This window comes from Sediminibacterium sp. (assembly GCF_051860225.1).
In the GTDB taxonomy this organism is placed as follows: Bacteria; Bacteroidota; Bacteroidia; order Chitinophagales; family Chitinophagaceae; genus Sediminibacterium.
On the sequence record NZ_JBHYEI010000001.1, the window covers coordinates 366,623 to 827,995 of the forward strand.

At 35.4% G+C, this 461,373-nt stretch carries 392 protein-coding genes, 4 tRNA genes, 1 pseudogene and 1 riboswitch (2 of these 398 only partly in view); of the genes and pseudogenes, 200 read left to right on the forward strand and 197 right to left on the reverse strand.

Features of this window, described 5'->3' with window-relative positions; genetic code table 11:
- Nucleotides 1-19, reverse strand: partial view of a DUF1800 domain-containing protein gene (locus tag ACTIEI_RS01455; protein WP_439504497.1) — the 5' end (the start) only. Its footprint begins 1,601 nt before the window's first position; only the first 19 of its 1,620 coding nucleotides appear in the window; its start codon is at nucleotides 17-19; its stop codon lies beyond the left edge, outside the window.
- A 95-nt stretch (nucleotides 20-114) separates the two neighbouring features.
- Between ACTIEI_RS01455 and ACTIEI_RS01460 the strand changes: the two genes are divergently transcribed.
- The 4 genes from ACTIEI_RS01460 to uvrC are packed head-to-tail and all read left to right on the forward strand — an operon-like array spanning nucleotide 115 to nucleotide 4,558.
- Nucleotides 115-693: an RNA polymerase sigma factor gene (locus ACTIEI_RS01460; protein ID WP_439504498.1), complete on the forward strand. Its 579-nt coding sequence runs from the start codon at nucleotides 115-117 to the stop codon at nucleotides 691-693.
- Between the two features lie 10 nt (nucleotides 694-703).
- Nucleotides 704-2,134, forward strand: a complete 1,431-nt coding sequence (locus tag ACTIEI_RS01465; protein ID WP_439504499.1) for an outer membrane beta-barrel protein — start codon at nucleotides 704-706, stop codon at nucleotides 2,132-2,134.
- 28 nt (nucleotides 2,135-2,162) lie between these two features.
- On the forward strand, nucleotides 2,163-2,750 hold the full coding sequence (locus tag ACTIEI_RS01470) for a hypothetical protein (RefSeq protein WP_439504500.1): 588 nt from the start codon (nucleotides 2,163-2,165) through the stop codon (nucleotides 2,748-2,750).
- Nucleotides 2,750-4,558 carry an excinuclease ABC subunit UvrC gene (gene uvrC / locus ACTIEI_RS01475; RefSeq protein ID WP_439504501.1) on the forward strand — a complete coding sequence of 603 codons (1,809 nt, stop codon included), beginning with the start codon at nucleotides 2,750-2,752 and terminating at the stop codon, nucleotides 4,556-4,558. Before ACTIEI_RS01470 ends, uvrC begins: the two co-directional genes overlap by 1 nt.
- A 250-nt stretch (nucleotides 4,559-4,808) precedes the next feature.
- On the opposite strand, the gene gldN is transcribed toward uvrC, so the two are convergent.
- From gldN to ACTIEI_RS01505, 6 genes are all read right to left on the reverse strand, one after another.
- The gene (gene gldN / locus ACTIEI_RS01480; protein ID WP_439504502.1) at nucleotides 4,809-5,951 is read right to left on the reverse strand and encodes a gliding motility protein GldN; all 1,143 of its coding nucleotides are present in this window, start codon (nucleotides 5,949-5,951) and stop codon (nucleotides 4,809-4,811) included.
- Between the two features lie 8 nt (nucleotides 5,952-5,959).
- On the reverse strand, nucleotides 5,960-7,501 hold the full coding sequence (gene gldM / locus ACTIEI_RS01485; RefSeq protein ID WP_439504503.1) for a gliding motility protein GldM: 1,542 nt from the start codon (nucleotides 7,499-7,501) through the stop codon (nucleotides 5,960-5,962).
- Nucleotides 7,502-7,552: 51 nt separating this feature from the next.
- Nucleotides 7,553-8,296, reverse strand: a complete 744-nt coding sequence (gldL, locus tag ACTIEI_RS01490) for a gliding motility protein GldL (protein ID WP_439504504.1) — start codon at nucleotides 8,294-8,296, stop codon at nucleotides 7,553-7,555.
- A gap of 25 nt (nucleotides 8,297-8,321) precedes the next feature.
- The gene (locus tag ACTIEI_RS01495) at nucleotides 8,322-9,605 is read right to left on the reverse strand and encodes an SUMF1/EgtB/PvdO family nonheme iron enzyme (RefSeq protein ID WP_439504505.1); all 1,284 of its coding nucleotides are present in this window, start codon (nucleotides 9,603-9,605) and stop codon (nucleotides 8,322-8,324) included.
- Nucleotides 9,606-9,870: 265 nt separating this feature from the next.
- On the reverse strand, nucleotides 9,871-10,770 hold the full coding sequence (locus ACTIEI_RS01500) for a uroporphyrinogen-III synthase (protein ID WP_439504506.1): 900 nt from the start codon (nucleotides 10,768-10,770) through the stop codon (nucleotides 9,871-9,873).
- A 32-nt stretch (nucleotides 10,771-10,802) separates the two neighbouring features.
- Nucleotides 10,803-11,594 carry a DUF4271 domain-containing protein gene (locus tag ACTIEI_RS01505; RefSeq protein WP_439504507.1) on the reverse strand — a complete coding sequence of 264 codons (792 nt, stop codon included), beginning with the start codon at nucleotides 11,592-11,594 and terminating at the stop codon, nucleotides 10,803-10,805.
- Nucleotides 11,595-11,672: 78 nt separating this feature from the next.
- Here ACTIEI_RS01505 and hemW point away from each other — a divergent pair, with 78 nt between their 5' ends.
- On the forward strand, nucleotides 11,673-12,812 hold the full coding sequence (hemW, locus tag ACTIEI_RS01510) for a radical SAM family heme chaperone HemW (RefSeq protein WP_439504508.1): 1,140 nt from the start codon (nucleotides 11,673-11,675) through the stop codon (nucleotides 12,810-12,812).
- Here the strand turns inward: hemW and ACTIEI_RS01515 are convergent.
- The 5 genes from ACTIEI_RS01515 to ACTIEI_RS01535 all read right to left on the reverse strand — a co-directional run bounded on the left by ACTIEI_RS01515 (nucleotide 12,809) and on the right by ACTIEI_RS01535 (nucleotide 18,617).
- The gene (locus ACTIEI_RS01515; RefSeq protein ID WP_439504509.1) at nucleotides 12,809-13,180 is read right to left on the reverse strand and encodes a helix-turn-helix domain-containing protein; all 372 of its coding nucleotides are present in this window, start codon (nucleotides 13,178-13,180) and stop codon (nucleotides 12,809-12,811) included. The two genes, hemW and ACTIEI_RS01515, sit on opposite strands and share 4 nt — an antisense overlap.
- Nucleotides 13,181-13,231: 51 nt before the next feature.
- Nucleotides 13,232-14,227, reverse strand: a complete 996-nt coding sequence (locus ACTIEI_RS01520; protein WP_439504510.1) for an NAD(P)H-dependent glycerol-3-phosphate dehydrogenase — start codon at nucleotides 14,225-14,227, stop codon at nucleotides 13,232-13,234.
- 88 nt (nucleotides 14,228-14,315) lie between these two features.
- Nucleotides 14,316-15,695, reverse strand: coding sequence for an efflux RND transporter periplasmic adaptor subunit (locus ACTIEI_RS01525; RefSeq protein WP_439504511.1), 1,380 nt, complete (start codon nucleotides 15,693-15,695; stop codon nucleotides 14,316-14,318).
- Nucleotides 15,696-15,705: 10 nt separating this feature from the next.
- Nucleotides 15,706-17,166, reverse strand: a complete 1,461-nt coding sequence (locus ACTIEI_RS01530) for a TolC family protein (protein WP_439504512.1) — start codon at nucleotides 17,164-17,166, stop codon at nucleotides 15,706-15,708.
- Nucleotides 17,167-17,270: 104 nt separating this feature from the next.
- A complete protein-coding gene (locus ACTIEI_RS01535) occupies nucleotides 17,271-18,617 on the reverse strand; it encodes an APC family permease (RefSeq protein ID WP_439504513.1) in 1,347 nt (448 codons plus the stop codon).
- Nucleotides 18,618-18,630: 13 nt separating this feature from the next.
- Nucleotides 18,631-18,834, forward strand: a riboswitch (cobalamin riboswitch).
- A gap of 115 nt (nucleotides 18,835-18,949) precedes the next feature.
- Between ACTIEI_RS01535 and ACTIEI_RS01540 the strand changes: the two genes are divergently transcribed.
- Genes ACTIEI_RS01540 through ACTIEI_RS01560 form a run of 5 tightly spaced genes read left to right on the forward strand, consistent with a single transcriptional unit; the run spans nucleotide 18,950 to nucleotide 23,992 of the window.
- On the forward strand, nucleotides 18,950-20,881 hold the full coding sequence (locus tag ACTIEI_RS01540; protein WP_439504514.1) for a TonB-dependent receptor plug domain-containing protein: 1,932 nt from the start codon (nucleotides 18,950-18,952) through the stop codon (nucleotides 20,879-20,881).
- Between the two features lie 9 nt (nucleotides 20,882-20,890).
- Nucleotides 20,891-21,916: a nicotinate-nucleotide--dimethylbenzimidazole phosphoribosyltransferase gene (gene cobT, locus ACTIEI_RS01545; RefSeq protein ID WP_439504515.1), complete on the forward strand. Its 1,026-nt coding sequence runs from the start codon at nucleotides 20,891-20,893 to the stop codon at nucleotides 21,914-21,916.
- Between the two features lie 22 nt (nucleotides 21,917-21,938).
- Nucleotides 21,939-22,793 (forward strand): adenosylcobinamide-GDP ribazoletransferase, encoded by an 855-nt coding sequence (locus ACTIEI_RS01550; protein WP_439504516.1) that lies wholly within the window; start codon nucleotides 21,939-21,941, stop codon nucleotides 22,791-22,793.
- Nucleotides 22,778-23,380, forward strand: a complete 603-nt coding sequence (gene cobC, locus ACTIEI_RS01555; protein ID WP_439504517.1) for an alpha-ribazole phosphatase — start codon at nucleotides 22,778-22,780, stop codon at nucleotides 23,378-23,380. The genes ACTIEI_RS01550 and cobC overlap by 16 nt, the downstream gene beginning before the upstream one ends.
- 30 nt (nucleotides 23,381-23,410) lie before the next feature.
- Nucleotides 23,411-23,992: a MarC family protein gene (locus tag ACTIEI_RS01560; protein WP_439504518.1), complete on the forward strand. Its 582-nt coding sequence runs from the start codon at nucleotides 23,411-23,413 to the stop codon at nucleotides 23,990-23,992.
- An 8-nt stretch (nucleotides 23,993-24,000) separates the two neighbouring features.
- Here ACTIEI_RS01560 and ACTIEI_RS01565 read toward each other — a convergent pair whose 3' ends face one another.
- The 17 genes from ACTIEI_RS01565 to gmd form a co-directional block, all read right to left on the reverse strand.
- Nucleotides 24,001-25,671 (reverse strand): sodium/sugar symporter, encoded by a 1,671-nt coding sequence (locus ACTIEI_RS01565; RefSeq protein WP_439504519.1) that lies wholly within the window; start codon nucleotides 25,669-25,671, stop codon nucleotides 24,001-24,003.
- Nucleotides 25,672-25,960: 289 nt separating this feature from the next.
- Nucleotides 25,961-26,032, reverse strand: a tRNA-Arg gene (locus tag ACTIEI_RS01570).
- 35 nt (nucleotides 26,033-26,067) lie between these two features.
- Nucleotides 26,068-26,991: a 1-phosphofructokinase family hexose kinase gene (locus ACTIEI_RS01575; protein ID WP_439504520.1), complete on the reverse strand. Its 924-nt coding sequence runs from the start codon at nucleotides 26,989-26,991 to the stop codon at nucleotides 26,068-26,070.
- A 9-nt stretch (nucleotides 26,992-27,000) separates the two neighbouring features.
- Nucleotides 27,001-28,170, reverse strand: a complete 1,170-nt coding sequence (locus ACTIEI_RS01580; protein WP_439504521.1) for a lycopene cyclase family protein — start codon at nucleotides 28,168-28,170, stop codon at nucleotides 27,001-27,003.
- Nucleotides 28,171-28,173: 3 nt separating this feature from the next.
- Nucleotides 28,174-28,641, reverse strand: coding sequence for a beta-carotene hydroxylase (locus tag ACTIEI_RS01585; protein WP_439504522.1), 468 nt, complete (start codon nucleotides 28,639-28,641; stop codon nucleotides 28,174-28,176).
- A gap of 1 nt (nucleotide 28,642) precedes the next feature.
- Entirely contained in the window at nucleotides 28,643-29,317 is a 675-nt protein-coding gene (locus ACTIEI_RS01590; protein WP_439504523.1) for a carotenoid biosynthesis protein, read from the reverse strand.
- 5 nt (nucleotides 29,318-29,322) lie between these two features.
- The gene (gene crtD, locus ACTIEI_RS01595) at nucleotides 29,323-30,825 is read right to left on the reverse strand and encodes a 1-hydroxycarotenoid 3,4-desaturase CrtD (RefSeq protein ID WP_439504524.1); all 1,503 of its coding nucleotides are present in this window, start codon (nucleotides 30,823-30,825) and stop codon (nucleotides 29,323-29,325) included.
- 5 nt (nucleotides 30,826-30,830) lie between these two features.
- A complete protein-coding gene (gene idi / locus ACTIEI_RS01600) occupies nucleotides 30,831-31,355 on the reverse strand; it encodes an isopentenyl-diphosphate Delta-isomerase (RefSeq protein ID WP_439504525.1) in 525 nt (174 codons plus the stop codon).
- Between the two features lie 4 nt (nucleotides 31,356-31,359).
- A complete protein-coding gene (locus ACTIEI_RS01605; protein ID WP_439504526.1) occupies nucleotides 31,360-32,196 on the reverse strand; it encodes a phytoene/squalene synthase family protein in 837 nt (278 codons plus the stop codon).
- Nucleotides 32,189-33,688 carry a phytoene desaturase family protein gene (locus ACTIEI_RS01610; RefSeq protein WP_439504527.1) on the reverse strand — a complete coding sequence of 500 codons (1,500 nt, stop codon included), beginning with the start codon at nucleotides 33,686-33,688 and terminating at the stop codon, nucleotides 32,189-32,191. Before ACTIEI_RS01610 ends, ACTIEI_RS01605 begins: the two co-directional genes overlap by 8 nt.
- A gap of 25 nt (nucleotides 33,689-33,713) precedes the next feature.
- A complete protein-coding gene (locus ACTIEI_RS01615; RefSeq protein ID WP_439504528.1) occupies nucleotides 33,714-34,214 on the reverse strand; it encodes an RNA polymerase sigma factor in 501 nt (166 codons plus the stop codon).
- 150 nt (nucleotides 34,215-34,364) lie between these two features.
- Entirely contained in the window at nucleotides 34,365-35,243 is an 879-nt protein-coding gene (locus ACTIEI_RS01620) for a MerR family transcriptional regulator (protein WP_439504529.1), read from the reverse strand.
- A 39-nt stretch (nucleotides 35,244-35,282) separates the two neighbouring features.
- Complete coding sequence (gene rfbA, locus ACTIEI_RS01625) at nucleotides 35,283-36,146, reverse strand: glucose-1-phosphate thymidylyltransferase RfbA (RefSeq protein ID WP_439504530.1); 864 nt, start codon at nucleotides 36,144-36,146, stop codon at nucleotides 35,283-35,285.
- A 15-nt stretch (nucleotides 36,147-36,161) separates the two neighbouring features.
- A complete protein-coding gene (rfbC, locus tag ACTIEI_RS01630; RefSeq protein ID WP_439504531.1) occupies nucleotides 36,162-36,719 on the reverse strand; it encodes a dTDP-4-dehydrorhamnose 3,5-epimerase in 558 nt (185 codons plus the stop codon).
- 2 nt (nucleotides 36,720-36,721) lie between these two features.
- Nucleotides 36,722-37,777, reverse strand: a complete 1,056-nt coding sequence (gene rfbB / locus ACTIEI_RS01635) for a dTDP-glucose 4,6-dehydratase (protein ID WP_439504532.1) — start codon at nucleotides 37,775-37,777, stop codon at nucleotides 36,722-36,724.
- A 31-nt stretch (nucleotides 37,778-37,808) separates the two neighbouring features.
- Complete coding sequence (locus tag ACTIEI_RS01640) at nucleotides 37,809-38,744, reverse strand: GDP-L-fucose synthase family protein (RefSeq protein ID WP_439504533.1); 936 nt, start codon at nucleotides 38,742-38,744, stop codon at nucleotides 37,809-37,811.
- Nucleotides 38,737-39,852: a GDP-mannose 4,6-dehydratase gene (gene gmd / locus ACTIEI_RS01645; protein ID WP_439504534.1), complete on the reverse strand. Its 1,116-nt coding sequence runs from the start codon at nucleotides 39,850-39,852 to the stop codon at nucleotides 38,737-38,739. Before gmd ends, ACTIEI_RS01640 begins: the two co-directional genes overlap by 8 nt.
- A 96-nt stretch (nucleotides 39,853-39,948) precedes the next feature.
- On the opposite strand from gmd, the gene ACTIEI_RS01650 reads away from it, so the two are divergent.
- On the forward strand, nucleotides 39,949-41,100 hold the full coding sequence (locus ACTIEI_RS01650; protein WP_439504535.1) for an acyltransferase family protein: 1,152 nt from the start codon (nucleotides 39,949-39,951) through the stop codon (nucleotides 41,098-41,100).
- A gap of 40 nt (nucleotides 41,101-41,140) precedes the next feature.
- Here ACTIEI_RS01650 and ACTIEI_RS01655 read toward each other — a convergent pair whose 3' ends face one another.
- The 5 genes from ACTIEI_RS01655 to ACTIEI_RS01675 are packed head-to-tail and all read right to left on the reverse strand — an operon-like array spanning nucleotide 41,141 to nucleotide 45,416.
- Nucleotides 41,141-41,599, reverse strand: coding sequence for an acyltransferase (locus ACTIEI_RS01655; RefSeq protein ID WP_439504536.1), 459 nt, complete (start codon nucleotides 41,597-41,599; stop codon nucleotides 41,141-41,143).
- Nucleotides 41,600-41,630: 31 nt separating this feature from the next.
- Nucleotides 41,631-42,659, reverse strand: coding sequence for a Gfo/Idh/MocA family protein (locus tag ACTIEI_RS01660; protein WP_439504537.1), 1,029 nt, complete (start codon nucleotides 42,657-42,659; stop codon nucleotides 41,631-41,633).
- Nucleotides 42,659-43,378, reverse strand: coding sequence for a nucleotidyltransferase family protein (locus ACTIEI_RS01665; protein WP_439504538.1), 720 nt, complete (start codon nucleotides 43,376-43,378; stop codon nucleotides 42,659-42,661). Before ACTIEI_RS01665 ends, ACTIEI_RS01660 begins: the two co-directional genes overlap by 1 nt.
- 8 nt (nucleotides 43,379-43,386) lie before the next feature.
- Nucleotides 43,387-44,826 carry a RapZ C-terminal domain-containing protein gene (locus tag ACTIEI_RS01670; protein WP_439504539.1) on the reverse strand — a complete coding sequence of 480 codons (1,440 nt, stop codon included), beginning with the start codon at nucleotides 44,824-44,826 and terminating at the stop codon, nucleotides 43,387-43,389.
- 56 nt (nucleotides 44,827-44,882) lie between these two features.
- Nucleotides 44,883-45,416, reverse strand: coding sequence for a hypothetical protein (locus ACTIEI_RS01675; protein ID WP_439504540.1), 534 nt, complete (start codon nucleotides 45,414-45,416; stop codon nucleotides 44,883-44,885).
- A 71-nt stretch (nucleotides 45,417-45,487) separates the two neighbouring features.
- Here ACTIEI_RS01675 and ACTIEI_RS01680 point away from each other — a divergent pair, with 71 nt between their 5' ends.
- Nucleotides 45,488-45,922 carry a LexA family protein gene (locus tag ACTIEI_RS01680; protein WP_439504541.1) on the forward strand — a complete coding sequence of 145 codons (435 nt, stop codon included), beginning with the start codon at nucleotides 45,488-45,490 and terminating at the stop codon, nucleotides 45,920-45,922.
- Nucleotides 45,923-45,954: 32 nt separating this feature from the next.
- A complete protein-coding gene (locus ACTIEI_RS01685; RefSeq protein WP_439504542.1) occupies nucleotides 45,955-47,235 on the forward strand; it encodes a Y-family DNA polymerase in 1,281 nt (426 codons plus the stop codon).
- Between the two features lie 38 nt (nucleotides 47,236-47,273).
- On the opposite strand, the gene ACTIEI_RS01690 is transcribed toward ACTIEI_RS01685, so the two are convergent.
- Complete coding sequence (locus ACTIEI_RS01690; RefSeq protein ID WP_439504543.1) at nucleotides 47,274-47,816, reverse strand: DUF4136 domain-containing protein; 543 nt, start codon at nucleotides 47,814-47,816, stop codon at nucleotides 47,274-47,276.
- Between the two features lie 117 nt (nucleotides 47,817-47,933).
- Between ACTIEI_RS01690 and ACTIEI_RS01695 the strand changes: the two genes are divergently transcribed.
- The 5 genes from ACTIEI_RS01695 to ACTIEI_RS01715 all read left to right on the forward strand — a co-directional run bounded on the left by ACTIEI_RS01695 (nucleotide 47,934) and on the right by ACTIEI_RS01715 (nucleotide 54,564).
- Nucleotides 47,934-48,752: a CHRD domain-containing protein gene (locus tag ACTIEI_RS01695; RefSeq protein WP_439504544.1), complete on the forward strand. Its 819-nt coding sequence runs from the start codon at nucleotides 47,934-47,936 to the stop codon at nucleotides 48,750-48,752.
- Between the two features lie 58 nt (nucleotides 48,753-48,810).
- Nucleotides 48,811-50,004: an ATP-binding protein gene (locus ACTIEI_RS01700; RefSeq protein ID WP_305538721.1), complete on the forward strand. Its 1,194-nt coding sequence runs from the start codon at nucleotides 48,811-48,813 to the stop codon at nucleotides 50,002-50,004.
- Between the two features lie 64 nt (nucleotides 50,005-50,068).
- Nucleotides 50,069-52,099, forward strand: coding sequence for a ComEC/Rec2 family competence protein (locus ACTIEI_RS01705; RefSeq protein WP_439504545.1), 2,031 nt, complete (start codon nucleotides 50,069-50,071; stop codon nucleotides 52,097-52,099).
- A gap of 42 nt (nucleotides 52,100-52,141) precedes the next feature.
- The gene (gene purH, locus ACTIEI_RS01710; protein ID WP_439504546.1) at nucleotides 52,142-53,635 is read left to right on the forward strand and encodes a bifunctional phosphoribosylaminoimidazolecarboxamide formyltransferase/IMP cyclohydrolase; all 1,494 of its coding nucleotides are present in this window, start codon (nucleotides 52,142-52,144) and stop codon (nucleotides 53,633-53,635) included.
- 5 nt (nucleotides 53,636-53,640) lie between these two features.
- Nucleotides 53,641-54,564, forward strand: coding sequence for a DMT family transporter (locus ACTIEI_RS01715; RefSeq protein WP_439504547.1), 924 nt, complete (start codon nucleotides 53,641-53,643; stop codon nucleotides 54,562-54,564).
- 49 nt (nucleotides 54,565-54,613) lie between these two features.
- Here the strand turns inward: ACTIEI_RS01715 and ACTIEI_RS01720 are convergent, their stop codons facing one another.
- The 7 genes from ACTIEI_RS01720 to mutY are packed head-to-tail and all read right to left on the reverse strand — an operon-like array spanning nucleotide 54,614 to nucleotide 61,439.
- Entirely contained in the window at nucleotides 54,614-55,906 is a 1,293-nt protein-coding gene (locus tag ACTIEI_RS01720; protein ID WP_439504548.1) for a DUF7033 domain-containing protein, read from the reverse strand.
- 5 nt (nucleotides 55,907-55,911) lie between these two features.
- Nucleotides 55,912-57,288, reverse strand: coding sequence for a LutB/LldF family L-lactate oxidation iron-sulfur protein (locus tag ACTIEI_RS01725; protein WP_439504549.1), 1,377 nt, complete (start codon nucleotides 57,286-57,288; stop codon nucleotides 55,912-55,914).
- Entirely contained in the window at nucleotides 57,281-57,874 is a 594-nt protein-coding gene (locus tag ACTIEI_RS01730) for a DUF3109 family protein (protein WP_439504550.1), read from the reverse strand. Before ACTIEI_RS01730 ends, ACTIEI_RS01725 begins: the two co-directional genes overlap by 8 nt.
- A 36-nt stretch (nucleotides 57,875-57,910) precedes the next feature.
- On the reverse strand, nucleotides 57,911-58,510 hold the full coding sequence (locus ACTIEI_RS01735) for a hypothetical protein (RefSeq protein ID WP_439504551.1): 600 nt from the start codon (nucleotides 58,508-58,510) through the stop codon (nucleotides 57,911-57,913).
- Entirely contained in the window at nucleotides 58,503-59,852 is a 1,350-nt protein-coding gene (gene gldE / locus ACTIEI_RS01740; RefSeq protein ID WP_439504552.1) for a gliding motility-associated protein GldE, read from the reverse strand. The genes ACTIEI_RS01735 and gldE overlap by 8 nt, the downstream gene beginning before the upstream one ends.
- Before the next feature lie 40 nt (nucleotides 59,853-59,892).
- Nucleotides 59,893-60,282 carry a single-stranded DNA-binding protein gene (locus ACTIEI_RS01745; protein WP_439504553.1) on the reverse strand — a complete coding sequence of 130 codons (390 nt, stop codon included), beginning with the start codon at nucleotides 60,280-60,282 and terminating at the stop codon, nucleotides 59,893-59,895.
- A 44-nt stretch (nucleotides 60,283-60,326) separates the two neighbouring features.
- Entirely contained in the window at nucleotides 60,327-61,439 is a 1,113-nt protein-coding gene (mutY, locus tag ACTIEI_RS01750; protein WP_439504554.1) for an A/G-specific adenine glycosylase, read from the reverse strand.
- A gap of 161 nt (nucleotides 61,440-61,600) precedes the next feature.
- On the opposite strand from mutY, the gene ACTIEI_RS01755 reads away from it, so the two are divergent.
- From ACTIEI_RS01755 to ACTIEI_RS01765, 3 genes are all read left to right on the forward strand, one after another.
- Nucleotides 61,601-61,885 (forward strand): HU family DNA-binding protein, encoded by a 285-nt coding sequence (locus ACTIEI_RS01755; RefSeq protein ID WP_439504555.1) that lies wholly within the window; start codon nucleotides 61,601-61,603, stop codon nucleotides 61,883-61,885.
- Nucleotides 61,886-61,911: 26 nt separating this feature from the next.
- Nucleotides 61,912-62,772: a tetratricopeptide repeat protein gene (locus tag ACTIEI_RS01760; protein ID WP_439504556.1), complete on the forward strand. Its 861-nt coding sequence runs from the start codon at nucleotides 61,912-61,914 to the stop codon at nucleotides 62,770-62,772.
- Nucleotides 62,773-63,093: 321 nt separating this feature from the next.
- The gene (locus ACTIEI_RS01765) at nucleotides 63,094-64,650 is read left to right on the forward strand and encodes an Rne/Rng family ribonuclease (protein WP_439504557.1); all 1,557 of its coding nucleotides are present in this window, start codon (nucleotides 63,094-63,096) and stop codon (nucleotides 64,648-64,650) included.
- Between the two features lie 69 nt (nucleotides 64,651-64,719).
- Here ACTIEI_RS01765 and ACTIEI_RS01770 read toward each other — a convergent pair whose 3' ends face one another.
- The 3 genes and pseudogenes from ACTIEI_RS01770 to ACTIEI_RS01780 form a co-directional block, all read right to left on the reverse strand.
- Nucleotides 64,720-66,111 carry a RagB/SusD family nutrient uptake outer membrane protein gene (locus ACTIEI_RS01770; RefSeq protein ID WP_439504558.1) on the reverse strand — a complete coding sequence of 464 codons (1,392 nt, stop codon included), beginning with the start codon at nucleotides 66,109-66,111 and terminating at the stop codon, nucleotides 64,720-64,722.
- 19 nt (nucleotides 66,112-66,130) lie between these two features.
- Nucleotides 66,131-68,434: pseudogene (locus ACTIEI_RS01775) on the reverse strand (SusC/RagA family TonB-linked outer membrane protein); the annotation flags it as partial.
- Nucleotides 68,422-69,207 (reverse strand): TonB-dependent receptor plug domain-containing protein, encoded by a 786-nt coding sequence (locus tag ACTIEI_RS01780; RefSeq protein ID WP_439504559.1) that lies wholly within the window; start codon nucleotides 69,205-69,207, stop codon nucleotides 68,422-68,424. The gene ACTIEI_RS01780 and the pseudogene ACTIEI_RS01775, both read right to left, overlap by 13 nt.
- Before the next feature lie 429 nt (nucleotides 69,208-69,636).
- Here ACTIEI_RS01780 and radA point away from each other — a divergent pair, with 429 nt between their 5' ends.
- From radA to ricT, 5 genes are all read left to right on the forward strand, one after another.
- Nucleotides 69,637-71,010 (forward strand): DNA repair protein RadA, encoded by a 1,374-nt coding sequence (gene radA, locus ACTIEI_RS01785; protein ID WP_439504560.1) that lies wholly within the window; start codon nucleotides 69,637-69,639, stop codon nucleotides 71,008-71,010.
- A gap of 76 nt (nucleotides 71,011-71,086) precedes the next feature.
- The gene (locus ACTIEI_RS01790) at nucleotides 71,087-71,788 is read left to right on the forward strand and encodes a ComF family protein (RefSeq protein ID WP_439504561.1); all 702 of its coding nucleotides are present in this window, start codon (nucleotides 71,087-71,089) and stop codon (nucleotides 71,786-71,788) included.
- Nucleotides 71,789-71,837: 49 nt separating this feature from the next.
- A complete protein-coding gene (locus ACTIEI_RS01795) occupies nucleotides 71,838-72,371 on the forward strand; it encodes a glutathione peroxidase (protein WP_439504562.1) in 534 nt (177 codons plus the stop codon).
- 76 nt (nucleotides 72,372-72,447) lie between these two features.
- Entirely contained in the window at nucleotides 72,448-73,647 is a 1,200-nt protein-coding gene (locus ACTIEI_RS01800; protein WP_439504563.1) for an ATP-binding protein, read from the forward strand.
- Between the two features lie 35 nt (nucleotides 73,648-73,682).
- Nucleotides 73,683-75,023: a regulatory iron-sulfur-containing complex subunit RicT gene (ricT, locus tag ACTIEI_RS01805; RefSeq protein WP_439504564.1), complete on the forward strand. Its 1,341-nt coding sequence runs from the start codon at nucleotides 73,683-73,685 to the stop codon at nucleotides 75,021-75,023.
- 7 nt (nucleotides 75,024-75,030) lie between these two features.
- Here the strand turns inward: ricT and ACTIEI_RS01810 are convergent, their stop codons facing one another.
- Nucleotides 75,031-76,752 (reverse strand): M3 family oligoendopeptidase, encoded by a 1,722-nt coding sequence (locus ACTIEI_RS01810; protein ID WP_439504565.1) that lies wholly within the window; start codon nucleotides 76,750-76,752, stop codon nucleotides 75,031-75,033.
- Between the two features lie 111 nt (nucleotides 76,753-76,863).
- Here ACTIEI_RS01810 and mutL point away from each other — a divergent pair, with 111 nt between their 5' ends.
- Nucleotides 76,864-78,705: a DNA mismatch repair endonuclease MutL gene (gene mutL, locus ACTIEI_RS01815; protein WP_439504566.1), complete on the forward strand. Its 1,842-nt coding sequence runs from the start codon at nucleotides 76,864-76,866 to the stop codon at nucleotides 78,703-78,705.
- Here the strand turns inward: mutL and ACTIEI_RS01820 are convergent, their stop codons facing one another.
- The 7 genes from ACTIEI_RS01820 to ACTIEI_RS01850 are packed head-to-tail and all read right to left on the reverse strand — an operon-like array spanning nucleotide 78,706 to nucleotide 85,080.
- Nucleotides 78,706-80,067 (reverse strand): D-alanyl-D-alanine carboxypeptidase, encoded by a 1,362-nt coding sequence (locus ACTIEI_RS01820; protein ID WP_439504567.1) that lies wholly within the window; start codon nucleotides 80,065-80,067, stop codon nucleotides 78,706-78,708.
- 9 nt (nucleotides 80,068-80,076) lie between these two features.
- Nucleotides 80,077-81,210: an arginase family protein gene (locus ACTIEI_RS01825; RefSeq protein ID WP_439504568.1), complete on the reverse strand. Its 1,134-nt coding sequence runs from the start codon at nucleotides 81,208-81,210 to the stop codon at nucleotides 80,077-80,079.
- Between the two features lie 58 nt (nucleotides 81,211-81,268).
- Entirely contained in the window at nucleotides 81,269-81,973 is a 705-nt protein-coding gene (locus ACTIEI_RS01830; RefSeq protein WP_439504569.1) for a response regulator transcription factor, read from the reverse strand.
- A 2-nt stretch (nucleotides 81,974-81,975) separates the two neighbouring features.
- Nucleotides 81,976-82,950, reverse strand: coding sequence for a sensor histidine kinase (locus ACTIEI_RS01835; protein WP_439504570.1), 975 nt, complete (start codon nucleotides 82,948-82,950; stop codon nucleotides 81,976-81,978).
- A complete protein-coding gene (locus ACTIEI_RS01840; protein WP_439504571.1) occupies nucleotides 82,947-83,411 on the reverse strand; it encodes a gliding motility lipoprotein GldH in 465 nt (154 codons plus the stop codon). The genes ACTIEI_RS01835 and ACTIEI_RS01840 overlap by 4 nt, the downstream gene beginning before the upstream one ends.
- A gap of 39 nt (nucleotides 83,412-83,450) precedes the next feature.
- Entirely contained in the window at nucleotides 83,451-84,326 is an 876-nt protein-coding gene (locus ACTIEI_RS01845) for a YicC/YloC family endoribonuclease (protein WP_439504572.1), read from the reverse strand.
- Between the two features lie 43 nt (nucleotides 84,327-84,369).
- Complete coding sequence (locus ACTIEI_RS01850; RefSeq protein ID WP_439504573.1) at nucleotides 84,370-85,080, reverse strand: NUDIX hydrolase; 711 nt, start codon at nucleotides 85,078-85,080, stop codon at nucleotides 84,370-84,372.
- Nucleotides 85,081-85,179: 99 nt separating this feature from the next.
- On the opposite strand from ACTIEI_RS01850, the gene ligA reads away from it, so the two are divergent.
- Together ligA and ACTIEI_RS01860 are read left to right on the forward strand one after the other, a co-directional pair.
- Complete coding sequence (gene ligA, locus ACTIEI_RS01855) at nucleotides 85,180-87,204, forward strand: NAD-dependent DNA ligase LigA (protein ID WP_439504574.1); 2,025 nt, start codon at nucleotides 85,180-85,182, stop codon at nucleotides 87,202-87,204.
- Between the two features lie 2 nt (nucleotides 87,205-87,206).
- Nucleotides 87,207-87,878 (forward strand): DUF2461 domain-containing protein, encoded by a 672-nt coding sequence (locus ACTIEI_RS01860; protein WP_439504575.1) that lies wholly within the window; start codon nucleotides 87,207-87,209, stop codon nucleotides 87,876-87,878.
- A gap of 20 nt (nucleotides 87,879-87,898) precedes the next feature.
- Here ACTIEI_RS01860 and ACTIEI_RS01865 read toward each other — a convergent pair whose 3' ends face one another.
- Genes ACTIEI_RS01865 through ACTIEI_RS01875 form a run of 3 tightly spaced genes read right to left on the reverse strand, consistent with a single transcriptional unit; the run spans nucleotide 87,899 to nucleotide 91,403 of the window.
- Entirely contained in the window at nucleotides 87,899-88,813 is a 915-nt protein-coding gene (locus ACTIEI_RS01865; protein WP_439504576.1) for a hypothetical protein, read from the reverse strand.
- 3 nt (nucleotides 88,814-88,816) lie between these two features.
- Nucleotides 88,817-90,046 (reverse strand): hypothetical protein, encoded by a 1,230-nt coding sequence (locus ACTIEI_RS01870; RefSeq protein ID WP_439504577.1) that lies wholly within the window; start codon nucleotides 90,044-90,046, stop codon nucleotides 88,817-88,819.
- Between the two features lie 10 nt (nucleotides 90,047-90,056).
- Nucleotides 90,057-91,403 carry an OmpA family protein gene (locus ACTIEI_RS01875; RefSeq protein ID WP_439504578.1) on the reverse strand — a complete coding sequence of 449 codons (1,347 nt, stop codon included), beginning with the start codon at nucleotides 91,401-91,403 and terminating at the stop codon, nucleotides 90,057-90,059.
- A gap of 110 nt (nucleotides 91,404-91,513) precedes the next feature.
- Between ACTIEI_RS01875 and ACTIEI_RS01880 the strand changes: the two genes are divergently transcribed.
- The gene (locus ACTIEI_RS01880) at nucleotides 91,514-92,056 is read left to right on the forward strand and encodes a sigma-70 family RNA polymerase sigma factor (RefSeq protein WP_439504579.1); all 543 of its coding nucleotides are present in this window, start codon (nucleotides 91,514-91,516) and stop codon (nucleotides 92,054-92,056) included.
- Entirely contained in the window at nucleotides 92,049-92,768 is a 720-nt protein-coding gene (locus tag ACTIEI_RS01885) for a tetratricopeptide repeat protein (RefSeq protein WP_439504580.1), read from the forward strand. Before ACTIEI_RS01880 ends, ACTIEI_RS01885 begins: the two co-directional genes overlap by 8 nt.
- Nucleotides 92,769-92,770: 2 nt before the next feature.
- Here ACTIEI_RS01885 and ACTIEI_RS01890 read toward each other — a convergent pair whose 3' ends face one another.
- The 5 genes from ACTIEI_RS01890 to ACTIEI_RS01910 all read right to left on the reverse strand — a co-directional run bounded on the left by ACTIEI_RS01890 (nucleotide 92,771) and on the right by ACTIEI_RS01910 (nucleotide 99,122).
- Nucleotides 92,771-95,614 (reverse strand): CHAT domain-containing protein, encoded by a 2,844-nt coding sequence (locus ACTIEI_RS01890; RefSeq protein ID WP_439504581.1) that lies wholly within the window; start codon nucleotides 95,612-95,614, stop codon nucleotides 92,771-92,773.
- 68 nt (nucleotides 95,615-95,682) lie between these two features.
- Complete coding sequence (locus tag ACTIEI_RS01895) at nucleotides 95,683-96,168, reverse strand: hypothetical protein (protein ID WP_439504582.1); 486 nt, start codon at nucleotides 96,166-96,168, stop codon at nucleotides 95,683-95,685.
- A gap of 33 nt (nucleotides 96,169-96,201) precedes the next feature.
- Entirely contained in the window at nucleotides 96,202-96,924 is a 723-nt protein-coding gene (locus ACTIEI_RS01900) for a hypothetical protein (RefSeq protein WP_439504583.1), read from the reverse strand.
- A gap of 105 nt (nucleotides 96,925-97,029) precedes the next feature.
- Nucleotides 97,030-98,019 (reverse strand): aspartate-semialdehyde dehydrogenase, encoded by a 990-nt coding sequence (locus tag ACTIEI_RS01905; protein WP_439504584.1) that lies wholly within the window; start codon nucleotides 98,017-98,019, stop codon nucleotides 97,030-97,032.
- A gap of 179 nt (nucleotides 98,020-98,198) precedes the next feature.
- A complete protein-coding gene (locus ACTIEI_RS01910) occupies nucleotides 98,199-99,122 on the reverse strand; it encodes a PfkB family carbohydrate kinase (protein WP_439504585.1) in 924 nt (307 codons plus the stop codon).
- Nucleotides 99,123-99,265: 143 nt separating this feature from the next.
- Here ACTIEI_RS01910 and ACTIEI_RS01915 point away from each other — a divergent pair, with 143 nt between their 5' ends.
- From ACTIEI_RS01915 to ACTIEI_RS01965, 11 genes are all read left to right on the forward strand, one after another.
- Nucleotides 99,266-99,859 carry a TetR/AcrR family transcriptional regulator gene (locus tag ACTIEI_RS01915; RefSeq protein WP_439504586.1) on the forward strand — a complete coding sequence of 198 codons (594 nt, stop codon included), beginning with the start codon at nucleotides 99,266-99,268 and terminating at the stop codon, nucleotides 99,857-99,859.
- Nucleotides 99,852-100,925: a 1,2-phenylacetyl-CoA epoxidase subunit PaaE gene (paaE, locus tag ACTIEI_RS01920; RefSeq protein ID WP_439504587.1), complete on the forward strand. Its 1,074-nt coding sequence runs from the start codon at nucleotides 99,852-99,854 to the stop codon at nucleotides 100,923-100,925. Before ACTIEI_RS01915 ends, paaE begins: the two co-directional genes overlap by 8 nt.
- Nucleotides 100,926-100,934: 9 nt before the next feature.
- Nucleotides 100,935-101,876: a 1,2-phenylacetyl-CoA epoxidase subunit PaaA gene (paaA, locus tag ACTIEI_RS01925; protein ID WP_439504588.1), complete on the forward strand. Its 942-nt coding sequence runs from the start codon at nucleotides 100,935-100,937 to the stop codon at nucleotides 101,874-101,876.
- A gap of 17 nt (nucleotides 101,877-101,893) precedes the next feature.
- The gene (gene paaB / locus ACTIEI_RS01930) at nucleotides 101,894-102,262 is read left to right on the forward strand and encodes a 1,2-phenylacetyl-CoA epoxidase subunit PaaB (RefSeq protein ID WP_439504589.1); all 369 of its coding nucleotides are present in this window, start codon (nucleotides 101,894-101,896) and stop codon (nucleotides 102,260-102,262) included.
- 8 nt (nucleotides 102,263-102,270) lie between these two features.
- Nucleotides 102,271-103,053, forward strand: a complete 783-nt coding sequence (gene paaC, locus ACTIEI_RS01935) for a 1,2-phenylacetyl-CoA epoxidase subunit PaaC (RefSeq protein WP_439504590.1) — start codon at nucleotides 102,271-102,273, stop codon at nucleotides 103,051-103,053.
- Nucleotides 103,047-103,535 carry a 1,2-phenylacetyl-CoA epoxidase subunit PaaD gene (gene paaD / locus ACTIEI_RS01940; protein WP_439504591.1) on the forward strand — a complete coding sequence of 163 codons (489 nt, stop codon included), beginning with the start codon at nucleotides 103,047-103,049 and terminating at the stop codon, nucleotides 103,533-103,535. Before paaC ends, paaD begins: the two co-directional genes overlap by 7 nt.
- A gap of 9 nt (nucleotides 103,536-103,544) precedes the next feature.
- Nucleotides 103,545-104,321, forward strand: coding sequence for an enoyl-CoA hydratase-related protein (locus tag ACTIEI_RS01945; protein WP_439504592.1), 777 nt, complete (start codon nucleotides 103,545-103,547; stop codon nucleotides 104,319-104,321).
- 16 nt (nucleotides 104,322-104,337) lie between these two features.
- On the forward strand, nucleotides 104,338-104,757 hold the full coding sequence (paaI, locus tag ACTIEI_RS01950) for a hydroxyphenylacetyl-CoA thioesterase PaaI (protein ID WP_439504593.1): 420 nt from the start codon (nucleotides 104,338-104,340) through the stop codon (nucleotides 104,755-104,757).
- The gene (locus ACTIEI_RS01955; RefSeq protein WP_439504594.1) at nucleotides 104,754-105,347 is read left to right on the forward strand and encodes a transferase hexapeptide repeat family protein; all 594 of its coding nucleotides are present in this window, start codon (nucleotides 104,754-104,756) and stop codon (nucleotides 105,345-105,347) included. The genes paaI and ACTIEI_RS01955 overlap by 4 nt, the downstream gene beginning before the upstream one ends.
- 41 nt (nucleotides 105,348-105,388) lie before the next feature.
- On the forward strand, nucleotides 105,389-106,393 hold the full coding sequence (gene obgE, locus ACTIEI_RS01960) for a GTPase ObgE (RefSeq protein ID WP_439504595.1): 1,005 nt from the start codon (nucleotides 105,389-105,391) through the stop codon (nucleotides 106,391-106,393).
- Nucleotides 106,394-106,551: 158 nt separating this feature from the next.
- Nucleotides 106,552-106,974, forward strand: a complete 423-nt coding sequence (locus ACTIEI_RS01965) for a hypothetical protein (RefSeq protein WP_439504596.1) — start codon at nucleotides 106,552-106,554, stop codon at nucleotides 106,972-106,974.
- A 71-nt stretch (nucleotides 106,975-107,045) separates the two neighbouring features.
- Here ACTIEI_RS01965 and typA read toward each other — a convergent pair whose 3' ends face one another.
- Nucleotides 107,046-108,860 (reverse strand): translational GTPase TypA, encoded by a 1,815-nt coding sequence (typA, locus tag ACTIEI_RS01970; protein WP_304761323.1) that lies wholly within the window; start codon nucleotides 108,858-108,860, stop codon nucleotides 107,046-107,048.
- Between the two features lie 168 nt (nucleotides 108,861-109,028).
- Between typA and ACTIEI_RS01975 the strand changes: the two genes are divergently transcribed.
- The 6 genes from ACTIEI_RS01975 (at nucleotide 109,029) to ACTIEI_RS02000 (ending at nucleotide 113,835) form a co-directional block, all read left to right on the forward strand.
- Complete coding sequence (locus ACTIEI_RS01975; RefSeq protein ID WP_439504597.1) at nucleotides 109,029-109,400, forward strand: DoxX family protein; 372 nt, start codon at nucleotides 109,029-109,031, stop codon at nucleotides 109,398-109,400.
- Between the two features lie 9 nt (nucleotides 109,401-109,409).
- A complete protein-coding gene (locus tag ACTIEI_RS01980) occupies nucleotides 109,410-110,405 on the forward strand; it encodes an alpha/beta hydrolase (RefSeq protein ID WP_439504598.1) in 996 nt (331 codons plus the stop codon).
- Nucleotides 110,406-110,512: 107 nt separating this feature from the next.
- A complete protein-coding gene (locus tag ACTIEI_RS01985) occupies nucleotides 110,513-111,169 on the forward strand; it encodes a hypothetical protein (protein ID WP_439504599.1) in 657 nt (218 codons plus the stop codon).
- Between the two features lie 17 nt (nucleotides 111,170-111,186).
- Nucleotides 111,187-111,792, forward strand: coding sequence for a hypothetical protein (locus ACTIEI_RS01990; RefSeq protein WP_439504600.1), 606 nt, complete (start codon nucleotides 111,187-111,189; stop codon nucleotides 111,790-111,792).
- A 63-nt stretch (nucleotides 111,793-111,855) separates the two neighbouring features.
- Nucleotides 111,856-112,905, forward strand: coding sequence for a 3-oxoacyl-ACP synthase III family protein (locus ACTIEI_RS01995; protein WP_439504601.1), 1,050 nt, complete (start codon nucleotides 111,856-111,858; stop codon nucleotides 112,903-112,905).
- Between the two features lie 21 nt (nucleotides 112,906-112,926).
- Nucleotides 112,927-113,835, forward strand: a complete 909-nt coding sequence (locus ACTIEI_RS02000; RefSeq protein WP_439504602.1) for a diacylglycerol/lipid kinase family protein — start codon at nucleotides 112,927-112,929, stop codon at nucleotides 113,833-113,835.
- Nucleotides 113,836-113,849: 14 nt separating this feature from the next.
- On the opposite strand, the gene ACTIEI_RS02005 is transcribed toward ACTIEI_RS02000, so the two are convergent.
- Nucleotides 113,850-116,072 (reverse strand): hypothetical protein, encoded by a 2,223-nt coding sequence (locus ACTIEI_RS02005; protein ID WP_439504603.1) that lies wholly within the window; start codon nucleotides 116,070-116,072, stop codon nucleotides 113,850-113,852.
- A 46-nt stretch (nucleotides 116,073-116,118) separates the two neighbouring features.
- Nucleotides 116,119-117,180: a COX15/CtaA family protein gene (locus ACTIEI_RS02010; protein ID WP_439504604.1), complete on the reverse strand. Its 1,062-nt coding sequence runs from the start codon at nucleotides 117,178-117,180 to the stop codon at nucleotides 116,119-116,121.
- 79 nt (nucleotides 117,181-117,259) lie between these two features.
- On the opposite strand from ACTIEI_RS02010, the gene ACTIEI_RS02015 reads away from it, so the two are divergent.
- Complete coding sequence (locus ACTIEI_RS02015) at nucleotides 117,260-117,859, forward strand: ribonuclease HII (protein ID WP_439504605.1); 600 nt, start codon at nucleotides 117,260-117,262, stop codon at nucleotides 117,857-117,859.
- Here ACTIEI_RS02015 and ACTIEI_RS02020 read toward each other — a convergent pair.
- Nucleotides 117,856-118,470, reverse strand: coding sequence for an L-threonylcarbamoyladenylate synthase (locus ACTIEI_RS02020; RefSeq protein ID WP_439504606.1), 615 nt, complete (start codon nucleotides 118,468-118,470; stop codon nucleotides 117,856-117,858). The genes ACTIEI_RS02015 and ACTIEI_RS02020 overlap by 4 nt on opposite strands.
- Before the next feature lie 274 nt (nucleotides 118,471-118,744).
- Here ACTIEI_RS02020 and ACTIEI_RS02025 point away from each other — a divergent pair, with 274 nt between their 5' ends.
- Nucleotides 118,745-119,398, forward strand: a complete 654-nt coding sequence (locus tag ACTIEI_RS02025; protein WP_439504607.1) for a response regulator — start codon at nucleotides 118,745-118,747, stop codon at nucleotides 119,396-119,398.
- 1 nt (nucleotide 119,399) lies between these two features.
- On the opposite strand, the gene ACTIEI_RS02030 is transcribed toward ACTIEI_RS02025, so the two are convergent.
- On the reverse strand, nucleotides 119,400-120,440 hold the full coding sequence (locus ACTIEI_RS02030) for a 2-oxoacid:ferredoxin oxidoreductase subunit beta (RefSeq protein ID WP_439504608.1): 1,041 nt from the start codon (nucleotides 120,438-120,440) through the stop codon (nucleotides 119,400-119,402).
- A 3-nt stretch (nucleotides 120,441-120,443) separates the two neighbouring features.
- The gene (locus ACTIEI_RS02035; RefSeq protein WP_324207284.1) at nucleotides 120,444-120,788 is read right to left on the reverse strand and encodes a carboxymuconolactone decarboxylase family protein; all 345 of its coding nucleotides are present in this window, start codon (nucleotides 120,786-120,788) and stop codon (nucleotides 120,444-120,446) included.
- Between the two features lie 84 nt (nucleotides 120,789-120,872).
- On the opposite strand from ACTIEI_RS02035, the gene ACTIEI_RS02040 reads away from it, so the two are divergent.
- A complete protein-coding gene (locus ACTIEI_RS02040; protein WP_439504609.1) occupies nucleotides 120,873-123,023 on the forward strand; it encodes a S9 family peptidase in 2,151 nt (716 codons plus the stop codon).
- Between the two features lie 38 nt (nucleotides 123,024-123,061).
- On the opposite strand, the gene serS is transcribed toward ACTIEI_RS02040, so the two are convergent.
- Nucleotides 123,062-124,330: a serine--tRNA ligase gene (gene serS, locus ACTIEI_RS02045; protein ID WP_439504610.1), complete on the reverse strand. Its 1,269-nt coding sequence runs from the start codon at nucleotides 124,328-124,330 to the stop codon at nucleotides 123,062-123,064.
- A 72-nt stretch (nucleotides 124,331-124,402) separates the two neighbouring features.
- On the opposite strand from serS, the gene ACTIEI_RS02050 reads away from it, so the two are divergent.
- The 9 genes from ACTIEI_RS02050 to ACTIEI_RS02090 all read left to right on the forward strand — a co-directional run bounded on the left by ACTIEI_RS02050 (nucleotide 124,403) and on the right by ACTIEI_RS02090 (nucleotide 132,088).
- Nucleotides 124,403-124,747 (forward strand): hypothetical protein, encoded by a 345-nt coding sequence (locus tag ACTIEI_RS02050; RefSeq protein WP_439504611.1) that lies wholly within the window; start codon nucleotides 124,403-124,405, stop codon nucleotides 124,745-124,747.
- A gap of 74 nt (nucleotides 124,748-124,821) precedes the next feature.
- Complete coding sequence (gene gcvH, locus ACTIEI_RS02055; protein WP_439504612.1) at nucleotides 124,822-125,199, forward strand: glycine cleavage system protein GcvH; 378 nt, start codon at nucleotides 124,822-124,824, stop codon at nucleotides 125,197-125,199.
- Nucleotides 125,200-125,226: 27 nt separating this feature from the next.
- Nucleotides 125,227-125,769, forward strand: coding sequence for an RNA polymerase sigma factor (locus tag ACTIEI_RS02060; protein WP_439504613.1), 543 nt, complete (start codon nucleotides 125,227-125,229; stop codon nucleotides 125,767-125,769).
- Nucleotides 125,766-126,596, forward strand: a complete 831-nt coding sequence (locus ACTIEI_RS02065; RefSeq protein WP_439504614.1) for an anti-sigma factor — start codon at nucleotides 125,766-125,768, stop codon at nucleotides 126,594-126,596. Before ACTIEI_RS02060 ends, ACTIEI_RS02065 begins: the two co-directional genes overlap by 4 nt.
- Before the next feature lie 56 nt (nucleotides 126,597-126,652).
- Nucleotides 126,653-128,425 carry an ATP-binding protein gene (locus tag ACTIEI_RS02070; protein ID WP_439504615.1) on the forward strand — a complete coding sequence of 591 codons (1,773 nt, stop codon included), beginning with the start codon at nucleotides 126,653-126,655 and terminating at the stop codon, nucleotides 128,423-128,425.
- Nucleotides 128,385-128,780 carry a VanZ family protein gene (locus ACTIEI_RS02075; RefSeq protein ID WP_439504616.1) on the forward strand — a complete coding sequence of 132 codons (396 nt, stop codon included), beginning with the start codon at nucleotides 128,385-128,387 and terminating at the stop codon, nucleotides 128,778-128,780. The genes ACTIEI_RS02070 and ACTIEI_RS02075 overlap by 41 nt, the downstream gene beginning before the upstream one ends.
- Before the next feature lie 282 nt (nucleotides 128,781-129,062).
- On the forward strand, nucleotides 129,063-130,094 hold the full coding sequence (locus ACTIEI_RS02080; RefSeq protein WP_439504617.1) for a radical SAM/SPASM domain-containing protein: 1,032 nt from the start codon (nucleotides 129,063-129,065) through the stop codon (nucleotides 130,092-130,094).
- Nucleotides 130,095-130,122: 28 nt separating this feature from the next.
- On the forward strand, nucleotides 130,123-130,587 hold the full coding sequence (locus tag ACTIEI_RS02085) for a MarR family winged helix-turn-helix transcriptional regulator (protein WP_439504618.1): 465 nt from the start codon (nucleotides 130,123-130,125) through the stop codon (nucleotides 130,585-130,587).
- 22 nt (nucleotides 130,588-130,609) lie between these two features.
- On the forward strand, nucleotides 130,610-132,088 hold the full coding sequence (locus ACTIEI_RS02090; RefSeq protein WP_439504619.1) for a glycoside hydrolase family 10 protein: 1,479 nt from the start codon (nucleotides 130,610-130,612) through the stop codon (nucleotides 132,086-132,088).
- Between the two features lies 1 nt (nucleotide 132,089).
- Here the strand turns inward: ACTIEI_RS02090 and ACTIEI_RS02095 are convergent, their stop codons facing one another.
- Nucleotides 132,090-132,587: an SRPBCC family protein gene (locus tag ACTIEI_RS02095; RefSeq protein ID WP_439504620.1), complete on the reverse strand. Its 498-nt coding sequence runs from the start codon at nucleotides 132,585-132,587 to the stop codon at nucleotides 132,090-132,092.
- Between the two features lie 51 nt (nucleotides 132,588-132,638).
- Here ACTIEI_RS02095 and ACTIEI_RS02100 point away from each other — a divergent pair, with 51 nt between their 5' ends.
- Both ACTIEI_RS02100 and ACTIEI_RS02105 read left to right on the forward strand, forming a co-directional pair.
- On the forward strand, nucleotides 132,639-135,794 hold the full coding sequence (locus ACTIEI_RS02100; protein ID WP_439504621.1) for an ATP-dependent helicase: 3,156 nt from the start codon (nucleotides 132,639-132,641) through the stop codon (nucleotides 135,792-135,794).
- A gap of 9 nt (nucleotides 135,795-135,803) precedes the next feature.
- Entirely contained in the window at nucleotides 135,804-137,216 is a 1,413-nt protein-coding gene (locus ACTIEI_RS02105) for an Ig-like domain-containing protein (RefSeq protein ID WP_439504622.1), read from the forward strand.
- Nucleotides 137,217-137,220: 4 nt separating this feature from the next.
- Here ACTIEI_RS02105 and ACTIEI_RS02110 read toward each other — a convergent pair whose 3' ends face one another.
- Entirely contained in the window at nucleotides 137,221-138,078 is an 858-nt protein-coding gene (locus ACTIEI_RS02110; protein ID WP_439504623.1) for a 3-hydroxyacyl-CoA dehydrogenase family protein, read from the reverse strand.
- An 81-nt stretch (nucleotides 138,079-138,159) separates the two neighbouring features.
- Between ACTIEI_RS02110 and ACTIEI_RS02115 the strand changes: the two genes are divergently transcribed.
- On the forward strand, nucleotides 138,160-138,837 hold the full coding sequence (locus ACTIEI_RS02115) for a MerR family transcriptional regulator (protein WP_439504624.1): 678 nt from the start codon (nucleotides 138,160-138,162) through the stop codon (nucleotides 138,835-138,837).
- Here the strand turns inward: ACTIEI_RS02115 and ACTIEI_RS02120 are convergent.
- From ACTIEI_RS02120 to rsfS, 6 genes are read right to left on the reverse strand one after another with little or no spacing between them, the layout of a single operon-like run.
- Entirely contained in the window at nucleotides 138,826-139,923 is a 1,098-nt protein-coding gene (locus ACTIEI_RS02120; RefSeq protein ID WP_439504625.1) for a mechanosensitive ion channel family protein, read from the reverse strand. The genes ACTIEI_RS02115 and ACTIEI_RS02120 overlap by 12 nt on opposite strands.
- Nucleotides 139,924-139,931: 8 nt before the next feature.
- Nucleotides 139,932-140,696 (reverse strand): UDP-2,3-diacylglucosamine diphosphatase, encoded by a 765-nt coding sequence (locus ACTIEI_RS02125; protein ID WP_439504626.1) that lies wholly within the window; start codon nucleotides 140,694-140,696, stop codon nucleotides 139,932-139,934.
- On the reverse strand, nucleotides 140,693-141,121 hold the full coding sequence (locus tag ACTIEI_RS02130; RefSeq protein WP_439504627.1) for a gamma-glutamylcyclotransferase family protein: 429 nt from the start codon (nucleotides 141,119-141,121) through the stop codon (nucleotides 140,693-140,695). The genes ACTIEI_RS02125 and ACTIEI_RS02130 overlap by 4 nt, the downstream gene beginning before the upstream one ends.
- Nucleotides 141,122-141,134: 13 nt before the next feature.
- Nucleotides 141,135-141,764 carry a LutC/YkgG family protein gene (locus ACTIEI_RS02135; RefSeq protein ID WP_439504628.1) on the reverse strand — a complete coding sequence of 210 codons (630 nt, stop codon included), beginning with the start codon at nucleotides 141,762-141,764 and terminating at the stop codon, nucleotides 141,135-141,137.
- Complete coding sequence (gene ftsH, locus ACTIEI_RS02140; protein ID WP_439504629.1) at nucleotides 141,764-143,803, reverse strand: ATP-dependent zinc metalloprotease FtsH; 2,040 nt, start codon at nucleotides 143,801-143,803, stop codon at nucleotides 141,764-141,766. The genes ACTIEI_RS02135 and ftsH overlap by 1 nt, the downstream gene beginning before the upstream one ends.
- A gap of 55 nt (nucleotides 143,804-143,858) precedes the next feature.
- Nucleotides 143,859-144,263 carry a ribosome silencing factor gene (gene rsfS, locus ACTIEI_RS02145; RefSeq protein ID WP_439504630.1) on the reverse strand — a complete coding sequence of 135 codons (405 nt, stop codon included), beginning with the start codon at nucleotides 144,261-144,263 and terminating at the stop codon, nucleotides 143,859-143,861.
- Between the two features lie 17 nt (nucleotides 144,264-144,280).
- Here rsfS and ACTIEI_RS02150 point away from each other — a divergent pair, with 17 nt between their 5' ends.
- Nucleotides 144,281-145,090: a biotin--[acetyl-CoA-carboxylase] ligase gene (locus ACTIEI_RS02150; protein ID WP_439504631.1), complete on the forward strand. Its 810-nt coding sequence runs from the start codon at nucleotides 144,281-144,283 to the stop codon at nucleotides 145,088-145,090.
- Here ACTIEI_RS02150 and ACTIEI_RS02155 read toward each other — a convergent pair.
- Both ACTIEI_RS02155 and ACTIEI_RS02160 read right to left on the reverse strand, forming a co-directional pair.
- A complete protein-coding gene (locus ACTIEI_RS02155) occupies nucleotides 145,087-145,827 on the reverse strand; it encodes a LytR/AlgR family response regulator transcription factor (RefSeq protein ID WP_439504632.1) in 741 nt (246 codons plus the stop codon). The genes ACTIEI_RS02150 and ACTIEI_RS02155 overlap by 4 nt on opposite strands.
- 82 nt (nucleotides 145,828-145,909) lie before the next feature.
- Nucleotides 145,910-148,858 (reverse strand): sensor histidine kinase, encoded by a 2,949-nt coding sequence (locus ACTIEI_RS02160; RefSeq protein WP_439504633.1) that lies wholly within the window; start codon nucleotides 148,856-148,858, stop codon nucleotides 145,910-145,912.
- A gap of 274 nt (nucleotides 148,859-149,132) precedes the next feature.
- On the opposite strand from ACTIEI_RS02160, the gene selD reads away from it, so the two are divergent.
- On the forward strand, nucleotides 149,133-150,182 hold the full coding sequence (selD, locus tag ACTIEI_RS02165; RefSeq protein ID WP_439504634.1) for a selenide, water dikinase SelD: 1,050 nt from the start codon (nucleotides 149,133-149,135) through the stop codon (nucleotides 150,180-150,182).
- Between the two features lie 8 nt (nucleotides 150,183-150,190).
- Here the strand turns inward: selD and ACTIEI_RS02170 are convergent, their stop codons facing one another.
- Nucleotides 150,191-150,625, reverse strand: a complete 435-nt coding sequence (locus ACTIEI_RS02170; RefSeq protein WP_439504635.1) for an IPExxxVDY family protein — start codon at nucleotides 150,623-150,625, stop codon at nucleotides 150,191-150,193.
- Between the two features lie 8 nt (nucleotides 150,626-150,633).
- A complete protein-coding gene (locus ACTIEI_RS02175) occupies nucleotides 150,634-152,277 on the reverse strand; it encodes a M28 family peptidase (protein ID WP_439504636.1) in 1,644 nt (547 codons plus the stop codon).
- A gap of 126 nt (nucleotides 152,278-152,403) precedes the next feature.
- Here ACTIEI_RS02175 and feoB point away from each other — a divergent pair, with 126 nt between their 5' ends.
- Nucleotides 152,404-154,515 (forward strand): ferrous iron transport protein B, encoded by a 2,112-nt coding sequence (gene feoB, locus ACTIEI_RS02180; RefSeq protein WP_439504637.1) that lies wholly within the window; start codon nucleotides 152,404-152,406, stop codon nucleotides 154,513-154,515.
- Here the strand turns inward: feoB and ACTIEI_RS02185 are convergent.
- Nucleotides 154,512-155,717: a GAF domain-containing sensor histidine kinase gene (locus ACTIEI_RS02185; protein WP_439504638.1), complete on the reverse strand. Its 1,206-nt coding sequence runs from the start codon at nucleotides 155,715-155,717 to the stop codon at nucleotides 154,512-154,514. The two genes, feoB and ACTIEI_RS02185, sit on opposite strands and share 4 nt — an antisense overlap.
- A 15-nt stretch (nucleotides 155,718-155,732) precedes the next feature.
- Nucleotides 155,733-156,200 carry a thioredoxin-dependent thiol peroxidase gene (bcp, locus tag ACTIEI_RS02190; protein ID WP_439504639.1) on the reverse strand — a complete coding sequence of 156 codons (468 nt, stop codon included), beginning with the start codon at nucleotides 156,198-156,200 and terminating at the stop codon, nucleotides 155,733-155,735.
- Between the two features lie 96 nt (nucleotides 156,201-156,296).
- On the opposite strand from bcp, the gene carB reads away from it, so the two are divergent.
- The 3 genes from carB (at nucleotide 156,297) to ACTIEI_RS02205 (ending at nucleotide 162,196) form a co-directional block, all read left to right on the forward strand.
- A complete protein-coding gene (gene carB, locus ACTIEI_RS02195; RefSeq protein ID WP_439504640.1) occupies nucleotides 156,297-157,943 on the forward strand; it encodes a carbamoyl-phosphate synthase large subunit in 1,647 nt (548 codons plus the stop codon).
- Nucleotides 157,944-157,977: 34 nt separating this feature from the next.
- Entirely contained in the window at nucleotides 157,978-158,940 is a 963-nt protein-coding gene (locus ACTIEI_RS02200) for a transketolase family protein (RefSeq protein ID WP_439504641.1), read from the forward strand.
- Between the two features lie 115 nt (nucleotides 158,941-159,055).
- Nucleotides 159,056-162,196 carry a PAS domain S-box protein gene (locus ACTIEI_RS02205; RefSeq protein WP_439504642.1) on the forward strand — a complete coding sequence of 1,047 codons (3,141 nt, stop codon included), beginning with the start codon at nucleotides 159,056-159,058 and terminating at the stop codon, nucleotides 162,194-162,196.
- A gap of 21 nt (nucleotides 162,197-162,217) precedes the next feature.
- Here the strand turns inward: ACTIEI_RS02205 and pdxH are convergent, their stop codons facing one another.
- Genes pdxH through ACTIEI_RS02220 form a run of 3 tightly spaced genes read right to left on the reverse strand, consistent with a single transcriptional unit; the run spans nucleotide 162,218 to nucleotide 167,024 of the window.
- Nucleotides 162,218-162,868 carry a pyridoxamine 5'-phosphate oxidase gene (gene pdxH, locus ACTIEI_RS02210; RefSeq protein ID WP_439504643.1) on the reverse strand — a complete coding sequence of 217 codons (651 nt, stop codon included), beginning with the start codon at nucleotides 162,866-162,868 and terminating at the stop codon, nucleotides 162,218-162,220.
- 10 nt (nucleotides 162,869-162,878) lie between these two features.
- Complete coding sequence (locus ACTIEI_RS02215) at nucleotides 162,879-165,953, reverse strand: efflux RND transporter permease subunit (protein ID WP_439504644.1); 3,075 nt, start codon at nucleotides 165,951-165,953, stop codon at nucleotides 162,879-162,881.
- An 18-nt stretch (nucleotides 165,954-165,971) separates the two neighbouring features.
- The gene (locus tag ACTIEI_RS02220) at nucleotides 165,972-167,024 is read right to left on the reverse strand and encodes an efflux RND transporter periplasmic adaptor subunit (RefSeq protein WP_439504645.1); all 1,053 of its coding nucleotides are present in this window, start codon (nucleotides 167,022-167,024) and stop codon (nucleotides 165,972-165,974) included.
- Nucleotides 167,025-167,171: 147 nt separating this feature from the next.
- Here ACTIEI_RS02220 and ACTIEI_RS02225 point away from each other — a divergent pair, with 147 nt between their 5' ends.
- From ACTIEI_RS02225 to ACTIEI_RS02240, 4 genes are read left to right on the forward strand one after another with little or no spacing between them, the layout of a single operon-like run.
- On the forward strand, nucleotides 167,172-168,011 hold the full coding sequence (locus ACTIEI_RS02225; RefSeq protein ID WP_439504646.1) for an SDR family NAD(P)-dependent oxidoreductase: 840 nt from the start codon (nucleotides 167,172-167,174) through the stop codon (nucleotides 168,009-168,011).
- A gap of 4 nt (nucleotides 168,012-168,015) precedes the next feature.
- Nucleotides 168,016-168,783 (forward strand): SDR family NAD(P)-dependent oxidoreductase, encoded by a 768-nt coding sequence (locus tag ACTIEI_RS02230; RefSeq protein WP_439504647.1) that lies wholly within the window; start codon nucleotides 168,016-168,018, stop codon nucleotides 168,781-168,783.
- 8 nt (nucleotides 168,784-168,791) lie between these two features.
- On the forward strand, nucleotides 168,792-170,003 hold the full coding sequence (locus ACTIEI_RS02235) for an acyl-CoA dehydrogenase family protein (RefSeq protein ID WP_439504648.1): 1,212 nt from the start codon (nucleotides 168,792-168,794) through the stop codon (nucleotides 170,001-170,003).
- Between the two features lie 10 nt (nucleotides 170,004-170,013).
- On the forward strand, nucleotides 170,014-171,054 hold the full coding sequence (locus tag ACTIEI_RS02240) for a phosphotransferase family protein (protein WP_439504649.1): 1,041 nt from the start codon (nucleotides 170,014-170,016) through the stop codon (nucleotides 171,052-171,054).
- On the opposite strand, the gene ACTIEI_RS02245 is transcribed toward ACTIEI_RS02240, so the two are convergent.
- The 5 genes from ACTIEI_RS02245 to ACTIEI_RS02265 all read right to left on the reverse strand — a co-directional run bounded on the left by ACTIEI_RS02245 (nucleotide 171,051) and on the right by ACTIEI_RS02265 (nucleotide 175,636).
- On the reverse strand, nucleotides 171,051-171,833 hold the full coding sequence (locus ACTIEI_RS02245) for a hypothetical protein (protein WP_439504650.1): 783 nt from the start codon (nucleotides 171,831-171,833) through the stop codon (nucleotides 171,051-171,053). The two genes, ACTIEI_RS02240 and ACTIEI_RS02245, sit on opposite strands and share 4 nt — an antisense overlap.
- Nucleotides 171,834-171,915: 82 nt before the next feature.
- Entirely contained in the window at nucleotides 171,916-172,647 is a 732-nt protein-coding gene (locus ACTIEI_RS02250) for an esterase family protein (RefSeq protein ID WP_439504651.1), read from the reverse strand.
- A gap of 2 nt (nucleotides 172,648-172,649) precedes the next feature.
- Nucleotides 172,650-173,393 carry a ParA family protein gene (locus ACTIEI_RS02255; protein ID WP_439504652.1) on the reverse strand — a complete coding sequence of 248 codons (744 nt, stop codon included), beginning with the start codon at nucleotides 173,391-173,393 and terminating at the stop codon, nucleotides 172,650-172,652.
- A 35-nt stretch (nucleotides 173,394-173,428) separates the two neighbouring features.
- A complete protein-coding gene (chrA, locus tag ACTIEI_RS02260) occupies nucleotides 173,429-174,685 on the reverse strand; it encodes a chromate efflux transporter (protein WP_439504653.1) in 1,257 nt (418 codons plus the stop codon).
- Nucleotides 174,686-174,691: 6 nt separating this feature from the next.
- Nucleotides 174,692-175,636: an isopenicillin N synthase family dioxygenase gene (locus tag ACTIEI_RS02265; RefSeq protein WP_439504654.1), complete on the reverse strand. Its 945-nt coding sequence runs from the start codon at nucleotides 175,634-175,636 to the stop codon at nucleotides 174,692-174,694.
- 85 nt (nucleotides 175,637-175,721) lie between these two features.
- Here ACTIEI_RS02265 and ACTIEI_RS02270 point away from each other — a divergent pair, with 85 nt between their 5' ends.
- Nucleotides 175,722-176,765 (forward strand): DUF3089 domain-containing protein, encoded by a 1,044-nt coding sequence (locus tag ACTIEI_RS02270; protein ID WP_439504655.1) that lies wholly within the window; start codon nucleotides 175,722-175,724, stop codon nucleotides 176,763-176,765.
- Here ACTIEI_RS02270 and recQ read toward each other — a convergent pair.
- The gene (gene recQ, locus ACTIEI_RS02275; RefSeq protein WP_439504656.1) at nucleotides 176,762-179,050 is read right to left on the reverse strand and encodes a DNA helicase RecQ; all 2,289 of its coding nucleotides are present in this window, start codon (nucleotides 179,048-179,050) and stop codon (nucleotides 176,762-176,764) included. The genes ACTIEI_RS02270 and recQ overlap by 4 nt on opposite strands.
- A 188-nt stretch (nucleotides 179,051-179,238) precedes the next feature.
- Here recQ and ACTIEI_RS02280 point away from each other — a divergent pair, with 188 nt between their 5' ends.
- The 4 genes from ACTIEI_RS02280 (at nucleotide 179,239) to ACTIEI_RS02295 (ending at nucleotide 183,300) form a co-directional block, all read left to right on the forward strand.
- Nucleotides 179,239-180,201: a KpsF/GutQ family sugar-phosphate isomerase gene (locus ACTIEI_RS02280; protein ID WP_439504657.1), complete on the forward strand. Its 963-nt coding sequence runs from the start codon at nucleotides 179,239-179,241 to the stop codon at nucleotides 180,199-180,201.
- A gap of 59 nt (nucleotides 180,202-180,260) precedes the next feature.
- Nucleotides 180,261-181,343 (forward strand): mannose-1-phosphate guanylyltransferase, encoded by a 1,083-nt coding sequence (locus ACTIEI_RS02285; RefSeq protein ID WP_439504658.1) that lies wholly within the window; start codon nucleotides 180,261-180,263, stop codon nucleotides 181,341-181,343.
- Nucleotides 181,344-181,353: 10 nt separating this feature from the next.
- Nucleotides 181,354-182,430, forward strand: a complete 1,077-nt coding sequence (locus ACTIEI_RS02290) for a 3-oxoacyl-ACP synthase III family protein (protein WP_439504659.1) — start codon at nucleotides 181,354-181,356, stop codon at nucleotides 182,428-182,430.
- Nucleotides 182,431-182,559: 129 nt separating this feature from the next.
- Nucleotides 182,560-183,300: a LuxR C-terminal-related transcriptional regulator gene (locus tag ACTIEI_RS02295; RefSeq protein ID WP_439504660.1), complete on the forward strand. Its 741-nt coding sequence runs from the start codon at nucleotides 182,560-182,562 to the stop codon at nucleotides 183,298-183,300.
- Here the strand turns inward: ACTIEI_RS02295 and ACTIEI_RS02300 are convergent, their stop codons facing one another.
- The 10 genes from ACTIEI_RS02300 to ACTIEI_RS02345 all read right to left on the reverse strand — a co-directional run bounded on the left by ACTIEI_RS02300 (nucleotide 183,301) and on the right by ACTIEI_RS02345 (nucleotide 195,090).
- Complete coding sequence (locus tag ACTIEI_RS02300; RefSeq protein WP_439504661.1) at nucleotides 183,301-185,148, reverse strand: amidophosphoribosyltransferase; 1,848 nt, start codon at nucleotides 185,146-185,148, stop codon at nucleotides 183,301-183,303. It abuts the gene before it with no gap.
- A gap of 53 nt (nucleotides 185,149-185,201) precedes the next feature.
- Entirely contained in the window at nucleotides 185,202-185,777 is a 576-nt protein-coding gene (locus ACTIEI_RS02305) for an NADPH-dependent FMN reductase (protein WP_439504662.1), read from the reverse strand.
- Between the two features lie 44 nt (nucleotides 185,778-185,821).
- The gene (locus ACTIEI_RS02310; protein ID WP_439504663.1) at nucleotides 185,822-186,349 is read right to left on the reverse strand and encodes a YceI family protein; all 528 of its coding nucleotides are present in this window, start codon (nucleotides 186,347-186,349) and stop codon (nucleotides 185,822-185,824) included.
- A gap of 39 nt (nucleotides 186,350-186,388) precedes the next feature.
- On the reverse strand, nucleotides 186,389-187,258 hold the full coding sequence (locus ACTIEI_RS02315; protein WP_439504664.1) for a pirin family protein: 870 nt from the start codon (nucleotides 187,256-187,258) through the stop codon (nucleotides 186,389-186,391).
- 1 nt (nucleotide 187,259) lies between these two features.
- The gene (locus ACTIEI_RS02320) at nucleotides 187,260-187,979 is read right to left on the reverse strand and encodes a pirin family protein (RefSeq protein WP_439504665.1); all 720 of its coding nucleotides are present in this window, start codon (nucleotides 187,977-187,979) and stop codon (nucleotides 187,260-187,262) included.
- A gap of 43 nt (nucleotides 187,980-188,022) precedes the next feature.
- Nucleotides 188,023-188,436, reverse strand: a complete 414-nt coding sequence (locus tag ACTIEI_RS02325; RefSeq protein WP_439504666.1) for a MarR family winged helix-turn-helix transcriptional regulator — start codon at nucleotides 188,434-188,436, stop codon at nucleotides 188,023-188,025.
- A gap of 174 nt (nucleotides 188,437-188,610) precedes the next feature.
- Nucleotides 188,611-190,008 carry a peptidylprolyl isomerase gene (locus tag ACTIEI_RS02330; RefSeq protein WP_439504667.1) on the reverse strand — a complete coding sequence of 466 codons (1,398 nt, stop codon included), beginning with the start codon at nucleotides 190,006-190,008 and terminating at the stop codon, nucleotides 188,611-188,613.
- A 115-nt stretch (nucleotides 190,009-190,123) separates the two neighbouring features.
- On the reverse strand, nucleotides 190,124-193,258 hold the full coding sequence (infB, locus tag ACTIEI_RS02335; protein WP_439504668.1) for a translation initiation factor IF-2: 3,135 nt from the start codon (nucleotides 193,256-193,258) through the stop codon (nucleotides 190,124-190,126).
- Between the two features lie 30 nt (nucleotides 193,259-193,288).
- Nucleotides 193,289-194,539, reverse strand: coding sequence for a transcription termination factor NusA (gene nusA / locus ACTIEI_RS02340; protein ID WP_439504669.1), 1,251 nt, complete (start codon nucleotides 194,537-194,539; stop codon nucleotides 193,289-193,291).
- A gap of 20 nt (nucleotides 194,540-194,559) precedes the next feature.
- On the reverse strand, nucleotides 194,560-195,090 hold the full coding sequence (locus ACTIEI_RS02345; protein WP_439504670.1) for a ribosome maturation factor: 531 nt from the start codon (nucleotides 195,088-195,090) through the stop codon (nucleotides 194,560-194,562).
- A gap of 102 nt (nucleotides 195,091-195,192) precedes the next feature.
- Here ACTIEI_RS02345 and ACTIEI_RS02350 point away from each other — a divergent pair, with 102 nt between their 5' ends.
- Nucleotides 195,193-195,432, forward strand: a complete 240-nt coding sequence (locus tag ACTIEI_RS02350; RefSeq protein ID WP_439504671.1) for a hypothetical protein — start codon at nucleotides 195,193-195,195, stop codon at nucleotides 195,430-195,432.
- Between the two features lie 8 nt (nucleotides 195,433-195,440).
- On the opposite strand, the gene ACTIEI_RS02355 is transcribed toward ACTIEI_RS02350, so the two are convergent.
- A complete protein-coding gene (locus tag ACTIEI_RS02355) occupies nucleotides 195,441-196,058 on the reverse strand; it encodes an HAD family hydrolase (protein ID WP_439504672.1) in 618 nt (205 codons plus the stop codon).
- A 4-nt stretch (nucleotides 196,059-196,062) separates the two neighbouring features.
- The gene (locus ACTIEI_RS02360) at nucleotides 196,063-196,491 is read right to left on the reverse strand and encodes a hypothetical protein (RefSeq protein ID WP_439504673.1); all 429 of its coding nucleotides are present in this window, start codon (nucleotides 196,489-196,491) and stop codon (nucleotides 196,063-196,065) included.
- 141 nt (nucleotides 196,492-196,632) lie between these two features.
- On the opposite strand from ACTIEI_RS02360, the gene ACTIEI_RS02365 reads away from it, so the two are divergent.
- From ACTIEI_RS02365 to ACTIEI_RS02375, 3 genes are all read left to right on the forward strand, one after another.
- Nucleotides 196,633-199,956, forward strand: coding sequence for a PAS domain S-box protein (locus ACTIEI_RS02365; protein ID WP_439504674.1), 3,324 nt, complete (start codon nucleotides 196,633-196,635; stop codon nucleotides 199,954-199,956).
- Nucleotides 199,957-199,961: 5 nt separating this feature from the next.
- Nucleotides 199,962-200,663, forward strand: a complete 702-nt coding sequence (locus ACTIEI_RS02370; RefSeq protein ID WP_439504675.1) for a response regulator — start codon at nucleotides 199,962-199,964, stop codon at nucleotides 200,661-200,663.
- 107 nt (nucleotides 200,664-200,770) lie between these two features.
- The gene (locus ACTIEI_RS02375) at nucleotides 200,771-201,460 is read left to right on the forward strand and encodes a murein L,D-transpeptidase catalytic domain family protein (protein WP_439504676.1); all 690 of its coding nucleotides are present in this window, start codon (nucleotides 200,771-200,773) and stop codon (nucleotides 201,458-201,460) included.
- Here the strand turns inward: ACTIEI_RS02375 and ACTIEI_RS02380 are convergent.
- Together ACTIEI_RS02380 and ACTIEI_RS02385 are read right to left on the reverse strand one after the other, a co-directional pair.
- Nucleotides 201,457-205,941, reverse strand: coding sequence for a PAS domain S-box protein (locus ACTIEI_RS02380; protein ID WP_439504677.1), 4,485 nt, complete (start codon nucleotides 205,939-205,941; stop codon nucleotides 201,457-201,459). The genes ACTIEI_RS02375 and ACTIEI_RS02380 overlap by 4 nt on opposite strands.
- A 96-nt stretch (nucleotides 205,942-206,037) precedes the next feature.
- Entirely contained in the window at nucleotides 206,038-207,123 is a 1,086-nt protein-coding gene (locus tag ACTIEI_RS02385; RefSeq protein ID WP_439504678.1) for an ATP-grasp domain-containing protein, read from the reverse strand.
- 293 nt (nucleotides 207,124-207,416) lie between these two features.
- On the opposite strand from ACTIEI_RS02385, the gene ACTIEI_RS02390 reads away from it, so the two are divergent.
- The gene (locus ACTIEI_RS02390; RefSeq protein WP_439504679.1) at nucleotides 207,417-208,568 is read left to right on the forward strand and encodes a hypothetical protein; all 1,152 of its coding nucleotides are present in this window, start codon (nucleotides 207,417-207,419) and stop codon (nucleotides 208,566-208,568) included.
- Nucleotides 208,565-209,902, forward strand: a complete 1,338-nt coding sequence (locus ACTIEI_RS02395; RefSeq protein ID WP_439504680.1) for an oligosaccharide flippase family protein — start codon at nucleotides 208,565-208,567, stop codon at nucleotides 209,900-209,902. The genes ACTIEI_RS02390 and ACTIEI_RS02395 overlap by 4 nt, the downstream gene beginning before the upstream one ends.
- 4 nt (nucleotides 209,903-209,906) lie before the next feature.
- Here the strand turns inward: ACTIEI_RS02395 and ACTIEI_RS02400 are convergent, their stop codons facing one another.
- Nucleotides 209,907-210,557 carry a hypothetical protein gene (locus tag ACTIEI_RS02400; protein ID WP_439504681.1) on the reverse strand — a complete coding sequence of 217 codons (651 nt, stop codon included), beginning with the start codon at nucleotides 210,555-210,557 and terminating at the stop codon, nucleotides 209,907-209,909.
- A gap of 199 nt (nucleotides 210,558-210,756) precedes the next feature.
- On the opposite strand from ACTIEI_RS02400, the gene ACTIEI_RS02405 reads away from it, so the two are divergent.
- The 3 genes from ACTIEI_RS02405 to ACTIEI_RS02415 all read left to right on the forward strand — a co-directional run bounded on the left by ACTIEI_RS02405 (nucleotide 210,757) and on the right by ACTIEI_RS02415 (nucleotide 213,040).
- The gene (locus tag ACTIEI_RS02405; protein ID WP_439504682.1) at nucleotides 210,757-211,761 is read left to right on the forward strand and encodes an IS30 family transposase; all 1,005 of its coding nucleotides are present in this window, start codon (nucleotides 210,757-210,759) and stop codon (nucleotides 211,759-211,761) included.
- Between the two features lie 35 nt (nucleotides 211,762-211,796).
- Entirely contained in the window at nucleotides 211,797-212,234 is a 438-nt protein-coding gene (locus ACTIEI_RS02410; RefSeq protein WP_439504683.1) for a hypothetical protein, read from the forward strand.
- A 275-nt stretch (nucleotides 212,235-212,509) separates the two neighbouring features.
- On the forward strand, nucleotides 212,510-213,040 hold the full coding sequence (locus tag ACTIEI_RS02415) for a DUF7738 domain-containing protein (RefSeq protein WP_439504684.1): 531 nt from the start codon (nucleotides 212,510-212,512) through the stop codon (nucleotides 213,038-213,040).
- 168 nt (nucleotides 213,041-213,208) lie between these two features.
- Here the strand turns inward: ACTIEI_RS02415 and ACTIEI_RS02420 are convergent.
- Both ACTIEI_RS02420 and ACTIEI_RS02425 read right to left on the reverse strand, forming a co-directional pair.
- Nucleotides 213,209-213,282, reverse strand: a tRNA-Ile gene (locus tag ACTIEI_RS02420).
- 99 nt (nucleotides 213,283-213,381) lie between these two features.
- On the reverse strand, nucleotides 213,382-213,939 hold the full coding sequence (locus tag ACTIEI_RS02425; RefSeq protein WP_439504685.1) for a hypothetical protein: 558 nt from the start codon (nucleotides 213,937-213,939) through the stop codon (nucleotides 213,382-213,384).
- A 101-nt stretch (nucleotides 213,940-214,040) separates the two neighbouring features.
- Between ACTIEI_RS02425 and ACTIEI_RS02430 the strand changes: the two genes are divergently transcribed.
- The gene (locus tag ACTIEI_RS02430; RefSeq protein WP_439504686.1) at nucleotides 214,041-215,168 is read left to right on the forward strand and encodes a lactonase family protein; all 1,128 of its coding nucleotides are present in this window, start codon (nucleotides 214,041-214,043) and stop codon (nucleotides 215,166-215,168) included.
- Here ACTIEI_RS02430 and ACTIEI_RS02435 read toward each other — a convergent pair.
- Entirely contained in the window at nucleotides 215,165-216,451 is a 1,287-nt protein-coding gene (locus ACTIEI_RS02435; RefSeq protein ID WP_439504687.1) for a DEAD/DEAH box helicase, read from the reverse strand. The two genes, ACTIEI_RS02430 and ACTIEI_RS02435, sit on opposite strands and share 4 nt — an antisense overlap.
- Before the next feature lie 27 nt (nucleotides 216,452-216,478).
- Nucleotides 216,479-217,270, reverse strand: coding sequence for a response regulator (locus ACTIEI_RS02440; protein ID WP_439504688.1), 792 nt, complete (start codon nucleotides 217,268-217,270; stop codon nucleotides 216,479-216,481).
- A 178-nt stretch (nucleotides 217,271-217,448) separates the two neighbouring features.
- On the opposite strand from ACTIEI_RS02440, the gene ACTIEI_RS02445 reads away from it, so the two are divergent.
- The 3 genes from ACTIEI_RS02445 to ACTIEI_RS02455 are packed head-to-tail and all read left to right on the forward strand — an operon-like array spanning nucleotide 217,449 to nucleotide 219,731.
- A complete protein-coding gene (locus tag ACTIEI_RS02445) occupies nucleotides 217,449-218,183 on the forward strand; it encodes an outer membrane beta-barrel protein (RefSeq protein ID WP_439504689.1) in 735 nt (244 codons plus the stop codon).
- Nucleotides 218,184-218,192: 9 nt separating this feature from the next.
- Nucleotides 218,193-219,380, forward strand: a complete 1,188-nt coding sequence (hflX, locus tag ACTIEI_RS02450; RefSeq protein ID WP_439504690.1) for a GTPase HflX — start codon at nucleotides 218,193-218,195, stop codon at nucleotides 219,378-219,380.
- Nucleotides 219,381-219,731, forward strand: a complete 351-nt coding sequence (locus ACTIEI_RS02455) for a Rieske (2Fe-2S) protein (RefSeq protein ID WP_439504691.1) — start codon at nucleotides 219,381-219,383, stop codon at nucleotides 219,729-219,731.
- Here ACTIEI_RS02455 and ACTIEI_RS02460 read toward each other — a convergent pair.
- Nucleotides 219,728-220,489 carry a LytR/AlgR family response regulator transcription factor gene (locus ACTIEI_RS02460; RefSeq protein ID WP_439504692.1) on the reverse strand — a complete coding sequence of 254 codons (762 nt, stop codon included), beginning with the start codon at nucleotides 220,487-220,489 and terminating at the stop codon, nucleotides 219,728-219,730. The two genes, ACTIEI_RS02455 and ACTIEI_RS02460, sit on opposite strands and share 4 nt — an antisense overlap.
- A 233-nt stretch (nucleotides 220,490-220,722) precedes the next feature.
- The gene (locus ACTIEI_RS02465; protein WP_439504693.1) at nucleotides 220,723-222,606 is read right to left on the reverse strand and encodes a tetratricopeptide repeat-containing sensor histidine kinase; all 1,884 of its coding nucleotides are present in this window, start codon (nucleotides 222,604-222,606) and stop codon (nucleotides 220,723-220,725) included.
- A gap of 177 nt (nucleotides 222,607-222,783) precedes the next feature.
- Between ACTIEI_RS02465 and ACTIEI_RS02470 the strand changes: the two genes are divergently transcribed.
- From ACTIEI_RS02470 to ACTIEI_RS02505, 8 genes are all read left to right on the forward strand, one after another.
- Nucleotides 222,784-222,857, forward strand: a tRNA-Asn gene (locus ACTIEI_RS02470).
- A 165-nt stretch (nucleotides 222,858-223,022) separates the two neighbouring features.
- Nucleotides 223,023-223,550, forward strand: a complete 528-nt coding sequence (locus ACTIEI_RS02475) for an RBBP9/YdeN family alpha/beta hydrolase (protein ID WP_439504694.1) — start codon at nucleotides 223,023-223,025, stop codon at nucleotides 223,548-223,550.
- Nucleotides 223,551-223,686: 136 nt separating this feature from the next.
- On the forward strand, nucleotides 223,687-224,046 hold the full coding sequence (locus ACTIEI_RS02480) for a hypothetical protein (protein ID WP_439504695.1): 360 nt from the start codon (nucleotides 223,687-223,689) through the stop codon (nucleotides 224,044-224,046).
- Nucleotides 224,047-224,065: 19 nt separating this feature from the next.
- Nucleotides 224,066-224,638 (forward strand): GNAT family N-acetyltransferase, encoded by a 573-nt coding sequence (locus ACTIEI_RS02485; RefSeq protein ID WP_439504696.1) that lies wholly within the window; start codon nucleotides 224,066-224,068, stop codon nucleotides 224,636-224,638.
- A 152-nt stretch (nucleotides 224,639-224,790) separates the two neighbouring features.
- Nucleotides 224,791-225,171: a putative quinol monooxygenase gene (locus ACTIEI_RS02490; protein WP_439504697.1), complete on the forward strand. Its 381-nt coding sequence runs from the start codon at nucleotides 224,791-224,793 to the stop codon at nucleotides 225,169-225,171.
- 239 nt (nucleotides 225,172-225,410) lie between these two features.
- Entirely contained in the window at nucleotides 225,411-225,983 is a 573-nt protein-coding gene (locus ACTIEI_RS02495; protein ID WP_439504698.1) for an RbsD/FucU domain-containing protein, read from the forward strand.
- A complete protein-coding gene (locus ACTIEI_RS02500) occupies nucleotides 225,980-228,622 on the forward strand; it encodes a GH116 family glycosyl-hydrolase (RefSeq protein WP_439504699.1) in 2,643 nt (880 codons plus the stop codon). The genes ACTIEI_RS02495 and ACTIEI_RS02500 overlap by 4 nt, the downstream gene beginning before the upstream one ends.
- A 23-nt stretch (nucleotides 228,623-228,645) precedes the next feature.
- Nucleotides 228,646-230,631, forward strand: a complete 1,986-nt coding sequence (locus ACTIEI_RS02505; RefSeq protein WP_439504700.1) for a hypothetical protein — start codon at nucleotides 228,646-228,648, stop codon at nucleotides 230,629-230,631.
- 33 nt (nucleotides 230,632-230,664) lie between these two features.
- Here ACTIEI_RS02505 and ACTIEI_RS02510 read toward each other — a convergent pair whose 3' ends face one another.
- Nucleotides 230,665-231,171 carry a hypothetical protein gene (locus ACTIEI_RS02510; RefSeq protein ID WP_439504701.1) on the reverse strand — a complete coding sequence of 169 codons (507 nt, stop codon included), beginning with the start codon at nucleotides 231,169-231,171 and terminating at the stop codon, nucleotides 230,665-230,667.
- Between the two features lie 162 nt (nucleotides 231,172-231,333).
- Here ACTIEI_RS02510 and ACTIEI_RS02515 point away from each other — a divergent pair, with 162 nt between their 5' ends.
- Complete coding sequence (locus ACTIEI_RS02515) at nucleotides 231,334-233,568, forward strand: TonB-dependent receptor family protein (RefSeq protein ID WP_439504702.1); 2,235 nt, start codon at nucleotides 231,334-231,336, stop codon at nucleotides 233,566-233,568.
- On the opposite strand, the gene ACTIEI_RS02520 is transcribed toward ACTIEI_RS02515, so the two are convergent.
- The 3 genes from ACTIEI_RS02520 to ACTIEI_RS02530 form a co-directional block, all read right to left on the reverse strand.
- Nucleotides 233,546-236,467 (reverse strand): AMP-binding protein, encoded by a 2,922-nt coding sequence (locus ACTIEI_RS02520; RefSeq protein ID WP_439504703.1) that lies wholly within the window; start codon nucleotides 236,465-236,467, stop codon nucleotides 233,546-233,548. The genes ACTIEI_RS02515 and ACTIEI_RS02520 overlap by 23 nt on opposite strands.
- A complete protein-coding gene (locus tag ACTIEI_RS02525; RefSeq protein ID WP_439504704.1) occupies nucleotides 236,460-237,506 on the reverse strand; it encodes a hypothetical protein in 1,047 nt (348 codons plus the stop codon). Before ACTIEI_RS02525 ends, ACTIEI_RS02520 begins: the two co-directional genes overlap by 8 nt.
- Before the next feature lie 87 nt (nucleotides 237,507-237,593).
- On the reverse strand, nucleotides 237,594-238,610 hold the full coding sequence (locus ACTIEI_RS02530; protein ID WP_439504705.1) for a hypothetical protein: 1,017 nt from the start codon (nucleotides 238,608-238,610) through the stop codon (nucleotides 237,594-237,596).
- A 180-nt stretch (nucleotides 238,611-238,790) separates the two neighbouring features.
- Here ACTIEI_RS02530 and ACTIEI_RS02535 point away from each other — a divergent pair, with 180 nt between their 5' ends.
- From ACTIEI_RS02535 to ACTIEI_RS02545, 3 genes are read left to right on the forward strand one after another with little or no spacing between them, the layout of a single operon-like run.
- Nucleotides 238,791-239,429 (forward strand): hypothetical protein, encoded by a 639-nt coding sequence (locus tag ACTIEI_RS02535; RefSeq protein ID WP_439504706.1) that lies wholly within the window; start codon nucleotides 238,791-238,793, stop codon nucleotides 239,427-239,429.
- Entirely contained in the window at nucleotides 239,426-239,725 is a 300-nt protein-coding gene (locus tag ACTIEI_RS02540; protein WP_439504707.1) for a winged helix-turn-helix domain-containing protein, read from the forward strand. The genes ACTIEI_RS02535 and ACTIEI_RS02540 overlap by 4 nt, the downstream gene beginning before the upstream one ends.
- A gap of 10 nt (nucleotides 239,726-239,735) precedes the next feature.
- Nucleotides 239,736-240,998 carry a hypothetical protein gene (locus tag ACTIEI_RS02545; RefSeq protein ID WP_439504708.1) on the forward strand — a complete coding sequence of 421 codons (1,263 nt, stop codon included), beginning with the start codon at nucleotides 239,736-239,738 and terminating at the stop codon, nucleotides 240,996-240,998.
- Here the strand turns inward: ACTIEI_RS02545 and ACTIEI_RS02550 are convergent.
- From ACTIEI_RS02550 to ACTIEI_RS02575, 6 genes are all read right to left on the reverse strand, one after another.
- The gene (locus ACTIEI_RS02550) at nucleotides 240,969-241,604 is read right to left on the reverse strand and encodes a class I SAM-dependent methyltransferase (protein WP_439504709.1); all 636 of its coding nucleotides are present in this window, start codon (nucleotides 241,602-241,604) and stop codon (nucleotides 240,969-240,971) included. The two genes, ACTIEI_RS02545 and ACTIEI_RS02550, sit on opposite strands and share 30 nt — an antisense overlap.
- A 16-nt stretch (nucleotides 241,605-241,620) precedes the next feature.
- The gene (locus ACTIEI_RS02555; protein WP_439504710.1) at nucleotides 241,621-242,766 is read right to left on the reverse strand and encodes a serine hydrolase domain-containing protein; all 1,146 of its coding nucleotides are present in this window, start codon (nucleotides 242,764-242,766) and stop codon (nucleotides 241,621-241,623) included.
- A gap of 35 nt (nucleotides 242,767-242,801) precedes the next feature.
- Nucleotides 242,802-243,518 carry a 3-ketoacyl-ACP reductase gene (locus ACTIEI_RS02560; protein WP_439504711.1) on the reverse strand — a complete coding sequence of 239 codons (717 nt, stop codon included), beginning with the start codon at nucleotides 243,516-243,518 and terminating at the stop codon, nucleotides 242,802-242,804.
- Between the two features lie 11 nt (nucleotides 243,519-243,529).
- Nucleotides 243,530-244,624 carry an alkene reductase gene (locus tag ACTIEI_RS02565; protein ID WP_439504712.1) on the reverse strand — a complete coding sequence of 365 codons (1,095 nt, stop codon included), beginning with the start codon at nucleotides 244,622-244,624 and terminating at the stop codon, nucleotides 243,530-243,532.
- Between the two features lie 9 nt (nucleotides 244,625-244,633).
- Entirely contained in the window at nucleotides 244,634-245,119 is a 486-nt protein-coding gene (locus ACTIEI_RS02570) for a hypothetical protein (RefSeq protein ID WP_439504713.1), read from the reverse strand.
- Nucleotides 245,120-245,201: 82 nt separating this feature from the next.
- Nucleotides 245,202-245,792 (reverse strand): Crp/Fnr family transcriptional regulator, encoded by a 591-nt coding sequence (locus ACTIEI_RS02575; RefSeq protein ID WP_439504714.1) that lies wholly within the window; start codon nucleotides 245,790-245,792, stop codon nucleotides 245,202-245,204.
- Between the two features lie 54 nt (nucleotides 245,793-245,846).
- Between ACTIEI_RS02575 and ACTIEI_RS02580 the strand changes: the two genes are divergently transcribed.
- From ACTIEI_RS02580 to ACTIEI_RS02590, 3 genes are read left to right on the forward strand one after another with little or no spacing between them, the layout of a single operon-like run.
- Nucleotides 245,847-246,506, forward strand: a complete 660-nt coding sequence (locus ACTIEI_RS02580; protein WP_439504715.1) for a hypothetical protein — start codon at nucleotides 245,847-245,849, stop codon at nucleotides 246,504-246,506.
- On the forward strand, nucleotides 246,503-247,027 hold the full coding sequence (locus ACTIEI_RS02585) for a GNAT family N-acetyltransferase (protein ID WP_439504716.1): 525 nt from the start codon (nucleotides 246,503-246,505) through the stop codon (nucleotides 247,025-247,027). Before ACTIEI_RS02580 ends, ACTIEI_RS02585 begins: the two co-directional genes overlap by 4 nt.
- Nucleotides 247,028-247,036: 9 nt before the next feature.
- Nucleotides 247,037-247,687, forward strand: coding sequence for a hypothetical protein (locus tag ACTIEI_RS02590; protein WP_439504717.1), 651 nt, complete (start codon nucleotides 247,037-247,039; stop codon nucleotides 247,685-247,687).
- Here the strand turns inward: ACTIEI_RS02590 and ACTIEI_RS02595 are convergent.
- The gene (locus ACTIEI_RS02595) at nucleotides 247,684-248,430 is read right to left on the reverse strand and encodes an acyl-CoA desaturase (RefSeq protein WP_439504718.1); all 747 of its coding nucleotides are present in this window, start codon (nucleotides 248,428-248,430) and stop codon (nucleotides 247,684-247,686) included. The two genes, ACTIEI_RS02590 and ACTIEI_RS02595, sit on opposite strands and share 4 nt — an antisense overlap.
- Before the next feature lie 143 nt (nucleotides 248,431-248,573).
- Entirely contained in the window at nucleotides 248,574-249,188 is a 615-nt protein-coding gene (locus ACTIEI_RS02600) for an acyltransferase (RefSeq protein WP_439504719.1), read from the reverse strand.
- A gap of 162 nt (nucleotides 249,189-249,350) precedes the next feature.
- Between ACTIEI_RS02600 and ACTIEI_RS02605 the strand changes: the two genes are divergently transcribed.
- The 3 genes from ACTIEI_RS02605 to ACTIEI_RS02615 are packed head-to-tail and all read left to right on the forward strand — an operon-like array spanning nucleotide 249,351 to nucleotide 255,136.
- A complete protein-coding gene (locus tag ACTIEI_RS02605) occupies nucleotides 249,351-250,505 on the forward strand; it encodes an efflux RND transporter periplasmic adaptor subunit (protein ID WP_439504720.1) in 1,155 nt (384 codons plus the stop codon).
- 7 nt (nucleotides 250,506-250,512) lie between these two features.
- Complete coding sequence (locus ACTIEI_RS02610; protein ID WP_439504721.1) at nucleotides 250,513-253,689, forward strand: efflux RND transporter permease subunit; 3,177 nt, start codon at nucleotides 250,513-250,515, stop codon at nucleotides 253,687-253,689.
- A gap of 10 nt (nucleotides 253,690-253,699) precedes the next feature.
- The gene (locus ACTIEI_RS02615) at nucleotides 253,700-255,136 is read left to right on the forward strand and encodes a TolC family protein (RefSeq protein WP_439504722.1); all 1,437 of its coding nucleotides are present in this window, start codon (nucleotides 253,700-253,702) and stop codon (nucleotides 255,134-255,136) included.
- On the opposite strand, the gene ACTIEI_RS02620 is transcribed toward ACTIEI_RS02615, so the two are convergent.
- The gene (locus ACTIEI_RS02620; RefSeq protein ID WP_439504723.1) at nucleotides 255,133-255,777 is read right to left on the reverse strand and encodes a LuxR C-terminal-related transcriptional regulator; all 645 of its coding nucleotides are present in this window, start codon (nucleotides 255,775-255,777) and stop codon (nucleotides 255,133-255,135) included. The two genes, ACTIEI_RS02615 and ACTIEI_RS02620, sit on opposite strands and share 4 nt — an antisense overlap.
- 107 nt (nucleotides 255,778-255,884) lie before the next feature.
- Here ACTIEI_RS02620 and ACTIEI_RS02625 point away from each other — a divergent pair, with 107 nt between their 5' ends.
- Nucleotides 255,885-256,661 carry a 3-keto-disaccharide hydrolase gene (locus ACTIEI_RS02625; RefSeq protein ID WP_439504724.1) on the forward strand — a complete coding sequence of 259 codons (777 nt, stop codon included), beginning with the start codon at nucleotides 255,885-255,887 and terminating at the stop codon, nucleotides 256,659-256,661.
- 2 nt (nucleotides 256,662-256,663) lie between these two features.
- Here ACTIEI_RS02625 and ACTIEI_RS02630 read toward each other — a convergent pair whose 3' ends face one another.
- Nucleotides 256,664-257,635 (reverse strand): YheT family hydrolase, encoded by a 972-nt coding sequence (locus ACTIEI_RS02630; RefSeq protein ID WP_439504725.1) that lies wholly within the window; start codon nucleotides 257,633-257,635, stop codon nucleotides 256,664-256,666.
- A 54-nt stretch (nucleotides 257,636-257,689) separates the two neighbouring features.
- Here ACTIEI_RS02630 and corA point away from each other — a divergent pair, with 54 nt between their 5' ends.
- A complete protein-coding gene (gene corA, locus ACTIEI_RS02635; RefSeq protein WP_439504726.1) occupies nucleotides 257,690-258,787 on the forward strand; it encodes a magnesium/cobalt transporter CorA in 1,098 nt (365 codons plus the stop codon).
- 3 nt (nucleotides 258,788-258,790) lie between these two features.
- Here the strand turns inward: corA and ACTIEI_RS02640 are convergent, their stop codons facing one another.
- The 3 genes from ACTIEI_RS02640 to ACTIEI_RS02650 are packed head-to-tail and all read right to left on the reverse strand — an operon-like array spanning nucleotide 258,791 to nucleotide 261,901.
- Nucleotides 258,791-260,308: an ATP-binding protein gene (locus ACTIEI_RS02640; RefSeq protein WP_439504727.1), complete on the reverse strand. Its 1,518-nt coding sequence runs from the start codon at nucleotides 260,306-260,308 to the stop codon at nucleotides 258,791-258,793.
- Nucleotides 260,309-260,321: 13 nt separating this feature from the next.
- A complete protein-coding gene (locus ACTIEI_RS02645) occupies nucleotides 260,322-261,464 on the reverse strand; it encodes an FIST signal transduction protein (protein ID WP_439504728.1) in 1,143 nt (380 codons plus the stop codon).
- 38 nt (nucleotides 261,465-261,502) lie between these two features.
- Entirely contained in the window at nucleotides 261,503-261,901 is a 399-nt protein-coding gene (locus tag ACTIEI_RS02650; RefSeq protein WP_439504729.1) for a MerC domain-containing protein, read from the reverse strand.
- 81 nt (nucleotides 261,902-261,982) lie between these two features.
- Here ACTIEI_RS02650 and ACTIEI_RS02655 point away from each other — a divergent pair, with 81 nt between their 5' ends.
- From ACTIEI_RS02655 to ACTIEI_RS02665, 3 genes are read left to right on the forward strand one after another with little or no spacing between them, the layout of a single operon-like run.
- Nucleotides 261,983-262,639, forward strand: coding sequence for an SCO family protein (locus tag ACTIEI_RS02655; RefSeq protein ID WP_439504730.1), 657 nt, complete (start codon nucleotides 261,983-261,985; stop codon nucleotides 262,637-262,639).
- Nucleotides 262,640-262,647: 8 nt separating this feature from the next.
- Nucleotides 262,648-263,067, forward strand: coding sequence for a Fur family transcriptional regulator (locus ACTIEI_RS02660; RefSeq protein ID WP_439504731.1), 420 nt, complete (start codon nucleotides 262,648-262,650; stop codon nucleotides 263,065-263,067).
- Nucleotides 263,064-264,038 (forward strand): NAD-dependent epimerase/dehydratase family protein, encoded by a 975-nt coding sequence (locus tag ACTIEI_RS02665; RefSeq protein ID WP_439504732.1) that lies wholly within the window; start codon nucleotides 263,064-263,066, stop codon nucleotides 264,036-264,038. The genes ACTIEI_RS02660 and ACTIEI_RS02665 overlap by 4 nt, the downstream gene beginning before the upstream one ends.
- Here the strand turns inward: ACTIEI_RS02665 and ACTIEI_RS02670 are convergent.
- On the reverse strand, nucleotides 264,033-264,980 hold the full coding sequence (locus ACTIEI_RS02670; protein ID WP_439504733.1) for a UDP-3-O-(3-hydroxymyristoyl)glucosamine N-acyltransferase: 948 nt from the start codon (nucleotides 264,978-264,980) through the stop codon (nucleotides 264,033-264,035). The two genes, ACTIEI_RS02665 and ACTIEI_RS02670, sit on opposite strands and share 6 nt — an antisense overlap.
- A 438-nt stretch (nucleotides 264,981-265,418) precedes the next feature.
- Between ACTIEI_RS02670 and lysS the strand changes: the two genes are divergently transcribed.
- Entirely contained in the window at nucleotides 265,419-266,945 is a 1,527-nt protein-coding gene (gene lysS / locus ACTIEI_RS02675; RefSeq protein WP_439504734.1) for a lysine--tRNA ligase, read from the forward strand.
- 94 nt (nucleotides 266,946-267,039) lie between these two features.
- Here the strand turns inward: lysS and gmk are convergent, their stop codons facing one another.
- From gmk to ACTIEI_RS02695, 4 genes are read right to left on the reverse strand one after another with little or no spacing between them, the layout of a single operon-like run.
- Nucleotides 267,040-267,615: a guanylate kinase gene (gene gmk / locus ACTIEI_RS02680; protein WP_439504735.1), complete on the reverse strand. Its 576-nt coding sequence runs from the start codon at nucleotides 267,613-267,615 to the stop codon at nucleotides 267,040-267,042.
- A gap of 26 nt (nucleotides 267,616-267,641) precedes the next feature.
- Entirely contained in the window at nucleotides 267,642-268,064 is a 423-nt protein-coding gene (locus tag ACTIEI_RS02685) for a hypothetical protein (RefSeq protein WP_439504736.1), read from the reverse strand.
- A 27-nt stretch (nucleotides 268,065-268,091) separates the two neighbouring features.
- Nucleotides 268,092-268,526, reverse strand: a complete 435-nt coding sequence (locus ACTIEI_RS02690; protein WP_439504737.1) for a hypothetical protein — start codon at nucleotides 268,524-268,526, stop codon at nucleotides 268,092-268,094.
- A 17-nt stretch (nucleotides 268,527-268,543) separates the two neighbouring features.
- Nucleotides 268,544-269,983, reverse strand: a complete 1,440-nt coding sequence (locus tag ACTIEI_RS02695; RefSeq protein ID WP_439504738.1) for a glycoside hydrolase family 19 protein — start codon at nucleotides 269,981-269,983, stop codon at nucleotides 268,544-268,546.
- Nucleotides 269,984-270,217: 234 nt separating this feature from the next.
- Here ACTIEI_RS02695 and ACTIEI_RS02700 point away from each other — a divergent pair, with 234 nt between their 5' ends.
- From ACTIEI_RS02700 to ACTIEI_RS02725, 6 genes are all read left to right on the forward strand, one after another.
- The gene (locus ACTIEI_RS02700) at nucleotides 270,218-270,937 is read left to right on the forward strand and encodes a response regulator (RefSeq protein ID WP_439504739.1); all 720 of its coding nucleotides are present in this window, start codon (nucleotides 270,218-270,220) and stop codon (nucleotides 270,935-270,937) included.
- 115 nt (nucleotides 270,938-271,052) lie between these two features.
- Nucleotides 271,053-271,622, forward strand: coding sequence for a 1-acyl-sn-glycerol-3-phosphate acyltransferase (locus ACTIEI_RS02705; protein WP_439504740.1), 570 nt, complete (start codon nucleotides 271,053-271,055; stop codon nucleotides 271,620-271,622).
- Between the two features lies 1 nt (nucleotide 271,623).
- A complete protein-coding gene (locus ACTIEI_RS02710) occupies nucleotides 271,624-273,270 on the forward strand; it encodes an AMP-binding protein (RefSeq protein ID WP_439504741.1) in 1,647 nt (548 codons plus the stop codon).
- Between the two features lie 33 nt (nucleotides 273,271-273,303).
- Nucleotides 273,304-274,194, forward strand: coding sequence for an OmpA family protein (locus tag ACTIEI_RS02715; RefSeq protein WP_439504742.1), 891 nt, complete (start codon nucleotides 273,304-273,306; stop codon nucleotides 274,192-274,194).
- 107 nt (nucleotides 274,195-274,301) lie between these two features.
- Nucleotides 274,302-276,695, forward strand: coding sequence for an ATP-binding protein (locus tag ACTIEI_RS02720; RefSeq protein WP_439504743.1), 2,394 nt, complete (start codon nucleotides 274,302-274,304; stop codon nucleotides 276,693-276,695).
- Nucleotides 276,696-276,734: 39 nt separating this feature from the next.
- Nucleotides 276,735-279,083 (forward strand): ATP-dependent helicase, encoded by a 2,349-nt coding sequence (locus ACTIEI_RS02725; RefSeq protein WP_439504744.1) that lies wholly within the window; start codon nucleotides 276,735-276,737, stop codon nucleotides 279,081-279,083.
- On the opposite strand, the gene ACTIEI_RS02730 is transcribed toward ACTIEI_RS02725, so the two are convergent.
- Nucleotides 279,080-280,315, reverse strand: a complete 1,236-nt coding sequence (locus ACTIEI_RS02730; RefSeq protein WP_439504745.1) for a glycoside hydrolase family 5 protein — start codon at nucleotides 280,313-280,315, stop codon at nucleotides 279,080-279,082. The genes ACTIEI_RS02725 and ACTIEI_RS02730 overlap by 4 nt on opposite strands.
- A gap of 193 nt (nucleotides 280,316-280,508) precedes the next feature.
- On the opposite strand from ACTIEI_RS02730, the gene ACTIEI_RS02735 reads away from it, so the two are divergent.
- From ACTIEI_RS02735 to ACTIEI_RS02745, 3 genes are read left to right on the forward strand one after another with little or no spacing between them, the layout of a single operon-like run.
- On the forward strand, nucleotides 280,509-281,108 hold the full coding sequence (locus tag ACTIEI_RS02735; RefSeq protein ID WP_439504746.1) for a NifU family protein: 600 nt from the start codon (nucleotides 280,509-280,511) through the stop codon (nucleotides 281,106-281,108).
- Nucleotides 281,109-281,116: 8 nt separating this feature from the next.
- Nucleotides 281,117-281,749: a nicotinamide riboside transporter PnuC gene (gene pnuC, locus ACTIEI_RS02740; RefSeq protein WP_439504747.1), complete on the forward strand. Its 633-nt coding sequence runs from the start codon at nucleotides 281,117-281,119 to the stop codon at nucleotides 281,747-281,749.
- On the forward strand, nucleotides 281,736-282,278 hold the full coding sequence (locus ACTIEI_RS02745; RefSeq protein WP_439504748.1) for an AAA family ATPase: 543 nt from the start codon (nucleotides 281,736-281,738) through the stop codon (nucleotides 282,276-282,278). The genes pnuC and ACTIEI_RS02745 overlap by 14 nt, the downstream gene beginning before the upstream one ends.
- Here ACTIEI_RS02745 and mtgA read toward each other — a convergent pair.
- The 5 genes from mtgA to ACTIEI_RS02770 all read right to left on the reverse strand — a co-directional run bounded on the left by mtgA (nucleotide 282,275) and on the right by ACTIEI_RS02770 (nucleotide 286,798).
- Nucleotides 282,275-282,973 carry a monofunctional biosynthetic peptidoglycan transglycosylase gene (gene mtgA, locus ACTIEI_RS02750; protein WP_439504749.1) on the reverse strand — a complete coding sequence of 233 codons (699 nt, stop codon included), beginning with the start codon at nucleotides 282,971-282,973 and terminating at the stop codon, nucleotides 282,275-282,277. The two genes, ACTIEI_RS02745 and mtgA, sit on opposite strands and share 4 nt — an antisense overlap.
- A gap of 12 nt (nucleotides 282,974-282,985) precedes the next feature.
- Nucleotides 282,986-283,642, reverse strand: coding sequence for a LysE family translocator (locus ACTIEI_RS02755; RefSeq protein WP_439504750.1), 657 nt, complete (start codon nucleotides 283,640-283,642; stop codon nucleotides 282,986-282,988).
- Between the two features lie 51 nt (nucleotides 283,643-283,693).
- Nucleotides 283,694-284,284, reverse strand: coding sequence for a peptidylprolyl isomerase (locus ACTIEI_RS02760; RefSeq protein ID WP_439504751.1), 591 nt, complete (start codon nucleotides 284,282-284,284; stop codon nucleotides 283,694-283,696).
- Nucleotides 284,285-284,346: 62 nt separating this feature from the next.
- Nucleotides 284,347-285,870, reverse strand: coding sequence for a GH3 family domain-containing protein (locus ACTIEI_RS02765; RefSeq protein ID WP_439504752.1), 1,524 nt, complete (start codon nucleotides 285,868-285,870; stop codon nucleotides 284,347-284,349).
- A gap of 73 nt (nucleotides 285,871-285,943) precedes the next feature.
- The gene (locus ACTIEI_RS02770) at nucleotides 285,944-286,798 is read right to left on the reverse strand and encodes a glycosyltransferase family 2 protein (protein ID WP_439504753.1); all 855 of its coding nucleotides are present in this window, start codon (nucleotides 286,796-286,798) and stop codon (nucleotides 285,944-285,946) included.
- A 42-nt stretch (nucleotides 286,799-286,840) separates the two neighbouring features.
- On the opposite strand from ACTIEI_RS02770, the gene ACTIEI_RS02775 reads away from it, so the two are divergent.
- From ACTIEI_RS02775 to ACTIEI_RS02785, 3 genes are read left to right on the forward strand one after another with little or no spacing between them, the layout of a single operon-like run.
- Nucleotides 286,841-287,617 carry an inositol monophosphatase family protein gene (locus ACTIEI_RS02775; RefSeq protein ID WP_439504754.1) on the forward strand — a complete coding sequence of 259 codons (777 nt, stop codon included), beginning with the start codon at nucleotides 286,841-286,843 and terminating at the stop codon, nucleotides 287,615-287,617.
- A gap of 9 nt (nucleotides 287,618-287,626) precedes the next feature.
- Complete coding sequence (gene thiL, locus ACTIEI_RS02780; RefSeq protein WP_439504755.1) at nucleotides 287,627-288,658, forward strand: thiamine-phosphate kinase; 1,032 nt, start codon at nucleotides 287,627-287,629, stop codon at nucleotides 288,656-288,658.
- Between the two features lie 2 nt (nucleotides 288,659-288,660).
- Complete coding sequence (locus ACTIEI_RS02785) at nucleotides 288,661-290,130, forward strand: S41 family peptidase (RefSeq protein WP_439504756.1); 1,470 nt, start codon at nucleotides 288,661-288,663, stop codon at nucleotides 290,128-290,130.
- On the opposite strand, the gene ACTIEI_RS02790 is transcribed toward ACTIEI_RS02785, so the two are convergent.
- From ACTIEI_RS02790 to ACTIEI_RS02810, 5 genes are read right to left on the reverse strand one after another with little or no spacing between them, the layout of a single operon-like run.
- The gene (locus ACTIEI_RS02790; protein ID WP_439504757.1) at nucleotides 290,127-290,513 is read right to left on the reverse strand and encodes a hypothetical protein; all 387 of its coding nucleotides are present in this window, start codon (nucleotides 290,511-290,513) and stop codon (nucleotides 290,127-290,129) included. The two genes, ACTIEI_RS02785 and ACTIEI_RS02790, sit on opposite strands and share 4 nt — an antisense overlap.
- Nucleotides 290,514-290,545: 32 nt before the next feature.
- Entirely contained in the window at nucleotides 290,546-291,634 is a 1,089-nt protein-coding gene (nagA, locus tag ACTIEI_RS02795; protein WP_439504758.1) for an N-acetylglucosamine-6-phosphate deacetylase, read from the reverse strand.
- Between the two features lie 6 nt (nucleotides 291,635-291,640).
- Complete coding sequence (locus tag ACTIEI_RS02800; RefSeq protein WP_439504759.1) at nucleotides 291,641-292,432, reverse strand: amidohydrolase; 792 nt, start codon at nucleotides 292,430-292,432, stop codon at nucleotides 291,641-291,643.
- Nucleotides 292,433-292,454: 22 nt separating this feature from the next.
- Complete coding sequence (locus ACTIEI_RS02805) at nucleotides 292,455-293,372, reverse strand: lipid A-modifier LpxR family protein (protein WP_439504760.1); 918 nt, start codon at nucleotides 293,370-293,372, stop codon at nucleotides 292,455-292,457.
- Complete coding sequence (locus ACTIEI_RS02810) at nucleotides 293,369-293,809, reverse strand: regulatory protein RecX (protein WP_439504761.1); 441 nt, start codon at nucleotides 293,807-293,809, stop codon at nucleotides 293,369-293,371. Before ACTIEI_RS02810 ends, ACTIEI_RS02805 begins: the two co-directional genes overlap by 4 nt.
- A gap of 126 nt (nucleotides 293,810-293,935) precedes the next feature.
- Between ACTIEI_RS02810 and ACTIEI_RS02815 the strand changes: the two genes are divergently transcribed.
- Together ACTIEI_RS02815 and dnaN are read left to right on the forward strand one after the other, a co-directional pair.
- Nucleotides 293,936-294,355 (forward strand): response regulator, encoded by a 420-nt coding sequence (locus ACTIEI_RS02815; RefSeq protein WP_439504762.1) that lies wholly within the window; start codon nucleotides 293,936-293,938, stop codon nucleotides 294,353-294,355.
- Between the two features lie 69 nt (nucleotides 294,356-294,424).
- Nucleotides 294,425-295,540, forward strand: coding sequence for a DNA polymerase III subunit beta (gene dnaN / locus ACTIEI_RS02820; protein ID WP_439504763.1), 1,116 nt, complete (start codon nucleotides 294,425-294,427; stop codon nucleotides 295,538-295,540).
- Between the two features lie 233 nt (nucleotides 295,541-295,773).
- Here dnaN and ACTIEI_RS02825 read toward each other — a convergent pair whose 3' ends face one another.
- Nucleotides 295,774-296,760: a hypothetical protein gene (locus tag ACTIEI_RS02825; protein ID WP_439504764.1), complete on the reverse strand. Its 987-nt coding sequence runs from the start codon at nucleotides 296,758-296,760 to the stop codon at nucleotides 295,774-295,776.
- A gap of 39 nt (nucleotides 296,761-296,799) precedes the next feature.
- Here ACTIEI_RS02825 and ACTIEI_RS02830 point away from each other — a divergent pair, with 39 nt between their 5' ends.
- From ACTIEI_RS02830 to kdsB, 3 genes are read left to right on the forward strand one after another with little or no spacing between them, the layout of a single operon-like run.
- Nucleotides 296,800-297,621 (forward strand): sterol desaturase family protein, encoded by an 822-nt coding sequence (locus tag ACTIEI_RS02830; protein WP_439504765.1) that lies wholly within the window; start codon nucleotides 296,800-296,802, stop codon nucleotides 297,619-297,621.
- Between the two features lie 17 nt (nucleotides 297,622-297,638).
- The gene (locus tag ACTIEI_RS02835; RefSeq protein WP_439504766.1) at nucleotides 297,639-298,049 is read left to right on the forward strand and encodes a hypothetical protein; all 411 of its coding nucleotides are present in this window, start codon (nucleotides 297,639-297,641) and stop codon (nucleotides 298,047-298,049) included.
- 25 nt (nucleotides 298,050-298,074) lie between these two features.
- Entirely contained in the window at nucleotides 298,075-298,791 is a 717-nt protein-coding gene (gene kdsB, locus ACTIEI_RS02840; RefSeq protein WP_439504767.1) for a 3-deoxy-manno-octulosonate cytidylyltransferase, read from the forward strand.
- On the opposite strand, the gene ACTIEI_RS02845 is transcribed toward kdsB, so the two are convergent.
- From ACTIEI_RS02845 to uvrB, 3 genes are read right to left on the reverse strand one after another with little or no spacing between them, the layout of a single operon-like run.
- Nucleotides 298,786-299,859 carry an iron-containing alcohol dehydrogenase family protein gene (locus tag ACTIEI_RS02845; RefSeq protein WP_439504768.1) on the reverse strand — a complete coding sequence of 358 codons (1,074 nt, stop codon included), beginning with the start codon at nucleotides 299,857-299,859 and terminating at the stop codon, nucleotides 298,786-298,788. The genes kdsB and ACTIEI_RS02845 overlap by 6 nt on opposite strands.
- Nucleotides 299,860-299,888: 29 nt before the next feature.
- Nucleotides 299,889-301,376 carry a glycoside hydrolase family 32 protein gene (locus ACTIEI_RS02850; RefSeq protein WP_439504769.1) on the reverse strand — a complete coding sequence of 496 codons (1,488 nt, stop codon included), beginning with the start codon at nucleotides 301,374-301,376 and terminating at the stop codon, nucleotides 299,889-299,891.
- Between the two features lie 48 nt (nucleotides 301,377-301,424).
- Entirely contained in the window at nucleotides 301,425-303,461 is a 2,037-nt protein-coding gene (uvrB, locus tag ACTIEI_RS02855) for an excinuclease ABC subunit UvrB (protein ID WP_439504770.1), read from the reverse strand.
- Nucleotides 303,462-303,608: 147 nt separating this feature from the next.
- Between uvrB and ACTIEI_RS02860 the strand changes: the two genes are divergently transcribed.
- A complete protein-coding gene (locus tag ACTIEI_RS02860; RefSeq protein WP_439504771.1) occupies nucleotides 303,609-304,826 on the forward strand; it encodes a hypothetical protein in 1,218 nt (405 codons plus the stop codon).
- Nucleotides 304,827-304,829: 3 nt separating this feature from the next.
- Here ACTIEI_RS02860 and ACTIEI_RS02865 read toward each other — a convergent pair whose 3' ends face one another.
- The 15 genes from ACTIEI_RS02865 to nadA all read right to left on the reverse strand — a co-directional run bounded on the left by ACTIEI_RS02865 (nucleotide 304,830) and on the right by nadA (nucleotide 321,982).
- Nucleotides 304,830-305,420 carry a peptidylprolyl isomerase gene (locus ACTIEI_RS02865; protein ID WP_439504772.1) on the reverse strand — a complete coding sequence of 197 codons (591 nt, stop codon included), beginning with the start codon at nucleotides 305,418-305,420 and terminating at the stop codon, nucleotides 304,830-304,832.
- A 20-nt stretch (nucleotides 305,421-305,440) separates the two neighbouring features.
- Nucleotides 305,441-306,592 carry an esterase-like activity of phytase family protein gene (locus ACTIEI_RS02870; RefSeq protein WP_439504773.1) on the reverse strand — a complete coding sequence of 384 codons (1,152 nt, stop codon included), beginning with the start codon at nucleotides 306,590-306,592 and terminating at the stop codon, nucleotides 305,441-305,443.
- A 9-nt stretch (nucleotides 306,593-306,601) separates the two neighbouring features.
- Nucleotides 306,602-307,216, reverse strand: a complete 615-nt coding sequence (locus tag ACTIEI_RS02875) for a response regulator transcription factor (RefSeq protein ID WP_439504774.1) — start codon at nucleotides 307,214-307,216, stop codon at nucleotides 306,602-306,604.
- Nucleotides 307,206-309,059 (reverse strand): sensor histidine kinase, encoded by a 1,854-nt coding sequence (locus ACTIEI_RS02880; RefSeq protein ID WP_439504775.1) that lies wholly within the window; start codon nucleotides 309,057-309,059, stop codon nucleotides 307,206-307,208. The genes ACTIEI_RS02875 and ACTIEI_RS02880 overlap by 11 nt, the downstream gene beginning before the upstream one ends.
- Nucleotides 309,060-309,093: 34 nt before the next feature.
- A complete protein-coding gene (locus ACTIEI_RS02885) occupies nucleotides 309,094-310,749 on the reverse strand; it encodes an amidase (protein ID WP_439504776.1) in 1,656 nt (551 codons plus the stop codon).
- A gap of 15 nt (nucleotides 310,750-310,764) precedes the next feature.
- Entirely contained in the window at nucleotides 310,765-311,610 is an 846-nt protein-coding gene (gene ypfJ, locus ACTIEI_RS02890; RefSeq protein ID WP_439504777.1) for a KPN_02809 family neutral zinc metallopeptidase, read from the reverse strand.
- Nucleotides 311,611-311,645: 35 nt separating this feature from the next.
- Entirely contained in the window at nucleotides 311,646-312,563 is a 918-nt protein-coding gene (locus ACTIEI_RS02895) for a 1-acyl-sn-glycerol-3-phosphate acyltransferase (RefSeq protein WP_439504778.1), read from the reverse strand.
- A 3-nt stretch (nucleotides 312,564-312,566) separates the two neighbouring features.
- On the reverse strand, nucleotides 312,567-312,989 hold the full coding sequence (locus tag ACTIEI_RS02900; protein ID WP_439504779.1) for a hypothetical protein: 423 nt from the start codon (nucleotides 312,987-312,989) through the stop codon (nucleotides 312,567-312,569).
- A 10-nt stretch (nucleotides 312,990-312,999) separates the two neighbouring features.
- Nucleotides 313,000-313,824, reverse strand: coding sequence for a hypothetical protein (locus tag ACTIEI_RS02905; RefSeq protein ID WP_439504780.1), 825 nt, complete (start codon nucleotides 313,822-313,824; stop codon nucleotides 313,000-313,002).
- A 19-nt stretch (nucleotides 313,825-313,843) separates the two neighbouring features.
- A complete protein-coding gene (locus ACTIEI_RS02910) occupies nucleotides 313,844-315,175 on the reverse strand; it encodes an acetylxylan esterase (protein WP_439504781.1) in 1,332 nt (443 codons plus the stop codon).
- A 159-nt stretch (nucleotides 315,176-315,334) separates the two neighbouring features.
- Nucleotides 315,335-316,354, reverse strand: a complete 1,020-nt coding sequence (recA, locus tag ACTIEI_RS02915; protein ID WP_439504782.1) for a recombinase RecA — start codon at nucleotides 316,352-316,354, stop codon at nucleotides 315,335-315,337.
- Nucleotides 316,355-316,538: 184 nt separating this feature from the next.
- Nucleotides 316,539-318,431: a gamma-glutamyltransferase family protein gene (locus tag ACTIEI_RS02920; protein WP_439504783.1), complete on the reverse strand. Its 1,893-nt coding sequence runs from the start codon at nucleotides 318,429-318,431 to the stop codon at nucleotides 316,539-316,541.
- A gap of 22 nt (nucleotides 318,432-318,453) precedes the next feature.
- Entirely contained in the window at nucleotides 318,454-319,626 is a 1,173-nt protein-coding gene (locus ACTIEI_RS02925) for a dipeptidase (protein WP_439504784.1), read from the reverse strand.
- Nucleotides 319,627-319,713: 87 nt separating this feature from the next.
- On the reverse strand, nucleotides 319,714-320,886 hold the full coding sequence (locus tag ACTIEI_RS02930) for a cytochrome-c peroxidase (protein WP_439504785.1): 1,173 nt from the start codon (nucleotides 320,884-320,886) through the stop codon (nucleotides 319,714-319,716).
- 85 nt (nucleotides 320,887-320,971) lie between these two features.
- The gene (gene nadA / locus ACTIEI_RS02935; RefSeq protein ID WP_439504786.1) at nucleotides 320,972-321,982 is read right to left on the reverse strand and encodes a quinolinate synthase NadA; all 1,011 of its coding nucleotides are present in this window, start codon (nucleotides 321,980-321,982) and stop codon (nucleotides 320,972-320,974) included.
- Between the two features lie 477 nt (nucleotides 321,983-322,459).
- On the opposite strand from nadA, the gene ACTIEI_RS02940 reads away from it, so the two are divergent.
- The gene (locus tag ACTIEI_RS02940) at nucleotides 322,460-324,550 is read left to right on the forward strand and encodes a peptidylprolyl isomerase (RefSeq protein ID WP_439504787.1); all 2,091 of its coding nucleotides are present in this window, start codon (nucleotides 322,460-322,462) and stop codon (nucleotides 324,548-324,550) included.
- Between the two features lie 98 nt (nucleotides 324,551-324,648).
- Entirely contained in the window at nucleotides 324,649-325,152 is a 504-nt protein-coding gene (locus ACTIEI_RS02945) for a DUF2480 family protein (RefSeq protein ID WP_439504788.1), read from the forward strand.
- Between the two features lie 10 nt (nucleotides 325,153-325,162).
- Here the strand turns inward: ACTIEI_RS02945 and ACTIEI_RS02950 are convergent, their stop codons facing one another.
- From ACTIEI_RS02950 to ybeY, 9 genes are all read right to left on the reverse strand, one after another.
- On the reverse strand, nucleotides 325,163-325,924 hold the full coding sequence (locus ACTIEI_RS02950; RefSeq protein ID WP_439504789.1) for a sterol desaturase family protein: 762 nt from the start codon (nucleotides 325,922-325,924) through the stop codon (nucleotides 325,163-325,165).
- 9 nt (nucleotides 325,925-325,933) lie between these two features.
- Complete coding sequence (gene polA / locus ACTIEI_RS02955; RefSeq protein WP_439504790.1) at nucleotides 325,934-328,762, reverse strand: DNA polymerase I; 2,829 nt, start codon at nucleotides 328,760-328,762, stop codon at nucleotides 325,934-325,936.
- 115 nt (nucleotides 328,763-328,877) lie between these two features.
- The gene (locus tag ACTIEI_RS02960) at nucleotides 328,878-330,191 is read right to left on the reverse strand and encodes an amidohydrolase family protein (protein ID WP_439504791.1); all 1,314 of its coding nucleotides are present in this window, start codon (nucleotides 330,189-330,191) and stop codon (nucleotides 328,878-328,880) included.
- 10 nt (nucleotides 330,192-330,201) lie between these two features.
- The gene (locus tag ACTIEI_RS02965) at nucleotides 330,202-333,342 is read right to left on the reverse strand and encodes an amidohydrolase family protein (RefSeq protein WP_439504792.1); all 3,141 of its coding nucleotides are present in this window, start codon (nucleotides 333,340-333,342) and stop codon (nucleotides 330,202-330,204) included.
- A gap of 92 nt (nucleotides 333,343-333,434) precedes the next feature.
- A complete protein-coding gene (locus ACTIEI_RS02970; RefSeq protein ID WP_439504793.1) occupies nucleotides 333,435-335,852 on the reverse strand; it encodes a hypothetical protein in 2,418 nt (805 codons plus the stop codon).
- A 25-nt stretch (nucleotides 335,853-335,877) separates the two neighbouring features.
- A complete protein-coding gene (mnmG, locus tag ACTIEI_RS02975) occupies nucleotides 335,878-337,746 on the reverse strand; it encodes a tRNA uridine-5-carboxymethylaminomethyl(34) synthesis enzyme MnmG (protein ID WP_439504794.1) in 1,869 nt (622 codons plus the stop codon).
- Between the two features lie 26 nt (nucleotides 337,747-337,772).
- Nucleotides 337,773-338,336: a hypothetical protein gene (locus ACTIEI_RS02980; protein ID WP_439504795.1), complete on the reverse strand. Its 564-nt coding sequence runs from the start codon at nucleotides 338,334-338,336 to the stop codon at nucleotides 337,773-337,775.
- 168 nt (nucleotides 338,337-338,504) lie between these two features.
- Nucleotides 338,505-339,185 (reverse strand): CAP domain-containing protein, encoded by a 681-nt coding sequence (locus ACTIEI_RS02985; RefSeq protein WP_439504796.1) that lies wholly within the window; start codon nucleotides 339,183-339,185, stop codon nucleotides 338,505-338,507.
- Nucleotides 339,186-339,617 (reverse strand): rRNA maturation RNase YbeY, encoded by a 432-nt coding sequence (ybeY, locus tag ACTIEI_RS02990; RefSeq protein ID WP_439504797.1) that lies wholly within the window; start codon nucleotides 339,615-339,617, stop codon nucleotides 339,186-339,188.
- A 73-nt stretch (nucleotides 339,618-339,690) separates the two neighbouring features.
- Between ybeY and ACTIEI_RS02995 the strand changes: the two genes are divergently transcribed.
- The 3 genes from ACTIEI_RS02995 (at nucleotide 339,691) to ACTIEI_RS03005 (ending at nucleotide 342,995) form a co-directional block, all read left to right on the forward strand.
- Complete coding sequence (locus ACTIEI_RS02995) at nucleotides 339,691-339,921, forward strand: FeoA family protein (protein WP_439504798.1); 231 nt, start codon at nucleotides 339,691-339,693, stop codon at nucleotides 339,919-339,921.
- A 23-nt stretch (nucleotides 339,922-339,944) separates the two neighbouring features.
- Nucleotides 339,945-340,514, forward strand: coding sequence for a nicotinate (nicotinamide) nucleotide adenylyltransferase (gene nadD / locus ACTIEI_RS03000; protein WP_439504799.1), 570 nt, complete (start codon nucleotides 339,945-339,947; stop codon nucleotides 340,512-340,514).
- Between the two features lie 90 nt (nucleotides 340,515-340,604).
- Nucleotides 340,605-342,995, forward strand: a complete 2,391-nt coding sequence (locus ACTIEI_RS03005; protein ID WP_439504800.1) for a prolyl oligopeptidase family serine peptidase — start codon at nucleotides 340,605-340,607, stop codon at nucleotides 342,993-342,995.
- Between the two features lie 11 nt (nucleotides 342,996-343,006).
- Here ACTIEI_RS03005 and ACTIEI_RS03010 read toward each other — a convergent pair whose 3' ends face one another.
- Complete coding sequence (locus ACTIEI_RS03010; RefSeq protein ID WP_439504801.1) at nucleotides 343,007-343,654, reverse strand: response regulator transcription factor; 648 nt, start codon at nucleotides 343,652-343,654, stop codon at nucleotides 343,007-343,009.
- 348 nt (nucleotides 343,655-344,002) lie between these two features.
- Here ACTIEI_RS03010 and ACTIEI_RS03015 point away from each other — a divergent pair, with 348 nt between their 5' ends.
- The 7 genes from ACTIEI_RS03015 to ACTIEI_RS03045 all read left to right on the forward strand — a co-directional run bounded on the left by ACTIEI_RS03015 (nucleotide 344,003) and on the right by ACTIEI_RS03045 (nucleotide 351,257).
- Nucleotides 344,003-344,233, forward strand: a complete 231-nt coding sequence (locus ACTIEI_RS03015) for a hypothetical protein (RefSeq protein ID WP_304758736.1) — start codon at nucleotides 344,003-344,005, stop codon at nucleotides 344,231-344,233.
- A gap of 63 nt (nucleotides 344,234-344,296) precedes the next feature.
- Complete coding sequence (locus tag ACTIEI_RS03020) at nucleotides 344,297-345,163, forward strand: alpha/beta hydrolase (RefSeq protein WP_439504802.1); 867 nt, start codon at nucleotides 344,297-344,299, stop codon at nucleotides 345,161-345,163.
- Nucleotides 345,153-346,178 (forward strand): ThiF family adenylyltransferase, encoded by a 1,026-nt coding sequence (locus ACTIEI_RS03025; RefSeq protein ID WP_439504803.1) that lies wholly within the window; start codon nucleotides 345,153-345,155, stop codon nucleotides 346,176-346,178. Before ACTIEI_RS03020 ends, ACTIEI_RS03025 begins: the two co-directional genes overlap by 11 nt.
- Before the next feature lie 463 nt (nucleotides 346,179-346,641).
- A complete protein-coding gene (locus tag ACTIEI_RS03030) occupies nucleotides 346,642-347,826 on the forward strand; it encodes an HlyD family secretion protein (RefSeq protein WP_304758733.1) in 1,185 nt (394 codons plus the stop codon).
- A complete protein-coding gene (locus ACTIEI_RS03035; protein WP_439504804.1) occupies nucleotides 347,813-349,978 on the forward strand; it encodes a peptidase domain-containing ABC transporter in 2,166 nt (721 codons plus the stop codon). The genes ACTIEI_RS03030 and ACTIEI_RS03035 overlap by 14 nt, the downstream gene beginning before the upstream one ends.
- A 146-nt stretch (nucleotides 349,979-350,124) precedes the next feature.
- Nucleotides 350,125-350,766: a hypothetical protein gene (locus ACTIEI_RS03040; RefSeq protein ID WP_305266852.1), complete on the forward strand. Its 642-nt coding sequence runs from the start codon at nucleotides 350,125-350,127 to the stop codon at nucleotides 350,764-350,766.
- 122 nt (nucleotides 350,767-350,888) lie between these two features.
- A complete protein-coding gene (locus tag ACTIEI_RS03045; RefSeq protein ID WP_305266851.1) occupies nucleotides 350,889-351,257 on the forward strand; it encodes a hypothetical protein in 369 nt (122 codons plus the stop codon).
- Nucleotides 351,258-351,424: 167 nt separating this feature from the next.
- Here ACTIEI_RS03045 and ACTIEI_RS03050 read toward each other — a convergent pair whose 3' ends face one another.
- From ACTIEI_RS03050 to rho, 4 genes are all read right to left on the reverse strand, one after another.
- Nucleotides 351,425-352,579: a hypothetical protein gene (locus tag ACTIEI_RS03050; RefSeq protein WP_439504805.1), complete on the reverse strand. Its 1,155-nt coding sequence runs from the start codon at nucleotides 352,577-352,579 to the stop codon at nucleotides 351,425-351,427.
- A gap of 4 nt (nucleotides 352,580-352,583) precedes the next feature.
- Nucleotides 352,584-353,315: a hypothetical protein gene (locus tag ACTIEI_RS03055; RefSeq protein ID WP_439504806.1), complete on the reverse strand. Its 732-nt coding sequence runs from the start codon at nucleotides 353,313-353,315 to the stop codon at nucleotides 352,584-352,586.
- A complete protein-coding gene (locus tag ACTIEI_RS03060; protein ID WP_305266848.1) occupies nucleotides 353,302-353,856 on the reverse strand; it encodes an RNA polymerase sigma factor in 555 nt (184 codons plus the stop codon). The genes ACTIEI_RS03055 and ACTIEI_RS03060 overlap by 14 nt, the downstream gene beginning before the upstream one ends.
- Nucleotides 353,857-353,949: 93 nt before the next feature.
- Entirely contained in the window at nucleotides 353,950-355,719 is a 1,770-nt protein-coding gene (rho, locus tag ACTIEI_RS03065; RefSeq protein WP_439504807.1) for a transcription termination factor Rho, read from the reverse strand.
- Between the two features lie 274 nt (nucleotides 355,720-355,993).
- Here rho and asnS point away from each other — a divergent pair, with 274 nt between their 5' ends.
- Nucleotides 355,994-357,445: an asparagine--tRNA ligase gene (asnS, locus tag ACTIEI_RS03070; RefSeq protein ID WP_439504808.1), complete on the forward strand. Its 1,452-nt coding sequence runs from the start codon at nucleotides 355,994-355,996 to the stop codon at nucleotides 357,443-357,445.
- A gap of 79 nt (nucleotides 357,446-357,524) precedes the next feature.
- Nucleotides 357,525-357,597: transfer RNA gene (locus ACTIEI_RS03075), tRNA-Phe, on the forward strand.
- Nucleotides 357,598-357,663: 66 nt separating this feature from the next.
- Here the strand turns inward: ACTIEI_RS03075 and ACTIEI_RS03080 are convergent.
- From ACTIEI_RS03080 to ACTIEI_RS03090, 3 genes are all read right to left on the reverse strand, one after another.
- On the reverse strand, nucleotides 357,664-358,623 hold the full coding sequence (locus ACTIEI_RS03080) for a Fic family protein (RefSeq protein ID WP_439504809.1): 960 nt from the start codon (nucleotides 358,621-358,623) through the stop codon (nucleotides 357,664-357,666).
- Between the two features lie 157 nt (nucleotides 358,624-358,780).
- Nucleotides 358,781-359,302 carry a hypothetical protein gene (locus ACTIEI_RS03085; protein ID WP_439504810.1) on the reverse strand — a complete coding sequence of 174 codons (522 nt, stop codon included), beginning with the start codon at nucleotides 359,300-359,302 and terminating at the stop codon, nucleotides 358,781-358,783.
- Nucleotides 359,303-359,318: 16 nt separating this feature from the next.
- Nucleotides 359,319-360,434, reverse strand: coding sequence for a Fic family protein (locus ACTIEI_RS03090; protein ID WP_439504811.1), 1,116 nt, complete (start codon nucleotides 360,432-360,434; stop codon nucleotides 359,319-359,321).
- A 212-nt stretch (nucleotides 360,435-360,646) separates the two neighbouring features.
- Between ACTIEI_RS03090 and ACTIEI_RS03095 the strand changes: the two genes are divergently transcribed.
- The 4 genes from ACTIEI_RS03095 (at nucleotide 360,647) to ACTIEI_RS03110 (ending at nucleotide 367,319) form a co-directional block, all read left to right on the forward strand.
- The gene (locus tag ACTIEI_RS03095) at nucleotides 360,647-363,253 is read left to right on the forward strand and encodes a PAS domain-containing sensor histidine kinase (RefSeq protein WP_439504812.1); all 2,607 of its coding nucleotides are present in this window, start codon (nucleotides 360,647-360,649) and stop codon (nucleotides 363,251-363,253) included.
- A gap of 18 nt (nucleotides 363,254-363,271) precedes the next feature.
- Nucleotides 363,272-364,753, forward strand: coding sequence for a deoxyribodipyrimidine photo-lyase/cryptochrome family protein (locus tag ACTIEI_RS03100; protein ID WP_439504813.1), 1,482 nt, complete (start codon nucleotides 363,272-363,274; stop codon nucleotides 364,751-364,753).
- Nucleotides 364,754-364,844: 91 nt separating this feature from the next.
- Entirely contained in the window at nucleotides 364,845-366,542 is a 1,698-nt protein-coding gene (locus ACTIEI_RS03105) for a hypothetical protein (protein ID WP_439504814.1), read from the forward strand.
- Nucleotides 366,543-366,596: 54 nt separating this feature from the next.
- Nucleotides 366,597-367,319 (forward strand): SIR2 family NAD-dependent protein deacylase, encoded by a 723-nt coding sequence (locus tag ACTIEI_RS03110; protein ID WP_439504815.1) that lies wholly within the window; start codon nucleotides 366,597-366,599, stop codon nucleotides 367,317-367,319.
- On the opposite strand, the gene ACTIEI_RS03115 is transcribed toward ACTIEI_RS03110, so the two are convergent.
- On the reverse strand, nucleotides 367,291-369,573 hold the full coding sequence (locus ACTIEI_RS03115; RefSeq protein WP_439504816.1) for a glycosyl hydrolase family 95 catalytic domain-containing protein: 2,283 nt from the start codon (nucleotides 369,571-369,573) through the stop codon (nucleotides 367,291-367,293). The genes ACTIEI_RS03110 and ACTIEI_RS03115 overlap by 29 nt on opposite strands.
- A 106-nt stretch (nucleotides 369,574-369,679) precedes the next feature.
- Between ACTIEI_RS03115 and ACTIEI_RS03120 the strand changes: the two genes are divergently transcribed.
- A complete protein-coding gene (locus tag ACTIEI_RS03120) occupies nucleotides 369,680-371,680 on the forward strand; it encodes a prolyl oligopeptidase family serine peptidase (RefSeq protein ID WP_439504817.1) in 2,001 nt (666 codons plus the stop codon).
- On the opposite strand, the gene ACTIEI_RS03125 is transcribed toward ACTIEI_RS03120, so the two are convergent.
- Complete coding sequence (locus ACTIEI_RS03125) at nucleotides 371,673-372,908, reverse strand: ROK family protein (protein ID WP_439504818.1); 1,236 nt, start codon at nucleotides 372,906-372,908, stop codon at nucleotides 371,673-371,675. The genes ACTIEI_RS03120 and ACTIEI_RS03125 overlap by 8 nt on opposite strands.
- 144 nt (nucleotides 372,909-373,052) lie before the next feature.
- Here ACTIEI_RS03125 and ACTIEI_RS03130 point away from each other — a divergent pair, with 144 nt between their 5' ends.
- From ACTIEI_RS03130 to ACTIEI_RS03145, 4 genes are read left to right on the forward strand one after another with little or no spacing between them, the layout of a single operon-like run.
- Entirely contained in the window at nucleotides 373,053-374,246 is a 1,194-nt protein-coding gene (locus tag ACTIEI_RS03130) for an AGE family epimerase/isomerase (protein WP_439504819.1), read from the forward strand.
- A gap of 10 nt (nucleotides 374,247-374,256) precedes the next feature.
- Nucleotides 374,257-376,164, forward strand: a complete 1,908-nt coding sequence (locus tag ACTIEI_RS03135) for an FAD-dependent oxidoreductase (RefSeq protein ID WP_439504820.1) — start codon at nucleotides 374,257-374,259, stop codon at nucleotides 376,162-376,164.
- 19 nt (nucleotides 376,165-376,183) lie between these two features.
- On the forward strand, nucleotides 376,184-379,297 hold the full coding sequence (locus ACTIEI_RS03140) for a SusC/RagA family TonB-linked outer membrane protein (RefSeq protein ID WP_439504821.1): 3,114 nt from the start codon (nucleotides 376,184-376,186) through the stop codon (nucleotides 379,295-379,297).
- A 23-nt stretch (nucleotides 379,298-379,320) separates the two neighbouring features.
- The gene (locus ACTIEI_RS03145) at nucleotides 379,321-381,105 is read left to right on the forward strand and encodes a RagB/SusD family nutrient uptake outer membrane protein (protein WP_439504822.1); all 1,785 of its coding nucleotides are present in this window, start codon (nucleotides 379,321-379,323) and stop codon (nucleotides 381,103-381,105) included.
- Nucleotides 381,106-381,170: 65 nt separating this feature from the next.
- Here the strand turns inward: ACTIEI_RS03145 and ACTIEI_RS03150 are convergent, their stop codons facing one another.
- Nucleotides 381,171-383,324, reverse strand: coding sequence for a GH92 family glycosyl hydrolase (locus tag ACTIEI_RS03150; RefSeq protein ID WP_439504823.1), 2,154 nt, complete (start codon nucleotides 383,322-383,324; stop codon nucleotides 381,171-381,173).
- 3 nt (nucleotides 383,325-383,327) lie between these two features.
- The gene (locus ACTIEI_RS03155; RefSeq protein WP_439504824.1) at nucleotides 383,328-384,482 is read right to left on the reverse strand and encodes a glycoside hydrolase family 10 protein; all 1,155 of its coding nucleotides are present in this window, start codon (nucleotides 384,480-384,482) and stop codon (nucleotides 383,328-383,330) included.
- Nucleotides 384,483-384,585: 103 nt separating this feature from the next.
- On the opposite strand from ACTIEI_RS03155, the gene ACTIEI_RS03160 reads away from it, so the two are divergent.
- From ACTIEI_RS03160 to ACTIEI_RS03170, 3 genes are read left to right on the forward strand one after another with little or no spacing between them, the layout of a single operon-like run.
- Nucleotides 384,586-385,860, forward strand: coding sequence for an MFS transporter (locus tag ACTIEI_RS03160; RefSeq protein ID WP_439504825.1), 1,275 nt, complete (start codon nucleotides 384,586-384,588; stop codon nucleotides 385,858-385,860).
- A gap of 4 nt (nucleotides 385,861-385,864) precedes the next feature.
- Complete coding sequence (locus ACTIEI_RS03165; protein WP_439504826.1) at nucleotides 385,865-386,806, forward strand: DUF4434 domain-containing protein; 942 nt, start codon at nucleotides 385,865-385,867, stop codon at nucleotides 386,804-386,806.
- Nucleotides 386,803-387,894: a glycoside hydrolase family 10 protein gene (locus tag ACTIEI_RS03170; protein ID WP_439504827.1), complete on the forward strand. Its 1,092-nt coding sequence runs from the start codon at nucleotides 386,803-386,805 to the stop codon at nucleotides 387,892-387,894. The genes ACTIEI_RS03165 and ACTIEI_RS03170 overlap by 4 nt, the downstream gene beginning before the upstream one ends.
- Before the next feature lie 8 nt (nucleotides 387,895-387,902).
- Here the strand turns inward: ACTIEI_RS03170 and ACTIEI_RS03175 are convergent, their stop codons facing one another.
- The gene (locus ACTIEI_RS03175) at nucleotides 387,903-389,576 is read right to left on the reverse strand and encodes a M1 family metallopeptidase (protein ID WP_439504828.1); all 1,674 of its coding nucleotides are present in this window, start codon (nucleotides 389,574-389,576) and stop codon (nucleotides 387,903-387,905) included.
- Nucleotides 389,577-389,584: 8 nt separating this feature from the next.
- Nucleotides 389,585-390,343 carry a 3-keto-disaccharide hydrolase gene (locus ACTIEI_RS03180; RefSeq protein ID WP_439504829.1) on the reverse strand — a complete coding sequence of 253 codons (759 nt, stop codon included), beginning with the start codon at nucleotides 390,341-390,343 and terminating at the stop codon, nucleotides 389,585-389,587.
- A gap of 182 nt (nucleotides 390,344-390,525) precedes the next feature.
- Here ACTIEI_RS03180 and ACTIEI_RS03185 point away from each other — a divergent pair, with 182 nt between their 5' ends.
- From ACTIEI_RS03185 to ACTIEI_RS03210, 6 genes are all read left to right on the forward strand, one after another.
- Nucleotides 390,526-391,086, forward strand: coding sequence for a polymer-forming cytoskeletal protein (locus ACTIEI_RS03185; protein WP_439504830.1), 561 nt, complete (start codon nucleotides 390,526-390,528; stop codon nucleotides 391,084-391,086).
- A gap of 128 nt (nucleotides 391,087-391,214) precedes the next feature.
- Nucleotides 391,215-392,072, forward strand: a complete 858-nt coding sequence (locus ACTIEI_RS03190) for a UDP-2,3-diacylglucosamine diphosphatase (RefSeq protein WP_439504831.1) — start codon at nucleotides 391,215-391,217, stop codon at nucleotides 392,070-392,072.
- Complete coding sequence (locus tag ACTIEI_RS03195; protein ID WP_439504832.1) at nucleotides 392,069-393,139, forward strand: glycosyltransferase family protein; 1,071 nt, start codon at nucleotides 392,069-392,071, stop codon at nucleotides 393,137-393,139. Before ACTIEI_RS03190 ends, ACTIEI_RS03195 begins: the two co-directional genes overlap by 4 nt.
- Nucleotides 393,140-394,492, forward strand: coding sequence for a GH1 family beta-glucosidase (locus ACTIEI_RS03200; protein WP_439504833.1), 1,353 nt, complete (start codon nucleotides 393,140-393,142; stop codon nucleotides 394,490-394,492). It begins immediately after the preceding gene.
- Between the two features lie 17 nt (nucleotides 394,493-394,509).
- Nucleotides 394,510-395,838, forward strand: a complete 1,329-nt coding sequence (locus tag ACTIEI_RS03205; RefSeq protein ID WP_439504834.1) for an amidohydrolase family protein — start codon at nucleotides 394,510-394,512, stop codon at nucleotides 395,836-395,838.
- Nucleotides 395,839-395,850: 12 nt separating this feature from the next.
- A complete protein-coding gene (locus tag ACTIEI_RS03210; protein ID WP_439504835.1) occupies nucleotides 395,851-397,299 on the forward strand; it encodes an SLC13 family permease in 1,449 nt (482 codons plus the stop codon).
- Here ACTIEI_RS03210 and ACTIEI_RS03215 read toward each other — a convergent pair whose 3' ends face one another.
- A complete protein-coding gene (locus ACTIEI_RS03215) occupies nucleotides 397,300-398,937 on the reverse strand; it encodes an alpha/beta hydrolase fold domain-containing protein (RefSeq protein ID WP_439504836.1) in 1,638 nt (545 codons plus the stop codon).
- A 235-nt stretch (nucleotides 398,938-399,172) separates the two neighbouring features.
- On the opposite strand from ACTIEI_RS03215, the gene spt reads away from it, so the two are divergent.
- The 6 genes from spt (at nucleotide 399,173) to ACTIEI_RS03245 (ending at nucleotide 405,314) form a co-directional block, all read left to right on the forward strand.
- Complete coding sequence (gene spt / locus ACTIEI_RS03220) at nucleotides 399,173-400,381, forward strand: serine palmitoyltransferase (protein ID WP_439504837.1); 1,209 nt, start codon at nucleotides 399,173-399,175, stop codon at nucleotides 400,379-400,381.
- 13 nt (nucleotides 400,382-400,394) lie between these two features.
- On the forward strand, nucleotides 400,395-401,516 hold the full coding sequence (locus ACTIEI_RS03225; protein WP_439504838.1) for a hypothetical protein: 1,122 nt from the start codon (nucleotides 400,395-400,397) through the stop codon (nucleotides 401,514-401,516).
- 11 nt (nucleotides 401,517-401,527) lie between these two features.
- Nucleotides 401,528-402,529 (forward strand): NAD-dependent epimerase/dehydratase family protein, encoded by a 1,002-nt coding sequence (locus ACTIEI_RS03230; RefSeq protein WP_439504839.1) that lies wholly within the window; start codon nucleotides 401,528-401,530, stop codon nucleotides 402,527-402,529.
- Between the two features lie 83 nt (nucleotides 402,530-402,612).
- Nucleotides 402,613-402,978: a hypothetical protein gene (locus ACTIEI_RS03235; RefSeq protein WP_439504840.1), complete on the forward strand. Its 366-nt coding sequence runs from the start codon at nucleotides 402,613-402,615 to the stop codon at nucleotides 402,976-402,978.
- A 97-nt stretch (nucleotides 402,979-403,075) separates the two neighbouring features.
- On the forward strand, nucleotides 403,076-403,738 hold the full coding sequence (locus ACTIEI_RS03240; RefSeq protein WP_439504841.1) for a carbonic anhydrase family protein: 663 nt from the start codon (nucleotides 403,076-403,078) through the stop codon (nucleotides 403,736-403,738).
- Between the two features lie 4 nt (nucleotides 403,739-403,742).
- Nucleotides 403,743-405,314, forward strand: a complete 1,572-nt coding sequence (locus ACTIEI_RS03245; protein ID WP_439504842.1) for a SulP family inorganic anion transporter — start codon at nucleotides 403,743-403,745, stop codon at nucleotides 405,312-405,314.
- Here ACTIEI_RS03245 and ACTIEI_RS03250 read toward each other — a convergent pair.
- The 3 genes from ACTIEI_RS03250 to ACTIEI_RS03260 are packed head-to-tail and all read right to left on the reverse strand — an operon-like array spanning nucleotide 405,311 to nucleotide 408,972.
- Complete coding sequence (locus ACTIEI_RS03250; RefSeq protein WP_439504843.1) at nucleotides 405,311-406,378, reverse strand: mandelate racemase/muconate lactonizing enzyme family protein; 1,068 nt, start codon at nucleotides 406,376-406,378, stop codon at nucleotides 405,311-405,313. The two genes, ACTIEI_RS03245 and ACTIEI_RS03250, sit on opposite strands and share 4 nt — an antisense overlap.
- A 10-nt stretch (nucleotides 406,379-406,388) precedes the next feature.
- Nucleotides 406,389-407,438, reverse strand: coding sequence for a DUF1611 domain-containing protein (locus ACTIEI_RS03255; protein ID WP_439504844.1), 1,050 nt, complete (start codon nucleotides 407,436-407,438; stop codon nucleotides 406,389-406,391).
- Between the two features lie 4 nt (nucleotides 407,439-407,442).
- Nucleotides 407,443-408,972: an N-acyl-D-amino-acid deacylase family protein gene (locus ACTIEI_RS03260; protein WP_439504845.1), complete on the reverse strand. Its 1,530-nt coding sequence runs from the start codon at nucleotides 408,970-408,972 to the stop codon at nucleotides 407,443-407,445.
- A 133-nt stretch (nucleotides 408,973-409,105) separates the two neighbouring features.
- On the opposite strand from ACTIEI_RS03260, the gene ACTIEI_RS03265 reads away from it, so the two are divergent.
- The 6 genes from ACTIEI_RS03265 (at nucleotide 409,106) to ACTIEI_RS03290 (ending at nucleotide 416,226) form a co-directional block, all read left to right on the forward strand.
- Complete coding sequence (locus ACTIEI_RS03265) at nucleotides 409,106-410,113, forward strand: glycosyltransferase family 2 protein (RefSeq protein WP_439504846.1); 1,008 nt, start codon at nucleotides 409,106-409,108, stop codon at nucleotides 410,111-410,113.
- Between the two features lie 53 nt (nucleotides 410,114-410,166).
- Nucleotides 410,167-410,817: an HAD family hydrolase gene (locus ACTIEI_RS03270; protein ID WP_439504847.1), complete on the forward strand. Its 651-nt coding sequence runs from the start codon at nucleotides 410,167-410,169 to the stop codon at nucleotides 410,815-410,817.
- 72 nt (nucleotides 410,818-410,889) lie between these two features.
- Complete coding sequence (locus tag ACTIEI_RS03275; protein WP_439504848.1) at nucleotides 410,890-411,807, forward strand: dihydrodipicolinate synthase family protein; 918 nt, start codon at nucleotides 410,890-410,892, stop codon at nucleotides 411,805-411,807.
- Between the two features lie 3 nt (nucleotides 411,808-411,810).
- Nucleotides 411,811-413,352, forward strand: coding sequence for an aldehyde dehydrogenase (NADP(+)) (locus ACTIEI_RS03280; protein WP_439504849.1), 1,542 nt, complete (start codon nucleotides 411,811-411,813; stop codon nucleotides 413,350-413,352).
- A 58-nt stretch (nucleotides 413,353-413,410) separates the two neighbouring features.
- The gene (locus ACTIEI_RS03285) at nucleotides 413,411-414,412 is read left to right on the forward strand and encodes a 4-hydroxyproline epimerase (protein WP_439504850.1); all 1,002 of its coding nucleotides are present in this window, start codon (nucleotides 413,411-413,413) and stop codon (nucleotides 414,410-414,412) included.
- Between the two features lie 47 nt (nucleotides 414,413-414,459).
- Nucleotides 414,460-416,226, forward strand: coding sequence for a DUF885 family protein (locus tag ACTIEI_RS03290; RefSeq protein WP_439504851.1), 1,767 nt, complete (start codon nucleotides 414,460-414,462; stop codon nucleotides 416,224-416,226).
- Nucleotides 416,227-416,268: 42 nt separating this feature from the next.
- On the opposite strand, the gene ACTIEI_RS03295 is transcribed toward ACTIEI_RS03290, so the two are convergent.
- On the reverse strand, nucleotides 416,269-416,697 hold the full coding sequence (locus ACTIEI_RS03295; protein WP_439504852.1) for a DUF6526 family protein: 429 nt from the start codon (nucleotides 416,695-416,697) through the stop codon (nucleotides 416,269-416,271).
- Between the two features lie 27 nt (nucleotides 416,698-416,724).
- Nucleotides 416,725-419,604, reverse strand: a complete 2,880-nt coding sequence (locus ACTIEI_RS03300; RefSeq protein ID WP_439504853.1) for a ligand-binding sensor domain-containing protein — start codon at nucleotides 419,602-419,604, stop codon at nucleotides 416,725-416,727.
- A gap of 193 nt (nucleotides 419,605-419,797) precedes the next feature.
- Here ACTIEI_RS03300 and ACTIEI_RS03305 point away from each other — a divergent pair, with 193 nt between their 5' ends.
- From ACTIEI_RS03305 to ACTIEI_RS03330, 6 genes are read left to right on the forward strand one after another with little or no spacing between them, the layout of a single operon-like run.
- Entirely contained in the window at nucleotides 419,798-422,917 is a 3,120-nt protein-coding gene (locus tag ACTIEI_RS03305; RefSeq protein ID WP_439504854.1) for a SusC/RagA family TonB-linked outer membrane protein, read from the forward strand.
- 18 nt (nucleotides 422,918-422,935) lie between these two features.
- Nucleotides 422,936-424,447 (forward strand): RagB/SusD family nutrient uptake outer membrane protein, encoded by a 1,512-nt coding sequence (locus tag ACTIEI_RS03310; protein ID WP_439504855.1) that lies wholly within the window; start codon nucleotides 422,936-422,938, stop codon nucleotides 424,445-424,447.
- 21 nt (nucleotides 424,448-424,468) lie between these two features.
- The gene (locus ACTIEI_RS03315) at nucleotides 424,469-426,544 is read left to right on the forward strand and encodes a hypothetical protein (RefSeq protein WP_439504856.1); all 2,076 of its coding nucleotides are present in this window, start codon (nucleotides 424,469-424,471) and stop codon (nucleotides 426,542-426,544) included.
- An 18-nt stretch (nucleotides 426,545-426,562) separates the two neighbouring features.
- The gene (locus ACTIEI_RS03320; protein WP_439504857.1) at nucleotides 426,563-427,459 is read left to right on the forward strand and encodes a PKD domain-containing protein; all 897 of its coding nucleotides are present in this window, start codon (nucleotides 426,563-426,565) and stop codon (nucleotides 427,457-427,459) included.
- Between the two features lie 3 nt (nucleotides 427,460-427,462).
- Nucleotides 427,463-428,488 (forward strand): family 16 glycosylhydrolase, encoded by a 1,026-nt coding sequence (locus ACTIEI_RS03325; RefSeq protein WP_439504858.1) that lies wholly within the window; start codon nucleotides 427,463-427,465, stop codon nucleotides 428,486-428,488.
- 10 nt (nucleotides 428,489-428,498) lie between these two features.
- Nucleotides 428,499-429,311, forward strand: a complete 813-nt coding sequence (locus tag ACTIEI_RS03330; protein WP_439504859.1) for a glycoside hydrolase family 16 protein — start codon at nucleotides 428,499-428,501, stop codon at nucleotides 429,309-429,311.
- Here the strand turns inward: ACTIEI_RS03330 and ACTIEI_RS03335 are convergent.
- Together ACTIEI_RS03335 and ACTIEI_RS03340 are read right to left on the reverse strand one after the other, a co-directional pair.
- Nucleotides 429,305-430,777: a Fic family protein gene (locus tag ACTIEI_RS03335; protein WP_439504860.1), complete on the reverse strand. Its 1,473-nt coding sequence runs from the start codon at nucleotides 430,775-430,777 to the stop codon at nucleotides 429,305-429,307. The genes ACTIEI_RS03330 and ACTIEI_RS03335 overlap by 7 nt on opposite strands.
- Before the next feature lie 153 nt (nucleotides 430,778-430,930).
- Nucleotides 430,931-431,674 carry a hypothetical protein gene (locus ACTIEI_RS03340; RefSeq protein WP_439504861.1) on the reverse strand — a complete coding sequence of 248 codons (744 nt, stop codon included), beginning with the start codon at nucleotides 431,672-431,674 and terminating at the stop codon, nucleotides 430,931-430,933.
- Between the two features lie 151 nt (nucleotides 431,675-431,825).
- Here ACTIEI_RS03340 and ACTIEI_RS03345 point away from each other — a divergent pair, with 151 nt between their 5' ends.
- Entirely contained in the window at nucleotides 431,826-433,502 is a 1,677-nt protein-coding gene (locus ACTIEI_RS03345) for an ATP-binding protein (RefSeq protein ID WP_439504862.1), read from the forward strand.
- A gap of 18 nt (nucleotides 433,503-433,520) precedes the next feature.
- Here ACTIEI_RS03345 and ACTIEI_RS03350 read toward each other — a convergent pair whose 3' ends face one another.
- Together ACTIEI_RS03350 and ACTIEI_RS03355 are read right to left on the reverse strand one after the other, a co-directional pair.
- Entirely contained in the window at nucleotides 433,521-433,814 is a 294-nt protein-coding gene (locus ACTIEI_RS03350; protein WP_439504863.1) for a helix-turn-helix domain-containing protein, read from the reverse strand.
- Nucleotides 433,815-433,861: 47 nt separating this feature from the next.
- On the reverse strand, nucleotides 433,862-434,605 hold the full coding sequence (locus tag ACTIEI_RS03355; RefSeq protein ID WP_439504864.1) for a hypothetical protein: 744 nt from the start codon (nucleotides 434,603-434,605) through the stop codon (nucleotides 433,862-433,864).
- Between the two features lie 183 nt (nucleotides 434,606-434,788).
- Here ACTIEI_RS03355 and ACTIEI_RS03360 point away from each other — a divergent pair, with 183 nt between their 5' ends.
- The 16 genes from ACTIEI_RS03360 to ACTIEI_RS03435 form a co-directional block, all read left to right on the forward strand.
- Complete coding sequence (locus ACTIEI_RS03360) at nucleotides 434,789-435,781, forward strand: helix-turn-helix transcriptional regulator (protein ID WP_439504865.1); 993 nt, start codon at nucleotides 434,789-434,791, stop codon at nucleotides 435,779-435,781.
- Nucleotides 435,782-435,870: 89 nt separating this feature from the next.
- Nucleotides 435,871-437,175 carry a DNA recombination protein RmuC gene (gene rmuC, locus ACTIEI_RS03365; protein ID WP_439504866.1) on the forward strand — a complete coding sequence of 435 codons (1,305 nt, stop codon included), beginning with the start codon at nucleotides 435,871-435,873 and terminating at the stop codon, nucleotides 437,173-437,175.
- A gap of 304 nt (nucleotides 437,176-437,479) precedes the next feature.
- Nucleotides 437,480-438,799, forward strand: coding sequence for a DUF2779 domain-containing protein (locus ACTIEI_RS03370; protein ID WP_439504867.1), 1,320 nt, complete (start codon nucleotides 437,480-437,482; stop codon nucleotides 438,797-438,799).
- 231 nt (nucleotides 438,800-439,030) lie between these two features.
- Nucleotides 439,031-441,055, forward strand: coding sequence for a DEAD/DEAH box helicase (locus ACTIEI_RS03375; RefSeq protein WP_439504868.1), 2,025 nt, complete (start codon nucleotides 439,031-439,033; stop codon nucleotides 441,053-441,055).
- Nucleotides 441,056-441,142: 87 nt separating this feature from the next.
- On the forward strand, nucleotides 441,143-441,889 hold the full coding sequence (locus ACTIEI_RS03380; RefSeq protein WP_439504869.1) for a hypothetical protein: 747 nt from the start codon (nucleotides 441,143-441,145) through the stop codon (nucleotides 441,887-441,889).
- Complete coding sequence (locus ACTIEI_RS03385) at nucleotides 441,873-442,418, forward strand: BREX protein BrxB domain-containing protein (protein ID WP_439504870.1); 546 nt, start codon at nucleotides 441,873-441,875, stop codon at nucleotides 442,416-442,418. The genes ACTIEI_RS03380 and ACTIEI_RS03385 overlap by 17 nt, the downstream gene beginning before the upstream one ends.
- 10 nt (nucleotides 442,419-442,428) lie before the next feature.
- Nucleotides 442,429-445,869, forward strand: a complete 3,441-nt coding sequence (gene brxC, locus ACTIEI_RS03390) for a BREX system P-loop protein BrxC (RefSeq protein WP_439504871.1) — start codon at nucleotides 442,429-442,431, stop codon at nucleotides 445,867-445,869.
- Nucleotides 445,869-449,129, forward strand: coding sequence for an Eco57I restriction-modification methylase domain-containing protein (locus tag ACTIEI_RS03395; protein ID WP_439504872.1), 3,261 nt, complete (start codon nucleotides 445,869-445,871; stop codon nucleotides 449,127-449,129). Before brxC ends, ACTIEI_RS03395 begins: the two co-directional genes overlap by 1 nt.
- Nucleotides 449,130-449,299: 170 nt before the next feature.
- Nucleotides 449,300-451,849, forward strand: a complete 2,550-nt coding sequence (locus tag ACTIEI_RS03400; protein WP_439504873.1) for an McrB family protein — start codon at nucleotides 449,300-449,302, stop codon at nucleotides 451,847-451,849.
- Nucleotides 451,839-453,116 carry an McrC family protein gene (locus ACTIEI_RS03405; protein ID WP_439504874.1) on the forward strand — a complete coding sequence of 426 codons (1,278 nt, stop codon included), beginning with the start codon at nucleotides 451,839-451,841 and terminating at the stop codon, nucleotides 453,114-453,116. The genes ACTIEI_RS03400 and ACTIEI_RS03405 overlap by 11 nt, the downstream gene beginning before the upstream one ends.
- Entirely contained in the window at nucleotides 453,113-455,428 is a 2,316-nt protein-coding gene (gene pglZ / locus ACTIEI_RS03410; protein WP_439504875.1) for a BREX-1 system phosphatase PglZ type B, read from the forward strand. Before ACTIEI_RS03405 ends, pglZ begins: the two co-directional genes overlap by 4 nt.
- A gap of 10 nt (nucleotides 455,429-455,438) precedes the next feature.
- Nucleotides 455,439-457,487, forward strand: a complete 2,049-nt coding sequence (gene brxL, locus ACTIEI_RS03415) for a BREX system Lon protease-like protein BrxL (RefSeq protein ID WP_439504876.1) — start codon at nucleotides 455,439-455,441, stop codon at nucleotides 457,485-457,487.
- Between the two features lie 49 nt (nucleotides 457,488-457,536).
- Nucleotides 457,537-458,109, forward strand: coding sequence for a hypothetical protein (locus ACTIEI_RS03420; protein WP_439504877.1), 573 nt, complete (start codon nucleotides 457,537-457,539; stop codon nucleotides 458,107-458,109).
- Nucleotides 458,106-458,750, forward strand: coding sequence for a hypothetical protein (locus ACTIEI_RS03425; RefSeq protein WP_439504878.1), 645 nt, complete (start codon nucleotides 458,106-458,108; stop codon nucleotides 458,748-458,750). Before ACTIEI_RS03420 ends, ACTIEI_RS03425 begins: the two co-directional genes overlap by 4 nt.
- A gap of 112 nt (nucleotides 458,751-458,862) precedes the next feature.
- On the forward strand, nucleotides 458,863-459,144 hold the full coding sequence (locus ACTIEI_RS03430) for a DUF2493 domain-containing protein (protein WP_439504879.1): 282 nt from the start codon (nucleotides 458,863-458,865) through the stop codon (nucleotides 459,142-459,144).
- A 24-nt stretch (nucleotides 459,145-459,168) separates the two neighbouring features.
- Nucleotides 459,169-461,373: the 5' portion of a TM0106 family RecB-like putative nuclease gene (locus tag ACTIEI_RS03435; RefSeq protein WP_439504880.1), read on the forward strand. It continues 1,161 nt past the right edge of the window; only the first 2,205 of its 3,366 coding nucleotides appear in the window; its start codon is at nucleotides 459,169-459,171; the stop codon falls past the right edge of the window.

The following is a 461,373-nucleotide window of genomic DNA, read 5'->3' on the forward strand; positions in this document are numbered from 1 at the left end:
GGCTAAATGGACTTTCCATAAATAGAATTGGTAAAGAAATGACACTAAGTAACGCTTTTATGCAGCTTTTTAACATTAAAATTGTCTTATATTTAGGGTAATAAAAATCCCTAAATGACCGAGCAAACCATTCTGGTAGGCTGTTTAAATAATGATCCCTCTGCACAAAGGGAACTGTACAATCGGTACAGTCCTAAAATGCTGAGCGTTTGTTATAGATTCAGCAATAGCAGAGAAGACGCAGAGGACATGTTGCAAGAAGGTTTTATTAAAATATTTACACAAATTCATACATTTCAAAACAAGGGTGCTTTTGAAGGATGGATTAGAAGAATAATTGTTCATACTTGTATTAATTTTTTAAAGAAAAATAAAAAATTCAGCAATAGCATCGATTTAGATCAGGCCGATTATTTAGAAGTTAAAGAAGAAACTGTACCCTCTGTAATGCAGGCTAGACAAATCATTGAGTGTATTAGGCTCTTACCAATTGGCTACAGAACTGTTTTAAATTTATATGCAATGGAAGGGTATAGTCATAAAGAGATTGGCGACATGTTAGACATTGAGGAGAGCACAAGTAGAAGTCAATACACGAGAGCTAAAGCGATGTTAGAAGCAATTTTAATTAAGAAACGAATAATAGAACAACCAAGAGAGCGATTCTCTTGGGCAGCTGCCTTTAAGAAGTAGCAATTAGTATATGGATCGGAGGTACAACCAAGACAACGAATTTGAGCGATTCTTGCAAGAAGAGCTACAGGATCATCGCATGTATCCTGCAGACGGTGTTTGGAAAAACATTCGCAACAACTTGCATGGTTATCCTGCTTGGCCAGCCCTTACTGTTATTTCTTTATTAGTCATTGTTAGCTTAACTGTATCTACCTTACTGATTGCGCCATCTGCAGACAGATTTCGTTTTGTTAGCAATAAAGTGGTAGCGCAAATAAACACAAGTTCTGTTGAAACCAGAATGCATGCTCCTGCACCAAAAGAAGCATTTTATCAAGCCATAGAGCCGAATCAAATTACAGAACAAACCATTACACAATTAAGGGAACCAATTGCGACTATTCCGTTAGCCGACACTGCTCCTTGGCAGATGACAAGTACTTTATTGGTTAAGAATACAACTCCTGCTGCTACCATTAAACCAACCTCTCAAGATAATTCGGTTGTAGCGATGGGTGAACAAGAAACCAATAAACTTTCTGTTAATTTGCTACTTAAACAATCTTCTCCTGAAACCATAACAATCAAGCGAAATGAATTAGTAAATAAAAAATGGTCATTAGCAAAGTCTACTGAGGAAACAGCTTTGAGTATAAACTTACAAGATGAAAAAAATGATCAGCTAATTCAAAAGAGAATTCATTTAACTATCCCATCTAAAAGAATAGGCATTCAATTTTACATTACACCTTCAACCAGCTATCGAAGCCTTTCGGATGATCAAATTAAAGAAATCGTTCAACCTAATTCTATTACTGCTGCACAAAATGTTCCGCTAGCCCTAAGTTATACGGCCGGTGTTAATGATGTTGTGCGTCACAGACCAGCTATGGGGTTAGAAGTTGGCTTAGCTGCTTTATATAATATTAATAGTCGTTTAAAATTTAAGACTGGTGTGCAAGTAAATATTCGTCAGTATCATATAGAAACCTTTAGAACCAATGGAGGAGTGGCAACTGTTTCCTTATTAAATAATGGCGGTATTGAGAATTTTAACATGGCAACTAGTTTTAATAATTCTGGCGGGTACAAACAAGAACAACTAAGTAACAAAAGTTACCAAATTGCTGTTCCTTTAGGAGTTCAATGGGATATAATAAAAGGAAACAATTTTGGAATTAGTGCCGAAGCGAGTGTACAACCAACTTATTCTTTTAACTCAAATGTCTTTTTGCTTTCTACTGATTTCAAGAATTACGCTGATGGCAATGGTTTTGTTCGCAGATGGAATGTAAATACAAGTGCGGGGATTCATATTAACTTTAAATCTGGATCTAATCTTTGGCAGTTGGGCCCACAAATCAGGTACCAACATTTACCCACCTATACTAACCGGTACCCAATTAAAGAATACCTTATGGACTATGGGGTGCGCTTAGCATTTACCAAACAACGCTAATTGAGGGTTTTTTAGATAGTTTTGCTAAATGAAAATTTCTTTTAGCGTTAGTATTATTTTTATTTTGGTAATAATTGCTTGTAAGAATCCAAAGTCTTCCTATAATGTCTCTGCAAATAATAGTACCGTTGGAGACACTGCTAAGTATTATAATATTGCGCGTTTTATTGAAGATGAAATGAAGTATGTAGACTTGCGCAATTTCACCATTATAGAAAGGAAATTCAATGGCCTAGATACAGTTAATCGTATTATCAGCAAAGATGAATTCTTAACTGCTGCCTCAATGATTTTAGCACAGGCCAAATGGTTTATGGAGAATAAGGAATTATTTAATGAAACGGTATTTCAAGACTTAGGAACGGAAAGCTTTACCATCAATTATAGCAGCAAAACTGCAGCTATTAAAAGCATTGACTTACTATTAAATGAACAAACTAATTTACCAAAAAGATTGTTTATTAGATTATCAAAACAAATTGGAGATACTGCTGTGACAGAACAATTTAGTTGGACATCAAACAAACAATTCATGTTTGGTCGTTCTGTTAAAGTAAGTAATCAATTTTATAAAAATTCTAGTAGTTCTATTAGTTGGAAAAACCAAGACCAGTAATGACCCAGGAAGCTTTTCAACAAATTGCACATACGATTCCTTTACAACCAGGTATTTATAAATACTATAATAAAGAAAATGAGTTGTTATATGTGGGCAAAGCAAAAAGTTTACGCAAAAGAGTTAGCTCCTATTTTAGCAAAACTTATGTTGGGTATAAAACGCATGAGTTAGTAAAACGGATTCATAGAATAGAATTCACCATTGTAGACTCAGAACAAGATGCATTTTTGTTAGAAAATGCCCTTATAAAAGAATATAAGCCAAAGTATAATATTGAGCTAAAAGACGATAAAACCTACCCCTATATTGTTGTTAAACGTGAACCCTTTCCTCGTATATTTCTAACCCGTAGAAAATTAAACGATGGATCAGAATACATTGGACCCTTCACTTCAGCAGGCAAAGTGAGAGAACTTATAGAGTTTGTAAAACAATACATTCCACTTAGAAGTTGTAAACTCAATTTAAGCAAAGAGAATATCCAATCTGGAAAATTTAAAGTTTGTTTAGAATATCATTTAGGTAATTGTAAAGGACCTTGTGAAGGGTTACAATCTATTGAAGATTATCAAAATGGAATTCAGCAAATGCGAAATATCCTAAAAGGAAATCTTGGTTCGGTAATTGCACAATTTAAAGAAGAAATGCAACAAAACGCTACAGACCTAGCGTTTGAAAAAGCTGAAATAGTTCGAAAAAAGATTGAGCATTTAGAAAATTACCAATCTTCCTCAGTAATTGTTAGTAAGCATTTAAATAATATTGATGTATTTAGCATAGCCAAAGACGATAATAAAGCCTTTGTAAACTATTTAATGGTTCAAAATGGAACCATTGTTCAAACACACTCAATACCTGTAGAAACCAAATTAGAAGAAACAGAAGAAGAATTATTGGTTTTAGTCATGGGAGAACTAAGAAGTACATTTAATAGCATGGCTAAGGAAATCATTGTTCCTTTTCCTATTGATTATCCAGACCCTACAGTCCTTATTACTATTCCCAAAGCAGGCGACAAAAGAAAACTATTAGATCTATCTCTAAAAAATGTTGCCTATTTTAAGGAGGAACTAAGAAAGAAAAAACTGTTGCAATTAGAGGGCAAAACAGAGGCAGAACAAAAAAAGGTCTTATATGAATTACAGCGTTACTTGCAATTAAATGAAGCTCCTATTCATATTGAGTGTTTTGACAACTCCAATTTTCAGGGTGCATATCCGGTAAGTGCGATGGTTTGTTTTAAAAACGGCATACCTTCTAAAAATGATTATAGAAGATTCAATGTAAAAACGGTTGAAGGCATTAACGATTTTGCTACAATGAAAGAAGTGGTTTACAGGCGATATAAACGTGTAAAAGAGGAGTCCCTTGCCTTCCCTCAATTAGTCATAATAGACGGCGGTAAAGGTCAATTAGGATCTGCAATGGATGCTTTCAGAGATTTAGATTTGATTGGGGTTACTACCGTTGTAGGGCTGGCTAAAAATGAAGAAGAGATTTTTTTCCCTGGAGATGCAGAATCTATTAAACTCCCTTGGAATAGTGATGCGTTAAAATTAGTCAGGAGAATAAGAGATGAGGTACACCGTTTTGGAATAACTTTTCATAGAAACCAACGTTCTAAAGGAACATTTAAGAATGAATTGGAACAAATTGCAGGAATTGGAAAAGCAACTATAGATGAGTTACTACGCAATTTCAAATCCGTAAAAAATATTAAACAACAGTCTGAACAGGCATTAGCTGAGGTTGTAGGTATTAACAGGGCCGCCATTTTAACTAACCATTTTAGGAATCAGAAATAAAAAAGGGGCCAGGATAGAAATCCAGCCCCGTTTTAAAATCCAATATCCTATGAAAAACCGTTGTGAAAATACATTTTCCTGCATAAAATATAAAAAAAACTTTATTGAAATTTGATTAAAATATGTGGTTCAGTAGAATTGTGGAATTTATAACCAAATTCCAGCATTTTAATAAAACAAAATTTGTCAGATCTATATAAAAAATGGGGCCATTGGCCCCATTTTTATGCATAAATAATATTATATAAGTTTAATAAGCCCAAAGGTCTTGCTCATAATTCATTATTTTGGCTTTAATATTTTCTCCTTCGAGCAATCGGAACAAAGGATCTTTAATAAATGCACTTAATGATTTATCCCCTGGATTATTAATAGTACTCTTAATGATATAGCTACTAAAGAAACGACTTTCGAATAATTCCTCCCAAGTCATTCTTGCTGCAATATTTTTAGGATTATACACATCAAATTTTGTAAGTGATGCCCTTATATCAGGATAATAAACCCAGAATAATACCCTTGGTAAAGACTTGCCTGCAACTACTTGTTTTGCTATAGGCGCAATACCCAAAATGCGTGTAAACATTCTACTACTTTCTTTATCGAATACAATCTGCTCTTTAATGCGGAAGGTATAAACCGAATCTGGACTAAACTTTGGCTTTTTAGTGATTACTTTTTCAACCGCACCTGTTGCTGGATCAACCACATCAACGGTATCGTTAGCACCGGCTACCATATTCATTACGAAATCGGTTGTTAATGGCTTAGTAAAACGATCATTGTCTGCTGAAAATGCGGTAACACTATCATTTTTAATCGCGCTTAACAACAAGGAAAAAAAGCGCTGATCTCCATTATCATCCTGAGAAGGATACATAAATGATTGGTTCATTTTCTCTCTTGCGTCAATTTCTCTCCAAATAAAATGACTGAACACCGCATCGTCTTCGCGCAAATCTTCATATTCTAAAGGCTTACGATCGCGTACCTGTGTTCTAACCATTGCATAGTTATTCCGAAGCGAAACTTCAGGCTTTGCACCAAAACCTCCTTGAACAGTTGTATCATAACTATAAGTAACTGGAGCAGAAGGATTTGTTGTAGTTGTACCAGATGCTGATGCAGTATTATTATTCGTTCTATACCTTGATGTACCGCTTACTGCTGGTGTTGCTGGATTTACGCTTGTATCTGATGCGGATGCATCTACATTGATTTTTGCTTTGGCAGCAGCATACTTAGAAGTAGTCTTTTTAGCTGCCGGTTTGGCCGCTGCAGTTGAAGGCTTAGCAGCAGGAGCTGCAGGCTTTTTGTATTTAGACTGCGCGCTTACACCCACTGCTACAAACATGGTTGTAGCCATTAAAAATCCTGTATATACCTTTTTCATACGCACAATTATTGTAGAGTAAATGAAATATTTTGATCTAACAGTCTGGTTCCACCCGGACCGGTAACTTTAATTTCGTCAATTACTACGGTTGAACCTGGCTGACATTTAGCTAATAAAGCTTTTGCTTCTGCATTAAAATAGGCACCAGCTACTTCAGCAATACCAAAGCCGCTTTCTTCAAAGCCACGACCCGTGCAAATCAGTGTGAAAGATACCACTTCATATTTCACCCCTTCAAAAACGAAATCTTTTAATTCAGCAGCTACCCCACGCTGAACCCTAAATGCATTCGCTGCAATAGGCCCACCAGATTTACCCCCCACTGTTGCCAATGGATTAGGAACTCTCTTAACAGGGATAATTATTTTTTGGGTATTCTTACCATCTGTTGCATTTACAGTAGCAGTTCCTAAAGCAGAAGCTGTAACAATATATTGCCCAGGCCCAGCCTTACGATAACTAATCCCTGCACCGTCAACAGATACATTTACTTTTTCATCCCCACTTCCACCTGTAACACTTAAAGGATTGTCTAAGCCCTGATAAAACACACGAGTTTTATCGGTAGATACAACTAATCCTGAAGGAACACCTACCGTATATTTAATTTCTTTAGTTACAGAAGCAGTTGTGCCATCTGGTTTTACAAATGAAATGGTCACATTTTTAGAACCACTGCCTGTTGGTCTAAATTTGTATTCGAAAGAACCATCAGGAGTAGGTGTTGCAGAAGCACCATCTACTGATACTTTTGGTTGAGAAGCACTATTAAAAGCTCCCACCCCAGCATTTATAATAATTTCTTCACCAGGCATTACATAGCTGGCATTGGCATTGGCAATAGCTTGGAATTGGTCGTATACCAATTCTACTTCACCAATCTCTTTGTGACAATATTCTACTGCTTGGGATTCACTATTTTTAATGTCATTTTGAAACTTACTTAAGATGGTGATTCCAGCTACAGTTGGCGTCATATGAAAAAAAGTGTAAGCCCATTCTTCTTTGTCTTTTTCACTCTTTACTTCTGGTAAACTTAATGGTAAGTTGGCACCGATAGCAGCAGCCATTTCAGGATCAATTGCCAACAATTGTTCTTTAAAATTTTTCATTTTATCGAATAATTCTTTACCCTTTCCTTTTCCAGATGGAGGTGCGGAAACAAATAAACGGGTAGCAGCATCTAAATCGTCTTCTTTAAAATCTTCTTTGCCTTCCACCATTTTAAGACCAGCTTCTCTTTTTAATTCTGCCTTTAGTGCTTCAATATAGTTGTATACTTCATCTGATAGTGCTTTAGCTTTTTGTGCTTTGGGCAACCAGATTTCTGCTTTTTCTCTTGTAGTTGGATCTTCAATTTTTTTCTGGAACGATTTAAATATTTCTGAATTCTTTTTTTCCGCAACAGAAGTAGCCGTAATAAGGCTTTTGTCTACGGTTTTAAAAGCATTCAATATTTCGGAAGAAACGTTCAATGCAAGCAAAGCTGTTAACACGAGATACATCATGTTAATCATTTTCTGCCGCGGTTCCTTGGGTAATGACATAAGGTCTTTTATTTATCTAAATAAGGTGATCAATTCAGTTAAAAGGGTTGATTATCTTCCCTGCATTGCAGTTAACATATTACCATATACCTGATTTAACTTACTCAGGTTATTTGCTAATGCTGCAATTTGTTCTTTAGCTCTATTAGCGTCGTCAGCAGTACTATTCATAGCTTCTGAAGCCGCAGATAATTTGCCATAAAACTGATTCAATGCCTTAAGGTGATTATTACTCTCTTGTAATTCTAATTCGTAAATCGTATTTAAAGAAGAAAGATTTTTAGTAAGCCCTTGTACTTGGATATGAAACTGCTTATTACTTTCAGCTGCTGCTTCAAAACTAGAAAGTGAATGAACAGCGCCATTCACAGCAGTAGCTACAGAACCTAATGCAGTTGCTGCTGCTTTTGAATTAGCAGAAAAATCGCCAGTTGATTTAACTACATCACTTATTTCTCCCATTTTTTCTACAGTGCTTCCTAACTTCTTAAAGCCTTCACTTAACTTTCCTAAGTTAGCTGGAGTAATATCTGCTTCAGCTAGCATTTTCTCCATGCTTTTTAATGCCGGATTTCCAGCATCTGCAACAACGGTGGGTGCTCCCATATCTGGTGGAGGTAAAATGGCATATATAATAAATATCAAAGCCTCTGTTGTTAACCCAATCTTTAATGCCCAATCAGCCCAAGAAAGGTGAAGTATTTTTGCCATTGCACCAAAGATCACCACTGCTGCACCAAGAGACACAACAACGTTTACCGCGCGATTAACTGTAGGAGAAACACCTGAAGCCATAATTGTATTTTTTGTAGTTTATTTTTTACTTTTTCATTTTAGGAGCCAAATCAATCACACATCTGAAACCAATATATGATTTAGCTGTGTCTTGGTATTCATAGTTACGAGTACTTACTTGAATTTGGTATTGAGTATCTTTCCATGAACCACCTCTGATTACTTTTCTTTTTTCGCGTGGACGGTCAGAGTCTTTTGCGTCATATCGAACATCGGGGCTCATATCAGAAAGGAAATTATATGATCCTTCATAAAAATAAGAACCTGTCCACTCTGCAACGTTTCCACTCATATTATACAATCCATAATCATTGGGCCAATAAGCATCTGCCTTAACAGTGTAAAATCCTCCATCTTCAGCATAATTGCCTCTGCCTGGTTTAAAATTAGCTAACAAACAGCCTTTTTTATTGCGAGTATAATAGTTACCCCAAGGGAACATTGAATTGGTTCTCCCACCACGTGCAGCATATTCCCACTCAGCCTCTGAAGGCAAACGATAATCTCCATCAAATGCCAAATTCTTTCTTCCTAAATAGGAATTTTGATAATGGGTTCTCCAGCTTGCAAATGCAACGGCTTGTTTCCAAGTTACACCTACCACAGGATAATTGCCAAATGAAGGATGAGAAAAATACCTTCTTGTCATTGGCTCATTATAAGAATAAGAGAAATCCCTCATCCATACAAGTGTATCTGGATAAACTTTTTGATTACGCTTTACAATAAAGTTCTTACGAGGCTGACCTGCATTCTCCCTTTTTGCAGCTTCTGCTAAATCAAAATATTCTATTCGATAAATCAATTTGTCAGGGTCTATTTCTGGCTTGCCATATAAACGGTTGTCCGGCGCAAGATTTAGTTCATTTAATTGTTCAACCGTTTTTCTATCCCAAGTAATCGTTTTGACCTTAGCCCAATCAACAGCCATTGTATCATCGTCTTTGTTTATTCCTTGTCCGAATAAAATTTTGAATGAAAGAGAGTCTCTAACCCAATTTACGAATTGACGGTATTGATCATTGGTAATTTCAGTTGCATCCATCCAAAAACCAGGAATCGAAACTTGTCTGTTACGTGTGGTGTATTGATAGCTGATGTCTTCGTCGCTAGGTCCCATATGAAATGTTCCAGGTTGAATATAGACCATGTTCCTTGGAGGATTCATATTCTGCTTAGCAGTAGGTGCTACCCCATGCAATTGACCGTCGTTCGGCAATCCCTTTCCTCCTTTACCCTTAAAAAAGTTACAAGAAGTGACCGTTAACGCACAAAACGCCGTTATAACCAAATAAAAATGTCTTTTCATGACCACAATTGATTTTGACAGGAGCAAATATATGTTTCAAATGACTTGGTACTCATAAAAGTGCCTCGTCTTATTGGTTTTTAAGTAAAATTTACAATCAATAACAAAAAATTAGTTTTCAAAATGGTTTTCAAAGGGCCTGTCGATAGCAAATTACTTATAAAGTTGTTACATAATTGCTAAAGATTATTAAGAACGAAAAAAAAGGAGAAATGTTGCCTGCGTTTCAAAGAAAACCCCTCAATGGAGGGGTTTTCTTTAATCTTTATTTAATCGCTTTTGCGGCAGTTTTACGGGGAGCTTTTACAGCTGTTTTTGATGGTGATTTTCCTTCAGTTTTAGGCACTGCTTTTTCAGCTTTTGCTTCTTGCTTTGATGGAAGTGAACTAGCTAAGAACAAATCAAGTGCAGCTACCATGCTCGGTCTTTGAGGACTAGGCACTTGAATTTCTAATTTAAATCCAGCGTCAATGACTGCTTTTGAAGTATTACTTCCAAATGCGGTGATGACTGTTCCATTTTGCTTAAAATTGGGGAAATTATCTAATAAGCTTTTTACGCCACTTGGGGTAAAAAAGCAGATCATTTCGTAATCATTCTTTTGTAAAACTGGCTTGATATCGTTACTGATACTTCTATACATGTAGGCAAGCTGAAAATCACAGTTGTTGTTTTTTAACCAGCTACAAATTTCATTATCCTGCTGATTCTCACTGCATACATATAAAAACTTCTCAGCTTCCTTGTGCTTATTAATTACGTCAAGCATGCTTTTATTGGTGCCATCAGCGCCATAAAACACTTTTCTTTTACGATACAAAATAAACTTTTGCAAGTAAAGCGCCACTGCTTCTGTTATGCAAAAATATTTTGTGTCTTGTGCAATACTTAGCTTCATTTCTTCACTCATTCTAAAGAAATGATCGATGGCATTTCGGCTAGTAAAAATAATAGCAGAGTACTGTTGAATGTCAATCTTCTGCTTTCTAAAATCTCTTGCAGGAATTCCTTCTAACACAATGAAAGGGTGAAACACCAATTCAACATTGTGCTTTCTTTCTAAATCAAAGTACGGAGATCTTTCGCTCTCTGGTTTTGGTTGCGAAATAAGAATCTTTCTGGCTGCCTTTGAACTCACTGCTTGCTTAGATTCGTTTTTGCTCATTGCTTGCTCTTGTATTTTGCAAATGTAAAATATCAGCCCATATTTTCTACCAAAAGCTTGTATATCAAGGCCATTGGTAAAATTTCCACGGCGCAAAGGTAAAGGAAAAAATGAAAAGGATTTAGTTGAAGATCAGATCTTAGCAAGCCAAACGACACTATATAGCGATAAATAAATAACAATGTTACAACACCGAATGAAATAGTTGCTACTATAGCTCCCAATTCTACAGACGCAAAAGCCATTAAAATGGTTAAGGGTAGCAATACAACACCCATAATTCTATTGACAACTGCAACTAAAAACAGGTAAGAAGAAGCTGAACTACTATTATTGAATACCCAACCAGCAAAAGAGATAAATAGATATTTACCCAAATAAATCATCGTTAAAATGATGGTAACATAGGCATACAATAGCCAAAAATTAAGGGAAGACCAATTATAATATTGAATAAGCTGGGTGATATATAATCCTGCAGTTAATAAAAAAAGCAGGTTGATTAACAATGACGCAAAGCTATCTTGCGCCAACTGTTCTTTTGTTTGCTTTTGTCTTAATGAAGTTTGGAAAAAAAGTTTAAACAAATTTTGAAAATACTTTGGAAAAGCTGTTTTAATAAAGCCTAGCAAAAAAACTAATACAACTAGTGTATAAAAAAGTGCGTCTTTTGACTCTTTATGATGATAGTCTACCACCATATAAATAGCTTGCTTCTGAATTGGCAGATAAGGATGTGATGGCAAAAAGCTACTATCCTGCTTTGCAGAAACCAAAATCCAACCAATAGAAAAAAATAAAATGAGTAAAATACGAGTACGCATTGATACAAAATTATTGATTGAGAATGATTAAACGTTCAGGTTAGCAGAACAATGCTAATTTTAATTTTTAAATTGCTAATGGCCGGAATTTATATACATATCCCTTTTTGTAGAAAAGCTTGTACCTATTGCAACTTTCATTTTTCTACCAACCATCAATTGATTAATCAAGTGATTGATTCTATCGGTATAGAAATGAGTTTACAAAGCAATTATTTATCGGACCCAATTGAAACCATTTATTTTGGTGGTGGAACACCTTCTTTGTTAAACCATTCGCAATTAGAGTACCTATTTAATAAAGTTCGTTCTCTTTTTACTGTTTTACCTGAAGCAGAAATTACACTAGAAGCTAATCCTGATGATATAAATGAAATACAACTTACTAGCTGGATTAAATTAGGTATTAATCGATTGAGTATTGGTGTTCAATCTTTCAGAGACAAAGATTTATTGTGGATGGGAAGGGCACATAATGCTGATCAAGCAATGAATTGTGTCTCGTTAGCTCAACAAGTTGGAATTACGAATATTTCCATTGATTTAATATATGGGATACCTGGTTTATCTGATACAGATTGGTCTAATAATATAGATTATGCATTGAACAGTAATGTTCCGCATCTCTCCTGTTATGCTTTAACTGTTGAGCCCAGAACGGCGCTTGCTCATTATATCATCAACTATAGAACTCCAGATATAGATGCAGGACATCAGGCTAATCATTTTCAGATTTTACAAGAAAAGACTGCTGGTGTAGGTTTTGAACAATATGAGATATCTAACTTTTCTTTGCCAGGGAAAAGAAGTAAACATAATTCAAACTATTGGTCAGGAAAACACTATTTGGGTATAGGCCCTTCCGCTCATTCTTTTAATGGATTGAGTAGGCAATGGAATATTAACAATAATGCCTTGTATATTCAATCATTAGCCAAAGGAATTATACCCTTTGAAACGGAGACCCTTACATTAACGCAACAAATTAATGAGTACATCATGACTTCCTTAAGAACCATAGAAGGTATTCAGGCAAGTAAAATAAATGAAATTGCAGGCAAATCCATTTTTGATACGATTATCGCAGATGCTTCCCATTATATTAAAGAGGGGTTAATAAGCCTCCAACAGGAGCGACTTTTCCTTTCTCCATCTGGGAAATTCATGGCTGATGGGATTGCTGCAAACTTATTTAGAGACGAGCCCTCTATTCATTAATGAATATTATCAATGGTGGTATCGATTGTTCTCAGCAAACTCATTATTACTGGATAAAAATCATGCTTCTGAGGGTGTTTTACATTCAATTTTTCAGAAATATGATTAATAGACATGATTAGATTTTCCTTAGTAATACTTTCTGTATGTATATTATTAGGCTTATGTATTTCAAAATCATCCCTCAATAATTCGAGCAGAGATACTTCAAGAATCTTCGACAGATCTTTTATATGTCTTACTGTTAATTGAGTGTAGCCATTTTCAATTTTACTATACGCATTTTGCGATATCCCCATTTGTTTGGCTACAAATTCTTGGGTGTAGTTTCTTTGTTCCCTTACTTTTCTGATAATTGTTTCTGGCACTTAAATTGATTTATAGAATAATTACATATATCATGCCATTTTGTTTAAGAATTATGTTAAAAAACTTTCAATTTGTTTAAACCCTTCTTCAGCAGTCAATTGTTCCCATAAAATTGCATGGATAGCATTGGCAATAGGCATTTGGGCCTGAATTTGGGTATTGGTCTTAAAAATGCACTTACTAGCAAAATACCCTTCGGGGAGCATATTTAACTCTAGTTGGGCCGCTTTAACGGAGTAGCCCTTACCCAACATATTCCCAAAAGTTCTATTTCTGCTGAATAAAGAATAGCAAGTCACTAATAAATCGCCAAGATAAACTGATGCCGTATAGTTTTTAGCCGAACAGCCCGTAGTTGTAATTTTTTGTAAGAAGGCACTCATTTCATTAGCACAATTGGCGATATAGACACTTAAAAAGTTGTCGCCGTACTCAAGTCCATGGGCAATCCCTGCACCAAGAGCATAAATATTTTTCATGACGGCGGCATATTGTACCCCTACAACATCTGTGTTTACAACAGTATTAATATAATCTGTTTTAAAGAAAGTCGCTATGGCCGCCGTTTCCGTTTCATTGTTGCCAGAAAAAGTGAGGTATGATAACTTTTCGGCCGCTACTTCTTCAGCATGACAGGGTCCTAATAAAGTAAAATAATCTTTTAGTGGAAACTGAACGGTTTCAGCCAAATACTCATGCAATAATTGATTTTTCGTGGGGGTAATCCCTTTAACTGCAGAAACAACTTTTTTATTCACCCATTTCTCAGCTGGAACTAGCTCCAAAGCATCTTCTACATAAGCCGATGGAACAGCAATCACTATAACATCTGATGCATCAATCACTGCATTGATATCAGCATTTAATTGTAACTGTGCAGGATTAAAATAAGCAGTGCTTAAATAATGAGGATTATGCTTTCTTTTCTTAAAATAGTGGATGCTTTCCTCATTTCTAATAAACCAATGAATGGTGTTGCCGCTATCGGTTAATATTTTTGCTAATGCCGTTGCCCAGCTACCACCTCCAATAATTCCAAACTGCATATGGCTGTTTTATCGCTAATAATTCAGCAAACATACATAAAAACAAATGGACGGTCTTTGCCGTCCATTTGATACTTATTAGTTCAGATTAGTCCTTTTTCTTTTCTTCAAAGAGTTTGTCCTTTTCTACTACTGTAACTAGATTGCCATTTTTTAGCATTTTACTTACAATGGAATATGGCCCTGTAATTACTTTATCCCCTTCTTTTACGCCTTCCGTAATTTCAATATTGTTTAAATCTTGGATGGCGGTTTTAACTTTTACTTTCTTGACTTTATTATCTGTTTGCAAAAGAAATACTACTTCCTCAATTGTATCATCAGCACTAACTGATTTTTGAGACTCTTTTTCTACTTGAGCAACTTTAGCCTCTGATTTCTTTTCCTCTTTCTTCTCTTTATCATCTTCTTTGCTATCTCTTGTTGTAACCGCATTTAAAGGAACAGACAAGACATTGTATTTGCTTTTTGTTTGAATATCAGCACTTGCTGTCATACCAGGACGGAAAGGGAATGATCTACCTGGAATAACCAAATCTTGATAACTTTCTTGTAATAAACGTATATGTACTTTATAGTTGGTCACTTCTGCTGTGGCGTTTGCTGCTAAAGAATTTCCAGTACTTGGATTAGCAATTTTATAAACAATCCCCTTAAACTTTCGACTAGTATATGCATCTACTTCTACAATGGCTGTATCACCTAATTTAACTTTTGGTATATCATTTTCACCCACATCAACCCTAACTTCAAAACTACGCATATCAGCTACACGCATCATTTCGGTACCAACATTAAAGCTATTACCAGCAACGCGCTCTCCTTTTTTAATAGCCAATAAACTAATTACGCCATCCATTGGAGAGGTAATCAATGTTCTACCAATATCTTTATTAGCTCTGTTTAATTGTGCTTGAACACTTTGAACTCCCGCTTTGGCACTTTTGATTCCTTCCATTGCTGCATTATAATTGGCTTTTGCACTTTTAAACGCTTGTTCTGCTTGTTCAAATTCTAGACGGCTAATTACTTTTTCCTCTAACAATTTTTTCTGACGATTGTACTGTGTTTCTGCTTGATCTAAGGTTGCCTTGATTGCAGCCGATTGAGCAGTCGTATTAGAAACTTGGGCTTGTTGCTGACTCACCCCAGCTGCAACCTGATCTCTTTGAGAATTTAAGATATCAGCATAAATTCTTGCTAAGACCTGACCCCTTCTCACTGTATCACCCTCATTTACTGTTAATTCAACAATTTCACCACTTACATCGGGGCTGATTTTTACTTCTATTTCAGGATACACTTTACCGCTGGCATTTACTGTTTCAATAATAGTTCTTCGTTGAACAGCTTCTACCGTAACTTTTATTCCTTCCTCTTTACCAATAATTCCTGCTTTCTTAAGGCCTATGATAAGACCTATAACTACTACTAGGCCAACAATAATCCAAATTAACTTCTTACTCATGTTATGTTTTTTATAATTTAATGCCTTGACCCTTGTAAAATTCTAACAGTTTAATCCTAAAAATATAATCAAACTGATTGTTTAATCTATCCAATTTGGCCCTCAATAAATTGTTCTGATTGGTAATTAAATCTAATGTATTTGATAAGCCTGCTTCAAAACGTTTCCGCGCATAATCATATGCTTTTTGAGAAGCTTCCACCGATTTATCACTCGCATGAAACCGTTGTATAGCAGCCATTGCGTTGGTATGTGCTTGATAAATATTTTGTTGTAATGTAAGATCTGCTTGCTGCCTAGAAATTTGCGCCGTTCTCAAATTTAATTTAGAACGCTCATACCCTAATTTAGCTGAACCCGCATTAAAAATGGGTATTTGAACGTTGAAGCCAAAGTTCTGTCTGAAGTTCTGTTCTAACTGACCACCCCAACCATTCCACATTTGAAAGAAATTTCTTTTTGAAGAAGTCAGTTGAATATCTGGTTGGAAAACTTGATAGTTTTGGTTATTTACCGTTACAAAGTTGCTAGTAGGTCTAGTGCCAATCACATTTGCGCCAGTTATAGTTGTTGCAGCATTGGCAAAGTTTGAACCCATTCCCCCAAAAGCAGCAATTGTAGGATAAAATGCAGATCGAGCTCTTTTAATAGAAGCTTCTGCCGATTTGATTCTTAAATCGCCGACTTTTTGTGCGGGTTGATTATTCAATGCCAGTTGATATAAAAATGCTGGATCTAATTCGCCCAGTGGTTGCAATGGAATATTATCTACTGCAGGTATTTCTACATCAAATGAAACAGACATATCTAAATTAATAGCAGCTTTCAATTGAATCACAGCCTGCTGAAAACTTGCTTTAGCGCTAACCAATGAAGTGCTATCTCTTGCAAGCTGTGCCTCAATTTCAGCGGCACTTAATTCAGGAAGTGCTCCTGCTTCCACCCGCTTGCGGGTAAAACCTAACTGAGATTGAGTTTGGCCCACTTGTACTTCAGCAATAGCAATTTGTTGCTTTGCAGCTACTACTTGCAAAAAGAAAGTAGCAATGCTCAACGACACATCGTTGGTAATTCTTTCAATATCAGCTAAAGCAGCTTGTGCATTGAACCCTGCAATTTGCCTATCGGCTTTTAATGCACCCCAATTAAATACAGTTGCATTCACATTCAGGTTAATTTGTTGAAATAGCAACTGTGTAGTGGTAAACAAGTTGGTGGTAGGATCAATAGATCTACCAAACTGAGTACCCAAATTGGTATTGGCACTTGCCGAAGGATATTGAGACAATTTAGTCCGCTCAACTTCTAATGCAGCTAACCTTGCTTGCACATCAGCTTGCTTAACCGAGATATTGTTTTTTGCAGCATACTCAACACAACGCTGAAGGTTCCATTTGTCTGTTGAACCCTGAGCAACTATTTGCCCAGTGAACGTAAAACAACCAACCAATAGTAATAGTAAATTCCTCATAGAACAAAAATAAGTTATTCGGCGAGGCTTTCACAGAATTTAGACAGACGGAAAGGAAAGGGATGGTTTTGTGTTAAAATTAGTATGAAAGGCAGTTGACCCTTTTAAGCACCCTTTTTAAATTGTTGACTTACATAATAAATGACCATGAATGCAGCCAAGACAGCAGTTCCTATCAAAGCGGTGTTAGGGGTTTGAATAGCTATGCTGATTCCAACAAAACAGTAAGTAGCCATAAATATTAGTGGAAGTACTGGGAATAGCTTCATTTTATAAATTCCCGTGCCATCTAAATGCTTAGTTTGTTTCCTGAGTTTAAAAATAGTTGCACTAGAAGCAACCATACCAAAGCAATCTAGAAAAATGGTGAAATTCAAAATGGCATCAAAAGTTTGAGCAAAAAACAATATAACCAAGCAAGTAATTGTAAAAACAGTTAAAGAAACCACCAATACGCCATTCTTTTCATTTTGTTTCGAGAAAATTTTAGGGATAGTGCCTTCATCACTCATTGCATACATCACCCTTGGATTACTCATTAATAATGCATTTACATAGGCCAAAACTCCAAAAAACAAGAAAAAAGAAAAAACAGCAGCACCCTTCGGACCAAATACTTTGTCTATTACAACATAAGCTATTTCCTTTTCTCCCTTCATTTGTTCAAAACCTACAATTTGATAATAGCTAAAATTAACCAGCAAATACAGCCCTATAATGATGGCAATTCCAAAAAATATTCCTTTAGGAATATTGCGTGCAGGATTCTTTACTTCGCTTCCAAAATTAATCGTCTGTTGATAACCACCGTAGGTAAAAGACACTGCAATTAAACTATACCCCAAACTTTGAATCCAACTCATTTGAGGGGTAGGAGGGATTGAAGCTGTAGCAGTATCTGCAACCGCTGTAACTGTTGCACCAGATTCATAAGGGAAAAATAATGCTGCAATTAACACCAGAATCATACTGATTTTAATCACCATTAAAATATTCTGTGCGCGAGAACTCATTTTTAGTCCTCTTAAATTGATGATATAAAATAAAATAATAGCCCCAGCACTCAATAAAGCTTTGTCTACATCGGTCCAAGGAGTGCCCGGAAATAACTTGGCAATATATCCACTACCAATAATAGCTACCACACTTAAACTAGCAGCATTACTAATTAAAATAATACAGTTGATGGCAAATGCAATACTGGGATGATAGGCATAAGAAAACACTTTATAGTATCCCCCAGTTACCGGAAACCTGCTCCCGATTTCCGCATATGTTAATGCACCACAGAGGGCTACAAAACCGCCAATTAACCAAGCTGCAAAATATACAGAAGGCTCAATGGCATGCTGGGCGCTGGTTGCAGCCGATCTGAAAATCCCCATCCCTATTACCAAGCCCACCACAATCATGGTGAAACTAAAAACATTTAATTGCTGATTCCCTTTCATAAGGATAAATATATACATTTGCTGCGTTACTGGTTCATCTGCCTCAGTCAGATGATTAAAAGGGAAGTCGGTGTAACTCCGGCGCTATCCCCGTAGCTGTAACCCGCGCCGCAAGGCAAACTTTTGAATCACTACAACCACTGTCTCGATAATAAGAGATGGGAAGGACATTCAAAGGGCGGGAAGCCAGAAGACCTGCCAATAGCAAACAAGTATTCACGGCTTTCGGGTGAAAAGCATGGAATCTAAAGTGCTGCTGCAGCAGTAATTTATTTTTCGCCGTTTTTTTATTTTCCTGGAAGCTCATTGTTGACCTTTAAATGAATTGGACAATGAGCAAAAAATTAACGCTCCTCCTAACCCTGCTTTCAGGTTCTGGCCTGTTAGCGCAAAAAGACAGTTTACGCACCAGTGTGCTAGACGAAGTAGTGGTAACTGCCAATAAGCAGGAACAAAAACAAAGTACTACTGGTAAAGTGATTACCGTAATTGGACAAGCTGAATTATCTAAAAGTTCGGGTAAATCATTAGGACAAGTATTGAATGAAACAGTTGGTATTACCATCAATGGAGCCCTCAATAATGCAGGCACCAACCAAACCGTATTTATGCGGGGGGCTAATAGTGGTAGAACCCTTATTTTAATGGATGGTATTCCTGTCTACGATCCTTCTCAAATTGGTAATGAATTTGACCTGAATCTTTTTTCGATTAATGATGTAGAAAGAATCGAAGTTTGTAGAGGAGCACAAAGTACTGTGTATGGAAGTGATGCAGTTGCTGGTGTAATTAATATTATTACAGTCAAGCAGAATGTGAACAAACCCATCAACATAAAAGCCACGCTTACCGCTGGAAACTTAAACAGTTTTAGAAATAATTTGCAATTATATGGTAAGTATAAAAAACTTACTTATACACTTCGCAATGCTGGTATTCGAACTAATGGATTTAGCACTGCTACTGATACCGTTGGAAATAGAAATTATGATTCAGATGAATATAAGGGAAATAGCACTAGTGCTGCCGTACAATATGCAGTAAATAACCAATTGGTATTAAAAGGATTTGGCATGTACAGTAAATACCGTGCCGGTATTGATGCAGGCGTATTTAGTGATGATAAACACTTTAATTTAAAGAACAATTTATTAAATACGGGTTTTGGATTGGTGTATAAAACCAGCAGAATTCAATTGACGGCCAACTATCAGTTTAGTCAAACTAACAGAGCTTACGAAAGAGATAGTTTAGATAAAGCGGTTTTTAGTTTCTATCAACGTAACAAATATTTTGGTAAAACACAATTTGCAGAGTTATATGCTTCTATTAAATTAAATCAATCTTGGTCACTATTACAAGGAGTAGAATATCGTTTTGCTAGCATGAATAATCAGTTTGAGTCAGTGAGTAGTTTTGGACCATTCAGATCTGGCTTCAAAGACACAGGCATTCATCAATCTTCTGTATACAGTTCATTGCAGTTCAACAACCAAAAAGGCTTTTTTGCTGACGCAGGATTTAGACTGAACAAACACTCCATATACGGAAATAGCAGCACATTCACTTTTAATCCTTCCTGTGCTGTTACCAAACAACTGCGTGTGTTTGGTAGTATAGCTACTGCATTTAAAACACCTTCCTTGTTTCAATTATTTGATTCGTTTAGTGGGAGAAAAGATTTAAAAGCTGAAACTAGTACCACTGTAGAAGTAGGGTTTTCGCATAATTACACAGGCTTTACGAGTAGATTGGTGGCATTTTACAGAAACACCAATAATGGAATAGACTACGATTATGTTCGTAACAAGTATTATAATTTCATTAAGCAAACTGCTTTTGGAGTTGAATATGAAACCAATATTCGATTGAGCAATCGTTTGCAAATGAATATGAATTTTAGTTATCTCAGCATGATTGATTCTACCCAGAGTCGTGTCAACTTTAAAGACACAGGATATATATATGGGTTAAGAAGACCTGGTTTTCAAAGTAATATGAGCTTAAATTATTCTCATGAAAAAGCTACCATTTCTATTACTGGAAGATATGTTGGTAGCAGATCAGATATTGGCGGATTTAGAAGAGCCGATGTGTTGCTACCCGAATATTTTATTTTAGGCGCTTATGCAGAATATCGTTTTAACGACCAAATAAAAATATTTATTGATGCGCAAAATATCACTGGTAAAAAATTCTTCGACTTAAGAGGATTTAATAGTATTCCTTTTCTAATCAATACGGGTATTAGTTTCCATTTATAATCATTAATTATGTTACAAGATCAGCTGCAAAACAAAATAAATAGTAAAACCAAACCCCTCGGTTCTTTAGGTTTGTTGGAAGATATTGCATTACAAGTAGGACTAATTCAACAAACTTTAGATCCGTTTATATCAAGACCTTCTATTTTGGTTTTTGCAGCTGATCATGGCATAGCCCAAACTGGCTTGGTAAACCCCTATCCACAATCCGTTACTGCGCAAATGGTTTTAAACTTTTTAAATGGAGGAGCAGCCATTAATGTATTTACTCAAATGCATCAATTGCAATTGATAGTGGTTGATGCAGGAGTAAATGCTGATATGAGTCATTTAGTTCACCCCAACTTTATTCATGCTAAACAAGGCATGGGCACTGCTAATTATTTGAATGAACCAGCAATGACCTCAGAACAAATAAATAGCTGCATTCAAAAGGGAAAAGAGCTGGTTATTAAGGTTGCTGAAGGTGGATGTAACTGTATTGGTTTTGGCGAAATGGGAATCGGGAACACTTCATCTGCCGCACTAATTATGCACAGCATTACAGGCAATCCAATTCAAGAGTGTGTGGGCCGTGGCACAGGAGCGAATGATGTGCAATTAATGACTAAGATTGATACACTTGAAAAAGTAGCTACTATTCATCAACTTCATTCCCTAGGCAATAAACCATTCGCACTATTAAGCGCAGTAGGTGGATTTGAAATAGCGATGATGGTGGGTGCTTTCTTAGCAGCGGCAACGCAAAGAATGGTAATTGTAGTAGATGGATTCATTGCAACTGCCGCTTTATTAGTTGCAGTGCAAATTGATTCAACAATTATTAACAATTGTATTTTTGCCCATAGTAGTAATGAACAAGGGCATGCAAAGATGTTACAGCATTTAAAAGCAAAACCATTACTAAATTTAGGTCTTAGATTGGGCGAAGGAACTGGTGCGGCATTAGCCATCCCATTGATTGAATCTGCTGTAGCCATTTTAAACCAAATGGCTTCTTTTGAACAAGCAGGGGTTAGTACTGCATCAGAATAATTACCTTCATGCAAACGATTTCATGAAATACCAGTGGCTATTATTTAAAACTGCATTAATGTTTTTTACTCGCATACCAGTGGGTAATCTGCCATTTAAGCAAAGCCATTTACAAGCATCTGCTAGGTTTTTTACTTGGGTAGGTTTGTTGGTTGGAATAATTGGTGCCATTACATTGGTATTGGCCGATATGATTTTTTCTCCCGCACTTGCCATTTTATTTTCAATGATTGCAACAATTTTATTGACCGGTTCTTTTCATGAAGACGGTTTTGCAGATTGTTGTGATGCTTTTGGTGGTGGATGGACGAATGAGAAAATACTAACCATTATGAAAGACAGTCGCCTAGGCACTTATGGGGTGGTTGGGTTAATCTTGATACTGTCTTTAAAATTTTTATTGCTGTTAGAATTAATGCAATTTTTTTCTATTGAACTGGTTGCTACTGTTTTAATTACGGCTCATGCAAATAGTCGATTTTGGGCTACTAATATTATGCAACAACTCCCTTATGTGCAAGATATTGATTCAAGCAAATCTAAACCACTCGCAGATCGAGTGTTAACAATGAAAGAAATGGCTATTCTTTTATTTGGCTCCTTGTTAAGTATTGCTGTGTTATTTTGTTTGCTTTACTGTCAATTACCACTTCGCTTACAACAACAAATTCCAATCTCCTTCAGTTTGAATTTCATACTAACCTTATTACTTTTTATAGTAAGCATTCAAATACCTTCTTTTATCACTCAGTTATTTGCTGCCAAGTATTTTAAGAAATGGATTGGCGGTTATACAGGGGATTGTTTGGGTGCCACTCAACAAGTTTGTGAAATTGCATTTTATTTAGGATGTTTACTGTTATGGAAATTTATTTAATCAGACATACCACCCCTAAAGTAGAAAAAGGAATCTGCTACGGACAGGCCGATTTAGATATTACCGAAACTTTTTTAGAAGAAGTGGAAGCCATAAAACCACATTTGCCTGCTGAAGGAATAAAAGTATACAGTAGTCCTTTGCAGCGCTGCAAAAAGTTAGCGGATGCTTTATTTGAAGGATTAGATATTGATGTTCATGATGATTTAATGGAACTCAATTGTGGCCAATGGGAATTACTTCCTTGGAATGATATTCCAAAAGAGGAGATACAACCTTGGATGGATGATTTTGTAAATGTTCGTGTTCCACAAGGAGAGAGTTATGTTGATTTACATAATCGAGTGGTGAATCGCTTTAATGAGATTGTTGAAAAACAAGAGTCTGCAGTAATTGTAGCGCATGGGGGTGTATTAAGAAGTATTCTTTCGCATATTACATCTACCCCATTAAAAGAATCTTTTGATGCATTCACTTTACACTATGGCTGTGTGGTAAAAATTAATGTGGTAGAAGATAGTATGACCCACGAATTATTATATAATCATTCTAGACAGGGTAAAGAATGGCATCGACCCACTCTTTAGCAAAATAGTACCTTTAAAAAAAACAAACTCATGGATTTTCAAATAGATCAACTGCTGACAGTTACATTTACCCTTTTTGCGGTAATTGATATTGTAGGGTCTATCCCCTTACTGATTTCTTTAAAAGAAAAAATGGGTGGAGGTATTCGTTCTCTTCAGGTTACAATGATTTCCGGCGCCTTGATGATTTTATTTTTATTTGCAGGTAAGCCTTTCTTAAAAATTCTTGGATTAGATATTCGGTCTTTTGCGGTTGGAGGATCAATCGTTATATTTTTACTTGGACTTGAAATGGTATTGGGTCATGAAATTTTCAAAGGCGACAACAATGCTAAGAGCGGAAGTGTTGTTCCTATTGCATTTCCCATTATTGCTGGGTCTGGTACTCTTACCACTATCATGTCTTTAAAAGCGAACTTTGATGAAATGTATATCTTGTTTGGTATTCTAATTAATCTGGTAGTTGTTTATATTACTTTAAGATTACTCAAAGTAATTGAACGTGCACTAGGCGAATCAGGATTACTGGCCGTAAGAAAATTCTTTGGTGTAATCCTGATTGCTATTGCTGTTAAAATATTTAGTACCAATATCGCTGCATTTGGTAAGTAGGAGTCTATTTACCAAAGTATGGTATATAACGCTGCAATAATTCCAAATAAAATTATTACGCCCACCACAAAAGCTGGATGCAATTTAAACATGCTGCGGTCTACTTCTAAACCATTGGTTTGAACTCCTTTTCTTATATCGTTAATACTGATAAAATACATGCCTACCAAGCATATTAAGAATACGATTCCCATTCTATCTAAGAATGGAATTTCAAATACGCCGGCTGAATTGGCAACAGCATATCCAGAAGATGCCAACCAAGATAGGTCTACATAATTTGGCATGAACTTGAAAATAATAGAGAGTACAAATCCACCAATGGTTGCAAATAATGCAGCGTTAGAGCTTGTTTTCTTCCAAAAGAATCCAAGGAAGAACATGGCAAATACGCCTGGCGAAACAAAGCCTGTGTATTCTTGAATATATTGAAACCCTCCTTTTTTATCAATGCCCATAAACGGAGCAACTACCATGGCCAATACCATTGCAGCAACAATGGCCATTCTTCCAATATTCACCATTTTTTGTTCTCCTGCTTCCGTATTGATTTTCTTTTTGTAAATATCTAATGTGAAAATAGTAGCGATACTATTGGCTTTTCCTGCCAAGGATGCTACTACCGCTGCAGTAAGTGCTGCGAAAGACAAGCCTTTTAATCCCACTGGTAATAAATTTAATAATACCGGATAAGCGCGGTCGGGGTTTACTTCTCCATCTTGTAATAACTCTGTTTGAAAATAGCCTTGTTGGTGCATTACATAAGCTGCAATTCCTGGTAGCACTACAATAATAGGCATGATTAATTTTAAGAACCCTGCAAATAATAATCCATTCCGTGCCGTTTTTAAATCTGCTCCTAGTGCCCGTTGTGTAATGTATTGGTTGCATCCCCAATAATTTAAATTAGCAATCCATAAACCGCCAATTAAAACCGTAAGCCCTGGCAAATCAGTAAAGCTTGGATTATCAGGCTTCAAAATCATATGAAAATGATCGTCTGCTTTCTCTGTTAATACTTTAAATCCATTTAGCAAACCACTAGTGCCATTTTGTTCTGCCACTAAATTCAATGCAATATAAGTGGCTGCCAATCCTCCCAAGATTAAAAAGAATACTTGTATTACATCGGTGTATCCAATTACTTTCATTCCACCCAATGTAATGAGCACAGCAAAAAAGCCTAGTGCCAACATACATATTGTAAATGATATTCCTGAGATACTACTGATAGCCAATGCCCCTAAGAATAAAATAGAAGTAAGATTCACAAATACATATAACAATAACCAAAACACAGCCATAATCATTGCTACGGTATCGTTATATCGTACCTGCAAAAATTGAGGCATGGTGAATATTTTATTTTTCAAATAAACCGGCATGAAAAAAATAGCCACTACAATTAATGTTACGGCTGCCATCCACTCATAACTGGCAATGGCTAATCCCATTTTAAATCCACTTCCACTCATGCCTATGAATTGCTCTGTAGAAATATTTGAAGCAATTAACGATGCCCCAATGGCCCACCAGGTTAATGAGCCTTCTGCTAAAAAATAATCTTTGGAATTGGCTTCTTTTGCTTTCTTTCTTCGGTATACCCAAATACCATATCCAGCAACCAGAATAAAATAAAATAGAAATACCAAATAATCGGTTTGGTGCAATGCATTCATACAGCTGAGTTATAATCGATTTAAACTTTTGTAAGCTATACAATTATCAAATGCCGTTGGAACTATTGTAGGGGATTTTTTTTCCAATTGCAGGGGGTGGTTGGGTCTTCATTCGCCAGGACTGCCAGCCTCGCTTCGCTCGGCTGTCTCCCTCCCGTATTGAACTTACTCAAATCCCCTACATCAACCTTCGGTTGCTGCGGGGTTTATTTCTTCTCATCCGCTCAATCAAGCAAGCTTGTCTCGCGTCTTCGCAAAAATAAACCCAACACTTCGTGTCGGGTCTTTGTGGTCTCGCCAGGAATCGAACCTGGATCTGGAGCTTCGGAAACTCTTATACTATCCATTGTACTACGAGACCAATAATGGTGCAAATGTAATTGATGCAATTTAAATCTATTTCAACTGCGCAAAAATGCGTTCGGTATCAGCCAAAGAACAGAGCTCTGTTCCTTTATGCAATGTGGCAGCAGAACCTGCAGCTACTCCGTATTGTAATACCTGCTCCCATCCCCAACCTTTGGTTAATGCTGCCAGCATTCCTGCAACCATACTATCCCCTGCTCCTACAGTGCTTAAAACAGGTGCCTTGGGTGCAACAGTTTGAAAGTGTTCGGTAGCTGTAATTAACATAGCTCCTTCTGATCCCATTGAAACCGCCATGGCTTTACAAGAGCCTGCTGCAATTACTTGTCTGGCTGTTGCAATCACTTCAGAAATATCAATCCAATCTTTCCCAACTAAAGAGGCCAATTCGCGTAAGTTGGGTTTAATTAAATACAAGCCCTCTTTAACAGCGGCTTTTAATCCATCACCAGATGTATCAATAATCAATTTTGCATTTAGCTGTTCTGCAATAATAGCTATCTCATGAAAAACTGCTGTTGAGGTTCCTGGCGGCAAACTTCCACTAACAACAAGATAGTCTGCGTGCGCGCAATTACCTATTGCTTCCATCAACAATCCTAACTCATTACTAGAAACCGATTCTCCGGGCATACCAAAACGATATTGTAATTTTTTGTCCTCATCAAACACCACGAAATTTTCTCGTGTGTCTCCTTCCGTTTCTATGGCGGTAAAATCAACTTGCTCTTTGGCGAGTAATGCTTCCAATGTTTTTCCTGTATATCCTCCGGATAAAATTATTGCTTTGGATGCTACCCCTAATTTTTTCAAAGCCCTTGAAATATTAATTCCACCACCCCCTGGCTCTACTTTTGAAGAGAGGGCTCGTAACTTTTTTTCTGGCACCAGTTCTGGAACCGTAATACTTTTATCTAAAGCAGGATTGAGTGTGATGGTTACAATATTTGCCATTAGATGAAATTACATCAATTCTTCCAGGGCTGCCGGCAAGAATATCCGCGTTGGGACACTGTTCATGATTTTCAAATCAATTAACAAACTACTTTCATTATCTAGAAAAGCTAAGACGTTACTGGCTTTATTTCCTTTGAATATTGCTGCGAATATTTTATCCCCCGGCATTTTACGGTTGTGCAATACATTCAATAAAACAGCATCGTACAAATGCCCTTTTGAATCTTTCAGCTTTTTGCCATAGGAAAGATTTTTACCATTTTTAATAGCATCAATCAAAGCAGCAGTCCGTTTTTGAATATACTTAAATGCATAGCCACTGCTTGCTTTGGCTTGACCTCCTGCAATTCCAATGTATATATTTCCTCCTTTAGCATAGGGAAATTTTTTGGTGGTCATGGGAATCACCCCTTTCTCTTCATGTAAAACTTCGTAATCGATTATTTGCAATTGTTCAGAAATGTATTTCCTCAACGCTACATTATATGAATCGTCTTCTAATAATTCCTCGGTGAACAATGTGTATTCTATCAATGCAGTATTTGCCGAAGTAGGTAGTACATACATGAATGTGGTACCATGTTTTTGCGATACCCTAAAGTCCATGAATATAGCTTTACTTGAATCAAAGCAATCAATAGCAGTTTTAATTTCCCATCCTTTAAAATGTTGCAGAAAATGATATTCATGTGCAGCTGTTTTAATGGGTTCAAATAAAATACTGCAGAAAACATAATCCGCATAAATGATTTCACCGTCTGCTAATTCAATGCCCGCTATTTCATTTGTGCCAACAAACTCAAAAGTAGTATCTACTAATTTTTTAATAGACGCTTTTCGCCATTCAACATTAGGTGATGATGATGCATTATTTTTTACATAGTTATAAAAATCAATCCCCCTAATCATTTTATAGGTATAAGGATTAATTGATAGTTCAGAGGAATAATGATCAGAATAGAAGTCAAGTTTGTTCCATTTATGATGCACAATGGACTCAAAAAGGTCGGGTTGGGTTTCCCAAAAGCACCAAGTTCTATCATTTTGCTGCTTGGTATCTGCATCAACTACCAATATTTTTTTTGAAGCAAAGAAAGGATCAGCAACCATGCGCATCAATAAGCTCATGCCCGCACATCCAGCTCCTGCAATGATATAGTCATATTGCTTTTGCAAAGACTATACTGCTTTTAATTTTTCGTCTCTCCTTATTTTATCCCAGTATTTTTTGGCAACAATCAACATACCAAAACTTTCTCCTTCTTCTTTATGTAAATGTTTATGGTGCATTTTGTGTGCCCATCTGATGGCACGTATATATCGGTTATTGCTTCGTGTAAATAACTTAATTCGTTGGTGAATTATGATTTCATGTACTAAGAAATAAGCAAACCCGTATAAAGCAATACCTGCACCAATACTGACCACCCAATAATTTTGGTTCATGCTTCCCAACATAATACAAAGCCAACTAGGTATAGCAAAAATTACAAAAAACGCATCATTTTTTTCCCAAAATCCTGGTCCTTTCTGGTGATGATCTTCGTGTAAATACCAGAGAAATCCATGCATCACATATCGATGAGTTAACCAGGTAATCCCTTCCATTAAAACAAATACCAATAAGGTTACTAATACATAAATCATCTTATAAGAAAATTCTAAGTGATAGAAAAAACAGCGCCTGTATGATTAACAAATGTATGGCAAAATGGTTTTGGGCTTTTATTTTCAATTGTTGTTGAAGCGCTAATAAAATGGCACTAATCACAAACCAACATGCATAATTTAGCATAGGGATTGTACCTCCCTCCCATGTCCAAAACCCTAACTGTATGGCAACGGGCTCCATTAACCAATCAAAAAAAGTAGCCAGTACCGCTCCATCAATTACAATTGACCATTTAATAATAGCCCTAGGTATAGGCGCTTCGTATTTTGCCAACATCACTTTATTTAATTGCTGCATTAAAGACCCACAACAAAAGACTATTACAAACCAGTTCATCCCAATCAAAAAAGGTACGCCCATCAACTTGGGACCCATTACAGTTCCATAAGTATAGTCACCAAATAAAATTCCAGTATTAACCCCAATAATTTCAGTAATCATTCCGGTTGTAAATGCTAATAAAAAGAAACCGATAAATCCTTTTTCCAACCGCTCTTGACTTAAAGCTAGTAATACACTCATTAAAATCAATGTTAAAGGGGTATTATTGATGAACCAGTCTTTATAAGGTGTAAATAGCATACCAATTACGCCTGTGAAATGGAATAATATTGCTAAAGACAGCGGTATAATTGGCCTTGCGTATAACATATTTGCTACTGCTTTAAATTTTGTTGTTCATTTACCAAATTGGCCATGATGGCTGCGCTTGATAAACAAAGTGGGATACCACCACCTGGATGAACGCTCCCCCCTACAAAATACAACCCTTTTGTGGTATTACTGAAATTAGGGTGTCGCATAAATGCTGCTGTTTTACTATTTGAACTGGTTCCATATAAAGAACCCATGTAAGAAGCTGTTTTGGATTCTATGCTAACTGGCGATAGTATTTCTTCAACCTCAATGAGTGGCGCAATATCTTCACCCAATAATTTACTTAATTTCTTCAAAATGGCATTCTTATAAAAATCTTTTATAGAAGCCCAATCTTGTCCTTTATTGGCTGGCGCATTCACCATCACAAACCAATTTTCTTTACCCATAGGAGCTTGAATGGACGGCTCTCGTTTACTGGTGATATTTATATAGACTGTTGGATCTGCAAATGGTTGTTTAGTTTTAAATAAAGATTCAAATTCCTTTTCGTAGTCATTGCTAAAAAAAATATTGTGCAAATCTAATTGGGGGAAGCTTTTATTAATACCCCAATAGAAAATAAAAGCACTGCTGCTTCTTTCTTGTTTTAAAACTTTAGCTGCTTTTACTGAATCACCTAATAGTTGTTGGTAAGTAAAATAAACATCCATATTACTTACTACTAGGTTTGCAAAATAATTTTCATTATTTACTACCACTCCTTTTACTTCTCCCTGAGTACGAATAATTTTATCTACTCCATTCCCAAAATTAAATTTCACTCCTTTTTTTAGCGCTAATTGATACAGTGCATTCGTTATGCTAATCATTCCTCCTTTCGGATAAAAAGTTCCTTCATTGTGTTCCAAATGTGGAATCAAAGAAAGCATAGCGGGTGCCTTATAAGGATTACTTCCATTGTAAGTAGCGTATCTATTAAACAATTGAACCAACTTTGCCGATTTAAAGGAACGTTGATTATAATTATTTAGCGAGCTAAATAGATAAGGCCACTTGACTGTTTGAATTGCTTTAAAAATGGGGGCTTTGAAAATAGTTTGAATTTTATGCAAAGAATATTGTAGAAATATTCCAGCAATATGATTGTAAGCGTCCGCTGATTTGTTTAAATAGCGATGCAAGTTTTCGATAGGCTCTTCCGTTTTTTCATGAAGCTCAGCTGCAAATTTTTCATGATCCGCATATGCGCTAATTACTGTGCCATCTTCATAAAAATAATTACAAGCAATAGGCACTCTTTCATAATTAAAATAAGCTTCAATCGGCTCCCCTGCAAAGGCAAATAGCTCTTCTATTAATTGCGGTCGAGTAAACAAACTTGGACCTGCATCAAATTGAAACCCACCTAACTCAAAATGACTCAACTTCCCTCCTGGATATTCATTTTTTTCGAAAACAGTAACTGCATATCCCATCACTTGCAAACGAATAGCTGCTGCTATACCAGCAATTCCTGCACCAATTACAATTGCATTTTTAGTGGGGGTATTAGTACTCATGTCCTTTATTTATTTTGATGAAACCACCATGCTTTAACTTTAGGAAAAGCGATTAAAAACCAACTGGTGAATTCAGCAGGGTCTGTTGCAATTAGATGGTCTATGTTTTCAAATGTACGGAAAGCATAGTCTTTCACCTCTAAAGGATTAGGTTGAATACTTCCATCGAAATTCCCTACAAAAACATGGTCAAACTCATATTCGGTTAAACCATTATCGAATGGGGCTTTATAAACAAAATCGAAGGCTTTTACTAGGGGCGTATCAAAACCCATTTCTTCTTGAAGCCTTCGATTTGCCGCATGAAGGGTAAGTTCCCCTGGTTTTGGGTGACTGCAACAAGTATTGGTCCACAAATTGGGACTATGATATTTGTTACTTGCCCTTTGCTGCAATAACATTTCTCCAGCTTCATTAAAAATAAAAACGCTGAAAGCACGGTGTAATACCGCTTTTTCATGCGCTTCTATTTTTTCCATGATGCCTATTTGCTGATCGGCCTCATCTACCAAAATTACTTGTTCTAACATCTTTTTAGAGCAGATTTAATTGACTTCTAATACCTGCTTTTGCCAATATAAACATCTTACCATGGTCTGGTATTCTTACTCTAGTGTCAAGAATTTTTTGTGGTTGAAGTTTTTTGATTTTTTTAAACAAACTCAAATAATATTTATACGCAACATAAACGCCAAAGCGGGCTTTTAACGGCAACTGAAGTATCCCTTCATAAGCATGATCAAAATCTTTTTGAATATCTTCTTCTATTTTTATTTTGTCTTCTTGAGTAAAATTACTGAAGTCGCATCCTGGAAAATACATTCGATCAAGCCCTTCAAAATCAGCTTTTAAATCTCTTAAAAAGTTTACTTTTTGAAATGCAGCCCCTAAGCTACAAGCATATGGTTTTAGTTTTTCGTAACTGCTACGATCCCCATTGCAAAAAACATATAAACACATTAAACCAACTACTTCTGCACTTCCATATATATATTCTTCATATCCTGATTTATCATATTGCTTTTTGCCCAAGTCCATTTCCATACTATGCAAAAAAGCATCAATTAACTGACGGTCTATTTTAAATTCATTAACCGTTAATTGAAAGCTATTCAAAATGGGATTCAAAGAAATTTTCTGATCAATAGCTTTATAAGTTGCTGCTTTAAATTCGGTCAGTAATGTTTCTTTATCAAAGTCATGAAATGTATCTACTATTTCGTCTGCAAACCTTACAAAACCGTAAATATTGAATACAGGCGTTCTAAGGTCTTTGTGCAAGAGACGAATAGAAGAAGAAAAACTAGTGCTATAGAGCTCAGTAGTAATTCTGCTACATTCTTGGCTTACTTGGTGAAACAGTTTAATCATATAATTTCGAAATTTCTTTAGCCACTACTTCACCGCTAATCAAGCTTGGAGGAACTCCTGGCCCTGGAACGGTTAGTTGTCCTGTAAAGAATAGGTTTTTAACTTTTTTACTTCTGCAAGACGGTTTTAAAACAGCAGTTTGTAGCAAAGTGTTCGCTAAGCCATATGCATTTCCTTTAAAAGCGTTGTATTCACTAATAAAATCACTTTGCGCAAAAGTCCTTTTGTAAATAATTGCGTCTTCAATCGATTGTCCAAGCTGTTTTTCTATTCGTTTAACAATCAATTTAAAATATTTTTCTCTTAATTCCTCAGTATCGCCTGTTAAACCTGTTGCAACTGGTATTAATAAGAATATATTTTCACATCCTTCAGGTGCTACAGTAGGGTCGGTAACAGATGGAACACACATATAAAATAAAGGATCCGTAGGCCATTCTTTTGTTGAATAAATTTCTTTTCCGTGCAAACCAAAATCAGTATCAAAGAATAAAGAATGGTGAGGAACTCCGGTTAAACGCTTGTTCAGCCCAATATAATACAATAAACAGCTTGGAGCCATTACTCTTTTATCCCAATAAGAAGCTGAATAAGTTTGGTATTGAGGTTGCAGCAAACTGGTTTCAACATGATGATAATCTGCTCCTCCAACCACCACATCCGCTTCAAGCTCTATCATTACTTTTCCAGCTGGTGTATTGGCCATGCACGAAACTGATTTCGCAATTCCTTTTTCTACATTTATTTGATTAACACTATGATTAAACCTGAAATTAACTCCTAATGAGACTGCTAAGTCATACATGCCTTGTACAATCTCATACATACCTTTATTAGGATACCAGGTACCCCCTTTTATATCTGCATAATTCATTAAACTATACAGTGCAGGCGTATGTTCGGGTAATGCACCTAAAAACAAAACAGGGAATTCCATTAATTCTACCAGTTTTGAATTTTTAAAATACTTACCTACATGCGCTTTCATTGAATTGAATACATCCAATTTAAAGACGCCTTTTATCAAATCAATATCTAAAAACTCAGTTAGTGATTGCCCAGGCTTAAAGACCAATTTATTGACACCTACTTCATACTTGTAAGCTGCTTCTTTCATAAACAAGTCCAGTTGCTTTCCAGCCCCTGGCTCTAATTTTTCGAATAAAGCTTTTAAGTCTTGGTAATTGGCTGGTATATCTGTTACATCGTCAGGCCAATAAACTCGATAGGAAGGATCTAGGCGAGTTAGTTGATAATAGTCACTAACTTTTTTGCCAAATTGATTAAAATAACGTTCAAAAACATCAGGCATCCAATACCAACTTGGCCCCATATCAAAAGTAAATCCTTCTTTTGAGTATTTTCTAGCCCTGCCGCCGGGTAAATCATGTTGTTCTAGTACAGTAACATTCCAGCCCGATCTGGCCAGAAAGGAAGCCGCGGACATGCCCGCGAAACCACTTCCGATAATGATCGCTTGCTTATTCTTCACTTGAAACGTAAGTTAATGAAATTTCTTAGAAACGCTGTATATGTGCTTTCAGTAGTTTTCTTGCAAAGTGAATTCTGCTTTTAATTGTCCCCAAAGGTTCATCCAACATTTCAGCAATTTCATGGTATTTGTATCCATCAAAATATAATAGAAATGGATTTCTAAAAATCTCTGGAAGATTATGTATGGCCTGCTTAACCTCTTTCATATTGATGCCAGCAATGGCTTCGTTGGCAACTGCACCCTGATTGAAATCTAATAAGAATTCATTGGGCGTATTATCAAATATGGTTGCTTGCTTAGACTTCCTTCTATAATTATTGATAAAGATATTACGCATGATGGTGTATAACCATGCTTTTATATTTGTACCAACATTATACTTGTCTTTATTAGCCAATGCCCTAAACAAAGTTTCCTGATAAAGGTCTTTGGCCGCTTCTTGGTCACGTGTCAAAGTAACAGCGAATGGTTTCAAAAAATCCGCATTATTAACCAGCATTTGATTGAAATCTAGCGTAGACATGGCGTATTGTTTAATTTATTAGAGTATAAAGCTAAACATAATATTTGGATTCATCGGATATTTTTGTTTAATTTTTACTAAAGAAATGTGAAACAAAAAACCCGCTGATAGCGGGTTGATTGATTGATGTTTAAACATTACAATTATATGTTATAAGGTATTCATATATTCCATAACTTCTAAAAGGGACTTCTTAAATGATACATTACTAGGTATTCGTTTTTTATAATTCTGCGTCAATGCTCCAGAAACAATCACTTTAAATTCAGGAATTCTGTTTTGTATGTTTACTAGGAATTTCTCGAAATTGAAGTTATTCGCTACAGAAGTTAAATGAGAATATAAAAAGTCTGGTTTCTTTAGAGTAGCTACATATTCTACATCTTTCAAAGGCACATTCGATCCTAAATATATCACTTTGATGCCCTTACTCTTAAACAAATAATAGGTAAAAAGTACCCCTAATTCATGATGCTCGCCTTCTGGTAGAAATACCAAAACAGTTTTTTTAAAATTAATTGGAGCATGACAGGTTTCAATTCCCATAATTAGCTTTTGGCGTATAATATTAGTCACCAAATGCTCTTGTGCGGGATTGATATGGTTAGTAATCCATAAAATTCCTATCCGCTCTAGAAAAGGGAATATGATTTGGGGGATGATCTTCTCAATCCCCTTGCTTTTGATATAGCCGTCTAAGAGTGACTCAAACTCTTCAATTTTCATATCGACCATACAGCTAATCAACTCATTCACCATCCGCTCAATCTGAGCTTGAGACTGATTAAGAGATAGGGTCTTTTCCCGCATTTCTGCAGAACTCATCTTGTCAATATGAGAAATTTTAAAGCCGTATTTGTTCAATAATGCAATATTGAGTACAGTCTTTAATTCATCTCCTGTGTAATATCGAATATTAGTTTCAGTGCGCTGCGGATTAAGGAACGAATACCGCTGTTCCCATATACGGATGGTATGCGCTTTAATACCCGATAGGTTTTCTAAATCTTTGATTGTAAAGGCATTCATACCATAGTAACGCTAATAAACTAGTTTTGTTTAAAAGATTTACAAAGGCTTTAAACGTTTTAAATACTCCCCATAGCCACTTTTAGCATATTTTTCTCCCAAAAGCATCAATTGTGTTCTATCAATAAAGCCCATTCGATAGGCAACTTCCTCTATGCAACCCACTTTCTGACTTTGACGCTTCTCAATTACTCTCACAAATTCACAAGCATCTGCAAATGAATCGAAAGTACCCGTATCTAACCAAGCTGTACCTCTATTCATGATACCTACCTGTAAAGTCCCTTTTTCCAAATAAACCCTGTTAACATCCGTAATTTCGTATTCACCTCTTGGAGAAGGTGCAATATTTTTCGCAATTTCTACTACACTATTATCATAAAAGTACAATCCTGGAACCGCATAATTCGACTTGGGTTCCTTTGGTTTTTCCTCTATAGAAATGGCTTGCTTTTGTGCATTAAATTCAACCACCCCATACCGCTCAGGATCATTTACTTCGTAAGCAAAAACTGCAGCACCTTCCACATCATTAAAACTTTGTACCAACTTACTAAAGCCAGCACCATAAAATATATTGTCACCTAAAATCAAACAGACTTTATCATTACCGATAAAATGTTCCCCAATTACAAATGCTTGAGCTAAACCGTTGGGTTCATGTTGTACTTCGTATGAAAAACGACATCCAATTTCGGACCCATCTCCCAATAATCGTTTAAATTGATCGGAATCCTGAGGCGTAGTAATGAATAAAATTTCTCTTATTCCAGCTAACATTAATACAGAGAGCGGATAATAAATCATTGGCTTATCATACACTGGCATCAATTGTTTACTGATGCCCTTTGTAATTGGATATAACCTTGTTCCAGATCCTCCTGCTAAAATAATGCCTTTCATATATTGGAAATTTTATTAAAATTGTAATGTATTTACACAATCACGTAAATGAGGAAGTGCTTTATCTTTATCGGAAAGCAGTACTTCTAGCTCAGGTAGTTTCCAATCGATTGCCAAATCTGGATCATTGTAAGCAATTCCACCTTCAGATGCTTTATGATAATAATTATCGCACTTATAAAAAAAAGTAGCCTGCTCGCTCAATACTACAAAACCATGTGCAAATCCACGTGGTACAAAAAATTGTGTTCTGCTTTCTCCCGTTAATTCAACCGCAACATGTTGTCCAAAAGTCTTAGAATCTTTGCGGAGATCTACTGCTACATCCAGCACAGCTCCACTCAATACCCGAACTAATTTTGCTTGTGCAAACTCCCCATGCTGAAAATGCAACCCACGCAAAACACCTCTTGATGAATGAGATTGATTGTCTTGAACAAAATCAACTGCTACACCAGTTTTTTCTAAAAAAGTATTCCGGTTAAAGCTTTCAAAAAAATAACCGCGACTATCACCAAAAAATGTGTCGTGTATAATAAAACAGCCTTCGATGGGGGTATATTCAATTTGCATAATTACTTATTGCTGTACATAGATTCATAATAATGTTGATAGTTACCGCTGGTGACATTATTCAGCCATTCTGTATTGGCTAAAAACCAATCAATGGTTTCACTTAACCCTTCTTGGAAAGTTACACTTGGCTTCCAACCTAACTCCCGATTGATTTTTGACGCATCAATAGCATATCTTCTATCGTGGCCTGGTCTGTCCTTAATGTATGTGATTAATTGCTCACTAGTACCTGCTGGCTTACCCAATTTTTCATCCATTTGGTTACATAACAATTTAACCAAATCAATATTTTTCCACTCGTTAAAGCCGCCAATATTATAGGTTTCGCCAGTCACCCCACTATGAAATACCATGTCAATAGCAATTGCATGGTCTTTTACATACAACCAATCTCGGGTGTACAATCCATCTCCATAAACAGGCAATGGCTTGCCTTGTATAATGTTATTAATGAATAGAGGGATCAGTTTCTCTGGAAAATGAAATGGCCCATAGTTATTTGAGCAGTTCGATATCACTGTTTGCAAATGGTAGGTTTCATGGTATGCTCTAACAAAATGATCGGATGATGCTTTACTTGCAGAGTAAGGAGAACGTGGATCATATGCTGTTTCTTCTGTAAACAATCCCTCTGCACCTAAGCTTCCATATACTTCATCTGTAGAAACATGATAGAAACGATGATTATCTAAATCAGCAGCCCATTTTTGCTTAGCGGTGTTTAGTAAATTAACCGTACCTATTACATTGGTATATACGAAATCTAATGGAGAAACAATAGAACGATCCACATGCGATTCTGCAGCCAAATGAATTACGTCAGTTACCTGATACTGATCAAACAATTCCTCCACCGCTTTTACATCCAAAATATTTACTTTGGCAAAACGATAATTTGGCTTGTTCTCTATATCTCTTAAATTTTCTAAATTACCCGCATAAGTAAGGGCATCTAAATTGATGATTTGGTATTCAGGATATTTATTTACAAATAATCTCACTACATGAGAGCCAATAAATCCTGCCCCTCCAGTGATAACAATGTTTTTAGACATAATCTATTTCTTAATTATATAAAGGTAATAATTATTTATTCCATGGTGCATTTTTAACCAATTCGTACACCATTGAAATACCTGAATGTAAATCTATCCTGGCTTTCCAACCAAATTGATTGATTTTACTCACGTCCATTAATTTGCGAGGAGTACCATCTGGTTTGGATGAGTCTAATACGATTTCGCCAGCATAGCCTGTAACCGCTTTAACCATCTGAGCTAATTCTAGAATCGTAACATCGATTCCAGTTCCAATATTCACCAATCCTTTTTCATTGTAATGCTCCATCAAGTACATACAAGCTTCTGCCAAATCGTCTACATGCAAAAACTCTCTTTTGGGGGTACCTGTACCCCATATAACAACAGATGGATCATTATTGGCTTTTGCAGTAATGAACTTACGCAACATAGCTGGTAGCACATGGCTTTTTTCTAAGTCGTAATTATCGTTAGGGCCATATAAATTTGTGGGCATTGCCGAGATAAAATTACATCCATATTGAGCCCGATAACTATCGCATAATTCTATGCCTGCAATTTTTGCAATGGCATAGGGCTGATTAGTCTCCTCTAAATATCCACTCAATAAATATTCTTCTTTTAAAGGCTGAGGTGCCATCTTAGGATAAATACAAGATGAGCCTAAGAACAATAGTTTTTTGACTCCATTAACATAACTCTGATGAATAATATTACTTTCCATCATTAAGTTATCGTAAATGAACTCTGCTCGATAGGTATTGTTGGCTACAATTCCACCTACTTTAGCTGCTGCTAAAAACACGTAATCCGGTTTTTCAGTAGCAAAAAATTCAGTTACTGCTTGTTGATTTCTCAAGTCTAACTCTGCAGAAGTTCGAGTAATAATATTAGTGAATCCCGCTGTTTGTAATTGTCTAACTATAGCACTGCCTACCATCCCTCTATGGCCTGCTACATATACTCTTGCGCTTTTATTCATGTTCTTTCTCAATAGTGAACCCATTGTTTTGCAACAACTGTTCTTTTTTAAATACAATAATATCAGCTGCCACCATTTCTTTTACCATTTCGGCTAAAGTATATGTTGGAACCCAATTTAATTTAGTTTTTGCCTTGGTTGCATCCCCTATTAGCAAGTCTACTTCTGTAGGACGATAATAACGCGGGTCTACTTTAACTACAGCCTGGCCCAATTTCATCCCTTGTGCAAGATCACCAGTAATATTACTGATTACCCCAACTTCATTTACTCCTTCACCAGAAAAACTTAATTCAACCCCTACTTCAGCAAATGCCATTCTTACAAAATCTCGGATATAGGTTGTTACACCTGTTGCTAAAACAAAATCTTCTGGCTTTTCTTGCTGAAGCATCAACCACATCCCTTCTACATAATCCTTTGCATGACCCCAATCCCTTTGTGCATCAAGGTTTCCCAAATAAAGGGTTTCTTGTAGGCCCATCGAAATTCTGGCAACTGCTCGGGTAATTTTCCTGGTTACAAATGTTTCACCGCGTAATGGACTTTCATGATTAAATAAAATTCCATTGCAGGCGTACATACCATAAGCTTCTCGGTAATTTACCGTAATCCAATAGGCGTATAATTTAGCCACTGCATATGGACTTCTTGGATAAAAAGGCGTGGTTTCACTTTGAGGAACAGCTTGTACCAAACCATATAATTCAGAAGTAGATGCTTGATAAAATTTGGTCTTATTTGTTAAGCCCAATAATCTAATCGCTTCTAAAATTCTGAGTGCCCCTATTCCATCCGCATTGGCCGTATATTCTGGTGTTTCAAAACTCACCTGCACATGGCTCATTGCTGCCAAATTGTAAATTTCGTCTGGCTGCACTTCCTGAATGATTCTAATTAAATTAGTGCTATCGGTAAGGTCTCCATAGTGCAACACCAAATGACGGTCTGGTATATGCGGATCTTCATAAAAATGATCAATTCTTTGTGTATTAAACAAAGAACTTCTTCGTTTGATTCCATGCACTTCATAGCCTTTCTTTAGCAGCAATTCTGCTAAATATGCACCGTCTTGTCCGGTTATTCCTGTGATTAATGCTTTTTTCATGACAGTCTATTGATGCAAATATGCAACCTTAAATGCATATCTATATAAATTGGCTCACTAAAGCATTTGAATTATCTTAGCTTCAACTGCTTAAATATGGGAAACAGATACTATTCCTTAGACGTTTTCAGAGGGGCCACAGTAGCGCTGATGATTTTGGTAAACAATCCTGGAAGTTGGAGCCATATTTTTGGCCCTTTAAAACATGCTCCTTGGCATGGAGTAACCCCAACAGACTTAGTATTTCCATTCTTTTTATTTGCTGTAGGGAATGCTATGGCATTTGTAATGCCCCGTTTTGAAGCTGCTGGCCCTATAGAATTTTGGAAAAAAGTAATTAAACGCACTTTACTCATTTTTGGAATTGGGGTCTTATTACATTGGAGTCCATTTGTTAAATGGGATGGAGCGGAATTGGTAGGTAAATCTTGGGAAAATGTGCGGATTCTAGGTGTTTTACAAAGAATTGCCCTTTGCTATTTCTTTGCTTCTGTAATTGTTTTTTATGGCAAAACAAAGGGAGCTTATATAATTGGGATGTCCATTTTATTGTTGTATTGGTTTGCATGTTACGCCTTAGGTACTGAAGGAGATCCATATAGCTTACAAGGTTGGTTTGGAAACCCAATTGATATTGATATTTTAGGGGTGAATCATATATACAAGGGTGAAGGTGTTCCTTTTGACCCAGAGGGCTTTATGAGCACTCCTGCAGCAATTGTACAAGTGATTTTTGGATTTTTAGTCGGTCAATACATCCAATTGAAAGGCAAGAATACAGATATGCTCAGTGGCTTATTCGTTGCAGGAATTGTTTTAACTGCTACAGGCTATTGTTGGGACCTAGTTTTCCCCATCAACAAAAAAATATGGACTAGCAGTTATACCATTTATACGACTGGTTTGGCAATTTTAACCATCGGTGTTATGATTTATGCTATTGAATTTAAAGGAGCTAAGGGAGCGTGGAGTAGATTTTTTGATGTGTTCGGTAAAAATCCTTTATTCATTTTTGTACTGAGTGGTTTTTTACCGAGACTCGCCAGTTTATTACGCTGGGTAGAATCTACAGATGCCGATGGTACCAAACATTACACTTCTTTCTTGTCTTGGTTTTACACTTATTTATGCAAACCTATTGCCGAAGACCCAAGAGTAGGTTCTTTGGTTTATGCATTGTGTATGATCGCTTTTTATTGGTTAATCGTTTATCTATTAGACAAGAAAAAAATCTACATTAAGGTTTAACTGTAGAATAGTTAGTTGCAAAACGATTTTCAAAATTACGTTATCGAATTTTTCTAGCTGGGTTTCCTGCATACACCCCCGGCACAGTTATGTCTTTGGTTACTACCGCCCCTGCACCAATTACCACCTGATCGCAAATTTGAACAGGTAGAATCGTTGCATTGCTGCCAATAGAAACATGATTGCCGATAAGTGTTGGCTGCCATTTATTTTGGTCGCCAGCGGGTTGGCCTTCCGAAAACAAATCATTGATAAACATGACTCCGTGTCCAATAAAACAGTCGTTACCAATGGTTACTAAACTACAAATAAAACTATGTGATTGTATTTTACATCGTTCACCAATATGAACCTCTTTTTGGATTTCTGTAAATGGACCAATAAATGAATCATGACCTATATGACATCCATAAATATTCACAGGGCCAACAACTCTTACATTTTTACCAAAATGTACATCTCTAACTGAAGATTCGGTTAAATTAAAAGTAGGTAACATGGGATTGATTTTTACATACAATTTAATTCAATTATCGTGCCTGATAAATAAGATTAATTAAGCTGATAGTATTTTTTGCTTCGTCCACCGTAGTATAATAAGGCGCTTGATTCATTAACGTATTCTGTAAACTATTATATACATGACAATGATTGCGCATACTTCCTTTGTAGTTACCATAATCGTTGGGCGTATATTGAACTTTACTTATGATATCAATTTGGTCTTTCAGATTGGCTGCAAGCGCTAAATCATCAATTTCAAACTCAAACGTATTTAAGTATGCTCCTCCTGCCTTAACAATTCCTTTTGAAGAAAAAATAGTGAGCGAACCCTCTTTATTTGCATTAGGTTCATTTACCGAATAGTCCATACATGCTTTTACTCCAGACTCGAATTCCAACTGAATCTTTCCTTCATCTTCAAATTCAATTAAGTCTTTATGACGAGTGTTTTTGAATGAACCCTTTGCTATTTTCACAGGCCCAAAGAACCAACAAAGCAAATCTATAAAGTGGCTGAATTGAGTAAACAAAGTACCCCCATCCAATGCCATTGTTCCATGCCAACTATTGGTATAATAGCTGACCGGTCTATGCCAAAAACAATTTACCTGAACATGCTCAATTTTACCCAACACTTGTTTTTGCAATAAGGAATGAATCAGTTTCACTGGTGGATTAAATCTATTCTGCATAACTGAAAAAATTTGCTTTCCAGTTCGTTCTGCTACTGCTTTCATCTTATCAATATCAGTAGTTAAAAGTGCAATTGGTTTCTCTACCAATACATGACAACCTGCTTTCATTGCTTCTATGGCTTGTTCGGCATGTAACCCATTGGGCGTGGCTATCACTACTATATCTATTGGATGGATTGTTGCATACATTGCGCTGGTGTTTTCAAAGAATGGAACACCATAATGATCTCCCATTTTTTTGGCTTTAGCCAAATCAATATCTACTACTGCTGCTAATTTGCCCACACGAGTAATTTGTGTTGCATGTTCTGTAGCGATGTTGCCACATCCAATGAGCGCAAAATGGAAAGGACTGTTCATTAAAAAAATAAACTAGCTGCTTTGTTTAAACTCTCGGGCTTTCCTACATCTAATAATAAAGCCCCGGTATGATCAAAGCAATAAATATTTTCGGTAGGGCATAAGTTGAGGTAAACATCTACCATCGAGAATTTTCCTTCTTGTTTAATTTTTGCAAATAAAGCCTGTTGAACAACATGAATTCCACTAAATGCCCTGCTGTGTAACCCTTTGGTATCAAGACCCACTGGCTTTACCTCACCTGTTCCCTCGTGCTTCCAGCCTTTTAACTTACTGTCGTCTCCAAATAAAAAATACCTTGAAGTGGTTCTTTCGGATACGGCCAATGTTGCCAATGCATTTGTTTGCTTGTGCTGCTGTATCATTTGGTCTAGTTGCATATTGGTTAAAATATCTGCATTCATGATGACCACATGCTCTTCTCCTTTAAAAAAATGCGCTGCTTTTTTTAAGCCTCCTCCTGTTTCTAATACTTCATCGGTTTCGTCGGAAATAGTAACGGTTGATCCCCATCCATTATTTTTTTCGATAGCTTCAATGATCTGACTGGCGAAATGGTGCACATTTACGACTACTTCTTTAATCCCATATTGCTGCAAGTACAATATATTTCGCTCTAATAAGGACTTCCCATTTACTATGGCCAATGCTTTAGGATGACTGTCTGTCCAGGGTTTCAGCCTGCTACCTAATCCCGCTGCAAATATCATTGCTTTCATACGATGCTTTATTTAACCCAGTTTGCGCTGTTGGTATGTGTTAAATTCACTTTCAATTTGTATTTATTTCTTAAGTGTCTGGCGGTTTGCTCTGCTGCGTACACGCTTCTATGTTGCCCACCTGTACAACCAAAATTAATCATCAAATTGGCGAAACCTCTACTTAAATATTCTTCAACAGTTATATCAATTAAGTCCCAAACACTGTTTAAGTATTTATCCATTTTAGTTCGCTGTTCTAAAAAATCTTGTACGGGTTTATCTTTCCCTGTTAACTTTTTATACTCATCAAATCTTCCTGGATTTAAAATACCTCGCATATCAAACATAAATCCTCCGCCATTTTCTGTATCATCTACTGGTATACCGCGCTTATAACTAAAACTATTTATTTCAATGGTCAATGGAGTGTTTTCGTTGGCTTGTGGAGCAACAAATTTGTTGATCATATTTTGATCTACAACCAATTTTAATACTCTGTCAAATTCAGGTGTAACAATACCTACGCGCTTATGCTCAATGAAAAATTTAAGATTCTGTAAAGCCAATGGTATGCTCGCTAAAAAATGGGCTTTCCGCTCAAACAAGCCCCTAAATCCATAAGCACCCAACACCTGCAACAAGCGAATCAACACATATCCATTATATTGACTTACAAATGTAATTCGGTCTACAGGCTCTTCTAATAAGGGGTCAACTTGATCCATATAGTACGCTAATAAACTGTCTTTCCATTCTTCACTTAATTCTGCTTTTGCCTGCCATAGTAAAGAAGCCACATCATACTGCAATGCGCCCTGCATACCCCCTTGGTAATCGATAAAATGGACTTCATCATTTTGCACAATAATATTCCTACTCTGAAAATCACGGAACATGAAAAACTTATTCTGCGTTCTAGTTAAATAAGTACTAAGTGCATCAAAATCATCTAGCATTGCTTGTTTATCATAAGGCAATTGCAGGGTATCTAAAAAATAATATTTAAAATACAAGAGGTCACTCATGATGGCTTGTTTGCCAAATTCTTTTGCAGTTAAACACCAACTATAATCTAATCCTTTATGACCCAACACTTGTACTCTAGCTAATTGCGCCAAGCTTTGCTGAAATAATTGATAAGAATAATCGCCATGCCCGTGGGCTTCTAACTTATTGAGCAAAGAATCGGTACCCAAGTCTTCTTGTAAATAAATCGTATTGGTTTCATTCACACCTAAAATAGCTGGAACGGGTAAATTGGCCTGTTTGAAATGCTTACTGAAATATACAAATGTGGCGGTCTCTTTTGTATTGATATTGTAAGTGGCAATATAGGTTTGCTCACCGGAATATACCCTAAAATAAATTCGATCGCTTCCACTCTGCGGTAGCTTTTCTATTCGGTCGGGTGTTAACTTTAATACTTGCTGACAAAGTGCTTCAATTGCTGCTATAACTGATTCCATTAAATCTTACTAGTTTCAACGAAAATAAAGCTAAGTCTTCAAAGCAAGGGCATCAATCAAGGTTTAAGAGCAAATACATTTACTTGGCGATAGTCATCCTGCTCGTAACGCTTGCGCATCAATACCAATTCGGTAATGGTAAATAAAGCTGCAAAACAAGGTTGGTTACTGCGCAAATAAGGCCTTACACTAAAATAAATTTCCTTGCATTGGTAACTGCTGATGTATTGACTCACTACGTTTAATTGGGTAGCCAGTTGCTGAAAAGGCGTAGTATCTGCAATGCGCAGCTGTAATTGGCCTGTGGCATCGTCTATCTGCTGTTTAATTTGTATGGTAAAGGGCGCTTTATTACTGATGATGCGATGCATCCAACGGATAATGGTTTCTTCCATTTGCTCGGTGGCCTCAAATACCGCTATTTCAATGGGAAGAACTGCAGCATCTGCTTGGCCTTCTTGCGGCTTGGTTACGCTTGTATTGTAGTTATTGGCGCCAGCAAAACGAGGATAAGCCATTAGCAAATATTGCTCCCTGTTACTACTAATAGGGGTCTGTTGAGCATTGTTCAAAACATATCCTGCCTGCATAAACAAAAATTTAATTGATAATTATTTTAGTATAAATTTACTAAATAATTTAGTAAGTAAAAATTTATTTTATGGATGGGGAAATCGGGTACGGGGCCGCCTATAAGGGTTCTAAGCAATATACGCAATGGGAAGTACCCACTGCCAATGCCACGGGGTTTGGGGCGGCTGCCGACGACTATATGGAGCGAGGCATCGACTTAAACGAACAGTTGGTACACAACAAACCAGCCACTTTTTTCTTTCGAATGAACAGCGATGCCATGATAGGTGCAGGTATTTTTAGCGGAGACACCCTAGTGGTAGACCGCAGTATCAAACCGGTAAGTGGAAAAATCATCATCGCCATTTTAGACGGGGAATTACTGGTGAGAAGGCTGCATAAAACTTTTAATCAACTCACATTGATAGCCGAGAATAAAAAATTTTCAGATATCCAACTGAGTGGCTTTGATGAACGTGCACAAGTGTGGGGCGTAGTCACTTATTCCATTCATGCAGTGTAGTCATTCATGAAGATGCGCATTATTAAAAGAATATGATTGGAATAATTGATTGCAATAGTTTTTACTGTTCTTGTGAAAGACTTTTTTTGCCTGCCTTACAAGACGCACCGGTAGTGGTGTTGAGCAACAACGATGGTTGCATTGTATCGCGCAGCGACGAAGCCAAGCAAGCGGGCGTAGCCATGGGTATTCCTTATTTTCAGGCCAAGCAATTGATTGAACAAAAAGGCATTCATACTTTTTCTTCCAACTACAATTTGTATGGGGATCTTAGCTGGCGAGTAATGGAAACCCTGCGCCAACTCTTGCCGCCTGGTGCGGTAGAAGTGTATTCGGTGGATGAATGCTTTATCACGCTCGATCATATTGTGAGGGAAGAATTGGCGGCGTTTTCGCTCCACTTAAAAGATACCGTAGAGCAATGGACCGGCATTAAAGTATCCATTGGTGTGGCGCCCACTAAAGTATTGAGTAAAGTGGCCAACAGATTGGCTAAGAAAAACAAAGTGGCCACCAATTGCATCATGGTACTTGATACACCAGAAGAAATAGCCAACGCATTGCAACGAACTGCTGTTGAAGATATCTGGGGCGTGGGTAGGCAGTATGCAGAAAAATTGCGCAAGTACAATATCAATACGGCTTTAGACTTGCGCAGCATGCCCGCAACATGGGTACAAAAAAATATGGGAGGCGTTGTAGGAGAACGATTGCTGAGAGAATTAAACGGCATCAAGAGCATTGAAATGAAAGACCCATTGCTCAATAAAAAAATGATTGCGACTACGCGCATGTTTGGTAAAAATGTAACCAACAAAGAACATATTAAAGAAGCCATTGCTACTTATATTACTAGGGCTGCAGAAAAATTGAGAAGGCAACAAAGTGCAGCTTCGGTCATTTATGTTTTTGTGGTACCTAAGCAAGAAAACAATGGTGGAAAATTCAGGCATGGAAATAGCGTAGGGGGATACATTCATTTGCCCCTTGCAACAGCTGCCACCAACGAACTCATTAAACCTGCAGTGGAACTGGTAGATCAATTATTTGAAGAGGGATGCGTCTATAAAAAAGCTGGTGTGATTTTAAGCAGTATTGTTCCAGACGAATCGGTACAAGGAAATCTGTTTGCACAAAAAGTTCCACAACAAAATAGGTTACTCATGAGCACTATTGACAATATTAATTTTGCCATGCGCAACGATATGATTCAATTTGCTACTGCAGGCACTCAACGCAATTGGAAAATGCGCCAAGAACTACGCAGTCCGCGCTACACTTCGCGTTGGGAAGAACTGCGTACGGTTCGATAAGCTTGCGAAAAAAATTATTCTTTATGCGATACTACAATTTACTGCACTGGAAATTTACTGAATAATGCCTGTACACTTTTGTTGGCAAATGCAGCCACTTTGGTACTATCGTCAGGCAATGATCCCCGAAGGGTAGCTGTCCATAACATATGATTTTTAGCAGCATCAACTATATGCAGCGTAATAGCTCCTCTTCTATACCTGCCTACTTCAATTTCTTTAGATTCCCATTTATAATTGCGTTGTCCCATATACTTCATCATTCCATCTGTTCGCCAATCGGTTTCTCTAGTTTGTACTTCTAGCTTAATAGCAATACCAATATTAATTAACAGGTCTGCATTGTTATTCACCTGCGTAAATTGACGTTGCTCCATTTCAGTAGTAATCGCTTTTTTTAAATATCCAATACGCTCATTAAAACCCTCGGTAATGGTATCCCCCAAAGCAGTGACTTCATAAAATGCAAAAGTTTTATAGTTACTAAAATTAGCTTCTGGCGCAGTAGACACATCTAGTACTTTAGGGCCCGCACAAGCAATTAGGCTAACAGAGAAAAGGATAATAATGAGCTTTTTCATGTAAAATATTTTGTAGATGACTTAGGCCGCTTCATCAAATTTAAATTAAACAATTGGCATTTAAAATGAATGATGAAAACCAAAGCGAATAATTCATCGTAAGTAAAAATAAAAACTATGAAAAATTTTAAGCTTTTTGTATCAATTATTGCGGCAACAGCCTTGTTTGCTTCTTGTAAAAAAAATGATTCCGCTCCAGAAGCACAGCTGGTAAAGGAAATAATGGTATCACTGGCTGCTGCCAATGAAAACCCACAACCAACTGGAAGAACGGAAAGAGGTATGGCTACGATAAAAGTGTACAACGATAATTCAATTATGGTGGAGGGTTCAATCACTGGTTTTGCTTCAACAGATAACCTAACGTTAGCGCATATCCACGCCGGAGATCCAGTAACCAATGGTCCAGTAGTATTAGACTTGATGCCTTCATTTACTGGTAGTTCATTAAAAGCAACAGTAAAAGGAATCAGAACTTCTTTAATAGATAGTTTGAAAGCAGGTACTGCAGAACTGTACCTGAACATCCACTCATCACAAGTTGCTTCAGGAATTGTAAGAGGACAATTATTCAATGAAGTGAATTTTGCTGCAAGTATTGCCCTATCTGGTGCCAATGAAGTACCTTCTGTTACAACCACTGCAACAGGAATGGCACTTATCCGCATCACTGCCGACAATAAATTATACAGCAGAGTAACAGTGAGTAATTTAGAATCAACCGATGCTTTAAGTGCTGCTCATATTCATACTGGTGCCGCAGGAACCAACGGTGGTGTTATTCTAGGCCTATGTAGCAGTGCTGCTGATTTTGGCGTGACCAAGATTTTTTCCCCTACTACCGCTGTGCTTAATTCTGTTAAAAATGACGCAGTATATGTGAATGTACATTCAACCATGCGACCATCTGGAGTAATTAGAGGGCAGATTCGATAGGAAAAAAAAACAGCCAAAATAGTTCAGACCCCTTAATTTTGCAGAATTCTTGTAAAAAATGAACCCTACACTGAACTCCAACGAATCAATCCCTTCTAAAAAGAAAAAAATAATTGTTTTAGGTAGCGGCCCCAACCGTATTGGGCAAGGAATTGAGTTTGATTACTGTTGCGTACATGGCCTATTAGCTATTAAAGAATGTGGTTACGAATCCATTATGGTGAATTGTAATCCTGAAACGGTTTCTACCGATTTTGACATGGCAGACAAACTATATTTCGAGCCTGTATTTTGGGAGCATTTATGGGAGATCATTGAATTAGAGCAGCCAGATGGAATCATTGTTCAGTTGGGCGGTCAAACTGCTTTAAAATTAGCAAAACGCTTACACGAGAAAGGCATTCCAATTGTAGGTACTTCGTTTGAGAACATGGATATTGCAGAAGACAGGGGTCGTTTTAGTGACTTATTAAAAGAATTAAACATACCTTATCCTGAATACGGTACTGCATACAATGCGGAAGAAGCAATTGAAGTGGCTAACAAAGTAGGTTACCCCGTTTTGGTTAGACCTAGCTATGTAATTGGCGGGCAGCGTATGAGAATCGTAATTAACGACGAAGAAGTAGAGAAAGCGGTTATTAGTTTATTGAAACATATTCCAGGCAATAAAATTTTAATTGACCATTTCCTAGACCGATGCCAAGAAGCAGAAGTGGATGCCATTTTTGATGGAGAAGAATTCCATATCATGGGCGTGATGGAACATATTGAGCCTGCTGGTATTCACAGTGGAGACAGTAATGCAGTTTTGCCCGCATTTAATTTAACGCCATTGGTGATTGAAACCATGGAATTTTATGCAGAGAAAATTGCGCGTGCATTAAATATCAAGGGTTTAATTAATATTCAGTTTGCCATTAAGAATGGTAAAGTGTATGTAATTGAAGCTAACCCTCGTGCTTCTAGAACCACTCCTTTTATTGCGAAAGCCTATCAAATTCCTTATTTGAATATTGCTACCAAAGTAATGTTGGGTGCTGCTAAGTTGTCTGAGTTTACCATGGAGAAAAAACTAGAAGGCTACGCTATTAAAGAACCTGTATTTAGTTTTGATAAATTCCCAGGTGTAAACAAAGAACTAGGGCCAGAAATGAAAAGCACAGGTGAAGCCATTCGCTTTATTAAAGACCTAAGAGATCCTTATTTCAGAACGCTTTATAAAGAGCGTAGTATGAACCTGAGTAGATAAGGTATTAATACCTGATTTTGAGGCTGCAGCAAAAAACTGCAGCCTTTTTATTTAGGTTTATTCCATGGCAACTATTTTTAAAGAGAGAAGCTGGTGGCAATTTACTTTAACCCGAATTACCATTGCGTTGATTGTAGGTATACTATTGGGTAAATATATACATATCCCAGAATCTTTGTTGGGCGTATGTTTGAGTGTATTCATTGCAGTATGGTTCTTTGCAGATCAACTAAGTACTCAAGCTTATTATAACAAAAAATGGATTAGTGGATTAGCTATTTTATTGGTTTTTATCTGCGTAGGAATTGCGGTATACCAATTCAGAACTAATTTAAAAATACAAATTCAATCAAAGGTAGTTTTATTAGAAACTCCCATCAAAAAGCCGAATAGTTACCAAGCTACTGCTGCAATGGGTGAGACTGTTTTGTTGATTTATTTTAATCCTTCTATCAATATTAATTTACTAAAAGCTGGAACCCGTATTCAATTATTGAAAAAACCACTCCCCATTTCAAATGCAAATAATCCGGGTGGTTTTAATTTTAAAGAATATGCAGCATCCCAAAAAATATTTTACCAAGTTTATTTAACAGAATCCAACTTCAACATTCTCAACAATACCCAATTGCCTATATCAGAGTCAATTTTAAATAAGGCAAAAAACTTCGTACTAAATACTTTAGAAAAAAATATAAAACAGTTTAGAGAGAGAAGCATAGCCGAGGCATTACTTATCGGTTACAAGAAAAATTTAGACAAAGAATTGATGAATGCTTACAGCATTACTGGTGTAATACATATTATTGCGATCAGTGGATTACATCTTGGAATGATTTACGCATTATTATTATGGCTATTTAAACCATTAAATCGTTTAAAAAAAATGCAATGGTTCAAAAGGGTAATCATCTTGTTGATTTTATGGGGTTTTACTTTACTAACAGGAGCGGGGGCATCTGTTTTAAGGGCAGCAGTAATGTTTAGTTTTTTAATACTTGGAGAGCAACTTAACAGGCCCAATCAGATTATGAATACGCTTGCTGCATCTGCATTCTGCTTACTATTACTCAATCCGCTGTTTTTATGGGATATTGGTTTCCAACTATCGTATGCAGCAGTAATTGGCATTATCGCTTTTTCGAAGTCAATTGAAAAATGGATTTATCTAGAAAATAAAATACTTAGCCATTGTTGGCAATTATGTAGCGTAACAATTTCAGCCCAATTACTAACAGTTCCATTGTTACTCTATTATTTTAATAGCTTTCCTAATCTGTTTTTATTCACCAATTTTATTGCAGTTCCAATTTCGGGGATTATCCTCTACCTATTAATTGGGTTACTAGCAGTTGCGCCATTTAGCTTTATTGCAAAGCCATTAGGAGCATTAACAGAATGGTTGATTTTAGCATTAAATGACTTTATCCAAAATAGCGCAAACCTTCCCTTTGCGCTTACTAATTATATTCAAATATCCTTATTTCAAGTTATCTGTTTATACCTATTCATTCTAGCATTGATTCATTTTATAATAGAAAAGAAAATGATTTCATGGTGGATTGCCTGTGTTGGTTTGGTTACTTTTATCGCCATCCGCTCATTAGAGATTATTTTTTATCAAAAGCAACAAAAACTGATAATTTATCACGCTCCTAAATTTACAGCCATAGATGTTTTTGAAGGATTGAGGCATTGGTATATTGGGCACCCTATCATCGAACAAAATGTACTACTGAAAAATAACTACTTAATACCCACTCGAACACTTTATAGAGCGAGTGAGCGATTAAATAGCACAAAAACCTATATTAAAGAACCCATAATTATAGGACCCAATAAAACTGTTTTACTCCTCCAACCTAGACTATTATTCCGAGACTTATATATGGTTCCAAAAGTTGATTTGATTGTAGTATCTGGTGTTAAAACCCTTCCATTATCAACTATAGCAGCTCTTTACCCCAAAGTTGTCTTAGTATTTGACAGTAGTAACCCTTTGTGGAAAATACAACTATGGAAAAAAGAGGCAGAGCGCTTACATTTGCGCCATCATTCAGTACCCGAGCAGGGTGCTTTTGAGTTCAATCTCTAACTTTTGCCCCATTAAACTGCCCTAGGGCTGAAAGCAAAACTTATGCAAAAAAAAATTAATTCTGCACTGATTTCAGTTTTTTACAAAGATGGTCTAGAACCTATTGCACGTCAATTACAATCTTTAGGTATTACCATTTATTCCACTGGGGGTACCCAAACATTTTTAGAAAATCTAGGAATCAACTGTGTGCCAGTGGAAAGTTTAACTACTTACCCATCCATCTTAGGTGGCAGGGTTAAAACTTTACATCCAGTAGTGTTTGGAGGCATTTTAGGTAGAAGATATGAGCCGCAAGATTTGCAGGAGATGATGGAATATAAAATTCCAGAAATAGATTTAGTTATTGTAGATCTGTATCCATTTGAGGAGACCCTTAAAAGCACCAACGAAGAAAAGTTGATTATCGAAAAAATTGATATTGGTGGACCTTCCATGATTCGTGCTGCTGCAAAGAATTTTAAAGACGTGACCGTAATTGCAGCAAAAGATAGCTATGCAGAATTAGAAGCTTTATTGATTAGTCAAAAAGGAGAAACAACCATTGAACAGAGAAAGTCTTTTGCAGCAAAAGCTTTCGAAGTAGTGATGCATTATGATATTGCCATCAGCAATTATTTTAATCCAGGAGCAGAACAGGTGTTACGATATGGAGAAAACCCACACCAAAAAGCCAGCTTTAAGGGTGACTTAACTAAAGTATTTACACAACTAAACGGAAAAGAACTCTCTTATAATAATTTAGTAGACGTTGATGCTGCTATTCAGTTAATTACTGATTTTAGTAATTACAACGAAGCAGTATTTGCTATCATTAAGCATACCAATGTTTGCGGAGTTGCTGCAAGAAATACTGTTAAAGCAGCTTGGGATGCAGCATTGGCCGGCGATCCTGAAAGTGCTTTTGGCGGCGTACTAGTTTGTAATAATACCATTGATGCAGCAACAGCAGAAGCTATTAACGAAATTTTCTTTGAAGTACTAGTTGCACCTTCATTTGATGAAGCTGCTTTAACTATTTTAAAAAGTAAGAAGAATAGAATTTTATTACAGCTGAATCAAAAAGACTATACAACTACAGCCATGCAGAAATCGATTTTGAATGGCACACTTATCCAAGATACAGATAATGGCAACTTTGAAAAATGGGAAGAAGTAGGTGGAAGAGTTTGTACTGAATCAGAAAAAGAAAACCTTGCTTTCGCCAATATCATTTGTAAACATTTAAAGAGCAATGCGATTGCATTGGTGAAAGATTTACAATTAGTAGGTAAAGGTTGTGGCCAAACAAGTAGAATTGATTCATTGCGTCAGTCTATTGAAAAAGCCAAGCAATTCAATTTTGAATTAAAAGGAGCAGTATTGGCTTCAGATGCATTCTTTCCATTTAATGATTGCGTTCAAATAGCACACGCAGCAGGCATGGAAGCCTTTATTCAACCAGGAGGATCTGTTAGAGATAAAGACAGTGTAGAATATTGCGTTAATAACCAATTAGCCATGGTGATGACTGGCACTAGACATTTTAAACACTAATTGTATTGACCACTAAACAGAAAGCTTATTTAGCACTCTCCGTAACCAGTATTGTATGGGGTACCAGTTGGGTTGCTAGCAGGTATGCAGTTCAAAATGCACCTGCTTTACAAGTATCTGCCACTAGACAATTAATTGCTGGTACTTTATTTGCAGGTTTCTTTTTATTAAAAGGAGAAAAGCTTCCCACTTTAAAGCAAATGGTTTGGCTGGCGGGCATGTCGGTGCTTTTATTTGTATTTGCGAATGGATTGGCTACCGTGGGTGTTAAATATATTTCAAGTGGATTGGCTGCTCTAATTGCAGCTCTTTATCCGTTAAGTGTTGTGATTATAGAAAAAATACTTTTTAAGAATACTCGAATTGGGTTGTTTACTTTTATTGGAATTCTCTTGGGCATTAGTGGTATTGCTATAGTGTTTTACGATAATGCATTTCATAATCAAAGCCCTAACTACTGGATAGGTATTTTCGTTTCTGTTATTGCAATGCTTAGCTGGAGTGTTGGCACCATCATTATAGCAAGAAAGCAAATCAATATAAATCCCTATTATGCCATTGGATGGGAAATGATTTTTGCTTCCCTAATATTATTCATGACAGCAGGTGTAACCAACAACTTGATTCCATTTTCGCAATTTCCAGCACAAACCTGGTATGCAATTACCTATTTAGTTGTGATGGGTTCTTTGATTGCTGTAGTTGCATTCTTGTATACCATGAAGCATTTAGAAGCATCTGTTGCTGCATTATATGCTTATATAAACCCAATTGTAGCTATTGTTATTGGCTCTTATTTGGTACATGAGCCACTTACCAAGGAAATTATTATTGGATCTACAATTACGATAATTGGGGTTTATATGGTTAACCAAAGTTTGAAAAAACAAAAAGCTCAACAACAAACCAAAATTGATTCAAAAGCCTAAATTGAATACAGACACAATATAGGGTTTAATCAAGTTATCCTTTTGCAATTCATCTTGTGCAGTGCTTCAATAAAAAATCGGCATACAAATTTCTCCAGTCTATAAATGCAGGCTGCTTCGTTAAAAAATTATTGTGAAAAATTGGAATAAAAACACCCCCATATTGTTGGTGTAATGAGTAAAATTCATCTAGTATTTTAGCGGCTTCTAGAACCGTTTTTTTCTCGTGAAAAATGGCTGTAGCATCCATATAACAAAATGGATAAACCATTAATGAAGTCGGAAGATTAGTAGCTAAATTAAACCAGTTAAAGGGTTTTGTATAGGAAGCCCTAAAACCATTTATTTGTGGATAACCCATTGAGTAATCAGCTTCAATACCTGAATCTACAAGGGCTTTGTAGGTTTCAGGGAATTTCAAGTGAATATAATGTTGTCTAGAATGCTTAACAGGTTGTTCTATGATATTTTCTAATAATTTTTTTTCTTTCTGTAAAGTTTGCTCAGTATTCTTTTGAACAACAGATGGATGTAAACCTACAGTATACTTTTTTGAATGCGCTATCATCAAGGCTTGCATAGCTACTGTTCCAGGTGAAATATTTTTATGCAATGAATTTCTATTTGAAGCAACCAAGAAAAAATATAATGGCTTCAATTCTAAACTTTCGTGGAGTAAATGAAGCCAGTCATAAATATCATAGGGGTCTCTTTGAACGCCAGCTAAGACTTGTAAACGTTCTGCCAACTGAGTAAATTTAAAATTCAGCAAATCCTTAAAGTAACCCAATATATTTCTGATGCTGCTATGATGCAGATAGCTATACGCAATATCAATATCAAAACTAGGTCTAAAAGAAAACTGATATTTAATTTCCATGTTCAGTTCTTCTTTCAATTTTGATAACCAAAAATTGATTAACGGAAATTGTAAGAAATCATTTTGATATGCTAAAGATTGCTCCGGTTTATACCGGCTAAGTTCATCTGTTTCATGAGGAAGCCATTCCTCATAACGAGTAATTAAATAAAAAGCCGCAGCAAACAAATCAAAAGGAATACTGCCATCTGTTTGAAAAAAAGCAGGCTTATTTTTCCACTCAAAAATGTTGATTTTTTGAGGCTTAATATCATTTTCAATTAAAATACCATGTGGGTAAATATGACAAGTAACACCTGTAATTTCAGTTGAAGAATAATTGATGCGTTGCCCAGTAAAAGTATTAAAATATATCAAGTTACTGGTAATAGTAGCTTCCCCTTGAAATAGGGTATTGATTATATAAGTTAAGCGACTTGATTGCTGGTCAGTATAGATTAATAAGATATTAGATGCCAGCATACATTTTATTCCTTATTGGCTTCTTTCCATAATTCATTAAAGGTTTTGGTGCTAAAATCTAATTCTGATCTATGTGCAGTCCAACCTTGAAATACTTTATTCACCACCCAGTTTTTCATTTTACCATTCCCTGCATTCATCAATGTTCTATTCATGCTGGCCGTTTTCCAAACCTTCCAAGCAATTCGCTCTGCTAAACTACTATTACCTTGTACAACAGCTTCGTGTCTGTTATCTAATAATAGCTCATGTAAATTGATTCTCACGGGGCAAACTTCTGTGCAATTACCGCATAAAGAAGATGCGTAGCTTAAGTGTTTGTATTCATCTAATCCTTTTAAATAAGGAGTAATGACCTTTCCAATTGGACCACTATAGGTTGTATCATAAGCGTGGCCGCCAATGTTTTTATAAACAGGACAAGCATTTAAACAAGCTCCGCATCTTATGCAATACAATGCTTCTCTTGCTGTTTTATTAGCTAGTAAATTGGTCCTTCCATTGTCTAGCAAAATAACAATCATTTCTTCAGGACCATCTGTTTCGTTAGCCTGCCTTGGCCCTGAAATAATGGTGTTGTATACTGTTACCTTCTGTCCGGTGCCATAAGTAGAAAGTAGGGGCCAAAACAAAGCCAAATCGTGCACAGAAGGAATTACTTTCTCTATTCCTACGATTACTATATGGGTTTTAGGCCAGGCGCAACTCAATCTTCCATTGCCTTCATTTTCAGTTATTGCGATTGCCCCAATATCAGGCAAAATAAAGTTTGCGCCAGTTACACCTATTTCTGCCTGTACATATTTTTCTCTTAGCTTTTTCCTAGCTACTAATGTGAGTTCTTCCGGACTCAGTCCTCCCGGAACGCCTAATTTATCTGCAAATAAACGTGCTACGTCTTCTTTGCTTTTATGCATTGCTGGAGTTACAATATGGTATGGCGCTTCTCCATCTAACTGTTGGATATATTCTCCCAAATCGGTTTCAACGCTCTCTATTCCATTTTTCTCTAGATAACTATTCAAATGAATTTCTTCGGTAACCATGCTCTTGCTTTTTACAAGCGTTTTGCATTGCTTTTCTTTACAAATAGCTCCTATTTGAGATAAAGCTTCTTCTGCTGTTTCTGCCCATAAAACCTTTGCTCCTCTTGCGCTAATTTTTTCTTCAAACTGAATTAAGTATTGATCTAAATGTTCAATGGCTTCCCACTTTTTATTCTTTGCTATTTCCCTTGCCTGCATTACATTGGTAAACTGTTTTTTACCAATTGGAACTACTGCATTATACTTTCCAATATTGAAGTTGATTTTTCTTCTATGCTCTAAGTCGGCAGCTTTAATGGTACTCTTGGCTATAAAGGTTGCAGCAGTATTACTCATTTTTGTTCTTTTTCATTTCGGCAGCAGTAGCAGCCAATGTATCATAAAATTCTTCCCCGTACTTTCTGATCAATGCGTCTTTTAAGAAAACATACACGGGCACTTTTAGTTTATTCCCCAACTTGCATCCAGGCTTACACAAATCTTCTCTCGGATGGTAGTTAACATATTCTACATCAGGGTCTCTTTTACTTTTCCTTATCAGAATTGGAAATAAATGACAACTCAAGGGCTTTTTCCAATCTAGTTTACCATCATTATACGCTTGTTCAATTCCACAGATAATTGTTCCTGTTGCATCTTTTTTGCCATAAGCACAAATGCCTCCATTTATAGTTGGGGTTACCCAACCAAATTCTCGATCATATGTGTATTTGCCCACCCGCTCAACTTCTGCCTTGCCTTCTTCTGTCATATACGGCAGAATTTGCTGAAAATATTGGTCTAATTTTTCTAGTTCCCATTTTTCCATTGGAGCACCAGCATCTCCATCTTCACAACATCCACCTTTGCACTTAGTAAGATCACAAACAAAATGCTCTTCTACTACTTCATCACTTATGAGAATATGGTCTATTGCTATCATGTATACAATCTTATTTTTAAAGGTACTCCGATTATGCTAAAGCTGCTTACGCCAAGTAAAACTATTAATAAGGTGTTTAACATCCTCAATTAGAAACTGGTTTACAATGTTTAACGAGTCTTCATTGGGTGTTGCATCAAAATATAGCGCACCTCTTAAAAAATGCCTGGTAGAATCTGTTAGAAAAAACTGATTGGCAGTAGCCACATTTCCTCCTACTCTAAAGAAAATACCCTCCACATTATATGGATTTAACACTAAAGAGTCATCGATTGAATACGCTTTTGAAGTATGCTTACCAGTTAAAGTAAACGCATGTTTAATTAAAGTATCAAAATTGTTTTTCGCACCTATTTGCTTATAACTAACATAAATCCTACCACTAAACTGTGGAAAATCTATATTAATCCACCATGGGTTTTCTGTTGTTTCTCCAAAAAATGAACTGTCTTTAGTTATTGTGGCGTACACTGGATATTCAAAACTGTAAGGATAACCAGGGGCTTGAAAAAGCTGGTACTTTTTTTCAGGAAAATCAATTTTGAAATATCCAGTTGGCTTAGGAGTATATGGACTATTACAAGCAAAAAAGCAGTAAATCACACAAAATAAACTAGAAATTAACAACTTATTCATCTCGTCCTGCTTTAATAGTCAACTTTACTTTTAATATCCTATTCTTAGTTACCTCTAGAACAGTAAAATCAAATTCATTAGTAGCAATGACTTGGTTTACCTGCGGAATTTCTCCAGCAATCTCTAGTACCAACCCAGCCAATGAGTCACTCTCTCCTCTCTGTTCATCAAAAGTACTTGCTTCAATATTCATGATTTTACAGACGTCATTAATCATGATTTTACCCTCAAAAATATAATTGTATTCATCAATTTTTTTGTAGCCCGTATCCTCTTCATCAAACTCATCCTTAATTTCACCAATCACTTCTTCTAAAATATCTTCTAATGTGATGATTCCACTTGTACCACCAAACTCATCAACTACCACTGCAAAGTGGATTCGTTTCAATTGAAACTCTTGCAATAAATCTTCAATCATTTTTTGTTCATGAACAAAAAAGGGTGGTCTAATTAATGCTTTCCAATTAAAATCACTTGGCTCGTCTAAATAAGGTAAGAGATCTTTGGTGTGGATCATACCTGTGATATGATCTAAGCCTTCTCGATATATAGGAAGTCGACTATAATTCAACTCGCTAACAATCACTAATAATTCATTAAAGGGTATTTTTTCTTCAATTCCGTGCACATCTACTCTAGTCTTCATTACTTGCTTCACAGTAATATTTCCAAACTTTACAATCCCTTTGAGAATATTTTTTTCATTCTCTGAAGCTGTGTTATCAGTTGTAATATCAATAGCATGATCTAGTTCTTCTAAACTATATGAGTTACCATTTTTATTATTTAGAACTCGCTCTAACTTATCTGAATATTTAACTAATTTTTTACCAAAACCAGAACACAAGTAAGTCATTGCTTGTACAATACCCCCAAAATCTTTTGCAAAACGGATATTATTTTGAGTAGCCAGAACTTTGGGCATAACTTCTCCAAACAAAACAAGCATGAATGAAACTGCAATTACTTTAATAATAAACTCTATCCAAGCAGCACCATACTGTTCAAAATTGAATAAATCATCAATGAGTAAATTTGAAACAATGATGATTGCGATATTAACAAAGCTGTTGGCAATTAATAAAGAAGCCAAAAATGACTTAGGTTCCTCCAATAAATCTACTATTCTTTGATATGGCGGTATCTGCTTTGACCTTAAAAGATTGATGTCTTTATGTGTCAAAGAAAAAAAAGCCACTTCTGCTCCAGATAAAACAAAAGATAGAAAAAACAAAAGCGTAAGTACCATTATCAAAATGGTAGTGCCTTGTGCTTGCAATGCTGCTAATAAATTGATAGAAAAGAATAAATCGTTTATAGGATAATAATCCAAAGCCAAGGGTTTTGATTAAGGAGCAAAAATATCGTTTCTGCAACAATTAAAATGGAAGAGATTCATAATCTGGTTCTCCTGACCCAGGACCAGCTGTTCCATCAGCTCTTTTGTCTAGCATAATTAAGTTATCGGCTACTACCTCAGTGGCGAACTTTTTATGACCATCTTTATCTTCCCAACTCCTTGTTCTTAATCTACCTTCGATATAAATCAAGCTTCCCTTATGTAAATATTTTTCTGCTAAGTCTGCCAACCCTCTCCATAATACGATGGTATGCCATTCAGTTTGAGAAACCAATTTGCCAGTTCTATCTTTATAAGTTTCTGTTGTTGCTAATGGAAATTTAGCCACCCCAATATTTCCTTCCAACTGCTGAATATCTGGGTCTTTCCCCAAGTTACCAATTAGCATAACCTTATTTACGCCACGCATATGATTTTAATTTAGGTAATGTGCTTCTTAAAATTACCTTTTTTTTATTTAATTACCATCTTAGGTTTTTTTATATGTAAAGACTCTAAATAAGCAGTTATTATTCTTGGAAAGGCAAATTCACGAATATCACTTTCTTTTATCCATATAAGGCCTCCTAAATGCATAGGCAACTGTTTTATTTTAATATGAATAAACTGACTTGAAATTTGCTGATGGGTTAACTGCTGCTTACTTATTGACGAAATATATAAAACTGAAGCTGTTTTTAAATTTAGTTGTTCCTGTAACCATTGTAAAATCGTTTCTTCATTCCACTGAATTGATGTTGTTGATTCTACACTATAAAATTCATGTAATCCTTGCCATATATCCTTTTGCTGTCTTTGTCTAATTCCAATAGCGTCCTTATAATGAAAAACCATATAATATATCCAGCGCTTTTTCCGATTAATTATTTTTGTTTTAATTGGATATTGATTAACCTGAGTATTTAAAAACGCATGGCAATGGGTAGCTAACATACAGTTGCTGCAATTAGGTAATGCTGGTTTACAAACAGTAGCTCCAAAATCCATAATTGCTTGATTATATCTGCCGGGTTGATTATGGTCTAATAGTTGCTGTGCAAGTGCTGTAAATTGTTTTTTTCCTTCAAGGGTATCTATAGGAGTGTCTATGCCAAGGTATCTAGCAATTACCCTAAAAACATTACCATCTACTACTGCATAAGGCAAATTAAATGCAAAAGATGAAATAGCCGCTGCCGTGTAAGGACCCACTCCCTTTAATTTTAGAATTGCTTCATATTCAGTGGGGAATTTGCCTTCCAGTTCGAATACAATAAAGCGAGCGGTGTGCAATAAATTTCTGCATCGGCTGTAATAACCCAAGCCTTCCCATAATTTAAAAACCTGCTCCTCTTTTGCTTCTGCTAGCGCTATAATAGTAGGAAAATACTGAATAAACTTATTATAATAATCAAGCCCTTGCTCTACCCTTGTTTGTTGCAATATGACCTCACTCAACCAAATTTTATATGGATCTTTTTCTCCTTTCCAAGGCATTTTCCTTTTATTCTTTACTTTATTCCAGCTCATTAATTGTTGAGTGAACCATTGTAAAGAAATCTCTTTTGAAATAGTTTTATTGGCCATGCAGGTCTAATAATCGGGTCTGTATTTAATATATAATCAAATTTACAACTGTAACTAATTGAATTATTTGATACTGTCTTAAAAAAATGCGGTTGTTATTTGGGAAATTCACCTTTTTTTTGTTACTTTAAGATTGTAACTTATTATAAAAACAATTAATAATGAGAAAATCAGATCTCATCAATAACATTTCCGAAAAAACCGGCATACCAAAAGTAGATGTTTTAGTGACACTTGAGACTATGTTTAAGGAAGTAAAAGAAAACCTTTCTCGAGGTCAAAACATTTATATACGCGGGTTTGGCAGCTTTATTACAAAGAAAAGGGCAGCTAAAATTGGCAGAAATATTAAAAAAAATATTGCAGTTGAAATTCCTGAACATTTTATTCCTGCATTTAAACCTGCTAAAGAATTTGTAAGTGAGGTAAAAAGCAATCGTAAGTAGTTACCTTTGCCGAAACTGAACTTCACGTGAAAAAGAAACAATACGTTCTTTCTGCCATAGCCCTAATACTTTGTATAGCTTTATACATTGGTGGCAAAACTGTTCCTGATAAATCAGCAGTTACACATGCTGAAGGAGATGGGCACGATCATTCTGCGGATGGATCACAAAAAATAGACTTTAAAGCCATACTTGCTGCAGCAAAGGAAAATATTACGCCAAATCAAGCGCAAAGGCTTACTGCTCTAGAGAATTCTGTAACCCGAGGTGATGTAAAAGAACAGCAAATTCATGCATTTCATGAAATAGCTAGATTCTGGTTAGACTCTGCTAGAAAGTTTGAATTATATGCTTATTATACTTCTGAGGCTGCGAAGTTGGAAAATTCTGAAAAAAGCCTCACCTTTGCCGCCCGCTTGTTTTTAGACCGCCTGATGATGTCTGGTGATCCAGCCATGCAAACATGGTTAGCAAACAATGCGAAAGTTCTTTTAGAGAATGCCCTTAAAATCAATCCTGCAAATGATTCAAGCAGAATTGGACTAGGTTCTTGTTACCTATTTGGCAATATTAGTTCTAACCCTATGGAAGGCATTAATATGATTCGTCAAGTAGTAGAAAAGAACCCTGGAAATATTTATGGGCAAATGATGCTTGCGCTCGGAGGTAAAAAAAGTGGTCAATATGATAAAGCGATTGAACGTTTTTTACTGATTGTGCAAAAGGAACCTGACAATATTGAAGCTATTTTTCATATAGCAGAATGTTACGACCTTAAAGGAGATAAAACCAATGCTATTGTTTATTATGAAAAAGCAAAAGAATTGGTTAAAATTCCACAGGCAAAAGAAGAACTGAACAACCGAATCATGGAATTGAAAAAATAAATTATTGTTTAACTATTTAAATCTCTTTGTATGCCTTGTGGTAAGAAAAGAAAGCGTCATAAAATTGCGACGCACAAAAGAAAAAAACGTCTAAGAAAAAATCGTCATAAGAAGAAGAATAAATAATTCTCCTTTTGCACATATTTAAAAGCATTGTACCAAATGGTGCAATGCTTTTAGTACTTATCTACCTTTTGCTGCTGCTCATTCATTTCTGCAACTTTATTCCTCCTCCTCATTCTTCAGCAGCACAGTTTAGACTAAGTAGATGACAGACCCTGCAATTAGGTTCCTGTTAATGTATTATAAAGTTGCAAGCCCGTGAACAAAGAATTAATTATCAATGCTGGTAGTACTGGCGTAGAAATAGCTTTATTAGAAGATAAAAAACTAGTAGAGTTACATAGTGAAAGTACAGATATGAACTTTGCTGTGGGAGACCTTTACCTAGGTAAAGTAAAAAAGCTGATTCCTGGACTAAACGCTGCATTTGTAGATGTTGGTTTTGAAAAAGATGCATTTCTTCATTATACGGATTTAAGTCCATATGCAAGGTCTATTATCAAGTATACTCAATTGGCAATGCACGATAAAGATCCGAATGGATTTGATTTTTCGAAATTTCAAACGGAACCTGAAATCATAAAAACAGGAAAAATCAATGAAGTACTAAATGGGAAACCAAATGTGCTAGTTCAAATTTTGAAAGAGCCAATTGCTGCAAAAGGACCTCGCTTAAGTTGTGAAATCTCCTTACCAGGTCGCTTTGTTGTAGTGACACCATTCAATGAAATTGTTGCTGTTTCAAAAAAAATTCATTCTAGCGACGAAAGAAAACGTTTACATAAAATTGTGGAAGCTATACGACCCAAGAACTTTGGAATCATCGTAAGAACCGCAGCAGAAGGTAAAAGTACTGCAGAGCTTCACCAAGATTTGTTAAGTATTATCGACAATTGGAACAGCATTCAGAAAAAATTAAAAGGAGCAGTTGCACCTGTTAGAATTCTAAGTGAAGAAACAAAAACAACTAGTATTCTAAGAGACCTCTTAAGTGCAGACTTCAATAAAGTGGTAGTGAATGATCAAACCATTTTTAATGATACACAGGCTTATATAGAAAGAATTGCACCAGATAAAAAAGACATTGTTACTTTATTTCAGGGAAATGGGTTGTCGATATTTGATCACTATGGAATTACCAAACAAGTAAAGAGCTCTTTTGGCAAAACAGTTAATTTACCTAGTGGTGCTTATTTGATTATTGAGCATACCGAAGCATTACATGTTGTAGATGTAAATAGTGGATACAAAAGTGTAAGTAATAATCAAGAAGAGAATGCCTTACAGACTAATTTGGAAGCGGCAGAGGAAATGGCCAGACAACTCAGACTTCGAGATATTGGAGGCATCATTGTAGTAGATTTTATTGACATGAAGTTGCCTGACAATAAAAGGAAATTGCAGGAAGCTATGGAAGGCTTTATGAAAACCGATCGAGCCAAACATTCAGTACTACCTATTTCTAAGTTTGGATTAATGCAGATTACGCGTCAAAGAATGCGTCCTGAAGTGAATATAAATACTTCTGAAGTTTGTCCTGTATGCAAAGGGTCTGGTAAAATCACTTCAACTTTATTATTAGAAGATGAAATTGAAAAGCGCCTGTCTTACCTAACTTCTCATGCACACAAGAATTTAACATTGATGGTAAATCCTATCGTTTACTCTCATTTAACAAAAGGAATATTTTTTAACTCTATTATTAGAAAATGGAATAAAAAATTCAAAACTAAAATCAATATTAAAGCTAATACCAATTATCATATAGTAGAGTTTAGATTTTTTAACGAACATGAAGAAGAGATAAAACTCTAATAAAAAAATACAAAATAAAAACCCCGGTTCATATAAAATGACCGGGGTTTTCTTTATTTAAGTGACGAATTAATATCCTGCGTTTTGAACAAGATTCTTATTTACATCAGTCTCTCTTCTAGGAATAGGTAATATTAACTTAGGATCATTCCAAGCTAGTGTACCAACAGGTGTTTGTAAACGCTTAGCTTCAATCAAATTATGACCTTCAAATGCTAATTCAAATGATCTTTCCTTGGTAATATCAGCTAGTGAAACGGTCACTAAAGATGGCAAACCAACTCTATTACGGATTCTATTGATATCAGCTACTGGAGTAGCACCAACAGTAGTATTTAAACGTTGGTTACATTCTGCACGTGTTAAGAACATTTCAGCCAAACGAATAATTGCTACATCACCAAAACGATCTAAATGCTTCAAAGTATAGTTGTTACCACCACTTAAAATGAAGTACCCTTTTCTGAAATCACCCGCTTCGTAGGCATTGATATGAGTCGCTCTGATTTTACAATCACTTCTTCCTGCAGTACCAGGGATAGTTCCGATAGCTCTTCCGAAATAGGTATTCTGAGAATTGGTTCCGTCTTGTGCAGTTACTTTCAAAGAAAATAAATATTCCCCTGGAGTAGCACCTGCATTATTGATGAAGGTAAACCAGTTGCTACCAAAATTTGCAGCTAAGTTTTTACCACTTCCAGCAATAACTCTATTAGCAGCATCTCTTGCAGCAGCATAATCTTTTACCATTAAATGAACACGACTCAACTGAGCCGCAGCAGCCCATTTGCTTACGTAGTTGCCATTTGAGTTAGGCAATAAAGATTCTGCTTTTGTAAGGTCAGCAATTACTTGATCATATACTGCTTTTACAGTAGCTCTTGCAGGATAGTTTGCATCGGTTACGTTTCCAGTTGGTGTTAAAACCAAAGGAACACCAGGGTTAGTTGCATAATCTCCATCTCCCACAAATTTTGCATATAATCTTACCAATTCAAAATACATAGAAGCCCTAAGCATTAACGCCTCACCCTCTACAGAATTTCTTTTTGCAGTTGAAGAAGTCACTTTTGCTACAGCAGTTAACACATTGTTACAACGGTTGATTGTATTATAACAAGCAGCCCAAGTATCACGTGCGAATCCATTGTCAGAAACCATTTGGGTTTGATAGGCATCTGATAATCCAGCAAAAGTGCCCGTGAAATTGATATTGGTTGAATTACCAATTAGGTCATTCAATACCATGATATCTCCACCGTAGGCAGCTGCACTTTGTGCCCCATCATAAGCACCTACTAGTGTAACTAAAACGTCCCCCTCTGTATTTAAGGCTAAGTTATCAGCAATACTTTGTGTTGGTGCAATATCTAATCTCTTTTCGCAACCTACCATCGTAATCGCACCTAAAAGCAATGCTGCCTTAAAGTAATTACTCATGTTGTTGATTAATATTTTCATAATAGTTAGTATTAATTAATTAAAAGCCTACGTTCACGCCAAATAAAATAGTTCTTGGCTGTGGTGATGTATAGAAATCATTTCCTTTAGCAATATTTGAATCAAATGAGTCAGCATTAACTTCTGGATCCCAATAAGTATAGTTGGTAAAAGTTAACAAGTTTTGAGCTGATACATACACTCTTAAACGCTCGATTTTAAATTTAGACAATTGCTTTGCATTGAAAGTATAACCCAAAGAAACAGTTCTTAAACGGATATATGAACCATCAACGATATAACGGCTGCTTGCCTGAGAACCATTCACTCTATACAAACGCACTTGAGGTACATCAGTGATATCTCCTGGCTTCTGCCACCTTCTTAACTGGTCTGCAGTATTATTGTCTTCGTATAACATACTTGCAGAAGAGTATCTACCCATACCGTAAATATTATTCTCATTACCCAATACACCATTAAAGAAAATAGATGCATCAAAACCTTTGTAAGAGAAGTTATTGGTTATACCTAAGATATAGTCTGGGTTTGGATCACCAACTACAACTCTTTGTGCTAAATTATAGTTGCTAGTGGTTCCCTTATTTAAAGAGCCATCTGCATTCTTGGTATTCAAATAGAATAAAGCGTTTCCATTTGCAGGATCAACTCCAGCATATTGTGGTGTGTAGAATACACCCACTGCATATCCTTCTTCCACACGGTTCATGTTGCTGATACCGCCTTCAATAATTTGACCTTGAATATCAGTTACTTTACCAATGTTACGAGCGATATTAAAGCTGGTATTCCATTTGAAAGCACCAATTAGGTTTTGGGTATTCAATACAAATTCAAAACCTCTGTTCTCTAACTTACCTACGTTTCTTACTTGGCTATTAAAACCAGTAGTTGCAGGAATGTTTACGTTTAATAATAAACCATCAGTCTTCTTTACATAGTAGTCAATTTCACCGGTAATACGGTTATTTAAGATACCGAAGTCGATACCTATGTCAAATTGCTTGGTAGTTTCCCATTTCAAATTATCATTTCTCAATTGAGATGGGCGCTGACCAGCTGCACCAGCATAACCTGCATCTCCAGAGAATAGACCTAACTGAGGGAAGTTACCAATTTCAGCATTACCAACGATACCGTAACTAGCACGTAATTTTAAGAAGCTAATTAACTTATTGTCTTGTAAGAATTTCTCATTACTCATAATCCAACCAGCAGAAATCGCAGGGAAGAAACCAGATCTTGAGTTTTTACCAAATCTAGAAGACTGGTCAATACGCGCACTCGCAGCAACTATATATTTTTCATCGAAAGTATAGTTGGTTCTTAAGAAATAAGATAAGAATCTGAAATCTGTTTGAGAAGAACTACCAGCAGAAATAGTAGCAGCACTCGCAATTTTCTGATAAGAATCAGATGGGAATGCAGTACCTTCTGTAAAGTTGTATTTAGCTTGAGATTGCTGGTACTGTGTACCTAAAGTAGCACTGATATTATGCTTCTTAACTACCGTGCTATAGTTAAAATAAGACTGTGTATTATAGTTGGTTACAAATGCCCCTCTATTAGTTCCTAAGCCTCTAGAAGCCCTTGTTTGGTTTCTAACGGTTTGGGTTTGGAAATAACCTTCTTCATTTTGGCTTAAATAGTCCATACCAAATTCAGTTTGGAAAGTTAATCCCTTAGCTAAATAAGCTTTTAAATAAGCGTTACCAAATGTTCTGTATACATCTTGTGTATACTTAGCATAATTTACTGATAAAACAGGATTGTAGTACAATGGAATATTTACATCTCCAGGAGGCGCACCAGCAGGTAATCCTGTATTTGGATCAGTAAAAGGAGTCATTGGCATCAATGCAATCGCTTGTAGAGGATTGGAAAATGCGTTGTCATCAGGTAAACGTCTGTTAAACGTTCTTGATAAGCTTAATGAAACCCCCATATCCAACCAATCATTTACTTTTTGATCAATATTTAATCGACCAGTTGTTCTTGATAATTCGTTTCCAATCATAGTACCAGTTTGCTCTAAATGTTGGAATGAAGAGAAAAACTTGGTTTTATCGGTACCACCTCTGATTTGCATATCAGCTTGTCTGTAAGGTGCTTTTTGAAAAACCGCATCTTGCCAATCATATGTTTTTTTAGGGTCTTTAGACCAGTTACCATAACTGTAATAGTCCATCACTCCATCTTTAACATAAGTGGTCCAGCTATCAGGATCATTCAAAGGAGTACCATCTAAATCATCACGATATTTAGCCCCTTCTAAAATTAAGGTTGCATATTCTTCAGAATTCAACATTTTCAAACGCTTAGTTGCTTCAGCAGCACCAGTTTGGTAGTTGAAAGTAACTTGTGTTTTACCTGCACGTCTTTTTTTGTAGTAATTAAAATTACACCATTCGCAGCTCTAGAACCGAAGATAGCTCCAGCAGATGCATCTTTTAACACCTCAATAGACTCAATATCATTCGGGTTAAGGTCAACTAAAGGATTGGTTGCACCACCGTAAGAACTTTGGCTATTTGATGTCATAGGAATACCATCTAATACGTATAGAGGCTGGCTATTCGCACTGATGGAAGAGTTACCTCTTACACGAACAGTAACAGCTTGCCCTAGTTTACCAGATTGGCTATTTACAAAAACACCTGCAGCTTTACCCTGAAGGGCAGCATCAACGCTTGGCGTTGGCATATATTCGATGTCTTTGCCTTTTACGCGAGCAATATTACCAGTAACTTCTCTTTTGATTTGAGCGCCACCAAATCCGGTAACAATTACTTCACTTAAATTAGATACAGCTGAATTCATAGCAACATCAAGAGAAGTTCCTCTTACAGGAGCTTCTACTTCGTTGTATCCTACATAGGAGAATACTAATATTTTTACACTTGATGTTACTTTAATGCTGTATGCACCATCGGCTCCAGTAAGAGCCGTTACAGCGGTTCCTTTTGCTTTTACTGTTACGCCACCTAATGGGGTGCCGTTTGCAGCGTCAGTAACTTTACCTGACACGGTTGTTTGTGCATGAGCAACCACAACACAGAAGAGAGCAAAAAGCCCTACTAGCAGTTTTTTTCTCATAATTAGTTTTTTAGTTCAGCGCTGATCATTGAACCAGCTTGGCACCAAATTAGCGAAAAATTCATTTGTAAAGAAATTGTTAAAGGTTTTTTTAAGGTTTGTTAAAACTTACTGAATTTATAACATGTATAGATAGTGGATTGGACTAGCCTTTGTTTTGAAATTCTAAAAACTTACCAACAAAAGTTTTATATATAGTTTTATTTTATATATTATTATTTAATAACCTATATTACATTGATTTATATTATTTTGAAAAATATATCCATTTAAAAATCAGAAACCTTCACAAAAATTAATTTTGCAGTTTGGCCTATTTTGGTAATTTAGTGGTAGAATTTAATGGGTTAGTAAGTAAAAGGGTCAGCATTATTGTTGGCCCTTTTGCGTTTAATAATCTCCCTGAATAGTCCCTTATATTTTCATTTTATGAGCAAGATTAAAACCGCTTTTTTTTGTAGCAACTGTGGATATGAAAGTACCAAGTGGATTGGAAAATGTCCTTCGTGTAATCAATGGAATACTTTTTCAGAAGAAATAATTCAAAATGGAGATGCAAAAGAAAAAACAACTTGGGAAGATTATCCTGAAAAAAAACGAACCAACAAAACGATTGCGCTGAATGATATCGACTTTAAAGAAGAAAAAAGAATTGTAACCAGTGATGCAGAATTAAATAGAGTGTTGGGGGGAGGAATTGTTCCTGGTAGTTTGGTTTTAGTTGCAGGTGAACCAGGCATAGGTAAGAGTACTTTGTTTTTGCAAAACGGACTTTTAATAAAACAATTAAAAGTTTTATATATCAGCGGAGAAGAAAGCGAGCAACAAATTAAAATGCGAGCAGATAGATTAAAAATTAGTAACGATAATTTTTATCTCCTTACCGAAACAGATACCAATATAATTTTTAAAGAAATCAAAAAGCTAAAACCAGAATTAGTAATTGTAGATTCTATTCAAACCATCCAATCCAATTTAATTGATTCTTCTGCAGGTACGGTTTCACAAATTAGAGAGTGTGCTGCATCTTTTCAACGCTTTGCAAAAGAAACCAATACACCTGTTTTTTTAATTGGTCATATCACCAAAGATGGTGCAATTGCAGGACCAAAAATATTAGAGCATATGGTGGATACTGTTTTGCAGTTTGAAGGTGATAGACATTATGCCTATAGAATATTAAGAACCCTTAAAAACCGCTTTGGGTCTACATCTGAGCTAGGTATATATGAAATGAGTGGGGCAGGAATGAGAGTAGTTACTAATCCATCAGAAATATTAATTGCACAAAGAGAAGAAGTATTAAGCGGGAGTGCAATTGCTGCTGCATTAGAAGGAATGCGGCCCTTATTAATTGAAGTACAAGCATTGGTTACTCCTAGTGTTTATGGAACGCCGCAAAGAACGGTGACTGGTTTTGATTTAAGAAGGTTACAATTATTATTAGCCGTTTTAGAGAAAAGAGGTGGATTTCAATTTGGTTTAAAAGATGTATTTGTAAATATTGCTGGTGGAATAAAAATCGAAGACCCTTCTACAGACCTTGCAGTAATATGTGCATTATTATCTTCTTATGAAGACAATCCTCTTCCAAAAAATATTTGCTTTGCAGGTGAAGTTGGATTAAATGGAGAAATTAGAGCAGTGAATAGAATTGAACAAAGAATTGCAGAAGCGCAAAAATTAGGTTTCGAAAAAATTATCGTTTCTAAATTCAATAAAAAAAGCTTTGACCCCAAAACATTTTCAATTCAAGTAATTGCATTAAGTAGAGTAGATGAAGTTTATCAACAACTCTTTTAAAGCTTACCGTTAAAAAACTATTTTCTTTTCGGCTTTCACTTTAAGAAAAGAAATGCTTTGAGCCTAGTTTAACACTATGGCAATACCAATCAATTCTTACATTTACGCATTTCAACAATTATTCTTTCCGCATATTTGCAGTGGTTGCGGAGCAGACTATATTCATCACAATGCATTTCTTTGTGCAGCATGTAATCATGCCCTTCCTGCAACCCATTTTTTTGACCGTTCCAATAACCCTATTGAGCAGGTTTTTACGGGAAGAATTCCAATTGTTGCGGCTGGTTCAAGCTTTTATTTTTATAAATCTGGGTTGGTACAGCACTTGATTGCCCAATTGAAATACAAGAATAATTTATCAGCTGGTCGATTTTTAGGCAGGTGCATGGGCAGAGAATTAAGTCAATCCGAACGTTTTAGCCATATAGACCTATTAATCCCTCTTCCTCTGCACCCAAAAAAAGAATTTCAGCGTGGATACAATCAGGCAAGGATCATTTGCGAGGGGATCATGGAAGTCTGGCCTAAAAAACTCTGTACGCAAGGGGTCAGTAGACTAGTTTACACTACCAGCCAAACCCAAGGCAATCGACTGAATCGTTGGAAAAACATGGAAGATGCATTTTGGGCATCCGAACCTAGTATATTAAAAAATAAAAATATTTTATTGGTAGATGATGTAATTACTACTGGTGCTAGTTTGGAAGCTTGCGGTAGGGCCATCTTACAAGTACCTGGAACTTCTATTAGCATTGCTACCGCCGCTTATACCGTTTAACACTTAGCTAAACAAAATCCGCTTACATTCGTTGTATAAATAAAAAGTCATGAAATATATCCTTTCCATTGCAACATTAATCATGTTAAGCGCTTTTAGTTTTACAGGGGTAAATAGCATTCATAGTTTTAAAGTGAAATCTATTGAAGGCAAAACAATTGATTTCTCTTCGTTTAAAGGAAAGAAAATCTTAGTGGTGAATACTGCATCTAAATGTGGTTACACTCCACAATATGATGCATTACAAAAAGTGTACAACCAGTACAAAGACAAATTAGTGATTGTAGGTTTTCCTGCCAATAATTTTGGCGGCCAAGAACCTGGAAGCGATAGTGAAATTCAAGATTTTTGTAAAGCCAACTATGGTGTAAGTTTTCCTATGGCAAGTAAAGTAAGTGTAAAAGGTGGTGATATAGCCCCTATTTACAAATGGCTAACTTCAAAAGCAGAGAATGGCGTGTTAGATGCAGAAGTTGGTTGGAATTTTGGAAAATTTTTATTAGACGAAAACGGTAAATTATTACAATATTTTCCAAGCAAAGTGAAGCCAGACAGCGAAGAAATATTAAAATTTGTTAAGTAGTTTATTCAACTATTTTTGTAAAAAGAGAATGTTAACACATTCTCTTTTTTATTTCTATACTACTTTATTTTAGTCAATGCTATTTTCAGATGTAATAGGTCATGAAGCCATTAAACAACATTTAGTTGAAATGGTAGAGCACAACAGACTTAGCCATGCATTGTTGTTTTTGGCTAAAGAAGGAGCAGGTGGTCTTCCATTAGCTATGGCTTTCGCTCAATATATCGTGAGTCTTCCTGCCGAAGCCCCAGTAGTTGAAGACCTATTTGGTGGAATGACCGCTCTGGCACCCACGCCAGCTTTTATCCACCCAAATCAGATAGCTAATGAGTCTGCTTATGCAAGGGCAGACAAACTAGTTCACCCTGATTTACATTTTACTTATCCGGTCATTCCTCGCAAATCGGGTGATAAGCCTATTAGTTCAGATTATATTGAAGAATGGAGAAGCTTTGTACAAACCATGCCTTACGGAAATGTATATGATTGGTTGCAAAGTATTGGGGCTGAGAATAAGCAAGGTAATATTACTGCTGAAGAATGTAATCAAATTATAAGAGAGCTTAGCTTAAAGAGTTTTGAAAGCAAATACAAGGTTTTGCTTGTTTGGATGCCAGAATACTTAGGCAAAGAAGGCAATAAATTATTAAAGCTAATTGAAGAGCCTCCACCGAATACTATTTTTTTATTGGTCGCCGAAAATGAAGAACAAATGCTTCCTACTATTTTGAGTAGGTGTCAATTGGTTCGTATTCCAGCTTTAGAAGACGAGGAAATTGAAAAAGCATTAATGGAACGTGCAAAAGCTAGTGAAGAAACTGCTCGGCAAATCACAGGTATTTGTGAGGGGAATTATAGGGAGGCATTACAACTTTTGCAACATGCCGATGAAGACTGGCAGTCTTTGCTAAGAGAATGGTTAAATGCGATGCTTAAAACTGGACCTGCTGCTCAACTAAAATTCATTGACGAGATTGGTAGAATGGGTAGAGAAAAACAAAAACAATTTTTGCGTTATTTTAATCATTTATTAGAACAGAGTATTCGTATTAGGGTAATTGGTGAAGACTTAGTTAAACTTGGTGCTCCTGAAAAAGATTTTGCTAAACGATTAAATAAAATAGCTTCTGTTAGTCAACAGGAATGCATTATTGAAGAATTGGATAAAGCGGCTTACTTTATTGAACGTAATGCCCACGCTAAAATGTTGTTTCAAGCGCTTACTATTAAACTATACCATATCATTCAGAACAAAACCCTAATTTTGAGTAAATAGGTACATATTAAAGAACTTCTTATTATTATATATATATGGGATGTGGATCATGTGGAACGGGGAAGCCAAATGGCTGTAAAAGTAACGGAGGATGTAGTACGGGAGGATGTAATCGTTTAAACGTACACGATTGGTTAATGAATTTGCCTTTTAGCGATCCTGAAAGCAATTGCAGGATTGTTGAAGTAAGCTTTAAACAAGGTAGTAGAAAAGAATTTTTTAGAAATACTACCCTTCAATATTTAGAGAAAGGCGAGTACGTTACCGTTGAGGGTGTAAGTGGTTTTGATGTGGGTGAAGTAAGTCTTACAGGCGAATTGGTTCGCATGCAATTAAAGAAAAAACAAGTAGACGAGTTTAGTCCTGAAATCAAAAAGATACTTCGTAAAAGTACCGATAGAGATATTGAAAGCTTTGAAATTAGCAAAAGTAGAGAAAAAGAAATCTTGGCTAGAAGCCGCACTATTGCTCGTAGTTTGAATTTACAAATGAAATTGAGTGAAGTAGAAATTCAGGCTGATGGCAAAAAGGGTACTTTCTTTTATACTGCAGATGATCGAGTAGACTTCCGCGAAATGATTAAAATATTTGCTAGTGACTTTAAGATTAAAGTAGAAATGAGGCAAATAGGCATTCGTCAGGAAGCGGCTAAATTAGGTGGAATCGGATCTTGTGGAAGAGAATTATGCTGCAGTACCTGGTTAAATGATTTTAAAAGTGTTAATACAACTGCTGCCCGTTACCAAAATCTATCTATTAATCAAACTAAATTAAGTGGTCAGTGCGGAAGATTAAAATGCTGTTTAAATTATGAGTTAGACACTTATTTAGATGCATTGCAGCAGTTTCCAGATTATGCAGATACATTGGATACTTCAATGGGGACTGCTCACTTGATTAAAAAAGATATTTTCAAAAATTTAATGTGGTATATCCTACCCAATAATACCAAGCACTACCCATTAACCATTGATCGGGTTAAAGAAATTAAACGTTTGAATAAACAAGGACAACGAGTGGATGAATTACAAGCGGTAGAAATTGTAAATAGCAAACAAAAAGAGGCAGAACCTGCATTTGTTGAATTGGTTGGCCAAATCAGCTTAAAATCATTAGAGAAAAACGATAAAAGAAGAAGAGATCAACAAAGAAGCAATCAAGGACAACCACAACAACGAGCTCCGCAAGGGAACAACCCTCAACCTCAACGTGGTCCTAATAGACCCCCACAACAAGGACAGGGTCCTAATCAAGGCCAACGCAGACCTCAACAAAATAATCCGCAAGGACCGCGAGGACCCAGGGGGCCTCAACAAAATAGACCCCCCAGACCAGCTCAAGGCAATAATCCACCAAGCGGACCTAAGCCTGAATAAATCGATTTTATTTAAGTTGATCCATTTCGGTCTTCACGAATTCCATTAAAGTTTTAATATAAGCTGGTGTTAGATTAAATTCTAACCCAGCTGCTTTATATAGTTCAGGTAAGGTTTTGGTACCTCCCAAACTCAAAGCATTCATATAATTTTCTAAAGCCTGCTGAGGATTTTGTTTATACTGCATCCACAATCCAATTGCGCCTAATTGAGCTATTCCGTATTCAATATAATAGAATGGTACTTCAAATAAGTGCAGCTGCCTTTGCCATCCAATTTTTCTAAATTCATCTAACCCTGTATAATCAATACTGCTGGTAGAGAATTCATTTAAAATGAGCATCCATTCATTGGTTCTTTCTTCAATACTGTGTTGAGGGTGTTCATATACCCAATGTTGAAATTGATCGATGATAGCAATCCAAGGGAAAATGGTAATCGTTCTTTCTAACTGATGTTCTTTAGCTCTTTTTAAATCGGCCTCATTCTCAAAAAACGCCTGCCAGTGATCCATACTAAACAACTCCATTGCCATACTTGCCACTTCCGCAATTTCCATTGGATATTCTTTAAAAGCAGATAGTTTCAGTGGATGCGCTAAAAAAGAATGAACCGCATGTCCACCTTCATGCACCATGGTTGTAACATCACTCATTTGCCCAGCAGCATTCATAAAAATAAAAGGTGCACCACTTTCTGCCAATGGACAATTATACCCTCCCGGGGCTTTGCCTTTTCTGCTTTCTAAATCAAAATGGTTCATCTCTTTCATCTTGCGCAAACAATCCGCGAAAAAAGGATTCAATTGATCAAAACACTTTACTGTTTTCTCGTACAATTCTTCCCCAGTTGTAAATGGCTTTAAAGGCGCAGTACCAGCTGGTTCGGCTTCGGTATCCCAAGGTTTTAAGGTATCTAGCAGGAGCTTTTGCTTTTTGCGATCATAAATTTCATTAACCAAAGGAAGTACGTACTGCTTTACCGCATCATGAAACTGAAAGCAGTCTTCTTTGGTATAATCGAACCTGCCCAACTCTTTAAATTTATAATCACGATAGTTCTCAAATCCAGCATTAAGGGCTATTTGATGACGCTTAGCAATTAATGAACTATACAATTCATGCATGGGTTGTTCATCTTGCTTTCTTCTCTCTTGAATTTTATAGTATACCGCTTCTCTAAGCTTTCTATCACTATTTTCTAAAAACTTAGCCGCTTGTTGCAATGTAAACTCCTTGCCTTCTACTTCAACAGTCATTTTACCAGCAATGGCCCCATATTGTTGCTGTAAAACACTTAATTCGGCTAATATGGGAATATTTTCCTCCCTAAATAATTCAATACTCTTTTTAACCGAACGTAGATAAGTATGGTATGCTGCTTGATCTAGCTCTGCTGTAAATGGACAATTCACTAATTTTTTATTGAGGGCATCGGCATAATGTTGCAATTTGGGTTGAATTTCCATGCAGAAATAAGTAAATGCCTCTTCTAAACTTTTATCGGTGGTATCGCAGGTCATTTTTATTTGTCGCCAACATGCGTCTTCACTCACTACTGCCTCTAATTCACTTAAATCAGCTAACCATTCTTCTAATTCAGTCTTATTCTTAATTTCTCTTTCACTCAATTCTTTGAAATAAGGCTCCAAACCATTCCAATCTGTAACAGTATAATCTACTGGCAATAATTTACGCTGAACCTTTTGTATAGCAGCTTTTGGATGCATATTCTATTAATTTGAGTGCAAATTTACTTAACTCTTCCTTGTAGATGCAGTAGGAATCTTATTTTTACAAACTTTTATTCATTTGAACAGTAGCGTAGAAAGAATTTAATTGTGAGCAATATTATTCATTTATTACCCGATCATATAGCTAACCAGATAGCTGCAGGAGAAGTTATTCAAAGACCCGCAAGTGCAGTTAAAGAGTTATTAGAAAATGCAGTGGATGCAGGAGCAACCAAAATTAAATTATTGGTGAACGATGCAGGCAAAGCATTAATTCAAGTAATTGACAATGGAAAAGGAATGAGTGCAGAAGATGCACGAATGGCTTTTGAAAGGCATGCAACTAGTAAAATTAGTCAAATTGAAGACCTCTTTAAGATTAAAACAATGGGATTTAGGGGGGAAGCATTGGCCTCTATTGCTGCTGTGTCTCAGGTAGAATTGAAAACCAAAAGAGCAGAAGACGAATTAGGAACATTGGTAGAAGTTGAGAACAGTAAAGTGATTCAACAAGAAGCATGTATTGCATCAGAAGGCACTAGCATTAGCATGAAGAATTTATTTTTCAATGTTCCTGCAAGAAGAAATTTTTTGAAAAGTAATGCAGCAGAAATGCGGCATATTATGGATGAATTTATTCGGGTAGCTATGGCTTATCCGGAAATATTTTTCTCTTTAAATAGTAATGGACAAGAAGTGTACCATTTAGAAGCAGGTAGTCATAAACAAAGGATTGTTCAAATTTTAGGAAATAGTTACAACGCTAAGTTGGTGAATGTTTTAGAGGAAACGGACTATATGAATATTTCTGGATTTATCGGCAAGCCAGAAACTGCTAGAAAAACTAGGGGTGATCAATATTTTTTTGTGAACAATCGATTCATTAAAAGCGCCTATTTAAATCATGCAGTTAATGCGGCATTTGAGGGTATGATTGCCAAAGATAGCTTTCCGAGTTATGTATTATATATTGACTTAGATCCAACTCAAATAGATATCAATGTTCATCCCACTAAACAAGAAATTAAATTCGAGGATGAAAAAATTATCTATGCTTTTGTTCAAGCAGCCGTTAAACATGCTTTGGCTCAGTTTAGTATTGCACCTTCTCTAGATTTTTCATTGAATGCAGATATACAAGGCTTAGCTGCTGTGAGTAAACCTTTTACCAGAAATGATCAGGAAGCGGCAGTATCATCTAGCTTGTACAAAACATTTTCTCAAAAACACCAAGCGCATTTTATAGAGCCAACTAATAAATCTGAATTAAAAAGTTGGAAGGATTTTTTTAAGCCAACTGAAACCGCTGGAACTATAGGTGGATTTTCAAGTGACTCCGTCTTAGAAGAATACTATACTGGTGGAAGATTATTAAATATTCCTCAAATACAACAGTACTTGCAGTTGCAACAAACCTATATTATTGCTACTACCACAACAGGCTTTTTATTGGTCCACCAACAATTAGCACACGAAAGAGTACTATACGAACAGTATAGCCAAGCAGTTCATTCCAAACAAGCCCCTACTCAAAAAAGTTTATTCCCTATTCCATTGGATTTAGCTGCATCAGACAGTGTTTTACTGCAGGAGCTATTACCCGATCTTCAATTAATCGGCTACCAAATTGAGAAAGACGAACAGCATCAATTTGTAATTCAAGGAACACCAGCAGATATTGTGGTGGGTAATGAAAAACATGCAATAGAAATGTTGATAGAACAATTCAAACATTTCAATAGCGATATCAATTTTAGTAAAAAAGAAAAACTAGTCCGTTGTATGGCCAAACAGCAATCCATCAAAACGGGAGTAAACCTTGACCAAAAGGAAATGGCAGGTCTTATAAATAATTTGTTTGAATGCAATACGCCCAACATCACTCCTACTGGTAAACCAACCTATATTGAATACAAGGGGAATTATTTAGAGCAGTTGTTTGAGCGTTAATTAATTTTCGTTGATTACACTTGTTAAAAATTGCTCTATATATCTTCTAATGGTGCCAGCTGAAGATTGGTGTGCATTGACCATAATGGAAAAGATTAATTCCTTCCCTTGATTGGTAATGATAAATCCACTTAAAGCAACATGCCCAGTGAGTGTTCCTGTTTTAGCAAATATTTTATTCTCGTATCCTTTATATAAACCGCCCAAAGTTCCTGTATTACCAGTAGGAAATATCGTTTTTATCCTTTCCCAAGGTTGTTCTTGTTTCATCTTATTTAAAACCCAAATAAAATCTTGAGGCGTCATCATATTGTATCTACTCAAACCACTTCCATCTACCCATCTTGGCTTATGAGGCATCCCCATCATATCTGATTTTAATAAGGTATCAATCACTTTAGCGTCATCCATTATACCAATTTTCTCATTGCCCACCATCAATAATGTCTGCTCTGCAAAAAAGTTGTCACTTCTATGCATCATTATTTTCAACAAACTATCTGTTGACTGAGAATAAAATTTTTTCCAGTTGGGTTGATCAATCGCCACTGCACTAGCATAGTTAAGTACCCTTTTTAATGTGTCTTCTAACAAAGGAATCATTAATTGATCCATTTCTTTTTTAACAACAAAGGGTATTGTCGTTCCAATAAATGGACGATTACTTTTTACAACTGTAAAATTATTTTGATCTTTATCTCTTTCAATTGCATAGCGACCATCTTCTGTACTTGAATAAATAACCAAAGAATCTTTAAATGCCTTGGGAGTTACCGTAATTCGATTTCCGTTTTTCCCAAAATTTACCAAATTGCCATAAATAGGCATAGGAGATCTTTCAGGAGAATAGTCAGCGTCGTAGTCATTCCAAGCCCATCCATTTCCAAAAGCCGTTGCGTTAAATCGCGGTGCTACAATAGTTATTTTAGGTGCATTCGCTTTTAAAAAATCATATGCGAATTGGTCTTCAAAATCAGGATGTAAAAAGCTTGGGTCTCCCGTAAATCGAATGGTGATATTTTCTTCATCTAGCAAATATTCAAATGCAACAATACTATCTCTCAGATTTTTCATCGCTGCATAACAGGTGAATATTTTGGTATTGCTTGCAGGAATAAAATATTTTTCTGATTGATAATTATATAAATACTTTTTTGCAGAAGGATCATATAAACTGATACCAACATGAGCGGGCAATAATTCGGGTTTATCTAAAATCAACAATCTAGCCTGTTGTTCAATAAAATTCGTTGGTTGTAAAATGGAAGCTTGTACAGCATTTGATGATTGTTGCACAGTCTTTTGCACTTTACAAGAGCTCACAAAAAATAATAAAAAAGCTAAATAAAATAGTTTTTGCATAAGGCATTTTTAGCTACGTTCAATTGCTCTCAACCAGCTTTCGGGAATATCATTGTTACAAGCAACTAAATAGTCTTTGTAACTGCAAGCTACATATTTACCATCATGTAATTGCATCCACCATCTACCAGTTCTTTTACTTTGTAAAAAAGTCGTTTCTACTTCGGCAAATGCCATAGTAAATTCATTAAATTCTGATCTATTTTCTATTGAAGCTTCTTGCTTCCCCCTATGAATTCCATCAATCAAATACCAAATCATATGTGCTTGTTGTATGGCTGTCATTTGATGTTCATCATTGGCAACATGATAACCATACAAGCCGATGGTATTGCAAATAGTACTCATGCCTGCGTATTGCATTAAGGTGCACGCTTCTTCTCCATTTAAACCATTAGGCGTTACTCTATTTGTTGGAGCATGTGAATATTGAATTGCTTCGATATCAAAACTGAAGAGCTCACTATTTCGGATAGCCGGTTCCATTTCTTCGATGGCTTCCTTCACTTTACCTACACGGAAACAGTCAAAGCCCAGTTTATTGATGGTCTCCAACATATTAGGATGCATGAAATAGCTTTGGAAAGCTATATGTGTGTAGTGCCTTAGATGATTAGGAATACCTGTAAACATATCCACTAAAAACATATCAGCAGGCTCTAAGCTATCCATATCTAAGTTAATTTTGGCATCTACTGTTACCGCATCAATAATTTTATTTTGTAAGCCATAGGCAGCATATTGAGGTGTTGTTATATCATGAGAGCCACCTAGAATTAACACCTTTTTACCCATCTGTAATAGTTCCGATACAACCATTTTGACAACTGCATAACTATCTGGAAGTGTAGCGCCAATTTTAATGTTACCCAAATCTGCTATGGTAACTTCAGTATGCCAATAATATAGTTTATAAAACTGCGAGCGTATAGCATTGGGTGCTTCAGTAAGTGTATATTGCATGCCCATGCCACGCATTTCACCACAGCCTACTATTACTAAATCTGCGTTTGAAATATCAGGTAGTTCTTCTTCGTGAACTAGAATATGTTTACCAATCTGGGTATCTTTAAACCCCTCATCATTAGAAATTTCAGCAAGGTTAATGGGTTCAAGAAAATCAAGTAAAGATGCTAGAGACATGGGCACGTTTTTGTACCCTCCTTAACGAATAAATAGATGAAAATATTGCAAGACTAACTTAGTCTGTGTATTTGTATCCAACCCCTCTAACAGAATGAAAATAAACAGGATGACGGCTGTCTTCTTCAAAATATTTTCTAAAGCTTAGAATAAAATTATCAATGGTTCGAGTTGTAGGGTAAACATTATAGCCCCAAACTACTTGCAGAATTTTTTCTCTTGTTACAACTTCTCCTTTATTTTCAATCAAAAGCTTCAAAAGCATAGCTTCTTTCTTACTCAAATCTACCCTTAATCCATTCCAAGTAACTGCATCTTGTGCCTTAAAATCAATTATATTTTTCCCAAAATGATATTGATCACCAATGGATTCTCTAACTTGGAGACGCTTATTTTTTTCAATCAGTTTTGCAACACGAATGAGTAATTCGTCTAAGTTAAATGGTTTGGTTAAATAATCATCCGCTCCTTTTTTTAACCCTAATACTTTATCGGCGGGAGCATTTTTAGCACTAAGCATTAAAATAGGAACTTCATTATTATGTACCCGGATACTTTCAGTAACACTAATACCATCTAATTCAGGTAGCATGATATCCATAATAATTAGATCAAAATAAGCATTTTCTACTTTTTTAAGTGCTTCATTACCATCATAGGCAGAGGTAACTTCATAGCCTTCCATTTCTAGATTTAATTTAAGTGCTTCATGCAAATTAAGTTCATCTTCAACTACAAGTATATTGGCTTTCTCTGCTGTCATTATTAAAGATTGAATAATACAGTAAAAGTACTTCCGTTTGGCTGATTATCTGTCACAGAAATGTAGCCATTATGTGCCTCTGCTATTTTTTTGCATAAATAAAGACCCAAGCCTGTTCCCTGTGCTTTCCGCGTATTCTCATCTCCACTTCTATAGAATTTATCAAATACTTTTTTCTTTTCTTGCTGATTTATCCCTTGTCCTAAATCTGCAATTGATATAGCAATTTTTGTACCTAATGTAACCAACGAAACATGAATAGGCAGATTTTTGGGTGAATACTTTAATGCATTCTCAAGTAAATTATTAACCAACATTTGGAGTAAAAAAGAATCCCCTTGCATTAGCCTGTTTTCTTCTATCGCTTCGTTAATTATTCTTTCAGGAAAACGACTTTTACAATCATCTACACAAGTTTCAACAATATCCGTTAAGTTAAGTTCTTGAAAGCTTACTGAATATCCACCCGCATCCAATTGAGATGTGAATAAGATATTATTGCACAATGTATTTAATCGATTGGCTTCTTGCAAGGTATTCGCTATCAATTTCTGTTGTTTATCTTCTTCAAGTTTTCTTTTTTGCAAAGTTTCTAAGTTCAGTTGAGCTACTGCAATAGGTGTTTTTAATTCATGTGTAATTGCCATCATGAAATTTTGCTGTTGTGCGGAAAATTTCAATTGACGTCTAGTTGCTCTGTACACATATACCGCCCCAACTAAAATTAAAGCTAAAAAAGTGATACCCTCTCCAATATATTGAGCTGTTTTTCTATTGCTCATTTCTTGTATAGCATCCATTTTTTTAAGGTAATCGGGATCGTCTTTCAATAATTCTGCAATTCTGATGGAAGTCATTACACTGTTCTGCTTCTCTAAAGCGATAAACCACCAAGCCAATGCCGCTATCATATAAAGCAACAAAAACCAATAAACAAAAGTAACAACAGCGAGTTTTGGGGGTTTAAGGGTACTCATTTTGCAATTTTTTCAACACGAATACCTGCATTCAGCATATGAGGAAGAGGGTCTTCGCGCATCGCCTGCTGAATTCCAAAAATATAATTTCCAGCTTTTAGTTTTAACGGGGATTGGGTAATTCTAATTCGGTGATCATAAATATCATCCATTCCGGTACCCATCCAACCCTTTCGATTATCGGCAAGTCGCAAATTAAGTAATTGAGATTTAGCTGTATCTCCAGGAGATTGAGTGGTAATTTTCATCCATAAATTATTGTAGCGGTATGCATCTTTATGACGAACAACTGCATAAATATGGTATAGTGATTGGGTATCAGTTATATTGAATTTGAAAAAATATTGGTCTGAAGACTTCCAACTATGTGATGCAAAAAAATGACTTTTTTCAAAAATACCATTTGATTCACAGCTCGTTAAAAGCAACAGAACAAAGAAAGCACTAAGATAAATTCTCACATGAACTATTTTATCAAAGATACATAAGAAGGATATTATCTAGAGTACATTCAGAATTTGCTCTTTGGCTTTTTCTAACTCATCTTTCATTAAAATGACCGCTTTTTGCATATTAGCATCATAGGCTTTAGACCCGGTAGTATTGATTTCTCTGCCAAATTCTTGTAATATAAAAGAGAGCTTTTTCCCTTTAGAGATTACTTCTTCAGCCAAAATGGTTCTGAAATAAGCACAATGATTATTCAAACGAACCTGCTCTTCACTAATATCAATTTTTTCAATATAATATATTAGCTCCTGCTCTAATCGGTTGGGATCATAGTTTTCCTTCCCTACATTTTCCTCTAAGACCTTCATTAAGCCTTCCCTAATTTTAGTTCTTCTTAATGGCTCAAGCGTTGTAATTAATTGTTGTTGTACTTCAATATTATTGAGCCTTACCAGCAAGTCTGCTTCAATTGATTTACCCTCTTCTTGTCTATGTTTATTCAATTGTGCAATAGCCTCTTTTAACAATTTTTCGAAACTAACCCATTCCGATTCCGTAAGCATTTCAGTAGAAGGAGTAATTACATCTGGTAATTTCAAAATGGTACTTAAAATATCGCCAGTTTCTAATCCCAATTCGTTCGCCAACTGAGCAACAGGTTGAAAATAAGCTTTTGCCAAATCTGTATTTATTGTAACAGGCTTATTTGCCCCATTCATTTTGATGGTAATATTGCATTCTACACTACCTCTTTGTAGTCCTTCATTCAAGCTATTACGAACTTCAAATTCATACGGCTTTAGTAAAGCGGGAATATTCAACCGTAAATCAAATTGTTTCCCATTCAATGATTTGATTTCAATTAAAAAATTTTTATCGCCAATAGCTTGTTCAGCTCTGCCGTAACCAGTCATTGAATAAAGCATACAATAGTATTTGAGTAAAAGTAAAGGAACATTAGCAGAAATACTAAAAATCAATACCAATCCATTTCTGCTTTTTCTTTTCGTACTTATCAAAATTAAATTGATATAATTTTCCAGGCCTATGTGAAACGTCTTGTTCCATTTCATTAGTATCAATCAGCAAATCCATAGAAGCAAACTTTTTCCTAAAATTTCTTCGATCTAAGGAAACACCTAAAATTGCTTCATATAAATTTTGAAGCTCACGTAACGAAAATTTATCTGGTAACAAGTTAAAGCCTAGTGGGTGTTCCTGAATTCTTTTTTGAAGCCAACCATGACATTCCTGAACAATCTCTAGATGATCAAAAGCCATTTCTTTTAATGCATTATAATCGTACCAATCCAATTCATTATCATGAATTTTAAGCGCGTGATGCTGAATATTTAATAGAGAACAGTATGCAATGGTGATTACCCTACCACCAGGGTGTCTATCAGGTTTCCCAAAAACTTTTACTTGATCTAAAAAAACATTGTTCATGCCGGTACGAGCTTTTAAGATACGATAAGCAGCATCGTCTAAGTCTTCATTATTTTTAACAAAGTCTCCTAATAAAGAAAGTTTTCCTTGAAAAAAAGCTAAATCACTCTTGATCAACAAGACTTTCAACTTATTCTCTTCAAAGCCAAAAATGACACAGTCTACAGTGAGCGGCACTTTGGGATAGGTATCCACTAAATGATGGACCGCCTTAACGGAATTTTTCTTCATATGGTGTTGCATTTGGAGTATACTCCGGCAATTGCGTCGTTAATACACAAAGTTAAGGGTTGTGCGGTAATTTCTATCTTTACAGCTTAAGAACCGTTTATGTATACCTTAGAACAGCTAGATGAATTAAAGGATCTATTAAAATTTCATGAGCACCGTTATTACGTTTTAAATGATCCACTTATTTCGGATTATGAATTTGATCAATTATACCAGCAATTAATTGCAATTGAAAAAGCCCATCCTGAATTAATTACCCCTGACTCGCCATCGCAAAGGGTTGGGAATAGTTTAAATCAGGGTTTTGAAACCACTCCTCACTTAGTTCCGATGCTCAGCTTAGATAATAGTTACAATGCTGAGGACTTAATTGATTTTGACAGAAAAGCAAGGGAATTAACAGTAGAACAAGAGATAGAATATTGTGTTGAGCCTAAATTTGACGGTGCAAGTATTTCGTTAATTTATGAAAACGACTTATTGGTTAAAGCAATCACTCGTGGAGATGGTGTTGCAGGCGAAAACATTACACCTAATATTCGGCAGATCAAATCAATCCCTTTATCTGCCCCATTTTCCTCTAAAGGAATCCAACAAATAGAAATAAGAGGAGAAGTCATTTTAAGCAAAGCATCTTTTAAAAAATTCAACCAAAAACTAATAGAACAAGGGTTGACTCCTTTAGCTAATCCAAGAAATGCTGCATCAGGTAGTCTTAGAATGAAAGACCCCAAAGAAGTGGCAGAACGAAATTTAGATGCATTCTTATACCACGTAAGTTATGTTACCCATAAAACAGCAATGCATACGCCCTCTTTAAGCAGTCATGCTGGGAGTCTAGATCTCTTATGGGAGATGGGTTTCAGATCCCCTAAGGAAGAAAAAAAAGTTGTTAAAGGTATTCAAGGCGTAATTGACTATTGCCTTGCATACGAAGCAAAAAGAGATGAGCTTCCATATGAAATTGATGGTATGGTTATAAAAGTCAATGACATTGAACAACAAGAAAAGATGGGGATGACTTCACATCATCCAAGATGGGCCATCGCATTTAAATTTAAAGCAAGACAGGCAACCACTACACTAATAGAGGTGGAATTCCAAGTTGGAAGGACTGGGGCCGTAACCCCCGTTGCTAAATTAAAGCCTGTTTTTTTAGGGGGCGTTACTGTATCTAGCATTTCTATTCATAACGAAGATTATATACAGCAAAAGGACCTTAAAAAAGGAGACCAGGTTCTAATTGAAAGAGCTGGAGATGTAATTCCTCAGATTGTAAAAAGTTTACCTGATTTAAGAAATGGGAATGAGCAAACAATTGTATTTCCCAAAAACTGCCCAATATGCAATAGTCAATTATTTAAAGAAGAAGGAGAAGCAGTTTGGAGATGCATCAATATAGAATGTACTGCGCAAGTAGTAGAAAAAATGATCCATTTTGTAAGCAAAGACGCGATGGATATTAAAAGCTTTGGAGAAGCCAATATTCGAAAGTTTTATGAAATGGGTTTACTTAAAGATATTCCAAGTATTTACCGATTAAATTATAATGCCCTAACCAAATTAGAAGGGTTTGGGAAAAAATCGATTGAGAATTTACAAATAGCCATAGCAGCCAGCAAACAACAACCACTCTATCGATTAATTTATGCATTGGGTATTCGCTTTGTGGGTGAAACAACTGCTAAAACCTTGGCCAATGCTGTATCACATTTATTAGAATTCAGCAACAAAACAGAAGAACAACTATTACAATTAGAAGATGTAGGAACCAAGGTTGCAAAGAGTATTCAAGGCTTTTTTGGAAACCCTCAAAATATTGCGATGCTACAGGAACTTGCAGAACTAGGGTTGCAATTAGAAAATAGTAAAAAAGAAATCAATACAAGTGGAAATTTAGTCGGCCAAAGTTTTTTGTTTACAGGAACATTGGAACAACTCAAAAGATCACAAGCAGAGGCCATGGTTGAAAATGCTGGCGGCTCTATCTTAGGTGGCGTAAGCAGCAAATTAAACTATCTAGTCGTGGGTGCAGACGCTGGAAGCAAACTAGAGAAGGCTAAAAAAATAAATACCATTAAAATCATTACAGAACAAGAATTCATCAACCTGATTAATCCATAAAAATGCTCCATCCTAAAACACTTCAGTTTTTGACTAAACTCAAAAAAAATAATTCCCGCGAATGGTTTAACGAACATCGCAATGACTATGATGCGGCTAAAGAAAATTTCATTGAATTAGTGAACCAAATTTTATCACAGGCTGGCAAATTCGATCAGGATATTGCTGTTTTAACTTATAAGGATTGCATATTTAGAATTAATCGAGACGTTCGGTTCAGTAAAAATAAAGACCCCTATAAAAATAATATGGCAGCCTATTTTGTTAAAGGGGGCAAAAAATCTTGGCTAGCAGGATATTATTTTCACTGTGAACCAGGTGGCAAAAGCTTTATTGGTGGCGGACTGTATGGAGGTGAGCCTGATCAAATTAAAAAAGTAAGACAAGAAATTGACTACAATTGGGAGGACTTTAAAGGCATTCTAAACAACAAAACTTTTAAGAAAACTTTTGGCGACTTATCAAGAGAAGAAGGAATGTCATTGGTGAGGGAACCAAAAGGTTATGAAAAAGACAACCCTGCAATTGACTATATTAAATTGAAAAACTTTATTGTTTCGGTTCCAGTAACTGATGAAGAATTAACTGATCAAAAATTAGTCAAAAAAATAATTACTTGCTTTGCTACCATGCAGCCGCTCTTACATTTTTTAAATAGGGCGATGGAGGATTAAGCGGGTAAAAAATTTACCCACTATTGAGACATGGTTGGTGTTGTTAATATTTTATAGCCGGATAAAACGGTCGTTTGATTATTTGGAGTAATCTTTGAAACTGATATTTTCATAGGTTTATTATCCATACTTCCTTCAAAAGCTAAGATGGCTCTGAGTGGATTACCAGGAATGCCTAATGGGCCAGCATTCATCATACTGAACATCGGAAAATTTGCATGTTTAAATGGTAGGGCTTGATTGGTTACCCAACAAGTCAAATCAAATTTTTCACCATTATCTTGACCAGATACCTTAAAGGCAGTACAATCGTAGCCAGCAATTTTTCTTTTCTGTTTTAAAGCTGTCACTTTAATTTGGGCTTTGCTTGTTGGGCGAATCATGTAAGGTTGAAGATTGCTGATTAAAGCAATCTTCCCCTCTTCCTTTGAAGTAACATAAAAAGTACTTTTCCCAGATTGCTCAATAATCCATGCATCTAGTGTACCATCTTCTTGTTGCATTTGTTCTGCAAGCTTTCCTGCTTTTGATAATCCTGCTTGATCAATCAGCATTTGATTACCTTCTTTATTAATGGCATAATCAAAAATTGCCTTTATAGGTGTTTCGGCATCATAAGCTTCTATATTCAAACTGATTGAAAATGCCCCTTTAAACTGACTGCTCTTCCCAACTTTTGATAATGCCGGCTTCTCTGAAGTACTTTTGCCAGCATATTCAGGCGCTGCCATTTTAGAGCTATTGCAAAACATATCAATTGTTTGCTTTTTGATGGCTTCTAATTGATCCAATGTTTGTTTATCTGCGCCATTTTTTTTAGCATTGGCAATCTCTGCCTCGAACTGTCTTTTTAAAGAGTCGCAATTAAAGTTTTGAGCTTTTGAAAAGAATGTGAAACTCAATATAAGGCTTAGAATAATGATCGCTTGTTTCATAAATTAATTTAGCTCAATGATGTCAAAATAAATTTTCCAGTAGTCAACGCCATTATTACGAATGATATAAGAATTGGCGCCACTTTTCAGGTCTTTTAGAAAAATATTTCTGAAATTATCATTTACACTAACAATTGTTGAGTTGTCTTTAGTTGCATAATCACCTTTTGATTCATGATCTATATTTCCTTCGTATAAGCCACCTTTAATATGCAGTTTTGCATTTTCGAAATTGGCTCTAGGGATAGTAAAGGTGGATGAACTATTGGTAACCGGTTTCTTTTCATTTAGACTCCAGTAGGTAAAATGTGCGTAAGATGTACCATTCTTAACTGGACTGTCAAAAAAATTCAAATTGGTTATTACCGATGATTGATGTTGAACAGTTGCATTCAATGAGCCATAATATTCTCCTTTATTCTTAAAACTAGCAACCTTTAAACCCTTTTCGTCAGTTCTATCAATGACTAAATTTTCAATCATGGTAATCGTAAGTTTAAAAGAAGTACTCGTTCTGTAAGGATTTAATCTGTCTTCCTCATTAGGCTGTAACATATCGGCAAGCTCTTCTTCTAATTTTTTTGCTATAACTGGGCTAATCTGTAATGATTGAGTGGGTTGCAATTTTGGAAAAATAGTGTTTGTAGCCTTTACATTCATTCCAGTATTTGTACCAGAAACTGCATTAAATACAACACTATCACGAAAAATGGCGTATTCATCAAATTCATACAAATTTGCACCTGAATAATGAACCTGTGGCATTTTATTATCAATGGTCCAAATTTTTTCAACCATCTTTTCAACAACTGATAATTTGGTGCTGTCAAAAGGATGCTTGTAAAATGCAAAATAATATCTAAATGCTTTTCCGTATCTTCTACCATTCTTGCTAAAATCAGCTCCTCGAACGCTTGGTGCTGCAATGACATAACGATTTTTGGCAGGATCAAATACTTTTAATTCAAAATTGCTGATATTATTTACATAAACCCCATTTTCCATATCAAAACTCATGGGCTTAGTTGGTCTTGCGATTACACTAAATGGGTCAATCATTTTTAAGGTATTGGCGTCGGGAGTAGCGAAAATTAGTTCTCTCGCAAGTCTAGGCATTCCTTGGTCACGCCCAGAACTGACTGTTTGATTATTCACCCATTTGGTATGTAATCTAAATTGGGCAAAGCTTGTAACTAATATTAACTGACATACAATCGTAATAACAATTTTCATAAATAAAATTTTAAAGTTTAATAAATTCTACTCTTCTATTGGCTGCTTTTTCTTCAGGTGTTTTATTGGCATTCAAAGCTTCTGAAGACCCTTTACCATCGGTGACAATTCGGGTATCATCTATTCCAAAGCCATATACAAAGCGCATTTTAACGGCTTCAGCTCGCTTGACTGAAAGTGTTTGATTCGCCGCTGGATTACCATCACTGTCGGTATGGCCAATGATTTTTATTTTAAGGCCTGGATTGTCGGTTAAGATTTTACCGATATCTGCAATAATGGTATTGCTTTCAGGTTTTATTTTATCGCTATTGGTATCGAATAAAATTTCTGTAGTACTGAATTTGCCTTCAGTCAACAATTTGCTTCGAGTATCCGGAGCCGCAATAGCGTACTTGATATTATTGATAAACACCGAACAATTATCGAAAAAATTTCTGCAAATTGACATTTGATATTGCCCATCATTTTCAGTAAAAAAACGAGGTATATCGACCAACTTATCTTCATTTGCATAAACCCTTAATCGGCCTTTTTGTCTCCAAATAGAGATTTTAACAAAGCGATTATCAGCCACATCCCATTGTGGCATTTTAATTTGATTCTCAAATGACAGTCCGTTAGCATTAGCATTCAATACGCTGACATAGGCTTCTGCTGCGCCTGGGTGAAGAAACAAAACGGATGTACCAGGACTAAAAAAGTTTTGTTTTAAGAGATCATCTTTTAACGTTGAAAAAATGAGCCCAAAGCCACTGTAATTATTGGTAGGGTCATTTTGAATTCCCGCATTAAATTCTAAAGTGAAATTATCAGGTAATGTTTTAATGGCATCAAATAAGAAATTACCATTCTTGGTCAGATTCAACCATTTGCCTTCTTTGCCTTCTATCATAACAATTTCACCGCTGGCATTGGTATTGATATCAGCAGGAAAATCTCCAATATCCACTCTTGAAAAGTCGTCAAAATAGAGGGTCTTTTCACCTGCTACAAAATCATATTTACCAGTTGCTTTTCCTGTGAATGCGCCATTCGGGGATTTAGAACTATTCTCCCCTTCAGCTAGATCAGTCTTTTTATTAGAATCATTCCCAGTATTTTTCTCGTCCTTAGCACCATCGGTCTTTTTTTTCTTTTTAAACCAAGCCCCAGACAATAAACTGTCTACTGCAGCATCTGCTTTGTCTCCAACCTTATTGCCAATTTTATCGCCAGTATTTTCAGCCCTTTGTTCAGAAGTAGCTTTGGTTTTCTCTTTAATTCGTTGAAAAATAGACTTTTTGGCTTCTTGAGAATACGCAAAAAATTGAATCCCAAGAAAAAACAAAGTGGTCAACAGTTTTAAATAGCTCATTTTGAATGACTTTAATAGATGAATACAATCATTAGTGCCTAATTGGAAAAAAAGTAAACTCGATAAGCATTTTTTATTTTTGGATTTACTTTTAAAGGATATTTACACTAATGATGAGTGATGATTTAATTAAAGCGGAATTATCCTTAGAGAATAACCAAGTTCTTGAGCAAGTGTATCGGGAGAATAGAGGCATTTTCATGTCATTTGCTAAAAGATATAATTTGCCTGATGAAGATATAATTGATATTTATCAGGATGCAATTGTGGCTTTAGTTGAACATGCGAAAAAAGGGAAGTTATCAGAACTAAACTGTGCGATATCTACCTATTTAATTGGAATTGGAAAGTTTATGCTGTTGAAGCATTTAAAGAAAAAAAGAATCCTATTCGTACCGTTTGATATAGAGGTTAATATAGAATGGGACGATTTGGAGCATATACAAAAAGAGCAACAAGTTCAATTATTACAAACCTATTTTTTAAAACTAGGTAGTCATTGTCAAAAAATTCTTGAACTGTTTTATTATCGAGAAAAAAAATTAGATGACATTGTAATAGCACTTGGTTACGACAATAAGGATGTAGTAAAAAGTCAAAAATCTAGGTGTATTAAACAACTTAGAGAATTAATTGAAACCAATCATGGATAAAGAAGCATTGCTTAATGGCTATTTTGACAATACACTTACAGAAAGTGAATTAATCGCTTTCAATGATCTATTGGAGAAAGATGCAAGTTTTGCCGAAGAATTAGCATTTAGAAAGAATTTAAAAAATGGCATTCATATTAATGAAAGAGCTCGTATAAAAACTACCATTAAACAATTTGAAACTGCTAACAATAAACAGACATTCCAGCAAAAGTATTTCAAATGGATAGCGGCAGCAACTATCATCACTTTCATATTGATTGCCCTTAATCAGTATACGCAAAACCCAAAACCTGAAATACTATTCCAAGAATTTTACACTGGATACCCCAATATAATTGCCCCCACAGAAAGAAGTAAAAATAATATAGATTCATTAACACAATCCGCTTTTGCAGCTTACGATCGGGAGGCATTCAAGGAAGCTTTAGAAGGTTTTAAAATCCTAGAAGAGCAACAAAAAACAGCATATACATCTTTATATATCGGTATCTGTTATTTAGAATTGAAAAATAGTGTTGCCGCAATAGAAATTTTACAAAAAGCTATTTCACTCAACAATACTTATTCCTTAACAGCTAAATGGTACTTAGCTTTAGCCTATTTACAAAATAATCAGCCCGAATCAGCAATAGAAATCCTTAAACAATATGCTGTTTTGGAAGAGCCATTTAAACAAGAAGCTGAAAAATTATACAATAAATTAAAGTAAACTTAGTTGGCTCTTTTCCTTTTTAAAAAGATAAAAACACTAAGCAGCAAAATGGCTATAACAAAACCTGCATATTTCACCCATGGGGTTGCATCTGCTATTTGATCATTGTTGCCAATTAAAATAAAGCCGCTCCAGAAATAAGGGTGACTTTTAAGCGGATTCATTTTGATGAAATGCTGCTTGGCATTCGCCAAAGCAACATGCTTGGAAAGTCCCTTTTTCAATTGTTCATAAAACAACAGCATAATCTCAGATGTTTCTTTATCGGGAACTTGCCATAAACTTACTACAGTGCTTTTAACACCAGCATATGTAAACGCTCTAGATAAACTCATAATGCCCTCTCCTTCAACCAGTTTTCCAGCACCAGTATTACAAGCACTTAATACAACCATCTCTGCAGGAATGGCTTTGGTATACAATTCATTAAAATACATTGGTTGTGCATTTGCAAACAACAAATAGGACTGATTAAAGTCGTTGTCATATAGAACAGAATGCATGGAGCAATGAAGTATACCATAAGATTTATTTTGAACCAAAAAATTCGTTTTAGATGCTTGCTGACCTATAAAAGCTTTACCATCAAATAAATGAACAATTGAAGTGGCTTCAGTTGTAGCATAAGGTAGATTGGCAAATTGGGTATTATTATAAACAGTATTGTTATAAGTGGGCGCAAATGTGGCGAGTTTTACTGAAGTATTCGTTTGCTTTTGCTTATTATGTAAGTACCAAAGTGCAATAGATGCATTGTAGGTAATATTAGCTTGCATAATAAAGTAGTCATTAGATTGAGGATTCTGCAAACTTTCAAATGGCAAATAATTTAAATAATTATCAGGGATAATGGTTAAGTTTTTTGCTGATACATCATTAAGTAATAATTGAAATAAAGCTTTTCCAGTTGTGTCAACTTGATTATTAGGTTTTTTAAGTGCTTTTACAAATTGATTGACTTGTTGCTCGATGGCTATTTTTTTTCCTAATAATGTTATTTTAATATTGTCATGTGTGATATAGGCTTTATACACATGCTCATGCGTGATATAATACTTTAGAATCGCTTCATCTTTATTTAAAAGTTTCATAGCATTGGCAATAGAATAATCTTTAAGTGTCAAGTCAACAAAACCCTTTTTTAAAGATTGTATTTGCTTATTCAATGCATTTAGTCGAGCGTCAATTGCCTTCAATTTTTCTGCATAATTTTTTTGCTTGCCGTTTTTGACTTGTTCAGAAACCCAGAATGTTTTTTGCTGTTGCAAAACATTTAAATCATTATTTAACAACCCTATAGGAGTATTTGACTGTAATAATTTCTGCTCAAATTCCTTCGCAAGATGGACTGATGCATTGGCTTCTATTGTAGAAATCATTTCAATGGCAAAAGCCGAATTATTTTTATATTTTTCAAGTGCAATAAAAAAATACGATTCAACAATTTTTTTATGCAAATTATTTAACGTAGGTGTAAATGCGCCCTTTCGATAAAATTCATTAAATAGTAAAGACGCTAACTTTGTTAATTTTTCAGACTTTTGAATGTATGACTGTTGGCGGGTTTGCTTAAATGCTTCATTATAAATGAGAGCAGAACTAATAAAAATATTGACGTATCGATTATTATTCAGATCTAATAATTTTTGTTCATCAACTTGAAGTAATGTTGTTTTTTTGCCTGTATGAATTTCAATTAATGCATTGATATTCTTTTCCATGATTCCGATAGCTGAATCATGTATTGATAGACTTGAAAGATTCATGGCTTTCATTGTTTCTAAGCCGAACTTACTCATGCTAGTAGGGGGGAAATCATAAGCACTTAAGGAAGCATTCACATGATAGAGGGCTTTTTCATACTCCTTCATTTCTCTATACTGGTTGGCTAATTTAGAATGTGCCAATACCATGCTAAAAGGATCTTTATACTTGATAGCTTCAGCCAAATACATTTTACCAAGCCGAATACCTTCAATATGATTATCGGAATAATAATTGTAATAATCGCATAAAAGGGTAATACAGGATAAATAATAGTTGATATCTGCAGGCCTTTCATTTGAAGGTGAAAATTGAATTTCGTTTTTTATTTGCTGCAATATTTTATTAGCTAATACAAGATCTTCATTTACGGTAGCTACATTCACCTGCATCTTACGATACACTCGTTTAGCATAATAATATTCTTTTGTATTGGTTGGCTTTTGAAATTGCGATTGATAAAATGTATTAAATTTTTGAAAAGTTTTATTTATGCCCACATTGTCTTCATATTCACCATAGTAGTAAAAAAGATTATTATAAGCAGCTATATAATCCATCACTTTAATTTTATCAAAATTTGATTCCATTAAGTCAATGGCTTTTTCAACACTAATTATATCTTTTTTTTGGTTCCCCATACTTGAATAATTGAAAGAAAATTCAATATATAAGCGAACTTGTAATGGGATATTTCGGTTTAAAACTGATTGATATTTTTGAGTGATTACTTCATAAATGTCTAAAGACTCTTGATATTGTTGATTAGCAGACAAAGCCAAACCATAAGCCATCAAAGTATTCGCTTTTAGTGAATCACTAACACTTTCATAAAACGGTTTTTCTACAATACTTAAATAGCTTGATTTTACCGCTTCATACTCCCCATGGTCGTAAAGTTTTTGAAGTTGTTCGATATATTTAGGGAATAACTGATTGAGCGATTTTAAATCATTCCTTTGGCTATATAAATTAAGCTGATCAATGATTGACTTTTCGGAAATAGAAGTTTCAACTTTTTGCTGCGCAATACCGTTTAAAATAAAGAGTATAAATAAGCAAGCAGTTAGAATTCTCATTCTTTGGAAAATAAATTATTATCCATACAATTTACAAGAAAGATTTACATAAAATAGCCTGATGAAAATTAATTTAATTTTCGTTGATATGCCCTTACTGCATAGCTATTGATTTTCTTAAACTTCAATTGTTCGTTTTTAACGTTCACTTGAATGTATTCTTTAAACAAACCATTGCTATCGTTAAAGCCAATAATACAGTCTAGAGAAGCCTTTCCTGGCTTAATTGTAACCACTGGATCAATACCAAAATTCGGAATCGTAATCATTTCAGTTGTCCTAATTTCTTTGTATTGAATTTGAACCTTGTATTCAAAAGTCTTACTAGTTTCATAAATATTAACCCCAAATTTCCAGTTATTAGCATTGCCCATTCCATCATCAATAGGTAGGGAAAAAGTAGCAATGGGTTTTTTAGATGGGAGTTCCCGCTCCTCAGAAACGCTAGGGGCTTTAATTAACACAGTATCTATCTTAGATTCACTTTGTTTGTTTTCTAAAGCCGTACAGCTTACACTCGAAATCAATAAACCAAAATATACAATAGCTCTCATTAAAAAAATATTGAACTCAATTTATTAAATAATTCAATATCGAATCATATCACCAACGGATTCATCAGTTAAGAGTTTTTTGAGAATAGGATCTTCCATTACTTTAGTGTAGTCCATCCATGTCCCATTCACTTTTATTTTCCTTGCCACCAGTCGAATACCATGACTATAATCGACATACCAGTTAACATGCCCAGTATATAAGGGTTGTATGGGTTCTCCATTCAATAAATGCCACCCATAAATAGCCACCCGATTTGTTTTAGAAGACCTTGCAATTAAATCGCTAATTACTACATCTTTTTTTATTCCAGCAATCAACCCTTTTCGCTGCTTGCGTTGTCCCTCAATAATTAAATGGTGCTGCCACATAGTAATAGTACTATCACGATGACTGTACATTGGTATTGGTGCTAGTTTAAGTTTAGCAGCATGGTAAATATCATTCACCATTTTACGCGTAGGTAAAAAGCAATCCAAACTGTCTGCTATTTGTTGAGCTGCCATTGGCGTTAGTGGCACTCTAGCCCAATTATTATTACCGCCTACACTAAGGTAATCGGGCAAAACATAATAAGTTGCCCGATTCACCTTTCGGGTAGTGGAATCTACTGCAGTAACATTGATGGGAACTAGATGTAAAAGAAAACGAGGAATATTTCCCGCCAATACTTCTTTTGTTGCAAATGAATCACGCTGCTTCCATTGCATACGCAATGCATCCCAATAAAACTGCTCGCCTGTTTTGTGAGGCATTAATGATTGTTTGGATGGCCAATACAATTTATGTTGGCATCCAGTGCAAACATAAATCAACAGCAATATGAACAATCGATTCATCCCTATCTATTCATTTATCAATTACAATAATCCTTTCGCAAGCATATACTCAGCAATTTGTACTGCATTGGTTGCAGCACCCTTTCTAAGATTATCGCTTACAATCCACATATTCAAAGTATTAGCTTGTGATTCATCTCTTCTAATTCTACCTACAAATACTTCATCTTTTTCATGTGCCCATAATGGCATTGGATAAATTTGATTAGGTAAATCGTCTTGAACAATTACACCAGGGGCAGCAGCCAATAATGCTTTAACATCTTCTACAGTATAGTCGTTTTCAAATTCAATATTCACACTTTCGCTATGCCCACCAACTACTGGAATACGAACTGTTGTAGCAGTTACTCGTATTGAATTGTCTTGCATGATTTTATTGGTTTCCAAAACCATTTTCATTTCTTCTTTGGTATAACCATTTTCTAAGAATACATCAATTTGAGGAATGACATTCAAATCAATGGGATATTTATAAGCCATTTCTCCTTCTACCCCTTTGCGCTCATTAAACAATTGATCTACTGCTTTTTTACCCGTACCAGTAACACTTTGATAAGTGCTCACCACTACCCGCTTGATTTTATATTTTAAATGCAATGGCTGTAATGCAACCACCATTTGTATGGTAGAGCAATTGGGATTGGCGATTATATAATCTTCACTAGTTAGGACCCCGGCATTCACTTCAGGCACTACTAATTTTTTAGTAGGATCCATTCGCCAAGCAGAAGAATTATCAATCACTCTAATACCAGCTGCTGCATACTGTGGAGCCCACTCTAAAGAAGTACTTCCCCCAGCAGAAAATATAGCCACTGAAGGCTTTGCAGCAATACCATCCGCCATACTAACTACTTTATAAGCTTTGCCTTTAAAGCTTACTTCCTTACCAACCGATCTTTCAGAAGCTACCGGTACTATTTCTGTCACCGGAAAATTTCTTTCTGCTAATACCTGCAACATTTTGGTTCCAACTAAACCTGTTGCTCCAACTACTGCTACTTTCATTTTGTTCCCCCCTGTCTCCTTGATGGAGTTTTAGTGTTAAAAAAAAGGCCTTCCAAATTTGGAAGGCCCGTTATATGAATCAATTTAAAACATACAAACACCTTCCCCTTAGAGCGGTTTTTTGTTACGTTTCATATTTTTAATCATTGTCATCTAAAAACGAATATACAAGCTTTCAATTAATTACCCAACTGAATATCAAAGTTCACCAACTGAACAAACTCATCCAATCTTGCATCAATATCTGATTGATTAATTTCTCTTAAACGTTGAGTACCAAATTTCTCTACACAAAAAGAAGCCATTGCACTACCTACAATAATAGCCGTTTTCATGTTTTCAAAAGAAATGTCTTTGGTTTTTGCAATATGACCAATGAATCCTCCAGCAAAAGTATCACCCGCACCAGTTGGATCAAATACTTCTTCTAAAGGCAATGCTGGTGCAAAAAATACTTTGCTGCCATGAAATAATAATGCACCATGCTCCCCTTTCTTAATAATTAAATATTTAGGGCCCATCTGCATAATTTTAGCAGCAGCTTTCACCAATGAATATTCACCGCTCAACTCGCGGGCTTCGCTATCGTTCACCATTAAAAGGTCTACCATTGCCAAAGTTTGCTTCAAGTCGTCCATTGCAATTTCCATCCAGAAATTCATGGTGTCCATTACAATCAACTTTGGTCTGGTTTTTAATTGCTCAATTACACTTCTTTGTACGGAGGGAGCAAGGTTGCCGAGCATCAAGAACTCACAGTCTTGGTAGCTATCTGGTACTACAGGCTCAAAACTCCCAAGCACATTAAGCTGAGTGTCTAAAGTATCGCGGGTATTCATGTCCATATGGTAGCGACCGCTCCAAAAGAAAGTCTTTTCATCTTTTTTGATCTGTACCCCTTCTAAGTCTACACCACGATCAGTAAGGATGTCTAGCTCTGCCTGAGGAAAATCTCCCCCTACAACAGAAATTTGCTTAACTGGAGTATAATTAGAAGCACACCAGGCAATATAAGTACCCGCGCCACCTATAATTTTATCGCTTTTCCCAAAGGGAGTTTCAATGGCATCAAAAGCCATGGATCCAACTACTACTAAAGACATATATTGATTTTATAATAAGGCTGCGAAATTAATGGATTATCCGCTAACCCAAGCCAAATGAGGCAAAAGCGTTAAAAACTAACAAAACTAGATTAATTCGCTATTTTCTTTGCTAACATATGTTAGTATATTATCTTCGTACCATGGCTAGAATAAAAATTGAAAAGAACAGTAGCCGAAAAGAGGTTATTGTTAGTAAAGCTGCTTCATTATTTAGAGAAAAAGGCTTTAAAGCAGCTAGTATGAGAGATCTAGCTGAAGCAGTAGGGGTAGAAGCTGCCAGCCTATATAATCATATTAAATCTAAGACAGAGTTACTGCACGAATTGTGTTTTGGGGTTGCCAACCGATTCATGCAACATATGGACGCAGTAGAATCTAAAAAAAATAGCTCTATAGCTAAAATAGAAGAATTGGTTCGCTTTCATATCAACGAAATGGTAAACCATTATGAAGAAGTATATGTAAGTGATAGAGAATGGAAACATTTATCAGACCCCTACCTTTCTAATTTTCAGAATCAGCGAAGAATGTATCGCAAAAGATTTGCAGCGATTATAGAAACCGGTATACGAAACAAAGAAATTAAAGCAATTGATGCACCTACTGCCGTTTTGATTATTCTGCATGCCATCAGCGGTATTGAAAGTTGGCATAGATCAACACAAAAAATAAATGCAGCCGAATTAACCAATAATATGATTACCATTTTGGTGGGAGGATTAAAAAATGTATAAGTTTGAAACGCTACCAGTTAAAGAAGTAAGGCAAGAAACAGCAGATTGTGTTTCTATTGCATTTGATGTTCCAGAAACCGCAGCATCCGCTTTTGCATTTAAGCAAGGCCAATACATCACCATTAAGACAACCATTAATGAAGAAGAAATAAGAAGGTCTTATTCTATTTGTAGTAGTCCTTTAGACAATGAATTAAGGGTTGCTGTAAAAAAAGTTTCAGGGGGTGTTTTCTCTACATGGGCAAACGAAAAATTGAAAGCAGGAGCAATGCTCGAAGTAATGCCGCCTCTGGGAAAATTCTACACAGAACTCGATGCCAATGCAAAGAAACAATATGTTGCTTTTGCATCGGGCAGTGGAATTACACCCATCCTGTCCATTATTAAAACAACCCTATTAACCGAACCATTGAGCCATTTTACATTGGTTTATGGTAATAGAAATAGGCATAGCATTATTTTTAAAGAAGCCTTAGAATCGCTCAAGAATAAATTCATGGGTCGATTCAGTATTGTTTATATTTTATCCAGAGAAAAAACAGACGCGCCCATTCACTTTGGAAGAATAGATCATGAGAAGTTTCAACAACTCTGTAACAATATTTTAAAGCCTACCACAATTGATGAATACTTTTTGTGTGGGCCAGAAGAAATGATTTTTAGTGTTAAAAAAGCGTTAGAAGAACGCGGAGTAGACAACAAAAAAATCCATTTTGAATTATTTACTACAGGAGCTAAGGTTAAAAAAGTTAGCAATACGCAAGCAAGTAACAAGCAAGAAGTTAAAAGTCATATCACTGTTAAACAAGACGGGGTAACATTTGAATTTGATTTAGGATTTGAAGGCGAAAGTATTTTAGATGCAGCTTTAAAGCATGGAGCCGATTTACCCTTTGCATGTAAGGGCGGTGTATGCTGTACCTGCAAAGCTAAATTGTTAGAAGGCGAAGTAGATATGGATGTGAATTATGGATTAGAGCAGGAAGAAATTGAACACGGGTTTATATTAACCTGTCAGTCTCATCCACGAACAGAAAATGTATTAATTGATTTTGATGTTAAATAACCAATAATTATGGAACAAGCGTTTGAACAAATCTTTCAAGACAAGATTGATCGTGAAGTAAGAATTGAGCCAAAAGACTGGATGCCAGAAAAATACAGGCAAACATTAATCAGACAGATTAGTCAACATGCTCATAGTGAAATCATTGGTATGCTGCCCGAGGGTAATTGGATCACCCGAGCCCCATCATTACGCAGAAAAGCCATTTTAATTGCTAAAGTTCAAGACGAAGCAGGACATGGTTTGTACTTATACAGTGCTGCGGAAACCCTTGGTATTAGCAGAGATCAGATGTATGATCAATTGCATACTGGAAAAGCAAAATACTCATCCATCTTTAATTATCCTACCCTTAGTTGGGCGGATATGGGTGTAGTGGGTTGGTTGGTAGATGGTGCTGCAATTATGAATCAAGTGCCTTTATGCAGAAGCAGTTTTGGACCTTATGCAAGAGCGATGGTACGCGTTTGTAAAGAAGAAAGTTTTCATCAACGCCAAGGATTCGAAATACTGTATGTATTAAGTAAAGGAACTGAAGCGCAGCGTAAAATGGCACAAGACGCCATCAACAGATGGTGGTGGCCTAGCTTAATGATGTTTGGTCCTAAAGACGACGAAAGCCCAAACACCATTCAAAGTATGAAATGGAAAATCAAACGTTTTAGCAACGACGAACTCAGACAAAAATTTGTAGACGTTTGTGCAGAGCAAGTAAAAGTATTGGGCTTTACACTACCCGATAAAGATTTAAAATGGAATGAAGAAAGAGGCCATTACGATTTTGGACCCATTAACTGGGATGAGTTTTGGCAAGTAGTACAAGGCAATGGACCCTGCAATAAAGAACGTTTAGATGCGCGCAAAAAAGCATGGGAAGAAGGTGCTTGGGTTAGAGATGCTGCATTAGCCTATGCCAATAAAAAAGCCAAACAAAAACAAGCTGCTGCTTAAAACTAAAACTAATCATCATGAGCTTTCAAATAAATAAACTCTATTACGGCGACTACGGCGAAAGCAAAAACGGAGCTGCCGATATTTCTACCAATCAAACCAATACTGCTGAATGGCCTTTATGGGAAGTATTCATCAGAAGCAAACAAGGCTTAGACCATAAACATGCAGGAAGCTTGCACGCTGCAGATGCTGCAATGGCCATTGAAAATGCTAGAGATGTTTATACCAGAAGAATGGAAGGCGTTAGTCTTTGGGTAGTAGAGAGTAAACATATACACGCAAGTAATCCTGACGAAGCCGGATCCTTATACGATCCAGCCCATGATAAAGCATATAGACATCCCACTTTTTATAATTTACCAGAGGAAGTAAAATACATGTAATGGCGACAATGAAAAACGAGATTGATTTTTTACTTCACTTAGCAGACAATGCATTAATTATTGGACATCGCAACAGTGAATGGTGCGGTCACGGGCCCATTTTAGAACAAGATATTGCCATCACCAATATTGCGTTAGACTATATTGGTCAAGCGCGAAATTTTTATCAGCATGCAGCTGAATTAATTAATCGGCACCCAATAGGTATTGATATCACCCAAACAGGAAATGATATAGTGTTGCCCGCAACGGAAGATAGCTTGGCCTATTTAAGAGATGTTCGTGAGTTCAAGAATTTATTGATTACAGAAATTCCCAATGGAGATTGGGCACATACTACGCTGCGATTATTTTTATTGAGTGAATTTGAAATGCAATTGTTTACGCAGTTATTACAACACCCTGATACGCAAGTGGCAGCGATTGCAGAAAAATCAATTAAAGAAGTTAGCTACCATGTAAAATGGAGTCAAGATTGGGTACTAAGATTGGGTGATGGAACAGAAGAGAGTAAACAAAGAATGCAAGCCGCTATTGAAGCAATTTGGGCTTATACAGGTGAGCTGTTTATTCAACCCGAATATGCTACAGCAGCCTGTTTAAATTATGCAGCTATTCAAGATGTATGGAACAAAAAAGTTTCAGCTGTTTTTGAAGAAGCAGGACTCAATATTCCTTCAAAAACATTTGTACAAAAAGGAGGCGCAGAAGGAATGCATACAGAACACTTAGGATATATTTTAGCAGAAATGCAATACTTACAAAGAGCATATCCCAATAGCGAATGGTAAACAATACAATTGCCATCAATGCCATCTGGAAAATTCTGGAAACTGTTAAAGATCCAGAAGTGCCTGTATTATCAGTAGTAGATTTAGGGGTGATCAGGGCTGTTGCATTAGAAGGGCAGCATGTAACGGTTACCATCACACCTACTTACACAGGTTGCCCAGCTATGGACATGATTTCGATGCATATTAAAATGGCATTGAATGCTGCGGGTTACCAAACCACTATTCAAACTATTTTATCTCCCGCCTGGACGACTGATTGGATAACCGAAAATGGGAAGCAGCAACTAAAAGCCTACGGCATTGCTCCCCCTGTGGGAAAAAGTTTTGACCAAACTTATTTAGAGGATTTAATAGTACCATGTCCGCAGTGCAATTCTACGCATACGGTGTTGGTATCACAATTTGGAAGTACTGCTTGTAAAGCTTTATATAAATGCGAAGAGTGCAAAGAGCCCTTCGATTATTTTAAATGTCATTAATTAACTTATATGGACCCAATATTATTTACCATTGAATCAGGCGTTGCGTTTATTACTATGAACAGACCTGATAAATTGAATTCTTTTAACAGAGCAATGGCATTGCAATTACAAAATATTTTAGACCAATGTGCTGTCGATGAAAATGTTAGGGCCATTTATTTAACTGGCGAAGGAAAAGGATTTTGTGCAGGACAAGATTTAGCAGAAGTAGTAGATCCGGAAGGACCAGGCATGCAGCGCATTTTAAGTGAGCATTATAATCCCATTGTACAACGCCTCAGAGATATTGCAAAGCCAGTAGTAGCAGCAGTAAATGGCGTTGCCGCAGGTGCGGGGGCTAATATTGCTTTTGCTTGTGATGTAGTAGTTAGTAAATCTTCTGCTTCATTTATTCAAGCATTTTCTAAAATTGGATTGATTCCGGATAGTGGTGGAACCTATACCCTACCTAGATTAATTGGTTTTCAAAGAGCCAGTGCACTCATGATGCTGGGCGATAAAGTTTCTGCAGTAGAGGCATTACAAATGGGTATGTTGTACAAGGTATTTGAAGATGAAATATTTGAAACAGAAAGTAAAAAAATAGCATTGCAGTTGGCGCAAATGCCTACCAAAGCATTAGGCTATATTAAACAAGCATTGAATGCTTCTGCTACCAATGATATAACTACTCAATTGGCATTAGAAGATGGCTTACAACAAAAAGCGGCAGCTACTGCAGACTTTAAAGAAGGCGTGGATGCATTCTTAGCTAAACGAGCACCTCAATACAAAGGACAATAACCCTAAATTATTTACTATGACACCACAGCATATTGTTGACGAAATGATGAAAGCAGATATGTTTTCTCAGTGGTTAGGAATTGAAGTGATTGCCATTCAAGAAGGGTACAGCAAAATCAAAATGCAAGTAAGACCAGAAATGATGAATGGATTGGGCATAGTGCATGGGGGCATTGCTTTTGCATTTTCGGATAGTGCATTTGCTTTTGCTTGCAACAACAGAAATAATTTATCGGTTGCATTAGATACTTCTATAAATTTTTTAAAGCCCGTGCATGTGGGCGATACGTTGATTGCAGAAGCAAAAGAATTGCACAATGGAAGATCAACAGGCTTGTATCAAATAACTATTTTGAATCAACACGAACAATTGGTGTCTATTTTTAAAGGCAACTGTTTTAGAACAGGCAAACCAGTGGTAAAAGCATCCATATGATTTATTCATTTAAGGGATTTATACCGGTAGTACACGAAAGCTCGTTTGTACATCCACAAGCTGCTGTAACAGGCAATGTGATTATTGGAAAAAATGTTTACATAGGACCAGGTGCAGCTATTAGAGGTGATTGGGGTGCCATCATTATTGAAGATGGTTGTAATGTGCAAGAGAATTGTACCCTACATATGTTTCCGGGGACGACTGTTTTATTAAAAGAGAATGCACATATAGGTCATGGTGCAGTGATTCACGGAGCTACCATTGGTCGCAATTGTTTGGTAGGCATGAACTCCGTTATCATGGACAATGTAGTATTAGAAGATGAATGCATTGTTGGTGCCATGAGTTTTATTAAGGCCGATGAAATTATTCCTGCACGCTCATTGGTAGCTGGAAACCCTGCAAAAATCATTAAGCAAGTATCTGATGAAATGATTGCTTGGAAAACCAAGGGCACTCAATTATACCAGCAACTTCCCAAGGAAATGCATAATTTTTCTGTTGCCTGTGAACCATTGAGAACTGTTCCGCATGATCGTCCCGAACAAGAAATACTATTTGAGACATGGAATGCAATGAAAAAGTAGCACAATTTGCAATGTTGTATCTTTGCAGCTAAATCATTCAAGTGTCGGAAAGGAATAACTTCATAGACTATATCAGAATTTTTGCCCGCAGTGGTCACGGTGGCGCAGGTGTTAGGCATTTTATGCGCAATAAATTAACTGCAATGGGTGGGCCTGATGGAGGTGATGGAGGCCGCGGTGGTCATATTATTTTAAGAGGGAATAGTAACCTTTGGACACTATTGCACTTGAGGTATTTTAAAAACGTGTTAGCCGAAAATGGAGAGAATGGTAGCAAAGACAATTGTACTGGAAGAGATGGAAAAGATATCATCATAGATGTTCCATTAGGGACTGTTGCAAGAGATGAAGAGACCGGAAAAATTGAAGCAGAAATTTTAGCAGACGGACAAGAATATATTTGGATTCGTGGAGGTAGAGGTGGGCTAGGTAATGGCAATTTTGCTACCCCAACCAACCAAGCACCCGACCATGCACAACCAGGAGAACCTGGTATAGAAGGCTGGAAAAATATTGAGCTAAAAGTATTGGCAGACGTGGGTTTGGTAGGATTCCCAAATGCAGGAAAATCTACTTTACTATCTTCAATAACCGCTGCTAAACCTAAGATTGCCAACTATGCATTTACTACCTTGATTCCTCAATTGGGTATGGTAGAATATCGCGATTCAAAATCATTTTGTATAGCCGATTTGCCGGGTATTATTGAAGGAGCAGCAGAAGGAAAAGGATTGGGACATCGTTTCTTAAGACATATTGAACGCAACTCCGTTTTATTATTTCTAATTCCTGCAGACAGCAATGACCATGGTAAAGAATTTGAGATTCTACGCCAAGAGCTGAGAAATTATAATGAAGATATGTTGCAGAAAGATTTCATCATCGCTATTAGTAAAAGTGATATGCTCGACGATGAATTAAAAGAAGCCATCAGTAAAGAATTGCCGGCCAATATCCCACATGTATTCATTTCTTCGGTGACCAATAAGGGGTTAACCGAGTTAAAAGACCTGCTCTGGGATACTTTGAACAAGCCAGTTAAATAAAATAACTACTTCATTTTCAATTACTTATAATTTTAACTCCATCCAACGGGTTACTTTTTCCTCGTTTGGGTATTAATGTGTATAGTGTACACTAAGCTTTTTCGTTTGCTGTTGCCATTTGAGAAGAATCTATTTACTCACAGTAAAATTTGAAAAGTATGAAAAAGCAAACAATCGTTACCAGTGTTAAGAGAATCGTTTTTGGATCTGTGGTGTCTTCATTGATGTTTTTATCGGCCAACGCGTCTGTATCTCCTGTAAGAGCTTATGATATATCTACTAAGAGCAAAGCAGAAGTAAAGTACAGTGGTATTGATAAAAATCAATTACACACGATTCAGGTAAAATTCAGCAACCCAACAGGTGCATCATTTAACCTTATCATTACAGACGCCAACAATGAAATGATTTTCAAAGGCAATTATGCTGAGAAAGATTTCAACAAAACTTTTAAATTCCCAAAAGACGAATCAAGCAAATTGTCTTTTGTAATTGAAGAAGTAAAATCAAAGAAATCTGAACAGTACAATGTAAGCTTTGAAACCATTATTATTGAAAACGCTGTAATCAGCAAAAATTAATTAAAAGGGAGCATGAAAAAAAAGAGGCACTCAATTGAGTGCCTCTTTCTATTTATTGTAACAATAAGTAATTATCCTACTGCTTCAGATTTCATGCTCTTAGAAACTTTAGAACGTTCGTTTTCATCTAAAATAGATTTACGCATACGAATATTCTTAGGGGTTACTTCAATACACTCATCTTGCTGAATATATTCCATACACTCTTCTAATGTGAACTGCAATTTTGGAACAATTCTAACTGCATCATCACTTCCGCTTGCACGGTGGTTCGTCAGTTTTTTCATTTCCACTGCATTCACATTTAAATCTCCTGGCTTAATATGTTCTGCAATAATTTGGCCTACATATACTTCATCTCCTGGATCTACAAAGAAAGATCCGCGATCTTGTAATTTATCAATTGAATAGGCAGTAGTTACTCCTTGGAACTTCGCAATTAATACACCATTGCTTCTTCCAGGGATTGGTCCTTTCCATGGTTTGTAATCAATAAAGCGGTGCGCCATTACTGCTTCACCTGCTGTACCGGTTAACATCTGAGATCTAAGACCAATCAACCCTCTTGAAGGAATTTCAAATTCAAGGTGTTGCATTTCGCCTTTCGATTCCATGATTTGCATTTCACCCTTACGCTGGGTTACTAAGTCAATTACTTTACCACTGTATTCGGATGGAACATCTACCACTAGGTTCTCATAAGGCTCGTGTTTTTTACCATCAATGGTTTTAACCAATACCTGAGGATTACCTACCGTTAATTCATATCCTTCTCTACGCATGGTTTCTACCAATACGCCTAAGTGTAAAATACCTCTACCAAAAACTAAGAAGCTATCTGCACTGTCTGTATCTTCTACTCTTAATGCCAAGTTCTTTTCGGTTTCTTTCATCAAACGATCACGCAAGTGACGTGATGTAACAAACTTACCATCTCTACCAAAGAAAGGAGAGTTGTTAATGCTGAATGTCATACTCATGGTAGGCTCATCCACACTAATAATTGGTAAACCTTCAGGGTTTTCCAAATCAGCAATAGTATCTCCAATATTGAACTCTTCCAATCCTACTACGGCACAAAGATCTCCAGATAATACTTCTGTTACCTTACGCTTGCCCATTCCTTCGAACACATACAATTCTTTTACTTTCATTCTTTTGAAAGTACCATCTGCTTGTACCAATGCAATTTGTTGTCCTTCTTTAATAGAACCTCTGGTTACTTTACCAATCGCAATTCTACCTAAGAAGGAAGAATAATCCAATGAAGTAATTTGTAACTGAAGCGTCCCTTCGTTTACTTTAGGAGCTGGTACATATTTAATGATACCATCCATTAAAGGGAAGATATCTTCTGTTTGTGTTAAGCTATCATTGAACCAACCGTTCTTTCCACTACCATAAAAAGTAGGAAAATTTAATTGCTCTTCTGTTGCATCTAAGTTGAAGAATAATTCAAAAACCGCATCGTGAACCTCGTCTGGTCTACAATTGGGTTTATCCACTTTATTAATCACCACAATAGGATGCAAGTTCAATTGCAATGCTTTCTGCAATACAAAACGAGTTTGAGGCATTGGTCCTTCAAAAGCATCCACCAACAAAATAACCCCATCGGCCATTTTCAATACGCGTTCTACTTCACCACCAAAATCACTGTGGCCCGGAGTATCAATTACATTGATTTTATAGTTATTGTAGGTAACTGCAGCGTTTTTACTAAAGATGGTGATTCCACGCTCTCTTTCTAAATCGTTGCTGTCCATGATTAACTCACCAGCATCCTGGTTGTCTCTAAATACTTTAGTGGCACCTAAAATTCGGTCTACTAAAGTTGTTTTGCCATGGTCAACGTGTGCGATGATGGCAATGTTTCTTATTTCCATTATTGTGTATTTGACTCAGTATCAATCAATTAGATGATTCATACTGTTTATTTGAGCGGCAAAGGTACGGCTTTAACGTGGGGCAGCAAGTAAATAAGGGTCATTATTCTGTTAACTATGCTATGGTGGATGCACAATAAACCCTAATTTTATTTGAACGATAGGCCAATGAAATTGATTTTGTTGATTATAATGGTTGTTTTTTACCTCTTTGCGGGGAGCTATCATTTTATTAATCCAAGCTTTTATACCCCTTTATTTCCACCGTATCTGGCCAAGTGGGCGCATACATTAAATATATTGGCTGGCATTGCCGAAATAGTATTGGCCATTGGTTTATGCTTTTCAGCTACCCGAAACTGGGCTATTTATGGAATCATTGCCATGCTGATTGCATTTATTCCAGCACATATTTATATGATTCAATTGGGGAACTTTAAAATAGGTAGTTTTCAAATGACTCCAATGATTGGATGGGTTCGACTATTGGTTTTACAACCTCTTCTAATGGCTTGGGCCTGGTATCTTAAAAATATTTAATTCAATTTTATGCGCATATTAAAATGGTTAATGGGAATTGTTCTGGTATTAGGCATCATTTATTTTGTTGGCCCCAATCCGTCAACACCGGTTTATACTTCAACCCTTCCGACTATTCCAAGCAACCCTGCTGAATTGGAGGCTTCAATCCACTCAAACGAAAAAAAGCATAACACCCGACCCAATAATGAAGCAAGAATTGTTTGGGCCAACGATAGTGTAAAACAGAAAACACCTTATGCAATTGTTTATTTACATGGATTTAGTGCCAGCCAAGAAGAGGGCAATCCAGTGCATCAAAACATCGCAAAGCAATTTGGTTGCAATTTGTATTTAGCACGTTTGTCTGAGCATGGCATTGACACTACTGATGCGCTGATTAATATGACAGCTGAAACTTTATTTGAGTCTGCAAAAGAGGCTTATGCGATTGGCAAACAATTGGGTGAAAAAGTGATTTTAATGGGCACTTCAACTGGCGGTACATTGGCGTTACAATTGGCAGCAATGTATCCAGAAATTGCTGGCTTGGTTTTATATTCTCCTAATATTGCCATTAAAGACCCGAATGCTTGGCTATTGAATAACCCATGGGGATTACAGATTGCGCGGTTGGTAAAAGGCTCCAATTATATGGGCGTTACCAAAGACAACCCGCTTTACCCTCAATATTGGAATACCAAGTATCGCTTAGAAGCCACTGTACAATTAGAAGAATTACTAGAGACTACCATGACCAAGGAAAATTTTGCAAAAGTGAATCAACCTTTGTTGGTCTTGTATTATTTTAAAAATGAACAAGAACAAGACCCAGTGGTTAGTGTAGACGCTATGAAAAAAATGTTTGCAGAAGTAGGCACTGCTGCTGAAAAGAAAAGAATGATTCCCGTTCCTAACTCAGGAAACCATGTAATGGCTTCTCCTATTCAATCAAAAGATATCATTTCAGTAGAAAAAGAAACAGCTGCATTTCTAAATCAGGTATTACAATTGGGTAAGAATTAAATATAGCTGTTGCAGATAAATAGGGCGGTGATTTATGTAATTTTTAATACCGGCAATAAATCATGATTGAAATTATTTTTTAGATTTAAATAATTCAATAGCCGTCTATGGGGATTATTTCCAAGATAAAAAACAACGCATTAATTTTATTACTCCTGTTTTTTATTTTGACCTCGGTTTCAGTAACTGCACAAATAAATAAACTCAACAGTTTAATAATTGATTCAACAGATTACAACTTTAATAAACCAATCATTTTTAGAGCAGGAATACATTTCCCATTTGGTTTTCAACCTTTTATTTCGGGCGAAGTAAAATTATTGAAGCGGTTGACTCTAAATATTCAAATGGGTACTTCAATTGATGATGGAGATCCTCCATGGAATGTAACCGATCCTGCAGAATTAGCAGATAGCGATAAGATAGGCTTTTCTGGATTTATATCTCCAGAGTTAAGGTATTTTTATAGGCCAACTCCAAGAATGCGAAAAACGCATGCACCCTTATTTGGCTTTTCAGGGGCATATATTGCATTAAAATATTTTGCTAGTACCCCATCTAGTAAAATCAACAGTGCAGTAAATTATACTTATGAAAATGTTAGTGCCTGGCAGATAAACGTTGGAGGTCAAATTCAATGGAATCGTCATTGCTTTGCAGGAATTTACGCAGGAAAAGTTCTCAGCAAGCATCCAATCAAAGATGGCTTAGTTACCAAAATACCACTGTTACAATTTGGTCTTACAGTGGGGTATGTTTTTTAAAATCAACAACTAAACAAATGAAAAAAATTATACTCATAATATGTTTAAGTGTAATAGCAACTAATAGCCTAAACAGTCAAATAATTCCCAAAAATAGAGCACTACCAAAGCAACATTCACCCATTATTAGGGCTAATCTACTTGCACCTATTGGTTTTCATTTGTTCGGTTCGGCTGAAATCACCATTTTACCCAAACTTACAATAATGCCGCAGGTAGGGCTAGTTTCTGCATTTGGTTTTACCAAAGAAAGCAATGATCCGGCGTTAAGCAATAGCAGTACAGTTGGTTTTTTTGGAGTAGAATTAAGAAGATATGTAAACTTATACCATCGGTACAAGAAAAAGAAAAATATAAACAATTACTCGGGCAACTATTTTGCTTTAAAATATTTTGCATCTACACCACCTTTTGCAAAAAGCAATCAATCTACTAATTTTGAGAATATCAGAAGTATCCAGGTGCATTATGGTTTCCAAAGGGAAATAAATAAACGTTTTTTTTGGGGTGGTAATATTGGGTTAGCAGTGGATGATATTCGTATCAGAAGCAGTCAAAATAGCAATATTGGCGGTCTATTCCCACTTTTACAATTTGGTGTTTCGGTTGGGTATACTTTTTAAACAGCATGGTAGAGCTAACCATAAAAGTTCCTTACCTTCATCCCTTAACAAATTTGCTTGCATATGCCATTGAGTAAAATTGCCGGAATCGGCATGTATGTACCTGCTAATGTAGTTACGAATAATGATCTCACTAAATACATGGAAACCAATGACGAATGGATCCAAGAAAGAACAGGAATAAAAGAACGCAGATACGCTCATAGAACCGAAGAAACCACTACAACCATGGGAGTGGAAGCGGCTAAAATAGCTATTGAAAGAGCGGGCATCACAGCACAAGATATTGACTTCATCATTTTTGCTACACTTTCACCAGACTATTATTTTCCTGGTTGCGGTGTATTGGTTCAAAGAGCCATGCAAATGAAAGAAGTGGGTGCATTAGACATAAGAAATCAATGCAGCGGTTTTGTTTACGCATTAAGTGTAGCCGATCAATTTATTAAAACCGGGATGTATAAGAATATATTGGTGATTGGTAGCGAAAAGCATTCCTTTGGTTTAGATTTTTCAACTCGTGGAAGAAATGTGTCGGTGATTTTTGGAGATGGTGCGGGTGCAGTAGTAATGCAACCAACCGAAAAAGAGGGACAAGGAATTTTAAGTACGCATTTACATAGTGATGGAGAGTCTGCTGAAATTTTAGCCATGTACAATCCTGGTTCGCACGCCAATCATTGGGGCACCAAAGACTACGCCAGCTTTGACGACGCTGAAATTTCTCAAATGTTTATGAGTCATCAAATGATAGACAACGCGCAGAATTATCCTTATATGGACGGACCAGCTGTATTTAAAAAAGCAGTAGTAAAGTTTCCTGAAGTGATTATGGAATCATTACATAAAAATGGTTACGAATCAACAGATATAAATATGTTGATACCACATCAGGCCAATTTGCGCATCAGTCAATTTGTACAACAGAAATTAAAATTACAAGACCACCAGGTTTATAATAATATTATGAACTATGGTAACACAACAGCTGCATCTATTCCGATAGCACTTTGTGAAGCTTGGGAAAAAGGAATGATCAAAGAAGGAGACTTGGTATGCTTGGCTGCATTTGGTAGCGGGTTTACTTGGGCTAGTGCATTAATGAAATGGTAGCAATACCGAGGAGCGAATTCCATGACAAGAAAAATTATTTATTTAATCAATCCGATTTCTGGTACATCCAAAAAAGATAAAATCAGAGAACTAGTTGAAAAAATAACTACTGCAAAAGGTATTGAGTACCGTGTATTTCCTACCAATGCAACAGGTAATTATGAATTTCTAAGAGATCATATTGTAAAAGAAAAATTTACCGACGTAGTTATTTTAGGTGGTGATGGTACCGTAAACCAAGTTACTGGTGCATTAAGAGATACAGGCGTTCAGTTTGGAATTATACCTGTAGGATCAGGTAATGGCCTTGCACGTGCGGCTAGCATCCCTACTAGTATGAAAGCGGCTATAGAATTAATTTTTAATGGGTCTGCCGAAGAAGTTGATGCTTTTTCGGTAAATGGTGAATACGCTTGCATGTTAAGCGGTATGGGCTTTGACGCACAAGTGGCGCACGACTTTGCGCAAAAAACAACCCGTGGTTTATTTACCTACACACAGCAAAGTATTATCCAATTTTTTAAAGCCAACCCTTATCAATTTGAAATTGTATTAGATCATTTTTCATTTTTTACCGATGCCTTTTTTATTAGCATTGCCAATAGTAATCAATTTGGCAACAATGCTATTATAGCACCACAAGCTAGTTTATCGGATGGACTATTAGATATTGTGATTGTGCAAAAAATGAATAAGGCAAAACTACCCTTTGCCATTTTAAGACAGATGCGCGGAAACAATAAAGTGCAACAGTTGGTAGAAGATATGAGCTCAAAAAATATTCTCTATTTTCAAACCCCTGCACTAAAAATTAAAAATCCTAAACTAGCTCCCTTACATATAGATGGTGAGCCTAGGGATGCTGTAGAAGAATTGCAAGTAGAAATTATTCCAAAAGCATTTTTACTCATAAAGCCTAAGGGAAAATAAGATCAAATCATTTTTTACTGAATAAGTTTTTTTAATCGCTCAAACTCTTGTTGATTCAAAGGATTATTCACTGCTTTTGCTATATCACGTTTTTCTGCGGCAGTTAAATGAAAACTCAAACTTGCTGGTGCTTCTTTTTTGGAAGGGATGTATTGAAAAGAGAAACGATAAAAATTACTGCCATATGCTTTGTGCATATAATCCAATTGATCATGCTGGTAATAGTCTTGAATCTTGAACCAATTATTTTGAAGGATTAAAAAAGGTTTAGTTAAAAAACCAATCAAGGAATTACTTTCCAATGGCTTGTCCCAATCGCTTAAGCTTCTATCTCTTATTTGTATCAATACAACTTTAGCTGTATTTTCTTGAAGCCAATCTTTAAACACCGAAATAAATCTTAGTGCAGATTCTTGGCCATAATTATCCCTAAGTCCTGCATCCATCACATCAATAACTGGGCGGGTTGGTAACCATACATTGGGCAATACATAGGGGAATGTAGCATTCATTCTAAGCGCCGATAATAAATTAATATCTGCACTTTTTTGATGGTGTAAAAAACTATTGAAATCAATGGCATCAGGATCAAAAGATAGGATATTGGTCGTATCCGACACTGGTCGCATTAAAAATCGAACAGGCCTTGAAGCAATAATCATTTTCCGACCATCACGGGTAATCACTGAGTTAAAAAAAACAGAGGGAATAGTGGCAGCAGCTTCTGCCTGCTCATAATCACTGATTTTCTTTTGCATGATACCACCTGTATTCTCTCTTAATTTTTCTTCAAAAGCATAACCACGATCTTTTACATATTCAAACCCATTGGTCGTGAATTTTTGTGCAGGTCCTAACATATCTCTTGTTAGAAAAGAAGAAAACAGTGGGCTCAATAAATCTTTAGAAATATTATTTACATACTGCTTATCCTGTAAATTAATGGGATTCCCTTTTATTTTTTCATGATACAATTCTCTGAAGTAAACAGCCCCCAGCATTCCTCCTGATGCGCCATTGATTAAGAGTGTTTTTTTCATGAGTTGACCTTGCATCAAACTATCTAAATACTGCAGGGTATTCATCGTAAATGTGGCGCTTCTTGTTCCGCCACCACTGGTGTTAATAATGTATAGGATGGGTTTTTCTTGACCCTGTTGTGCCTTCCAATTATTGAGAATTTCTAAAAAAGCTGCCTTGTCTTTTTCTACTGAATCAATTGCCGCCAATTGCTGAATGGCTTCCTTGGTATATTCTGGCCTACCAGACCCTTTGGCATAATCTAATCCGTATGCTTTGTTTCTTGGATCAATGATATCATATTGGTATAAAACATTGGCTAAAAAATAGGCGGCTATAACAGCAACAAATGTATAAGAACGCAAAAACAATGAGAGTGCACCTGATACTGCAATTAATATTGCGAGTAATAGTGTAATGCTTGATGCTGCTGGTAGTTGAAACAATTTAGTATCGGAACTAAACCCAACTAAAATCAAAAAAACAAACGCAATCATGATGGCAATAATGGCTGCAAAATGATGACGGTTAAAAACAGCTTCTAAAAATTCAGGATTATAATGCTTTATATTTCTTGGTTTTCGCAGTTTGAAAGCTGCACTAAAAAACCAATCGACTCTTAAATCTTGTTTTAAATCGGGTGCTTTCTGTTTATCTGGAATTAAATCATATTGTTTATTGGCGTCTGTGATTGTTGCAGATATGGTGCTATAAATGGTTTTATCGGCACCAAAAAAATACAGAAAGGCAAATGCAATCGATAGGATAAAGCCGCCTGTATATCCCAATGCAAGCCCTATAAAATCGGATAGTAAAAATAATTCTTGATTAATGGTATACTGGTACGCTTCAACTAAATAAAATATTAAGAAGGTAAATGGAATAATCGCATTGTTGATGCAGTACTTTAAAAATGGTTGTGCAGTGGTAGCCAAAAATTGAATTCGTCCACTGTGTAAAATAAAAGTTGTGATGTTCCAGCTCATGATAAATACCCCAGAGGTAACACCAACTATTGCTGTACTTAAGGGGCTTATATTGCCAAAATATTCAGGTGCTAGAAAAAGAGAATAGGCTCCAAAAGTTTTCATGAAGCTTCCTCCTACTGTTGCAAATAAGATGTACCAGAAAAATAAAAAAATCTGGTACCTACGAAAATGCAGCAACAACAGTTGTACTGGAAAAGAAAACCAAATGCCTATCAGATATCGCTTCATTCACTTGTATAACTACATTGTCATTTTTTTATGTAGCTTTTTAAATTTAGCAAATTTTAGGCCGAACCAAAAATAAAATGGTTACTAAAGAAAGTAATAATAACATTCCTGTGAGCTGATGCAATTGCGCCATCCATTCAAAGCTTCCCCAAATACCAGGTACAATTGTACTACTTGTTAAAACTGAAGCAATACCTAATACTACTTGCAGCAATGTGAATATTAAAGGAAACTTAGCAGCACGTTGCAAAGTTGGTGTATTGGCTGCTTTAAATAATTTAATTGACCATAAAATCATTAACAATAAAATCAAATAAGCTAAACCTCTGTGTATAAAATGTATCAGTGTAGTATTGTCAATAAAATTTAATAAAAATGGTTGATGGCTAAACAAGTTTTCAGGAACCCACGCACCATTAATGGTAGGCCATGTTGCAGCAACGTTGGCTGCTTTGTGTCCTGCCATTAATGCCCCATATAATAATTGGAGTATCAATAATCCAATCAACAATATATTTTGCTGTCTGATGGGTTTACTCTCCATAATTTGATTTGTTGGCACCAATAGTTTTAGCGCAAACCAATAAGTATAACTTAATAAGCCCAATGCTAAAATAAAATGCAGCGCTAATCGAGTGGGCTTTACATAAACCGCATCACCTGTTAATCCACTCGCAACCATGATCCAACCCACTAATCCCTGTAATGCCCCTAAAAAAAACAGTACCAATAAAGAGCCGACCATTTCTTTTTTAAAAGATTTTTTTACCATAAACCATATAAATCCAAAAGCAAAAACCAACCCTATTAAACGGGCCCATAAACGATGAAACCACTCCCAGAAAAAAATGAATTTGAAGTCATCTAATTGAAATTCAAAATTCAATAATTGAAACTGTGGAGTCTGTTTATATTTGGCAAATTCTGCTAACCAAGCTGCTTCATTTAATGGAGGCAATGTGCCGGTAATCACTTCCCATTGCGTGATAGATAATCCACTTCCGGTTAATCGAGTGATTCCTCCGAGTGCTATTTGAATAATGGTCATTCCCACACCTATCAGTAACCAAGTGGCTACTTGCTTATTTGAACGGTCTCCTACTATCATATCTCTTTCTTTTCAGCGTTTATACAAAGGTATAACACACAAACTTCGGAATTGATTGATGTTTAAGTAGTTTTACCAAATGTTACCCGCTTTTTATCAAGAAAATCAAGTTGAAGCTGGCTGCGATGAAGCTGGTAGAGGATGTTATGCTGGTCCTGTGTTTGCCGCTGCGGTTATTTTACCCATTAACTTTAAACACCCTTTGTTAAATGATAGCAAACAAGTGGGTGCAAAGCAGCGAAAAGTGTTGAGAGAAGTAATTGAATCCAATGCTATTGCCTGGTCTGTGGCCAGTGTAGATGCAGAAGAAATTGATCGTATCAATATTTTAAAAGCCAGTTTTAAAGCCATGCATATGGCGATTGACCAACTAAAAGTAAAACCTGAATTTTTATTGATTGATGGAAATCGTTTCCCAGCATACAAAAAAATCCCCCATTTATGCATTGTAAAAGGAGATGGTAAATATGCTTCTATTGCGGCAGCTAGTATTCTAGCAAAAACCTACAGAGATGCATATATGGAAAAAATTCATGCTCAGTTTCCGCAATACGGTTGGAATAGTAATAAAGGATATGGCACCCTAGAACATCGGTTGGCTATTGAAGCCAATGGGCTTTGCCAACACCATAGAAGAAGTTTTAATATTAGCCCTACTCAAATGGAAATGCCTTTTTAACCGACTTCTTCCCAGGGGCCTGCGCCCAATCTTAACAACTCATAAGGATCTTTGGTGCAATCAATGATGGTAGAGGGTATCATCCCCCCATTACCCCCATGTATTACAATGTCTACGAGTTTTTCAAAATTTTCGTACATAATATCAGGATCGGTATACTCTTCTACCATTTCACCCGGAAGTGATGCAGACAATAATGGATGTCCTAGTTCTGACACAATGGTTCTAGCTATATTATTATCAGGTATCCTAAGACCGATGGTACTTTTTTTATTCTGTAGAATTTTAGGCACTTCTTTACTTGCAGGCAAAATGAATGTGTAAGGTCCTGGCAAATGACTTTTCAATAATCGATAGAGCGGTGTGTCGGTAGTTTTACAATACTTACTCAAATCGCTTAAATCATTACAAATAAAGCTGAGTTGAGCTTTTGCAGGATCTACTTGTTTAATTCTTGCAATTCTTTCTACTGCTTTTGGTTGAAATATATCACAACCCAATCCATAAATAGTATCGGTTGGATATATAATCACCCCTCCTGACAACAAACAGTCTATCACTGTTTTAATATGACGAGGATTTGGATTGTCTGGATGTATATGAAGCAGCATAGTCAAAGTTACTTAAAAAAGGAAGGCAGCTAATGCCGCCTTCTGTTTGTTTGTAACCCCTTGTTAAAAAATATCATCTTCATCAAATAGTCACTTTCAATAAAGATGAGCGGTAAAAATAAAATTCGGAGCCGGGGAATCTATACGAAAAACTATCATAAAAAAACCGTGATTTAACGGTATAAAAAAACGCATTGACAATAAATTATATTCATTTTTTTTTAGTTACTTCACTTCACTGTTTAGTAATACCCCCAGCTTACTAAAACGACATATGAAAAAAATTGCTTTGGTAGACGACCATGTCTTATTAAGAAATGGCCTGTCTATTATTATTGGAGAATTTGATGGATTTGAGGTATTATTTGAAGCCAGTAATGGGAATGAATTTATCGCTAAACTAGATCCTAATAATTTACCCGATTTGGTATTATTGGATATTTCAATGCCCATCATGAATGGCTATGAAACAGCCGAATGGATATACAATCATCATCCTTCCATTAAGATCATGGTATTGAGCATGTTGAACGATGAACGAACCATCATTAAAATGCTTAAATATGGAGCAATGGGATACATGACAAAAGACACCGATCCTAAAGAGTTGAATAGAGGCTTAAATGAACTGTACTACAAAGGAATTTATTTTAATCAATTACTTCGCTTTAACCTGGTTCAATCCATAAAAAATAAATTAGAGGAACCCAATGACGAGTATCAAGTTATGTTGAATTTGCCCGAAAGAGAAAAAGAATTCCTAAAATTGTTAGCAACCGATTTAACCTTAAAAGAAATTGCTGCTAAAATGAATCTTAGCCCTAGAACCATTGATGGGTATAGAGACAATTTGTTTGAGAAAGTGAAAACAACCAACCGAGTAGGGCTGGTATTATTTGCACTTCGCAATGAACTGATTCACTTATGATTTACTCTTTAATTTCCCAAACTTCTTTGCCGCGTAATAATTGATCCAAATTTCCTCTGCCTTTAGAAGCGATGGTTTCCTCAATTTGCATCGCCATCATGTCTTCATAACAAGGTCGTTCGGTTTCATAAAACACACCGAATGGTCTGGGGAATTGGAAATTGGATTGATGCGGATCATCAAACATTCTAATTAATGTTTGTGCTTTATAGAAATCTTTTTCGTCGTGAATCCAACAATCGTCTGCACTAAAATTTTCCCCTAACTCAACCACTTCTGGTTGCAAGCCATTCAAACGAATGCCCTTATTTTGATTGGCACCAAATACCAATGGCTTTCCTTGTTCTAAAAATAAATCGTGATCTGCCTTTGAAGATTTTTCGGTGAAAATTTCAAAAGCACCATCATTAAAAATATTACAGTTCTGATAAATTTCTAAAAACGAAGCACCCTTGTGTTGATGTGATCGAGTCAACAATGTTTGCAAGTGCTTAGGATCACGATCCATTGAACGAGCAATAAATGTAGCATCTGCACCCATCGCCAATGCCAATGGATTAAATGGATGATCAATACTACCAAATGGCGTACTCTTGGTAATTTTATTGGTTTCAGAAGTAGGTGAATATTGTCCTTTTGTTAAACCATAAATCTGGTTATTGAACAACATAATATTGACATCGAAATTTCTTCTGAGTAAATGAATGGTATGATTGCCTCCAATACTTAATCCATCTCCATCCCCTGTAACAATCCATACACTTAATTCTGGTCTGGTTGCTTTTAGTCCACTCGCCACTGCTGTTGCCCTTCCATGAATACTGTGCATGCCAAATGTATTCATATAATAAGGGAAACGGCTGCTACAACCAATTCCACTGATGATTACAATATTTTCTTTGGGCACTCCAATGCCTGGCATGATCTTTTGAACCTGTGCTAATATAGAATAATCGCCACAACCCGGGCACCAACGAACTTCCTGATCAGTTGCAAAATCTTTTGCAGTTAAAGTAGGTGCTGCTATTGTTTCAGTAGCCATAATTTATTGTTTAATTAATTCTTCCCAATATTCTGCTGCTCTTCTGGTATGAGGAATTACAATGGTTCCACCCACAATGTTGGCTACTGCAAAAATTTCATACATTTCTTCTGTAGTTACGCCCAATTCAAAGCTTTTGCCCAAATGGTATTTAATACAATCATCACAACGCAAAACCATACTAGCTACCAAGCCCAACATTTCTTTGGTTTTTTTATCCAATGCACCTTCATCGTAGGTATTGGTATCTAAGTTCCAAAGGCGCTTCATCACTAAATTATTCTTACTCAGAATCACTTCATTCATTCGCTCTCTATAGCTATTGAATTCATTCACCATTTCGCTCATATATCGGTAATTGTGCTGCAAAAATACAATAGCAATGCTTAGCCAAACCAAATTCTTTGTATTTTAAGGCTCAAATACTGTCGAATGAAGAAATTTTTACTGTTCATTTTCCTAATGCCTTTAATGGTTTTAGCACAGCAAACTGCTGATTTGGTTAAAATAACCGATATGTACAAAATGAAACAAATGAGTGCCCTTAGTTTAAGCCCTGATGGTAAACAAGCGGTGTTTGTGTTAAACAGTATTGAACCCGAAGGCAATAGTAAGTGGGAATATAAATACACCAATCAATTGTATTTAGTAGCAGCAGATGGTTCTTCAGCTCCTAGAGCATTAACTTTTAAGGAAAATGCCAGCCAACCAGTTTGGAGCCCCGATGGTAAAAAAATTGCTTTCGTAAGAGCAGTAGACGGCAAGCCACAAATCTTTTTTTTATCATTAGAGGGAGGTGAGCCGGTTCAAATCACCAAGTTCCGCTATGGAGCCAGCAGTCCTCAGTTTAGCCCTGATGGAAGCCAGCTATTGTTTAGTGCTTCTGTTTCTTTAGCAGATTTATTAAAAGACAAAGAACTCAACCCAACTGCAGCGGTTCCAAAATGGCCAGCAGAGAAACCTGGGTTTGAACAGAATCAATTCCTCCAACCCAATAAAGCCTTACCCAATCCAGATGGTACAACAGAAGAAATAAGGGCCTATTTAGATTTGAATGTGGCGGAGAGAAAAGCCAAAGTAATCAACAAATTAAATTTTCAGGAAGAAGCTTCCACATCGGGCGACCAGTCTTTTTCGCATTTATTTATGGTTGCTGCTGAAGCAGGATCAACACCTAAAGCCCTTACACAAGGCTTTCATCGTTTTGGGGGAGCTAGTTTTACACCCGATGGCAAACAAATTGTATTTACCGGAAATAACGATAATACACAACATCCTGATCGTGCATTAGAAAGCCAAGTATTCATCGTAAATGCAGATGGATCTGGTATGAAACAATTACTAGGTGCTGTAGGTAAATCGTATTCAAGCCCATCCGTTTCTCCATCCGGAAAATGGCTGGCAGTTCAAGTTGGTACAGTGTCTTTTGTGAATGTGCCTGAATTAGCGGTAATGCCTTTGAACGGAACAGCAGCTGATTTAGTGATGCTCCCTTTTGATAGAAATAAGGGTGGACTTACTTGGAGCAAAGATGAACAGCATATTTATTTTACTGCACAGAGCAATGGTGGCGCACCTATTTATCGCATCAATGTAAAAACAAAAAAATCAGAACAGTTAACTTCTTTAGATGAAGGCATTTCTAGTTTTTCTATGAAAGCAGATAAGCTGGTTTATGTAAAGACAGCTGTAGCCAATCCATTTGAATTATACACGACTGATGTGAATGGTAAAAACGAAAAACGCATCAGCAATTTCAACTACGATTGGGTGAGTAAAAAACAATTGAGTTTTCCAGAGAAAAGAACCTTCAAAAACGAGAAAGGATTAACGGTTGAATATTGGATCATGAAACCTACTAATTATGTAGCTGGCAAAAAATATCCAACTATTTTAAATATTCATGGAGGTCCTTCTGCTATGTGGGGACCTGGTGAAAGCTCTATGTGGCATGAGTTTCAGTATTATGCTGCCAAAGGTTATGCGGTAGTATATGGTAACCCTAGAGGTTCAGGCGGATATGGTGAAGAGTTCCTAAGAGCCAATGTAAATGATTGGGGTACAGGACCTACTTCAGATGTATTAACTTCTGTAGACTTAGCTGCAAAAGAAGGATTCATTGATACAGCTAGATTAGCAGTAACTGGTGGTTCTTATGCAGGTTATTTAGTAGCATGGATCATCAGCCACGACCAACGTTTTAAAGCAGCATGTGCGCAAAGAGGCGTTTACGATTTAGGTACTTTCTTTGGAGAAGGCAATGCATGGCGCTTAGTGCCTAATTATTTTGGCGGCTATCCTTGGGAAGAAAAAATCAGACCCACTTTATTTCGTGAATCCCCCATTAATTATGTAGATAAAATACATACCCCCTTTATCATTTTCCACGGAGAAAACGATTTAAGAACTGGGGTGATTCAAAGTGAAATGCTTTACAAAAGTTTAAAGGTCTTGGGCCGAACCGTAGAGTACGTAAGGCATCCAGGCGGTACACATGAGTTAACACGCACAGGCAATAATCGCCAACGCGTTGACCAAATGCTCAGAACGATTGAGTTTTTTGATCGGTTTATTAAACATTAAATTTAAAAGCCGACCCATTAAGTTGAGTCGGCTTTTAATTAAATCTTTGCAGCGCCAAAATAAGACTGCAATGCTGTAGGTATATTGATTCCTTCTGCGGTTTGGTTATTTTCTAATAAGCATGCCATGATTCTGGGCAATGCCAATGAACTACCGTTCAGGGTATGCACCAATTGGGTTTTACCATCTGCCCCTTTAAACCTGCATTTCATTCTGTTGGCTTGGTAGCTTTCGAAATTGCTGACACTGCTCACTTCTAACCAGCGTTCTTGTGCTGCACTGTATACTTCAAAATCATACGTGATGGCACTGGTAAAGCCCATATCACCGCCACATAAACGCAATATGCGATAAGGCAGTTCCAATGATTGTAATAATTTTTCTACATGCAACACCATATCTTCCAAAGTTTCATAACTCTTATCGGGGTGTACAATTTGAATGATTTCTACTTTTTCAAACTGGTGCAGTCTGTTTAATCCTCGCACGTCTTTTCCATAACTGCCCGCTTCTCTTCTAAAGCAAGGAGAATAAGCAGTCATTTTTACTGGAAAATCGCTTTCTTTTAATATGGTATCTCTGTACACATTGGTCACAGGCACTTCTGCTGTTGGAATCAAATAAAAATCATCTTCTGTTGCATGGTACATCTGCCCTTCTTTGTCGGGCAATTGTCCTGTAGCATAAGCAGAGTCTGCATTTACCATAAATGGCGGCAAGTATTCGGTATAGCCAGCCGCTGTGTTGAAATCTAAAAAATATTGAATCAATGAACGTTGCAATTTGGCGCCCTTACCTATATATACCGGGAATCCACTACCGGTAATTTTATTGCCCAATTCAAAATTGATCAAATTGTATTTAGTAGTGAGGTCCCAATGGGGAACGGAGCCCTCGGCTAGTGTTGGCATTGATCCCCCCGTTCTAACGACTTCATTTTCTTCTGGTGTTTTACCTTCGGGAACCATATCTGCTGGTAGGTTCGGCAGCTGAACCAATTGGTCGGCCAGTTCTTTTTCTAACTGTACCATTTTCTCTTTTAGCGGTTCAAGTGTTTGCTTCCAATTGGCTACATTTTGTTTAATGGCTTCTGCGCCTTCTTTATCTCCTTTAGCCATTAATTGCCCAATTTCTTTGGATGCCGCATTCACTTTGGCTTGTGTATCATCAAAAGCAGCTTGTACTTTCTTGCGCTCATCATCTATTTGGATAATAGCATCCACTAGTTCTGGTTGTTTAAAATGTTTTTTTGCCAGCTGTTGTTTTACCTTTTCTGGGGCTGCTTTTAATACACTTACCTGTAACATAATCTCGAATTTGCTGCAAATATACCTTATCAAGGTTGATGATGGCATGCCTTGATGGTTTACATTTGCAGTATGTTTATTACAGATGATTTGATGCAACGTTGGTGGGCTTTGGAAGCCAAATTATTGGAGCGTTTTGGCAAAAAGCCCGATTTAGAAGCAGTTTTGTTCTTGATTGGTTTGCAAGAAACTGGTTTTATGGCCGAAAAAATATCGAAGGAACAAAAACAAGACTTAATGCATGTAGCGGTTTGTACCGTGCTTGCCCAAAGTGGATATTATTTGGTAGAGGGAAAAGATGAAGAAGGTTGGCCCCATTTTGCCCAGTTAAAGCAATTGCCCGAAATGAGTCTTCCCGAACAAGAGAATTTTATTAAGGACCATGTGTTGCTTTATTTTGAGCAATCAGGTTTTTAAATACCTTTATGAAGTATAATTAATTGTATCCCTTCAATTTTTATTCAATATTTGCAAAATAAAAATACCGCTATATGAATTTTCCAGCAGAACTACGTTACACGAAAGACCACGAATGGATTAGTATTGAAGGCAATGTTGCTACTATTGGCATTACCGATTTTGCTCAACACGAATTGGGTGATATCGTTTATGTAGATATCAATACTGTGGGTAAAGAATTAGCTGCAGAAGAAGTTTTTGGTACGGTGGAAGCGGTTAAAACAGTAAGTGATTTGTTTTTACCATTAGCTGGTACAGTAACAGAAGTGAACGCATTGTTAGAAAAACAACCTGAATTAGTAAACACCGATCCTTATGGAGATGGCTGGATGATTAAAATGACGGTTACTGATCCGTCGAGCTTTGAAGGATTGATGACCAAAGATGCTTACGAAGCGTTAGTTGGTTAATCATTCTTCATTTCCTATTTTTTCTACTTGGAAAATAAACTACAATACAGTGAGTCTGAACTTGTTTTGCTATTAACTCAGCAGAATGAAGCTGCGTTTAGTTATTTGTACGATAACTATTCTGGTGCTTTGTTCGCGAGTATCCTTAGTATTGTAAACAATCAAGAAGCTGCTGCTGATACTTTGCAGGAAGTATTTATTAAAATTTTTCGGCAAATTCAGTCCTATGATAGCAGTAAAGGTCGATTATATACTTGGATGTTGAATATTGCCCGTAATGCTGCCATTGATACTACTAGAAGTAAAGGCTTTCAAAAAACCCAACAAAACCAAGAGCTCTCTGAAAACGTATATGATTTAAGTGGTAGTGCAGAAATCAAAACGGATGATATTGGTTTAAAAAAACTAGTTCATAGTCTAAGGCCTGAATGGAAGGTTTTGGTTGAATTAGCTTATTTTGAAGGGTATACCCAAGACGAGATTTCCAAAATGCTTAATATACCCTTGGGTACAATAAAAACGAGGCTGAGGGCGGCTTTAAAAGAATTGCATAAATTAATTAAAGAGTGAATACACAGGAATACATACAAAATGGAATAATTGAAAGCTATGTTTTAGGCATGGCTAGCTCGGCTGAAGCAGCTGAGTTGGAACAATTATGTCTGCGGTATCCTGAAATAAAGCAAGCTTTAACTGATTTTGAACTGGCCTTGGAAGCCAAAGCATTGTCGAATGCAGTAGCACCTCCCCCTCAATTAAAACAACAAATTTTTTCCGCTTTACAATCAGAATTTGTTGACGAAAAAAATAATAATGCTGAAAATAGTAAAGCATTAATTACTCCATTGAATGAAACACCGGTAGTTAAAATAAATCAGACAAGCCGATTCCTAGCTGCAGCATCAATCATTCTTTTGGTAATTAGCGGGGGAATGAATATTTATTTTTATAGTAAATTCAAGGAAACGACCCTACAATACCAGGCACTTGTTTTAGAGAAAAATACTTTGCAAGCCAATAACCAAATCATGCAAACCAAAAGTTTGGATTTGTATAATAGCATGCAAATGATGACATCCCCACATATGCTAAAAGTATCTATGCCCGGTATAGCAGGTAAGGAGGCAAACTATGCTACCGTTTTTTGGGATATGGACACCAAAGATGTTTATATTTTACCAAATAAACTACCACTGCCTGCCAATGGAAAACAATACCAACTTTGGGCCATAGTAGATGGAAAACCTGTTGATGCAGGAGTTATTAATGATTGCGCAGGCCTTTGCAAAATGAAAAATATTCCCTCTGCTTCTATGTTTGCTATTACCCTCGAAAAATCGGGTGGTAGCGCAACTCCCACACTTTCAGAAATGTATGTTGCGGGTAAAGTTGGTTAGATTAGTAGGAGAGTGACGAAATACGGTTATCTTTATTCCGTATAATTATTATGACCTTGAATCAATTAAAAAAAATATTAGGCTTAAAGAAAGCGGTCATTTCGCTAGAGAATAAAATCTTTAATCTGGTTTCTTTTCTCGTATTCATTGCAATGATTATTAGCCTTGCTAGTAATATCATTTTAGAGAGAAATACCCTCTTGACAGGACTTATCCTTTGCCTTGCAATTATTTCCTTTTTTGTTTTTTATATTTCTCGATACAGAGAAAAGTTTGTTCCTGTAGGCGTAATTTATATTGTCTTTAGTTTAGTTTTTTTTATTCCTGTTTGGTTTAGTAACGGGGGAATTGAGGGAACTACTAAAACCGCTTATATCATGAGCGTGGTTGCGGCTATGATGATATTGCCAAAAAGATTTCATGTCCTATTTATCTCTATCGCAATTTTATTAATTATTGGATTATACCTAACTGAATTAGCACACCCAGAATGGTTATCACCATATCCTAACAAGGATATCATGAAAATTGATGTGTTAATTAGTACAACTTTATACTTGCTCATTATTGCCATTAGTGTCAGCTTATACAAGCGCACTTATGATATGGAACGAGATAATCTTATTAGAAAATCAATTGATTTAGAAGAATCCAGACAATATTTATCGGAAACAAAACAACAAGCAGAAGAAGCTACCAAGGCAAAATCAAGGTTCTTAGCCAATATGAGTCATGAAATAAGAACTCCTTTAAATGGAATTATTGGCACAATTGATTTATTACAACATACCACTTTAAGCAATGAACAAGAAGAACTAATGCATTCTTTACGGTCTAGTAGTACCCATTTATTAGAAATTGTGAATGATGTTTTAGATATTTCTAAAATTGAAGCAGATAAATTGGAGTTATTTGAAGGTCCTTGTAACTTACAAACTATCGTTCAACAGGTAACTTCAATCAGTTCCCCTAGAATTATTGCGCTCAAAAAAAATATAGCATTAACTGTTAACATCGAACCTGCTGTTGAGAAAGAAATTATAGCAGATGAAGGTAGAATTAAACAAGTTTTGATTAATTTAATAGGGAATGCTATAAAATTTACTGAGTCTGGAAGCATTAAGCTAGAAGTAAATGCCAATCATATTGATGATTCTTTACAAGAACTTAATTTTTCTGTAGCAGATACTGGCATGGGGATAAGCGAAGAAGACCTTAAAAACTTATTCATTCCTTTTACTCAAATTGATTCATCAGCTACCCGTAAACATAGTGGTACTGGTTTAGGTTTATCTATCTGTAGAAAAATTATAGAAGAAATGGGTGGAAGAATTTGGGTAAATAGTAAGCTTGGAGAGGGTTCAACTTTTAAGTTCATTTTACCCGTTCAGGTTAACCTTGCAAGAAAAAATCAGCAACAGTTAAATAGAATTACAGAAGAAAATAATAGTGTAGTAGAAATCAAACCCCTTAAAATTTTAGTTGCAGAAGACAATAATATGAATCAGTTATTGGCAACTAAAATGTTTAAAAAAATAGGATACATCATTGATATAGCAAATAATGGAAAAGAGGCTGTTGAAATGACGCTTCAAAACAATTATGATCTGGTATTTATGGATATTCATATGCCAGAAATGGATGGTATTGAAGCAACAGAAAAAATATTACATTCCGGAAGAAATAAAGTTCCGTTCATCATAGCAATGACAGCAAATGCAATTAAAGAGGCTGAAGCTGAGTACCTTGAACTTGGTATGAAAGACATTGTAACTAAACCATTCACCATTGAGCAGCTTAGAAAGGTCTTGGAAAAATGGGCTATTTAAACCTGTTTTATTCTGCCTGTTTTTTATTACAAGTTTTATATTGTTCACTTTACCTGCAAATAAAGTGCCACGCGTTTATTGGCTTGAAATACCCAATTTTGATAAGATAATCCACGCTGGAATATTTGCAGCCTTATGCATTTCTGCCTATTTATGGCTAAGTCACTTTTATCCTAAAGCTGAAAAAAAGATTGCAATTATTATTGTTCTGGTGATGGTAGCATATGGAATAGCAATAGAATTTATTCAAGCATCTTTTATTGAGGGTAGATCCTTTGAGGAATTAGATATTGCTGCAGACTTTACGGGCTGCGTCATTTTCTTACTTTGTAGACCTTTACTCAAACTGTTCTAATTGATTAATGTACAAGGGGCTAAAAAAAGTCAGCCCCTGTAGAAACAGGGGCCTCAACCAAAACTAACTGCTTATGAGAAAATTTAAACTATCTTATTTTCATTAACTAATCCAAACCGCGTGCCAATCTCTTATTTTATCTGTTAATGAATCTCTAATGATTCATTAAAATTATTTGATAACATTAAGTTACGCATGAACTTTGATAAATACAATTTTTCATTAAGTTAATTTTTTTAACATCTGTTTCATTAGCCTATTCTAAAAGACTAATTTTGAAAAATGCCCTATTTTAATTTAAATGATAGCCTGAACTTATTATCTAAACTAACCATAAGACGTTTTTGGAATGGGGTAAAAGTATATGCCAGTTTTAGGCTATCCAGAATTCTATCTAAGCCCATACAATGGGGAATGCCTATATCAATTTCCTTTGAACCTACTACATCTTGTAACTTAAGATGTCCTGAATGCCCAAGCGGTTTGAGGGAATTTACTCGCCCGACTGGAATGCTTCAAAAAGACTTTTTTCAGGAAACGATTGATGATATTGCCCCTGATTTACTTTATTTGATTTTTTATTTTCAAGGAGAACCTTACCTAAATCCTCAATTTTTAGAAATGGTCAAATATGCCCACGAAAAGGGCTTATATACGGCAACTTCAACTAATGCACACTATTTAACCGATGAAAAGGCAAAAAAAACAGTTGAAAGTGGTTTAGATCGTTTGATTATTTCAATTGATGGAACCTCTCAAGAGGTTTACCAACAATATAGGGTTGGTGGTAAATTAGATAAAGTAATAGAAGGTGCTAAAAATATTATTAAGTGGAAAAAGGAATTAAAAAGCAAGACCCCTTTTGTTTTCTTTCAATTTTTGGTGGTGAAACCAAATGAACACCAAATTGCAGAAATAAAGGATTTAGGTAAAGAAATTGGCGTAGACCAAGTAAGATTTAAAACTGCTCAGGTATACAATTATGAAGAAGATCCCAATGGTTTGATTCCGGTCAATAACAAATATAGTAGATATAAAAAGGGGAAAGATGGCAAAATGAAAGTCAAAAGTGGCCTAAAAAACTACTGTTGGAAGCTCTGGCACGCCAATGTGATTACTTGGGATGGATTGGTTGTTCCCTGCTGCTTTGATAAAGATGCTATGCACCAATTAGGTAACTTAAAAAGGCAAAGCTTTAAAGAAACTTGGAAAAATAGTAATTATCATCAATTTAGAACTGAACTACTAAATAGTAGAAAAAATATAGATATCTGTTCAAATTGCAGTGAAGGGCTTTCGGTGTGGGAAGATTAATGGGAATGTTTGTACATTCGTCCATACGATGCCTACTACTATGGGAATAGAAAAAGATATTCAGCAGGAAAACTTCAGAAGTATTTATCAGAAACTTTCCATTAATTTAATTTTTTCGAACAATTGGATTACAGAAAAAATAAAAGCTGTTCTACAAGAAGAAGATATTACACACCAACAATACAATATTTTGAGAATTTTAAGGGGGAGTAAAAAACCCTTAAGTACTTTGCAAATAAGGGCTCGCATGCTTGATAAAATGAGCGATACGAGTAGAATTGTAGAGAGACTAGTAAAAAAAGAATTGGTTGAAAAAAAGGTTTGTACTACCGATAAGCGTTTGGTAGATGTGATTATCTCTCCTGCCGGATTAGATGTCTTGAAAAGGTTAGATGAAAAAAATGAGGAATTAGATGCGATTCTTCAGAACCTCACACCCAAAGAAGCGGCACAATTAAGTGATTTATTAGACAAAATGAGAGTGAGCATTTAAAGAGATGACTTATCTTCAACTTATGAAAAACCAGGCGCACTTTATCCTTGCGATCTTATTTATCCTATTAGGAATTACTACTACTGCTCAAAACTCACCAAACTACGAATTTAGAGGGGTATGGATTGCAACTGTTGAAAATATTGATTGGCCTACTAAAAGAAATCTTTCTGTCTCGGAGCAAAAAGCAAGTTTTATTAGACTACTTGATTTGCATCAATCAAATGGCATGAATGCCATTGTAATGCAGATCAGGCCTACTGGTGATGCATTTTATCCATCTCAATACGAACCTTGGAGTGAATACTTAACCGGTAAACAGGGATTGCCTCCAAATCCTTACTATGATCCTTTAGCGTTCATGATTAGTGAAACCCACAAAAGAGGTATGGAATTTCATGCATGGTTAAATCCCTATAGGGCAGTATTTAATATATTTAAATCATCGGTTGCACCCTCTCATATCACTAAAATACATCCTGAATGGTTTGTTGTATATGGTGATAAGAAGTATTTTAATCCTGGTTTACCAGATGTAAGGCAGCACACGGTAAGGGTTGTAAAAGATTTATTAAATAGGTATGATATTGATGCAATTCATATGGATGATTATTTTTACCCATATCGCATTGCTGGAAAAGAATTCCCAGATCAAAAAACATATGAGAAATATGGTGCAGGTCTATCAAAAGACAACTGGAGAAGAAGTAACTGTGATTCAATCATTGTTGATATTAATAATGTAATTAAACAAACCAATCCTAGAGTTAAATTTGGTATCAGTCCTTTTGGTGTTTGGAGAAATAAAAGCCAAGACCCTATGGGCAGTAATACCAAAGCAGGTCAAACCAACTATGATGATTTGTATGCAGACATTTTACTGTGGCTAAATAAAGGTTGGATTGATTATGTTACCCCTCAATTGTATTGGGAAAGAGGTCATTCATTGGCAGATTATGACGTTTTATTAAAATGGTGGAATGACAACGGGTATGGTAAACATATTTATATAGGGCATGGTATCTATAGAGGTGGAAGTAATGAAGCTTGGAAAAATAAAAATCAGATACCTGAACAAATTCAAGAATTAAGAAAATACCCCACCACACAGGGAAGCATCTATTTTAGTAGTAAAACATTTGAAAAGAATCTAAATGGATGGAATGATAGTTTAAGAAATAACTACTACCGTCACCCAGCATTGGTACCACCCATGCCATGGATTAATAATGACGCCCCAGACCAACCAACTATTACCCAAGAATTAAATAACGCAGAAATAAGTTATAACGGTCATTTAAAAATCAAGGGCTTTGGTATTTTCAGTGTACCTAACGGCAAAGAAGTCAAGTTCATTAATAGCCAACTACTTCAAATTGTTGTAACTGATAAAAGAGCTACTATAGATTTGAATAAGGTTCCTGACGTAAATGGGAACAAATTATATATTGCTACAATTGATATAAATAACAATGTAAGTGCGTTAAAAGCATTAAAATAGCTTAGCCAAAAACTACTTTATTTTCCGCTCCAGGCCATTTGCCAAAACGCTCTTCTACAGCAACATATCGATGACTAAATATGCCATTTAACTGGCTTTTAACCATAATTACTTGTGCAATATCACCTAAGAACCAAAAGGGTAATTTATAGTGTACAATATCTGTCATTTCAACGCCGCCTTCAATTTCTTTAAAATGATGTTGATGATGCCAAAGTGAATAAGGACCAAAGCGTTGTTCGTCCACAAAAAATTGCTTATCAATTACATGTGTTATTTCGGTCATCCAGTAAAGTGGAATACCTAAAATTGGTTTAACAGTATATTCAATAATTTGACCACTATACATTGTGGCACCATGGTGTTTACTAATAATGTTAAAGCCTAAATTGGCTGGTGTAATTTCTTTCAAATTATCTGGCTTACTAAAGAAATCCCATGCCTGTTCTAGGCTGATGGGCATTTTTTGAACTGTTTTAATACTGTATACTTTCGACATAATAACATAATAACAGTATAACAGTAATAAGGTTCATGGTATCTTTATGCTATGACAAATAAGGAAGAACAGTTTGCATATTTTCAAGGAGTGTACGATTCTTTAAACCAAGCCCAAAAACTAGCTGTGGATGCGATTGAAGGCCCTGTGATGGTTATTGCCGGTCCTGGTACTGGTAAAACACAAATTTTGAGTGCTAGAATTGGAAAAATATTAATGGATACCGACTCTAATCCTGAAAATATTCTATGCCTTACTTATACAGACGCAGGTGCTGTAGCAATGAGAAAGAGACTTTTACGATTTATAGGTCCAGATGCATATAAAGTAAACATTCATACATTTCATTCATTTTGTAATGATATTATACAAGATAACCTATCCCTTTTTGAAAAAACTAAATTAGAACCTGTTTCCGAATTAGAAAGTATTGAGATTTTTAAACAACTGATAGATGACTTCCCTAAAAATCATCCACTGAAAAAATATCGAGGGGATGTATATTTTGAAATCAATAATTTGAAAAATCTGTTCAGCAATATGAAAAAAGAAGGCTGGACACCTGAATATATTAATAGTGCAATCGACAGTTATCTAAAGGAGATTCCAACAAGAGATGAATTCATCTATCAAAGAGCTTACAAACAATTTAAAAAAGGAGATTTAAAGCAAACTCAAATAGATTTAGTAAAAGAACGCATGGAAAAACTGCATGCAGCTGTTAATGAATTTAGTCGATTTAAAGAGCTCATGAGAAAACGAAATCGCTATGATTTTGATGACATGATTATTTGGGTATTGGATGCTTTTAAAGAGAATAAATTACTACTTTCAAAATACCAAGAACAGTTTCAATACATTTTAGTGGATGAATATCAAGATACTAGTGGCACACAAAACCATTTAGTGGAACTTTTGATAAGCTACTGGAACCATCCGAATATTTTTGTTGTGGGTGATGACGATCAAAGTATCTATCGTTTTCAAGGGGCGAATATTGAGAACATGGAAAAATTTGCAGACGCATACAGTAAAGAAATACAGACCGTTATTCTAACACAAAACTATCGTTCAACACAGCCTTTATTGGATGTTGCCAAAGCCTTAATTGATCGAAATAATGAGCGTTTAGTAAAAAAGATACCTGGATTAAGCAAGGAGCTAATTGCTTCAAATACTAAAATAAATGGCTTCAATAATCCACCTATCATTGCTGCGTATGAATCTGAGCAACATGAAATGATTGGAATTACGCTTGCTATAGAAAAACTTTTGAATGAACAAGTTGAAGCAGGTAAAATTGCAGTGATTTATAAAGAGAATAAATATGGAGAAACCCTAAGTAGTTATTTTAAACTTAAGCAAATACCTGTTTACACTAAAAGAAACTTGAATATTTTAGATCTTCCATTTTCAAGGAAAATCATTCTTATTTTAAGATACCTAGCTGCCGAACTAGAAACTCCATTTAGTGGCGATGAAATGTTGTTTGAAATTTTACATTTTAATTGGTTCGGTATTCCACCTATTGAGATTGCCAAACTTTCTGCAGTAGTTGCAGACAAGCGTTTTGGAAATGACAAAACTAATCTAAGAAAATATGCATTAGAATATGCGAATCAGCCAATCAAAGATTTATTCAGTAAGCCAATTCCAGGTCTAAAGAAAGCAATGAATAGTTTAGAACAATTAATCAATGATGTGCCCAATGTTACACTGATAAATCTTTTTGATAATATTATTCGAGAAACTGGAATAGTGAATTTTATCATGCAACATCCAGAAAAGCATTGGTTACTTCAAGAATTAACTGGTTTATTTAATTATATAAAAGAAGAAAGTAATCGTAATCCTTCTCTCGATTTAAATAGGTTGATTGTATTGATTGATTTAATGATCAAAGAAAATATCCGCTTACCACTTATACAAGTAAGTGGCAGCGATAAAGGAGTTAACTTACTTACTACACATGGCTCAAAGGGCTTAGAATTTGAGTATGTTTTCTTTGCAGGATGCAATGCATCATATTGGGAAAAGAAAAGAAAACCAGGTGGCGGCTATTCGATGCCAGACACCATGTTTGCGTCACAACCAGTATTCAGTGAAGAGGAGGAACTCAGAAGATTGTTTTATGTTGCATTAACCAGAGCTGAAAAATACTTATACTTATCCTTCAGTGATTTTAAAGTAGATGGGAAACCACTTGATCCTTCCATGTTTATAGCCGAAATTCAAGATGCTTATCAAATTACTACTATTAAAGAAGTATTGAGCAAAGAAAGTATTAGCCAATTTACTTTGCTACAATACCAAGAAACCATTACTCCGAAAATTGAAAAAATTGAGGCTGAATTTATTGAAAGGGTTCTAGAGAAGTTTGTAATGAATGTAACTGCACTCAACAACTACCTCAAATGTCCATTACAATTCTATTTCAATAATTTAGTTCGAGTACCATCAGGAAAATCTGAATCAACTGAATTTGGATCTGCCATACATGCCGCACTTCAACAATTCTTCCAGCAAATGCAGGATAATAATGAATTTCCTAGCAAGGAAAAACTCATTGCTTATTTTGAAGACTACATGTTAAAAAATAAAAAAAGCTTTACCAAAGAACAATTTAAAAGGAGAATTGAATATGGTGGAGAAGTATTAAATAATTATTATAACGCCTATATTAATGAATGGAATAAAGTAGTTGTGATAGAGCGCACAATTAAAAATGTAATCGTAAATGGAGTTCCTTTAAAGGGTAAATTAGACAAACTAGAATTTAATGGCAAATTGGTAAATGTAGTAGACTATAAAACGGGAGATGTAGATAAGGCAAAAGACAAATTACAAGGTCCTAGCGATAAACAACCTGAAGGTGGAGATTATTGGAGACAAGCTGTTTTCTACAAAATTTTAGTAGACAATTATGAGCAGAAATCTTGGCAAGTAATAAGTAGTGAATTTGATTTTGTAGAGCCAGATAACAAGAAAAAATACAGAAAAGAAAAAATTGTCATTTCAGATGCTGATATTGCCACAGTAAAAAATCAAATCAGCGTAGTTTGGCAAAAAATTCAAGAACACGACTTTTATACTGGGTGTGGTAAAGAAGACTGCCATTGGTGCAAATTTGTAAAACACAATGAACTAGATATTGCCCTAGCTGATATTTTGCCAGAGGATGAAGAGAATAATTTAGAAGTATTTTAATTGATGAGCATGAATAAGCAGTTTATAAATAAAAAATTAATTGGTTTAAATGTATTATGCGCTCTGTTGCATATACTTTTATTTTCCTCTTGCGCTAATATTATACCTCCAAGTGGCGGAGCTAGAGATAGTTTGCCCCCCATTTTGATAAGCGCATTACCCAAAGACTCAGCTATCAATGTATCGCCAAAGCTCATCACATTAACTTTTGATGAGTATGTATCGCTACAGGATATCAATAATAATTTAATTGTATCGCCAACACTTAAGAACTTACCGATTGTAGATAACAAGCTAAGAAATGTAACGGTTAAATTCAAGGATAGCCTAGAAGCTAATACTACTTATTCACTTAATTTTGGTAACGCAATTAAAGACGTAAATGAAGGAAATATTATAAAAAATTTCAGATACGTATTTTCAACAGGCAATACGATTGATGACTTTTCGTATAAGGGAAAAGTTCTTCTTGCAGAAAAAGGAACAATAGATTCTACGCTAGTGGTTATTTTACATAATAATTCCAGTGATACAGCTATCTACAAAAATAGACCAAGGTATTATGCTAAATTAAATGGGAAAGGCAATTTTGAATTTAATAATTTATCTGGTGGCTATTATTCTGTTTATGTTTTGCCCAACGATTTTTCAAAAAAATATGATGACAGTACTAAATTATTTGCCTTTAGAACAGAGCCTATATTAATAAATGGCACAAATACAGTAGATACATTGTACGCATTTGAAGCTTATAAAAGAAAAGCAAGCAGCTCATCCACCGCTGTTGCTGCAACACCAAATACTAAAATAGATAACCGGCTTAAATATGCTATTAACCTTGAAAATGGAACGCAGGATCTGTTATCGCCTTTAGAATTAAAATTTGTACGGCCTTTAAAAGCATTGGACAGCGCTAAAATTCTTTTTGCCGACACCAATTTTATTCCTGTAAAAGGATATAAACTTACGCTTGATACAAGTAAAACAATTTTATCCTTTAACTATTCATGGAAAGAACAAACACCGTTTAGGATTATCATACCAAAAGATGCTGTTACTGATACGAGTGGAATGGGTTTAGCTAAATCAGATACACTCAAATTTGCTACCAAAAAAGAATCAGATTATGGTAGCATTAGACTCAGGTTTGTAAATCTTGATTTAAAGAGAAACCCAGTTTTACAATTGGTTCAATCAGATAAAATAGTAGAGTCAATCAAATTGAATTCTACCGAACTATCTCGTAAACTTTATAGAGCTGGTTCTTATGATTTACGGATATTATATGACACCAATCAAAATGGCATTTGGGATACTGGTATTTTTGGAAAAGTAAAGAAGCAACCAGAAATTGTACAGTTAATTTCTAAACCATTAGTAGTGAAAGGTAATTGGGATAATGAAGTCAATATTTCTTTATGATAATCTAATTGTATTGATAAAACCCTTTTTTTGTTTTAATACCTAGAGCGCCTTGATCTATTTTAGCTTTTTGAATTTCAGATGGCTTTAATCGCTCTGGCTTACCTAAGTCTTCCCAAACAATACTGCTAACGCTGTAGTTGATATCTAAACCAATTAAATCCATTAGTTTAAATGGCCCCATTTTAAAACCTGCTGCTTCTAATACCGCATCCGCCTGTTCAACTGTAATTATTCCTTTTTGAACCATGTACATGGTTTCCAAATAATAAGGCCTAGCTACTCGGTTTACAATAAATCCAGGGGAGTCCTTACATATTACAGGTGTTTTTTGCATCATTAAAGCTATATCAACCATTTGCTTAATAATAGCTGGATTTGTTGCTTCTCCTTTAATAATTTCTACCAATCTCATTAATGGTGCAGGATTAAAAAAATGTAACCCCACTAACTGTGCTGGAAATGCAATTGAAGATGCAATTGCGTCAATAGAAATAGAAGAAGTATTAGTTGCTATAATCAAATTGGAACCATTCAAATTAAAAAGTTGATTAAAAAGACCAATTTTGGCTTCTTTTTTTTCTATAATTGCTTCAATTATCAATTCTCCTCTACAATCATCTATACGATCTGTATAAGTAATATTTGCGATGGCATTATTAAATTCTTCTATACTCAACTTTCCCTTAGCTAGAAACTTTTGCAAACTTTGTTCAATAGATTTAGCCGATTTTTCTAGCATTTGCTTGCTTAAATCAAAATGAATTACTTTAAAACCGGCTGTTGCCGCAAGCTGAGCAATTCCACTTCCCATGGTCCCTGCTCCGCATACAATAATTTGCTTAATACTATTATTTGCCATAAGTATGCAAGATACTTACATCTTATCCACTAGTAAATAGTTAGGTATATTTTTAGTGGATTTTGGTGCTAATTTTAGGCCATGGGAAACCTTTTACAACAATTGGATCTTTTTGGAATGCCTGTAGAACCAGCACCTACTCCTAAACCCAAAAAACAAGTTCCCAAACTAATAGTTGAAGCTCCTGAGGAAAAGCAAATTATTGTAAATGAACCTGTGGTTTATGCAAGTAATCAAATTGTAGTTAAAGTTAAATCTGAGAAGCCTAAGCTAGAGCCAACGGAAACAGTTACTATTCAAAAAGCTTCAGAAGCAATTATACCAAAACAAAATAAACCTGCTGAAAAGATTAAACTAATAGGGAAAAGAGGTAGAAAATCCTTCAAAGAAATGGATGCAGCAGCAGACTTAATTGAAATACCGGATGATCATATCTTAAATCAAAAACTTTACTATTCCATTAGCGAAGTTGCGTCTTGGTTTAAAGTAAATACTTCTTTATTACGTTATTGGGAAAACGAATTTGATATTTTGCAACCAAGAAAAACTAGAAAAGGAGATCGCTTATTTAGGGTAGAGGATATCAAAAATCTACAGTTAATTTATTTACTATTAAGACAAAGAAAATTTTCTATTGAAGGGGCGAAGAATTATTTAAAAAGTAATAAAAATAAAATTGATACAGAAAATCAATTAGTAGGCTCCTTGTCTAAATTCAAACAATTTTTACTAGAATTAAAGTCATCTTTATCCAACTGATTTATTGGTTACTACAACGTCTGTAGCAGCAGCAGCCATTTGTATATTTAACTTTTCCATCATACTAATTATTTGCATCATGACTTCCTGACGATGTTGTAAAAACTCATCCATTGGCTGGGTAACAATACTTAAATATTCTACATTGATAATATGTGCATTTTTTCCAGTATCGACCAAATAAACAGCAACCCCTTCTACTCCGTCATTTAAAAGCATCGACCTAATATTGGCTATAAAAGAATCCAACTGTGACGTACTTGCATCTAAACCTGCTTCAATTTTGAATTCCACTTTTCGATGGGTACGAAGTGATATATTATCTACGATGGTATCAACCATTTGCTTATTTGGTACTGAGATATACGTTTTTTCAAGGGTTCTAATTCTAGTACTTCTCAATCCTATCTTCTCAATTGTTCCTGAAAATCCATTAACCTTTACTAAATCACCAGTGTTAAAAGGCTTATCAAAAAAAATGATAAAGGAAGCAATTAAATTTTCTAAGCTTTCCCGTGTAGCTAAAGCTAATGCTGCTCCTACTATACTTAAACCAGTTAATAAATTACTAATGTCTTGATTAAAAGAAAATTTTAGAATCATCAATAAGCCAATAACTACCAACAAGGCCTTAAAGAAATCCTTGAAAAAGATAATCAATTGGTTATCCGTCATATCTGCGGTCATGTTTGCCCGCTGCTCTAATATAAGTGCAATAAATTCTATTACCCGAAGACATAACCAGATAAACACACTTATAAGAACACCATCTGCCAATGCATCTATAAAACTTTTTAATGAAATGCGGTAAATCATCACATTTAATGCAGATGGAAAAACCAATTGATCTAATGAAATAATTCCAATCATTAACAGTAAAAAATAATCCAAAGGCTGAACTACTAAATTTAAAAATGATTCTCTCGCAATATTCTTTCCAGCTTTACCAATCAGTCGAAACATTAATTTGGCTAAGTATTTAGAAATTATTCGTTTAATCAATAAAATACCTACAATGACCAAAAAGACCGTCAAATAGCTTTGAACGGTATTATTCAAGATTACTTTATCTAGTAGTTGTTTCATCTGTTCAATTATGATTCAAACTTTTTCAACTGAATGTTTTCGCCATCAAATTCTGCATAAGTGAAGTTTTTTATCCAATCACCTAAATTGATATATCTGCTTTTATTAGTAAGCGGGAAATCAATTGGGTAATGTCTATGACCAAATATTAAGAAATCAAAATATTCTTTTTTTAAAACTTCTTTGCAATAAATAATTAACCATTCCTGATCTTCTCCTAAAAAATGATCGTCTGTAGCACCCGTTTTTTCTTTGCTTTTTCTACTAAAATAATTGGCTAATCCGATACCCCAATCAGGATGTAATATGCCAAATAACCATTTGCAAATTGGATTAGTAAAGACTTTTTTTAGTAACTTATAACCATGATCACCAGGCCCTAGGCCATCGCCATGACCAATCAATATCTTTTTATTATTCCATAAAAATGTTTGTGGCTCGTGGTATACCTTAATATTTAATTCTTCTTCAAAATAACCACGCATCCACATATCATGATTGCCCGTAAACACGACAACAGGAATACCGGCATCACTTATTTCAGCCAATTTACCCAATAACCTGGTATAGCCTTTTGGAATTGATCTTTTATACTCAAACCAAAAATCAAATATGTCTCCAACTATAAATATAGCAGCTGCTTTATGTTTAACTGAATCTAGAAAATGAACAAGTTTTTTTTCCCTTACTAAACTTGCTTCATAATTGGGCGCGCCCAAATGAAAATCTGATAAAAAGTAAATCTTATTTTCAGCATTGATATTATTGATCATAGCTGACCATTTTTTGTCAAATAGGCAAGTAAATCACCTCCTTCAATAAAAACACCATTTTCCACAGAGCCATTATACCAATAAATCCAGGCTTGTTCTTCATTACCTTCAATCTGTACGGTTGTTAATACTCTCTTGTATAATGGAACTTCCCCTTCTTCAGCCTGCACTCCTTCATAATCATCTAATTGTGCAAAAGCCCAAGAACATTCAGAAGGAACTTTTATGGTGTAAAGCTCGCCACTTATTAATTGGTTGTCATCACATGGAACACCTGCTGGAAATTGCGGCAGTTGATATAATTTACCTTTAACATAAGCATGACCTACTAAGGTAAAGTACTTGCTTATATACGCATAAGCTGGGCTATTAAAACCACTACGGAGCGATCCGTAAACAAATAAATTTCTGCAAGCTAATTCCATTAATTAATATTACTTAATCATCAGTTAAAAAGCAAAAAACTTCTTTTGGACCATGCACACCAACCACTAATGTCTTTTCTATATCAGCCGTTCTACTAGGTCCAGTTGCTAAACTAATCATTGATGGAATAGCATCCCCATATTTAGTTACCATGCTTTCCAAAGCTTGGTCAATGCTATATACCAACTGATTGGTTTTAGCAATACAAATATGAACTGGTGCATACACACTGGTTGTTCTACCGCTTAGTGAAGCACTAGATAATATCATACTGCCTGTTCTAGCAACCAATAATTCGCATCCAGTAATTGCTACATCACAACTTGCAATATCATCAGTAAATTCAGTTGAAAAGCCATTTGACTGAAGCAAATGGCACAAAATAGGCTCTTTACAAAATACTTTCTCCCATTTTCTCACAGCAATTAGCTGTATCAATTGTAGTGCAAGTTCTTGTTCTGCTGAACAAAAAGAAAATTTTCCTTGCAAGGCAGTAAAATGCTCCGCAAATTCTATTTCTAATTCCTTAATTGAAGGTTGAAATAATTCGGTTGTTTGAGCACTAGTAGAAAAGGGAACAGGCACTTTAGTAACAAGTGCCTGTTTGATTTTCTGTAAAATTTTATCTCTTGATGTTGCCATTATGCATTCGTATCTTGTTGTTGTTCAGAAGCAAGCTTTTCTGCTGCTGCTATATTTTCTGCTTCAACTTCTAGTAACTTCTTCTCTTCAAAAGGTCTTTTTCCTATTAAGATTTCTACATCACTCTTATGCAATACTTCTTTTTCTAGCAACTCTTTTGCTAACTTCTCAACCTCATTGCGCTTCTCCGTTAACAAATTGAGCGTTCTTTGATAAGCTTCGTCTATGATCCCCCTAACTTCTTCATCAATAATTTTACCAGTCTCTTCACTATAAGGCTTCGTAAATGTATTCTCTTGGGTAGGATCATAGAAACTTACATTACCTACTTTTTTATTCATACCATAGGCAGTAACCATGCTATAAGCAATTCGAGTAATTTGCTGCAAATCGTTGGCTGCACCTGTTGAAATCTTACCAAAGAAAATTTCCTCAGCAGCTCTACCACCCAAAGTCATACAGATTTGATCCATCAATTGATCGGTATTGTATAAGTATTGTTCTGTTGGTGTATACTGTGCATAGCCTAATGCTGCTGTTCCTCTTGGCACTATAGTAACCTTTAAGAGCGGATATGCATGCTCTAAGAACCAAACACATACGGCATGTCCTGCTTCATGGTAAGCAATAATTGACTTTTCATGTGGAGCAATGATTTTATTCTTTTTCTCCAAACCACCAATGACTCTATCAATGGCATCTTGGAAATCGCTCATATCAACCGCTTCCTTCCCTTTACGTGCAGCTATTAAAGCAGCTTCATTACAAACGTTGGCAATATCCGCACCAGCAAATCCTGGTGTTTGTTCAGCTAGTTTGTGTAGATCCAATGTTTCAGATACTTTAATTGGACCTAAGTGAACTTTTAGAATTGCTTCTCGTCCCTTAACATCTGGTTTATCAATTGATATCTGACGATCAAAACGACCTGGTCGAAGTAAGGCACTATCTAATACATCAGGTCTATTGGTTGCTGCCAAGATAATAATACCGGTATCGCCACCAAATCCATCCATTTCAACCAATAACTGGTTCAATGTATTTTCCCTTTCATCATTACTCATGATGGCGTTTCTACCTCTTGCTCTACCAATGGCATCAATTTCATCTATGAAAATAATACAAGGTGCTTTTTCTCTTGCTTGTTTAAATAAGTCTCTAACCCTGCTGGCTCCAACACCCACAAACATTTCCACAAAGTCAGATCCACTCAAACTGAAGAAAGGCACTTGTGCTTCTCCTGCCATTGCTTTAGCCAATAAAGTTTTACCTGTACCTGGAGGTCCAACCAACAAAGCACCTTTTGGAATTTTACCTCCCAAAGAAGTATACTTTTTAGGCTGCTTTAGGAAGTCTACAATTTCCATTACTTCCACTTTTGCTTCATCTAAACCCGCTACATCTGCGAAAGTAATATTCACTTTAGCCCCTTTATCAAATAAAGTTGCTTTTGATTTTCCAATATTGAATATCCCACCAGGACCACCGCCACCAGGGCCACCGCCTCCCATTTTGCGCATCAAAAGAACCCATACTGCTACGATGAATAATAAGGAAATAATGGTATTAAAAATTGGTCCAAACCATTCCGGATCAGTTACGGCTTTTTCAGGAACTCTTGCTAATTCAGGATGCGCAGCATATACTTCTTTTAAATCGTCCTTAAAGTTTTTTACATCTCCTGTTAATTCAAATTCAAACAAAGGAACATTTTGAACTTTCCCCTTTTCTTTACTAAGGTCTTTTTTGAATTTGGTTACATAAAAGTCTTTTGATAAGCGCTCAGGCTTAATATATACCCTAACTCTTTCCTTATTTTTTACAATTTCAATTTTTTGAACGTCTCCTGGAATCAACATTTGATCAAAATATTCTTGCTGACTAGTAGGTGCCAAATCTGGAGTCATTCTAAAGAACTGCATCGATAAAAGTACGATTGCAATAATTGCATAAATCCAATAAATAGTGAATTTGGGCCCCTTTTTTTGGCCATCTCCTTTCTCAGGATTTATTTTAGGTAACGGGTTATTTTTTGACATAGCTTCTTGCGTGATATATAAATAATGTTTGAGTCACTTAAAAGTTTTGTTAAGTTCAAGACTCATGCATTTGTGAAACGGCATCGCTCCACATTTCTTCCAATTTATAAAAATTTCTGGCTTCTGGATGCATTACATGCACAACTACATTAATATAATCGATTAAAACCCATTGGGCTGCTTGTTTTCCTTCATGTCTGTAAGGAATTTCGCCACAAATTTTCTTTAATTGATCTTCTACAAAGTCGGCAATGGCTTTAATTTGTGTAGTACTAGTTGCTTCACAAACGATAAAAAAATCAGCTGATGCTTCAGGTATCTTTCTAAGGTCGAGACTGATGATATTCTCCCCCTTTTTATCAAGAATAGCTTGAATGATGGTCTTAAATATCTTAGAATTTTTGTTCAGTCTAGTGACTGTTGTCTTTTCTCGGGTTTTTAATAGTGAAAGTGGTTCCAAAAATGATAGGTGTTTTAATGAATAATTTTCATGTTAACTTCGTCAAAAATAGTAATTCTTTGGCAGGTTCAGCTGTTAAAACTGTTATTGGAACACCCTTTACCCACCTAAATCGGGTAAATAGTACCAACATCTATGCCATGGAGCAATTACAAGCTAAATTGGCTGAGCATGGGGCTGTTTTTTTTGCTGATTTGCAAACAGCTGGAAAGGGTCAAATGGGCAAAAAATGGGAGTCTGAATCAGGACAAAACCTACTAATGTCTATCTTATTGAATGTTTCGGCATTAAATATGGGTGACCAGTTTGCCTTAAGTGCCGCAATTGCACTAGCTGCTAGAGATTTATTGTCTGAATATATTTCTTCGAATTTAACTATAAAGTGGCCTAATGACCTCTATTGGGGTGACAGAAAGGCAGGTGGAATTCTTATTGAAAACCAGATTTCCGGTGGGATTTGGACTTATGCAGTTATTGGAATTGGGATTAATATTAATCAAACCCAATTTGAAGGAGTTCAAAACAAAGCAGTTTCGCTAAAACAAATCAGTGGTAAAGAATACCACCCTATTGATTTAGGAAAAGAACTATGCAAAAAAATTGAACTTAGATTTCAGGAATTATTTGTAGAAAACGGTAAAAATAAAATTTTGAGTGACTATAACGAAGTGCTTTACAAAAAAAGCCAAAGAGTAAAACTCAAATATGGAAATATTGCATCTATATATCTAATTGATGGGGTTTCAAAAAAGGGAGACTTGTTAGCCACTTCAAGTATGCAACATCAATTTAAACATGGAGAGGTGGAATGGATTATTGAAAGCTAAACAGTAAAACGCTCTATTAATTGATTCTTTTTATCCTGCGCCAAATGCACTTGTGCTTCATTACTCATAATTAATACAAAATCTTTCTTATCAATTTTTTTGATATGATTTAAATTTACTAGATAGCTTCTATGGGTTCTAAAAAAAGGACCATCGGATTCTAGGTATTCAAAGTCAAGTAATTTTTTAGTGATTGTTAGCACGCCATGAGTAGCTGTTATGATTTTAGTATAACTTCCTTCTGCCTGTATAAAAATGATATCATCTTGGTTAACTACATAAATGGTTTCTGAAGTTTGCAATACTACTTTTCGATCTTGTTGATGAGATAAATTATCACGTAAAACCTTATACTGAACCGTATCAGAAGGTAAAAGATTTACTTTTTTTAACGCCCGTTGCATATGTTCAAGTCTAACAGGCTTAAGAATATAATCTACTGCAGAAGCTTCAAATGCTCTAAGGGAATATTCACTGTATGCTGTTACAAAAATAATCTTGAACCATATTTGCTGCTCATCAAAGAATTCAAGTAACTCAAACCCACTATAACCGGGCATATCTATATCCAAAAAAACCAAGTCTGGTTTATATTTATTAATTGTTTTTACCGCTTCGGGTACATTACTACAATCTGCTATAATTTGAATTTCAGCAAAATTATCCGTCAGTAACCCTCGCAAAGCTTTTCTTGCATTGGGTTCATCATCAACTATAATGGCTTTTATCAATTCCATGATAAACTAAGATACTTAACTGTGTCTTCAAAATACAATCCATTTCATAATTAGGCCTATTTACTTCATAAAGGGGGTTATTTTACATACTATTCATTTCCTGGTCATAAATTGGAATAAATAAAAGTATGGCCGTACCCGATGGATTTTTTAAGTCATCATACTGATCAATCGTATCGTATTTTATTTTTTGACTATGGAGTCGATTAAATAATTCAATTCTTTCCGCTATTGCCTTGGTAGCAAAACTAGTGGGCTTACTTTTATTACGCTGATTAATTTGAAAGGATAATTTTCGTCCAATTCCATTGTCTTCAATGAGTACATTCAATCCATTATTTATTTGAGTGAACCTAATTAAAAGTACTTTCTTACCTGCTTTATGCATTAGCCCATGTTTAACTGCATTCTCTGCAAAGGGTTGCAATAACATGGATGGAATAATTAAATCAGCAGGATCCTCTTTTAACTCAAGCTCTATGATGTATTCAAAATTTTTATCAAATCTTGCTTTTTCTAATTCAAGATACAAAGTGATATTTTCCACTTCTTCTTTTAAGGAATGCATTTGCCTATCACTGGCTTGCAAAGTTTTTCTCATCAAATCACTAAAATTTCCCAAGAGATTTCCAACTTCAGTTTTCCGATTATCATATAATAATCCTTGAACAGTATTTAATACATTATAAATAAAATGAGGATTCATTTGAGATCGGATAGCAACTAACTGACTTTTAAATAATCGCTCTTTAAGCCCTTGTCGCATTATAAGACGCTTAGACCATATCTTAAAAAAGAGATAAATTATACCTGACCCCACCAATACAATTAAACAAATAAACCACCAACGTTGCCAAAAAGGATTAAGTATCGAAAATGCAAATGTTTTAATAGAACTATTATAAATCCCATTTTTATCATAAGCCTGAATTTGAAATTGATAAGCACCTGGTGGGAGTTGATAAAAATTTAATGTATTATTACTATAGCTTAATACCTTCCATGAAGTATCTATACCTAAAAGTTTATATCGATAATTTAAGTTAGTTGGTGTTTTATATTGGATTGCATCAAAATAGAAACTAATATTATTCTTATTTGAAGAAAGTACTTGATTAGGAGTTATTTCAACGCCATTATTAATAGCTTTTATTAATGGAAAGTATATGATTTCATTAACAGCTTTTCCGCGATACTCATTAACAACTAATCCAGATGTGGTTGCCAATAGTAATTTATTGGGATGAAGTGAAAAATCATTAACTGTTAATCCAGCCAATCCATATTCATCTAGCAAATTTGTAATGACTCCCGATTTTAAATCAATGATTTGCAAAGTTTCGTCTGTATTTACCCATATTTTACCGTCCCGCTCTTTGATAGATTTAATATTATTACTCTTTAATCCATTCCCAGTATGATATCTTTTAATCACTTTATCCTCTTTTATAACAAACAATCCTTCGTTAGAGGTTCCAGCCAACAGTAAATTGTTTGAAGTTTCAAAAAGTGTTCTTGCAACTAGTTTTTGGTTGTTTTTTTTACGTATAACAATAGTACTGTCACTAAAGCAGTAGCGATATAAATCATCATAATAAGCAATCCAAAAATACTTTCCAGTTTCAGATAGAAGAATTTTAGAACTTCTTGCATTCCTAAATACAGGTATCCTTAACCCCTTCCTGAAAATATCATTTTTCATGTAATGACTATATAAAGGAATCCCAGTTGTATCAGGGGTTGCATCGGGATTATTTCCTAATGGATTATTTAACACATATGTTCTATTATAAGAAGCAACTATTAAATTTTTTCTATGATCTCGTACAACGCTTTTACCATAATCAGCCACTTTATCAGGAAAGGAGCTTGTTAAATTAAAAATCCCTCTATTAGTAAATATTTTTTTATCTATTGAATCATATGTTATAAACTGAATCTCAGTAGCAATTGGTAATTCATAATGCATTCTCTTTTCATTTTTTAAATTGAATGCAGTTAACATTCCTTTAGTTGTTCCTGTTACAATTGTATCATTACTAATTGTTGTAACTCTTGAAATATTATCAAAGCCAAAACCTGGATTAATTGTATAAAGCTTATTATTTAGTGAAGGGCAAACAAAAAGTCCATTATCTAAAGTACTCACCCAATAATTGCCTTGATAATCTTTAACTACATCGGTAATACTTTGATTTGGAAAAATGAGTTTTGTTTTTCCACTAGATACATCCCATAAATAAGCACCCGTTTGTGTACATATCCATTGTTCTGATTCAGCTGTTGATGCAAAATGAAATACTAAAATATCTTCTGGCAAATCAAAGGGCTTTGTTAACTTAAGTTTTCCATTATTTACTGTAAATGCTGGTAGTCTAGATTTTCCTATTTGTGTTCCATAAACAAATTTCCCGGAAGACATTAATCTGGTATCATTGTATTGAAAGGATGTTTTTTTCCATTCAGTTTTATTTGATGGATAAGTAAAAATCCATCCCTTTGCACCATAAGCCACTACTTCCTCCCCATTCTTAACCAGAGACGATATTCCTAAATATTCTGGTGAATACACTTTTTTAATTGTAACACCTGTTTGTTTATTAATCTGATATAAATTTTCTAAAGATGCAAACCAGATATGATCTTTGGTTGCAACATAATTAACAATAATCGACTCTTCTTTTATTCTCTTGTCTTTAAACCTATAATTTCGAAGCGTATCATTTTGTAAGGAAAATAATTCCTTATAAAAATTCATACACCAGATCCTGCCCTGTGGATCTTGTTGCAAATAACTTACAGACTGCATACTGGTATTATCAAAAGGAATCTTTACAAAAGTCCTCCCATTAAATCTGAATAACCCTTTATCAGTTGCCAACCATATATAACCTTGTTGATCGGCTAACATATCATAAATGACTTGAGTAGGTAATTGGGCAGGATAGGTAAACTTTTGGGTATATGGAAATTGAGCATACAATGGTGCTACTATTATACCTAATAAAAACGAAATCAATAAACGCATCATCCAAATCAATTAATTAATTAATTAATGAACAATTTAATGTAAAAGACGGACTTAGATAATAAAGGGTGCTTAACAAAATAAATAGGCTATTTCATGAAAGAAATGACCTGTTTGGTATAAAACGAATGCAAGGGACATAGAAAAAATTCATCTTTACAATGGTTACGAACAGTAATTATTAACAATTGGGGGTAAGAGAGCTGCATGAGAAATGCAGCTCTCTTCGTTTTTGCCTATCCATGAAATTGAAGTTACTTTTGCACAAAAAATAAAGATGGCAGAAGTTCAGCTTACTCAATTTTCGCATGGTGCTGGTTGTGGATGCAAAATTGCTCCTGCTGTTTTAGACAGCATTCTTAAATCAGATATAGTACAAAATATTTTTCCAGAATTATTGGTAGGAAATAGTAGTAAAGATGATGCTGCAGTTTATGATTTAGGCAATAATACTGCTTTGATTAGTACTACTGATTTTTTTGTGCCAATTGTAGACGATCCTTTCCAATTTGGCCGGATTGCAGCCGCTAATGCCATCAGTGATGTTTATGCGATGGGAGGCAAACCAATTATGGCTTTGGCAATTTTAGGCTGGCCTGTTGATAAACTATCTCCTGAAATAGCAAGAAAAGTAATTGAAGGTGGAAGAAGCATCTGCGCAGAAGCAGGTATACCCCTTGCTGGAGGTCATAGCGTTGACACAGCAGAGCCTATTTTTGGTTTATCCGTAAATGGAATTGTTCCCATCAAACATTTAAAAAAAAATAATACCGCCCGAATGGGTGATAAGCTATTTTTAACAAAACCACTTGGTGTAGGTATTTTATCAACTGCCCAAAAAAGAGGTCAGCTTGAAGAACAAGACTTGCCAATTCTCATTAACCAATTAAATCAACTTAATAAAATCGGAGAAATCTTAGGATCTATTGAGGGCGTTCATGCAATGACTGATATAACAGGTTTCGGTTTGATTGGTCATTTAATGGAAATGGCAGAGGGTAGTGAACTTGGAGCAATAATTGAATATCAAAAAGTTCCTATTTTAAGTTCAGCCAAACATTACCTTGCCAAAAGATTAGTGCCAGATGCTACTTATAGAAACTGGAATGCCTATAGTTCACAAGTAAAATTTGAAAAAGGGGTTGATGTAATGCAAGCTTTCTCAATATTACCAGACCCACAAACCAATGGCGGTTTATTAATTGCAATTGATTCTGCAGCAGAAGAGGAAATAAAAAAATTATTTATTTTAAATGGATTAAATGATTTTATTAATCCTATTGGTACTATGACAGATCTAGGCGAAAAAAGAATTATTATAACTTAATAGAAAGATTAAAATACCATATTCCCTTTGTTCTTAATTTGATCAGGGGTCATTTCTGCTACAAGTTGCACCCCTGTTAGATTTCGAACTATTTGTTTAATCCAATTGCATTTGTCATCATCCACAAAATCATATTTCATCAACCATAAAAAATCCATATGCTTAAATTCTGGCAATAGATATTCGCCGTCATATTGATTTTGATATAGATAATGGGTTAATGGCGAGTTAAACTCTTTGAATTGATAAATTGAAAAAAAATAACTCCTCTCTTTTCTACGCAAAAGAATCTCTAACTCAGGGTTCAGCCTGAAATCATAGCCTAGGTTGGTGTTTAACTGCATACAAAACTGATAATTTTTTAAAGTGGTTGTAATACCTAGAATTCGAGTCTCTTCAAAAAAATCATCGTTTAATTCATCAACATCTAGTCGAAGTTTCATATAAAAAATTAAAATTCCAACTCTACTATAAATTCTTCTGTACCTCTTTTATATATTAATTTAGTTTTATCTCCTTTATTAAATTTAGACAAGGATTGCATATAACTATTCACATCTACAAACTTATAGGCTCCTAATTGTAATAGTATATCCCCCGCTTTCAATCCTAATTTTTCTGCTAATTTACCTGCACTGGCACCATCAATACGCATACCAGTTCCAGTATATCCATAATCGGGTATAACGCCTAAACTTACCGTAAATCGGGTACTTCTACCCATTTGTTGTTCTCTTGTTTTAGTAAAGGCAATTTTTCCCTTCGTATCTGTTGTTTCAACAATTTTATAAACAAGGTTTACAATATCATTAATTCCTGTATAATTAATCTTATCCCAATCATCTGATGCTTTGTGATAATCAGGGTGGCTACCAGTAAAGAAAAACAATACCGGTATATCTTTTCTGTAAAAACTAGCATGGTCACTAGGGCCAGTACCAGCACTATCAATCTTGTACGCAAACTTGCCAGCCAATAAGGGAATGGTTGTACCCCATTCAGGGGATGTTCCATACCCGCCGATTGTCAACTTTCTTGCTGTGTCGTACCTGCCTACCATATCCATATTAATCATGTAATTAGCTTTTACCGATAGCGTAGGGTTTTCAAGCCAATATTTACTACCCATCAATCCCAATTCTTCTCCAGAGAAATGCATCAATAAATAATTATTAGAAGCGGGTGATTGTTTTTTTAATTTCCTTGCCAATTCTAATAAAGCGGCTGTTCCACTAGCATTATCATCTGCACCATTGTGTATTTCATTTAGACCATCCAATGAATTCTTATCTTCTCCAAAACCTAAATGATCATAGTGCGCTCCAAGAATTACAGTATTTGGAGCATTATTATTGATAAAAGCTATAACGTTTCTTGCTTTACGAACCTTATTGCTCAATTGTACATTTAAGGATATTGGCAAGGTTGCTGAAGGGTCTGAAAAATAGGTTGCGATTCCTTTTTTGGTGATGTAAATAATTGGAATAGAAACCAATGGTGATTTGTCATTTTTATTAAACTGAACGTTATCAACTATTGAAGAAGTATTATAAATAAGTAATGAGCTTGCATTTTTTGCAGCAGCATCGTTGGCCATTTTTTTGATAGCCGCTTCCACATCAAAATGAGGGTTGGCTTTATTTTCTTCTAATAATTCCTTGAGATCTCTAAACCAGGGTTGACCTGCTTCTGAAAGAGCTACTGCCGGTGTTCCTTTAACAGACTTATTTGCACTAAATGCAACTGGAAAGTATTCCTCATTTAATAATAGTTTTTTCCCACTTACTTCCAAAAATGTAGCATCTTCAATTTGCAAGCCTTCATTTATTTCAAATTCTTGAATATACCCATTCGAACCCTTTGCTTCAATACCAAGTAGTTTATATTGTTGAATCAGGTATTCCATTGCCATAATTTCGCCTGTAGTTCCTGTTCTCCTACCCTGCAATTGGTCATCGGCCAGATATTGAACGTGCTTTTGTAAATTCAATATAGTTAATGCTTGCTCCTTCTCTGCTGCGATTCTTAATTTTCTCTTGCTTTGTGCGGCTGCCAAAATAGGCAGGAATAGTAAAACAGCTATCCACTTTTTCATATTTCTACTTTATCTCACAAAAGTAAGCTGCAGTTAGTACATATTTGTAATAGATAAGTAATCTATTCTAAATTCTGTTCCCAATCTCGTAACCAACTGCGGGTTTGCCCACCTACTTTTGCAGTCTTGACAAATAAAATACTACATATTGCATTAGTTGGTAATCCCAATAGTGGAAAAAGCTCCTTATTCAATGCTTTTACAGGACTGAATCAACATGTTGGTAATTTCCCTGGTGTTACAGTTGATAAAAAGACGGGGATTTTTGAATTAGAGGATAACCGAAAAGCAGAATTAATTGATTTACCGGGTACTTACAGTTTATATCCAAGAAGAGCTGATGAGTGGGTTGCTTACAAGGTACTGATGGGGGCGGATCAAGAAATAAAAGCAGACTTAATTGTATTAGTTGCAGATGCAAGCAACCTTAAAAGAAATCTTTTATTCTGTTCTCAAATAATTGATTTGAAAATTCCAGTTGTCATGGCGCTAACCATGAACGACTTGGCTGCAAAAAAAGATATTAAAATTGATATAGGTGGATTAGAAGCAGATTTGGGAATTCCTGTTGTTGCTGTAAACCCACGAAAAAACAAAGGGTTATTGGAGTTGAAGAAAGTGATTGCTAAAATGCAACCTGAAAACCCTTCTAAATTAAGAGAATTCATGGATACTGCAGGATTAGCACCAGAAGCAGTTTCCAATGTTAAGAAAGCCTTTCCTGAATGGAGTGACTATGCCTGTATTCATCAACTAATTAATCATGATGATTTATTAGTTGATAAACATGCACACAATATTTTAAATACCATCGTTGCTGAAAATAATTTCAATACAACCAAAACTCAGGCTGAAGAGATTATGCAGCGATATACGCGCATTAGACAGATAATGCAAAAAAATGTACTAGAAACAGGCCCTCTTGAAAAAAAGTTGTTTACTGAAAAACTAGATAATATTTTAATGCACAAAACCTGGGGATATTTAATTTTATTTTCAGTGCTCTTTCTGTTGTTTCAAAGTATTTTTTGGTTAGCTACTTATCCAATGGATGGAATAGAGTGGGCTTTTGCTGAATTAGCTGGTTGGCTTTCAAGTAATTTACCGGATACATGGTGGAGTAATTTATTAATCAATGGATTTGTTGCAGGCTTGAGTGGAATCTTGGTTTTTGTTCCACAGATCATGATTCTTTTTGGTTTGATTACTATTTTAGAAGATACTGGATACATGGCCAGAATTAGTTTTTTAAGTGACAAACTAATGAGAAAAGTGGGATTGAATGGTAAGAGTGTAATGCCGATGATTAGCAGCTTTGCTTGTGCTGTACCTGCTATTATGGGTGCTAGAAACATTGAAAATAAAAAAGAGCGACTACTTACTATTTTAGTTACCCCATTAATGAGTTGTAGTGCAAGACTACCTGTTTATACTATTCTCATAGCACTTGTAATAGAAGAGAAATATTATTTTGGATTCCTGAGCTTACAAGGATTAGTGATGATGGCATTGTATCTTTTAGGTACTATCATGGCTTTATTAGTTAGTTATGTGATGAAGTTCTTTATCAATATCAAAGAGAAAAGCTTCTTCATTTTAGAGTTGCCAATGTATAGAGCTCCTCGCTGGAAAAATGCTGGTATAACCATGATAGAAAAAGCGCGGATATTTGTTACAGATGCTGGTAAAGTAATAATGATAATTAGTCTTTTACTCTGGTTTCTAAGTTCCTTTGGACCAGGAAATAAGATGGAAAATACAGAAGTGAAGTATGCGGTTTTAATCAAAGCAAACCCTAATCAAGTTGACTCATTACAAAAACAATTGTCTACTGAAAAATTAGCCAATTCCTACGCTGGCATCTTGGGTAAAACGATTGAACCAGTTATTGCACCTTTGGGTTATGACTGGAAAATAGGCATTGCCTTAATCACTTCTTTTGCTGCCAGAGAAGTTTTTGTTGGTACAATGGCTACTTTATACAGTGTTGATGAAGAAGATGATCAAAGTTTACGAGAAAAATTACAAGCTGCTACCCATGCAAATGGAGAAAAAGTATACACACTTGCAACAGGATTGTCTTTAATGGTTTTTTATGTTTTAGCCATGCAATGCATGAGTACATTAGCTGTAGTAAAAAGAGAAACAAAGTCTTGGAAATGGCCAACCATTCAGCTGGTTTATATGACAGTATTGGCGTATAGTATGAGCTGGCTTGTTTTTAACTTATTTAGTTAAACTCCAAAGTAAACATAAACAGAAGTACCCTTATTTAAAATACTTTCTACTTTAATTGACCCACCAAGTATTTTTATAAAATCTTTTGTTAGTATTAAACCTAAGCCAGAACCCTTTTCATTACTAGTACCAGTAGTACTTTGATAATGCTCTCCATCAAATAATCTTCCTTTTATTTCTTCGGTCATGCCAATACCTGTGTCTGAAACAGACAATATGGTTTGACCATTTTCCTTTTGCGCATAAACAGTGATTACACCTTCTTTTGTAAACTTATTGGCATTACTAATTAGATTGCGAAGAATAAAACGTAATGCATTTATTTCAGACTTTATAAACAAGTCTTCGTCTACCAAATTCACCATAATATTTGACTTGAGTGAAGCCATTACTTCAAAACTATTAAGCATGTTACTCACTAAAGTCCTAAGATGAACTTTTTCTTTCTCAAAGCCTTGTCCTAACATTTGCATAGAACCCCAATCTACCAAGTTGTTCAACAGTTCAACTGTTCCATCAATTTGTTTACCTGCCATATTCATTAATTCAACAGAATTTTGTTGATTCAAAATCTTATGTGCATTTAATTCAATAATTGATTTTACAGCGCCAATAGGATTTCTAACATCGTGTGCAATGATAGATAAAATTCTATTTTGCATTTCCATCTGTTGTTGCAACTTTTCTTGTTGTTGCTCTAACTGATTATTAAGTAAGTTTTGATCTAAGAGTTTTACCACCTGCCTCGAAAGTACTTGTAAAGTAAACACCTGGTCATCATTTAGTGATCTTGGATTTAAGTCCATTACAGACAATGTGCCCACGCTACGACCATCTTTATTAATTAAAGGAATACCTACATAAAATCGAATATTGGGCGCATTAACCACTAATGGGTTATCCTTAAATCGTTCATCTTCTAATGTATCGCTTATTGTAAAAATTGATTGATTACTATTAATAGTATACTTACAAAAAGCCATAGAATGTGGAAACGTCTTTGTGTCAATCCCAAAATGCGCTTTAAACCACTGTTTTTCATTATCGATTAGTGAAATTAATGCAATGGGGGTTTTACAAATTGTTGCAGCCAATTTTGTTACATCATTAAACTCCTCCTGGTATGAAGTGTCTAACACTTCATACCCGTAAGAGTCATTTAATTTCATGGTATCATCCAAGTAATTTCTTGAATTTTGCATAAACAATTGTACTGTTTAAATACTATCCCAAGCAGCCAAAACCTCCTCAGTATGATTTTTGGTATCTGGTTTTGCAATAATCTTTCGGATTATACCTGTTTCATCGATTAAAAAAGTGGTTCTAGTAGTTCCCATATAAGTTCTACCCATGAACTTTTTTTCACCCCATAAATTGTATTTATCTACAATTTTCTTTTCTTCATCTGAAATCAAAGGAAAGGGCAGTTCATATTTTTCCTCAAACTTTTTATGACTTTTAATGCTATCAACACTAACGCCCACCACTTGAAATCCTTTTTTGATTAAATCGCTGTAATTATCTTTTAAATTACATGCTTGCGACGTACATCCCGGCGTATCATCTTTTGGATAAAAATAAAGTATCAACTTTTTTCCCTTAAAATCTGACAAAGAAACCATATTCCCGTTTTGGTCGGGTGCTTTAAATGCTGGAGCCTTACTCCCCTCTTTTAATACTGCCATTATAGGTGTTTTAATTAAATATTTGAATTCGATTTATTTTTTAGCCACTTTTACGGTAGCAGCCTTACATTTGCACAATTTATCTCTACAACTACTATGCCTAAGGATCAATCAATCAAATCGGTGCTCATAATAGGATCAGGTCCTATTATTATTGGACAAGCTTGTGAATTTGACTATTCGGGCTCTCAGGCAGCCAGGAGTCTCCGCGAAGAGGGTATAAAAGTAATACTTATTAACAGTAATCCCGCCACCATTATGACAGATCCAATGATGGCAGATCGTGTTTACCTACTTCCTTTGAATGTAGAGAGTATTGAACAAATATTACAAGAAAACGATATTGATGCCGTTTTACCGACAATGGGTGGCCAAACAGCCCTGAATCTTTGTAAGGAAGCAGACGAATTAGGGATTTGGGAAAAGTACAATTGCCGATTAATAGGAGTTGATGTTGCCGCTATTGATACAGCAGAAGACAGAGAGCAATTTCGTCAATTAATGGTAAAAATTGGTATGGCTGTTGCGCCTAGCCGAGTTGCTAATAGTTTTTTAGAAGGCAAGGAATTTGCACAAGAAATTGGGTTCCCGTTGGTAATTCGCCCTTCGTTTACACTGGGCGGAACAGGTGGAGGCTTTGTTCATGGTAAAGAAGATTTGGATGCAGCACTTGAAAAAGGATTAAAAGCATCTCCTATACACGAAGTTTTGGTTGAAAAAGCGGTATTAGGTTGGAAGGAATATGAATTAGAATTATTAAGAGACTGTAACGATAATGTTGTGATAATTTGTACTGTAGAAAACCTAGACCCAATGGGAGTTCATACAGGAGATTCTATTACAGTTGCGCCAGCAATGACTTTAAGCGATACTGCTTTTCAAGAAATGCGTAATAAAGCTATGCTCATGATGCGCTCTCTAGGAAATTTTGCAGGAGGATGTAATGTTCAATTTGCATTAAATCCTGCAACTGAAGAATTAATAGCGGTTGAGATTAACCCCAGAGTAAGTCGTTCTTCTGCATTAGCTTCTAAAGCAACAGGTTATCCTATTGCTAAAATTGCAGCCAAACTTGCTATTGGCTATTCTTTAGATGAATTGAAAAATCAAATTACTCAAACTACCTCTGCCTATTTTGAACCAGCTTTAGACTACGTAATTGTAAAAGTACCACGCTGGAACTTTGATAAATTCAAAGGTGCCAATGATACATTAGGATTACAGATGAAAAGTGTGGGTGAAGTAATGGCAATAGGCAGAAGCTTTCCTGAAGCTTTACAAAAAGCTTGTCAAAGTTTAGAAAACGAAGCTGTTGGACTAGGCTATTACGGTAAAAGTTTAATGAAGAGCGAAGAGATAGTTGAATATATCAAAACGCCAAAATGGGATCGTATCTTCCGAATCAAAGATGCGTTAATGCAAGGATCAACAGTAAAATCAATTGCTCAAGCAACTGGGATTGACCGCTGGTTTCTTTATCAGATTCAGGAGATTTGTACCATAGAAAAAGAATTATCAAAACATACTTTAGAAAGTCTTCCTGAAAACCTGCTTAAAGAAGCAAAAAAAATGGGTTTTGGAGATGCACAAATAGCCAAGATTTTAAATGGAAAATGTCATGAAGATGAAGTCTATGAAAAAAGAAAGCAATTAGGCATAACCAGGGTTTATAAAATGGTAGATACTTGTGCTGCTGAATTTGAAGCAAAAACCCCTTATTTCTATAGTACTTTTGAAGGCTAAAAACGCTCACAACTGAACAGTATAAATCAATACTATGAAAATAAAAGATATCCAGTTATTAAATGAAAAGGAAACTCGCGGTGGTTTTGGCGAAGGAATTCATGAAATAGGAAAAGAAAACCCCAATGTAGTTGTTCTAACAGCAGACTTAGCTGGTTCTTTAAAACTGGGGCCTTTTATTAAAGATTTTCCTGAACGCTTTGTTCAGGTTGGTATTGCAGAAGCCAATATGATTGGAATTGCCGCAGGAATGACTATCGGAGGTAAAATACCATACACCACTACATTCGCCAATTTTAGTACTGGCAGAGTGTATGATCAAATACGTCAAAGTGTTGCTTACAGTGAAAAGAACGTAAAAATTTGTGCCTCACATGCTGGATTAACACTTGGAGAGGATGGCGCGACTCACCAAATTTTAGAAGACATTGGTTTAATGAAAATGTTACCTGGCATGACGGTAATTGTGCCTTGTGACTTTAATCAAACAAAAGCAGCTACCAAAGCTATTGCATCCTATGAAGGTCCTGTTTATTTAAGATTTGGTAGACCTAAGTGGCCCAATTTCACAAAAGAAGATGGAAGCGATTTTGTTATTGGAAAAGCGCAGCAATTGAGCGAAGGAACTGATGTATCCATTTTTGCTTGTGGTCATATGGTATGGAAAGCAATTGAAGCTGGTAGAATTTTAGAAGAGAAAGGCATAAGTGTTGAATTATTTAATATTCATACCATAAAACCATTAGACACAGAAGCCATTATACAGTCTATCAGCAAAACAAAATGTGCTGTAACAGTTGAAGAACATAATATAATTGGTGGATTAGGTGATAGTGTTGCACAGGTTGCTGCTAAGCATTGTCCTATTCCTATTGAACTGATTGGTACGAATGATACATTTGGAGAAAGTGGAAAGCCAACAGAATTACTAACCAAATATGGTTTGGATACTCCATTTATTGTTGCTGCTGCTGAGAAGGTACTTAACAGGAAATAATTATAAGATTTGAAACTTAAAAAATCTGTAAAGGTATTTTACAGATTTTTTTTTATCCTGCCTCTATCTAAAAATATAAATAAATCGTACATTGAATAATACTTTGAAGTAGTAAATGGACATAATATTTAATCAACAACAAGCAGATTCATTATTCCCCTACCACCTAAAAATCAATTCAGGAGGAATAATTGTTGATTGTGGTAAGTCTTTACGAAAGATATGCCCTGCTGCATTAAATGATTTATTCATTAATCACTTTTCAATTGATTCCTTTTCAGGTGAATTTATTATTGATTATCTACTTCAGCATCTGCAAGAAAAAATGGTTATTCAAACCATTGAAAAGGGGAATAAATCAACCCATTTGAGTGGGCAATTTATTTTTATTGAACAATCAAATTTGCTTGTTTTTTTAGGATCACCAGCGTTTTCTTCGATTAAAGAAATTGAAGAAAATGCCTTTGGAGAAAATGATTTTTCAGTTCAAAATGCGCAAATTGATTTATTACAAGCGCATATCCTTAAAAAAGAGATAGAAGAGGCGAAAAGAGAAAATTATGAGAAAACATTATTGTTTGCTTTAGAAAAGATTGGTGATAATGTTTGGATGCATGATTTCAAAAAAAATACAACAAGCTTCTCGCATCAAAAAAGAACTTTTATAGAATTAGAAAATACTGAATTATCAGTTGCTGAACAATGGTGGAATGCCGTTCATCCAGATGATATTGATTTATTAAAGAAACAAGACCTAGAATATAAGAGTAAAGTAATTGATCATCATCATACCGAATATAGAATCAAAGACAAATTTGGCAACTATAAATGGATCTTAGACAGAGGAGTTGTTACTAAGAAAGATGAAAATGGTTTTCCCATTAGAATTTTGGGGACCCATATGGATATAACGAAAATAAAGGAAGTAGAAGCAGAATTCAATAAACAAAGAGACTTCTATGAAAGCATTTTAAATAGTATTCCCACTGATATTGCCGTTTTTGATGCTACTCATAAGTATTTATTTGTTAATCCAATTGGCATTAAAGATACCGAATTAAGAAAATGGATTATTGGAAAAACGGATGAAGAATATTGTGTATATAGAAATAAAAGCCAAGAGATTGCTATAGGTAGAAGAACAATTTTTAATGAGGTAATTACATCAAAAAAACAATTATCCTGGGAAGAAAAACTGAATTTGCCAGATGGCAAAATGGAGTATCACTTAAGAAATTTATATCCTGTACTAAATGAAGAAAATGAAGTTAAACTGGTAATAGGATATGGAATAAATATAACTGAGCGAAAACAAATTGAAGATAAACTACAGATAAATGAGAAGCGATATAGAGACTTATTTAATTATAGTCAGGCATTAATTTGTACACATGATTTAGAAGGTAACTTATTAAGTGTTAATCCTTCCATTTGTGCTGCCGTTGGTTATAGCAGCGAAGAATTAATTGGCAAGAATGTTAAAGAATTCGTACCCAAAGATAAAGTGCCCATTTTTGAATCAGGTTATTTAAAACAGGTATTAGATACTGGAAAAGCAGAGGGAGTTTTTACGATTGTTTGTAAAAATGGAGAACATATCTACCTGCTCTTTCAAAATTATATGGTTGAAGAAACCTCCACTTCACCGTATATCATCGGTTTTTCTCAAGATATTACCAATAGAGTTAAAGCGGAAAAAGAATTAATAAAAGCAAAAGGGGAAACAGAGAGAGCTAGTAGAGTAAAAGAAGTGTTCTTAGCTAATATAAGCCATGAAATTAGAACCCCTATGAATGGAATTTTGGGGATCGGTGGCTTACTATATAAAACGAACTTAAATCCGAAACAAGAAGAATACACTAAACTCATCCTTGAATCTGCTGATAATTTACTGCATATTGTAAATGATGTATTAGACTTTACCAAAATAGAATCTGGTAAAATCGAACTTGAATATATTCCGTTCTTATTGGAAGAAAAAATTTCAAGTACATTAAAAACATTCATATTTAAAATTGAAGAGAAGGAATTAGAACTAATTTTTGATAATCAAGTTGATTCCAATACCGTATTAATTGGTGATCCTTTTAGATTAGGACAAGTATTGAATAATTTAATCAGCAATGCGCTGAAATTTACTGATGCTGGTAAAATAACTGTAAGTGCTGCTCAACTAAATGAAATAGGAAATAAGTCCTTTTTTGAATTTAAGGTAACAGATACAGGCATTGGAATTTCTGCTGAAAATTTAGCTAATATTTTTGAGGAATTTGTTCAAGCCTCTTCTGAAACCAGTAGAAAATACGGTGGAACTGGGCTAGGACTTTCTATTACAAAGAACCTTGTTGAAATGCAGGGTGGTAGTATTAAGGCAGAAAGTATTGTAAATCAGGGTACCTGTTTTACAGTAAGAATACCTTATCAAATTGGTGATACCACCATGTTAAATCATAATGAAGAAGAAATAGTACTCGTTCCAATTGATAAAAAAAGAGTCTTAGTTGCAGAAGATGTAACGATTAATCAAATAATTGTAAAGCAAATTTTAGAAGAATGGGGGCATGAGGTAGTTGTAGTATCCAATGGCAAAGAAGCGGTTGATGCGCACAAAAAGGGAGATTTCGATTTGATTCTGATGGATATTCATATGCCAGAAGTTGATGGATATGAAGCAACGCAAATGATTAGGCAGATGGGCGACACAATTAAAGCCGCCATTCCAATTGTTGCACTTACAGCGAATGCATTTAAAAAAGAAACAGAGCGTTTTGCTGAAGCAGGTTTTAATGATTATATCACTAAACCTTTTACCGAACTTAGTTTATATGATTGTATAAAGAAACAATTAGAGTTAAATAACTTAATTGATTTTTCAAAAAAGCCAACAAAAATAAATACTGAAAACAGTAATCAAAAATTGTATGACCTTACTGCAATTCAGGGAATTGACTTGGACGATACTTCTTTTTTAATTGAAATCATCACCATTTTTGTAAAGAATTCTGCCATAGATCTACAAAGTTTACTGAAAGCAATTGAAGGAAAACAACAGAATGATATTTTCCAATTAGCACATAGAATGAAATCATCTATTTATAGTTTGGGGATTAAACAAGCTTATAAAATGGTAGAAAGTATAGAGTTCTATGCTAAAACAGGAGAGCAAATAGAAAAGATACCTCAATTAGGTAATCAATTAAATGAGCTTTTACAAGCCGTGTTCACACAACTAAAAACTGATTTTTCGTTAGATTAAATACGTAGTTTATTTAAAATATTATGGAGCTAGTCGTTCTCTAATCCATTGATTAGTTTCATTATTTTTCGAAAATCTCAAACGATCGTGCAACCGGCTACTTCTTCCTTGCCAAAATTCAAAACTTTCAGGTTTTACAATATATCCTCCCCAATGTGGCGGGCGAGGTACTTGATTTTCATCAGGATATTGCTCAATCAGCTTTTGGTAATTTTCTTCTAAATAAGATCTTCCTGGTATTACTTTACTCTGAGGAGAAACCCATGCCCCAATTCTACTTCCAGCAGGCCTTGACTGAAAATAAGCATCGCTATCCGCTTCAGAAATTTTCTCTACTTTTCCTTCAATCCTGATCTGTCTTTCTAATTCTTTCCAAAAAAATAAAATGGCTGCATTTGGATTTACTGCTAATTCTTGCCCCTTAGCACTTTCATAATTAGTGAAAAAAACAAAGCCATCGTGAGTATACCCTTTTAATAAAACAATTCTTGCAGAAGGCTTGCCATTCGCATCAACCGTAGCTAAAGTCATTGCATTTACTTCATCAATTTCTGCACTGGTAGCTTCCTCCCACCAATCTTTAAACTGATCAAAAGGATTATTGGCAGCATGCGATTCATCAAATGATTTGAGCATGTAATCGCGTCGAATATCCGCAATAGAACTGAGCATAGTTTATTAATTAATCTGTTAGATCTACTTTTTTTACATCATGCTTACCTGAAATGTAGGTATATACTGCAGGAATAACGAATAATGTCAATAATAAAGAAAACATAATTCCTCCCACAATCACAATACCTAATGGCATTCGACTTGTTGCAGCTGCCCCAATACTCAAAGCAATAGGCAATGCACCCAAGGCGGTAGCTAGGCTAGTCATTAAAATAGGACGTAATCTTTGAGCGGATGCTTCCAATACTGCCTCTCTTTTATTTAAACCAAATTCTCTTTTCTGATTAGCGAATTCAACAATTAATATCCCGTTTTTAGTTACCAAACCAATTAACATAATCATGCCAATTTGCGAGAAAATATTTATGGTTTGATCAAACGCCCAAAGACTTAATAACGCACCCGCCAGTGCAAGCGGCACCGTAATCATAATGGTTAATGGATCTTTAAAGCTTTCAAATTGCGCAGCCAATACTAAATAAATTAATATCAATGCAAAGCCAAAAGCAAAAGCAGTATTAGAGGAGCTTTCCTCAAAATCTCTGGAAGGACCATTTAATGCGGTTTTAAAACTTTCATCCAATAACTGATCCCCTATTCTTCTCATTGCTTTAACCCCATCTCCAATGGTCATTCCTTCGGCTAAAGAGGCAGAAATAGTTGCAGCTTTAAAACGATTGAAGTGATACAGGGTTGGAGGATTAGAACTCTCTTCTAATTTAACCACCGCTTTTAATGGGATACTCTCTCCTCGATTATTTCTGACATATAGTTTTTCAATATCTGCAGGTTTTTGTCGATCCTTATAAGCTACTTGAGAAATCACTTCGTATTGCTTACCATTCATGATAAAGTAAGCCAATCTTCTTCCACTAAATGCACTGGAAACCACATCAGCTACATCAATAATTGACAAGCCTAGATCTTTTGCTTTAATTCGATCAATGGTTAATTGTAATTCTGGCTTGTTAAACTTAAGGTTAACATCTACGTTTTGGAAAGTCTTATCTTTTCTTGCTTCCTCTAAGAATTTAGGGATGACTGTTTTAATTTTCTCAAAATCCAAGTTTTGTAAAATAAACTGAACTGGCAAAGATCCCCTTGAACCCAAACCAACAGAAATGGTTTGCTCTTCTACTGGAAAAATTCTAGCATTATTGATGCTTGGTAGTTTCTTACCAATTTCTTTGGCTATTTCAGATTGAGACTTTGTTCGCTTATCTGGTTCCACTAATTTAATTCTTAGTGTTCCGCCATTCACACCACCACTTCCACCAAATCCTGGAACAGCTGCAAATACAAAATCTTTTTCAGGAACAGAATCGGTTAAATAGTTCAACAACTTATCGCCCGTTTCTACCATATAGCCATAACTAGCACCTTCTGGACCACTCATTTGAAAACGAATACTGCTTCTGTCTTCTAGTGGGGCCAATTCGCTTTGCAAGCCTGCGCCAATCCAATAAATAATACCAGCACAAATCGCAACTATAACCCAGGCCATCCAACGAACTCGAAGAAAACCCGCAAGCATGCGTTTATAACCGTTTTCCATCCCTCTGAAAAATGGCTCAGTCATATCATAAAACTTACCATGACCCGCATCTTTCTTATTGAGATAAACATTTAGTACCGGAGTAATTGTTAGCGATACAAATGCAGAAATTAACACTGCAGCGGCAACCACTATTCCAAATTCGCGGAATAAACTTCCAACAAAACCTTGCAAGAAAATTACTGGTAAAAATACCACTGCTAAAGTGATAGAAGTCGAAACTACGGCAAAGAAAATTTCTTTACTTCCCTCTAATGCAGCTTTTTTGATGGGCAATCCACTTTCTAATTTTCTAAAAATATTTTCGGTTACTACAATCCCGTCATCAACTACCAATCCCGTTGCAAGTACAATTCCTAATAAGGTCAATACATTAATTGAGAAACCTGAAATGTACATGATAAAAAACGTAGCAACCAATGAAATGGGAATATCAATTAATGGTCTAATAGCAATTAACCAGTTTCTAAAGAAAAAGAAAATAACCAACACTACTAAAGTGAAAGAGATTAATAAGGTTTCTTCTACTTCTTTAATTGATGCACGAACATTTTTAGTTTGATCAATCAAAGGGGTCATGATAAAATCCCCTTTCTCTGTTCTCTGAATCTCAGCTAATCGCTTATAGAATTCGTCTGCAATTTTTATGTAGTTAGCACCCGGCTGTGGAATAATGGCCATACCCACTGCATTCACCCCATTTAAACGCCAACTATATTCATCATTCTCTGGTCCTACTTCTACATATGCAACATCTGATAATCGTACAATACCCCCAGCAGTTTGACGAATAATTAAATCACGAAAATCTTTTTCAGTGGTTAATCTGCCTAATGCTTTAATGGTTAATTCTGTTTTATCACCATATATTTTACCTGAAGGAATTTCAACGTTCTCGGTGTTAAGTGCAGTTCTAATATCTCCGAATGTTACATTAAATGAATTCAATTTATCTGGATCAATCCAAATACGCATCGAAGGTCTTTTTTGACCAAAAATATTAACAGCACTTACTTCAGAAATAGTCTGAAACCGCTCTTGTAAAACGTTTTCTGCATATTCACTTAATTCAAGCAGTCCTTTTGTTTGGCTTTGTATTGCCAACATAATAATAAAATCACTATTAGCGTCTGACTTACTAACAACAGGAGGAGCATCTACATCTTGAGGTAAATTTCTTACTGCCTGACTCACTTTATCTCTTACGTCATTCGCAGCTGCTTCTAAATCTTCTGAAACATTAAATTCTACGGTGATATTACTATTACCATTTGAACTTGAAGAAGAAATACTTCTAATACCAGGTATTCCATTAATCGCTTTCTCAAGTGGTTCTGTAATTTGACTCTCAATAATTTCAGAGTTGGCCCCAGAATAAGAAGTTCTAACATTTACTACGGGAGGATCTACAGCAGGATATTCTCTCACTGCCAAAAAACTATACCCAACAATCCCAAACAAAATGATGAGTATATTCATCACTGTAGCAAGTATGGGTCTCTTTAATGATAATTCGGAAATATTCATGGGATATGGCTGCTTCTACTATTTGATAATTTCACTCAACGGCTTCACGGAACGAACTTTAACAGGTTGCTTAGGTCTAACAAATAGAACACCTGTAACTACAACACTATCACCAGGCATTAGCCCTTTAGTCACTTCTACATAACCAGTACCTCTTACTCCTGTTTCAATATCTACAAAAACACCCTCCCCACCTTTAACAACAATAATCTTTTTAGCTCTTGCTTCAGGAATAATAGCATTAGTAGGTACTAGAATACTGTTTTTATTTTTTCCGGCCTCTAAAAATACTTTTACAAATGTTCCTGGAGCAACTGGGCTTCCATCTAAGATTGCTCGGACACGAAGATTTCTTGTAGTAGGATTAATTTGAGGATCAGTAGCAATAATAGTTGCCCTTCTTTTTTGAGCAGACTCATTGGTTTGAACTTGAACAGCCGATCCAACCTTAATCATATTGGTATAAAATTCAGGGACATTAAAATCAATCTTCACCTGATCTACTTGTTGAAGTGTGGTCAAAGTAATTGCTGGAGTAACATAAGCACCAGGGCTAATTTGTCTTAAACCGAGCACCCCGGTGAAAGGAGCTTTGATAATTGTTTTATCAATTTGGGCTTGAGTTACGGTTAAATCTGCTTTTAAACTATTTACCTGATTGAGCGCAATATCATATTCAGCCTGATTAATACCATTGACAGCTAATAATTTTCTTAACCTTTCTTCGGTTTTTTGAGCCATATCTAATAACACTTTTGTTTTAGATAGATTAGCTTGTAAATCTGCGTCATTAATTTTTGCAATAATAGCACCTTGATTTACCCTGCCTCCATCCGGAGCATTAAGCATGGTTAATCTTCCACTTACTTCTGGATTTATATTGACTGTTTCCATTGGAATGATTGCACCATTCACTTCTACATTATTGTCAATATTGCCTGCACCAGCAATTAGTACATCTACAATGGTTGCAGAGGGTGCTTTAGACTTTCCATCGGCTTTGTCTTTTTTTTCTTCCTTGCATGAAAATAGCAACAAGGGCAATGTTAGTAACAGACTTATTTTTTTCAAAGGAGTCAATTTTTGGAAGCCGTAAAGATAGAATTAAATACGGTCTTATAAACCAGCATTTGCTGAATGGCGAATTGCTAAAATAATTCGGTGAAATACCCATTTAGTCGCATCCTTTTTTTACATTCAAGTAATAAAGCTTGCCCTATGTATGCACTAACTCAAAAATACCCGTTTAAAAGAGCGTTTATTACCGGTGCGGGATCTGGTTTAGGAAAAGCATTTGCATTAGAGCTTGCTGCAGAAGGATGGACGATAGGCATGGCAGATAATAATCCAAAAGCTTTAGAAGAAGTGGGGGGATTGGTAGCTAAAGCAGGAGGTAAACCACTGATTTATTTTTTAGATGTTGCAGACAAAGACCAGTATAAAGAAATTGCTGAGCAATTTTTATTTGATGCTGAGGGAATTGATTTGCTATTTAATAATGCAGGGGTTGGAGATGGATCTGAATTTGAAAATTATTCATTAGAAAACTACGAATGGATGGTCGGAATAAATCAAATGGGCGTATTATATGGTTGTTGGTATTTTATTCCTGCAATGAAAAAACAAGGATATGGCCATATTCTGAACACGGCGAGTGCTGCAGCTATTAGCTGTGCTCCAACAATGGCTGGATACAATATGACTAAAGCCGCAGTAGTTGCTATTAGTGAAACACTGTATAGCGAATTATATGATTTTGGTATTCATGTTTCATGTATACAACCCACTTACTTTAAAACGAATATTGCACAGTCTGTAAGAGGAGGCGCTGCTACCAAAAAAATCACCCAAACATTTGTTGAGAGATCTGGCTTAGAAGCCAATGAAGTAGCCAAGGAAATTTTAATAAGGGCTGGAAATAAGGAACTCTACATCATATTACCCAAGGCAGCGCGAACCATGTGGAAGTTGAAAAGATTGGCCCCTACATGGTTTAGGTTAAAAGTAAAAGACCAGTTCATGAAAGCCATGAACAAAGCGCTATCCAAAAAAAGTTAATTGTATGAAATTGAATGAAGCATTTAGTTTAAAAGGAAAAGTAGCCTTAATTACAGGCGCAAGTAAAGGTATTGGGGAAGCCATTGCCCAATATTTTGCAGCCAGTGGTGCAGCGGTTGTGATCAACTCGCGCAAACAAGAAGAATTAGATAAAGTGGCTGCTTCCATTCAAGAAACAGGAGGAATTTGTACCGGTATTGCAGGCAATGCTGGAGATATTGAAGCATGCAAAATACTGGTTCAAAAAACCGTTGAATTATATGGGGGCATAGATATTTTAGTGAATAATGCTGCTTCTAATCCAGTGTATGGACCAGTAGTAACCTGCGAAGAATGGGCATTTGATAAAATCATGAATGTGAATGTAAAAGCCCCATTTGAATTAGGAAAATTAGTATACCCCATCATGAAAGAAAGAGGTGGTGGCTCGGTTATCAATATTAGTTCCATCGCAGGAATTACACCCGACCCAGGGTTGGGCCTATACTCAGTTTCAAAAGCTGCCTTAAACATGCTCACTAAAGTAACTGCCAAAGAATGGGGTGTTGATGGAATAAGAGTGAATGCCATTTGTCCCGGGCTCATTAAAACTAAATTTTCTGAAGCGCTATGGCAAGATGAAAAATGGTTAAATCGATTTGTAAAAATGGCCCCGATTTCAAGAATGGGATCAGTAGACGAAATAGCAGCGCTGGCACTATTTTTAGCTACACCCGCATCGGGGTATTGTACAGGTACATTATTCACAGCAGACGGAGGTGTTACTATTTAATGAATATTATGGAAGCCATTTTTGTTACCAAGCGATTAGAAGTTTTAATTCCTGCTATTCGGGAATTTGTAGAAACAGAATTAATTCCTTTAGAAAGCGAACATACTGCTAGGCCATTTAAAGAGACTGAAAAAATACTTGCGCAAAAAAGGGAATTAGTAAAACAAAAAGGCTGGTGGAATTTACATTTATCCAATCATGAAGGGGGTATGGGATTAACCCTTTGTGAGTTTGGACAAGTAAGTGAAATATTGTCTTTATCACCCTATTATGGGCAATATACTTTTAATGCGCAACCACCTGATATTGGTAATACAGAAATGATTGCTCGTTTTGCTTCTGCTGAAATAAAAGAAAAATATTTGCAGCCCTTATTAGAAGGAAAAATTCGAAGTTGTTTTTCGATGACCGAGCCTGAATATGCTGGTTCAAACCCTACAAGGCTTGCTACCACAGCTGTTAGAGAAGGTAATGAGTATATTATTAATGGACATAAATGGTTTACCTCTTCTGCAGATGGAGCAGCATTTGCAGTAGTGATGGCAGTAACTAATCCGCAAGCAGCACCACACGAAAGAGCAAGTATGTTCATTGTTCCTACCAATACACCTGGCTTTGAATTCATTCGGAATATACCCGTATTTGGAGAAGCAGGAGAAGGCTGGGCCAGTCATGCAGAGATTCGTTATAACAATTGTAGAATCCCCGCGAGCAATATCATTGGAACAGAGGGATCAGGGTTTAAGCTAGCACAAGAACGTCTTGGACCGGGTAGAATACATCATTGTATGCGATGGGTAGGTATTGCTGAAAAAGCATTTGATTTGATGTGCCAAAGAGCAGCCACTAGAGAAATAAAAGAAGGAGAAATGTTAGGGCATCAACAATTCATTCAAGGCTTTATTGCAGAGAGTAGGGTTGAAATAGATGCAGCTCGATTATTGGTTTTAAGAACCGCGCACAATATTGATTTATATGGAGCCGCAGCCACTCGCGATCAAATTGCAGGCATTAAATTTTTTGTAGCCAATATGGTATTAAAAGTATTAGACCGCGCCATACAAGTTCATGGAGCAATGGGTTTATCAGATGAAACCATGCTGGCCAATTTATTTCAACACGAAAGAGGTGCCAGAATTTGGGATGGAGCAGATGAAGTACACAAGCAAAGTTTAGCGTTGAGTATTTTGAAAAAATATGGGATGAACAGAAAAAAATAGGATTCATACAATGGAAAAAAGAGTTCCGCTTTCACAGAAAGAAATATTTGATATAACCCGCTTGAATCAATTGTTGCAATCGGCTATTCCATTTGTTAAGCCTATACAATCCATCACCCGATTTCCGGGTGGCTATTCTAATTTAACATACAGTATTCAAACAGAGAACCAAGAATTTGTCATGCGAATGGCACCTCCAGGCGCCAATATAAAATCGGCGCATGATATGGAAAGGGAATACAAAGTGCTGCAATTATTAAAGCCACATTTTAGTCAAGTGCCAGAACCCATTCTGTATGCAACAGATACGAGTATAACAGGTTCATCATTTTATATCATGGAACAATTAGATGGCATTATATTAAGAGCATATAATGCGCCTAAAATGAACCTAACTGTTGCACAATTTGAAGCTTGTGCGAAGCGGTTAATGGAAACGCTGGCAGCGCTTCATGCAATAGACATTGAAAAAACTCAATTGGTGCAATTAGGAAAACCAGAAGGATATGTAACCAGACAAGTGGAAGGCTGGATTAAAAGATACTATGCTGCAGAAACTGATAATATTGATGCAATGAACCAAGTAGCAATATGGCTAAAGCTGTATCAACCCAAAGAACAAGAACCTACATTTTTACACAATGATTTTAAATACGACAATATTGTATTCAGTAACGATTTAACAAAAGTAATGGGGATTTTAGATTGGGAAATGGCCACGGTTGGTGATCCGCTAATGGACCTAGGTGCTATGCTGGCTTATTGGTTTGAAGCAGACGAAGAACCCATTTTTAAACAGTACAACTGTACTTGGTTGCCAGGAAATTTATCAAGAGCTGAGTTAATTGACTACTATCAAATGCTTACCAAAAGGGATCTGAGTGATATCAACTTCTATTATGTATTTGGTTTATTCAAAAATGCGGTTATTGCACAACAAATTTATCATCGATACAAACAAGGATTCAGCAATGATGAACGGTTTGGCGCATTATTGCCAATGATACAACTATTGGGAACAAAAGCATTAAAGGCAAGTAGTACGAATTAATAATCTTCTCTTCTTCTGTATAGACCTCCACGCCAATTGTATTTGCTTTCTTTATAGGCTTGAAACTGTTGACCAATATAATAACCTAATTCTAGGTCGTTCAATAATTTTACCAACCCAGCAGTCGGACGGTATCTACGCATGAATGTATCTAATTCAGGAGATTGTAAGCCAGTTATTTTCTTTACAAATATTTTGGTAAATCTGCTATTGACATATTTTTCTTCCTCTTCTTCTAACAATCTTTTTTGTAAAGCCATTATGCTTCTAGTTCTATTTACTCTAAACATATTGATGATTCCTTCTAAATCAAAACCAACAGCTGCTCCCGGACTATACGAACGATTAGATACCACCCCTAAACTAGGTTTTTTGAAGTTGAATACTTTAGCATAATCCTGCCGATTCATGGCCGAATCATATTTGTAGTAATTGTTACGCACTTTTACTTCTGGTAAATCAAATGCCCGCACATGAATCATCACATTGAAACGTTCTAAATTGGAAATAGTATCAACAGGATATTTCATGGTAGACTTACCAATTAAAGAAAACCAAATAGAGTCAGTTTTGAGCACTGTCAAATTATAGTAGCCTGTAGAGTCGGTAATAGTACCCCTTCCTGAAGTACTTTGTACCGCTACTGCTTCCAATGGTCTTCGTGCCGAAATATCGTACACATTACCGCTAACCGTAGTATACTGTGCTTTAATTTCAGCAGAAAAAATAGCTGAAAACAATGTTAAAAATAATCCAAGTATGCTGAAATGATACCTCAATTGCAGTTGATTAGGCTGTAATATTAATTCAGCAGGTTCAGAGTTCCATATATCGGCCGCGAATTAACGAGTCTTTTACAGTTTAGAATTTCTTATCCAAAATATAGGGTAGCATAGAACGCCAGGTAGGCCAATCATGGTGAATATCGGGTCCCCATACGTCTAAGTCGTACCAAATTCCTTTAGTGTATAAAATACCAGCAAATTTTTTAGCAGCATCTGGGTCTTCAAAGTTGCCGCTACCCGTATAAATATGAATATGATGACTCGCCTTAATTTTATCTAAATACCAATTATCGTTCAAGCTGGGGATATAGTGTACTGGACTATTATAAAATACTTGATCATCCCAAAAGCCTTTGGTATACTCTGTTAAATCGTATGCGCCACTCATACTGATGGCCCCATTGATGATATCAGGACGTTTCATGAACAAGTTCATTGCATGCAATGCACCGAAAGATGCACCACATGTATAAATCATAGTCTCATCACTGGTATTGCTTCTAATAAAAGGAACTACTTCATCAAACACATAATTATTGAACTGATTATGTCGAATGGCTTTATGCTCAGGAAGCATTTGATTGTTCATCCAGCTTTCCTTATTCATACTATCAATACTAAACACCCTACATTTTCCAGCATTAATAAAAGGGGCAATGGCATCGATTAATTGAAATCGCTCATATTCCAAATAATCTGCAGCTGCAGTAGGAATTAATAAAATAGCAAAACCAAAATGTCCATAAGATACAATCGGCATCTCTTTATTTAAGGCTGGACTAAACCAAGACGTTAACTCTCTTTTCATATTTAATTAATACAACGCTGTTTAATTTCTTTCCAAAGGTCTTGATAACACTGAGCTGCATAACTACTTCTTGCAAAAGTTTCTACTGGGGCTTCATGTAAACCCATTTTTTCAATATCACTTAAGTAGGGTATATAGTTTTTAAAGAACAGTTTATCTTTATAAAATTCATTAATCGTTTCGTGATGTAGGTTTTTGCGATGGTCTACCATACTAAAGAAACACTTTAATTTAGCAATATCTAAATCATTCTCTTTAAAATATTGAACAACAGATTCAAAAGATCGAATAGACAAAGTAGTAGGAATATTCGGCATTAATACCCAATCTGCTGCAACAAATACCGCATCGTGTAAAACGGAAATTCCTGGAGGACAATCTAGAAAAACAATATCATACTCTTTCTTAACAGATGATAGAATAGAAGCAATTTTTTTCTTGCTTTGTTTCATGTCATTCAATAAAATATCTGCATGTCTTGCAGAGAGGTCGGCAGGTATAATAGCTAGATTTTCATAAGCAGTTGTTTGAATTGCACTTGACAAATCTATTTCTCCATTCAATATTTTTTTAGCCTCATTTTTAACGGTAGCAGTTGCACCCAAATAAAAAGAAGAAGAACCTTGTGGATCTAAGTCCCATACCAATGTCTTATACCCTTGCTTCGCGCATAAGTAGGCAAAATTAACGGTAGCGGCTGTTTTACCTACACCGCCTTTCAAGTTGTATAAAGCAATGATAACCATGTTAAACATTTGTGATATATAGGAAGATACAAAAATTAGGCAATTGCACCTAAAATAAGACAAGCAATAACAATAAATGGAGCGGGAATTTTATTTAATCTGAGTACTAGAAACGTTGCTAGCACTATTGCTAGATCCCACAGTATATTCCAGTTTTCAGCCCATAATTCAGGAAAAATATGGTCATTCAGTAAATAAACAACAGCACCCGCCATAATGCCAACCACCGAAGCTCTGATCCCTTCTAAAGACCTGAAAATCACTGCATATTTTTTTAGATTATGCCATACAGGAAAAAAGAATAACACCAATAAAGCACTGGGTAAAAAAATGGCAACTACGCCAATAATACAACCCAAGAACTGCATGGTTTTACCTTGCTCTTTCAGCACCATCCCTCCAGTAAAAGCTCCAATTGAAAATACAGGACCAGGTATAGCTCGAACAATTCCAGACCCTGTTAAAAATGCCTCTCTTTCAATTTTTAATACATCACGTTTGTTTTCAATAATTCTTTTTGACTGCGGTCTGGTTACATACTGCTCATACATCAATGGCATCAACACATCTGCTCCACCAAAAACCAAACTGCCGAAACGATAGTTATTTTCGAAGAGGTTAAATACTTTTCTATTTTCCCAATTTTGCTTAGTGGCTGTTTCCGACAAATAACCGGCAATACCAAAAAGCACCAAAAAGATTAATAAATTTCCCCACTTAACTTGTTTGGGAGGTATTCCTTTTTGCGGAATTCTTTTATCACTAAAATTGGTGGCTATTCCTGCAATAACAATCAGGATAGGAAATACCCAAGGTGTTTTAAAAGCAAAAAAAGTAGCTGCAGTTGCAATAATTACAATAACCCTGGTAATCGTATTATGAACAGCTATTTTAAAAGTACGCAAGGCAGAATAAGCAATAAAGCCAATTGCCATGGGTTGGATAAATCGGAAAAAAGCAGCAGGGTGTGCAATCTTCTCATAATAGTCTAATAAAAAGGAAAGCCCAGACATTAAAATTGAAGCAGGAATTACCCAAATCAACAAGGTTAAAATGGCTAGTAAAATTCCGCCTCTTTTATACCCAATAAGGGTTAAAACCTGGGTTGAAGACGCTCCAGGCAACATTTGACAGAAGCCATTGTAATCTAGTAATTCCTCTTCTGTAACATCTTTACGTTGTTGTACAAAAGTTTTGACCATCATACCCCAATGTCCTTGGGGGCCCCCAAATGCAGTAATACTGTGCAAAAGCACAGCACGCAAAAAGGGGGTATGACGAATTAAATTCAAGAAGCATTATTTCTTTAATCCAATTTCTCTTAGTCGTTCATCTAGGTATTCTCCAGCAGTTGCATCTGGATAAGCTTTGGGATTGTTTTCATCAATGCAGCTATCTAAACAGGCCAAACTCATTTCACTTCTAGGATGTAAAAAGAAGGGCATAGAAAAACGACTGGTATGCCAAAGCTCTCTAGCAGGATTTACTACTCGATGAGTAGTACTTCTCAATTTATTATTGGTAAGGCGTTGCAACATATCGCCCACGTTCACCACAATTTGTTCTGGCAAAGAAGTAACATTTACCCATTCGCCCTGCTTGGTTAAAATTTGTAACCCGTCGGCAGAAGCACCTACCAATAAAGTAATTAAATTAATGTCTTCATGTTGTTCTGCTCTAATGGCAGATTTAGGTTCATGCGTAATAGGTGGATAATGAATGCATCTTAAAATAGAATTACCATTATGCACATACTGATCAAAATAATGTTCATCTAACCCTAAATACAAGGCAATAGCTTGTAATAAAGCTTTACCACTTTTCTCGAAATTTCTATAGGCGTTAAACAAGGTTTCATTTAAAGGCGCTACTTCTGCAACTTGAACATTATCAGGGTACTCCGATTGAATGGCATCTTGATCTTCAACTGTTTGCCCATATTGAAAAAATTCTTTTAAATCGGGGGCTTCACTCCCCTTTGCGTGTTCTTTTCCAAAACTGGTATAGCCTCTCTGACCTGCTAAACCTGGTATTTCATATTGCTTCTTTTTCTCGAGCGGCAATGCAAAAAATTGCTGAACATACTCGTATTGATGGGCGATTAAATCGTCGGGGACACCATGATTTTTGACTGCAACAAATCCTACTTCTTCATATGCTTTTCCAAGGCTTTGAACAAATGAAGCTTTTTGTTCTGGGGTTCCATGGGTAAATTCGGCTAAATCAACAACAGGTATGGCCATAGCAATATATTTTTACGAAAATACAGCAAATTCAATAATAGCAGGTCATAGGCAAGAATTCATTAAAAAGCTAGACCTTTAATTCATGAAGCCATCTTATCTAATCATTTTAAGTATCACAATTCTTGCATTTGCTTGTAGTGCTCCATACAAACAAATGGCGAAGCAGTACGAACAAAAAGATCAAGTTAGTGTGCCCGATTATAGTGATTTATACTTTTGGGCAGCCCATCCTTACAAAAAAGACCCTGCAGATAGTGTGCCTAAACCCCTAAGAACCAATCATCTTATTGATTCAGCAGTAGATGTTTTCTTTATTCATCCCACTACCTATACAGACGACCAGTTACCCTTTGGATATAGTGCTCCTATTGGCAATAACGAATTGAATGCAAAAACAGATTACTCCACTATTTTATTTCAAGCAAGCGCATTTAACCAAGTAGGACGGGTGTTTGCGCCAAGATACCGTCAAGCAAATTTGCAAGCTTATTTTCCTAAAAATTCAACTGACAGTGGTGCAGCAATTGCCGCATTTGAATTAGCGTATCAAGATGTGAAAGCAGCTTTTAGCTATTATCTAAATAATCTTAATAAAGGGAAACCCATCATCATAGCAGCGCACAGCCAAGGAACTACACACGGGAAAAGACTGCTCAAAGAATTTTTTGATGACCAAGCCCTTCAAAATAAATTGGTAGCGGCTTATTTAATTGGTTTGCCTGTTACAGAAGCAGCTTTTACAAAAATTAAAGCCTGTGCAACGCCTGATCAAACTGGCTGCATCGTAAGTTGGCGAACTTATAGAGAGGGCTATACTCCCCCTTTAATTCTTGAAGAAAAATTTAAAGCAATTGTAACCAATCCATTAACCTGGTCAAATGAAGAAACATTTGCAGATAGACAATTAAACAAAGGGGGGGTTTTATTAAAGTTCAATAAAATTGTGCCATCAGTTGCATCTGCAAAAATTGAGGGCAATGTTTTATGGACGCCCAAACCCAAATTTTTTGGAAATATATTCTATACTACCAACAATTATCATGTGGCAGATATCAACTTATATTATTTAAACATCCAAGAAAACTTGCGCAAACGGGTTAGTGGTTATTTAAAAAATAACTACTAATTTCCATAAACACTCAAGAATTTGATTCGCATAATTTTTAATTGCTCCCAGTTAAAATCAAATTCAGATAACTCTTCGCGAGCAACATCTAATGAAGAAGTTTCACAGCTTTTAAAATACTCGAGTATTTCATCCTGTTCGTCTTCGCCCAACCACTCATCAATAGCATAGTCTAGATTAAGCCTGGTGCCACTAGCAGCAATGGTTTCCATTTCTTCTAACAACTGATCTAATTTTAAATCTTTGTTTTTAGCAATGGTTTCTAAGGGGATTTTTTTATCTACATTTTGGATGATATAAATTTTATTACTCGCAGCATTAGCTACACTGCGCATGACAAAATCATCTGGCTTTTTAATGTCATTTTCAGCTACATAAGTGGCAATTAAATCAACAAAAGGTTTGCCGTATTTAATCGCTTTACCCTTACTTACCCCCTGGCACTTACTCATTTCATCTAATGTGGTAGGATATAGAGTAGCCATATCTTGTAGAGAACTCTCTAAGAAAATCACAAAAGGTGGAAGGCTTTTTTTCTTTGCTTCTTTTTGTCTGAGTTCTTTTAGCATCGCAAATAATTTCTCATCTGCAGCAGCACCTGTTTGGGCAGCGCCTTCACCCTCTTCATCATCGGCATTGGCATCTTCAAATAAATTATTCAATACCATTTTAAAAGAAACTGGTTTCTTTAGGAATTTTAATCCTTTATCACTTGCTTTAATTAAACCATATTCTTCAATATCCTTAATGAGCAAATTCTCTAAAAGCATTTGCCTAATTAAGCTATTCCACAAATGAGGTTCTTTATCTTTTCCAATTCCAAACACTGGCGAAGCGTCATGACGGAACATAGTTATTTGTGGCGTGAGCTTACCCAACAATACATTTACTACATAATCAGTAACAAATCTTCCATCTAAAGCATTTACTACTTTAAGCACTTTTACTACTTCCTCTTTAGCTTCAAATTTTTCTTTTGGATTCTTACAATTATCACATAAACCACAGTTTTCTGTTTCGGTATCTTCACCAAAATAATGCAATAAGATTTTTCTTCTGCATACTGCACTTTCAGAATAAGCCACCATTTCATCAATCAACTGTGCTCCCACTTCACGCTCACTCAAAGGCTTATCGCGCATTAAATGCTCTAATTTTGAAACATCTTTGTGAGAATAATACAACACACAAATTCCTTCTAAACCATCTCTTCCTGCTCTACCTGTTTCTTGATAATAATTCTCAATTGATTTGGGAATATTAAAATGGATAACAAACCGAATATCTGGCTTGTCAATACCCATACCAAATGCAATCGTAGCAACAATTACTTGAACATCTTCGTTTAAAAACTGGTCTTGTCTTTCTGCCCTCAATTTTTGGTCTAGACCTGCATGATACGCTACAGCTTTTATTTTATTAGCCACCAATAACTCAGCTAATTCTTCCGTCGTTTTTCGATTCAGCGTGTAAATAATCCCACTCTTCCCCTTATGCTGACTAATGAATTTTACAATACTTTTTACCGTTTGTTCCTTTTGGATTTTAGGTAAAATTTCGTAGAAAAGATTGGTTCTATTAAAAGAGGAGATGAAAATATTTGCTTCTCTTAACCCCAGATTCTTTACAATATCACTCTGTACTTTAGGTGTAGCGGTTGCTGTTAAAGCAATCACTGGAATGTCTGGATTAATGATATCCATCATTTCCCTCAATCTACGATACTCAGGCCTGAAATCGTGCCCCCACTCCGAAATACAGTGCGCCTCATCTACTGCAAAAAAAGAAATCTTGAGATCACTAAAATATTCCAGGTTCTCTTGTTTAGTTAGGGTTTCTGGGGCTACATAGAGTAACTTGGTTTTGCCGCTGTTTAAATCGTCCTTGACCGCTTTTATTTGCCCCTTATTTAAAGAAGAATTTAAAAAATGGGCTACTTCATCATTTTCGCTATATCCCCTTACTAAATCAACCTGATTTTTCATTAAGGCAATTAAAGGCGAAACAATAATGGCACAGCCTTCCAATATTAGAGCAGGCAATTGGTAACAAAGGCTCTTACCTCCGCCCGTTGGCATAATTACAAAAGTATCTTTGCCATCGAGCAAACTATTAATTGCTGCTTCTTGGGTTCCTTTAAATTCTTTGAAACCAAAATATTGCTCTAAGGCGGAATGAATCGGATATTGGTGAGTGGCTCCTACAACTTTTGCAGAAACAGCCTTTTTAGTTGCAGTTTTTTTAATAACAGTCTTTGACGGAGCTTTTGGGGTACTAGTTGCCATTGGGGGATATCAATTTTCTATAGCTAAGAACATTCTATGCTTGTAAAAGTTAAACAATTTTTGCTATTTTTCCTTGAATATTTCAACATTTATATTGAAATCAAGGCCTTTTTGCAAAAGGGGAACGAAGTTAATGAATACCTTATGCATAACCCTTGCTAAGCTGTTAAAGTTTACCTTTGCCAAGCATGAATACAAATATCCAAGCACTAGCACAACAAACAATTGAAACAGAAGCTTCAGCCATATTGGGTTTGAAAGCATTTATTGATAAAGACTTTGAAAAAATAATTCAATCCATTCATGAGGCAAAAGGCAGATTAATCGTGAGTGGAATTGGCAAAAGTGCGATTGTAGCTCAAAAAATAGTAGCAACCCTCAATTCTACTGGTACTCCAGCATTATTTATGCATGCCGCAGATGCGATACATGGAGATTTAGGCATGATTACCCCAGATGATGTGGTCATGCTCATAAGTAAAAGTGGAGAAAGCCCTGAAATTAAAGTGCTCATTCCTTTAATAACCAATTTTGGAAATTTATTGATTGGAATGGTAGGAAATATGGACAGTTCATTGGCAAAACAATCCAACTTAGTCATAAACACCACGGTAGAAAAAGAAGCCTGTCCCAATAATTTGGCGCCTACCAGCAGTACCACTGCACAGATGGTGATGGGAGATGTATTAGCCGTTTGCTTGATGGAACTGAATCAATTTAATAACAGGGATTTTGCTAAATTTCACCCAGGGGGTAATTTAGGAAAGCGACTTTATTTACGGGTAGAAGATTTATCAAAAGCCAATGAAAAACCCAGCGTACTTCCAACAGCCACTTTAAAAGAAGTAATTGTTGAAATCACTCAAAATAGAATGGGAGTAACGGCAGTCGTTGACGAAAATATGGATTTAAAAGGCATTATTACCGATGGAGACCTCAGAAGAATGCTCGAAAAAACCAACGATATCAGTCAAGTTTGTGCAGTAGATATTTTATCAACTAATCCAATTACAATTCATCCAGAAGCCATGGCAGTAGAAGCACTAGAGTTACTTAAAAAGCATGATATTAGCCAGCTAGTGGTAGCAGAAAAAAACAGATACAAAGGCATTATTCATATACATGATTTAATTAGAGAAGGAATTGTATAGAATAAGCAATAAGTTTACAACGCGTTCGTTTTTTAAGCGCACAATAAAGCCTATTTAATATGAATCAACACCATTATGTAGCCATTATGGCCGGAGGGATTGGAAGCCGTTTTTGGCCACAGAGCAGAACGAGTTATCCAAAACAGTTCCTAGACATTTTAAATACCGGAAAGTCTTTAATTAGATGGACCTACGAACGATATGCGGCATTTATTCCTAACGAAAATATTTTTATTGTTACATCGGATGAGTATGTTTCGATTGTGCAAGAGCAGTTGCCAGAATTAAACCCTGCAAATATTCTTGCAGAACCGAGCAGAAAAAATACTGCACCCTGTGTTGCTTATATTTCTTACAAATTATTACAAAAAGATCCTGAAGCAGCTTTAATAGTAGCGCCAAGCGATCATATGATTTTGGATAATGAAAATTTCAGAAAAATTACTTTACAAGCATTAGATTTTGTATCGAATATCAAGTCTTTGGTAACCTTAGGGATTAAACCCACTCATCCAAATACTGGTTATGGATATATTCAGCATGAACCCATGCAAGTAGCAGAGGGAATTTATAAAGTAAAAACATTCACCGAGAAGCCTAATCTAGAATTGGCAAAGACCTTTTTGGCCAGTGGAGACTTCCTATGGAATGCCGGTATTTTTGTTTGGCAAGTAAAAAATGTAATGAAGGCATTTGAGCAATATCAACCAGAAATGTATGAATTGTTTGATGCAGAGAAAGCCCACTTTAATACGCCTGCCGAGAAGGAAGCAATCAATAGAATTTATCCGCTTTGTACCAATGTTTCCATAGACTTTGCTATCATGGAAAAAGCAGATAATGTGTATGTTATTCCATCATCATTTGGATGGAGCGATTTAGGCACTTGGAATAGCGCTTATGATAATTTAGAAAAAGATTACTTAGGCAATGCAGTTGCATCAGAAAATGTGATTGTAATAGATGCTACTAAGTGCATGGTTTCTGCACCAAAAGAAAAGCTATTACTCTTACAAGGATTAGACGACTTTATTGTAGTTGATACGCCTGATGTTTTAATGATTTGTAAAAAAGAAAAAGAACAAGCCATTAAAGAATATGTTGCTGAGGTAAAACGCAATAAAGGCGACCAATACTTATAAATAGGGAAAGATGGCCATACGAACAGTTATTACAGGAACAGGAAGTTATATTCCTCCACATATTAAAACCAATAAAGATTTTGCGACGCAAGATTTTTATGGGGAGGATCATGTTAAAATAGCTACCGCATCGTCGGAAATCGTAGAAAAATTTAAAGATATCACAGGAATTGAAGAACGCCGTTATGCAGGCAATGAATTCACTGCTTGTGATATGGGTGCCATCGCTGCAAAACACGCTATTGAAGACGCAGGTATAGACCATGAAACCATCGATCAAATTATTGTAGCACATAATTTCGGGAACGTTTTAAAAAATACCATCCAATCGGATGCAGTGCCTTCATTGGCTTCCCATATCAAACATGCTTTAGGTATAGTTAATCCCAACTGTGTTGCCTACGATGTATTATTTGGTTGTCCAGGTTGGATTTTAGGGGTTACACAAGCCGATGCATTTATTAAAGCAGGATTAGCAAAAAAGTGCTTGGTGATAGGAACCGAAACACTTAGTAGGGTGATTGATCAATATGATAGAGACAGTATGATTTTTAGTGATGGCGCTGGAGCTACTATCATTGAGGCAGTTGAAGGGGAAGAAACAGATTCAGGTATTATTGCCAGCAGTATGCAAAGTCATTGTAACGATGAACTCAAATATATTACAATGGGTAAGTCATACCTACCCGATGCAGATCCATCAGTGAGGTATATAAAAATGAAGGGCAGAAAAGTGTATGAATATGCCATCAAAAATGTACCACTTGCCATGAAAGCCTGCTTAGAAAAAAGTGGTGTCGAAGTAACTGAAGTAAAAAAGTTTTTCTTGCACCAAGCCAATGAAAAAATGGATGAGGGATTCATTAAAGCATTGTTTAAACTCTATGGAATTAAAGAAGTTCCAAAAGATATCATGCCAATGAGTATACATAAACTAGGCAATAGCTCGGTAGCCACCATACCTACTTTATACGATTTAGTAAATAGAGGCGAATTAAACGAACATCAGCTCGAAAAAGGTGATATTGTGATGTTCGCATCTGTTGGGGCTGGCATGAATATCAACGCCATTTGTTATAGGGTATAAAAAAGGCCGCAGACCTTTCGGATTGCGACCTAAAAATTAACTACCCCCCGATAATTAATTAGTGCAAACTTAGTTCAATAGTTTAGTCCCAACAACTGTGTAATTACTCAGTTTTTACTATATTAGGGTATGAACAAATCCAATAAGACGCCTGAAATAGACCCATCAGTCGTAACTGATTTGCCAGCAGATACCAGTAGCAGCCTTTATAAACAATATAAAAGAAGCTTAATTCGGTTTCCAGACGAAGCCATTTATATTTATTCTTTCAAAGAAAAGAAGCTGATTTATGCAGATGGATGGGAAGAAACATTGGGTTTTAAAGACGATGAGATAACCCTGCAGACAATCATTAAGCAAACAGATGCTAGTTACGTTTCTTTTGCACACGAGATCAATGCGAAAACAATTGAATTTATTCTAAGTAAAAAAACAGGAATCAAAAATTACAGTTTCACTGTTGAATTAAAAAAAATTCACCGAGATGGAAGCATGGTTCCTATGGAAGTTAAAATAGGTATACTCTCCGTAGATGAAGATGGGATGGTTAATCATATTATTGGTCGATTTAGAATTAATCGGAACCTACATTTAGGAATGGTCATGCGCTATGATGTGCATGGACCCGACAAAGAGGAATTTGAAAAAGTAATCAATAAGGCTGTTCAAAAATTTTTAACCATATCGGGTAAAGAAAAAGAAGCGCTAAAATATGTTGCCAAAGGTTATTCTTTTAAAGAAATAGCAGATGAACTGGGTGTTTCAGCATCTGCTATAGAAAAAAGAATACAGCCTTTGTACAAACGATTCAATGTAAAGAACCTAACACACTTGGTTAGTTTTGCCTATGAAAATTACATTCTTCCTTAATTAATACCCCCTTACATTCTTGCCACTGAGGTAATTCAAGAATGCTTTATTGACCACTTTGTTACCGCCCGGTGTTGGGTAGTTTCCAGTGAAATACCAATCTCCCGTGTTAGTAGGACAACACTCATGCAAGTCTTCTATCGTTTGATAAATGACTTCCACGGGCACATTCACTCCCTCTGGGGTAATGAGCTGTGCAATCTTATCGGAAATTTCAAGCGTAGTAAATGGTTTATAAATTTGTCTTACTACGTTCTCTGTATGTAAATTACCCGCTTCTTCAAGGGCAATGATTTGATCGCGAACTTGATCGAGCAAATCTTCCATATTGCGTTCTTTCAACAAAGCAATAGCCGCTCTAAACGCAATAAAGTCGCCCAATTTACTCATGTCTATCCCATAACAATCTGGATAACGTATTTGTGGAGCAGAAGAAACTACAATTATTCTTTTAGGGTTCAATCTAGAAAGCATTCTGATAATACTTTCTTTTAAAGTAGTACCTCTCACAATGCTATCATCAATGACTACTAAAGTATCTTCATTATTACGAACAGTACCATAAGTGATATCGTACACATGTTGTACCATTTCATTTCTATTGGCATCTTCAGTAATAAAAGTTCTTAGCTTAACATCTTTGATCGCAATTTTTTCTTGGCGAATTTTTCGGTTCACCATTTCTTCTAATTTATCGGGCGTAAAATCATTACCCCAACTTAGAATGCGCTCTACTTTAATTTTATTGAGGTATTCTTCCATCCCCTTCACCAATCCATAAAACGCTACTTCAGCAGTGTTAGGTATATAAGAAAAAATGGTGTTTTTCAAATCATAAGCAATACGTTCTAATACCGTTTCACTTAAATGATGACCCAATGCAATTCTTTCTCTATAAATTTTTTCATCACTACCTCTAGAAAAATAAATACGTTCAAAAGAACAGGCTCTTCTTTCTTTGGGTTCTAGTATTTTGTTGATTTGGTAGTTCCCAAAATCATCTACAATTAAAGCAGTACCAGGCATTAATTCTTGCACTTCATTTTCACCCACATTAAAAGTGGTTCTAATGGCTGCTCTTTCACTTGCAGCAACAATTACTTCATCATTAATATAATAATAGGCAGGTCTAATTCCATGCGCATCACGCATGATAAAGCTATGACCATTACCCAATAAACCTCCAATAGTATACCCACCATCAAATATGGGAGTAGCGTTTTTTAATACATTGGTAATATTGGCATTATTAGGATTCGCTTCATCTTCATTTACAAGATAATGGTGAACCACTTCCATCATGGCAGCTAAATCACTTTGCTTTTGAAAGTCGCCAGGATTCACCCCAATTTGTTCAAATAACTCATCGGTATTTACCAGATTAAAATTCCCTGCTAAAGCAAGATTTTTACCTGGCATTAAATTTCTTTTTATAAAAGGATGACAAAATTCTACATTGTTTTTCCCCTGTGTTCCATAACGCAGATGTCCTAATAATAGCTCACCCAAAAACGGAAGATGCCCCTTCATTAATCCGGGGTGCTGTTTAATATCTGGCTGGTATTTTTCTAGCTCTTGAACTTCTTGGCCAATTTTAAAAAACAAATCTGCAATGGGTTGAGGAGCATTACTACGCATTCTATGCAAGTAAGGGTTGCCCGGTTCAACATTCAACTTAACCATGGCTAAACCTGCGCCATCCTGGCCTCGGTTATGCTGTTTTTCCATTAAAAGATACAGCTTGTTTAAGCCGTAAGTTACCGTTCCATATTTTTGGAGGTAATAAGAAAAGGGCTTGCGTAAACGAATGTAAGCCAGGCCACACTCGTGTTTTATTTCATCGCTCATGGTGCTATATAAAAAGGAATGGCGAAGTTACAACTCCGCCACCCTTTTAAAAATTAATTATATACAGTCCGTTTCTCGGCAACTGATTCTGGCTGAAGATTACCTGCCAACCAAAGTAATTCTTTGGTAAAATTGTCGATGGCAGGTTTAAAACCCAGATCCAACAATTGACCGTTTCCGTCAAATTTTTTATCCACCTGAGGAATAATCAGCATATTAGGAGATGCAATACCAAAAAGCCCTGCAACGAGTAACAACATTTGTTGAGATGCACGCATGCCACCCATTGCTCCAACAGAAGCAGTAACAATACCAAACGCCTTTCGAGCTTGTTTAGGAAAATGATCTAACAAGTTTTGTAGAGCGGGAGCATAACTGCCGTTGTATTCTGGAGTAACCAAAATAAATGCATTAGCGGCGAACATTCTTTTCGCAAGCGGTTTATACGCTTCGGGGGTTTGATCCACCGAAGAAAAAACATTTTGCAATAAAGGCAGGTTCCATTCTCTTACATCAATTATTCCAACTATATGATCGGTGTGCTCGCGTAAAGCAGCTTGTAAATGCAACGCAACTCTGTACGTAACACTGTCTTTTCTAGGGCTTCCAGTAATTATTTCTATTTGCATATACTTATAACGATTATTTGGCGATTGGGTTCAGTAAAGCCAATTTATGCTTGCTTTACCATTTGTACAGCCATATTTAATTTGATTTCATCGCTTACTACAACACCACCTGCTTCAGTAACAGCACTCCAAGTTAAACCAAACTCACTGCGATTGATCTTACCCGTAATTTCAAAACCAGCTTTGTCTTGACCATAAAAATCAGTCATTCTTCCACCAAAATCTACTGCTAATTCAACAGACTTTGTATTGCCTTTGATGGTTAAATCACCCACTAGTGCATACGCAGAACCAGATTTATGGGTAAATGAGGTAGATACGAAACTTAATTTAGGGTAAGTAGCAGCGGCAAAAAAATCATCACTTTTTAGGTGGGTATCTCTTTGTTCGTTGTTGGTAGAAATGCTGTCGATAGCAGCTTCAAAGCTAATTTTTGCATCGCTAAAATCATCGGCATCAGCTTCTAATGTAGCGTCAAATTGTTGAAAGCTACCTGTTACATTGGTGATCATTAAGTGCTTCACTTTAAAAGTGATTTCACTGTGCATTGGGTCAATTTTGAAAGTTGCCATGTTGGTTTAATTTTAGATTGTTTTATAAAAAATAGTTGATTACTCTTCAATTAGTACGCCCATCTTACCCATTTGATAGTCTCTGAAAGCTTCTAATAGTTGGGTTTGATTATTCATTACAAAAGGTCCATGTGATACGACTGGTTCATTCAAAGGTTCCCCTGTTCCCATTAATAAAATACTATCCGCTGTTGCAGTAATTTTAACACCCTCTCCATCTTTATGGAAAGAAGCCATATAAAATGCCGGTAATTCATCTTGCTCATTTATTTTAATATTACCTTCTAAAGCATAAATAAACGCATTATGTGAAACTGCAAAAGGAATAAAATAAGAACCTCCCTTTTTAATATGAATAGTGAACATATTAATTGGTGTTGCAGGAACAATAGCTCCTTTAACCCCATTCAGCTCGCCCGCAACAACTTGAATACTGGTTAGTCCATCTTCAGCAATTACTACTGGGGTGTCTTCTTTTGTTACAGGAATATAGGCAGGCACCTCCATCTTATTGGCGGCCGGTGTATTAATCCATAATTGAATCAATTCCTGCACACTTCCCAATTCGTGAATATCTGCTGGTGGTCTTTCACTATGTATAACGCCCATTCCCGCATTCATCCATTGTGTACCGCCTTCATACACAATATGGCTATTTCCTCTGCTGTCGCGATGATGCACGCCGCCTTTAAAAATAAAGGTAACAGGAGAAAAACCACGATGCGGATGAGGACCAACGCCTGCATTTTTAACGTCTACATTTTCTGCTACTTTAATATTAGCATGATGTAAGAGTAAAAAAGGATCTAACATATCCGCTTTGGATGAAGGGAGGGCTTGACGGATAGGGAATCCGCCCATATCCATGGGTTGTCCGTATGCAATTGTTTCGATAGTTCTTGTTTTCATATTAATCGGCATTAATGGTCATTGGAACTTCAATCAACAAAATCTCCGTATTACTATCTGCTACAATATTCAGCTTGTCTGTTTCGGAAATGCCTAATCCATCACGCTCATTCAAAGCAATTCCGTTAATGGTAGCATCTCCTCCAATTACAAACACATAAACACCGTTTGCCTTATTACGCAGGTTGTATTCAGCTGTTTTGCCAGCATCAAAATTGGCCAAGGAAAACCAAGCGTCTTGGTTAATCCAAACTGCATCTTTGTTGTCTGGTGCCACTACCGTTAAAATCTGGTTGGTTCTATCTGCTGGCTTGAAAGATTTTTGCTCATACCTTGGCGTAATGTTTAACTCCTTCGGCATCACCCATATTTGCAAAAATTTTACTTGCTGATCTTTATTCGCATTCATTTCACTATGGGCAATGCCACTACCAGCACTCATGATTTGTACATCATGTTGGCGAATGATTTCATTTCTTCCAGTGCTATCATTGTGATGTAAATCTCCAGATAATGGAATAGAAACAATTTCCATATTATCGTGAGGATGTTTTCCAAAACCCATGCCTGGTGCAACGGTATCATCATTCAACACTCTTAATGCACCAAAATGCATTCTTTCCGGATTATAGTAGTGACCAAAACTAAAACTATGATAGCTGTTTAACCAGCCAAAGCTATTATGGCCTCTTGTGTTTGCTTTGTGTAATGTTGTTTTCATGATTGTTAATTTATGTGTATATACATCTATTTAGATAAAAAAATTATACTTCAGTTCCCCTAAGACGTTCCAGTAGTATATTCAGTTGTTCCGCTTCTTTACTTTCCATTTTTACCATTTCATCCATTAACTGATTAACGCTTTCTGTAGATGCAGCAAGAACCGCTAATCCAGCCTGAGTTAAAGTGGTGACAGTTTCTCTTTTGTCGGTAGGAGAATCAGCACGCTTAACCAATTTCTTGATAACCAATCGATCAATAATTCTTGGAACATTAGAACTCTTCTCAATCATTCTGCAGCTGATATCCTTTACACATAGCTGTTCTGGATATTTACCCTTTAATATTCTTAATACATTGTATTGCTCGTGTGTTAACCCAAACTCTTTTAATTCCTTACTCATTTGCGTCTTCAACCACCAAGCAGTATACAAAATATTCAAACTTGCTTTATGCATTTCGTTTTTGAATTTATTGCTTTGTATAGCTTGTTCTAATTTCACCATGCAAATATACATGTATGTACATGTATATTCAAAAAAAACTTTTCCTTGGTTCAATATTGGGCACAAAAAAACCATTAAGATCAGCGTTCACTTTTCTTAATGGTTGATTATCAATATTTTAAGAAACTATTGTTTTCTAACTTCTGCAGCATTCACAGCAGCTTGTTTCCATTGTGCTAACTCAGAACACTTCATAAATTCATTATCAATTAGAATATAATAAGTAGGGATATGCTCTTTAAACCACTTTTCGAGGGTATTGGTTTTCTTATCTTCTAAAGCACGTTGTGCAATTCTATTATAATCGTCTTTTAGATTTTCGCGGTGGGGCTCTTTTTTTGATTTATAATAGATGATTCTAACTTCTTTTCTCCCCCGTTGTTCATTTAGGAAAACTTGTGGTTTAGAAATATCGCCAGGTTTCATATCACTAATTGGCTTAATCATATCCTTATCTAAAACATCTAAAGTAATAAAAGTAGACCCATCTCTTCCCACTAATGAACCTGCACTAAACTTACTGTTTTCATCATCAGAATACTTACTAACTGCTTCTGCAAAATTGATCTTACCAGCTTTAATTTGATTGCGAATAGTATCTAATTTATCAACTGTTTCTTTAATTTCATCTTCGGTAATCGGCGGTATGCGTAATATATGTCTAACAATGGCTTCATCCCCAGAACGGCTAATCATCATGATAATATGCAAACCAAACTTGCCCTTGATAACTGGAGATATTTGACCTTCTTTTAATCTAAAAGCGCCAGCCAAGAAAGGAGGATCCCAAAATTTATCGTTTCTGTTAAGCGTAAATTGCCCCCCATTTTCCTTTACAGATGGGTCTTCCGAATAATTCTTTGCCAATTGTTCAAACTTTTTTGGCCCCTGCGCTTCCGCTTGTTTTTTATAATCGTATAACTGCTTTGCAACATATTCTTCTACATCTTTATTAGCTTTTGGTACAATCACTATTTGACTCACTTCAATTTCACTCTCATAAAATGGAAGACTATCGGTAGGTGTTCTACTAAAATACTGTTTCACCTCAGTTGGGGTAATTTTGATATTATCAACAATCTTACGTTGCATTTGATCTGCTAATTTTTGCTCACGAAATGCTTCCCTAAAATCGTCTTTTAATTGGTAAACTGTTTTACCCGCTATCTCTTCTAAAATATCTTTAGAGCCATATTGCTGAATGGTTTGTCTAATTCGATTATCTAATTCAGCTTCAATTTCATCATCTTCTACTTTTAAAGAATCCTTTTGAGCTTGAAGCAATAATGCTTTACGAATCAATTGGCCTTCTAATACCTGACACTCATTAGGCAATACCACGTTTTCTTGGCCTTGCGTTTGACGCTTGGCATCCGCAATGGTATTAATAATTTCAGATCGTAAGATAATTTTATCCCCTACCTGTCCAACAATTTTGTCGGCAACCACTTTTTTAGATTGTGCAATTGCTGAGTTGCTCAAGCCAACTACCAATATAGCTCCTAATACGAACACTTTTTTCATCCCTTGCATAGTATAAAAATAATCAAACAAAAGCGGTTTTACACGCCCTTAACTGCTTTTAACAAAATATAAAAGCCCCAAACACGGGGTTTGAGGCTTTAAAAAGGTCAATTTATTATAAAGTACGCTTCACTTCTTCTTCTTCAAATGCCTCAACAATGTCACCTACTTTAAGATCGTTGAAGTTTTTGATGGTTAATCCACACTCCATATTGGTAGAAACGTCTTTTACATCATCTTTAAAGCGTTTCAAACTACCCAATTCAGCAGCTTGTCCTTCTCCTTTCGGATATTCAACAATACCATCACGGATAATTCTGATCTTACTGTTTCTAGCAATTTTACCTTCTAATACATAACATCCAGCAACAGTAGCTTTATCAAATTTATAGACTTCTCTAACTTCTACGTTAGCAGTAATCTTCTCCTGAATCTTAGGTTCCAACATACCTTCCATCGCGCTCTTGATTTCGTCAATAGCCTGGTAGATAATGGAGTACAACTTAATCTGTACACCTTCTGTATCAGCTAATTTATTGGCCTGCATAGAAGGACGAACGTTAAATCCAATGATGATGGCATCAGAAGCGGTTGCCAATAACACATCACTTTCTGAAATTTGACCAACTCCTTTCAACACTACTCTTACTGCAATTTCAGCTGTACTTAATTTTTGTAAAGAGTCACTTAAGGCTTCTACAGAACCATCCACATCACCTTTGATGATGATATTTAATTCCTTAAAGTTACCCAGTGCCAAACGACGACCAATTTCATCTAAAGTAATATGCTTACGAGCGCGTAATCCTTGCTCTCTAGAAATTTGAGCACGCTTAGTAGCCACTTCTTTTGCTTCTGCTTCGTCTTCAAATACCTTGAACTTTTCACCTGCTTGAGGTGCACCATTCAATCCTAAAATTACTACAGGAGTAGATGGAGGTGCAGTTTCGATTCGCTGATTACGTTCATTGAACATGGCTTTCACTCTACCATAATGTTGTCCTGATACAATCAAGTCTCCTTGACGTAGGGTACCATTTTGTACCAATATAGTAGCTACATAACCTCTACCCTTATCTAAAGAAGCTTCAATTATAGTACCAGTTGCTTCTCTGTTAGGATTCGCTTTAAGGTCTAATAATTCTGCTTCTAATAATACTTTTTCTAACAATAAATCTACATTCAATCCTTGTTTAGCAGATAATTCTTGGTTTTGGAATTTACCACCCCAAGCTTCTACTAGAATATTCATTTGAGACAATTGCTCATAAATCTTTTGAGGATTGGCGCCGTCTTTGTCAATCTTATTCACCGCAAAAATCATCGGAACAGAAGCTGCTTGAGAGTGGCTGATTGCTTCTCTTGTTTGAGGCATCACCGCATCATCCGCTGCAACTACTATGATAGATATATCCGTTACTTTAGCACCACGCGCACGCATTGCCGTAAAGGCTTCGTGACCAGGCGTATCTAAGAAAGTAATGGCTTTGCCATTCGGTAAAGTAACTTCATATGCACCTATATGCTGGGTAATACCACCGGCTTCACCCGCAACAACGTTTGCATTTCTGATATAATCTAGTAAAGAAGTTTTACCATGGTCAACGTGACCCATAATGGTAACAATTGGAGGACGTTCGGTTTTTTCCGCTTCATCATCTTCATCATCATCTATATCTAAATCATCGGCATCTTCTAAACCAATAAATTCTACTTCAAAACCAAATTCAGATGCAACTAATTCAATCACTTCCGCATCTAAGCGTTGGTTGATAGACACCATGATTCCCAAGTTCATACACTTGCCAATTACATCGGCAAAGCTCACATCCATTAAATTGGCTAACTCACTCACTGTTACAAACTCAGTTACCTGTAGTTTGTTGTCTTCCATCATTTCATCACCATTAGACTCGGCCGCTTCATCACGCTTAGCTCTTCTATATTTTGCTTTCAGGCTCTTACCTCTACCACCCGTTCCTGCAAGCTTAGCTTGGGTTTCACGGATTTTTTCCTGAATTGCTTTTTGGTCAATTTCTTTATCTTCAACCCTAGGAGCATTGCGATCATTTCTGCCTCTGTTTCCACCGCCTTGGCCGCCTCTGTTAAAACCACCTTGGCCACCGCCGCCTCTATTAAATCCACCTCCACCGCCGCCATTTCCGGCATTGGGGTTATTATTTCTTGCAGGTACAATAGGACGATTAGGGCCGGTTAATGGTCTACCTTCTGCATCTTTAGGTGCAGGGGCATTATTAGGTTCACCCTTTTTATCTACAGGAATACGTTTGCGTTTGCGTTTTTCGTCTCTACCCATTGGTTTAGGACGGGTATCGCTATTAACAGGCAATTCGATTTTACCTAAAATTTTAGGCCCTTCCAATTTTTCTGCACGAATATTTTCAATAGTAGGGGGAGCATCAACCACTGGAGGTGGAGGAGGTGTTGCAGGAGCAACAACCGCTGCAGGTGCTACTGGTGCTGGTTTTGCAGGAATTGGATTAGGCGTATGCTTTGCTGCAGGCCTAGGAGCTTCTACTTTCTTTTCTGGAATTGGTTCCGCTTTTTTAACCGTCTTTTTAGGACGGGTAGAAGAATCAATGGTAGAAAGATCAATTTTATGAATCACTTTAGGTCCTTCAATAGGAGCTACTTCAGTTTTGGTTATTTCAGGTGCTTTAGCAGCAGGCTCCACCACAACTGGAGGAGGAGTTACTTCAACAATTGGTTCTTGCACAGGTGAAGGTTCCACAAAAGGGGCGGCTTCTACAGGTGCTTTAGCAGCAGGCTCCACCACAACTGGAGGAGGAGTTACTTCAACAATTGGCTCTTGTACAGGTGCAGGTTCCACAATAGGAGCAGCTTCCACAATAGGAGCAACTTCTGTAACTGGTTTTTTGTCGGCAACAGGCTCAGCAGGTTTTTTCTCTTCTTTTCTAAAAGTGATTTCCTCTTCGTCTTTCTTCTTCTTTGCCTCACTCTGGCTACCTTTTGGTATTTCTACTTGATCAGCTTTGTTCTTAGCAACTTTATCGCCTTGGAACTCTGCCTGAAGGGCACGGTAATGGTCTTCCTGAAGCTTTGCAGTGGGCTTCAGGTCATCTCTGTTAAATCCTTTCTTCACCAAGAATTCGATCAGGGTATCCTGACCAATATTAAATTCTTTGGCGGCTGCTAACAGTCTCGGTAATTTCAGTTCTGACATTCTTTGTTTTTGGGTCCTAATATGCGTTACAACTAAGCCACGCATACTTGACAAATATACGTGGTTATTGGCTGCTTATTCTTCTCTATCAAATTCTTCTTGTAGTACTTTTCTAACTTCTTCAATTGTTTCACGCTCTAAATCGGTTCTACGCTCCAATTCATCCACAGTTAGTTTTAAAATACTACGTCCTGTATCACATCCAATCTTCTTAAATTCATCAATAATCCAGGTTTCAATTTCATCGCTAAATTCGTCTAAATCAATATCAAATTCATCTGAAATCTCTTCATCTTCGCGATAAACATCAATTTCATAGCCAGTTATTTCACAGGCTAATTTAATATTCACCCCTCTTCTGCCAATTGCTAAAGACACTTGGTCGGCTTTTAAGTAAACATTGGCCTGTTTTTTATCATTGTCTAAGTCCATGTAGCTGATTTTCGCAGGCGTTAATGAACGTTGAATTAACAATTGAATATTGGTGGTAAAATTGATTACGTCTATATTTTCATTCTTCAATTCACGAACAATTCCGTGAATACGGCTTCCCTTCATACCCACACAAGCACCTACTGGATCAATACGATCATCGTAAGACTCAACGGCTACTTTGGCGCGATCTCCTGGTTCACGAACAATTTTCTTAATGGCAATTAAACCATCAAAAATTTCAGGAACTTCTATCTCTAATAATTTAGCCAAGAACATAGGGCTGGTCCTTGATAAAATAATAACAGGTGTATTATTTTTCATATCTACACGAGCCACTACTGCACGGATATTCTCCCCTTTTTTAAAGTAATCTTGTGGGATTTGTTCAGACTTTGGTAAAATCAACTCATTGCCTTCTTCATCTAGTAACAACACTTCCTTCTTCCAAACCTGGTATACTTCAGCGCTGATAATGTCACCTACTCTATCACCATATTTTTTAACCAACACATTCTTTTTCAAATCGCTGATACGACTTGCTAGTGTTTGTTTAGCAGCTAATATGGCTCTGCGTCCAAAATCAAGAATATCTACTTCTTCATACAACTCTTCGCCTACTTCAAAGTCTGGTTCAATTTTAGCAGCTTCAGAATAAGCAATTTCCGCTAAAGGATCATTCACTTCTCCATCTTCTACAATCATACGGCGGCGGATAATTTCAAGGTCACCTTTTTCGGCATTTACGATAACATCAAAATTATCGTCTGCGCCAAACTTCTTGCGTAGTAAGGTTTTGAATACGTCTTCTACCACTTTCATCATAGTGGGACGATCAATATTTTCTGCGTCTTTAAACTCCTGAAACGCCTCAATTAGGTTGATACTGGCCATAACGCTGTTGTTTTATTCTGCTAAAATTTAATTTGTACAGTTGTTGATTTAATATTTGAAAAAGGGATAAGTACTTGCTCTGTAACTGCTTTTTTGCCTTTACCGCTGGTACATTGTATCATAATATCGGCTTCTGCTACTGTTTCAAGTATTCCTTCTTTTGTTGTATCGTCGGTGAAAACCACTTGAATGGTCCTACCAATATTTTTTTGGTATTGTCTAATTAGTTTAAGCGGCTCATCTATACCTGGTGAAGAAACTTCTAAAGAAAATTCTCCTTCAGGATAAATTCCAGCCTCCTCTATCATTTTATAGAGTTTACGGTTAAAATAAACGCATTTCTCAATAGGTAAGCCACTATCCCCATCCAAAAACACTTTGATATTATTGGTAGGTTTAATTTTTACAGAAACCAAAAAATACATTGGCTCTTCTGCCAACATGGTCTGCAAAAATTGCTCGACTAGGTTAATATTGTTGTCTGTTGCCATGGTAAAAAAGGAGAAGGGAACGATAGTCGTTCCCTTCTGTTGATTCTTAGCTTGATGCAAATATACGATAATAAGACCCTATAATCCAAATTTTTACCGTTCTTCCGATTTCGGCGTGTTTTAACAGCCCTATAATAGGTTAATTCCTACTTTTATGCTCTTATGTTTAAAGTATTACTTTGGGCCTTAGCCATTTACCTATTGTACCGATTCATTTTTGGACTCGTTATACCTGTTTCCAGAACAGCCAGTCAAATCAAGCAAAAAATGTCTGAAATGCAACAGCAACAGGCTTTTCAGCAACAGCAATATGCTCGTCAACAAGAACAGCCGCAGCAAAAACAAACCGCAGCAACTACTGTGAAAAAGGACGATTATTTAGATTTTGAAGAAGTTAAATAAGTTGGCTCTTAGAGCGCTAAATCTAAAACAGTAAATGGATGTTTTAGATGAACAGTTTGCAAACCCAATGATTCAGCCGCTTCTACATTCTTGATGGTATCATCTATAAATAAGGTTTCGCTAGCTTGAAGGCCTTGCTCGTCTAAAATTGCCTGAAAAGATTCAGGATAAGGCTTTCGAAGCCCTAAAAACTGCGAATAATAGGCTTTTTCAAAATAAGCATCGAAATTTTTCCCTTCAAATTGAGTGGCAAAATCTTGTATGAAATAATCGTGATGAATTTGATTAGTATTTGAAAAAAGAAAAATGCGATACTTTTTCGAAATCTTTTCGAGCCAATCAATCCTTTCTTTAGGAAAGTCTAACAATAAAGCATTCCAAGCTGATTTTATTTGCTCGTTAGATAGGTTGGTTTTTGATTCTTGTCTAAACAAGTCATAGAATTCAGCTTCGCCAATTTTACCGGTTTCTAACAATTCAAATAATGGATTAGAAAAATGTTGGGTAAACATTTCATTAAAATGAGGTACACCTAATTGAATAAATGCTTGGTTGGTAAGCTGGAAATCAATATTTAAAAAAACACCTCCTAAATCAAATATGATGTTCTTGATTGGCTCTTTCATTCAACTAATTTATGAGTTTCATACCAAAATGCCCAAGTGCGGTAAACAAAGCACAACGTGTCACTACTCCTGCGCAGCACCAAATGATTAATTTTTGAATAGAAACATTTAAACCTGTTCCAACACCAATACTAACAGGTGCTCCCACGGTAAGTGTTCCAAAAAAACCTAAGCCAATTACTCCGTATTTCTCCCAGATTTTAAAAATCAGGGCGTTTTTGTTTTCCTTTTTAGGTTTCGGTTTTCTAAATCTGCTGAGATACTGTTGAATATGTTTGCCTAAAAAAGCTGCAATAAATACACCAGCTAAGCCACCTACAACTGTTGTAAAAAAAATCATCCAAGCAGAAATGCCAAAAGCAAATCCAGCAGGAATTGCAGCGTAAATTTCAAATGTGGCAAGGCCGGCAACTGTCAATATTTTATAAAGCATAATAGATTTTCAAAGATACAGTCTTTCAATTGCCAATAGTTAATTACAAATAATAGTCAATGTTGTTTTAAACAAGATTAACAAATCAATAGTAAAGGGATATTTATTAACTTCATCCATTAGCAAGTAAACATACTATTTATGGATGTAAGGGCTTATATTAATGAAACATTAATAAATAAAATAAATATTGGCATCGTTTACTTTGATGCTTCTGGAAAACCAATTTATTCCAATCAAGCTGCTGATAGAATTTTTGGACTTACCATTGAAAAATTTAGATATATAGGCTCACCCGATCATGGCTTTGAATTAATTGACTACGATGGTAATCTAATACCGACTGATAAAAATCCAATTGAAATTGTAAAAAACACAAAAAAACCAGTAAATGATATTATTGCTGGAGTTCACAATAAAAAAACGCGTCATACAACTTGGATTTTATTTGAAGCAGAACCAGAATTTGCGGCGGATGGGATAACCTTAGAAAGAATTTTATCTACCATTACTAATATTAGTTCTCAAATTTCAATTGAAAAAAAATTGCGTTTTCAAAATAAGCTACAAAGCTTAATGATGAAGACTGCCAAAACTTATTTAGGCGATTTACATGATGATCCCACTAAGGCTATTCATGAATCATTGGAAGAAATTGGAAGGTTTACGGAATCTGATCGAGTATATATTTTTGAATATGATTTTGAGCATCAATTCATGAGTAATACCTATGAATGGTGTAATGAAGGAATTGTTGCACATATTAATGACTTACAACTTATCCCTTTTGAAATTGCAGGTGAATGGGTTGAGCAACATGCTAAAGGTTTATCGGTTCATATACCAGATGTAAGCTCATTACCTGACAACACTGTTCTTAAAAACGGTTTAGAGGCGCAAAGTATCCAGAGTTGTTTAACCGTTCCCATCATGCAGGGAAATAAGTGTTTAGGTTTTGTTGGCTTAGACGCTGTTAAAAAGAAGCATTTTTTCACCAGTCAAGAACAAAATTTATTAGCTGTATTTGCAGAAACATTGGTGAATATGCAAGTAAGGCAATCCTACAATAAACAGATTAAAGAAAGCGAAAGAAAGTACCGAGAGATTACAGAAAATATTGCCGACCTGATCTGGACAACAGATATCAACTTTAATCTAAATTATTGCAGCCCATCCATTGAAAAAATTTTTGGTTATGAGCCTGAAGAATTTATTTCTGGTTCACTGAATGATAAATATTCTGAAGAGACAATAGAAAAATATATAAAGATTATTCGTGAGTTTAAGTCAAAACTGAAAGAAGGAACTTTATCTACTCAAGATATTTGGCAATTAGAGGGACAGGCAATTAAAAAAAATGGGCAAGCATTTTGGTTCAATTCTTTAATTAAACCCAGCTGGAATTCAGAAAATATTATCACTGGTGTTCTAGGCATTACTAGAGATATTACTAATGAAAAAAAGGCTTTAATTGAATTAGAAGAAAGCGAAGAAAGACTACAAAAAATTGTAAGTAGTGAAACTAATTTTGTTTTACGAACTGATCTTTTAGGTAGGCATACTTATTGGAATAAAACATTTGAAAGAGAATTTGGCTGGATGTATACGGATGAAGGAATTGCAAAAGGGGATTCTTTAAAATCTATTTGTACATATCATCACCAAAGAACAAAAGAAGTGGTGATGGCTTGTATGCTAAATCCTGGATCTGTTCACCAAGTTGAATTAGACAAACCTGCTAAAAATGGTGGAATAAAAACAACGCTTTGGGATTTTGTTTGTTTAACAGATTCAAATGGGAACCCCACTGAAATGCAGTGCATGGGCATTGACATTACAGAAAAAAGATTAGCTGAAGAACAAGTAAGGAAGTTGTCTAGAGCGGTGGAACAGATCCCCCTAACCGTTGTTATTACTAATTTAGAAGGTAATATAGAATATGCCAATCCATATAGCTTGCAAACTACCGGATATACGCAAGAAGAGTTATTGGGAAAAAATCCCAAAGTTTTAAAGTCTGGAGAAACTAGTTTAGAAGAGTATCAACATTTATGGGGGAATATTACTCAGGGTAAGGAGTGGAAAGGCGTTTTTCATAATAGAAAAAAAGACGGAACACTTTATTGGGAACAAGCGACCATTGGACCTATATTAAATGAAGCTGGAGAAATTACACATTATATTGCAATTAAAGAAGACATAACTGAACGCAAAAGAATTCAAGACGAATTAAAAGACTTGAATATGCATTTAGAAGAAAAAATTAAAGAACGGACAATTGATATTGAAAATGCAAATCTTTCTTTAATTAATGCTAACCAAGAAGCACAAAAAGCCAATCAAGCCAAAATTGATTTCTTATCTAAAATGAGTCATGAGTTAAGGACACCCATGAATTCCATTCTTGGATTTGGACAATTATTGCAAATGAGTGAATTAACTCCAGTTCAAGAAAAAGGAGTACAACATATATTAGATAGCGGAAAGCATTTATTGAACTTAATCAATGAAGTATTAGACATATCAAGAATTGAGTCTGGCAGAATAAGCATATCAGTTGAGCCAATTGAAGTATATGATGTAATTAGAGAAATAACTGATAGTTTACAATTTTCGGCAAATCAAAAAGGAATTAATTTAATCTGTGAATTAAACAATACTGTTCCAACTTATGTAAGGGCTGATAGACAAAGGCTAAAGCAGGTACTAATTAATTTGATTAACAACGCCATTAAATACAATAATGAAGGTGGTGAAGTAAATATCAGTGTAGAGATCAAACCTTTTATAGAAAACGGGTACACCCCAATTAGAATAGCAGTCGCTGATAATGGGTGGGGTATTGATGAAAAGGATTTAGAAAGAATTTTTATTCCATTTGAACGTATTGGTGCTGAAAAAAGCAATGTAGAAGGTACTGGCTTAGGGCTAGCAGTTGTAAAGCAATTGATTGACTTAATGGGTGGTACGGTTGGAGTTAAAAGTATTCCCGGGGAAGGAAGTACTTTTTGGATTGAACTTCATCAATGCGAAAATCAATTGGATTTAATTCAAAAGGAAGCTTCACTTAGTCGACATGCTGGTATACATAATCAAAGTGGTACTGTCCTATATATAGAGGACAATATGCCTAATATTGAACTAGTACAAGAAATTATAGAGACCAAGAGAAAGGGAATCAATTTAATTATTCATATGCATGGTAATGGCGCTTTTGAAAAAGTAATTGAAACCAAGCCTAGTTTAATTCTGCTCGATCTTAACTTACCCGACAAACACGGGAAAGATATTTTGATAGAATTAAAAGCAAATGAAACAACAAAGCATATTCCTGTAATAGTTATCAGTGCTGATGCAATGCCGAACCAAATTAGTAATTTAAAAGCAATTGGTGCTAGAAGCTATTTAACAAAACCCATTGAAATAAAATCATTTTTAGAAGCTATTGATGAAGTCATAAAATAACTATTATGAGAGAAGATTTAAAAGACGCCAAAATACTTATTGTAGATGATACTTTAGCCAATATTGAAGTATTAGAGAACTTACTGATGATGAAGGGTTATAGCAATGTGAAATCGATTAGTGATTCTACTCAGGCCCTTAATACCATTAGAGAATTTAAACCAGCATTGATTCTATTAGACTTGATGATGCCGCAAGTTTCTGGCTTTGATATCATGGAGGCCTTAAAAAAGGAAAGTGCCGATTTTTCTCTAATGCGAATACTAGTATTAACCGCAGATATCACTCCCGAATCTAAAAAGAAAGCTTTATCAGGTGGTGCTAGTGATTTTTTAACCAAGCCTTTTGATTTAACAGAAGTAGATCTTAGAATTCGAAATTTATTATATACCGTTTTTCTGATGTCGCAATTAACTAATCAAAACGCCATTCTTGAGGAAAAAGTTAAAGAAAGAACTATTGAATTAGAAAAAAATATTGCAGCAATTGAATTACAAAATAAGGCATTAAGAGAAATTTCTTGGATACAATCGCATGTAGTAAGAGCCCCATTGGCTAGAATGATGGGCGCTATTTCTCTATTAGAAATAAAGGATGATGCTGGAGTTACCCAAGAAGAAATAATGGATATAGTAGTGACTTCTGCTAATGAAATAGATAAAACAGTTCGGGAAATTTCTGCCAAAAGTGCTCAAGCCAATATATAAATAGTCATTTTAACAGTTTAAGGGGGCTGTTTAAGCCATAACTGGTTAATTTTGCAACTCGGCATTTTTTATGCTGATTAATATAACAAATAGTACCCCCCCCCACTATGAAAAAAGCATTTCTTATTCTTTTAATTGTAATAAGTTCTTCTTCACAAGCATTTAATAAAAAAACAACAAGCCCAATTACTAGCTTGATTCTAAAAGTTTCTTTATTATCAGAAAAATGTAGCATCAATAAATTAGCTGTTCAATATGCAATTGAGGTTTATGAAAAATTAAAAACAAGTGGCCAATTAATTAACCAACGTTATTTAACTATTGCAGATTTCAGTAAACCAAGTTCAGAAAAAAGATTATTTATCATTGATATGGAAAAAATGGAACCAGTGTTACAAACATTGGTTGCCCATGGTCGTAATTCAGGTACTTTATTTGCAAAGACTTTTTCTAACAAAAACGAATCTTATCAAAGCAGTTTAGGCTTTTATATTACTGGAGAAATTTATCGCGGTAAACATGGAATGTCTTTGCAATTATCAGGAATAGAATCTGGCATTAACGATAACGCAAAGCAAAGAGCAATTGTAATGCATGGAGCAGATTACGTAAATGAGCAATTAATAAAAAAACAAGGATATATTGGTCGTAGTTTAGGTTGTCCTGCTGTTCCACAAAATCAAGTAAAGGAAATTATACATACTATCAAGGGTGCTTCATTATTATACATTTATGCACCAGATAATCGTTATACAAAAAAGTCTAAACTAATCAATATGCCTTCTTTGCTTGGCTAAATAGTCGTGTATTTATCTATCACTTGTAAGAATTGCGTAACATCAAAAGGTTTGGTTAAGTACTGTTTTACTCCTGCTGCTAATAAACTGTCGATTTGAGCAGGCATTGCATCTGCACTAACAACAACTACTGGAATATTTTTTATTTCATTTTCTGATTTTAGTAACTCATTAACTGCTGATCCGTGTATATCGGGTAAGTTTAAATCTAAAAGAATCAAATTGGGTCTATGCTTTTTAGCCAAATCAATTGTTTGCTTACCATACACCGAAGTGACTAACTTTATATTGGGTCTCATGGCTAATAAAATCTGAGTCACCAAATCAATATTAGAACTATTATCCTCTATGTATAGAACTAAGGCCTGATTACTTATAGATTCTACATTATCCGATTTGAGCACTTCATCTACATTAAGTGTTTCAAGTACAGATTGGGTTTTGGGTAATTCAATCCAAAATAAACTCCCTTCTGCTTGTTTACTTTCAACACCACAAGTTCCTCCCATTAATGCGGTGTACTGCTTTACTACTGAAAGGCCTAGACCAGTACCTTCCACTGCGGAATTTTCAGCACCTAATCTCTCAAATGGAGTAAATAATTTAGTAATTTTAGTAGGATCGATTCCTGGACCATTATCGGCTACCCCAACTCTAATAAAAGCTTCATCATCACAATAAAATTCATTTGCAGATAATTTAACCCAACCTTTTTTACCATTGTATTTTATACCATTATTGATCAGGTTGATTAAAACTTGTTTAATTCTTTGTTTGTCTGCTTTGATAAAGATTTCGTTGTCAGTTTCTAGTTCATTAATTAATTCTACGCCGTATACTGCTGCAGTAGGCGCTAAAGTTTCAATAACATCTTTAAATACATTATTCAATTTAACTGACTCAACTGAAATAGAAATTTTACCTGCTTCAATTCTAGAAATCTCTAAAACCTCATTAATTAGATTTAATAGATGTGTACCACTGTTTAATATATGGTGTACAGATTTTTCTTGTTTTTTATCTAAGTTGCCCAGTTCTAATAATTGAGCAAAACCTAAAATTGCATTCATCGGAGTTCTTAACTCGTGACTCATCCTAGACAGGAATTCACTCTTGGCATGATTGGCAGACTCAGCTTCAATCTTTGCTTTAGTTAATTGCTCATTGCTATTTTGAAGTTCTAATGTACGTTCTGCAATTTTTTTCTCGAGATTAATATTTAACTGCTTTATCTCATGTTCAATTTTAATACGCTCAGTAATGTCTTCTTTAATTGCAATAAAATTAGTAACCGTACCTGCTTGATTGATTATAGGTGTAATAGTAGTAGACTCCCAATATAGTGATTCATTTTTCCGTCGATTATTTAAAACACCACGCCAAACTTTACCATTGGTTATAGTCTTCCATAATTCTTCATACACTTTTGGATTAGTAAATCCAGATTTTAGTATTCTTGGATTCTGACCAATCAATTCTTCATATAAATAACCAGTTACCGTAAGTGTAAATGGATTTACATATTCAATGTTTCCATCAATATCAGTAATAAAAATACTAATGGGGCTTTGTTCTACAGCACTTTGCAACTTTTTAATAAGTATTTCTGCTTCTCTTTGAGCTGTTACATCTCTCCAAGTAGTAAAGAGTAACTTTTCGCCATTAGCGTCTACTAAGGAAACTTTAATATCTACAATTACAGGTTTCCCATTTTCTTTTAAGTGGGTCCACTCAAATTGAATACTTCCTTTGGTAATGGCGCTTCCTATTACTTCTTTTGCAAATTCGTCTGAAAGCCTGCCATTTGGCTGATATTCTGGTGATATATCAGTAGGCGTTTTACCTATTATATAGTCTCTTGTTCCACCTAAGATTAATTCGCTAGACTTATTACAATCAATAAATACGCCATCTTTAAGAATTAAAAATCCATCAGGAGATTCTGCAAAAAGGGTTCGGTATTTTAATTCACTTAAGCGTACTTTTTCTTCTGCTATTTTTTGTTCAGTAATATTAGTGGCGTTCACTAAAACAGCATATACTATTCCTTTAGAATCTCTAACAGGTTGAATACTGCTTCTAAACCAAATAGCCTGCCCATTAATTAATCTAGTAGATTCCTTAACAATCCCCTTTTTACTAAAAAAAACTTGTTCAATATCAGCCATATTCTGACTAGCACCTTCAGGTGTAGCTAAATCATTGATGGTGAAATCTTGATCTAAAAATTCAGCGGGCGTTTTACCAAATGTCTTTGCAGCAATTTCATTTACATATAAAAACTTTCCATCAACATCTAACATAATAATAGCTGCATCAGAACTTTCAACTAGACTTTGATAAATTTCTTTGCTCTCTAACAGAGCAGCTTCTGCTAGTTTATTTTCAGTAATATCTAAATTAGTTCCTCGCGAACCTAGAAATTCACCATTTTCTTTGATTATTGGTTGGCATACATGTTCAATTATTCTAGTCTCCCCGTTTTTATTAATTATTCTAAATGTAATTTTCTCAGAATGCCGGTCTTTAGTTACTTGAGTTCTATGTTGAACATAAGTATTATAATCGTCAGGATGAATTAATTTTTGTAAAATATGTTCATCATTAATCAATTCCTCTGCAGAATAACCAGTTACTCTTTCACAAGAAGGAGAGTGATAAATAAAGTTCCCATCAGGTGCTTCCCAAAATTCCCAATTGTATGTATTATTAGCAATTATTTTAAACTTTTCTTCCGAAGCAATAATAGCTCGTTTTGTTTGTTTTACTAATTTATACTTTTCTATAATTCCTATGATGGTGCTCATCATAGCCAATTCCTCTTTTAGAAATTGCAACTCATTCGGGATGAATATTTCAATAAATCCTTTTAAACTGTTGGTAACATGAATATCAAAACGCTGACTCTTATTAGTAGTCTTATAATTAGTTGAATAATAATTATTTTGGTCAAAATTAATTTGAACACTCGTTTTATCAACATCTTGAAAACCTGCAACAATGAAGTTAGTAATTTGACTAAAATATGCTTCTGGGCTTAGATCCTCATTTTGACTTAAGGTAGAAATGGCATGAACACATTTTTGTTCTTTTAAACGTTCTCCTAATTCATATTTTGAACGCTCTAGTTCTTCGTTGGCTTTATTCCGAATAGATTCATCTCGCGTGGTTGCAATATACCCTTTCAAAATGCCCTCTTCAGTATAATGAGGTTTTATTTCTGTTCTAAACCAAGCTTGTGATCGATCTTTTTTAAATGAATTACCCTCTACATTCCAAGTTGTATTAGGCGTTATTAACTGATTAATTCTAAATTCATTAATTTCAGTTAAAAGGGATTCAATTTTTTGTATAGTTTCTGCTGGATAGATCTGCTTAAAGTCAAGTAAAAGATATTCATCTGCAGTGTATCCAAAAATTTTTTCTATAGAAGTACTACAAAAAGTAATGTTGAAATCTAAGTCCATGGTCCAAACCATGTCAGACATATTTTCTGTTATTTCTCTGTACTTTGTTTCACTTTCTCTTAATTTAGATTCATTGAATAATTTATTTTTAATGTTTACTAATAGTTCCGCAAAAATGGCTAAAAGATCTTGCTCTAAACTAGAAAAGTAATGAGGTTCGGTAACAGATTCTAAACCTATTACTCCAATACATTCTTGGCCATTCATTAATGGAAGGGCTAATAAACTAATGACTTCACCCGCATCTAGTAAAGCTTTAATAGCAGTGTTAGGTTCTAATTGCTTTGAATTCGGGATATTAATTACCTCGCCTTTTTTTAAAATATCAATCCATGGAGTGAAATGTTCAAGTGGTATTATTGAAAGCACTTCTTTCTTTGATTCAATCCCTTCGGCACACCATTCATATTCATAATTAGCAATTCCTTTTTCAAAATCATAATTAAAGATTACCAATCGATCTGCTTTTGCAAATTCGCCTAATTCTTTAATTGCTTGATTTATTTCATCGTTAAGATTTTCTAGAGGAATATTGATGAACCGTTGGGATATAGTGGATATTAGATGCAATAATTTATTTCGCTGTCTTAGCTTGTTTTCAAGCTCAATTTGATCAGAAATATCTGTAAAAGAAATGAATACCCGATATGGCTTAGTTTCATTATTCTTAAATTCAGGAACTGCACTTACCAAAATCCAAATATATTTTTTTTTGACTGCATGCATAACACCCATCACTACATTAAAAACAGGTTGACCTGTTTGCAATGCAATAAATCCAGGAAATTCTTCATTTGGAAATTTAGTTTGATTTGGTTTGATGGCAATCCAACTTGAGTTTAACATATCTACCCCTTTCATCTGCTCAATAGAAGATCCTAAAAGGTTTTCTGCAGCTGGATTTGCATCGGTTATTTTTCCATCTTGATCTAAGTAAATAACTCCCTGAGCAACGTTTTCAAAAAGCAACATAAAGTCTTGCTCTAAATCACTCTTAAAATTAATATCACTCATCCTTTTCCTTTTGATTAAAGTTAGGATATATTCTAACGAAGTTTATTGTATAAATTCGTCATTTGATGAAAATGGAAATACTAGTAGCATCATTTTCTAGAATAGAGCACTTGCCATTTGCATAAATCGGGCAATTGGATCTAATAAATAACTTTTGTACTTAGTATCACTGAATTTTAATTTTCCAAAAGTCAATAATGAGTGTATATATTCTTTAAATGAAACCTGTATGGCAGATTTAAGCTTAGGTATTTCAAATTTTTCTCCCAGGGATAGCTTGAGTAAAACCAAAGGGAAATTTACCCCAGCTTTTACAAAAGAAGGAAGTACTGAAGCCCAAAAACGTCCATTAATTTCTAATATATAAACCTCTTTAGTTGTCGCATTTCTTCTCATATCAATACAGGCAACTCCGTTCCATTCTAAGGCCTTCATCATACTTGAAACAATGGAAATGACTGCTTTGTCTTGGTGATAGCAGAGCGTATCGTTACTACTAAAGTTTGATCCAGTTTTTACCGGAGATTCCTGTATAGTGTAACAAATAATTTCGCCGTTCTTACAGATTACATTACAAGTGACGTCATTACCTATTATAAATGGTTGCAAGAGAAAATTAGAAAGATTATCTCGATTTGCTTCTATAATGTTATTAAGCGATTGTTGATCATATACTTTCTGAATCATTCTTCCACTAGCCATTCTTACTGGCTTCAATAACAATGGAAAGCCAACTTGATTAATTAAACGCTCTTGCTCTTCTAGATTATTTAACGTTGCAAATGGAGGGCAAGGAATATTTCTTTCAGTTAAAAATTTAGCCAGATTTAATTTATGAATCCCAATATCAAAGAATTCAGTTTCTGTTGCTAATACAGATGGAGCATATTTAGCTAGTTCGTTTTGATGAATCTTAACTTCCCTAATTTCCAACTCATCATAGGGCATAATAAAATCAATATTATACTGCTTTACTATTGAAATTATTTTGTCTTTCAGTGAATCATTTTCCGCATTATAATAAAATGTTTTTTTTATATATCTAGAACACTTGGCTGCATTTTTATGATTATGCGATAATAGATAGAAATAATAGCCTTCTTTCCGAAGACAAGCCAATACCCCTAAAGCTATATTTGAATCATAACCTATGAGTAAAATCGATTTAGATTTTGTATTCATCAACCGAATTTAATTAAATTCAAATCAAAACAATAATATTAGCTAGTAATTGATATCAAATTTTAAGCATTCAAACAAAATTACTCTTGCGGAATTTTATAAGCGATTAATTCTTTCGATTTAGATTTAGCCCGAATTATTAAAACCGATACAACTAATGTTAGTAAAGGGAAAAAATATTAAATTGTAAAGCAATTAGCTACTAAAGATCGCTTGCACAATTAAACCGCAACTTTCTTATGCGTAATAATTACTTTCTGATACCCATTATCCAATAAATATATTAATGCAGCATGAAGAAAGTATTAATTATAAGTCTTGATAATTGGGATAGTTGTGCAGAAGTGCCTTATATATTTAAAAAGGCTGGTTCGGTAGTAGATGTATACTGTAGAAAAGGGGGTTGGCTTCAAGCCAACAGATTTCACGATAAGTGGATAGAAGCACCATTGAATAGTAACTTATTTATTGAAAAATTACTAGTCCTAATTAATACAGAACAGTACAGTTTTATTGTATTAACAGATGAACCGATATTAAAAGGATTAAGTGAAAGAATTGTAGACGAAAAACTTTTTGCAAAAGTTATGCCTCTTTTAAAAATGGAGAATAAAAAGATGCTAAGCTCAAAAATTGGATTCTCCGATTTTTGTATTGAAAAAGATATTGAAACGCCGCGTTACGCCATTTATCATTCAGAAACTGACATAGAGCATATCCTCAAAAATTTAAGATTTCCTATTTTAAATAAAAATGAATTTAGTTGGGGAGGTACAGATATGCGTATTCTTGCTACTCCCTTAGAAGTAAAAGAATTAATAAAGGAGACTGCACCAACACAACCAATCTTATTTCAAGAATTTATTGAGGGAGAAGAGATTAGAATTGATGCTTTTTATTATAAAGGAGAACTCCAAGCCTACTTTTGTGCTAAAGTTTTAAATTATGCAGAAAATAGATTTACTTATAATACGAGAAGAACTTATTACAGCAACCCAGAAATAAAATCGCACTTAATTGATTTAGGAAAAAAAGCAGGAGCAAATGGATTTGCCAATATCAACTACATCTATAATAATAAAGAAAATAGGTATTATTTAATTGAAATGGATTTACGCACAAATTCATGGTTAGCTTATAGTCAATACTTATCAAATAATAATTTTATCACCACAATAAAAAACCTTGTTGAAAATGAAGCATTGGCTAATCCTGATTCAAATTTATTTAAAGAGAATATAGAAATAGGTCTTTTTTACAAAGACTTAAAAAGAGTCTATTGGCAGAATGATCTAAAGGGATTTTTTAGATGGTTGCTAAATATAAAAGGCTATTGGAGATTTTTACCTCTTTATGATCTAAGGTTATCAAAATTAATTTTTAAAAGCCTACTAAATGAATTATTGGTCAGTAGATTAAAGAAAAAATTATCAAAGAGGAAATGATAAGTAAATTAAAGATTATAAAGAATAAGAACTTTTTGGCATTATCAGTGAATATGATAATATCCATTTTTAGTGTAATTATCATGTCTCTTCTATTCCGATCTTTTTCAAAAACAGATGCTGGAACATGGTTTTTTTTTCTAAGCATACAAGGATTAGTTGATGCTTTCAGGACAGGATTTTTAAATACAGCAACAATCAAATTCTACGCAGGGGCAGAAAAAAAAAGAGCGGAAGCTGTTTTAGGTTCAGTATGGCTTATTGCAATAATTATCACACTGATAGTTGTGGTTATCAGTGGAGTATTGTATGCATTTAGTTCTGTAATTAATAATGATCAACTAATAGTGGTTGCCAAATGGCTTGGTATCACCTTCATTAGTTCACTGCCATTTACAGTTCCCATTTGGATTTTGATGGCTGAAGAAAACTATAAAAAAATTCTTTGGCTAAGACTGGTGAACAACTTATCAATGTTATTAATCATTTTGTGCTTGATATATTTAAACAAGATGACGCTAACTAATATGCTTATTTTAAACATTGTAACCAATTGTTTAACAGGAGTTGTTTGCTTATTTTTTAAATCATTTAATTTAAAAACAATCTTTTACTGCAATAAAAAGACATTATTAGAATTATATCATTTTGGAAAATATACTGTATCAACTAGTACAAGTGTTTTATTTTTTAGAATTAGTACCACATTTGTAATCACGTTTTTTTTGGGTCCAACCGCATTAGCAGTTTATAATTTACCAGGAAGACTAATGACCATTATTGAAATACCCTTAGGGAGTTCTTTAGGAACAGGTATGTCTTCTATGGCTACAGCACTCAATAAAAATGATAAAAATCAATTTGTCTACATATTTAAAAAATATGCAGGGCTTCTAACGTTTGCTATTATCCCTATTGTTTTAGGAGTGATTGTTTTTGCAGATTTAGCAGTTTATATTATTGGGGGCGAAAAATATGTTGGCTCTGAAGCAGCCAATATTCTAAGAATCATGGTTTTTTTCTCCCTCTTATTCCCTATCGACCGGTTCAATGGTGTAGCACTAGACATGCTACATTTACCAAAGATTAATTTCCAAAAAGTATTATTAATGTTATGTGTGCATATAACTGGAAGTTTTCTTGGAATATACTTTTTTAAGAGTCTTTATGGTATTGCTTTCTTTGGGCCCTTGACCATTATTTCTGGAGTATTATACGGGTATTATGAATTAAAAAAGAGAATCAGCTACTCACTGAGTGAAATTTTAGTAATTGGGTGGCAAGAATCAAAATATGTTATAGCAAAAGCATATTCCAAAATTTCACTGAGATAATATTTTAGGCTTTCTCAATTATAGTTTCTCTTGCTGTATTTATTACAGACTTTATTGTTGTATCCAAGAAATATAAAAACCAAAAAACAATACCAATAATCTTAAAACTATCTTCAATAAAATAATCTGAAGAATAAAGTACATCCCATAAAACAGACAGACCTAAAAATAGTCCAGCAATAAACAATAATACAAAGTTGGTTCTGAATACAAGTTTGAAAAATTTCAATAAAAAATATAATAATGAGACAATATAAATGATATAGATCACTTTTTCATTTATCCCTCTATGTGCAGATTCATCATGAAGCATAAACACATCATCAACACCTAATACAAATGTAAAAAACGAGAAAAATCTAAAATAGAGAACATACAAATAATCTCCTGCTAAATGTTTTAAAATGATAGCAGTCGCTATGCATAAACTAACTGTACCAAACCAAAAAAATATACCAACTTGTGATACAAATCCAATATACTTGGGTTTCAGTGAAATTGCATTAGGGTCTCTTGTTAAATCTGCATAAGGAATCCCTCTAACTTGGTGAATGAATTCAGTAGCCCCGATAATAAAGGCAATAATTAAAAGCCCTATTAGAATGTAATATTTACCTTTAAGCAAATTTGAAAATACCGAGGATAGAACATTCATTGTATAAGTTTGCATATACAACGAACTTGATAAATGTATATTTTATAAGATCTCTTTGGATTTATAACCAATAGTTGTACGGTTTATTCCGCTAACTATTGGCTGAGTTCAACTGATTAGTGCAATTTTTAAACAAAAGGCAAAAAAGCTTTTGAGGGCTTTTTGCCTTTTGACCAAGTAGTGCGACCTTTTGGTTACTATGACAAAAAATTACACTCAACTTAGTTTGGTACAAAGGTATCAGATTCAGGCGTTTATTAAAGCGGAAAAGAAACAAAAGTGGATAGCGGAGCAACTTGGAGTAAATCCATCTACGATTAGCCGCGAGATCCGTAGGAACACTGCCCAAAGAGGAAGAACAGCGGGTTCTTACATAGCGACCAATGCGCAGCGTAGGACGGAACAAAGACACCAGTTTAAACCCAAGTTGGTGAAGTTTAATCTGGCTATGAAGAAACAAGCTGTTCGATGGTTGTCTAAAAAAAAGTGGAGCCCTGAGTTGATTAGTGTGGAAGGCAAGAAAACAGGCAAATGTCCTATTAGTCATGAATGGTTGTACCAATGGATCTGGCAATCCAAGCATGGCAATAAAGCGGCTGATAAACCATACAAAAGGATTTATCTGCATCTTAAACATGCTAGACGAAGAAAAAAGCGTACTAATCAAAAGGATAACCGTGGTATTATTCCTAACCGAGTTCCGATTGAGAAACGACCTAAAATAGTCAGCAAACGAATTAGGCCAGGTGATATTGAAGTTGATTTTATGATGGGTAAGAACCATAAAGGCGCATTATTAGTGATGACAGATAGAGCTACTTTGCATACTAGTCTTCATAAGCTGAGCAATAGGCGAAGTGAAAGAGTAAGTAAAGCCATTATTAAAAAACTTGAGCAAGCTGATTATCATATGCATACGGTTACTTTTGATAATGACCTGGGCTTTGCCAATCATAGAGAAGTTGCAGAAGCTTTGAATGTTGATACGTATTTCACCAGACCTTATACCAGTCAAGATAAAGGAACGGTTGAAAATAGAATCGGACAGATTAGAAGATTTTTTCCCAAAAAGACTGACCTTAGTATGGTAACAGTTAATCAAATAAAACGTGTTGAACAATTATTAAATGATAGACCAGTTAGAAAATTTAATTACTTAACCCCTAATCAAGTGCTACAACAAAAGATTGCACTTATTACTTGAACTTAGAATTTGCAATGAATAAATATTATATAATAATGAATTCTATAATTAAAAGCAACTTACTTAGTGAAAACGGTTTTGTGTTTTTAAATGAAAAACTTGAAAAAGAAAAGCACTCATCATTAAGCAATTATTACACTGTAAAGTTTTTTAATTTTGAAGCACAGACATACTTCTTTTTATCATTTTATGAATTATATGATAAAAAAGAGATAAATAGTATACATTTTAGTTTGGAAAAAATAAACTACTATGGAAAAGGTTATAACGTGTTGAGAATTGGTGATTTTTGTACAATAAATAATTTAGAGAATAAATGGAACCGTGTAAATAATTTTAATGGAATTACTTTCGAGGAAAAACTCAATAATTTAATTATCGATTTTGAACAATTTGTAAGAAGTACTGATTTAATTCATGTTTTTAGAGGAGAGGTCTGGTACGATCAGTATTGGATTAATCCTAGAGATTAAAAAAAACTAGGCGTGTTTTGATGACCTCCCCAAAAAACATATTTTTATCATCAATACAAATCAGTTCACCAGTAGCTTGATTCTTCGACTATTAACCGGACCGATTATTAGGAGGGCGTCACGTTTTTGAAAACCTGACACTGAACCTGGCAGTAATATGATAGAGATAAATCCTATATTTAAATAAAGAAACTCTCTACAAAATATACCGTACACGTTACTTGACCTCATATAAAAAAATGCGTATTTATTGTTTATTCATATCTATAATATTCATGCAATTGTTAAAAGCACAATTGCCTGTTATTCAATATGACTCTGGTAAAATAGCGATCAATGGTATTGCTGTTTCAAAATCAACACCTAAATCTACATTAGAAGAATTATTAGGAAGTAAAGCTTGGTCTGGGAATTTGGCGCATCTAGGTGATCCTATTACAGGAGATCGTTCAAAACAGCCTTTTAGATTCACCTATATTTTTAAGGATCTAGGCATTAGCTTAGGTTGGTATAATCGACCACCCCATAATTTAGAATGCACATTTGTAATCCAAAAAAGTAAAGTTAATCAAAAAAGAAGAAATGATAAAACAGTCGCTTTTCCTGGTAAGATATTTATTGGTTCTTTATTATTTGATAAAAATTTAAATTTAAAAAACTTTGAAACTGATTCGAATTTTAAAATCATTGCAATCAATATGGGAACGCCAGCATCTCCATTCACATTAATCAGTTATCAAAATACTTTACTCAAATGTTATTTTGATACCGATGGTTACTTACTCAAGTTTGGAACATATTTATAATTTTATTCTTCGCTAACTTTTAAGGAGCCCATCTTACTATTTTCCAATTGCCCCTTTCTGCGTCAGCTCCATTCCTTCTTTTGCTTCAAAAAACACAAAACCTGGCCAGAACTTAGCCGAAAAGAAAAAACCACCTATGAAACAAATCATAAGTGGTTGATTTTCAAGTGGGCCCACCAGGGCATGATCCTGGGACCCCCTGATTATGAGTCAGGTGCTCTAACCAACTGAGCTATAGGCCCGAAGAACATTGCTGTTCTTTAAGGGTTGCAAAAATAATGATTTGAGGTTGATTTTTGCAAGGATTATTTTTCTTTTTAATCAATTAGGCAAATCTGCACTTATTGTCTTCCAAAAACCCATTCTCCTTCCAACGATTTAAAAATTAACCAGCTACCATCTATCGCCATTACGGCCACATCTTCATGTTCAGGTAAAATTTCTTCAAGGTTTAATTGAAGTAAATCAGTCAGGTTTATTTTGATAACTGGGCTCATCCGAACATAAAAGAGGAAAATGAGTTGGCTTTTCAAATTGTTTTCATCAATTATTGCTTTTAAGATTTTTTTCAGATCATACTCTTCCTTAATAATGGTTGAGCTAGCCGGCAAATATCGCAATTGCAGAGTACTCGGATACTTCAAATAAAGCATTTCATGAACCCAATAAAGTTCTCCTTTCAGTATAATGGTATTAGAAAATGAAAAGTTAGACCAAGGTTCTTGCGCTAGCTTATCAATCCAATATTGCCATTGATTTTCTGTTACTACATCTAAGTATTCCAATTCCCATTTGTAACCTGTTCTATTAATTAAATTAGCAATACCTAACCACCATGTTACCAAAAATGAACTTTGCTCATCAACAGCTATTTTATTTAATAGCCGTTGCTTTTTCATTAAAAGCATATGTTTTTCTTGCTCATTCATTTTATTAAAGCTAATTCTATTTTAGCCTAGTTAAATTGAAGAAGTTATATTTATATCCAAGATATGCTTATATGAAAAAAATAATTTCAATTTCATTACTATTCATCTCATTTGGAACTTTTTCATTGGCACAAAAAAGTCAATCAAACTTTAAAATTTTAATTGGCACATATACCAATGCAGGTAACAGCGAAGGAATTTACTATTATCAATTTAATAAGGATGGTTCTGCAAAATCCATTAGCCAACAAAAAGCAGAAGAGCCTTCCTTTCTAATTACTTCAACAAATCAGCAATTTGTTTATTCAGTCAATGAATTAGGAAAAGGAAATGGAGCTGTTTCTGCTTATGCATTTAATAAAACAACAGGTGAATTTAAATTATTGAACAGTGTTTTATCAGGAGGAGACCATCCTTGTCATATTAGTACTGATCGTAAAAATCGTTTTGTTTTTGTTTCTAATTATTCAGGAGGAAATTTAAGCGCCATCGCCATTAATGCAGATGGTAGTTTAAGTAATGAAAAACAAACCATTCAACATACAGGAAGTGGCGCAAATAAAGCAAGACAAGAAAAAGCACATGTACATTCTGCTGTTTTATCTCCGGATGAAAAGTATTTAATCGTGCAAGATTTGGGCACCGATAAAATATCTGTTTATGGAGTTAATTTAAATAACCAAAGAAAGCCACTATCAGAAAATCCAATATCAGTGTTTAACTGCAACCCCGGAGATGGCCCTAGACATATTAGCTTTCATCCCTCCAAACCCTTTGTATATGCTGTTCAGGAATTAACTGGTTCTGTTACCGTATTGGCATTTAACAATGGGGAACTAAAAAAAGTACAACAGATAAATATGTTTGATCAAGTAACTGATAAAAAATCAGGTGCTGCAGATATTCATTTGTCGCCCGATGGTAAATTTTTATATGCTTCCAATAGAGCAGATTATAATGATTTAGCCATTTATACAATTGCTGCTAATGGTTTACTCACTTGGGTTGGATCACAGCCTACGCTAGGATTAGCACCCCGTAATTTTGCGATTGACCCAACGGGAAATTTTTTATTGGCAGCCAATCAAAACAGCAATGAAATTGTTGTTTTTAAAAGAAATAAGACAACAGGATTACTGAAAGACACGGGCAACAGAATAGCTGTGGGAAGACCTGTTTGCATTCAATTTGTGAACTAGGAGTTCGTTTGATTATTAGGCCCTTGATTGCTTGGCTTTGAATTGTTTGGTCTTGGTTTATTAGGTCGTGATGAAGGTCTATTTCCTCCACCTTGATTTGGTCTTCTATTTCCCATAGGCTTTTGAGAGCGTGGTGCATATTCAGGTGCTGCGCCAAATTGTTCTGGAACAATCAGCTTATCTACCTGCTTACCCAATAGTGTTTCAATTTGAGCAAATTTTCTTTGCTCTGCTTCACTAATAAATGTAATGGCAGTTCCAGATGTTGCCGCACGTGCTGTTCTACCAATGCGGTGGATATAATCCTCCCCATCATTGGGCACATCATAGTTAATAACTAATTCAATTTCTTCTATATCAATTCCCCTGCTTAAAATATCTGTTGCAACTAATATCTTCAATTTTCTATTTCTAAAATCTTGCATCACTTGCTCACGCTTGTCTTGCAATAAATCAGAATGAATTTCTTCAACAGAAAATTTAGCTCGCTTTAACTCCGAGCTTAGCTGCTTAACATTTTGTTTTTTTGAACAGAAAATAATGACCCTTGTATAATCACTATTATTCAATACATATTTTATCAGCGGAATTTTTTGTGGTTCATATACCACAAATGCTTGTTGGGTAATTTGCTCTGGAGGTTTTGAAACAGCAATATTAATCTCTGCAGGATTTTGCAAAAGCTTTCTTGCTAGATCTCGCATCTTCGAAGGCATTGTAGCTGAGAATAATAGGTTCTGTCTTTTCTTTGGTAAAAATGAAATGATTTTCATGATATCATCATTGAAGCCCATGTCTAACATTCTATCGGCTTCATCTAATACCAAATATTTTACTTCTTGCATTTTTACATAGCCCATGTTTAAATGAGCGATCATTCTGCCTGGCGTGCAAACCACCATATCTACTCCACTACTCAATGCTTTCTTTTCTGCTGTAAATGAACTCCCATCACCTCCTCCGTAAACCGCAATACAACTGATATCTGTGAAATAACTTAATCCCTCCATTGTTTCAGCTATCTGAATAGCCAATTCTCTGGTAGGAACAATTATTAATGCGTTAATATGATGCGATGAATGTTGTTGGGTTAGCATCATATGTACTATTGGCAATAAAAACGCTGCCGTTTTTCCTGTACCCGTTTGTGCTGATGCAATAATATCCCTCCCTTCTAAAATGGGTTGTATTACTTGTGCCTGAACAGGGGTGGCCGTTTCATAGCCCATGGCATCAATCCCCTCTAACAATCTTTCCTCTAAACCGAGATCTCTAAAATTCAAAATAATATTCAGTTAATGTAATAATGATCAAGAACTAAGTTTGCTTACTTCTTCGTGCAGCAGCTCTTTTGCTAGTTCAAAATATTTTTTGAATAGTTTAAGTGATGGTGCTATAGTTTCTAACTTTTCTTGCTTTTTAGCGTTTACCTCCATGGTATTAGCCAATGTATGCATATCTGGAACACGAACTACCGATAAAGATGATTTTGCATAATGTGCCGACTTATAAAAATTATCCCAATCTTCTGCTGCTAAATCATCTTCCATTTTTTGTATGCTTTCTGGCATACTTTCCAGAAACATATTAATAATGGTAGTCTTATATTCATTATCCCCTTCTGCTAACTCATTTAGCATATCTAGGTCTATCGTTACCGTATGCACCGCATCTGGTTCTTTAACACCAAAATTGGCATCATTTGGCTTAGATGGTACTGGTGCATTAAATATTTCATCCATTGTCTTATATAAAGAGTCCAATCCAAATGGCTTTGCCAGATAAGCATTCATCCCCATACGGGTAAATTTATCGCCTTCGGTTCTACTACTCCATCCTGTCATTGCAACAATCGGAATTGTTTTACTTATTTCTGACCTTATTATTTGAGTAGCTTCAAATCCATCCATTTCAGGCATATTAATATCCATTAATATGAGGTCGTACGGTTGCTGCTTTAGCAATTCAATAGCTTCCAATCCATTACCAGCAATGTCAAAACTGGCACCAGTTACAGAAAGCGAATGGATAATCAATTTCTGATTTACAAAGTCATCCTCTGCTATTAAAATCTTTTTTCCTTTTAAAAAATCAGTGTTCATCAAATGCGATTTTGCATGCTACAAAGCATAAATATAAAATTTATATGCCGTTCTACCCTGAATTTTGTGTAATTCAAGGTTGAAAACCCCTTTATTGACTAATTTTTAACCAATAAGATGGATGCATTTTAACTATTTTTGTGCTCTTGTAAGGGGAATAATCTTGCAATCAACCAAAATGAAACAGATATTTTTAGCAATTACCGTGTTTATAGGGCTTAGCGCATCTGCACAAACTACCGAAACCAAGAAAAAAGATTGGAGTAAAATAGACCTAAGTGGTCGTGCCAAAGACCATTTTATGATTCAATATGGAGCAGACACATGGACCGGTAGACCAGATAGCGTAAGAACAGGTAATGGATTTAGCCGCCATTTCAACTTTTATGTGATGTTCGATAAGCCTTTCAAAACAAATAAAAGAATGAGCCTAGCTTATGGTGCTGGTATTGGTTCAAGTAATATCTTTTTTGATAATGTAAATGCCAATATTAAATCTACTGCGGCTAGAATGCCATTTACCATAGCAGACAGTTTGAATCACTTTGATAAATTTAAAGTAACCAATATTTTCTTGGAAATTCCAGTTGAAATAAGGTATTATACTAACCCAGAGAATCCATCAAAATCTTGGAAGTTTGCAATAGGTGCTAAAATTGGAACCCTGCTTAGAACACATACTAAAGGAAAAAATTTAGTAGACAAGAATGGTCAAACAGTATATGGAAATAGCTTTGTACAAAAAGAAGTATCAAAAAGATATTTTAACAGTACCCCTATAGCAATTACTGGTAGAATTGGTTATGGCATCATAGGTTTACAAGGGAGTTACCAAATTACTTCAGTTTTAAAGGAAGGCGCTGGCCCTTCAATGAACAGATTTACATTAGGTATTTCCATTAGTGGACTATAAATTATTCATTTGATAGAGAAAAAACAACTCATCTCCATTGAGGAGAAAGCAGTACTAGTTGGTGTAATCTTAAAGGATCAGACCAACGAGCAGGCAGAAGAGTACCTAGACGAATTAGCATTTTTATCTGAAACTGCTGGTGCGATTGCAGTAAAACGCTTTACACAGAAGCTGGCTCATCCGGATAGTAGAACCTTTGTAGGAAAAGGTAAGCTAGAGGAAATCAAACAATATGTAAACGGTAAAAATATTACCCTTGTCATATTCGATGATGAATTAACTGGTTCTCAAATCTCCAATATTGAGAAGGAGTTAAATGTTAAAACCATTGACCGAAGCGATTTAATCCTAGACATATTTGCCCGAAGAGCTAGAACAGCGCAAGCTAAAGTGCAAGTAGAATTAGCTCAATATCAATATTTGTTGCCTAGGTTAAAGGGAATGTGGAAACACTTAGAAAGACAAGGAGGAGGTATTGGTACTAGGGGACCAGGTGAAACTGAAATTGAAACAGATAGACGTATTGTAAAAGATAAAATTTCTTTACTTCGTAAACGTTTGAGTGAGATTGACAAACAGTCTTTTACTCAACGCAAAGAACGTGGTGAATTTATTCGAGTTGCATTAGTAGGCTATACCAACGTTGGTAAAAGCACGTTAATGACTGTTTTAAGCAAAAGCGAAGTATTTGCTGAAAATAAGTTATTTGCAACCCTTGATACTACTACACGAAAAGTGGTTTTTGAGAATACTCCTTTCTTGCTAAGTGATACAGTAGGCTTTATTCGGAAATTACCTCATCATCTGGTTGAAAGCTTTAAAAGCACATTAGATGAAGTGAGAGAAGCTGATATATTATTACATGTTGTAGATGTTTCTCATCCTCAGTACGAAGAACAAATTGGGGTAGTCAATAAAACCTTACAAGAGTTAAAAGCTTTTGAAAAGCCCATGCTCACTATTTTTAATAAAATGGATTTGTATGTGCAGAAGAATTTTGACGAATGGCTCGAAGATTCCGTTAAAGAAGAAATCTTAAGAGATCTAAAAGACAAGTGGGATTTAGCTACTAATGGGAATTGTGTGTTTGTGTCTGCAACTGAAAAACAAAATTTAGACGCCCTTAGAGACATTATACTAGAGAAGGTAAGAGAAATGTATAGCATTCGCTATCCTTACAAAACAATGCTTTATTAATTGGAAGAAGCATCATTCAATTGGATTAAGGTTGCTGATTATGCCAGCGAACTTGTTTGGCAAAGCAATCAGATGTGCATAGTAGAAGCAGATGGAAAAAAAATCACATTGGCTTTAAAAGATGAACAGATTTTTGCCTTTGCCCATAAATGTCCGCATGCAAGTGGGATTATGGCTGATGGATTTATTGACCTTGCTGGGAACGTAGTTTGCCCGCTTCATCGGTATCGCTTCTCTATTCAAAATGGCCGAAACACAAGCGGTGAGGGATATTTCTTAAGGACTTATCCAGTGAAAAATTCCGAAGAAGGAGTTTTTATAGGGTTTAAAAAAAGCTTTCTTGGATTTTAGCTGATTCGTTGTTTTAGAAAATGTAGAAAATCTTGTTTTCGATCACGTGCAATAGCTATTTCAGTTTGTTGTTGTAAAATAGCAGTATGGTTATCAGCAGAAATACTTGTAATAAAAATAGTATTGATTAAATAGCTCCTGTGAACTCGAAAAAAACCTTCTTTATCGGATAATTGTTGCTCATAGTCTTTAATATTTTTACTAGCTAGAATTTTAGTTCCATCTTTTAAATAAAAATTGACATAACTACCCTCGGCCTTTAAATAAACAATATCAGATAATTCTAAAAACAAACTTCCTTCACTGAGTGGAACTACTATTTTATTAATCTTCTTTTCGTTAAGATTGCTTTGTAAAGTTTCTATTCTCTCTTTTATTAAAGAGTTGGTTCTGATTTTTTTAAACTTAGCGATTGAATTTACCAATTGGTCAATCTGAATTGGTTTTAATAAATAATCTATTGCACTTACCTGAAAAGCTTTTAAGGCAAATTCACTATAGGCGGTAGTAAATATGATTTCAAAATTTACTTCTTCAAAAAATTCTAATAATTGAAAGCCATTGTAACCAGGCATTTCAATATCTAAGAATACCAATTCCGGTTCATATTTTTTGATTGCTTTTACAGCTTGAGGAACATCTTCAACAATAGCAACAAGCGAAATTTCTGGGCAATACTCTGTAATAAAATTTTCTAATATTCTCCTTGCCCTCCCTTCATCATCTACAATTATTGCTTTGATTTTTGATTCTTCCATATCATATAAATATAAAAAAGCAGACTGGTAAAAACAGGAATTTGTTCTGATAATTAAAATAAGCAGATTGGTGGATAGTGATTAATGCCCCCCATTACCACTATCCAAACCAATATCTGCTATTACTTTATACCAACTGATGGAAATAAAATTGATTACACAAACTTCGATAATGGACAAATGAACTACAAAACCGATTTGTAAATAGTAATTTTTAGTTTTTAAATAGCTTTTTAAGCTAAAAGTTCTGTTTGAATGGTGGCTATTCTTAAAGTAACCCTTGTTCCAACTGCTTGTTCAAAAGAATCTTTTAAATCCGCATATTCTACAACAATAGAATTTTCTTTTCCTTTATTTAAAAGCTCTAGGCGCTTTTGAGTAGCTCCAGTTGAAAAACTAGTATGCTTTTTTACTCTCATTTCATTTATTTCGGCTGACCTAATTCTTCCAACACCATTATCTTCAATGATACAGTTAATGATTGATTGATCAATTGAATCAATATTAAATTGAATGGACACATTTTTTGATCCTTGTTTATGAAGTAACCCATGCTTTATTGCATTTTCAACATAGGGTTGTATAAGCATTGCTGGTAGCTTATAGTTTTTATCGAGTATCTCTTTTGATACCGCTATATCATAATTAAAATGATCTTCAAACCTTAGTTTTTCTAATTCTAGATATAATTCAAGCGTTTTTACTTCCTCTTCAAGCGTGATACTTTCTTTATCACTCATATCTAAAGTACTTCGTACTAAATCGGCGTACTTTCCCATGAATTGATTCGCTTTTTTCTTGTCATTTAAAATAATAAACTCTTGAATACTGTTTAAAGCATTAAATATAAAGTGTGGATTCATTTGACTTTTTAGTGCAGTGAGTTCCATTCTAGTTTTATCTTTTTCGAATTCAACAGAAGTAACTTTTGCCGCTAACAATTTATTCTGTTGCTGTATCCGAAAACGAGTGAAAAATAAAAAACTTGTAAATGAACCTATAAGGAGTAGCCCAACTATTCCTAATATTAAATAGTTTTTTTGCTTATTTTCTAAGGCTTTTACCTGATTTTCTTTTTTTAGTAAAGAAATAGTTTGTTCCTTTTTCTCCGTTTGGTATTGGGTATTTAATTCAAAAATGGTTTTATCTTTCTCTAAATTATAAATACTATCTTTCAAAGAATGATATTGAAGTGCATTGCTGTAAGCATTATAATAATCATTTAAATTAGCGTATACTTTATGCAAAAATTCATAGGACTCTATTGCATTGTTAGCGTCTTTATTTTCCCTTGCAATACTAACTGCCTTTTGTAAATATTTTATGCCTTTTTCTTTTTGGTTAATAGCTATATAATTTTTCCCGAGGCTTTTATAAACGCTTGCTTTTAAAAAATCATACCCCATTTTATTAACGATAATATCCGCTTTTTCGAGAACTTGAATTGCTTTATTGTGCTTATTCAACTCATAATATTCACTTCCTAAGTTAGACAAAGTGATAGCAATACCAAATGTGATATCTTCTAATGTACAGATCTCATAAACCTGTTCATAATAAAAGGCAGCAGTATCGTGCATTTTAATACTTGCATAAGCTGTTGCCATATTCGTCAAGATTGCAGCACGTTTTTGTGTTAAAGAATCTCCTCTACTAAGTAATAAGCTGTTACATTCCTTAAATAATTGTATTGATTCAGCAGTTTTATTAAGACGATTATATACGTTAGCTAAATTACTTTTACCAATAATGATATTATCTAAATCCTTGCGTTTTTCAGCAAGCTTCAAAGCTTTAATATAATAATTGATTGCTTGAACATAAGCGGAACGCTGGTAATAATAATTACCAATACTATTCAGTGACCTAATTTTGCCTAATTCATACTTTATTTTACTGGAAATGGCTTCAGCTTCTAAAGCCATTTTAAGTACTGAACTATCAGCAGAAAAAACTGCATTAACACAAGCATCTATTAATAATTCTACGCGAAAACTATCTTGTTGAGGATGATTTTTGAGTTTGATTAAAAAACTGTCTTTTTGCGCTTCTGCTTGAATTGTTGAAATGATTAATATTATTATACATAATATTTTGATGAGCATTCCTTTGAACATAGGGGGTTAATTTATATGAAAGCATGATACAAAAATCAACTTCCCCTGTAAAAATGAGTTTTTGAGGGGTCATTTTGGCTTTGTAAGTTATAGATTGTGCCTTTTTACTAAGTTTTTTCTGGATTTTTTTTGAAAGTATAGATAATCCCCTATTTTTGCAACCCCGAAAGGGGAAATTCCTCCTTAGCTCAGTTGGTTAGAGCATCTGACTGTTAATCAGAGGGTCTCAGGTTCAAGTCCTGAAGGGGGAGCGAAACTAGACAAGCCATCAGCAATGATGGCTTTTTCTTTGTCTATCAATGCGTTAGGCTAGTTGCATCTTTTGGTTTTTAGAAGCTTGTATTTTTCGAAAGCTACAACTCAATATCTTTATTATTAGAGATGGATTTCAAATAAATCAATTCACCTACTTAAATATGACAAACTATTTAATTGTTCCTGGTCTGGGGAATTCTGGTCCAGAACATTGGCAAACTTATTTCCAAAACTCCGCTCCCAATTTTTTCCGAATTCAACAGGCCGATTGGGATACCCCAACCTGTGAAGATTGGATTCAAAATATAGATAATATGGTAACCTCGTATGACTTATCATCTGTTGTTTTAATTGGACATAGTTTAGGATGTTCAACTATTGCACATTGGTCTGCCAAGTATAAAAGAAATATTAAAGGGGCATTGCTAGTAGCTCCGAGTGACCTTGAAGCAACAAATTATACTTTCCCGACAAAAGGATTTTCACCTATTCCACTTGATAAATTAAATTTCAATTCTATTGTTGTAGCTAGTTCAAATGATATTTGGGTTTCTTTAGAGAGAGCAAAATATTTTGCAGAAAATTGGGGCAGTGAATTTATTAACATTGGCGATGCCGGGCACATAAATACATCTTCTGGGTATACGAATTGGGAAGAGGGATTAACGATTTTGAAAAAATTGGGATAGTTCAACCCTTCAGTTTCCTAATAGTAACATACTCAATCATTACATTATAGCTGCATCTTTCGTGTGTGAGGGGAGCATAAAATACTAAGCAATCAGTCAGTTATGGGAAATGCTTATTTTAGTTTTTCCATAATTTATGAAAAACCTGAAAAACAGAATGATTAACTACAATCATAAGTCATTTCGACCTATTCAAAATACAGATAACGGGGAAACATCCTCAGAAACCCTGTTTTATTACAAACAAGAGGGTAATATTGTTTCTGCTGAATATAAAGGAGGTAAAATAATTTACGGTCATCTAATCGGGCTTGTTAATGAAGAGGGATGTATTGAAATATGCTATCATCAAATCAATATCAATAACGAAATGATGACCGGCAAGTGTTTTTCAAAACCCGAAATATTAGTTAATGGTAAAATTCGTTTACACGAAACTTGGCAATGGACTTCAGGTGATTTTTCATCCGGCACTTCAATAATTGAAGAGATTTAACTCATTAATTTCCTTGTATATGAATACTACAAAAATTGAAATAACAAGAGTTTCAAGCCCAAGCGAAATAATTGGCATCAGAGATTTACAAGCATTGAATTTAAAGCAGAATATAACTTCTGAAGAAGCCATTGACCAGGGTTTCCTTACTGCCGCCTTTACGATCAAATATTTGCAGGAAATGAATGCAGTTTCTCCTTCCATCATTGCAAAAGTTGGCGACAAAGTGGTTGGTTATGCCTTGGTTGCAACAAAAGATATTAGAAATGGGCACGACCTTGTTGAAGGCCTTTTTGACGCCATTGATGAATCTGAATACAATGGAAAACTTCTAAGGGATGTTAACTATGTAGTTGTTGGGCAATTGTGTGTAGCAAAAGAATACAGAGGACAAGACCTAGTGCAAAAACTATATGGACATTTCAGAGATTGTCTTTCGAAAGAATTTACTTACCTCATCACGGATATTGCACAAGCAAATGCTCGTTCTCTTAAAGCGCACAAGAAAAGAGGATTTCAAGTCATCAATGAATTGATGTATGGTGGTTCTGCATGGGATATTGTTTTGTGGGATTGGAATTCAGCAGGTTAGCATCTTTATTGACAAACTCACGTGTTATAAACTGTCTATCATAAATACGACTAAATTAGCTCAGCGTAAATCTGGAACGCATCAAAATTGTAGCACCGGGTGAACCTTTCATCTTAAAAAGGTTATAATTTTAAAGTGTAACCTTTTTTACTATGAAACAAATGATACTCTCTACATTATTTTTAGGTCTATTGATCCTGATTAATACTCATTCAAATGCACAAGACAAAAATAAAATGTACAGAATTGCGAAAATCAAGGTAGATGCTAGTCAATTAGACAAATATACATTTGCATTAAAAGAGCAGATGAATGCTGCAATTAAATTAGAATCAGGTGTATTATCTTATACTGCAGTTGCTGATAAAAAAGATCCCACATTAATCACGATTTTAGAAGTTTATGCAAATCTTGACGCATATCAATCTCATATCTTAACCCCACATTTTAAGAAATATAAGGAAACAGTTAAGGATATGGTTTTGTCTTTAGAGTTAACGGATGTGGATTTAGTTTCCGCTGCTACTAAATAATATAAAAGCTGAAGTATCTGTGTTAGATTATACGTTTCAGCACAAATAACAGGTTATGGTACAATAGAAATTAGAAAATCAATCTTTCCACAGTTATTTTTTTATACATGGGGAGCATACAAATCAAATACTAGGTACAAGTAAGTCAAAAACCGGAAGGGAGAAAACTTAAACGAAATATTACTTGTAAATTCAGTTAAAAAGGGGAATTTAATAATAGCACATTAATAACTGAAATCATGAGTAACAGCTTATCACTATTTATTATTTTGAGTGCATTATTATCTTGTTCTACCCCAGGTCAAGAAAAACATAATAGTGTTTCAAAGTCAGTAGTAAAGGATTGGAAATCTGAGGTCGAGGGCACATTAAATCTTTATGGGCATAGAAATTGGATCGTAATTTCAGACGGTGCCTACCCGCAACAAAGTAACCAATCAATTAAAACGATAAAGATTGATGCCGATCACATAGAAGCAGTTCAGTTTGTTTTGCAGTTAATTGAAAAAGCTAAACATGTTGATGCTAATATTATTATAGATAAAGAAATGGCCTTTATTCATGAAAAGGACGCTATTGGTATCGAATCCTATAAAACTAAACTTAATAAAATATTTCAAGGTAAGCCCGTAAAAAGTATGTTGCATGAAGATATCATTCAAGAAATAGATGCTTCTGCAAAACTGTTTAATGTGTTGGTCATAAAAACAGATATGGCATTACCCTACACTTCTGTTTTCTTTCAGTTAGAATGCGGTTATTGGAATGCAGAAGCCGAAAAAGACTTAAGAGCAAAACTAATTACAAAATGAAACAAAGAAATTCTTGGTATCCAATCCAAATCCTGTCAACCATTTTCTTGAACATAGTATTGATTTTACCAGTTTTTTTAAAAGCCCAGCAGAAACAGTTAAGTGAAAGCATACCTATTTTGAAAAAATATGATAAGGAGCATCTTTATCGTATTGCAATGCCAATTGGTGGCATTGGTACTGGAACAGTATCGCTGGGGGGAAGTGGAGAATTCAGGGACTGGGAAATCATGAATGTTCCCGCCAAAAATTATAGTACTGTAACCACTGGTAATGACGCTCCGTTTTTTTCTATCTACTCCAAGAAAAAAAATGAAACTCCCAAGTCAAAGGCTCTTTTAGGACCAATACATTTTGCTGACTATCAACATTACGAAGGTCGTTCTGTAAATCATCACGGATTACCTAGGTTCAGAAATGCTTCATTTGAATCTACTTATCCTTTTGGTATGGTAGCTTTATCTGATAGCACCATGCCCGTTAAAATTAAACTAGTTGGCTATAACCCTTTTATACCTGGAAATGCCGATGCTTCTGGAATTCCTATTGCTATAATAAAATACGAAGTGGAGAACATCAGCGATGAAGCCATTGATATATCAATTGCTGGAAACATCAGGAATTTTATAGGTAAAGACGGTAGTGAACATACTTCGGATTGGAAAGGTGATTATATTCCAATTGGAGCAAAAGAAAACAAAAATCTTTATCGCACTGGTAAGCAATTTTCGGGTGTTTATATGTATTCAGATGGAGTTGATAAAGCATCTCCTGCTTGGGGAACAATGGCGCTTACTACCCCTATTGAAGAAAACGGAAAAATTACCTACAGAACAAGTTCTGCGCAAAATGATTGGGGAAATGCTTTGCTTGACTTTTGGGATGATTTCTCTGCAGATGGAATGCTTACGGAAAAAATGAAACTGATTGATCATGACCCGATGGCTTCATTGGCTGTTTCAAAGACAATCAAAGCTGGTGAGAAAAAAACATTCACCTTTTATTTAACATGGCATTTCCCTAACCGATTTGCATGGTCAAAATCAAAAGTGGGAAACTACTATACAACACAATATGCAGATGCCTGGAATGTAATGGAAAAAGAAATTGATCGATTACCCACTTTAACACAGAAAACAATTGATTTTGTAAACTCTTTTATGAGTAGCAGCTATCCTGATGTAATCAAAGAAGCTTCTTTATTCAATTTAAGCACACTCCGTTCACAAACAGTATTTCGCACTGAAGACGGAAAAATGTTTGGATGGGAAGGAGTGATGGACAGATTTGGTTCCTGCAAGGGTTCGTGTACGCATGTTTGGAATTACGAACAAGCCACACCTTATCTGTTTAATAGTTTAGCCAAAACAATGCGTGTGGTTGAATTTGATTATGCCATGAAAGAAAGCGGGCATATGGGTTTTAGAACCAATCTTCCATTGGTAGCATCTTCTTCTGGAATTAATGTAGCAGCTGCAGATGGGCAAATGGGAACCATCATGAAATTTTACCGTGAATGGCAGCTTTCTGGTGATAAGGACTTTTTGACTAAACATTGGCCAAAAGTTAAAGCAGCTTTGTCTTATGCCTGGATTGAAAACGGTTGGGATGGAAATCAGGATGGAGTGATGGAAGGCGTTCAGCACAATACTATGGATGTTGAATATTTTGGTCCTAACCCTCAAATGCAACTTTGGTATCTCGGGGCATTAAGAGCAGGGGAAGAAATGGCGATTTATTTAAAAGATGAATCTTTTGCAAAAAAATGTAGGACACTATTTCAAAATGGTTCTAAGTGGACCGATGAAAACTTGTTTAATGGAGAATATTATATTCAAAAAATCCAAACGCCTGTAAGCAAAGCTTTCATCCCCAAAGGACAAATGGCAGGAATGGGTAGCAAGCAAATTGATAAGCCCGATTATCAGCTGTCCACAGGTTGTTTAGTGGATCAGTTAGTAGGGCAGTACATAGCCCATGTTTTAGGTCTGGGGTACTTAGTTAAAGAAGAAAATGTAAAGACCACTTTACAAAGCATCTTGAAATATAATAAGCGGGAAACGATGTTTGAGCATTTCAACAATATGCGCTCTTTTGCAATGGGAAATGAAAAAGCATTACTTATGGCCAGTTGGCCCAATGGGGGACGTCCTGCAATTCCTTTTCCTTACTGGTCTGAGGTAATGACTGGATTTGAATATACAGCGGCGATTGGTCTTTTGTATGAAGGAATGCAGCAAGAAGGACTTGATGTTATTAAAAATATTCGTGATCGCTACGATGGTCAAAAAAGAAATCCTTTTAATGAAGCAGAATGCGGACATCACTATGCAAGAGCAATGGCATCATGGTCAGGAATTATTCAACAGAGTGGTTTTAATTTTTCGGCTGTTGATCAATCCATCACATTCACTAATACACCTGGTAACTATTTTTGGTCAAATGGAAGTGCTTGGGGGATGTGTACTATCTTAAAGAAAGGCAAAGGTTATCAGGCAAATATTTCTGTAAAAAATGGAAGTTTAGAATTAAAAAAAATTATACTTGGAAAAAATTTGATTAAAGAACTTAAATCTAATGTCATTATAAAAGAAAATGAAAGCCTAATGTTTGAATGGCCAACAGGGACTCGAAATTGATGACATGCTTCGAACTTATGAATATGGTACGTAATTTTTTTTTTATTCTGCTTCTATCGATTACTTTTCCTGCTTTCTCTCAAGACGATCGCCGCTGGCGCATGAATTCAGACGGTTCAATTGAGTGGTTTATTGGCAATCATATTCCACACGACGATCATATTGAGATGAGCGGTAAGAAAATTTCTTGTGTACTTAGGTATGGTGTTGCTTCCGACAGCTCTTTCCACGCCAGTCGTAGCTTGGTCTGGCCTATGCTCAGAACTATTCCAAATAATACACACGCCAGTCTTACTCGCCGTTTTGCACAGGACGCTTTTGAAATGGTAACGGTAAACTATCGACCCATTACCGCTGAAAAAGTAACCAGCATTAGCCTGAACGGCATACTAACCGTTAACTCTAGCGTATCCAATACGCTTGAACTAACTAGACAATATTTTCCTTCAACAGATCTGCCTATTTATTGTGAAGTTTATCGGATCAAAAATATTTCAGGAAAAAAATGTGTAGTAGAAATTCCAAAGTCGAATAGCATTTATCAAACTGACCCTAAAATGGGAACGGAAGGTGCTTATGCTTTACAGGTTAACTGGTATAATGGAGGTTCTTATCAACTTCAACCCAATGAGTCTGTTAGCTTTTCCCTTATATATTCAGGTGCAAAATTAAATGAGCAAGCCCCGCAGATAGATGCGAATCATGAAATGACCAAGCGATTAACATTTGTGCAACAGGTATGGAATAATTTGGTTTTGGAAACTCCAGATACCGTTTTAAACAGAGAATTTGCATTTGCAAAAATAAGAGCAGCTGAAAGTATTTTTGAAACCAAGGGTGGCCCTATGCACGGGCCTGGAGGAGAATCTTATTATGCTGCTATCTGGGCAAACGATCAGGCAGAATACATTGGACCTTTCTTTCCTTTTCTGGGTTATGATTATGGCAATAAAGCTTCGCTCAATGCCTATCAGCATTTTGGAAAATTCATGAATCCTAGGTATCAACCTATACCAAGCTCTATTATAGCTGAAGGAACTGATATTTGGAATGGTGCCGGAGATCGTGGTGATGGAGCGATGATAGCGTATGGTGCGGCGCGTTATGCACTCGCGTGTGGTGATCAAAAACAAGCGGCACAGTTATGGTCTCTGATAGAATGGTGTCTTGAATATTGCAAACGAAAATTAAATGCAGCAGGTGTAGTAAGTTCAGATTCGGATGAGTTGGAAGGTAGACTTCCTGCGGGTAATGCCAATCTTTCTACTTCTACATTATACTATGATGCATTAATCTCTGCTGCTTATCTTGGCGAAAGTATCGGTAAAGAAAAAAGTCAATTGAAATTGTATCAGACCGAAGCTGCAAAATTAAAAATCGCCATTGAAAAATATTTCGGCGCTAAAATTGATGGATTTGACACCTACAAATATTATAAAGAAAACGACACCCTAAGGGCTTGGATTTGTGTTCCACTTACGATGGGTATTTACGATCGTAGTGCTGAAACCATTCGTGCATTGTTCTCGTCAAAATTGTGGACTAAGGATGGACTGGCCAGTATTGCAGGAGATAAAATATTTTGGGATAGATCAACACTGTATGCATTGCGAGGAGTACTGGCAGCGGGTGAAACCGATCAGGCACTACGTTTTCTACACTACTATTCAAATCGTCGTTTACTTGGCAATCATGTACCTTATCCAGTAGAAGCCTTTCCCGAAGGAAACCAACGACATCTTTCAGCTGAGAGCGGTTTATATTGTAGAATATTTACAGAAGGCTTATTTGGTATAAGACCAACGGGTTTACAAAGTTTTGATTGTACGCCGCGACTTCCCTCCATCTGGTCTAGTATGAATTTGAGAAAAATACATGCATTTGGTCATGATTTTGATATCATTGTACAACGCATAGAAGGAAAAATAAAAATAACGATTTCAGAAAATGGAAAAAAGCTGATAGAGCAACGCATTTCCGATGGAGAGACGTTAAGTGTTCGATTCTAGATTTGCCGCTCGTATACTTATTGACTTTATCAATTATACAAACAAAAGCACAAGAGTTAATATAATCCCTACAATCGTAAACATAATCCCTTTTTTAAAAATTTTTGTGCCAGGTGCAAACATCCAAAATGTAGAAATCACGAAGAACATCAATGAACAGCCGAAGAAAATGTTTAAATAAAACAGTGGATGTGTTGTATTTGCTTTGTGAAAATTATTCATTTTCCCTATTAAGTAAGGCAATTCCTTTACAGTGAACTTTGCAACGCCTGTTTGAATATCATAACTACCTTCTTTAAAAAAAAGTTGATTGTTTGAACTTTTAATAACTTTCAAATTCTTAATCTTTATGGCTTTCCCAAGCGCTTCTTCGTTTAAATTAGGCGCTACCCTTTCTACTTTTTGTATTGTATTCTTTAAAAAATCTGTATTTCTGAATATAAGTATAATGCCACTGATTGAATAGATGGCCATGATGCCTGCAAGAAAAAATCCTAGATATCGGTGATAAACACGCATTGACTTAGATACAGTAGCCATACATTTAACTTTCGGCGAAACTAAAAGTTGATTAAATAGGTAAGTATCAGAATCGGGAAAAATATTGAAGAATTATTTTTCCTGATTTCGTTAATCTGTTTTCCATATTCATAAACAGCCAAATACATATTAGGGCCAACTTGCGGCCCTAAAGTTTTTGAAATGAAGAAGATTGTATTTGGATTGTTGTTGATTAACTGTTTTAACATTGTTTCAGCTCAGGATACTACTAAAATAAAGGATACTGGCTTTTTTGCTCCTAAATATTTACCAGAAATAACGCTCGTTGGTAGAAATTCAAATGCTGATATTCACTTTCTACCTGAAGTTGTTGGAACCAATATTAATGCAGGAAAGAAGAATTCTCTGATTGTAATGGATAATGTCCAAGGCAATGTGGTCACTAATACCATGCGTCAGGTGATGGCTAAAGTGCCAGGGATACATATTTGGGAAAGTGACCCAAGTGGTATTCAAATTGGTATAGCTGCTCGTGGTCTTAGTCCTAACAGGAGTTGGGAATTCAATGTTCGCCAAAATGGATATGATATTAGTAGTGATCCATTTGGTTATCCTGAAGCGTATTATACTCCTCAATTGAATTCTGTTCAAAGATTAGAAGTAGTTAGAGGGGCAGGTAGTTTGCAATATGGACCTCAATTTGGCGGCTTAGTAAATTTTATTTTGAAAGACGGTAGTGATATTAAAAAACCTTTTCAATATGAATCACAGCAAACAGCAGGTAGTTTTGGATTATTTAACTCATACAATGCTATTGGTGGACAAAATGAAAAATCGCATTATTATGCATTTTGGGATCATAGAAAAGGAAACGGATTCCGAGAGAATAGCGGCTTTAAAGTGAATACAGCTTTTGCCAATTATTCTTGGAAGCTTTCTAAAAAACTTAAGCTAGGATTCGAATTCACCCATTTTGACTATCTAAGTCAACAACCAGGTGGATTAACGGACGCACAATTTAGTCAAGACGCTTACAGAAGCATACGTAGTAGAAATTGGTTTGAAGTAAAGTGGAATATGGCTGCGCTAAATCTTGACTATAAAATCAACGAGAATAGCAGATTGAATATTAAAGCATTTGCCATGTCTGGAGATAGAAACAGCATTGGGTTTATGCAAGCGCCCAATGTAGCGGATACCATCAACGCATCAACACTGCAATACAATAACAGAAGAGTAGATATTGATCAATATAGAAACTTAGGTGCTGAAGCTCGCTATATCCTTGATTATAATTTAGGCAAAACAAAACAAACATTGTCCGCAGGTATTCGTTATTTCCGTGGAAAGACATATCGCTTTCAAAATGGCAGAGGAGATACAGGATTTGAGTATAATCTGAATACCTTAGCACCTTATCCAACTGACTTAGCATTCCTTACAGAGAATACTGCTTTTTTTGCTGAAAATATTTTCAAGATTGGTAAAAATTTTATTCTAATTCCTGGTTTACGTGTGGAGCATATTCGTAACACAGCCAATGGCAGGATAAATCTTACTGGAGATACAGAAGTGAAAGTTGGTAATGAAAATAGGAGACGTCAATTTATTCTTCCTGGTATTGGTGCAGAATATCATATTGGTATGACAGAAATCTATGCCAACTATTCACAATCCTATCGTCCTGCTTTATTCAGTGATTTAACTGCTAATCCAACAACAGACATCATTGATCAAAACCTAGCAGATGCAAAAGGTTATAATATTGATTTAGGTTATCGTGGTCGCATAAAAGATTATTTATTTTTTGATGTAAGTGGGTATATTCTTCAGTACAATAATCGGATTGGATTAATTGCACAACAAAGGACCGATGGTAGTTTCTATAATTTTAGGACAAATGTTGGGGATAGCAGAAGCATGGGGGTTGAAGCATTGGTTGAATTTAGTCCTACTAAAGCATGGATGAAAAATAATCAATTTGGTCATATTACCTTATTTACATCAATTGCTTATATCCAAGCCCGGTACGAAGATTTTAAGGTTATTAGCAGACAAGGGAATAATCTTGTAGAAACAAATATGAAAAATAAACGCGTGGAGAATGCTCCTGAAAATATCATAAGAGCTGGTATGACTTATACAAAAAAAGCATTGACCATTACTGCTCAATACAGCTATGTTTCAGAAGCCTTTAGTGATGCTAATAATACCATAACACCTACTGCAAATGGAGTTAATGGATTAATTCCCTCGTATAATCTGGTTGATCTAAGTGGTACTTATAAATTCAATGAAAAGTTCTTCTTAAAATCAGGTATTAATAATCTTTTTGGAGAGAAATATTTCACTAGACGTGCAGGCGGTTATCCTGGTCCTGGACTAATGGTTGCTGAACCAAGGAATTTCTTTGTTACCGTCGGGGTGAAATTTTAAATTTCCATCTAACCCATTGTGCTGAAAGGATAGAAAAAACTACATCATATGCCATACACAGCAGCTTGATTGAACGTGGTATTGCATGATCAAATACTTTCTGTGAATTAGCTAAGCTGGTCTCAAAACATGCAAGATTTAAAGGGTAAAATGTAGGTATATTTTTGGAGAGAAGCATATTTGGATTACGCTGCATACGACGATATAAGTATTGAGCGGTCTTTGCATTTGGCCATTCCTTTATTATATGACAGATTAATTCTTTAGCTTTTTCATTGTCATTCCTTATATACATCACAAAGATTAGTGTAATCAAATGTTCAATATTAAATTTATTTGGAGTATTCTTAAATTCATCCATAACCTTTATCAATGAAGTTTGGTTACCATGAATAGCTGTATAAATATGCACACCAAGAATATCAGGGGGCTGTAATTTAGGTTTCCAAGGATTGATGGTATGCGCTTGATTAAGAAACAAACTGACAGCTTCTGTTGCGAGCATCAGCATATTCTTAATTACCATTTCGGAATGATTAACCGTGGGAAGATCTACTAACATTTGAATATTATCATCTGATTCCCATGAATCAATACTTCCACCAACACCAAATTTTGGTAAAGGCGCCCTCCTTATGTGAAGTACTGGTGGTAGTTGTGTGGGTGGAACCTGAGCCAATGCTTTAATGAGAGCGGGAATTCGAAAAGTTCTAATTCGATGTAATGGAGGAGCATCCACCATTATAACGAATTGTGGACACTGAGGTGATCCAGCCAAAAGACGACTCACTAGCCATGCCAATCCACCACCAAATGAGAAACCAATTATTACCCGTGGTTGAGGTATTGATCCATCCCGAATACTTTTAACGATTTCAAGTGCAGCCTTCCACCATCTTTGGAATTGAAGCATAGATCCCTTGTTAATTAAGTAATCTGCTACCCATAAATCATGGTCTTGGAAGAACCCTGCTTCTCTATAACGCAAGGCAGGTGCCCAACCTCCAACACCTGGCATGGCTAGCACAATACCCTTGGATGATTCAACATTCGGTAAAACTTGCTTTACTCTTAAAAATTCATTCTTAACAATAGCGCTCTGAGGGCTTTCAATTTCTAAAATAGCCGCAAGGTTCTGTAAAGTACTTTTAATACGAAACGACTCTATTGGCAAACTTCTTCCAAAGATTCGCTCTATTTCAACTGATAAAATCATCAGACTGATGGAATCACCTCCGAGTGCAAGAAAGTCTGCATCATGTGTATGAGCTCCTTCCCATAATATAGAGTCCCAAAGTTGTGTTAAACGCGTAAAGTCATCCACAGCCGTGGTATTCAAATTGGTTTGAGTATGGAACGATTGAATATTTTTGATCAATGTTAAGTAATCAACTTTTCCACCTATCAACAAAGGAATTTCAGATATAATTTCAATGCTTTTTGGAAGCATAAAATCTGGTAAACGTTCTTTAAGCCAATTCCTTGCAAAATCAACTGTAATATTTGTATCATTAATTGTTATAAAACCATAAAGCACTACGCCATCTCTTTCTGTACGATCAACTATCGCTGCACCGGTAATCCCAGGTATAGTTTGTAAATGATTCTCGACTTCAGTTAAAAAGACTCGATGTCCGCGAATTTTAACCATTCTTCCAATACGACCTAAGTGAATTAAACTACCATCAGGTAGCTTTTCTACTATATCTCCCGTTTTATAAATCCGTTCATTTTTACTTCCTGCAAATTCAGAGAACCGTTCCTGATCAATTGTCCCATTTTTGAAATCACCCAATGCGTGAAAAGTAGATTTTATTAAAAGTTCACCTACAGTAGCCTGCCATTGTTCACCTTCTATTGGCCGAATAGCATATGAAGCTAGTGGATATACCCATCCAATAGGAACAGTTGGTTCTGTTAATTGCATTTTATCATTATTACTGCTCCAAATGAATAGTGCACTTTCAGTACTTCCGTAAACATTCTGTATTAGACATTCAGGCTTTAAAACCGAATGTGCAAGCCTTAGGTCATTTGCAAGAAGTGGTTCACCAGAAAACCGAACTCCGTCTAAACGTCTTAATGCATCAATCGCTTGAGGTAATGCAGCAAGTTTACGAAACATAGATGGAGTGAACCTTATATGTCTTACTCCTAGATGATTGATGGCTTGAATGATAGCAGTAAAGCCTCTTACCTTTACATCTTCAAGGCAAATAGAACCCCCTGATAACAAAAACACAAGCGCATGATGGAGGAAACCATAATTACCATGTGAACCCGCAATCAATACTTTTGCTTCTTTAGGTACACGCATAAGCTTAATCGAGCTTTGAACCTTTACCTGAATAGTTGTAGCAGAATAAGTAATGAGTTTAGGTTTACCCGATGAACCAGAGGTAGGAAAAATCATAGCAGGTTCTTCGAATGAGAGTCCTTTATCGATTAACAACTTACCCATTCGACCATCAGAGATTAAGAGATTCAGCTTCGGCAAATTCGAAAGAACCTTAATAGTTTTAGAATCACCTAAAACTAATGCACAGTTTGCATTTTCGATTAGTTCAAACAAACGTGCAGGAGGGTGGTCGGGTTCAAGCAAAATGAAAGCTCTCCCAGCGATAGCACATGCAAACCATGCTGCTATTACATCAAAGCTAATCGATTGAACTAATGCAACTGGACCTGGTAATTGGGTAGCCTCATTTATTTCATCCGCAAGTCCTGCAGAACGACAAGCTAAATCATTGAAGCTATACTTTTTTCCATTGCATATTACTGCTGTGGAATCTGGCAATAATGAAGCAATTTTTGCTAGAGAATTGGGTAATGATTCAAAAATTTTGTCGTCTTCAGGAGGAGAAAAAATAGATTTATGCCAAATCAAATCGTTACTCATTAGTTAACTCAACAGTATTTACAAACTTATTATTAAAGGCCCATGGAAAATGGTAAAGTACATATTTTAGGCCATATTGCTTTACACTTTCAGAGGTGATTAGCTTAGGTCTTAGTGTATTTTTTAGCTGTTGAAATCCAAAGCTTCCATTCTGAGTTCGGATAGCACCACCAGGAAAAGGACGAAAAGAAAGCATTTCTGGATGCGCTACTTGTCGTAACAGGATGGCTTCATGATTTTGAACAATAGATGTTAAATGTCTACCCCATTGTTCTTCTGCGATTGTATAAAGTGAAGCTCGATGGATTGCTTCTTCACTAGTGCATGTACGACCAAGAAATCGTTCAACAATACCATGCTCTTTTTCAGATAACAAAGGATAAAATTTAATTGGTTCAAAAGAAAACGTTGGGTTGAATCCTGCAAGTTCAGACTGAAGCAGCAAGCGTATTGTACCTTCTGCTCCTACTAATTCAATTATTCTTCTAAAATGGTTTGCATAATTTTCAGTAGAACCAAGAGGAATATCATTTACCCAATGTGCTACACCATTGTTTACTACAATAAAAAATTCGATACCAGGTTCATATATTAATGATATTTTTTTATTTAATAGCGCTATCTGATATAATAGCATCAATTCTGTTTGATCTGGTTCAAAAATAAGTGAGAGTTTATCAGGAAATGATGAAGCACGATAACCTCCGTTATACAAAAGAAAAAATTGAATAGGAGTCCCTTTTAGTATTTGGCTGACAAGATTTTGACAGACCTTAGGAATTAGTGAACTCAAATTTTTTTTAGATTGGAAATTAAAAACACGCTGTGTAAGTATATTAGTGATTTTAATTGCAAGAACCTCTGGGTTAGTACAGCTATTTTTGGTAGGTTCAAAAAAAGATGTTGAAAAAATTTCTTGGACTATTTCTATTTTTGAGTTAATCCATTTATTGACGAATTCTGCATATTCTTTATCCGCTTTTAAATAAGCTTCGTGACTTGATTCAGGGGATATGGGCAAAATCAATTCAGCTGTCATAATATTCAAGTTATGAATATTCGATAATTAAATCTAATTTAAAAATGATTCAGTTTAAAAATTCGGAATCAAGTTAGAAGTGATATCCTATTTAATTTGAGGAGCAGTTTTTTGATAAAGCCGCATCAATTTCCATAAACTAAAAAACCACAAAATCAGGTTCTTGGGTTTTTCCATATCAATGATTAATTCCTTTCGTGCTAATTCAAACCAATTTACTGGTTTACCTTTTATCTTTTCTAGTTTGATCATATAATTAATTGCAACTAAGCCACTACATATAATCAATAACATTCTTATCATAAAATACTCCTTATCCTTCTTTGGATAGGGAAGAGCAGATACTTTTTGAAATAGCGCTTTATTTTTTTCAATAAAGAAGCTTTTTAATTGAGTAAAATTTTGACAGGTATTTGCTAGTGTATAACTTTTCCCTTGGCAGTCTTTATACATATCAAACAAGTCGTTACAAAACTGTTGCAATCCTGCTACTTCATACAAAGCATCACTCATTTCTTTGGTAGGAGTACCGAAAAGATGGGTATAATAAAATACAAAGGAAATCATTGCCTTATCCCAGGTTACTTGCTGCAATTCAGCACTTGAGATTGTCGGATTAAACTGCTGAATAGTTTCTATCTGAACTTGTAAAACATCTCTAGAAACTTTTAAATAGGCAGCTTTATCGAAAGCGCTATTATTCAAATCAATACCAATTTCTTTAACTGCATTAACTAAGAAAACATCGCTCTGATAGTTTTCAGGAGCGATTGTTAGCTGCTCAATTTGGCTTGGTGTTAAATTTAGCTCATCTAATAAATCATCATACAATGGTGTTATTAAACCCATCATTGTTGCTGATCTTCTTTGTTGTTGAGTTATTGGTTTACTTATTAATCTACTAACACTATAACAAACAATAACGGGAACATATAAACAGTAGGAACTGGTTATCTTAAATCGTTGGTATTTACTAAATAAGCCATTATGCCTTACTTCTAATTCATTTAAGTATGGTTCAACAACATCATTTATGTATTTTTTTTGAGCCCTAAGCTCTCTAAATATAACAATTGCTGTTTTGAAAAACATGTATAAATTCATAAACAATACAATTGCATTTTACCTACTAAGATTTGCAAATATAGAATCTGTATTATATAAATAAGATTCTGCACAAAGTTACAGCAACTGAATTTATTCTCTTTCTTAACTAATTTTTATTTGTTTAAATTAAAGATTATCTTTTACTTTGTATTTCAAAGTACTTTTAAAATAATTAAAATGAATCAACAACAAGCGCATCTAGATGCAATCCAAGACATTAAAAAGTTGATGGAGCGCTCTTCAAAATTTTCAGCACTTAGTGGTTTTGCTGGCGTAGTAGTGGGATTTTTTGCATTACTTTCGATTGGAATCAGTTATAACCTTCTTGAGATATCTCCTTTTGGACAAACATCTTACTTATCAGTTCTAGCTCCAAATGGAATCATCAATACCAAAATTTTTAATATTATCGCGCTCAATTTTGGAATTGTATTATTGGTGTCATTTTTGACTGCAATATGGTTATCAAATAAAAATGCAATTAAAAAAGGGGAGCAAATATGGGATCACACTAGTAAAAGAATGATGATTCATTTTCTTATTCCAATGTTTGCAGGTGGAATTTACTGTGTAATATTATTTATCCAAAACCATATTGCTTTAATTATTCCAGCAACTATTCTTTTTTATGGTTTAGCACTTTTAAATGCCAGTAAATATACACATGATGATATAAAGTATTTAGGCGTATTAATGATTATACTTGGTCTAGTCGCATCTGTTTATATAGATTATGCCTTACTAATATGGGCAATAGGATTTGGATTATTACATATTCTTTATGGATCGTTCATCTACATTAAATACGAAAAGTGAAAAATAGCATTGAAGCATTAAATAAAGCGTTTGAAAGTAGAGTTAGGCTAGGCATTATGTCTATTCTTATGGTAGTAGATTCAGTCAATTTTGCTACACTTAAAGAGCAGCTTCAAATTACTGATGGAAATATCGCCAGTCATATAACTGCCTTAGAAAAATTAGAATACATCAATATCAAAAAACAATTTATTGGCAAAAAACCAAATACTACCTACGCTATTACAAGTAAAGGGAAAAAAGCATTCAGCTTACATATACAGGCATTAGAAAAGCTAATAAAACAAACACTTTAAAATTTATCAAATGGAATATAATATTATCACTAAAGCTATAATTGATAATCTAGAAAACCCAATTGCTTTAGAGCAACTTTATCAAAGTGATAAAAAAAGGTTTATTTATTCATTTGAAGAAGTAAATAAAAAATTTAGTCATCACTTATCTGTACAAATTTGGCATGAACGACTAAATAGAAAAAGGAATGGCATTGGATTGACCATCAAGAAAGAGGATGTATTATTTCTGGGAGCTGCATCAATTATTGCCGGTTTCATTGCAAAGATTCCTAATTTATTTGGATTGATTGAAGATGAATATTATGCAAGAAACTGTTCATTTATTGTAGCGCCTTTTCTAGTTATATTCTTTTCAAGAAAAAACCATTTAGCGCTTAAGCAAATAGCAATACCATTGATATTGATTTTCGTATCAGCTTTGTATATAAACATTATACCAAAAATCGAATCAAATAATTCACTCATTTTGGCTTGTATACACTTGCCTATATTCTTGTGGGCTGTTATAGGCTATACTTTTATTGGGGGAGATATAAAAAATAATTCTTTGAAAATTGATTACTTAAAATTCAATGGAGATTTCCTCGTCATGAGTGCACTGCTAGTATTAGCCGGAGGAATATTTTCTGGAATCACGCTAGGACTATTCAATTTAATTGAAGTTAAAATTGAGGAATTCTATTTTAATTATGTGGCAATTTGGGGATTGTCTTCTATTCCCTTAATTGCAACATATTTAGTACAAACGAATCCTAGTTTAGTAAATAAAATTTCACCTGTTATAGCTAAAATATTTACACCATTGGTTTTCATAACAGTACTAGCATTTTTAATAACCCTATTATATACAGGAAAGAATATTTATAGCGATAGAAATTTTTTACTCATTTTTAATGTTTTACTTATTGGTGTGATGGCTATCATTTTATTCTCTGTAACTGAAGCAACAAAAAATGAATCAAATAAAATGATCGTACTGACACTTTTTATGCTTTCCACCTTAACAGTTGTCGTAAACGGGATTGCGCTCTCTGCTATATTATTTAGATTATCCGAATTTGGCATAACACCGAATAGGGTAGCAGTTTTAGGAGCTAACCTACTTATTTTTATCAATCTGATATTGGTTTCATTGAAATTATACCAAGTAGTATCAAAAAAGGAGTCAGTAGAAAAAGTGGGGCTAATCATTGCAGGCTTTATTCCCTATTATTCTATTTGGGCATTTTTAGTAACTTTTCTATTTCCTATTTTGTTTCAATACAAATAAACCAATCAATATCCTTTCACAATTATGATTCACTTCTATCAATTCCTTTTGATTGATATACAATTCTAGTTGGTCAATAAATGGGCTTGCAGTAATACGCGCAGGTGATGCTATAATAATGGTGACTCCTTTTTGCAGAAATTGTTGAATTAGCTTTACTAAAGGTTCAAAATCAACAGGAGCATAATTGGTATCACTCAATAAAACCACATCGGAGCAAATTGTGGTAGGAAAAAAATTCCAATCTGCATATATGGCTGAAATTTTTTCATTGCTAATATGAGCAATATTTTTTTGCAACAACTCAATTGCATCAGAATCATAATCTGTAATGGTTATTCCCGATACCTGATGCACAATAGAAAAAGAAGGTAAACCAATTCCTGCTCCTATTTCAATAACTGTTTTATTGATGATTAAATCTGGATGCTGTTGAAGAAATATACTCATTGCTATTGCAGAAGGCCAAACTTTTGCCCAATAAGGAAACAAGATGGTTGGATTCTCTAAAAGTAATTTCTCGTAAGTTGGTTTAATCAATAAAGGATCAGGTATATATAAGCTTAATTCTTTTTCAAATTCCTTCAGTACTAAGGGATATTGCATGATACAAAAAAGTGAATTACTTTAATACAATATTTTCGTATAAACTATTTACGGTTTTCTTAATAACAGCGTTGAAACCATCTATATATTTTTGTTCACTACCATTAATGATTACAACAAAACCATATTTTTTTTTCGGCTCAAAAAACATTGCACTATTCAACCCATAAGCAGATCCTGTATGCCCAGTTAATGTAATTCCATTAATTAATTTATTGGATGTAGATAGTGCTAAACCATATTCCTCTTTCTCGGAAAGCATAGTTTGCATTTTCCTTGCACTTCTTTTAGAAATAACTCTCTTACCATTGGTTTTACCCTTATTACTATGCATGAGCATGTATTTGGCCAAGTCTGTTGCGGAGATTTTCATCCCTCCTGTTGGAGAAAAAATGGGAGTTGAGTAACCCATAGTATAATTGGCTATTTCCTCGCTTCTTGGAGCATAAGCATTAGGAGATAAAATAAATTTAGCAGAATCAATATTATACTCATAAATGGCTGCAAACCTTATTTTATCTAATGAATCTACACAATAGCCCCCATACAAGCCCAATGGTTGCAGAATATATTGCTTGATATAAGTATCAAAGCGTTCTCCTGAAACTTTTTCAATAATGGTGCCTGCCATATTGTAATTCAAATTACAATATTGAAAACCAGCATCTGGTGCATAATTATTGTAACACTTAGCCCAGTTTGGATTTTTAGTTGGATTAATCGCATCTAAACTAAAATACCCTTGACTATCATTGATAGAAGAACGATGCGATAAAACCATTTTAAGGGTAATTGGTGTTTCAGGATATTTCGGGTTGCGAATGATGAAGCCCACTAACTTACTCATATCATCATCCAATGATATCAATCCCTTTTCTACTAACTGCATTATAGCTGTTGCAGAAAAAGATTTCGAAATAGAGGCAATTCTAAAAATATCAGTATTACTAAGTCTTATTTGATTTTCTTGGTTCTTTAGTCCAAAAGATTGAGCATAAACGACTTTATTATTCTTTACTACTGCCACAGACATGCCCATTACTTTATTTGTATTCATAATGGTATTAATAGAAGAGTCTGCTGATGAATATTGACCATTGGTTAAAAATGGATGTATCAAAAGCAGACTCGCTATGAATAAGGAATAATATGCTTTATGCATTTTACCAACTTTTATTGGTGATTGAATGCATAAATTTAAGGATTGGTAGACCAAATAGAACTGTCTTTCACAAATACCCTTCTGTTTAATTTTAATTGTGCAATAATCAGTTCAGCAAAATCTTCTGGATGCATTAATCTATCTTCATTGTTGTTAATTAAATTAGCAGAATGTGCTAACTCTGTTACAACAGTGCTAGGAGCCATAGCTGTTACACGGATATTGTATTTGCGAACCTCTTGCATTAAAGACTCTGTTAATCCCATTACCCCAAACTTAGATGCACTGTAAGCACTTGTTGTTGCTGCCCCTTTTAAACCAGCTGTAGAAGATATATTTACAATATCTCCTGTTAAGCGCTTCATCATTTGTGGTAATACTGCTCTGGTGGTATAATACACACCAAATAAATTCACTTTCACTTGATTCTCCCAAACTTCAGGTGATAAATCTAAGAACTTACCAAAAGTTCCTGTTCCGGCATTATTAATTAAAATATCAATTGGGCCTAAAGTGTTTTCAATTTTCTCTACTGCCCAATTCACTGCATTAATATTACTAATATCTGCTGGGGCAATGATTGATTTAACCCCTAAATTAATTAGCTCTGTTGCTAGGTCTTGAAGGTCTTTTTCAGTTCGTGCAATTAATCCTACATGAACTCCTTCTTTTGCCAATGCAATTGCAATAGATTTTCCAATTCCTTTTCCTGCACCTGTAACTAGGGCAACTTTATCTTTTAATGATTCCATGAAAGTTAATTTTAAGCTGTATAAAATGGATAATCGGTATACCCTTTTTCACCTGGAGTATAAAATGTTTGTTGATCAACTTCATTTAAAGGGGCGTCTAGTTGATATCTGTTTACCAAATCAGGATTGGCAATAAATGGAACTCCAAAAGCCACTAAATTGGCATCTCCTGCTTCTATAACTTGCGTTGCTGTTTCTTTATTAAATCCTCTATTAATAATAAGTGTTCCTTTATATATAGGTCTGTAATGCTTAGCAACTTCAGCAACTGCAAATGGTAAATGGTCTACTGGAATAAAAGGTTCTGTTAAATGTAGATATGCCAATCCATAATCATTTAATCTGTTTACAATATAATCGTGTGTAGGTATGGTAGTTTCGTCCATAGTGATTCCAAATAAACCATTTAAACTTGGGCTTAGTCTAAGACCCACTTTACTATAATCAATTACACCCTTAAATGCATCTAGAATATCGAACAAAATTCTTGCACGGTTTTCTATATTTCCACCATATTCATCAGTTCTATGATTAGCGGTGGCATTAAAAAATTGCTGTAACAAATAACCATTGGCTCCATGAATTTCTACTCCATCAAAGCCTGCCTTGATAGCATTTGCTGCTGCGTTTTTAAAATCTTCAACAGTTTGCTTAATATCCTCAATAGTCATTTCCTTTGGAGTAACCGTATCGGTAAATCCATTTTTGGTGTATGACTTTTCGTTTGGATTGATTGCTGATGGTGCAAGCGGCAATAAACCATTGTGAAAATCTGGGTGAGAAATTCTTCCTACATGCCATAACTGTATAAAAATTTTACCTCCCTTTTCATGTACTGCTTTGGTTACGGACTTCCAGCCTTCTACTTGTTCTTCGGTATAAATACCTGGAACATTAATATAGCCTACTCCTGCAGTACTTACTGGAGCCCCTTCTGTTACGATTAGCCCTGCTGTTGCTCTTTGTGCATAATAAGTAGCCATCAACTGATTGGGAACTCCTGCTGCATTGTCTGCTCTGCTTCTTGTCATGGGCGCCATGACCATTTTATTGTTTAATTCCAATCCTGCCAATTGATATGGCGTAAATAATACTGAACTATTCATATTGTTATTTTATATAAGTGATTTTTTAAAAAGAGGTTTTAATCCGCACATAAGGACTATTTCGCCTGTTATTGATAAAGAATTTTCATCCTTTCCCTCAACTATTGCTGTAGTGTTGGCCCAATCTACTGCAATGAACTTTGAATAAGGTAACATAGGATGTAGAGTAGCCGAATCTAAATGGGCTTTCTTTATTTGTATTACCGTTTTACAAGTAGTTACTTCTACTATTTTTGAAGCAATGGATGCTTGTTCAGCTGCTTCATTTGCAGCAATAATGATGGTATCTGCCTCCCATGAAGCATCTTTACTACATACAACCAATTCTATTTGGGCTTTTGGGTGATGCTCAGTAACTAATTGTTTTAATTGATATAACTTTTCTTCTGATTGATCCATCAATAATAATGGATAATTTCCAGCAATTTTATTTGCAATCAATTCACCAATTTCTGAATTAGCCCCTAAAATAGCTATGGTATTACTGTATTGCATTAATTAATTAATTGAAATGCAAAATTAACCGTACTATTCTTTTTTTAACTTGAGAAAGGATAAGAAAACCACTTGATCTAAATCAAGTTTTTGGATTATTCTTGTTTAGTTTATTCTTTATTCTACTGAGTGTTTCTGGTGTGATGCCTAAATAGGAGGCCACCAACTGTTGAGGTATTCTTTTAATGAGCTCAGGATTCGTTGCAGATAAATGAATAAATTTTTCTTCTGCAGAATTGGAGATAGAACTAATCAGCCTCCTTTCTTTTGAAATAATATTATTCTGAAAAAGTATTCTAAAATACCTTTCCATTACAGGTACTTTTAGTAACATTTCTTCAAAATCTGGTTTACTTATCAATAGCAACTCAGCGTCTTCAATAGCATCTATATGATAAGTTGATGGTTCAATTGACAAAAAACTCAACATATCGGCCATCCACCATCCTTCCCAGGCAAAATGGATCATATGCTCAATTCCTTTGTCGTCCACATTATATGACCGTAATAGCCCTTTCTCTACAAATGCCAAATGCCTACAAATATTTCCCTCTTGAAGCAAGTATTGCTTTTTTCTGATTTTCTTAGGCGAAAAAAATGTTTTAACAAGCTTTTGCTCTGCTTCGGAAAGCAACACTTTATCTTTAACTTGAGAGAAGAATACTTCGAACATTACTGCAAAATTACATTAATTGGTTATCATTTAATTTTAAACGAACAATTGAATATGAAAAAGAAACGCTGGAGCATTTTAGCTTTTTGTATGATTTCAATCATGGCTGTAAATGCGCAAAAATGGTCTCCCGAAGAGCAACTAGAGTTATTTGGCTATTGCGAAAAAGGAATATTAATGAAAGAATTAGGTATTTCTGAAGAGACCGCTAATAAAATTGGTCAAATAAATTATTGGGCCACTTTACAAAAACTTAAAATAGAAGCAAATACCAACGACACATTTGCAACCGCTAACGAAGTAAACCAAGAAGTACTCAAAAAATATAAAGCCTTATCCATAACAGGGGATAAAGCTAAAGGTCTAATTAGCAGAATGAGTTTACCTGGCTGTGCTATTACCCAGCTAAGATTCAATAAAAATTATGACACAGTTACAAAAGTTCAGTTGGTAGCTGCTTACAAAACTAAGTTCAGAAAAAAAATCATTGATCAGTTAGGCGTAAATGGCAGACAAGCAGATATGATTATTGAGGCTGAAGCCTGGAAACAAAAAGAAGCATTAGTGGTGGCTCAAATAGCTGAGACTGATTTTAATAGAATTAGAAAAACGGTTCAATTAAATAAAGAGTTTGATAAAAAGTTAATCTTGATTGATTTAACTGAACAACAAAAAAATCAAGCAGTTGAATTCTTTATTCAAAATCAATTATGAGTAATTATACTTTAGAGAAAATCAGTTTAGCCGATGTTACTCAATTACAACAAATCAGTCGTAAGACTTTCAAGGAAACATTTAGCGAGCACAACACCAAAGAAGACCTGAATAAATATTTAAACGAACAGCTTTCTATTGAGCGCTTATCAGAAGAGTTGAATAATCCACATTCTGCATTTTATTTTGCTTGTGAAAATAAAAAGGTAATTGGTTATTTAAAATTAAATTGGTCTACTGCGCAAACCGAATACTTGGATGAACAAGCGTTTGAAATTGAAAGAATTTATGTGCTAAAAGAATATTTGGGAAAAGGGGTTGGTCAATTTTTATTAGAAAATGCCATTATAATTGGGAAAGAAAAAAAACCATCATATATCTGGCTTGGTGTTTGGGAAATGAATACTAGGGCCATTCGGTTTTATGAAAAGAATGGATTTATTGTATTTAGTAGTCACTTATTTAAACTAGGAAATGATATTCAAACAGATTTATTAATGAAATTAACCATCACCGATTAATTCTATTTTATGAAAACGATTTACCTTATTGCTACTTTTTTATTTAGCTTATCTGTACAAGCTCAACAAAATTTAAAAGGGGCTTACCAATCAAAAGCAGACAATGAAGTCATCATCTGTTTAATAGACGGTTATTTTGTTGAAACAAAATTCAATTCTAATAACAAAGTATTTAACTATACATGGGGTGGCCCATTTGTGAAAGAAGGGAATAAATTGGTTATTACCATTCATTTTGACTCCAGAGATAAGGCTGCAGTTGGTAAAACAAAAGAGATTGTATTTGGAGAAAAACACCAAACCTTAATAGATAAAGGTGAAAATCTTTTAGCTGGAAACTGGCGTATTAGCGGAAGAAAAGTAGGAGATCAAATAACAGAAAACCCACTTAGGGCTAGACGCACTTATAAGCTATTAACTGGAACTCGATTTCAATGGATGGCAATCAATATTGAAACTGGGGAGTTTTCTGGCACAGGTGGCGGAACTTATCAATTCATCAACGGCAAATACACTGAGTATATAGAATTCTTTAGTCGTGACTCATCTAGAGTAGGAGCATCACTCAGCTTTACTGGTAAAGTTGAGAATGGTCAATGGCATCATAGTGGCCTCAGTTCTAAAGGGGATCCGATCTACGAAATATGGACTAAAAATTAGTTTTTCACTTTAATCGGAACTAGCTTAATCATTCCTAACCAATTAAAAACTTTAATAATTGGATAACATGGATCAATTTCCCACCATTTAGCTGCAAAATTTGGTCTTGCTCCTGCATGGTGATGATTATTTTGAAACAATTCTCCCAACATTAAGAAATCGATAATCAGTGTATTTTTTGAATGGTCTTTTTCCTGAGGAAAATTTCTATAGCCATATTTATGTCCTGCCCAGTTTACTACAGCACCTTGTATAGGTCCTATCAAAAAATGAATAGGTAAGAATAAATACATCCACCATTCTGTTGCAAAGAAATAATAGAATGTTACATAGCCCAGCGCAAAAAATATTCTAGTAAACCAACTGTCAGCAATTTTATCTATGATTGGATAAACAGGAAAGTTCTTATCAAACTTTGGCTCAACTGGCATAGTACCTTTTAAAACACCATGGTAAACTTTTTTAGTATGCCACATCATGGTGAACACTTCTTTAAAAAAATGTGGTGTATGCGGATCCTTTTCTGTATCACTATATGCATGGTGCATTCTATGTAAAATAGCATAGGCCCTAGCATTTAAATAGGAAGTGCCTTGAGTTACCCATGTATAGATATACCAGAATTTCTCCCAGAATTTATTCATGGTAAACATTTTATGCGCAGAATAACGATGTAAATAAAATGTTTGTCCAAAAAGAGAAAGATACCAATGTAAGACTAAGAAAATAATAATGGCAGCCATAGAATCAAAAGGATTTCGTTGAATTGAGTGCAAAGATTATGCATTTACGCAAATAAAAAGTTTTTGTTGATTGCTGAGAAATGAATGATTGGCTGAAATTGCACAGCAGCATATCAAACAATAAAAAAAGATATATAAAGACACTATGGTTTTTCCCAAAGTTTTGTTATTGAATTATATTGTTTTAAAACCTTAGCAGGATTTCCACCTACGATGGTATATGGGGGAACATTTTTTGTAACAACTGAGCCACCTGCAACAATGGAATGTTTGCCGATTGTAACACCTGCTACTACCACTGAGTTAGCTCCAATCCAACAATCATCTTCTATAACAATCGGGGCCGTTGTCTCTTTTTGATTCTTAATGGGTACATCAGGATCAGCATAGCCATGGTTTAATCCTGATAATACAATGTTTTGAGCCATGATTGTATTATCACCAATCCTAACTGGACCGATGACCGTATTACTTAATCCTAAATGAGCATTTTCTCCTATAAATACATCGCCCACCATATTATTGATACAACAGAAGTCTTCAATTACCGCTTTTTTACCTAAAGAAAACATATTCCACGGTGCTAAATCGAGTCTTGCATAACTTCTAATTACTGCCTTTCTAGAAACTTTATGTTTAAAGGGATTAACAAACAAACGCACCCATAATCTACAACCAGGTGAGGTTTCAGACACCATCAACCAGTATACCCATTTTTTTAAACGAGGATTCGATTTGATTTTTTGCACTATGCCCATACCATAAATGTATAATTGGTAGCCCTTTAAACCAATTTTAATTTAAATCCTTGTTAATTCTCATTTTTCACCGAACCATTTTGACGATAACCCGCTTCTATAAAAGGAGACATTAAAAAAACATTAAAACAGTATATTTGCCGCTTATTTAACTTAAAAGTTATGAAAATCAACCTTTTCACCCAAAATACTTCATTTTTATCCCTCTTGATTGTAGCCAGTTTAGGGCTTTTCGCGTGCGAGAACAAAGAAAATGCAGGCACTGCTGAGTTAATTCCTTCACTTCCTGTAGTAGAAGTTGTACAGAAAGACACGATTTTGCAGACGGATTATGTTGCAGATATACAGGCGGTGAAAAATGTAGAAGTGAGGGCAAGGGTACAGGGATTCTTAGAAAAGATTTTTGTTGATGAAGGTCATGAGGTTAAGAAAGGACAACCCATGTTCCAAATAAACGATTTGGAGTATAAAACAGAATTGGCCAAAGCTAAGGCAGCTGTTTCCAGTGCTATGGCAGAAGCAAAAGCAGCAGAGCTTGAATTAGGAAGAACCAAAATTTTAGTAGAGAAAAATGTAATTGCAAAAACAGAATATGAATTAGCAGTTTCGAAGGTAAACGCTGCAAAAGCTAAAATTGATGAGGCATTATCAGCACAAACCAGTGCGGAAACGAAATTATCTTATACATTCATTCGTGCTCCATTTGATGGCATCATCGACCGAATTCCGTTGAAAATGGGTAGTTTAATTGATCCAGGTGCTTTATTGACCACAATTTCAGACGTCCATAACGTTTTTGCCTATTTCAATATATCGGAGAACGAATATCTGCAATACAGAAAATCTGTAATAAAAGGGCTAAAGGAAGATAGGCCTGTAAACCTATTATTAGCTGATGGAACGCAATATGGATATTCTGGAAAAATCGAAACCAGTGATGGTGAGTTTAATGAAAATACAGGTGCTATTGCATTTAGAGCTCGCTTCCCGAATCCTAATAAATTGCTTAAACACGGGGCTTCGGGTAAAGCAAGGCTGACCACAGCAGTAGATAATGCAATCATCATTCCCCAAAAAGCAACTTTTGAAATTCAAGACAAAACTTTTGTTTTTATTGTAGATAAGGACAATATAATTCAGACACGCGCTTTTAAGCCAGGTAGACGGGTTGCTCAATATTATATTGTTGAAGCAGGATTAAAGCCAGGTGAAAATATTGTTTATGAAGGGGTTCAAAGTATTCGTCAGGGTGCTAAAATTAAACCCGTAAAAATGAATCTAGACAGTCTTATGCAAACAGCATTAACCATCAACTAAATCGATCATGCTAGAAACTTTTATAAAAAGGCCTGTACTTTCATTAGTAATATCTATTATTATCACTTTATTGGGAGTACTTTCTTTATTTACTTTACCCATTACCCAATTTCCTGATATTGTTCCACCATCTGTAACAGTAACCGCAAAATATACGGGTGCGAATGCAGAAGTATGTGCGAAAGCAGTTGCAACCCCTTTGGAAAGAGCCATCAATGGGGTACCAGGTATGACTTATATGTCATCTGTATCTAGTAACAACGGAATTACCCTTATCACGGTTGCATTTAAAGTAGGAATCGACCCTGACGTTGCTGCAGTAAGTGTTCAAAACCGGGTTAGTACAGTATTAGATGAGCTTCCAGAAGAAGTAATTAAAGCTGGTGTTACTACAGAGAAAGACGTGAACAGCATGTTGCTTTACTTAAATGTAATGAGTGAAGACACAGCAGCTGACGAGCAGTTCATTTACAACTTTGCAGATATTAATATATTACAAGAGTTAAAGCGGATAGATGGGGTTGGATTTGCTGAAATCATGGGGCAAAAAGAATATTCCATGCGTGTTTGGTTAAAGCCTGACAGAATGTTGGCATATAATGTTTCTGCACAGGATGTCATAAATGCATTACGCAATCAAAACGTTGAAGCGGCTCCTGGAAAAACAGGAGAAAGCTCTGGTAAAACACCTCAGAGCTTGCAATATATTCTTCGTTACACTGGGAAATTTTTTGAACCTAACCAGTATAAAAATGTGATAGTAAAATCTGAAAACAATGGATCAATATTATACTTAAAAGATATTGCTGATGTTGAGTTTGGTGCGATGACTTATAGTATGATTTCCAAAACAGATGGTAAACCATCTGCCTCTATCATGTTAAAACAAAGACCTGGTTCTAATGCAAAAGATGTTATTACCAAGGTAAAAGCAAGAATGGCTGAGCTAAAAGAATCTTCATTTCCTCCAGGCATGAAGTACAATTTTGCTTATGATGTTTCTCGATTCTTAGATGCTTCTATTAAAGAAGTAATAAAAACCTTGATTGAAGCTTTTATACTCGTATTCATTATTGTTTTTATTTTCTTACAAGATTTTAGGTCTACGTTGATTCCTGCATTAGCAGTACCAGTTGCCTTAATTGGAACATTGGCATTTATGCAAGTAATGGGCTTCTCCATTAATTTATTGACGCTTTTTGCATTGGTGTTAGCCATTGGAATTGTGGTGGATAATGCGATTGTAGTAGTAGAAGCGGTGCACGTTAAAATGGAAGAACAACATCTCAGCGCTATGGACGCAACCCTTGCTGCAATTAAAGAAATTGCAAGTGCAGTCGTTGCCATTACTTTGGTAATGTCTGCGGTATTTATTCCAGTTGCATTTCTTTCAGGACCAGCTGGTGTATTCTATAGACAGTTTTCGCTTACCCTTGCTGTTTCAATCGTGATTTCGGGTATTAATGCATTAACCTTAACCCCTGCCCTCTGCGCCTTACTGATAAAAAATACACATGGGCAACCAAAAAGGAAAAATTTATTAGGAAGATTCTTTTCTTCTTTTAATAAAGGCTATTCTGCTACCGAAAATAAATACATGAATTTAGTTAGTTGGATTAGTGCAAGAAAAATAGTCACTATTTCACTTTTGGTTGTATTTTTTGTTGGTACTGCTGGTGTAAATAGTATTTTACCAGGAGGCTTTATTCCTACTGAAGACCAAGGTATTATTTATGTAAATGTTTCTGCTCCAGCTGGTGCAACAGTAGAGAGAACAGAGAACGTATTGGTACAGTTAGAAAAAGTTATAAAAGATATTCCTTCAGTTGAAAACGTAACTACATTAAGTGGTTATAGTTTAATTACTGAAGCAGCAGGAGCATCCTATGGTATGATGATGATAAATTTGAAGCCATGGAAAGAAAGAGAAGAAACCGTTGCTGAATTAATTCCAATCCTAAAAGAAAAGACTAATAAAATTAAGGATGCGAATATTGAATTCATGCCGCCTCCTACAGTACCAGGTTTTGGTAATACGAGTGGTTTTGAATTAAGGGTGATTGATAAAACGGGTTCCGGAGATTTACAACAAACAGCTAATGTAACTAATCAGTTAATTGAAGACATAAAAGCTGCTGGGGTGGTTGGTGCTGCTTATACTGGGTTTGATCCAAGCTTCCCGCAATATATGATTCATATTGATTATGATATGGCGGCTAAAAAAGGAGTAACAGTAGATAATGCTATGACCGATTTACAAACATTGATTGGTAGCTATTATGCAACCAATTTTATACGATTTGGTCAAATGTATAAAGTAATGGTACAGGCTTATCCTAATTATAGAGCAAAGCCAAATGACTTAATGAATATGTATGTGAAGAATGATCGAGGTGAAATGGTTTCATATGGTACTTTTATTAGACTAGAAAGGGTTTACGGGCCAGAACAACTAACTAGGTATAATATGTATACGGCTGCCATGGTGAATGGAGATGCAGGTACAGGTTTTAGTAGTGGTGAAGCCATTAAATCAGTAGAAAAAATTGCAAAAGAAAAATTACCTAGAGGGTATAGTTATGAATGGTCTGGAATTACCAGAGACCAAGTTGCATCAAGCGGTCAAGCTGCTTCCATTTTTGTTGTGTGTTTGCTATTTGTTTATTTAATTCTGGCAGCGCAATATGAAAGCTTTTTAATGCCATTTGCGGTTATTCTTTCTTTGCCCACTGGTATTTTCGGTGCATTTGTTGCATTAAAAGTACTAGGTCTTGAAAACAATATTTATGCGCAAGTTGCACTAGTAATGCTGATTGGTTTGTTAGGGAAAAATGCCATTTTAATTGTAGAATTTGCTATGTTGAGAAGAAGTCAAGGCTTTACCATTTTAGAGGCAGCAAAAGAAGGAGCTGTTTCAAGATTAAGGCCTATCCTAATGACTTCCTTCGCATTTATTGCAGGATTAATTCCTTTGGTAATAGCTACAGGAGCAGGTGCAATAGGAAACCGTTCTATCGGTACCGCCTCTGCAGGAGGTATGTTATTCGGAACCATTTTTGGGGTTATCATTATTCCTGGTCTTTATGTGATTTTTGCACAATTATCAGAAAGAATGTCAAAGAAAAAGTCAACTACAGCAGTGGTTTCCATAGCAGAACATCCAGAACAATTATCTGACAGATAGATAAAAAAATATGAAAAATTATCGTTTAGTTTTAGGATTTGGTATGATTATTTCACTCGCAATGTCTTGTGCAATGCCCAAACAAGTGAGTGTAAATAAAGCAGAAGTATTACCGCCTAGTTTTCAAAAATCTTTAGATAGCAATAGTATTGCCATTCTTCCTACGAAACTTTTTTTTCCTGACAAGGCATTACAACTATTAATAGATACTGCTATTCATTACAATGCAGATATTAGAATTGCGGTACAAAGAATTGCTGCAGCAAGAGCTGGCGTAGGAATTGCACAAGGTCTTACCAAACCAGGTTTAGATGCAGTTGTTTCAACAGGGGTAGACAAGTTTGGAGATTATACCATGAATGGTTTGGGAAATTACGATATGAACTTATCCCCTAATATTAGAAAGGATCAGCAGATTCCATTGAATATGCCAGATCTTTTTGTAGGATTTAGAAGTAGTTGGGAAGCAGATATTTGGGGGAAGTTGTCTAACCAAAAAAAAGCAGCTTACAGTAAATTCCTTGCTACAGAACAAGCCAGACAGTGGGTTACCACGCAACTAGTTGCACAAGTTGCCAACTTATACTATGAATTATTGGCCTTAGATAAGGAGTTAGAAATTTTAAAAAATAATATTACGCTTCAAGAGAATGCTGTAGAAATAGTAAAAATTCAAAAACAAGGTGGAAGAGCAACCGAGCTAGCTGTTCAACAGTTTACAGCACAATTATTGGGTACAAAAAGTATGTTGAATGTAATTCAACAAAGAATTACGCAAACAGAAAATATGCTTAGTGCAATTTCTGGTAAATATGATCTGTCCATAAAAAGAGGAACACCTATTACTGAATTGGCGATTCCTGAAGAAATACAAATAGGTATTCCAGCTCAATTATTAGTGAATAGGCCTGATATTAGAGAGGCAGAATTACTACTTGAAGCTGCTGGTGCAGAATTAGAAGCCAGTCGAAAAGCTTTTTTACCATCCCTTAATATAAGTGCTTATACTGCCTTAAATAGTTTTAAAAGTTCTGTTCTATTTAGTCCTCAATCGCTCACTTATGGATTATTGAGTGGACTAGTTACTCCTGTGTTGAGTAAAAATATGTTGAAAGGAAACTATCAATTAGCTACAGCAGCCCAGCAACAAGCTTTTGAAACTTATAGAAAGCATATTATTTACGCATATCACGAAGTACAAACCGAATTGAGTGGAATTGAACAATACAAAAAAATCTACCAGCTAAAAGTCCAGGAAACTAAAGGATTACAAGCGGCTGTTGCGGCATCCAAAGACTTGTATATAGGCGGCTCTGCAACATATCTTGAAGTAATTACTGCACAAAGAGGGGTTCTTGAAGCCGAACTAGAACAAATCAATAGCAAACGAAGTGTATTCCTTTACATAATAGACCTTTATAGATCTTTAGGTGGGGGATGGAATTAGGTTCTTTGATAAATTCCATTGAGTAATGCATAAGTAATAATACCAGCGCTACATTTGGCCCCTACTTTTAACATGATTCTTGTTCTATGCCCTTCTACTGTTCTTTTACTTAAATGCAATTCATTGGCAATTTCTTTACTGGTGCGCTCGTTACAAATACGTTCAATAATTTGTAACTCACGTTCAGTAAAGCTTGCCATAATTTTATGGGGTAGTTGATAATTTTTTGAAACTATATTGGTTAAACAAACAGAACTTATTTTACAAAAAAACGGCTTCTGTAAATAAGCAGTTTCAATTGCTTCTACAATTTCTGATGGTTCAGCATGCTTAGAAACAAAGCCCATTGCGCCCACATCTAATAAATGAAGAATGGTTTCATTATTAATAATATAAGAAAGCAAAACAATACTCGTATTAGGTGCAGCTTTTAATATTGATTTAGCTACACTTGGCGTGTCTTCTTCTAAATCAATCAAAACCACATCAGGACCATATTTCACAATATCTTCCGACCAACTTTCCTTATATTGATCATTTCCAACCAAGGATAAAGAGTCATAAGATTTCAACACTGTTTTTAATCCAACTTTATACATCAGTTGATTGTCTGCAATGAAAACTTTAATAGAACCTTTCATAAATTCTTTTTTAAAATGAATGAATAATTTTCTAAATTCTAATTAAAGCATTAGAAACAATATCGTAGAAATACTAAACTTTTACGTTTTTTCACGATATTACAACTATGAAACAATTGCTTTTAACCACCATCATTAGTGGCTTTGTAGCTACCGGCAGCTTTGCTCAACAGAAACCCAATATGGACAGCTTAGTAAAAGAATCTAAAAAAACAGAAGTTTGGGAGCCTGTTCCTACTGTAGTTACACCAGGAAAGTTAGCCAGTGACGCTCCCTCCGATGCAATTATTCTTTTTAATGGAAAAAATACCAACGCTTTTCAAAAAGAAGGCGGTGGACCAGTGGGATGGAAAATTGATGCACAAGGAATACTCAATGTGGTGAAGGGTTCTGGCAATATTGAAACTAAAGAAAAGTTTGGTAGTTGTCAGTTGCATATAGAGTGGAGAACACCTGCAGCGATTGCTGGTGCTGGTCAAAGTAGAGGAAATAGCGGCATTTTCTTAATGGGTAAATACGAGTTACAAGTATTGGATTCTTATAATAATCCAACTTATTCAAACGGTCAGGCGGGTAGCATTTATAAACAATTTATTCCGCTTGTAAATGCTTCAAAAAAACCAGGTGAGTGGCAGAGTTATGATATTGTATTTAATGCTCCTCAATTTTTTTCAGATGGAAAATTGCAACAGCCCGCAACTATAACTGTTTTTCATAACGGGGTTTTGGTGCAAAACAATATTACTATTCAAGGTGGCACAGAGTGGATTGGAGCTGCCTCATACAAAAAGCATGCAGACAAAGAATCTTTGGTTATTCAAGACCACGGAATGGATGGTGGAAATCCGGTAAGCTTTAGAAATATTTGGATAAGGCCACTTTAACTTTATAGCTCAGCAAACGCAAATGCCAAAGACCTTTCCTCTGCCCATGTAGATAGCTGTCCTTTCACCATAAAGCCGCAGTGTCCTCCTTGATCGGTTATTTCTAGAAACAAATATGGATTTTGTTCAGCAACTTCTATGGGCATGCAGTTAGGTAATAAAAAAGGATCATTCTTTGCTTGTACAACCAAGGATGGAACTTTTATTTGATGAAGTAATGGTCCTACACTGGCTTTTTCGTAAAAGTCTAATGCATTATTATAACCATGTAAAGGAGCGGTATAACGGTTATCAAATTCAATAAATGTTTTTATTTGGTCATAGTTGGTAGCATCAATTTGGCCTGGAAATAATGTTGCTTTCAATTTAATTTTTTCTCCAAGCTTGCGCAAAAATCGTTTTAAATAAATTTTGTTTTCCTTTGTAGAAAGTGCGTCCACACTCCCTTTTAGGCTACATGGAACTGAAAATCCTATTGCTTTTTTTACCTGAGCGGGTACCCATTCAGGATGCTCTGCAATTGCACGGAATGTTAAACTTCCCCCCATACTAAAACCTATCAAAATGATTTCTTGATAATCATATTGCGCTATTGCATATTGAATTACACTCCTTAAATCGTTGGCATCTCCATGATGATAAAAACGAACCAATCGATTCATTTCTCCACTACAACTTCTACAATTCCAACCCAACGCATCATAACCACTTGCCGCAAAAATCTTTGCCATGCCTGTAACATAATGCCTGGTAGAGTCTCCTTCTAATCCATGTGTAATGATGACCAACTTATCAGCTGACTTTTTTTCTACAGACCAATCTAGGTCTACAAAATCTCCGTCAGGCAATTCCAATCTTTCCCTTCTTGCATAGTTAAATGGAACTTTTCGTAAAATGCTGGGATAAATACTTTGCAAATGTCCATTAAACTGAAGAAGCGGGGTTTTAAATGGAGTGGGGCTTAAAATAGGCATTGGCTAAATTGTATGCAAATGTATTAAATACCTCATTTTATTTATCTTCAATATATGACAGGCTCCCAATATTTGAAGTTCCTAAACCCCTTGGCATTATTTAATACCAAGCGAACAAGGGATATATTTAAAGTAAATCCTACACTTCCTCCTGAAAGAAAAGAAGCAGACCATATAGTGGTTAAAGTATTTGATTACAACCCTTCTACTTTAAATGAATTCACTTATGATGCCATTGAAACTTGTAATCAATTCAATAATAATGGTAATATCAGTTGGATAAATATTGATGGAATACGCAAAAAAGAAGTTGAATCTTTATGTAATCATTTTGGGATACACTATTTGATTGCTGAGGATATTTTAAGCGTAGGACAAAGACCAAAAATGGATGAGATAAATCCTGTGCTCTATTGTCTCTTAAATATGCTTTATTTTAATGACCAAACTGGTACAGTTGAAACTGAGCAGATCAGTATTTTATTGGGTATTGATTTTGTAATCAGCTATCAGGAGGATGCTAGCCGTGATGTATTTGATTCAGTTAGAGAAAAACTAAGAATAGCCGATTCAAAGCTCAGGCTAAGTGGTGCTGACTATTTATGCTATGCAATGATTGATATGATTGTAGATAATTATTATGTGGTCATGGACAAAATAGGTGATCGAATTGAAATGCTTGAAGAGCGAATTATTAGGAGTAGTAATAAACGTTCTTTAGCCGAAATAAATGCACTTAGAAAAGAATTAATCGTTTTAAAACGAAATGTTGGGCCTGTTAGAGATATCATTAATGGATTTGTTAGAACAGACAGTAACTTACTAGAGGAAAGAACCAGAAAATATTTCAAGGACATTTATGACCATATCGTACAAGCCAATGACTTAGTAGAAAGCCATCGAGATATGATGATCAACTTACACGACTTATATGTAAGTAATGTAAACCTAAAGTTGAATGAGGTAATGAAAGTAATGACTATAGTAACTTGCTTACTTGCTCCAGCTACTGTAATAGGGGGTATTTTTGGAATGAACTTCGATGTTATTCCTTATGCACATGAGAAAAATGGATTTTTTATTGCCACTACTTTAATGATTCTTGTTCCTATAGTAATGGTTTTTATTTTTAGAAAAAGAGGATGGTTCTAAATATTAATCCTTGTTATTAATATTTTCAGCAATAATGTTATATAAAGTGGTGGGATTGAACGGTTTTGATAAACAACCATTCATTCCAATTTGTATTGCTTTTGCCTCTATGTCTGTAGTAATAACTGAAGCGGTTAAGGCAATAATGGGGATTTCTCTATCTAATTTTCTAATATTTACTGTGGCGGTGTACCCATCCATTACAGGCATCTGGATGTCCATTAAAATTAAATCGTAATGATTTTGCTTTACTTTTTCTACAGCAATTGCCCCATTTTCTGCTAAATCTACTTCAGCATTCCAATTGCGTAACATGCGTTGAGCTACCATAACATTAAACTCAACATCTTCCACTAGCAATATTTTTTTATTAGCTAAGTCTGGTTTATTCTCGTTGCCACTTTGCTTAGTTTCTTCCCTTATTTCGGTAGTGCTCTTTTTAAACTTAAGCGTAAAGTAAAATTTAGATCCCACACCTAACTCGCTGTCAATATATATTTCACTTCCTTGAAGTTGTAATAATCTTCTAATGATAGTCAACCCTAAACCGGATCCTCCGAACTCTCTTGTAATATTATTATTTGCTTGTGTAAACCTTTCAAAAATTAAATGTTGCTTTTCTTTCGGTATACCAATACCGGTGTCTTCAATGGAGAACATTAAATCTACATCATTCCTATTATTCGCTTTTAATTCAACACGAATAGTGATGGTACCGTCTTTTGTAAACTTTACCGCATTAGAAATAAGGTTATTTAAAATTTGTCCAAGTCTTACATCATCGCATACTAAGAATTCAGGAATATCATCGTCGTAGGTAATTTTGATCCGATTACGCTTCTCTTCTGCTTTAACCTGATTAGCCATTTTTATATTTTTGAGAAAGTGTAATACATTAATATTCCTCTCTGCAAAAATAATTTTACCTTCCTCTAGCTTACTAAAGTCTAATACATCATTAATCAAGCTAAGTAAATTTTCAGAAGAAATTTCCATTACATTCAATAGTTCTCTTTGATCTGGTGCCAAATCTTGATATTGCAATAACATAATTGTCCCAATTATTGCATTGAGTGGTGTTCGAATTTCATGGCTCATCACAGACAAAAATTCACTCTTTGCCAAAGCTGCCTTTTCTGCAACTTCTTTAGCATTGATTAAATCTTGTTCTAGCTGCTTTGTTTTAAGAATTTGTTCTTCTAAGAAGGAAATAATATCAATAAGGTCGTCATTATCCTCTGCAAACTGTTGAGGTGCAGAAGGATCCAATGCGCGTATCGCTTGCTTTAGCTTTGATATAGATTGCTTTCTTATATCGTTCTGTTCTTGTAAATCCTTTGTTGCTCTCTGGTATTCTTGCTCACTTACTTCAAAGGCATGTTCAGTTATTTTCCTATCTCTGTCAAATGAAGAATAACTATTGTTAATGGCTTTTAAGAGATTAACAATAGCAGGATTAGTCTCTTCTGCTGGAGAAAGAAACTGTGAAACTTGTTTCTGTAGTAAGCTATGATAAGACATTAAGCGAAATCAATTAAAATTCTGTAAATGTAGTAATAGTCATGGTTTGATTATGTAATTCACAATTTGAACCAGGATTGAAAGGCGATAATTCACCGTAAGAATAAAAACCTGTAATGGCAGTTTGATTTCCAAATATTTCTTGAGCTGCTTGTACTTCCTCAGAAGTTCGATCTTGAAGTATTAATTTTCTTCCAACACAACTTATTAGAATGGCTAAATTAGCATTATGTTCTGCATGCATTGAAGCTGTATTGGTTGCAGCAATTGATGATCCATTAATTACTTTCTCAAAATTTACTTTCATTAATCTTAGCTTACTACCTTCTGGCATATTGCCAGCAAATATCATCGAACCATCATCTTCGTTTACATTTAAAATAGTCCTTACTAAATTTTTATCTGCGTCATTAGTTCTTAGCGAAATCGGAAAGAGTAGCGCAGATCCTGGCAACTCATCAACATATGGACCTAAGTATTCTTTGTATAAATCCAATGCCTTTTTACCATCGATTTCATACAATATATTTTTAGTTGAGCGAGTGATTACTCTTTCTTTACCGAACTCATCCCATCCCCCAAATGAACTATGGCCTACCAATAAATTAGATCCATAAAAACCTACAGCAACAACCGTTCCTTCCTTAGCAATTGTATTTAAACCCACTTGTGTTTTTGCAAAACGAGCTGCATCTCCGGCTAGTCCGCCTGTAATAGGAATATTAGTTGTATTTAATTCATTGAAACCTGCTACTAAATCAGAGCCATTTACAAAAGAACCTTCAGAAATAACTAACACAGAAACTAAATCATCCTGTTTAAGAAGACCCATTAACGTCTTACCCGTTTCAAAACTATTTACATTTTTGTTGATTTCTAGCGAAACAGACTTTATACTTGCTTTTTCAAAGTAAATTGCTGTTACCACAGCAGAGTCATCATATACTTCATTGTGCAATATTTCGCCTGCAGTTGAGCAACTAACAATATCTGCATGGGGAAACTTTGATTTTATTTGGATAAACAAATCTTGATTCGTTACTAATTCTCCTGAGCCAAAAACAAGCACTAACTGTGTTTTTTCAGCTGGAAAATCGGGAGCCATATTTTCCATTATCCATTTACCTGAACCAAATTGAAGTTGGGCAGTTTTCATTAGACTAAATCTTTACATTTAAAGATAGCCTTTTTCAATTAATGTGCACAATCATCCTTGTGTGCATGGTCATGTTTTCTACAAAGTCTAAAATTGATATAATGTGCTATTACAATAAAGCCCAAAGAGGGAATAAGTAGGATTAACTCTAAATCGTGAAAATTTACCTTAATAAATAAAAATAATATGCCTGCAGAAAATAATCCAATTGGCCACCAACTATGGTGATGCTTTTTAAATCCATGGTACAATGCATATATTCCAACTACAAATGCCAATACAATCATGAAATATTCGAACCGAATATTCTCAATAATATTGACCCCAAATAAGGGTAAGCTACTCAAAAATAAGGGCAATAAGGCGCAATGAATAGCACAAGCTATGGATGTAGCAATACCCAATGCGTCCCAATTGATTTTCATTTTCATTTTCATTAGCACAAAATTACAACAATGCAACTTTGTTGCAAAATATTTGTTGAAAACATATCTTACCTTTACACATTAATTTAAACTATGAGCAAGAGAGTATTGGTTTATTTAGGGTTTTTTGCGGTTTTGCTTGGAGGATTTTATTTTTTCCTTTTTAGAGGAACGGATAAGTGGAAAAGAAAGTTATCGGTAATTAGCTATGTCAAACCATTTCAATTTACTACCCAAGAAGGCTTGCCGTTTAATGATAGGGATATGTTGGGTAAGGTAACAGTGGTAGAATATTTTTTCACCAGCTGTAAAGGCATTTGTCCTAAGATGAATAATAATATGAAGGGGATTTATGAAACTTTTAAATCGGAACCCGACTTTATGATTTTGGCGCATACTTGCGATCCGGAAACCGATTCAGTTCCCAGACTAAAGCGCTATTCAGATTCATTAAAAATTGATAGCAGAAAATGGGTGATGGTAACAGGGAGAAAAGACAGTCTATATCAAATTGCAAGAAGTGCCTATTTACTAGATGATCCTAAAAATACAGTTGACAAAATTGAAGATCAGTTTATTCATACTCAATTCTTTGCATTGGTAGATAAGGATGGAAAAGTTCGTTCACAAATTTATGATGGACTTAAAAAAGAAGAGATAGAAAAACTAAAACAAGACATTAAAGAATTACTTCAAGAAAGATCTGCTAATAGCAATTTTGTAAATGGTATTTTTAATAATAATCCTTAGTATCATTAATGCAAGCTAAAATAACAGACATATTAAGAAAACACCAGCTTAGCATAACAGAAGCTAGAAAAAAGATTCTTTCTTTATTCTGGGAAACAGGCAATGCATTGGCACATGGTGATATTGAACAAAAAAGCAGCGATGAGTTCGATAGAGTCACCATTTATAGAACACTACAAACTTTTGTTGAAAAAGGAATCATTCATACAATTCCCACGTCAGATAATTCAGTTCGCTATGCACTATGCAAAGATGAATGTGCAGCAGGGCATCATCATGATGACCATGTACATTTTATTTGCGACGATTGTGGCACTACTTATTGTATTGATGAAATAAGTGTTCCAAAAGTGAAGCTACCAAAGGGTTTTAAAGCTGCTCAAACCGATTTGGTTATCAGCGGAACTTGTAATAAATGTGAGCAATGATATTAGTTACCGGCGCTTCTGGCCTTGTTGGCTCTCACTTGCTGCAACAGCTTATTCAAACTGGTCATTCAGTAAAAGCTTTGTACAGAAATAACATACCCGTGATTGATAATGTCACCGGCGTAGAGTGGGTTAAAGGTGATATATTGGATGTGGTAGCACTAGAAGAATCGATGGACCAGGTTGATCAAGTATACCATTGTGCAGCAGTAGTGTCTTTTAATCCCGCAAAAAAAGCGGCTATGCAGCATACCAATATTGAGGGAACAGCCAATGTGGTGAATGCTTGTATTAATAAAGGTGTTAAACGCTTACTTTTTGTAAGTTCGGTTGCTGCACTAGGAAGAATTAGAGAAGATAAGCCAATAGACGAGACCATGAACTGGACACCTGAAACTAGTAATAGTGAATATGGTAAAACTAAATACTTATCAGAAATGGAAGTATGGAGAGGGATGAGTGAAGGCCTTTCAGTGGTGGTGGTAAATCCGGTAATTATTTTAGGTAATGGAGATTGGGAAAGTGGGTCATCAGGTATTTTTAAATCTGCTTATAATGAATTCCCTTGGTACACAGAGGGCATGAGTGGTTTTGTAGATGTGAAGGATGTAGTGAAAGCAATGATACTGTTAATGAATAGTGCTATTAATGGTGAACGATTTATTTTGAGCGGACATAATGCAAACTATAAAGATGTTTTTGGGTTGATTGCAACTGCCTTTCATAAAAAGCCTCCGCATAAAAAAGTAACCCCTTTATTGGCTGCAATAGTTTGGCGATTAGAAGCCATCAAAGCTTTTTTTAGTGGGAAAGACCCATTATTAACAAAGGAAACAGCTAAAACCGCTCGCGCAAAAGTAAGCTTCAATAATGCAAAATTATTAACGGCCTTCCCCAACTTTACTTACACCCCTTTATCTGAATCAATTACTAGAATTTGTGGTGAATTGAAGCAGAAATACCAATTATGATTCCATTACTTTTTTCCATAATTCAGGAATACGCTTTATCCAAACCAGTTCTCTTCTTTTAAGGGAAGCATCTTCTGCAGGGTAACCAAAATAAGTTTTTCCACCAACTAATGAAGAAGGAACACCGCTTTGTGCTAGCACCACTGCATTTGCACCAATGGTTAGTGTTTTACTTACACCCACCTGACCCCAGAGGGTTACACCATCTTCTATAATCGTACCACCAGCAATTCCTACTTGAGCAGCAAACAAACAATTTTTTCCTACTGTAACATCATGACCAATATGAACCATATTGTCAATTTTTGTTCCTTGCCCAATTCTAGTTTCCGCAGTTACGCCACGATCAATCATACATCCTGTTCCAATTTCCACATCATCTTCAATCACTACATTACCACAGCTCAACATTTTTTTATACCAAACAGGTCTATTTTTTTTAGTGTTATAATAAAAAGCATCACCTCCTATTACCGATCCAGATTGTATAATTACATTATCTCCAATTTGGGTGTTTGCATGGACGGTAACATTGGGATGAATGATAGAATTTTTTCCAATCACAACATTTTTTCCAATAAATACATTGGGCATGATGATTGAATTTTCTCCTAGTTGTAAACTAGAATCAATGGATTCTTTTGCTGGAATGAAAGGACTAAAATGTTGAACAATTTTTAAGTAGGCTTCAAAGGGATCAGCAACAATAAAAATTGTTTTGCCCGATGGAATAGTTACTTCTGCAGTATTGATAATTATAAAATCTGCAGCACTATTTAAACAGGTATCATAATATTTTGGATGGTCAACAAATACCAAATCGCCTTTCTCTACTTTATGAATTTCATTAATGCCTAAAATGGAAGCATTGGTATTTCCTGCTACTGTTGCATTTATAAAAGTGGACATCCAAGAAACGGATACTGGTGATGGAAACTTCATTTAGCTTAATTTATTGGTGAATAAAGGTAATATGAAGTGCTTTCTTGAAAATTTTTTTTTGACAAGCGTATCCAAAACTTGATTGAAAAAACAGATTTTCTGATTCATAATTTGACTGAGTAAATAATGCAAGAAATAAAACTCATAACGCGGAAACCTTTTATTCATCATTGTTTCAGCGAATTAAAAAAATGATTCAGCATTTCAAATACAAATTTATTTGATGCGAATCCTATTAATTTGATATGAGAAAAAACTGCTGAATTCACATTTGAAACTAAAATGTTAATAAAATTGTTTAAAAAAATTTTTGAATAAGTTAAAAGTCTTTTTAATATTGTGTAGGGAAATGCGTTTCCCTGTACTTACTAACCCATCCATATACAAGGTCTCGCTTCTGCGAGACTTTTGTTTTGTACTAATTACAACATTGAATTTATGAGCGAAGTACATTTTTCCGAGCAGGAAATGATTAGAAGAGAGAAACTTGCAAAATTGCAAGCAGCAGGTATTGATCCGTTTCCTGCACCATTGTATCCGGTGAATAGTTTTTCTACAGACATTAAGAATAATTATACCGAAGAAACCAAAGATCAGTTTACCAATCTTTGTGTAGCAGGTAGAATTATGAGCATCAATGATAAAGGAAAAGTTTTCTTTATCAAGATTCAAGACAGCAAGGGAATCATTCAATTGTATGTTAAGCGCGATGATATTTGTCCGGAAGAAGACAAATCATTTTGGGACAATGTGGTTAAACATGGTTTAGATTTAGGCGATATTATTGGTTGTACTGGTTATGCATTTGTTACAAAAACAGGAGAGACTTCTGTTCATGCACAAACCATCACATTACTCACTAAATCATTAAAGCCATTACCGGTTGTTAAGCGAGACGAAGAAGGAAATATTTTTGATGCAGTAACGGATCCAGAATTCCGTTACCGTCAACGCTATGCAGATTTAATCATCAACCCAGATGTTAAAGACACTTTTGTAAAGCGAACAAAAATCATCAATACTATTCGTGAATACTTAAACGCGCAAGGTGCTATTGAAGTAGATACTCCGGTTTTACAAGCCATTCCTGGTGGAGCTGCTGCACGTCCATTTATTACCCATCACAATGCCTTGGATGTACCTTTTTATTTGAGAATTGCGAATGAATTGTATTTGAAGCGTTTAATTGTAGGTGGATTTGATTGGGTGTACGAGTTTAGCCGCAACTTTAGAAACGAGGGCATGGACAGAACACATAATCCTGAGTTTACCGTTTTAGAGTGGTATACTGCTTATAAAGACTATATCTGGATGATGGAAATTACCGAACAATTGTTCGAGAAAATTGCATTGACCATTCATGGTACCACCGATGTGCAACTAGGAGATAAAATCGTCAGCTTTAAAGCCCCTTTTAAAAGAATAAGCATTCACGATGCCATTAAAGAGAATACTGGTATTGATGTAAGTGAAATGGATGAAGCTGGCTTAAGAGATGTTTGTAAGCAATTAAAGATTGACGTGCCGCCTACCATTGGTAAAGGAAAATTGATTGATGAAATTTTTGGGGCAACCAGTGAGCACACTTATGTTCAACCAACTTTCATTATAGACTATCCAGTTGAAATGAGCCCGCTTACTAAGAAGCACAGAAGCAAGCCTGGTTTGGTAGAACGCTTTGAATTAATGGTCAACGGAAAAGAGTTGGCCAATGCATATACCGAATTAAACGATCCAATTGACCAGCGCGAACGTTTTGAAGAGCAGATTAAATTAATGGAAAGAGGAGACGACGAAGCCATGTTTATTGATTATGACTTTTTGAGAGCATTGGAATATGGCATGCCACCTACATCAGGAATAGGTATAGGAATTGATCGCTTATGTATGATGATGACCAACCAAGCTTCTATTCAAGACGTACTCTTGTTCCCTCAAATGCGACCCGAAAAGTTTGAAGATTAGTCTACAAATAAATCAGGATACATAAATTGAAAATACCTTCTTTGGCAAGCACTTCTTCGTCAATGAAGGTATTTTCTTTATGGGCTATAGCTGCTTACCAACCGAGGAATTCTTTGATTACTTGTTCTGTTTCTGCGCAGGCCTTTTCTAGATTATCATTCAAGATATTTTTATGAAAATGATTCCTGAAAGAGAGTTCGTAACTGGCTTTATTCACTCTATTAGCAAGGCTCTCAGAAGTTTCTGTTCCCCTGCTCTCTAATCGCTTTTTTAACTCTGCAACAGAAGGCGGTTCAATAAATATTGACAAGCATCGATTCGGAAACTGGTCTTGTAAGTGAATGGCGCCCTTTACGTCGATGTCTAAAATGGGTGTCTTTCCTAAGTTCCAAATCCGCTCTAGCTCTGCTTTTAACGTGCCGTAATAACTTCCTTCGTAGACCATTTCCCATTCTACAAATGCGTTCTCCTCAATTTTATGTTTGAACTCCTCTTCAGAAATAAAATGATAATGCACCCCATCTTTTTCTTCGCCCCTTGGTTTTCTGGTTGCAGCAGATATGGATAAACTCAAAGCAGGATATTTCTGCAATAAGAGTCGAGTAATGGAAGTTTTGCCTGAACCAGATGGGGCGGCTATGATGATGATTTTACGACTATCGGATGCCATTCAATGGTATTTTCTACAAAAAACGGCTATTTATTTGGGATTTTTTGTACAACTTTTCTTCTAAATAAAGCTGGTTCAGGCATCATATACTCTGTGATACTTAAAGTTCGAGTGCTTACCCCGTTTATTTCATAACAAGTAATTTCCTTTGTTTCAAGATTATTCAACTGCAAATAACTTATTGATTGATCATTAAGATTTACTTTAGAAATTTTTCCGCAATAAGAATTAGCAGAAGTTACCTTATAAGCGTATTTAGATATCAATTGTTTATCCATATATTCTTTGCATAAAGAATCTTTATCAAAAATAAAAGTCCAATCTGCTTCAGTTGAAATCCACGTACCGACTATTAATTTTCGTTCAGAGTTTATAGTTTGAGAATGAAGACTCCCACTAAATATTATAAATACTAATGCAAGGAGAAATAATCTTTTAAAAATAATCATATTTTTTATTTAAAGATAAAAGATAATCTATTTAAAAAAAATAGAAAGTTCTGCTGTGCCTACCTTTGTAAGAGATAATAATTCACCGACACCATTTATTTCATAACAATATGTTGAACCATCAGAATTAACTAACTGCAAATAACTAGTTTCCTGCTCTTGATCTACTAATACAGAAATACCACATTGCGGTGTGGTGTTTGAAATATTATAATTAAAAGTGTCAGTCACTAAAGATCCATAATACTCAATACAAGTGCCATCATTTTTAAACTCAAGTTTATAATTAGCATCATCTTCAGATGTCCATGTTGCAATAATATTAGTTTGCTCATCTACTAAATGTTGTGGTGCTTGAGGAGAAAAAAAATACTCTAGACCTCTGTACTTAGTATACCCAATAGAAAATATTAGGGTAAACGCTATTAACAACACAGATGCAATTACTTTTTTAATTTTCATGTTATTTATTGTATTATTTATTGACAGAATATATATATCTTGGTTTTATTGTAATAGCTTTTTCTTTCGTTTATGCCATTCAATTTTCCATTTACTAATCTTGTTACTTGTTCTACAGGAGTATTCGAATTAATTGAAATTTTAGATGAAACTCTTGTTTTAAAATACCACAAAGCAGAAATTACACTTAAGGGATCATTACTTACTAAGACCTCTGGGTGATTTAGTAAATCAAGGTTAGAAGAAAAATTTGAATTATAATAATCTTGAAAATTTTGATAGTTATCTTTAAATGTTAATTGAAAAATACCTCGACCTCTGTACCGAAAACCATCTCCAGATGCTTCGCTTCCATTTCCGTATCGATTTCTGTAAACCAAGTTTGCTAATCGTTCAGAGTTATGTAAATAATTGTATGGATTTTTTTTAAATGGATTAATAAACGAAAAATGTTTCGGATAAATATTAGCTAAACGAGTTGCAGAAGAATAATTTAGACTTTCTGCCCTTTGTAACGAACTAAATCCGCCAGTTTCAGTTGCAGCTTGAGCCAAAAAATGACGAAGTTTATGTTCATTATCTATACCAAACTTACCACCATACTCATTGATTAGATTAGCTAAAGCATTCAAAGAAGCATTGCTACCAGCAGGAAATGCACTTTTTAAGGCCTCTTTAGAAGTAGGGCACGGCGATTTGGGAGGGATGGAAGGATTTGAAGATCCGCCAGAATATCCATCTCCTCCTCCACTTGAAGGAGGCCATGAGTCAGATCCTCCTGAACCAGAAAAGCAGAATGTAGTTGCAATATCACCAATATATCTCCAACCACACTCAATATTATAATCGCCGGACGAGCTCGTTCCAAGACTAATACAAGAATAAGAATATTGGCTTTCGGTTGTACTATAACATACAGATTCAGGATCATAAACAGATGTTCGTTTTATTTGTTGCTTTTCCTGAGTAATTGAACTGTTAGATATTATTTGGCTTTCAAGAATTTTACGTTTCATTATTTTTTTTGTTGCAAAATCCGTAAACCAAACATCTAAGGTTTTTCCATCAAAAGAATGATAACTTTCAATGCACCCTTTTCTTGCACTATCTGAAAAAAATAATGTAGTATTTGGTATTGTATATTTAATGACTGACTCTAATGTGTCATTAATAGTTCTGAATACAACACTAAACTGAATTTGATCTGAAATTGAATTATTTGAATTTTGAATACGTTTATCTCTTTCTTTATTCAGTTCCGATACGAAGTTTACCTCAGTATAAACAACATTGTTATTCACAAATTTTTTAGCAGTTGACCAATCTAAAATTACTTGTTGCCTAACATTGTCCTTTGTATAAAATAAAAGTATTCCATCTTTATAATTCTTTCCATTCACTTTAAGCCATGACTTTTCATTAATGAATGTTTCTTGTTGCAAAAGTGTGTTTTTCATACAAGATGATATACACAATACAATAGTTAGAATTAAAACTGATTTAGGGAACCATTTAGAAATCATTTTTGAGAATTTGTTTATTTAAATACGAAAGTATTAGGGTCAAACATTTTCACATATATTCAAATGGATATGTTTAATTTATTTTCAAAAATTTATTCATTTGGATAATTTTTACGCCCCCCTATACATATTGATAAATTATACTATTTTCAAGCTTTAGAAATATTTATGATAGCACTTGGTTTGGTGGAGGACAATGAACGGTACCGGAAATTGATTAAAAAAGAAATAAGTAAACTAAACGATTCTACCCTATTAATTGATGTAGTCAATGGTTATGAGTTACTGCTCAAACTGAACAGTGCTAAAAAGCTTCCAGATATTTTATTTTTAGATATCGAACTACCTAAAATAGACGGCTTACTTTTAACAAGTTATATATCGCAAGTGTATCCATCCATTAAAATGATTGGGGTTTCATCACATAGTAATAAAGCATTGGTTACAGAGGTCCTAAGTGAAGGTGCAACAAGTTTTATTAGCAAGCACTTTACTAGCCCAGATTCTGCAATATACAAACATACTTATGGGAATAGAAATTCCTTTAAAGAAGCGATTGATCAAACAATTTTAAATAATACCTATATAGACGATTTACTATTTAATAAAGGAAGAGAATTAATACTATCAACTTCAACAAATCAGCTAATTAAAAAAAAGTTTCCAGAAATTACCTCGATTCATAAGCAATTTCTGTTATTAAATGCAGCGGATTTAAGTTATCGAGAAATTGCTTTGGTCATGAATAAAAGTCTTCCTACTATTAAAAAATACCTTAGCTTCTTGCTTGATAAATTTGAAGTTAAAAACAAGGTAGAATTGGTTACTTTTTGTATTAAAAATGGCTTGGTGAAGCTTCCGTACTATTACGATCAATTTGTTAACTGATTATAAGATGACTAAACTTTATCTGAAATAGAAATAATTGCTGAAATGCGTTGCGTAAAACTTTATTTCCCCTTTTATTCATTTTTTTCTATCTTGATTTTCCCAATCGATTGCTATGCGTGTATGCTGGAACCTTTTTCTGCAACTGCAGGGATGGACTATTCGTGATGAATTTCCTTATCACCTGAAAAAGTGTGTTATTGCCGTAGGCCCTCATACCAGTGCTTGGGATTTTGTAGTGGGCTTAGCCGTAAGAAGTAAACTTAGACTGTACCATTTAAAGTTTTTAGGTAAGGCGGAATTATTTAAAGGGCGCTTTGGGTTCTTTTTTAGAAAAATGGGCGGGTTTCCTGTTGATCGATTTAGTAACAACAATGTGGTAGATCAAGTAGTAGAAAAATTTAATTCAAGTGATTCTTTTGTGTTGGCTTTATCTCCTGAAGGCACAAGAAAAAAAGTAGATAAACTCAGAACGGGTTTTTACCATATTGCTTATAAGGCAGGCGTACCAATTGTTCTAGCTGGTTTAGATTTTGGAAGAAAACAAATTACTTTCTCTAAGCCCTTTATGCCTACTGGGAATATAGATGCAGACTTACATTATATCGTACATTATTTTGCTGATAAAACGGGAAAAATACCTGAATTCGGTTTACAACATTTAGATCAAAAAGCCCCCAACTAATATGATAAACACCTATCCAACCATTATTGATCGTTTTTGCTACTTCGAAAAAAACCAACCTAATAAAATATTTTTGGCCGAACCTGTAAAAGAGATTTACCAAGAATTTACTTGGGATAAAGCTGGTAAAGAAATCAGATCAATGGCTTCCTGGTTACAGCAATCTGGTTTACAAAAAGGTGATAAAGTTGCCATACTAAGCAAAAACTGTGCACATTGGATCATGGCCGATTTAGCCATTAATATGGCTGGTATGGTTTCTGTTCCGCTATACCCCAATATTACCAGTAATGCGGTAAATGAAATTTTACTTCATAGCGAGGCTAAAACAATTTTTGTTGGAAAGCTTGATCATCCTGAATTAATCAGAATGGGCATTCCTGAAGAAATGACTCAAATCAGTTTTCCGTTTTATTTTAATGGAGGTTGTTTAAATTGGGATGATTTAGTTCGTTCAACTTCCCCCTTGACTGAACTAACACCGCTTGATCCAAAAGCCCTTTCTTGTATCATTTATACTTCGGGAACCACTGGTACGCCTAAAGGAGTGATGCACAACAATCACACTATGTCATTTGCTGTTTATTCCTTTTTAGAAAGTACGCCCCCTTTAAAAGATGAAGTTTTCTTCTCTTACTTACCACTTTGCCATGTGGCTGAAAGAATGTTGGTTGAATGTGGGGCTATTTTTACAGGAGGTTGTATTCATTTTGTAGAGACCATGGATTCTTTTTCGAAGAACCTTCAATATACACAACCAACTATTTTTCTTGCTGTTCCTAGAATCTGGGAAAAAATTAGAGAAGAAATCTTGCGCAAAATGCCTCAGCAAAAATTGAGTAGGTTATTGAAGATTCCCATCGTTTCAACCATAATTAAAAAAGCTATTCGCAAAAAATTAGGTCTTAGCAGGGTAAAGCATTTGTATACCGGTGCGTCGCCCATCAATCCAGTCGTATTAGACTGGTTTTACCAATTAGGAATGGAGATTCAGGAAGCTTATGGTATGACCGAAAACTCTGCATTGTCTCATTCTAATAGAAAAGGAGCTTGTAAGTTTGGAACAGTAGGTCAGTCATATCCAGGTGTGACCGTTAAATTAAGTGATCAAAATGAAGTGTTGGTGAAGAGTGAGGCTAATATGCTGGGTTACTATAAGGAACCTGTTTTGACAGCTGAAATGTTTGAGGAAGACTATTTAAAAACGGGGGATGAGGGCCAAGTTGATGCAGATGGATATTTAAAGATTACTGGAAGAATTAAGGACCAATTCAAAACCAGTAAGGGCAAGTATGTTGCTCCTGCTCCTATAGAATCAAAAGTATTATCCGATTCTATGATTGCACAAGCTTGTGTGGTGGGATGGGGAATGCCCGCTCCTTTACTTTTGTGCACTTTATCTGAACATGCAAGACAGTTGGCAGAAACCAATTTGCAAGAACACTTACACCAACTATTAGAGAAAATTAACAAAGAATTAGAGCACCATGAACAGTTGGCAAAACTGATTATTATGGCAGAAGAATGGACTATTCAAAACGGTATTTTAACACCTACACTCAAAATAAAACGAAAAGTTTTAGACGAAACATTTAAAGACCATTACAACAATTGGTACAACGAGTCGGTAAAAGTAGTTTTTGCATAACTTGCAGTTTATTATTAATAATAAGTTAGACCAATGAAAATGAAAATCTACACTTTTGCCGCTTTGGCTTCTTTTACCCTATTTGCTTGTGTTAGCCCGAAACAAATGAGACAGGCTGAAGCCAGATATGGCGAATTAAATGGTGCTTATGCAGAATTACAAGGAAAATATAGAAATTTAGAAGAAGAATTGAATAAATCTAAAAACCAGATTAGCAATCTTCAAACACAGAAACAATCTGCAGAAGCACTGTTAAATACAACCAATACACAGCTAGATTACGTAAAACAAACCAACAATGTGGTATTGAATCAACTAAAAGATTTATCTGTAGTTACAGGCGCTCAAGCAGAAAGTATTAGAAGGTCTTTAGAAAATATTGGTGCAAAAGACTTATACATCCAAGATTTACAAGGATCCATCGCCAGAAAAGATTCTTTGAATATGGCTTTAGTAATGAATCTTAAAGGGGTATTGGGTAATATTGACGATAAAGACGTAAATATCAAAGTAGACAAAGGTGTTGTTTATGTAGATATTTCTGACAAGTTGTTGTTTAAGAGCGGTAGCTACGATGTTACTGAAAGAGCTAAAGATGTTTTAGGGAAAGTTGCCAAAGTATTGAACGCACAACCTGATATTGAATTCTTGGTAGAAGGTCATACCGATTCAATTCCATTGATTAAAGGGGGAGGAATGATCGACAACTGGGATTTGAGCGTTAAAAGAGCTACGACCGTTGTAAGAATTTTACAAGAATCTTACGGAATGAATCCTAAAAGAATGACTGCTGCTGGTAGAGGAGAGTTTGTTCCTTTAACCGATAACACAACACCAGAAGGAAGAGCTGCAAATAGAAGAACTAGAATCGTTATTATCCCTCAATTAGATCAGTTCTTTAAACTGCTTGAAAGAAAAAAGTAAGTAACTAGCTTAAAAATATAAAATTAGAAACGCCAATCTTATTAAAATAAGGTTGGCGTTTTTTTTATATTAATATATATGTTAAATTCAATAGACAATGTGAATCCATGTTTTCCAATAAATCCCATTTTAATATCCGCTTTTGCATTCTACTATTGTTTTGTAATTGGGTATTGGGAGGAACAGCTCAAACCGCAAAAACACTAGTCCCGTTGGTAGAAAAGGGGGTTATTGATTTAAGAAAATCTAATCTTGACAAAGCATTTATTCCTATTAATGGCAATTGGGCTATTTATTGGGGGAAACTCTTAACTCATGCTGATAGTTCAACAACCCCAACAGGGTTTACCTATTTTCCTAAAAACTGGAATTACACAACTATTAATGGAAAATTACTTCCCACTCAAGGATTTGCTAGCTATACTGTTCGAGTTATTCTAGATAGTAAGCATCAACAAAATTTAGCCATTAAACTACCTGATACTTACTGTTCTTTTAATTTATTGGTAAATGGAAAACCATTTGCAAATGCAGGAGTACCAGGAACTACTAAAGAAACTACAAAAGAGCAATGGATAGAACAAGTTGTTGAGTTACCTGCTGAAGATACATTAGACTTAATACTACAAATAGCCAATTTCAGGCATTCTAAAGGCGGTCCTTATAAACCAATTTTAATTGGAAATAAAAAAATCCTTCAAGCAGATCAAGCTGCGGAAGACGCATTTGATCTTTTATTGGCAGGCGCTTTATTGATGGGTGGGCTATTTTTTATAGGATTATTTTATTTTGGTAAACACGATAAAGTCATTTTATTTTTCTCGCTTTTTTGTCTTGCCTACAGCTATCGAATTATTGGATCGGACAATTATATTTTACATAGTTTACTCTCTAATTTTCCCTGGATTATTGGCGTGCATTTAGAATACTTGAGCCTTTTTATTTGTTTACTTTTCTTCATGCTTTATACAAAGTACCTATTTCCTGAAGAAACCAACAATTGGTTGCTATACATTGAAGTAGGAATGGCTATTATCTTATGTTTAATAGTTCTCATTTTCCCCCCAAGTGTTTTTACGCAATTGATTAATCCTTTTCTGCTAGTAATGTTTAGCGTAATTGTTCATGTTTTTTACATATATATTCAAGCTTATATTAATAAGAAATTAGGTGCTAAATATGCCCTACTTAGTACTGCTATACTACTGGTGATTTTCTTTTTAATTAATCTTAAGTATTTTAACTTGGTTGAACCACCGAGATACGTTTTATTTTTTGGATATATCACGTTTTTCTTTTTGCAATCATTGGTGCTATCTTATCGATTTGCATTTATTTTAAAAGAAGCAAAAAAAGAAGCAGAGCAAGGACTCAAAGCAAAAAATGATTTTTTGAGTACTATGTCGCATGAAATTAGAACACCCCTTAATTCCATTTTAGGAATGACGAATATTATGCTCATGGAAAAACCCTCCGAAGAGCAAAAAGAGCAATTAAATGTATTATTATTTTCTGCTAATAATTTATTGAATATCGTAAACGATATTTTAGATTTTAATAAAATAGAAGCTGGAAAAATAGGATTTGAATCCATTGAAATGGACTTCAAGAATATAGCACAGAAGCTAATTACGGGGTTTGGGACTCTTGCAAAGGATAAAGGAATACAGTTAAAATTAAATATTGACCAACAAGTAAATACGAATTTAATTGGAGATCCTACTAGAATCAGTCAAGTGATTGGAAACCTGATTCACAATGCAATTAAATTTACCAAAAAGGGCTTTGTAGAATTGAGAATTAGTGTTGTAGATAAATTCGATTCAAATATTCGATTATTAATAGAAGTTGAAGACACCGGAATTGGTATTGCTGCTGAAAAACAACAAATGATTTTTGATCAGTTTACGCAAGCAGATACCAGTACCTCCCGAAATTTTGGTGGTACTGGTTTAGGTTTAGCAATAAGTAAACGACTGCTTGAATTGCAAGGAGCTAAACTTCAACTAAAAAGTGAACCTGAAAAAGGCTCGACTTTTTTCTTTGAAATTAATTTTCCAATTGCTGCACCTAAAAAGGAAGAATATCCTATTCAAAATCAAGCACCCTCCGAAGAAAGCAAACCTTTAAATGGTATATCCATCTTATTGGTGGAAGATAATGAAGTAAATATTTTAGTAGCCAAAACTTTTTTAACTAAATGGGGGGCTAAAGTAGATATTGCTCAAAACGGTCAAGAAGCTATTAATTTATTTAACTCAAACCTGCATCAGCTCATTTTAATGGATATGCATATGCCTATAATGGATGGTTATGAAGCTACTCGTATTTTAAGAGATCGAGGGGTTAAAACTCCGATCATTGCTTTAACAGCCAGTTTACCCAGAGAAATTGAAGATCGAATTAAAGAAACAGGTATAAATGATATTGTTGTAAAACCCTTTATTCCTTCAGAGTTGTTCAAAGTAATTCTTCATTATACAGGAATTCACCGTTTATAAAAGCTTCGCTTAGCCTATCTTGCAATCGAATTTATAGTTATGCAGGATTATTTGAACGGACTCAACGAGTCTCAACGGGAAGCAGTTACACATATTAAGGGGCCATTGATGATTGTGGCTGGTGCGGGCAGTGGAAAAACCAAAGTATTAACTACCAGAATTGCCCATTTAATGGCAAATGGAGTTGATGCATTTAATATTCTTGCACTAACTTTTACTAACAAGGCTGCAGCTGAAATGAAAGAAAGAATTGAAAAAATTCTAGGCAATGCTGAAGCAAGAAATTTATATGTAGGAACTTTCCATAGTGTATTCGCAAGAATTCTTAGGGCGGAAGCAGGTAAATTAGGCTATCCTAGCAATTTTACCATTTACGATACAGATGACAGTCGTTCTGTTTTAAAAACAGTCATCAACGAGTTGCATTTAGACGATAAGCATTATAAACCCAATATAGTTGGTAATCGAATTTCCTCAGCAAAAAACGCTTTAGTAGGTCCTGCTGAATACGCAACAGACTACGCTATTCAACAAGAAGATGCTCGTTCAAACAGGCCTGCTATTGCTCAAGTATATGCTGCATACGCAAAGCGTTGTTTTAAAAACGGTGCAATGGATTTTGATGATTTATTATTAAAAATGTATGAGCTACTAAATAATTTTCCAGAAGCCTTACATAAATACCAACACAAATTCAAATTTTTACTCATAGACGAGTACCAAGATACCAATCCAGTTCAGTATCAAATTAGTAAGCTACTCGCTGCTGCGCATGAAAATATTTGTGTGGTTGGTGATGATGCACAAAGTATTTACAGCTTCAGAGGGGCTACAATAGAAAATATTTTACAATTTCAGAAAGACTATGACGATGTAAAAGTGGTTAAGCTTGAACAAAACTACCGAAGTAGTCAACAAATTTTAAAAGTTGCCAACCAGGTCATTAAAAATAATAAAGGACAAATACCTAAAAATCTTTGGACTGAAAATGAAGAGGGTGAAAAGATCAAGTTAGTGAGAACTATGACTGATAATGAGGAGGGAAAATTTGTAGCTGACACCATTCAAGAACAAAAACTTCGTAATCATTATTTTAATAAAGACTTTGCTATCCTTTACCGAACGAATGCCCAGAGCCGTTCTTTTGAAGAAAGTTTGAGAAAGATGGGTATTGCTTATCGAATTTACGGAGGTGTAAGCTTTTATCAACGTAAAGAAATTAAAGATATTCTTGCCTATTTACGAGTAATTGTAAATACCAATGATGAAGAAGCATTAAAAAGAATTATTAATTATCCAGTTAGAGGAATTGGAAAAACTACCATCGAAAAATTAGTCATTATTGCCAATGAACAAAATATTCCGGTGTTCAATGTAGTCAGTAGGGCTGGAGAATTTGGTTTTAAGTCGGGTACTTTAGAAGCTTTGCAAAATTTCACTACGATGATCCGCTATTTTCAAAGTATGCTAACCGACAAAAATGCTTTTGATGTAGCAACTCAAGTGGGTAAACATACCAGTCTGGTTAAAGAGTTGTTTAATGATAAAACTACTGAAGGGTTAGCTCGTTATGAAAACGTTCAGGAATTATTCAACTCCATAAAAGAATGGACGGAAAGCCCGAGTAATGAAGATGGAGAGTTAGGTGACAAAACTTTGGGCTCTTACTTACAACAGATTACGCTGTTGACTGATGCAGATGACGACAAAGAAAATAGTGATGTGGTTAAATTAATGACCATTCATGCTGCTAAAGGATTAGAATTTGGTTGTGTATTTGTTGGTGGAGTAGAAGAAACCCTTTTCCCTAATTCAATGAGCATTAATACTCGTGAAGAATTAGAAGAAGAAAGAAGATTATTTTATGTAGCAGTAACCAGGGCTAAGCAAAGGCTTTGGCTTACTTATGCCAATTCAAGGTATCGTTTTGGTCAACTAGTTCAAAATGAACCAAGCCGTTTTATTGATGAAATGCCAGAGGAGTCTATTGACAAAAGCTATGCAGGCGGTGGTGCAAAAAATCATGCTGGATCACAGTGGGGTTCTGGCTTTGAAAGAATGCAAAGAGGATTTGGCAATTCTGCTCAACAAGCTAATCAAAAATATGGCCCTCCCCCTCCTAAAAAATCTGCTAATAGCAAACCAGAATATATGCCCATTCAGCCTCTTGCTCCAAAAGTAGTGGCACATATTCCTTCTGCTGATTTTGCCCCTAGCGATACTTCTGGTTTAGAGGTTGGACAAAAAGTAGAACACCAAAAATTTGGATTCGGTATTGTTAAAGCAATGGAGGGATCAGCACATAATCCAGTTGCTACTATTGATTTTGCTCAGAATGGTGAAAAGAAAATTATGCTGAATTATGCCAAACTAAGAATTGTTAACTAAGGGTTTCTGTATTTAGCCTCTCTGGTTACTTTTTCTCTTGTAGTTGATTTTAAAACTGGCTTGTACAGTCCCCCATTGGGTTCTGGCAATAACGTAGTGCCTGGTAAAAATAAAAAGAAACTCGGTGGATCAGAAGGCTCACTCAATGGTAGTGGGGGTTTAATTTTAGCATCAGTTGTTATTACATTTTTTTCTGTTTTTTGAATCGGTTGCTGCGCTATAACTGATCCACTCACATAAGATTGTAATGTTTTAATTTGCGGTCTTTCAATGCCAGCAAGTGGATAACTGCTTACAATATTTCCACTTAATTTTTTTCCTGAAGAACTGTAAACAGCTGCGATATTTTCTGTTTTGAGATACTGCAAAAATTTATCCATGATATTTAACCACCTAGCATCATTATCTGGAACGCCAAATTGCCCAACGATTCCTTTTTTATTATTTTGCTTTAACCACTGTGCAAAGGGCATTGCTCTCTGAATTCCTGTAGAATCCCATGCTTGGTTTTGATCGTATGAAAACAGGTATTTGCCAGAATAATCAAAATCAAAATAACAATGCGCATTATAGACCAACTTATCTTGAGGGTCTTTCAAATATTTTAATTGATCACTATAGTCGTACCATGTTTCAGGGGCTGCATAGTTGTTTCCAGAAATAATGATTCGGCTTCTTTTATCTGCTAATCTAATTGAATTGATAGCCCACTGTGCCGATGTTTGCCAATCAAATGCCTGCATATCATGGGGCTCGGCCATTAAGTTGTAGCCATAAATATTATCGTAACCAGCAAATGCATTGGCCAATTTATTCCAGCAATCTGCAAAATCTTGTCTACTAACTGCCAAAGAACCTACTATATACTCTACCCCATATTTTCGATACCTACCTGCATTATTCATGCAAAGTATTACTTGCATATTCCTTTTTGCAGCCCATGAAACTACTTTTCTTATTTCCCCTATTTCAACATAATCCAAATCGCCTCCAAGGCTTTTTTGAACCCGCTCCCATTTAAATGGTATGGTAATTAATCTGAAGCCTTTTTGATGATAATAAGTAATTTCTTCCTCTGTTGGATATTGATAATGTTCATTCAACACTCCGGGAAGCTGGTTTTCATTTATTTCAGCTCCTCCAAGCGTCATCCCCAAAATAAAAGCGTCATTTTGAGCAATCAGTGGTCTCGAATTGAATAAGAAGATGAATAATAGGATAATGATTCGCATGTAACTGTATATATACTACTTATCTAAATCTTGATAATGCATAACTGATAACGTAAAAAGCGCTCATTTATTGAGTTAACTTACGATATCCGAAAAATAAGGGGCAGTTAGGGGCTAAATCAGCTGAATGAACTTTACCTCCAACCGAATTGTTTTAAATTTGCAATTGATAACTTAAGTAAAATAGCATACTATGATTAAGACTGGCAACCCTATAATCAGCATTTATACAGAAATGACTCCTAATCCTGAGACAATGAAATTTGTGGCAAACAAATTATTGTACCCTGGAAAGAGCATCGATTTTGCTGACGAATCATTGGCTACACCATCGCCTTTGGCTAAAGAATTATTCAGCTTTCCCTTTATCAAAAGTGTATTCATAGCTAGCAATTTTATTACGCTTACCAAAACAATTGATACTGAAGATTGGCAAGATATTATTCCTACTATTAAAGAGTTTCTAAAACAATATTTAGAAAATGGGGGAATGGTAGTGAATGAGGAAGAAGTTGCCAAAGTAAAACAAGAAGCCAGCAATACCGTAAGTGCAGATGACGATGATATTGTAAAGCGTGTTAAAGAATTGTTGGAGAATTATGTTAAACCTGCCGTTGAAATGGATGGTGGCGCTATTCAATTTAAGAGCTACAATGATGGCGTTGTAAATTTAATGTTACAAGGTTCTTGCTCTGGTTGCCCATCTTCTATGATAACCTTAAAAGCAGGTATTGAAGGAATGATGAAGCGTATGATTCCAGAAGTTAAAGAAGTAGTAGCAGAAGCGGAATAAATAATCCCGTGCAACTATCCGAAATATACCAACAATTCTTGAGTGGATTGCAACAAACCAGTTTACTCGAATTTGTTGCAGTTTTTGCTGGAATTGCTAGCGTTTGGTACAGTAGAAAGGAAAATATTTTAGTCTATCCAATTGGCCTAATTAATACCACCATCTATATTTATCTAAGTTTAGAGGGACAACTATACGGGGAAGCCAGTGTAAACTTATACTACACTATTGTCAGTATTTATGGTTGGGTATGGTGGAGTAAAATCAATAAAAATACCCAAGAAGCTGCACTTAAAATTACACGAAGCAATGCTACTGAATGGTTGCAACAATTAGGGGTTTTTTCCGTTTTCTATTGCATACTTTTTTTCACCTTAACAAAGCTGAAAGCCAATTTTGCTCCTGAAGCTATTCCTTGGGCAGACGCATTTGCTAGTGCAACAGCCTACACTGGCATGTGGTTAATGGCTAGAAAAAAAGTAGAGAGCTGGTATTGGTGGATTGCTACCAATATTGCATCTATTCCTCTTTACTTTACGAAAGGTTATGTATTTACTAGTGTTCAATTTTTAGTACTTTTCGTTCTTGCAATTGCCGGTTTAATTAGCTGGCATAAAAAAGCCCAACATGAGCGCTATTAAAAAGATTGTTATCATAGGACCAGAAAGTACGGGTAAGAGTACTTTATGTAAAGCACTTGCACTTCATTATCAATCTGCCTGGTGCGAAGAATATGCAAGAGAATACTTATTACAAAATGGCACAAATTATACTCTAGCAGATTTATTGAAGGTTGCGAAAGGTCAGTTGAAGTTAGAAGAATTAGCTACCAAATCATTAGCAGAAAGCAATAAGACCCCAATCCTATTTATAGATACCGATATGTATGTGATGAAAGTTTGGAGCGAATATGTATTTGGTGAGTGTGATTTTTTTATTTTAGATGAAATCGTCAAAAGAAAATACGACGGTTATTTGCTGTGCAATATTGATTTGCCGTGGGTTAAAGATGAATTAAGAGAGTACCCCAACGAAAAACCTAGAAAGGAATTATTTGCTATTTATAAAGATATATTAATCAACCAAACTATTCCATGGACCCTTATTAGTGGTACTGATGCTGAACGAACTGAAGCGGCAATTAAAGCTGTTGACCGATTGTTGGTTTAACGCAACAAAGCTTGTACGTCTTCGTCACCTGCTAGATTATTCATTTGCTTTAAGATTTGCGGATAACGCCAACCAACCCTTCTGCTCATGGGCTTAACAGTAAATTTTTTAGGATTGGGCAAACAAGCTATAATCATGGCTGCTTCTGAACGTGTCAGCTTTGACGCATCTTTATTAAAATAATGATTAGCAGCAGCTTGAATCCCAAAAATGCCTGGACCCATTTCAATTACATTTAAATAGACTTCCAAGATGCGCTCTTTACCCCAAACCCATTCAATCAGTTTGGTAAAATAAAGTTCAGGCACTTTCCGAACAAACTTGGTAATTGATCCGCCCTGCCATAAAAATACATTCTTAGCAGTTTGTTGTGTAATGGTACTAGCTCCTCCTCCTAATGGTATTTTTGTTTTCTTTCCTTTTTTCTTGGGCTTCAAACTTTTCTCAATTGCATCCCAGTCAAATCCACTATGGTCTGGAAATGCTTGATCTTCGCTGGCTATTGCAGCGAGTTTTACATTATTGGAAATTTTATTCCAACTAATATAATCTCTTTTTAAGCCATAACTGAATGAATTCGATACTTGGGTAATTGTAATTGGAGGCATTAACCAAATACAAATGATGGTGTATAATAATGAGCTAAAAAAAAGAATAAGCAACCATTTGCCTATAAAACGCATAATCTTCCTCATATTGGAAAGATACTATTTTAACTTGTCTCCAAAATTGAGTACCCCCCAAATTAATGCAATACCAAATCCTATTAAAATAATCCCTGAAAGTTTATTGATATAATGCAAAATTTTGGGCGTTAAGCGCTCTCTTAACTTACCAGCCAAAGCCACTTTTGCAATATCAGAAAGTAACACGAAAATCAAGCAAGTAATGAAAACAATCCATTTATATTGGGTTGGATTAGGTGTGCTTGCTGCATCTCCTGTGATGGCTGCTGTCCATGCAAACCAAAAGAGAAATACTGCAGGATTAAGCATATTCATAAAATAGCCTGATAAAAAAATACCCGCTAAATCTCTTTTACGAAATTTTTTTATTTCAATTTTATTTTCTTCGTCTACTAATACTTTTTTAAAAAAGAAAGTATAAATCCCTACTCCTATTAAAAAAATGCTTCCTGCAATTGCAATAGTATTACTATGAGAAAGGGCAGTAGTAAAAAAAGAGGTAAATACATTACAAACCAGCACCAAACTAATATCACTTGCAGAAACACCTGCTACAAAACTGTATCCTGCTTTATGGCCATTAGCTAAACTCTGCTTGATGATAGCAAAAATAACAGGACCTACCGAAATACTCAGAATCAATCCTAAAACCAGTCCTTTCATCAATGGTGCAAGCATCCTTTTAACCTTTGTTTAGTCAGATTACAAAAATAGCTGATTAGTGCTATTTCAGCGGATAATTGTTGCGCTGAATATTTTATCTAAACCAGGAAAATATTGATTTAGGTATTTATTACCATGCAAATAAACTGAATCTTGATGCGGCAAAATTCGCTTTGCATATTGATCATTCAATCGAAAGAATGTATTCATTCCTGATACTACTTTACCAAAAGGTGGATATCCATGTACTCCTTCTCTTATAGTAGTATCAAGCGTAGGATTATCTTGCATATTGACAAATAATTGTGTGGTACGAGAATTTTTTTCGCTTCTTGCAAACGCCACCATGCCTTTTTTGTGTTTTTGAATGACTGGCTCGTCTTTTAATCTGGCTTTATCCCAAAAGATACTTTCTTTTGGGTTATCGGAAATACCAAACTGTACTACATAATCTTTCTCTACCCTGAAAATATAAATATTGGTATAAAAGCCTTTCTTCACTAAAGTATAAAATCGATCTACAGCTAGTGGGGCCCAAGAACGATTAGATTGAATGATAAAATCTCCTTTATTCGTTTTAAAAAGTACTTTGAATATTTTAGGTGCAGTTAAATCTTTATGGAAAAAATGCTTATTGGGGATTGTAGATTTCTGCACAAATAAAAATGAACAAAAAAATATTGTTGATAAAACAGAAAGGGCAAGGAATAGCTTTAGCCTCATTTATTTTTTTCTAAGAATTGATACCAATCATTTAACATAGTTCCTTTTAATACCCTCGGGAATTTATGTTGACCGCCAAGCTTTCCTTTACTCAACATAAAATTCAAAAAATCGTCTTCTTTTAACACAGTTAATTTCATTTCTTTCAAAGCGCTTTTTCTTTCTACCGCATAGTCATCATTCAGTTCGTTCAAGCACTCATCAATAAATTGTCCCAAGGTATTGCCGTCTATCTTATCATTACAAGCAACAAACCAATGATGTCCAAAGAAATTTCCCACTGGTACGCCTGCAACCGTAAACTCCGGAATACTAATATTGAATTTTTCAGATGCCATTTGAACGGCTTTGTTCATATTGTCTACACTCAAATGCTCTCCTACTAAACTTAAAAAATGTTTAGTTCTTCCTGTAATAATAATTTCAGATCTTTCTTTATCTACAAATCGAACGGTATCACCTATTAAATAGCGCCAAGTACCAGCTGTGGTACTGATTAATAAAGCATAATCCTTTCCTTCTTCTACTTCATGTAACATCAATGCTTCAGGATTACTTATCATTTCTCCATCGGATGTAAAATTGTGTTCATCAAATGGTACGAACTCTAAAAAAATATGTTCGTTGGTAACTAGTCGCATCCCTTTTGCATACTGCCTATCTTGGTACGCAATAAAACCTTCACTTGCCAAATAGGTTTCAATATAGGTGATGGGCTTACCCAGCATTTTTTCGAAGCCTTTTTTATATGGTTCAAAACTAACTCCGCCATGTACAAAAAAAGCGAGATTAGGCCATAGCTCATGAATATGATTTAGCTTGTAACGCTCTACAATTTGCTCTACACACATTTGAATCCAAGCTGGTACGCCAATTAAAAAGCCAATATCCCAGTCAGGCGCTTTCTCTACTATCTCCGCTATTTTTTTATTCCAATCTTTTTGCTTGGCTATTTTTTTACCCGGCTTATAAAATGGTTGAAACCAAAATGGTGCTTTTTTTGCAGTGATACCACTAAGGTCTCCTGCAAAATAACCAGGTCCTTTTTGTAATTCAGTACTACCCCCAAGTGTTAACCAACCCTTGCTTATAGAAGCAAAAGGGATGTTTTCATATTTTCCTAAACTAAGCAATTGCTTAATCATCACAATTTTATTCCCGCGCAACAAATCATTGGTGATTGGAATATATTTACTTGCAGACTCACTCGTTCCACTGCTTAATGCATAATATTTAATTTTTCCAGGCCAACAGATATCACTTTGTCCTTCAATGGTTTTATGCCACCACTCATTATATATTTTATTGTAATTAAATGTTGGAACAATTTCCTGAAACTTTTTACCGGGATGTTTACTCAACAATATTTCATCGAAACGGTATTGTTGGCCAAAGGAAGTAAACCTGGCTTTTTTCAATAGTTTCTTAAGCACCCGCAACTGGTCTCTTCTGAGATTGTTTTGTGGAAGCCTCAGTGCCTTTAATATTGCGTTCGGCAGTTTCAGATCAATTATCGGCATGCGTTCGTTTACGGTTAAGCTACGAAGCTAAACTAAATGAATTATATATAATATTTTGTGAAAAGGCTATTAGTTATTTTTTATTCCATTGAGCTATGAACCAAAATAGTCGGATACATTTTTGCAGCAACCATATTCCTAAAGCGCCTCCATACATTTTCGGGTATTTTTTTATGAAAATGATCATTGATCCATAAAAATGTGATAAATAGGATTGATCTTGTTTAGAGCTAGCTCCTTTGTAATGGGTAATGCTTAAATTCCCTAAGTAATGGTTTTCGAATCCTTGTTGAAGTACCCTTAAGCTGAGGTCTATATCCTCTCCATACATAAAAAAAGATTCATCAAAACCCTTCAATTTTTTAATTAATATAGCCGGCATCATCATGAATGCACCAGCTAAAACAGGAACCGAATGAATGGCATTTTTATCTAAATGGCCTAAAGCATAGCTGTTAAAAAAGCTAGAAGTAGGAAAAAAACTAGCTAAACCAATTAATTTAAACATTGAACTCAATAGCCCTGGTAGATTGCGTTTGCTTTCTGGTAAAAAACATCCATCCCCATCAAGCATTTGTACCCCAACAGCACCCACTTTGGGGTGTTTCAATAAATAGTCTACTGTCCGATAAAGCACATTAGATTGAATCTCAGTATCTGGATTTAAAAACAATATATATTTCCCAACTGCTTTTTTTAACGCTAAATTATTGGCCTTTGCAAATCCGATATTCTCTTTTAAACAAATCCACTGAACCCCAGGAAACTTTTCAGCCAACAATATTTGTTGGGCTTCTTCTGAATTATTATCTACTATAATGATCTCTGCATTTAACCCACTCAACGCCCTTGACACCGCCTGCAAGCAAGCATCCAAATAGGGATAAACCCGATAGTTAACAATGAGTATGGAAAGTTTGGTAGTCACAATATTGTTCCAAAGATGCAGAATCTGGGTTACTTTTGCGCCATGCTTAAACAAACCTTATTAAAAGCCACCGAAGCAGGGGCTGTTCAACTTCGACATTTTTTTAATGGAACATTTGCCATCAGCAATAAAGAAGGCATTAATAACCTAGTAACCGAAGCAGATCATGCAGCAGAGAAAGCCATCATGGATACTATTCAAGCTGAATTTCCTGATCATTTTATTTTGAGTGAAGAATCAGGTGAGTTAAAACAAGATTCTACTTATAAATGGATCATAGACCCTATTGACGGAACGGTCAATTTTGCCAACGGCATACCTATCTGCTGCGTGAGTATTGGAATTGAGAAGGATGGTAAAATGATTATGGGGGCGGTTTACAACCCTTTTATGAATGAATTTTACTTTGCGGAAAAAGGTGCGGGCGCTTTTTTAAACGATCAAAAGATTCAGGTAGGAAATAAAACATCTTTAATCAAGAGCTGTTTAGTAACTGGTTTCCCTTACACTTATTTAGATGCCCCCAATGGACCTTTACAGGTTTTTGAAAAACTAATCAGAAAAGGGGTGCCTGTAAGAAGATTGGGAAGTGCTGCAGTTGATTTATGCTGGGTTGCTGCTGGAAGATTTGATGGATTTTATGAACACAAATTGCAAGCCTGGGATAGTGCTGCTGGATTTTTAATGGTAGAAGAAGCTGGCGGAAAAGTAACAGATTTTAAAGGTGATTATTATTCTCCTTACCAACCACATATTATTGCCACCAATGGCCATATTCACGATGAATTAGTAGCTGTTGTAAACGGAGGACCTTTCTAAATAGATTCTATGGAACAAAGAACAGAAATAGCAGACTTAGGTGAGTTTGGATTAATTGAACATTTAACCAAAAATGCAGAAATTCAAAATGCTTCTACAATATTGGGAGTGGGAGATGATGCTGCGGTGATTGACCATTTTGGCAAACAAACCGTAGTTACCACCGACCTATTGTTAGAAGGAATTCATTTTGACTTGATGTATACTCCTTTAAAACATTTGGGCTACAAAGCAGTGGTAGTAAACCTCAGCGATATTTATGCAATGAATGCTACTCCCACTCAAATTACATTGAGTATTGGTATTAGCAATCGTTTTAGTGTAGAAGCATTAAATGAATTTTATGAGGGCGTTTATTTTGCTTGTGAAAAATATGGCGTTGATTTAATAGGGGGTGATACATCCTCTTCATTAAAGGGATTTGTAATATCTGTTACCGCTATTGGCGAAGTAGCTCCTGATCAATTTGTAAAAAGAAGTACTGCCCGCAAAGGAGATTTAATTTGTGTGAGTGGAGATGTGGGGGGCGCTTATTTGGGATTAACCTTGATGGAAAGAGAAAAAAAGATTTACCAAGAAAATCCAAATATTCAACCAGACTTAGAAGACGAGAGTTATATCGTCGGTAAATTATTGAAGCCTGAAGCTAGAAAAGACATCATTGAATTTTTTGCCAGCAACCAAATTGTTCCAACCTCTATGATGGATGTAAGCGATGGTATCAGTAGTGAAGTATTGCATATTTGTAAGCAATCTAATTTAGGTGCGCGGGTGTATGAAGAAAAATTACCTATTGCAGATGCTAGTAGAAAAGCTGCATTTAAGTTTGGCTTAGACCCAACCATTTGTGCATTAAATGGGGGAGAAGACTACGAATTGATTTTTACCATTGCTCAAGAAGACCACGATAAAATTGTACTAAACGAAGAAATCAGTGTGATTGGATATATCACCGATCTAGAAGAAGGGGTTAAGCTTTTAACAAAGGGAGGCAATCAATACGATTTGAAGGCGCAGGGTTGGAATGCTTTTAATTCATAAGCATGAAAAGCTTGCTGGTATTAGTTTTTAGTATTTTACTAATGGGTGAGTTGAACGCCCAGAAAGCATATAGTGCTTTACCGAAGTATGCACCAAGCGCTTTAAAAGAAGATGCGGATATATTAAAAAAAACATTAGAAGCCAATCATCCAAGTTTATATTGGTATACTTCTAAACAGCAATTAGACAGTGCTTATGAAGTAATGATGAATAGTATCAATGATTCTTTAAATGAAATTGAATATAAAAACAAGCTTGCTACATGGGTAGCACTGATAAAATGTGGACATACTACTACTCAATATTCAAAACGGTTCATCAAAGAATTGCCCAAGAACCGATATCCGCGATTTCCTTTACAAATCAAATTTTGGGAAGACAGTGCAGTTGTTTTAAGTAATGGTTATTTTCAAGATTCCATGATACGTCGCGGAACAATCGTACAAAGTATAAATAATAAACCCATTGCATATTACAGAGACAGCTTATTCAAACAAATAGCTTTAGATGGAAATGCCTCTAATCATCAATATCAGACACTGAGTAGCATTTTTCCAGATGGCTATAAACAAGTATTTGGAATAGACAGTACTTACCTAATTGGATATATTAATGAAGCGGGAAAACCAGATACCATTTCATTAGGCAATTTTGCCCCTATTCCAAGAGATACGGGCATCAATAAACCTAGACCAATTATAAATCAAACTACTTTAAGCAAAAGACAACTGCGTTTATTATCGCTTCGTTCACTTAGTATTGATACCATAACCCGTAGTGCTTATTTTAGACTGACAACCTTTAGTAAAGGAAACTTAAAAACTTTTTTTAGACGCAGTTTTAAAACATTGAAGAAGGAAAATATTCAACACTTAATTCTAGATCTTCGAGAAAATGGTGGAGGTAGAATTAGTAATAGTATTGCACTCACTAAATACTTAAAACAAACTCCATTTAAAATCGCTGATTCTGTTATAGCAATCAGTAGAAAATTTAAACACGGAAAATATATTCAATCTAGCTGGATGTATTGGTTGGCAATGAACTTGGGAGCGAGCAAAGCTGCTGATGGATCCATTCACTACAAAAGATTTGAAGAGCACAATTATCAACCCAGAAATCGTTTTGCATTTAAGGGAAACGCTTATTTAGTGCAAGGGGGATATACATTTTCCGCAGCTACCATGGTAATAGGTGCTTTAAAAGGTCAGGAGAATATCTTAGTGATAGGCGAAGAATCAGGGGGAGGACAGTATGGTAATTCTGCAATGCATATTCCCCAAATTATCTTACCCAATACTAAGTTACGGGTTAGACTGCCATTGTATAGAATGGTCATTAATCAGCGCCTACCAAAAGGTAGGGGCATTGAACCAGACATAAAAATACCGCCATCTTCGTATGCAATCCGTATGGGATTTGATCCAAAAATGGCGGCCATTCAAGCGTTGATTAAAAGCAAAAACAATTAGTGTTTTTCTCCTGGCTTACACTTTTCTTTTATTTCATGAAACACATCGTGTGTAGCAGTGATTAAAGTGGTTAATTCTTTATCAGATTTTTTAGCTTTTACTGCCGCTTCTACTGCAGTACATTTTGCTACCAATTGTTTTAAGATAGGCTTTGCAACTTTTGCATCATAACCTGCTGGCACTGCACCTGATTCCCAAGCTTTTGCCTTAGCAACTAAGTCTGTAATATTTGCTTTCAATGGCTTTAAATTACCTTCTTCTGCAGGATGGAAGGTTTTGCTCATCACACCGTGGAAATCTTCCATTTGTTTCCAACTTGCTTCCTGTGCATTTGCGCTAAAACCAACGATTGCGGCAAAAGCCAATACCAATAATTTTTTCATGTTGTTCAATTTTTTATGTTGATAAAATTAGTTCATTCAACAGAATGTATCAATGCTAAATCCTTATTTAACCCAATCCAATGCGCTTTTTGGCCAGCCTTTAACATTCCAGTAATAGCCATTTGTTTGATGACTTGTGCAGGATACAAGGAACACATTCGAATAGCTTCTCCCAATTCAATACCACAATGCTGATGAAGATTTTGTAGACAGGTTAACATGGTTAAAGCCGATCCGCTTAAGATACCGTTTGATTCGTATTTATCTCCACTCAATTGATGAGGGTAGGCTCCTGAAACAGTTTCGGTTACCGCATCAGTGATAGCAAACAAACGATTTCCCATTTGTTTTTTAGCAATTTGAATGGCTTCAAAATTCACATGATATCCATCAGGCACAATACTACAATACACTGTGGGATGATTAAATATAGCCCCTACCATTCCGGGCTCTCGGTGTTGCAAAGCGCTCATAGCGTTGTACAAATGAGTAGCGGTGCTAATCCCATTGTTAAAAGCTTTTGTAGCAGTTGCATAATCTGCATTACTATGACCTGCAGAAACTACCACACCGTATGACTGTATTAAATCAACAATTTCTTTATCACAAATTTCAGGCGCAAGGGTAATCATGGTGATGATTCCTTTTCCGTACTCCAATAAATCCCTCACTTGATTGGCAGTAGGCTGGTAAATAAATTCACTTAAATGTGCTCCCCTTTTAATTGGATTAATCCAAGGACCCTCTACGTGTAAGCCAATGCAACGATTGTTGGGCAATTGTTTAAATGCCCTTACCGCATCAATGCAAGCATAAATGACTTCATTGCTATTGGTAGCTACGGTGGGCTGAAACCAAGCTGCACCGCCATTTATGCAGTAGTCCTTTAATAATTGTAAAGCTTCTACCGTTGGATAAACACTTAGCAATTGACCCCCTGCTCCATAAATTTGTAAATCAATCAATGCTGGAATTAGTATTGGCACTTGTTGAGTGGCGGTCTCTTTAAGCGAAACAATAGGTTGTATGGATTCAATGATGCCATAATTCAAGACCAAAGCGTGGTTTAATAACCAATCTGTTCCTGTAAACAATTCATCCGCTGCTATAATTTGTTTCATAATTACTTAAGTATGATAGATATTAAATTGGTCGGCATCTTTCCAAAATGGAAAACGCTGGCGAATATCTTGTAAATGTTGTGGATCTAAAATATGGGTACTAATGGCTTCTTCATGAGCACAGTGATAAACCACTTGGCCTAGAGGGTCTATAAGCATAGTATCGCCGCTATGGTTGATTCCATTAGCATCTTCACCGACTCTATTAACCCCAATAACATAACATTGATTTTCGATGGCTCTTGCGGTAAGCAATGTTTTCCATGCATGACTTCTACGCTCTGGCCAATTGGCTACATACACTAATAAATCATATTCTGGAGCAGCCTGCACTTGTTGTCTGGCCCATACAGGAAAACGCAAGTCGTAACAAATTTGCAAATTGATTTTCCATCCATTTACCGATGCAATCAATCGCTTATTACCTGATGCATAAAACTGATTTTCTCCTGCAAATGCAAACAAGTGTCTTTTATTATAATGCGCTACTGTTCCATTGGGTAATACCCATAATAATCGATTGTAAAATTGTCCTTCTTCTTCAATTATTACTGATGCTGTGAGAATAATTTTTTGTTGTGCAGCCATTGTCTTCATCCATTGAACCGTATCGCCCTCCATGGTTTCAGCTAGTTGGGCGGGATTCATACTAAACCCAGTGCTAAACATTTCAGGAAGAATAACCAATTGACCTGGAGCGGTTTGCGATTGAATTTTTTGGGTGAATTGAGCCAGATTTGCTGCTTTATTTTCCCAAACTAAATTGCTTTGAATAAGGGTTACCGACAATGGATGCATATACCAGTTTTAAACCAGCAAGTTAGTTGATTCGGTATTGCAATTGCAATCCTATATAGCGGTGTCTGTTTAATTGAATAGTGGTTTCTCTACTTTGGTGAACCAACTCCATTTGTGCAGCCCATCTTCCTTCAGAATAGGCTAATCCAATGGTGTTTTGAAATACCAGGGTTTTAGGATGGAGCGTAACCGCCGAATCAGCAGCCGTTTTACTTCCCCCAGAAATAGTAGCATTATATCCTTGTGCAGTGATTTTGGGATTCCAATAAATATAAAATTCTTTGTTGGGCATTCCTTTCTTTTCAATGGCTGCATTCCATAATTGACTGCTTTGATTGCTATTAAAAAGACCGTAAAGCATTTTAGTACCTAAGGCTGCGTTTATAAAAGCAGTTCCTAATTGAGCGCCTCCCCAACCCATCCATTTAAACTTATCCGTGGCTAGTAGGGTGTATGCATAAACTGCCCCTGTATTCAAAACCAATTGATTGCTAATTTGATACCGCCAACCTAAAAAAGGCGCATATTGTAACCAGCGGTGGTAGGTATTTTGTAATGCCTCTCCCCCAGAAGCAGGGCCAATTATACCAAGTGTTCCGTTTAATTGTAAAACAGATTTTTCGTTGTTAAACCAACTACGGGTATATTGGATATAGGTATAGCCAGCATAAGGTCGATCAATATCTGCAGGGGTTCTAGTGGTTCTTTTAAGTGGGGTAAATATTTGTTGGCCTAATTCAAAACGATGCACCCGTTTGATTTTTTTCTTGGACTCATCGGCATAGGCTAAATGTAAAAAGATACCATTGCTGTAATAGGCGTCATTAAGTTTTAATAAATAAGCATCGTTCTCAGTGGTAAAACCGATTTGTTGCGCATTGGAAGCTATGCCCCAAAAACAGGTAAAAAATAGGTAAAGAATAAATTGTTGGTTTTTCATTTTTCAGCTCTGAATTTTTTCAAAATGCTTTGAACCAAGCTAGGCTCAAAACCTCTTTGCTGTAAGAAAGCGGTTGTTTTGACCGTTCGGTTAATATATTGTTCATTTTTAAGGGCATTCCATTTAGTGGTTATCAATTTTTCTGCAATAGAAAGGTACTCTTCTTCTGAAATTTCTTTCATTGCTTTTTTGATATTGTATTCACTTACACGTTTTTGTTTTAAAGCATAGGTGATTTTAACTTTTCCCCATTGTTTTTGCCTGAAATGCCCTCTAACAAAAGCTTTTGCATAACGCTCTTCGTTTAAATAGTCCTCTTCAATTAACCTGGAGAGTAACATTTCGACGGTTGGTTTTCCCAATTTTAAACTGTACAATTTCTCCTTCACTTCTTGGTGACACCGGTCTTGGTATCCACAATAGTGTTTAAGCTTCATGTATGCTTTTTCAATAGTAGAGGTTGGGTCGGTTGAAAACAACTGTTAGTATTTTTAAGTAAAGTAATTATATTTGTTTCAGGACCCCAAATATCCCCTATGATAAAAGCAAAGTCCGAATAAAACATGGCCGTAACCCAATACAATGTTTGTTTGATAGACGATGATAAAATCTATCAGTTCACTTCTAGAAAGATTCTCGAGTCTACTGGACTTGCCAAGAATATTTTGACTTTTTTTAATGGGAGTGAAGCTATTGGTTTTATTAAAGAATCAGTGGAAAAGGGGCAGCAAGGGTTACCAGATGTTATTTTCTTAGACATCAATATGCCAATCATGAATGGATGGCAGTTTCTAGATGAATACCATAAAATAATCGATCAGTTTAAAAAGCCCATCTACATTTACATGGTAAGTTCCTCGGTAGATGATAGCGATATTCAAAGATCTAAAGAATATAGCGGCGTTACTGACTATATTATAAAGCCCATCAATAAGGTAAAATACCAAGAGCTGATAGAAAGGCTCAAGTTCTATAATGGCTAGATTTTGGGTGTAAATTGCTTGTGAAATATCATCCCTTTACAGTAAGTTTGTCCTGATTAAAATGATCATATGAAATTTATCGTTTCTTCCTCTTCGTTGTTAAAACATTTGCAGCAAATTAGTGGTGTTATTAATGCCAATACGGTATTGCCTATTTTAGAAGATTTTTTGTTTGAAATAGAAGATAAAAAATTGAATGTGGTAGCTACCGACTTAGAAACGGTGATGCGCGTTCAAATGGAAGTTGAAAGCAAAGCGAATGGTCGTGTATGTATTCCTGCTAAAATCTTAATGGACTCTTTGAAGAATATAGCTGATCAACCGTTAACTTTTACCATCGACAAAAATTTCGCAGTTGAAATCACTAGCGACAACGGTAAGTACAAAGTAATGGGTGAGAATCCAGATAATTTTCCAAAAGAACCATCAGCCGATGACACCACCAGCTTTAATATGCACAGCAGTGCTTTATTAACAGCCATTAATAAAACTTTGTTTGCAGTAAGTGGAGACGATTTAAGACCAGCCATGACAGGGGTATTTTTTGAGTTGAGCAAAGACGGGGTACAGTTTGTTGCCACCGATGCACATCGTTTGGTTCGTTACAAGCGCACCGATACCCATGCTACCAAAACAGATTCCTTCATTGTGCCTAAGAAGCCATTGAATTTATTGAAGAATGCATTACCAGATAACGAAGACGATTTAACCATTAGCTATAACAGCAACCATTTGTTTGTGAAGCATGGTTCAACTCATATGATTTGCCGTTTAATTGATGCAAGGTTCCCTGATTATAAAGTGGTAATACCGGCAGACAATCCATACAAATTAATTGTAAATAAATCCTCTTTTCAAAATGCATTGCGTCGTGTAAATGTATTCTCTAACAAAAGCACCAATCAAGTTGCATTGAATATTACCGGTTCAGAATTGCAAATGGCTGCACAAGACGTAGACTTCAGCTTTGAAGGAAACGAACGCATGAGCTGTCAATACGATGGAGAAGATTTACAAATTGCTTTCAATGCGCGTTTCTTAATTGAAATGCTCAACGCAGCAGACACCGATGATGTTAAGATGGAATTGTCTACCCCAACCAAAGCTGGTTTAATTAAACCAACCGAGCAAGGCGAAGGCGAAGACTTATTGATGTTGGTGATGCCGTTGATGTTGAATAACTAATCAACTACTTCCATTATACTAGAACCCTGCAATTTTATTGTGGGGTTTTTTGTGCCGACTTTATTAGGTTAAAAGAATTTTCAAATCGTCAATACGAGAATCATGACTAAAAATATTTTCTTCGTACATAACTAACAAAAAATGCAGTTAACATACCAAGAATAAAAAGATAGATTCCTTTTTTACTTTTATCATTCATATTTTTAAACCTTTATTAAATTTAAGTATTTTAATCAAATATGCTCCATTTCTAAATGTTCTTCTTTTAAACCTATTTTTTTATTAGAGAATAATAAGGCAAAAAAAATTGTTCCAATAAATAGCGTAATAAAGAAATTTCTTAAGCTATTATTAGTTCTTTCCGAAAAATCTTCGTTATGTGGGTTTTGAAGGATAATCGTGGTTCTTGGATAAAAAACACCCATCCTATTTTCGATTGATTTTAAAAAATATTTGGTTTCTTTTGATAGCTGCTTTCTCTCAACATATGGAATCCGCTTAATATCGTATGTGTTTAATTCTTCTTTACATTCATCATAAAATTGTCTAGCCATTTTATTTTTTATTTCAACAGAATACTTATTTGGCATTTCTTTATGAAATTTTACACCAAACCAATAAGGATGGCCCAATTTAGGGAAATAGTTTCCTGGAGAAAAAATTGGAATCGCAAAATAAATATCCATGTTTAGTCTTCTGCCCTTATTACTAGTATAAATTTTTGTAAATGAGCCTGTATGAACTCTAGCAAGATTTCCATTTTTCAATTGATAATATCTTCCTACTGGTTCTCTTTGAATATCTTCTATTCTATTTAGATTAATTAATTTGTCGGAACAAGTAGTATAATATGTTTGAATAAATACGATTAAAAAAACAAACCATATCCAAGAAAGTAATAAAAAAACATATTTGTTTAATTTGTTTTGCTCTGGAAAAACTAATAAATCAAGCTTTGGTAAAAGAAAAAAAAACAAAGCCATACCAGATAAAATAAGTGGTATAAGAAAATTCCATGTTTCTTCTTCAAAATCTATTGATGGAGCATAGTTTACAATTAGCCATCTACTAATAATTTCAAAAAAATTAATCCCGAAAATTAGTATAAATATTGTTGGAAATATTAATTGTAGTTTTTTCCAAAAAAGGGTTGAGAACTCCAATGTTTTCTTGTTTGAGTCTAAATTAACTAAAAGAATAATAAGGCCTGATATTTTCATTATTTCATTATTTGTATCTTACATTAAACTTTTAGCAAAATGATTGATTCCATTATTGACTATTTCAACACCATTCCCAGCTTACACAGAGCGCTTATTTTAGCGGGGGGAATTTTGTTTTTTTGGATGGTGGAAGGCATTGTGCCCTTGGCCAATTTTAAATACAATAAATACCGTCACGCGGGCATCAATTTATTTTTCACAGCCACTACCATCATCATCAATTTTGCATTTGCATTGATCATTGTTAAAGCGAGTGAATGGGCTATATCGAATCAATTTGGATTATTACAATTAACTCAATTGCCTGCTTGGGCAATGTTGATTGGGGGTTTGTTATTGCTTGATTTAGTTGGAGCTTATTTTATCCATTTTATTGAACACAAAATCAAATGGATGTGGAAGTTTCATATGGTGCACCATGCCGATACCCATGTTGATACCACCACTGCTAATAGACACCACCCAGGTGAAAGTGTTTTCAGGGCTGTATTCACTACTATTGGTGTAATCATTTGTGGTGCGCCCATGTGGTTGGTCATGTTGTACCAAAGTTTAAGTGCAGTTTTATCACAGTTTAATCATGCCAATATGCGTTTACCCCTTTGGTTAGATAATGCCATTAGTTGGGTAATCATTTCCCCCAATATGCATAAAGTGCACCACCATTATATGCAGCCTCAAACAGACAGTAATTACGGAAATATCTTTTCTATTTGGGACCGTTTGTTTGGTACCTATAATTACACTCCTGTAGAATCATTACGGTATGGTTTAGATGTGCTTGACGATAGCACTGATGAAGCACTCAACTATCAGATGAAAATTCCTTTTGACAACAGTATTAAAACACATTACTAAAATTTGTATTTTAGTGTATGAGTTTATTTGAATGGTTTTTTGAAAGAAAGAACCCTGCTCCTAGAGGGCATGCAGAATTTGGTGTACAACCCAACCCAGTTGGAGAAATGGCCAATTGGCAGAAAATTCTTTACCTACTCATCGGTGCTGCGATTTGGGTGTGCTATTTCTTTTTGTTTACAGTGGTGGAAGGTAAAGGGATTGAGGCAGTTATTTTGTTTGGACTAATTTACTTAGTGCTGGCCTTATTGGTTCATCCTAAACCAAGACATGACAATATGGGATGGGTAAGAGGAATTATTGATAATCCTTTTCGTTGGAGTGATGACGTAAATCGTTTCTTATTTTTCTTCGAAGCCATTTTACTTCCCGGCAAATTAATGATCCTTTTCTTTCGCATCATTTTTTTCTACTTCAGCCCTAGGTAGTGCATCTTTGTATAAAGTTATGTTTATGAAGATTGTTGCCATGATTCCTGCGCGTTATGCTGCCACTCGTTTTCCTGCAAAATTAATGCAAACACTAGGCAATAAATCGGTCATTCGTCATACCTATGATAATACGCTAGCCACAGGTTTATTCGGCGATGTAATTGTAGTAACTGATAGTGAAATCATTTTTAATGAAATCACTAGCAACGGAGGCAAAGCCATCATGAGTAAAAAAAATCATGAAAGCGGAAGCGACCGTATTGCGGAAGCTGCGGCTGATTTAGATGTAGACATCATTGTAAATGTGCAGGGCGATGAACCCTTTGTACAAAAAGACCCTTTAGAAAAATTACTCGCAACATTTAAAGAACCTACTGTTCAAGTTGCTTCTTTAATGCAGGAGTTAAAAGATCCAACTTTAATTGAAGACCCTAACTACGTGAAAGTGGCAGTGGACCGAAATATGAATTCACTGTTTTTTTCTCGCAGCGTTATTCCTTATCCGCGTGATAAAAATATTTCCATTCCATACTATGAACATATTGGGGTGTATGCTTTTCGTAAACAAGCATTACTCAATTTTACCAATTGGCCAATGACACCCTTAGAAGCAGCAGAAAAAATTGAATGCTTGCGCTACCTTGAATATGGTGTGCCATTAAAAATGGTGCTCACCCAATATATGGGAGTAGAAATTGATACGCCGGAAGATTTGCTTAAAGCTGCTAAGCTTTTATAGTCTTTCGTATAGTGCTCTGAGTTTTTCACGGGTCATGATGCTTTCCCAATCCTTTCCCAAAGCATTTTCCCATAAGGGTTTCATGCCTAATGACACGTTCATCATGGTTTCAAATTGCTCATCGGTTAATCCTTTACAAATTCCTTGCGGTATTTCAATTTGATTTTTATCTACCATCAATTTGAATTCTTTCACCCCTGCTGGATAATATTCTTCCAAATGATTCATGACAATGCAATTGCCAATACCATGCTTGGTACCTAGTAAATAACTCAAGCCATAACTCACTGCGTGTGCAACACCAACTTGTGAATAGGCAATGCTCATTCCTCCAGCATAAGAAGCCATCATCAATTGATCATCGCTTTCGTCATCCCAATGATTTTTTTCTACAAATACTTTTTGACAAAGCTGTAAAGCTTTCTCTCCATAGCTTTTGCTGAACTCGTTTAAATACGTGCCTTCTAAACTTTCTATGCAATGGATATAACAATCCATGCCAGTATAAAATCGCTGATTGGCTGGTGCGTCTTTCGTAAGTTCTGGATCTAATACTATTTGATCAAAAGGAGTAAAGTCTGAATTCATTCCCAACTTTCTAGTTGGTCCTGTTAAAACGGTGGTTCTGCTCACTTCTGCACCTGTTCCACTTAAGGTAGGAATACCTACTTTATATACACCTGCTTCTTGAACCAGGTCCCATCCTTGGTAATCGGCCGATGAGCCTGGATTGGTCATCATCAAAGAAACCGCTTTCGCTAAATCCATGGTTGATCCACCACCAATGCCAATCACCCCACTAATGGTTCCAAATTCTTCTTTTAATGAACGAGCCAATTCGTCTACTTGACTGGTCTTAGGTTCATAAGTAACATCCGCCAACACTATTTTATCTTTTCCTCTTAATGGAATACGATTCAACAAAGGCTTACCTTCAAAATAATGGTCTACTAAAAATACCATGGGAGCATCGCCCTTTCTATGTGGAGTCAATATTTCGTCTAGTTGATTAAAACTGCCGCGGCCAAAAACCACGTAACTAACCATTTTAAAATTCCTAAAGCTCATAGTGTTGTTTTACTTGGTAAAGATCGTATTTATTTCCAGATGGATCTCATTGGCCAAAAGCTAATCTGCTCGAATACTGTGTCATTTCCGTCACTAAAAAATTCAATACCCGTATCTGTTTCTTCTGGAAAAACTTGCGAAGTAAAAACCAGTTCTCCGTTATTTGCATAAACCTCAACGATGCTCTTATCAAAAAAGATATGCAGCTTTACTTTATCATTTTGTGTTTTTAAAGAAGCATATTTTTTAGCAGAAAGGGGGAACTGTTTACTAAAATTAGATGGGGTATTACTCCTATCGGTGAACAACTGTGCTGATTTTGCATCATACCCAATGATAAAACTATGGTTACCACCCACGGCAACTTTAATCCCACAAATACCATTTTTTACAGGCTTAAGGTCTACTTCCATTTCAAAACAATTGCTTTTAAAAGGGAGGGTGTAACTGTTCTTAACCGAAATAGTTCCGCTTAATCGTTCTTCCATGGAGCGTATTGCGCGCAAGGCTTTGATCGGTTCCTGTATCAAGGACCATTCCGATCCAATTTTTTTAACTGATAATTTTCGAGGAATAGACATAGCACCTTTCCATGGATCAGTCGGAATTTCATTGGCGTAATTCCAATTATTGACCCAGCCAATTGAAACGGGAATACGATCAGGGGTATTTTTAAAAGTAATGGCTGCATAATAGTCACTACCATAATCAGGTCTTACTATTTTGGTAGGGGAGTTTTCATTGTAAAATTTTTTTCCATCAAATTCTCCCACATAATATTGCATACTTGAATTCTGCGATATTAATAACACCCATTTCTTTTTATTGGTTTCTCCTGCTATGGGTACTTGAAATAAATCAGGACACTCCCATACACCCGATGTATCTCCAATAGGACCAAAGTTGCTTTGGAATGTCCACTGTTTTAAGTTAGGCGAAGTATAAATCGAGATCATTTTTTCAATAGGCATTGATACCATCATGACCCATTGCTTTGTTTGTTCGTACCAGAACACATTGGGATCCCTAAAATCGCGCTTATTCAAATCTAGTACTGGATTGCCTGCGAAGCTATTCCATGATCTTCCTTGGTCATTGCTAAAAGCCAGGTATTGGGATTGATTGATGCTGTCGTGCGCAGTGAATACCGCAACCATTGGTGGGTTTTCTTTCTTTTTACCAAGGGCACTGGTATTTTTAGTATCAACAACAACGGATCCAGAAAAAGCCATTTTACCCCTTTCTTCTTTGAGTGCTAAAGGAAGGGGTTTCCATTTCACTAAATCTTTACTAACTGAATGACCCCAACTCATATGTCCCCAAATATTACCAAAAGGATTATGTTGATAAAATAAATGGTATTCTCCATTATGATAAACCAATCCATTGGGATCGTTAATCCAATTTTTTTGTGAAGAAAAATGGTACTGAGGCCTAAACCGTTCTTCGTAAAAAGTCGTTTGAGCCTGCATTAAAAATGGAATTAAATTGAGTAGAAGGGGTGCCAGTTTTTTCATGAAATAAAATATGCTTGCTTAAATTTAATGCATTCTGGGCAGTACTAATTATTTCATTGCTTCTAGCTTTTTTTGCAGATTGAACATTTCGTCTCTTAATCTGGCTGCTTCTATAAAATCTAAATCTCTTGCAGCTTTCTCCATTTCTTTCTTCACTTTCTTAATGGCTGTTTCAACTTGCGGTATGGTTTTGAAATCAATTTGTTCTTCTGCTACATTAGACAATAATGATTCTTCTTGTTGTAAAGCATAAGGATTAGAAGGATCATAGCCTTTAATATCTAATACAGATGTTTGTGCAAATACCTGTTCCTTGCTTTTGGTTACTGTTGTGGGAGTAATACCATGTTCAGCATTGTAGGCAATTTGTTTGGCTCTTCTTCGAGTGGTTTCATCAATGGTGCGTTGCATACTTTCGGTCATTTTATCTGCATAAAAGATAACCAAGCCATTTACGTTTCTTGCAGCACGTCCAGCCGTTTGGGTTAAAGATCTTTCGTTACGCAAAAACCCCTCTTTGTCTGCGTCTAAAATAGCTACTAGCGACACTTCCGGCAGGTCCAATCCCTCCCTTAATAAATTCACTCCCACCAATACATCAATTACCCCCAAACGCAGATCACGTAAGATTTCTACGCGCTCTAATGTATCTACATCGGAGTGGATGTATTTTGATTTAATATTTATGCGGCCCAAATATTTATCCATTTCTTCCGCCATTCTTTTAGTTAGCGTGGTTACTAAAACACGGTCTCCTTTTTTAACTCGGTCGTCAATGGCATCTAATAAATCATCAATCTGATTGGTGCTGGGTCTTATTTCTATCGGTGGATCTAATAAGCCAGTAGGTCTTACTACCTGTTCTACTACAACACCACCCGTTTTTTCTAATTCATATTCACCAGGGGTCGCACTCACAAAAATGGTTTGACCTGTTAAGCTTTCAAATTCATGAAAGTTCAAAGGACGGTTGTCCATGGCACTGGGCAATCTAAATCCATAATCAACCAAGACCAGTTTTCTGCTTCTATCGCCTCCGTACATACCAGCAACTTGTGGAATCGTTTGGTGGCTTTCATCAATCACGCATAAAAAATCTTTGGGGAAATAATCGAGCAAACAGAATGGTCTTGTACCAGGCTTTCTTCTATCAAAAAATCTTGAATAGTTTTCAATTCCGTTGCAATAGCCTAACTCGCGAATCATTTCTAAATCATATTCTACTCTTTCCTTTAAACGAGACGCTTCTATAAACTTACCTACCGATTTAAAATAGTCCACTTGCAACATCATTTCATCTTGTATCTCGTGCATCACTTCAACAATCATGTCTTTAGGAGCAAGGTATAAGTTGGCGGGGAATATGGCTGCTGTGTCCATTAATCCTATCCGCTTGTTGGTAGCAGTTTCTATACTTTCTATCTCTTCAATTTCGTCTCCAAAAAAAGTAACTCGGTAACCAAAATCTACATAAGGCAAATTGATGTCTACCGTATCTCCTTTAACCCTAAAAGTACCGCGTGTAAAATCGCCCTGCGAACGATTGTACAACGAATTAACCAATGCATGCAAAAAACCCTGTCTTGACAATACTTGTCCTTTTTGTATGCGAATGATTCCATTCTCATATTCGGTAGGATTTCCCATACCATAAATACAACTTACGCTGGCTACCACAATGATGTCTCTACGGCCACTCAATAATTGGGAAGTGGCTTGCAATCTTAATTTATCTAGCTCTTCATTAATGCTCAGGTCTTTTTCTATATAAGTACCTGTAACTGGCATATAGGCTTCTGGCTGATAATAATCGTAGTAGCTTACAAAATAGCCCACTGCATTCTCAGGAAAAAACTGTTTGAATTCTCCGTAAAGCTGAGCCACCAATGTTTTGTTATGCGTTAAAACCAGCGTGGGTCGTTGTACCTGTTGAATTAAATTGGCAATGGTAAAGGTTTTACCACTTCCAGTTACCCCCAATAAAGTTTGGTACTGTTCGCCCTCGTTTACCCCATCCACCAATTCTTGTATGGCTTTTGGTTGATCCCCTGCTGGCTGGTAATTCGTGTGTAACTGAAAGGGCATAACTAAAATATTGAGCAAATTTAGCGGCAAATTGACCAAATCGGCCATTTTACTGCTTTTTAACAACGCTTTTGAAAAACTTAATATTAATTAATTGTTACCTTTTTGTAACTTCAGTGAAATGGGTTAGTTGTGAAAAGGAGGGTTTTGACCATATTAATCACCTGTTGCTTATGCTTTCAACTATTGAATGTTCAAAAGTTGTTTGCACAAGAAACGTCGCTTGAACGTATTCAAGCGTATATAGATTTTTATGGAGATACTGTTCATATACCCGGAGTTGGTGCATTACAAGTTCAGTTAGATCAACCTCTTTCACCTGCTTCAATTGAAGCGTTTTATTCCAATGTTAATCAGCTTCCATTTAATCAATTAGTTAATAACCTGCTAAACTATAAGCAAGAAAAACAATTAGACGATTGGTTGTTTTATCAGTTGATTAGAACCGCGGCGGAATCCATCAGTCCTAAAAAAGAAAACTACCATCGCTACACCCTATACAAATGGTTTTTATTGAATCAAACAGGTTATGCCGCAGTTACCCGATTAAGAAATGATACACTATTATTGTATGTTCAGTCCAATGAAAATGTATATGATATTCCCTCCATGTTGTACAATCAAGAACAGTATATCTGTTTAAATTACCATGATTATGGAAGCGATATAGATTTTAAACAAGGGCGTTTTCAGGATATCAAAGTAGTTACACGAAATAATGCTGTGAAGGGTTTTTCTTACAAGATTAATCGAATGCCCGATTTTAACGCCAACAGTTATGAAATAAAGCCAATTCACTTTGCTTATGGCCAGCGCAATTATGAGTTTAAGGTAAAAGTGAACAAGTCTATCAATAAACTCTTCAATAATTATCCTTCTGTTGAGTATGCTGTTCAGTTTAATGCGCCGTTAAGCAGTGCAACATATCAATCTTTAATTCCCGTGCTTAAAAAAACAGTTGCCGGGATGGATCAAAAAAAAGGGGTAGATTATTTAATGCATTTAACCCGCTCTTCTTTTGCATTTGAGAACGATGCTACATTATACGGCAAGGATAAAAGGTTTTCTCCTGAGCAAACATTGTTTTCCGAATACAGCGATTGCGAAGACCGTGCGGCTTTCTTTTTTTACCTAGTGAAAGAGATTTATAATCTTCCAATGATTGTATTGTCCTACCCACAACATGTTACTGTTGCGATTCAGTTTGATACTCCACAAGGAAACCCAATCGTATACAAGGGTAATCAATACTGGGTTTGCGAGCCTACACCTCAGTTTAAAAATTTAAAAATTGGACAAGGTATTCCATCACTTAAAAAAGAAGCTTTTGAAGTGGTCTATGAATACCAGCCTGCTTATCGCTAATTATTATTTTCGCCTGATTGTTTTAATAAAAACCGGTGGGTCCAAGTAATGATTAATTTCTTTAAGATTGTGTATTTTTCTAACAATTGGCATACCTCTTACTACTGATCCAAAAGCGGCAAAACCTAATCCATCTTCAATATTTTCTCCTCCATAATCAAAGCCGGTTTCATCTTCCACCATGATAAAAAATTCAGGGCCAGCAGAACCGGGTTCATTTCTTGCCATAGAAATTGTTCCCTCTTTATGTAAGATGCCCGTTTTATTGGTAGGTTCATGAGGAATACCTTGAAGACGCTGCGCTAATGCGTTATTCGATTTCCAAATTCCGCCCTGAATTAAAAACGCTTTAGGCGCATTGGAGGGTTGATTGTACATGCTTAACACCCGATAAAAATTGGATTGATCATAAAACCCTGAATCTATATACGATAAAAAAGCATTTGCCGTTAAAGGTGCTCGGTCTGTATATAACTCAATTTCAATATCTCCATATCCTGTTTCTATAATTACATGGGGTAAGCCTTTTTTGGTCTCTTCTTTACAAGAACATACGAATATTGTAAGGATAAATATAATTAGACGAATGGGCATAATTAAAAATTTAAACAAAACTATTTCGTTTTTAATCCCATTAAGATAATCTGTGAACGTTGCAGGGGACTAAAATTATTATCTGCAACCAATAAAACACTTCTATTTCCATTCGGTAATAATGGTCCCAAAGAAATGCCTTCAATATTGTCTGTAAATATTCCTAACTGATCCATATTCATCAAAAGAGTTTTTTTCATCGGTTGGTATAGTGCGGTGTCTTTTAGGGTAGCTATATTGGTAACATCAGAGGCAGCACCATAATCTGCTAAATAAATTTTAATGGTACAAGGTAATCTGCCTGTTGAAAAAGATCGTTCTAATACTAATAATTGATTATTTCCTATCCATAAAAACTCTGGAACTCCATTAACAATAAAGCCATTAGAAGGATTGGGTTGATGCGCTACTGGGTCTAATTCATAAGCATATTGCTTGATGCACTTTTTTGATTTGGTATCAAATGCAAAAAAACGAATCATCGCTTTGTTGGGCTGCAAATCTGCTCTAGGTCCATCTTCATAAAGTGGCTCTTCTAGATTAAGCATTAATAAACGATATTGATCTGCATAGCTCATCCCCTCCAATACTCCATTTTGTCTAGGCCCTTTTTCTGTTAATCTCATATAGAGATTTATTGGCATTTCTAAGCTGTCTTTCCATACTCCATTTGTATCAATAAAATAAACTCCTGGGTTGATTAGTATGCTTTCTTTGGGTCTAATAGATCGCTCTCCTTCACTGCTCCACACCAATTGATTAGTTCCTGGATGATAACGCATACTTTCTGGATCGGGCGTTTGTGTAGGATCGGTTTTGCTGCTTGGATAAGTTTTACCTTTATTGTCTAGCAGGAACGTACAGTTGGTGAAAACAACTGTGTCAATTTTATTATTATTAATCGCTATAGTGGCTGAATAAAATCTAGCAGGATTAATAGCTGAACGGTCATCAGAAATGAAATAGAACCTATCTTTTTTAACATCATAATCAATAGAGGACAAACCTCCAACTGTGGATTTATTAAACTGGAAATTATTGGGTATGGTATAGGTATCTAGATAAGCTAAACTAGCTTCTTCAGGTGGAGTTGTTAAGGTAATTTGCTTTATGCTCTTACATGAAACAGTAAATAAAAAAAATAGAAGAATGGTTGGTAGAATATATTTCATATAATATTATTATAAGCGATTAACTTTTGCATATTGGACCACCATGGCGGTGTTTTTTAAATTAAGTTTTCGCAGAATATTTCTTCGATGAGTATTGATAGTTAATACACTTAAATTAATGGTATTGGCTATTTCCTGGCTAGTAAGTCCTTTACTAATTAATGCTATAATCTCTTTTTCTCTTTTGCTTAATCCTCCATCTTGATCCGTTAATTTAGATTCAATTTTTTCTCCCCACATATAAACTTTGTTGCCCAATAAGACTTGTTCTATGGTTTCAATTAATTCATCGGAAGAAAGATTTTTAATAATATATCCTTTAACCCCTAATAAGCTGCATTGATGCATGATATCGCTGTCATTCTCCATACTCAGAATAATAATAGCTGCATTGGGGTATTTATGTAATATTCTTTTGGATACCTCGTATCCATTTCCGTCCGGGAAATGATAGTCTAATAAATAAATATCTGGCCTTCTATCTTCGTATAACTGGAAGGCATCCTTGGCAGTAAAAGCTTCTCCAACCCATTTTATCCATTCTTGGTCTTTTAAAACACTTTGTATGCCTTCCACAAATATTTTATGATCGTCGGCAATCGCAACTTTAGTTCTATTTAGCATTAAATGGGGTTTTCGATCCAACAATTTCTATTACAATACTAGTCCCTTTTGTGTTTGAATCTATCAAAATTTTTCCATTTAGGTACTCTACTCGATACCTGATATTTTTAAGACCAATCCCTTCTGATTGATTAGGGGTAAACCCTATTCCATTATCTTCTACCAACAAAGTAATCATATCATTGTTTTTTTCTTCCCATAGTGAAATATATACTTCAGTTGCTTGAGCATGTTTTTTAACGTTATGAATTAACTCTGACACAATCCTATAAATACCAGCTTCCACGGCCAATGGAAACCTTGTTGTTAGGGAGCAATCAAAATAGGTTTTAAACTCATTAGATAAATTCCACCTAGCAACTGTTTTTTCCAAAATAGCAACCATTCCTTTTTCTGGGAGGTTTACAGGCATTAAGTCGTGGGCTATATTTCTAAGGTCTTCAATTGCTTCTGATAATTGATTATCTAGCCAATGTTGATTGTTGGGCTCTTGCTTTAGTTTATTGAAAGCACTTATTCGTATACTACCCAATAAACCCCCTAATCCATCGTGTAATTCACGGGCCAGCCTAGACCGTTCTTCTTCTTGTGTTTGTATAAGTCTGTCTGCGTATACGCTTCTTTCTAAATCTAATTGCTGCTGGGCTTGTTCTCTCTCTCGTTTATAGTGATTGTAGCGTTGTGTCAATCCAAAAGAAAGTATGGTACTATTTGCTAATATTCCTATAGCAGATCCATATTTGTTAATAAAGAAAACCCAGCTATCTTGAACATTGTATTGAGATAAAATAATCAAAATGCTAAAAATGGCATGTGCCATAAATGCAGCTAAATAAAAGAGAGAAAGTGCTTTTGCGTTTTTATAACTTTTGAAAATAAAAAACATAACCGTTAACATCGAAAGCAACCACAAAATATTAGCAACACTAAGCGTTAAATACCTAATCCATACATTAGCTAGTGATATATTGCTAGTTATAAAAATGCACAATAATAAAAGCAGCAATAATTGTAGTACTCTGGTAAAGCCATTGTACAATGGCTTTTTTTCCATTGGGGTAAAATACCTTCTACTTAATTCAAGAATTAGAATAAAAGAAGTAGTACTAAATATAGGTCTTGCCTTGCTGGCCATTTCGGGGTGATTGGGCCAAATATATTGGAAGCCTAAACCCCTATTAGATATAACCCAAATTGCAGCAGAACTCACAAAAAGTATATAAAAGAAATGAATATTATCCCTGAGGGAAACCCATAAAAACAAGTTCAGTAAAACTAGAAAAACCATCCATCCAACAAAAATGCCGTACGCCATTTTTTGATCAGATAAATATTGTATCATTTCTTTTTCTTCCACAAATCTTATTGGAAGATCTAATGATTCCCCTTTTTTATCTACCTCAATTAATAATGCTTGGGTATTACTTGGAATTTTAAACCAAAAATCTGGATCATTTAATTCGCGTTGTTTGAACTTAAAATAATCACCTGATTGAAATCGCAGATTCAATAAATGATTATTAATTGAATAGATATTGATTCTATTGATATGTGGGTTTGCGATTTGCAAATAATTAACCTCAGATTGATTGGTTTTGATATATACCCACCATTTATATTGAGTAAATCCTGGGTTAAAAAAACCATTTCGAATGCTATCTTTTTTAAGCAATAGTGCCTCTAGGGCTTTTTCTGGATTGTAATTATTCTTATCTGCTAATACATATATAACCGGCTCTTTATAATTTTCTTTTGCTTGTGTAATGGTATAAACCCAATATACTAATCCTGTAAAAAGCAATAAGCTGAAAATGACGGCAATGTGCTTGTTGCTTCTTTTCATATTGATGAAATGATAGATTGAATTTGTTTGCAAATCATTTTAAAAATAAAGGGGGATGCATGCTTTCCCAACTGGTAGCCTGCTGATAGTATTTTGCGGCAAGTAATATAGCTGCTTCGTTATAAAGATTTCCAATGAAGCTAATACTGGTTGGCAAACCAGATCTTTTATCGAATCCTGTTGGGGTACACACTACTGGCTGACCCGTTAAATTGGTGATTGCGGATTGATTTCCACTTCCTCTGGTCGGGCAAATTAGTACATCAATTTGTTCAAGTGCTGCATGTACTTTTTGCTGTAATTGGTAACGAATTCGATTGGCGTTCACATATTCAACCGCGGGAACTAATCTGGATACCCTAAAATTATTAGGCCAATCAAATGGTCCTTGTCTAGATAATTCATCATCAATATTGAATCGGGTCAATTCATCAAAAGCAGCAGCAGATTCTGCACTTATGATCACATCCATAATATTGGCTTTATAAACCGAAGTATCTGGAAACGATATTGGAATTAGTTCAACACCCATTTGTTTAAATGTTTCCAATACCTTCCATTCATTTCTTGAAGTGTCTTTAATTAAATCAAAATAGTTTTTTGCAAACCCTATTCTTAATTTTTTAATATCGCCCTCGGGTTGATAATTAAAAGGAATATTCACCGCAGAAAGATCTAATCCATCTGTTCCATGAATATAACTAAATACAATAGCTGCGTCTTCAGCAGATCTACATATAGGACCAATTTTATCCAGGCTCCAGCTTAAAGCCATTGCACCTGTTCTACTAATTCTTCCAAATGTTGGCCTTAATCCAGTTGCCCCGCAAGTTGAGGATGGAGATATAATTGATCCCCAGGTTTCAGTTCCTATTGCAAACGGAACCAATCCCGCAACGGTTGCAGAAGCTGAACCCGCAGAAGAACCCGAAGAACCTGTTTTAAGATTCCATGGATTTTTCGTTCTTCCTCCATACCAATAGTCTCCCATTGCTAGTGCCCCTAGAGTAAACTTAGCAACCATTACCGCACCTGCATCTTTTAAGCGATTATATACATAAGCATCTTCCTCAATTACCTGATCTTTATAGGGTGTTGCACCCCAAGTAGTTTTTGTTCCTTTAACTGAAAACAAATCTTTCAACCCATAGGGTATGCCATGCAGTGGGCCTCGGTATTTTCCAGCTGCAATTTCTTCGTCTGCATTTTTTGCCTGTTCTAGCGCTAGCGATTCAGTAATTGATATAACACACTGTAAGCTATCTGCATGCTGTTTAATTCGATCAATAAAAAACCTAGTTAGTTCTACAGAACTTATTTTTTTGTTCTTGATTAAGATTGACAAGTCTGCAATACTATAAAAGGCTAATTCGGCTTTATTTTCTGGCAATTGAATCTTCTTATTAAACTTCCATTTAATATTCTGTTGTTTGCTATTAATTTGTAAACCTGGTACCATAGGGTTTTGCCATAAACTCATCGGTATAGCATTATTCAGTTTAATTTTGTGCATATCCTTATATACACTTAGGTTGTCTTTAATACCAGCATACATAGTATCTACTTCTTTGCTGGTAAATTGCAAATCAAACAACTTGGAAGCCGATACAATATCTTGTTTCTGAATAGTGTCTTGCGCATTAGACTGTATTCCAAATAAGAGGGCAATAAAAAATGAAATTTTTTTCATAATTATAGATTCAGATTATTCCGCTTGATTTTGAGCAAAAGTGTTTCCTTTGAATGGATCTCCTGTTTCAAATCCTTTTTTAAACCAATACATTCTTTGTTTTGATGTACCATGTGTAAAGGCATCGGGTACAATATATCCTTGTTGTTGTTGTTGAAGCCGATCATCGCCAATAGCATTGGCCGCATTTAATGCCGCTTCAATATCTCCTTGCTCCAAAATATTTCTAAGCCTATTAGCATGATGCGCCCAAACACCCGCAAGAAAATCAGCTTGTAATTCTAATTTTACAGATAATTGGTTGTACTCTTTTTCAGAGAGTTTGGATTTCATTTGTTGAACAGCTGCCGCGGTTCCGTTTAATTGTTGGATATGATGCCCTACTTCGTGGGCAATTACATAAGCCATTGCAAATTCTCCTGGTGCATTAAACCGTTCTGATAATTCTTTAAAAAAAGAGAGGTCAATGTATACTTTCTTGTCAGCTGGACAATAAAACGGACCGCTAGCATCGCTAGCAAATCCACATCCAGACTGGGTTTGTTGTGTAAACAATACTAATTTGGGGGCTTCATAAATCTCGCCTCTTTCGTTGTAGATTGAGTCCCAAACATCCTCAGTATATGCCAATACCACTTTTGTAAATGAAGCCAATTTTTCTTCTTCTGCGCTAGTGGTTTTTGTAGAAACTTGCGGGGTTTGCTGTATTACTTGATTCACCACCACGGCCGGGTCTCCGCCCAATAAAATATACAGTAATCCAATAATAATGGTTCCTATCCCACCTCCTGCAATTAATCCAGAGCCACCGCCTCTGCGATCTTCTACATTATTACTTTCTCTATTGCCCATCCAACGCATAACTACAAATTAACAATAAAGGATAGCTTGAACAACTATTTAATTGGATTTCTGCATAGCACAATAGTTCTTGCAGCAATAACAATAAAAGATAAAAGGAAGAAGCCGTGTATTCCAAATAAGAAATTCAATATGACTCCAATGATTAATAGAAATAACGGATAAATTAGGAATAATATTCCAAATAAAACAGAATCGTAAAATACCGTATTCCTTGTTTTGTTTTTTACGAGTTGATCAATAACCTTAAAAAGTGGATTGTGAAGATAATACCCGATTAAAGAAATAAATTGCATCCAAACGGTATGATTAGTATTTGCTGAGACTGGTTGTATAATTAATGGGTCAAGTGCTTGCTTTATTTGAATATTAAAATAATTCATGTTTTTTGCACGCTCACAAAATGGAAATAAATTGTTTGATTCAATTGATTCTCCTATGGAAATCTGAACTGTTTTTGCCCAAGCATTAAAACGATCATAGGCAATACCTACAGGAAGTATTTTCAACGGTTTTTTGCCTTGGTAATCAAGCGCAATTCTTGCAGCTCCTTTTTTAAAGGGCTGAAGTTGGTTGGTTAATAAACAAATTCCTTCAATGAAAATTAAAACTATTCCCCCCTTCTCTAATATTTTTTTTGACTGATTAAATGCATATTCGTTGAGGTATAAATTTTCCTTTCCTTCACTTAATCTATAAATGGGGATCATATTTAATAAACGCAAAAAAAAACGATGATGCTTTTTTTTAAAGGCATCGCCTCTTGCTAAAAAATGAATTGGGTTTTTAAAAAAAGCCCCAATAATGATTGCGTCTAAAAATGAATTAGGATGATTGGCTACAATTAAGAGGGGCCCCTTTATTTGTAAATTATTTCTATGATTAATATAAATTTTTCTACAGAAAAAAGAGAGTGCTATTCGAATAAAGGGTTTAAAAATTGCGTAAATCAACGATTACCTTTTTGGGGGTCCTATATAGGTAAAACTACCATTATACGTATTGGTAAAATTGGTTAGTTCTATATTCATGACTATCGTATAGTTCCCCTCTCTATCAATAGGAACTTCAAAATTAGAACTAAATAATTTTTTTGCATTTACCATCACATCAAACTTATGGTCTAATACTTGTCTACCGCTGTTATCAAATACCGTATAAACCAATGATCCTTGCTGAACGTCTCTTAAATTATTCATAAACTGAATCTTGTATTTTACAGGATTTTTCCTGCTAAATCTAGCTTTGGAATTATAGGGAGCAATCTTAACTACTACTTCTGATTTTGATTTAGATTGCTGTGAATAGATATTTGTTGCTACAAGAAAAAATAAAAATATAAACAGCGTTGCTCTTTTTATGAATACGTTCACTATCATATTTATTTGTTTATAATTCAGCTACTATTGAAATAGCACCGCCACCCCCTTTACCAGTATTTCTACCGCTCACATCACTAAAAATAGATAAAAAAAGTTGATGATGTTGACCAATCCTTCTACCATATCCAGCGGTTATTCTAAAAAAGCTGAATTGCCTATTTAAAAAGAGGTTATTGGGATTAAATAAAGTTTGTGTACTGGTAGACTTGACTGTAGCTAACTGAAAAGTAAGTTTATTGTCGGTATCTAAAGGAATTCCTAATAATGCATCACCAAAAAGTTGGGTAGGACCTTCTGGGCTAAAGAACTGTCGAACACCCACATTAATATCAAAATAAGTATTAGAATATCTTTCCCCATTAGAACCAGAATAAGTCATTTTAACTTCACCACCTACTTGCTGAAATCCTGTAAAGGGAATTTTATTGATATTATTAGTATAAAGTGGAACAATTAATGATCCTGTTACGGTTAAAAACTTAGTGTAATCAAACGTATTTAACAAATAGGATAAACCAAATGTTGCATCACCTAAACTAGCGTTCGATTGTAATAAACCTGTTTCTTGTTTACGTTGAATAACATAAGAAACATTTCCTACAAAGTCTAGTCTTTCACCAATACCTATTCCACCGTACAATCCAAAAAAGTGAGATGCAAATCTTCCACCATTAGAATAAGCAAAATAGTTGCCATTACCATCCCAATACCCTTTTGCCATATATAAGTTATAGGAGGGTACTAATAAATATTTTCCTCTTCCAATCGGAAATCCCGCATAGGAATAATGATAGACTAGTACAAAAATGATCAGTACAATAATTTTTTTCATCCAATTTTTTTTAAATAACTCAAAGAATTTTTTTCATCCAAAAAATTTCATAACCATAATAGGTTTTATCCATCCCATTTTCATCTAAACTCATGTATATATTTCTATTGTCAATTCTAATTTGATTATACAAAGAAATGGCAGCTTGAGCTGGACTAAATGTGTTTTTTTGATTATGACCAAATAGTACCCTAGAACGAATATTTGACGCAAAGTTAACAGGATCAAAATATTCCCAATTTTTAAATAATCCTTCTTCGTTCAATCTATTTCGTGGATTTCTTAAATAGGTTTGAAAATTGGTTACAGGCCAAGGTATAACTTTTTGCGTATTGGCCATATAAAAGAGGGTTCGCATATCTGTATATACGGGTCTTTCAATGATACAACCCTGCGGTCTATTATCCAAAGAAGAAACAACCGCTGCTAAAACAGCACCCTGACCAGCACCTTTTACAATAACTTTTCTTAGGTCAAGCTTTAAATACTCGTGTCTATAAATAAAATCTAATCCTCTAAGCGCATCCATGTATACAGACCTATATATATATTTATTTCGGTCGTTTAAATTAATGATATTAAAAGTATTAAAATCGGCATTGGTATTGTCTTTGCTATTTCCGTGCCCCCTTACATTAAGTCTGAATACGGCCATATCTGTTTTAAGAGAATCTGGTCTTAGTTCTTGCAAATAATCGGGTAATTCATAAATGACAGAAAACTTGCCTTTCCGCTTTGGTACAGACAACCAACCTCTAATGGTTTGGAATTCTACCGACTGAAATTCAACTAAAAATACATCGACTTCTCTGGTACTTTGGTCGCCTCTTCTAGTTACCCTAAACTTGGGGTCAATATTGATTAATTCTCTTCTTGCATCATCCCAAAATTGATCAAAATCTGCTGGTCTATTTACTGTTGAATACACTTTTTCAGGGTCTACACCATAGCCAAAACTGAGGGTGTCTATATAATCATTGGCTGAAACCATTAATAAGAATTGATAAAATCCAGGCTTTGTTTTATCGTTTTCGAGGTATAGGTCTTTATTGTAGCCACGTTTAGCATCCATTGTAAAAAACAAATCCTCAGAAAATACCTCTTCCCCCTTATAGTTAAAGACTTTGGCTTTTATTGAACCCCTTACTTTTTCGTTTGTGTTGTTTTTAAATTTTAGATTATATCCAATTTTATCGTCGTTCCTGAATATTGCTTCCTTTTTAAAGGGCTTAATATCGTATCCTATTCCCTTTTGTGCATAGGTATGCCCTCCGAATAAACAAGCCATTAAAATTAGGCATTGCAGAATACGGCCGCTAAGGATAGAATAGCTGGGTACCTTTGCGTTCATTTGCACAAATGAATTAAAACATAGAGCATTAAAAAGCCACTAAGTGTTTGATAAACGCCTAAATAGGGGCGAATATTATCTAAACAGGGATTAATTTAATACAAAAGCCCCGGCCTTTTCAGACCAGGGCAATTTACTAACCCATCTAAAAGCGGTTTATTATTCCGTTGCTTCAGCGGGGGTTTCCGCTACCACAATTAATTTAGCCCTAATTTTAGCTTCGATTTCGTTACTCAATTCTGGATTGTCGTGAAGTAAGGTTTTTACTGATTCTCTTCCTTGACCTAGCTTATTACTTTCGTAACTAAACCAGGATCCACTTTTTTGAACAATACCCATTTCAACACCCATATCAATTATTTCACCCACTTTGCTAATGCCTTCTCCAAAAACAAGGTCAAACTCGGCTGCTCGGAAAGGAGGGGCCACTTTGTTTTTTACTACTTTAACCTTAACTCGATTACCAATGGCTGTATCACCATCTTTAATTTGAGTCATTCTTCTGATATCTAAACGAACAGATGCATAGAATTTCAAAGCATTACCACCTGTTGTTGTTTCAGGGTTTCCAAACATTACCCCAATTTTCTCCCGAAGTTGGTTGATGAAAATACAAATGGTATTGGTTTTATTTATCGTTGCAGTTAATTTTCTTAAAGCCTGACTCATTAATCTTGCTTGTAATCCCATTTTACTATCGCCCATTTCGCCTTCCAATTCTCCCTTTGGTACCAAAGCGGCAACGGAGTCAATTACCACAACGTCTAAAGCACCCGACAAAATAAGCCTATCAGCAATTTCTAATGCTTGTTCTCCATAATCTGGCTGTGAAATCAAAAGGTTATCAACATCAACACCCAATTTCTGAGCATATGCACTGTCAAAAGCATGTTCAGCGTCAATAATTGCACACATACCACCCTTTTTTTGCGCTTCAGCAATTACATGAATAGCTACTGTTGTTTTACCAGAAGATTCTGGTCCGTAGATTTCAACAATTCTACCTTTAGGAAGACCACCTACACCTAATGCAGCATCTAAGCCAAGCGAACCAGTAGAAACCACTTCCATGGGGGCTGTACTTTTTTCATTCATCATCATTACACTACCTTTTCCAAAATCTTTGTCGATTTTGTCAATGGTCAGCTTTAGCGCTTTTAATTTTTCTGCATTACTCATGTTGTTCTTTTTAGATGGTCAAAATTAATGAGGTGGTAAAACTAGTGGATTTTAATTATACACACTAATTTTTTTAGTATTTTTTTACTAACCTGTTTAGTTTTTTGTTTATTGTACCAAAAATAATACGCCACCAAAGTAATTGGCAGCGTATTTATACTATTGTGTATATTTTTTTAACTGTTTACCAACCTATACCATAATCTTCACCATTATTAGAAGACCCACCCCAAAGGCTATTGTGCTTTCTATCAATAAAAATCGCATTGATAGGGCCACTAGTTCGCTGACCAAAACTGAGTTTATAACCCATTTTCTTAAGTGCTTCTCGGGTGGGTTCTGGAGTTCTTGCTGAAAGCAATAAGTCTCCCGCCTTGGGTTTACGGTCTTTTATTTTGGTACCCCCTAGGGATAACCACAATTGATTAGTATTAATATTTTCTGCTTCAGAAGCCTGCTGAACAGTCATTCCAAATTCAACCATATTTAAGAAGAACTGCAATAAGTTTTGATCTTGAGTGTCCCCTCCTTGAACAGCAAAAGATAAATATGGCTTACCATCTTTTAATGCCATAGATGGAGTTAGTGTTACTCTGGGGCGCTTTCCTGGTGCAACAACATTGAAGGGGTTGATGGCAGGATCCAATACAAAGCTTTGCATACGTTGGCTCATACCAATTCCTGTGTTTCCCGCAATTGTAGCTGGCAACCATCCACCGCTAGGTGTAATAGATACTACCCAACCATCTTTGTCGGCAGCTTCCACACTAGTGGTTCCCCTCCATAGACGGTCCATATAAGCTTCTAATTCGGCTTTAGCGGTAACGCTGCTATCGTGTGCTGGTACAAAATTTCTTTTTCCAGTACTATCAATTTCTATATTCCACTGTTTAATTTGTTCAGTATATGGATTAACCCTTCCTTCAAAAGGATAAGGATCTCCTGGAGAAATTAGGGCATTATTTTTTTCTGGGTTGATTAATGCTGCCCTTTGTTTAGCATACCCTTTACTCAATAAGCCACTCATAGGCTGAGGGGTTGGAGCAAATGCGGGATCACCGTAATAAAAATCACGGTCTGCAAATGCTAGGCTCATGCTTTGGTAAATCGTGTTAATATATTGAGGCGAGTTGTAACCCATTTTTTTCAAGTCGAAATTTTCTACAATATTCAACGCTTGCAGCATGGAAGGTCCTTGGGTCCATTGAGTTAACTTATATACATCAATTCCCTTATAATTAACCATAGATGGAACTTCTTCTTTCACTTTCCAGTTAGCTAGATCTTCTTTCGTGATTAAACCACCTTGTTCTTGAGCCCCTCTTACAAATTCATCAGCAATATCTCCTTTATAAAAACGGTCATACGCTGCTTGCAAAGCTTGTTTACGCGTTTTTTTATTCTTCAACGCTGTTTGTTCTGCTTCTACTAACTTTTTTAAGGTATTTAGTAAGTCTTGCTGAACAAATATTTCACCCGCTTCTGGGGCTTCTCTTTTTTCTCCTAAATGTGGCAACAATACTTTCTTACTGTAAGGCCATTGTTTAATTCTTTCTTTACCTCTTTCAATGCTATTGGCTGTTTGCGCATCAATAGGATAACCCGCGGCTAGATCCATAGCAGGCGCTAACACTTGTTTTAAACTCATGGTACCATATTCTGATAACATATGGATTATACCACCTACTGTACCAGGAGTGATTGCTGCTAATGGACCATATTCGGGAGGAAATTGGTAACCCTTTGATTTAAAAAATTCAGGAGTAGCTCCAGTAGGCGCAACCCCTAAAGCATTAATACCAATTACTTTACCTGTTTTTGGATTGTAAATAATAGCCTGCGTTTCGCCACCCCAACTCAACACATCCCACATGGTGCAAGTAGCAGCTAACATGGCACAAGCTGCATCAACAGCATTTCCGCCATGTTGAAAAACCATTGATCCTGCTGTTGCAGCAAGTGGCTTACCGGTTATTGCCATCCAATTTTTACCATGTAAAGGTGGCTTCTGTGTAGCCTGAGCGGTAAGCATTGTAGCAACAAAGAATAATACCGAAGTCAATAAAGTTGTTTTCATAAATAAATTGTTGATTGGGGTTTTATTTTATTTCTTGGGATTTCATTACTCTTAATAGATTACCACCCATAATTTTTATTACTTCTTTTTTACTGTATCCTTTTTCTAATAAAGCTTTTGTAATTAGGGGATAGGTTGTTACATCCGTTAGTTCTCTTGGGCTAGCGGTAATACCATCAAAATCAGAACCCATACCTACATGGTCTACTCCAATTCTTTTTACTATATAATCTAAGTGATCTAATAACATACTCATAGGTGGTTGAATGGCTAGTGATTCTTCTTTGTATTTTTCAACTACGATTGCTTGAGCATATTCTTTTTGCATTCCGTTTGCAATTAATTCTTTTATTTCTGTTTGTTTATTTTGTAGGAAAATTTTTTCTCTATTTTTAAAAGAGCTATCAATAAATGCCGAGTAAAAGTTTAATTGAATTACACCACCATTTTTACCAACAGCGTCAATTTGTTCATCTTTTAAATTCCTAAAAACAGGACAAAGCGTATATGCATTACTATGAGAAACTAAAACAGGTTTTGTGGTAGTTTGTATGGCATCCCAAAATGTTTTTTCACCCACATGACTTAGGTCTACCATCATACCCAATTGGTTCATTCTCTTTACTACTTGCTTACCAAAATCATTCAATCCTAATTTTGCTGATGGGTCATCTTTTAATTTAGTTTCATCCATTGCAGAGGTAGCCCAACTAGTTGAATTATTCCAAGTAAGGGTCATATAACGAACACCTCTTTTATATAATGAGTCTATTTTATTAATATCATTTTCAATCATATGGCCACCTTCAACACCAAACATTGCGGCCAATTTGTTATTACGTACTGCTTTTTTTAAAGCATCGTAATCGGGTACAATCTCTATTTTTTCAGGATTTCGCTTCGCTACTGCATAGAGTGTATCTATTTCTCTGTTAGCCCAAGAATAAGGTTGTTGTTTTTCTCCATCACACCAAACACTAAACAATTGCACATCAACACCCGCTTCTTTAAAACGATTTAAATCGGAATGTGTTTTTCCTTTTAAATCTTGGTCAATCAACACATTTTTTTCAATAGAAGCCGTAAGCAAATCATTATGAGAATCTGCCATGATTGCTTTTCGATGTACTTTTTTATACGACTGTGCTTGAGCAACAGAACTAAAACATAATAGCCCAATAACAAGGTACTTCATTTGATAGCTTTGGTTAAAGCTAAAAAATTTGTAGTGGCAATGGTGAATTTTTTTTTGAACGGATGGAGTAATGTTTATATTAAAAAATTACTTAAAAGGATTGCTCCATTTCGCATTGGTCGCTATTGTAGGGTCTGTCAAAGTTTTCATAAAAGCAACCAAAGCTGCCTTTTGTGCATTCGTTAAATTTAATCTTATTGGATTTCCATTAGGTTGTTTAAGTGCATTATCTAAGTTGGGATGAGCTTTCACTCCACTATTATAGTATTCAACCACTTCTTCTAAAGTATTAAATCTACCATCATGCATATATGGCGCAGTTAGTTGAATATTTCTTAATGTATGCGTTTTAAATGCTCCTTGACCTGCCCCATTATCATTGGTTGTATTAATATCTAATCCATTATTACGAGGTCCATTATTTGCAGAAACAAATGCTTCAGTAGTATGACATCCAAAACAACCAGCTCCACCATTTTGAACAGGTGTTATAAATATTCTTTTTCCTTCATTTTCTTCAGCAGTAAAATTGGCAAAATTAGCAACAGGGTTATTGGTTTGTGCTCTACCAATATCATACTTACTGTTACTACTTACAATACTTCTAACAAACTGTGCAAGTGCTAATGAAATTCTATTACTACTAATTACAGTATCACCAAAAGCGTTTTGCATTAAGGGTGCATAAAATGCTTGTTCTCTAACCCGTTGAAGTAGAGTAGGGATTGTCATACCCATTTCTGTCTGATCTTGAAATGGCATCAATACCTGTTCTTCTAAGCTAGCTGCTCGCTCATCCCAAAAGAATCTTCCTCGTTGATAAAATTTTGCATTGATTAAACTCATAGAATGTCTGTCAGTTTTTCCACCAGCAAAACCCTTACTTAAAATTGCTGTATCGCTAAACCCCAAAGATGCGTTATGGCAACTGGCACAGGAAATCGTCTTATTTACACTCAAATTTTTATCATAAAATAATACCCTCCCTAAGGTTGCTCCATTATTGGTAACAGTATTATTTGCAGGCGTATTATCAATACCATTTACAGAAGTTGGAGCACCACCACCTGCATTTACAAAAAAGTAAGCGGGTAAATTTAAATTTACATAGTCAAATGGAACGGCTGGTAAGTTTAATGCCGCAGATATAATAGGATTTTCAGTAGTAATTACTGTTGGTGTAACCACCGTCTGATCATTCTTATTACAAGCAATTATTGATATGGTTATCAATAAAACTAAAAGGAAGTTCTTTTTCATATGAGGCATTTGTGGCTTAGATGCCTTTACTAATAAAAGGTTTATTCCTAAAATAGAAAGCTTTGTTAAAGAAGTTAGTTAGATATTAGCCTCCAATTAATCCTGCAGCTTTACTGATATCCATCATTCTTTCCATTGGTTTCAAAGCCTTTAATCTTAAGACTTCGTCCATTTTTACTTCTGGCATATCATATTTCATACAGAGATATATCTTCTCTAAAGTATTAAGTTTCATATATGGACAATCATTACATGCACAATTATTTTCTGGAGGAGCTGGAATAAATGTTTTAGTAGGATTATTTATTTGCATCTGGTGTAAAATACCTGTTTCTGTAGCAACAATATATTCCTTTGTATGATCTGTTTGTGTATATTTTAGTAACTGAGTTGTACTACCAATAAAGTCTGCAATATTTAATATAGCTTCTTCACATTCTGGATGTGCAATTAGTTTTGCTTTAGGATGCCTAATTTTTAACTTAACAATTTTCTCTAAACTAAAAATTTCATGAACCATACATGCTCCATTCCAAAGCAACATATTCCTACCTGTTTTTTTACTTAAATACGCACCTAAATTTTTATCAGGAGCAAATAGGATAGGCTGATTGAGAGGTATACTTTCAATAATTTTCTCTGCATTTCCACTAGTACAGATGATATCACTTAATGCTTTAATTTCTGCTGTACAATTTATATAAGATACAACTATATGATCAGGATGTTTTTCTTTAAATGACTTAAATAACGCAGTCGGAGCGCTATCTGCCAAAGAACATCCTGCTTTTAAATCAGGTAATAAAACCTTTTTAGATGGATTTAAAATTTTTGCAGTTTCTGCCATGAAGTGAACACCGGCAAAAACGATCGTATCAGCAGTTGTTTGTTTTGCTTGCTGAGCAAGGCCGAGACTGTCCCCAATATAATCGGCCACATCTTGGATATCAGTTTCTTGGTAGTAATGTGCAAGTAAAACGGCATTTTTTTCTTTTTTAAGTTTTTCTATCTCTGCAAAGAGATCTAATTCAGGATCAATTTCCAAATCTAAAAATCCGTTTTGTTCAATTTTTGATTTTGCTATGTTAATATCCAAAGTAATAATATTTAATAATTATTTATATAAAATCAACTACTACTATTATGAGTGTGTATATCGGGATAACTTAGTTACCCACATAGTACAAAGGTAAACTTACTTAGTTTATCCACCATTATTCACTTTTATATTAACAGCTTATTTCTATTGTTTGCTTTTATTTTTTGGATTATACACATTCATGTATAACTGAATTAACATTTAGCATTTTATATAATTCACTTTTCTTACACTGTTAATTAACAAGCATAAACTTCCTCTTATTTTAATTAAATTAATAATTATTTTACTATGTTCGGGTATTTATCCTATTCCTTTCCACATTTTAAGTAGCATAAAGTTGATTTCTCCACTTAAAATTGAGGTTACCAACATGCCAATGTGTATATTTTTCCACAATTTATTCTACCTCTTTTTCCCTTATTTTTGCCTCCCCGTATATGAAGCGGGATAAATTATATATAATTATTAATTATGTCTGTAATTCAAACTATTCGAGACCGTGGCACCTGGATTATTTTTGTCATTATTGCTGTTGCATTAATCGCTTTTATTCTTCAGGATGGTGCCGGACGTGGTGGATCTGCTTTTTCTAACAGTTCTGTTATCGCAAAAGTAAATGGTAAAAGTATCGAGCGTGGTTACTTTGAAGAACGTTTAAAATCTCAAGAAGCCATGTACGCTGGTCAAGGTGCAACTCGTGATCAATTAATTGGTACTGTATACAATATGGAGGTTGATAATATTGTATTAAATCAGGAATTTGAAAAATTAGGTTTAACTATTTCTGCAAAAGAGTTGAATGATATTCTTTTTGGAGAAAATTCTCCTTTACGTCAGGAATTTACAGACCCAAATACTGGGGTGTTTAAAGTTGATGATGCTAAAAGAGCATTTGCTCAAATTAAGAAGAGCAAGAATGCAGAACAAATAAAAATGATTAATAGTGGTTATATAGAACCTACTATACAAAATGGTTTGCGTAATAAATACCAGAACCTTTTGATTCAATCAGTTTATGTGCCAAAATGGATAATTGAAAAGCAACAAGCTGATAATAATGCAATTGCGTCTGCATCTTATGTATATTATCCTTACGTTGCTATTCCTGATTCTGCTGTAAAAGTTTCTGATGCTGATATTAACAATTATGTAAAAAAGCATAGTAAGGAATATAAAAACGAAGAAGAAACTCGTTCAATTTCTTATGTTAGTTTTAGTGCCGCACCAACTTCTGCTGATTCTGCTGCAACCCTTGCACAAATAAATGAATTACGTGCTGGTTTTGCTGCAACTACAGATGCAGCAGCATATCTCGGTAAAGTGGGTTCTGAATTAGCTTTTTATAATAGTTATTTTGGTGGTGCTAAAATTCAAGTTGTTAATAAAGATTCAATTTTGCGTTTGCCTGTTGGTGGTATATATGGACCTTATATAGATGGAACGAATTATGTAATTGCGAAGATGGTAGGTATTAAACAGTGGCCAGATAGTGCTACGGTTAGACATATTTTAATTGCAACAAGTAATCCACAAAACGGTCAACAAATCCGTGATGATTCAACTGGTAAAAAATTAGCTGACAGTATTCAATTAGCTATTAAAAACGGGGCTGATTTCAATTCATTAGTTACAAAATATTCTGATGATGGTGGAAGTAAAGATAAAGGTGGTGTTTATGATTATTTCCCTCAAGGACAAATGGTAATTCCATTTAATGATTTTGTTTTTGATAATACCGTGGGTACAAAAGGTGTTGTAAAAACAGACTTTGGTTACCATTATATTGAAATTTTAGGTCAAAAAAATAGGGCTCCAGCTTATAAAATTGCCTATCTAGCTAAACCTATTTTAAGTAGCAATGAAACAGTTAATGAAGCAAATACCGCAGCTTCTAATTTTGTAGCTAACGCAAAAAACATAAAATCTTTCAATGAAAATGCTGGTAAACTAGGTTTACCAATTCTTCCTGCAAGTGAAATAAGACAAAATGATTTCACTGTAGGTACCATGGCTAATACTCGTTCTTTAGTAAGATGGATTTATGAAAATGAAGAAGGTGCAGTTTCTGATCCTACAGAAGTTGGTGATCAAATTATAGTTGCTACTATTACTGGTGTTAATAAAGCTGGTACTCTAGGAGCTAACGAAGCTAGGCCTCTAGTAGAGGGATTAATTAGAAATGAGAAAAAAGCTAAAAGTATCATTGACACTAAAATGAAAGGAAATAGTTTAGATGAGATTGCTAAATCGGCAGGAACTTCTGTTTTAAGAGCAGATAGTTTAGCTTTTAGTTCGGGTTTTATTAATGGTGTAGGAAATGAACCCAAAATCGTTGGTGCAGCTTTTAATAAAACAAACCTAAATAAAACCTCTAGTTTAATTGCGGGTAATTCTGGTGTATTTGCTTTAAAAGTAGAGAATATTTCTGCTAAAGCATCTGAGGCATTACCAGAAACACTAAAGCAAACGCTAATCCAAAATAGGAAAATGGCTACTTATAGAAGCGTTGAAGCTTTAAGAAAAGCAGCTATTGTCAAAGATTATCGTTTTAGTTTCTATTAGTAGATTTAATTCATTTGTAAAGCCCACTAATTAAGTGGGCTTTTTTTTGCGGCTATCGTAACAGAATTCTTTGTGTAATTGCTAATTTTACTTTTAGTATGGAACCGATTATTAATAAAGTAGCTGAAAGTGGAATTATTAGTCTTGACTTAGAGACCTTTTTTTCTAAGGATAAAATAATGGTTTTTGATTTGAAAGACTATTTATTTATGGGTCTAATTTTGAAAGAGAAAGATTTTAGAGCTGCTCTTCTTACTACCGATTGGGAAAAGTATAGAGACTGTTTCGTGGCTGTAACATGTAGTGCTGATGCGATTATACCAATGTGGGCTAATATGTTAGTTACGGTTTATTTAAGTCCTATCACAAAGGGTGTATTTTTTGGAACTGAAGAAACTTTAAAAGAAAAATTATTATTAGATGCTTTAGACTCCATTAAAGGCATAGATTATTCAGACCAAAGAGTTGTTGTCAAAGGATGTGGCGAAGTTCCTGTGCCCGCTTCAGCTTATGTTAAAATTACATCCATTCTAAGGCCTTACGCTAAAAGTATTATGTATGGTGAACCTTGTAGTACTGTGCCTTTGTATAAGAAAAAGTAAATATTTTATCTCAGTTGATTTCAATTCTATTTTTAACTTCTTCGAATTGTTGGTCATAATCTTTCCTAATCGTTCCAAAAATACGATCCCAGATTAAGGTATACAATCCATAGTTTCCTTTAAAGTACTGGTGATGCTGGTTATGATTTACTGAAGTATTTATCCATTTCCCCAACAGTGTTTTATTAAATCCCTTAGGATATAACTCGTAACCTAAATGACCGTATACATTATATATAATAGAGAATAAGAAAAAAATAGCTAAATGTGTTATATGAATAGGTAATGTAAAATAAAAAATAACTACTATACCTTGTTCTATAATTGCTTCTAATGGATGGAATGCATAAGCTGCCCAAGGAGACGGATTTGTTGATTGATGGTGTACTAAATGGACATATTTAAAGACACTTGAATGATGCATTATTCGGTGCATAATATAAAAGTATAAATCATGCATAATAAACATAATCGGAAATGCTAAAAAATAGTACATCCAACCCTGTTCCTCAATTTCCTTATAACGTGTTGTGTATGGTCCAATTTTTGGGCTATTAAGAACAACAATGATCAAGCTAAATATAATCATTGTACTTAGTGAATAAGAAAGTTCTCTAAAGAAGTCTTTACTTTTTGGAAATTTCGGTTGAATCTTTTTATAGAACCATTCTTTTCTAAATAAAATATAGAATACAATAAATGCAATGAATGCTACTGCAAAATATCTGCTTCCAATTTTTTCTAGCGCTTTAAAAAATAATTCCCAATTCATTTTTTTGTTTTAATGTGCTTCTAACCAGTTATTACCCCTGCCTACTTCAGCTTCAACAGGTACGCCATTGGGTAATGGCAATGCGTTTGTCATACACTCTATTATTAAAGTCTGTAATGCATCTGCCTCTGATTCCACTGCATCAAAGACTAATTCATCATGAACTTGCAAAATCATTTTAGACTCCCATTTTGTCTTTTGCATTTCAGTATGAATTTTAATCATTGCCATTTTAATCATATCTGCTGCTGTTCCTTGGATAGGAGAATTAATAGCATTTCTTTCGGCAAATCCTCTAACTGTAAAGTTGGCACTATGTATATCTTTTAGCCACCTTTTTCTACCCATTAAAGTTTCTACATAGTCGTGTTCTTTTGCAAATTTAATTTGGTCGTCCATGTATTGCTGGATAAATGGAAATTCTTTTTTATAATTATCAATAATTTCTTTTGCTTCAGTTCTGCTTACACCCAAATTTTCTGCTAATCCAAAAGCCCCCTGACCATAGATTATTCCGAAGTTTACACTTTTTGCTTTATATCGCATTTCTTTGGTAACAGCTGTTTCGTCTACACCATAAACTTTTGCTGCTGTAGCTGTATGAATATCTTTTCTTTCCTTAAATGCAGTACACATATTTGGATCACCGCTAATAGCGGCTACTATTCTTAATTCAATTTGTGAATAGTCTGCACTCATTAAAATTCTTCCTGGTTCTCTTGGTATAAAGGCCTTTCTTATTTCTCTTCCCCTAGCTGTTCTAATTGGAATATTTTGAAGATTAGGATTATTACTACTCAGCCTTCCTGTTACTGCAACAGCCTGCGCATAAGACGTGTGTACTCTACCGGTCTTTTTGTTAATCATTGTTGGTAAAGCATCTATATAAGTCGATTTTAGCTTTGTTAATTCCCTAAAACCTAATATGTCATCTACAATTTTATGCTGATTGGCTAATTTTAATAATACGTCTTCTCCTGTTGCATATTGTCCAGTTTTTGTTTTTTTGGCTTTAGGATCTAATTGTAGTTTATCAAACAAAACTTCTCCTAATTGTTTTGGTGAAGCCAAATTAAATCGAACACCAGCCTGTGCATATACGCTTTCTTCACATTTTTTTGCTTCTATTTCTAATTCTTTGCTGTACTCATGTAAAAAGGCTTCATCTACTTTAATACCTTCAAATTCCATTGAAGTTAACACTCTCACTAGTGGGTTTTCTACTTCATAAAAAACCTTTTCTACTTTTTTTTCTTTGAGTAATGGTACAAAACAATGTTTTAATTGAAGGGTTATATCTGCATCTTCGGCCGCATATTCTTTAATTTTTTCAATTTCAACATCACGCATATTTCCTTGGTTCTTCCCCTTTTTACCTATTAGTGTTTCTATGGAAACTGGTTCATAACCCAAATATTGTGCACTGAGCAAATCCATGCTGCGCCTACCTTCTGGTTCAATCACATAGTGTGCTAACATGGTATCAAATAATTCTCCTTTTGGTTCTATGCCATACCACTTCAATACTAATAAATCGTATTTGATATTCTGTCCTACCCAGCATTTGTTTTTATCCTCAAATAATGGAATCAAAAGATTAATTTTTTCCGTTGTTTCCTTTTGGTTGCTACTAAATGGTATATAATATGCTTTGTACTTTTCAAAGGCGAAACTCATTCCTACTAACTCTACATTATTCGCATCTGTTCCTGTTGTTTCTGTATCAAAGCATATTTCATATTTCGTTAATAGATTTTCAACTAGTTTTTTTATTTCTTCTACCGACTTTATTAAATGATATTCATGATTTGTGTTGTCAATATTTTTATCTGCAACCAGACCATAAGAGGGGGTGTTTTTTTCATCCTCATTGATGGTTTTATTTACTATTGGTTTTTGTTCTATAGCATTTCCAAATAAATCTGTTTGTATTCCTTGTGGAGCAGATTGAAATGCATTAAATGATTCTCCCAAAATTCTTTTCCCTAGGGTTTTGAATTCAAGTTCTGTAAAGACTGCATTCAGTTCTTCTCTATTCCATTCTTTCAATCTATAATCCTCTTCGTGAAATTCAACGGGCACATTCGTTATAATAGTGGCTAATTTTTTGCTAATGATAGCTGAATCTTTCCCTGCTCTAACCTTCTCTCCTAAAGCACCTTTTATTTTATCGGCATTTTCTAAGATTCCTTCAAGTGTGTCAAATTCTTTTAACAACTTAGCCGCCGTTTTTTCACCCACACCAGGTATACCAGGAATATTATCTACTGCATCACCCATCAATCCCAACATGTCTACTACTTGTTCAACTCTGGAAATATCCCACTTGCTACATATTTTACCTGCATCAATAATTTCTTCAGGATTTCCATAAGATGGTGGTTTATAAATATAGACATGTGGTTTAACTAATAATTGACCATAGTCTTTGTCTGGTGTAACCATGAAAACTTCATAACCAGCATCCGCTGCTTGCCATGCTATTGTTCCTATTATATCATCCGCTTCATAACCATCTAGTTCTACAACTGGTATGTTAAATCCTCGGATAATTTTTTGTATATCAGGTATAGATGCCAATAAATCTTCTGGAGCTTCTTGCCTATTAGCTTTATAATCAGTAAAATCAACATGCCTCTCTGTGGGTGCGTGTGTATCAAAACAAACAGCTAAATGTGTTGGTTTTTCTTTTTGAATTAAATCAAATAGGGTAGAAGTAAATCCAAATTGTGCATTCGTATTTATTCCTTTTGAAGTGATTCTTGGGTTTCTTATCAAAGCATAATATGCCCTATAAATCAAAGCCAAAGCATCTAATAAAAAGAGTTTTTTCTCCATATGGCTAAGGTAATAAATAGCTTGCTGCCGTTTATTTTTAATTCAGCTATTTCTTTCAAATTAAAAGCCCGGACAATTTTACTTGCCGGGCTTTCAACTAACTATTTATAACTGATTATTTAATAGCGTATTTATATTTATAACGCTCATATAATTGTTTGTGTTTGTCGTCTAATACAATTTTTCGTCCTTGAATGAACGCATGTTCAACAATACTTGTATGCATGTCTAATATGTCTCCGGCACTAATAATAATGTTGGCATCTTTTCCTTTTTCAATTGAGCCGGTTATTTGTTCTGCACCTAGTAGTTTAGCAGCATTGAGTGTGATTGCACTTAGTGCCTCTTCTTTGGATAGTCCATAAGCTGCAGCAGTACCTGCGTTAAAAGCAAGATTTCTTCCTCTATTTTGTGGATCATCGTCATTTATACAAAACAAAACTCCAGCCTTTTGTAAAACTGATGGAGCTTTATAAGGCATATCCACATCATCATCATCCAATGTTGGTAGATTATGCATTTGACTAAGGATCACACCAATATTGTGTTGTTTTAGCAAATTGGCTATTTGCCAGCTTTCTGAACCACCTACAATAACTACATCAAATCCAAATTCCTTTACAAAATCTATTGCCAACAACATTTGCTTTACTTGATTGCCATGTACATATAATTTTTGTTTTTTCTCAAACAACCCACGAGCGGCTTCCAATTTTAGATTGATTTCTTTTGGCGTATTTTCAATGTACACTTTCGCTTCTCTAAAATAGTTTTTCACAATTTCAATTCTATCTAAAGCTGCTTTTAATGGGTCAGTTGGTGCCTGAGGCATAAATTGTGCAAACAAAGCGCCCAATCTTCCGCCTGGTCTACCAATTAGACTTGGTAAATAAAGATTCATTCCATTATCCATTTTATAAGCCGCATCTTCCCAATGCCAAGCATCCAATTGAACCACACTTGATTGTCCTGCTAATAATGCACCCGCTGGAGCTGTGTGAGCTAAAAGAATACCGTTTGATCTTAAGGTATTGGTAATTTTTGAGTCTGCATTGTATGCGGATATTGAGCGAATGCTCGGATTCATTTCTCCAATTTCATTATAGTCTGTAGTTGCTCTTACGCCAGAAATTTCTTGTAATCCTAATGTAGATGCTGGTAAAATCAAACCAGGATAAATATGTTTGCCTGTAGCATCTACCACTTGTACATTTCCTTGTGGAATTGCAATATCTGTTCCTACTTCTTCAATTTTGCCATTGTTTATTTTAATAGTCGCTTTTTCAATAACGGTTCCATTTCCAACATGTATGGTACCATTTTTAATGAAAGTGACTCCTTTTTGTGATGTTGCAGGATATACAGTTTCTTGAGCATAAGATACTCCTACTAATAAGAGTAGTGTATTTATTAATATAATTTTTTTCATGATATTTTTTTTAGTGGTTGTTATTGTGTTCAATACCTTCTTCTTCACCAGCTTCAATTTCTAATAATCCTAATTTATGTCCATGGTCTAAACAAGTATGAACATATTTAAAGCTTGGTGTAAATGGAGCCATAGGAGCACCAGTTCTCTTTTCTCCAACCATTTTACTAATCAAACGGGTTCTTTCTGCTTTTACTTCTTTTCTCATGGCTTCATCCTTAGCACGGTCATAGTATATAGTACCATCTACAACCGTATAAAGTGATTTAGCATATATGCTTAAAGGGTGTGCAGACCATAATACTAAATCCGCGTCTTTACCTTCTTTAATACTACCTACCTTATTGTCTACGTGCAACATTTTAGCAGGATTGATAGTAACCATGTTTAAAGCTTCAATTTCACTCATTCCGCCATATTTTACACTTTTGGCAGCTTCCTGATTTAAGCGACGAGCCATTTCAGCGTCATCTGAATTGATAGCAACATTTAATCCCACTTTGTGCATAATCGTTGCATTATAGGGTATTGCATCTTGTACTTCGTTTTTGTATGCCCACCAATCAGAGAAGGTTGAAGCAGCGGCACCATGAGCCTTCATTTTATCAGCAACTTTATAGCCTTCTAGGATATGAGTAAAAGTATTTATTTTAAAACCATATTTTTCTGCTACTCTCATTGCAACTACTATTTCACTTGCAACATAACTATGACAAGTGATAAAGCGTTTGCTGTTCATTATTTCTACTAATGCTTCAAGTTCTAAGTCTTTCCTAAAAGTAGTTTGGGCGGCACCTTTTTTCTTACTATTTGCTTCATATTCTTTTTTAGCAGTTTCATATATTTTTGCCCTATTGAAAGCATCACTTAAAACCTGTTCAACACCCATTCTTGAATCAGGGAAACGAGAATTTCCTTGGGTAGAGGAAGAACGTTTTACGTTTTCGCCCAATGCAAATTTTATAAAAGGATCAGCACCTTCGAACATTAATCCTTTATCATCTGTACCCCAACGAAGTTTGATTAATTGAGTTTGACCCCCAATTGTATTAGCAGAACCATGTAAAATATGTGAACTAGTAACACCCCCGCTTAATTGTCTATAAATATTAATATCGTCAGGATCGAGATTGTCTTGCATTCTAACTTCCGATGTAACAGATTGCCCACCTTCATTGGTAGACGCGGATGCTATATGTGAATGTTCATCAATTATTCCGGCAGTTAAATGTTTGCCAGTTGCATCAATTATTTTAGCATTAGTTTCATTAAGACCCTTACCAACTTTTGCTATTTTACCGTTTTTAATTAAAACGTCTGTTCCTTCCAGTTTTCCTGCTTTTTCACTTGTCCAAACAGTCGCATTTTTGAAAAGAATCGTTTCTGGTTTTGGAATGTTTTCTTCATCGTTGCCAAACGCGGTAAATGGATAAAATGATTTACTGGTTTTAGGAATTGCCTTAGGTTTTACTTCTTCTGTTTTTGCTACAGTTAAACTAATTTCTTCTGCAGTCCATGTAATATGATTGCCTAATGAATCTACACCAGTTCCATTCCAACTTTTACCATTATTAAAACCGCTTAATTTAGCAGCATTTGCAGGTAATGCTGCTGGAACGTTAGCGCCCATACCCATACGGCCAGCTCCACCGATTCTTCTTTGCATTGGTGCAAAATTGATTTTGACTGTTTTACCATCAAAGCTAAATCTATTAGCCAATGTATCTTTTCCAATCAAAGTAGCTGTGTTATTAGATTTTACTTCAAGTGAATAGGTTTCTATTCCGGCCTCTGATTGAACAGTTAATTTATAATTACCGTTTATTGATTTCCAAGCATCTTCCTTAATAGCATATTTATTACCATTAACCCAGTTTTGAAGAATAACAGCTTTTTCAGAAAAAACAGGAGCAGTGGTAATTACAAAGTTTGCCATTTTACCCTCATCTAAGCTACCAACTTTGTCGTATACCCCAAGCCATGTTGCAGGATTTTTGGTTAATGCTTCCATTGCAGCTTTTTCAGTTAAACCATATTCAATCGCTTTTCTAAGGTTTGTTAAAAACGTTTTTGGATCTCTTAAATCTGCAGTAGTTAAACAAAATGGTATACCAGCTTTTTCGATGGCCGCAGGGTTAGTAGGTCCCAATTCCCAATTTTTCATATCGGCTAATGACACCATTCTAGCATCATTTGGATCTTCTACATCTTGTGCTTGAGGAAAATTAACAGTTACAATTAAGGGAGCTTTTGTTGCTGCCACTTCTTTTATTCTTTGGTACTCTTTTCCGGTAGTCTTTAGAATATACTGAATTCCAAATTCGTCACCAATACGATCGGCTCTCATCATATTCCATAAATCTATACCTCTATCTTGTACATCAAATATTTGAGGCAATGATTGATTATTATTAAAATATTGAAGGGTAATATTCATGCCTTCTTTAGTGGCTACTTCAGGATTGTTTTTGTACCAAGCAGCATCATTATAGGTTTGTCTGAGTAATGCAATTGTTCCCATTAAAGAGGAAGGATATGCTTGCGTAGAGGTTCCTTTATTAAAAGAATAAAGTGCGGCAGCTTTTTCTTTAACAATTGCAAAATTGTCTTTCTCTCCTGATAGCGTTACAACAGCACCTGTGCCTCTTACAATACCATCTTTTTGATGTGTAAGTACTGCACCAAAACCTGCTTCGCGCATTGGTTTTGCTTTAGCGTCATCAACACTAAAAATTTTATATGCATTAATATCAGATTTTAGGGCCTGGTTCCAACCGTATGCACCTTTTTGATTTGACGAAAGCTGAGCAGGTGCACCGAACCCACCACCACCTGAAGGTCTTTGAATTGCGGGCATTCCATAATCGGTATATATATCTATAAACGAAGGATAAATAAATTTGTCTTTACAGTCTATTACTAATGCATCTTTTGGTACGACTACACTTGTACCAACTGCTACAATTTTGCCATCTCGAATAACCATTGTACCATTTTGGATGGTATTTTGAGCATCTTTAACAATGGTGGCATTTGTAAAGGCATAACATCCATCTCTTTTGTCGGCTATACCATTTACTGGAAATGTTTCTTGGGCATGCAACAGGGTTGTCAACACCAAACAAGAAAATAACAACTTAATTTTTCTCATAAGTAAGGTTTATTTAGAAGGTTTCTAAAGCTACTACAAATGTTCGTCTTTTAAAAAAGACACATTTATAATGTGTTGAATGGGTGAATAGGTTATTGGGCTAATTGTTCTCGTTTATATTTTCCACCTTTGGGATCTAATTTAATTTTTATTTGACCATTAGGCTCAGATATCGCTCTCAAGAATATACTTGCACCTCCTTTCTCTTTATTGGAAGCAATTTTCATTTTTCTGCTTTGGTCCTTTTGTGTTAAATTATTCAATGGTACTTGAATATGCATATTGGTATTACCATTGAGCCCATAGTCGCCACCAACAAAAAGATTCAATGCCGAAGTGGCTATTTCCATTCTTGGTATATGAATAGTACCATGATTTAAGGTTATTGCATTTTTGATAGTTGCAAATTGAAGCGAATCAAGTTGACGGTTTTTAAAAACATGTTCTTGAATTTTCAACAATGGCATATAATTCAGTAGTGCGCCTTGTTTTATTTGAAAGTTAATGGCAGCATCTATTTGATTTGGATTTATGCCACCTTGTTTATTTAAAGGACTTTTTAGCTCACCATCGATATTGAGTTCTCCTCGTATATTTTTATAGGATAGACCATTCTGGCCAAAATTATTCATACCATATAATAACTCATCTGCTTTAACACGATTAACCTGAAATTTTGCTGTTAAGATTTTTCTTGACTCAATAGTCAACATTTTTGTCGAAAGTTGAATATTTCCAACACCCAAATTCATCCTCAAATTATTCAACCTCCAGTTACCGGAATTTAAATCGATCGACGAAGTTAAATTTCTTGCCACTAGGTTTTGCCATTTAATAGAATTAGCGTTCAAGTTAATATGAATGTTTTCGTTTTCTAGAATATGATCAATTTTACTAAATGTTAGATTTCTTGATTTTTTCTTTTTATGAAGACCATGCTGTAATGAACTACTAAATTCATTTAAGTTTAAATTAGGACTTGATATATTTATATTAACATTAGCTTTTCCTGGTGTATTTGGAATGGCTGCCAATGAATGGGTTGATATACCGGTAATTGTTAATTGACTTCCCTCTTTTGTTTGTGCGGTGAGTTTTTTAATTTCTATTGTATTGTTGTTTATTTGAAGATCTGCAAACGTATTTGAAATATTTTTTTGAATTGGTTTGATAAATATTTCTCCATCATTGATTTGTAATGATGCGCTAATTTTAGTGTTTTTCTCATTGTTATTAACTAGTGGGCCTTCATAATCAATATCCAATTTACCTTTCCCCCTTTTTATCACAATGTTATCGGTGTTTAATGGGGGGTTCAATAGAGCCAGATTAAATTGAGTTTTAAAACCACCTTTTAAATAGGGTTGTGTTAAGTTGTTTATTTGAATATTAGAAGTTTGAATGGGTATTTCATGCCAATTGCCAGATAACTTTGATAATATTATTGAACTATTCACATCATTGGGTTCTTGGGTTTTATTAACTTGATTATTAAATGTGCCCTCAACGTCTGCATCAGTAAATTGAATTTGGGTTGTTCCAATTGTTGTCTTTTTTATTTGCCAATGTGCAATAACTTTTGGTTCTCCACCACTCAATGGGCCATTAATTGTAGCATTAATTCCAAGGGGTTTTGTAATAATTATATGAGTCAATACTTTACTGATATTTTTTGTTAAGATTGATTTAGCAAAGTCAAACGGAATTCTTGGTGTATTTAATTCTAAAATAAACAAGCCTTTATTTTTCAGATCAAAATCACCCGTTAATATAAAAGGTATTTTACCAACTATTAATTCAATTTTCTTGAATGTCATTTTTTCTTTTCCAACTACAATTGAGTATTTTCCTATAAGTTTTTGATTTTTTAAAAAACTTCCTTTTAAGTGATTGAATATTAAAGATTTTATCACCATCTCTTTTTTGATATTCAAAATGGTCGTGCTATCATTTTTTGTTGATTGCACTTGTAATGACTGAATATTAAAATGAAATGTTTTTAATTTTTGATCATCTTTAATAATGATGTCAAATTTATTTAGTTCAATATTATCTGGTATTTGAACTACGGAGTTTTTCTCAGCAGCTTTTTTTTGTTTTAATTCATCAAGATTGTGATTACCTAATTTATCAGTATAAATAAATAATTGACCATCCTCTAATTTTGTTTTAGTCAATAGAATCTTACCATATAATAAGGGCCAAGTTTTTATTCGCACAGAAATATTTTTTGCGGTAAATAATTTCTGAGCATGAATTTGAAACATTGGTCCTTTTACATCTACTTCTTTTAATTCTATAGAGAAATTTGGAAATTGTTCAAATAGACTAAGATGAATGTCTTTAATAGTAACAGTACTGTGATATTTTTTTTGAATTGTTGCACTTGCTTCTGCAATCAATTCTTTTTTATGTTGCTGAACATATATACTTGCAATTAAAAATACCAATAGTATTATTAGAATGATACTTGATATACTATAGCCTAACCATTTAAGAAAACGTTTCAATGGTAATCGTTTTCTTAAAGTTATGTTATCTACCCATGTAAACCATTAGGATTTGTATGTCTGATGGATTAACACCACTGATTCTACTTGCTTGACCTAATGTGCTCGGTTTTATTTTTTTCATTTTTTGCAAAGCTTCATTAGAAAGCGCATTCAATTTGTCGTAATCAAAGTTTGCAGGGATAGCCATATTTTCTAAATCACTCATTTTATCTACCAACTGTTGTTCCTTTTCAATATAGCGTTCGTATTTGATTTGAATTTCAGCTTGCAATAAAGCATCGGCAGAAATTTCATTTAATCTTGTTTGAAGATTTGGTAAAGTTGTTATAAGATCGTCTAAAGAAATATTTGGTCTTAAAATGATTTTAGCCGCTTTTTGTTTTTCTTGAATAGTAGCAGAATTAATGGAGGTTAAATATTCATTGATTTCTGTCGGTTCTATATTAAAATCTTTTAATATGTTTTTAACCTCTTTTACTTCTGTTATTTTTTGTTCTACGGCACGCATTCTTTCATCTGATGCCAAACCAAGTTGGTGGCTTCTTTCTGTTAAGCGTAGGTCTGCATTGTCTTGACGCAATAAGGTTCTAAATTCAGCCCTACTCGTAAACATTCTATAAGGCTCGTCGGTACCTTTATTTATCAGATCATCAACCAATACACCAATATATGCTTCTGATCTTTTTAAAATAAAGGGTTCTAGCGATTTAGCTTTTTGGTGAGCATTGATTCCTGCAATCATACCTTGACAGGCCGCTTCTTCATAACCGGTTGTTCCATTAATTTGACCCGCAAAAAACAGATGACTAATTTGTTTGGTTTCTAGCGCGTGTGTCAATTGAGTTGGCATAAAATAATCATATTCAATTGCATAACCAGGTCTAAATATTTTGCAGTTTTCAAATCCTGGTACTTGCCTCAATGCTGCCATTTGTACTTCTTCTGGTAAAGAAGTAGAGAAACCGTTAACATATATTTCTACTGTATCCCAACCCTCTGGTTCCACAAATAATTGGTGACGGTCTCTATCTGCAAAGCGACTGATTTTGTCTTCAATGCTTGGACAATACCTTGGGCCAACTCCTTCAATTCTGCCTTGATACATGGGGGAGCGATCAAAACCTGTTTTTAATAAATCGTGAACTGTTTGATTAGTATAAGTAATAAAACAACTTCTTTGATTTTCGGGCTTCACTCTCGGAATATCAAGATAAGAGAAACCAACAATCTGTTCGTCGCCCTTTTGTTCTTCCATTTTAGAATAGTCCAAGCTTCTTCCATCAACTCTAGGAGGAGTTCCCGTTTTTAAACGATCGCTTTCAAAACCTAATGCAACCAATTGTTCTGTAATACCTGTAGCTGCTTTCTCTGCTACACGTCCACCACCAAATTGTTTTTCACCAATATGAATGACTCCATTTAAAAAAGTACCACTGGTTACTACAACAGATTCGGCCATGATTTCGTGACCCAATCCAGTTATCACGCCACAGGCTTTATTATTTTTAATGATGATTTCTTTGACCATGTCCTGGTAAAAATCAACATTGGGTGTTTTCTCTAACCATTCTCTCCACTTTGCCGCAAACAGCATTCGGTCGTTTTGCGCTCTCGGACTCCACATAGCAGGGCCCTTACTGAGGTTCAACATTCTAAATTGAATGGTACTCAAGTCTGTAACAATACCACTGTATCCGCCAAGGGCGTCAATCTCTCTTACAATTTGTCCTTTTGCAATTCCACCCATTGCAGGGTTGCAACTCATTTGGGCAATGGTTTGCATATTCATGGTAATTAACAAAACGGAACTTCCCAAGTTTGCTGCTGCCGCTGCCGCCTCACATCCTGCATGGCCAGCGCCTACTACTATTACATCGTATTTTGAAAACATGGTGCAAAGATATTATAGGATTCGCCCTAACCGAATTTTTTTAAAATTTCTCTTTCGAGCAATAGGTCCTCGATGGGAGTACCAGTATTGTATCTATGGAATTCTTCTTTAGTCAATTCATTAACATGTAGTAGCCAGTCTTTGTTACTGGTTAAAAATTGAAGCATTGTTTTATTTGGTTTGAGTCCATTTGCTTCCAATCCTTCAATTTTTTCAATCATATTTTTTGCAAGTCCGAACCCAGCGTTTAAATATAAATCGGTAAAGTATTTTTTTGCTCCCAATATAGCTGTTCCATGCTCTTTAGAATTATCAGAATGAGTTGGCTCAACACGTAGATTGATAAAATTCCAACAAAGCTTGAGTTCTTCCTCCTTTGAAAAATCAAAGAATGCGATAGGGACGACATGATCAAACTGCCAAAGCAATGCATGGTTCTCCCACGTAAGCCCATTCGTAAATTGAATCTCTATCCAATTTCTTAAACCAGCTCTGTCAATTCCAAAATAGGGGGCATAGGCTTCACTCGGCGCATCTTCTAAAACATATCTTCTAAAAGCAATCTGCCATTTCCTCTTTTCCTTATTCATAGGTTCATTTATTTTGAATAACCAGCATGACGACATTTAAATGAGCGTGTCATCTATTTCTTCAAAGATAAACGGGATTCGTGGAACATCACTAAAATGTTCCGTTGGGGAACGGTGATTCGTGGAACCTCAGATTGAGTTTATTGGTGGAGTGGGGGGCGTCAATAATTAGTTCTTTGGGGCTTCCTCGCATCCTAATTCCTGAACAATAAGTGTTTGATTGTCGTTCAGTTGTACTGAACTAACCCCCATTTTTTTATAATTAGGGTTTAATAAATTCTTTCTGTGTCCAAGATCGGGCAAGTTGATGTCTAAATAGAGTAAAAGAAGTGAGCTTAATCCAAGTTTGTCTTTGCCCAAAGAGATATTTTCTGCAGCACAACCCTTGTATCCCACTTTTCGCATTCTGTCTCCAAAACCAGAGCCGTCTGAGCCTTGGTGACTTACACTCCCCCCATTACTTTTTATGTCTTTGGCATGGTTTTGAGCAGCCAAGCTTAATTTTTCTTCGGGCGCTAAAAATGGAAGGGGATCAACCTTGCTTAAAGCTTCAATCAAACTGTTGGCATATTTACCCCTTAGCCTTGGCTGTTGATTCAAATAGGGCAATAAAGCAGAGTCTCTAAATTCATTAGGATATAGGCGCGCATAGTTGGTCCAATAAATAAAAGATTGGGAGAGCGGATCAGACCCGCGGTAAGTTTTATTTTGGGTTAGTTTTTCAAGAATCACTTGTTTCACTGCCAGCTTGGGTTCAAATGGAATATCAGTTAAAACGACTTGACTATAATTTTGGGCATTGACCCAAGAACAACTAACCAATAGAAAAAACAGCGCCCAAGGTTTCATTTATTTTCTTTTTCCAATCAATTGCAAATACTGGTCCTCTTTTGCACGCATGGTTGAAATTTCACTTTTCTTTTTGTCTTTATAGCCACATAAATGTAGGGCACCATGAAAAAGCACACGTTGCATTTCATTTTGGTAGGAAACTCCTTGATGTTTGGCATTGTCTTTTACGCGATCTATACTTACATATATTTCAGCTTCAATGGGTTCACCCGGTTCGTTCAGTCCAAAAGTGATGATATCTGTATAGTAATTGTGTTGTAAAAAATCCTGATTAATCTTCAGCAACATTTCGTCGGAACAAAAAATATAATTGATTGCAGAAAGCTGCTTTTTTTCTTTCTTAAAAATAGAAGCGATAAATATTTTTAATGCAGACTTCTGTGCAAACACAAAAGGGCGATCCCCTGTGCGAAAATTGATTTTAGCCATAATTACTTGATTACTCCAAAATTCGTAACAAAACCAATACGGGCTAGACTACCTTTACTATATAATCGGAAATATGAAAAGATTGTCTGAGTTATCAGCAGGGCAAAAGGGAATTATCGATTCATTTGAAAAAGACGACATCTTTATCAAACTCATGGAAATGGGTTGTGTGCCAGGTGAGAAAGTAAAAGTGGAACAGATTGCACCTTTGGGAGATCCCATCTCAATCTGTGTATCTGGCTATCGATTAAGCTTGAGATTAAGCGAGGCCAACAGCATTTTTGTAACCGAGGATTTGTCTTAATTAATTGATAATCAATATATTAGATGAAAATAGGCCTCTATTTTGGTTCATTTAACCCCATTCATATTGGGCATCTGATTATTGCTAGCCATGTCTTAAATCAAACCGATTTACAGCAAGTATGGTTTGTAGTGTCTCCACAAAACCCGTTCAAACCTGCCAGTAGTTTACTCAATGAATACCATCGATTACATTTGGTACAATTAGCAGTAGAAGACGATATTCGATTAAGGGCTTCTGATATTGAATTTAAATTGCCCAAGCCTTCTTATACAATCGATACGTTGATTTATTTAAAAGAAAAATATCCGCAACATAGTTTTGAGATTATCATGGGCAGCGATAGTTTTCAAAATTTGCCAAAGTGGAAAAATGCCTCATTGCTTATCAGTGATTATACATTTACTGTTTACAATAGACCGGGCTTTACTATTAATAATAACGCTGGTGCTAAACTGCGCATTTTAGATGCACCTCTATTAACCATTTCCGCAACCCATGTTCGGGATAATATTAAAGCTGGAAAAACCATTCGCTATTTGGTACCAGAGAAAGTGCGCGAATACATAGAAGCCAATCATTATTATCAATAATGTTTTGCATTCCTCCATTCAAATAAAATTGCACGAGAATAATTATTAACCAATACAAATACAATAGATTTATTCTAACAAATCAATTGTATGAGAAAATTTATTCTGTTGCTATTTATTGCTGTAAGCACCAACAGCTTTGCCCAGTCATTAACCGTTGACTATATTATGCGTGATCCAAAATGGATGGGCACATCTCCTTCCAATGTTTTTTGGAGTCATGATAGTAAAACTGTTTTTTTTAATTGGAATCCAAAACAACAAATGGCGGACTCATTGTATGCATATGCTTTAAATGCAACAGCACCAGATAAAGCCAACAATAATATTATTGAACGCAATAGTGCATTAAATAATGCAGTCTATAATTTGGCTGGAACACAAATGGTGTATGCGTTTCGTGGCGACATTTATTGGACAGATGTAAAATTGAATAAAACCATTCGGGTTACACAAACAGAAGAGCAAGAAAATAATCCTTCATTTATTATGAATGACGAGTGGATTGCTTTTACTAAGTCCCCCAATTTATTTGCTTGGCATACCAAAACAGGAGTAATCACGCAATTAACCAATATTGGTTCGGGGGGGAGCGCAACTGTAGGAAACATCAATCGCGCCGCGGCTATGATCAACCCACAAACCCAAGATGGTTGGTTGCAACAACAACAGTTGGATTTATTTGAAGTGCTCAAAGAAAGAAAAGATAAAAGAGAGGAACGCGCCAATTATTTGAGGAATAATCGAATCGTTTATAATGATACGATTAAAAGAATTGCGACGGGCGATCGAATGATGCAAGGCCTACAAATCAGTCCAGATGCGCGTTTCGTGACGTATCGATTGTATCAAGCACCAGCTGGAAATAAACAAACTATTGTTCCAGATTATGTGACCGAGTCTGGATACACTACCGATTTAAATACCAGAACCAAAGTGGGCAACGCATTGGGCAAATTTGATTTTTATGTTTGGGATCGAGTGCGCGATACGTTGATGCAAATAAAAACAGATGCAATTCCTGGGATACAAGACTTACCAGATTACGCAAAAGATTATCCAAAAAGATACGAAGGAAAAAAACCAAGCAATCGTTCTGTAGTCATCTATGGTCCTTATTGGAATAACAGCGCAAGTATTGCCATTGTTGATATTCGTTCTCAAGACAACAAAGACCGATGGATTATGCAACTTGAATCTGCAACTGGAAAATTAGTACCCATCGATAGACAAAGAGACAATGCATGGATTGGTGGACCAGGTGTTGGTGGTGGAAACTTCGGAACTAAAATTGGCTGGATCAATAATGATCAGTTTTATTTTCAAAGCGAAACTTCGGGCTATTCGCATTTGTATGTGTACGATGTAAAAACACAAAATAAAAAAGCATTAACAGCTGGAAACTACGAAGTGCAGGATTTGAAATTGAGTAAGAATAAACAGCATTTTTATTTATTGACCAATGAAACACATCCTGGAAAATTAAATTGGTATCGCATTAAAACTGATGGTTCTGCAAAAGAAAGAATCACTGCATGGGAGGGAGGATATGAAGTGAGCATGAGCCCAGATGAAAAGTGGATTGCTTATCGCTACTCTTATATCAACAAACCATGGGAATTATATGTGCAAGAAAATGCACCCGGTAAAAAACCCATTCAAGTCACCAATCTTTCGATGACTGAGGAGTTTAAAAAATATGACTGGAAAGAAGCGAAAGTAACCACCATTCCTGCAAGAGATGGGCAAAATATTTATGCAAGAATTTATGAACCAACTGCTGCAAAGAAAAATGGGGCTGCAGTATTTTTTGTGCACGGTGCTGGTTATTTACAAAACGTGCATTATTGGTGGAGCTCTTATTTCAGGGAATATATGTTCAATAATTTATTGGTAGACAAAGGGTATACCGTAATTGATATAGACTATAGAGCTAGCAGTGGATATGGAAGAGATTGGCGCACGGGCATCTACCGACATATGGGTGGAAAAGATTTAACTGATCATGTAGATGCCGCGGATTTCTTGGTTAAAAATTATGGTATTGATCCCAACCGAATTGGTTTATATGGTGGATCTTATGGAGGATTTATTACATTGATGGGATTATTCACCACACCAGATGTATTTAAGGCGGGAGCTGCATTAAGACCCGTAACTGATTGGGCACATTATAATCATGGATACACGGCCAATATTTTAAATGAACCTGTTCAAGATTCTATTGCTTATGCAAAATCATCTCCAATCAATTTTGCGGCGGGCTTAAAAAATCATTTATTAATCTGCCATGGAATGGTAGATGTGAATGTACATTTTCAAGATGTAGTTCGTTTGTCTCAAAAATTAATTGAACTCAAAAAAGACAATTGGGAACTCGCTGTGTATCCGATGGAAGACCATGGATTTGTAGAACCCAGTAGTTGGACCGATGAGTATAAGAGGATTTTGAAATTGTTTGAAGAGAAATTGGGAAAATAATTTTTTGGACACTAAGATTCATAACCAATTTTTTTGGCATAGGTTACCAATTCCTGTCTAGTTGTTATGTCAAGTTTTGTGTAGATTTTTTTTCTGTGATACTCAACATTTTTTTCCGAGCAAAACCAAAATTTTGCAATTTCAACTGTAGACAAATTATCAATATTGAATTGAATGAATTCTATCTCTTTATAGGTAAAAGCATTATTTCCTATGAAAGAATATTTATTCCAATCTAGGGAAGCTAATTGTTTGGAACGATAGTATTTGTTTTTTAAAAATCCATGTTCAAGAATTTCAATGATAGCAGATGAAAAATTTAATTTTTCATCTGCCTTACCTACAAAACCATGAATGCCAATGTTAAAAAGGTTTACAATAGCATCTAATTCCGCCACAAAAGTAAAAACCAATATTTTAGTGGATGGATATTGACTCTTTATTTCTTTAATTGTATCATAACCATTCATTATCGGCATTGATAAATCAATCGATACTATATCGGGGATTTGATTAGATAACTTTAATTCGTTTAAAAAATCAATACCATTCCCAGCTTCTGCAATGATTTCGCAATCAAGTTTTTCTTTGACCTCATTAATCATCATTTTTCTAATTGCAGCATGATCTTCTGCAATACCAATTAATACCCGCCCCATCACATTTACTTATTTCCAACAATAATACATGACAATAATCACTTATACAAAATTCAATGCATTATTTTTTTATTGAATTTAAACTTCTAGGGTTTTACCTAGTGATTATTCTAATTTATATGAGGATACTTGTAAAACAATAGGAAGTACAACTATTGAATGACCAAGCTTGATCAATGGGATATTACTCCTTAATTAACCCCAAATGCAGGCATGCATAAAATAAAAAAGGATGATGGTAGAAACAATACTACTTGGGGTTTATAAATTGACAGCCCAGCGAAAGCGAAACTGGAAAAACCGTGATTTCCTATTACGTGAATTTAGGAGTAAAATTAAATTTTTTATATGCAAATTCAATTAGAAGAAATGGATTTGGTTCAATTGAACCAAGCCGAAAAACAGGAAGTTGTTGGTGGCATAGCGCCATGGTTAGTAAGAGCAGGTTGGGCTATTGCGGGTTATATTGGAAGTAGAGTGTTGGATGCAGCTGTAGATGATGCAGCTTCGAAAATGTACGCATCCATTCATCCTAAACCCGGGATGAACCTGCCTCATAACGCTTGTGATAATGTTTAATTTTAAAACCTCCACTGCTGATTACTTTATTGATTAGCAGTGGTTTTGTTTATTGAAAGTAATATGATAAAATTAACGATTCTGTTTACTATGTTTATTACTTTGAATTCATGCTCAGAAAATAAAATCTCAGATATAAAGTCTAGTACTGATTATTATTTTTTGAAATCAAATTCAGATAATGATTTGTTTATTTTTCTAACCGGGTATAATCAAAACTTTTATGAAGTTATTCAGACAAACAGTACTTTACTTAATCAACTAAAAAGTAAGGATTATTCCGTCTTATTTATCAATTCATCGAACACACTTTTATATGATTCATTAGAGTTGGATAATATTTATAAACAAGTAATTGAAATACTTCAAAATAAATTCCCCAAATCAATACATATCGGAGGATTTTCAATGGGAGGTTTTGGTGCAGCAAAGTTACTTTTAAAATTTCAGAAGGAAAATCAGAAAGGCAATAGTTTAATATTAGTTGATTCCCCACTTGATTTAAATCGATTTACAAAAAGTATTGTTAATCAGATAACTAATACTGAGAAAATATCTCGTGAAGAGGCAAAATACATTTACAATCTTATAAAATCTAAAGCGGTTAGTAGCTCAATTTCGATTGATAGTTTATGCAGAAGAGAAACAGTTGTTTCTGCCGAAAATGCTCTAGGAGTGAAAGATTTTCTTCTTACAAAAACTAAAATATTTGCATTTACAAATTTATCATTGGGGTGGCAGTTTTTAAATAGAGGGCGTAGCTTGTATGACATGCATGCATTAGACATATCTATGTTTTTATCTAATCAAAAGAAAAGGGGTAATTCAAATATTTTCTTATGTATTGAGAAAACAGAAAATACTAATCCTCATTCTTGGTCAAATCTAAATGTAGATTCTTTATTAAAATGGGTTTCTTATGTCAGATAAGTATTCAATATTGAAATATTTACCCATTTGGTCTGTTGAATCTAAAATCTGTATTGGGATACCTGGCACAGATCAATATATTGAAATTACAAATACAAATCAAAATAGGAAGTTATTGGATGATCTTATTTCAAATGGCATATCGTTAAGTGAGATTAATGGAAATCATTTTTATAATGAACTTTTTAAAAAGCAAATTCTTTTAAAAACTGAAGAGCAAAAAAAACGAAAAGATTTTTTTTTCGATTACCTTAATATTAAATTCCCTTCTGAACTGCTAAGTTATAGAATATTGATATTTGGGGCAGGGGCTGGTGGTGCAACAATTGGATACCTACTAGCTCAGTTTGGGTTTAAAAATATAAGCATTTGTGATAATGATGTTGTAAATTCAAGTGATGTTGAAAAGACAACAATTTTTGATTCGACTGATATTGGAAAGTATAAAGTAATTGCACTTAGTGAACGGGTAAGAAAGAATTTCGGAATAAGTATCCAAGCTTATACAGAAAAAGTATTTTCAGAAGCAGATATTAGACGTTTTTGTGACATTACGATTCCTCAGTTTATTATAAAAGCGTGTGACCCTAATTTGTCATTTCGAACTTCATTAAACAATTATTGTTTTAACAATGGCATTCCGTTTATTCACATGTCATATGCATTTGAAATAATTAACCTTGGTCCATTATTTATTCCCGGCAAAACGTGTTGTGACTTGAGTTTAAATCAGTTAGCAATAAAGAGATTCGGCGAAGAGCAGTCGTTCGAAAAACAAAAAAAACTATACACAGATTATACGACACATCCTTCCATTTCATTTAATATAAATATATTAGCAAACCTTATTCTAAAAGAGATTCTATTTTTTCTAACTGACAGGTATGAAATGTGTAATACAATCAACAAAATTGTTTATTATAACGCTTCAATTATGAAGGGGTATACATATCATTTACAATGTAATAAATCTTGTTTATTTAATTTGAACAATATAACCTATGAAAAAAATTAGAACACCTTTACGATGGATTGCAATAGGATTTATTGTCTATCTTTTACAAAAAATAATTTTTGGTTTTGGAAAATAATTAAATTGTAAAGAAGATCCGTGAGTATCTGAAGAAGACTAATTTCCTTGCAGGAAAGAATATGTAAAAAAGGAGTGATAACTTAAAGTATTGTTCAGTTTAAGTCTATATTTTATTATTTGCCCAAGCGATTACATTTATTGAAAAAAATCTAAAAATATTCATTAAGTGAAAAAATTAATTTTACCTTTTCTATTTGTTGTAATTCTAGCTGTTTTATTTTATTATTTAGTGTATAATTATGCGGATAGACAAATTATAAATAATTGGAAATAAGCAATACACACAAGAATATTTATGATCCCACTAACCTTTTTTCTTTTCATGTGCCCCCCCCATTTTTTATTTTAGAAAAGAAGAAAAAAACCGATATCGGTAATTTACTCTATGTTAATCCCAGATATGTTCATTCCAAACACCGTTATTGGCTATATACCAAAGCTAAAAAAAAGCGTTTATTGCTTCTTCGGTTTTATTTTCATTTCTATTATAGCTCTCCTTTTTTCTTTACCCCACATTTACACCAACATTTCTGTAAAGTCTATGGGCATAACTCGGCCTAATAGCGAACGAACAGAAGTCAAATCATCCTTGGGAGGGTTAATTCAAAATATTTATTTTACAGAAGGTAGTAAAGTGAAAGCGGGTGATCTCATTTTAAAAATAAATGATCCAAACACAAAAAGTAAAACAACGCTAAATCAATATGAGTTAAATCAGCGGATAGTATTTATACAAGATCTTACTATCCTAACAGCTTCAAAAATGTTATCTGAAGAGTTATTAACACAGATTCAATCTCCAATATATAAAGAGCAACTAAGCAAATACATATATCAAAAAGAGCAACAAAATTCTATACTACAGAAAGCAGAAAAGGAATTAGAAATAAATACTTCATTAGCAAAAGACAAAGTTATTAGCACAAAAGAATTTTTCGATTATCAAAACAATCTACAGCAAATACAATCAAACAATAAAGCTTTTGTGAGAGAACAATTAATAAATTGGCAACAAGAATTAGCAAGGTATAAATTAGAGCTATCTCAATATCAACAAATAAGCGAACAGCTTATCGCTGAAGCAAAATATTATGAAATTAAGGCACCAATTGCCGGATACATACAAGGAATTAACACAAAATATGCTGGTGGAATAATACAAGCTGGAGAGCCTGTTTGTACTATTTCACCAGAAGGTTCACTGGTGGGCGAGTGCTATGTACAAACTAAAGATATTGGGTTACTTAAAATAGGTCAGACTGCTAGATATCAAATTGAAGCTTTTGATTATAACTATTTTGGCGTTTTAACTGGAAAAATTACTGCTATAGACAATGATTACACTTTGGTAAATAATATGCCTGTCATTAAGCTAAGGTGCAGTTTTGATAGTACACAATTACATTTAAAAAATGGATTTACTGGTCATCTTAAAAAGGGATTGAGTTTTCAAGCAAGATTTATTGTAGCTAGAAGAAGCCTCTGGCAACTACTTTATGATAATTTAAATGATTGGCTTAGCCCTATAGCCCCACCCCAAAATATTGCAGCATTAAGTGAGAAAAAGTAGTAAGGTAAAACAGCGTGATATTACCGATTGTGGAGCTGCTTGTATTGCATCTGTAGCAGCACACTATCAATTAAAACTACCTGTGAGCAGAATTAGACAATACGCAGGCACCGATAAGCGCGGCACCAATGTGTTGGGTATGATTGAAGCCGCAGAAAGATTGGGCTTTCAGGCAAAAGGGGCCAAAGGATCATTAGAAAGCCTTGCTAAAATTCCCCTACCCGCAGTTGCTCATGTAATTATAAAAAATGGATTGCATCATTTTGTGGTAATTTATAAAGTAACGGCAAAATACATTACAATAATGGATCCGGGTGATGGACTGGTTCATAAAAAACCCATAGCAGATTTTGCCAAAGAATGGACAGGGGTAATTATACTGTTGTTGCCTGATGAAGCGTTTACAAAAGGGAATCAAAAAACATCGAGTATTAATCGTTTTTGGCAATTAATTCGCCCGCATAGTGGTATAATGGTGCAGGCGTTAATTGGTGCTGTAATCTATACCATTTTAGGTTTATCATCATCTATTTACATGCAAAAAATAATAGACTTTGTTTTACCAGAAGGCAATATGCAACTATTAAATTTATTGAGTATTGGAATGATATTGATTTTACTGCTTCAAATATTTATCGGCATCTTTAAAACAATAATTGGCGTACAAACTGGGCAGCATATTGATGCTAAATTAATCTTAGGCTATTACAAACATTTACTGCAATTGCCTCAGCGTTTTTTTGATACAATGCGTGTTGGTGAAATAATTAGCAGAGTAAATGATGCTGTTAAAATACGTGCTTTTATAAATGACGTGGCACTTAACATGTTTGTAAATATTTTAATAGTACTATTTTCTATTGGTCTTATGTTTTTGTATTACTGGAAACTTGCTTTAATAATGCTTGGCATTATTCCAGCCTACTTAATAATTTACTATATAAGTAACCTAGTAAATAAAAAATGGCAAAGAAAGTTAATGGAAAATAGTGCAGATTTAGAAACTCAGTTAGTAGAAAGCATTACAGCAGCTGGAACAATTAAGCGTTTTGGTTTAGAAGAATATGCCAATATAAAAACAGAAAATAGATTCATAGTATTATTACAAAATATTTATAGTAGCACAATTAAATCGCTTTATTTAGGAACGGCATCTGAATTTATTACCAGACTATTTACCATTATTATACTTTGGGCAGGATGCTATTTTGTAATGAGTAGAGAACTTACATCAGGTGAGTTATTATCGTTTTATGCTTTGATAGGTTATTTTACTGGACCAGCAAGCTCTTTAATTGGCGCCAATAAAAGTATACAGGACGCTTTAATTGCAGCCGATAGATTATTCGAAATTATAGATCTTGAAACAGAAGGGAGCAACGAAACACAAATATCACTTACAAAAGATTTGATAGGAGATATACAATTTAATAATATATATTTTAGATATGGAACAAGGAATACTGTTTTTGAGGGATTAAGTATTACTATAAAAAAAGGAGCATCAACTGCAATAGTAGGAGAGAGCGGAAGTGGAAAATCTACATTACTATCACTCATGCAGAATCTATATCCTTTAAAAGAGGGTAATATAACGATTGGAGGCATTGATATAAAATATATTACCAATTCCAGTTTGCGAAAAATGGTTTCTGTAGTTCCTCAACAGATAGATTTATTTGTAGGTACCATTGTAGAAAATATTGCAATTGGTGAGTTTGAGCCAGATTTACAAAAAGTGCTAAATATCTCAAAGCAATTAGGTATTGATGAATTTGTAGAAAAAATGCCTGCAACCTACAATACTATTTTACATGAGAACGGAGTAAACCTATCTGGTGGACAACGGCAGCGTCTTGCAATAGCTAGAGCACTGTATCGTAATCCTGAAATTTTAATATTGGATGAAGTGACAGCCTCATTGGATAGTGTTAGCGAACAAAAAGTACAAGAAACATTAGATTGGTTTAAAAGTCTAGGTAAAACAGTAATAATAATAGCTCATCGTTTATCAACCATAAAAAACTGCGATGATATATTAGTATTGCAAGAAGGTAAATTAATTGAGCAAGGAAAACATGATGAATTGCTATTAAAAAAACAACATTACTTCACAATGTGGAATAGGTTTTCTGGATTTATTGGTTCCTAATTTTTTCTTAAAAAACTAATTTTTTATTTCGTCCATATTTATTATTGTACAAATTAGTAGAATATAAAGAGCATAAAGATTTTAATGTTAGTTCCATTTATTTAATTTGCTCTACTATATTCAATTAAAGTTTTAAAAAACAACATATGAAATTATTAATTTTTTTACTTTCTCTTTCTCCTTTTGTTGTTTTAGCGCAGAAAAAAAGTAAGTTTTCATTTGAAGTGAATTACGGCTTAAATGGCAATTTTTTTGTAAGAAGCTATCAAGAACAAGCACCTCCATTTCCAGTCACAGAAATTTCGAACAAAAATTTTATTGGAACAATAGGAGGCATAGAACTTAAATATGATGTTACCAATAGAGCTTCTTGGGGTTTTGGTTATGCTAAAAGTTCAAATCAAAAAACAATCAATTATACAAGCATTGTTAACGGTATTGAATTATCGATAAAAGATTTTGACATTAAACACGTAAATCATTTTTATCAGATTTTTTATGAAAGAGATATAATAAAAAAAATACCGGCTTTAAGGAGTCAGATTGGTTTGTTTTATTTGAGACCAGAACAACAAGAGATTAGTATTTCAAGGAACGGAATTCTTTTTGAACAAAGAAATTTTAATAACAGCTACCTAGAGGAAGGGGGAATTTTTGTAGGACTTCATTATTCAAAAAAAATAGATACAAAGTTTGAGCTAGGAATTAGGTCAAGAATTTATTATTTAATTTCTACCAACTCATTAGAAGCAATAACATTTACACCCACCCTAACTTATCGGTTTTAAATGCTTTGTATGTGTCCCTAAATTTCGGAAAGTATAAGAATGGTGTAAAATGATTAAATATAACAAAATTGTAAATTCGTTAAATTAAAATTTAAAGACTGTATGAAATAAAATTATTTTTTATGCGACTTGGAATTTTACCAATCATATTGGGCATCTTATTGTTTCAGCTTTTAGCAGCCTTGCTTAGTACAACTTTAAATGTATCTAATAGTATTATGTGTATTATTATGTTGAGCTCTATACTGTTAGTTTATTCTGGATTTGTATTTTTCAATAAATCAAATATTAATAGATTTCAATTTGCAATTTTATTAATGATTTTATTCAATTTCAGAAGGGAAGAAGGGCATAATCAAATCAATGATTTAATTTACTTGGGTCTCTTTTGTACTCTTTGTTTAGTAGGCTTTGTTGATCAATTCTTAATTAAAAAAGATTTAGAACCACATTTTTTAGACATTCGGCCACCTAAATCTTTTTTAGATTAGAGCTTGAAGTTTATTTTATCCAAAGAACTTTGAAGAGGTCAATAAGAACCCCCAACTGTTTATTTGGAGAAAAGAAAATGATCTTATAAAAGTTAAGGTCAAAATTAAAAAAGGGCACCACTATTTAGTGGTGCCCTTTTTATTAGTACAATTCATTATCATTTTCCTTATTCAAAAAACAAACTAAGTCTTAACGTTGGCGAAAAATTTCTAAAAAAATTATTGAAATAAAACTCAGGCTCAATTTGTAAAGTATGATTCCTTATGCCCGGCAAACTAAATTTAAAAGTATTTGGTTCAAACCAATTGCCTCTTCTGCCAACTAGGTAACCGACAGAAAAATTTTGAACAAAACTCCATCCACCCTTTTCAGGTTTATCAAAATCAACCTTTCTAAATGAAATAAAATCATTGCGGTCGGTTTTAAACTGATTATTATTATTCGAAAAGAAAAAGTAGGGCTCCCACATTAGAAACACACGATGATCATACCGCTTATTTTCTGAAATAATATAGCTTAAGCCTGCCGCAAAACTGGGTACAAAAGAGCCCCTAACAAATTGCATACTACCATAAATAGCTGGCAAAATAGTTGACTCATTATTTTGAAAACCAGAATAAGCTCTTACTCCCTTTTTTTGAATCATTTTTGTACTAGGGAAAATCATTTTTTGTTCATTCATATCAAAAACTGCGGAATAAGATTTAATTGCATTTGATTTTTGAAGGAACTCTTCATTAAAGCTTTTTTTTAATAATGCAATGCAAGGTGCAATGGAGTTTGATTCAAAATTGAAAAGATCAGTTAAATGATTAACGTGAATGGAAAGAAAAGCAGGATAATATTTTTGATATTGCAATTGTTCATCTTGAGGATAAAAAATAATTCGAAGTGTATCTTTATCTAATTTCAAATTATTTAGATTTCCATTTTGATAAACCAACGTGTTTTGATTGGATTCGTGTGAAACCATCCGAATCTCCACTTTGTTATCAACTGGTCTTACGTCAATTCTTCTTGCATAAATATCTTTAGGCGTTGAGTCAATAATTTGTTTAATCGCCAATAAAGAAACGCTAAATAATGAATCGAGGTTTGGCAAAGACTTTAATTGACCAATACTCCCAAGTTCTAAATTAATTTTACTATTTGATGAGGGCATCCTAAACTCAAAAAGAACCCTTGAATATCCTGGACGAACTTGATTGAAACGCAGCTCAGTAAAACTAACTGGATTTAATGTTCTGTAAGTATCGCTTTGAGCTAGCAAAGCAGTAGCTGTTCCTACCATCAGTAGGAATAAAAAAAAGTGTTTTTTCATTGTTTTATTCTTTTTGACTTAAACTAATTGGACTCGAATTTGCGTGTAATGTGATTTTCCACTTATGCTTTGTTTCGTTTGGAGGAGGAATTTCAAAATTTGGAAATGATTTTTCTTCTATTATTGATGATAAAATGTTTTGTTTAGCGTGTGGATTCAAATCATTGATATGAACAATCTGATACCCAAATTTAATTTTTGAACTTGATTTATACTGTTTCCAATAATTAGGCTTTTCAATTTCTTGATCTACATTTTCTGTTTTTGTACTGATTAAAACTGGTTCAACGCTGGTAATATTCTTGGATTCAATAATTTTTTGTTGGTAGTGAATGGTATCTCTAAAAACCTCATCTTGTGAATCAAGAGAAGATACCGGTTGATTTGTTTGATTATCTATAAGGGTTGACTTCTTTTTTTGAACAATAATTCCTTCTATGAATTTGGGTTCTGAGCTTATTGGCTCTAATGATGATTCTTTAATTGAAACCTTATTATTTTTTCTAACTATTTTATTATTTGATGAATCATTTTGAAAAAAAAATATTCCAGACACCGCTATAATTAAGATAGAAGCAGCCGCAAATAAAAATGAAATAGGCCATTTTTTCTTGCCTTTATTTTCTAAGGCAGTTTCTAATTTATCCCAAACTATTTCGCTTCTTTCAGGCAATCCTATTTGAGAGGCCTCCCATTCAGAAATAAGCTCGCTTAAATTATTTTTATTTTGTTGCATGTTGAATAAATTTATCTTGTTCTAAGATTAAATTTTGTAAATACTGTTTGGCCCTATTTAATTGACTCTTACTTGTGCCTTCACGAATATTTAATAAAGCAGCTATTTCTTTATGACTGTATGATTCAATCACATATAAATTAAATACTGTTCTATAACCAATTGGAAGCTTTTCAATACATGCTAGTATCGCTTTAACTTCAAGTTGCTGATAAAGGGTTTCATCAATTGCTATATCTTCTGCTTTGCTTTCATCAACAACTGATAGGAATCTGTGTTTAGACCGAATAATTTCCAAACATTTATTCACCATGATTTTTTTCATCCAGCTTATACATGCTGCATCATTTTCAAATCTAAATTTTGATAAAGATTGAAATATTTGTAAAAAGCCATTCATCATGGCATCTTCTGCATCTTCATCTTGCTTTAAATAACGGTTGCAAAGCAGTAAAAATCGAGTACTAAACTTATCAAATAAGTATCGCTGGGCAGTAGTACTGCCTTTTGCACATTCTGATATAAGTTGTTTTAGCTCCATTGATATTAGAAGAATGCAAAAAACAACAAAAAGGTTGCATCAAAAAAAAATCCCCAATAACTTGGGGATTTATAGAACAATTAAAATTAAGAATTATCGATTCATACTTGCCAAAAACTCTTCATTGCTTTTGGTTCCGCGCATGCGCTTGAGCAATTCATTCATGGCTTCTTCCGGATTCATATCATTTAAGAATACACGCAGAATATTCATTCTTTGTAATACATCTTTATCTAATAATAAATCGTCTCTACGTGTAGAAGAACCCACTAAATCAATGGCAGGGAAAATACGCTTGTTGGCTAATTTTCTTTCCAACTGTAATTCCATATTACCTGTACCCTTGAATTCTTCAAAAATCACTTCGTCCATTTTGCTACCAGTCTCTACTAAAGCAGTAGCTAAAATGGTTAATGATCCGCCGTTCTCAATTTTACGAGCCGCTCCAAAAAACTGTTTGGGTTTTAGTAAAGCGTTGGCTTCCACTCCCCCACTTAAAACCTTACCACTTGAAGGGGCAACGGTATTATGTGCTCTAGCCAAACGGGTGATAGAGTCTAATAAAATGACCACATCGTGTCCGCACTCTACCAAGCGCTTTGCTTTTTGTAACGCAATGGCAGAAACTTTTACGTGCTTTTCGGCAGGCTCATCAAAAGTTGAAGCAATTACTTCCGCATTAACGCTGCGCTCCATATCGGTCACTTCCTCTGGGCGTTCGTCAATTAACACCACCATCAAATAACATTCGGGGTGGTTGGCAGCAATGGCATTGGCCACTTCTTTCAACAACATGGTTTTACCCACTTTTGGTTGAGCTACAATCAATCCACGCTGACCCTTACCTATTGGGGTAAATAAATCAATAATACGGGTGCTATAGTTGGAAGGTGAAGTAAATAAATTTAGTTTCTGGAATGGAAACAAAGGTGTTAAGTAGTCAAAAGGTACACGGTCGCGTACTTCGTCGGGGCGTTTACCATTGATGAAGTCTACTTTTAATAAAGCAAAATATTTTTCCCCTTCTTTAGGAGGACGTACAGATCCTGTTACGGTATCTCCTGTTTTTAAACCAAATAATTTGATTTGAGACGGAGAAACATATACGTCATCTGGAGAAGATAAATAGTTATAGTCAGAAGAACGCAAGAAACCATATCCGTCAGGCATCATTTCTAACACCCCTTCACCAGGAATTACGCCTTCAAATTCAATATTGAAAACAGGTTCTTTCTTAACGGGTTGATGTCTAGGACGTTCTTGTTGTAAAGTAGTTTCAGGAGCTTGTGCAGCTTCGGAATTGTTGTCGCTGGCTTCCAAAGTTTGAATAATGGCCGCAGCGATATTGGTTGTTGGATCGTTTTCTGTTTGTCCGTTGTTAATTGCTTCAGCCGCTTCGGTTGGTTGCTCTATTCTAGGTCTTGGCCCAGGCCCCACAGGTCCTTTTTTAGGAGGCATTGCTTTACGGATGGGTCTACTTGGTCCTGCTTGTTCGTTGTTATTTCTTACGGGTGCAGGAGTTATTGGGGGAGCGGGAGCCGCCGCTTTAGCAACAGGAGCTGCTTTTGCAATAGGTGCCGCTTTTGCAACTTTTGCGATAGGCGCAGGAGGTGCTTCTTGCATTACTTCTGCTTCTTCTGTAGCGCCAGTAGAAGTTTTAATGTTAACTGCCTTCTTTGGGCGACCCGCTTTTTTGGCTACGCCATTTTCTTTGGCAGTACTTTCTTGTACAGCTTGCGAATCAAGGATCTTATAAATTAAGCCCTGTTTGTCTTGTTTTTTTGCACCAGTAATTTTTAAACTTTCTGCTATATCCACTAACTCTGGAAGCAGCATGTCGTTTAATTGAAGAATGTCATACATAAATGGAAAAATTGTTTGGGGGGTATCAAATTCAAACGATAAAAAAGGTTAATCCAGTCTAAGGAAAAAAAACTCAGAAAGGTTAATTGGGTTGATTTGGAAAGAGAGTAACTGAAATTTTGGAGCTCTATAACGGGCTAATCAGCATTGTTTCCACTGCAATGTTACAAAATATTGAGAATATCCACACTAATTAGCCATAAAAATTTAGAGATGTTCTGTCAAAACCGCTGTAAATGCAGTTTCTGAAGCAGTCTTTGGTTATCTTTGTGTCATGTTTAACACTAGAATCAAGATAAAAACCCTGTTAGCTTCAGGAAAGCCAGGTGATCAGGTAACGGTTATGGGATGGGTGCGAACGTTTCGCAACAATCAGTTTATCGCATTGAACGACGGAAGCACTAATAATAATTTGCAGGTAGTAGTGGCGTTGGGATTATTGGATGATGAAACTTTGAAGAGAATCACAACTGGGGCATCGCTAAAAGTGAAAGGAGAAGTAGTGGAAAGTGTGGGTAAAGGACAAACCATTGAAGTGAAAGCGGTAACGCTAGAAATACTAGGAGATTCGGATGCAGAGAAGTATCCGCTCCAACCGAAAAAACATAGCTTAGAATTTTTAAGGGAGAAAGCGCATTTGCGTTTTCGTACCAATACCTTTGGCGCAGTATTCCGCATTCGTCATTCATTGGCATTTGCGGTACACCAGTTTTTTAATCAAAAAGGCTTTGTGTATTTGCATACGCCCATCATCACCGCAAGTGATGCTGAAGGAGCAGGTGAAATGTTTAGGGTAACTACTTTGCCAATGGATGGTTCTGCACCAAAAGATGCCGCTGGTAATATTGATTATTCCGAAGACTTTTTTGGAAAAAGCACTAATCTTACGGTGAGTGGACAGTTAGAAGGAGAGTTAGGTGCGATGGCATTTTCGGAGATCTATACTTTTGGACCAACTTTTAGAGCAGAAAATTCTAATACAACCCGCCACCTCGCTGAGTTCTGGATGATTGAGCCTGAAATGGCTTTTCATGATATTGAAGACAATATGAATTTGGCGGAAGAATTTATTCAATACTTGATTCGTTATGCAATGGAGCATAATAAAGAGGATTTAGAATTCTTAGACCAACGTTTAGCCGAAGAAGAAAAGCAGAAACCACAGAATGAGCGAGCCGAATTGGGCTTATTAGAGAAATTGAATTTTGTGGTTAATAATCAATTCGAACGCATCACGTATACAGAAGCCATTCAAATTTTATTGGATAGCCCTGCCTATAAAAAGAAGAAGTTTAAGTACGATGTTAGTTGGGGAATTGATATGCAGAGTGAGCACGAACGCTACTTAGTAGAGAAGCATTTTAAAAAGCCCGTGATTGTAACGGGATATCCAGCTAAAATCAAAGCATTTTATATGCGATTGAATGATGGTTGCGAACCAGGTAAAGAAACCGTGGCTGCAATGGATATATTAGCACCAGGTATCGGAGAGATTGTAGGTGGTTCTCAAAGAGAAGAGCGATTAGAAAAACTAGAAGCCAGAATGGCCGAAATGCATATTCCTGCGGAAGAAATGAGCTGGTACCTAGATACCCGCAGATTCGGAACCGTACCACACGCGGGTTTTGGCCTTGGTTTTGAGCGCATGGTTCAGTTTGTAACGGGTATGACTAATATCAGAGACGTGATTGCATTTGCTAGAACGCCGAAGAATTGCGAATTCTAAAGAAAAAAATGGTGGATAATGCGTGAATAACCATTCCACTCCTTATATTTGCAACCCCGAAGGGGAAATATCTACGGAAGGTGCGGTAGCTCAGTCGGTAGAGCAAAGGACTGAAAATCCTTGTGTCGCCGGTTCGATCCCGGCCCACACCACCCACACAAATTAAAACCCACGCTGGTCGTGGGTTTTTCTATTTAGTGCACCGCGTGATTAAAAAGCTATAGCGAATACCAAGTACCCTTACCAACCCCATTCTTTTTAATTCGGTTTTTTTCAACTAATGTTTCAAGATGCTTCTTAACCGTATTGCGATTTGCTTTAGCAACCGTCACGATATCGCTGATTGTTGCCCTGCCCCTTGATTGTATTAGTTGTAGAATTTTTAAAGACAGGTCGGGAAGCTGCATAAACAACAGGTTTTCCTGTTCAATTTTTGCTTCCAGTCTTTTTTTCTGATGTCTCAAAGTGCGAAGAAAAAACAAGACCCAAGGTTGCCAGTCAGGCTTTTCATTTTTCAATGTTCCTTGTGTTTGGCGAAGGGCTAAATAATATCCCTCTTTACTTTGTTCAACTACAGCTTCAAGTGAACTATACGGCACATAATGATAGCCCTCTCTTAATAGAAGGTATGTCGTCAATATGCGGGATAGCCTGCCATTAACATCTTGAAACGGGTGTATCGCCAAAAACTCAACAATGAAGATAGCGGTTATTAAAAGTGGATGAAGTTGCTTCTCAGCATAGGCTTGTCTTGCCCAATCAACAAGATGGCGCATCCTGATTGGGGTTTCAAAAGGGCTTGCTGTTTCAAAGACCACGCCAAGGCTTTTCCCAAAGGTATCGAATGCCTCTACATGGTTGGGTGACTTCTTATAATTACCTCTATGCCAATAATCTTTTTCACTGTGTTGCAACAGAACAGAATGGAGTTGCTGGATATAATTTTCAGAAAGGGGAATATCGGCATAACTCTGGAAGATTAAATTCATCACAGAGGAGTATCCAGCGACCTCCTGTTCATCCCGTGTCCCAAACTTTTGTATCTCAAGGGTGAAGAGCAAAATCTCAACTTCTTTGTCTGTCAATTTGCTACCCTCAATTCGTGTAGAAGAACCAATATTCTCAATCGTAGCTAATTTTTTAAGCGAAGAAAGCTGTTCAGGGGCTAATTGCCCCAATGCACGTCACGCCCCTTTGAACTCGTCTATTTCAGCGATCAGTGAGAGAATTTCTGGCGTTATTCTGAGATTTTCTATATTTATGCCCATATTATTACCCAAAAAAGCTTCAATCAAGGTAATAATACCATTTAGGTATAATGTCAATGATAAAGTCTCAAAAGAACAAATCAGTGGCACTAAATATTAAAATATGTTCAGTAGGGGATTGCTTTACAGTCTTTAAATAGATACTGCTAGGCCAAGAATAATCATCAGTTGTTTTGATATTGAAAATTTGGTCAAAAGCGAGAATAATTGATGTATTTGGAAAATCTGAAAATTGATTTTTTAATTGGGTTAAAGCAATATTTAAATCAGTATTGCTTTCATAGCAAAAAGAAACCTGAGCGCTATAGTAACCAATACAGTTATTATTAAGCATTTTTAATAATAATGAAAAAGAAACAGTTTTATAATTGCTTTTAAAATATGGATGGTCTTTAAATGAGATTGATTTGACTTGTTTCTCAATATCTTCTTCATTATAAGGTACACTAGAATTAGCTATGTATCCAGTATTTTCAGATAAAATAAATGGGATATTTTCCTTCAGAAATTCATTCAGTATTGGGTCTCTATCAGCATTCCAATAATTCAATAATAGCGATGATGAAAAGTTTGAAAATGCCAATCTCATACAATTAAAGATTAAGTTAGCTTAAATTAATCTGATAGCTGGTGCTGCGTCCTCCAGCTTTCCCTGATAGTACAAAAGCTCCAATTTCTACTAGGGTTTGCATATCTCGAGTGGCAGTGGCTTTAGAGGTTTTGGTTATGCCAATATATTTTCTCGCATTCATTCCCCCTTCAAAACCATTTGGACCTTCTTCAAACATTCGCTGAATCACTAAATTTTGCCGCTCGTTGATTAAGCTCCTGTATTTGTCATAAAACTTTGCTTTACGAAGTGTGAATTCAATCTGTTTTTCTGCTTCTATTTGTGCATCTAATGTTGTTTTAACAAAATACTCAATCCATGAAGTGATTTTATTTGATTGTTGCGCTTTCTCTATTGTATTATAGTACAAGTTCTTATTTTTTTCTATTGTGTTAGATAGGCTAAGCACTATTGGTCGTCCAATAGTTTGTGACAATGCTTTTTCTGCTATTGCTCTTCCAATTCTACCGTTCCCATCTTCAAAAGGATGTATGCTTTCAAAATATAAATGGGCGATTGCTGAACGGACGGGAGCCTTTTTAATTTCATCTAATCCGCCAGGAGCAGTATCGTTAAACCATTTTAGAAAACGACTCATTTGAACGGGTACATTATTAGAAGGCGGGGCTTCAAAATGAATTCTCTGTTTGCCCATAGCACCAGAAACGATTAGCATTGGGTCATCGTGCGTACGCCATTTGCCTACTTCAATCTTTTGTGCATCAGTCATTAACAATTTATGCCAGTAAAACAATACCTCTTCAGTGAGTGGCTCTTTAAATGTTTTTCTTACATCAATCATTAGTTTTCCAAGGCCTTCAGCAGATTTGTCTTTGATATATTCAACATTGCCATGGATTCCCAAGTTCTTTCGTATTGACGACAATACATCTATTCTATTTGGATATTCACCTTCAATTTCCGATGTTTTGATTGCTTCGGTTAATATGATATCGATAATTGCTTCTGTTCTTGTAGTTTCTGGTAATGCTTCTAATATTCCTGAAACCCATCCAACTTTTTCTGAAAATAGCATCAAATCATCCTCTACCTGTTCAAGGGAGTAATGAAAAAGAGGCCAGTCGGTTTGCTGCCAGTTGTAGGTTGTCATGAGCCGAATAAATAGATTAATCGGCTCAAATATATAAAAAAAATGAGCCGAAAAGCCAAATTAATCGGCTCATTTAGCCTAAGATTTTCCTTTGGATTCTCTGATATTTTGATAACTCGATACGAAAATGGAGAAGAATTCTTGTGTGGTGTAAAGTTTAAATGCTGATTAATTATTGATATTTCTCGTACTTTTATTTAAAGTCCTGTGAAATGGAGCCATTGAACCAATCCATTATAATAGAGTCCCCAAAGCTCTATTCTATTTTTCTTAGTTTACCTCAGCCATCTTTTATATGGCATTTTAAGGGCGATGATTTTTATTTAGTTGGGTTTAATCAGGCAGCAAGGCTGTTTGCGAGCAATCAAATTGAACAACTAATCAATAGTAAAGCATCTAATCTCTATAAAAACGAGCAGGATATTATTGCTGATTTATATAAATGTTTAAAAGACCGGCTATCTTTTGATAGAGAAATATATTATCAATTCAAAAGCAAGAATGAAGAAAAATATATTCATGTTCACTATGTTTTTGTAAATGACGAAATAATTTTAGTTCAAGCAGAAGAGATAACTGAAAAGAAAAAAGTAGAGCAATTTCTTATTGCTAGTGAAAACAGGTTTCATAGCCTAGCCGATAATGCCTTGGTGGGTAGTTTCATTTTAAAAAAACATAAGTATACCTATGTAAATAAAGAATTTGCCAACATTTTTGGTTATGAGGTGGATGATATAATTGGTATGTATCAAGATGAACTTATTTTAGAAGATGACAAAGCAATTTTAAAACAATACTTTTCTGAAACTGCCGATAACCAAAAAACACATTCTTGTGAAATAAGTGGAATTCATAAAAATAATTCAATTCTCAATCTTGAATTATTTGGTACAATAAAGACCATCAATGGGCAACTAGCCATTATTGGATCTATATTGGATATTACAGAAAGAAAAAAAGCAGAACGCCGATTAATAGAGGCACAAGAAGCTGCAAAAGTTGGGAGTTGGGAGACCGATTTGTCTAACTTACAGGTATTATGGTCTGATGAAACCTATTCCATATTTGAACTAGATAAAAATTCATTTAAACCCACGCATAATAGCTTTTTAGATTATATACATCCAGAAGATAAAGAAATGGTAAACAATGCCTTTTTAGCTTCTTTTGATTCTAAAGAATATAATATTATTGAACACCGAGTATTAACTTCTAGTGGAAAAATTAAATATGTTGAAGAAAGATGGAAAGTTTCATTTGATGCATCCAATAAACCTGTAAGGGTTTTTGGAACTTGTCAGGATATTTCTCTCAGAAAAAAAGTAGAAATAGAGTTAATTGAAACCAGAAGTAATGCAGAGGATAATGCAAATCGGCTAAGCCTTGCAGCCGAATCAGCCAATCTTGGAATATGGGATTGGAATATTTTAGATGATACCCTTTTGTGGGATGATCGATCCTATCAAATTCACGGAGTTAAAAGAGGAACAGATACAAATGTTTTTGCAACATGGTCCAATAGATTACATCCAGAAAATAAAGAAAGGGTATTAAATGAGCTGAATGCAGCTTTAAAAGGGGATAGTAGCTATAATACCATATTTAAAATTATCAAGCCTTCTGGAGAGATTGCTCATATAAAAGCACATGGTAAGGTTTTATACAATGATGCGGGTATTCCATATCGAATGATTGGCATGATCAATGATATTACAGAAACCATTCAATATGAAGAGAGATTAGCATTATCTTCTTTAATCTTAAATTCTACTCACGATGCCATCATGAGTATTACATTGGATGGTATAATTACATCTTGGAATAGAGGTGCAGAAAACATACTCGGTTATACTAGTACAGAGGCAATTGGACAATCCATTTATATGCTTATTCCTCCTGAGCTTCATGAAGAAGAGTTAAAAATCACTTCCAACATAAAAGAAAAGAAAGCGATTGATCGATACGAAACAGTGAGAATTGGTAAAGATGGATCGATTGTATCAATTTCATTAACGGTCTCTCCCATTCTTAATGAACTTAATCAAGTAATAGGCGCTTCTAAAATCATGCGAGATATTTCTTTGCAAAAGGCAAGCGAGTATGAGAAAGCACAAATCATGAATGATTTGATTCAGCGTAATAAAGATCTAGAACAATTTGCCTATATCGTTTCACACAACTTACGTGCTCCGGTTGCAAATATTATTGGGGTAACCAACTTTTTGAAAATGCCCGATATTGAACCTGATGAAAATCTTCAATTGATCAACGCATTAAATCAATCAGCTGACGCTTTAGATACTGTTATTAAAGATTTGAGTCTTATTCTACAAATAAGAAGAGAAGTTAATGAGCAAAAAGCATTAATCAAGTTTTCTGAAATAATCAAAGAGATACAATTAGCCATTGATAATTTAATAAAACTAGAGCAAGTCAGTTTTATTTTAGATTTTTCTGAAGTGGATGAAATAAACTCTATTAAATCATATATCTATAGTATTTTTTATAATCTTGTTTCCAATAGTATCAAGTACAAAAAACCTCAAACCACCCCAATCATCAAGATTAAATCCGAATTGACTGAGAAGCAAATTATATTAATATTTAGTGATAATGGATTAGGGATAGACCTCAAAAAGAATCGAGAATATGTATTTGGATTGTATAAACGATTTCATTATCACACAGAGGGAAAAGGCATGGGATTGTTTATGGTAAAAACACAAGTAGAGACCCTCGGTGGGAAAATTAGTATCATTAGCCAACCCAATAAGGGAACCGAATTTAAAATTGAATTACCAGTAGAAACAATCCGATAAGATTGGTGTTATTTTAAAGTGAATAGTCGCCAACCTATTAATATTGTATGGTTAAAAAGAGACCTTAGAACCCAGGATCATGCTGCATTGCATGCAGCGGAGCAATCGAACATGCCTTATTTGATTGTTTTTCTTTTTGAACCTTCTTTAATTCAATCTCCTGATACCAGTACAAGACATTTGCAATTTCAGTATCATGCTATTTTGGCGATGAATCAACAACTTGCTCTTAACAATAGATCTGTCAGTATTTTTTATGCAGAAGCGCTAGAAGCTTTTCAGGAGATAACTGAACAATATAATATTCAAACCATTTTTAGTTACCAAGAGTCAGGAACAAAAATCACTTACGATAGAGATAAGCAAGTGAAGCAGTTTTGCGAATCCCATCAAATTGAATGGAAAGAGTTTCAACGAGATGGAATTATAAGAGCTATTCGCAATAGAAAAGAATGGGATAAAAAATGGTATGCCACTATGCATGCTCCCATTATTCAAAACGAGTTTAGCAAGAATTCATTAGTCAAATTTGAAACTCAATACAAATTGCCCAATGAATTTAAAAATAAGCTTGACAATTATCCAATTACTTTTCAACCTGCCGGGGAAGACAATGCCTTAAAGTATTTGGAAAGTTTTATAGCAGAAAGAGGGAAGAACTACAGTAGGCATATTAGTAAACCTGCTGAGAGTAGAAAAAGTTGTATAAGAGTTTCACCCTATATCAGCTGGGGTAACCTCAGTATTAAACAGGCATATCAATCATTAAACGAAGCACAAAAAAACTCCTCCTTTAAAGGACCAATTAATAATGCGATTACGAGATTAAAATGGCATTGTCATTTTATTCAAAAATTTGAAGTGGAGGGCAGTTATGAATTTAACTGCATCAATAAGGGCTATGAGTTACTAGCCCATCAAAAAAAGGAATCTTTTATAAAAGCCTGGGAAGAAGGCAAAACAGGCTTCCCTTTAGTAGATGCTTGTATGCGTTGTTTAATTGCAACTGGTTGGATCAATTTTCGTATGCGCGCGATGCTGGTTTCTTTTTTTTGTCACCACCTTTACCAGGATTGGAGATGGGGTGCTCATTATTTGGCAAAACAATTTTTAGATTATGAACCCGGTATCCATTATCCGCAATTTCAAATGCAGGCGGGTACTACTGGTATAAATACAATTCGAATCTATAACCCAATAAAGCAATCAAGCGACCATGATCCCGAAGGAATTTTTATAAAGCAATGGATTCCTGAATTGCAAAATGTACCCGCAGCTTTTATTCATGAACCCCATAAGATGAGCTTAATGGAGCAACAACTTTGTAATACCATCATTGGCAAAGATTATCCTTTTCCAATTGTGAATGCAACAGAAGCCGGTAGAGCAGCAAGAGAAAAAATTTGGAGTCATCGCAATCATGAGGCGGTGCAACAAGAAAAAGCTAGAATTTTATTCACCCAAACAAGAAATAAAAAATTAAATAAAGCTAGCGGTTAAAAACAGCCAATTCTACAACAAAAATGAAGAATAATTCCTGTCTGTTTTCAATTAGTTTAGAGGTATCAAACTTCAATTCTAATTTAAGCACATGATTAAGTTTTATGCATTGTTTGCCTCGGCCATTATATTTTCGCTTGTTGCTTCTGCACAACAAAATCCTTCTCTAGAAAGACTAAAAAGTACTTCTGCTGTAAGGCAAGATGAATCATCGCCTATTTCAATCAATCAACCAATGCGATTCAATGCAGAATCGACCAGTGTTGAACAAAACCAATTCGGAAATAAAAAAGCGGCACAATTAATCACCAGCTTTGAAGGTTTAGGAGAAAGTTTTGTTGGCCCACAAGGAACAGCAGTATTAAGAAATCCCTCTGATAATTCATTGGCTGTAGGCCTGGATCATATTGTACAGATTGTAAATTCTCGAATGGCTATTTTTTCTAAGAAAGGAAAAACATTTGCTGAATCAGGTCGTGCATTGTATGGTCCGGTAGAAACGCGTAACGTATTTAAGGGTTTTGGTGGTCCTTGTGAGAATATGAATAATGGCGATGCTGTAGTTCGATATGATCAATTGGCAGATAGATGGTTGATTGTAATGCCTACTTTTCGCAAAGGAATTTCTAGAAATATAGATACTACCACTAAGCAACGTGTTACGTTACCACAACCTGGTGAGGCGGTTACGTTATTTCAGCCCCCACTTTCACAAGAAACGCCAGCACCAGTAAATGGTCCGCGTCCACCTGCTCCAAAACCACCAGCGGATGGAACTTATTGCATGTGCTACGCAATTAGTACCAGCCCTGATCCACTAGGATCCTATTATCGCTATGAATTTGAACGTGAATTATTTCCTGACTATCCTAGACCAACAGTATGGCCTGATGGTTATTATACCACAACTAGTACAGGGGATGATGTGATTGAAAGACATGCTTATGTGGTTGATCGAAATAAAATGTTGAAAGGACAGGATGCAAAAGAACAGTCGTTTATTATTAAAGATGTCAACTTTATTATTAATGCAGACCTCGACGGAAAACAATTACCACCAGCCGGAGCACCCAGTATAATGATGGCTGCGGGAGGTAGCCAACTCAATAAAATTTTGGAAGACGACGGCATTTATGTATGGAAATATAAAGTGGATTGGAATAATTTTTCAAATACTAAAATTGAAGGACCAGTAAAAATTCCCGTTGCTCCCTATCAATATTTGGGGGGAGGACAACTGACTAAAGCGGTACCTCAACCAGGAACTGATATGCGTTTAGATGCACAAGGAGACAAGTTGATGGCTCGATTGGTTTATAGAAGAATAGGAAATCGCGAATCTGTTGTGGGGGTACACTCTGTAAATACTGCTGTAGGTGGCGGAGGAGTAAGATGGTATGAGTTTGTGGTCAACAAAGACCGCTCTGTAAAATTGTATCAACAAGGGACTTATGCACCCGATAGTAATTTTCGTTGGATGGCTAGCCCAGCAATTGATAAATATGGCAATATTGGCATCGGCTATTCTTTTGGTGGGAAAAATGATTTTCCTGGACAAAGATTTGCAGGCCGACATTTTGGAGACCCGTTAGGCAAACTAACGTTGAACGAAGTGGTTCTTGTGAATGGTGAAGCTGCTCAAACCAATACCCTTAGGTGGGAAGATTATACGCAAACAGCAATAGATCCTAGTGATGATGAAACCATTTGGTATGTGGGTGATTATTTAAAAAAGGGAGCAAAGAATTATTCATCCAGAATTGGTGCATTTAAGTTGGGGAAAAAATAATGCTGATCAACATTTTTTCATAGAGATTGATGCTAAGCTAATTAATTTTAGCTCATGCAAAATACAGTTGTCATCACAGGAGCAGGCGTTTCAGTTGAGTCAGGCATTCAACCCTTCAGAGGGAAAAATGGACTTTGGAATGAGAATCCAACTGAAATGGCTAGCAATCGATTTTTCAGAACAAATACCAGTGCATTTCTTCAATGGTATTACCATCGTTTTGTGAGTTGTAAAGACGCATTGCCCAATCGAGCGCATGAAATATTGGCCAAGCAAAATATAAAAGTGGTTACCCAGAATGTAGATAACCTCCATGTAAAAGCAGAACACCCAAGCAATCACCTTATTGAAATTCATGGCAATATCAATTTTAAAAGAAAGATCAATGCTGCGTACATTGAGGAATTAGAATTGGCAAACTGGAATCAAGTAGATGAAAATAATTTGGAACAAGATTTATTTGATCTATTTAAAATAAGCAAAGAGGGAATAATTAGCGAAACCCAATCTTATAGGCCACATATTTTATTGTTCGATGAATACTATACAGAATTGTATCAATATGATAAAGCATTAGCCTGGATTGATGAAGCGGATACCATCATTTTTATGGGCACTTCTAATTCGGTGGGGTTTACTTATGGTGCCTTACAAGTTGGTGTACATAACCACAAAAAAGTAATTGTTGTTGACCCCAATCCAGCTCCTTCTTTTAACCACCCTGGTGTTGAAATTATTAAAGAGACTGCTATTGATTTTTGTTCTCGGTATTTTTAAATTCAATGACAGTGCCTTTGGAAACTACTGCGGTAAAATAACCATCTTTCAATTGCGGTGATTCTAATCCCCCCGTTGCCTTCCATTGCCAATTACGGTTCATTTTAATTTTTAAAGGACCTGTTGCATTTGCCTTTACTTGAATCGTTTTTAATGAACCTTCTAGTCTTTCTGCGCTTATTAAAAAAGCACCTTCTGTTCTAAGTTGCGTAAATGAACAATTTTTCCAATTGGCCGGAATAGCGGGCATAATTTCTATAAAGCCGGCATGGGATTGAATTAACATGTCTTGTAAACCTGATGCGAAGGCAAAATTACCTTCTAATGTAAAAGGTCTGTAAGTTGCGTTTGCATATCCTTTTCCGCTTTGATCTCCATTTACATGAAAGCCGTTGGCAGGTAAACAAAATGCTTCAGTAAAAATTTGCAATGCCTTGGCTGCTTTTTCCCCATCTCCTAGATGCGCATATAAATTACCCTGCCATGCAAAAGAATAACCTACCCATCCGCTTGATCCAATAGAATCCAACTCTTTTAATGACTGCCTTATCAAGTTTTGATGGGTTTCTTTTTTATACAGACCCAATGGATAGATTGCCATTAAGTGCGAGAAATGCCTATGCGAAAAATCATAGGGTACGGAAGGAGCAAGGGCTAATCCTCCATGTTGGGTTAATGCCAATTCAGGAAAACTTTTTGCTAATTTATTCCAGCGCGCAGCATCGGTAGATTTTCCCAACAACTTCGCCATATCTGATGCACGACCTACAGCATATTTCATCAAAGCCAAATCATAATTTGTATTCTGCTTAAACCAAGCTTCTGCACTATTGTCGTGAAATTCTGGGCTTGAACTGAGCGGCAATTGCCTATAACCTTCCTTATTTATTCTGGTAATATTTTCTAAAAAAATAGCAACTTCTTTAAACCAAGGATATACTTTCTCTCGTAAGAAATTTTTATCCATACTGTATTTCCATTGTTGGTCATAATGATGAGCCAACCAACTACTAATGGTGGGAGAAAGCGCATATTGAATCCACCCACCCATTTCTGTTCCCTTCAACGTAGTAACTCCAGGAACATTTAGTCCATTGGTGTTAAAGTAGGATTTAGTGTAAGCTTGATAAGTAGTTTTATTTTTCTCTAAATGATCTATGAACACAGTAGCTCCTTCTAAATCATTGGCACTGTAAAACGGCCAATAACTCAATTCGGTATTTAAATCGTGGTGAAAATCTCCTTTCCATGGGGCTATTTTACCATTATCTGCTGTCCAAACTGCTTGTAACGAAATAGGAGGTGCATTTTTGCGGGAGGCTGCACCCATTAAATAACGCGTGATATACCATTGTTTTTGCAATTGGGTATCAGGTATTTTAATGGTCGATTTTTTCCAATGATTGGCCCACCAATTTTGATGTTGTTTAAACGCATCATCAAATCCTTTATTTAGAGCCTGTTTAAGCGATAAAGTATCTAATGTTGGAGGTTCATTTTGATTATTGGTTTGAATGGCCCAAACGATAGTTACTTCATTCCCCCTTTGATTCCACTGCATGGTAGATCGATAAGAAAAATCACCCCAGCCTTTTTGCAAAAAACTCTTGTAATGGCTTCCAGAGTCAATGGTTGCTTTAGCATAACCCAATCTTCCTAAATCGTCTCCCCCTACAACATCTCCAACAGACACAATTTTATTTTGATAAGGAGGAATAATCAAGTCTGCCGAAAATGGAGAGGATAAATTGCTCACTTTAATCCATCCTTTATTTTGATTCGCGTCTACAAAACTCTTGATATCTACCCCATTTTTTCCTTTGATTAGAACACTCGCAGTAAAAAGATCTAATATCACTTCAGGATTGGACCCCACCAATGAAAGCGGCAATTCAATAGCTGCACCAGGAATTTTTGTTGGGGCAGGTTCTCGATCATATGGATGATCCAAAGCTTCTTGTACTTTTTTATAAGTACCCGCTTTCCAATTTTCTTCCACCCATTGATAACTAAAATGTGGACCATGTAAATCTTTCATTGGGCGCTCGTCCCATAATTCAGCATGATCTAAAGCAAATCGTATGCGTTCATTTTTGTTCCAAACAAGTGCGCCCATTAGTCCATTTCCCATTGGCATACCTTCATCCCATCTTTTGGCTAAATCGGTTGCATGAACATATCTACTAGGTATTTGACAATAGGAAGGTTCAATCAATCCTAGAAAAGCAATCAGAATTATATATAGGAATTTCATATAGCAATATATCCTACTAAATTACGGATGAATCAAGCTCTGTTTTCATGCTTATTCTTTTTATCTTACAAGAATTATTTGATTCTCTTTTATAAACCCAGCTTTCATGAAACAAAAAATGCTCTTCTCATTGTTGGCTCTTTCCTTATTGAGTTCGCAAACAACAACAGCACAGATTACCAACACCGCAACTACAGCCAAAAGAAAACTACAACCAGCGGATGTATATCGTTTGCAAACACTAGGTGATCCGCAAGTATCACCTGATGGAAATTGGGTTGCATATACTTTATCCTCTGTTGATTCTGTTCAAAACAAACGCAATACAGATATCTGGATGGTAAGTTGGGATGGTAAACAAAACATTCAATTAACCAATAGCCCCGATGCAGAATCACAACCAAGATGGAGCCCCGATGGTAAATATCTTTCATTTGTTGCTGCGCGAAATGGTGCAACGAATAGTCAAATTTGGTTATTAAATCGTTTGGGTGGTGAGGGATTACAACTGACGAATTTAAAGACAAGCCTAATGGATTATTCCTGGAGCCCAGACGGGAAAAAAATATTGATGACCATCAAAACGCCTGCTGATACTTCAAAGCCAAAGACGCCCAAGCCAATTGTGATTGATCGTTATAAGTTTAAGCAAGATGTAGTGGGATATATTACGCAGCGGGATCCAATCCACCTATACCTCTTTGATGTTGCTACTAAGAAGACCGATACATTAACCAGCGGAGAGTTTGATCAACGTGGTGCCGTATTTAGCCCAGATGGAAAACAGATTGCTTTTGTGAGCAATACTACTGCTGATCCTGATAGAAATATCAATACCGATATTTTTGTGATGGAAGCAAAGCCCAAAGCACCCGCTAAAAAATTAACTCAGTGGGCAGGTTCCGATGATAGCCCAGTGTGGAGCCCCGATAGTAAAAGCATTGCATATTTAAGTTCTGCATCTGAAACATATACAGCATACCAAGAGCAATACCTAACTATTATTGATGCTGCAGGAACTGCCCAACCCAAATCACTTTCTAAAACAATAGACAGACCGGTTGGTAATATTAAGTTCACCAAAGATGGTACTCAAGTTGCTGTATTAATTTCTGATGACAGAGAAAGATATATTGGTCAATTCAATATTGCAACAGGTGCACTTACTAAAATTGCGGGAGGCAAAAGAAGTTATGGTGCACTTCAATTTCATAGCAATAATAATTGGTTAGCTGCCATGAGCGAACCTCAATTACCAACTGAATTATACGCAGTTGAAAATGGTGTTCCAAGAAGATTAACCAAACACCAAGAGGAATTTGTTGCTCCGTTAGAACTCGCTTCTGTAGAGGGTTATACTTCAACCAGTTCTGATGGAACAAAAGTATCGAGCATTGCATTCAGACCTGCCAATATTCCTGTTACACAAAAATTACCAACGCTGTTTTATATACACGGTGGTCCTGTAGCACAAGATGAATATGGGTTCGATTTTACTCGCCAAATGCTTTCAGCTGCTGGCTATATGGTGGTGGGGGTAAACTATCGTGGTAGCAGTGGACGTGGTTGGGATTATTCAAAAACCATTAGTGCCGATTGGGGAAATAAAGAAGTGATTGATATTCAAAGTGCAGTAGATTATGCAGTAGAAAAAGGTTGGGCAGATAAAGATAAGTTAGGTATTTGTGGCTGGAGTTATGGAGGAATACTGACTAACTATTTAATTGCTTCTGATAATCGTTTTAAAGCGGCAAGTAGTGGTGCTGGTGTTTCAATGGTCTCTTCTTTGTATGGAGTTGATCAATACATTAATCAATACGACAATGAGTTGGGAGTTCCTTGGAAAAATATCGATCGTTATTTAAAACTGTCTTATCCATTTTTAAAAGCAGACAAAATAAAAACGCCTACTCAATTTATGGTTGGTGAAAAAGATTTTAATGTACCTGCTGTAGGAAGTGAGCAAATGTATCAAGCACTGCGTTCATTAGGAACACCTACTGAGCTTATTATTTACCCAGGACAGTTTCATGGTATCAGCACGCCTAGTTATGTGAAAGATCGTTTTGAAAGATATATTGGTTGGTTTAACAAATACCTTAAATAACAGACAGTACTTTATTTTTTGCAAGCAGGCATGCTCCTAGTATGCCTGCTCTTTCTCCCAATTTAGAAAGTTTTAATTGCGTGTCTGAGTTAACTAAACTAAGTGAATATTTATTAAGTGAACTTTTAGTGGGTAGTCTTAAATAGTCTCCTGATTCAGAAAGCGTTCCCCCTAAAACAATCAGTTCTGGATTAAAAACATTGATTAGGACAGCAAGTCCTCTCCCTAAGTTCTCTCCAATTTCTGCTAGTAGTTCAATGGTTAAAACATCTTCATTTTGCGCCGCTTGAATAATATCAGTTAAAGTAATGTCTTCTACTTTTTTGTTTTTCTTTAATACGGACGAAGTGTAGCCTTGCTTTATTTTCTCTTTAAATTTTCTAATTAAAGCATTGCCCGAAGCTTCGGATTCAAGACATCCCTTTTTACCACAATGGCAAATGATTTCGTTGTTAAAAAGTGGAATATGACCGAATTCACCACTAAAGCCCGATTTTCCATAGTATACTTTACCATCAATTAAAATACCCAAACCTACACCATAGTCAACGTTAACAAATAATACATTTTTCTCTGTATTGATTTCACTGCTGCAAAACTCACCAAAAGCCATTGCTCTTGAGTCGTTTTCTAGATAGGTTTTAATTCCTAATTGTTCTTGAATAATTTCAGATAAGGGTTCTTCCTGAAAGTGAAAAAAGCTATACGAGTATCCTTTAGTATGATTGATTCTTCCAGAAAGGTTAATGCCTAAACTTAAAATCTTTTCTTTTTTTACCGGTAATTCTTTAATAAAGTTTTGTACAATATGAATCAATTGGCCCAGCGATTCAGCTGTATTTTCAAGTTTAAAAGCGATTCGGTTTTTTTGGCTAACCAACTGTTTTTTAAAGTTGAGCAAGCCAATATTGATATGGTATTTTTTTACATCTACCCCTAAGAAAAAACCGGCATCTCCAATTAAGCCATATAAATTGGCTTTTCTTCCACCGGTTGAGTCAATTTTTCCATAGTCACTAATCAACCCTTCTTCAATCAATTCTGCGATTAAACTGGTTGTTTTAGGTACACTTATATTTAACTCTTTACTTAATTCGGTGATAGAGGCACTTTCTGAACGATCTAAGAAATTGAATATCAGCTTTTTAAGTGTTTTATTTTTCAAAGCCACTCCAGAGGAGTTGTCATCATTAAAAACATTATTCAGAATATGCTGCGGCTTGGCCATATATTTTTTTAAACGAGTAAATATAAGAAATGGCATAAAACGCCCATCTAAATAAAATAATTTAAAAAGTATTGGGAGTTTTATAAATTTTTTAAGATATTGTTCTAAGTTTTAACAAATCCATTAATAATTAATAAGGATTTAATGCAGCAAGCCATTTTAAATAAAGAGCCCAAAAATATGTTGAGGCATTATAGTGCCTTGTATAAAGGGGAGTTGTTGAATAATATTCTCCCTTTTTGGATGAATCATAGTAAAGATGAATTGAATGGTGGATACTTCACTTGCTTAGATCAAGCTGGAAAGGTTTATGATACTGACAAGTTCTTGTGGTTGCAAGGACGAGAAGTTTGGTGTTTTAGTTTTATGTATAATCATATTGAGCCAAATAAAGAGTGGTTAAATATGGCTTTACATGGAGCTGATTTCATGAAAAAATATGGTAGAGATGAATTGGGGAATTGGTACTTTTCTTTAACTGCAGAAGGAAAACCTTTGGTTCAACCTTATAATATTTTTAGCGATTGTTTTGCTACTATGGCTTTTGCTTCACTAGATAAAGCAATGCCAACAGATGAGTATAAGCAGATTGCATTAGATACTTTTAATAATATCATAAAAAGGAGAAACAATACAAAGGGGCTATATAATAAGAGTTATCCTGGAACTAGGTCGTTGAAAAATTTTAGCCTTCCAATGATACTTTGCAATCTTTCCCTAGAGTTAGAACATATTTTGGGTAAAGAAAAAGTGGATGAATTTATTCCCTCAATTATTCATGAAGTAATGGATGTTTTTTATCATCCTGATTTAGGATTGGTTTTAGAAAATGTAAATGAAGATGGATCTTTTTGTGACAGTTTCGAAGGAAGATTACTCAATCCAGGACATGCTATTGAAGCCATGTGGTTTATCATGGATTTGGGTAAACGAATCAATGATGAGAAGCTGATTCAAAAAGCAAAAGATATTATGTTGCATACGCTTGAATATGGATGGGATAAGGAATATGAGGGAATTTTTTATTTTTTGGATCTGAAAGGTTGTCCTCCGCAACAATTAGAATGGGACCAGAAATTATGGTGGGTTCATGTAGAAGCCTTGGTTGCCTTAGCTAAGGGTTACGCTTTAACTGGAGATGAAAATTGTTTACGCTGGTTTGAAAAAGTGCATGAATACACTTGGAATAAATTTAAAGATGAAGAATACGGTGAATGGTTTGGTTATTTAAATAGAAGAGGCGAAGTATTGTTGCCATTAAAAGGCGGAAAATGGAAGGGGTGCTTTCATATTCCAAGGGCCTTGTATCAGGTTTATAAAACATTTGAAGCTATTTAAATTAATTATTGTGAAAAAACATTTTTATCATTTAGTCTGTCTGCTTTTTGTTGTAACAACACAAGCTCAAACTAATTTAAAGACTGATGTATTAGTTGTAGGTGCAAGTGCTAGTGGAATTGCAGCTGGATTACAGTCGGCAAGAATGGGAGTTAATACCATTATTGCAGAACCAACCACATGGTTGGGTGGAATGATAACTGCTGCAGGGGTATGTGCTTTTGACGGTAATCACAATTTGCCCTCTGGATTATTTGGGGAATTTAGAAATGCATTATATAAAGTATATGGTGGTCCATCTAAAGTGGCTACGGGATGGGTAAGTAATACTCAGTTTGAACCCCATGTAGGAGATAGTATTTTTAAATCGATGGTACTTCAAACCAAGGGGCTTTCTATTAAGTACCAATTTCAATTTTTAAAAGTAATCAAACAAAATGGTGTCATCACGGGTGCAACTTTTTTACACAAGCCTAGTAAAAAAATAATTACCATTTATGCAAAGCAGGTAATTGATGCAACAGAGCTTGGGGATGTAATGGCGAGTGCGGGTATTCCTTACAGTTTAGGGATGGAAGCAAGTGCTGAAACTGGAGAAGATGTACATGTTTCAGAAACGAATGATATCGTACAAGATATTACCTATGTGGCTATTTTAAAAGATTATGGAATGGGTAAGGATTGTACTATTGCAAAACCTGCAAACTATGATCCTGCTGAATTTGATGGGGCTTGTACAGATTATTATTTTAATAAAACAAGACCCAAACCTAATGTAGATGCACAAAAAATGCTGAACTATGGTAAACTGCCCAACCAAAAATACATGATTAATTGGCCAGGCAATGGAAACGATATTTATTTGAATGTAGTAGAACTGTCTGAAGTAGAAAGAGAAAAAGAATTGATAAAAGCTAAAGAACAAACACTGCGATTTATTTATTTTATTCAACATCAATTAGGGTTTAAACATTTAGGATTAGCCGACGATGAATATCCAACTAAAGATCGCTTACCACTAATTCCATACCATAGAGAAAGCAGAAGAGTAAAAGGGTTGGTTAGATTTGATGTAAGGCATATTGCAAAGCCTTTTACTGCACCTACACCCTTATACAGAACAGGTATTGCCGTTGGAGATTATCCAATTGATCATCATCACAAAAAAAATCCCAAAGCTCCTCAGCATTTAGACTTTTATCCTGTACCCTCTTTTAATCTTCCGCTGGGTTCATTAATACCGCAAAACACAAAGGGATTAATTATTGCTGAAAAGAGCATCAGTGTTTCTAATGTGGTGAATGGAACTACTCGTTTACAAGCAATTGCATTATTGATTGGACAAGCCGCAGGAACCTTAGCTGCAATTACTGTTCAACAAAATTTACCTGCTCAAAAAATTTCAGTGAGAAAAGTACAAACTGCTTTACTTGATAGTAGGGCATATATCATGCCCTATTTTGATGTGCCAATTGATCATCCTCATTTTGTTGCTGCTCAAAAAATAGGCGCAACCGGTATTTTAAGAGGACAAGGTGTACCGTACAACTGGGCCAATAGAACGCTTTTTCATCCGGACTCTTTAGTCAATCGTACTGAACTTGTAAATGATATTGCTGAATACTGTGAGATTCAAAAAAATCAGGAATCTAATTTATACTTACCTGAAGCAGTTGATATTATTCTTGAGTTAGCAAAAAAGTATAAGCCCAATAAAAAAGAATCAACCTGGAATCTATCAAATAAAGATGTTTTAACAGCTCAAATAAAAGAAAAGTGGGAGCAATGGAAGTTTGGCAATTTTAAAATAGACCAGCCGCTTACTAGGATTCAATTTGCTCAACTATTAAATGTTACTATTCAGCCTTTCGACTTGATACAAGTTGATCACAATGGAAAATTTAAATCTACATACTAACAAAACAAAACGTTTGCTTATGAAAAAACTATCACTCTTGTGCTGTTTTCTGCTATTGATCTTGAGCAGTGCAGTAGCGCAACAAATGAATGTTGCGGGAAGAGTAACCAGCGCCAGTTCTGGAAAGCCTGCCGAAGGTATTTCAGTAATGGTAAAAGGATCAAAGAAAGGCACTACAACTAATTCTAACGGTGCGTATGCTGTATCAGTGAATACAGGAGCTACACTTGTGTTTTCTGGTGTTGGCTTCGCAACACAGGAGTTAAAAGTAACAGGCAATACTTTAGATGTAGTGTTGCAAGTAACTGTTGGAGATATCGGTGAAGTGGTCGTGGTTGGTTATGGCTCTCAGAAAAAAGCCAGCTTAACTGGATCATTGGTTACATTAAACAATAGTGCTTTAAACAAGCGTCAAGTATCAAGTACCAGTCAAGCTTTACAAGGTTTAGCCCCCGGTGTAACCGTTCAACAACAATCGGGTAGACCAGGCGCAGATGGAGCAAGTATAGTAGTAAGAGGACAGGGTTCTATTTCTGGAAGTAATGCCCCTTTAATTATTGTGGATGGTTTAGCTGTGGGTTCATTAGATCAAATTGATCCTAATGCTATTGAAAGCATCACTTTATTAAAAGATGCTGCTTCAACTGCTATTTATGGTAACCGAGCATCAGCGGGAGTAATTCTTGTAAAAACCAAAAGAGCTACTGAAAAAGGTTTACAAGTAAATTATAATGCTTTTGTAACAAAACAACAAGCCACTTCAATTCCTAATAGAGTAAGTGCTATTGATCACATGTTATTAAGTAATGAAGCCGAAAAAAATCGTACTGGAAATCCAAATGCATCCGTATTTCCACAGGCTTTAATTGATCGTTACAGAACTACTCCAGCTAATAATTTAGATGTAATTGATACCGATTGGATTAAAGAATTATTTACTAATTCTGGAATGATGCAGAACCATAACGTTCAACTTTCTACATCTACCGATAAGATTAATTTGTTTTCTTCATTCTCTTATTTAAAACAGGAAGGATTAATCCCAAATAGCAGTTTTGAGAAGTATGATATTCGTATTAACCCTGAATTTAAAATCAATGATAAGTTGTCTTTGATTGGGGTTTTTGGGTACAATAGTAATAGAACAGTAAATCCATCAACAGGAAGTGCTGAATTTATTATTCGTCAAGCAATTGGTCTTCCTGCGATTGGTGGTGGTAGATTTGGTCCAGGCATGTATGGGAATGCAGCTCAATCAAATAATCGAAATCCATTGGCTATGGCAGAAGCTGCAGGAACCGCAGTAGTAAATGGAAGCACTATGCTTACTCGTTTTGGATTTAACTACAAACCCATTAGTGGCTTAGAAATTGAGGCATATTGGGGTAGACAAGTTTCAAATCCTTACACAAAGACATTTGTAAAGAATGCAGATATATTCCAGCCAAATATTGCAACAGGTGGATATACTTTTGTGGGCACTTGGCCTGGTACTACAACGCTATCAGAATCGTATACCAATAATGTGTATAAAACTTATTTAGGCCAAGCAACTTATACTAAACGTTTTGGTAATCATTTAATCAAAGTTTTAGCGGGTGGTCAATCAGAGTTATTTACGAATTATTTCTTTGGTGCATCTAGAACAGGTTTTGTGAATCCTAATCAGCCTTTCTTAAACTTGGGAAGTGGTGTAAGAGATAATAATGCTGGTGCGTCAGAATTGGCATTGGCTGGCTTCTTTGCAAGAATTAACTATAGCTTCGATGATAAGTATTACTTTGAATTAAACGGAAGAAGGGATGGTACTTCTCGTTTTTCTCAGGCAAGAAATAAGCAGTGGGGTAATTTTGGCGCAGTTTCTGCAGGATGGATTTTTAGTAAAGAATCCTTCTTCAAAAGTATTTCTAATGTAGTGACTTTTGGCAAATTAAGAGGTTCATTTGGAGGTAATGGTAATCAGAATATTGGTAACAATTACGCATATGATGCGTTCTATGCTCAATCTAATTATAACAATCCTAATAACGGTACAAACGCTTATTTCGGAAACGTAACAACTTTGGGCGTTGCGTTATTACAATTTGCCAATCCAGATTTAAGCTGGGAAACTTCAAAGCAATGGAACGTTGGTTTAGACCTTTCATTAGGCAAGCATTTCACTGTAACAGCAGATTACTATGTTAAGACACTAAAAAACATGTTGTTGCAAAGAACATTGCCACAATCTGCAGGAGGATTGGGTAATCCATTTGTGAATGCGGGTAATATGGAAAATAAGGGTTGGGAATTTACAGTGAACTACAAGAATAAAATAGGTAAGTTGGGTTTAGATGTAACTGCAATGATTTCCGATGTTAAAAATAATGTCTTGAACTTAGTTCCTGGTACTCCATTTATTGGAGATGGAATTAGAACAGCTCCTGGTCAGGCACTAGGTTCTTATTTTGGTTACATAGCCAATGGATTCTTTAGTGATTCAAATGATATTAAATCTGCACCAATTCAATTTGGAATTCCATGGAGTCCAACTACTGCAAACGGACCTAAACCTGGGGATATGAAATACAAAGATATCAGTGGACCAGACGGAAAGCCAGATGGAAGAGTTGATAACTTTGATAGAACATTTATTGGAAATGCATTTCCTAGATACGAGTACAGTATCAATATCAATCTTACTTACAAGAATTTTGATTTGAATATTTTTGGACAGGGAGTTGGACAGCGTAATAACTTTTTAAGTGGAACAGGGGCAGTTCCTTTTGCAAGTGCTGATTTTGCAGCTTCATTATTAGACATTCATAAAGATTATTGGAGACCTGATAATCAAAATGCAACTTTTCCTCGTTTGTTACCATCTGGTTCTGGAGGCAACAACTATCTTTTGAGTTCTCAATGGATTAGAAGTGCGGCCTATTTCAGAATAAAAAATATTAACCTTGGATACACTTTACCACAAGCGTTATTAAATAAGGTAAAAATCAAATCACTTCGTGTTTTTGTTAGTGCATCTAACTTAATTACCATCTCTAAAGCATGGAAAGGTTTTGATCCTGAAATAAATAATGCGAACGCTGAGTTTTATCCTTTAATGCGCACTTATACCGCAGGTGTTAATGTTAACTTTTAATTGAACTCAATAAATTGAATACAATGAAAAAATATTTTATTATACCAACGCTTTTAGCCGCATTTGCTATCAGTAGTTGTAATAAATTTTTAGATAGAAAACCGCTTGATGCATCTTCTTCTTCTACTTTTTTATCTAATCAGGCAGAAATGGAACAAGGGCTAGTAGGTACCTATGCATCTGCCATGTGGGTTATTGCCAACAATACTCCCATGCATTTTGCTATTGAATCTAGTACAGATATGGCTATTAAGCGTGGAGGAAATGCAGAAGATTTAATTGCAATGGGAGACGGAGGTCCATTCTTAGTTAATAATGCCATTTGTATATCAGCTTGGAATCAGGCATATAAATTGGTTCAGCGCGCTAATCAACAAATTGTTGGTATGGAAAACGGTAAGGCAAACGTAACTCCAGTAGTTTTTAATAGAATCAAAGCGGAAGCATTGGTTTTACGAGCTTGGGGTTATTTTCATTTAATGACCTGGTTTGGTGATGTTCCTTATTATAGAGCCATGCCAACTGTAGAAGAAATTTTAAAAGCGCAGCGTACTCCTGTAGCAACAATTGTTGCAGATATGTATAAAGATTTAGATGAGGCGATTGCTGCTTTTGAAGCTGCAGGTACTTCTCCTGTTCAAACAATTGGAAGAGTTAATAAAGGGGTTGCTTTGGGTTTAAAAGCAAAAATTGCGTTGCTAGTTAAAGATTTTAGAACAGCTGCTAATTCAGCAAAAACAATTATTGATGGTGGACAATATGGTCTTAATCCTCGTTATACCGATTTGTTTATGTTAAATGGTCAAACAGCTAATGCTGCCCGAGAAATTATGTTTGCACAAACATATCCAACTGACGTAAATGAACCACAAAACTGGATGGCAGTAATTGGTGTTCCTCGTCAAGTAACCAACTCTCAGAGTAGCTTATTCCCATCTCAAAATCTAGTTGATCAATTTGAAGGAAAAGATGGTCAGCGTATTGATGTTTCAGCAGTCTATGATCCCGCTAATCCAAGATTAAATAGAGACAACAGATTGAAGTGGAGTATTTATATGCCAGGTGATACTATGGTTCACTTTGCATCTAAAACACCGGCATTACCTTACAATAATTTGAGAGAGCGAACCATTTTCAATATATACTCTAATGTTCGTAGGAAGTTTAATTGGAACACCAACAACTATGATAATGTTAATACAAATAACGATTGGATTGGTGCACAAGCTGCAGGTATTCAGTGGCAAGTTAGTGCAACGGGCAATATTGGAGGTGTTGGTTATGTTTGGAATAAATACAATGACTCTACACAGTATACTTTTGAATCTCGTGTTGGATTTATTTTAATGCGCTATGCTGATATCTTATTGACTTATGCTGAAGCTAAAACAGAGTTGAATGAAGTAGATGCAACGGTGTTAACTGCTATCAATCAAGTAAGAGCAAGAGCGGGACAGCCAGCAGCAGTTTTAGGAAGTCAAGCTGCTATGCGTACTTTAATAAGAAGAGAAAGAGCAGTTGAATTTGCAGGTGAGGGGTTGCGCCTATTCGACTTAAGAAGATGGGATATTTATGCTAAAGCAAATAGTGGTCCAGTTGTCGGAATTACATTGAATCCGGCTACACCTGCTGCCAGACCAAGTTTTGATGCAGATAATATTCCTGATTATTCTGCTAGTATTAACCAGCGAATCAGATTCAGAAATCAAATAAGAAACAATAGTAATCCTAAGTATAAGTTGTGGCCAATTCCACAATCAGAGATAGATAATAATCCAAATCTGACACAGAATCCAGGCTGGAACTAGTTTAGTTGAGTTTTGGTTGTTAAGTTTAACAGTAAGCAGGCACTATGGTTTCATAGATGCCTGCTTTAATTTATAATGTAAGTGAGTGTGCCTCCATGTATGATTTCACTATGTTTAATAAAATGCCGATTTAGTTTTTTCCCATTCCATAATACCGCTCTGATATATGCTTCTCGACTATTCGATTTTTGTACTACTTTGACAGTTAGTTTTTTATTGTTCGCCAAGTTGATACTAGCATTTTTTATCAATGGGAAGCCAAAAACGTATTCACCAGAAGCTGGGTTCATGGGATATAAGCCTAAACTGCTAAATATATACCAAGCACTCATTTGACCACAATCATCATTCCCAATTAATCCATCAGGTCCTGTTTTATAAAAACTATCTGCAACCGCTTTAATCCATCTTGCTGCCTTGTCGGGATACCCTAATGCACTATACATGTAAATGATATGATGGCTGGGTTCATTTCCATGAGCATATTGTCCAATTAATCCAGAAACATCTGCTGAAGCATTTTCGCCGTGTAAGATAGAAGGGGCACTAAATAAAGAGTCTAGTTTATTGACTAGTTTTTCTTTGCCTCCATATAATCCTGCTAATCCATTGATATCATGAGGAACAAAAAAGCTGTGTTGCCAAGCAGTTCCTTCTATATATTGACCTTCAAATCCATGTTCCGATAGAAGTGGGTCAAACGGTTCTATAAATTTTCCTTGACTGTTTTTGGCACGCATAAAGCCTGTTGCTTTATCAAATAAATTTTGATAAGATTTTGCTCTTTGCATCAATAAATCATAGTCGTTTGTCTTACCTAATTTTTTGGCTACCTGTGCAATACACCAATCATCATATGAATATTCTAATGTAATTGTTACACTCCAACCATGTTTGTCTTGTGGTAGGTATCCATGCTTAATATAGTCTTGAGTACCTCTTTGTTGTTGATGAGCAGACTTCAACATTGCAGCATAAGCAGTATCAACATTAAAGCCTTTGATATCTTTTAAAATGGCATCAGCTATAACAGGGATTGCATGATATCCTGTCATTGTATTTGCTTCCCATGTACTAATATCCCAAACGGGAAGCAATCCATTTTCTTTATAAAACTGCAACATACTATTAATGAGTTCCGGCACTAATATTGGTTGGGTAATAGTAAATAAGGGATTTAAAGCCCTAAATGTGTCCCAAAGAGAAAATATGGTGTACCGCTTTTTCCCATTTGGCATTTGATTGATTTGTCCTTGCTGATTTTGATAGGTTCCATCTTGATCAGAATAAATCACAGGGGCCAAAGCAGTTCTGTATAGTGCAGTATAGAACTTAGTTGCAAACGCTTTATCGTTCGTGTTGATTTCAATTTTATTCAGCTCTTTTTCCCATTTATTTTCGGCTTTCGCAACAATCGAATTAAAAGATTGATTGTTAATTTCTGTAAGTGCAATACCCGCTTTTTCAATACTAACACTGCTAATTCCTGTTTTAACAGTAATTTTTTGATTGGCAGATTCAAAGGCTAAAAGTAATTTAACGGTCTTACTTTGACCAACACGATTGTTTTCAGTAGCGTCAATAAATCGATAGGATTTTATTTTTGAGGAAAACACAGCGGTGAAATAGACTCGTTGATTTTTGGCCCATCCCGTAGAATAACGATAGCCCCCGATGGTTGAATCGTTGATTATTTTGATTAATCCATCAGTTGGTTGATCCCAATTTATTTTAAATCCCATATCAAAACGAAGCCAAGCATTTTTAGATGGAAAGCTGTATTGATGAAATCCGGTTCTTTCTGAAGCAGTAAGCTCACATAATATTCCGTTATCTAATTTAACTGCATAATAGCCTGGATAAGCGCTTTCATTTTTATGTTTAAAAGAGTGTTTAATAACCGATTGATTTGCACCAATTGAATCAACCAATGGTAGTACAGATATATCACACCAATCACCAATACCTGTCCCATTTAAATGCGTATGACTGAAGCCGGCAATGGTATTGCTACTGTAATGATAGCCGCTGCACCAATCCCATCCCTCATCCCCGTTATCTGGGCTTAATTGAACCATACCGAAAGGAACTGTTGCACCAGGATAAACATGTCCATGGCCTCCAGTACCTAAAAAGGGGTTAACAAAACGGCTCTTTTTTTGAGCGTTGCTTAGCGAAGCTATTCCCAATAAAGAAAAAAGTATAAATGTTTTTTTCATAGTTTATTTAATAAAGGGGTAAAGGCCTTGGTACCAAGTTAATTTATCTTTTAAGCCCTCATAAAAGAAGAAAACTTCTCCTTTATACCCTCTATTTCTATTGCTTTGAATAAACTGAGACATTAATGCATCTGATTGTATGGTGCTTCCAGACTTAACCAACACACCTGGATAAAATGGAACCGCAGGGTTTCTGTAAAAACCTCTTTGTTGATTTAAAGAATTGTCATAGTCTGTTATATTGTAACGATAAATTTGCGGGATTACTGCATCAACCCAAGCACTATCAACCCAAGTTGGCCAATCTTGTAAATACTCGTTATACCCAAATGGATGTGGGCTTGGGGACATTGTAAATTGTATGGAAGGTTTTAAGGTTTTCACTTCTGTTCTAAGCCTTTTTAGAAATAGATTAAGCTTATTTGCTCTCCATCTTAACCAGCCTGCATCATTGGAGGCAGGTGGAGGTTCTGCTCCACCATTTTCTGATTTATAAAGGTTAACGGTATAAGGGTCATAACCACCAGTTGGTGGCATGGCTGGTAATCTATCATCTCCTTGCACTCCGTCTACTTCATATTTACTAACTACTTCTTTAAATAAATCAATCATAAATTGTTGCACTTCAGGATGTAATCCGTTTAGCCAATCAAAGCCGTTTTTTACTACTAGTCTTCCGTTTATATCTTTTGCTGCCCAATCTGGTTTAGCAGCAACAATAGAGCCACCATTTGCTGAAAAGGAAGCGGCAAACCCATATTCAAACCAAGCATGTACTTTAATTCCAACTGCTTTTCCTTCTTCAATACATTCTTGTAATGGATCTCTACCTGCAAACCTTTCTAGCTGTCTAATACCATTTAGGTTTTGCATAACGGTACTTGGAAAAATAGTTCTACCATTATTATATACCACAATAAAAACATGATTGATACCTGCAGTTTTGCAGTTGCTAATCATTTGCTTTATATTGTTTCTGCTATCTAGTGCAGTGCTTGCTGTGGTGGTTACCCATACCCCTCTCATGGCATTTGGGTCCCAAAACGGAACTGGATTGGGGTTTGGATTTGGAGCTGGACTTGGTGAGGTTGATTTTTTTCCACAGGAAGACATGGTATTGATAACTAAAAAGGTAATTCCGATGAATAAGCTTTTCATGATTGTAAGATTGAGCGGCATAAAAAAGGAGTTGAAATTGATTAGCTAACTTAATTAAAAATTTTATAAATTGAATTATAGTTTTTAATATTTTTAATTAATTATGCTCCAAACAACTCCTAAGAGATCACCCATTTATTGGATTCCAAGTACTTGGTTTGCAATGGGATTGCCTTTTGTAGCGCTTTCCGCAGCAAGCGCTATCCTTTATAAAAACATGGGCATAGGGGATGCTCAAATTGCTTTTTGGACTTCTTTAATAATGTTGCCATGGACTTTAAAGCCGCTATGGGGACCATTTTTAGAAATGTTCAAAACCAAAAAATTCTTTGTTTATGTCACCCAACTATTTACAGGCATTTTGTTTTCATTCGCTGCTATAAGTTTACAATCTTCTCATTTTTTTAGTATCTCCATAGGCATTTTTGCCATTATTGCATTTAGTGGTGCAACCCATGATATGGCTGCTGATGGGGTCTACTTAAATGAATTAAGCAAAGCAGATCAAGCAAAATATGTTGGCTGGCAAGGGGCATTTTATAATATGGCCAAGGTTTTATCTGGAGGGGTTTTAGTGTATTTAGCTGGTGAGTTAGAAAAAATATATGGTGTTGCAAATGCTTGGATGGCTGTATTATTGGTGTATGCATTAGTCATGTTGCTCTTGGGATTTTATAATATGAAAATGCTTCCTACTGGAGGAGAAACCAATAAAGTTGATTCTGCTTCAGCAGCTTTTACAACATTAAAGGAAGTGATCATTACCTTCTTTCAAAAGAAGAATATTTGGTTTGGCTTGGCTTTTATTGTCTTATACAGATTTGCAGAAGGTCAGGCAATAAAAATTACTCCGCTATTTTTTAAAGCAGCTAGAACTGATGGTGGATTGGGCTTAACTACATCAGAGATTGGTTTGATTTATGGTGTTTTTGGAGCGATTGCTTTTGTACTGGGGTCTATTGCAGCTGGATACTATGCTTCAAACAAAGGACTTACCAGAAAAACTTTAATGGTGCTTTGTGCTTTCTTTAATGTTCCGTTTTTAGCATACGCATTTTTGGCTTATGCGTTACCCACTAGCTTATATATTATTAGTGCGGCTGTTGCAATAGAGTATTTCGGATATGGTTTTGGGTTTGTGGGATTGATTTTATTTATCATGCAACAGATAGCGCCAGGAAAATACAAAATGGCGCATTATGCATTTGCTGGAGGCCTCATGAACCTTGGGTTTATGATCCCCTCAATGGTTAGTGGTTACCTCAGTGATTTTTTAGGATATAAAGAATTCTTTCTTTGGGTATTGGTTTCAACTATCCCCGCTTTTTTGGTAAGTTGGTTTGTACCCTTAAGAAAAATTGAAGACGATAAAGAATAATATTATGCTGATTACTGGAACATTTATTGATGAAATAAGCCATGATATTCCTCATCAAAATTGGGGAGCAGAAGAATGGGACAGAGATTTTCAATACATGAAAGCTGCTGGTATAGACACTGTGATAATGATTAGATGTGGGTATAGAAAATTCATTACTTATCATTCAGATTATCTTGTTCAAGCTCATGGATGCTATCAACCCAGTATAGACCTAGTAGATTTATACTTGACACTTGCAGAAAAGTATCAAATGAAATTTTATTTTGGTTTGTACGATAGTGGCATATATTGGGATACTGGTGATTTGCAAGTTGAAATAGATTCCAATAAATATGTAATTGAAGAAGTTTGGAAAAAATACGGACATCGGAAAGCATTTAGTGGCTGGTATTTAAGTACAGAAATAAGTCGTAAAACCAAAGGAGCAATTGAGGCGTTTAGTAGTTTGGGTAATATGTGTAAAGGAATTAGCGATCAACTTCCCGTTTTTATTTCGCCTTGGATTGATGGTAAAAAAGCTGTTATGGCTGCTTCTGGAAATTTATCGAAATCGGATGCGGTTTCGGTAAAAGAACATGAGGCAGAATGGGATGAAATATTTCAGGGGATCCATCAATCTATTGATGCGGTTGCCTTTCAGGACGGCCATATAGATTATCATGAGCTGACCGATTTTTTTTCTATCAATAAAAAGTTAGCCGACAAATATGGCTTATCATGCTGGACCAATGCTGAGTCTTTTGATCGAGACATGCCAATTAAATTTCTACCCATCAAGTTTGACAAGTTGCGTCTTAAGTTAGAAGCTGCAGCAAAAGCTGGGTACGATAAAGCAATCACGTTTGAATTTTCGCATTTTATGAGTCCTCAATCGGCTTATATACAAGCGCATCATTTATATAATCGTTACATGGAATTTAAAGCCAATATCCAACGCAAATGAAAAGAATCATCTTATTCTGTTTTTTAAGTAGCTTCAGTTTTATAGTTTATTCGCAGGAAGCGCCATTGGTTCAAATGAGGGGAACATGGATCACCAATGTAGCAAGTGATGCAATGTTAACACCTGAAAATGTAAAAGCTTCAGTTGCCAATTGTAAGCGCAATGGACTCACAGATATATTTGTTGTAGTTTGGAATAATGGGTTAACCATGTATCCAAGCGAAGTCCTTAAAAAGCATATTGGTATTTTGCAAGACCCTATTTATAAAGGGTTTGATCCAATTAAAGCTTATGTAGAAGAAGGACATAAAGCGGGCTTGAGGGTGCATGCATGGTTTGAATTTGGTGCAGCCTATGCTTATAAAGACAGTTCATTAAATAATTGGTTAGCAAGATATCCGCATTGGGCCGGAAGAAATAAAAAGGGATCCTTATTAAAGAAGAATGAATTTTATTGGTGGAATGCAATGCATCCTGAAGTACAAAATTTTTTAACTGATTTAATTCTTGAAGTGGTTAAAAGATATGCAGTGGATGGAGTACAAGGGGATGATCGTTTACCAGCGATGCCTGGCGAAGGCGGCTACGATGATTATTCAGTAAATCTCTATAAACAACAGCACAATGGTTTATTGCCACCATTAAATGAAAAAGACCCTGCATTTATTCAATGGAAGGCCGACCAATTGAGTGCTTTTGGAAAAAATATTTATCAGGCAGTAAAAAAACAAAGGGCTAATTGTTGGGTAACTTGGGCTCCTAGTATTTATCCTTGGAGTAAAGAGCAATACCTACAAGATTGGCCAGCTTGGATAAACGGTGGATATGCAGATTATATACTTCCACAATTGTATCGCTACAATTTAACCGCTTATGAAAAAATTTTGAAAGAGCTTTCAAATCAAGTTTCAACAACGCTCAAAAAAAGAGTATTTCCTGGAGTACTCACTTCATTAGGAGATGGCTACAGGGTTGATCCTACTTTATTACAACAAATGATACAACTCAATAGAGCAAACGGCTTTGAGGGGGAAGTGTTTTTTTACTATGAAACAATTAAAGAGTCAAAAACAGCTATTTATAAATAAAGGAACAATTATTGAATAACCAGTTTCTTTAAATAATAACCCGCCGCATCAACCATTGGAATTGAATTGCTTTTTACAGTTATGCCATCTTTACCCAATATCATTCGAGTGGCTTTACCATTAAGGGTAATTTCAAAAGGCAAATCCATAAAGTAGTTCAATGGTTTAATTTGGTATTGCTGGTAGCCAGTTTCTTTAATAGATACTTCAATTAGTTGTGTAGTTCTTAAATGAAAATCAAAAAAAGGTTTTAACGAATAACCAGCTGCTTTACTAAATAATTGTTCTACATCAGTAGTAGTAACAGTATTGTCATATGTATAAGCAGGGTCTGTTGCCAACTGCTTCAATGTTTTCAAAAATAATTCGTCGCCTAAAACATAACGCAAGCTGTGCATGAAGAAAGAACCCTTTGTATAAATATCGCTACCAGCATAGGTTTCATCTTCTGATAATTCTTCTCCGCCCACCAATGGTTTTCTAAAACGAATTCCTCTTTTGTGCGCTGCAATAATTTTATTGTATTCTTCCTGCCCCCCCAATTCATACATGGCCAACGCTTCTGCATAGGTTCCTATCCCTTCCTGAATCCACATATGCGCCCAATCTCTATTGGTTACTTTATTGGCCCACCATTCGTGCGCATATTCATGAAACAGGTTGCCTGAGTAATCTTGCCCACCAATTGTGGTGAAAATAAATTTATTGTCGAAAGTAATCATGGTCTGGTGTTCCATGCCAGAGTTAGGAACAGCGGCAATGCCAATTTTTTCTTTGTACCAAGGGTATTCACCAAAGTATTTTTCTAAAATTTTGCTATCGCGTTTTTTTGCTTCAATTACTCTTTTCGCTTGGGCCGAATCTTCTTCTAAAATATAATATTCAATAGGAACAATATTATTATTAATAGTAGTATAGCTGTCTTTAAAAACCCGATACTTTCCAATATTAAATAGTATGCAATAATTGCTGATGGTATAATTGGTCTTCCAAGAATAGGTAGACTTATTTTTTTTGGTAACAGTTTTTTGTAATAAGCCAGGACCCGCAACCGATAAGCCGGCAGGTATAGTGATATTCATTTCAACCCCTTCATTTGGTTCATCACTAGGATGGTCTTTGCAAGGGAAATACATTCTGCCCCCTTCTTTTTGAATATTAATAGAAACCCAATCATTACCAGAGCGGTCTTTTGACCAAGTAAAACCGCCTAGCCAAGGAGGTCTTACTGCTTCAGGAGGGTTGCCTCCATAAGCGATGAATATGGAATGATTTCCAGCAGGAAATTGGTTGTTGGTCGAAAATGGTTTAACCCCATCACCCCCAGTTCCTTTAATAAAAATTTTTTCTTCCTTATGATCAAAGGAAACTGTTTTTCCATCCACTTTGATGGATTCAATATTATAGTGCTGAATAAAATCTAACAGAATAGTATCAGCCTCATTTTTTAATTGAAGGTTTACAGTCGTATTTCCTTTGATGAATTTATTGGCAATGTCTACGTCTAAGTTGAGGATATACTTACGAATGTCCATATTGGCCTGAACTGGTTTTAGTTTCCCACCCGAAGAGAGCTTGCCAATATCGGTTTTCTGCCCAAGCGCGTTTGGTGAAGCACAGAAAAGGGCAGTTCCCATCAAACCAGCTGCTGCAATCAATCGAAGATTCTTAGCGTATAACATGGTAATAATTATTGAATGATTCTAATTTTAATATTTCTAAAAGATACACCTTTTGCCCAATCTTGTAAACCAATATGACCTTTTGTTGATTTGCTAAAATCGGGAAATATAGCAGCTTTGCTATTTGCTACCAAGCCCTTCCAACGCTCAGAGCCAATTTGTTCTTCAGCGGTCATGATCCCATTCAGCCAAAAACTGATTTTTCCATTTACTTGCATCATTCTACTGGTATTCCATTCCCCTGCAGGTTTTGGTTCAACAGGGTTTGTAAGGGGAGCTAAACCGTAGAGTGCGCCAGCCCCCTTTTTTCCACCATCGAGGTAGCCAGGCTGCATATTGGGGTTGTCTAATAGTTGGTATTCAGGGCCAGTGGCCCAGGTAGCCATATAGCTGGTATCATCTTGCACATTAATAAACACGCCGCTATTTCCTTCACGCGCAATTTTCCAATCAAATACCAACTCATAGTTTTCAAATACTTCATCAGTCACAATGTCCCCATGAGTGCCGGATGTATCAGAACTGGCAGTAGTTAATGCTCCGTTTTCAGCTTTCCAAGCGTGTTTCATGGAGGGTTTACTAAACATATGCCAGCCATTGGTGGTTTTTCCGTCGAATAATAAACGCCATCCTGCAGCTTTTTCTTCTGTTGATAAGGTATTGTGGGCATTCAAATTTTTCTTGTACAAATAGGATACAATTAAGAATACTAGAACAGCCGTTAATGAAACAAGTATACCAGCCTTCAAACGATTTTTATTCTTCATAGAAATGATCAATTGACTTGATGGTAAGTTAAGCCAGTTTCAAATAAAAATCTTGATTTACCGATTTATCTATACCATTCCTCCCTATATAACTAAAATGTATAAATTATTAAGATGTTGTATATAATTACTAAATCTTGTTTAACTTTACAGTACCCCCGAAACCCTTAAAATAAAGTATTATGATAGATCAAAGCCAGGTATTGATTACCTTACCCGATGGGGTTTTTATGGAAGGTCATTTTAAGACCAAACATTCATTAAAGATTGAAAGCAGTATTAACGGAACACTTTTATCGAAGCAAAAGGTAATTTTAGAGTCTAACTCTGTTTTTAACGGAGACCTTATTTGTTCTGAATTAGTGCTTTCAGGAAAATTTAGCGGCAATATTTTTTGTACTGGAAAGGTTCAAGTAAAGCAAGGTTGTCAAATTTCAGGAAGGGTATATACCTACCGTTTTGAGAACGATGAAATGACCAACTTAGACTGTATTATTAGTGTGCCAGATACCAATACTATTAATAAAATAAAGGAGATCATCGAAGCAATAGATGTAGATCAAAAGCTTAGCTCTGATCCTAATTTGCCAAGTTTAATCAAAATTTACGAAGACAATTTGGCTGCAAAAGAAAAAGTAAAATTGACAGAGTTAATCAAAGAACCTAATAAGCCAATTCCCGTTGCAGTAAATGGAACTTCTGCGCCTTCCAGCAATGGAATTCCAACCGCTGCTTCTAAATAGTTTATACCCCAATTTGTGAAAAAACTGTCTCAAAAGGACAGTTTTTTTTATGTCTATACTTAACCTTAGGGTAATGATTCCTTAACCTGCAGGTAATATTGAAATGGGAAATTTGGAAAACATAACCCATGGAAAAACGCTTGGTGAACGTAGTAGTAATCAGCGATTTGCATTTAGGAACATATGGTTGCCATGCAACCGAAATAGTTAACTACTTAAAAAGCATCACTCCACAAATATTAATCTTAAACGGCGATATCATAGATGGTTGGCAGTTTAGTAAAAGGTATTTTCCTGCAAGCCACTTGCAAGTGATTAAAGAAATCATGAACCTAGTAAGCAATGGCACAAGGGTTATTTATATAACTGGAAATCATGATGAAATGTTGCGAAGATATAGTGATGTAGAAATAGGCAATTTTAAATTGACAGATAAAGTAGTCATGGAGATTGATGGAAAAATGACTTGGATTTTTCACGGAGATGTATTTGACGCAACTACTAAAGGAAGTGCAAAGCTACTTGCAAAGTTGGGTGGACATGGCTATGACTTACTCATTTTATTGAACCGATTCATAAACTATTTCCTAAGAATTGCGGGAAAGGAAAAAATGAGTTTAAGTAAAAAAGTGAAAGACAGTGTAAAACAAGCAGTATCATGGATTGGCAATTTTGAACAAACGGCTGCAGAGCTAGCCATTTCTAAAAAGTATGATTATGTAATATGTGGTCATATACATCAACCCCAAGTAAGAACAATAGAAACTTCAGAGGGCAAAGTGATATACATGAATAGCGGAGACTGGATTGAAAATTTAACTGCTTTAGAATATGCGGATCACGCATGGTCTATTTACCAATACGATGCAAAGGCATTTGCCAATGATGCTATTTCAGTAAAACCAAACCAGACTAAGCAACCCGCATTAAATGTGATTACAGACGAAGTGACTTTGTTTCTAAACTCTTTAATACTACAAGCATGAAAATATTTTATGCTGTTCAGGCTACAGGCAATGGACATATTGCACGCGCAAAAGAATTAATTCCATACTTGCAACGCTATGGGCAAGTAGATGTTTTTTTGAGTGGCAATAACAGCAATTTAAAAGTTGACTTACCTGTAAAATACCAAAGTAAAGGACTTAGTTTGTTTTACGGTAATAAAGGTGGATTGGATTATTGGAAGATGGCCCAAGAATTGTCCTTATTCAATATCATAAAAGAAGCAAGGGAGTTGCCCGTAGATCGATATGATTTAGTGGTAAATGATTTTGAAAGCATTACTTCCATAGCTTGTAAAATTAAACGGGTTCCATCTATTGGGTTTGGACATCAAGCGAGTTTTAAAAGTAAATTAACCCCTAGGCCAATCAGCAAAGACCGTATTGGGGAGTATGTTTTGAATATGTATGCACCAGCAAGTAAGTATATTGGTTTGCATTTTGAACAGTATGATAATTTCATTTATTCGCCTATTATAAAAGAGCAAATATTAGCTGCAAATCCTACTAATCAGGGGCATATATCAGTTTATCTTTCACATTATAGTGATGAAGTGGTAGCTAGTTACTTAAATCAAGTGCCCTCTCAACGCTTTCATTTATTTAGCAGCTTTCATTTATTTAGCAAAAAAGAGAAAACAGTTAATCAGCGAGGTAATATCATTTACATGCCAATTGACAATGCATTATTTACACAAAGCATGATTAATGCAACAGGTGTAATTACAGGTGCCGGTTTTGAAACACCAGCGGAAGCGCTTTATTTGAATAAAAAATTGCTTTGTGTTCCTATAAAAGGACAATACGAGCAATTGTGCAATGCTGCAGCACTCCAAAATTTTGGGGTACCCATCGTTTCAACATTGAAAGCAGATTTTACTAAGCAAATAGAAAATTGGTTGAATGTAACCACACAAAAGAAACTAGAAATAGAATGGAGTACTGCTAGTATTGTTGAAAAACTAATGGAGGAAGCGGCTTCATTGCAAGAACAAAAAGAAATAATAGATCCATTTGAACTCAATCACCTTTCTTTAAAATTCCGCTAATTGAGTAAAGAAACTATTTTAAAAGCAAGTGATTTTGGGGATGACTTTTTATGGGGTGTTGTAATAGCAGCAGCGCAGAATGAGGGTGCATATAAAACAGACGGAAGAGGACCTTCCATTTGGGATCAATTTGCTAACAAGCAAGGAAAAATAAAGGGAGGTGCAACACCAACCGTTGCTTGTGATTTTTATCATCGTTATAAAGATGACTTATTATTAGTAAAAGCATTAGGCTTTAAAGTATTTCGTTTTTCTATTTCTTGGAGTAGAATTTTACCATTAGGGACAGGAAAAATTAATCAAGAGGGGATTCAGTTTTATCATCGTTTAATTGATGAGTGTCTCAATTTAGATTTGATTCCTTATGTTACCCTTTATCATTGGGATTTACCCGCAGCATTAGAAAAAGAAGGTGGGTGGACTTCTACGCATTTACTTAAATGGTTTAGTAGGTATGTTCAAATATGCACCCAAGAATATGGGAGCAAAGTAAAAAACTGGATTGTATTAAATGAACCCATGGGTTTTACTTCTTTGGGATATATGATTGGAAAGCATGCCCCAGGAAAAATAGGGCTTAGTAATTTTTTGCCAGCCGTTCACAATGCAGTGATGGCGCAGGCAGAAGGAGGAAGAATCATTCGAGCCAATGTGCCCCATGCAAATATTGGAACCAGCTTCTCTTGTAGTGAAATTATACCAGCAACACAAAATAAAAAAGACATAGATGCAGCTAGACGAATTGATATTTTACTAAATAGACTTTTTATAGAACCAAGCTTAGGGATGGGTTATCCTTCTGATGGATTTGCATTGATGGATAAACTGTATTTACATAATAAGGCTTGGAAGTTCACAGAAAAAATGCGGTTTGATTTTGATTTTATTGGAGTACAAAATTATTTTCCAGTAGTGGTAAAATACAATGCAGTGATACCCATTATTCAGGCATCTGATATCAGTGCTAAAACTAGAAATGTACCAGCTACTGATATGGGCTGGGAAGTGAACTCGAATAGTTTTTATAATATTATTCAACAGTTTGCAGCTTATCAAGGCGTTAAAAAAATAATCATTTCCGAAAACGGTGCATTTTATAAGGATAAGCTGATTCATGGAACAATCAACGACACGAATCGGATCCAATATTTTCAACAATATTTAGGGGCTTTACTAAAAGCAAAAAACGAAGGAATAAATATTGTTGGTTATTTTGCTTGGACTTTGATGGATAATTTTGAATGGTCCGAGGGATATCATGCTAGATTTGGTTTGGTGCATGTAGATTTTAAAACCCAACTAAGAACGGTAAAACATTCAGGGCATTGGTTCAGGCAATTTCTTGCACAATAATGTTGTAATTTGGTTCTATGCAAACCAAACCAAACAATCCTATACTTAGCCATACAGCAAACCTGCTTTTGTTGATGAGTTTTATTCTGTTAATCCACCCTATAGGTCAAGCACAAAAATCAGCGGATAAAAATTCCATTTTTTATATTACTGCCAATAAAGTATTTGATGGAGAAAATATGCAAATCAATTGGGCGGTAATAGTAGAAGGCAATACCATTGTTGCCGCAGGCCCTAAAGAAAAATTAGCAGTTCCGAAAAATGCAATGGTAATAAACTATCCCAACGCTACTTTAACACCGGGTCTTATAGAAGGACATGCTCATATATTATTGTATCCATACAATATAACAGATTGGGACACTCAAGTTGCTAGAGAGTCCGATGCATATAGAACTGCAAGGGCTACAGTCCATGTTAAGAAAACATTGTTAGCTGGTTTTACTACAGTGAGAGATTTGGGATCGGAAGGTGCAGGATATGCAGATGTGGCTATAAAAAAAGCCATTAATGATGGCATTATTCCAGGCCCTCGTTTATTGGTTGCAGGAAGAGCCATTGTAGCAACAGGTTCCTATGGTCCTAAAGGCTATGACCTAGATCAACAAATCATGATTGGTGCAGAAGAGGCAGATGGAAATAATTTAATTAAAGTAGTGAGAGATCAAATTGGTAAGGGTGCTGACCTTATTAAAGTATATGCCGATTATCGCTGGGGATTAAACGATGAAGCAATGCCCACTTTTACATTAGAAGAATTGAAATTAATGAACGATGTTACCCGCAGTAGCGGAAGGGTTATGGTGGCGCATGCTAAAACCAATGAAGCCATGCAAAGAGCCATATTAGGTGGTGTGGTTACTATTGAACATGGTGATTTGTTAAATGCAGAAACGGCAGCATTGATGAAACAAAAAGGAGTCGTTTATTATCCAACATTGGCTGCAACAGAATCTGTTACCCAGTACAAGGGTTGGAAAAAAGGAATAGACCCCGAACCCGAAGCAGTAACACAAAAAAGAAAAGCATTTAAAATTGCTATGGACAATGGAGTAACGATAGGAATGGGTGGAGACGTAGGGGTATTTCCGCATGGAGAGAATGTTTTAGAAATGGAATTGATGGCGAACTATGGCATGAAGCCATTGCAAGTACTGCAAGCGGCAACTAGTATAAATGCAAAAGCTATGCAGATAGAAAATAAGGTTGGATTTATTAAAGCAGGGCATTTGGCCGACCTTGTTATTTTTGAAGGAGACCCGTCTGTTTCTATCTCTGCCTTAAGAAAACCATTGTGGGTAATGAAAGACGGAGTAATTTATCAACCAGAAAGCCTGAAGAATTAATATCTTAGGTAAATGTTGTATCAACGATATAAGAAAGAGATTGCGATGCTAATTGGTTTGGCTATTGCATTACTATTTTATTTTTTCAATCCATTTTCTTTAGCACCTAAATCGGTAATGGTTTTATCAGTTGCTTTAGCAATGATTACCTGGTGGGTATTAGAAGCGGCTCCATTAGCAGTAGTAGCACTGGTACCAATAGTGGTTTTTCCATTGTTGGGTATTTCATCTATTAAAGAAGTTACCAAGTCATACTCCGATTCAACTATCTTTTTATTCATGGGAGGTTTTTTTATTGCACTCGCAATAGAAAAATGGAACCTGCACAAACGCATCGCATTAGGAATCATCAATATTACAGGAACCAATGGCAATCAAATTATTTTAGGCTTTATCATAGCCACCTGCTTTTTAAGTTTATGGCTAAGCAATACCGCTACCACTATGATGATGCTTCCCATTGCGGGCTCAGTTATTCATGTGATTACCAAGCATCACAATAAAGAGGGTAATATCAAAAACTTCTCCTTAGTATTAATGTTGTCAATAGCTTATGCATCCAATTTTGCACTCGGTACTATTATAGGAACGCCACCGAATGTGGCGTATGTAGCCCATATTAGCGAGCGATTTAATTATACGATTGGATTTACCGATTGGATGATGGTGTTTATGCCCTTAACAGTAGTAATGACTTTTGGACTCTATTGGGTAATGGTTAAATGGCTGTATCCCAATAATATTAGTCATAGCATGGAGGGTAAAGCATTTATTCAAGAAGAGTTGGCTAAGTTGGGCAATATTTCATTGCCCGAAAAAAGAGTGCTTATTATTTTTTCTGTCACTGTTTTTTTATGGATTACTAAAGACCTGATCAATGGTTTTCAAAAGACAATTCAATTAGACGATGCTATTATTGCAATGGCTGGTGGATTAGCACTGTTCATTGTTTCAGCGGGTAAAACTGAAACAGCAACTCGCTTATTAGAATGGGAAGATACTAGTAAAATGGCCTGGGGAATATTATTGATGTTTGGGGGAGGCATTGCATTGGCCAAGGCTTTGGAAGATGCCAAATTATTACAACAACTTGGTAGCTATATCGCATCATTCTCTTCAAGTAATTTGTTGTTGATGATTTTGGTAGTTACCACCCTCTCTGTTTTTTTGAGTGAGGTTATGAGCAATGTGGCACAAGTAATAGTATTGGCCCCTGTAATTTCATCAGTAGCGCTTGCTTTAAAAATGGATCCTTTGTCATTAGGTATACCCATGACATTGGGTGCAAGTGTAGCCAGTATGTTGCCCATGGGTACACCACCCAATGCCATTGTATTTGCTAGTGGTCATGTTAAAATAAAAGACATGATTAAAACAGGGTTTGTGTTGAATATTATTTGCATTATCATCATTACCGTATTCTGTTGGTTGCTTCAACCTTATCTAATTAAACTGCACTAATTATTTTTTTCTTTTTTTGTCTGGTACCATTTGATGTTGAAAAAACCAACTCATAAAACTTGGTTCAGCAAAAGCATTATCCCAACTATTATGATTTACACCAGGGTATTCAATATACTCCACAGGTACTTTTAATTCTTTTAAACGGGCCACCATTTTTCTAGATAAGTCTACATTCACTACTACATCTGCATCGCCATGAAACACCCGGAAAGCAGTATTCTTAATACTATTGTTATATAAAGAATCGTTGCCTCCTCCACAAATGGGTGCAGCTGCAGCAAATAAGTTGGGGTTTCTATAAACAGCTTCAAAAGTGCCCATACCGCCCATTGATAAACCAGTGATATAAATACGTCCTTTATCTACCGACTCTTCGTCTGCAATTTTTTTAACCAATGCAGCTGATGCTGCTAATGGCCAAGTAGAAGTGTCTTTGTAATTAAATATTCTTTCAATCGGATTTTTTGTTCTATCAATTGTGCTATTGGCCCAATAAGAATTGGAGGGGCATTGAGGAAACACCACAATAGCAGGATAATTGGTTCTGTTCGCTGGAGTTAAAAAAAGTTTGGAACCATGAATTAATTGTTTTTCATTATCGTTCCCGCGTTCACCACCGCCATGTAAAACTAAGATCAGTGGATATTTTTTATTCCGATCATAATTTTCAGGGTATAAAATTCTATAGGGTAAATTTTTATCGGGTGCAAATGCGAATGATTTTTTCTCGTAAGCTGCTAACGCAGGATCATAGCTGCTTTTAGACAACCAGTTGTTGAGTTGTAACCAGTCTGCAAAACGCTCAATCCAGGTATTGGTTGGTTTTTGTGCACTCATGCCAAAACCATGCCCTCCTTTTGCATATAAATGTAATTCGGCTGATTGCTTATTCGCCAACCATTGATTGTATAAATCAACACTATGACTCGCTAAATCTAATTGGTCGTCAGAAGCGGCCAAGATAAATGCTGGCGGTGCATTTGATTCAAGTTTACCTTGTAATGCTTTAGGAAAAAATGCATAAACAGGGGCTATAAAATTGGGTTTATTGGCTTCGGTGTAACCATAAGCTGTTCCCGCTGTTACCGTTCCACCAGCAGAAAAACCCATTATGCCAACTCGGTTAGGGTCTAGTTTAAATTCGTTGGCATGTTCGCGAACATAAGCAATGGCATTTCTTCCATCTTCAATTGCTAATGGAATCAGCTCCATATTTTGTTGGTTAAATTTTTCGCTACCCCAAATAGCATTCATTTCGGTAACAGGGTCGGTGGTATTGCTCTTGATTAATCGGTATTTTAATACAAAGCAGGTAATGCCTTTTTTAACCAACCACTTGGCAACATCATATCCTTCATTGTCAATAGATAATGCACGAAAAGCACCACCAGGGGCTATAATTATGGAAGTGCCGTTGGCTTTTCCTTCTTCGGGTTTAAAAACGGTTAAGGTAGGTTTCGCAACATTGTACACTATCCTTAGACCCCAATCATTTTTGGTGTTCTCTGCCTCTTCCCAATTCCAATTTTCGGAGCCTTTTATAGCTGATCTGTATAATGGAATTACTTGGTTTTGGCAAAAAATGGGGCTATTTAACCCTAAAAAAATCATTAAAATTAGAAGGAATTTGGTCATTTTATTGAAGTTTTTAGATAAAAAAAGGGGTTTTTGTTTATCAATTGAGCTTTTTTGATGGGATTTTTAGTAAATTTCTATTAAATCGATAGGTTATTAATATTGTTTTACTGTTAACTTATTGTAATTTAATATCTTTGCAAATGTTTCAACCTGAATAAATAAAATTATTCAGTAGATTTTTTTGCTACCGAAACCTGCGTTTCAGTTCAAAATTGTCAAAATTGTATAAAGAATGATTCAAGAGAGTTTACTGGAAAAAATTAGAAGTTTTACTACCCCCGACGAATTAAAAAGCGCAGGTATTTATCCTTATTTCCGTGCTATTGAGAAAAACAATGACACTGAAGTAATGATTGGTGGAAACAGAGTATTAATGTTTGGTTCTAATAGTTATATGGGACTAACCAATCATCCCGAAGTATTAAAAGCAGCTAAGGATGCAATTGACCAATATGGTAGTAGTTGCTCTGGCTCTCGATTTTTAAACGGTACTTCTAATTTACACGTAGAATTAGAAAATGCGCTTGCTGAACATATTGGAAAAGAGGCGGCACTTACGTTTACTACAGGATTTCAAACCAATTTAGGTGCTGTTTCGGCTATTACTGGAAGAACTGGAGTAATTATTTTAGATGAGTTAGATCATGCTTCTATTATTGAAGGAGCTCGATTGTCTTTTTCTAAGATTTTGAAATACGCACACAATGATATGCAGGACCTTGAGCAAAAGCTCAGTACCGTTCCATTAGATACTATTAAAATGATAGTAGTAGACGGCATATTTAGCATGGAAGGGGATATTTGTAAGTTGCCTGAAATTGTTAAGTTGGCTAAGAAATACCAATCATTGGTAATGGTAGATGATGCCCATTCTCTAGGAGTTTTAGGTAAGTTGGGTAAAGGAACTGCGGATCATTTTGGATTAACCAACGAGGTTGATTTGATTGTTGGAACTTTTAGTAAATCATTAGCTTCATTAGGAGGATATGTTGCTGGAAGTAAAGAAATGATCAACTTTTTAAAGCATACCGCACGTCCAATGATTTTCAGTGCGAGTACGCCCCCTTCTGCAACTGCTTCTGCATTAGCCGCTTTAAGAATTATACAGCGCGAACCAGAAAGATTAGAGGCACTTTGGAAAAACACTGCATATATGGTCAGTGCTTTACAAGAACTTGGTTTTGAAATGGGTGCATCAGAAACGCCAATCATTCCCATTTATATAAGAGATAATTTCCTCACTTTTAAATTTACGCAACGTCTTTTTGAAGAAGGTGTTTTTGTAAATCCAGTGGTTTCCCCTGCAGTTAAAAGTGATTCATCGCTTATTAGAATGTCTATCATGGCCACACATACGAAGGAGCAATTAGATACTGCATTAGAAAAATTGCAGTTGGTTGCTAATGAGCTAAATATTGCAAGACACGTATCTGTAGCATAATACCACTTCCATTATGGCTATTACCATTCAAGAAGTAACTGGTAAAAAGCAGATGAATGCTTTTCTAGACTTTCCGTATGCGTTGTATAAAAACAACCCCTATAATATACCTAAGCTTCGTTTTGATGAGGCGGCTACGCTCAACCCAAAAAAAAATCCAGCTTTCGATTTTTGTGAAGCTCGCTACTGGCTTGCTTTTCAGAATGGAGTAGTGGTAGGAAGAGTTGCAGCCATCTACAATAAAAAATATGTAGCCCGCTGGAAAAATAATTATTTGCGTTTTGGATGGATTGATTTTATTGAAGACATTAATGTTGCCAGTGAATTATTAAAGCAAGTAGAAAGTTGGGCGAAAGAATTGGAATGTACTGCGGTGCATGGTCCTTTAGGTTTTACCGATTTGGATTATGAGGGCATGTTGATAGAAGGATTTGAAGAAAGGGGAACCATGGCTACAATTTATAATTATCCTTATTATCCAACATTCATGGAGCAGTTAGGATATGGAAAAGCGGTAGATTGGGTTGAGTATCGGATTAATGTTCCTAATGAATTACCAGAGAATATTTTAAAAATAGCCAACCTGGTTGAACGTAGATTTAAGTTGCATGTAGTTCCAATGAAGTCTACCAAAGACTTAAAGCCTTATGCAAAAGAAGTATTTCAATTGGTTAATGAAACCTATGCTGAGTTATACGGTGTAGTAGAATTATCCCAACGCCAAATTGATTATTACGTAAAAATGTATTTCTCTATGATTAGGGTAGAATTTATTACCCTAATTGCCAATGAACAAAATAAATTAGTAGGCTTTGGAATTTCGATGCCTTCACTTTCAAAGGCTTTACAAAAAGCAAATGGTTCCTTATTTCCATTTGGGTTTATTCATTTGCTAAAAGCGCTTAAGCAAAACGATGAAGTTGATTTATTATTAATTGGAATTGATAAAAGTCTGCAGGGTAAAGGAGTAAATGCTATAGTATTAAGAGAGTTTAATAAGAACTATGCAAAAGCTGGAATTAAATTTGCAGAAAGTAATCCTGAGTTAGAAGAAAACACCAAAGTGCAAAGTACCTGGCAGCATTTTGATGCCAGACAACATAAGCGGAGACGTTGTTTTATTAAGCAACTATAATCAGCATTTTAATGAAAAACATACTGATAACGGGCGCCAGTGGATTCATTGGTAGCTTTTTGGTAGAGGAAGCCTTAAATAGGGGCTATCGAACTTTTGCAGGAATTAGGTCTTCCAGTAGTAAGGGTTATTTGAATCATCCAGATTTACATTTATTTGAAATGGATTTTTCAAATAAAGAGAAACTACAAAATCAGCTACAAAAAAATGCTGCTGCATTTGGTCCCTTTGATGTAGTTGTTCATTCTGCTGGACTAACGAAAAGCAGGGTATTAGATGAGTATTATAAAGTTAATTTACATAATACCGAAAGATTGGTTGATTCGTTGATTGAACTATCAATGGTTCCTGAACGCTTTATTTTTTTAAGCAGCTTAGCTTCTTATGGACCAGGTGAGGGCAGTACACCAGTAGCGGAAACTAATTTACAAGCCCCTATTACTGCATATGGGAAAAGTAAATTAGCTGCAGAGCAAATGTTGGCCACTAAAAATCAATTCCCTTATGTAATTGTTCATCCTACAACAGTATATGGACCAAGAGAAAAAGATTTACTGGTACTGATTCAATCTTTAAATCAACACTTAGAGTTATACATTGGGAATACCCAACAGCAACTCAGTTTTATTCATGTGGCAGATGTGTGTAAAGCTGTTTTCTTAAGTATTGACCAGCCTATTATTGCAAAAAATATCCTGTTGAGCGATACTTTTAATTACACAGCAAAGGAATTTAATAATTTGGTAAAAGGGGTATTAGGTAAGAAAACGCTTCCAATAGTTGTTCCCGTTCCAATAGCAAAAGCGGCGGCCCATATTAGTGAGTGGATTGGCAATTTAAGGGGAGTAACACCTGTGCTAAATAAAGAGCGCCTGAAAGAATTTCAGGCACCCAACTGGGGAGTAGATGCAACTGTTTTAAAAGGACTCGGTTTTACTCCTGATTATCCTTTACAAAAAGGAATCGCTCATACCATTGAGTGGTATAAAAGAAATGCTTGGTTAAAACCTTGATAAATTTTTATTAAAATTATTCCTAGTTATAACTTCTAGTTGTTTTATCCTACTTTTACGCTTACAACCATAGGTTGTATTATATGCGTAAAACGGGAACAATTAATGATTTTTTTCAAAAGCTGAATGCTTGCTTCTTTGTGCTGGCATTGGTTTGGCTTACAATGAGTGCGCCATTTGTTATGGCCAATCAGTTTAGTCAGGATCATTTAACAGGAATAGAATCGCCTATAGACAGTGGTGGTGAAGAAGATGCAGCCAAACCACTCAACAATACATCTGAAGAAAAGCCCCATAACTGTAATGGATTAGTAGAGGAGTTCATTCATCATTCGGTTTCAACTGTAGCTTTTCACTTTTCTACTTTATCACATGGTATGCATTTACATCAGGTAAGTTATCAGGATTACCATGGAGAATTGTTAGTTCCCCCTCCAAACAAAGCTTAGCTTATTTTTCAACCGCCCCCCAAAGGCTATTATTTTAAACTTTTTTGTTGTAGAAATGGTGATGCCCATCTTGAGCATACCCCTGAATTATATTAATATGAGAAAGCATTCAAAAGAATATTTAGAAAATTTAACTCCTGCCAAAGCGTATGAGTTATTAGTAGAAGGTAATAATCGATTTGTAAATAATTTGAGCAAAGACCACGATCATTTAGAAATGATTAATGAAACTCGTGAAGGACAATTTCCTTTTGGAGTAGTGTTAAGCTGCATGGATTCAAGGACTTCTGCCGAGTTAATTTTTGATCAAGGATTAGGTGATTTATTCAGTATTAGAGTTGCTGGAAATATTGTGAATGAAAGTATTTTAGGTAGCTTAGAATATGCTGTTAAATATGTAGGGTCTAAGGTATTAGTCGTATTGGGTCATACTGCCTGCGGGGCAATTAAAAGCGCCCAAGCAGATGTAAAAGATGGTCATATAACCGGACTGTTGAGTGCTATTAAACCTGCAATTAGCAAGGCTTTGCTCAAAAGTAAAGACCAGCATTGCTTTAAAGACAATGTTGCTTATGCCAATGTAGAAAATAGCATGGAAGAAATTTTACATAAGAGTGAAATTATTAAAGATTATTTCTCGAGAGGAGAGATTGGTATTGTGGGTGCTATGTATAATGTAGAAACCGGAGAAGTCGATTTCTTTAAAAATTTGACCACTCAGCCAGTACAAAAAAATCAATTAATGGAAGTAGTTGTATAAGATTATGAAAGTTTCTACAAAATATTTTAAGGCAGATATGCTGGCCGGAATGGTCGTTTTTTTAGTTGCGCTACCGCTGTGTTTAGGAATTGCAGTAGCTAGTGGGGCACCCCCTTTTGCGGGAATTATTACAGGGGTGATTGGTGGGATTGCAGTAGGATACATGAGTAACTCAAATGTAAGTGTATCAGGACCAGCAGCAGGATTGATTGCTATTATATTAGTAGCAATCACCGATTTAGGATACCAAACATTCTTATCGGCAGTGGTTATTGCTGGTTTAATACAGTTAGTACTTGGTCTGGCAAAGGCTGGAGGTATATCTAGTTATTTTCCTACTAGTGTAATTGAAGGAATGCTGGTGGCAATTGGAATCATAATCATCAAAAAAGAATTACCACATGCAATTGGATATGATCTAGATCATCAAGGTGATTATTTTTACTACTCAATTTTTGATGATAAGAACTATTTGGCTGATTTAATTCATTCTTTCAATTATGCTCATGCAGGTTCAATAATTATTGCTTTGGTTTCTATTTTAGTAATTATTGCCTTCAATAAAGTACCCGCATTAAAAAAAATAAAAGCTATTCCGGGAGCATTGGTTGCGGTAGTAGCAGGAATATTATTAAATGAATTATTTGCAGTTGCTTTGCCTGATTTTGTCGTTAAAGATGAGCATTTAGTGCTTTTACCTATTGCCACTTCATTTACAGAATTTACGAATCAATTTACGGCTCCAAGTGTAGAAGGATTTCTAAATATGAAAGCTTGGATCGTAGGTATTACCATTGCAATAGTCGCTAGTATTGAAACCTTGCTTTGTTTAGAAGCGGGCGATAAAATGGATCCATTGAAAAGATTTTCTAGTGCCAATAAAGAATTGACTGCTCAAGGAATAGGTAATATGCTAGCCGGATTAATTGGGGGCTTACCAATGACTTCGGTTATTGTTAGAACGTCTGCCAATATTAATGCTGGTGCAAAAACTAAATTAGCCGCTATTGCTCACGGGGTATTTTTATTATTGGCTGTTTTGGCAATACCAGGATTATTAAATAAAATACCGATGGCTAGTTTAGCGGCGATCCTCATCATGATTGGATTAAAACTGGCTAGTGTAAAAACCTTTAAACATATGTGGCATAATGGGATGCAGCAGTTTATTCCCTTTATAGTTACCGTAATTGCTGTTGTTTTTACTGACTTATTAAAAGGAGTAGGTATTGGATTAGTAGTTAGTATTTATTTTATTTTAAAGGGCAATATGAAGTTGGCTTATTTCTTTAAAAAAGAGAAACACCATGCTGGAGAAACAATCCATATTGATTTAGCCCAGGAAGTTTCTTTTTTAAATAAAGCTGCTATTAAGCAAACGCTTGCCCATTTACCTAATAATTGCACTGTAGTGATAAATGCAGCAAATACGGTTTATATTGATTATGATGTTTTAGAAATGATAAAAGATTATATGAATTTTGGTTCTAAAGACAAAAATATTAGTGTGATCTTACAAGATTTTAAAGACGAATATAAAATGCAGGATTACGCTAGTAATCATGTAACCAATTAAATCCATTCGTATCCAAATCCGGGTTGTTGATTTAACATTAACAACCCGTTTTTTATTTCAAAACCTCCTTTAACCATGTCTTCAGCTAAGTCAAAGCTTCCATCCAAATCTAGATAGCGAGTATGGGGGCAGCTGTAAGCAATATGCAATGCAGCAGTTATGCTGATGATACTTTCATCATTACATCCCCAAAATAAGTTGATTCCTGCGGGTTTGGCAATATTGGCAATTTCTCTTGCGCCTATGATACCACCGCATTTCATCAGTTTGATATTATAAATGCCAAATGGATGATTAACACTTGCTAAATCAATTGCTGCTTTTGCATTATGGAGTGATTCGTCTGCTGCAAGCCTATTTCTTTTGGATTGATCTAATAATAATAAGTCGGTCTCCTTACCTACAGTCAGCGGCTGTTCAATTAATTCAAGACTAGTATTTTCAGTTGCTTTGATAAATCTGGTAAGTTTACTCAATGTATATCCTTGATTAGCATCTACTCTAATTTTGATTTTCTTCCCATATTTTTCGTGAAGTAATAAGACCCTTTCAATGTCTTCTTCAATATCTAATCCGGTTTTTATTTTAAATACATCAAACCCCTGCGAAAAATAATCGGCTGCTTCTGCTAAAGTTTCAGCAGTATTTTTGATTCCAATGGTTACAGATGTTTTAAGCGGACCCGATTGGATACCATAAAATTCGGCAACTGAAATTCCTGCCCATTTACCAAAAGCGTCGTGTAATGCAATATCTAATGCAGCTTGTGTTCCAGGTAAGTGATGAAAATGTTGCTGAACCTCTGCAATTATTTTATGGAAACACCTAATGTCTCTACCAATTAATTGTTGCACAAAATCAGATTCTAGATTGGCTAAGGTTTGAATAGGACTTTCGCCTACTACATCTTCTGCCGGACTAGCTGAACCAATTCCTATAATTCCATTGTCTAATTTAATTTCTGTAAATACAATAGAGACATCACTATAAGTATTATATGCAATGGTATAGGGCTTTTTTAAAGCCATATGTTTAATAAAAGACCGAATAGCAACAATTTTCATAGGTTGATATTTATGATATCAATTTCTTTAGCAAAGGTACCATTTTGCTCACTCCTGATTGAATAGGCAAAAGCACAGGTATATTCAAAGTTGACTCCATTGATGCTTGAATAGCATAAGCTTCTTCATTGCTACATCCTTCGGTATTCATAGCCAATGCAATAACTTTTGCACCAAACTGCTCAATAATGGCGATTTCAGATTCAACACTAGGAATTTTGCCCCAATGTGCTTCGTTGTCAAAGTAAATTCTCTTTGGAGCAAATAATAAAACAACGTGTTTTGCATTACCTGAAATAAGTAATTCTAATCCACAAGGACCACTTGGGTTTCTCAAAGCCGACTGACCTTCTAGTAATATAATATCAGGACTAATTTCTTTATTGCAAGAAAGGATTGCATGTTCTAATTCTCCGGAGACAAAATCGTTTAAGGTAGAGTCAAATACAAAACCGTATTGACTTCCTTGAAGCCAACCTGTTTGTCCAGTGTAAATCATTTCTGCTTTAATGTTTTCTTTAGCGCAAGCTTGCATCAGCATTCTTGCAGTAGTTCTTTTGCCCATTGCACAATCCATCCCAATGACTGCTACAATAGGTGTTTTAATGTTGAAAATATCACCTGTAAAAAAATGGAGGTCTTCTCTTTTTTTAGGCTTTCTAATATCTGTAAGGGTGATATTGTTTTGTTGAGCTAGTTCAACTAAATCTGCATGGTCGGTTAAATAATCGTGCAAGCCATTTACAATAGAAAGCCCTTTGCTAATTGCTTCTTTAATAATGACCAACATTTCTACTGGTAATTTTCCACCTACAGTAGCTACCCCAATAATCAGGTTATCTGCGTCGGGTACTGCTATTATTGAAGTGGCTAAGTCGGCAAATAAGGGAATATTTCTATGAACTCCGTCTAATATTTCACCTGCGTCTTTATTAGCGGTTGATGCATTGTCTATAACTCCCGCAATTAAAAACCGTTCAGAACCTCTGACTAAACCATGAGCGGTTTTAGCATCAGAAGTTGTGTATAATCCATTCGTTAATACTAATGCTTTTTTCATTTTCTTAGTTGCGTTTAATTAATGAGCCAGGTAATTCACTAGTAGCTTTTTGCATTGTATAAACTGTTTTGCCATTTACCCATACCTGCTCTATGCCAGTTGATAAGGCTTTTCCGTCTTCTATGGTTGCATGATCATTAACAGTGGCTGGGTTTAATAAAACTAAATCAGCAAAATATCCGATTGCAATTTTCCCTCTTTTTTTTATTCCCAGTTGTTGTGCAGTTAATCCAGTCATTTTATGAACAGCTTCAGTTAAAGACAATAGCTGCTGTTCTCTCACATATTTACCCAAGACCCTAGTAAATGCACCATATCCTCTAGGGTGCCCACCAGCTGCTCCATCTGAACAAATATTGGCATGTTCCCATTGAATAAATTTTGATACATCTGAATCATTCATTGATTTACCCGCAAGTGCTTCAATACCCCCAGCAGTTGGGTTAGCGGTTTTGTAATCAGCTGCCATTTTAATCAACTGCATTAATGTTTCAGCGGTTGATTCGTTTCTTTCTTTTGCAATAGCAGCAATGGTTTTACCTGCATAAGATGGCTGGGGTGCAAACCGAACCAGTACAGATTCGTTGGGGTCAAATAATTTAGTCACGGCCAATTCTGCACTTTTTAAATTGGTATAATCTCTATCAGGAAATAAAACCCTTAGTGTAGAATTCCAAAAATTATAAGGGTAAACATCTGCCGTTATATCCACCCCCTTTGCTCTTGCTACATTGAGTAGATTAATCACTTGTGGTGCTTTGCCCCAATCATCTTTATTGGCAATTTTGATATGTGAAAGCTTAACAGGCATACCCGTTATTTTACCAATATCAATAATTTCTTCAATAGCATCATTTAGTTTAATGTCTTCGCTTCTGATATGACTAATATATCTTCCATTGTATTTTGCCGCTAATTGTGCTAAAGCCACTACTTCTTCTTTGCTACTATAAAATGCCGATTCGTATTCAAGACCAGTAGATAATCCCATTGATCCTTTATTTAAATCTTCTTCCAGAAGCTGTTTCATCTGGTTAATTTCTGCTACAGTAGACTTTCTGAATACATTATTTTCACCCATCACTTTTTCTCTCAAACTACTATGACCTGTATAACTAGCTACATTTACTGCTATTGGGTACTGTTTAAAAAAATGAATTAAGCTATCCATTGCATAGCTATCACCATCTTGCCCAATGATAATGGTAGTAATCCCTTGATTGGTCATAGCAATACCACTTGGTTCTTTTTTTAGGCTGCCAAAATGATGACTATGCGAATCAATAAAACCAGGGGTTAGGTACCGATTTTTTCCGTCAATTACCGATTCGCCCAATAAAGGGGTTAAATTTCCAATGGCTATAATCTTGTTACCGCTTATTCTAACTGCTCCTTTTTTTGCTGAACTACCGGTCCCATCTAAAATCCATACATTTTGAATAAGCGTTGTTTGACGCTGCTTTGGTTGACTTTTTAATTGAATCTGAAATGAAATGACAATCAACAATAATATGATAGGGGTTCGATTTTTCATGTATTGGATAGTTGATGTATCTATTAAATTTATTAAACATCAATTGAATCTTAAAATCCATTTTTCTTTAAGCTTATTTTATAGCTATCATGAATAAAACTAAACTATGTTTACAGAATTATAATATGCTTGAATGCCTTTTTCCGATTTAACTCGTGTACCATCTACCCCGCCTGTTATATTACCCTTACCCCCGGGTACTAAGCAATTACAGTGGTCGGTCATGATTCCAGTTTATAATGGACTTGCTTATTTAAAACAGACTTTGCTTTCTGTATTATGTCAAGATCTTGGACCCGAATTAATGCAAATAGAAGTGGTAGATGATGTAAGTACTGAAGGCGATGTTGCAGCCATTGTAGAAATGGTTGGCAAGGGCAGGGTTGGTTATTATAAGCAACCTGTTAATGTAGGTAATATTCGAAATTTTGAAACTTGTATTAATAGAGCTAGAGGAGAATATATTCATATTTTGCACGGAGACGATTATGTAGAACCGGGCTTTTATAAGGCTATAACCCAATTGTTTATAGATTTTCCAGAAGCAGGCGCAGCTTGTACCGATTGGCGTGCAGTAAATGATTGTGGATCACAGGTTTGGTCGAATGAACCAGTGGGGGATGAAAGAGGAATATTAAAAAATTGGCACCAAAGAATAGCCATTAGACAATATTTAGAACCTCCGGCAAAAGTGGTCAAGAGAAGTGTATATGAAGATTTAGGTTCATTTTATTTGGTCAATTGTGCAGAAGACTGGTTAATGTGGAATAGGATTGCAGCCAAATATCCGGTAGCATATCATCCTGAAGTGCTGGCTAAGTATAGAAACCACGAACAAAATATTACTTCAGCTTCTTTCAAAAACAGAAAGAATTTTCTAGATATAGAAAAAACAATGTTATACAATATTGCTCACTTACCAGAACACTTGAGAGCTGAATCTGAAAAGGCATCTAGAAAAAATTTCTCTTTTTATTTTGCCAATCTAGCACATAGACAATTTCATGCCAATCATGATATTGAAGAAGCCTTAATTGTAGCGAAGGATGCACTGAAGTTTCAAGTAAATACTTATTCGGTAAAACAGTATCTAAAGTTATTATTAAAGATAGCAATGGGATATAAGTCAAAAACAAGCTAAGCTCCCATTCATTTTCATTGGGGATTTGTATAGTTTTGCCACAAATGAATGGAATGGCAAAAGCGTTTTTATTTGATCTTAATGGAACCATTGTAGATGATATGGCATACCATAAAAAAGTATGGTACCATGTTTTGGTTAATGAGTTAGGAGCTAATATGAGTTTTGAACAAGTTGCAGCAGAAATGTATGGCAAAAATTCAGAATTGTTAGATCGAGTATTTGGTAAAGGAAAGTTTAGTCGGGAAGAAGTGAGCGAAATTGAAATGGCCAAAGAACGTAAATACCAAGAAATTTACCGACCCTTTATGGAACCCATGCCAGGTTTGATGGAGTTTTTAGCAGCTGCTAAAAAAGCAGGAATACCTATGGGTATTGGTTCTGCCGCTATTCCCTTCAATATTGATTTTGTATTAGACGAATTAAATATCCGCGAATATTTTTCTACCATCGTGAGTGCTTTTGACGTACCAGTAAGCAAGCCTGATCCTGCTGTATTTTTAAAAGGAGCAGCCAACTTAGGGATTGATCCAAAAGACTGCATAGTATTTGAAGATGCACCAAAGGGGGTTGAAGCTGCAGCCAATGCGGCAATGAAGGCGGTTGCAATTACTACTATGCATGAACCAGCGGAATTTAAGCAATACAATAATATTATTGCTTTTACTAAAGACTTTGGAACCTTGTCACATTTATTGGTTTAAGTGTAATTTTTATACATAATATTTAGACTAGCCCATTTGTTTTGGTTAAATTGTTTACCAAAATCAAACAAAATGGCTATACCCAAATGGATTGGAGTTTATCCTGCATTGTTAACTCCATTTAATGCAGATGAATCCATAGATGAATCAATGTTTATTAAAAATCTTGAAGCACAAATTGAAGCAGGTGTTCATGGTATTATTATTGGAGGCTCATTAGGCGAAGCGAGCACTTTATTGAATGAAGAAAAAATTTCTTTATTGCAAATAGCAAAACAAGTTGTACCAGAACATATCCCTATCATTTTAAATATTGCTGAGTCTACTACAAGGGCTGCCGTAGCATTTGCACAAGCAGCAGAACATGCAGGTGCAGACGGATTTATGCTATTGCCCCCCATGCGATATAAATCAGATGACCATGAAACGGTGCAATATTTCAAAACAGTTGCGTCAGCCACTTCCTTACCCATCATGATTTATAATAATCCAGTGGATTATAAAATTGAAGTAACCTTAGCCATGTTTGAGCAATTAGCAGAACATGATAATATTCAAGCTGTAAAAGAATCCACTAGAGATGTTTCTAATGTAACCAGAATGAAGAATCGTTTTGGAGATCGATTTAAAATATTTTGTGGAGTAGATACCTTGGCATTAGAAGAACTCTGTTTAGGTGCAGATGGATGGGTTGCAGGATTAGTAGACGCATTCCCTAGAGAAACAGTTGCCATTTATCAACTGTTAAAAGAAGGCAGGTTAGCAGAAGCATTAACCATTTATCGTTGGTTCTTGCCTTTGTTAGAATTAGATATACATCCTAAATTGGTGCAATACATTAAACTAGCAGCAACCCATACTGGTATTGGAACACCCTATGTAAGAACGCCTCGATTGGGTTTATCGGGTGAAGAATTAAAAAGAGTAAATGATATCATTGCTGCAGCAATTGCGGTAAGACCCATTTTGCACGATTATAGATCATTATAAAACATGAACACGAACTTATCATCATTCAGCACCTTAAAAGGAAAATTTCTTGATACTACTTATCCCCTGTCTTCTGAGACTGAAGTAGAGCAAGCATTACAAGCAGCAGTGGAAGCAGCTATTCCATTTAGTAAAAAAACCTTTATTGAAAGAGCCCTTTTTTTAGAAGCGATTGCAGCAGAAATAATGCAATTAGGGGATGCCCTTTTAGAATTAACCCAGGAGGAAACGGCATTGCCTATTCCTCGACTCACAGGCGAAAGGGGAAGAACCTGTAACCAACTATTATTGTATGCGAATTTATTGCGCAATGGAACTTGGTGTGACGCAGTAATTGATACTGCACTCCCCAACAGACAACCTTTGCCCAGAGCCGATTTGAGACGAATCTTGCAACCTATTGGACCAGTCTTAGTTTTTGGGGCCAGTAATTTTCCTTATGCATATTCTACTGCAGGAGGAGATACCGCTTCTGCATTGGCAGCTGGATGTCCGGTAATAGTTAAATCACATGAATCGCATTTGGGAACTAATCAAATGGTGGCAGAAGCAGTGTTGCGCGCAGCTGAAAAAACAGGAATGCCCAAAGGGGTATTTGCAAGTTTAATAGGAACGGGTCCGGTATTAGGCCAGCAATTAGCAGCAGATGAAAGAATTCAAGCAATAGGATTTACAGGATCTTATCATGCAGGCATGGCATTATACCAAACAGCAACACAAAAAAGAAAAACACCTATACCTGTTTATGCAGAAATGAGTAGCATCAATCCAGTTGTTTTATTGCCAGAAATTCTAGCTGAAAAAACTACTGCTATTGCAACGGCACTAGCAGGTTCAATCACTTTGGGGGTAGGACAGTTTTGCACTAGTCCGGGATTGATATTTGCAATAAATGATGAGGCAACCCAATTGTTTGCAGCTGAATTAGCCACTGCATTAAGCAATGCATCGGCAGCCACTATGTTGAATCCTCAAATCTGTAATACGTATTATGCCGATAGAAAGCAGTTGGCGCAAACCAACCACGTAAAAACAATTATGGAGGGATCGGACCTGTCTGAATTCTTTAAAGCCACTCCAGCTTTAATGCAAACAACAGCTGTTCATTTTATGGCGAACCCTGCATTACAAAAAGAAATTTTTGGACCCTGTAGTTTATTGGTTGTTTGTAAAAATCAAACGGAATTGCAAACAGCTATTTCACTAATGGAGGGACAGTTAACGGGTTCGGTATTTGGATCAACTAAAGAACTAATCGTTCACCAACAATTAGTAGATAGCTTGCAACAGAAAGTAGGTAGATTGATCTTTAATAATGTACCAACAGGTGTAGAAGTATGTAATGCTATTGTACATGGTGGTCCTTTTCCAGCAACAACCGATGCAAGAACAACTTCGGTGGGTCCTGAAGCAATCAGAAGATTTGCAAGGCCTGTATGTTACCAAGATTGCCCACAGGAATTGCTGCCACTGTATTTGCGCAATCAAAACGAAGCAGGAATTCTGAGATTGGTTAATGGAATATTAACGAAGGAATCCTTATAAGCAGTATCCTGTTGACTATATAGATAGTTAAGTAAAATAATTTAAACAAGCTTGAATCATGGCACATAAAAAATTCTTTTGTATAGATGCACATACCTGTGGTAATCCTGTAAGACTGGTTGCAGGCGGAGGCCCTTTATTAGAAGGTAATTCAATGATGGAAAGACGTTTGCATTTTATGCGAGAATACGATTGGATTAGAAAGGGGCTCATGTTTGAACCACGCGGACACGATATGATGAGTGGGAGCATTTTATATCCACCATGTGATCCACAAAATGATATTGGGGTTTTATATATAGAAACCAGTGGTTGTTTGCCAATGTGTGGACATGGTACTATTGGAACTATTACGATTGCAATTGAAGAAGGATTGGTGCAACCAAAACAGCCAGGTAAACTTAGAATAGAAACACCAGCAGGATTGGTATTAATTGAATACAAGCAAGAAGGTAAAAAAGTAGTTTCTGTTAAATTAACCAATGTGCCGGCGTTTTTATATGCCACTGATTTAAAAGTGGAGTGTAGTGGGCTCGGAACTATTCAAGTAGATGTAGCTTATGGTGGAAACTTCTACGCCATTGTAGATCCGCAATCCAATTTCCCGGGCTTGGAGCATTTTACTGCTGACCAACTCATTAGTTGGAGCAGGGAATGCAGAAAATATTTAAACGACCATTATTCTTTTGTGCATCCTGAAAATGAACATATTAAAGGCCTCAGTCATTTACTTTGGACGGGTAAGCCAATGAAAGAAAGTTCCACTGCACGTAATGCGGTTTTTTATGGAGATAAAGCTATTGATCGATCTCCCTGTGGTACAGGAACATCAGCAAGGATGGCACAATGGTATACAAAAGGTTTATTGAAACAAGGAGAGGTATTTGTACACGAAAGTATTATTGGATCCATCTTTAATGGTACGATTGAGGGAGTAACAACGGTTGCTGGTAAGCCAGCCATTATTCCAGGAATAGAAGGATGGGCAAGAGTAATTGGATACAATACCATTATCATTGATGACGACGATCCATATGCACACGGGTTTCAGGTGATATAAAGGCCCAAACGAATTAAAAAAATTGAGACAAAGTTTAAAAAAACGAAATGAAAAAGTATCTATTAGCCCTGAGTTTTTCTGCAGTAATAGTAGCAATGCCAACAATTGTAGATGCTCAGGTATCTTCCAATGAATGGATTCCCTGTCAAGAAATGCCCGCATTAATTCAACGGTTTAATGCAGACAGTAGGGTGTTAAATAGATACTACAGCCCTGCATTGAATAATGCGCGTGGGGGTACTGCAGATTGGAGTATTGGATCCCCTGAGAAAAATGAACGATTACAAAAACTAGTTAAAGCGTATCAAGCACAACTAGCGGGAGTCAATTTTAAAAATTTGTCTCAAGAATGTAAGGCCGATTATATTTTGTTCAAAAGGGATTTAGAAAGCAGATTAGAGCAGCTGACTTTAGATGCAGCAAACATGCAAAAAGTAAAGCAGTGGATTGGGTTCACGAATAAAATTTATGCATTAGAACAAATAAGAAGAAGAGGTGGGCAACCAGATGCAAAAGTGGTAGCAAACGACTGGAATGATATAATAGCGGAAGTAAAACAATTGCAAGAGCAATTAAAAAAAGTGTCAAGCATAGAACCTGATCAGGTTGCAGTGGCAACCGCTGCTATCACTAATTCACGCAATGCCGTTCAAAGCATTTTTGAATTTTACAATGGATACGACCCCCTGTTCAGCTGGTGGGTGCCTGTAACACAAAAGACCTTGGATGAAGTATTAACTGCATATGCAAATGCTTTTAAAACCAAAGCCAATAGCACGTTAACCGCTTCTGATAAAAGCGGAATTGTTGGTGTACAAGCTGGACGCGAAAGTTTGATTAGACAATTAAAAAATGAAATGATTCCTTATACGCCTGAGGAATTGATTGAAATTGCCAATAAAGAATTTGCTTGGTGCGAAGCAGAAATGTTGAAAGCATCCAACGAAATGGGATTGGGGAATGATTGGAAAGCGGCGTTGGAAAAAGTAAAAAACACTTATGTTCCCGAAGGCAAACAACCAGCACTTATTTTAAAACTCTACAATGAAAGCATTGACTTTTTAAAGAAAAATCAACTCATTACTATTCCCCCATTGGCCGAAGAAACTTGGGGAATGATGATGATGAGCCCCGAAAGGCAGTTGGTTGCTCCATTCTTTTTAGGGGGTGCAGATATCTTGATTTCATATCCTACCAATACGATGGCTTATCCCGATAAAATGATGAGCATGAGAGGAAACAATCCACATTTTTCTAAAGCAGTAGTGCACCATGAATTGATTGCAGGACATAACCTCCAGCAATTTGTTAACCAACGTAACCGAACCTATAGAAATTTTGGAACACCATTTTGGAGTGAAGGCTGGGCATTGTATTGGGAGTTGATTTTATGGGATATGCAATTTGCTAAAACTCCAGAAGACCGAATTGGTATGTTGTTCTGGCATATGCATCGTTGTGCAAGAATCATTTTTTCTTTAAATTATCATACGAGTAAATGGACTCCGCAACAGTGCATCGATTTCTTAGTAGACAAGGTAGGACATGAGCGTGCGAATGCCGAAGGTGAAGTAAGAAGATCCTTTACAGGAGGCTATCCTCCGTTGTATCAATTAGCTTACTTAACGGGTGGCCGTCAGTTTTATGCACTCAAGAAAGAATTAGTAGACAGCAAAAAAATGACCTACAGAGAATTCCATGATGCAGTGATGAAACTCAATGCAATGCCGGTTGAAATGGTGAGAGCCATCTTAACCAAGCAACCATTAACCGAAGATTTTACAACCAACTGGAGATTCTACGAGAAACAATAGTGGCAACGTCACAATGATGTGGTGAGCCGGCCTGAACTAGAATTACACTCTGTACCAGTCTGCTCTCCAATTTTGGATAGCCAGCTTAATTTCTTTATTCGATAAGTTTTCTGCTGCAGCTTTTGCGGCTAATGCAATAAACTCATCGTCTGATGCAAAACGCAACGCAACAATTTGTCCTATGCGTAATTGAGCAGGTAATAATTTTCCAGTTAATGCAAAGTGACGCAAGTTTTCTTCGGCTCTAATGGCCCTGTCTTGTGCTTTTAATGCAAATATGCGCACATAGGCAAAGAAGAAACAACAGATAAGTGCAATTACACAAATCAATGAAGCGGAATATTTATTCTCTGGCGCAGAACCATTTAAGTTAATGAATGAACCAATTAATACAGCAAGAATAGCAAAGAAGGTAAGTCCATGCCAGCCAAATACTAATTGGGAATGATTTTTAAAATTTTGCGCTTTCATAATGTAATCGTTTGGTTCAAATATAAACTATTGTTCAGTAGTATCTTGATTACCAATTGCAATAAGGTAATTGAATAGATTTACTTCTGTAGCAAGATTTAATTTTTTGCGAAGACGATAACGACTGATTTCTACGCCTCTTACCGAAATATTCATCAGTTGTGCAATTTCTTTGGTGGTTAAGTTCATGCGCAAGTAGGCACAAAGCTTTATTTCGTTGTTACTGATATTGGGGTGAACGGCTTTTAATGATACTATGAAATTGCTGTGAACTTTATCGAAGTGTTTGGTAAAATATTCCCATTCTTCGTCTAATTGCTCATCTTCACCCAATGTTTTAATCATTTTTTTCAACTCAGTAATAGCATATTCATTATCTATTTTTTTACTGATTTGACTTAGCTCCGTTTTAATTTTAGTTAAGAGCTCTCCTTTTTTAACTAAGTGCATGGCAGAAGAAGCCAATTCTGTGTTTTTAAAATTAAGGTCAGATTCTAATTTTTCATTACGTAATGCAGCTAATTCACCTTCTGTTTTACTGCGCTCTAATTCATGAATATAAACCAACTTTTTTTGCTCTACCTGAAAGCGCAATTGCTGTTGAATGAATTTTCTTTTTTGCCAACGATATAAAATAAATACGCCTACAATAGCCATTAGTGTGTAAATGATATAAGCGAATAGGGTTCTATACCATGGGGCTAATATGACAAAACTATAAGCCGCAATAGGAGACTCATTCCCCAAATTACTTCTTGCTTTTAATTCAAAAGTATATTTGCCTGGAGAGAGGTTAGTGTATTCTTTTTCTGTTCTCTGGCTCCATAAAGACCAGTTAGACTCTAATCCTTTTAGCCTAAAACTGTATTCAATATTATTCAAATAACCATGTTGAGATGCAGCAAAATCGATTTGAACACTATTATAATCAAAATCAATTGATGGAATTTGATTTTCTAATTGAATAGCGGGTAAGTCAAGTCTGTTAAAATAGCCACCAAATACCAAACTATCTAAGTTGCTTCCAATTTTCAACGACCTTACTTGTACATTTAATTGAGGCGTATTTTGTTTGTATTTTTTATAATTGATATGATAGAAACCGCGTTCTCCACCTAAAAATATATTGTGTTCATCTACTGCGTAGATCATTTCGAATCCACTGAGCATTTTATTTTTTAGTTCAGGTAAATCAATTACTTGTGGTTGATCTCCTGACAAATCAATTACACTGATATTTTTTTCGTGAATAAACCAAATATTTCCCGCTCGGTCTTCTTTTAAATACCGAATACTTTTATTGCCAAGCAAGTTTAAAAAGAAACCATCTTGTTCAAATAAATCTCGCTCTTTATTATATTGATAAACCCCATTACTGGTGGCAATAGTAATTTTATTTTTAATAAGAAATACATGGTTGTTTAAAGTAGAAGGCAATCCTTTTTGTGTACCGTAAGTGGATACTTTATTGGTTGAGTCAATTTTAAAAATGCCATGATAAGGATGTGATACCCAAGTGTTTAAATTACCATCTACTGCAACAAAACGGGAAGACTCTTTGAAACTGGGGATGGGTGTTTGAGTGGGCCCATCTATATACAATAAGCCTTTATAATTACCAGCCATAATCCCGGTATGGTATGGAATAAAATTCCAAAAGCCTGCATAATTAGAAAACGGCATGGCGGTATTCCCTTTTATTTCAAAAGCACCATCATGATGGCCTAATAATAATTTGCCATTGAGTTGTTGAAGGCTCCAGTTTTGCCCGCGTGTATTTTTTACTAAAGAAAAATTGCCTTTGCTAAAGCTAATATCTTTGGCAGGTTGAAGCGGAACTGAAAATAACCCATTGGAAGTCCCTAAATAAAGTTGGTTATTATGCACGATGGCTGTGTAACCCGACTCTTCGTTCAATTGAGGCGAAATATTCTTGATGGCACTGTTATTGGCAATAAAATCGATGCCATTATTAAGGCCCAGCCAAAGGTTTTTCTCTTTGTCTAAAAAAATACTGAGAATATTATTGTTTTGTAACCCTTCAGTTCTTGAAAAATGTTTAATGATATTTCCACTATGATCAATAATATAAACCCCTCCGTTGGTGGTAGCTAGGGCAACCCATTCATTATTTACAATGGTGGCAGCATAAATACGTTCGTTCGAAAAAAGGGTATTATTAGGGGTATTGATTTTTTCTAATCTGGTTTGATTTAATAGAAACAACCCGCTTTTTAGGGTCGTAATCAATGCTTTATTTTCTCCAATTGAAAGGATTGCGGTAACTCCGTCTGTTTTGGGTAACTGAATACTACCGGAAATGGTTTCCCCTAGCGAGACCAGTTTATTTTTATCAAAATGGAGCAGCCCTTTTTCATAATCGTGTACCAATAGTTGATCATTGGCATTTTCGAGGTAAGCAAACTCTCCTGGGGCGCTAAACACCATTGTTTTCCCATTAAAAAACCGGAAGATTTTATTAGAAGTCCTAAAATAGACCCCTTTTTTAAAGGAAACAATGTCCCAAACATCTCCAAAATTGCGTTCTACCTCAGGAATTGTTTTAATTAAAGACGTAAAAACCAGTTTTCCGAATGAGTTAGGTAAAAAATAACCCAATTCATCTTGGCCACCCACATAAATTTTGCCATCCTCCCCAATTAATACGGAACGAACAATGGTTTTATTAGGTAATGGATATAATTGCCATGTTTGACCATCAAAAGTTAAGAGCCCTTCATTATTTGCTACATAAATAACCCCTTGTTTGTCTTGGCGGATATCCCAGTTTTGGGCACCTGCATTGTATAAGTTCTTGGTATAGTTATTTATTTCGGGTAACCCGATGGTGTTTTGTGCCCTTATAGCTAAGGGTAATAAAGCTAATATGATAATTTTTTTCAGCAATCGGTAAAAATGGTATGATGAATATAACAAAAAAATGATGATGTAGTTTTGTTGTAGTACATTTTACTATAAATCAATCAATTAGAAATCATGATGTAGTAATGTAGGGGCAAGTTATTCTTTCAGTGAAGTAGCATGAAATATTTTTAGGTTGTTAAAACGACTGCATTTCATTCACCAAAAAGCTTGCATTATGAGATTAAGATTTCTACTGCTATGCCTCCTATTTATTATGGGTGGTTTTCTACAGCAGGTAGCTGCGCAGCAAATAGCTGTTAGCGGTAAAGTAACTAATAAAAGTACTGGCGAAGCGCTGGCCGGCGCCTCGGTAGTTGTTCAGGGTACACAAAATGCTACCCAAACCAATGCACAAGGTCAGTTTACCATCAATGTTGCCAAAGGCGCAGTGGTGGTTGTTTCATTTGAAGGGTTCGAAACAGTAAAAAACACCATTAATGGTCCGATTACATTGGGCATTGCGATGGAGTTGAGTACAGCCAGTACCCTTAATGATGTAATCGTAATTGGTTATGGTACCAGAAAAATCACAAAGGTTTCGGGTGCCATTTCTACAGTGAAAAGTGAAGACATCGAAAAATTAAAGCCCGTAAGAACAGAAGAAGCCCTACAAGGTAGAGCTTCAGGGGTAAATGTGATTCAAAGTGGTACACCGGGGTCTAAGCCAACTGTGTTGGTAAGAGGTATTCCTTCATTCTCTGGTACAGACCCAATGGTCATTATAGATGGGGTTCCGCAAACTTTAACTGACTTTAATGCCATTAATGCGGCCGATATTGAGTCGATCAACGTATTAAAAGATGCAGCGGCAACTGCTATTTATGGTGTTAAAGGGGGTAATGGGGTAATTGTGGTAACCACTAAATCTGGACGCAAAAACCAAAAAACAGATATCACCATCAATGGAAACTATGGCGTACAAAATGTAATTAATACGATTGGTGTGTTGAATGCTTCAGAATATGCGGCTATCATTAATGAAGGAAGTACTGTAGCAGGTGGACCGGTTGTGTTTTCAGATTTAAGTAAGTTGGGTGTTGGAACCAACTGGCAAAATCAAGTATTTAGAGATGCTTCTTTTCAAACGCATTCAGTTGCTGCAAGAGGCGGAAGCGATAAAATGACTTATTTTTTAAGTGGAGGTTTTGTAGACCAAGGTGGAATTGTAGGAGGAGATGGAAAGAGCCGCTTTACTCGTGGCAACTTCACTGCTAACTTAAACTTCGATTTAAGTTCTAAAGTAAAATTATTGATCAACACTACCGCGGTAACATTATCTGGTAGAGGTGTTCAGGAAAATTCTTTCAACTCTATCATTGGTAGCGCTATCAATTTTGATCCAACTGTTCCGGTGTTAAATACAGTGCCAAATACAGTGGGTCAATATGGGTTTAGTAACTTGTTGTTATCGGAGATTTATAATCCCCTTACTAAACTAGAAAATACCTATAATAAAAACACTGGTACAAAACTTTACGGAAAGTTTGAATTACAGTACGATGTAATGAAAGACCTTAAGTTGACTACTCGTTTTGGTTATACTAAATACGATGGCAATGCAAAAGGCTTTAATCCATTGGTGTTTTACGGTCCACAAAACGTAGATAACTCTATGAATGCAGACGGATCAACCGTTGCAGGCAGATTCAATACCGTATCTCATGAAAAGACCAGCAACTTTAACTGGACTTGGGAAACCTACGCAAACTATAATTTCAAGATCAAAAACGATCATCAGTTTGAAACTGTAGTAGGTATGGCTGTTGCAAAAACTTCAGGAAATGCAGCAGGAGCAAGTAGACAAGATGTTCCTTTTAACTCATGGGATTTTGCAGATTTTACTGCAGCTACTGGTAATAATAATGCTACCAATAGCAATGCCATCAATGGATATTATTATCAATATTTTAGAAGAAACCTCTCTTATTTTGGACGTGTAAACTATGATTTTCAAGATAAATATTTGGCTTCTTTAACGTTGAGAAGAGATGGCTCTTATGCATTTGGTTCTGAGAATCGTTTTGCTAACTTCTTATCTGGGTCTGCTGGATGGGTTGTTTCTAATGAATCTTTCTTTAAATCTAAAGTGGTTGACTATTTAAAGATTCGTGGTAGCTATGGTTCAATCGGAAATGAGAATGTAAATCCTCAATTTGTTTCGATTGTTACCGGTGGTCCTAGCTATGGTCCTACTGCTAATAGTAATGGATACACATTTGGTGATGTATTTTATCCTGGTTCAACTGTAGCATCTGCTGCAAACAATGCATTGCGTTGGGAAAAGCAATTGCAAGCCAACTTTGGATTTGATGCGGCATTCTTAAATAAGAAACTAAATATTACTGTAGATTATTTCCAGAAAAATGTAAGTGGATTATTGTTTACTCCATCTGCATCTATGTATTTAGGTACTGTACCAATTCCAACTGCAAATATTGGATCTACCAGAACACGTGGATTAGATTTAAGCATTGGGTACAATGATATTTTTGGAAAGAATTTGAAGTTCTCATCTACTATTACATTTACCACAGCTAAGAATGAAGTAACTGCAACCAACGATGATGGAACTGCTAGAATTTTAGGTGGATTTTATTTTAATGGACAAAGCCAAAATGTTACCGTATTTGAAAAAGGAGCAACACCTGGTTATTTCTTTGGATACAAAACATTGGGTTTATTCCAGAATGCAGCAGATATTGCTAAAGCACCATCACAGCCTGGAGCAGTACCTGGTGATATTCAATTTGCAGACATCAATGGAGATGGCGTAATTAACGCAGATGACCGCACCAAAATTGGCGATCCATTCCCTACGTTTACCATGGGTTGGAATTTAAACCTAGACTACAAGAATTTTGACTTCAATATGTTTACTTATGCATCAATAGGCAATGATATTTACAAAGCTTATGAGCGTAATGCCAACTTTTCTAATAAATCAAGAGAAGTGTTAGCACGTTGGACTGGTGAAGGTTCTACCAATGATGCAAGATTCCCACGCTATTCATTTACCGATGCAAACAGCAATATTCGTGTGAGTGACCGCTACGTAGAAGATGGATCATTTGTAAAAATCAAGAATATCCAATTAGGATACACATTCACTTCCTCTACTATTAAAAAAGCATTCAGCAAATTAAGGGTATATGTGCAAGTAAGAAATGCTTTCACTTTTACCAAGTACTCTGGATTTGATCCTGAAATAGCAGGTGGAATTTTAGATACTGGTATTGATCGTGGAGCATATCCACAAGCAAGAACCTTCTCTGTAGGATTAGACATTAAACTCTAACGAAAACAAATTACAACAATGAAAAAGTTCAACTATACAATCCTAAGCTTGGCCATGGTTTCCATGCTTAGTGTCTCCTGCAAAAAGTGGGTAGACTACGATCCAAAAGAAGATTTCATCATCACTGAAAAAGAATACCTGCGTTCAGAATCTGATTACAGAACAATGGCAGTAAGTGTTTACACACCTTTACAGTGGTTGAATCAAGCAGTAGTGGTAGGGGAAATTGCATCCGATAATGCAGTAGCGGGTGGCGAAAATGCATCTGATGTATTGAGCTTACAGCAAATAGACGACTACACGCATACGCCTATCAATAGTACATTACAAGAGTTATGGGTAAGTGCTTATGAAGGTATTAACCGTGCTAATTACATGACACAGTACAAGACTACGAACCTAGCCGGCGCAACGGTAAATTTTGCAGGTAAGGAAGCTTTGTACGGAGAAGTACATTTCTTAAGAGCGTACTACTATTTTACACTAGTAAAGTTTTTTGGAGATGTGCCATTATTTGTAGACAAACGTTTGGGATTAACCGATTCAAAATCTTTGAAGCGTGCACCCAAAGCAGATGTTTATAAGCAAATTGAAGCAGACCTAACGGCAGCAGTAGCGGCTTTACCAGCGGTACAAGTTCAAAAAGGAAGAATCACCAAATATGCTGCACAAGCCTTATTGGGTAAAGTATATTTATACCAAAATAAATTTACCGAAGCAGCTACTACATTAGAATCAGTAATTACTTCTAATGCATTTTCATTGGTATCCAACTTTGGTTCTATGTTTTTAGCATCAGGCGAAAATGGACCAGAGTCTGTATTCGAAATTCAGTATAGCAATACTTCGCCTTATTATAACTGGGGTGGAGCAACTAGAGGCCAAGGAAACTATGCCGTACAACAGTGTGGTGTAAGGGGATTAAACGGATCTGCAGCTATGCCATATGCGGCTGGTTGGAGCACCAATTTACCGACTACTAATTTGGCAGCAGCTTATACTGCAGGTGATCAAAGAAAAGAAGTAACTGTTTTAGATATTGAAGCCTATAAGAATGCTAATCCAAGTTTTAATATCACTTATCAAGTAGCACCTTACAAGAATACAGGATTATACAATCAAAAGTATTTGCCACGTAAGGGCGAAACATCTGGTCAAATTGAATTGAACTACACCAATAATTTCCGCATCATTCGTTATGCAGATGTATTGTTAATGGCTGCAGAAGCATTCAACCGTTCTGCTGCACCTAACGATGCAAAAGCTTTGACTTATTTGAATAGAGTAAGAGAGCGCGCATTTGGAAATACCAGCAATAATTTTTCTGGAGCGGGTACAGCATTAAGAGATGCTATTTGGAATGAGCGCCGTTTAGAACTAGCGATGGAGGGAGACCGATTCTTTGACTTAGTAAGAACTGGTCAAGCAGCAGCAAGAATCACCGGATTTAGAGTAGGCAAGCATGAAGTATTTCCTATACCTCAGCAAGAAGTGGAAATTTCGGGCTTACCTCAAAACAGCGGCTATTAATCAACCCACAAAAAAAATGATATGAAATCAATAAAATTTTTATTCAGCGCAGTACTGGTGGGATTGCTTTTCACCGGCTGTACCAAGAAGGAGTTTACGGATACTTCCTTTGTAGAATCTGCCAGCGTTCCAGATAAATTGGGCGCTTTGTTCACCATTACGCAAGACAATACAGGTTTAGTAACCATCACGCCAAGCGGAGAAGGTGCCATTTCTTATGATGTATATTATGGAGACGGAACAGCTGCTCCTGCAAAAGTTACTGCAGGAAAAAGCACTACCCATATTTATAAAGAAGGGGCGTATAATGTAAGGTTAGTTGCTTATAACGTTTCAGGAAAAACAAAAGAAGCATTACAACCATTAACCGTAACATTTAGGGCACCAGAAAATCTAGAAGCTACAGTAGATATAGATCCTAGCAATAACTTTAAAGTAAACGTTGGAGCAAAAGCTACTTACGAAACTTTTTTCCAAGTGTTTTTTGGAGATGTGCCTAATGAAGTGCCTACTAATTTTAACGAAGGACAAACAGTAAGTAAAGTTTATACAAGAACAGGAACTTACACGGTAAGAGTGGTAGCATTAAGTGGTGGAGCTGCAAAAACAGAAGTAACTAAAACCGTTACCATTGTTGATCCAGTTTTATTGCCAGTAACTTTTGAATCACCTACTTTAAATTATCAGTTCTTCAATTTTGATGGCGGTAATTCTAGTGTGATTGATAACCCACACAAAACAGGAATTAATACCAGTAACAGAGTGGGTAGAATGATTAAGGGAGCAGGACAGCCATGGGGTGGATCGGTGATGCCATTGAGTGCACCCATCGACTTCAGTACAAACAAGGTTTTCCGAATGAAAGTGTATTCACCAAGAGTGGGTGCAAAAGTGTTATTGAAAGTAGAAAATGCAGCCAATGGTTCAATTGCTTTTGAAAGAGAGCGTACCACAACAGTTGCCAATGCATGGGAAGAAATTGGATTCGATTTCAGTAGCATTAATACTGCCAATGTTTATAACAATATTGTGTTGATATTTGAATTAGGCACAGTAGGAGACGGCTCACCTAATTTCACTTTCTTATTTGATGATATTCGTTTGGCAGCAACTATGCCAACCAATCAAATAGATTGGCCAGTAACATTTGATGTAGCTGGAACTAATTACACGGTAACAGACTTTGGAAACAATGCGTCTGAGTTGGTGAATGACCCAACCAATGCTGCCAATAAAGTAATGAAAACCACCAAGCCAAATGGAGCTGAAACATGGGCTGGTACTACCATTGGAACACCAAGTGGTTTTGCAAGAGCATTGCCTATTACCACCACTACGTCACAAATGAGTGTGAGGGTGTATTCTCCAGCAGCAGGTATCAGAATTCGTTTAAAAATTGAAGACGCAGCCGATCCAACTAAATCAGTAGAAACCGATGCACTAACAACTGTAGCTAATGCATGGGAAACCTTGATATTCGATTTTGCTAAACAAGTAACTGGAACTGCAGCAATTAATGCAGCATACCGTTATGATAAGGCTTCTATTTTCTTTGATTTTGGAAATGCAGGAACTGGTAGAGTATTTTATTGGGATGATGTACAATACTTGAGCACTAATGTGGTAGCAAGTGTTGCTTTACCATTGAATTTTGAAAACACTGCATTAACCTACACATTCACCAACTTTGATGGAGGTGGAGCAACGGTGATTGATAATCCACATAAAACAGGAATCAATACCAGCAATAGAGTGGGTAGAATGATTAAGAGTGCAGGTCAACCATGGGGCGGTTCATTTATTGAATTAGGAGGTCCGATTGATTTTAGCAAGAAGACGTTTAAAATGAAAGTATATTCTCCAAGAGTGGGTGCTAAAGTATTGTTGAAAGTAGAGAATGCTACCAATGGTGCATTAAACTTTGAAAAAGAAGTAACTACAACAGTAGCCAATGGTTGGGAAGAATTAACCTTTGATTACAGTGCCATCAATACCGCGAATAGTTACCATAAAATCGTCTTGATTTTTGAATTGGGAACTGTAGGAGATGGCAGCAGTAATTTCACTTTCTATTTTGATGATATCAATCTTTTTTAATTGAATAAAACGAGCAATATGTTTAAAAATATAACCACCCTGTCTGCGTTTTTTGTAGGTGCAGTGCTATTGTTTTCGGGCTGCAAAAAAGCAGACTATAGCTTTGGCGCCATTAAAACGCCAACCGGACTCACACTCAACACAGTAGTAGCGGGTGCAAACGCAAGTAACCCGAATGGAAACGGAACTGGCAATGTGAGCATTAATGTAACCGCTACTAATGCACTCACTTATAATATTGATTTTGGCGATGGCAAAACACAAGTAGTGCCTACCGGATCAATTAATTATAGATATACTACACCAGGTACTAATGAGTATACCATTGTAGTAAATGCAATTGGAACAGGCGGAGCCATTAGCACCATCAGCAAAAAAGTGACTGTATTTGTTGCATTTGAAATTCCTACCAATATTGTAACTGCACTAACAGGTACCGGTTCTAAAACCTGGGTAACCGATAAGGGGGCAGTAGGCCATTTTGGAGTAGGACCGGCAAATGAATTTGCACCGGTTTGGTATGCAGCAACACCCGATTCAAGAGAAGCATGTGCATACGATGATGAAATCAGCTTTAGCAGAGACGCCAATAACAATATCACTATGACGATTGACAACAAAGGACAATCCTTTGCAATTGGCGCTGCCAGTGGATTCTATGGATTTAGTGGAGGCGATGCATGTTTTTCTATGAATATAGCAGCACCACGCAGATTGAGTTTTATGAATGCAAATACGGGTTCAACTGCAGCTAATTCAACAAGAATAGCGTTTACTGTACCAGGAAATGGAATCATCAACTTTGGAACAGGTGGAACCAGCTATGAAATATTGGCTATTTCTGCAACAGAATTAAGCTTAAGAAATATTGGTATAGATGGAAACTCTTGGTACCAAAAATTAAAAGTAAAATAGGTGATGAAGTATATTTTAAGTGTGATAACTATCGGATCTTTCTTGCTGCTTAGTTGCGGCAAGAAAGACACTGGTACTACAGTAGTAACGCCCACCAATCTTACGGTCAATGCAGTAGTAAGCACTGATAATAGTGGCAATGTGGCATTCACGGCAAGTGCAACCAATGCAAGTACCTATGATTATGATTTTGGCAATGGGGTGTTTCAAACAGTTCCTACGGGGATTGTAACTTACAAGTATCCAGCATCGGGCACTTATTCGGTAAATGTGATCGCTAAGAGCAGCACCGGACAAACCATATCGCAGCGAACAACCGTAACGGTTTCCGTAACGCAGTCGTTGATATTTTCAGATGAGTTTGATGCAAACGGAGCGCCTGATCCCTCCAAATGGGGATATGATATAGGCACAGGATCTAATGGATGGGGCAATAATGAATTACAGCATTATACCAATCGATTAGAGAATGCATTTGTATCGAACGGCACATTAAAAATCAGGGCCATTAAAGAAAATTTCAGTGGAAGTGCCTACACAAGTGCAAGAATATTGACCCAAAATAAATTCAGTTTCAAATATGGCAAAGTTGAAGTGAGGGCTAAACTACCTGTAGGTATTGGAACCTGGCCAGCCATCTGGATGTTGGGAAATAATATCACTACAGCGGGTTGGCCAGCTTGTGGCGAGATAGATATTATGGAGCACAAGGGATCACAGCTGAATCGAATACATGGCACCGTACACCACCCAGCAAGGTTTGGCGGAAATGCAGATGGGGGCACAAGGGATATCACCAATGCAACCACCGAATTTCAGATATACTCAATGGAATGGAATGCTACATCTATCAAGTTTTTAGTGAATGGAACTGTATTTCATACAGTAGCAAATACTTCAAGCTTACCCTTTAATCAAAATTTCTTTTTAATCATGAACCTAGCCATGGGCGGCACTTTCGGAGGCGCAGTAGAAAGCGGCTTTAGCAATGCCACTATGGAAATTGACTATATTAGGGTTTATCAATAGTAGTACAGTTATGAAGCAAACAAACAAAAACATCGGCAGTTACTTACTGGTGCTGCTGGTGTTTCTTTCTGCACAAACAAATTCGCAACCATTTAAAAAACTAGTATGGTCCGATGAATTCAATGGCAAAGGGTTACCCGATAGTACCAAGTGGGGATACGATGTAGGCAGAGGCTGTCCACAAAACTGTGGATGGGGCAATAATGAATTGCAATATTATACGGCCAAGAATACCAATAATGCCCGAGTAGAAAATGGCATGTTGATTGTAGAAGCACATAAAGAAAATGTAGCAGATGCAAAATATTCCAGTGCTAGATTAGTTACCAAAAACAAAGGCGATTGGAAATATGGACGTATAGACGTAAAAGCCAAACTGCCCGCAGGACGAGGCATGTGGCCTGCTATATGGATGTTGCCCACCGATTGGAAATATGGTGGATGGCCCCATAGTGGCGAGATAGATATCATGGAAAATGTAGGATTTTGGCCTGATTCTGTTTTAGGCACTGTGCATACCAACGCCTACAATGGCATGAAGGGAACACAAAAAACCAAGGGAATGAATTTCAAGGATTTGTCTACCGCATTTCATGTGTACAGTATAGAATGGGATGCAGAAGAAATTCGTTTTTACGTAGATAATCAACAGTACAATTCATTTAAAAATTCACATAAGAGTGTAGACGAATGGCCCTTCGATCAACGCTTTCACTTACTCATTAATATAGCAGTAGGCGGAAACTGGGGTGGACAAAAAGGGGTAGACGACAGCATCTTTCCGCAAAAAATGTGGATTGATTATGTACGCGTGTATCAATAGCGCAGTTTACCCTGACTCGGTAAATAAAACGCATGAGCAGAACGGAGGTAACGCTCCATTTCGTTTTTGGTATCTCCCAACACAGTAGCACTGAACGCATATACAGTTAACATAGACTCTATAAATGTGGCGAAGTCTTTGTGTAGGGAGATTTTATTAATGGTTAATTCGTACATAGTAGAATAGACGGTAGGAATGATGATTTTAGTTAGATTTTTAGAGGATAGCTCGGCATTCATCATCATGCGACCCAATACACCATTGCCATCTGCAAAAGGGCTCACTTCAGTAATCAAAAATAATACGTAAATGGCTTTGGCAAACGGATCTTGCAATAAAGTGTACCAATCAAATCCTTTGATAAGCGTTCCTTCAATCAATTGCCAAGGAACTAATTCGGAATTACCAGATAAGTTATTTCTTTCTTTAAAATTGCCTGGATTTTTATTTTTTCTTCCAGCAAAAATAAATGCATGACGTGCTTGAAGTAGTTGAATAAAATCTTGTGCAGTAATAGGACAGGTATTGATTTCTTTTTTGTTAGAAGTAATTTGGTAAGTATGCAAAAGGTCTTCTGCATCTTCAATACGACTAGTTATGGGCGATGCAGTTTCAACTATATGGCGGGCTTCCGATAATTCGAATTCGTTGCCTTCGATAAACTGCGAAAAATAGCTTTCAAAAAAAGCGAAGTGTTGAAAAGTGGCCGTTGATAAATTTTTTTCAGGATGACGGGGGTAAATATTACCTGCTAAATGCCCATATAATTCTTCTAATAATTTAATCGTAGGTAAATGGAATGGCTTACCTAAATAACCAGTTAAACTGTTTGAACTGTTGGTCTCAATTTTGTTGGATTGCGCTTGAACTGAATAAATCAGGTCAGATAAAATGCCTAGTTCTTTTTCTAATCCAAGCATGGGAGCCAACACTTTAGCTTGCTCTTTGATCCGAATTAATGCAGAATCGGAGTGAATTTGACTGATTTCAGCCAATTTTTGAATGATTTCGGCTGGTCTTAATGTTTTGGCTGCTTCCTCGTCTTTGCGAGAGGGCATACAGTTTTCTAGAAAAGCGCGTGCATCCTGAGAGCGGTATAGCTGCTCAAAAAAAGGCATATCATCTAAAATGGGACCCCTGCCTTTGAGCAAATGGATGGTAAGGCCGGGTAGTTCAATTATTTTAGTATAAGAATAGGTAGCAAAAATATGGCCGCTGGCAGTTGGCTTACATTCTAAAGCTGAGCGATGGCTTAGAACTGCATCAGGATAAAGGTTCGATAAAATTCGGAACCAGTTTCTCTTAACAATCGCTTCTGTATTATCAACTAGATTGGTAGTATAAACACGGGGCGCTATTTTATAGGCTAAACCTTTGCGAATCAGTTGTTGAATTCGCTTAGATTCGGAGGATTGGGCCGATCCAAAGAGAATTTCGGATAAAACAACTGGGTTATAATTTTCCATTAATCAATTCTTATTCCTTAATATGGGAAATAATTTTTAAAATATTGAATTTTATGGAAAATTTTATAATATTTGATGAAAATATGGGATAATATTTTAGAATAAGGCTAAAAGCGTGATTTGGAGCGGTGAATTCAGCTTTTTCTTCGAAAGCTAATTTAAAGCCTCCTCCAAATTGTCGAAATCGATGCCTAGGACTTGCTTAAAGTAATAGTCTTCTAATTGAAGTTTGGAATAATTTTCTAAGGGAACCCAAGTTTTGTCTTTGGATAAAAAGACTTCTATGGCTTCTATTTGAGGGAAGATTTTATAGTCCATTTTGGTACCGTCAATGGTAAAATAGCCTGGGTAAACAAAGTCCATTTTGGCGTCTTGGGCAAAATCCTTGGTAATCAGCATTAAGAATTTACCCAAACTGTATCGTTTGTAGTCGGGATGATAAAAGTGAAGGACAGACATCAGTGATTTTAAGCCCTTATCAAAAAAACCGACCGAAATTAATTGGTCTTGATCAAAAATCTTGATCATATAGGTATCAAAAACAGATGCTGCTGTATTTATTGCTGGTATACAAGCTTCGCAGGATGGATACCCATCAAAATTGACGCTGGCTAAATACAAGGCGTAAAGCGCTTCTATTTCTTCAGTAATATTTGCTTCTTGAATGATAAAGGAAAAGCCTGCACATTTTTTACGAATTCGTTTAGTGGTAGCCGTTTCTTTGGCTTTCTTTAGGTTGACTCTTAACCAAAAGACCGGATCATAAATAACGCTTTTACCATAGTTGCCCACAAATACCTCATTGGTGGTGAAAATATCGTTGCCCATTCTGAAATATCCATCCGCCAATACATAGTCTAAAGAATCGCCTTTGTAGATACCTAGTTCTAAACTCATAATGTGAATTTAGCGAACTGCTGTGCAACCTATTTGCATTGTGGAAATAAATCACTCTAATGGCCTTTTTTAACAAGACCTTTTCAGATGCGGAGACAGTTTGCCAATAGATGGTAATCAACTGGTTCAATTTTGCATCTCAAGCTTATCTATGCCAGCAAAAAAATTTGATCCCACCGTTTTGTTTCAATCTTGCCAGACTGTTTTTAAAACAACAAAGAACCAGCCAATACAACCAGCTGAATTGTTGAACCTTTCATCCGAAGTTGCTTTATTGTCTGATTTTTTTGGCGTTGATGAACTGGAAGTTTATTTGCTCACCTATTATATATGCAAATCGCTAAACGATGATAATATTTTTCTAGATAAATTGATAGAGCATTTTGGGGATGATTTAGCACAATTGCCAGCCATTAATAAAGCCATTTATTCCTTGATTAAAAAGGGGCGACTTCAAGAGAAAGCAAAAAATACCAATGGAAAAATAGATGCATTTGTTTCGGCGGTAATACATCCAAGAACCATCAAAGGTCTTTTGGAAGGCAGCAAAAAATCGCTTAAAAATAAGCCAGTAAAGAGTTTCATAGAACTTTTGGATGCAATTAATAAGCAAATTGATTTAAAGACTTATGACACCATTAGCGGAAATGCCATGCATGCAGAAGTAGAATCATTGCTCATTACGAACAAACATTTTAAGGAGCTACAATGGTTAAAGCAATTTAATTTATCTATTACAGAAAAAATATTTCTACTATTATTAGTGGCCGAAGCAATGGATAATATTGATGTGTCTAGTCTGTCTGATTTAATTAACAAAGCTGCTGTAACTAAACAAGAAGCGTATCAGTTTCAGAACTATTTAATAACAGGCATTAGCGCATTATTATTATATGATTTAATTGAAATAGAGCCCAATCAGTTTATGCAATGTGAATTGGGATCAATTAGTAGGCGTTGCTATGATCAGTTTTTTCATGAAGGAAATTTAATAAGGAAAAAAGCTTTTCACACTAGGGTTTCTACCTTGATTGAAAATGATAAGATTGAAGCGGAGCCTTTGTTTTTTAACGGGTCTGTTGCAAAACAAACAGGCACGCTCACGAAAGCATTACAAGAAGATCGTTACCAAGAGCTTCGTACTAAAATTAAAGGAACCAATAAGGGGTTTACTCTATTATTTCATGGTGCACCGGGGACAGGTAAAACGGCTCTGGTAAAACAAATGGCATTGCAATCGGGAAGACATTTATTGATGTCAGATACTGCTTCTATTAAAAATATGTATGTTGGAGAATCAGAGAAAAATATCCGAAGAATATTTAAAGAATATGAAGCAGCCAAAAGGCATTTTGCATTGCATCCCATTTTGCTATTCAATGAGGCAGATGCTTTGATTGGAAAACGTATTAATGTGAACAGCAGTGTTGATCAAATGAATAATGCTATGCAGAATATTCTGCTGCAATACCTAGAAGATTTTGAAGGCATTTTTATTGCCACTACTAATTTACCAGCCAGTTTAGACGATGCATTTAATAGACGATTTTTATACAAAGTAGAATTTAAAAACCCCGATAAAGAAGTTCGGATGCAATTGCTGGAGCATCATTTTCCCAGTTTACCACAGAGCTACTTAAAGCTGCTCAATGAACGCTACCCATTAACTGGTGCACAGTTGATGAATATAAATAAAAAATTATTGGTAGAGCAGCTATTGAGCCAAGATATAGACCAAGTATCGTTGTTAGAGCAATTATGTGCAGAAGAGCGTGCTTTATTGACTAAACACAAAGCCCAGCCTATTGGATTTATGAAGCGGGCTTAGTGATTAATAATTGTAAGCTTAATAAATAACTAGATCTGATAATTTAATTTTAAATATGAAGGCTATCTCTATTAAAGTGTCAATAGTAAAGTTTTGAGTGCCACTTAACCATTTTGTAATCTCAGATGGGTGTTTCCCAATTTTCTCAGCAAACTCAGACTTGCTCCAAGACTTTGATTTTATTAGATCTTCAATTTTAGCGGCTAGTTGCATTTTCAATTTTGCTTGCTCCATTTCTAAAGGAGTTACCTGCTTTAAAAGCTCATCTATTAATGGGCTTTTATATTTTCTGGCTTTATTAATGGAGTTCATTGTCGACATAACATTTCACTTATAAGTAAAATTAAAGATTTTTTCTTTTAATCAAGTTGGCTTAGTGGGTATAGTTTTTCCAAATCTGCCATGCTCGATTTTTTGTAGAAAACCAGGTTGTCTGGGGAGAGGATGAGTTCTTGAGCGATGGAGCTGATTTGTGTGGGCTCGGGTATGCCGTATTTTTCTTGCAACATTTTTCGGATGGCGGGATTGAGCTCTATCAAATGTTGCAAGAGGTTTCTGTAAGAGATATTGCTTCCGATTATGGTATGGATACCCACTGCGGGTCCGTTTAAAATAATGCGAAAGAGTTGAAAGCTTAAAGAAGCGGGCTTGGCCTTCACTAAATTCCAAATATCATCAATGAGTAGGAATTGGTAGGGAAGCTTGACCGTGTTCCATAAATTAAGGGCATGGTATTTTTCAAAAACGCTGATGCGCTTTTGCTTCATGATTCGCTGGCGAAACTGCATTTCTCGCAAAACAGCATTGTGCAATTTTGCACGAGTTGTATGGGTCCCGCTTTCGGGCTCGTCGGTTAAAAAATAGGACCATCCATTGGGGTTAGATGGTAAGTGGCGGCTGTTGGCGATTAAGAAATTGCCTGCTTGTTCGGCGGTTGTAATCCCACCGGAAAAACCTGCGGGCTTAGCCAGCGTAATCTGCGAAAAATACTGCTGCAACTCATTGGGAAAAGAGTAAGAAACCATTAATAGCGGCACTTGAGCCAGGTCTATATACTGTGGTTCGTTACTACTATTTAAACCTATGGTTAATGGATTTTTCAAGGGGACAAAATTACACTTATGGGAAGAAACAAAACATTACGTAACTTTATAAATAGTGCCAATAGCACAGGAAGTTATCCCCCCCGAAATACCCTTACCTGGCTATTGACGATGTAAAACTAAATGAGCAGTCTGCAACCTATTGGTTGAGCCAATTTTTTCATGATTGTAAAATGGGGGGATATGCCAAAAAACAAATCGGCTTTATTGCGTTACAGAATTATTGATGGATGCCTCACCAATTCCATGCACCCCTACCCTAGTTTAGAAGCTATCCAAAAAAAGATAGAGCAACAATTAGATAAATCAATATCGAGCTCTATGATCAATAAGGATTTTGCCGCTATGAAAGATATTTATGGAGCGCCCATTGCTTACCATAAAACCAAGGCTGGTTATTATTATACAGATCCAAACTTTTCGATACAAGAATTCCCGCTGACCGAAGCAGAAAGAGAGGCCCTAGATTTTTCTACGGCATTGCTCCAACAGATCAGGGGAACCAAGATTTTTCAGCAGTTTGAAAATGCTATTAATAAAGTAATTGAAGGATATAGAATCAGTAAAATCATTGGCGTATCGCAACGACAGTTTTTACAAGTAGAAGAACCAGTGCGGCCGCAAGACAGCCCTTACTTAGAGCAATTATTACAAAGCATTATACACCAACAGCCATTGGCTATTACTTACCAAGGATATGGCCGCGAACCCAAGCTGCATCAGTTCTCTGCGCATTTATTAAAAGAGTATCGCAACTGCTGGTATGTGGTGGGTTATTCGGATAGAGGCAAGAATCTATTGATGTTTGCATTGGATAGAATTAAAGATATAGCCAACAGTGATAGTGAGTATATTAAAGTGGATGGATTTGATCCCGACGAATTTTTTAAGTACTCTTTTGGTATCACACAGATACACGAAGCAAAGCCCGAGAAAGTTGTTTTGCAGTTTACAGCATTTCAAGCACCTTTTGTTTTGAATCAACCCTTGCATCATTCTCAAAAGTTGTTAAAACAGAATGCCGATTTTGTAGAAATAGAATATCATGTGTATATTACAACTGAATTAATTATGACCATACTTTCTTATGGAAAAGAGGTCAAAGTAATTCAACCCCAAACTTTAAAAGACCGAATCAAAGCTACTGTGCAAGAAATGGCTGCTCAGTATAAATAAAGATCCCTCCCCAATTTGTACATATAATAAACTAGTCTGCAAATAGGTTGCAGACACCACAATTATATTTGTTTGTAAAAACAATTAATATGGAGCCGATGGTATTTATTATTGGGGGAGCAGTGGTATTGTTAGCCATTTTAGCCACCTTATTTTACGCAAAAGCCAATACTGGCTCGCAGTTAACTGTATTGCAAGAACAGTTAAGGCAAAAAGAAATGCAGTTGCAAGAGCAATTGAGTTTTCGTGCCCTATTGCAAACAGAGAAAGAACAGTTGTTGGCCAGGGTTTCAAAAACAGAAGCCCAGTTAGAGAATAGCCAACAGGCATTGGTACAAGCCAAAGAAGCCAGCGATAAATTAAGCACCCAATTAAAATTAGAGTTTGCAGAAATAGCGCATAAAGTGATGCTCAACAATAGCGAGCAAATGCGTGCCAAGAGCGAGGAAAAAATTGGAGAGCTCCTTAATCCCCTTAAAACAGAACTGGGAGAATTCAAGAAAAAAGTGGACGATGTATATATAGCGGAAGCCAAAGACCGACATGTATTAAAAGCCGAGATAGATCGACTCATCACCATGAGCCAACAAGTAAGTCAGGAAGCCAATAATTTAACATCGGCATTAAAAGGCAATAATAAAACGCAGGGCAATTGGGGAGAAATGCTGTTAGAAAGTATTCTGGAACACAGCGGACTCGTGAAGGGCCGCGAATTTGTAACCCAAGAATTTATTAAAGACCCTGGCGGCAATATCATTAAAGATGAGGAAGGACGAGGCTTACAGCCCGATGTAATGGTGTATTATCCAGATCAGCGTACCATTATTATAGACTCTAAAGTTTCGTTGGTGCATTGGGAACAATATGTAAACAGCGAAGACGAAACAGAAAGAACCAAGGCATTGAATATGCACTTGGCATCTATTAAAAGTCATATTGATGGACTGAGCAGAAAGAACTATCCCAAATATGCGAAGGCATTGGATTATGTATTGCTCTTTGTTCCCATTGAGCCTGCTTTTTTAGAAGCAGTTAAAAAAGATATCAATCTTTGGAAGTATGCTTATGATAAACATATCATGTTGGTAAGCCCAACCAATTTATTGGCTGTGTTAAAAATTATAGCAGACCTCTGGAAAGTAGAACAACAAAATCAAAACGCGATTGAGATAGCCGAGAAAGCGGGGATGATGTATGATAAGTTTGTGGGCTTCATCAGTAATTTAGAAGATGTGGGAAAGAAGATTGGTGCAGCACAAGAATCTTATAACGTAGCGTTTAATCAGTTGAGTACTGGTAGAGGAAATTTGGTAGGTCGTGCAGAGGAATTAAAGAAGATGGGAGCAAAAGCGCAGAAGCAGATTGCAGATAAAATATTGTATGATTTGCAATAGAATTTAATTGTGGCGAATTCGCCGTAATTAAAAAGAGTGATTAAATAAACATTGACCATTTCGTTGACGTCAACAAAATGGTCAGAAAATGGAGCTAAAAGTATCATTTCGTTGAGTCCAACAAAATGATAGATAGAGAATAAAAATTTTGCGCAAAGTGCTGAAAAACGGCCCTTTTCGCAAAAAAATACTTTTAAAAACTATAATGATCATTTTGCCGATATCGGGAATATGATTAAAAACAATAAATAATAAATAATAAATGCCCCTTCCACCCCGTCATATCTTATCTAAGTCAACCTTTATGTATGGCTGCCAGTGCCCCAAGCGCTTGTGGTTGCATAAATACAAGCCAGTGTTAAGGGATGAAATGGATGAAGCACAGCAAGCGGTATTTCAACAAGGAACAGATGTAGGAAAGTTAGCAGAGCAATTGTTTCCAGGGGGAGTAGACGCGCGGCCAAAAGATAGTTTCTCTTATCAGCAATCAGTAGCCGATACGGCGAAGTATATAGCCAATGGACATGAAGTGATTTATGAAGCGGCATTTCAATACGAAGGGATGTTTTGTGCGGTAGATATTTTGGTAAAGCAAAATGACCAGTGGTATGCTTATGAAGTAAAGAGTACCACTTCTGTAAAACCACAACATATACCTGATGCCGCATTTCAATATTATGTGATTACCCATGCAGGATTGGAACTGGCCGATTTTAGTATTATCCATTTGAATAATCAATACATCCGCAAAGGCGATTTGAATATACAAGAACTGTTTGCGGTATCTTCTGTGTTAGAGGATATTTTATTAGAACAGGATTTTATTCATTCACAGGGGGAGAGCTTGAAAGAAATGCTGCAAAATAAAAATGAAATGCCCCAAGTAGAAGTGGGAGATCATTGTGACAAGCCCTATCCATGCGATTTTCAGGGCTTTTGTTTTAAGGGGATTGAAGCTGACGAACCCGATTATGGTGAACCCCATATTAACCAAGCAGCCATACAAGCCTTTCTTGAACAAATTGAGTATCCTATTTATCATATTGATTTTGAATCATGGAGTGCAGCAGTACCTGAATACGATGGACACTGGCCATACCGACAGGTTTGTTTTCAATATTCAGTACATGTAGAAAGCGCAGCAGGTGCAGAGCCAGCACACTATGAATATTTAGCCAAAGGAACGCATAGCAGTAGCTTAGAATTTTTAGATGGTTTGTTAAGTGTATTGGGTGAAGTAGGCTCTATATTGGTGTATAACAAAAGCTTTGAAGCCACCAGATTAAAAGAGTTGATGCGCGAACATCCACAACATACAGCAGCGGTTGAAAATATATTGGAGCGACTACTCGATTTAATGCAACCCTTTAGAAAAGATTATCGCTTACCTGAAATGGAAGACTCTTATTCTATTAAGTACGTATTGCCTGCATTGGTGCCAGAGTTGAGTTATAATGATTTAACCATTGGTAATGGAGGTGATGCGAGTACTGCTTTTTATGAATTGAAAAATACGATAGACCCAGATGATGTTGAGCGTACTCGAAAAGCTTTGCTAGAATATTGTAAAATGGATACTTGGGCGATGGTGAAGTTGTTGGGGGTGTTGAGGGGGAAGGAATAGAATTTAAAATATAAAAAGAGGTTATTCAAATTAAAATTATAAAAAATGGCAAATTGTCACGGTAAAGCAGCAGGAACAACATGTGCGGGTACATTATATAAATGCCCCAAGTGCGGACTTTCTGGTTGCAAAAATGTCCGTAATGGACAAAAGTGTAATAATAATATAACCAAGGATTCTGGCGGTACATGTAGAAACTGTGGTACTCACTTAAAACCGCTTTAATACAATATGCCCGAGTTATATGATTACCAAGTTGAAGCTGTTAATAATATATTAGATGCCTTTAAGGTAACTAATAAGATAATGTTGCAAATGCCTACCGGCACTGGAAAAACAGAAGTGTTTTGCGAAATTATCAGAAATAAAATCTATCAAAAAAGTGGCACTAAAAGAGTACTAATACTCGTTCATAGGCGACACTTAGTAAAACAGATCAATAAAAGACTGCTGAAATTTGGTTTGAACTCGGGTATTATAATGGCGGGAGAAAAACCAACAAGTGAACAAATACAAGTAGCTAGTATTCAAACCGTTGTTAGAAGAGATGTAATTAATTGGCCTCATCCCGCACAAGTTGCGTTAATAGTTATTGATGAAGCACATCATGCAACCTCTTCGACCTATAAAAAAATATTCAAACATTATAGTAGCAATCAATCCATTAAATACTTAGGCGTAACAGCAACCCCTTGTAAAACAGATAAAACAGGTTTTAAAGATATTTTTGATCAATTGATTGTATCATATTCAATTAAAGAATTTATCCAAAAAAATTATCTAGCAGGATTTAGACATTTGGCAACAAGAACCCGATCTTTCAATTCAGTAAAAATTGATCCTATAAGTGGTGATTATGCAGTAGAAGCTTTAGGAGAGCACATGAGTGATTATACAATTATGTCTGAGTTGATTGGAGCATATAAAGAGCATGCCAATAATGCAAAATGCATAATATTTGCGGCTAGTGTAAAACACTCAAAAAACATTGTAGAAAGATTTCTAAGTGAAGGAATCACTGCTGAATCTATTGATTCAAACACCCCTGAAAATGAAAGGAAAAATATTTTAGAAAAATTCGAGAAAGGTAAAATTCAAATTTTAAGCAATTATCAAATTTTTACAGAAGGATTTGATTGTCCCGCAATTGAAGTTGTAATGCTTGCTCGACCTACTAAGTCTTTTCCCTTATATCTTCAAATGATTGGTAGAGCAATCCGAAAAAAAGAAAATAATGCTCCAGCCTTAATTCTTGATAATGCATGTTTATGGAAAACTCACGGATTAATTACAAAGGATATTCAATGGAGTTTATCTGGTGCTGAAACTTCTAATAAGGTAGTTTCGGTAAGAAATAAAGAAAGTGGCGAAGTCGTTGAGATTCAATCAAACAAAGTGATTGAAGATGAGAGTCTAGAGATGGAAGAAATTTCTCGCTTTAATGATGACAAAAAGGAAATAAAAAAGACTTCCACTCAAATAGACAAGAGGGATCTTGCCTTAAAAAAATGGGCAATAATTCAGGAATTTAAAAGTCATGAGCTGCTTTTGCATAATAATCAGAATAACATTAACTCAAATCGAAGTGCAATAATTACCCCTGTCTATCTGAATAATGAATTAGTAAAGTTGGATAAGCATACAAATTTGTTTGGGTACATTAAAGAGGTATGTAATTTAACTAAGCTTCAAAAAAATAATTCGGTTGTTGTTAAATGGACTAATCAATTTGGCATTAACTATGAGTATGAGTTTAAAAATAAAAATTTTAAAGTTGAATATGAATACATGATTACCCCTAAATCAAAGCTTTTATTTCTAAATGAAATTGATGAATCAAATTGTTATAACATATCACATCAAGATATACAACTCATTCTTTCAAATGAAAACTTTGTGACTAAATATGTAGTCTCTACTTTTTATGGAACTAACTGGAGTAGTTTGAGATTATTAAAAACAGGAAAAGTGTTTGATTTTCTAAAAACGACATCAAATCTTGGGCAGGTGTTATTTTTTTTCTATGATCGAAGTAAATTTCAAAAAATTAAAGCAAAAGAAAAGTTAGGTACAAATCCTATTAATAGAATTAAAAAATCAGATAAAGTAAATCAGCCTTCGTTGGGTGCATCTTTTATAAAAGAGAGATTAAAAGCAAAAAAAGAAGGAAAACCCTTGCCCAGTTTAGATAGTTTTATAGAAAGTCAAAAACGCACAAATACTAATGCCGATATTTTTAATGAGTTTCTAGAATAACTATTTTAATCTTTTAATTCTGTTGCTACATATTATTTGGGCTTAACTTTGAGAAGCTGTTAACTTTTATGGGATTATTATAAGAAAATGGAACAAATAAATAAAAAAGTAAAAACTATTCATACTAGCAGAACAATAATGTATGCTGAGTTAGAAAAAGTTATGGCCTATTCAATTGAAGGGGATAATTTTTTGGAATCATTGGGACATAATGTTACTGGGAAAAAGTCTAACTCTGGAGTTGAGAAAACTGCTAACTATTTGAAACGTCTTTATAGTTTTGATATTCAGTTTCCATCATTTTTGGCTTTTAAATATTTTTGGAAAATAACAGAACCTAATGAGAGGCCATTGATTGCATTTGTTTATGCGGTTAATCAGGATGATTTATTGGCTGAAAGTATACAGGTTTTACAGAGCGTTAATCTAGGTGAAAAAGTAACTGTTGAATTATTTGAAGAAGTGATAGGAAAATATCATCCTAATCAATATTCAGCTAATACACGGAAATCGACAGCTAAAAATATTGCTAGTTCGTGGAAACAGGCTGGTTTTATTCACGGAAAGTTCAAAAACCTTAGAATTCAAAGAGAGGTAAGTTATAAAGTAGCCTGCTTCGCTTTTTTGTTGGCTTACTTAAATGGCGTTAGAGGAGATTTTATATGGAATAGTATAACAGTAAAGGCATTGTGTTTGCCAGAAAGCAAACTCCGTGAATTTGCCGTAGAATGTTCTCGAAAAGATCTTATGCAATATCAAAATGCAGGAAGCGTGACAGCAATAAATTTTACAAGTCTTTTAAATAAAATCGGAATAAATGGCAACACGAATTGATCTATTGGTTGAGGCTTATGAAAAGGTTGTAAAAGAACCATGGTCCACGGCATTATCAGGGCAGGAAAGGATTTGGTTTTTGGTATATGATCCAGCTGAACAACGCAAAGTTGATTTGCGATTAGGGGATTTTGAGACAGCTGCCATTAAAGCTGGAAAAAAATGGAAAAGCATTTCTTTAAAATATTGTTTTCCATCTTGGATGGCTAATCATGAATACAAAGAAGATTATTTTAGCAGCCCTGAATATATAGTTGACCAATTGGAGGCGGAGTTTATTCCGTATACTATTCAATTTTTAAAGAATGAACTTAATAACATTCAACAGGATGATCATACGTTGATTGCATTGAAAGATGTTTCTGCACTTTTTGGATTTGCTCGCCTTTCTGAAATCTTAAAAAGCTGCGATAAAGATTTCAAAGGACGGTTACTCATTTTTTTTCCAGGTGAATTTGAACAGAACCATTATCGTTTACTCGATGCCAGAGATGGTTGGGACTATTTAGCAAGGCCAATAACATTATAAAATGTCTGTAATGAAGAATAAAGAATTATTTACCCTGAATCCCGAGCAAGTTAATCTTAAAAATGAAGGTGTTGCAAAAATTAGAGCTATTAATGAAAAGGAAGATATCTCTATAGTTGAGTATGAGTTAAAAACATTTGTTTGTGAAGGAGAATATCATGAAGGATTGAGAAAAATGTTACAAACTTATATTACTTATTTGCAGGATGGAAAAACTGATCTTCCAGCATTTTGGGTGAGTGGTTTTTACGGAAGTGGAAAGTCTCATTTGGTTAAAATGACCAGTTATCTATGGAATGATTTTGAATTTCCTAATGGTAAAACAGCTCGTAACATAAAACCTTTGCCACAAGACATTAAAGATTTATTTGTTGAAATAGATAGAAAGCAGAAAATCCAAGGAAAATTGTCAATTGCCGGCACATTGCGTGATTTCCCTTCTAAAGATATCCGCTATTCTTTTTTGCAAATTTTTCTTAATTCACTTGGTCTACCCCAGCAGTATCATCATTTTAAATTTGTGCATTGGTTAAGGAAGGAAGGTATTTATGATGGCGTTCAGGCAATTTTAGAAACCAATGGCAAAAGCTTAAAAACAGAAATTGAAAGAATATTTGTTTCTACATCATTAGCAAAAGCTGTATTAGAAATGAAGCCTGAAATGGCTGATAGTGAAGCCAAATTATTAGAACTTTTTAGGGCTCAATTTTCAAGAGTCGAAACAATCGGTAGAGAAGATTTTATAAATACAATCAGAGAAGAAATTCTGCCACTTTCATTTGGCGATAAGATTCCTTGCACCATAATTATTTTAGATGAAGTACAACAATTTATTGGACAGGATAGCAATCTTGCTTTTGATGTGCAATTGTTAGCTGAAGATCTATGCTCTCGTTTCGATGGTAAATTTCTTTTAGCTGGTACTGGTCAAAATGCTTTAACAGATACGCCCATACTGCAAAAGCTAATGGCTCGATTTAGGGTTCCTATACAACTGACCAATACAGACATTCAAACGGTAATTCGCAAAACCATACTAGATAAGAAGCCTACATCTATTGCTACGTTAAACTCTAAACTTGATGTATCATCTGGGGAAATCTCTCGTAATTTGGAAGGTACCGTCTTTGGATATTTAACTGACGATAGAAACACATTAGTTGCTGATTATCCTTTGTTGCCATCCACCAGAAAATTCTGGTACAAGGTTTTACAGGTTGTTGATGTTGCAGGTACATCAGGTCAATTACGCAATCAATTGCGCTTAATTGATGATAGTTTAAAGTCTATTGCTGAAAAAGAGTTGGGTTTTGTTGTTCCTGCAGATTTTATTTTTACTCAAACTAGAGCAGACCTTATACAGGCAGGCTTATTACTAAATGATACAAGTAATTTAATACAAGGAAAAAAAGCTCAAGGGGGTGATGAAGAAATTGAAGGCCGAATTCTTAGTGCTGTTTTTCTATTAGATCAAATAACTTCTAATACATCAGATACCGGCATTAAATCGAATGATAATACAATAGCAGACTTATTAATTGATAACCTGAATGTAAATTCAGATGCATTCCGTACCAAAGTAAAAGGGCTTATTAAAAAATTGGTAGATGAAAAAGTATTGATGCCAATTAATGATGAGTATAAGTTGCAAACAAAAGTAGGTGCAGAGTGGGAACAAGAATTTACCAAGCAATACATCAAGCTCAATAATTCAGGAGATGATCAGATTCAATCACTACGAAGAGAAAAAATAGTATCTTATTTTAAAGATAAAACAAGAGGGATTAGTGTTACACAAGGCACTTCAAGAATGGTACGTGATTTTGAATTATGGGATAAAGACACTATGCCCAATACTGAGCATAAATTAAATTTATGGATTCGTGACGGCTGGTTTGAAAATGAAACAGCAGTAGAAAATGAAATTCGTGCCGCTGGTAATACTGCCCCATTAGCCTATGCCTTTGTAAAAAAATTTAGAGACCCTGAAATTAGAACAGAGATCATTAAATTCTTAGCTGCAGGTTTAGCTATTAATGCCATGGGTTTGCCGGCTACACCAGAAGGTGAGCAAGCGAAAAAAAGTATGGAGACCCGCCAATCGCAGGCTAAAACTGCTATACAAGATTTGATTGAAAAAATTTGTAATGAAACAATCATTTTCCTAGCTGGTGGCAATAAGGTTCAATTAGGTACTTTTAAAGATAATATTCAAGAAGCCCTAAATAGTATAGCAGATCGCCAGTTTCCAGATTTTAAAAGCAAAGCCGATTTTTTAAATTGGGGTCAGGCTTTAAACAAGGCGATAGCAGGCAACCCAGATGCCTTAAATGCTATCAACTATACAGGAGATGTAGATAAACATCCAGTTGCTTCTGAAATTCTTCGTTTCATGGGCAATAGTGCTAAAACAGGTAGAGACATTCGTAATCACTTCATGAAAAACCCTTATGGTTGGAGCCAAGATGCAATTGATGCTATTCTCATTATGCTGAAAAACATGCAGCATATATCCACAACTGAAACAAACTTAAATGTTGCTCGAATTAATCAAGCTACTTTTAAAAAGGAGATTCATATCATAAAGGCTTCTGAAAAAATCGCTATTCGTAGGCTCTTTCAAGACGCCGCTATCACCTGCCCTCCCAACCAAGATATATTTCCACATTCCAATGAATATCTTGATAAACTAAAAACGCTTGCCGCTCAGGTAAGCGGAGATGCTCCTAGACCAGAACCCATCAATATCAATTTTATTAAGGATATTGAAAATAAAGAAGGTAATGAGCGGCTATTAGAGATTCTGCAACAAAAAGATGACTTGAATGCTAAGTTTATCGGTTGGAGTACAAAGGCCATATTGGTGCGTGAAAGAGAACCACTTTGGAACCTCTTGGTAGATTTAAACAACCATGCCCCTGATGAACCAGAGATGGAGCAGTTAAAAATTGAAACAGCTGCCATTAAAAATGATCGGTTATTGTTGCAAGAGCCTGATTTGATACAGCCAATATTAACGGCTATAACAGATAAGCTGCTAAATATTCTTAACAAACGCAAAGAGCAATTTAATGCCCTCTATGATTTGCGAATGAGCGATTTACAATCGAATGAATACTTCAAAAAACTTACCCCAGAACAAAAGCATAGTATCTTAGCCAAACATCAGTTGTTGGTTAAGCCAGAGATTAAAACACTGGACGCTCATACCTTAGTTAATCAATTACAGAAGGCTTCATTGTATACCTGGGATACCAAAATAGCAGCATTGCCCGGTCAATTTCAATCGGCTTTAGAAGATGCAATTTTATTGTCTGCACCGCAGGCAAAAACATTTAGCCTTCCTAGAACAACCATCAGTAGTCAAGCAGAAATAGATAGTTATGTAACAGAACTGAAAACGGAACTAGAAATATTATTGAAAGATTCAAGCTCAATTATTTTAAAATAATGGCCGTCCTAACACCACAACAACGAAATACACTAGAAGCAGTAGTAAAACAAGCTCGAAGAATGGCCGAGCAGGGTGCATATAATGCTTTACATAGTATGGCTGTGGATCATACTGAACCATATGCGCATATGACAGCTGAACAACGTAGCCTTAGAAATAGTTTGCGAAGTAAAGCCCGATTGTTAGGCGATGATTTACTTGCTAATGGGGAACAAAAAATAGAACACCTTAGTTATGAATTGGCTTATGAAACCTGGCACAAAATGTTGTTTGCCAAATTTTTGGAAGCTAATGGATTGCTCATGCATACGGATGGTGTAGCAGTAACAATGGAAGATTGTGAAGAGTTAGCCAAGGAAGAAGGCTTTTTTGATAAATGGGATGCAGCCGCAAATTATGCAAGTAAAATGTTGCCAGCTATTTTTAGAACTGATGACCCATTGATGCAAGTAGCTTATGCAACAGATGAGCGCATTAAATTGGAAACCATTATTGATGGTTTAGAAAACCAAATCTTCGTTGCTGATGATGCATTGGGATGGGTATATCAGTTTTGGCAAAGCGAAGCCAAAGCAGCCATAAATGCAAGTGGGGATAAAATTGATGGAGAAAAACTACCTGCTGTTACACAGCTGTTTACTGAACCTTATATGGTTCATTTTCTGATAGACAATACTTTGGGTGCATGGTGGGTAAGCCGAAACCCGGGTATAAAGCCACCTATAAAGTTTGAGTACCTGCGTTTGTTGGAAGATGGAACGCCTGCCGCAGGTAAGTTTGAAGGATGGCCTTCTAAAACTGCCGAAGTTACTGCTTTAGACCCTTGCATGGGATCAGGGCATTTTGTGGCTTCGCTGTTTCCTGTATTTGCAGCATTGCGGATGCAGGAAGAAAGTTTAACCAAAGAGCAAGCCACCGATAAAGTAATTGCTGAAAACCTGAATGGACTGGAGTTGGATGCAAGATGTACACAAATAGCTGCTTTCAATTTAGCACTCACTGCCTGGAAGTATTGTGGGTATTACAAAGAACTACCTGAAATGAATTTGGCTTGTAGTGGCATTGCTCCCAAAGGTAAAGTTGAAGACTGGGTTAAGTTGGTGGGCAAAGTGGAAAGAGCCGATTATAAACTTCGTTTAGAAAATGGTATGAAGATGTTGTACGAACATTTTCAATTAGCCCCTGAACTAGGCAGTTTGCTTGATCCTACAACTATAAAGGCAGATGCATTTACTGCCAGCTTCGAAGAATTGCAACCTGTGCTAAAAAAAGCATTGGAAAACGAAGCTGACACTGAACAATTAGAAAGAGGTGTGATGGCCGCTGGAATTGCAAAAGCTGGGCAATTGTTGGCTAAGAAATATACTTTGCAGATTACTAATGTGCCTTACTTATCAAAACGTAAGCAAGATATTTTAATGGCGGATTATTGTGAGAAAAGATATAAAGATTCTGATGGCGATTTAGCTACTGTGTTTTATGAAAAAATGCTTGGTGGCAATAATTCTGGTGGCACTTCTTGTTGTGTCATGCCTCAAAATTGGTTATCATTAACTTCATACAAGAATCTTAGAAAGAAATTAATTGAGAAAAAAAACTGGTCATTTGTAGCAAGGCTTGGTACAAAAAGTTTTACAACACCAATGTTTGATTTTAATGTAGTACTTATTTCTATCAACAACAAAAGTCCAAAGAATAAAGAATGTGAGTTTTTCGGAATTGATGTTGGAGACTTTTCTAGTGCAGATATTAAAGCAAATAAATTACTTAAAGAAAATATAATCAGTATCAATCAAAATGATCAATTAAGTAATCCTGATTATAGGATAATTCTTTCAACTGATTTCGATAAAAGCGAATTAAAACTTCTATCAAATTATGCTACTTGTAATGTTGGTTTACAAGTTGGCGACTGGATGGCATATCGAAGAAATATATGGGAAATACCTAAAATAAGTTCTGATTGGAGAAAATTAGTTAACACAGTTTCAGAATCAATTTTCTATCATGGATGTGATGATATTGTATACTGGCCTAATAATGGGAAAATGCATGATGATAACCCAAGTGCATATATAAAAGGGAAAAAGGTGTGGGGCAAAAAAGGAGTTACTATAAGTATGATGGCTGCATTACCTGCAAGTCTTTACATGGGTGAGTCATTTAGAAATGGAATTTCTGTAATTGTTCCAAAGAAACCTGAACATTTAAATGCAATATGGGCCTATGCTTCAAGCGAGAAATATAATATAGATGTACGTAAAATAGACCAAAAGTTATATGTAACAACAAATACTTTAGTTAAAGTTCCATTCGATTTAGAACACTGGCAAAAAGTCGCTACTGAAAAATTTCCCAACGGTCTTCCCAAGCCTTACAGCGATGATCCCACACAGTGGTTGTTTCATGGACATCCAATCAAAACAGAAAATCCATTGCTAGTGGCTTTAGCCAGGGTATTGAGCTATCGTTGGCCTGCGGAGACAGATACTGAAATGGAATTGGCTAATGAAGCCAGAGTTTTAATTGAAGCTGTAAATGCGTATGATCATTTAAGCGATGAGGATGGTATTTTCTGTATTCCATCGGTAAATGCAGAACAAGCCGGTGCAGAACGTTTGAGAGATTACTTGCAACAAGTTTTTGCCGGTGAATGGAACAACCAAACGATTACCCAACTGCTGCAAAAAGAAGGAGCAAAATCTACCAACTTAGAAGCCTGGCTGCGAGATGAGTTTTTTATGCAGCATTGCAAGGTGTTTCAAAACCGTCCCTTCATCTGGCATATTTGGGATGGTCGCAAAGATGGTTTTTCGGCTTTGGTCAATTACCACAAATTAGATAAGGATAATCTTTCCAAACTCATCTATACTTATTTAAATGATTGGATTCGGGTATGCGTAACCAAAAAGAATGCAGGCGAAAGCGGTGCAGAAGGTTTACTTAGTGCTGCACAAAAACTCAAAGAAAACTTGGAAGCCATCCTGCATGGCGAAGCCCCTTACGACATTTTTGTTCGTTGGAAACCACTGGAACAACAACCCATCGGATGGGAACCTGATTTGAATGATGGAGTAAGATTAAACATTCGTCCGTTTGTAGAGGCAGGTGTAATCCGCACCAAATTCAATGTAAAATGGGGTGTGGATAGAGGAAAGAATCCACCAAATAGTTTTTGGGGAGAAGTGAGGGATAATGATAAACACTTGAGCTTGGAAGAAAAAAGGCTGGCAAGAGAAAAAATTAAAAAAATATAAATCAAAATCGTTAATCTTATTATATGCAAGTATTCTTTGGGAGAATTACCGAGAAGCAAAATCCTACTGACCAATTTAGTAAAGGATATTATCATGCAAAAAAAGGTACATCTTATTTTGGGGAACTTAATAACTTTAATTCGTCCACTAAAGAACCGGTTTACGTATTCATGATTGCAACCAATTCAATCGAATTATGGAAAGTAAGTCATTGGGGAAAGAATGAACAAGATTTGTTTTTTACAAAAACAGGAGTTGATTTAGACAACATGAGCAGGGCTTGGTTTGCTGCATTCAAGTTTTTTTATTTAGACCTAGACTTGATCGTTTTTACTACAAGGCGACCCTACAAAAAAGCGTTCTTCAAGTTACGCATAGATAATATGTTTTCTGAAGCACAAATATTAGATCCAGCTACCTATTCTAATTACGACAATTACAGAAATATCGAATTATGTAAAACTATTCCATCTTCTATCTCGAGAAATCTTGTTTTTCATAAGGAGGGTGAAGACTGGAAATTTAAATCTCCTGATTTTTTTGATAATTCATTATCCTCACAATTCAGAGATAATACCAAAAACATAGGAAGGGGAAGGCCTAATAAAGATAATTTACTAAAATATATATCTGAAGCTACTCCACTTCCAAAAGAACTCAACCCAGACGATTTATCACTTTTAAACGTTTATGATATTTTCTTTTGCGATTACAACGGAATTATAGAAGATGAAATCTTGCTTAATCAAGACGAAAATTGCTATAAAATTTCAATGAGTCCTAAAGATATTGATGAAGACTCATTTGCTGAAATGATAGAACAAAATGTAATTACAATTCACAAAAATACCCCAGCTAAAGGAGCTTCATATGAAACGCAAAGTGAAACTTTTAGTGAAAAAATAAAAATTGGCGATTACTTTTATTTATGTAGAGGAAATAGTAAGTTAATATTATTGGGGAGGATAACCTCAATGTCAGAGCCATCATTTCTCGAAGAATACAATAATGAGGGTTGGATTCAACGGCAGTTCGAAATAGTGAAATTAGCCACTACAGATGAAAAATATGAAGGAGCGAATAAGTGGTGGACTCCGAATCATGTTTCAACCTGCATCCAAATTCCTGATATTGAATTAACCCTAGCAAATGCCTTAATATTTGCACCATACTTCAGCACTTCATTAAAAAAAATAACGCCACCATCGTTTTCTGCAGATAAAGATGTAACAAAAAATCATATACCTAATATGAGCTTAAATACAATTTTGTATGGTCCTCCTGGAACCGGAAAAACATATAGCACCATTGATATGGCACTTGAGATATTAGGCCAGGAGTTAAATGTTTCTCGAGAAAATCGTAAAATACAGTTTGCTAAATATCAAAAGGAGCAAAGAATTTTTTTTTCAACTTTTCATCAGAATATGGCCTATGAGGATTTTATTGAAGGTATTAAACCAATTCCTCCCGAAGAAGAAGATGATTTTTTAAAATATGAAATACAAGATGGTTTATTTATGAAAGCCTGTATTGAAGCAACATATAGTATTTTATCTAAAAAATTAATTCAAAATAATGATGAAATAAAAAACTATCTAGATTACAATGCTTTGTTCGATTTGCTTTATGATGAGGTGGTAGAGAAAGGGAATATCCAACTTTCAACAAAATCAAAAGTGGAGGTTATAGCATCAACCACATCACAAGGTAATTTTTCAATACGTCATATTGGAAAAGAAAAGCCATATACAGTATCCCGTGAACGCTTGGCTGTCTTGTATGAAAAATTTCCAGATCTTAACTTGATTTCAAACATCACTAATGAATTTAGAAATGCTATTGGAGGATGCAATTCAACTGCTTATTGGAGTGTTTTGAATAAGCTACAAGAAATCGAAAAAAGCAAAAAGGAAACTACTAAAAGTGACCCTTCGGTGGATGAAATTCTTGAGACTAATCTGAGTTACGAACACAAGAAGACCATTGTAAAGAAGTATTGGACTTTAAGAGATACCCATCCAATAGGTGATGAAAATAATGAACCATTCATTTTCATTATAGATGAAATTAATCGAGGTAATGTTTCGCAAATTTTTGGTGAGTTAATTACTTTAATTGAAGATGATAAGCGATTAGGAAAATCTGAAGTACTATACATTGAGCTTCCATACTCTAAGCAACCATTTGCTGTGCCACCTAATTTATTTGTTTTAGGTACTATGAATACTGCTGATAGAAGTGTAGAATCACTTGACACAGCTTTACGGAGAAGGTTTTCATTTATTCCAAAATTGCCAGAAGAAAGCAAACTTGGTACAACAATAGATGGTATTGAGTTATCTAAATTACTTTATACTATCAACAATAGATTGAAGATTTTAAAAGACAGTGATCATACAATTGGCCATGCTTGGTTATGGAATGTCACTAATTTAGAAAGCCTTAAAATAGTTTTCAGAGATAAAATACTTCCGTTATTACAAGAATACTTTTATAATGATTATGAAAAATTGGGATTGGTATTAGGGGATGCGTTTTTTAAGGCACATGTTCAAATAGGTAGTAATATTTTTGCAAATTTTTCAGGTGGTAATGGTTTAGCAGGCCAATATGATCAAACGTGGCAGTATCAATTGAAATTAGTAGATGAATTAACAATTGCCGATTTTAAATCATTAGAACAAAATAAAAATAAATCTGCATCATTTGAGGAATAATAAACCCATACAAGTATTTGAACACAAGCAACTCTTTATTGGGGAGCAAGGGTTTGATAAGCACCATTGGGAGGCTTTAGGTTGGTATAATGAAAAGCATGGGGGTGGATTTTTTACACTCACTCCCAGAGGAGTAAAATTCAATCAGTATGTAGGAGTAATTCAGGTTGGAAATATCACTATTGAAATCTTACCAAAAATTAGTCAGGCTGAAGAAAAGGGCGACAAAGACAAATGGCAAAAAGTGTTGATAGATATGCTGAGGGAATGCAAGTGGATGCAGGTTTATGCCCAAGACAAAGCATCTTTGCGTTTTAAACCGAACAGTATATTGGAGGCTTATCTTGAATTATTTGTACAAGAATGCGAAGAAATCATAAGGCAGGGGTTAGTAAAAAAATATAGAACCGTTGCCAATAATTGTACAGCATTAAAAGGTAAACTGCTATTTAACAAACAGATTCAGGTTAACTTGGTGCACAAAGAACGATTTTACACACAGCATCAGGTATTTGATAGAGAAAATGTTTTTAACCAAATATTATTGAAAGCATTAAAACTAATTCCTGTAATAAGCCAAAGTCCTTACTTGAAAGATAAAGTTTATAATCTTTTACAGTCTTTTCCTGAACTAGAGGATATTAGGGTAAGGCATGAAACTTTTGATAAATTAGTTTTTGACAGAAAGACTTCCCGTTATAAGCCAGCAATAGAAATTGCTGCCATGTTATTACTCAATTTCAGACCAGATATTAGCAGCGGACACAATCATGTATTAGCGATTTTATTTGACATGAATGATCTTTGGGAAGAGTATATATATCGTCAACTTTATAAGCATAAAAAGCCTAACTGGATAGTGCGTTCTCAAAATTCAAAACAGTTTTGGAAACTGCATAGTAACAATGGATATAAAACGGTTAGGCCCGATATTGTTATTCACAATCAAGCAAATGACACAAAAATTATTTTAGATACTAAATGGAAAATACCTGATAATAATGTTCCAGCAGATGCTGACCTAAAGCAAATGTTTGTTTACAACGAATACTGGATTGGCAAAAATGCTATATTGCTTTATCCCAATGCAACTTATACTGAAGTGCCAGTGTATTACGAAGGTTCATTTGTAAAAAAGGAAAAGGCAATTGCAACTCATGGATGTGGTGTAATGAAAATGGCAGTTTTAGATAAACAGAATATAATACTAGACAATACAATAGGAAAACGAATTAACGATTTTCTGAAAAATGAAATACTGAAATGAAATATAGTATTTACGATAAAGTTGTACATGCATTAAAACAAGCAGAAAATCATAACAGCAATTTAATGGTAAAGCCAGAGGTAATCCTTTGGCCAGATCCTGAAAATCAATGGTGTGATGTGATAGAGGTGCTACAAAAAGGCATACCACATCTGTTAATCTATGGCAACTTTGAACCTTCAAAAAAACAAGGTCCTGCTATATGGCTAAAGTGTATGATTGCCAAAGTACTTCCCGAAGCCAATTGGAATGAGGAGGCGATTCCCATTATTTACCTTCCAGGTATTGCCAAGTCGGATTTGAGGAATGTAGAAAATGCGGTGTTTAATTTTCAACCTTTATTAGAGTATCAATATACTGGTACACTTTTTATGCAAGATAATGGTCGAGAATGGAGCATTTTGGCTTTTATTGAAAATCCTATTAATGGATTAGGTATTAAAGTTGCTAAAGACAATGCTACTAAAGATGCTTTAAAGAAAACACTGCCTTCTATTTTCCAGGACAAGGAAGTATTGGCAAATAAAACCGTCATAGATGCTGATTATTTAAACAATCAATTATTCCCTGATATAATACCGTCTATTCTAAAGTGGATGTGTAAGGGAGATTCATTTTTGAATAAGACGGATGCCGGTAAAATCGAAACTTTTAATAACCTCTGTAAATCTCAATATGAATTTGAACCCGACCACAAAAACATTAAAGCCATTGCAGAGAAATTGGGTTCTCAGAAAAACTCTTGGAAATACGTTTGGCAATTATATGCTAATGCTCCCCATAAATATCCTGAAATAGAGGGCTTGCTCCGTTTGGCAAAACCTGCCGATTTAGGCATTGGTGTTTTTGCATTACCCGATGAAAGTTGGCCACAGGTAAACGAGCTGAAGGAAGAAGCATTAGCCCAAGCGTTATCAAAAGCCGCAAAACAAGATGCAGTAAAAGCATTGGCCACCTTGCAAGATTTAGAAAAAGAACACAGTGTAAGGAGAAACTGGGTTTGGTTTGAGTTAGGCAAATCGCCAATGGCGAATGCCTTGCATTATTTGGTTCAAATGGCTGCAAAGGCCAACGAAGCATTTTCATCTTCTTCCATTGAGGCCATAAAAAACTATTACACAACACATGGCTTTTCGGTTGACCAGTTTATGCGTAAAGCATTAGCCGCTGTGAAATCAGAGAAGGACAAAACAATTGTAAAATCTATCATCCATTTGTTCTACCAACCCTGGTTAGAAAACATCACCAAAAAATTTCAAAAATTGGTGGAACAGGATGCAAACATTTTTACTTCGCAAAAGGCGGTTTCTGAAATTGAATCATTTGTATTATTTGTAGATGCCTTTAGATATGAATTAGCGGAGGAGTTTTGCAAACGATTGACAAAATACAAATTGAAAGTTTCGCTGCAAGCTAGTTGGTCAGCAATCCCATCTTTAACTCCAACAGCAAAACCCAATGTATCACCAATTGCAAATGCTGTTTCAATAAAAAGTGGCATTACAGAGTTTCGACCTCAATTACAAAATGGTAAAGACTTGCTTACTCCAGTATTTCGCGATGCCTTAAAAACTGCGGATTTCAAATTGGTAACTAATGCAAACGACATTCAGAGCGAAGGAAAGTATTGGAAAGAAATCGGTGATATAGATACCAAAGGGCACGAAGAACAAGCCGATATGGTAAAACGCATTGAAGAATTATTCGACCAGGTAGAAGAGGCTTTGGAAGTAGCTTTTGAAAGAGGAATCAAACGCATTAAAATAGTAACTGATCACGGTTGGTTATTACTTCCAGGAGGTTTACCTAAAACCCAACTTAATGCAGGGTTAACAGAAACTCGTTGGGGTCGTTGTGCATTAATCAAAGAAGGGGCAACTACAGATTTGCTTCATCTGCCTTGGCGTTGGAACCCTTCCATTTATATTGCTTATGCTCCCGGCATTTCGTTCTTTAAGGCAAATGAAGAATATGCACATGGTGGTATTTCATTACATGAATGTTTAGTTCCTACCATTACAATTGAGAATCCCCATGAAAAAAATATTGAGGCAGAAATTAAAGCAGTAAAGTGGATAAATTTAAAGTGTGCAATTCATACAACAGTTGTGCCCGATTCATATTCGATAGATATTAGAACCAAATACAATGAAAAGTCAACTTCAATTGTTTTGTCAAAAACCAAACAACTTTACCAAAATGAAGTAACATTAATGGTTGATGATGATGCAGAGTATAAAGCGGCTACTATTGTATTAGTTGATGAAAATGGAAGAATTTTAGATAAGAAACCTACCACTGTTGGAGGTTAAAAATAGAATTATGGAATTAGACAAAATAGACCAGTTAGCAGCAAAAGCCTTTGAGGGCTATATAGTTCGTAAAGACTTATTAGAGCAATTTCGTAAAACGTATCCAGTACCTACTTATGTAATTGAGTTTTTACTAGGTCGTTATTGTGCCACTACCGATGAAGTTGAAATTCAAGAAGGGTTGGAAATTGTTAAAAGACAATTGCAGGATCGAACTGTAAGAACTGGTGAAGAAGAATATTTTAAGTCAAAGGCCAGAGAAAAAGGGGCTGTTAAACTAATTGATATAATTACAGCTAAGCTTGATACTAATACAGATTCTTATATTGCAAATCTGCCTAGTTTGCTTTTGAATAAAGTACGTATTTCTGAAGAAATTGTAAAAGCAAATGATCGAATGTTAACCGGTGGCTTTTATGCTGAAATTGAGTTAGAATACGATGCTGTAATTGCACAAGAAAATAACGGTAGACCTTTTGGGGTTAAAAATATTCGACCAATCCAATTATCGCAAAGAAATGTCTTAGATACTTTGTATAAAGGCCGTGAGCATTTTACATTAGATGAATGGAAAGACTTATTAATAAGAAGTGTTGGTATGGAGGCTTCTAGTTTATCTGAAAAGGCTAAGAATTTACTTTTTGTTAGAATGATACCTTTTGTAGAAAGGAATTATAATTTAATAGAGCTTGGTCCTAGGGGTACTGGTAAATCACATTTATACCAACAAATATCTCCTTACTCTCATTTGGTTTCTGGTGGAAAGGCAACAGTAGCAAAAATGTTTGTAAATAATGGTCCATCTGCTGAACGTGGTTTAGTTTGTAAATACGATGTGGTCTGTTTTGATGAAGTCTCTGGAGTTTCCTTTGATCAGAAAGACGGAGTTAACATTATGAAAGGCTATATGGAGAGCGGTGAGTTTAGTAGAGGTAAGGAACCGATTCGCGCAGATGGTGGAATTGTTATGGTAGGAAATTTTGATGTTGATGTTGAGCATCAACAACGAATTAGTCATTTGTTTGGTCCAATGCCAAAAGAAATGAGAGATGACACCGCTTTTATGGATCGTATTCACGCTTTTGCTCCTGGTTGGGATTTCCCCAAATTGAATAAATCTTATTTCACATCACATTTTGGGTTAGTTAGTGATTTTCTTGCAGAATGTTGGACGAGATTGAGAGATACTAGTCGAATCTCTTCTGTATTACCTCGTATCGATTACGGAGGTGCTTTAAGCGGTAGAGATACAACAGCTGTCAATAAAACATTAAATGGTTTGTTGAAATTAATGCAGCCTAATCCAGATGTACCTATTTCTGATGAATTGTTAGAGTGGGCAATTAAAATTTCTTTAGAATACCGTAGGAGAGTTAAAGAGCAACAAAAGCGTATTGGTTCTGCTGAATTCCGTAATACCCATTTTAGTTATCGTATTGGTGAAAACGGGGTTGAAACATTTGTAACTACCCCTGAAATTCATAGTGAGAATACAATAAGTGAAGATCCATTACCACCTGGACAAATTTGGGCACTTAATGCAGGTGGGTTAGAAGAATCTACTGGATTGTATAAAATAGAAATCAATTCATCTCCTGGTTCTGGGGTAAAAATATTAAATAAACCAGCTCCTCCTCAATTCCAAGAAAGTGTTCGGTATGCAGAGCAAAATCTATACAGTAAATGCAAGGAGTTGGTTGGTGATAGAGATGCGCGTTTAAATGAATTTTCTATCCAATTAAGGGCTTTTGATTCTTCTAAAAGCGGAAATGGAATGGGTGTTGCTGTATTAATGGGAATGTGTAGTGCTCTGTTAGAGAAAAATACGAAAGGCGGACTAGTATTAGTAGGACAATTAAATCTGGGTGGTTCACTAGATACTGTTTTTAATGCAGTAAATCTTGCAGAAATTGCAGTTGAAAAAGGAGCAACTACGCTTTTAATTCCTTTGAATGCAAGAAAACAGTTGAACGATTTATCCGATGATATGATTACCAAAATCAATATTCAGTATTATACTGATTTGAAAGACTGTTTAATTAAAACCCTTTTGGATTAGATAATTGATATGAGAAAGTCTCATAAAGGGTAATCTTAATAATGGAGTTATGAATAAAAAAACTAGTAGGAAAAAATATAAAGAATATAGCATTTCTAAAGTTTTAAACTTTTTCAATAAATCTAATGATATAAATAAGGCGTTTAAATTATACTATCATGAGATGCATTTTATTAGCCCACATCATATAGTAAGTTACTTGCCGAATAATTCTGACAAACTTTTTTCAGCTAAAGAGATTTTAACTTCAATTAAAACATTCTGCGATAATAAGTTTGTAAGAAAAGAAAATAATAAAACTAAATTTCAGGAATATTTTAAATCAATTGATTACAATGAAATTGATAAAAAATTAAACCCATTATCATATGAATTTATAGAAGGTTCTTTCAGCTCATCTTTAAGTAAAGTTTTAAAGTCAGAAGACGATAAAATTGAAAAACAGTTTCAAAAACTTGAATCTAAATTTCATTTTTTTAATAGGAAGTCTTTAAACAGAGGTGCATTCATTAGATTTTGTAAAGAACAAAATCTTAAAAATGATTCATTTGATGCTAAATTGATTTTTAAGTTAATAGAACAATTTTTATCTTCTTCAAAATCAAATGAAACTTTAAGATGAATCCTTCAGAACTCAAACTAAAATTTAAACAACGCAAACTATACTTTGCTGAGAATAATGCTATTCGTATCCATCGAGCAATAAGTTGGTTGGAAAGTGCCTATGATGTTAAAGAAAATGAAGATTTAGCATTCATTAGTTTATGGATTTCATTCAATGCATGTTATGCAGTTCAAATGCCAAAAGATGAAATACTATCTGAAAAAGAAAACTTTCGCGTGTTTTTGAAGAAATTAGTTAAGCTTGATACTGAAAAAAGATTTTACAACTTACTATGGAATCAATTTTCTGGCCCGGTTCGGTTGCTAATCAATAATCAATATGTATTTAAACCATTTTGGGATTTTCAACGTGGTGAAATTAAAGATTGGAAAAAGCAATTTGATCAATCTGTAGAGGAGTCCATGAAATATTTATCTACTCAAAAAGTGGTTGATTTATTAGAAGTAGTGTTAGATAGACTTTATACACTTCGTAATCAATTGGTTCACGGCGGAGCTACCTATAAGAGTGAGGTCAATCGTTCTCAAGTAATGGATGGGAAAAATATTTTATCAATGTTAGTTCCTCTGATTATTGAAATCATGATGGACAATGAAAATGAAAATTGGGGTGATATATACTATCCAGTGATCAATTAGAATTAAATAATGCATATTAGCGTTTTAAATTCATGTTTGTAAATAGGTGGCAATCTTAATAAATAAGTTTAGGTCTTCAAATATTATATTACTTAACTTGAAGTCACTAAAGATGAAGGTCGCTATTGTTGGCAGTAGAAGCTTTGATAATTATGAGCTTTTAAAACATACTATTGAAAAATTGCATTTCTCAATTACTCAAATCATATCTGGTGGAGCTAAAGGTGCTGATTCACTTGCTGAGCAATGTGCTGAGGAATTTAATATTCCTATTATTATCCATAAGCCAGATTGGGCAATATACGGTAAAGCTGCAGGGATAGTGCGAAATAAGAAAATAATTGATTACTGTGTAAAGGCTGGTAAACCACTCCATGTTGTTGATATTAGTTAATAGCGTCAGTATAAAAAATTAAAAATGGAAAAAGAAAACAACAATATTATTTTCTCTCCTTCAGATTTAGCAAATCATTTGAGCTGTAAGCATCTTACTAATTTAAATAAGAAAGCTGCATTGGGTTTGATCAAAAAGCCAACCTTTAAGAATAGAGTATTAGATATGCTAAGAGATAGAGGTATAGCATTCGAAGCTGAGTTCTTAAAAAAATTGCGTGAAGAAGGAAAAACAATTATTGAAATTACCCAAACCCAAACGGATGCTGCTCAAGCAACAATTGACGCAATGCATCAGGGAGTTGATGTGATTTATCAAGCAAGGTTGGTTGAAAATGGCGTATGGAGTGGCTGGTCAGATTTTATTCTAAAAGTTGATACGCCAAGTAATTTGGGAAATTGGTCTTATGAAGTGATGGATACAAAACTGGCTTTAGAAACTAGGGCAGGAACTATTTTGCAAATAGCGTTGTATTCAGAAAAAATTGGTTCAATACAAGGTAGAATGCCAGAGAATATGTGGGTTGAAAATCCAGATGGAAGAACTGGATATCGAGTAGATGATTACATCTCGTTTGTGCGTCTAGCCAAGAGGAAACTATTAGATGCTATTGTTAATAATAATCAAACCTATCCTGAACCAGTTACACACTGTGATATATGTAGCTGGTGGGAAGAATGTAATAAGCAGCGACGAAAAGACGATCATTTGGGTTTTGTTGCCGGTATGGGAACCGCGCAAATTAAAGAAATGAAGACTCATGGTGTTAAAACATTAGAGTCATTTGCGCAATGGCAAATGCCTGATCAATTCAAACCATTAAGAGGGGCTGCTGATACGTATCAAAAATTAAAAGAACAGGCTCGAGTACAATATACAGGTAGAATTAAATCTGAAAATGTTTACGAGACATTAGAAGTTGAACCTGAAAAAGGGTTTAATAAACTTCCAGAGCCAAGTAAGTATGATATTTATTTGGATTTAGAAGGTGATCCAATGGTTGATCCTGGTGGATTAGAGTATTTGTTCGGCTGGTATTGCGAAGGAAAATATACATCAATTTGGGTAAGTAATGAATCTGACGAGAAAGCTGCATTTGAGACCTTTGTAAAATTTGCAATTCAAAAGTTATCTGTTGATCCCACAGCTCATATTTACCATTATGCACCTTATGAGACTACGGCATTTAAACGAATAATGAGTAAATATGCGACTTGCGAGAACGAAATTGATTCATTTTTACGTGCAGGTGTTTTTGTGGATTTATATGGTATTGTAAGACAGTCTATAAGGGCGAGTGTAGAAAAATATTCTATTAAAGATTTAGAGAAGTTTTTTGGATATGTGAGAGCAATGGATTTACGTCAATTGTCTAAATATAAAGCAGAGTATGAGTTTCTGTTGGAGATTGGTAAATTAGATGAGGCTATCCAAGAAATGAAAGATGCAATTGAGTTATACAATCAGGATGATTGTATAAGTACGCATCGCTTGCATATGTGGCTTGAAGGTTTACGAGAGGAATTAATTCGAAATGGAGTCGTGTTGAAAAGACCCTTAATCGCAGATGGAGCCACTCCAGAGGAATTAAATTTACATCTACAAAGAATTCAGCCCATTTATGATGTGTTAATGGAAGGAGTCTCTCAGAATAGTGGTGAAAGAGTAACTCCTGTCGATAGAGCCAAATATATCTTGGCTCATATGCTGAATTGGTATCGTAGAGAAAAGAAATCATTTTGGTGGGAATATTTTAGGTTATTAGAAATGCCAGCCGATGAATTAATAGAAGAAAAGGGTGCTTTAAGTTATTTGCAGTTTACAGGAGAAATAGAAACTATTAAACGAAGTGTAATAGAAACATACACTTTTCCTTATCAGGATACTGATATAAAGAAAAAAGATAAGGTTAAAAATCAGGACGGAAATAGTACCGGAACAATAGAGAGCATCGATTTAATCAAGCGAGAGGTTAGAATTAAAAAAGGATCTGCAAACGCTGGTAATCATCCAATTTCTATTTTCCCTTTTGAAGATTTTCCAACAACCGATAAGGAAAATGCTATTATTCAAATGGCTGAATGGATTGTTGAAAATGGTTTTGATAGCCAATTGCCGGCTTATAGAGCAGGAAGGGACTTACTATTAAGAAATGAACCAAGAACGATTGCTGATGTAATTCAAACTGAAGATACTGTAGACATGTCCCTTGATTGGGCATTAAAATTA

Coding starts and splice junctions, on each gene's coding strand:
- ACTIEI_RS01470 (WP_439504500.1), top strand. CDS start 2,163: ATGAAAATTTCTTTTAGCGTTAGTATTATTTTTATTTTGGTAATAATT.
- polA (WP_439504790.1), bottom strand. CDS start 328,762: ATGGAGAAAAAACTCTTTTTATTAGATGCTTTGGCTTTGATTTATAGG.
- ACTIEI_RS02100 (WP_439504621.1), top strand. CDS start 132,639: ATGACAAATAAGGAAGAACAGTTTGCATATTTTCAAGGAGTGTACGAT.
- ACTIEI_RS02560 (WP_439504711.1), bottom strand. CDS start 243,518: ATGGAATCATTAAAAGATAAAGTTGCCCTAGTTACAGGTGCAGGAAAA.
- ACTIEI_RS01505 (WP_439504507.1), bottom strand. CDS start 11,594: ATGCGTACTCGTATTTTACTCATTTTATTTTTTTCTATTGGTTGGATT.
- ACTIEI_RS03015 (WP_304758736.1), top strand. CDS start 344,003: ATGCAAATTCAATTAGAAGAAATGGATTTGGTTCAATTGAACCAAGCC.
- ACTIEI_RS03190 (WP_439504831.1), top strand. CDS start 391,215: ATGGAAAAACGCTTGGTGAACGTAGTAGTAATCAGCGATTTGCATTTA.
- ACTIEI_RS02715 (WP_439504742.1), top strand. CDS start 273,304: ATGAAAATGAAAATCTACACTTTTGCCGCTTTGGCTTCTTTTACCCTA.
- ACTIEI_RS02405 (WP_439504682.1), top strand. CDS start 210,757: ATGACAAAAAATTACACTCAACTTAGTTTGGTACAAAGGTATCAGATT.
- uvrB (WP_439504770.1), bottom strand. CDS start 303,461: ATGCCCTTTCAGTTACACACGAATTACCAGCCAGCAGGGGATCAACCA.
- ACTIEI_RS01745 (WP_439504553.1), bottom strand. CDS start 60,282: ATGCGTGGCGTAAATAAGGTTATGCTAATTGGTAACTTGGGGAAAGAC.
- ACTIEI_RS03315 (WP_439504856.1), top strand. CDS start 424,469: ATGAAATCAATAAAATTTTTATTCAGCGCAGTACTGGTGGGATTGCTT.
- ACTIEI_RS02880 (WP_439504775.1), bottom strand. CDS start 309,059: ATGAAAAGAAGCAACAAGCACATTGCCGTCATTTTCAGCTTATTGCTT.
- ftsH (WP_439504629.1), bottom strand. CDS start 143,803: ATGTCAAAAAATAACCCGTTACCTAAAATAAATCCTGAGAAAGGAGAT.
- corA (WP_439504726.1), top strand. CDS start 257,690: ATGACAGGCTCCCAATATTTGAAGTTCCTAAACCCCTTGGCATTATTT.
- ACTIEI_RS03215 (WP_439504836.1), bottom strand. CDS start 398,937: ATGACCAAATTCCTTCTAATTTTAATGATTTTTTTAGGGTTAAATAGC.
- ACTIEI_RS02525 (WP_439504704.1), bottom strand. CDS start 237,506: ATGACAGCTGAATTGATTTTGCCCATATCCCCTGAATCAAGTCACGAA.
- ACTIEI_RS02830 (WP_439504765.1), top strand. CDS start 296,800: ATGATTGATTCCATTATTGACTATTTCAACACCATTCCCAGCTTACAC.
- ACTIEI_RS03125 (WP_439504818.1), bottom strand. CDS start 372,908: ATGGCCAAGCCGCAGCATATTCTGAATAATGTTTTTAATGATGACAAC.
- ACTIEI_RS02440 (WP_439504688.1), bottom strand. CDS start 217,270: ATGAACACTGATTTTTTAAAAGGAAAAAAGATTTTAATAGCAGAGGAT.
- ACTIEI_RS03285 (WP_439504850.1), top strand. CDS start 413,411: ATGGCACATAAAAAATTCTTTTGTATAGATGCACATACCTGTGGTAAT.
- ACTIEI_RS02445 (WP_439504689.1), top strand. CDS start 217,449: ATGAAACAGATATTTTTAGCAATTACCGTGTTTATAGGGCTTAGCGCA.
- ACTIEI_RS01530 (WP_439504512.1), bottom strand. CDS start 17,166: ATGAGGAATTTACTATTACTATTGGTTGGTTGTTTTACGTTCACTGGG.
- ACTIEI_RS02570 (WP_439504713.1), bottom strand. CDS start 245,119: ATGCAATACAGTAATACCATAGCTATTTTAGGGGCTAATTCAGAAATT.
- ACTIEI_RS01945 (WP_439504592.1), top strand. CDS start 103,545: ATGGACCCAATATTATTTACCATTGAATCAGGCGTTGCGTTTATTACT.
- ACTIEI_RS02215 (WP_439504644.1), bottom strand. CDS start 165,953: ATGAATATTTCCGAATTATCATTAAAGAGACCCATACTTGCTACAGTG.
- ACTIEI_RS03115 (WP_439504816.1), bottom strand. CDS start 369,573: ATGAAATTCCTATATATAATTCTGATTGCTTTTCTAGGATTGATTGAA.
- ACTIEI_RS01620 (WP_439504529.1), bottom strand. CDS start 35,243: ATGAATGCCTTTACAATCAAAGATTTAGAAAACCTATCGGGTATTAAA.
- ACTIEI_RS03340 (WP_439504861.1), bottom strand. CDS start 431,674: ATGAGTTTAGAACTAGGTATCTACAAAGGCGATTCTTTAGACTATGTA.
- ACTIEI_RS03005 (WP_439504800.1), top strand. CDS start 340,605: ATGAGAAAATTTATTCTGTTGCTATTTATTGCTGTAAGCACCAACAGC.
- ACTIEI_RS01565 (WP_439504519.1), bottom strand. CDS start 25,671: ATGAATGCATTGCACCAAACCGATTATTTGGTATTTCTATTTTATTTT.
- ACTIEI_RS03345 (WP_439504862.1), top strand. CDS start 431,826: ATGCCAGCAAAAAAATTTGATCCCACCGTTTTGTTTCAATCTTGCCAG.
- ACTIEI_RS02030 (WP_439504608.1), bottom strand. CDS start 120,440: ATGGCTACTGAAACAATAGCAGCACCTACTTTAACTGCAAAAGATTTT.
- ACTIEI_RS03360 (WP_439504865.1), top strand. CDS start 434,789: ATGCCAAAAAACAAATCGGCTTTATTGCGTTACAGAATTATTGATGGA.
- ACTIEI_RS02325 (WP_439504666.1), bottom strand. CDS start 188,436: ATGCATAAAGCAAGTTTGAATATTTTGTATACTGCTTGGTGGTTGAAG.
- ACTIEI_RS03380 (WP_439504869.1), top strand. CDS start 441,143: ATGGAACAAATAAATAAAAAAGTAAAAACTATTCATACTAGCAGAACA.
- ACTIEI_RS02655 (WP_439504730.1), top strand. CDS start 261,983: ATGAGCAAGAGAGTATTGGTTTATTTAGGGTTTTTTGCGGTTTTGCTT.
- rfbA (WP_439504530.1), bottom strand. CDS start 36,146: ATGAAAGGCATTATTTTAGCAGGAGGATCTGGAACAAGGTTATATCCA.
- ACTIEI_RS02705 (WP_439504740.1), top strand. CDS start 271,053: ATGCGTGTATGCTGGAACCTTTTTCTGCAACTGCAGGGATGGACTATT.
- ACTIEI_RS02465 (WP_439504693.1), bottom strand. CDS start 222,606: ATGTTCAAAGGAATGCTCATCAAAATATTATGTATAATAATATTAATC.
- ACTIEI_RS03395 (WP_439504872.1), top strand. CDS start 445,869: ATGGCCGTCCTAACACCACAACAACGAAATACACTAGAAGCAGTAGTA.
- ACTIEI_RS02300 (WP_439504661.1), bottom strand. CDS start 185,148: ATGAGCGATGAAATAAAACACGAGTGTGGCCTGGCTTACATTCGTTTA.
- ACTIEI_RS02110 (WP_439504623.1), bottom strand. CDS start 138,078: ATGGCAAATAATAGTATTAAGCAAATTATTGTATGCGGAGCAGGGACC.
- ACTIEI_RS01720 (WP_439504548.1), bottom strand. CDS start 55,906: ATGCTGGCATCTAATATCTTATTAATCTATACTGACCAGCAATCAAGT.
- ACTIEI_RS03275 (WP_439504848.1), top strand. CDS start 410,890: ATGGCTATACCCAAATGGATTGGAGTTTATCCTGCATTGTTAACTCCA.
- ACTIEI_RS01525 (WP_439504511.1), bottom strand. CDS start 15,695: ATGAGTAAGAAGTTAATTTGGATTATTGTTGGCCTAGTAGTAGTTATA.
- ACTIEI_RS02355 (WP_439504672.1), bottom strand. CDS start 196,058: ATGAAAGAGCCAATCAAGAACATCATATTTGATTTAGGAGGTGTTTTT.
- typA (WP_304761323.1), bottom strand. CDS start 108,860: ATGGAAATAAGAAACATTGCCATCATCGCACACGTTGACCATGGCAAA.
- ACTIEI_RS01670 (WP_439504539.1), bottom strand. CDS start 44,826: ATGGAATCAGTTATAGCAGCAATTGAAGCACTTTGTCAGCAAGTATTA.
- ACTIEI_RS02250 (WP_439504651.1), bottom strand. CDS start 172,647: ATGAAAAGAGAGTTAACGTCTTGGTTTAGTCCAGCCTTAAATAAAGAG.
- ACTIEI_RS01495 (WP_439504505.1), bottom strand. CDS start 9,605: ATGAAAAGACATTTTTATTTGGTTATAACGGCGTTTTGTGCGTTAACG.
- ACTIEI_RS01730 (WP_439504550.1), bottom strand. CDS start 57,874: ATGATAGCAATAGACCATATTCTCATAAGTGATGAAGTAGTAGAAGAG.
- ACTIEI_RS02665 (WP_439504732.1), top strand. CDS start 263,064: ATGATATTAGTTACCGGCGCTTCTGGCCTTGTTGGCTCTCACTTGCTG.
- ACTIEI_RS01860 (WP_439504575.1), top strand. CDS start 87,207: ATGCTCCATCCTAAAACACTTCAGTTTTTGACTAAACTCAAAAAAAAT.
- ACTIEI_RS02130 (WP_439504627.1), bottom strand. CDS start 141,121: ATGGAATTAGCTTGCAGAAATTTATTTGTTTACGGATCGCTCCGTAGT.
- ACTIEI_RS01755 (WP_439504555.1), top strand. CDS start 61,601: ATGAGAAAATCAGATCTCATCAATAACATTTCCGAAAAAACCGGCATA.
- ACTIEI_RS02720 (WP_439504743.1), top strand. CDS start 274,302: ATGTTTTCCAATAAATCCCATTTTAATATCCGCTTTTGCATTCTACTA.
- ACTIEI_RS03145 (WP_439504822.1), top strand. CDS start 379,321: ATGAAAAAATATTTTATTATACCAACGCTTTTAGCCGCATTTGCTATC.
- ACTIEI_RS01865 (WP_439504576.1), bottom strand. CDS start 88,813: ATGAAACAAGCGATCATTATTCTAAGCCTTATATTGAGTTTCACATTC.
- ACTIEI_RS03020 (WP_439504802.1), top strand. CDS start 344,297: ATGATAAAATTAACGATTCTGTTTACTATGTTTATTACTTTGAATTCA.
- ACTIEI_RS02965 (WP_439504792.1), bottom strand. CDS start 333,342: ATGAGAAAAATTAAGTTGTTATTTTCTTGTTTGGTGTTGACAACCCTG.
- ACTIEI_RS02170 (WP_439504635.1), bottom strand. CDS start 150,625: ATGAAACTTCGACTAGATGTTGATGAATTAAACGATGATTTTTTTGAA.
- idi (WP_439504525.1), bottom strand. CDS start 31,355: ATGTTAGAACAAGTAATTTTGGTAGATGAGGCCGATCAGCAAATAGGC.
- ACTIEI_RS02125 (WP_439504626.1), bottom strand. CDS start 140,696: ATGATCAATAATATCAATGCTGAAAATAAGATTTACTTTTTATCAGAT.
- ACTIEI_RS02785 (WP_439504756.1), top strand. CDS start 288,661: ATGAAAAGCTTGCTGGTATTAGTTTTTAGTATTTTACTAATGGGTGAG.
- ACTIEI_RS02650 (WP_439504729.1), bottom strand. CDS start 261,901: ATGAAAATGAAAATGAAAATCAATTGGGACGCATTGGGTATTGCTACA.
- ACTIEI_RS02950 (WP_439504789.1), bottom strand. CDS start 325,924: ATGAATTGGGAATTATTTTTTAAAGCGCTAGAAAAAATTGGAAGCAGA.
- ACTIEI_RS01915 (WP_439504586.1), top strand. CDS start 99,266: ATGGCTAGAATAAAAATTGAAAAGAACAGTAGCCGAAAAGAGGTTATT.
- gldN (WP_439504502.1), bottom strand. CDS start 5,951: ATGAAAAAGGTATATACAGGATTTTTAATGGCTACAACCATGTTTGTA.
- ACTIEI_RS03225 (WP_439504838.1), top strand. CDS start 400,395: ATGGCTATTACCATTCAAGAAGTAACTGGTAAAAAGCAGATGAATGCT.
- uvrC (WP_439504501.1), top strand. CDS start 2,750: ATGACCCAGGAAGCTTTTCAACAAATTGCACATACGATTCCTTTACAA.
- ACTIEI_RS02530 (WP_439504705.1), bottom strand. CDS start 238,610: ATGAATTTATACATGTTTTTCAAAACAGCAATTGTTATATTTAGAGAG.
- ACTIEI_RS03385 (WP_439504870.1), top strand. CDS start 441,873: ATGGCAACACGAATTGATCTATTGGTTGAGGCTTATGAAAAGGTTGTA.
- ACTIEI_RS02710 (WP_439504741.1), top strand. CDS start 271,624: ATGATAAACACCTATCCAACCATTATTGATCGTTTTTGCTACTTCGAA.
- purH (WP_439504546.1), top strand. CDS start 52,142: ATGCAAAAAAAAATTAATTCTGCACTGATTTCAGTTTTTTACAAAGAT.
- ACTIEI_RS02385 (WP_439504678.1), bottom strand. CDS start 207,123: ATGAATACAAAATCTAAATCGATTTTACTCATAGGTTATGATTCAAAT.
- ACTIEI_RS03150 (WP_439504823.1), bottom strand. CDS start 383,324: ATGAAAAAAACATTTATACTTTTTTCTTTATTGGGAATAGCTTCGCTA.
- ACTIEI_RS01995 (WP_439504601.1), top strand. CDS start 111,856: ATGCCATTGAGTAAAATTGCCGGAATCGGCATGTATGTACCTGCTAAT.
- ACTIEI_RS03105 (WP_439504814.1), top strand. CDS start 364,845: ATGATTAAGTTTTATGCATTGTTTGCCTCGGCCATTATATTTTCGCTT.
- ACTIEI_RS03260 (WP_439504845.1), bottom strand. CDS start 408,972: ATGAAAAATCGAACCCCTATCATATTATTGTTGATTGTCATTTCATTT.
- gldL (WP_439504504.1), bottom strand. CDS start 8,296: ATGGCTTCAGGTGTTTCTCCTACAGTTAATCGCGCGGTAAACGTTGTT.
- radA (WP_439504560.1), top strand. CDS start 69,637: ATGAGCAAGATTAAAACCGCTTTTTTTTGTAGCAACTGTGGATATGAA.
- ACTIEI_RS01975 (WP_439504597.1), top strand. CDS start 109,029: ATGAAATTGATTTTGTTGATTATAATGGTTGTTTTTTACCTCTTTGCG.
- ACTIEI_RS02775 (WP_439504754.1), top strand. CDS start 286,841: ATGCTTAAACAAACCTTATTAAAAGCCACCGAAGCAGGGGCTGTTCAA.
- selD (WP_439504634.1), top strand. CDS start 149,133: ATGGCAGAAGTTCAGCTTACTCAATTTTCGCATGGTGCTGGTTGTGGA.
- ACTIEI_RS03095 (WP_439504812.1), top strand. CDS start 360,647: ATGGAGCCATTGAACCAATCCATTATAATAGAGTCCCCAAAGCTCTAT.
- ACTIEI_RS02185 (WP_439504638.1), bottom strand. CDS start 155,717: ATGCAAAATTCAAGAAATTACTTGGATGATACCATGAAATTAAATGAC.
- ACTIEI_RS01650 (WP_439504535.1), top strand. CDS start 39,949: ATGGGAAACAGATACTATTCCTTAGACGTTTTCAGAGGGGCCACAGTA.
- ACTIEI_RS01880 (WP_439504579.1), top strand. CDS start 91,514: ATGATGAGTGATGATTTAATTAAAGCGGAATTATCCTTAGAGAATAAC.
- ACTIEI_RS01885 (WP_439504580.1), top strand. CDS start 92,049: ATGGATAAAGAAGCATTGCTTAATGGCTATTTTGACAATACACTTACA.
- ACTIEI_RS01675 (WP_439504540.1), bottom strand. CDS start 45,416: ATGCAGGCAGGATATGTTTTGAACAATGCTCAACAGACCCCTATTAGT.
- ACTIEI_RS03055 (WP_439504806.1), bottom strand. CDS start 353,315: ATGCAACAAAATAAAAATAATTTAAGCGAGCTTATTTCTGAATGGGAG.
- ACTIEI_RS02330 (WP_439504667.1), bottom strand. CDS start 190,008: ATGAAAAAAGTGTTCGTATTAGGAGCTATATTGGTAGTTGGCTTGAGC.
- ACTIEI_RS03185 (WP_439504830.1), top strand. CDS start 390,526: ATGATAGATCAAAGCCAGGTATTGATTACCTTACCCGATGGGGTTTTT.
- ACTIEI_RS02040 (WP_439504609.1), top strand. CDS start 120,873: ATGAAGAAATTTTTACTGTTCATTTTCCTAATGCCTTTAATGGTTTTA.
- ypfJ (WP_439504777.1), bottom strand. CDS start 311,610: ATGCGTTGGATGGGCAATAGAGAAAGTAATAATGTAGAAGATCGCAGA.
- ACTIEI_RS02150 (WP_439504631.1), top strand. CDS start 144,281: ATGAATAATTTTCATGTTAACTTCGTCAAAAATAGTAATTCTTTGGCA.
- ACTIEI_RS01575 (WP_439504520.1), bottom strand. CDS start 26,991: ATGGCAAATATTGTAACCATCACACTCAATCCTGCTTTAGATAAAAGT.
- ACTIEI_RS01870 (WP_439504577.1), bottom strand. CDS start 90,046: ATGAAAATTGTTATTACGATTGTATGTCAGTTAATATTAGTTACAAGC.
- ACTIEI_RS01910 (WP_439504585.1), bottom strand. CDS start 99,122: ATGTCTTTAGTAGTAGTTGGATCCATGGCTTTTGATGCCATTGAAACT.
- asnS (WP_439504808.1), top strand. CDS start 355,994: ATGTTTAACACTAGAATCAAGATAAAAACCCTGTTAGCTTCAGGAAAG.
- ACTIEI_RS03350 (WP_439504863.1), bottom strand. CDS start 433,814: ATGAACTCCATTAATAAAGCCAGAAAATATAAAAGCCCATTAATAGAT.
- ACTIEI_RS02555 (WP_439504710.1), bottom strand. CDS start 242,766: ATGCATAAAGCATATTATTCCTTATTCATAGCGAGTCTGCTTTTGATA.
- ACTIEI_RS02480 (WP_439504695.1), top strand. CDS start 223,687: ATGAAAAACCTGAAAAACAGAATGATTAACTACAATCATAAGTCATTT.
- ACTIEI_RS01540 (WP_439504514.1), top strand. CDS start 18,950: ATGAGCAAAAAATTAACGCTCCTCCTAACCCTGCTTTCAGGTTCTGGC.
- ACTIEI_RS02155 (WP_439504632.1), bottom strand. CDS start 145,827: ATGGAATTGATAAAAGCCATTATAGTTGATGATGAACCCAATGCAAGA.
- ACTIEI_RS01965 (WP_439504596.1), top strand. CDS start 106,552: ATGAAAAAGCAAACAATCGTTACCAGTGTTAAGAGAATCGTTTTTGGA.
- ACTIEI_RS03140 (WP_439504821.1), top strand. CDS start 376,184: ATGAAAAAACTATCACTCTTGTGCTGTTTTCTGCTATTGATCTTGAGC.
- ACTIEI_RS02410 (WP_439504683.1), top strand. CDS start 211,797: ATGAATTCTATAATTAAAAGCAACTTACTTAGTGAAAACGGTTTTGTG.
- ACTIEI_RS02415 (WP_439504684.1), top strand. CDS start 212,510: ATGCAATTGTTAAAAGCACAATTGCCTGTTATTCAATATGACTCTGGT.
- ACTIEI_RS02175 (WP_439504636.1), bottom strand. CDS start 152,277: ATGAAAAAGTGGATAGCTGTTTTACTATTCCTGCCTATTTTGGCAGCC.
- ACTIEI_RS02730 (WP_439504745.1), bottom strand. CDS start 280,315: ATGCGAATCATTATCCTATTATTCATCTTCTTATTCAATTCGAGACCA.
- recQ (WP_439504656.1), bottom strand. CDS start 179,050: ATGGCAACTAGTACCCCAAAAGCTCCGTCAAAGACTGTTATTAAAAAA.
- ACTIEI_RS01520 (WP_439504510.1), bottom strand. CDS start 14,227: ATGCAGTTTGGAATTATTGGAGGTGGTAGCTGGGCAACGGCATTAGCA.
- infB (WP_439504668.1), bottom strand. CDS start 193,258: ATGCGTGGCTTAGTTGTAACGCATATTAGGACCCAAAAACAAAGAATG.
- ACTIEI_RS02035 (WP_324207284.1), bottom strand. CDS start 120,788: ATGAGCGAAATGGTGAATGAATTCAATAGCTATAGAGAGCGAATGAAT.
- ACTIEI_RS02430 (WP_439504686.1), top strand. CDS start 214,041: ATGAAAAAAATAATTTCAATTTCATTACTATTCATCTCATTTGGAACT.
- gldM (WP_439504503.1), bottom strand. CDS start 7,501: ATGTCATTACCCAAGGAACCGCGGCAGAAAATGATTAACATGATGTAT.
- ACTIEI_RS01585 (WP_439504522.1), bottom strand. CDS start 28,641: ATGATTTATGTATTAGTAACCTTATTGGTATTTGTTTTAATGGAAGGG.
- ACTIEI_RS02105 (WP_439504622.1), top strand. CDS start 135,804: ATGAATAAGCAGTTTATAAATAAAAAATTAATTGGTTTAAATGTATTA.
- ACTIEI_RS02535 (WP_439504706.1), top strand. CDS start 238,791: ATGAATCAACAACAAGCGCATCTAGATGCAATCCAAGACATTAAAAAG.
- ACTIEI_RS02365 (WP_439504674.1), top strand. CDS start 196,633: ATGGATGTAAGGGCTTATATTAATGAAACATTAATAAATAAAATAAAT.
- ACTIEI_RS01660 (WP_439504537.1), bottom strand. CDS start 42,659: ATGAACAGTCCTTTCCATTTTGCGCTCATTGGATGTGGCAACATCGCT.
- ACTIEI_RS02305 (WP_439504662.1), bottom strand. CDS start 185,777: ATGCAAATAGAAATAATTACTGGAAGCCCTAGAAAAGACAGTGTTACG.
- nadD (WP_439504799.1), top strand. CDS start 339,945: ATGAAAATAGGCCTCTATTTTGGTTCATTTAACCCCATTCATATTGGG.
- ACTIEI_RS02500 (WP_439504699.1), top strand. CDS start 225,980: ATGAAACAAAGAAATTCTTGGTATCCAATCCAAATCCTGTCAACCATT.
- ACTIEI_RS02545 (WP_439504708.1), top strand. CDS start 239,736: ATGGAATATAATATTATCACTAAAGCTATAATTGATAATCTAGAAAAC.
- ACTIEI_RS02805 (WP_439504760.1), bottom strand. CDS start 293,372: ATGAAAAACCAACAATTTATTCTTTACCTATTTTTTACCTGTTTTTGG.
- ACTIEI_RS01790 (WP_439504561.1), top strand. CDS start 71,087: ATGGCAATACCAATCAATTCTTACATTTACGCATTTCAACAATTATTC.
- ACTIEI_RS02610 (WP_439504721.1), top strand. CDS start 250,513: ATGCTAGAAACTTTTATAAAAAGGCCTGTACTTTCATTAGTAATATCT.
- ACTIEI_RS02825 (WP_439504764.1), bottom strand. CDS start 296,760: ATGAAAATATCAGGCCTTATTATTCTTTTAGTTAATTTAGACTCAAAC.
- ACTIEI_RS03265 (WP_439504846.1), top strand. CDS start 409,106: ATGCCTTTTTCCGATTTAACTCGTGTACCATCTACCCCGCCTGTTATA.
- dnaN (WP_439504763.1), top strand. CDS start 294,425: ATGAAATTTATCGTTTCTTCCTCTTCGTTGTTAAAACATTTGCAGCAA.
- ACTIEI_RS02945 (WP_439504788.1), top strand. CDS start 324,649: ATGGAACCGATTATTAATAAAGTAGCTGAAAGTGGAATTATTAGTCTT.
- nusA (WP_439504669.1), bottom strand. CDS start 194,539: ATGGCCAGTATCAACCTAATTGAGGCGTTTCAGGAGTTTAAAGACGCA.
- ACTIEI_RS02160 (WP_439504633.1), bottom strand. CDS start 148,858: ATGATGCGTTTATTGATTTCGTTTTTATTAGGTATAATAGTAGCACCA.
- paaA (WP_439504588.1), top strand. CDS start 100,935: ATGGAACAAGCGTTTGAACAAATCTTTCAAGACAAGATTGATCGTGAA.
- ACTIEI_RS02010 (WP_439504604.1), bottom strand. CDS start 117,180: ATGATAGTAGGAGACCGTTCAAATAAGCAAGTAGCCACTTGGTTACTG.
- ACTIEI_RS01845 (WP_439504572.1), bottom strand. CDS start 84,326: ATGCTTTATTCAATGACTGGTTACGGCAGAGCTGAACAAGCTATTGGC.
- ACTIEI_RS01695 (WP_439504544.1), top strand. CDS start 47,934: ATGAAAAATTTTAAGCTTTTTGTATCAATTATTGCGGCAACAGCCTTG.
- ACTIEI_RS02985 (WP_439504796.1), bottom strand. CDS start 339,185: ATGAAACCTTGGGCGCTGTTTTTTCTATTGGTTAGTTGTTCTTGGGTC.
- ACTIEI_RS01830 (WP_439504569.1), bottom strand. CDS start 81,973: ATGACAGCAGAGAAAGCCAATATACTTGTAGTTGAAGATGAACTTAAT.
- brxC (WP_439504871.1), top strand. CDS start 442,429: ATGAAGAATAAAGAATTATTTACCCTGAATCCCGAGCAAGTTAATCTT.
- ACTIEI_RS02295 (WP_439504660.1), top strand. CDS start 182,560: ATGAACAAATCCAATAAGACGCCTGAAATAGACCCATCAGTCGTAACT.
- ACTIEI_RS03170 (WP_439504827.1), top strand. CDS start 386,803: ATGAAAAGAATCATCTTATTCTGTTTTTTAAGTAGCTTCAGTTTTATA.
- ACTIEI_RS02230 (WP_439504647.1), top strand. CDS start 168,016: ATGAAATTGAATGAAGCATTTAGTTTAAAAGGAAAAGTAGCCTTAATT.
- ACTIEI_RS02285 (WP_439504658.1), top strand. CDS start 180,261: ATGAATCAACACCATTATGTAGCCATTATGGCCGGAGGGATTGGAAGC.
- pglZ (WP_439504875.1), top strand. CDS start 453,113: ATGAAATATAGTATTTACGATAAAGTTGTACATGCATTAAAACAAGCA.
- ACTIEI_RS01835 (WP_439504570.1), bottom strand. CDS start 82,950: ATGAGTACCCTTAAACCCCCAAAACTCGCTGTTGTTACTTTTGTTTAT.
- ACTIEI_RS02695 (WP_439504738.1), bottom strand. CDS start 269,983: ATGAAAAACACACTTTTGCAACAAGAAACATTCATTAATGAAAAGTCA.
- ACTIEI_RS02755 (WP_439504750.1), bottom strand. CDS start 283,642: ATGCTTGCACCATTGATGAAAGGACTGGTTTTAGGATTGATTCTGAGT.
- ACTIEI_RS03205 (WP_439504834.1), top strand. CDS start 394,510: ATGCAAACCAAACCAAACAATCCTATACTTAGCCATACAGCAAACCTG.
- ACTIEI_RS02000 (WP_439504602.1), top strand. CDS start 112,927: ATGACAAGAAAAATTATTTATTTAATCAATCCGATTTCTGGTACATCC.
- ACTIEI_RS01690 (WP_439504543.1), bottom strand. CDS start 47,816: ATGAAAAAGCTCATTATTATCCTTTTCTCTGTTAGCCTAATTGCTTGT.
- rfbC (WP_439504531.1), bottom strand. CDS start 36,719: ATGCAAATTGAATATACCCCCATCGAAGGCTGTTTTATTATACACGAC.
- ACTIEI_RS02095 (WP_439504620.1), bottom strand. CDS start 132,587: ATGTCGAAAGTATACAGTATTAAAACAGTTCAAAAAATGCCCATCAGC.
- ACTIEI_RS01795 (WP_439504562.1), top strand. CDS start 71,838: ATGAAATATATCCTTTCCATTGCAACATTAATCATGTTAAGCGCTTTT.
- ACTIEI_RS02120 (WP_439504625.1), bottom strand. CDS start 139,923: ATGAAACAACTACTAGATAAAGTAATCTTGAATAATACCGTTCAAAGC.
- ACTIEI_RS01550 (WP_439504516.1), top strand. CDS start 21,939: ATGAAATACCAGTGGCTATTATTTAAAACTGCATTAATGTTTTTTACT.
- ligA (WP_439504574.1), top strand. CDS start 85,180: ATGTATACCTTAGAACAGCTAGATGAATTAAAGGATCTATTAAAATTT.
- kdsB (WP_439504767.1), top strand. CDS start 298,075: ATGAAGATTGTTGCCATGATTCCTGCGCGTTATGCTGCCACTCGTTTT.
- ACTIEI_RS03290 (WP_439504851.1), top strand. CDS start 414,460: ATGAAAAAGTATCTATTAGCCCTGAGTTTTTCTGCAGTAATAGTAGCA.
- ACTIEI_RS02005 (WP_439504603.1), bottom strand. CDS start 116,072: ATGAAGCGATATCTGATAGGCATTTGGTTTTCTTTTCCAGTACAACTG.
- ACTIEI_RS02460 (WP_439504692.1), bottom strand. CDS start 220,489: ATGGAAGAATCAAAAATCAAAGCAATAATTGTAGATGATGAAGGGAGG.
- ACTIEI_RS02605 (WP_439504720.1), top strand. CDS start 249,351: ATGAAAATCAACCTTTTCACCCAAAATACTTCATTTTTATCCCTCTTG.
- ricT (WP_439504564.1), top strand. CDS start 73,683: ATGGGATGTGGATCATGTGGAACGGGGAAGCCAAATGGCTGTAAAAGT.
- ACTIEI_RS03420 (WP_439504877.1), top strand. CDS start 457,537: ATGAATAAAAAAACTAGTAGGAAAAAATATAAAGAATATAGCATTTCT.
- ACTIEI_RS03025 (WP_439504803.1), top strand. CDS start 345,153: ATGTCAGATAAGTATTCAATATTGAAATATTTACCCATTTGGTCTGTT.
- ACTIEI_RS02845 (WP_439504768.1), bottom strand. CDS start 299,859: ATGAGCTTTAGGAATTTTAAAATGGTTAGTTACGTGGTTTTTGGCCGC.
- ACTIEI_RS02495 (WP_439504698.1), top strand. CDS start 225,411: ATGAGTAACAGCTTATCACTATTTATTATTTTGAGTGCATTATTATCT.
- ACTIEI_RS02515 (WP_439504702.1), top strand. CDS start 231,334: ATGAAGAAGATTGTATTTGGATTGTTGTTGATTAACTGTTTTAACATT.
- ACTIEI_RS01810 (WP_439504565.1), bottom strand. CDS start 76,752: ATGCATCCAAAAGCTGCTATACAAAAGGTTCAGCGTAAATTATTGCCA.
- ACTIEI_RS02575 (WP_439504714.1), bottom strand. CDS start 245,792: ATGTTCGAAGTATTCTTCTCTCAAGTTAAAGATAAAGTGTTGCTTTCC.
- ACTIEI_RS03180 (WP_439504829.1), bottom strand. CDS start 390,343: ATGAAGAATAAAAATCGTTTGAAGGCTGGTATACTTGTTTCATTAACG.
- ACTIEI_RS02200 (WP_439504641.1), top strand. CDS start 157,978: ATGAAAATAAAAGATATCCAGTTATTAAATGAAAAGGAAACTCGCGGT.
- ACTIEI_RS02310 (WP_439504663.1), bottom strand. CDS start 186,349: ATGGCAACTTTCAAAATTGACCCAATGCACAGTGAAATCACTTTTAAA.
- ACTIEI_RS02670 (WP_439504733.1), bottom strand. CDS start 264,980: ATGAAGTTTCCATCACCAGTATCCGTTTCTTGGATGTCCACTTTTATA.
- ACTIEI_RS01605 (WP_439504526.1), bottom strand. CDS start 32,196: ATGATTAAACTGTTTCACCAAGTAAGCCAAGAATGTAGCAGAATTACT.
- ACTIEI_RS01615 (WP_439504528.1), bottom strand. CDS start 34,214: ATGTCTACGCTAGATTTCAATCAAATGCTGGTTAATAATGCGGATTTT.
- ACTIEI_RS02905 (WP_439504780.1), bottom strand. CDS start 313,824: ATGAAAAAAATTATTGTACTGATCATTTTTGTACTAGTCTATCATTAT.
- ACTIEI_RS02980 (WP_439504795.1), bottom strand. CDS start 338,336: ATGAATAAGGAAAAGAGGAAATGGCAGATTGCTTTTAGAAGATATGTT.
- mtgA (WP_439504749.1), bottom strand. CDS start 282,973: ATGAGGAAGATTATGCGTTTTATAGGCAAATGGTTGCTTATTCTTTTT.
- pdxH (WP_439504643.1), bottom strand. CDS start 162,868: ATGCTCAGTTCTATTGCGGATATTCGACGCGATTACATGCTCAAATCA.
- ACTIEI_RS02320 (WP_439504665.1), bottom strand. CDS start 187,979: ATGAAAACAACATTACACAAAGCAAACACAAGAGGCCATAATAGCTTT.
- ACTIEI_RS03250 (WP_439504843.1), bottom strand. CDS start 406,378: ATGAAAATTGTTGCTATTCGGTCTTTTATTAAACATATGGCTTTAAAA.
- ACTIEI_RS02360 (WP_439504673.1), bottom strand. CDS start 196,491: ATGCTTTATAAAATATTGACAGTTGCCGGCCTTGCCACATTTGAAATT.
- ACTIEI_RS01895 (WP_439504582.1), bottom strand. CDS start 96,168: ATGAGAGCTATTGTATATTTTGGTTTATTGATTTCGAGTGTAAGCTGT.
- ACTIEI_RS01770 (WP_439504558.1), bottom strand. CDS start 66,111: ATGAAAATATTAATCAACAACATGAGTAATTACTTTAAGGCAGCATTG.
- ACTIEI_RS03010 (WP_439504801.1), bottom strand. CDS start 343,654: ATGGGGCGGGTATTAATTGGTATTGCAGAAGATCATGCTGCAATTAGA.
- ACTIEI_RS02490 (WP_439504697.1), top strand. CDS start 224,791: ATGAAACAAATGATACTCTCTACATTATTTTTAGGTCTATTGATCCTG.
- ACTIEI_RS02505 (WP_439504700.1), top strand. CDS start 228,646: ATGGTACGTAATTTTTTTTTTATTCTGCTTCTATCGATTACTTTTCCT.
- ACTIEI_RS03305 (WP_439504854.1), top strand. CDS start 419,798: ATGAGATTAAGATTTCTACTGCTATGCCTCCTATTTATTATGGGTGGT.
- ACTIEI_RS02815 (WP_439504762.1), top strand. CDS start 293,936: ATGGCCGTAACCCAATACAATGTTTGTTTGATAGACGATGATAAAATC.
- carB (WP_439504640.1), top strand. CDS start 156,297: ATGCCTAAGGATCAATCAATCAAATCGGTGCTCATAATAGGATCAGGT.
- mnmG (WP_439504794.1), bottom strand. CDS start 337,746: ATGTTTTCAAAATACGATGTAATAGTAGTAGGCGCTGGCCATGCAGGA.
- ACTIEI_RS02925 (WP_439504784.1), bottom strand. CDS start 319,626: ATGAAGTACCTTGTTATTGGGCTATTATGTTTTAGTTCTGTTGCTCAA.
- cobC (WP_439504517.1), top strand. CDS start 22,778: ATGGAAATTTATTTAATCAGACATACCACCCCTAAAGTAGAAAAAGGA.
- ACTIEI_RS02025 (WP_439504607.1), top strand. CDS start 118,745: ATGAAAAAAATTGCTTTGGTAGACGACCATGTCTTATTAAGAAATGGC.
- rmuC (WP_439504866.1), top strand. CDS start 435,871: ATGGAGCCGATGGTATTTATTATTGGGGGAGCAGTGGTATTGTTAGCC.
- ACTIEI_RS03325 (WP_439504858.1), top strand. CDS start 427,463: ATGAAGTATATTTTAAGTGTGATAACTATCGGATCTTTCTTGCTGCTT.
- rfbB (WP_439504532.1), bottom strand. CDS start 37,777: ATGTCTAAAAACATTGTTATCACTGGAGGGGCAGGATTTATTGGCTCT.
- ACTIEI_RS03195 (WP_439504832.1), top strand. CDS start 392,069: ATGAAAATATTTTATGCTGTTCAGGCTACAGGCAATGGACATATTGCA.
- spt (WP_439504837.1), top strand. CDS start 399,173: ATGATTCAAGAGAGTTTACTGGAAAAAATTAGAAGTTTTACTACCCCC.
- ACTIEI_RS03175 (WP_439504828.1), bottom strand. CDS start 389,576: ATGTTATACGCTAAGAATCTTCGATTGATTGCAGCAGCTGGTTTGATG.
- ACTIEI_RS02645 (WP_439504728.1), bottom strand. CDS start 261,464: ATGAAAACTGCCCAACTTCAATTTGGTTCAGGTAAATGGATAATGGAA.
- ACTIEI_RS02835 (WP_439504766.1), top strand. CDS start 297,639: ATGAGTTTATTTGAATGGTTTTTTGAAAGAAAGAACCCTGCTCCTAGA.
- ACTIEI_RS02690 (WP_439504737.1), bottom strand. CDS start 268,526: ATGAAAATTAAAAAAGTAATTGCATCTGTGTTGTTAATAGCGTTTACC.
- ACTIEI_RS02930 (WP_439504785.1), bottom strand. CDS start 320,886: ATGAAAAAGAACTTCCTTTTAGTTTTATTGATAACCATATCAATAATT.
- ACTIEI_RS03430 (WP_439504879.1), top strand. CDS start 458,863: ATGAAGGTCGCTATTGTTGGCAGTAGAAGCTTTGATAATTATGAGCTT.
- ACTIEI_RS02765 (WP_439504752.1), bottom strand. CDS start 285,870: ATGCCGATAATTGATCTGAAACTGCCGAACGCAATATTAAAGGCACTG.
- ACTIEI_RS01990 (WP_439504600.1), top strand. CDS start 111,187: ATGAAAAAAATTATACTCATAATATGTTTAAGTGTAATAGCAACTAAT.
- ACTIEI_RS03210 (WP_439504835.1), top strand. CDS start 395,851: ATGTTGTATCAACGATATAAGAAAGAGATTGCGATGCTAATTGGTTTG.
- ACTIEI_RS02510 (WP_439504701.1), bottom strand. CDS start 231,171: ATGGCTACTGTATCTAAGTCAATGCGTGTTTATCACCGATATCTAGGA.
- ACTIEI_RS02225 (WP_439504646.1), top strand. CDS start 167,172: ATGTATGCACTAACTCAAAAATACCCGTTTAAAAGAGCGTTTATTACC.
- ACTIEI_RS01980 (WP_439504598.1), top strand. CDS start 109,410: ATGCGCATATTAAAATGGTTAATGGGAATTGTTCTGGTATTAGGCATC.
- ACTIEI_RS02800 (WP_439504759.1), bottom strand. CDS start 292,432: ATGCATCCATTGTCGGTAACCCTTATTCAAAGCAATTTAGTTTGGGAA.
- ACTIEI_RS02660 (WP_439504731.1), top strand. CDS start 262,648: ATGCAAGCTAAAATAACAGACATATTAAGAAAACACCAGCTTAGCATA.
- ACTIEI_RS03120 (WP_439504817.1), top strand. CDS start 369,680: ATGAAACAAAAAATGCTCTTCTCATTGTTGGCTCTTTCCTTATTGAGT.
- ACTIEI_RS02235 (WP_439504648.1), top strand. CDS start 168,792: ATGGAAGCCATTTTTGTTACCAAGCGATTAGAAGTTTTAATTCCTGCT.
- gmd (WP_439504534.1), bottom strand. CDS start 39,852: ATGAAAAAAGCATTAATCACAGGAATAACCGGACAAGACGGTGCATAT.
- ACTIEI_RS01820 (WP_439504567.1), bottom strand. CDS start 80,067: ATGCAAAAACTATTTTATTTAGCTTTTTTATTATTTTTTGTGAGCTCT.
- crtD (WP_439504524.1), bottom strand. CDS start 30,825: ATGAGTACTAATACCCCCACTAAAAATGCAATTGTAATTGGTGCAGGA.
- ACTIEI_RS03270 (WP_439504847.1), top strand. CDS start 410,167: ATGGCAAAAGCGTTTTTATTTGATCTTAATGGAACCATTGTAGATGAT.
- ACTIEI_RS03090 (WP_439504811.1), bottom strand. CDS start 360,434: ATGACAACCTACAACTGGCAGCAAACCGACTGGCCTCTTTTTCATTAC.
- ACTIEI_RS01560 (WP_439504518.1), top strand. CDS start 23,411: ATGGATTTTCAAATAGATCAACTGCTGACAGTTACATTTACCCTTTTT.
- ACTIEI_RS02995 (WP_439504798.1), top strand. CDS start 339,691: ATGAAAAGATTGTCTGAGTTATCAGCAGGGCAAAAGGGAATTATCGAT.
- ACTIEI_RS02205 (WP_439504642.1), top strand. CDS start 159,056: ATGGACATAATATTTAATCAACAACAAGCAGATTCATTATTCCCCTAC.
- ACTIEI_RS02425 (WP_439504685.1), bottom strand. CDS start 213,939: ATGAAAAAGCAACGGCTATTAAATAAAATAGCTGTTGATGAGCAAAGT.
- ACTIEI_RS01985 (WP_439504599.1), top strand. CDS start 110,513: ATGGGGATTATTTCCAAGATAAAAAACAACGCATTAATTTTATTACTC.
- ACTIEI_RS02580 (WP_439504715.1), top strand. CDS start 245,847: ATGAAAAAGAAACGCTGGAGCATTTTAGCTTTTTGTATGATTTCAATC.
- ACTIEI_RS01850 (WP_439504573.1), bottom strand. CDS start 85,080: ATGAAGAAAAATTCCGTTAAGGCGGTCCATCATTTAGTGGATACCTAT.
- ACTIEI_RS03235 (WP_439504840.1), top strand. CDS start 402,613: ATGCGTAAAACGGGAACAATTAATGATTTTTTTCAAAAGCTGAATGCT.
- ACTIEI_RS01735 (WP_439504551.1), bottom strand. CDS start 58,510: ATGAATAAGTTGTTAATTTCTAGTTTATTTTGTGTGATTTACTGCTTT.
- ACTIEI_RS02280 (WP_439504657.1), top strand. CDS start 179,239: ATGAATACAAATATCCAAGCACTAGCACAACAAACAATTGAAACAGAA.
- ACTIEI_RS02265 (WP_439504654.1), bottom strand. CDS start 175,636: ATGGCCATACCTGTTGTTGATTTAGCCGAATTTACCCATGGAACCCCA.
- ACTIEI_RS03060 (WP_305266848.1), bottom strand. CDS start 353,856: ATGGAGCTAAAACAACTTATATCAGAATGTGCAAAAGGCAGTACTACT.
- ACTIEI_RS01705 (WP_439504545.1), top strand. CDS start 50,069: ATGGCAACTATTTTTAAAGAGAGAAGCTGGTGGCAATTTACTTTAACC.
- brxL (WP_439504876.1), top strand. CDS start 455,439: ATGGAATTAGACAAAATAGACCAGTTAGCAGCAAAAGCCTTTGAGGGC.
- ACTIEI_RS02380 (WP_439504677.1), bottom strand. CDS start 205,941: ATGAGTGATATTAATTTTAAGAGTGATTTAGAGCAAGACTTTATGTTG.
- ACTIEI_RS01465 (WP_439504499.1), top strand. CDS start 704: ATGGATCGGAGGTACAACCAAGACAACGAATTTGAGCGATTCTTGCAA.
- ACTIEI_RS03110 (WP_439504815.1), top strand. CDS start 366,597: ATGCAAAATACAGTTGTCATCACAGGAGCAGGCGTTTCAGTTGAGTCA.
- ACTIEI_RS02960 (WP_439504791.1), bottom strand. CDS start 330,191: ATGAAAAAAATTATATTAATAAATACACTACTCTTATTAGTAGGAGTA.
- ACTIEI_RS02050 (WP_439504611.1), top strand. CDS start 124,403: ATGTTTATTACAGATGATTTGATGCAACGTTGGTGGGCTTTGGAAGCC.
- ACTIEI_RS03370 (WP_439504867.1), top strand. CDS start 437,480: ATGTATGGCTGCCAGTGCCCCAAGCGCTTGTGGTTGCATAAATACAAG.
- ACTIEI_RS02850 (WP_439504769.1), bottom strand. CDS start 301,376: ATGAAAAAACTGGCACCCCTTCTACTCAATTTAATTCCATTTTTAATG.
- ACTIEI_RS01700 (WP_305538721.1), top strand. CDS start 48,811: ATGAACCCTACACTGAACTCCAACGAATCAATCCCTTCTAAAAAGAAA.
- ACTIEI_RS02590 (WP_439504717.1), top strand. CDS start 247,037: ATGAAAACGATTTACCTTATTGCTACTTTTTTATTTAGCTTATCTGTA.
- paaE (WP_439504587.1), top strand. CDS start 99,852: ATGTATAAGTTTGAAACGCTACCAGTTAAAGAAGTAAGGCAAGAAACA.
- ACTIEI_RS03400 (WP_439504873.1), top strand. CDS start 449,300: ATGATTGCAACCAATTCAATCGAATTATGGAAAGTAAGTCATTGGGGA.
- ACTIEI_RS02920 (WP_439504783.1), bottom strand. CDS start 318,431: ATGAAAACAACTTTATTGACTTCGGTATTATTCTTTGTTGCTACAATG.
- ACTIEI_RS02485 (WP_439504696.1), top strand. CDS start 224,066: ATGAATACTACAAAAATTGAAATAACAAGAGTTTCAAGCCCAAGCGAA.
- ACTIEI_RS02725 (WP_439504744.1), top strand. CDS start 276,735: ATGCAGGATTATTTGAACGGACTCAACGAGTCTCAACGGGAAGCAGTT.
- ACTIEI_RS01780 (WP_439504559.1), bottom strand. CDS start 69,207: ATGAGAAAAAAACTGCTAGTAGGGCTTTTTGCTCTCTTCTGTGTTGTG.
- ACTIEI_RS02550 (WP_439504709.1), bottom strand. CDS start 241,604: ATGCAATATCCCTTAGTACTGAAGGAATTTGAAAAAGAATTAAGCTTA.
- ACTIEI_RS02240 (WP_439504649.1), top strand. CDS start 170,014: ATGGAAAAAAGAGTTCCGCTTTCACAGAAAGAAATATTTGATATAACC.
- ACTIEI_RS03155 (WP_439504824.1), bottom strand. CDS start 384,482: ATGAAAAGCTTATTCATCGGAATTACCTTTTTAGTTATCAATACCATG.
- ACTIEI_RS02640 (WP_439504727.1), bottom strand. CDS start 260,308: ATGTCTTATCATAGCTTACTACAGAAACAAGTTTCACAGTTTCTTTCT.
- ACTIEI_RS02870 (WP_439504773.1), bottom strand. CDS start 306,592: ATGAAATATATTCTACCAACCATTCTTCTATTTTTTTTATTTACTGTT.
- ACTIEI_RS01640 (WP_439504533.1), bottom strand. CDS start 38,744: ATGAATAAAAGCGCAAGAGTATATGTAGCAGGCCATAGAGGGATGGTA.
- ACTIEI_RS02090 (WP_439504619.1), top strand. CDS start 130,610: ATGAAAAACCAGGCGCACTTTATCCTTGCGATCTTATTTATCCTATTA.
- ACTIEI_RS02375 (WP_439504676.1), top strand. CDS start 200,771: ATGAAAAAAGCATTTCTTATTCTTTTAATTGTAATAAGTTCTTCTTCA.
- ACTIEI_RS03425 (WP_439504878.1), top strand. CDS start 458,106: ATGAATCCTTCAGAACTCAAACTAAAATTTAAACAACGCAAACTATAC.
- ACTIEI_RS01875 (WP_439504578.1), bottom strand. CDS start 91,403: ATGAGCTATTTAAAACTGTTGACCACTTTGTTTTTTCTTGGGATTCAA.
- ACTIEI_RS02595 (WP_439504718.1), bottom strand. CDS start 248,430: ATGGCTGCCATTATTATTTTCTTAGTCTTACATTGGTATCTTTCTCTT.
- ACTIEI_RS03085 (WP_439504810.1), bottom strand. CDS start 359,302: ATGAGATTGGCATTTTCAAACTTTTCATCATCGCTATTATTGAATTAT.
- gmk (WP_439504735.1), bottom strand. CDS start 267,615: ATGGCATCCGATAGTCGTAAAATCATCATCATAGCCGCCCCATCTGGT.
- ACTIEI_RS02400 (WP_439504681.1), bottom strand. CDS start 210,557: ATGAATGTTCTATCCTCGGTATTTTCAAATTTGCTTAAAGGTAAATAT.
- ACTIEI_RS01890 (WP_439504581.1), bottom strand. CDS start 95,614: ATGAGAATTCTAACTGCTTGCTTATTTATACTCTTTATTTTAAACGGT.
- ACTIEI_RS02015 (WP_439504605.1), top strand. CDS start 117,260: ATGTTACCCGCTTTTTATCAAGAAAATCAAGTTGAAGCTGGCTGCGAT.
- ACTIEI_RS01535 (WP_439504513.1), bottom strand. CDS start 18,617: ATGAAAGGGAATCAGCAATTAAATGTTTTTAGTTTCACCATGATTGTG.
- ACTIEI_RS02390 (WP_439504679.1), top strand. CDS start 207,417: ATGAAGAAAGTATTAATTATAAGTCTTGATAATTGGGATAGTTGTGCA.
- ACTIEI_RS02735 (WP_439504746.1), top strand. CDS start 280,509: ATGATTAAGACTGGCAACCCTATAATCAGCATTTATACAGAAATGACT.
- ACTIEI_RS01460 (WP_439504498.1), top strand. CDS start 115: ATGACCGAGCAAACCATTCTGGTAGGCTGTTTAAATAATGATCCCTCT.
- ACTIEI_RS02080 (WP_439504617.1), top strand. CDS start 129,063: ATGCCCTATTTTAATTTAAATGATAGCCTGAACTTATTATCTAAACTA.
- mutY (WP_439504554.1), bottom strand. CDS start 61,439: ATGGCCAATAAAACTATTTCAAAAGAGATTTCTTTACAATGGTTCACT.
- ACTIEI_RS01900 (WP_439504583.1), bottom strand. CDS start 96,924: ATGCCTCACAAAACAGGCGAGCAGTTTTATTGGGATGCATTGCGTATG.
- nagA (WP_439504758.1), bottom strand. CDS start 291,634: ATGAAACAAATTATAGCAGCGGATGAATTGTTTACAGGAACAGATTGG.
- ACTIEI_RS02940 (WP_439504787.1), top strand. CDS start 322,460: ATGTCTGTAATTCAAACTATTCGAGACCGTGGCACCTGGATTATTTTT.
- ACTIEI_RS02875 (WP_439504774.1), bottom strand. CDS start 307,216: ATGCTAAATAGAACTAAAGTTGCGATTGCCGACGATCATAAAATATTT.
- ACTIEI_RS02115 (WP_439504624.1), top strand. CDS start 138,160: ATGGGAAACCTTTTACAACAATTGGATCTTTTTGGAATGCCTGTAGAA.
- ACTIEI_RS02350 (WP_439504671.1), top strand. CDS start 195,193: ATGTTTAAAGTATTACTTTGGGCCTTAGCCATTTACCTATTGTACCGA.
- ACTIEI_RS02395 (WP_439504680.1), top strand. CDS start 208,565: ATGATAAGTAAATTAAAGATTATAAAGAATAAGAACTTTTTGGCATTA.
- ACTIEI_RS03245 (WP_439504842.1), top strand. CDS start 403,743: ATGAAAGTTTCTACAAAATATTTTAAGGCAGATATGCTGGCCGGAATG.
- gcvH (WP_439504612.1), top strand. CDS start 124,822: ATGAATTTTCCAGCAGAACTACGTTACACGAAAGACCACGAATGGATT.
- ACTIEI_RS02620 (WP_439504723.1), bottom strand. CDS start 255,777: ATGAAAGGTTCTATTAAAGTTTTCATTGCAGACAATCAACTGATGTAT.
- ACTIEI_RS02700 (WP_439504739.1), top strand. CDS start 270,218: ATGATAGCACTTGGTTTGGTGGAGGACAATGAACGGTACCGGAAATTG.
- paaD (WP_439504591.1), top strand. CDS start 103,047: ATGGTAAACAATACAATTGCCATCAATGCCATCTGGAAAATTCTGGAA.
- ACTIEI_RS03240 (WP_439504841.1), top strand. CDS start 403,076: ATGAGAAAGCATTCAAAAGAATATTTAGAAAATTTAACTCCTGCCAAA.
- ACTIEI_RS02520 (WP_439504703.1), bottom strand. CDS start 236,467: ATGAGTAACGATTTGATTTGGCATAAATCTATTTTTTCTCCTCCTGAA.
- ACTIEI_RS02565 (WP_439504712.1), bottom strand. CDS start 244,624: ATGAATAGTTCAGTATTATTTACGCCATATCAATTGGCAGGATTGGAA.
- ACTIEI_RS01685 (WP_439504542.1), top strand. CDS start 45,955: ATGATTGGAATAATTGATTGCAATAGTTTTTACTGTTCTTGTGAAAGA.
- ACTIEI_RS03160 (WP_439504825.1), top strand. CDS start 384,586: ATGCTCCAAACAACTCCTAAGAGATCACCCATTTATTGGATTCCAAGT.
- ACTIEI_RS02865 (WP_439504772.1), bottom strand. CDS start 305,420: ATGCCCATTCGTCTAATTATATTTATCCTTACAATATTCGTATGTTCT.
- ACTIEI_RS03330 (WP_439504859.1), top strand. CDS start 428,499: ATGAAGCAAACAAACAAAAACATCGGCAGTTACTTACTGGTGCTGCTG.
- ACTIEI_RS02790 (WP_439504757.1), bottom strand. CDS start 290,513: ATGAAAAAATTATTGGTATTGGCTTTTGCCGCAATCGTTGGTTTTAGC.
- ACTIEI_RS02475 (WP_439504694.1), top strand. CDS start 223,023: ATGACAAACTATTTAATTGTTCCTGGTCTGGGGAATTCTGGTCCAGAA.
- ACTIEI_RS02315 (WP_439504664.1), bottom strand. CDS start 187,258: ATGAAAACAAGAACTATCGAAACAATTGCATACGGACAACCCATGGAT.
- ACTIEI_RS02600 (WP_439504719.1), bottom strand. CDS start 249,188: ATGGGCATAGTGCAAAAAATCAAATCGAATCCTCGTTTAAAAAAATGG.
- ACTIEI_RS02020 (WP_439504606.1), bottom strand. CDS start 118,470: ATGCTGCTTCATATACATCCAGACAATCCAAATCCTCGTCATATTAAA.
- cobT (WP_439504515.1), top strand. CDS start 20,891: ATGTTACAAGATCAGCTGCAAAACAAAATAAATAGTAAAACCAAACCC.
- ACTIEI_RS02255 (WP_439504652.1), bottom strand. CDS start 173,393: ATGGTTATCATTGCTTTATACAACTTGAAAGGCGGTGTAGGTAAAACA.
- thiL (WP_439504755.1), top strand. CDS start 287,627: ATGGAACAAAGAACAGAAATAGCAGACTTAGGTGAGTTTGGATTAATT.
- ACTIEI_RS03310 (WP_439504855.1), top strand. CDS start 422,936: ATGAAAAAGTTCAACTATACAATCCTAAGCTTGGCCATGGTTTCCATG.
- ACTIEI_RS02270 (WP_439504655.1), top strand. CDS start 175,722: ATGAAGCCATCTTATCTAATCATTTTAAGTATCACAATTCTTGCATTT.
- ACTIEI_RS02900 (WP_439504779.1), bottom strand. CDS start 312,989: ATGATAGTGAACGTATTCATAAAAAGAGCAACGCTGTTTATATTTTTA.
- ACTIEI_RS01590 (WP_439504523.1), bottom strand. CDS start 29,317: ATGTTATACGCAAGGCCAATTATACCGCTGTCTTTAGCAATATTATTC.
- ACTIEI_RS01955 (WP_439504594.1), top strand. CDS start 104,754: ATGATTTATTCATTTAAGGGATTTATACCGGTAGTACACGAAAGCTCG.
- ACTIEI_RS02885 (WP_439504776.1), bottom strand. CDS start 310,749: ATGAAAAAAATTTCATTTTTTATTGCCCTCTTATTTGGAATACAGTCT.
- ACTIEI_RS03130 (WP_439504819.1), top strand. CDS start 373,053: ATGCAGCAAGCCATTTTAAATAAAGAGCCCAAAAATATGTTGAGGCAT.
- ACTIEI_RS02290 (WP_439504659.1), top strand. CDS start 181,354: ATGGCCATACGAACAGTTATTACAGGAACAGGAAGTTATATTCCTCCA.
- paaC (WP_439504590.1), top strand. CDS start 102,271: ATGAAAAACGAGATTGATTTTTTACTTCACTTAGCAGACAATGCATTA.
- ACTIEI_RS01905 (WP_439504584.1), bottom strand. CDS start 98,019: ATGAAAGTAGCAGTAGTTGGAGCAACAGGTTTAGTTGGAACCAAAATG.
- ACTIEI_RS02615 (WP_439504722.1), top strand. CDS start 253,700: ATGAAAAATTATCGTTTAGTTTTAGGATTTGGTATGATTATTTCACTC.
- ACTIEI_RS01665 (WP_439504538.1), bottom strand. CDS start 43,378: ATGAAAGCAATGATATTTGCAGCGGGATTAGGTAGCAGGCTGAAACCC.
- ACTIEI_RS02135 (WP_439504628.1), bottom strand. CDS start 141,764: ATGGCAACATCAAGAGATAAAATTTTACAGAAAATCAAACAGGCACTT.
- ACTIEI_RS02745 (WP_439504748.1), top strand. CDS start 281,736: ATGAGCGCTATTAAAAAGATTGTTATCATAGGACCAGAAAGTACGGGT.
- paaB (WP_439504589.1), top strand. CDS start 101,894: ATGAGCTTTCAAATAAATAAACTCTATTACGGCGACTACGGCGAAAGC.
- ACTIEI_RS03320 (WP_439504857.1), top strand. CDS start 426,563: ATGTTTAAAAATATAACCACCCTGTCTGCGTTTTTTGTAGGTGCAGTG.
- paaI (WP_439504593.1), top strand. CDS start 104,338: ATGACACCACAGCATATTGTTGACGAAATGATGAAAGCAGATATGTTT.
- ACTIEI_RS03045 (WP_305266851.1), top strand. CDS start 350,889: ATGCGACTTGGAATTTTACCAATCATATTGGGCATCTTATTGTTTCAG.
- ACTIEI_RS03255 (WP_439504844.1), bottom strand. CDS start 407,438: ATGAAAAAAGCATTAGTATTAACGAATGGATTATACACAACTTCTGAT.
- ACTIEI_RS02685 (WP_439504736.1), bottom strand. CDS start 268,064: ATGATTATTTTTAAAAGATTATTTCTCCTTGCATTAGTATTTATAATA.
- ACTIEI_RS01500 (WP_439504506.1), bottom strand. CDS start 10,770: ATGAGCAAAAACGAATCTAAGCAAGCAGTGAGTTCAAAGGCAGCCAGA.
- ACTIEI_RS01725 (WP_439504549.1), bottom strand. CDS start 57,288: ATGAGTAATACTGCTGCAACCTTTATAGCCAAGAGTACCATTAAAGCT.
- ACTIEI_RS01655 (WP_439504536.1), bottom strand. CDS start 41,599: ATGTTACCTACTTTTAATTTAACCGAATCTTCAGTTAGAGATGTACAT.
- ACTIEI_RS03230 (WP_439504839.1), top strand. CDS start 401,528: ATGAAAAACATACTGATAACGGGCGCCAGTGGATTCATTGGTAGCTTT.
- ACTIEI_RS01800 (WP_439504563.1), top strand. CDS start 72,448: ATGCTATTTTCAGATGTAATAGGTCATGAAGCCATTAAACAACATTTA.
- hemW (WP_439504508.1), top strand. CDS start 11,673: ATGGCCGGAATTTATATACATATCCCTTTTTGTAGAAAAGCTTGTACC.
- ACTIEI_RS02810 (WP_439504761.1), bottom strand. CDS start 293,809: ATGAAGCTTAAACACTATTGTGGATACCAAGACCGGTGTCACCAAGAA.
- ACTIEI_RS03030 (WP_304758733.1), top strand. CDS start 346,642: ATGTTAATCCCAGATATGTTCATTCCAAACACCGTTATTGGCTATATA.
- ACTIEI_RS02585 (WP_439504716.1), top strand. CDS start 246,503: ATGAGTAATTATACTTTAGAGAAAATCAGTTTAGCCGATGTTACTCAA.
- ACTIEI_RS03375 (WP_439504868.1), top strand. CDS start 439,031: ATGCCCGAGTTATATGATTACCAAGTTGAAGCTGTTAATAATATATTA.
- ACTIEI_RS02085 (WP_439504618.1), top strand. CDS start 130,123: ATGCCTACTACTATGGGAATAGAAAAAGATATTCAGCAGGAAAACTTC.
- ACTIEI_RS02910 (WP_439504781.1), bottom strand. CDS start 315,175: ATGAACGCAAAGGTACCCAGCTATTCTATCCTTAGCGGCCGTATTCTG.
- ACTIEI_RS01680 (WP_439504541.1), top strand. CDS start 45,488: ATGGATGGGGAAATCGGGTACGGGGCCGCCTATAAGGGTTCTAAGCAA.
- ACTIEI_RS03050 (WP_439504805.1), bottom strand. CDS start 352,579: ATGAAAAAACACTTTTTTTTATTCCTACTGATGGTAGGAACAGCTACT.
- serS (WP_439504610.1), bottom strand. CDS start 124,330: ATGTTACAGGTAAGTGTATTAAAAGCAGCCCCAGAAAAGGTAAAACAA.
- ACTIEI_RS02625 (WP_439504724.1), top strand. CDS start 255,885: ATGAAACAATTGCTTTTAACCACCATCATTAGTGGCTTTGTAGCTACC.
- ACTIEI_RS02370 (WP_439504675.1), top strand. CDS start 199,962: ATGAGAGAAGATTTAAAAGACGCCAAAATACTTATTGTAGATGATACT.
- ACTIEI_RS03040 (WP_305266852.1), top strand. CDS start 350,125: ATGAAATTATTAATTTTTTTACTTTCTCTTTCTCCTTTTGTTGTTTTA.
- ACTIEI_RS03335 (WP_439504860.1), bottom strand. CDS start 430,777: ATGGAAAATTATAACCCAGTTGTTTTATCCGAAATTCTCTTTGGATCG.
- recA (WP_439504782.1), bottom strand. CDS start 316,354: ATGAGTAATGCAGAAAAATTAAAAGCGCTAAAGCTGACCATTGACAAA.
- ACTIEI_RS01825 (WP_439504568.1), bottom strand. CDS start 81,210: ATGTCTCTAGCATCTTTACTTGATTTTCTTGAACCCATTAACCTTGCT.
- lysS (WP_439504734.1), top strand. CDS start 265,419: ATGAGCGAAGTACATTTTTCCGAGCAGGAAATGATTAGAAGAGAGAAA.
- bcp (WP_439504639.1), bottom strand. CDS start 156,200: ATGGCAGTATTAAAAGAGGGGAGTAAGGCTCCAGCATTTAAAGCACCC.
- ACTIEI_RS03280 (WP_439504849.1), top strand. CDS start 411,811: ATGAACACGAACTTATCATCATTCAGCACCTTAAAAGGAAAATTTCTT.
- ACTIEI_RS03165 (WP_439504826.1), top strand. CDS start 385,865: ATGCTGATTACTGGAACATTTATTGATGAAATAAGCCATGATATTCCT.
- ACTIEI_RS02630 (WP_439504725.1), bottom strand. CDS start 257,635: ATGCCTATTTTAAGCCCCACTCCATTTAAAACCCCGCTTCTTCAGTTT.
- ybeY (WP_439504797.1), bottom strand. CDS start 339,617: ATGGCTAAAATCAATTTTCGCACAGGGGATCGCCCTTTTGTGTTTGCA.
- rho (WP_439504807.1), bottom strand. CDS start 355,719: ATGTATGACATTCTTCAATTAAACGACATGCTGCTTCCAGAGTTAGTG.
- ACTIEI_RS03295 (WP_439504852.1), bottom strand. CDS start 416,697: ATGAAAGCGCAAAATTTTAAAAATCATTCCCAATTAGTATTTGGCTGG.